318 protein-coding genes, 4 tRNA genes and 3 pseudogenes (1 of these 325 cut by a window edge) are annotated in these 325,179 nt (G+C 57.0%); 140 read left to right on the forward strand and 185 right to left on the reverse strand.

Annotated elements, in window-relative coordinates; translation table 11 throughout:
• From ACR0NE_RS06685 to ACR0NE_RS06695, 3 genes are all read right to left on the reverse strand, one after another.
• Positions 1 to 125 carry the beginning of an ABC-F family ATP-binding cassette domain-containing protein gene (locus ACR0NE_RS06685; RefSeq protein WP_480459308.1) on the reverse strand. The gene continues 1,684 nt to the left of window position 1, outside the view, so 125 of the gene's 1,809 nt are visible here — the first part of the coding sequence; the start codon lies at positions 123 to 125; its stop codon lies beyond the left edge, outside the window.
• Positions 126 to 193: 68 nt separating this feature from the next.
• On the reverse strand, positions 194 to 928 hold the full coding sequence (locus tag ACR0NE_RS06690) for a GNAT family N-acyltransferase (RefSeq protein WP_170596092.1): 735 nt from the start codon (positions 926 to 928) through the stop codon (positions 194 to 196).
• Between the two features lie 98 nt (positions 929 to 1,026).
• Positions 1,027 to 1,503 (reverse strand): outer membrane protein assembly factor BamE, encoded by a 477-nt coding sequence (locus ACR0NE_RS06695; RefSeq protein WP_170396685.1) that lies wholly within the window; start codon positions 1,501 to 1,503, stop codon positions 1,027 to 1,029.
• An 84-nt stretch (positions 1,504 to 1,587) separates the two neighbouring features.
• On the opposite strand from ACR0NE_RS06695, the gene ACR0NE_RS06700 reads away from it, so the two are divergent.
• From ACR0NE_RS06700 to ACR0NE_RS06735, 8 genes are all read left to right on the forward strand, one after another.
• Entirely contained in the window at positions 1,588 to 2,124 is a 537-nt protein-coding gene (locus ACR0NE_RS06700) for a DUF177 domain-containing protein (RefSeq protein WP_170595346.1), read from the forward strand.
• A gap of 205 nt (positions 2,125 to 2,329) precedes the next feature.
• Positions 2,330 to 2,536, forward strand: a complete 207-nt coding sequence (rpmF, locus tag ACR0NE_RS06705; RefSeq protein ID WP_008756996.1) for a 50S ribosomal protein L32 — start codon at positions 2,330 to 2,332, stop codon at positions 2,534 to 2,536.
• Positions 2,537 to 2,560: 24 nt separating this feature from the next.
• Positions 2,561 to 3,646 (forward strand): phosphate acyltransferase PlsX, encoded by a 1,086-nt coding sequence (gene plsX, locus ACR0NE_RS06710; RefSeq protein WP_170595343.1) that lies wholly within the window; start codon positions 2,561 to 2,563, stop codon positions 3,644 to 3,646.
• 24 nt (positions 3,647 to 3,670) lie between these two features.
• Entirely contained in the window at positions 3,671 to 4,642 is a 972-nt protein-coding gene (locus ACR0NE_RS06715) for a beta-ketoacyl-ACP synthase III (RefSeq protein WP_170595340.1), read from the forward strand.
• A 96-nt stretch (positions 4,643 to 4,738) separates the two neighbouring features.
• Entirely contained in the window at positions 4,739 to 5,041 is a 303-nt protein-coding gene (gene ihfA / locus ACR0NE_RS06720) for an integration host factor subunit alpha (protein ID WP_008755922.1), read from the forward strand.
• An 18-nt stretch (positions 5,042 to 5,059) separates the two neighbouring features.
• A complete protein-coding gene (locus tag ACR0NE_RS06725) occupies positions 5,060 to 5,650 on the forward strand; it encodes a MerR family transcriptional regulator (protein ID WP_170509407.1) in 591 nt (196 codons plus the stop codon).
• A gap of 61 nt (positions 5,651 to 5,711) precedes the next feature.
• A tRNA-Pro gene (locus ACR0NE_RS06730) sits at positions 5,712 to 5,788 on the forward strand.
• 61 nt (positions 5,789 to 5,849) lie between these two features.
• Positions 5,850 to 6,929: a 2'-deoxycytidine 5'-triphosphate deaminase gene (locus ACR0NE_RS06735; RefSeq protein ID WP_170396675.1), complete on the forward strand. Its 1,080-nt coding sequence runs from the start codon at positions 5,850 to 5,852 to the stop codon at positions 6,927 to 6,929.
• Between the two features lie 3 nt (positions 6,930 to 6,932).
• On the opposite strand, the gene ACR0NE_RS06740 is transcribed toward ACR0NE_RS06735, so the two are convergent.
• From ACR0NE_RS06740 to argS, 6 genes are all read right to left on the reverse strand, one after another.
• Positions 6,933 to 7,175: a hypothetical protein gene (locus ACR0NE_RS06740; RefSeq protein WP_170595337.1), complete on the reverse strand. Its 243-nt coding sequence runs from the start codon at positions 7,173 to 7,175 to the stop codon at positions 6,933 to 6,935.
• A gap of 65 nt (positions 7,176 to 7,240) precedes the next feature.
• The gene (gene scpB / locus ACR0NE_RS06745) at positions 7,241 to 7,891 is read right to left on the reverse strand and encodes an SMC-Scp complex subunit ScpB (protein WP_170422113.1); all 651 of its coding nucleotides are present in this window, start codon (positions 7,889 to 7,891) and stop codon (positions 7,241 to 7,243) included.
• Entirely contained in the window at positions 7,884 to 8,678 is a 795-nt protein-coding gene (locus tag ACR0NE_RS06750; protein WP_170422116.1) for a segregation and condensation protein A, read from the reverse strand. The genes scpB and ACR0NE_RS06750 overlap by 8 nt, the downstream gene beginning before the upstream one ends.
• Positions 8,668 to 9,675: a beta-N-acetylhexosaminidase gene (gene nagZ, locus ACR0NE_RS06755; RefSeq protein ID WP_170396666.1), complete on the reverse strand. Its 1,008-nt coding sequence runs from the start codon at positions 9,673 to 9,675 to the stop codon at positions 8,668 to 8,670. Before nagZ ends, ACR0NE_RS06750 begins: the two co-directional genes overlap by 11 nt.
• Positions 9,672 to 10,763 carry an SPOR domain-containing protein gene (locus ACR0NE_RS06760; protein WP_480459303.1) on the reverse strand — a complete coding sequence of 364 codons (1,092 nt, stop codon included), beginning with the start codon at positions 10,761 to 10,763 and terminating at the stop codon, positions 9,672 to 9,674. The genes nagZ and ACR0NE_RS06760 overlap by 4 nt, the downstream gene beginning before the upstream one ends.
• Before the next feature lie 39 nt (positions 10,764 to 10,802).
• On the reverse strand, positions 10,803 to 12,548 hold the full coding sequence (gene argS, locus ACR0NE_RS06765) for an arginine--tRNA ligase (protein ID WP_170595334.1): 1,746 nt from the start codon (positions 12,546 to 12,548) through the stop codon (positions 10,803 to 10,805).
• Positions 12,549 to 12,678: 130 nt separating this feature from the next.
• On the opposite strand from argS, the gene ACR0NE_RS06770 reads away from it, so the two are divergent.
• Positions 12,679 to 13,230 (forward strand): molybdopterin-binding protein, encoded by a 552-nt coding sequence (locus ACR0NE_RS06770; RefSeq protein WP_170595331.1) that lies wholly within the window; start codon positions 12,679 to 12,681, stop codon positions 13,228 to 13,230.
• Here ACR0NE_RS06770 and ACR0NE_RS06775 read toward each other — a convergent pair.
• Positions 13,212 to 14,369, reverse strand: a complete 1,158-nt coding sequence (locus ACR0NE_RS06775; protein WP_170595328.1) for a deoxyguanosinetriphosphate triphosphohydrolase — start codon at positions 14,367 to 14,369, stop codon at positions 13,212 to 13,214. The two genes, ACR0NE_RS06770 and ACR0NE_RS06775, sit on opposite strands and share 19 nt — an antisense overlap.
• A gap of 76 nt (positions 14,370 to 14,445) precedes the next feature.
• Between ACR0NE_RS06775 and ACR0NE_RS06780 the strand changes: the two genes are divergently transcribed.
• Together ACR0NE_RS06780 and xth are read left to right on the forward strand one after the other, a co-directional pair.
• Positions 14,446 to 14,769, forward strand: a complete 324-nt coding sequence (locus tag ACR0NE_RS06780) for a HesB/IscA family protein (RefSeq protein WP_170406378.1) — start codon at positions 14,446 to 14,448, stop codon at positions 14,767 to 14,769.
• Positions 14,770 to 15,049: 280 nt separating this feature from the next.
• A complete protein-coding gene (gene xth / locus ACR0NE_RS06785; protein ID WP_170595325.1) occupies positions 15,050 to 15,829 on the forward strand; it encodes an exodeoxyribonuclease III in 780 nt (259 codons plus the stop codon).
• A 4-nt stretch (positions 15,830 to 15,833) separates the two neighbouring features.
• Here xth and ACR0NE_RS06790 read toward each other — a convergent pair whose 3' ends face one another.
• Together ACR0NE_RS06790 and dksA are read right to left on the reverse strand one after the other, a co-directional pair.
• Positions 15,834 to 16,985 carry an FAD-dependent monooxygenase gene (locus ACR0NE_RS06790; protein WP_170595322.1) on the reverse strand — a complete coding sequence of 384 codons (1,152 nt, stop codon included), beginning with the start codon at positions 16,983 to 16,985 and terminating at the stop codon, positions 15,834 to 15,836.
• 72 nt (positions 16,986 to 17,057) lie between these two features.
• Positions 17,058 to 17,480: an RNA polymerase-binding protein DksA gene (gene dksA, locus ACR0NE_RS06795; RefSeq protein WP_074736317.1), complete on the reverse strand. Its 423-nt coding sequence runs from the start codon at positions 17,478 to 17,480 to the stop codon at positions 17,058 to 17,060.
• A gap of 385 nt (positions 17,481 to 17,865) precedes the next feature.
• Between dksA and ACR0NE_RS06800 the strand changes: the two genes are divergently transcribed.
• The 7 genes from ACR0NE_RS06800 to ACR0NE_RS06830 all read left to right on the forward strand — a co-directional run bounded on the left by ACR0NE_RS06800 (position 17,866) and on the right by ACR0NE_RS06830 (position 24,713).
• A complete protein-coding gene (locus tag ACR0NE_RS06800; RefSeq protein ID WP_170396653.1) occupies positions 17,866 to 18,711 on the forward strand; it encodes an AAA family ATPase in 846 nt (281 codons plus the stop codon).
• 90 nt (positions 18,712 to 18,801) lie between these two features.
• Positions 18,802 to 19,251 carry a GNAT family N-acetyltransferase gene (locus tag ACR0NE_RS06805; RefSeq protein WP_170595319.1) on the forward strand — a complete coding sequence of 150 codons (450 nt, stop codon included), beginning with the start codon at positions 18,802 to 18,804 and terminating at the stop codon, positions 19,249 to 19,251.
• Positions 19,248 to 20,612, forward strand: coding sequence for a DUF2927 domain-containing protein (locus tag ACR0NE_RS06810; RefSeq protein WP_170406392.1), 1,365 nt, complete (start codon positions 19,248 to 19,250; stop codon positions 20,610 to 20,612). The genes ACR0NE_RS06805 and ACR0NE_RS06810 overlap by 4 nt, the downstream gene beginning before the upstream one ends.
• A gap of 6 nt (positions 20,613 to 20,618) precedes the next feature.
• Entirely contained in the window at positions 20,619 to 20,786 is a 168-nt protein-coding gene (locus tag ACR0NE_RS06815; RefSeq protein ID WP_170396648.1) for a hypothetical protein, read from the forward strand.
• 4 nt (positions 20,787 to 20,790) lie between these two features.
• Positions 20,791 to 21,975 (forward strand): vWA domain-containing protein, encoded by a 1,185-nt coding sequence (locus ACR0NE_RS06820; RefSeq protein WP_170595317.1) that lies wholly within the window; start codon positions 20,791 to 20,793, stop codon positions 21,973 to 21,975.
• A gap of 161 nt (positions 21,976 to 22,136) precedes the next feature.
• Positions 22,137 to 23,939: a hypothetical protein gene (locus tag ACR0NE_RS06825; protein ID WP_480459300.1), complete on the forward strand. Its 1,803-nt coding sequence runs from the start codon at positions 22,137 to 22,139 to the stop codon at positions 23,937 to 23,939.
• A gap of 84 nt (positions 23,940 to 24,023) precedes the next feature.
• Positions 24,024 to 24,713, forward strand: coding sequence for a M48 family metallopeptidase (locus tag ACR0NE_RS06830; protein ID WP_170396642.1), 690 nt, complete (start codon positions 24,024 to 24,026; stop codon positions 24,711 to 24,713).
• Positions 24,714 to 24,781: 68 nt separating this feature from the next.
• Here the strand turns inward: ACR0NE_RS06830 and ACR0NE_RS06835 are convergent, their stop codons facing one another.
• The 8 genes from ACR0NE_RS06835 to ACR0NE_RS06870 form a co-directional block, all read right to left on the reverse strand.
• The gene (locus tag ACR0NE_RS06835) at positions 24,782 to 25,324 is read right to left on the reverse strand and encodes an RSP_2648 family PIN domain-containing protein (protein WP_170598164.1); all 543 of its coding nucleotides are present in this window, start codon (positions 25,322 to 25,324) and stop codon (positions 24,782 to 24,784) included.
• On the reverse strand, positions 25,321 to 26,523 hold the full coding sequence (locus tag ACR0NE_RS06840; protein WP_170598161.1) for an RSP_2647 family RNA methyltransferase: 1,203 nt from the start codon (positions 26,521 to 26,523) through the stop codon (positions 25,321 to 25,323). Before ACR0NE_RS06840 ends, ACR0NE_RS06835 begins: the two co-directional genes overlap by 4 nt.
• Before the next feature lie 41 nt (positions 26,524 to 26,564).
• Positions 26,565 to 26,837, reverse strand: coding sequence for a hypothetical protein (locus tag ACR0NE_RS06845; protein WP_170396636.1), 273 nt, complete (start codon positions 26,835 to 26,837; stop codon positions 26,565 to 26,567).
• On the reverse strand, positions 26,824 to 29,616 hold the full coding sequence (locus tag ACR0NE_RS06850) for a [protein-PII] uridylyltransferase family protein (RefSeq protein WP_170598158.1): 2,793 nt from the start codon (positions 29,614 to 29,616) through the stop codon (positions 26,824 to 26,826). Before ACR0NE_RS06850 ends, ACR0NE_RS06845 begins: the two co-directional genes overlap by 14 nt.
• Positions 29,613 to 30,002, reverse strand: coding sequence for a nuclear transport factor 2 family protein (locus ACR0NE_RS06855; RefSeq protein WP_170598155.1), 390 nt, complete (start codon positions 30,000 to 30,002; stop codon positions 29,613 to 29,615). Before ACR0NE_RS06855 ends, ACR0NE_RS06850 begins: the two co-directional genes overlap by 4 nt.
• Before the next feature lie 112 nt (positions 30,003 to 30,114).
• Positions 30,115 to 31,038, reverse strand: a complete 924-nt coding sequence (locus ACR0NE_RS06860) for a hypothetical protein (protein ID WP_170598153.1) — start codon at positions 31,036 to 31,038, stop codon at positions 30,115 to 30,117.
• Positions 31,039 to 31,730: 692 nt separating this feature from the next.
• Entirely contained in the window at positions 31,731 to 32,084 is a 354-nt protein-coding gene (locus ACR0NE_RS06865; protein ID WP_170396629.1) for a Rieske (2Fe-2S) protein, read from the reverse strand.
• Positions 32,085 to 32,101: 17 nt separating this feature from the next.
• Entirely contained in the window at positions 32,102 to 33,184 is a 1,083-nt protein-coding gene (locus ACR0NE_RS06870; RefSeq protein ID WP_170598150.1) for an amidohydrolase family protein, read from the reverse strand.
• Positions 33,185 to 33,309: 125 nt separating this feature from the next.
• Between ACR0NE_RS06870 and ACR0NE_RS06875 the strand changes: the two genes are divergently transcribed.
• From ACR0NE_RS06875 to ACR0NE_RS06885, 3 genes are all read left to right on the forward strand, one after another.
• Entirely contained in the window at positions 33,310 to 34,185 is an 876-nt protein-coding gene (locus ACR0NE_RS06875) for a LysR family transcriptional regulator (RefSeq protein WP_170598147.1), read from the forward strand.
• A gap of 78 nt (positions 34,186 to 34,263) precedes the next feature.
• Positions 34,264 to 35,322, forward strand: a complete 1,059-nt coding sequence (locus tag ACR0NE_RS06880) for a hybrid-cluster NAD(P)-dependent oxidoreductase (protein WP_170598144.1) — start codon at positions 34,264 to 34,266, stop codon at positions 35,320 to 35,322.
• Between the two features lie 27 nt (positions 35,323 to 35,349).
• A complete protein-coding gene (locus ACR0NE_RS06885; protein WP_170598141.1) occupies positions 35,350 to 37,029 on the forward strand; it encodes a BCCT family transporter in 1,680 nt (559 codons plus the stop codon).
• A gap of 342 nt (positions 37,030 to 37,371) precedes the next feature.
• On the opposite strand, the gene ACR0NE_RS06890 is transcribed toward ACR0NE_RS06885, so the two are convergent.
• From ACR0NE_RS06890 to ACR0NE_RS06920, 7 genes are all read right to left on the reverse strand, one after another.
• Positions 37,372 to 37,806: a Gfo/Idh/MocA family oxidoreductase gene (locus ACR0NE_RS06890; RefSeq protein WP_480459297.1), complete on the reverse strand. Its 435-nt coding sequence runs from the start codon at positions 37,804 to 37,806 to the stop codon at positions 37,372 to 37,374.
• The gene (locus ACR0NE_RS06895) at positions 37,782 to 38,069 is read right to left on the reverse strand and encodes a Gfo/Idh/MocA family protein (protein ID WP_480459296.1); all 288 of its coding nucleotides are present in this window, start codon (positions 38,067 to 38,069) and stop codon (positions 37,782 to 37,784) included. Before ACR0NE_RS06895 ends, ACR0NE_RS06890 begins: the two co-directional genes overlap by 25 nt.
• A gap of 913 nt (positions 38,070 to 38,982) precedes the next feature.
• Positions 38,983 to 39,960 carry an HpcH/HpaI aldolase/citrate lyase family protein gene (locus ACR0NE_RS06900; protein WP_170598138.1) on the reverse strand — a complete coding sequence of 326 codons (978 nt, stop codon included), beginning with the start codon at positions 39,958 to 39,960 and terminating at the stop codon, positions 38,983 to 38,985.
• 28 nt (positions 39,961 to 39,988) lie between these two features.
• On the reverse strand, positions 39,989 to 40,960 hold the full coding sequence (locus ACR0NE_RS06905; RefSeq protein WP_170598135.1) for a 2-hydroxyacid dehydrogenase: 972 nt from the start codon (positions 40,958 to 40,960) through the stop codon (positions 39,989 to 39,991).
• Positions 40,960 to 41,850 carry a succinate--CoA ligase subunit alpha gene (gene sucD / locus ACR0NE_RS06910; protein ID WP_170598132.1) on the reverse strand — a complete coding sequence of 297 codons (891 nt, stop codon included), beginning with the start codon at positions 41,848 to 41,850 and terminating at the stop codon, positions 40,960 to 40,962. Before sucD ends, ACR0NE_RS06905 begins: the two co-directional genes overlap by 1 nt.
• On the reverse strand, positions 41,850 to 43,046 hold the full coding sequence (locus tag ACR0NE_RS06915; protein ID WP_170396612.1) for a malate--CoA ligase subunit beta: 1,197 nt from the start codon (positions 43,044 to 43,046) through the stop codon (positions 41,850 to 41,852). Before ACR0NE_RS06915 ends, sucD begins: the two co-directional genes overlap by 1 nt.
• 15 nt (positions 43,047 to 43,061) lie before the next feature.
• Positions 43,062 to 44,303 (reverse strand): alanine--glyoxylate aminotransferase family protein, encoded by a 1,242-nt coding sequence (locus tag ACR0NE_RS06920; protein WP_170598129.1) that lies wholly within the window; start codon positions 44,301 to 44,303, stop codon positions 43,062 to 43,064.
• Positions 44,304 to 44,518: 215 nt separating this feature from the next.
• Between ACR0NE_RS06920 and ACR0NE_RS06925 the strand changes: the two genes are divergently transcribed.
• Positions 44,519 to 45,154, forward strand: coding sequence for a response regulator transcription factor (locus tag ACR0NE_RS06925; RefSeq protein ID WP_255612072.1), 636 nt, complete (start codon positions 44,519 to 44,521; stop codon positions 45,152 to 45,154).
• A gap of 785 nt (positions 45,155 to 45,939) precedes the next feature.
• On the opposite strand, the gene ACR0NE_RS06930 is transcribed toward ACR0NE_RS06925, so the two are convergent.
• Positions 45,940 to 46,617 carry an aspartate/glutamate racemase family protein gene (locus tag ACR0NE_RS06930; RefSeq protein WP_170598126.1) on the reverse strand — a complete coding sequence of 226 codons (678 nt, stop codon included), beginning with the start codon at positions 46,615 to 46,617 and terminating at the stop codon, positions 45,940 to 45,942.
• 262 nt (positions 46,618 to 46,879) lie between these two features.
• Between ACR0NE_RS06930 and ACR0NE_RS06935 the strand changes: the two genes are divergently transcribed.
• The 5 genes from ACR0NE_RS06935 to ACR0NE_RS06955 all read left to right on the forward strand — a co-directional run bounded on the left by ACR0NE_RS06935 (position 46,880) and on the right by ACR0NE_RS06955 (position 50,718).
• Entirely contained in the window at positions 46,880 to 47,305 is a 426-nt protein-coding gene (locus tag ACR0NE_RS06935) for a DUF2852 domain-containing protein (protein ID WP_170598123.1), read from the forward strand.
• Positions 47,306 to 47,370: 65 nt separating this feature from the next.
• On the forward strand, positions 47,371 to 47,802 hold the full coding sequence (locus ACR0NE_RS06940; protein WP_170396604.1) for an RDD family protein: 432 nt from the start codon (positions 47,371 to 47,373) through the stop codon (positions 47,800 to 47,802).
• 74 nt (positions 47,803 to 47,876) lie between these two features.
• Entirely contained in the window at positions 47,877 to 48,701 is an 825-nt protein-coding gene (locus ACR0NE_RS06945; protein ID WP_170396602.1) for an arginyltransferase, read from the forward strand.
• Between the two features lie 6 nt (positions 48,702 to 48,707).
• Positions 48,708 to 49,115 carry a VOC family protein gene (locus ACR0NE_RS06950; protein WP_170396600.1) on the forward strand — a complete coding sequence of 136 codons (408 nt, stop codon included), beginning with the start codon at positions 48,708 to 48,710 and terminating at the stop codon, positions 49,113 to 49,115.
• Between the two features lie 244 nt (positions 49,116 to 49,359).
• Positions 49,360 to 50,718, forward strand: a complete 1,359-nt coding sequence (locus ACR0NE_RS06955; RefSeq protein WP_170598121.1) for a dicarboxylate/amino acid:cation symporter — start codon at positions 49,360 to 49,362, stop codon at positions 50,716 to 50,718.
• 52 nt (positions 50,719 to 50,770) lie between these two features.
• Here ACR0NE_RS06955 and ACR0NE_RS06960 read toward each other — a convergent pair whose 3' ends face one another.
• From ACR0NE_RS06960 to ACR0NE_RS06970, 3 genes are all read right to left on the reverse strand, one after another.
• Positions 50,771 to 53,125 (reverse strand): TRAP transporter large permease subunit, encoded by a 2,355-nt coding sequence (locus ACR0NE_RS06960; protein WP_170598119.1) that lies wholly within the window; start codon positions 53,123 to 53,125, stop codon positions 50,771 to 50,773.
• Between the two features lie 17 nt (positions 53,126 to 53,142).
• Entirely contained in the window at positions 53,143 to 54,069 is a 927-nt protein-coding gene (locus tag ACR0NE_RS06965) for a TRAP transporter small permease subunit (RefSeq protein WP_170598117.1), read from the reverse strand.
• A 117-nt stretch (positions 54,070 to 54,186) separates the two neighbouring features.
• Positions 54,187 to 55,269 (reverse strand): TRAP transporter substrate-binding protein, encoded by a 1,083-nt coding sequence (locus tag ACR0NE_RS06970; RefSeq protein WP_170396967.1) that lies wholly within the window; start codon positions 55,267 to 55,269, stop codon positions 54,187 to 54,189.
• A 246-nt stretch (positions 55,270 to 55,515) separates the two neighbouring features.
• On the opposite strand from ACR0NE_RS06970, the gene ACR0NE_RS06975 reads away from it, so the two are divergent.
• Both ACR0NE_RS06975 and ACR0NE_RS06980 read left to right on the forward strand, forming a co-directional pair.
• Positions 55,516 to 56,949, forward strand: a complete 1,434-nt coding sequence (locus ACR0NE_RS06975; RefSeq protein ID WP_170396592.1) for a cache domain-containing protein — start codon at positions 55,516 to 55,518, stop codon at positions 56,947 to 56,949.
• Entirely contained in the window at positions 56,949 to 57,596 is a 648-nt protein-coding gene (locus ACR0NE_RS06980; protein WP_170598115.1) for a response regulator transcription factor, read from the forward strand. Before ACR0NE_RS06975 ends, ACR0NE_RS06980 begins: the two co-directional genes overlap by 1 nt.
• Before the next feature lie 74 nt (positions 57,597 to 57,670).
• Here ACR0NE_RS06980 and ACR0NE_RS06985 read toward each other — a convergent pair whose 3' ends face one another.
• Both ACR0NE_RS06985 and ACR0NE_RS06990 read right to left on the reverse strand, forming a co-directional pair.
• Positions 57,671 to 58,057 (reverse strand): bleomycin resistance protein, encoded by a 387-nt coding sequence (locus tag ACR0NE_RS06985; RefSeq protein ID WP_255612071.1) that lies wholly within the window; start codon positions 58,055 to 58,057, stop codon positions 57,671 to 57,673.
• Positions 58,058 to 58,100: 43 nt separating this feature from the next.
• A complete protein-coding gene (locus ACR0NE_RS06990) occupies positions 58,101 to 58,946 on the reverse strand; it encodes a HalD/BesD family halogenase (protein ID WP_170598103.1) in 846 nt (281 codons plus the stop codon).
• A 425-nt stretch (positions 58,947 to 59,371) separates the two neighbouring features.
• Here ACR0NE_RS06990 and ACR0NE_RS06995 point away from each other — a divergent pair, with 425 nt between their 5' ends.
• The 4 genes from ACR0NE_RS06995 to ACR0NE_RS07010 all read left to right on the forward strand — a co-directional run bounded on the left by ACR0NE_RS06995 (position 59,372) and on the right by ACR0NE_RS07010 (position 64,061).
• The gene (locus ACR0NE_RS06995; RefSeq protein WP_170598101.1) at positions 59,372 to 61,123 is read left to right on the forward strand and encodes an acetolactate synthase 3 large subunit; all 1,752 of its coding nucleotides are present in this window, start codon (positions 59,372 to 59,374) and stop codon (positions 61,121 to 61,123) included.
• A gap of 73 nt (positions 61,124 to 61,196) precedes the next feature.
• The gene (locus ACR0NE_RS07000; RefSeq protein WP_170598098.1) at positions 61,197 to 62,468 is read left to right on the forward strand and encodes a glycosyltransferase family 87 protein; all 1,272 of its coding nucleotides are present in this window, start codon (positions 61,197 to 61,199) and stop codon (positions 62,466 to 62,468) included.
• Positions 62,465 to 63,025: an acetolactate synthase small subunit gene (gene ilvN / locus ACR0NE_RS07005; protein WP_170396580.1), complete on the forward strand. Its 561-nt coding sequence runs from the start codon at positions 62,465 to 62,467 to the stop codon at positions 63,023 to 63,025. Before ACR0NE_RS07000 ends, ilvN begins: the two co-directional genes overlap by 4 nt.
• A 340-nt stretch (positions 63,026 to 63,365) precedes the next feature.
• Positions 63,366 to 64,061, forward strand: coding sequence for a helix-turn-helix domain-containing protein (locus ACR0NE_RS07010; protein WP_170598194.1), 696 nt, complete (start codon positions 63,366 to 63,368; stop codon positions 64,059 to 64,061).
• Here the strand turns inward: ACR0NE_RS07010 and ACR0NE_RS07015 are convergent.
• From ACR0NE_RS07015 to ACR0NE_RS07045, 7 genes are all read right to left on the reverse strand, one after another.
• Positions 64,058 to 64,855, reverse strand: a complete 798-nt coding sequence (locus tag ACR0NE_RS07015; RefSeq protein ID WP_170598095.1) for a DUF2189 domain-containing protein — start codon at positions 64,853 to 64,855, stop codon at positions 64,058 to 64,060. The genes ACR0NE_RS07010 and ACR0NE_RS07015 overlap by 4 nt on opposite strands.
• A gap of 28 nt (positions 64,856 to 64,883) precedes the next feature.
• Complete coding sequence (locus ACR0NE_RS07020) at positions 64,884 to 66,281, reverse strand: amidase (protein WP_170598092.1); 1,398 nt, start codon at positions 66,279 to 66,281, stop codon at positions 64,884 to 64,886.
• 118 nt (positions 66,282 to 66,399) lie between these two features.
• A complete protein-coding gene (locus tag ACR0NE_RS07025; protein ID WP_223117911.1) occupies positions 66,400 to 67,107 on the reverse strand; it encodes a M50 family metallopeptidase in 708 nt (235 codons plus the stop codon).
• The gene (prfB, locus tag ACR0NE_RS07030) at positions 67,108 to 68,235 is read right to left on the reverse strand and encodes a peptide chain release factor 2 (protein ID WP_170512071.1); all 1,128 of its coding nucleotides are present in this window, start codon (positions 68,233 to 68,235) and stop codon (positions 67,108 to 67,110) included.
• Between the two features lie 89 nt (positions 68,236 to 68,324).
• Positions 68,325 to 70,811, reverse strand: a complete 2,487-nt coding sequence (locus tag ACR0NE_RS07035; RefSeq protein ID WP_170598089.1) for a PBP1A family penicillin-binding protein — start codon at positions 70,809 to 70,811, stop codon at positions 68,325 to 68,327.
• A 95-nt stretch (positions 70,812 to 70,906) separates the two neighbouring features.
• Entirely contained in the window at positions 70,907 to 72,127 is a 1,221-nt protein-coding gene (locus ACR0NE_RS07040; protein ID WP_170598086.1) for an N-acetylmuramoyl-L-alanine amidase, read from the reverse strand.
• Between the two features lie 66 nt (positions 72,128 to 72,193).
• The gene (locus tag ACR0NE_RS07045) at positions 72,194 to 73,357 is read right to left on the reverse strand and encodes an aminotransferase class I/II-fold pyridoxal phosphate-dependent enzyme (RefSeq protein ID WP_170598083.1); all 1,164 of its coding nucleotides are present in this window, start codon (positions 73,355 to 73,357) and stop codon (positions 72,194 to 72,196) included.
• Between ACR0NE_RS07045 and ACR0NE_RS07050 the strand changes: the two genes are divergently transcribed.
• From ACR0NE_RS07050 to ACR0NE_RS07060, 3 genes are read left to right on the forward strand one after another with little or no spacing between them, the layout of a single operon-like run.
• Positions 73,356 to 74,741, forward strand: coding sequence for a M48 family metalloprotease (locus ACR0NE_RS07050; protein WP_170422466.1), 1,386 nt, complete (start codon positions 73,356 to 73,358; stop codon positions 74,739 to 74,741). The two genes, ACR0NE_RS07045 and ACR0NE_RS07050, sit on opposite strands and share 2 nt — an antisense overlap.
• Positions 74,738 to 75,496, forward strand: a complete 759-nt coding sequence (locus ACR0NE_RS07055) for a DsbA family protein (protein WP_170396556.1) — start codon at positions 74,738 to 74,740, stop codon at positions 75,494 to 75,496. The genes ACR0NE_RS07050 and ACR0NE_RS07055 overlap by 4 nt, the downstream gene beginning before the upstream one ends.
• Positions 75,497 to 75,518: 22 nt before the next feature.
• The gene (locus ACR0NE_RS07060) at positions 75,519 to 76,589 is read left to right on the forward strand and encodes an agmatine deiminase family protein (protein WP_170598080.1); all 1,071 of its coding nucleotides are present in this window, start codon (positions 75,519 to 75,521) and stop codon (positions 76,587 to 76,589) included.
• Positions 76,590 to 76,595: 6 nt separating this feature from the next.
• Here the strand turns inward: ACR0NE_RS07060 and ispG are convergent, their stop codons facing one another.
• The 3 genes from ispG to hemA all read right to left on the reverse strand — a co-directional run bounded on the left by ispG (position 76,596) and on the right by hemA (position 80,356).
• Positions 76,596 to 77,717: a flavodoxin-dependent (E)-4-hydroxy-3-methylbut-2-enyl-diphosphate synthase gene (gene ispG / locus ACR0NE_RS07065; RefSeq protein WP_170396552.1), complete on the reverse strand. Its 1,122-nt coding sequence runs from the start codon at positions 77,715 to 77,717 to the stop codon at positions 76,596 to 76,598.
• A 70-nt stretch (positions 77,718 to 77,787) separates the two neighbouring features.
• Entirely contained in the window at positions 77,788 to 79,002 is a 1,215-nt protein-coding gene (locus ACR0NE_RS07070; RefSeq protein ID WP_170598077.1) for a helix-turn-helix domain-containing protein, read from the reverse strand.
• Between the two features lie 130 nt (positions 79,003 to 79,132).
• A complete protein-coding gene (gene hemA / locus ACR0NE_RS07075) occupies positions 79,133 to 80,356 on the reverse strand; it encodes a 5-aminolevulinate synthase (RefSeq protein ID WP_170598075.1) in 1,224 nt (407 codons plus the stop codon).
• A 302-nt stretch (positions 80,357 to 80,658) separates the two neighbouring features.
• Between hemA and ACR0NE_RS07080 the strand changes: the two genes are divergently transcribed.
• Entirely contained in the window at positions 80,659 to 82,044 is a 1,386-nt protein-coding gene (locus tag ACR0NE_RS07080; protein ID WP_170598072.1) for a dipeptidase, read from the forward strand.
• A gap of 134 nt (positions 82,045 to 82,178) precedes the next feature.
• Here the strand turns inward: ACR0NE_RS07080 and lpdA are convergent, their stop codons facing one another.
• A complete protein-coding gene (lpdA, locus tag ACR0NE_RS07085; RefSeq protein ID WP_170598070.1) occupies positions 82,179 to 83,573 on the reverse strand; it encodes a dihydrolipoyl dehydrogenase in 1,395 nt (464 codons plus the stop codon).
• A gap of 213 nt (positions 83,574 to 83,786) precedes the next feature.
• Here lpdA and ACR0NE_RS07090 point away from each other — a divergent pair, with 213 nt between their 5' ends.
• Positions 83,787 to 84,221, forward strand: a complete 435-nt coding sequence (locus tag ACR0NE_RS07090; RefSeq protein WP_170598068.1) for a hypothetical protein — start codon at positions 83,787 to 83,789, stop codon at positions 84,219 to 84,221.
• Here the strand turns inward: ACR0NE_RS07090 and ACR0NE_RS07095 are convergent.
• The 4 genes from ACR0NE_RS07095 to ACR0NE_RS07110 form a co-directional block, all read right to left on the reverse strand.
• Positions 84,218 to 84,796 carry a DUF924 family protein gene (locus tag ACR0NE_RS07095; protein WP_170598066.1) on the reverse strand — a complete coding sequence of 193 codons (579 nt, stop codon included), beginning with the start codon at positions 84,794 to 84,796 and terminating at the stop codon, positions 84,218 to 84,220. The genes ACR0NE_RS07090 and ACR0NE_RS07095 overlap by 4 nt on opposite strands.
• Before the next feature lie 107 nt (positions 84,797 to 84,903).
• Positions 84,904 to 86,175: an MFS transporter gene (locus ACR0NE_RS07100; protein WP_170598063.1), complete on the reverse strand. Its 1,272-nt coding sequence runs from the start codon at positions 86,173 to 86,175 to the stop codon at positions 84,904 to 84,906.
• Positions 86,176 to 86,281: 106 nt separating this feature from the next.
• Positions 86,282 to 87,328, reverse strand: a complete 1,047-nt coding sequence (queA, locus tag ACR0NE_RS07105) for a tRNA preQ1(34) S-adenosylmethionine ribosyltransferase-isomerase QueA (RefSeq protein WP_170598190.1) — start codon at positions 87,326 to 87,328, stop codon at positions 86,282 to 86,284.
• A gap of 44 nt (positions 87,329 to 87,372) precedes the next feature.
• Entirely contained in the window at positions 87,373 to 90,756 is a 3,384-nt protein-coding gene (locus tag ACR0NE_RS07110; RefSeq protein WP_480459291.1) for a YhdP family protein, read from the reverse strand.
• 68 nt (positions 90,757 to 90,824) lie between these two features.
• Between ACR0NE_RS07110 and ACR0NE_RS07115 the strand changes: the two genes are divergently transcribed.
• From ACR0NE_RS07115 to ACR0NE_RS07130, 4 genes are all read left to right on the forward strand, one after another.
• Positions 90,825 to 91,286, forward strand: coding sequence for a peroxiredoxin family protein (locus ACR0NE_RS07115; protein ID WP_170396533.1), 462 nt, complete (start codon positions 90,825 to 90,827; stop codon positions 91,284 to 91,286).
• 85 nt (positions 91,287 to 91,371) lie between these two features.
• Positions 91,372 to 92,190 carry a ferritin-like domain-containing protein gene (locus ACR0NE_RS07120; RefSeq protein WP_480459422.1) on the forward strand — a complete coding sequence of 273 codons (819 nt, stop codon included), beginning with the start codon at positions 91,372 to 91,374 and terminating at the stop codon, positions 92,188 to 92,190.
• 178 nt (positions 92,191 to 92,368) lie between these two features.
• Complete coding sequence (locus tag ACR0NE_RS07125) at positions 92,369 to 93,694, forward strand: DUF5930 domain-containing protein (RefSeq protein WP_170512951.1); 1,326 nt, start codon at positions 92,369 to 92,371, stop codon at positions 93,692 to 93,694.
• Positions 93,684 to 94,184 carry a bactofilin family protein gene (locus ACR0NE_RS07130; RefSeq protein ID WP_170396528.1) on the forward strand — a complete coding sequence of 167 codons (501 nt, stop codon included), beginning with the start codon at positions 93,684 to 93,686 and terminating at the stop codon, positions 94,182 to 94,184. Before ACR0NE_RS07125 ends, ACR0NE_RS07130 begins: the two co-directional genes overlap by 11 nt.
• Before the next feature lie 176 nt (positions 94,185 to 94,360).
• On the opposite strand, the gene ACR0NE_RS07135 is transcribed toward ACR0NE_RS07130, so the two are convergent.
• Positions 94,361 to 94,981 (reverse strand): cupin domain-containing protein, encoded by a 621-nt coding sequence (locus tag ACR0NE_RS07135; protein ID WP_480459289.1) that lies wholly within the window; start codon positions 94,979 to 94,981, stop codon positions 94,361 to 94,363.
• Here ACR0NE_RS07135 and aqpZ point away from each other — a divergent pair.
• Positions 94,965 to 95,654 (forward strand): aquaporin Z, encoded by a 690-nt coding sequence (gene aqpZ, locus ACR0NE_RS07140; protein WP_170396526.1) that lies wholly within the window; start codon positions 94,965 to 94,967, stop codon positions 95,652 to 95,654. The genes ACR0NE_RS07135 and aqpZ overlap by 17 nt on opposite strands.
• Before the next feature lie 51 nt (positions 95,655 to 95,705).
• Here aqpZ and ACR0NE_RS07145 read toward each other — a convergent pair whose 3' ends face one another.
• Both ACR0NE_RS07145 and ACR0NE_RS07150 read right to left on the reverse strand, forming a co-directional pair.
• A complete protein-coding gene (locus ACR0NE_RS07145; RefSeq protein WP_170512043.1) occupies positions 95,706 to 96,254 on the reverse strand; it encodes a peptidylprolyl isomerase in 549 nt (182 codons plus the stop codon).
• Positions 96,247 to 96,753: a peptidylprolyl isomerase gene (locus ACR0NE_RS07150; RefSeq protein ID WP_170396522.1), complete on the reverse strand. Its 507-nt coding sequence runs from the start codon at positions 96,751 to 96,753 to the stop codon at positions 96,247 to 96,249. The genes ACR0NE_RS07145 and ACR0NE_RS07150 overlap by 8 nt, the downstream gene beginning before the upstream one ends.
• A gap of 135 nt (positions 96,754 to 96,888) precedes the next feature.
• On the opposite strand from ACR0NE_RS07150, the gene ACR0NE_RS07155 reads away from it, so the two are divergent.
• The 6 genes from ACR0NE_RS07155 (at position 96,889) to ACR0NE_RS07180 (ending at position 102,623) form a co-directional block, all read left to right on the forward strand.
• Positions 96,889 to 98,079 (forward strand): phosphoglycerate kinase, encoded by a 1,191-nt coding sequence (locus ACR0NE_RS07155; RefSeq protein ID WP_170598054.1) that lies wholly within the window; start codon positions 96,889 to 96,891, stop codon positions 98,077 to 98,079.
• 130 nt (positions 98,080 to 98,209) lie between these two features.
• A complete protein-coding gene (locus tag ACR0NE_RS07160; RefSeq protein ID WP_170396518.1) occupies positions 98,210 to 98,509 on the forward strand; it encodes a septum formation initiator family protein in 300 nt (99 codons plus the stop codon).
• Positions 98,510 to 98,681: 172 nt separating this feature from the next.
• Positions 98,682 to 99,671 carry a pyruvate dehydrogenase (acetyl-transferring) E1 component subunit alpha gene (pdhA, locus tag ACR0NE_RS07165; protein ID WP_170598051.1) on the forward strand — a complete coding sequence of 330 codons (990 nt, stop codon included), beginning with the start codon at positions 98,682 to 98,684 and terminating at the stop codon, positions 99,669 to 99,671.
• A 15-nt stretch (positions 99,672 to 99,686) separates the two neighbouring features.
• On the forward strand, positions 99,687 to 101,060 hold the full coding sequence (locus tag ACR0NE_RS07170) for a pyruvate dehydrogenase complex E1 component subunit beta (RefSeq protein ID WP_170396514.1): 1,374 nt from the start codon (positions 99,687 to 99,689) through the stop codon (positions 101,058 to 101,060).
• Positions 101,060 to 101,320 carry a hypothetical protein gene (locus ACR0NE_RS07175; protein WP_170403080.1) on the forward strand — a complete coding sequence of 87 codons (261 nt, stop codon included), beginning with the start codon at positions 101,060 to 101,062 and terminating at the stop codon, positions 101,318 to 101,320. Before ACR0NE_RS07170 ends, ACR0NE_RS07175 begins: the two co-directional genes overlap by 1 nt.
• Before the next feature lies 1 nt (position 101,321).
• Complete coding sequence (locus ACR0NE_RS07180) at positions 101,322 to 102,623, forward strand: pyruvate dehydrogenase complex dihydrolipoamide acetyltransferase (RefSeq protein ID WP_170598048.1); 1,302 nt, start codon at positions 101,322 to 101,324, stop codon at positions 102,621 to 102,623.
• 71 nt (positions 102,624 to 102,694) lie between these two features.
• Here the strand turns inward: ACR0NE_RS07180 and cysE are convergent, their stop codons facing one another.
• Positions 102,695 to 103,504 (reverse strand): serine O-acetyltransferase, encoded by an 810-nt coding sequence (gene cysE, locus ACR0NE_RS07185; RefSeq protein ID WP_170396508.1) that lies wholly within the window; start codon positions 103,502 to 103,504, stop codon positions 102,695 to 102,697.
• Positions 103,505 to 103,590: 86 nt separating this feature from the next.
• On the opposite strand from cysE, the gene ACR0NE_RS07190 reads away from it, so the two are divergent.
• Entirely contained in the window at positions 103,591 to 103,929 is a 339-nt protein-coding gene (locus ACR0NE_RS07190) for a TraR/DksA C4-type zinc finger protein (protein ID WP_170396506.1), read from the forward strand.
• Here the strand turns inward: ACR0NE_RS07190 and ACR0NE_RS07195 are convergent.
• From ACR0NE_RS07195 to ACR0NE_RS07275, 17 genes are all read right to left on the reverse strand, one after another.
• On the reverse strand, positions 103,910 to 104,206 hold the full coding sequence (locus ACR0NE_RS07195) for a DUF7742 family protein (RefSeq protein ID WP_170403088.1): 297 nt from the start codon (positions 104,204 to 104,206) through the stop codon (positions 103,910 to 103,912). The two genes, ACR0NE_RS07190 and ACR0NE_RS07195, sit on opposite strands and share 20 nt — an antisense overlap.
• Before the next feature lie 2 nt (positions 104,207 to 104,208).
• The gene (locus ACR0NE_RS07200; protein ID WP_170598045.1) at positions 104,209 to 108,189 is read right to left on the reverse strand and encodes a baseplate multidomain protein megatron; all 3,981 of its coding nucleotides are present in this window, start codon (positions 108,187 to 108,189) and stop codon (positions 104,209 to 104,211) included.
• Positions 108,189 to 108,629 (reverse strand): NlpC/P60 family protein, encoded by a 441-nt coding sequence (locus ACR0NE_RS07205; protein ID WP_170422474.1) that lies wholly within the window; start codon positions 108,627 to 108,629, stop codon positions 108,189 to 108,191. The genes ACR0NE_RS07200 and ACR0NE_RS07205 overlap by 1 nt, the downstream gene beginning before the upstream one ends.
• Positions 108,629 to 109,513: a baseplate hub domain-containing protein gene (locus ACR0NE_RS07210; protein ID WP_170598042.1), complete on the reverse strand. Its 885-nt coding sequence runs from the start codon at positions 109,511 to 109,513 to the stop codon at positions 108,629 to 108,631. The genes ACR0NE_RS07205 and ACR0NE_RS07210 overlap by 1 nt, the downstream gene beginning before the upstream one ends.
• A complete protein-coding gene (locus ACR0NE_RS07215) occupies positions 109,513 to 110,145 on the reverse strand; it encodes a DUF2460 domain-containing protein (protein WP_170466389.1) in 633 nt (210 codons plus the stop codon). The genes ACR0NE_RS07210 and ACR0NE_RS07215 overlap by 1 nt, the downstream gene beginning before the upstream one ends.
• 12 nt (positions 110,146 to 110,157) lie before the next feature.
• Positions 110,158 to 110,820, reverse strand: coding sequence for a phage tail tape measure family protein (locus ACR0NE_RS07220; protein ID WP_170598038.1), 663 nt, complete (start codon positions 110,818 to 110,820; stop codon positions 110,158 to 110,160).
• Positions 110,807 to 111,016 carry a rcc01693 family protein gene (locus ACR0NE_RS07225; protein ID WP_170374019.1) on the reverse strand — a complete coding sequence of 70 codons (210 nt, stop codon included), beginning with the start codon at positions 111,014 to 111,016 and terminating at the stop codon, positions 110,807 to 110,809. The genes ACR0NE_RS07220 and ACR0NE_RS07225 overlap by 14 nt, the downstream gene beginning before the upstream one ends.
• Positions 111,013 to 111,327, reverse strand: coding sequence for a gene transfer agent family protein (locus tag ACR0NE_RS07230; protein ID WP_170422217.1), 315 nt, complete (start codon positions 111,325 to 111,327; stop codon positions 111,013 to 111,015). Before ACR0NE_RS07230 ends, ACR0NE_RS07225 begins: the two co-directional genes overlap by 4 nt.
• Positions 111,327 to 111,740, reverse strand: a complete 414-nt coding sequence (locus tag ACR0NE_RS07235) for a phage major tail protein, TP901-1 family (RefSeq protein WP_170396490.1) — start codon at positions 111,738 to 111,740, stop codon at positions 111,327 to 111,329. Before ACR0NE_RS07235 ends, ACR0NE_RS07230 begins: the two co-directional genes overlap by 1 nt.
• A 20-nt stretch (positions 111,741 to 111,760) precedes the next feature.
• Complete coding sequence (locus ACR0NE_RS07240; RefSeq protein ID WP_170422219.1) at positions 111,761 to 112,174, reverse strand: DUF3168 domain-containing protein; 414 nt, start codon at positions 112,172 to 112,174, stop codon at positions 111,761 to 111,763.
• Positions 112,171 to 112,509 (reverse strand): phage head closure protein, encoded by a 339-nt coding sequence (locus tag ACR0NE_RS07245; RefSeq protein ID WP_170598035.1) that lies wholly within the window; start codon positions 112,507 to 112,509, stop codon positions 112,171 to 112,173. Before ACR0NE_RS07245 ends, ACR0NE_RS07240 begins: the two co-directional genes overlap by 4 nt.
• A complete protein-coding gene (locus ACR0NE_RS07250; RefSeq protein WP_170403114.1) occupies positions 112,506 to 113,105 on the reverse strand; it encodes a head-tail connector protein in 600 nt (199 codons plus the stop codon). Before ACR0NE_RS07250 ends, ACR0NE_RS07245 begins: the two co-directional genes overlap by 4 nt.
• 171 nt (positions 113,106 to 113,276) lie before the next feature.
• On the reverse strand, positions 113,277 to 114,455 hold the full coding sequence (locus tag ACR0NE_RS07255; protein WP_170598033.1) for a phage major capsid protein: 1,179 nt from the start codon (positions 114,453 to 114,455) through the stop codon (positions 113,277 to 113,279).
• Positions 114,456 to 114,485: 30 nt separating this feature from the next.
• Entirely contained in the window at positions 114,486 to 115,031 is a 546-nt protein-coding gene (locus ACR0NE_RS07260) for an HK97 family phage prohead protease (protein ID WP_480459285.1), read from the reverse strand.
• Between the two features lie 26 nt (positions 115,032 to 115,057).
• Positions 115,058 to 115,276 carry a GTA head formation protein, RCAP_rcc01685 family gene (locus tag ACR0NE_RS07265; RefSeq protein WP_010442100.1) on the reverse strand — a complete coding sequence of 73 codons (219 nt, stop codon included), beginning with the start codon at positions 115,274 to 115,276 and terminating at the stop codon, positions 115,058 to 115,060.
• Positions 115,269 to 116,429: a phage portal protein gene (locus ACR0NE_RS07270; RefSeq protein WP_170598029.1), complete on the reverse strand. Its 1,161-nt coding sequence runs from the start codon at positions 116,427 to 116,429 to the stop codon at positions 115,269 to 115,271. Before ACR0NE_RS07270 ends, ACR0NE_RS07265 begins: the two co-directional genes overlap by 8 nt.
• Positions 116,430 to 116,613: 184 nt before the next feature.
• Positions 116,614 to 117,309, reverse strand: a complete 696-nt coding sequence (locus ACR0NE_RS07275) for a hypothetical protein (protein ID WP_170598026.1) — start codon at positions 117,307 to 117,309, stop codon at positions 116,614 to 116,616.
• Positions 117,310 to 117,745: 436 nt separating this feature from the next.
• Between ACR0NE_RS07275 and ACR0NE_RS07280 the strand changes: the two genes are divergently transcribed.
• On the forward strand, positions 117,746 to 118,000 hold the full coding sequence (locus ACR0NE_RS07280; RefSeq protein WP_170598023.1) for a hypothetical protein: 255 nt from the start codon (positions 117,746 to 117,748) through the stop codon (positions 117,998 to 118,000).
• 73 nt (positions 118,001 to 118,073) lie between these two features.
• Here ACR0NE_RS07280 and ACR0NE_RS07285 read toward each other — a convergent pair whose 3' ends face one another.
• The 3 genes from ACR0NE_RS07285 to ACR0NE_RS07295 form a co-directional block, all read right to left on the reverse strand.
• The gene (locus ACR0NE_RS07285; protein WP_480459284.1) at positions 118,074 to 119,444 is read right to left on the reverse strand and encodes a DNA-packaging protein; all 1,371 of its coding nucleotides are present in this window, start codon (positions 119,442 to 119,444) and stop codon (positions 118,074 to 118,076) included.
• The gene (locus ACR0NE_RS07290) at positions 119,353 to 119,697 is read right to left on the reverse strand and encodes a hypothetical protein (RefSeq protein ID WP_170598020.1); all 345 of its coding nucleotides are present in this window, start codon (positions 119,695 to 119,697) and stop codon (positions 119,353 to 119,355) included. Before ACR0NE_RS07290 ends, ACR0NE_RS07285 begins: the two co-directional genes overlap by 92 nt.
• A gap of 180 nt (positions 119,698 to 119,877) precedes the next feature.
• Positions 119,878 to 120,765, reverse strand: coding sequence for a DMT family transporter (locus tag ACR0NE_RS07295; RefSeq protein ID WP_170512923.1), 888 nt, complete (start codon positions 120,763 to 120,765; stop codon positions 119,878 to 119,880).
• Between the two features lie 325 nt (positions 120,766 to 121,090).
• Between ACR0NE_RS07295 and ACR0NE_RS07300 the strand changes: the two genes are divergently transcribed.
• Positions 121,091 to 122,350, forward strand: a complete 1,260-nt coding sequence (locus ACR0NE_RS07300; protein WP_170512921.1) for a DEAD/DEAH box helicase — start codon at positions 121,091 to 121,093, stop codon at positions 122,348 to 122,350.
• Between the two features lie 113 nt (positions 122,351 to 122,463).
• On the opposite strand, the gene mltG is transcribed toward ACR0NE_RS07300, so the two are convergent.
• From mltG to fabD, 7 genes are all read right to left on the reverse strand, one after another.
• Positions 122,464 to 123,621 carry an endolytic transglycosylase MltG gene (gene mltG, locus ACR0NE_RS07305; protein WP_170512919.1) on the reverse strand — a complete coding sequence of 386 codons (1,158 nt, stop codon included), beginning with the start codon at positions 123,619 to 123,621 and terminating at the stop codon, positions 122,464 to 122,466.
• Entirely contained in the window at positions 123,622 to 124,887 is a 1,266-nt protein-coding gene (fabF, locus tag ACR0NE_RS07310) for a beta-ketoacyl-ACP synthase II (protein ID WP_170396465.1), read from the reverse strand.
• A gap of 203 nt (positions 124,888 to 125,090) precedes the next feature.
• The gene (locus ACR0NE_RS07315) at positions 125,091 to 125,834 is read right to left on the reverse strand and encodes a 1-(5-phosphoribosyl)-5-[(5-phosphoribosylamino)methylideneamino]imidazole-4-carboxamide isomerase (protein ID WP_170396463.1); all 744 of its coding nucleotides are present in this window, start codon (positions 125,832 to 125,834) and stop codon (positions 125,091 to 125,093) included.
• A 123-nt stretch (positions 125,835 to 125,957) separates the two neighbouring features.
• A complete protein-coding gene (locus ACR0NE_RS07320) occupies positions 125,958 to 126,497 on the reverse strand; it encodes a GNAT family N-acetyltransferase (RefSeq protein WP_170403143.1) in 540 nt (179 codons plus the stop codon).
• Between the two features lie 141 nt (positions 126,498 to 126,638).
• Positions 126,639 to 126,872: an acyl carrier protein gene (locus tag ACR0NE_RS07325; RefSeq protein ID WP_008756330.1), complete on the reverse strand. Its 234-nt coding sequence runs from the start codon at positions 126,870 to 126,872 to the stop codon at positions 126,639 to 126,641.
• Between the two features lie 210 nt (positions 126,873 to 127,082).
• Positions 127,083 to 127,820, reverse strand: coding sequence for a 3-oxoacyl-[acyl-carrier-protein] reductase (fabG, locus tag ACR0NE_RS07330; RefSeq protein ID WP_170396459.1), 738 nt, complete (start codon positions 127,818 to 127,820; stop codon positions 127,083 to 127,085).
• A 44-nt stretch (positions 127,821 to 127,864) separates the two neighbouring features.
• Entirely contained in the window at positions 127,865 to 128,803 is a 939-nt protein-coding gene (gene fabD, locus ACR0NE_RS07335) for an ACP S-malonyltransferase (protein ID WP_170598017.1), read from the reverse strand.
• A gap of 172 nt (positions 128,804 to 128,975) precedes the next feature.
• Here fabD and ACR0NE_RS07340 point away from each other — a divergent pair, with 172 nt between their 5' ends.
• Entirely contained in the window at positions 128,976 to 130,205 is a 1,230-nt protein-coding gene (locus tag ACR0NE_RS07340) for a cytochrome b/b6 domain-containing protein (protein WP_170598014.1), read from the forward strand.
• Positions 130,206 to 130,259: 54 nt separating this feature from the next.
• Here the strand turns inward: ACR0NE_RS07340 and ACR0NE_RS07345 are convergent, their stop codons facing one another.
• Positions 130,260 to 130,832, reverse strand: a complete 573-nt coding sequence (locus tag ACR0NE_RS07345; RefSeq protein WP_170422240.1) for a YceI family protein — start codon at positions 130,830 to 130,832, stop codon at positions 130,260 to 130,262.
• Between the two features lie 126 nt (positions 130,833 to 130,958).
• Positions 130,959 to 131,468, reverse strand: coding sequence for a hypothetical protein (locus ACR0NE_RS07350; protein WP_480459283.1), 510 nt, complete (start codon positions 131,466 to 131,468; stop codon positions 130,959 to 130,961).
• 278 nt (positions 131,469 to 131,746) lie between these two features.
• Here ACR0NE_RS07350 and rpsF point away from each other — a divergent pair, with 278 nt between their 5' ends.
• From rpsF to ACR0NE_RS07380, 6 genes are all read left to right on the forward strand, one after another.
• Positions 131,747 to 132,100, forward strand: a complete 354-nt coding sequence (gene rpsF, locus ACR0NE_RS07355; RefSeq protein ID WP_068332653.1) for a 30S ribosomal protein S6 — start codon at positions 131,747 to 131,749, stop codon at positions 132,098 to 132,100.
• 27 nt (positions 132,101 to 132,127) lie between these two features.
• Positions 132,128 to 132,355, forward strand: a complete 228-nt coding sequence (gene rpsR, locus ACR0NE_RS07360) for a 30S ribosomal protein S18 (protein ID WP_005608650.1) — start codon at positions 132,128 to 132,130, stop codon at positions 132,353 to 132,355.
• A gap of 12 nt (positions 132,356 to 132,367) precedes the next feature.
• Positions 132,368 to 132,988, forward strand: a complete 621-nt coding sequence (rplI, locus tag ACR0NE_RS07365) for a 50S ribosomal protein L9 (protein WP_170396450.1) — start codon at positions 132,368 to 132,370, stop codon at positions 132,986 to 132,988.
• A gap of 153 nt (positions 132,989 to 133,141) precedes the next feature.
• Complete coding sequence (locus ACR0NE_RS07370) at positions 133,142 to 133,627, forward strand: lytic transglycosylase domain-containing protein (protein ID WP_170396448.1); 486 nt, start codon at positions 133,142 to 133,144, stop codon at positions 133,625 to 133,627.
• Between the two features lie 278 nt (positions 133,628 to 133,905).
• Positions 133,906 to 134,607, forward strand: coding sequence for an autoinducer binding domain-containing protein (locus ACR0NE_RS07375; RefSeq protein ID WP_170396446.1), 702 nt, complete (start codon positions 133,906 to 133,908; stop codon positions 134,605 to 134,607).
• Positions 134,608 to 134,726: 119 nt separating this feature from the next.
• Positions 134,727 to 135,581 carry an acyl-homoserine-lactone synthase gene (locus tag ACR0NE_RS07380; RefSeq protein ID WP_170598011.1) on the forward strand — a complete coding sequence of 285 codons (855 nt, stop codon included), beginning with the start codon at positions 134,727 to 134,729 and terminating at the stop codon, positions 135,579 to 135,581.
• Positions 135,582 to 135,676: 95 nt separating this feature from the next.
• On the opposite strand, the gene tig is transcribed toward ACR0NE_RS07380, so the two are convergent.
• The 3 genes from tig to ACR0NE_RS07395 form a co-directional block, all read right to left on the reverse strand.
• Positions 135,677 to 137,008, reverse strand: a complete 1,332-nt coding sequence (tig, locus tag ACR0NE_RS07385) for a trigger factor (protein ID WP_170396960.1) — start codon at positions 137,006 to 137,008, stop codon at positions 135,677 to 135,679.
• 184 nt (positions 137,009 to 137,192) lie between these two features.
• A complete protein-coding gene (locus ACR0NE_RS07390; RefSeq protein WP_170422244.1) occupies positions 137,193 to 138,317 on the reverse strand; it encodes a porin in 1,125 nt (374 codons plus the stop codon).
• A 301-nt stretch (positions 138,318 to 138,618) separates the two neighbouring features.
• Complete coding sequence (locus ACR0NE_RS07395; RefSeq protein ID WP_170598008.1) at positions 138,619 to 140,202, reverse strand: NAD(P)H-hydrate dehydratase; 1,584 nt, start codon at positions 140,200 to 140,202, stop codon at positions 138,619 to 138,621.
• Positions 140,203 to 140,371: 169 nt separating this feature from the next.
• Here ACR0NE_RS07395 and ACR0NE_RS07400 point away from each other — a divergent pair, with 169 nt between their 5' ends.
• The 5 genes from ACR0NE_RS07400 to ACR0NE_RS07420 all read left to right on the forward strand — a co-directional run bounded on the left by ACR0NE_RS07400 (position 140,372) and on the right by ACR0NE_RS07420 (position 144,894).
• Positions 140,372 to 140,710, forward strand: coding sequence for a P-II family nitrogen regulator (locus ACR0NE_RS07400; RefSeq protein WP_170396438.1), 339 nt, complete (start codon positions 140,372 to 140,374; stop codon positions 140,708 to 140,710).
• 33 nt (positions 140,711 to 140,743) lie between these two features.
• Positions 140,744 to 142,150 carry a type I glutamate--ammonia ligase gene (gene glnA, locus ACR0NE_RS07405; RefSeq protein ID WP_170396436.1) on the forward strand — a complete coding sequence of 469 codons (1,407 nt, stop codon included), beginning with the start codon at positions 140,744 to 140,746 and terminating at the stop codon, positions 142,148 to 142,150.
• A 128-nt stretch (positions 142,151 to 142,278) separates the two neighbouring features.
• Positions 142,279 to 142,926: an MSMEG_1061 family FMN-dependent PPOX-type flavoprotein gene (locus tag ACR0NE_RS07410; protein ID WP_170565886.1), complete on the forward strand. Its 648-nt coding sequence runs from the start codon at positions 142,279 to 142,281 to the stop codon at positions 142,924 to 142,926.
• A 67-nt stretch (positions 142,927 to 142,993) separates the two neighbouring features.
• On the forward strand, positions 142,994 to 143,788 hold the full coding sequence (locus ACR0NE_RS07415) for a lytic murein transglycosylase (protein ID WP_170598005.1): 795 nt from the start codon (positions 142,994 to 142,996) through the stop codon (positions 143,786 to 143,788).
• A gap of 176 nt (positions 143,789 to 143,964) precedes the next feature.
• Entirely contained in the window at positions 143,965 to 144,894 is a 930-nt protein-coding gene (locus tag ACR0NE_RS07420) for a hypothetical protein (RefSeq protein WP_480444140.1), read from the forward strand.
• Between the two features lie 36 nt (positions 144,895 to 144,930).
• On the opposite strand, the gene ACR0NE_RS07425 is transcribed toward ACR0NE_RS07420, so the two are convergent.
• Positions 144,931 to 145,674 (reverse strand): heme-dependent oxidative N-demethylase family protein, encoded by a 744-nt coding sequence (locus ACR0NE_RS07425; RefSeq protein WP_170598002.1) that lies wholly within the window; start codon positions 145,672 to 145,674, stop codon positions 144,931 to 144,933.
• 124 nt (positions 145,675 to 145,798) lie between these two features.
• Between ACR0NE_RS07425 and dddP the strand changes: the two genes are divergently transcribed.
• Positions 145,799 to 147,142: a dimethylsulfonioproprionate lyase DddP gene (gene dddP / locus ACR0NE_RS07430; protein WP_170597999.1), complete on the forward strand. Its 1,344-nt coding sequence runs from the start codon at positions 145,799 to 145,801 to the stop codon at positions 147,140 to 147,142.
• Between the two features lie 10 nt (positions 147,143 to 147,152).
• Here dddP and ACR0NE_RS07435 read toward each other — a convergent pair whose 3' ends face one another.
• The gene (locus ACR0NE_RS07435; RefSeq protein ID WP_170597997.1) at positions 147,153 to 147,347 is read right to left on the reverse strand and encodes a hypothetical protein; all 195 of its coding nucleotides are present in this window, start codon (positions 147,345 to 147,347) and stop codon (positions 147,153 to 147,155) included.
• Positions 147,348 to 147,602: 255 nt separating this feature from the next.
• Here ACR0NE_RS07435 and ACR0NE_RS07440 point away from each other — a divergent pair, with 255 nt between their 5' ends.
• Positions 147,603 to 148,817, forward strand: a complete 1,215-nt coding sequence (locus ACR0NE_RS07440) for a bifunctional alpha/beta hydrolase/OsmC family protein (RefSeq protein ID WP_170597994.1) — start codon at positions 147,603 to 147,605, stop codon at positions 148,815 to 148,817.
• A gap of 55 nt (positions 148,818 to 148,872) precedes the next feature.
• Here ACR0NE_RS07440 and ACR0NE_RS07445 read toward each other — a convergent pair whose 3' ends face one another.
• The 5 genes from ACR0NE_RS07445 to ACR0NE_RS07465 form a co-directional block, all read right to left on the reverse strand.
• Positions 148,873 to 149,223 (reverse strand): hypothetical protein, encoded by a 351-nt coding sequence (locus tag ACR0NE_RS07445; protein WP_170597991.1) that lies wholly within the window; start codon positions 149,221 to 149,223, stop codon positions 148,873 to 148,875.
• 10 nt (positions 149,224 to 149,233) lie between these two features.
• Positions 149,234 to 149,791: a hypothetical protein gene (locus ACR0NE_RS07450; RefSeq protein ID WP_170597987.1), complete on the reverse strand. Its 558-nt coding sequence runs from the start codon at positions 149,789 to 149,791 to the stop codon at positions 149,234 to 149,236.
• A gap of 139 nt (positions 149,792 to 149,930) precedes the next feature.
• Entirely contained in the window at positions 149,931 to 150,518 is a 588-nt protein-coding gene (locus tag ACR0NE_RS07455; protein WP_170396416.1) for a biotin transporter BioY, read from the reverse strand.
• A gap of 75 nt (positions 150,519 to 150,593) precedes the next feature.
• Complete coding sequence (locus ACR0NE_RS07460) at positions 150,594 to 151,016, reverse strand: DUF6314 family protein (RefSeq protein ID WP_170422260.1); 423 nt, start codon at positions 151,014 to 151,016, stop codon at positions 150,594 to 150,596.
• Positions 151,013 to 151,345: a hypothetical protein gene (locus ACR0NE_RS07465; protein ID WP_170396412.1), complete on the reverse strand. Its 333-nt coding sequence runs from the start codon at positions 151,343 to 151,345 to the stop codon at positions 151,013 to 151,015. The genes ACR0NE_RS07460 and ACR0NE_RS07465 overlap by 4 nt, the downstream gene beginning before the upstream one ends.
• Positions 151,346 to 151,433: 88 nt before the next feature.
• Here ACR0NE_RS07465 and purB point away from each other — a divergent pair, with 88 nt between their 5' ends.
• From purB to ACR0NE_RS07485, 4 genes are all read left to right on the forward strand, one after another.
• Positions 151,434 to 152,738, forward strand: a complete 1,305-nt coding sequence (gene purB, locus ACR0NE_RS07470) for an adenylosuccinate lyase (protein ID WP_170396410.1) — start codon at positions 151,434 to 151,436, stop codon at positions 152,736 to 152,738.
• 380 nt (positions 152,739 to 153,118) lie between these two features.
• Complete coding sequence (locus ACR0NE_RS07475) at positions 153,119 to 153,661, forward strand: tetratricopeptide repeat protein (RefSeq protein ID WP_170597984.1); 543 nt, start codon at positions 153,119 to 153,121, stop codon at positions 153,659 to 153,661.
• 66 nt (positions 153,662 to 153,727) lie between these two features.
• Positions 153,728 to 154,822 (forward strand): flagellar motor switch protein FliG, encoded by a 1,095-nt coding sequence (locus tag ACR0NE_RS07480; protein ID WP_480453764.1) that lies wholly within the window; start codon positions 153,728 to 153,730, stop codon positions 154,820 to 154,822.
• Between the two features lie 85 nt (positions 154,823 to 154,907).
• Positions 154,908 to 155,831, forward strand: coding sequence for a lysophospholipid acyltransferase family protein (locus ACR0NE_RS07485; protein WP_170597981.1), 924 nt, complete (start codon positions 154,908 to 154,910; stop codon positions 155,829 to 155,831).
• Here ACR0NE_RS07485 and ACR0NE_RS07490 read toward each other — a convergent pair whose 3' ends face one another.
• Entirely contained in the window at positions 155,832 to 156,533 is a 702-nt protein-coding gene (locus tag ACR0NE_RS07490; RefSeq protein WP_170597978.1) for a DUF1223 domain-containing protein, read from the reverse strand. It abuts the gene before it with no gap.
• Between the two features lie 226 nt (positions 156,534 to 156,759).
• Between ACR0NE_RS07490 and acnA the strand changes: the two genes are divergently transcribed.
• The 3 genes from acnA to ACR0NE_RS07505 all read left to right on the forward strand — a co-directional run bounded on the left by acnA (position 156,760) and on the right by ACR0NE_RS07505 (position 161,887).
• On the forward strand, positions 156,760 to 159,450 hold the full coding sequence (acnA, locus tag ACR0NE_RS07495; protein ID WP_170512889.1) for an aconitate hydratase AcnA: 2,691 nt from the start codon (positions 156,760 to 156,762) through the stop codon (positions 159,448 to 159,450).
• Between the two features lie 117 nt (positions 159,451 to 159,567).
• Positions 159,568 to 161,070, forward strand: a complete 1,503-nt coding sequence (locus tag ACR0NE_RS07500) for a BCCT family transporter (RefSeq protein WP_170403204.1) — start codon at positions 159,568 to 159,570, stop codon at positions 161,068 to 161,070.
• A 115-nt stretch (positions 161,071 to 161,185) separates the two neighbouring features.
• The gene (locus ACR0NE_RS07505) at positions 161,186 to 161,887 is read left to right on the forward strand and encodes an SDR family oxidoreductase (protein ID WP_170396398.1); all 702 of its coding nucleotides are present in this window, start codon (positions 161,186 to 161,188) and stop codon (positions 161,885 to 161,887) included.
• Here ACR0NE_RS07505 and ACR0NE_RS07510 read toward each other — a convergent pair.
• From ACR0NE_RS07510 to yajC, 10 genes are all read right to left on the reverse strand, one after another.
• Positions 161,882 to 162,424: a DsbE family thiol:disulfide interchange protein gene (locus tag ACR0NE_RS07510; RefSeq protein WP_170396396.1), complete on the reverse strand. Its 543-nt coding sequence runs from the start codon at positions 162,422 to 162,424 to the stop codon at positions 161,882 to 161,884. The genes ACR0NE_RS07505 and ACR0NE_RS07510 overlap by 6 nt on opposite strands.
• On the reverse strand, positions 162,417 to 162,572 hold the full coding sequence (ccmD, locus tag ACR0NE_RS07515) for a heme exporter protein CcmD (RefSeq protein WP_037321536.1): 156 nt from the start codon (positions 162,570 to 162,572) through the stop codon (positions 162,417 to 162,419). Before ccmD ends, ACR0NE_RS07510 begins: the two co-directional genes overlap by 8 nt.
• A complete protein-coding gene (locus tag ACR0NE_RS07520) occupies positions 162,572 to 163,345 on the reverse strand; it encodes a heme ABC transporter permease (RefSeq protein ID WP_170396395.1) in 774 nt (257 codons plus the stop codon). Before ACR0NE_RS07520 ends, ccmD begins: the two co-directional genes overlap by 1 nt.
• Positions 163,346 to 163,406: 61 nt before the next feature.
• Positions 163,407 to 164,063 (reverse strand): heme exporter protein CcmB, encoded by a 657-nt coding sequence (ccmB, locus tag ACR0NE_RS07525; protein WP_170396393.1) that lies wholly within the window; start codon positions 164,061 to 164,063, stop codon positions 163,407 to 163,409.
• The gene (gene ccmA, locus ACR0NE_RS07530; protein ID WP_170396391.1) at positions 164,060 to 164,674 is read right to left on the reverse strand and encodes a heme ABC exporter ATP-binding protein CcmA; all 615 of its coding nucleotides are present in this window, start codon (positions 164,672 to 164,674) and stop codon (positions 164,060 to 164,062) included. The genes ccmB and ccmA overlap by 4 nt, the downstream gene beginning before the upstream one ends.
• Positions 164,675 to 164,804: 130 nt before the next feature.
• Complete coding sequence (locus tag ACR0NE_RS07535; protein ID WP_170597975.1) at positions 164,805 to 165,158, reverse strand: Mth938-like domain-containing protein; 354 nt, start codon at positions 165,156 to 165,158, stop codon at positions 164,805 to 164,807.
• A 10-nt stretch (positions 165,159 to 165,168) separates the two neighbouring features.
• Positions 165,169 to 165,915: a TSUP family transporter gene (locus tag ACR0NE_RS07540; RefSeq protein WP_170597973.1), complete on the reverse strand. Its 747-nt coding sequence runs from the start codon at positions 165,913 to 165,915 to the stop codon at positions 165,169 to 165,171.
• Complete coding sequence (gene secF / locus ACR0NE_RS07545; protein WP_170396385.1) at positions 165,908 to 166,876, reverse strand: protein translocase subunit SecF; 969 nt, start codon at positions 166,874 to 166,876, stop codon at positions 165,908 to 165,910. Before secF ends, ACR0NE_RS07540 begins: the two co-directional genes overlap by 8 nt.
• A 1-nt stretch (position 166,877) precedes the next feature.
• On the reverse strand, positions 166,878 to 168,539 hold the full coding sequence (secD, locus tag ACR0NE_RS07550; protein ID WP_170597971.1) for a protein translocase subunit SecD: 1,662 nt from the start codon (positions 168,537 to 168,539) through the stop codon (positions 166,878 to 166,880).
• 33 nt (positions 168,540 to 168,572) lie between these two features.
• Positions 168,573 to 168,860 carry a preprotein translocase subunit YajC gene (gene yajC, locus ACR0NE_RS07555; protein ID WP_155151194.1) on the reverse strand — a complete coding sequence of 96 codons (288 nt, stop codon included), beginning with the start codon at positions 168,858 to 168,860 and terminating at the stop codon, positions 168,573 to 168,575.
• A gap of 192 nt (positions 168,861 to 169,052) precedes the next feature.
• On the opposite strand from yajC, the gene ACR0NE_RS07560 reads away from it, so the two are divergent.
• Entirely contained in the window at positions 169,053 to 170,717 is a 1,665-nt protein-coding gene (locus tag ACR0NE_RS07560) for a mechanosensitive ion channel domain-containing protein (RefSeq protein WP_170597969.1), read from the forward strand.
• 72 nt (positions 170,718 to 170,789) lie between these two features.
• Positions 170,790 to 172,082, forward strand: coding sequence for a serine--tRNA ligase (gene serS / locus ACR0NE_RS07565; RefSeq protein ID WP_170597967.1), 1,293 nt, complete (start codon positions 170,790 to 170,792; stop codon positions 172,080 to 172,082).
• 52 nt (positions 172,083 to 172,134) lie between these two features.
• On the opposite strand, the gene ACR0NE_RS07570 is transcribed toward serS, so the two are convergent.
• From ACR0NE_RS07570 to ACR0NE_RS07590, 5 genes are all read right to left on the reverse strand, one after another.
• The gene (locus tag ACR0NE_RS07570; RefSeq protein WP_170597965.1) at positions 172,135 to 172,719 is read right to left on the reverse strand and encodes a helix-hairpin-helix domain-containing protein; all 585 of its coding nucleotides are present in this window, start codon (positions 172,717 to 172,719) and stop codon (positions 172,135 to 172,137) included.
• An 88-nt stretch (positions 172,720 to 172,807) separates the two neighbouring features.
• On the reverse strand, positions 172,808 to 173,794 hold the full coding sequence (locus ACR0NE_RS07575; protein ID WP_170396376.1) for a fatty acid desaturase: 987 nt from the start codon (positions 173,792 to 173,794) through the stop codon (positions 172,808 to 172,810).
• A 164-nt stretch (positions 173,795 to 173,958) separates the two neighbouring features.
• Positions 173,959 to 175,422, reverse strand: coding sequence for a ribosome biogenesis GTPase Der (gene der / locus ACR0NE_RS07580; protein WP_170597963.1), 1,464 nt, complete (start codon positions 175,420 to 175,422; stop codon positions 173,959 to 173,961).
• Between the two features lie 49 nt (positions 175,423 to 175,471).
• Complete coding sequence (locus ACR0NE_RS07585) at positions 175,472 to 176,794, reverse strand: outer membrane protein assembly factor BamB family protein (RefSeq protein ID WP_170396372.1); 1,323 nt, start codon at positions 176,792 to 176,794, stop codon at positions 175,472 to 175,474.
• 40 nt (positions 176,795 to 176,834) lie between these two features.
• Positions 176,835 to 177,506, reverse strand: coding sequence for a hypothetical protein (locus ACR0NE_RS07590; RefSeq protein WP_170396370.1), 672 nt, complete (start codon positions 177,504 to 177,506; stop codon positions 176,835 to 176,837).
• 226 nt (positions 177,507 to 177,732) lie between these two features.
• Between ACR0NE_RS07590 and ACR0NE_RS07595 the strand changes: the two genes are divergently transcribed.
• Together ACR0NE_RS07595 and ACR0NE_RS07600 are read left to right on the forward strand one after the other, a co-directional pair.
• Entirely contained in the window at positions 177,733 to 178,956 is a 1,224-nt protein-coding gene (locus tag ACR0NE_RS07595) for an efflux RND transporter periplasmic adaptor subunit (RefSeq protein ID WP_170597961.1), read from the forward strand.
• Positions 178,953 to 182,768 carry an efflux RND transporter permease subunit gene (locus ACR0NE_RS07600; protein ID WP_170597959.1) on the forward strand — a complete coding sequence of 1,272 codons (3,816 nt, stop codon included), beginning with the start codon at positions 178,953 to 178,955 and terminating at the stop codon, positions 182,766 to 182,768. Before ACR0NE_RS07595 ends, ACR0NE_RS07600 begins: the two co-directional genes overlap by 4 nt.
• 46 nt (positions 182,769 to 182,814) lie before the next feature.
• Here ACR0NE_RS07600 and ACR0NE_RS07605 read toward each other — a convergent pair whose 3' ends face one another.
• The 3 genes from ACR0NE_RS07605 to ACR0NE_RS07615 form a co-directional block, all read right to left on the reverse strand.
• Positions 182,815 to 183,138, reverse strand: a complete 324-nt coding sequence (locus ACR0NE_RS07605; protein ID WP_170511927.1) for a hypothetical protein — start codon at positions 183,136 to 183,138, stop codon at positions 182,815 to 182,817.
• Positions 183,139 to 183,273: 135 nt separating this feature from the next.
• A complete protein-coding gene (locus ACR0NE_RS07610) occupies positions 183,274 to 185,085 on the reverse strand; it encodes an ABCB family ABC transporter ATP-binding protein/permease (RefSeq protein WP_170512862.1) in 1,812 nt (603 codons plus the stop codon).
• A gap of 58 nt (positions 185,086 to 185,143) precedes the next feature.
• A complete protein-coding gene (locus tag ACR0NE_RS07615; protein WP_170597957.1) occupies positions 185,144 to 186,484 on the reverse strand; it encodes a LysM peptidoglycan-binding domain-containing protein in 1,341 nt (446 codons plus the stop codon).
• A gap of 126 nt (positions 186,485 to 186,610) precedes the next feature.
• On the opposite strand from ACR0NE_RS07615, the gene ACR0NE_RS07620 reads away from it, so the two are divergent.
• A complete protein-coding gene (locus ACR0NE_RS07620; RefSeq protein WP_170422288.1) occupies positions 186,611 to 187,162 on the forward strand; it encodes an LOG family protein in 552 nt (183 codons plus the stop codon).
• Between the two features lie 48 nt (positions 187,163 to 187,210).
• Here the strand turns inward: ACR0NE_RS07620 and ACR0NE_RS07625 are convergent, their stop codons facing one another.
• Entirely contained in the window at positions 187,211 to 187,663 is a 453-nt protein-coding gene (locus ACR0NE_RS07625) for a baeRF12 domain-containing protein (RefSeq protein WP_170396355.1), read from the reverse strand.
• Positions 187,664 to 187,947: 284 nt separating this feature from the next.
• Positions 187,948 to 188,547, reverse strand: a complete 600-nt coding sequence (locus tag ACR0NE_RS07630; RefSeq protein ID WP_113789565.1) for a superoxide dismutase — start codon at positions 188,545 to 188,547, stop codon at positions 187,948 to 187,950.
• Between the two features lie 101 nt (positions 188,548 to 188,648).
• Between ACR0NE_RS07630 and ACR0NE_RS07635 the strand changes: the two genes are divergently transcribed.
• The gene (locus tag ACR0NE_RS07635) at positions 188,649 to 189,416 is read left to right on the forward strand and encodes an FkbM family methyltransferase (protein WP_170597955.1); all 768 of its coding nucleotides are present in this window, start codon (positions 188,649 to 188,651) and stop codon (positions 189,414 to 189,416) included.
• A gap of 109 nt (positions 189,417 to 189,525) precedes the next feature.
• Here ACR0NE_RS07635 and ACR0NE_RS07640 read toward each other — a convergent pair whose 3' ends face one another.
• The 4 genes from ACR0NE_RS07640 to ACR0NE_RS07655 form a co-directional block, all read right to left on the reverse strand.
• Complete coding sequence (locus ACR0NE_RS07640) at positions 189,526 to 190,092, reverse strand: sarcosine oxidase subunit gamma family protein (protein ID WP_170422292.1); 567 nt, start codon at positions 190,090 to 190,092, stop codon at positions 189,526 to 189,528.
• Positions 190,085 to 193,099 carry a sarcosine oxidase subunit alpha family protein gene (locus ACR0NE_RS07645; protein WP_170597954.1) on the reverse strand — a complete coding sequence of 1,005 codons (3,015 nt, stop codon included), beginning with the start codon at positions 193,097 to 193,099 and terminating at the stop codon, positions 190,085 to 190,087. Before ACR0NE_RS07645 ends, ACR0NE_RS07640 begins: the two co-directional genes overlap by 8 nt.
• Before the next feature lie 43 nt (positions 193,100 to 193,142).
• Positions 193,143 to 193,472, reverse strand: a complete 330-nt coding sequence (locus ACR0NE_RS07650) for a sarcosine oxidase subunit delta (RefSeq protein ID WP_170422295.1) — start codon at positions 193,470 to 193,472, stop codon at positions 193,143 to 193,145.
• A gap of 88 nt (positions 193,473 to 193,560) precedes the next feature.
• A complete protein-coding gene (locus tag ACR0NE_RS07655) occupies positions 193,561 to 194,805 on the reverse strand; it encodes a sarcosine oxidase subunit beta family protein (protein WP_170597953.1) in 1,245 nt (414 codons plus the stop codon).
• Positions 194,806 to 194,983: 178 nt separating this feature from the next.
• Here ACR0NE_RS07655 and ccmI point away from each other — a divergent pair, with 178 nt between their 5' ends.
• From ccmI to ACR0NE_RS07670, 3 genes are read left to right on the forward strand one after another with little or no spacing between them, the layout of a single operon-like run.
• Positions 194,984 to 196,204: a c-type cytochrome biogenesis protein CcmI gene (gene ccmI, locus ACR0NE_RS07660; protein WP_170597952.1), complete on the forward strand. Its 1,221-nt coding sequence runs from the start codon at positions 194,984 to 194,986 to the stop codon at positions 196,202 to 196,204.
• Positions 196,201 to 196,665 carry a Holliday junction resolvase RuvX gene (gene ruvX, locus ACR0NE_RS07665; RefSeq protein ID WP_170403288.1) on the forward strand — a complete coding sequence of 155 codons (465 nt, stop codon included), beginning with the start codon at positions 196,201 to 196,203 and terminating at the stop codon, positions 196,663 to 196,665. The genes ccmI and ruvX overlap by 4 nt, the downstream gene beginning before the upstream one ends.
• Before the next feature lie 17 nt (positions 196,666 to 196,682).
• Positions 196,683 to 196,916 carry a DUF1289 domain-containing protein gene (locus tag ACR0NE_RS07670; RefSeq protein WP_170396339.1) on the forward strand — a complete coding sequence of 78 codons (234 nt, stop codon included), beginning with the start codon at positions 196,683 to 196,685 and terminating at the stop codon, positions 196,914 to 196,916.
• Between the two features lie 9 nt (positions 196,917 to 196,925).
• Here the strand turns inward: ACR0NE_RS07670 and ACR0NE_RS07675 are convergent, their stop codons facing one another.
• The 7 genes from ACR0NE_RS07675 to ACR0NE_RS07705 all read right to left on the reverse strand — a co-directional run bounded on the left by ACR0NE_RS07675 (position 196,926) and on the right by ACR0NE_RS07705 (position 201,522).
• Positions 196,926 to 197,126 (reverse strand): hypothetical protein, encoded by a 201-nt coding sequence (locus ACR0NE_RS07675; protein WP_170597951.1) that lies wholly within the window; start codon positions 197,124 to 197,126, stop codon positions 196,926 to 196,928.
• 280 nt (positions 197,127 to 197,406) lie between these two features.
• Positions 197,407 to 198,135, reverse strand: coding sequence for a SpoIIAA family protein (locus ACR0NE_RS07680; protein WP_170403297.1), 729 nt, complete (start codon positions 198,133 to 198,135; stop codon positions 197,407 to 197,409).
• A 36-nt stretch (positions 198,136 to 198,171) separates the two neighbouring features.
• The gene (locus tag ACR0NE_RS07685; protein ID WP_170597950.1) at positions 198,172 to 198,957 is read right to left on the reverse strand and encodes a hypothetical protein; all 786 of its coding nucleotides are present in this window, start codon (positions 198,955 to 198,957) and stop codon (positions 198,172 to 198,174) included.
• A complete protein-coding gene (locus ACR0NE_RS07690; protein ID WP_170597949.1) occupies positions 198,951 to 199,775 on the reverse strand; it encodes a sulfite exporter TauE/SafE family protein in 825 nt (274 codons plus the stop codon). The genes ACR0NE_RS07685 and ACR0NE_RS07690 overlap by 7 nt, the downstream gene beginning before the upstream one ends.
• A 28-nt stretch (positions 199,776 to 199,803) precedes the next feature.
• Positions 199,804 to 200,823 (reverse strand): tRNA dihydrouridine(20/20a) synthase DusA, encoded by a 1,020-nt coding sequence (gene dusA, locus ACR0NE_RS07695; RefSeq protein ID WP_170597948.1) that lies wholly within the window; start codon positions 200,821 to 200,823, stop codon positions 199,804 to 199,806.
• A 92-nt stretch (positions 200,824 to 200,915) separates the two neighbouring features.
• Positions 200,916 to 200,992, reverse strand: a tRNA-His gene (locus ACR0NE_RS07700).
• Positions 200,993 to 201,039: 47 nt separating this feature from the next.
• The gene (locus ACR0NE_RS07705) at positions 201,040 to 201,522 is read right to left on the reverse strand and encodes a GNAT family N-acetyltransferase (RefSeq protein ID WP_170597945.1); all 483 of its coding nucleotides are present in this window, start codon (positions 201,520 to 201,522) and stop codon (positions 201,040 to 201,042) included.
• A 78-nt stretch (positions 201,523 to 201,600) separates the two neighbouring features.
• On the opposite strand from ACR0NE_RS07705, the gene ACR0NE_RS07710 reads away from it, so the two are divergent.
• Entirely contained in the window at positions 201,601 to 201,789 is a 189-nt protein-coding gene (locus ACR0NE_RS07710) for a DUF6324 family protein (RefSeq protein WP_170396325.1), read from the forward strand.
• On the opposite strand, the gene ACR0NE_RS07715 is transcribed toward ACR0NE_RS07710, so the two are convergent.
• Positions 201,786 to 202,217, reverse strand: coding sequence for an MmcB family DNA repair protein (locus ACR0NE_RS07715; RefSeq protein ID WP_170597943.1), 432 nt, complete (start codon positions 202,215 to 202,217; stop codon positions 201,786 to 201,788). The two genes, ACR0NE_RS07710 and ACR0NE_RS07715, sit on opposite strands and share 4 nt — an antisense overlap.
• Positions 202,218 to 202,322: 105 nt before the next feature.
• On the opposite strand from ACR0NE_RS07715, the gene ACR0NE_RS07720 reads away from it, so the two are divergent.
• Together ACR0NE_RS07720 and ACR0NE_RS07725 are read left to right on the forward strand one after the other, a co-directional pair.
• A complete protein-coding gene (locus ACR0NE_RS07720; RefSeq protein WP_170597940.1) occupies positions 202,323 to 202,643 on the forward strand; it encodes a metalloregulator ArsR/SmtB family transcription factor in 321 nt (106 codons plus the stop codon).
• A complete protein-coding gene (locus ACR0NE_RS07725) occupies positions 202,640 to 203,065 on the forward strand; it encodes an SRPBCC family protein (RefSeq protein WP_170597937.1) in 426 nt (141 codons plus the stop codon). The genes ACR0NE_RS07720 and ACR0NE_RS07725 overlap by 4 nt, the downstream gene beginning before the upstream one ends.
• A 215-nt stretch (positions 203,066 to 203,280) precedes the next feature.
• On the opposite strand, the gene ACR0NE_RS07730 is transcribed toward ACR0NE_RS07725, so the two are convergent.
• The 4 genes from ACR0NE_RS07730 to ribB are packed head-to-tail and all read right to left on the reverse strand — an operon-like array spanning position 203,281 to position 205,800.
• Entirely contained in the window at positions 203,281 to 203,586 is a 306-nt protein-coding gene (locus ACR0NE_RS07730; protein ID WP_170403312.1) for a hypothetical protein, read from the reverse strand.
• 59 nt (positions 203,587 to 203,645) lie between these two features.
• A complete protein-coding gene (nusB, locus tag ACR0NE_RS07735; protein ID WP_170597934.1) occupies positions 203,646 to 204,128 on the reverse strand; it encodes a transcription antitermination factor NusB in 483 nt (160 codons plus the stop codon).
• Entirely contained in the window at positions 204,125 to 204,676 is a 552-nt protein-coding gene (locus ACR0NE_RS07740) for a 6,7-dimethyl-8-ribityllumazine synthase (protein ID WP_170396313.1), read from the reverse strand. Before ACR0NE_RS07740 ends, nusB begins: the two co-directional genes overlap by 4 nt.
• A gap of 2 nt (positions 204,677 to 204,678) precedes the next feature.
• On the reverse strand, positions 204,679 to 205,800 hold the full coding sequence (ribB, locus tag ACR0NE_RS07745) for a 3,4-dihydroxy-2-butanone-4-phosphate synthase (protein WP_170597930.1): 1,122 nt from the start codon (positions 205,798 to 205,800) through the stop codon (positions 204,679 to 204,681).
• 319 nt (positions 205,801 to 206,119) lie between these two features.
• Between ribB and ACR0NE_RS07750 the strand changes: the two genes are divergently transcribed.
• Positions 206,120 to 207,175 carry a phosphatase PAP2 family protein gene (locus tag ACR0NE_RS07750; protein WP_480459279.1) on the forward strand — a complete coding sequence of 352 codons (1,056 nt, stop codon included), beginning with the start codon at positions 206,120 to 206,122 and terminating at the stop codon, positions 207,173 to 207,175.
• A 3-nt stretch (positions 207,176 to 207,178) separates the two neighbouring features.
• On the opposite strand, the gene ACR0NE_RS07755 is transcribed toward ACR0NE_RS07750, so the two are convergent.
• A complete protein-coding gene (locus tag ACR0NE_RS07755; protein ID WP_170512828.1) occupies positions 207,179 to 207,766 on the reverse strand; it encodes a riboflavin synthase in 588 nt (195 codons plus the stop codon).
• A 140-nt stretch (positions 207,767 to 207,906) separates the two neighbouring features.
• Between ACR0NE_RS07755 and ACR0NE_RS07760 the strand changes: the two genes are divergently transcribed.
• From ACR0NE_RS07760 to ACR0NE_RS07770, 3 genes are all read left to right on the forward strand, one after another.
• A complete protein-coding gene (locus ACR0NE_RS07760) occupies positions 207,907 to 209,205 on the forward strand; it encodes a capsular biosynthesis protein (protein ID WP_170597926.1) in 1,299 nt (432 codons plus the stop codon).
• A gap of 80 nt (positions 209,206 to 209,285) precedes the next feature.
• Positions 209,286 to 210,419, forward strand: coding sequence for a polysaccharide biosynthesis/export family protein (locus tag ACR0NE_RS07765; RefSeq protein ID WP_170597923.1), 1,134 nt, complete (start codon positions 209,286 to 209,288; stop codon positions 210,417 to 210,419).
• Between the two features lie 3 nt (positions 210,420 to 210,422).
• Positions 210,423 to 212,420: a capsular polysaccharide biosynthesis protein gene (locus ACR0NE_RS07770; protein ID WP_170597922.1), complete on the forward strand. Its 1,998-nt coding sequence runs from the start codon at positions 210,423 to 210,425 to the stop codon at positions 212,418 to 212,420.
• Between the two features lie 3 nt (positions 212,421 to 212,423).
• Here the strand turns inward: ACR0NE_RS07770 and ribD are convergent, their stop codons facing one another.
• The 6 genes and pseudogenes from ribD to ACR0NE_RS07800 all read right to left on the reverse strand — a co-directional run.
• Complete coding sequence (gene ribD / locus ACR0NE_RS07775) at positions 212,424 to 213,524, reverse strand: bifunctional diaminohydroxyphosphoribosylaminopyrimidine deaminase/5-amino-6-(5-phosphoribosylamino)uracil reductase RibD (protein WP_480459277.1); 1,101 nt, start codon at positions 213,522 to 213,524, stop codon at positions 212,424 to 212,426.
• Positions 213,521 to 213,991: a transcriptional regulator NrdR gene (gene nrdR / locus ACR0NE_RS07780; RefSeq protein WP_039534475.1), complete on the reverse strand. Its 471-nt coding sequence runs from the start codon at positions 213,989 to 213,991 to the stop codon at positions 213,521 to 213,523. The genes ribD and nrdR overlap by 4 nt, the downstream gene beginning before the upstream one ends.
• 119 nt (positions 213,992 to 214,110) lie before the next feature.
• The gene (locus tag ACR0NE_RS07785) at positions 214,111 to 214,521 is read right to left on the reverse strand and encodes a secondary thiamine-phosphate synthase enzyme YjbQ (protein WP_170396302.1); all 411 of its coding nucleotides are present in this window, start codon (positions 214,519 to 214,521) and stop codon (positions 214,111 to 214,113) included.
• Between the two features lie 6 nt (positions 214,522 to 214,527).
• A complete protein-coding gene (locus ACR0NE_RS07790) occupies positions 214,528 to 214,929 on the reverse strand; it encodes a hypothetical protein (protein ID WP_255612048.1) in 402 nt (133 codons plus the stop codon).
• Between the two features lie 77 nt (positions 214,930 to 215,006).
• Positions 215,007 to 215,630 carry a DUF4166 domain-containing protein gene (locus tag ACR0NE_RS07795; protein ID WP_480459276.1) on the reverse strand — a complete coding sequence of 208 codons (624 nt, stop codon included), beginning with the start codon at positions 215,628 to 215,630 and terminating at the stop codon, positions 215,007 to 215,009.
• Positions 215,551 to 215,829, reverse strand: a pseudogene (locus ACR0NE_RS07800) (thiol-disulfide oxidoreductase DCC family protein); the annotation flags it as partial. The pseudogene ACR0NE_RS07800 and the gene ACR0NE_RS07795, both read right to left, overlap by 80 nt.
• Positions 215,830 to 216,315: 486 nt before the next feature.
• On the opposite strand from ACR0NE_RS07800, the gene ACR0NE_RS07805 reads away from it, so the two are divergent.
• Positions 216,316 to 217,329 (forward strand): AraC family transcriptional regulator, encoded by a 1,014-nt coding sequence (locus tag ACR0NE_RS07805; protein WP_170565787.1) that lies wholly within the window; start codon positions 216,316 to 216,318, stop codon positions 217,327 to 217,329.
• Positions 217,330 to 217,512: 183 nt separating this feature from the next.
• Here the strand turns inward: ACR0NE_RS07805 and rpoD are convergent, their stop codons facing one another.
• From rpoD to ACR0NE_RS07850, 9 genes are all read right to left on the reverse strand, one after another.
• Positions 217,513 to 219,501 (reverse strand): RNA polymerase sigma factor RpoD, encoded by a 1,989-nt coding sequence (gene rpoD, locus ACR0NE_RS07810; protein WP_170396291.1) that lies wholly within the window; start codon positions 219,499 to 219,501, stop codon positions 217,513 to 217,515.
• Positions 219,502 to 219,615: 114 nt separating this feature from the next.
• Positions 219,616 to 221,568, reverse strand: coding sequence for a DNA primase (gene dnaG, locus ACR0NE_RS07815; RefSeq protein WP_170597920.1), 1,953 nt, complete (start codon positions 221,566 to 221,568; stop codon positions 219,616 to 219,618).
• A gap of 80 nt (positions 221,569 to 221,648) precedes the next feature.
• On the reverse strand, positions 221,649 to 221,945 hold the full coding sequence (locus ACR0NE_RS07820) for a hypothetical protein (RefSeq protein ID WP_170597918.1): 297 nt from the start codon (positions 221,943 to 221,945) through the stop codon (positions 221,649 to 221,651).
• A 35-nt stretch (positions 221,946 to 221,980) separates the two neighbouring features.
• Positions 221,981 to 222,526, reverse strand: coding sequence for a sarcosine oxidase subunit gamma family protein (locus ACR0NE_RS07825; RefSeq protein WP_170597916.1), 546 nt, complete (start codon positions 222,524 to 222,526; stop codon positions 221,981 to 221,983).
• Positions 222,519 to 225,452: a sarcosine oxidase subunit alpha family protein gene (locus ACR0NE_RS07830; protein ID WP_170597914.1), complete on the reverse strand. Its 2,934-nt coding sequence runs from the start codon at positions 225,450 to 225,452 to the stop codon at positions 222,519 to 222,521. Before ACR0NE_RS07830 ends, ACR0NE_RS07825 begins: the two co-directional genes overlap by 8 nt.
• Positions 225,449 to 225,712 (reverse strand): sarcosine oxidase subunit delta, encoded by a 264-nt coding sequence (locus ACR0NE_RS07835; protein WP_170396281.1) that lies wholly within the window; start codon positions 225,710 to 225,712, stop codon positions 225,449 to 225,451. The genes ACR0NE_RS07830 and ACR0NE_RS07835 overlap by 4 nt, the downstream gene beginning before the upstream one ends.
• A 55-nt stretch (positions 225,713 to 225,767) precedes the next feature.
• Complete coding sequence (locus ACR0NE_RS07840) at positions 225,768 to 227,021, reverse strand: sarcosine oxidase subunit beta family protein (protein WP_170597912.1); 1,254 nt, start codon at positions 227,019 to 227,021, stop codon at positions 225,768 to 225,770.
• Between the two features lie 196 nt (positions 227,022 to 227,217).
• Positions 227,218 to 228,648: a Glu/Leu/Phe/Val family dehydrogenase gene (locus ACR0NE_RS07845; RefSeq protein ID WP_170597910.1), complete on the reverse strand. Its 1,431-nt coding sequence runs from the start codon at positions 228,646 to 228,648 to the stop codon at positions 227,218 to 227,220.
• Positions 228,635 to 228,943 (reverse strand): hypothetical protein, encoded by a 309-nt coding sequence (locus tag ACR0NE_RS07850; protein WP_170396276.1) that lies wholly within the window; start codon positions 228,941 to 228,943, stop codon positions 228,635 to 228,637. The genes ACR0NE_RS07845 and ACR0NE_RS07850 overlap by 14 nt, the downstream gene beginning before the upstream one ends.
• 129 nt (positions 228,944 to 229,072) lie before the next feature.
• Between ACR0NE_RS07850 and ACR0NE_RS07855 the strand changes: the two genes are divergently transcribed.
• The 3 genes from ACR0NE_RS07855 to ACR0NE_RS07865 are packed head-to-tail and all read left to right on the forward strand — an operon-like array spanning position 229,073 to position 231,997.
• On the forward strand, positions 229,073 to 230,800 hold the full coding sequence (locus ACR0NE_RS07855; protein WP_255612046.1) for a pilus assembly protein TadG-related protein: 1,728 nt from the start codon (positions 229,073 to 229,075) through the stop codon (positions 230,798 to 230,800).
• Entirely contained in the window at positions 230,797 to 231,414 is a 618-nt protein-coding gene (locus tag ACR0NE_RS07860; RefSeq protein WP_170396272.1) for a TadE/TadG family type IV pilus assembly protein, read from the forward strand. The genes ACR0NE_RS07855 and ACR0NE_RS07860 overlap by 4 nt, the downstream gene beginning before the upstream one ends.
• On the forward strand, positions 231,401 to 231,997 hold the full coding sequence (locus ACR0NE_RS07865) for a hypothetical protein (protein WP_170396270.1): 597 nt from the start codon (positions 231,401 to 231,403) through the stop codon (positions 231,995 to 231,997). Before ACR0NE_RS07860 ends, ACR0NE_RS07865 begins: the two co-directional genes overlap by 14 nt.
• On the opposite strand, the gene ACR0NE_RS07870 is transcribed toward ACR0NE_RS07865, so the two are convergent.
• On the reverse strand, positions 231,994 to 232,464 hold the full coding sequence (locus ACR0NE_RS07870) for a hypothetical protein (RefSeq protein WP_170422341.1): 471 nt from the start codon (positions 232,462 to 232,464) through the stop codon (positions 231,994 to 231,996). The two genes, ACR0NE_RS07865 and ACR0NE_RS07870, sit on opposite strands and share 4 nt — an antisense overlap.
• 159 nt (positions 232,465 to 232,623) lie before the next feature.
• Between ACR0NE_RS07870 and ACR0NE_RS07875 the strand changes: the two genes are divergently transcribed.
• Positions 232,624 to 233,535 carry a pirin family protein gene (locus ACR0NE_RS07875; protein WP_170597908.1) on the forward strand — a complete coding sequence of 304 codons (912 nt, stop codon included), beginning with the start codon at positions 232,624 to 232,626 and terminating at the stop codon, positions 233,533 to 233,535.
• Between the two features lie 7 nt (positions 233,536 to 233,542).
• Here the strand turns inward: ACR0NE_RS07875 and ACR0NE_RS07880 are convergent, their stop codons facing one another.
• Complete coding sequence (locus ACR0NE_RS07880) at positions 233,543 to 234,130, reverse strand: TetR/AcrR family transcriptional regulator (protein WP_170422345.1); 588 nt, start codon at positions 234,128 to 234,130, stop codon at positions 233,543 to 233,545.
• A gap of 100 nt (positions 234,131 to 234,230) precedes the next feature.
• Here ACR0NE_RS07880 and ACR0NE_RS07885 point away from each other — a divergent pair, with 100 nt between their 5' ends.
• The 7 genes from ACR0NE_RS07885 (at position 234,231) to ACR0NE_RS07915 (ending at position 240,069) form a co-directional block, all read left to right on the forward strand.
• Positions 234,231 to 234,479, forward strand: a complete 249-nt coding sequence (locus tag ACR0NE_RS07885; RefSeq protein WP_170396262.1) for a hypothetical protein — start codon at positions 234,231 to 234,233, stop codon at positions 234,477 to 234,479.
• A 128-nt stretch (positions 234,480 to 234,607) separates the two neighbouring features.
• A complete protein-coding gene (locus tag ACR0NE_RS07890) occupies positions 234,608 to 235,894 on the forward strand; it encodes a homoserine dehydrogenase (protein ID WP_170597906.1) in 1,287 nt (428 codons plus the stop codon).
• 71 nt (positions 235,895 to 235,965) lie between these two features.
• The gene (gene glpX / locus ACR0NE_RS07895) at positions 235,966 to 236,949 is read left to right on the forward strand and encodes a class II fructose-bisphosphatase (protein WP_170597904.1); all 984 of its coding nucleotides are present in this window, start codon (positions 235,966 to 235,968) and stop codon (positions 236,947 to 236,949) included.
• A 90-nt stretch (positions 236,950 to 237,039) separates the two neighbouring features.
• Positions 237,040 to 238,782 (forward strand): single-stranded-DNA-specific exonuclease RecJ, encoded by a 1,743-nt coding sequence (gene recJ, locus ACR0NE_RS07900; protein WP_170597902.1) that lies wholly within the window; start codon positions 237,040 to 237,042, stop codon positions 238,780 to 238,782.
• A 109-nt stretch (positions 238,783 to 238,891) separates the two neighbouring features.
• A tRNA-Glu gene (locus tag ACR0NE_RS07905) sits at positions 238,892 to 238,966 on the forward strand.
• Between the two features lie 22 nt (positions 238,967 to 238,988).
• Positions 238,989 to 239,063 (forward strand) — tRNA-Glu (locus ACR0NE_RS07910).
• A 214-nt stretch (positions 239,064 to 239,277) separates the two neighbouring features.
• On the forward strand, positions 239,278 to 240,069 hold the full coding sequence (locus tag ACR0NE_RS07915) for an inositol monophosphatase family protein (protein WP_170597900.1): 792 nt from the start codon (positions 239,278 to 239,280) through the stop codon (positions 240,067 to 240,069).
• A gap of 4 nt (positions 240,070 to 240,073) precedes the next feature.
• Here the strand turns inward: ACR0NE_RS07915 and ACR0NE_RS07920 are convergent, their stop codons facing one another.
• Genes ACR0NE_RS07920 through ACR0NE_RS07940 form a run of 5 tightly spaced genes read right to left on the reverse strand, consistent with a single transcriptional unit; the run spans position 240,074 to position 245,477 of the window.
• Positions 240,074 to 240,640: a histidine phosphatase family protein gene (locus tag ACR0NE_RS07920; protein WP_170597898.1), complete on the reverse strand. Its 567-nt coding sequence runs from the start codon at positions 240,638 to 240,640 to the stop codon at positions 240,074 to 240,076.
• Positions 240,641 to 241,702, reverse strand: a complete 1,062-nt coding sequence (locus ACR0NE_RS07925; RefSeq protein WP_170597896.1) for an ABC transporter ATP-binding protein — start codon at positions 241,700 to 241,702, stop codon at positions 240,641 to 240,643.
• An 11-nt stretch (positions 241,703 to 241,713) separates the two neighbouring features.
• The gene (locus ACR0NE_RS07930; RefSeq protein WP_170597894.1) at positions 241,714 to 243,927 is read right to left on the reverse strand and encodes an ABC transporter permease; all 2,214 of its coding nucleotides are present in this window, start codon (positions 243,925 to 243,927) and stop codon (positions 241,714 to 241,716) included.
• Positions 243,928 to 244,953 carry an ABC transporter substrate-binding protein gene (locus ACR0NE_RS07935; protein ID WP_170422361.1) on the reverse strand — a complete coding sequence of 342 codons (1,026 nt, stop codon included), beginning with the start codon at positions 244,951 to 244,953 and terminating at the stop codon, positions 243,928 to 243,930.
• A 59-nt stretch (positions 244,954 to 245,012) separates the two neighbouring features.
• On the reverse strand, positions 245,013 to 245,477 hold the full coding sequence (locus ACR0NE_RS07940; RefSeq protein ID WP_170396245.1) for an NUDIX hydrolase: 465 nt from the start codon (positions 245,475 to 245,477) through the stop codon (positions 245,013 to 245,015).
• 224 nt (positions 245,478 to 245,701) lie between these two features.
• Between ACR0NE_RS07940 and ACR0NE_RS07945 the strand changes: the two genes are divergently transcribed.
• The 6 genes from ACR0NE_RS07945 to ACR0NE_RS07970 are packed head-to-tail and all read left to right on the forward strand — an operon-like array spanning position 245,702 to position 250,926.
• Positions 245,702 to 246,556 carry a DeoR/GlpR family DNA-binding transcription regulator gene (locus ACR0NE_RS07945; protein WP_170597892.1) on the forward strand — a complete coding sequence of 285 codons (855 nt, stop codon included), beginning with the start codon at positions 245,702 to 245,704 and terminating at the stop codon, positions 246,554 to 246,556.
• Between the two features lie 13 nt (positions 246,557 to 246,569).
• Positions 246,570 to 247,544, forward strand: a complete 975-nt coding sequence (gene phnD / locus ACR0NE_RS07950; RefSeq protein WP_170396240.1) for a phosphate/phosphite/phosphonate ABC transporter substrate-binding protein — start codon at positions 246,570 to 246,572, stop codon at positions 247,542 to 247,544.
• A gap of 58 nt (positions 247,545 to 247,602) precedes the next feature.
• Positions 247,603 to 248,397, forward strand: coding sequence for a phosphonate ABC transporter ATP-binding protein (gene phnC / locus ACR0NE_RS07955; protein ID WP_170403402.1), 795 nt, complete (start codon positions 247,603 to 247,605; stop codon positions 248,395 to 248,397).
• A complete protein-coding gene (gene phnE / locus ACR0NE_RS07960) occupies positions 248,394 to 249,209 on the forward strand; it encodes a phosphonate ABC transporter, permease protein PhnE (RefSeq protein WP_170403405.1) in 816 nt (271 codons plus the stop codon). Before phnC ends, phnE (ACR0NE_RS07960) begins: the two co-directional genes overlap by 4 nt.
• Positions 249,209 to 250,024, forward strand: a complete 816-nt coding sequence (gene phnE / locus ACR0NE_RS07965; protein ID WP_170396234.1) for a phosphonate ABC transporter, permease protein PhnE — start codon at positions 249,209 to 249,211, stop codon at positions 250,022 to 250,024. Before phnE (ACR0NE_RS07960) ends, phnE (ACR0NE_RS07965) begins: the two co-directional genes overlap by 1 nt.
• Positions 249,988 to 250,926 carry an HAD family hydrolase gene (locus ACR0NE_RS07970; protein ID WP_170597890.1) on the forward strand — a complete coding sequence of 313 codons (939 nt, stop codon included), beginning with the start codon at positions 249,988 to 249,990 and terminating at the stop codon, positions 250,924 to 250,926. Before phnE (ACR0NE_RS07965) ends, ACR0NE_RS07970 begins: the two co-directional genes overlap by 37 nt.
• Before the next feature lie 71 nt (positions 250,927 to 250,997).
• On the opposite strand, the gene ACR0NE_RS07975 is transcribed toward ACR0NE_RS07970, so the two are convergent.
• The 5 genes from ACR0NE_RS07975 to ACR0NE_RS07995 all read right to left on the reverse strand — a co-directional run bounded on the left by ACR0NE_RS07975 (position 250,998) and on the right by ACR0NE_RS07995 (position 259,876).
• Positions 250,998 to 255,416, reverse strand: a complete 4,419-nt coding sequence (locus ACR0NE_RS07975) for an nSTAND1 domain-containing NTPase (protein WP_170597888.1) — start codon at positions 255,414 to 255,416, stop codon at positions 250,998 to 251,000.
• Positions 255,417 to 255,431: 15 nt separating this feature from the next.
• Positions 255,432 to 255,896 carry a hypothetical protein gene (locus tag ACR0NE_RS07980; RefSeq protein WP_170396227.1) on the reverse strand — a complete coding sequence of 155 codons (465 nt, stop codon included), beginning with the start codon at positions 255,894 to 255,896 and terminating at the stop codon, positions 255,432 to 255,434.
• Positions 255,897 to 256,009: 113 nt separating this feature from the next.
• Positions 256,010 to 256,900 (reverse strand): adenylate/guanylate cyclase domain-containing protein, encoded by an 891-nt coding sequence (locus ACR0NE_RS07985; RefSeq protein WP_170597886.1) that lies wholly within the window; start codon positions 256,898 to 256,900, stop codon positions 256,010 to 256,012.
• Positions 256,901 to 256,938: 38 nt separating this feature from the next.
• Positions 256,939 to 257,652 carry a response regulator gene (locus ACR0NE_RS07990; RefSeq protein ID WP_170597884.1) on the reverse strand — a complete coding sequence of 238 codons (714 nt, stop codon included), beginning with the start codon at positions 257,650 to 257,652 and terminating at the stop codon, positions 256,939 to 256,941.
• Positions 257,645 to 259,876 (reverse strand): ATP-binding protein, encoded by a 2,232-nt coding sequence (locus tag ACR0NE_RS07995; protein ID WP_255612044.1) that lies wholly within the window; start codon positions 259,874 to 259,876, stop codon positions 257,645 to 257,647. The genes ACR0NE_RS07990 and ACR0NE_RS07995 overlap by 8 nt, the downstream gene beginning before the upstream one ends.
• A gap of 260 nt (positions 259,877 to 260,136) precedes the next feature.
• Between ACR0NE_RS07995 and ACR0NE_RS08000 the strand changes: the two genes are divergently transcribed.
• From ACR0NE_RS08000 to ACR0NE_RS08015, 4 genes are all read left to right on the forward strand, one after another.
• Positions 260,137 to 260,976 carry an alpha/beta fold hydrolase gene (locus ACR0NE_RS08000; RefSeq protein WP_170597880.1) on the forward strand — a complete coding sequence of 280 codons (840 nt, stop codon included), beginning with the start codon at positions 260,137 to 260,139 and terminating at the stop codon, positions 260,974 to 260,976.
• Positions 260,977 to 261,039: 63 nt separating this feature from the next.
• The gene (locus ACR0NE_RS08005) at positions 261,040 to 261,870 is read left to right on the forward strand and encodes a class I SAM-dependent methyltransferase (RefSeq protein WP_170597879.1); all 831 of its coding nucleotides are present in this window, start codon (positions 261,040 to 261,042) and stop codon (positions 261,868 to 261,870) included.
• Between the two features lie 117 nt (positions 261,871 to 261,987).
• Positions 261,988 to 262,347 (forward strand): group I truncated hemoglobin, encoded by a 360-nt coding sequence (locus tag ACR0NE_RS08010; protein WP_170403431.1) that lies wholly within the window; start codon positions 261,988 to 261,990, stop codon positions 262,345 to 262,347.
• A gap of 3 nt (positions 262,348 to 262,350) precedes the next feature.
• Entirely contained in the window at positions 262,351 to 263,373 is a 1,023-nt protein-coding gene (locus ACR0NE_RS08015) for an adenylate/guanylate cyclase domain-containing protein (RefSeq protein WP_170396212.1), read from the forward strand.
• A 123-nt stretch (positions 263,374 to 263,496) separates the two neighbouring features.
• On the opposite strand, the pseudogene ACR0NE_RS08020 reads toward ACR0NE_RS08015, so the two are convergent.
• The 5 genes and pseudogenes from ACR0NE_RS08020 to xylF all read right to left on the reverse strand — a co-directional run.
• Positions 263,497 to 263,847 (reverse strand): annotated as a pseudogene (locus ACR0NE_RS08020) (DDE-type integrase/transposase/recombinase); the annotation flags it as partial.
• Positions 263,848 to 263,938: 91 nt separating this feature from the next.
• Entirely contained in the window at positions 263,939 to 265,246 is a 1,308-nt protein-coding gene (gene xylA, locus ACR0NE_RS08025; protein ID WP_170597877.1) for a xylose isomerase, read from the reverse strand.
• Between the two features lie 9 nt (positions 265,247 to 265,255).
• Positions 265,256 to 266,059 (reverse strand): ATP-binding cassette domain-containing protein, encoded by an 804-nt coding sequence (locus tag ACR0NE_RS08030; RefSeq protein ID WP_170379765.1) that lies wholly within the window; start codon positions 266,057 to 266,059, stop codon positions 265,256 to 265,258.
• Positions 266,059 to 267,357 carry a sugar ABC transporter permease gene (locus tag ACR0NE_RS08035; RefSeq protein WP_170396208.1) on the reverse strand — a complete coding sequence of 433 codons (1,299 nt, stop codon included), beginning with the start codon at positions 267,355 to 267,357 and terminating at the stop codon, positions 266,059 to 266,061. Before ACR0NE_RS08035 ends, ACR0NE_RS08030 begins: the two co-directional genes overlap by 1 nt.
• Before the next feature lie 60 nt (positions 267,358 to 267,417).
• A complete protein-coding gene (xylF, locus tag ACR0NE_RS08040) occupies positions 267,418 to 268,437 on the reverse strand; it encodes a D-xylose ABC transporter substrate-binding protein (protein WP_170597875.1) in 1,020 nt (339 codons plus the stop codon).
• Between the two features lie 151 nt (positions 268,438 to 268,588).
• Between xylF and ACR0NE_RS08045 the strand changes: the two genes are divergently transcribed.
• Together ACR0NE_RS08045 and ACR0NE_RS08050 are read left to right on the forward strand one after the other, a co-directional pair.
• Entirely contained in the window at positions 268,589 to 269,806 is a 1,218-nt protein-coding gene (locus tag ACR0NE_RS08045) for an ROK family transcriptional regulator (RefSeq protein ID WP_170597873.1), read from the forward strand.
• Positions 269,796 to 271,307: a CRTAC1 family protein gene (locus tag ACR0NE_RS08050; RefSeq protein WP_170597871.1), complete on the forward strand. Its 1,512-nt coding sequence runs from the start codon at positions 269,796 to 269,798 to the stop codon at positions 271,305 to 271,307. Before ACR0NE_RS08045 ends, ACR0NE_RS08050 begins: the two co-directional genes overlap by 11 nt.
• On the opposite strand, the gene ACR0NE_RS08055 is transcribed toward ACR0NE_RS08050, so the two are convergent.
• The 6 genes from ACR0NE_RS08055 to ACR0NE_RS08080 all read right to left on the reverse strand — a co-directional run bounded on the left by ACR0NE_RS08055 (position 271,308) and on the right by ACR0NE_RS08080 (position 278,300).
• A complete protein-coding gene (locus ACR0NE_RS08055; protein ID WP_170597869.1) occupies positions 271,308 to 272,609 on the reverse strand; it encodes a cytochrome c peroxidase in 1,302 nt (433 codons plus the stop codon).
• Positions 272,606 to 273,559, reverse strand: a complete 954-nt coding sequence (locus ACR0NE_RS08060) for an aldose epimerase family protein (RefSeq protein ID WP_170597867.1) — start codon at positions 273,557 to 273,559, stop codon at positions 272,606 to 272,608. The genes ACR0NE_RS08055 and ACR0NE_RS08060 overlap by 4 nt, the downstream gene beginning before the upstream one ends.
• Positions 273,556 to 275,013 (reverse strand): xylulokinase, encoded by a 1,458-nt coding sequence (xylB, locus tag ACR0NE_RS08065; protein WP_170597865.1) that lies wholly within the window; start codon positions 275,011 to 275,013, stop codon positions 273,556 to 273,558. Before xylB ends, ACR0NE_RS08060 begins: the two co-directional genes overlap by 4 nt.
• 669 nt (positions 275,014 to 275,682) lie before the next feature.
• Complete coding sequence (locus ACR0NE_RS08070) at positions 275,683 to 276,291, reverse strand: IS6 family transposase (protein WP_480780086.1); 609 nt, start codon at positions 276,289 to 276,291, stop codon at positions 275,683 to 275,685.
• A gap of 136 nt (positions 276,292 to 276,427) precedes the next feature.
• Positions 276,428 to 277,249 (reverse strand): phytanoyl-CoA dioxygenase family protein, encoded by an 822-nt coding sequence (locus tag ACR0NE_RS08075; RefSeq protein ID WP_480459272.1) that lies wholly within the window; start codon positions 277,247 to 277,249, stop codon positions 276,428 to 276,430.
• A complete protein-coding gene (locus tag ACR0NE_RS08080) occupies positions 277,242 to 278,300 on the reverse strand; it encodes an L-idonate 5-dehydrogenase (RefSeq protein ID WP_170597861.1) in 1,059 nt (352 codons plus the stop codon). The genes ACR0NE_RS08075 and ACR0NE_RS08080 overlap by 8 nt, the downstream gene beginning before the upstream one ends.
• A 69-nt stretch (positions 278,301 to 278,369) precedes the next feature.
• Here ACR0NE_RS08080 and ACR0NE_RS08085 point away from each other — a divergent pair, with 69 nt between their 5' ends.
• Complete coding sequence (locus tag ACR0NE_RS08085; RefSeq protein WP_170565707.1) at positions 278,370 to 279,137, forward strand: SDR family oxidoreductase; 768 nt, start codon at positions 278,370 to 278,372, stop codon at positions 279,135 to 279,137.
• 47 nt (positions 279,138 to 279,184) lie between these two features.
• On the opposite strand, the gene ACR0NE_RS08090 is transcribed toward ACR0NE_RS08085, so the two are convergent.
• Genes ACR0NE_RS08090 through ACR0NE_RS08110 form a run of 5 tightly spaced genes read right to left on the reverse strand, consistent with a single transcriptional unit; the run spans position 279,185 to position 284,119 of the window.
• The gene (locus tag ACR0NE_RS08090) at positions 279,185 to 279,775 is read right to left on the reverse strand and encodes a LysE family transporter (RefSeq protein WP_170403474.1); all 591 of its coding nucleotides are present in this window, start codon (positions 279,773 to 279,775) and stop codon (positions 279,185 to 279,187) included.
• A 16-nt stretch (positions 279,776 to 279,791) separates the two neighbouring features.
• A complete protein-coding gene (locus ACR0NE_RS08095; protein WP_170597859.1) occupies positions 279,792 to 280,715 on the reverse strand; it encodes a 2-hydroxyacid dehydrogenase in 924 nt (307 codons plus the stop codon).
• Positions 280,708 to 281,556: a fumarylacetoacetate hydrolase family protein gene (locus ACR0NE_RS08100; protein WP_170423956.1), complete on the reverse strand. Its 849-nt coding sequence runs from the start codon at positions 281,554 to 281,556 to the stop codon at positions 280,708 to 280,710. The genes ACR0NE_RS08095 and ACR0NE_RS08100 overlap by 8 nt, the downstream gene beginning before the upstream one ends.
• 11 nt (positions 281,557 to 281,567) lie before the next feature.
• Positions 281,568 to 283,364, reverse strand: a complete 1,797-nt coding sequence (locus ACR0NE_RS08105) for an IlvD/Edd family dehydratase (RefSeq protein WP_170597857.1) — start codon at positions 283,362 to 283,364, stop codon at positions 281,568 to 281,570.
• Positions 283,361 to 284,119, reverse strand: a complete 759-nt coding sequence (locus ACR0NE_RS08110) for an SDR family oxidoreductase (RefSeq protein WP_170396183.1) — start codon at positions 284,117 to 284,119, stop codon at positions 283,361 to 283,363. The genes ACR0NE_RS08105 and ACR0NE_RS08110 overlap by 4 nt, the downstream gene beginning before the upstream one ends.
• A gap of 190 nt (positions 284,120 to 284,309) precedes the next feature.
• Here ACR0NE_RS08110 and ACR0NE_RS08115 point away from each other — a divergent pair, with 190 nt between their 5' ends.
• Both ACR0NE_RS08115 and denD read left to right on the forward strand, forming a co-directional pair.
• Positions 284,310 to 285,194 (forward strand): NAD(P)-dependent oxidoreductase, encoded by an 885-nt coding sequence (locus ACR0NE_RS08115; protein WP_170597855.1) that lies wholly within the window; start codon positions 284,310 to 284,312, stop codon positions 285,192 to 285,194.
• Positions 285,191 to 286,159 (forward strand): D-erythronate dehydrogenase, encoded by a 969-nt coding sequence (denD, locus tag ACR0NE_RS08120; RefSeq protein ID WP_170597853.1) that lies wholly within the window; start codon positions 285,191 to 285,193, stop codon positions 286,157 to 286,159. The genes ACR0NE_RS08115 and denD overlap by 4 nt, the downstream gene beginning before the upstream one ends.
• Here denD and ACR0NE_RS08125 read toward each other — a convergent pair.
• Complete coding sequence (locus ACR0NE_RS08125) at positions 286,156 to 286,806, reverse strand: GntR family transcriptional regulator (protein ID WP_170396177.1); 651 nt, start codon at positions 286,804 to 286,806, stop codon at positions 286,156 to 286,158. The genes denD and ACR0NE_RS08125 overlap by 4 nt on opposite strands.
• A gap of 197 nt (positions 286,807 to 287,003) precedes the next feature.
• Here ACR0NE_RS08125 and ACR0NE_RS08130 point away from each other — a divergent pair, with 197 nt between their 5' ends.
• The 10 genes and pseudogenes from ACR0NE_RS08130 to ACR0NE_RS08175 all read left to right on the forward strand — a co-directional run bounded on the left by ACR0NE_RS08130 (position 287,004) and on the right by ACR0NE_RS08175 (position 298,008).
• Positions 287,004 to 288,017: a TRAP transporter substrate-binding protein gene (locus ACR0NE_RS08130; protein ID WP_170396175.1), complete on the forward strand. Its 1,014-nt coding sequence runs from the start codon at positions 287,004 to 287,006 to the stop codon at positions 288,015 to 288,017.
• 79 nt (positions 288,018 to 288,096) lie between these two features.
• Positions 288,097 to 289,266, forward strand: a complete 1,170-nt coding sequence (locus ACR0NE_RS08135; protein ID WP_170396173.1) for a mandelate racemase/muconate lactonizing enzyme family protein — start codon at positions 288,097 to 288,099, stop codon at positions 289,264 to 289,266.
• 16 nt (positions 289,267 to 289,282) lie between these two features.
• Positions 289,283 to 290,125: a TRAP transporter small permease subunit gene (locus ACR0NE_RS08140; RefSeq protein WP_255612041.1), complete on the forward strand. Its 843-nt coding sequence runs from the start codon at positions 289,283 to 289,285 to the stop codon at positions 290,123 to 290,125.
• Positions 290,125 to 291,747, forward strand: a complete 1,623-nt coding sequence (locus tag ACR0NE_RS08145) for a TRAP transporter large permease (RefSeq protein WP_170403499.1) — start codon at positions 290,125 to 290,127, stop codon at positions 291,745 to 291,747. The genes ACR0NE_RS08140 and ACR0NE_RS08145 overlap by 1 nt, the downstream gene beginning before the upstream one ends.
• A gap of 10 nt (positions 291,748 to 291,757) precedes the next feature.
• Positions 291,758 to 292,708, forward strand: coding sequence for a phytanoyl-CoA dioxygenase family protein (locus ACR0NE_RS08150; protein ID WP_170597851.1), 951 nt, complete (start codon positions 291,758 to 291,760; stop codon positions 292,706 to 292,708).
• Between the two features lie 24 nt (positions 292,709 to 292,732).
• Positions 292,733 to 294,235, forward strand: a complete 1,503-nt coding sequence (locus ACR0NE_RS08155; protein ID WP_170597849.1) for an altronate dehydratase family protein — start codon at positions 292,733 to 292,735, stop codon at positions 294,233 to 294,235.
• Complete coding sequence (locus tag ACR0NE_RS08160) at positions 294,232 to 295,236, forward strand: Gfo/Idh/MocA family protein (RefSeq protein ID WP_170511773.1); 1,005 nt, start codon at positions 294,232 to 294,234, stop codon at positions 295,234 to 295,236. Before ACR0NE_RS08155 ends, ACR0NE_RS08160 begins: the two co-directional genes overlap by 4 nt.
• 106 nt (positions 295,237 to 295,342) lie before the next feature.
• Positions 295,343 to 296,263: pseudogene (locus ACR0NE_RS08165) on the forward strand (NAD(P)-dependent oxidoreductase); the annotation flags it as partial.
• A 3-nt stretch (positions 296,264 to 296,266) separates the two neighbouring features.
• The gene (locus ACR0NE_RS08170; protein WP_170597845.1) at positions 296,267 to 297,148 is read left to right on the forward strand and encodes a DMT family transporter; all 882 of its coding nucleotides are present in this window, start codon (positions 296,267 to 296,269) and stop codon (positions 297,146 to 297,148) included.
• Positions 297,145 to 298,008, forward strand: a complete 864-nt coding sequence (locus ACR0NE_RS08175) for a sugar kinase (RefSeq protein ID WP_170597843.1) — start codon at positions 297,145 to 297,147, stop codon at positions 298,006 to 298,008. Before ACR0NE_RS08170 ends, ACR0NE_RS08175 begins: the two co-directional genes overlap by 4 nt.
• Here the strand turns inward: ACR0NE_RS08175 and ACR0NE_RS08180 are convergent.
• Both ACR0NE_RS08180 and uxaC read right to left on the reverse strand, forming a co-directional pair.
• On the reverse strand, positions 297,995 to 299,191 hold the full coding sequence (locus ACR0NE_RS08180) for a mannitol dehydrogenase family protein (protein WP_170597841.1): 1,197 nt from the start codon (positions 299,189 to 299,191) through the stop codon (positions 297,995 to 297,997). The two genes, ACR0NE_RS08175 and ACR0NE_RS08180, sit on opposite strands and share 14 nt — an antisense overlap.
• Complete coding sequence (gene uxaC, locus ACR0NE_RS08185) at positions 299,192 to 300,535, reverse strand: glucuronate isomerase (RefSeq protein WP_170597839.1); 1,344 nt, start codon at positions 300,533 to 300,535, stop codon at positions 299,192 to 299,194.
• A 123-nt stretch (positions 300,536 to 300,658) separates the two neighbouring features.
• Here uxaC and ACR0NE_RS08190 point away from each other — a divergent pair, with 123 nt between their 5' ends.
• From ACR0NE_RS08190 to ACR0NE_RS08220, 7 genes are all read left to right on the forward strand, one after another.
• Entirely contained in the window at positions 300,659 to 301,675 is a 1,017-nt protein-coding gene (locus ACR0NE_RS08190; RefSeq protein WP_170511765.1) for a Gfo/Idh/MocA family protein, read from the forward strand.
• Positions 301,672 to 302,673 (forward strand): Gfo/Idh/MocA family protein, encoded by a 1,002-nt coding sequence (locus ACR0NE_RS08195; RefSeq protein ID WP_170597837.1) that lies wholly within the window; start codon positions 301,672 to 301,674, stop codon positions 302,671 to 302,673. Before ACR0NE_RS08190 ends, ACR0NE_RS08195 begins: the two co-directional genes overlap by 4 nt.
• Positions 302,670 to 303,722, forward strand: a complete 1,053-nt coding sequence (locus ACR0NE_RS08200; protein ID WP_170597835.1) for a Gfo/Idh/MocA family protein — start codon at positions 302,670 to 302,672, stop codon at positions 303,720 to 303,722. Before ACR0NE_RS08195 ends, ACR0NE_RS08200 begins: the two co-directional genes overlap by 4 nt.
• Positions 303,719 to 304,900 carry a mannonate dehydratase gene (uxuA, locus tag ACR0NE_RS08205; protein WP_170597833.1) on the forward strand — a complete coding sequence of 394 codons (1,182 nt, stop codon included), beginning with the start codon at positions 303,719 to 303,721 and terminating at the stop codon, positions 304,898 to 304,900. The genes ACR0NE_RS08200 and uxuA overlap by 4 nt, the downstream gene beginning before the upstream one ends.
• Before the next feature lie 224 nt (positions 304,901 to 305,124).
• Complete coding sequence (locus tag ACR0NE_RS08210; protein WP_170597831.1) at positions 305,125 to 306,015, forward strand: NAD(P)-dependent oxidoreductase; 891 nt, start codon at positions 305,125 to 305,127, stop codon at positions 306,013 to 306,015.
• An 11-nt stretch (positions 306,016 to 306,026) separates the two neighbouring features.
• The gene (locus tag ACR0NE_RS08215) at positions 306,027 to 306,890 is read left to right on the forward strand and encodes a sugar phosphate isomerase/epimerase family protein (RefSeq protein WP_170597830.1); all 864 of its coding nucleotides are present in this window, start codon (positions 306,027 to 306,029) and stop codon (positions 306,888 to 306,890) included.
• A gap of 112 nt (positions 306,891 to 307,002) precedes the next feature.
• Complete coding sequence (locus ACR0NE_RS08220) at positions 307,003 to 307,422, forward strand: secondary thiamine-phosphate synthase enzyme YjbQ (protein ID WP_170597828.1); 420 nt, start codon at positions 307,003 to 307,005, stop codon at positions 307,420 to 307,422.
• A gap of 30 nt (positions 307,423 to 307,452) precedes the next feature.
• Here ACR0NE_RS08220 and ACR0NE_RS08225 read toward each other — a convergent pair whose 3' ends face one another.
• From ACR0NE_RS08225 to ACR0NE_RS08260, 8 genes are all read right to left on the reverse strand, one after another.
• Entirely contained in the window at positions 307,453 to 308,223 is a 771-nt protein-coding gene (locus ACR0NE_RS08225) for an SDR family oxidoreductase (RefSeq protein ID WP_170396139.1), read from the reverse strand.
• Positions 308,220 to 309,260, reverse strand: coding sequence for an alcohol dehydrogenase catalytic domain-containing protein (locus ACR0NE_RS08230; protein ID WP_170597826.1), 1,041 nt, complete (start codon positions 309,258 to 309,260; stop codon positions 308,220 to 308,222). Before ACR0NE_RS08230 ends, ACR0NE_RS08225 begins: the two co-directional genes overlap by 4 nt.
• On the reverse strand, positions 309,257 to 310,357 hold the full coding sequence (locus ACR0NE_RS08235; RefSeq protein WP_170396135.1) for a mandelate racemase/muconate lactonizing enzyme family protein: 1,101 nt from the start codon (positions 310,355 to 310,357) through the stop codon (positions 309,257 to 309,259). Before ACR0NE_RS08235 ends, ACR0NE_RS08230 begins: the two co-directional genes overlap by 4 nt.
• Entirely contained in the window at positions 310,357 to 311,352 is a 996-nt protein-coding gene (locus tag ACR0NE_RS08240) for an ABC transporter permease (RefSeq protein WP_170597824.1), read from the reverse strand. Before ACR0NE_RS08240 ends, ACR0NE_RS08235 begins: the two co-directional genes overlap by 1 nt.
• A 3-nt stretch (positions 311,353 to 311,355) precedes the next feature.
• Positions 311,356 to 312,333, reverse strand: a complete 978-nt coding sequence (locus tag ACR0NE_RS08245) for an ABC transporter permease (RefSeq protein ID WP_170597822.1) — start codon at positions 312,331 to 312,333, stop codon at positions 311,356 to 311,358.
• Positions 312,318 to 313,853: a sugar ABC transporter ATP-binding protein gene (locus ACR0NE_RS08250; RefSeq protein ID WP_480459265.1), complete on the reverse strand. Its 1,536-nt coding sequence runs from the start codon at positions 313,851 to 313,853 to the stop codon at positions 312,318 to 312,320. Before ACR0NE_RS08250 ends, ACR0NE_RS08245 begins: the two co-directional genes overlap by 16 nt.
• Positions 313,854 to 313,920: 67 nt before the next feature.
• Positions 313,921 to 314,895 (reverse strand): ABC transporter substrate-binding protein, encoded by a 975-nt coding sequence (locus ACR0NE_RS08255; protein ID WP_170396129.1) that lies wholly within the window; start codon positions 314,893 to 314,895, stop codon positions 313,921 to 313,923.
• A gap of 55 nt (positions 314,896 to 314,950) precedes the next feature.
• The gene (locus ACR0NE_RS08260) at positions 314,951 to 316,417 is read right to left on the reverse strand and encodes an aldehyde dehydrogenase family protein (RefSeq protein WP_480459264.1); all 1,467 of its coding nucleotides are present in this window, start codon (positions 316,415 to 316,417) and stop codon (positions 314,951 to 314,953) included.
• 238 nt (positions 316,418 to 316,655) lie between these two features.
• Between ACR0NE_RS08260 and ACR0NE_RS08265 the strand changes: the two genes are divergently transcribed.
• Both ACR0NE_RS08265 and ACR0NE_RS08270 read left to right on the forward strand, forming a co-directional pair.
• Positions 316,656 to 317,684, forward strand: coding sequence for a LacI family DNA-binding transcriptional regulator (locus tag ACR0NE_RS08265; protein ID WP_170396944.1), 1,029 nt, complete (start codon positions 316,656 to 316,658; stop codon positions 317,682 to 317,684).
• A 10-nt stretch (positions 317,685 to 317,694) separates the two neighbouring features.
• Positions 317,695 to 319,332, forward strand: coding sequence for a GMC family oxidoreductase N-terminal domain-containing protein (locus ACR0NE_RS08270; RefSeq protein ID WP_170597821.1), 1,638 nt, complete (start codon positions 317,695 to 317,697; stop codon positions 319,330 to 319,332).
• Between the two features lie 137 nt (positions 319,333 to 319,469).
• On the opposite strand, the gene ACR0NE_RS08275 is transcribed toward ACR0NE_RS08270, so the two are convergent.
• Positions 319,470 to 319,781, reverse strand: a complete 312-nt coding sequence (locus ACR0NE_RS08275) for a cupin domain-containing protein (RefSeq protein WP_170396125.1) — start codon at positions 319,779 to 319,781, stop codon at positions 319,470 to 319,472.
• Between the two features lie 35 nt (positions 319,782 to 319,816).
• A complete protein-coding gene (locus ACR0NE_RS08280) occupies positions 319,817 to 320,497 on the reverse strand; it encodes a GntR family transcriptional regulator (protein WP_170597820.1) in 681 nt (226 codons plus the stop codon).
• Positions 320,498 to 320,757: 260 nt separating this feature from the next.
• Here ACR0NE_RS08280 and ACR0NE_RS08285 point away from each other — a divergent pair, with 260 nt between their 5' ends.
• The 5 genes from ACR0NE_RS08285 to ACR0NE_RS08305 all read left to right on the forward strand — a co-directional run bounded on the left by ACR0NE_RS08285 (position 320,758) and on the right by ACR0NE_RS08305 (position 325,070).
• A complete protein-coding gene (locus tag ACR0NE_RS08285; protein WP_480459262.1) occupies positions 320,758 to 321,543 on the forward strand; it encodes an SDR family NAD(P)-dependent oxidoreductase in 786 nt (261 codons plus the stop codon).
• A gap of 51 nt (positions 321,544 to 321,594) precedes the next feature.
• On the forward strand, positions 321,595 to 322,578 hold the full coding sequence (locus ACR0NE_RS08290) for a TRAP transporter substrate-binding protein (protein ID WP_170512686.1): 984 nt from the start codon (positions 321,595 to 321,597) through the stop codon (positions 322,576 to 322,578).
• A gap of 114 nt (positions 322,579 to 322,692) precedes the next feature.
• Positions 322,693 to 323,181: a TRAP transporter small permease gene (locus ACR0NE_RS08295; protein WP_480459260.1), complete on the forward strand. Its 489-nt coding sequence runs from the start codon at positions 322,693 to 322,695 to the stop codon at positions 323,179 to 323,181.
• 9 nt (positions 323,182 to 323,190) lie between these two features.
• Positions 323,191 to 324,471, forward strand: coding sequence for a TRAP transporter large permease (locus ACR0NE_RS08300; protein WP_170396940.1), 1,281 nt, complete (start codon positions 323,191 to 323,193; stop codon positions 324,469 to 324,471).
• An 83-nt stretch (positions 324,472 to 324,554) separates the two neighbouring features.
• On the forward strand, positions 324,555 to 325,070 hold the full coding sequence (locus ACR0NE_RS08305; RefSeq protein WP_170598170.1) for a redoxin domain-containing protein: 516 nt from the start codon (positions 324,555 to 324,557) through the stop codon (positions 325,068 to 325,070).
• Positions 325,071 to 325,179: the final 109 nt, after the last annotated feature.

The following is a 325,179-nucleotide window of genomic DNA, read 5'->3' on the forward strand; positions in this document are numbered from 1 at the left end:
CCGTTCCGCCCGACCAGCGCCACGCGATCACCGGGTTGAACCACAAGGTCCAGATCGGAAAACACCGGATCACCCCCGAACGTCAGAGAGATACCGGACATCTGCAATAAAGGAATTCTCGCCATACCCGCCAGCTAAACCGGCCAAAGCAAGGCGTCAACGCCCCAACTTCACCTTTTCCCAGATACTCAAATCACCCAGCCACCGCGCGCAGCAACCGTTTACGAGCTGGGGGAATTGCTCCGATTTCAAGGCCGGTGAACACATGCAGGGTGTTCATGTGCCTGTCTACTACCGCATGATCGCTGACCCACCCCCCCATCATCAGATAGGTGCGCAACAAGGGCGGCATCCGAAGCATCGCCTGTTTTACATCAGGGCGTCGGCGCAAGCGCGCCGCAAAGCGAAACACATCCGGCGCCTTGACTCGTGGCAACCAACGCCTTGGTGCCAGATGCCGGTGTTTGAGCATCGCAAAAGCGTCAAGATATTCGGCTGTTTCGGTTCCAGCGAATGACGAACAACCAAACAGCATTTCGATCCCCTTCTGATCGACATACGCCGTCATTGCGCCCCACGCGACACGCAAGATATCCGGATCATTGTAGTCCGGGTGGATACAGAACCGGCCCATCTCAACCATCGGTCCGGTAAAATCGCGTAGCGCCGACAGATCATAGAACTGTGCTGAGTAGCTGAGTCCGACTTCGAAGCCGCCCTGCATTGTCAGCATACGGAAACAGCACACCAACGCCCCACCGGCCTGCAGATCTTCGACCAGAACATGGGCGCAGCGTGCATCAAAAGCATCACAATCCTGACCATCAGTAGCAAAGGTCAGCATCCTCAGCGTCTGCGCCGCCGCCACGTCTTGCTCGGTTTGCGCCAAGCGGGCGCGATATCGGCCCTTGTCCAACAAAACCGCCATGGTCGCATCCTCCTGCGGTTGCTGACCGGTCACATTTGTCTGGTCCTTACTACAGAATGTGTGACTGTCCTGTGACCACTGCAAGAGAATTGGTCGCTTTAGTTGTTTGCGCCAGGAATATTTGCCGGGTTGAAGTTGCCGATGTTACCCAGAAGCTGACGCAGGAAGCCTTTGTCTTCCACGTTGGAATCGGTCACGCGACGATCCAGCACGATGACATAGCCGTCTTCCAGGCCGAACCGCTCGATATTGCGAACGACGCCGCGCTGATCAAAGCTGATCGCGACCAGTTCACGTGAAACGACCTCGGGTCGTTTGGGCCCATAATGACGGACGCGCGAGGCGACATAGTAATAGCCCGAATCCCGCACCACGCCCGCCGAGCTGGGCGCGCCGATGGTTTCTTCAACACTATCGCGGGTATCGACGCCGACCTTGATTTTGGCCAGATCCTCTGGCGGAGGCACGTAGCCGTGATTCTTGAAGATTGGTGAACATGCACCCGCGACCGCCAGACAGGCCGCAAAGACAAGCGTTTTCGACGCTGGTTTCAACCTGTTCAAACCCTTCAACATGCACATCCTCTTGCCATGGCCCCTTGCGGACCCTATCCGATTACAGAAACCAAGGCTCCGGTTCAACACAGGAAAACCTCACGAATGAGCAACCAGACATCTTTACGCGTCGCAGACCTGCCGCAAAACGCTCCGACCCCGTTTGAGTTGCGCCCGACCGGCGACGCGCTGGAGGTCATAAAACAAGAGCTCGGACTGCTTGGCCTGCGCAAGCTCAGCTTTGTGGGCGAATTGCGCGCGCAGGGCAAACGGGATTGGACGCTTTCTGGCAAGCTGGGCGCAACGGTGATCCAACCTTGTGTCGTGACGTTGGAACCAGTGACCACACGCATCGACACCCCGGTGAGTCGCGTCTTTGTGGCCGATTGGAGCGATCCGGAAGAGCCCGAGTTCGAAATCCCCGAGGATGACGAGACCGAACCGCTTGGCCCCGAGATCGATCCTGCGCTGATCATGGTTGAAGCGCTGTCGCTGGCCCTGCCCCAATACCCACGGAAGGATGGAGTTGAGCTGGGCCAGATAGACTATACCGAACCGGGCAAACAGGCCCTCACAGATGAGGATGTAAAACCCTTCGCTGGTTTGGCCGGGCTGCGGGATGCGATGAAAAAAGACGAGTGACAGGCGAGGGATTTCCTGTCATAGCAGGCCGTCAGAAAAACCGCTTGAACATGACGAGAATCGCAGTATTTTCGCGCGCTCATTGGAATTTGGGTTGGACATTGCGGGGCAAGCCCCTTAAACGCGCGTCAAACCACGAGAAAACAAAGTACGTAACCCGGCTGACAGCGATTCTGTCAGCCCATATCAGACAAAGGTTGAGACCATGGCCGTCCAACAGAACAAAGTTTCCAAGTCGCGTCGCAACAACCGCCGCGCACACGACGCTCTGGTTGCTGCAAACCCGAACGAATGCCCGAACTGCGGCGAGCTTAAGCGCCCACACCACGTTTGCGCATCTTGCGGCCACTATGACGATCGTGAAGTCGTCGCTCAGGCCGACGAAATCGACCTGGACGAAGACGCGGCCTAAGCCTGATTGGACGCAGGCCAAGGCATGACGGATCAGCCCACGCAGACCGGACGGATCATCATCTCGGTTGACGCTATGGGCGGAGATTCGGGCCCTGCCGTCGTTGTGGCGGGCATTGCAAAATCTGCGGACAAGAACTCGAAGATCGGGTTCATCCTGCACGGTCAGGAACAGGAACTACGCAAGCTGGTTGCCAAACGGCGTGTCCTTGATGGGCGCGTCGTTTTTCGTGATTGCCCGGACGTGGTCACGATGGAAGACAAACCAAGCCAGGTTGTCCGCAGCGGCAAGAGCACGTCGATGTGGTCCGCTCTGGAAGCGGTGCGTGCAGGTGAAGCGCACGGCGCGGTGTCCTGCGGCAATACGGGCGCGCTGATGGCCATGTCCATGTTGCGGCTGCGCAAGCTGCCCGGCGTGAACCGCCCTGCCATCGCGATCCTGTGGCCCTCGCGCAATCCGCATGGGTTCAACGTGATGCTGGACGTCGGCGCAGATGTGCGCGCCGATGCCAAGGACCTTTTGCAATACGCGCTGATGGGGGCTTCATACGCGCGCAACGGTATGGCGCTCAGCCGCCCTCGGATCGGGTTGCTGAATGTCGGCACCGAAGAACACAAGGGCCGCGCCGAACTGAAAGAAGCCCACGCGATGATCTCGGACTTTGCCGATCAGGCGAATTTCGAGTTCGTGGGCTTTGTCGAGGGCAGCGATATCCCCGGCGACAAAGCTGACGTGATCGTGACTGACGGGTTTACCGGCAATGTCGCCATTAAAACTGGTGAAGGCACCGCGAACCTTATCGGTGATTTGCTGCGTGAGGCGTTCAAATACTCGCCCCTATCCCGGCTGGCCTCGATCCTGGCAATCACCTCGTTGAATCGTCTGAAAAAGCGGATAGACCCGCGCCGCGTCAATGGAGGCGTGTTCCTCGGGCTTAATGGAACCGTGGTGAAATCCCATGGCGGAGCGGACGCAACCGGCGTTTCCGCAGCGGTCAAACTGGCTTTCACATTGGCTGAATCCGGTTTCTCCGAAAAATTGGCGGCACGGGTTGCATCAACAGCCGCACTTGCACAAGATGCGGCCCATTCCGTGTCTCAATCGGAATAATAACAAAAAAGGCAGTACCCCAGCATGGCAGGCCGCTCAGTTGTTGTAGGTGTCGGGCATTATTTGCCAGGGCGCGTTGTACCGAACTCTGAGTTCGAGAAAACGCTGGATACGACGGACGAATGGATTCGCACCCGGTCCGGGATCGAGCGGCGACACTTCGCGGCCGAGGACGAAACCACATCCGATCTGGCCACCAAAGCGGCCGAAGCCGCACTGGCTGATGCCGGACTGACAGCGGATGATATCGACGCGATTGTACTGGCAACCTCCACAGCTGATCTGACCTTTCCTTCGGCGGCAACCATGGTACAGGCCCGGTTGGGCATGACCAAAGGTTTTGCCTTCGATGTACAGGCGGTCTGCGCAGGGTTTGTCTTTGCGCTCAGCAACGCCAACGCCCTGATCCTGTCCGGTCAGGCCAAGCGCGTACTGGTGATCGGCGCCGAGACCTTTTCACGAATCATGGACTGGACCGACCGGTCGACCTGCGTGCTGTTTGGCGACGGCGCGGGCGCACTGGTTCTGGAAGAGCAAGAGGGTCAGGGCACTTCGGATGATCGCGGTATTCTTGCGACCGACTTGAATTCGGACGGACGCTACAAAGACCTTCTCTTTGTTGATGGCGGGGTTTCGACCCAATCCACCGGCCACTTGCGGATGCAGGGCAATCAGGTGTTTCGTCATGCGGTCGAAAAACTGGCCCGAACCGCAGAAGTCGCGCTGGAGCGTGCAGGTCTGTCCAGCGATGATGTCGACTGGATCGTGCCGCATCAGGCTAATATCCGCATTATTCAGGGCACCGCCAAGAAGATGGGCCTGCCGATGGATAACGTCGTCGTCACCGTTCAGGACCATGGCAACACATCGGCAGCCTCAATCCCTCTGGCCCTGTCGGTGGGCAAGCAAAACGGCCAGATCAAAACCGGCGATCTGATCGTTACAGAGGCGATTGGTGGCGGTCTGGCCTGGGGTGCGGTCGCACTGCGTTGGTAACCGGCACAATCCGGCTTACAGAGCCTCCTGCAATTCATTGATATTGACAGCGAATTTTGCATAGCCATATGCTCAGACATCAACAGGGGAAAAAGCATGGGCGACAAAACACTGACCCGAATGGATCTGAGCGAGGCCGTCTTTCGTGAGGTTGGCCTGTCACGCAATGAAAGCGCACAGCTGGTCGAAAGCGTTCTGAACCACATGTCTGACGCGCTGGTGCGTGGCGAACAGGTCAAGATTTCGTCCTTCGGCACCTTCAGCGTTCGGGACAAAACTGCCCGTATCGGTCGCAACCCTAAAACCGGTGAAGAGGTTCCGATCCAGCCCCGTCGTGTACTGACATTCCGTCCGTCGCACCTGATGAAGGATCGCGTCGCCGCAGGGAACCGCAAGTAAGTTCAGGACATCCAGGTTATGAGTAAGTCCCCCGATGCCTTTCGCACCATAAGTGAAGTTGCGGACTGGCTCGGAGTTCAGGCTCATGTGCTGCGTTTCTGGGAAAGCCGGTTTACCCAAGTCAAACCCGTCAAACGCGCCGGTGGGCGGCGATATTATCGCCCCAATGATATGCGTCTGCTGGGCGGTATCAAGAAACTGCTGCACGAGGACGGGATTACCATCAAAGGTGTTCAGCGTATCCTTCGGGAACAGGGCGTTGCGCATGTTGCATCGCTTTCGCCCAATTTGGATGAAAACGCGCCCGCACCCAGCATCGACGATACTGTGGTTCCGTTCGCTTCAGCGCCGGAACCATCCGCAAACCAGATCGACATGGATTTGGGCGAACCCGCCCATTCCCCTGCCCCAGAGGCTCCGAGACCCGTCGCAACCCCCGAACCCAAACCGATACCGGCTGAGCTGGATGCAGCGCCGCTGATGGGTGGTATTGCCTCGCTGGCATGGAATCGTGACGAGTATGACGATGAGCTGTTGCACCAGATTGCACCCATCGCCAAGGACCTGCGCAGGTGGCTGGATCGCGTCGAACACCACACGGCGGGATAGCAAAAAAGGCGATGATTTCCTCTTGCCCCCGCCGGGAAAGTCTTTATGAACACCTCAACGTCGGGCTATGGCGCAGCCTGGTAGCGCGTCCGTCTGGGGGACGGAAGGTCGCAGGTTCGAGTCCTGCTAGCCCGACCAAATCACACCGACGTTTATGGCACATAGGCCAGATCCCGCTCTGGCAGCAGAGGGGATCGAGATGACAGGTGTTTGCCCAAATCAACAGCTTGAGGCGATGATTGCACGCGGTGAGATCGCCGCAAGCCCAGACATCATCCCTGCACAGGTGCAGCCGGCGAGCCTTGATCTACGTTTGGGAACAGTGGCTTACCGGGTGCGCGCGTCCTTTCTGGCGGGCGAAGGGCGTTCTGTCGCAGACCGGCTGGCCGAGTTTGAGATGCACCGCATCGACATCACTGAAGGCGCTGTTCTGGAAAAGGGCTGTGTCTATCTGGTGCCGCTGATGGAATCGCTCGCCCTGCCCGATGACATCAGTGCGGTGGCCAATGCCAAAAGCTCGACCGGGCGGCTCGACTTGCTCACGCGCACGATCACTGATGGCGGAACTGAGTTTGATCGGGTTCCCGCAGGCTACACAGGTCCGCTTTATGCCGAGATCTGCCCGCGATCGTTCTCGGTTCTGGTGCGCCCCGGAATGCGTCTGAATCAGATCCGTTTCCGCAAAGGTCAGGCGGTACTCAGCGACGCCGAGCTGACCGCGTTGCATGGTCAAACGCCGTTGGTTGATGGGCCAGCCGTCATTCAGGACGGGTTGGGGTTTTCGGTCGATCTGCAACTGCCCGATACCGATCTGGTCGGCTATCGTGCCAAGCCCCATACCGGGGTGATCGATCTGGATCGGATCGGCGAATACGACCCGCAGGAATACTGGGAAGAGGTGCATACCAAGGATGGTCGCATCATCCTCGACCCCGGCGCGTTCTACATTCTCGTCAGCCGCGAAGCGGTGCATATCCCGCCAATGTATGCTGCTGAAATGGCCCCATATCTCGCTATGGTCGGCGAGTTCCGGGTACATTACGCCGGATTCTTTGACCCGGGCTTTGGACATGCCGAAGCAGGCGGTGCCGGATCACGCGGGGTGCTGGAAGTGCGCTGCCACGAAGCGCCATTTGTGTTGGAACACGGACAAGTCGTCGGGCGCCTGGTTTATGAGAAGATGGCCGAAATGCCGACACAGCTATATGGTGCAGGGATTGCCTCGAACTATCAGGGTCAAGGCCTGAAACTGTCCAAGCATTTCAAAGCTGTGGGCTGAGTTTCAGAACTTCATGAACCGACGCATCTGACGCGACACCTGCCGCATCTGCTTTGCGCTTTGATTCTGGCGCTTGGTCGCATCGCGCATCTGGCGATCCGCCTCGGGGCCATTCTCAACATCAGACTGACCCGGTTTGCGGCCCACCTTGTTGCTGGCCATATCAATACCCTTGTCCACACCGTGGTTCACCAGGCGACGCATCACCCGGCGCACGATCATATCGATGATCCGATTGGCATTCATTGGCTCAACTCCGTTATGTGCACCCTAGGATAGGTGCGATCTGCGGCAATAAAAGGGCCGTCCGATCACTCTTCTTCGAACAGCTCGGTTTGATCTTCGTCCTCGTCATCACCCTTTCCTTCGCCCAGCGGCACAGCACCAGGGGGTGGGCGATTCTCCAACAGTCCGGCTGCGCGCAACTCCTTCAGGCCCGGCAGGTCACGGGCGTTTTCCAGCCCGAAATGATCCAGAAACTCAGGCGTTACGACGAATGTCACCGGACGGCCCGGTGTCATGCGGCGGCGGCCCAGCCGGATCCATTCCATTTCGAGCAACTGGTCGATAGTTCCGCGCGAAACGGACACGCCCCGGATTTCCTCGATCTCCGCACGCGTGCAGGGCTGGTGATAAGCCACGATCGCCAGCGTTTCGATGGCCGCCCGGCTAAGCTTGCGGGTCTCAACCGTTTCCTTCTGCATCAGGAAGCCAAGATCGGGGGCTGTGCGGATCGCCCAAGCCTCACCAACGCGCACCACACGCACCCCGCGCCCTTCGTACCGTTTCTGAAGCGATTCAACAGCTTGCGCGGCATTGCTGCCATGGGGCATCCGCGCTTCAAGATCACCAATCGTCACCGGCTCGGCGCTGGCAAACAGCACGGCCTCGACCATACGTTCCTGTTCCGCCAAGGGCGGCGCTTCGAACAGTGTGCCTGTCTCTTCGTTGGCGTCAGTCACGTGTCTCAGTCCTCTTACGCAGATGGATCGGCGCAAATGTCTCGCTTTGCTTGATCTCCATATGTCCTTCTTTCACCAGCTCAAGCGAGGCTGCGAAGGTTGCAGCCGTGGCAGAGCGTCGCCGAACCGGATCAGCATCCCAGCCTTCGGGCAGGTAGGTCTCCATATCCGTCCACGCACCGGCAAAGCCTATCAGGGGCCGCATCCGCTCAAGCGCTTGTTCCATGGTGAAAACGGCGTCGCGGTCCATGACGAAGGGGCGGAACTCGTCGCGCGTGCGGATACGCGCATAGCCCTGCATCAAGTCCAGCAATGTGGCGGAATAGGTCACGGTGCGGATACGCCTAACATCCTCACCCTGCCCGCGTTTGAAAAAATCGCGGCCCAATTGATCACGCGCCATCAGGCGCGCCGCGGCATCGCGCATGGCCTGCAAGCGTTCCAATTGGAACGCGAGGTGCGCGGCGAGTTCTTCACCCGAAGGACCCTCATCATCCGGGTCCGGAGGCAGCAGCAAGCGGGATTTCAGAAAGGCCAGCCAGGCCGCCATCACCAGATAGTCGGCGGCCAGTTCGATCCTCAACTGACGCGCTTTTTCGACAAAGGTCAGATACTGTTGCGCCAACGCCAGAACCGAGATTTTGCGCAAGTCCACTTTTTGCGTACGCGAAAGTGTCAAAAGCACATCGAGCGGACCCTCAAACCCGTCGACGTCCACAATCAAAGCCTCGGCGGCCAGCCGATCGGCAACCGAGACCGGGTCTTCGCTGAAAAGGTTATCCTGCATATACCTGCCCGCCCATTAGGGCAGATAGTTCCGCCTCGGCGGCTTGGATGTCAAGTTCCTGTGGCGGCTGGCGTCGAGCCAACGCCCGATCTGCGCGGGCTTGTGCCGCATCCGACATCTCACCAGCGGCTTCGAGCACCTTAGCACGCTCTTCAAAGGCCCCGTTGCAGTGCAAAGTAACATCGCATCCAGCGTCCAGTGCCTGTCGGGCCAAGTCGGCGGGCGCGCCGTTCAGGGCTTTCATCGTGATATCGTCGGTCATAATCAGACCGTCGAAACCGATGCGCTCCCTAATCAAAGTCATCATTCCAGCAGAAATCGTTGCGGGCCGTGGATCGATCTGGTCATAAACCAAATGCGCCGTCATCCCCATCGGCAAGTCGTTCAGCGCGCGGAATGGTGCAAAATCTGCTGCTTCCAGTGCACTTAGAGAAAGATCCACATGCGGCAACTCGTGATGACTGTCGAGCGTCGACAGACCGTGGCCGGGCATGTGCTTTACTACCGGCAACACTCCGCCATCAAAGTGTCCGTTGGCAACGGCTCGACCAATCGCGGAAACCTTTTCGGGATCAGACCCATAGCAGCGGTTCTTCAGGAACGCATGAGTACCCTCGCGGGCCAGATCGACCATCGGCGCACAATTGCTGTCGATGCCCAATCCCAGCAGTTCATGCGCGATCAGACGATAGCGCAGATACATCGCGCGCTCGGCCTGATCTCCGGCATGCGCGACATGATCCAAAGGGGGCAACCATTCACGGGCTAAAGGTGCGCGCAGACGTTGTACGCGGCCACCTTCCTGATCGACTGTGATTAGGCAATTTCGGCCAACCGCCTCGCGGAAGTCCTCGCACAAGGCGCGGGTCTGGTCAGCGGATTCGATGTTGCGGGCAAACAGAATGAACCCGAACGGGTTCATCTCTTTGAACAAAGCTTTTTCATCCGGCGTCAGGCGCAGCCCTTCGGCATCGGTGATAACCGCGCCAAATCTCACCGGACGGCGACCGGGATACAGTCTGCACCCTGCGCGACTAGGGCCGCGCAAAACTGGCGCGAGTCGCTCAGATCATCAAACCCCATGACACGCAGGCGATAGAAGGTTCGTCCTCCGCTTGAGGTCTTCTGTATAACACGCTGTTTTCCATCCATATATTCTCCAAATCGGCCATTCAAACGAGCCCATTCGGCCTGCGCCACATCGGCGCTTTCGTATGCCCCAAGCTGAGCAAGTCGCGTGCCTTTGGTCAATGTATCGGGATCAACATCCAGACCAACAGCAGCCTTTACTGCAGCATTGATCGCAGCTTCCGTAGCGCTGTTGGACGAAATAGAACTTGGCGTAGCGCGGGCTGGACGCACATGCGGACGCAGCGACCGGCGCACACCAGGCAGTGCAGCAATCTTAGGGTCGGGCTGTTGCGCTGCGTAATCAGCCGGATCAATCGCGGGCTCGTCTTCGGGCGTGACCAGGGAAGCCAATTGCACGCCCTGCTCAGGCGCCTGTTCGGGCAGAGGTTCGGCGGCGAGCCCTTCGGCCAGAGCGTTCACGATCGCCTGATCAGTGGCAGGTTCCTCAATCACTTGCACTGCATTTGTGGCCTCAAGCGCGGTCATGGGCGTGTCTTCATCAGTCAGAGACACGGGACGCGGTGCGAGGATCAGACGATCTGCCGGCGGTGCAGCAGTCCCGACAGCGGCAACTGCATTCACCGCTAGGCCCTGATGATCAGCAGGCGTCCCGCCGGGATTTTCGGGCTGCACGCGCATGGGTCCTTCGGCGGCACGCACGACCGGTACCCCGCTGACGTCGCGCATGATCAGTTGGTAGCCCCAAACGCCGACTCCGGCGACCAGCGCCAAAGACGCAACCGCCCCAAGCACGTTGACAATACGGCCCAGCCCAGCGCCTGCGCGCGGGGCGTCATCATAGCTATAGCTTTCGTCAGAATAATCATACGCATCTTCAGGATGCGATTGATTCGAGTAATGCATCTGCTCGGGGCTATGCTGCCCCGAGTAATCGTAACGTGCCATTTCCGCCTCACCGCCCGATTGCGCCGTAAAAAGTGGCGCGCGGGTCATTTCTTGTCTGCCTCAGACCGGCGGTTCGGGCGATATTTGTTATCGCATCTCCTGCGCCGGGGTAACGCCAAGAATACCCAAGCCCGCTGAAATCACAACAGAAACAGCCCGGGCCAGTGCGATTTTCGATTGGCTTGTGGCAACATCGCCATCCTGAATGAAGCGCAACTGGGTTTCGTCATTGCCCTTGTTCCACAGCGCGTGGAAATCTCCTGCCAATTCATAGAGATAGAAGGCAACCCGGTGCGGTTCATTTGTGCGAGCGGCGATTTCAACCAGACGTGGCCATTCTGCCAGCTTCTTGGCAACGGTCAGCTCAGAGGCGTGGTCGATCTTGCCCAGATCTGCCCCTGATAGCGTAGTATCATCGGCAGAAATCCCGGCCTCAGCGGCGCGGCGCAGCACACTCATGACGCGGGCATGGGCGTATTGGACGTAGAACACCGGGTTTTCGCGGCTTTGTTCCAGCACCTTGTCGAAATCGAAATCCAGCGGTGCGTCGTTCTTGCGGGTCAGCATCACGAAACGGGTTACATCAGGCCCGACCTGATCGACTACATCGCGCAACGTGACAAAGTTCCCTGCCCGCTTGGACATCTTGAATGGCTCGCCATTCTTCCACAACTTCACCAATTGGGTCAGCTTGATATCCAGCGGCACCTTACCATCGGAAAGGGCCGAAACCGCCGCCTTCATCCGTTTGACATAGCCGCCATGGTCCGCACCGAACACGTCGATTAGCGCGTCAAACCCACGGCTCACCTTGTCATAATGATAAGCGATATCCGGGGCGAAATAGGTCCAGCTGCCGTCCGATTTCTTGACCGGGCGGTCGACGTCATCCCCGTGTTCGGTCGACTTGAACAAGGTCTGCTCGCGCGGTTCCCAATCCTCGGGTTTCTTACCCTTGGGCGGCTCAAGAACGCCTTCGTAGATCAGGCCCTTGTCGGTTAGCGACTGAAGCGCAGCCTCGATCCGCCCTGTGCCGTAGAGCGACTTCTCGGAGAAGAACACATCCATCTCAACGCCCAGCGCCTTCAGGTCGGCGCGGATCAGGTCCATCATCGCGTCGGTTGAGAATTCGCGCAGCTCTTCCAGCCATACGCTTTCAGGCTTGTCGATCAGGCTGTCGCCGTATTTCTCTTTCAGCGCCTGACCGATCGGGATCAGGTAATCGCCGGGATAGAGACCTTCTGCGATCTCGGGGCTCAGCCCGTTAGCCTCGCGATACCGTTCATATGCCGACCGCGCCAACACATCCACCTGCGCGCCGCCATCGTTGATGTAGTATTCGCGGGTCACCTCATGGCCCGAATAGGCCAGCAAGCTTGCCAGCGCATCACCGAACACAGCCCCCCGCGTGTGGCCCACATGCAGCGGGCCGGTCGGGTTGGCCGAGACATATTCCACGTTCACCTTCTGACCATGCCCCATGGTCGAACGGCCATAATCGGTACCCTTTTCCAGCGCCGCAGCCAGCACGCCCTGCCAAACCGAAGACGCTAGCCGCAGGTTTAGAAAGCCCGGGCCCGCCACCTCGGCGCTGGTGATCCGGTCGTCTGCAGATAGCTTGCCTGCCAGCACATCCGCAATGTCCCGCGGCTTCATCTTCGCCGGTTTCGCCAGTACCATCGCCGCATTGGTCGCCATATCGCCATGCGCCGCATCGCGCGGAGGCTCAACCGCCACGTTGTCAAAGCTCAGCCCCTCAGGCAGCGCGCCTTCGGACTGCATCTGCGCCAGCGCGTCCAGTACCAGGCCGCGGATCTCGGAAAACAGGTTCATTTCGGATGTCCTTTTGCTTGCCGCGGGGTTTACCACGCAAAGCGCCAAGGTCAATGGACGCCTAAATTTTGCGCTTGGATTAACCGCTATCAGGGCTAAGGTCGGGGAAAACCGTGACCGGAGCCCCTGAATGCGCCTTACCCTGCCCTTCGCCCTGTTGCTGACCACCGCCTTGCCCACATGGGCCGAGATACCCTCACCGCAAGGCCACGTACTGCTGACGCTCGGTGGCGCCATCACCGAAACCAATCTGCCCGCGCGCGCCGAGAACGACGGTGGGCTGTTGGGTTTTCTCGAAGTCACACATGACGGTGCAGCAGGCTTTGACGCTGCCATGCTGGACGGGTTGGATCAGGTCGAGATCACCATCCCCTACGGCCCGCCAGAGAACCAGCGCGACTATACCTTTTCCGGCCCACTGTTGTCCGACGTGATGACGATGGCAGGTGCGAGGGGCAAATCTGCTCTGCCCATGGCTATGGATGGCTATCAGGCTGAAATCCCATGGGAAAGCATCGAGACACATCAACCCATCGTGGCCACCCACGCGGATGGCGTGCCGATGGGCATTGGTAGTTACGGCCCCACGATGATCGTTTTCCCGCCCACGGATGATGCTGAATTGGCTCAAACACAAGCCAGCCAACAGATCTGGGCCATCGCCTATATTGCGATCGAGTGATCTCCGGTCAGCCGGGCATGGTCTTGCAGCGCAAACCTGTCGGTCATGCCCGCGATATAATCCGAGACGATGCGGGCCAGCGCGGTTTCATCCGTTGCCGCCTCGATATCGCTGTGCCAATGGCGCGGCATCTGTTTGGGATCGGTCAGGTAAATCGGAAACAGTTCCTCAACCACCTTGCTGACACTGGCGCGCACTTCCATCACGCTCGGTGCGCGATACATGCGCGAAAACAGGAAGGCGCGGATCTGTTTGAGCTTCGCCCAAAGATCATCCGAGAATTGAATGACCGGATAACCCAGATGGCGGATATCCTCGACCGACTGCGCCCCCGAGGCCGCTATCAACGCGCGTGAGGTGTCGATCACATCCGAAACCATGACGCCAAATACCCGTCTGAGCGCCTCGTGCCGACGGCGATAAGGGTCAAGACCCGGAAATTTGGCATCCACTTCGGCGAAACAGGCATCAATTATGGGAAGCTGCTGAATGTCTTCATCTCTGAACAATCCCGCCCGCAATCCGTCAAATAGATCGTGGTTGTTGTAGGCAATGTCGTCCGACAACGCCGCGACCTGCGCCTCAGCGCTCGCATGAGTATGGAGTTCGAGGTCAAAGCCCTGGTTGCATTCGGCCAATGCCCAAGGCAATGCACCAGTGACCGGCCCGTTGTGCTTGGCTATCCCTTCCAGACATTCCCAGGTCAGGTTGCACCCATCGAACTCGGCGTAGTGACGCTCAAGTTTGGTTACGATCCGAATGGCCTGAGCGTTGTGGTCAAAGCCACCATATGGCTCCATCAACGCATGCAGAGCATCCTCGCCCGTGTGGCCAAACGGCGTATGCCCGAGGTCGTGCGCCAACGCGACCGCTTCGGTCAATTCGCCGTTCAAGCCTAAGGCCTCGGCAATCGTTCGAGCCACCTGAGCCACTTCTATGGAATGCGTCAGGCGGGTTCGATAACTGTCGCCCTCATGCTCGACAAACACCTGAGTTTTGTGTTTGAGGCGCCTAAACGCGCTGGCATGAATAATCCTGTCACGGTCGCGCTGAAAGCATGACCGAAAACTGCTTTCCTCCTCAGGTACAAGCCGCCCCCTTGCGCGGCCTGGGTCCGAGGCAAAACCCGCTCTGTCCAAAGGTCTTGTCCTTGTCGCCTGTCGTCAGGTTCCATATATTGTACGATGCTAAGGAAATAAACCTTTGGAGACCGGCATGAATCTGCCCCCAACAGTCACAGAACGCGCCTTTGAACGCCTGGCCGAAATCGGTGCCGCAGATCAGGGCCAGGCCCTGCGTGTCGCTGTGGAGGGTGGCGGATGTTCCGGTTTTCAATACGAGATCGCCCTGGATGAGCCGAAAGAGGACGATTTGGTGCTAGAGGGCAAAGGCCAAAAGGTCATCGTCGACTCGATCTCTCTGCCGTTTCTAGAGAACGCGGTAATTGATTTCACACAGGAACTCATCGGCGCGCGCTTCGTGATTGAGAACCCCAACGCCACGTCTTCCTGCGGCTGCGGCACATCGTTCTCGATGTAGCGCCAGTGGGGGCTTTGCCCCCACACCCCCAAGGTATTTTTAGCCAGATGAAGAGGGATCCGCTCTCTGACAGTCAAAGTCAGAGAGCTTCACCTGGCGCGGTCATCGGCGCCTCCGCCTGTACCGCATACTCAGTTTTGACGAATATGGTTAAGAATCCGTTTCTTCATCTGGCCCAAAATACCTCGGAGCGCGAGGCAGAGCCTCGCTAACTTGTACGGCAACTTGCCGTTGCGTGTATTCTGCGCGATAGGTTGCCAATGGCACCGGAGGATCACGCATGAAAATCGCCACATTCAACATCAACGGTATCAAGGCACGGGCCGAGGCGTTACCTCGCTGGTTGGATGAGGCGCAGCCCGATGTTGTGTTGCTGCAGGAAATCAAATCTATTGATGAGAATTTCCCCCGCGAGATTTTCGGGGAGCGTGGATATAACGTTGAAACCCATGGGCAAAAGAGCTTCAACGGCGTTGCAATCCTTTCGAAATTGGCGCTTGAGGATGTCTCCCTTGGGTTGCCCGGTGATGAAAGTGATGAGCAGGCGCGCTGGATCGAAGCCACTGTCATAGGAAAGAGAGCACTGCGCATCTGCGGATTGTATCTGCCAAATGGCAATCCGGTGCCGGGGCCGAAATATGACTACAAGCTTGAGTGGATGGAGCGCCTCTATGATCGTGCCCGCGATTTGATGGCATCAGAGGAACCCGCGTTGATGGCAGGGGATTACAATATTATCCCGCAGGCCGAAGATGCCAAGCGCCCCGACGCCTGGCGCGAGGATGCGCTTTTTCGACCCGAAAGTCGCGCTGCATTCCGCAAGGTATTGAATCTGGGCTTCACTGAAGCCTTTCGCGCGCGAACGCAAGGCCCCGGTCATTATTCATTCTGGGATTATCAAGCCGGCGCGTGGAACAGAAACGACGGGATTCGCATCGATCACTTTCTTCTGACGCCGCAAGCTGCAGATTTGATGCGTGATTGCAGGATCGATGCCGAAGTGAGGGGGCACGAAAAACCTTCGGACCATGTGCCGGTCTGGGTTGATCTCGACCTGTGAATGCTTACGCGGTCGCGTCGTAGCTATAGATCCACTCGTAGCGCCGTGCCAAGCGTGGACCAACCGCCATTAAGGCGGCCTGTGCGGCCAGCCTCATTGGCCCACGAAGGTGGAAATTACGCGCATTTGCGCCTGCGGCGCCAACCACTTGCCTGGCACGCGGTCGTCGAGTGGCTTCATAGGTAGCCAATGCGCGGGCGACGCCTGAGTTGTCCTGGAACGCGCGTGTCAGGACCCAGGCATCTTCCAGTGCCAGGCAAGCTCCTTGGGCCATAAAAGGCAACGTCGGGTGCGCCGCATCCCCAAGTAAGGCCAATCGCCCATTCTGCCAGATTTGCGCCACGGGGCGCAGAAACAGCGCCCAAAGGTGAACCTCGTCAATCTTTGACAATATGTCACCAACCGGTCCGCCAAATTCGGCGAACCGGGTTCGCAGGTCGTCGGGATCACCCTGACGTCGCCAGCCTTCCTCTTTCCAGTCGGAACGCTCTTCTATGGCCACGATGTTCACGAGGCGTTGATCGCGCAGCGGGTAGGTTACCACGTGCCGGCCTGGCCCCATCGTCAAGGACGCGCATGGCAGTTCTTCTCGCTGGGTCCAGGGAATCGTTGCTCGCCAGGCAACCTGATGGGTGAAAACCGGGACCTCGGGGCCATTCAAGATCGGGCGGATAGCGCTGCGCCCACCGTCTGCGGCGATCGCGCATTCCGCTCGCAGCCTTTCGCCGCTTTCCAGAACGATCTCGGCTTCGCTTGGGTGTTTATGAACCGTGGCGACAGGTGCATCCAGCCGAATATCCACCCCAGAGCGCAAGGCGGCTTTGTGTAACAGGTCCAGCAGATCTGCCCGGTGATAATAGTAAGTCGACCCAGCGGCAGGGACCGGGACCCGACTGATCACGCGCCCATTACGGTAATCGCGCAGAACGGTCCCACCCGAGATTTGTCCAGCTTCCGGGACCTTACCAGCAACGCCTAGCGCACGCAGTACCGCCATCCCGTTCGCACTGATTTGCAATCCAGCACCAACTTCGGTCAGTTCTGGGGCCTGCTCCAGAACCGTCACCTGAGCACCCTGACTTCGCAGTGCGAGTGCCGCCGCCATGCCCCCAATGCCGCCGCCAATGACGCAGAAATTCAGACCATTGATATTCATGGACCTGCCATAACGCAAAAACGCCGAGGCGACAGGCCCCGGCGCAGTTGTTTTGTTGCAATTTCCCAGCGATCAATCGTCGCGGTGGACCTTTTCGCGGCGCTCGTGACGCTCTTGCGCCTCAAGCGTCATAGTCGCGATAGGACGCGCATCCAGGCGCTTGAGCGAGATCGGATCACCGGTCTTCTCGCAATATCCATACTCCCCTTCTTCGATCCGGCGCAGGGCCGAGTCGATTTTTGCCACCAGCTTACGCTGACGATCCCGGGTGCGCAGTTCCAGCGCACGGTCGGTCTCTTCGCTTGCGCGGTCAGCGACATCGGGAATGTTTCGGGTGTTGTCCTGCAGACCTTCGATCGTATCACGGCTGCCTGCGAGTAGTTCTGTCTTCCAATCCATCAGCTTGCGGCGAAAATACTCAAGCTGGCGATCATTCATGAAAGGTTCATCTTCAGCCGGACGGTAATCTTCCGGCAGAAAAACTTCCTGCTTCATATTTGCTCCCTCGGTATGGCCTGAAACGTCGGTTGCGATTGTATTACCTGACATTCGGCACCCCCTTCTGCGGAGCGTTTATCCGACGGGGCAGAGATTGTCACTACACAAACGTATGCCTCGCCGCCGCGTCACTCCGACTGCTCTAATATTGAGACTTGTAACAACAAAACCTTGTTTTTCTGTGGTTCTCGCAAGGCGTTTTTCAGGCAGCTTCAACCCCTGCGATACCCCGCCCCGAACGAATCGCCCAAAACAGATTGGACTTACAGCCCATCCCATCCTCTCGCGACGCTGCGGCCCGGCTTGTAAATAACCTTGCCTCTCTGTAACCCGAGCAGAGCAAACCCAGCCCGCATTCCGCGGAAACCACATGAGGGGTCCCATGACCGCACGTTTTCAAGGCACCGCAGAATATGTTGCCACCGACGATCTGAACATTGCCGTGAACGCTGCCGTCACGCTGGAACGCCCGCTGCTTGTCAAGGGCGAACCCGGTACCGGCAAAACCGAGCTGGCGAAACAGGTCGCAGGCGCGCTGGGGCTGACGATGATTGAGTGGAACGTGAAATCCACAACGCGCGCGCAGCAGGGACTGTATGAATACGATGCGGTCAGCCGTTTGCGCGATAGCCAGCTTGGCGAAGAGCGCGTGCATGATGTTTCGAACTACATTCGCAAGGGCAAGCTGTGGCAGGCGTTTGACGCGGATGAAAAGGTCGTGTTGCTGATCGACGAGATCGACAAGGCTGATATCGAGTTTCCGAACGACCTGCTGCAAGAACTCGATAAGATGGAGTTCCACGTCTACGAGACTGGCGAGACGATCCGTGCCAAGAACCGCCCTATCGTCATAATCACGTCGAACAACGAAAAGGAACTACCTGACGCATTCCTGCGCCGCTGCTTCTTTCACTACATCCGCTTTCCAGACGAAGCCACGATGCGCCGTATCGTCGAAGTCCATCACCCCGGCATCAAAGATGCGCTGCTGACCACCGCGCTGACCCAGTTCTACGAAATCCGCGAAACGCAAGGTTTGAAGAAAAAGCCCTCGACCTCGGAAGTGCTGGACTGGCTGAAACTGCTCTTAGCTGAGGACTTGAGCGCTGAGGACCTTAAACGCGACGGTGTGAATGCACTGCCCAAGCTGCATGGTGCGCTTCTAAAAAATGAGCAGGACGTACACCTGTTTGAACGGCTGGCCTTTATGGCGCGTAGCAAGCGGTGATCACAGCTTGTCATCGGTACGGTCGGGTGTCAGCATTACATCAACGAAAGACCCCGCGCCAATCGGGCCTCCAGAGCAGGAAATAATAAAATGACTAACGCCCTCACAATTCGCCCCTTGCGACCAGAAGACCGGGATCAATGGGCCGAAATGTGGCGTGACTACCTGGCATTTTATGAAACCGAAGTGCCGGATTCGACTTTCCAAAACACCTTTGCACGGCTCTTAGGTGATGATCCGAATGACTTTTCCTGTTTTGTCGCGGATTTGGATGGGCAACTGCTTGGACTGACCCACTACCTGTTTCATCGCCACGCCTGGAAGGAAGAAAGTGTCTGCTATCTGCAGGATCTCTATGCCCGCCCAGAAGCGAGAGGCACCGGAGTTGGACGCGCCCTGATTGAGGCCGTCTATGAAGAAGCGGACAGGCAGAAAGCCCCCTCAGTCTATTGGCTGACGCAGCAAAACAACCATACCGCACGCAAACTCTATGACCGCATCGGCAAGTTGTCGCCGTTCCTGAAGTATCAGCGACCATGAGGCTTTTAGGCGCAACCCTACTTCTGGCGGCGCTGTCTGCCTGCACCACGGTCGACCGGATCGAGACGCCGACCCGTACCCAGGTGATTGAAGCTTCGCTGCCGCCGTCTAAATCCTTCGGCGCTGCTCGTCCAAGCCCGCCTGCCCGTTCGAACAAGAATATCGCTGCCGACTTCCTCTCACTGCATTTCGCACTTGAAAGCGGCGCGGAACTGCCGGTCTTCACCCGGTTTGATGGACCGATCACGGTGCGTCTGACTGGGACACCGCCACCAACGATGCAGACCGACCTGAGTCGGCTACTGACCCGGTTGCAACGTGAGGCGAAGATCGACATCCGGCAGATTCCAGAGGGTCAGGCGAACATCACGATCGAGGCTGTAAGCCAGAAACAGATCCGCCGCATCCTGCCGCAGGCCGCCTGTTTCGTCGTGCCCAACTCTTCAAGTCTGGAAGAATACCGCCGTGACAGGCGCAAAAGCAAAAGCAACTGGACCGAACTGCGAAAACGTGAACGGATCGGGATATTCATCCCCTACGATGCCAGCCCACAGGAAATTCGGGACTGCCTGCATGAAGAATTGGCTCAGGCACTTGGACCTCTGAACGACCTCTATCGCCTAACCGATTCAGTATTCAACGACGACAATTTCCACACGGTTCTGACCGGATTCGACATGTTGATCCTGCGCGCAGCCTATGCGCCTGAGCTGCAAAATGGCATGACACGCGAACAGGTGGCAGCGGTTCTGCCCGGCGTACTCAGCCGGCTGAACCCCAGAGGGGATCGGGTTGCGCCACAACAGGTTACTGAGACACCTCGGGCCTGGATTAACGCAGTTCAACGCGCTTTGGGGGCTGGCGCTGGTACGGCCAAACGCGTCAACGCTGCGAACGAGGCAGCGCGAATTGGTCAACAGCAAGGCTGGACCGACCACCGCCGCGCCTATCCGCATTATCTGCTAGGGCGCATGGGGCAATTCGACGACCCCGAGGCGGCGCAGCAGCAATATGAAATTGCCCTGAAATACCTGAACGCCACCCCGGGAACAGAAATTCAGCGCGCTCATATCACGGCACAAACCGCAGCCTTTGCTTTGGCACAGGGTCAGGGCACCGAGGCCCTGCCCGAATTGAACAAAGCAATCAATGTCATGACCAAGGCCGAGAACGCCGCCCTTCTGGCCACCCTGCTGCTGCTCAAATCCGAGGCACTGCGGCAGTCCGGTCAACTAGATCAGGCACGTCGCGTTCGGCTGGACAGTATCGGATGGGCACGTTACGGCTTCGGCTCGGATTTGGTGGTGCGCTCGGTCACACAAGACATCGCGCAGTCAGCCGCCACAAGCACGGGTGGATAACGTCACATGATAGTGGTTCTGGGCATGGCTATTCTGGGCGCGATTCTGGGCGCGTTGACAGCACGCAAACGTAACGGAAGCGGTGCGGATATGGCTCAATACGCTGCAGGTTACGGCATTGCCTTTGCGTTGGTCGGGCTGGTTATTTCACTGGTCATTGTTCGTCTGGTATAGAACGATGTTCCTGCCCTTCTTCGAAAACCTCCGAAACGCGGGCATTCCCGTATCTCTGCGCGAGTACCTGACGTTTCTGGAAGGGATGAAAAAGGGCTTGGCGACATACGATGTCGAGGCGTTTTACTATCTCGCCCGCGTTTCGATGGTGAAAGACGAGCGCAACATCGACAAGTTCGATCGTGCCTTTGCCGCCAGTTTCGAAGGGTTGGGTGAAATCAGTTTCGATCAAGTACTCGAGGCGGTCGATATTCCTGCCGAGTGGCTTGCAAAGATGGCCGAAAAGCACCTGTCGGATGAAGAAAAAGCCGAGATCGAGGCGCTTGGTGGCTTTGAGAAGCTGATGGAGACGCTACGCGAGCGCCTCAAGGACCAACAGGGTCGCCATCAGGGCGGTAACAAGTGGATCGGCACCGCGGGCACCTCACCTTTCGGCGCCTATGGCTACAACCCCGAAGGCGTGCGCATCGGCCAGAAAGAAAGCCGCCATCAGCGTGCCGTAAAGGTCTGGGACAAGCGCGAATTCAAGAATTTAGATGACACTGTTGAACTGGGCACCCGGAACATCAAGGTCGCTCTGAAGCGCCTTCGCCGCTGGGCCCGCGAAGGCGCTGCCGAAGAGCTTGATCTGGACGGAACGATCAAGGCAACAGCTGAACACGGCTATCTGGATGTCAAAACCCGACCCGAACGACACAACGCCGTCAAAGTGCTTTTGTTTCTGGACGTGGGCGGATCGATGGACCCGCATATCAAGGTCGTGGAAGAACTGTTCTCAGCGGCCCGAACCGAATTCAAACATCTGGAATACTACTACTTCCACAATTGCCTCTATGAAGGCGTCTGGCGCGACAATCGCCGCCGCTGGGATCAGCAAACTCCGACGCACGAGGTCTTGCGCACATACGGGCCGGACTACAAATGCATCTTTGTCGGCGATGCCTCAATGAGTCCTTACGAGATCGCTTATCCCGGTGGTGCAAATGAGCATTGGAATCAGGAATCTGGCCAAGTCTGGCTGGGCCGTGCACGCGAACAGTGGACATCGAACCTGTGGATCAATCCAGTGCCAGAGAAGTATTGGGAATACACCCATTCGATCGGCATGATCCGTGAGATATTCGAAGATCGCATGGTACCCATGACGCTGGCGGGTTTAGAACAAGGTATGCGGGAACTGACGCGCTAGTCACCGTCGGAGTCCTGGTTGCTTCAGAAACTGGAAACAATAGGCCTAGTTTTCAGAGATATTCGCGTCAAAAGCGCCACCAAAGAAACAATCTCGGCAAAATTCCCTGCCTCTCTCGAATTCGTGATATACGACAAAGGGATTGAAGCTGGGGGGCTGAGATGACCATTTCAAAACTACCAAATATCCTGACATCTGTTTTGACCATTACAGCGTTCGCAATTGCATCGGGTGCGACCGCGACATTGGTACTTTCCCCTGACGCCGCTTATGCCAAGAATGATAATGGCAATGGAAAGGGCCGCGGCGGCGGCAAAGGTAATTCTGGAAAAAGCAACGACGGCAACAAAGGCAAGGGAAAGTCCGGAAAAGGCAACGACGGCAACAAAGGCGGCGAAAAGGGAAAATCCAGCAAAGCTAAGGGTTCCAAAAGCGCGGGTAAAGATGCCGGCAAGGCCAACTCCAAAACGCACCGCGTGGAAAAGGCTTTCGGGTTTAACAAGAAGCAAAAGGCAAAACACCACCGGTCAGCCAAAACCTCTGCTAAAGCTAAGGGACGGAACGGCAAGGTACAAAAGACCACACTGGCGGGCTTTGGAAGAGAGTTTAAACGCGATGTCGAGCAACTATTTGGCAAGCGTTCGCCGGTAAAAACCAAGTCAAGCGCGAACCGCGTAACGAAAACGTATCGCAAGGCGTCGGTTGCTCCTGTTGAGTATTCCCCGCGACCTGTTGCTCGCACAGATTATAAATCCAAGCACTATGACAATAAGAAGCCCAGCAAGCGTCGCTATCGCGACCCGCTTGTTGCAGCGATCACCGATCCCGATGGCTCGGACAAGCTGCGTAACCTGAATGCGTCTAAGGCAGCAGCCCCGGCGTTCCGCAATGCTTCACCCAACAGCAATGTCGGCAAGATCGCGACCTATCAGGCGGCGGCGGAAACCTATTACGACCTGCGCGGTGACCTCTATGAGACCCGTCGCGAACTGCGTGATCTGAACGAAGACTACGATGGCCGCAGCAGCGAAGACATCGCCGATGATATCGCCGCACTTGATCCTGCGGACCCGGACTATGATGACAAGCTGAGTGCGCTTGAGGATGAGCTGCGCGATGCTGAAACCTATGAGGAGGCGCGCGACGATCTGCGCGCGGATCTGAGGGACCTGAAATACGAAACCCGCGACGCGTTGCAAGATGCGGAGGCTGCCTTTTATGACGCTTCGAAAGGGCGGACATTGACCAAGGCGACGCTGGGCGAATTCCACGGCAATCTCGATCTGCCACAGCCAAACTACTGGTACAAGGACTGGGCAACGATCCAGCCGGTGCCTTACAATCCTGACGGCTACCGCTATTCGGACGATAAGAAGATCTATGATGAAACCGACTATCGACTGCGCTACGACAAGCCATATTCCGATCGCAAGAAGGACCGCTACCGCTATTACCGCGACCCGCTTGTTGCAGCAATCACCGATCCCGATGGCTCGGACAAGCTGCGTAACCTGAATGCGTCTAAGGCAGCAGCCCCGGCGTTCCGCAATGCTTCACCCAACAGTAAAGTCGGCAAGATCGCGACCTATCAGGCGGCGGCGGAAACCTATTACGACCTGCGCGGTGACCTCTATGAGGCGCGCCGTGAATTGCGTGATCTGAACGAAGACTACGATGGCCGCAGCAGCGAAGACATCGCCGATGATATCGCCGCACTTGATCCTGCGGACCCGGACTATGATGACAAGCTGAGTGCGCTTGAGGATGAGCTGCGCGATGCTGAAACCTACGAGGAGGCGCGCGACGCTCTGCGCGCGGATGTGAGGGACCTGAGAGTTGATGCTCTGGTCGCAGAAAAGGAAGCTGAACGCGCATTTTTTGAGGCTTCGAAGGGCGAGATCTTAACCAAGCAGTCCCTTGCCGAGTTTCATTCGAACCTGCACCTGCCCTCGCCAGGCAGGTAAGGCTGGATTGAGCCAAATAACTGATCGGACGTGAAGGGCGAGTTACCGCTTGCCTCCTTGGGGTGGGCCGCCCATATCTAACTCATGCTTCGCTTAACACCCATCCTGCTGGCCATAGCCTATGCCGTTGTGATGTACCGGATATCCGTCTGGCGCACGCATCGTGAGTTGGATGCGAAGTCCACCGAACTGGCCGATCCTGCGCTAAAACGCATGACGGACCGGCTGGCTGCAGCCTTGGAGATTGATCGGGTCCCAGTCTACATCTACGAGATCGATCCGGTGAACGGGCTGGCAGCGCCGGATGGGCGTATTTTCATCACTCGCGGTTTTTATCGCAAATTTGGCAACGGCGAAGTATCAGCGGAAGAAATGGCAAGCGTAATCGCGCATGAATTGGGCCATGTCGCCCTTGGCCACGCCCGGCGGCGGATGATTGATTTCTCGGGTCAAAACGCCCTGCGTGCTGCGCTGATGATGCTATTGAACCGCTTCATCCCGTTCATTGGAGCCTGGATTGCAAATATGCTGACTCATTTGCTGGCCTCCCGCCTGTCGCGGAGTGATGAATATGAGGCGGATGAATATGCGGCTGCGCTTTTGACAAAAGCCGGGATCGGGATTGGTCCACAGAAGTCTTTGTTCCACAAGCTTGAGGATCTGACTCAGCAGCGTGCGGGCGTTGTGCCCGCTTGGTTGATGAGTCATCCAAAGACGGATGAGCGGATCGCAGCTCTGGAAGTACTTGAACAAAAGTGGGGCGTGGGAGTTTAGGATAGGAGCGAGGGGCCAGCCCCTCGCGCTCCCCGAGATATTTTTGGCCAGATGAATGGGATCCCGAATTAAGTACTCAGGGCTTTGCCAAGGCGCGGCAGGCGGGCTTTTTTCATTAAGCTACGCAAGGTCCATTGAGCACCGGATAGCCGGTTGGCTTCAGCAAGGACCGCTTTGGAAACCTGCGTCATGCCTTCGGGGTCGGACAGCCAGAGTTCATGCAGCAGCCCGTCCGGATCGCGCCGCTCAAGCCCTTCGTCGGCCAACATATTCTTGGGAAAGTCCTTGGCATTGACGGTGACAATGACATCTGCCGAGCTTGTGACCGCCGTTGCGAGAACGTGGATGTCGGCGGCATCCGGCAACCATAGGCGCTGTTCAACACCGAGGTTGGCGGGTTGCTCGGCATTTGGCCATTGGGCCTGAACCAGCGCGATTTCGGCGCGCGCCTGTGCCTCTCCCTCGGGGCCGAGTTTGCGGGCGGCACGGGCCCATTCTTCGAGGATACGTGCAGACCAGACGGGCGTGAAATAACCAAGCCTCGCAGCGCCCAACAGCATCTCTCGCATCACCGTGGGATAGATGACGCAGGTATCAAGAACCGCCTTCACAGACGGTAAAACACGGCTTTGAGGTAGCCGCTTTCTGCCAGCTGCGGCAGTTGTGGATGGTCCGGCCCGGCAAAGCCAGTTCGGATCAGTTGGGCCTGTCGTCCTGCCCGTCCGATCCCACGGGATGAGGCATCGCGGAAGCGGCCCAGATCAGCGGCATGAGAACAGGAGCAGAGGCCAAGATACCCGCCCGGTTTGACCAGCGGAGCCGCCAGACGTGCGGTACGCTCATAGGCGCGCAGGCCTGCGTCCAATGCTTGTTTCGAGGGCGCGAAGGCCGGTGGATCACAGATGACGACGTCGAACAACGCGCCCTCTTCGCCGAGTTTGGTCAGTATATCAAAGGCGTCGCCTTGTCGGGTCTGGAAACGGGCAGAAAATCCTGAGACTTCTGCGCCCTTCGCCGCCAGTTCGAGCGCCGCTGCCGAGCCGTCAACGGACAATGCCTGTGCTGCGCCGCCCGCCAGCATGGCCAGACCAAAGCCTCCGACGTGGCTGAATACATCCAGCACCTGCGCCTCGGGGTGAACCAACTTGGCGGCAAAGGCGTGGTTGGGGCGTTGGTCATAGAACAGGCCAGTTTTCTGTCCCCCGGTCAGGTCGGCCATGTAGGTTGCGCCATTCATTGGCACCGGCAGAGGCTTATCGGGCGCGGTGCCGCGCAAGGTCAGATTGGTGTCGTCCAACCCCTCGAGCACACGCGTGCGCCCCGAGGCGTTCTTCAGCACTGTGTCGACCCCGGTTACCTTGACTAGCGCGTCGGTCAGAGATTCAAGATGTGCCTCAGCCCAGGCTGCGTTGGGTTGGATCACGCAGGCGCCTCCGAACCGGTCGATGATCACCCCGGGAAACCCATCCGCCTCGGCATGGATCAGGCGGTAGTACGGCGCATCGAACAGACGCTCGCGCATCTCAAGCGCGCGGCGCAGACGGGTTTCAAACCAGTCCGCATCCAACTGCGCGCCGATATCGCGATCCAATACCCGGCACATGATGTTCGAGACCGGATTCACTGCGACCAGAGCGATTGGCGCGCGCTTCTCGTCTTCCAGCACAGCCAAGGACCCCGGCCCGATCTTGCGAGTCCGGCGGTCGGTGACGATGTCATTGGCGTAGACCCAGGGAAACCCGTGGCGCAGGCCTCGCGCATTGGCCTTGGGTTTCAAACGGATACGGGGGCGGTCAGCTACGGTTGTCATGGCGCCCTCATAATCGTGAATGCACGGGGGTGAAAGCCCCGTTAACGGTTGCGCTTGCGCCAGCCGCCACGACGCTTGGGGGCTTGGGCCGCCTGCAAACCCTCGGTCAGGACCTGCGTCATCGGATGATCAGCAGCCTGTTCCGAATAGACTGCGTGCAGGTTGGTCAAGGCCTGATTTTGATCAAGCTCTCCGGGCAGGCTCAGCGCCCAATCCAGAAAGATGCTGCGGCATTCGGGCAAGGTGATGCCTTCAATGCGATACGCCTCGCGGATCAGGCCTTTGTGGTCATTCGGATCATCACTGCGTGCCATCTTCAACGCCTCCGACAACTGCGCCAATCAACGAGGCCGCAGTGCTGTAATTGTCTTGCAACGCGGATTGCAGCTGTTCGACCTGATCGAACCCGGTCGCCCGACACAGAAAGGCCGTACCGCCTTCACCGATCTTGTCGGCCTCGATCACCTTTCCCGACAGCAGACGCGCCGCACATTGCACCGACCAGCATAAATCGTAACAACCCTTCAGGGTTTGCGCCTGTGCGACATCCAGCAGCCCGACAGCGACCGCCCCGTCCAGACCCGAATGGACATCGCGCTGGGGCAATCCGGCCAGCAATGCGCCCGTCTCTGCCATCAGCTCGATATCCATCATGCGGCCCGGCCCATTCTTTGCGTCCCAAACGCCCGCTGGTGCTTTGGCTGCGGCCAGTCTTTCGCGCATCTCGGCGACTTCTTTCAGCACCTTCTGGCGGTCGCGCGTTTGCGACAGGAAATCGGCGCGGAAGCTTTCGATATCCTCGGCCAGACCGGCGTCGCCTGCGACCACATGGGCGCGGGTCAAAGCAAGGTGTTCCCATACCCAGGCCTCATTCTGCTGATAGTTGGTGAAGCTGACCCAGCTTGTAGCCACCGGCCCCTGATTGCCCGACGGGCGCAGACGCATGTCGACCTCATAAAGCCGTCCCTGCGACATTGGCGCGCTGAGCGCCGTAATCAGTGCCTGGGTGAACCGAGCATAATACGTCCGCGTCGCCAGCGGGCGAGGACCGTCGGACATATCCTGATCCTGAGGATCGTAGATGACAATCATGTCCAGATCGGATTGCGAGTTGATGCGCCCTGCCCCAAGTGACCCCATGCCCAAAACCGCGGCGCCGCGCCCCGGTGCCGGTCCATGCTTTTGGGAAAACTGCTCGACAACGCAGGGTAGAACCGCCGCAATCACGGCCTGCGCCAGTTCGGCATATTGCTGCCCGGCCTGCGCCCCATCGATCAGTCCGCGCAGATGGTGAACGCCGATGCGGAAATGCCATTCCTTGCACCAGCGACGTGCGAAATCGAGCTGTGTTTCATAGTCGCTTTCATCCGACAACGCTTGTGTAAGATCAGCTTGCAAGGCCGACTGTCCGGGCCAGTCGCTGAAAAAGCTGCCACCAATCACCGCATCAAAAACCGAGGCGTTGCGCGACAGATGGGTGGCAAGGGCGTGCGATGTCCCAACGATATCGACCAGCAGATCGATCAGATGCGGATTCGCCTCGAACAGGGAAAACAGCTGCACTCCGGCGGGTAATCCCGCCAGAAACCCATCCAGTGCCAATAGCGCTTCGTCGGGTTTCGCAGTTTTTGCCAATCGCGCCAGAAGTTCCGGCCTGAGCCGTTCGAATATCCGTGCACCCCGCTGCGAGCGAAGCGCCGGATAGGTGGGCCAGCGGGCCAGCACGCCCTTGTCAAACTCGACCTCCTGTACCGGCGCGGGTGCTGCGCCCGGTCCGGGGGCAAAGAACCCTTCGGTCAGTTCATGCACTTCTGTCAGGCGGCGGGTCAGATCAGCGGTCAGTTCGGCGCTGCTGATGCCCATCAGGCACGCGACCCGTTCGAAACCGTCCTCTGAATTTGGCACCTTATGGGTCTGTGCGTCGTGCACCATCTGGATGCGATGCTCGACCTCGCGGTGGGCGCGGTAGTGGTCAGTCAGTTTCTCTGCGACGTCTTCGGGCACCCAGCCCTTCGACGCCAACGCCGCCAGACCGGGAACGGTACCCCGGACGCGAAGGTCGGGATCACGTCCGCCCGCGATCAATTGACGGGTCTGAGTAAAAAACTCGATCTCTCGAATACCGCCCTGCCCCAGCTTCATATCGTGGCCGGGAATCGAGAGACTTCCGCCCGTTCCCTTGTTCTCGCGAATGCGCAAGCGCATGTCATGGGCGTCTTGAATGGCGGCAAAATCCAGATGCCGCCGCCAGACGAACGGGCGCAATGCATCGAGGAATCTCAGACCTGCCGCGATGTCCCCGGCGCAGGGGCGTGCCTTGATATAGGCCGCGCGTTCCCACGTGCGCCCAAGGCTTTCATAGTAGCGCTCAGCCGCTTCCATCGCCAGACACACAGGCGTCACCGCCGGGTCGGGGCGCAATCGCAGATCGGTGCGGAACACATAGCCATCCGCCGTCTTGTCGCTGAGCGTGGCACAGAAATTCCGCGTGGCGCGCACCATGCCCTGTCGCGCTTCGTAGAAATCATCGGGATCAAAGCGGGTTTCGTCGAACAGCACGATCAGATCGATATCTGAGCTATAATTCAGCTCATACGCACCCATTTTGCCCATCGCCAGAATGACCATTCCGGCAGCGGTATCGACATCATCTTCGGTCATACCCGGCAGCTTGCCGCGCCGGATCAGCGCAGCAATTTCGGCCTTCGCTGCCACATCTGCGGCCAAAGCGCCAAAGTCGGTCAGCGCGGCAGTTACCTTTTCCAACGGCCACGCACCCGCCAGATCGGCCAGCGCCGTCAGCAAGGCCATGCGCCTCTTCGCTTGCCGCAAACCGGGTTTCAACTGATCCGACGGCAGCGCGCGCGCCGCGTCCATCACTTCCGACAATGCCTGGTCCGGTTGCTGCAACGCGTGTGGCAACCAGTTCCTTTCTTGGTCAATCAACCCTTTCAGGTAGGGGCTAGAGCCCGCAGTTCCCGCGATCAACTCCCCCTGCTCGGCAGTCAAATCGGGCAGCGCCGCGCGTGTTTCGTCACCCAGATCGGTATGAAAAGCGCGCGGCAAGCGGTTGATAACAAGAGGCTGGCTCATGACCGTTCCAGTGGTGTGTCCTGGCTGAAACTGTTGATCCAGACGTCGTGACGCCGCTCCCACAGGGATGAGATCAGCATCGCCTCCCATTCCTGTGCTTCGGGACGCAGGTAATCTGCCCTGTATGAGAGCAAAACCACATCCGCCGATAAGACGCGCAACCTGGTATCGCTGAGTTCATATTGCGCCATCGTAGGCGCATCGGCGAACTGGCCAACATGATCGTCGCGATTGGCAAAACCCGTTGGATACACGCCCAGAAAATCGGGGCTCAACAGTGCCCGGTCCGCCTGTGCATTGCCTTCAACCAGCGCAGTCCATACCTGTTTTTCCAGCGAGAGGACCTGATCGAGTGACGGTGGGCTGGTGTTTTCAATATCTTCCATTTGCCTATGACTTGTGACGGCCGAAAATCAGATGCGGCCAGCGCACATGATCGGACAGAGTTGGCTTAGCCCTGTCCGATTGAACAGCAGAAAGGGCCGAATGTCCAAATCGTTATAGCCACTGATCCACTGGCGGCAAATCGAAAGTGAACGGATTTTCAATCCCCTGCCCGGCCAAATCCCACTCATCATAGTGCTCGTCTTCACGAAGCTGCAAAAACACCGCCTCAAGCTGATCGTTCAAACTCACCAACTCGTCCCAGGCGTCACCCATATGAGCCTGGAACATCGCCAGTTGTTGGAACAAGCCATCTGGCAAAGGGCCAAATTCCACACTCCCCAGATCGCGAGCTGGGAAATACATATCCTCTTCAAACTCAAAGTAGCGCGACATTCCGTCGTTAAAGTCAATTTGGCCATCGAACGAGACCGCAGCAAATACTTCATAAAGACCGGTCTCATTCATTTCGAGCTCGAACGACACCTCGAAACTAAGTGCAAAATCAGAAATTCCGTTTTGGTGAAGCTTGCCTGCGATCTCGACGACCTCGTAATAGCCGTATGACGCCAATACCAGATCGCCATTTGTATCGAACCCATGCACATCGAACATCTCCCCCTGTTCGCTGGCTATAGACAGATGCTGAAACTGTGCTGCCTGACTAATGTGAACGCCCTCAAATCCAAAGGCTGACCGGGCCTCATAAGAAACAGGTATGTCCGTTCCATTCATGCTTATGGTTTCAAGCGCGACTTGCTGTGTATGGTACAGCTCGGAAATGAGCGTGGCGCTTCCGCGTGTCGCGATCTCGTGGTTCACCATCGAAAGATTGAACTCAACCTCGTGAGACCCAGCAACTTGATACGCGCTGACCGTGCTGTCGATCACCCCGTCCCAAAACCCGCGCAGTTCGATATCCGGCAGATCTTCTTTCCCTTCGAGATCATGGGGATCGAGGTTCAAAAAAGGCAAATCGACTTGATCAATCGAACTAGATACGCCGCCTTGCGAAGCTAGGCCTGGTTCGGTCGACAAGATGAAACTCTCCTCTGACCCGAACGGCCAATGAGTTGTGTTCACAACATTCATTTCAGCGACCTCCCTTGATTTCTCCTCGGAAAACTATGTATGCAGCCATTGTGCAAACCCTATGGAAGGGTTTGATTATTAAGCCTTCTTAATGAAACGTTTAATCGATGGGCTGCGTCGCTCGGCCTGAATTACTGAGACGTAAATCCGCTGTAGTTGAATACTCTATACTGCAGTAGATCAGAGGAAGCGGGATAATTGCGAATGGACCTGAATTGGCGTGTAAAATATGGGCTCAAATGCATTTCCTTAGTTTGAAAATCTCATGAGCCCAATGGTTTTCAAGAAGGCCTTGAACAGCTATTTACGCGGTCTGCTGTTTTCTGGGACATAAAAGTGGCAAATGCCCAATGCCTCATGAAGTCAATCAAACAAATAGTTTTGGGCGCTGGTAGGAATGGCTTAGCCAAGCCATGAGTTGCTTTCATTGAATATCTGGCCAGGGTGAGCGCCCTCCTGTAGGCCAATCAGAACGTGCAGATAGCCATCCTCCAAGCCAATACGAAAAGCACAGCGATAGTTCTCCGGTTTCAAAAATAGAACTGGCATTGCCTATGCCTAGACAATGCCAGCGCAGGCAGCTGGGAGGAAAGATTGAACTGCCTAATATTTCTGACCTTCGTCGTGAAACCCGCTTCTTACAGATGCACGAAGAGATCACTGCCCTCTACTGATACATCGAAGCGTCTCGTTTTAATGGACGAATCCACAAGAAACTCACCGCTGCGAATGTCGAATTCCCAACCGTGCCAGGCGCAACGGACGATTTCACCGGCGCGATCATAGACAAATTCGGTTGAGTCCGTTTGGCGGGTCGTACCGCAGACCGGGCCTTCGCAGAGGGCCGCACCTTTGTGAGGACAGATGTTGAGCAAAGCGTGATAACCGTCGTCGAGTTTGAAAACGCCGATGGGCATGTTCGAAACTGTGACGATCTTTGCCGCGTCGCTGGGGACTTCATCAGTTTTGCAGGCGAAATACTTGTTTGCCATGGTCGATGTCTCCTTCTTTATTCGGCGGCATGCGCCATCGGGCGTCGCAGACGGGTATATACGTCCAACGCATTGAGTCCGAAGATCTTCTCGCGCCATGCGGGCGGGACATGCAGCTTGTTGACGTCGTCGTAGTCCCAATGCGGATAGTCCGACGCGAACATCAGGGTGTTCTCTCCATCCATCGCCTCAAGCGTGGCCCACAGGTGCTGGATATTCGCGGGCTGCTCCAACGGCTGGGTCGACATGCGGATGTTCGACTTGAAGTACTCGGACGGCAGACGCTTGAGCCACGGCGTTTCCTTTCGCAGCGCCTTGTAGTTCGCATCTAGACGCCAAAGAACCGAGGGCACCCAGGCGACGCCACATTCGATTATTACCACTTTCAAGCCCGGCCATTTCTCAAACACGCCGTGGGCGATCAGGCTGGCCATGTGGGTCATGGCCGTCTGCGGTAGGATCGCGTGGGTTTCCCAGAAAAAGGTCGAAGGCCCGGCCCCGATCGGGGTCGAGTTGATGCCGCCCTGTCCGCCGAGATGCATAGCGAATGGCAAGCCCATTTCGGCGCAAGCCTCATAGATCGGGTGATAGAACGGGTCGCCATAAGGGCGCGCGGCACCGTGGCTCACCAAGACTTGAACGACACGGGGGTGGCCGCCAACCCGGCGGATTTCAGCGGCGGCCAGATGCGCGTCCTGCGGTGCCACCACGATCGAGCCCCAGAACCGCTCGTCCTTGGGCAGCCAGTAGTCGATCATGTAGTCGTTATAGGCTTTGCACAGCGCATTGGCGTAATAAGGGTTGGCCAGCGTTGAGGCTTCGATCGGTTCGTCGCCGGTCAGGATCGCAACGTCGATATTGTATTTATCGAGGTGTTTTTCCTTCATTATCAAGTAGTTGTCGTCTTCCTCAACCGGGTTCACGTCATGGCGGGCAAATCCTTCGGGGTGGAACCAGGGACGATGGCCATGTGGGAATGCGCCACGTGGGCCGGTGCGTTCTCCCCGGACGAACATGTCCTTGAAAAGACCTTCCATGTAGGGTTCCAGAACCGTGGCGCTGCACCAATAGTTGTGGCAGTCGCAATCGACGATGAACATGAACTTCTCCTGTTGCTGGCGCCAAAAGGGCGGGCTTACATCTTGTTCAACGATGCTTGATATCTGCGAAACTTTGGCAAATAAATACAATTGAAACGCACCTATCGATCGGGATTACCGATTAAATGAATCGCCAGCTCTTAGTGACCTACATGGATGTTCTGGAAACGCGGAACTTCAACCGCACCGCCGAACGTCTGAATGTGTCCCAATCCACGGTCAGCGCTCGCATCCGTCAGTTGGAGCAGGAGCTGGACACGCGCCTGTTCGAACGGGGGCGCGGCGGGGCTGAACCCACGGCCGCCGGGCGCCGCTTTGAGACCCATTGCCGGTCACTGCTGGCTGCTTGGAGTCTGGCACGACGCGATGTTGAGGCGGGTGGCAGCGGCAACAGGCAACGCTTGCGTATATCAGTTCAGTTCAGTTTGGCCCGATCCGTGCTGATAGACTGGACTAAGGCAGTCAGGGAAAGAAACCCGTATCTGGACCTGTATCTCGAGGCGAATTTCTCACAACAGATACAGCGGGATGTTCTGACCGGCGAGACCGATATCGGTATTGTTTTTGTCCCGCAGCGGGCGCCTGACATGTTTGTCAGCGAATTGGGCAGCGAAAGCTATGTAATGCTGTCCACCGATTGTGACCGTATCGAGGACGTTCCATGGACGCGCTACATTCAGGTAGCCTACACATCATATTTTGACCGCCAGCATGACGAGGCGTTTTTGGATCAGCCGCAAAGCTCGACCCTGGTGGGCAGCAATGATCTGGCTTTGGATTTCCTAAAAGCCAGCGGCGGAACGGCATATTTCCCCGGATTTGCCGCACCGGGTCTGTGTGCCGAGTATCCAACATTGCAACAGGTTACTGACGCACCGGTGATCCCACAGCCCATCTATTCCATCGTGCACGTTCGAAAACGCCATGATCCGCTGGTGGCGCAAGCTGTCACCCTGTTCAAAGAACTAATCCAACACAGATCAATCGCTTTAACCGATTGATACCGCAATTCTGCACCGTTTTTCAGTCCCCTCGCACCATTATCCTCGCGCGAACCCTATTCTGGAGGTTTCCGCAAGATGCTCGTTGCGACGGACAGTCCGTTTTCCCTGAGTTCAGCCAACAACCAACCCTGCTACGCAGGTGGGCCTGCCACTTTGACCTGCAAAGCGGTGATCGATGAAACGCATGACAGCAAGACCTTCGTCTTTGAAGACACGCAAAGCCGCAGCTTCGACTTCAAACCAGGCCAATACGTGACCTTCTGTTTCGAGATCGAGGGCAAGCAGCATGTACGCGCCTATTCGATCTCGTCCACGCCGACCCGGCCCCACAACATTCAGGTCACCGTCAAGCGCGTGCCCGGTGGGGTTGTGTCCAACTATCTGAACGATCAGATGGTCCCCGGAACAGAGATCGAGATTGCAGATATCACCGGTGGCTTCAACTGGGTGGATATCCCCAGCGATAAGCCATTGCTCCTGTCCGGTGGCTCGGGTGTCACCCCGGTCATGTCGATGCTGCAATACGTCACCGACGTGACCTTGCCGAAAGACATCGTTTTCGTGCATTTCGCTCGCTCGCCTAGGGACATCATTTTCCGCGACCAGCTTGAGTTTTTGAACCGACGCTTCGCCAACGTGACCATCCATACCATTGTGGATGAAGCGAATGATGGGTTTGAGGGTGAAATCGGTCAGATATCGGCAGATTTGCTGCAGCGACTTGTGCCTGATCACGCCGAGCGCAGCATTTTCATGTGCGGTCCCGAAGGGTTCATGAAAGCAGCCCGTGATGTGGCTTCTGTCATTCCGTTTGCCGCTGTCCACGAAGAAAGCTTTGGCGAAAAGATCACTATCGAAGAAAGCAGCGGCACGGGGGGTGAGGTCTATTTCTCACTCAGCGGTCTGCACGGTCATGCCGCCGAGGGCGAGACCTTGCTAGAGGCTGCGCTGAACGCAGGCGTCTGGATCGACTCGGCCTGCCAGCAGGGCGTTTGCGGCAACTGCAAAGTGCGCCTCACTCAGGGCGATGTTGAGATGCAGGACATGGGCGGCCTGCAACCCGGTGATACCGAGCAAGGGTATGTGCTGGCCTGTTGCAGTTGGCCGAAAGGCCCGGTCGCGCTCGACGCGTGAAGTGGAGATTCAAAGGGAGGAATACAAATGTCAATGAAACCACCGCTATCGGAACTTCCGATAAAAACCGCTGACAACGGTTTTTACCGGGGGTTCAGCGTCAACGTGACGGTGATCAGCAAGATCGTCATCAGCCTGCTGGTTGTTTGGTGCATAGTCTGGCCAACACAGGCTGGTAGAATTCTTGGCGATTGGAATGCCGCCATTCTTTCGCAGTTTGCTGCCTGGTATATCTGGGTTGTTACCGGGTTTGTCATCGTCTGTATTGGGCTGGCCATCTGGCCAACTGCTGGACGTATGAAACTTGGCGTAGAGGGCGAGAAACCCGAGTTCTCTAACTTTTCCTGGTTCTCGATGATGTTTGGCGCGGGCATCGGTGTCGGAATGTTAACTTGGGCGGTCGCCGAACCTGTAGCGCATTTCGAGAACAATCCGTCCGTTATTCAGGGGGTGACGACTGCACTGGATGCAGACAATGTCCGAACGGCGTATGTTTGGTCATACCTGCATTGGGGTTTCGGGGCGTGGGCATGCTATGCGATAGCCGGCTTGGCGCTTGCTTTCTTCAGCTATCGTCGCGGACTGCCGCTAACGATCCGCTCCTCATTGACCCCACTGTTTGGTAAATCACTGTCGGGCAACCTCGGTCATCTGATCGACATCGTCGCCGTTGTCGCCACTATTCTTGGGGTAGCCCAGACGCTCGGCTTCGGTGTTGAACAGTTCGTTGCAGGTCTCACACGCATCGGCATCGGTGGGCTCGCACAGCCCGATGGTTCTGCGACAAACTTGGGTATCGTCGTCGCTCTGCTTGTCATCATGGGCGCGTCGACCTTGTCGGCCCTGTCCGGTGTTGGCAAGGGCATCAAATGGCTTTCGAACATCAATATGGGCCTGTCGATCTTCCTTCTGGGGTTCTTCATCCTGTTCGGAGCGACCTTCTTTGGCGCCAAAGCGTTTTTTGTAGGCATATGGGACTATGTGGTCGCGCTGCCATGGCTGAGCTTAAACGTATACACATCTGATGGTGTTGAAGGGTCGGAAGCGTTCCTTCTTGCGCAGTGGCAAGGCTGGTGGCCGGTCTTCTATTGGGCGTGGTGGATCGCGTTCGCACCTTTCGTCGGTTTGTTCCTGGCGCGGATTTCCAGAGGCCGGACAATCCGTGAGTTCGTGTTGGGCGCGATGATTGTTCCCGCACTAATGTGCTTTGTCTGGTTCGCCTGGGCCGGAGGCACGGCAATCGACCTGGAACTGAACGGAGACGCAAACGGCGTCATCCTGGATGCGGCGAACGGCGACAAAATCTTCGCGATGACAGAACACATGCTTGCTCCGATTGCAGAAGCATTGGCGTGGGCAATGGCCGCGGTGATCGTTGTCCTGCTGATGACCTTCCTTGTCACGTCTGCAGACTCGGCCGTGCTGATCGTGAATACGATCAACGCAGCTGGCGACGAAGGTCCCAAGGCAAGGCCTCACATCATGTTCTGGGGCGCAGCTCTGGCACTTGTTGTCGGGGGCTTGCTTGTCTCAGGTGGTACCGGAGCAATTCAGACTGCAATGGTGATAGGTGCATTGCCCTTCTCTATTGTAATGGCGTTGATGTGCATCGCACTGATCAAAGCAATCTGGAATGATGGGCGGCGCGAAGCAGCGGGCATCGCGACAACAATCTCAGCTGACGCAACGACTATGCCGGCCGAGTAGAGGTTGAGCTAATATCTTTGATTGGCCTCCGGTATTTCGGAGGCCATTTTCTGTCTGGCCCTCAATGCCAACCCATCAAAGGTGTGAGCAAACTGAAACTGATTCAAATCTGTATTCCAGTTTGAAGTTGTTTGCGACAATGTCAGCCAATGTGGACGCTTTACTACAAGTATCGCCCCGCACTTTTTTGCCGACAATCGAGGTCGCGCGCATGATCCGTAAAGGTCAGCTAACGCTTGGAGTCTGTTCCTTTCAGAAACTCAAAGAACTGACCACTTTATACCGCAGGTCAGATGCATTTCTTAAAACTTCAGGAGGCTTCGCTGCAGAACCCTTATGCACTCATGCGGCACCATCGGCCTTCGTCTTGGCCGATGCCAGTACGCTTGAGATAAACGCCATACCCAACAAACCGTCAAAAAGACCGGGCAGTAAGTGGTCCGCCTTATCCTCACATCGGATCAGTTCGGCGGCCTCGGCGTAGAGGGTTGCAAAGCCTTCCAAATATCCTTCAGGGTGGCCCGGAGGGATGCGAGTTGCTCGTTGGGCGGCTTGCGGCAGCACCGATCCTGATCCACGTGTCAGGAGCTGCATAGGCTGGCCAACGCGGGTGAATTGTAGGTGGTTAGGGTGTTCCTGTGACCACTCCAGACCACCACGTTCGCCATAAACCCGCAAACGCAGGCCGTTTTCGTTTCCCACGGCCACGTGACTGGCCCATAGCATTCCACGCGCGCCACTAGCATAGCGCATCAAGACGTGGGCGTTGTCGTCCACCTGGCGGCCCGGAACCAAGCTTGAAAGGTCAGCGGCAAGGTGCGATGGCACTTCGCAGTTACAAAATGTGCCAGATTGAACGCGTGAGTACCGATATCACCAATTACACCAGCACCGGACCGAATTGGGTCGGTGCGCCGGTCGGACTGCTTGTTGTCCGATGCGGTGGGTACGGCCAGCCAGTCTTGCGCATATTCCACTTGCACCAACCGCAGCTTGCCCAGCTCGCCCGCACGCACCATGCCACGTGCCTGACGAACCATTGGATAACCCGTGTAGTTGTGAGTCAGTATAAAATGAGCTGATGACGCTTGTCGGAAGCGCAGAATGCGCTTACTCGGCATCACGTTCGGTCACAAGATCGCCCTTCATTGCGAACCAGGCTCTTATGTGCCCGAATAGTTCGGTATCCGGATCGTAAACCTGTTCGAGATCTTACGAGTCGATGACGGGTTCATGCAGCTTTCGAACCTGACATGGTGCCCTGTTCAAACCACCATGCTGCAGATTCAGTTTTTGACCGAGGCTTAGGTCATCTGGCTTAATACCTATCATGCGACACTGATTGAACGTCTTGGCCCCCTGCTGTCGTCGTCAAAATTGACATGGTTCAAAACCGCGTTTGCGCCGTTGCCACTTTATAGAAGCCGGTTCTGTCGTAACGGGACCCGTTGCAATCTTTTGACCATTGACCTTGGCGGATCTAGCGTCAGTTTGGCGAAAAGTATTATCCAGTTGACGGTATGCTATTGGTCTCGTTCAAAAGGCGGTTCAGTGCAGCGTGGTCCAAGACTACGCTCCGCTCCGACATGGTTTCTTCTGGTCCCGGCAAGAAACACGCTAACGCAGGTAGTGGAAAACCGCGTGGAAGATCACTTCATCAGGAAAATGTGCTCCCTTGAGTAAGATCAGAACGTACCGCTCCTGTCTGTTTTGCGAACGCCGCCAAAAGAACTACCTTGCAAGCGACAGTTGGGATCGTAGATTGCGACAGAACCTATCTGGTTTGGTCCGAAAAACATCGTTTTCAGGCAAGGCTGTGAGTGTTCAGGGTAGTGTGTTGCAGACCTCAGCCATATCGAATGAATGACCACCGAAGCCTGCAGATGTTGCCTGCCCCGGACCTGCCGAGGCAAGCGCGCGCACCCCTACTTCAGTGCCCAATGCGGGCTAAAATCACGCTGCCGCAATCTGGCGAGCCTTTTCGACCATGACCTCCGCCTGGCGGATCGAGGCATAGTCGATCAGACGACCATCCAGCGACACCGCACCTTTGCCTGCTGTCTCGGCCTCGGCCATAGCAACAAGGATACGCTGCGCCTTGGTGACTTCGGCATCGCTGGGTGACATGACCTCGTTCGCCAGAGCGATCTGGCTAGGGTGGATGGCCCATTTGCCTTCGCAGCCCAACACCGCCGCCCTTTTGGCAGCTGCCTTATAGCCTTCAGGATCCTGGAAATCACCGAACGGACCATCAATCGGACGCAGGCCGTTGGCACGGGCGGCGACAACCATGCGGGCGAGCGCGTAGTGCCACATATCGCCCCAATGGGTCGCGCGCGCAGCATCGCCATCCGGGTCGGTCAGAACCGAATAGTCGGGGTTCACACCACCGATGATCGTGGTCCGTGCGCGGGTCGAGGCTGCATAGTCCGCCACACCGAAGTGCAGGCTCTCATTGCGGCTCGAGGCCGCCGCGATTTCGCTGACATTCTGCATGCCCAGAGCGGTCTCGATGATATGCTCGAACCCGATGCGTTTCTTATAACCCATCGCGTCTTCGATCTGCGTGACCATCATATCGACGGCATAGACATCTGCTGCTGTGCCGACCTTGGGGATCATGATCAGGTCCAGCCGCGCACCGGCTTGTTCGACTACATCCACAACGTCGCGATACATGTAATGCGTATCCAGCCCGTTGATGCGCACCGACATTGTCTTGCTGCCCCAGTCGATATCGTTCAGGGCTTGAATGATGTTCTTGCGGGCCTGCTCTTTTTCATCCGGGGCTACCGCGTCTTCGAGATCTAGGAAGATCACGTCCACATCCGAGTTCGCGGCTTTTTCGAACATGCCGGGCTGGCTGCCCGGCACGGCGAGTTCGCTGCGGTTCAGGCGCGCGGGGGCCTGTTCGATGGCATAAAAGCTCATGGGTTTTGCTCCTTTGAAGAAGGGTTCGTCAGATCACGCGGTCACGGGGTGGGCGACCAGCGAAGAAGTCGCCCAGATTGTCCAGCACGCGAAAGCCCATGGCTTCGCGCGATTCTTTTGTTGCGCTGCCCAGATGCGGCAGCATCACCAAGTTGTCGCATTGCAACAGGTCAGGGTTGATGCGCGGCTCGCCGTCGAAAACATCCAGCGCAGCGCCGCCGATCGTGTCGAACATCAGCGACTGTACCAAAGCGCGCTCGTCCACCACCTCACCGCGCGCGGTGTTGATCAGGAAGGCGTCGGGTTTCATCAAGTCCAGCCTGCGCCCGTTGATCAGGTGCCGGTTCGCGGCCCCGCCGGGGCAATGCAGCGAGACGAAATCGCACTGCGGTAACAGATCGTCCACTGTCTCGACCTGCGTGGCGTTGAATTGCTTCAGTACGTCTGGCGACACGGTGCTGCGGTTCTGTACGAGAATTTTCATGCCGAAACCGTGATGAGCGCGGCGGGCCATTTCCTGACCGATGCGGCCAAAGCCGATGATGCCCAGCGTCTTGCCGCTGACCTTGGTGCCGACCAGATGGGTCGGACGCCAGCCGGTCCAGCCGCCTGCGCGTAGCTCGCGCTCGCCCTCACCGGCGCGACGGGCGACCATCAGAAGCAGGGTCATGGCCAGATCAGCGGTGCATTCAGACAGAACATCGGGCGTGTTAGTCACTGTCATGCCCAGATCACGGGCTGCCGGTTCACAGATATGGCTGTACCCGACGCCGTAATTGGCCAAAATCTTGGTATGAGCTGCGGCCACGTCCAGCGCCTCGGCGCTAAGCGTGTCGGTGACGGTGGGCAGAACCGCGTCGTATGTCTTCAACGCGTCGCGGAATTCAGCAGGAGACATCGGAATGTCCCCGGTATTCAGCACGGCGTTGTAGTTTTCGGCCAGTTGCGCCTCGACGGCGGCAGGCCAGCGACGGGTGACAAGGACCGAAGGTTTGACCATCACGCAGCCTTTCCCATGACACGGGCGATAGTCTCGCCGATCACCGCGGGGTTTTCAGCAACCGTCACACCAGCCGCTGACAGGATTTCCACCTTCTCGCTGGCGCTTTCGCCAAAGGCCGAGATGATTGCACCAGCATGGCCCATGGTCCGGCCCTTGGGCGCGGTCAGACCCGCGACATAGGCCACAACAGGCTTGGTTACGTGGTCACGAATATATTCTGCAGCCTCGGCTTCCTGAGGGCCGCCGATCTCGCCGATCATAGCTATGACCTCGGTGTCTTCGTCCTGTTCGAACCGCTCAAGGATATCGCGGAAGGACGAGCCGTTGATTGGATCGCCGCCAATGCCGACGCTGGTTGAGACACCGATGCCGCGCTCTTTCAACTGCGCCGCAGCCTCATAACCCAGCGTGCCCGAGCGTCCGATGATCCCCACAGTGCCCGGCAGATAGATATGGCCCGGCATGATGCCCAGCAGCGCCTTACCGGGGCTGATGGTACCGGCACAGTTCGGACCGGTCAGCACCATGCGCTTGTCCTTAGGATAGCGGTACATGTAGCGTTTTACGCGGATCATGTCCTGCGCGGGGATGCCGTCTGTGATGCAGACGCAATAGCGAATACCGGCATCTGCGGCCTCCATGATCGAATCCGCCGCAAACGGCGGAGGCACGAAGACAAGGCTAGCCTCGGCGCCAGTGGCCTCAACCGCCTGTTTGACGGTGTCGAATACGGGTACGCCTTCGACGGCCTCTCCGCCTTTGCCGGGAACAACGCCGCCAACGACGTTGGTGCCATATTGCACCATATCCTTGGTATGCAGGCGCGCCATGCGTCCGGTGATGCCCTGAACGATAACGCGGGTGTCGCGGTCCAGAAGAATGCTCATTACACAGCCCTCATCTTGGTGTTTTGGGACAGATCGTTGCGCCATGCACCCACAGCGCGTTCAGCGGCTTCCATAAGGGTTGTCGCGCGGATGATTGGCAGGCCCGATTTGGCCAGGATCTTCTGACCTTCCTCGACATTGGTGCCCGCCAGACGCACGATGACCGGCAGGTCGATTTCCAACTCGCGCAGCGCCTGCACTACGCCCTCGGCCACCCAGTCACAGCGGTTAATGCCTGCGAAGATATTGACCAGCACCGCCTGAACGTTGTCATCGGACAGTACCAGTCGGAACGCCTTGGCCACCCGCTCGGGCGAGGCACCGCCACCGATGTCCAGAAAGTTCGCAGGTTCACCGCCAGCCAGCTTGATGGTGTCCATCGTGGCCATGGCCAAACCGGCACCGTTCACGATACAGCCGATATTGCCGTCCAGTCCGACATAAGACAGTCCGCGATCCGCCGCGCGGCTTTCGCGCGGGTCTTCCTGACTTTTGTCGCGCAATTCAGCAACCTGCGGATGGCGAAACAGGGCATTGTCGTCAAAGCTCATCTTCGCGTCCAACGCCAGCACACGGTCGTCACCAGTGATGACCAGCGGGTTGATCTCGACCATAGTCGCGTCCAGCTCGCTGAACGCAGCATAGCAACCCTGCAGGGTACGGACCATGTGTTGAATTAGGCGAGGTTCCAGCCCCAGATTAAACGCTATTTCGCGGGCCTGAAACTCCTGCAGTCCAACGGCAGGTTCAACGATTGAGCGTACGATACTGTCGGGGCGCTCAGATGAGATTTCTTCGATCTCCATCCCACCTTCCGAAGAGGCCACGATCATCACCCGCTGACTGGACCGATCCAGCACAAAGCCCAGATAAATCTCGCGATCAATCGGTACGGCGGCCTCCACATAGACGCGGTAGATGCCTTTGCCCTCGGGGCCGGTCTGGTGCGTCACCAGCTTGCGGCCAAACATCTCGTCACAAGCCTCGTATATTTCGCTTTCCGAGTTGCACAGCTTTACACCACCGGCCTTTCCACGCCCGCCGGCATGGACTTGCGCCTTAATGACCCACTTGTCACCACCCAACTCACGCGCGCGATATGCCGCTTGCTCGGGGCTGTAGGCCAAAGCCCCCGAAGGGACCTCGACGCCGAAATTCGAAAGAAGTTCTTTCGCCTGATATTCATGGATATCCATCTGCATTCCCTCCCGTTATGCAGCGATAGATGTGCCGTAGCGACTTTCCAAAAGTGCTTCGATGGCTTCGAAATCAACCGAGCCGCCCATCTCGCGGATGGCCTGGGCGAACAGCCTGACGATGCGACTGACCGATTGGTGGGTTAGTTGGTTCAGGATGCCGATACGGACTTGAACCGGGGCGCTGAGCGTGGGCCAGATGCCAAAGCCACGGGCGCGGCAGTTCTGTACCAACTCCATCTCACGACCCGCCAGCTCTGCGGGCAGGTTCAATACCACAAGGCTGGGCATGTCCGATGTGACCTGGCAACCCATCGCGGTGACGGCGTCGCGCAGGACGGCCTCATGCGTGCGATAGGAATGCGCACGTTTGGCCAATCCCTCCTGCAGAGTCAGGCGTAGCGATTCATGGAAGGCGGCGACCGCATAGCCCGAATGGGTACGGTGATAGGTGCCCTTTTCCACGTCTTGCCCGTCAACGATGCCCCAGTGGCGTGCTTCGAAAATCGGGTTGTGGACGTATGTATAGGCGCCGGAGGTCTTCAGCGCGTCGATATAGGCGTCGGTGAAGCTGACCGGCGCATAGGTCAGCGGTAGGCAGCACAGCCCTTTTTGCGGGCACGAGGCCCATCCTGCGACACCCGGATAGTCATCGATGCGGAAATCCGCGATACCCAGCGACGATACGGCATCGATCAAACCCATCACATCGTGGCGTTCACAGGCATCCGAGAAGCCACGCAGGTCGTTGACCCGACCCGACCCGGTTTCCCAATGCGCCATGAAGGCCCACTTCGGTTTGTGCGAGGCCAACACCTCTTCGACCATCTCGCCTGTGACGGGCTGGCCGTGGGGAATTTCAATAACGGCGACACTCGCGGCTTGTGGGTCCAGAGGGTTGGTCGCGTGCTCTTCCGGTGTTGCAGCCTTGATCCGCAGAGTCATCGCATCGATGCCCGAGAAGGTGCCATTGGTGAAGGCCACAACCTTGTCACCCGGCATCACCGCCGAGAACATGGTGTCCAGCCCACTCCATCCGGTGCCAGCAACCGCGAAGGTATGGGTGTTGGCGGTGCCCCAGATCAGACGCAGCATGTGCTTGCATTCGATCATGCCACGCAGCACGTCGCTCTGCATGTGGTCGGCAACGCCGGCGCTGGCAAACGCCTGCAAAACACGTGCGTCGGTGTTTCCCGGTCCTGGGCCAGCGGCCAGCGTCTCGGGGATGTCGAGCGTTGGATAGATCTGAAACGTCATGTGCTCCTCCTGTGCGTCGGGTGTGTTCGATACCGCCGATCGCCTTGACCCAGAGGAAAACTGAAACTTGCGCCGGGGCGCAACGTAACTTACTACAGCTTTAGCATATCTTGTTAGGCGGGTAATAACCTACCCATTTTGGTAAATATGCCAATGTATACTGAAAGCATCCCCACCAAAATAGGTAGGTTTAGTTAAAATCAGACGGGAAAACAATGTCCGACACATCTCAACGCCCCATTGATGTCATGCTGGCCAACAACAACCCTTTGGTGCTGTCGGCCATGTCCGAGATCTTCGAGCGCGACCCGCGATTCTCTCTGGTGGCCACTTCAGCGACCGCCGAGGGATTTCTGGGCACAGTCATGCGGGTGCCGGTTCAGGTGGGGATCGTGTCCTGGGAACTTCCTGCTTTGGGCGCGGCAAAACTGATTGAGGTTCTGCGCGAACAGACCAACGCGCCACGCTTTGTGGTCTATGGGGACGAGGCTGGGGACGTACCGCGTCAGGCTATGCAGGCCGGGGCCGCAGGGTTCGCGCCGCGTTCGGGCGAGGTCGAAGGCTTGCTGGAAACCTGTGTCGATGTCGCTAAGGGCAAAATGGTATTTCCCTATATCGACGTGCGCAAAATGCATCAAAACCCGTTGCAGACTTTGTCGCGCAAAGAACTCGCTATCCTTGAGGCGCTGGCGCAGGGCATGTCTAACAAGGAATTGTCGAAAGAGCTGCAGATTTCGACCAACACGGTAAAGTTCCATCTGTCGAACATTTACGACAAGCTGTCGATCAAGAACCGCGCGCAGGCGATTGCCTTCTATTACGCTTCAAAACTGGACAACGGAAACTCGTGAACTGCGAAACCTCGTGGCGTCCGTTGCTAAGGTTTAGATTGTTAAGCGGCTGGTTCAGCGAATTGATGAAACGGACAGGTTCTGGGTCTGATTTGACCTTTGCGGATCATATGCGTCACTTACCTTTCGTCGAGCGTTACCCCCGCTGATTTGAGCGCGCTGATCCAGCCGATCTGAGATTGAGCGTATGAATGACATCTGGGCCATGGACATCGCGTCGGACCGGCTGGCGTAGATCAAGGGCAAACCAGCGGGCTATGCCTACTATGAGGCGTTGTCGCCGTGCACTGAATTTCTGGACGCAGATATACGCTGATGCTCCAGCCCAGATTTTGTGCCCGTAATTCTAGGATATACACGGGACACCAAATCGCTATTAGGCCGCCCAAGGGCAGCGATTCAGTTGGGGGACCCGAACCTGATCGCAACCCTCGTTGCCTTCGTTCTGTAGTAAGCTCGGTTCGAACACGGCTTCGAACTCAGAGCCTTTCACCCTGACTTAATTGGTCGAAAAAGAGCTTTTCCATAGTCTTTGCGACCCGACCACCGTGAGCGGATACATCAACGGGCAGTAATAATCGCCTTCGGTTGTCTTTCGAGCATTCTTTCCCGAGGTTGCGCTGAATATTTCAATCATGCGCCCTGCGCATTGCCTGCCATCCGCCGCGGCAAATGATCTTTTGCATCAACTAGTTTCAACGATTGAACGCATCAATTAACAATTTTGATAAGCAACATGCCATTGCTACCACTCGACCTCTGACGCAATTAGTTAAAAAAACCGGCTAGGAATAAGAACAAAGCTTTGACGTCGTCAATCTGGATTTGACAAGGGCTTCGGCAAAAGTGACGGCACATGCAACGCCATCTACCACCGGCAGGCCGAACTCTTCGGACAGTTGTGACATCAGATCTGTCATGCCAGCGCAGCCCAGAACAATCGCTTCCGCTCGGTCTTCCTCGATTGCGGCGCGTATCTCTGCCCGTATTATGTCGATGGTCTTGGGATCGTTTTCCTCCAGCTTCAAAACCGGTACATCCGAAGCCCGAACCCTGACACATCTGCGATCTAAGCCGTATCGCAACAAGTTTGCCTCTAGCCCTGCTAGAGATCGGGACAAAGTGGTGATGACGCTAAATTTTGGACTGATCATGGACGCCGCGTGGTAGGCCGCCTCCCCAACGCCGATGACTGGCGCCGAAGTGACGCAGCGCACGGCGTCGACTCCGGTATCATCGAAACAAGCAACAACAATTGCGTCCGCATCAGCATGCGCCTTCACGACCTCCAGAAGACCGGGAACACAGGTAGAGACATCCAGATAGCCCTGAATGCTGGCGGGGCCTTCTTGCGAATTGGCGGCAATGATCGTGGTTTCGAAATGCGCAGCGACCCGTGCAGCTTCTTCGATCTTTCGCGTCATGGAGGCGGTGGTGTTGGGATTTACAACAAGCAGTTTCACAGCGTCCTCACACTTCTCCGCCCAGATAGGCGGCTTTGATCCGGGGACCAGTGAGCGAAGAAACCAGAAAACGACTTGCTGCAATTATCCATGTCGAAATTTGAATAAAACCATGGCGCGCTTCACCCCGCTGATTGATCCGCCCGGTCAGACTCTGGATTCCGAAAAATGTAAATCTTTTTCACATCCCCCTTGCAACCACCTACCCCCCCTCCCATCTTGGTAATGTGAAAAGAATTTACATCCTAACTGGAGAGAGCACATGACCGCATTGTCCGACCACGCCGTTCCCCAAAATCCGGGATGGCTGCACCGAAGCGAAGCCTGGCTTGATAGCAAGGGCAAAGGCGCCTGGATCGCCGCAATGGTCCTTGGCTTTATCTTCTTCTGGCCCATCGGCCTGGCCTTTCTTGCCTATATGATCTGGAGCAAACGCATGTTCAGCAAATCCTGCAGCCGCCGTTCGTCGTGGAACAGCCACATGAGCGCCATGAAACCTTCGGGCAACAGCGCGTTTGACGCCTACAAGGCCGACACTCTGGCCCGGTTGGAGCGCGAACAGAAAGACTTTGAGGCCTTCTTGCACCGCCTGCGCGAAGCCAAGGACAAGGCCGAATTCGACGAGTTCATGGATGAACGCGCCCGCGACAACCGTGACGACAGCGAAAATGGCGAACAAACTGCCTGATCGCAACTTGCCCTGTCCCGGCCATCGGGACAGGGTGTTACCGTACAAGACCCGGACCACAGTATATGTCTCATCTGCCTGACCCTGACAGCCAACCCGAATTCTATCAGTCCGTAGCGACCAAGCGCTTTTTTGCGTGGCTGTTCGATATCGCCTTTATCTCATTGCTCTGCACGGTTGCGATCCTGCTGACCTTTGGCATGGGCTTCTTCATTCTGGCGCTGATCTACGCCGTCATCAGCTTTGTCTATCGCGTCGTCACCATCGCCAACGGCTCGGCCACACTGGGGATGCGGTTCATGGGGATCGAGCTGCGTGACGCGTTTGGCGCCCGGATGGATACGGGCAAAGCCATTGCACATACGGCAGGTTACTTTGTCAGCATGGCGATCCCGGTACTACAGATCATTTCGGTCATCATGATGATGACCAGCGCCCGCTGTCAGGGCCTGACCGATGCCTTCCTCGGCACCGTGATGATCAACCAGCGCGCCTAAAAACACCTGAGTGAAACACTTGGCTGCGCCAAAAACCGTTGCTATCATCGGTTCCGAGGAAATGCGGGACCTTCATGCGACACACGCTGCCAATTGCGCCACAATTCTATGTGACGGCACCCCAGCCCTGCCCTTACCTTGAGGGCAGGATGGAGCGCAAACTGTTCACCGCCCTACAGGGGGAAGGTGCGGATCAATTGAACAATTGCCTTTCGCAACAAGGATTTCGCCGCTCGCAGAACGTTCTATATCGCCCGTCCTGCACCGACTGCGCCGCCTGTCTATCTGCCCGTATCGATGTGTCAGCCTTTCAGCCAAGCAAAAGCCAAAAACGGGCCCACAAGCGCAATTCCTACTTGATCCGACGTGCAACATCGCCCTGGGCAACGGATGAACAGTTCGACCTGTTCCGTCGGTATCTGGACGCGCGCCATGCGGATGGCGGCATGGCCGATATGGATGTCTTCGAATTCGCCGCGATGATCGAGGAAACCCCGATCCGCAGCCGAGTCGTAGAATATGCCGATCCCGAAACCGGCGAGCTGATCGCCGTCAGTTTGACCGATGTACTGGATGACGGGCTGAGCATGGTTTACTCATTCTACGATCCAGAGTTCCAGCAAAGCTCTCTGGGCACTTACATGATTCTCGACCATATCGAGATCGCGCGCGAGGCTGGGTTGCCCTATATTTATCTGGGCTATTGGGTGCCCGGCAGCCCCAAGATGGGGTACAAGGCCAAATTCGCGGGCTTGCAGGTCTATATGCAGGGTGAATGGCAGCGAATTAAAAATCCCGAGCAGTGTGACCATACGGCCCACCACCCCCTTTCGTCGGCCCCGATTGCCGAGCAGGTGGCCAACATCCAGCTGCCTGACCGCCACCCCACCAAAGGTTAATCTATCATGCGTCAGAGCCTTCATGCGGTGACGCTGGTCGTCCCGGATTATGACGCAGCGATCGCGTTCTACACCAAAGTGCTGTGCTTTACTCTGACGCAGGATATTGATCTGGGCGATGGTAAACGCTGGGTGCGGATCACGCCTCCGGGCTCGGATGGTGCTTCGTTGTTGCTGGCCAAGGCGGTGGGCGCGGAACAGATCGCATCGGTCGGCAATCAAACCGGTGGGCGCGTTGGCTTTTTCCTCGAAACAGATGATTTCTACCGCGATCACGCGGCGATGCTGGAAGCAGGCGTAGGATTTGAAGAGCGCCCGCGCCATGAACCCTATGGAATTGTCGCCGTCTGGCGGGATCCTTTCGGAAATCGTTGGGATTTGATCGAATTTTCAGCACCTGTATCGACAAAATAAATACATTTTTTTCATCGCTTTAAACTACCTTCCGCCATGCTGCGCCCAATTGTTAAGCAATCTTAATCGACCTTCCCCCGCCCGTGCGATTGAAAGTTGACGCAAGGTCACCAAATTAGCCGCACTTCTAAACGTCCAGCCCAAACCTGAAACCCGCAGCTCAATCAGACGCTGACCGGGCTGGCTTTATTGTCGCTACGGCAGGCCTCCCACCCTGTCGCAGAGGTTCTGAAGGAGGGGGAAAATGACGTATGCCGCACGCCGACTGGTTTCGGCCACGCTGACGACCCAGATCCTGGTCGCGCTCGCCTTGGGCTCGATCTTTGGTCTGGTCTTGAACTATCTCGATATCGCTGCGCTCAACGCAACACTTGTGCAGGGTGTGCTGTCCATGTTTGGGCAAATGTTCCTTAATGCACTTCAGATGCTTGTTGTGCCGCTGGTTGTATTCTCATTGCTGTGCGGCGTTGTCGGCATTGGCGATGTCAAATTGCTGGGCCGTGTCGGAGGGCTGACCTTCGTTACCTATCTGGCCACCACGGCCTTGGCCGTGACAACTGCCTTGATCTTTGCGGGCCTCATTGGGCCGGGTACCGGATTCACGAGCCTGCATCTGGCCGGTGATAGCGTAAGCGTCGCCAACCCACAGACCACTGGGGAAATACTGGCGAACATCATCCCAAAGAACCCGATCAACGCTCTGGCCAATGGTGAGATGCTGCAGATCATCTTCTACGTGATGGTCGTTGGTATTGCAGTGCTAATGATGGGCAGCCGCGCCAAGGCCTTTGTGGAAGGCTGCGAGTTCATGAATGAACTGGCGATGAAGATCGTCAATATCGTCATGGCCTTCGCCCCCATCGGCGTCTTCAGCCTGATTGCCAAAACCTTTGCGATGGAGGGCTTTGGCCTGTTCGGACCGGTGATCGGCTATCTGACCACGATCAGCCTGACGCTGGTATTCCATCTGTGTGTCACGTTGATGGCGCTGCTGTATTTTACGACCGGGCTGAGCCCTCGGGTATTCCTGCGCAAGATGCGCTCGGCGCAGGTGTTTGCGTTCTCGACCTCAAGCTCGAACGCGACAATTCCGGCCAGCTTACAATGCGTGACTCAGAGAGTCGGCGTTGACCGTTCCGTGGCGTCGTTCGGTATTCCCCTAGGGGCGACGATCAACATGGATGGCACCGCAATCATGCATGGAGTGGCGACCGTTTTTCTGGCTAATGCCTATGGCATTGATCTGGGGCTAAGCGGTTATCTGACCGTGATTTCAATCTCAGTTCTGGCCTCAATCGGCACGGCAGGTGTGCCCGGTGTGGGGATAGTGATGCTGGCGATGGTTCTGAACCAGTTGGGTATGCCGCTGGAAGGCATCGGCATCATTCTGGCCGTCGACCGGATCCTCGATATGATGCGGACGGTTGTGAATGTCACTGGCGATGTGGTGGTGACCACCATTGTCGGGCAAAAGGTCGGCAAGCTGGACAAGGCCACGTTCGACAATCCCAATGCCGGACTTGTCGAGACCACAGACCTTGCAATCGATCATGCCACTGAAGCGGAGTTTGAAAGGCTGACACACCCACAGCCGAATTCCTGAAAACAAACGGAGGCCCTAATGGGCCTCCGTATTCGTCAGTCTAAGCGACAGATCAGTTCGGAATCAGGTCAGGAACGATGGTTACAATCGACGGGAAGAACCACAGGATTGCGATGCCCACAACCTGAATGATCACGAACGGTATGATGCCGCGATAGATGTGGCCAGTGGTGACCTCTTTCGGCGCAACACCCCTGAGATAGAACAGCGCAAATCCGAACGGAGGCGTCAGGAACGAGGTCTGCAGGTTCACCGCCACCATGATGGTCACCCATTTCGGATCAAACGATCCGCCATAGATCACGGGGCCCACGATCGGGATCACAATGTAGATGATCTCAAGGAAATCCAGCACAAAGCCAAGAATGAACAGCACCAGCATCACTATCAGGAAGACCGTGAATTCATTATCAAAGCTGCGCAGGAACTGCTGGATATAGTGCTCTCCACCAAAGGAAATCACCACCAGGTTCAGCAGTTGCGATCCGATCAGGATGGTGAAGACCATCGACGTCACCTTCGCTGTCTCACGCACCACCGGTGTCAGAACCCCGCTTGAGAACAGCACCCAGCAGCCGTAGATCAAGCCGAACAGCGCATAGAGGTAGGCCGAATAGGCGATGATGAACGCGATCCAGCTTTCAACCGAAACATTGCCCTGATTGATGCGCAGATCGAAGTTCACCCCCATCACCAGTGCGATGATCACCGCGAAGGTCGACCAGATGATCACTTTGCCCGACCGGTTCTGATCCTGAAGTTTCCGATAGGCCGCTAGCATGATCGCTCCACCCGCCCCCAGTGCCGCAGCCGGCGTAGGGTTGGTGACACCGCCAAGAATCGAACCCAACACCGCGATGATCAGCACCAGCGGTGGGAAGACCACACGGATCAGATCATTGGTCGCGCAACGGGCGGCAGCTTCTTTGCACCCATGCATTGCGAGCGCAAAAGGTATGGCGAGTATCAGGAACGTAGCCCCGGACGAAGTCGTTGGCGCGATCAGCAACACGTCGACCAACAGCATCAGCAACAGGCCAATCGCTCCGACGATCAGAGGCTGCGGCGCTTGCGACGGTGCGATTCCGCGACCCAGTACCAGTGTCAGACCCAGCAGTACCACAATCACGGCGACACCGTTGCCAATTGGCGCTGCAGCGGCGATCTTGGCCTCTTGCGCAGCAGCCAGTTCCTCTTCGCTCAGACGCTGGGCTTCGGACGAACCACCTGCTTCGTCAATCGCTTCCTGCTCGGCCACGGCCTGGTCCCAGGCTGATTGCCCATGCAGTTCGATCATCGAAGCCTTACACTCTTCGGACACGTTCGTGCGCAGCGAGGCGCCCTGCCCGATATCCGTAAATGCCGAGACCGAGATGTTCTGGCTGCCAATCACTCCCGCGCTTCCCAGAAGCACCGCGCCAAAAATCAGAGCAACCGGAGCGCCCAGCAGCCAGGTCAGCCCTTCCGAGCGCGTGATGGTTTCACCCGAGCCTCCCGACAATTCAACAGCCGGGGCCTTTTCCGGGTTCAACAGCGCATAGCCAAAGGCATAGAGCGCATAGAGCAGCGCCAACATGATCCCAGGCAGCAGCGCCGCCTGGAACAGTGTACCCACCGAAACAACTGCAGGCTCGCCCAGATAGGTCAGTGCGTCGGTGCACCCGGCCTCAACCGCGCGTGTTTCCTGCGCGGTCGAATAGAGGTCACCAGCCAGTGTACCTAGCAGAACGATCACGATGGACGGTGGAATGATCTGCCCCAACGTACCCGAGGCCGCGATCACACCTGTCGCCAATTCCGGCGAATAGTTGTTCCGCAGCATGGTCGGCAGGGCCAACAGTCCCATGGTAACAACGGTCGCGCCGACGATTCCGGTCGAGGCAGCAAGGAACGCGCCCACGACCACAATCGAGACCGCAAGGCCACCGGGCAGCGGGCCAAAGACGCGCGCCATCGTGGTCAGCAGGTCGTTTGCAATTTTTGAACGCTCCAGCGTGATGCCCATCAGAACGAACATAAGCACCGCCAGCAGCGTCTCGATCGACTGCCCGGCCAGAACACGTTCGTTCATGCGGTTCACGATGAAGGAAACATTCCGGTCCAGCGCGGTTTCCCAGCCTTGTACAAAGACCGGCTCGGCGATCCTTGGCAAATCCGGGTATCGGAACACGGATATCACGTCAGGTTTGACGCCAGAATTCACCACGTCGCGGTAGGCTTGCGAGCCGGTGTCGATCGCCTGGTGGATCAACAGTCCGGCACTATCCAAAGCAGCGATAATCCCGAACGAAATCACCCCGGCCCCACCGATGGCAAAGGCCACGGGGAAACCCGAAAGAATGCCTCCGAAGAGGCAGAAAAATACGATAATGAGGCCTATCTCGACGCCATCAAGTCCGAATAGCATTGTCTGGTTCTCCGTCCCTAATGCGCGCCTTCGTAGGCTTCTTCACCCTCGCCAAGGCTGTCCTTGTCGAGGTATTTTCCTTCACTTTCCGGCCCTTCCACGTATTCCAGATACGAGCGATACAGGAACGCAATCGCGTGCAGGAACACCATGGCGGCAAAGACCACCAGCAGGATTTTGAACAGGAAGTAGGCGTTGAACCCGTTAGGACTAAACCCGATGGTTTCCACGTTCCAACGCAGCGCTCGGGACTTGGCCACAAGCCTATCCAGCGTGTCACTGGCCGAGGGTTTCGGCACGATCAGGTGCCGCCACATGAAGTACCATCCATACATCCAGGTCAGAACGGCCATGGGCATCATGAACAGAACCGCCCCGCACATATCAACGACGCGTTTGGCCTTGTGACTGATGCCCGCATAGATCAGGTCAACGCGCACATGGCCGCCCTGCACGAATGTATAAGTGCAGCAGAGGCAGACAACCATGGCGTTGTAGAGTTTAAGTTCTTCGGCGAACCAACTGATATCCATTTGAAAAGGTATACCCAGCCCAAAGGACATATCCGGCCGTGTGAACACCCGCTGCATGAATACGATAACGATCTGCTGAATTACCATCAGCAATCCCGCCCACGCAAAGAAGCGGCCAGTGGTATTGGCGAAGCCCTCGAGCCCGCGCACCATTCCCCACATGAAGTTCCGATAGTAAAGACCAATGGCCGTCAGCACCAGAAACAGCGCGAAGATCACGAAGAAGAACTCGACAGACCCGCCATAATAAACAAAGCGCATGATTGCTTCTTTGTTCGACCAGTCCAGCCAGAGCTGCGGATGCGTGATGGCGTATCCGAAATTATAGAAGGCTTCGGCAATGTTCTGAATGAACCAGACCAGTCCATTCCACAGGGCGCCGAAGAACGAGATACCGTTTTCGTCCTGCATGTTGTCCCCAGGTCGCATCGGTTGCACGTTTGGTTATGACGGCATGTCCGGGCCGCTTATGTGCAACAGGAAAGGCTCCCCCGCTGACGGGGGAACCGATTGCATTGAGCGGATTGCTTAGCCGCGTACGCGGTCACGCTGCGAGGTGTAGACACCCGACGACAGGTTGTTCCATGCCGACGATGCTGCCATCGACTCCATGGCGCTGTCGTGAATGCGCTTGAACAGCTCATCACCCATGTTTTCATCCAGAACTTCTTGGCTGGCTGCGCCAAACGCGTCCCAAACGCTGTCCGGGAATTCCATGACCTTAACACCACCGGCCTGCAGACGCTGCAGCGCTGCACCGTTGTTGGCCAGGAATTGTGCCAGGTTCCACTGGTGGCACTCGGCAGCTGCGATCTCGATGATCTTCTGCTGCGCGGCGGACAGGCTGTCATAAACCTCGCGGTTGGTGGCCAGCGACAGACCCGCACCCGGCTCATGGAAGCCCGCGGTGTAGTAGGTTTTGGTGATTTCCTGGAAGCCCGCTTTTTCATCAGCCCAGGGACCGATCCACTCGGTTCCGTCAATAGCACCGGACGACAGCGCCTGATACACTTCCGAACCCGGAATGTTCTGAACGGATGCGCCCAGTTTGCCCAGCGCCTTGCCACCCAGACCCGGCATGCGGAATTTCAGGCCGTTAAAGTCTTCGGGGCTGTTGATCTCTTTCGAGTACCAGCCACCTGCCTGCGCGCCAGTGTTACCGGCCAGGAAGGATTTCAGGCCGAAGATTTCGCCCAGCTCATCATGCAGCTCCATGCCGCCGGCATGGTAGTACCAGTTCACCAGTTCCTGCGCGGTCATGCCGAACGGAACAGCGGTGAAGAACGCATAGCCCGGGTGCTGACCCACAAAGTAGTAGTCTGCCGCGTGGTACATATCGGCCTGTCCGGACGATACCGCGTCAAACACCTCAAAGGCACCAACCAGTTCACCAGCGGCTTTGATTTCAACGTTCAGGTCGCCATCCGACATTGTGGTAATGCTGTCGGCGCAACGCTGCGCGCTGTCGAACACACCTGCGAGGCCACGGCCCCACGAGGTGACCATAGTCAGCGTGCGCTTGCCTTGCGCATAGGCGGGCGCTGCCAGCGTGGTGGCTGCAGCGGCCGAGCCGCCCAGTGCTGATGTTTTCAGAAACTTACGACGATCCATATGAGTGATCCTCCCCTTCATATTCATTCCCCGGGTGATGCCGGGTCGATCGTTTCTAGTGCGCGTTAGCCTAGTTCCACACACATGAATGTGAATACCTACTACTACGTAGCCAGTCGGGTTTTTCCACATTCAAAAGCACAAATCCGGTTGATTTTACCCGCTCGCGCCCAAATCACTGTGGCCGAGCACTGTGTTCTTCCAAATTTTTTGCAATTTGCCGGCAGCTTGCGTATCGATTCGAACATGGGAGGAATCCGGAACCTAATCTCGCTAACCTATGCGCAAAAACTGTCGCTGGTTGCCGCAATCCCGCTGATCGCAGCGGTTGCGGCCATTGCAATGGTGGTCGCTTATGAATCGCGCGCGACCGCCGAGAGTGAGATACAGGCGCTCGAGCGCCGCCTGATCGAAGCCAAAAAAGAAGAGCTGCGTAATTACGTGACCCAGGCGCGGAACGGGTTTGCCTATATTTACGGTCGCGCCTCCCCGGATGACGAAATCGCAAAAAACCTCGTGACCCAGATTCTGTCGGCGATGATTTACGGCAAGGACGGGTTCTTCTTTGTCTATGACTATGACGGCAACAACCTCGTCAGCCCGCGCCAGACTGAATTCATCAATCGCAACTGGGCCGATCTGACCGACAGCGATGGCACCCCGATTGTGGATGAGTTCATCACGCTCGCCCGACAGGGCGCAGGCTGGCACAGCTTTATGTGGCAAAAACCATCGACCGGTGAAGAGGCTCAGATGATCGCCTATGTTGTTGGCCTGCAGGACTGGCGCTGGGTGGTGGGCACGGGTGTGTTCATCGATGACATCGTTGCCACCGTCGCCAATGCCCGGGCTGAGGTTGAGGCGCGCGTGCAGCGCACCTTCCTTTATATCGGAGGCATTGTTCTGGCCGCTGTTCTAATCGTCTTTGCCTCGGGCATGTTGCTGAACTTCCGCGAACGGCGGCTAGCTGATGCCAAGCTTAAGGAACTGACACAGCGGGTACTGGACGCTCAGGAAGAAGAGCGCGGGCGCGTCGCCCGCGAATTGCATGACGGCATCAGCCAGATTCTGGTTGGCGTACGCTATGCACTGGACAACGCCCGACGACGTCTGATCCGCGGGGATGACGAGTCGGCGCAGGAACCATTGCAAACAGGTATCGACAATCTGGCAACCGCCATCACCGAGGTTCGCCGCATCAGCCGCGACCTGCGTCCGGGTGTTCTGGATGATCTGGGGCTTGGGCCAGCGCTCAAGGCTTTGACCGACGATTTCAGTGAACGCACGGGTATTGAAACCGATTTCTCAACCGTGGTGTTCCGAAACCGATTGGATCAAGACAGCAAGATTGCCCTCTACCGTATTGCGCAGGAAGCCCTGACCAATATCGAGCGCCACTCGGGAGCAACCCGTGTTACCATTGACCTGCGGGGTCATAAGAAAGGCGCCACGATGCGGATTACGGACAATGGTCGCGGGTTGCGGAACGAACCAGGCCATGTCAGCACCGGAATCGGGCTACGCAACATGCAGGAACGGATCGAACAGCTTGACGGCACTTTACGCATCCTCTCATCGCGCGGCGGGCGTAGCGGCACCGTGATTGAGGTCAGCTTGCCGCTCAGTCATATGCTGCCACCGCAGGAAGACCCAACGCCAAAACGAAAGGCCGGTATCTGATGTCCGACTCAATCATCCGGGTCCTTATTGTCGACGATCACCCCATGGTCGCCGAAGGCATTCAGTCTCTGCTGGAAAGCTATGATGAGATCGAAGTTGTCGGCACACTTTCCAACGGACAAGAAGCTATCGATCGAGCAACCCACCTGCAGCCGGACGTGATCCTGATGGATCTCAACATGCCCGGCCTGAGCGGGTTGAACGCCACCGAGATCATTTTAGAGCGCCTGCCCAAAACCCGCGTTCTGATCCTGTCGATGCATGACAGTCCCGAATACATCTCAACCGCGCTCAGCCACGGCGCCAAAGGCTATATCCTCAAGGACGTTCCCACCGAAGAGATCAAGCAAGCCATCGATGCCGTGATGCGGGGCGAGCGGTATCTTTGTACCGGGGCCAGCGGCTCGCTGGAGCCCAAGGACGGCAACACGCGCGAGGCGCTGACCGGCCGGGAACAGACAATCCTGCTGGAATTGGCGCAAGGTAAATCCAACAAAGAGGTGGCACTGGCGCTGGACATTTCGGTGCGCACAGTTGAGACGCATCGCAAGAACATCAAGCGCAAACTTGGCATCTCCTCCACCGCCGGCTTGACCCGCTATGCCCTGGAGCATGGCGTCCTGCAGGGCACCAGCCCCGGGCTATGACCGCAGCGCGAAACGCGCTGCCCGGCCCAACCGAAGGAGATGTGCCAACGGCACATTGAAGTCGGGCGGGAGCACTACCCGCTGCCGCGTTCACTGATATCTTCACCAAAGAACACCAAAGTCCCGTCTTCATCGAGGACATGAAATTCGCGCTGCTGATACGGCTGATCGAATGGCGGGCGCACCCGCCCTTCAGGCAGCTCCTCCAACCCGGGGCGCAGGCTTTCGAACAGGCTGTCGATTCCTTTGACGTCAACATAAAACGACTGCTCATCCCCCAATGCGCGCCCATCCTGACGCGGTGGACATTCCAATAATCGGATCGCCACAGGATCACGGCGCAAGAAGGCATAATTGTCCTGCCTGAATGTGCAGGAAAACCCAAGCCGCTGAGTGTAGAACTCAATCTGCGCGTCCAAAGAAGAACAAAGGACAAATGGTGTAAGTTGTAATATCTGCATCAAAACAGCCCTCTTCCAACCTCGGGCCCGAGACTAGCACATATCAGTCAAGCAGTTGATCACCCCGCAACCCTTCACGCTCATAATGATGCGGCAGCACACGGCCATAGAGTTGACGGGTCCGCTCCACCCCACCACACATGCCTTCGGTTTCGACAAACGAAAAGATACCAACATAGCGTTTCCGTTGTCCTTCAACCGGCGCTACCCGGTGCAATGCATAGCGCCCCTTGAAAATCTGCAGGTCGCCCGGTTGCAGTTCCAGTTGGTGTACGCCCCTCCTGCTGCCATCCAAAATCGCAGCGACGCCTTTGAAATTCTCGTCTTCACTGGTCCGCAGATTGGGTGCGTATTCGAATGCACCGCCCTCCTCGCCATTCTGGATTGCCAGCGTCACGGTGTAATTATTGGTGTCAAAATGCCACGGAAAGCCGCCTCCCTTCTCGACCACATTGATGATCACATCCGCCAACGGGTCATCATATCGGAAGAACCGATCCTCCGGCTCGTTCAAAGCCGTGCGGATGAAAGGCATGAAACCTTCATACTGATAAATACGCCGCAGCGGGCTTGTGACAGGGAAGTTGTCAGCCGGAACAAAGGCGTTGGATCGGTCAAAAAACCGTCGGATTGGATGACCGATCCCGTAACTGGGATCATCCTGCGTAAAATAGGCATTCGTGCGATTGAACGATCGATGGGCTTTGGGAGCGACGTGATCGGCCTCAGCGATCAGTTTCCCAAGGCCATCTACGTGCACAAAGCCGGGGAGGACCGCGCATCCATCAACTTTCAGGTCCCGCCTCAGATCCGCGATCAGCTGCCTGTACCCGTATGAATCAGGCCGATCGATCGGATAGCGCCCCAGATCCACAAGATCGCGCAGCATGTCTGACCTCCCGATTTAGCGCTGTTTTCACCAGCCTGCCTCAGCATCGGGCGCTGCTCTGGTCTGTTTCAGACATGGGCCTGACGCAATCAGACCACTGTTGATCACCCGATCGCCCACCAATTTACGGCGAATTTTCGCGGATATTTCTCGACCTGCGTCATTTTGCGCAACAAAATATCAAATCCCACAAGCCCAGACTTACAATATTTTTGTATTTGCCTGTTGACGCCCCTTCCCCTCAACCATAATGTCCCTGCACGCAAAGAAGGAGCCTCTGGCGATGAAAGCGCTAGTCGTAATCGTAGGAAACACGCGCATGGGCCGGTAACGGTAAACCATAATCGAACCCATGCGCCTCCGAAAATCTCGGGGGCTTTTTTTTGGCAACACGCAAGACACATGTCGCGAACGGAGCAAAGCAGATGACACGTGAGATGACCGGCGCAAAGATGGTGGTTCAGGCCCTCAAGGATCAGGGCGTGGACACGGTATTCGGATACCCCGGTGGCGCCGTCCTACCGATCTATGACGAGATCTTTCTGCAAAATGACATCCGTCACATTCTGGTACGGCATGAGCAAGGTGCGGTACATGCTGCCGAAGGCTATGCCCGCTCGACCGGCAAGCCGGGCGTTGCTTTGGTCACATCCGGTCCTGGCGCGACCAATGCCGTGACCGGCTTGACCGATGCGTTGTTGGATTCAATTCCGATCGTTGTTCTGACCGGTCAGGTTCCGACCTTCATGATTGGCTCTGACGCCTTTCAGGAAGCCGACACTGTGGGCATCACGCGCCCCTGCACCAAGCACAACTGGTTGGTGAAGGATACGGACTCGCTGGCGGCAACTATGCACGAAGCCTTCCATGTGGCCACTTCCGGTCGCCCCGGCCCCGTGCTCGTTGACATTCCGAAAGACGTTCAGTTCGCCTCGGGTGAATACACGACGCCAAAACCGTCGACCTCTCACTATCAGCCAGTATTGAAGGGCGATCTGGAAGAAATCACGGAGCTTGTTGCAGCAATCGAGACCGCAAAGAAGCCAGTCTTCTATACCGGTGGTGGCGTTATCAATTCTGGTCCAGCTGCCAGCCAGCTGCTGCGCGAACTGGTGGATGCAACCGGCTTTCCGATCACTTCGACTCTGATGGGGCTTGGGGCCTATCCGGCCTCTGGCGAAAACTGGATCGGTATGCTTGGGATGCATGGGCTCTACGAGGCCAACATGGCGATGCATGATTGCGATCTGATGATTAACATCGGCGCGCGATTTGATGACCGTATCACCGGCCGGATCGATGCGTTCTCGCCGAACTCAATCAAAGCCCATGTAGATATCGACCCTTCGTCGATCAACAAAGTTATCCGTGTCGACATCCCAATAGTTGGCGATGTTGCCCACGTGCTTGAGGATATTCTGAAAGTCTGGAAAGCACGCGGTCGCAAAACAGACGCTGCCAATATCAAGCAGTGGCAAGACCAGATTAACGAATGGCGCAACGTCAACTGCCTTGCCTTCACAAACAGCGAGAAGACCATCAAGCCGCAATACGCGCTGCAACGGCTTGAAGAGCTGACGAAGAAATACGACCGCTATGTCACGACCGAGGTTGGACAACACCAGATGTGGGCGGCGCAATACCTGGGCTTTGAAGACCCCAACCGCTGGATGACTTCGGGCGGGCTGGGCACCATGGGCTATGGTTTCCCCGCCTCGATCGGTGTGCAAATGGCACATCCCGATGCACTGGTCATCAACGTGGCTGGTGAGGCCTCGTGGCTGATGAACATGCAGGAAATGGGCACGGCCGCGCAATACCGCCTGCCCGTGAAACAGTTCATTCTGAATAACGAGCGGCTTGGAATGGTACGACAATGGCAAGAACTGCTGCACGGCGAACGCTATTCGCATTCGTGGTCCGAGGCCCTGCCTGATTTCGTCAAGCTCGCTGAAGCCTTTGGTGCCAAGGGTATCCTGTGTTCCGACCCGGCCGATCTGGACGACGCGATCATGGAGATGATCAATTACGACGGTCCGGTCATCTTCGACTGCGTGGTCGAAAAGCACGAGAATTGCTTCCCGATGATCCCATCGGGCAAGGCCCACAATGAGATGCTGCTGGGCGAAGCCGAAACGCAAGGTGTTATTCAAGCTGGTGGAGCTGTGCTCGTTTGAGCACCGCTTTGCCACATCTAGGTCAAATGCCGGAGCTAAGGTCGCCGCACGTGACATGAAAAAGGGTTAGATCATGCGTGATCTCAGCAGTCAGTTCTCAGCCAGAGCTTCGAGCCCGGAAGAGAATTTGTCGATATTCACCGGCCGTCGCGGTTGGCAAGTGGGGCTCATGGTTCCGCTCTTCGTTCTAGCGTTGATATTGTTCTGGGTCGGCACAGGCTGGTATGCCGTTGTTGATCAAGGAAAAATGGCGTTATCCGTTGATTTCAAGGTGTTCTGGGCTGCAGGTCACCTCGCGCATTTAGGCGAACCGCTTGCGGCATTTGATATCGACAGATTGTCGGAAATACACGAAGCGTCCAAGGAAGACGATTGGATGCCTTGGTCTTATCCTCCCTCATTCCTTGTCGCACTCCAACCACTCGGGGCATTGTCGTTTTCTCCGGCTTGGGCGATTTTCACAGCGATTTCAATTGTCGCGATGTTTCTTGCTGTGCGGCCATTTTCCTGCGGAATCGTACCGGTTTGGTTTGCTTTTGCACTCTCCCCCGCCATGTTGCCAAACTTGTATATGGGGCAGACCACAACCCTTTGGGCAGCAGGCCTTCTGGCCGCACTAGCGGCGCTAAAGAACGACCGCTTCGTACTAGCAGGGTTCTTTATTGGATTGCTGACGCTTAAACCCCAACTCGGCCTGCTCATACCGCTTGCGCTTTTGGCAAGCGGTGCGTGGAAGACGATCATATCAGCAACGGTCACGACGGTGGTCTTGTCCGTTCTGGCCACTCTGGTCGTTGGCGTCGAATATTGGACCGAAATGCGCAACATGATGGGCGTTCACTTTGAAGAGATACGAAGCTCAATCCACCTGAATACGGTCATGCTTAGCCCTTATTCCTTGCTGGCCAGCATAGGTGTGCCAGAAACGCTCGCGCTTGCGATGCAATGGACTTTGACAGTGTTGTCTGGAATTGCAGTCTTCGTTGCATGGCGCAGCCCAAGGGTAGGTTTTGACTTGCGGGTAGCGGTGCTCTTTCTGGGTATTTCCATGTCTACACCGTACTTCTGGTTCTATGAATCTGGGCTGCTTGCAATCGTTGCATTGTTCCTGCTTCGAGCTGGCGTCCTGACAACTTCTCCATGGCGTCTGGTACTGGCCGCCGCAATGTGGATCGGTATCGGACCAGCAACACATATGGTGCTTTTCAAGATGACCGAGATATTGTCTTTGCGCCTCGTGTTTGCCCCGATCCTAATACTGGCTTGCGTAGTTTGCCTCCAAGCGCTGATCTCTGCGCTACGAAAGCCCGAAGAAACTTATATCCAAGATGAGGTCTATCAATGACTCCGCTAAACATCGTCAAAGGCTCCACCCGCCATTCTGCATATAACCTACGCCCGACATTCTCGGACGTGCAGGAACAACACACGATCGCGGTGCTGGTTGAAAACGAACCGGGGGTTCTGGCCCGCGTAATTGGTCTGTTCTCGGGTCGTGGCTATAATATTGAAAGTCTAACGGTTGCTGAGGTTGACCATACCGGGCATCTCAGCCGAATTACCATCGTCACCACCGGCACCCCGCAAGTGATCGAGCAGATCAAGGCGCAGCTTGGACGCATCGTGTCGGTCCGCGACGTGCATGATCTGACCGTCGAAGGTGCTTCGGTCGAGCGCGAGCTGGCGATCATAAAGGTTGTGGGTGAAGGCGATAAACGGGTCGAAGCCCTGCGACTGGCCGACATTTTCCGGGCCAATGTCGTCGATAGTACGCTGAATTCGTTCATCTTCGAGATCACCGGTGCACCGGACAAGATCGATGCCTTTGCCGATCTGATGCGCCCTCTTGGCTTGATTGAAATCGCCCGTACCGGAGTTGCAGCCCTGTTGCGCGGTGACTAAGCCCCATTTCCGCCCCGGGACTGAATTCATTCTCGGGGCGGCGGCCTGCTTGGCCATTGTGCCCTGCTAACCTCAAAAAGGCTTAATGCGTTCATCAAATATGAGCAACAGCATGAAAAAGATCATGCAAATAGGCTGAAAGCCTATTGATTTTGCTTATCATCAGACTAGCCTGTGACGCGTAGCGAGGCGCTTTGCAGCGCCCGTTGGGGTCAACTTTACGATTTCTGAATACTGCGCGGCCGCTGTGCCGCCGCAAACCTGTTTTTGCTGAAGATACAAACGGAAATCTGGGACAGAAGTGACCGACATCAATCGCAGCCCCGCAGAATTGCGCAGCATGTTCGGAGCCAACCTTAGGCAGCTCGCAAACAGTTATCGGTCGGTTTCAGAGCTTTGCCGCCAATTGGGTATCAATCGAACTCAGTTTAATCGCTATCTGTCAGGTGAAAGTTTTCCCAGGCCGGATGTGCTGGACCGGATGTGTCGATTCTTCGATATCGACGCGCGTATCCTGCTGAAACCTTTGGATGAAATAGAACCGGTCGCCGCTCATCCCGCATCAGAAATCATCGATCGATTTCTCGTCACCGGGTCAGAAAAAACTATGGCGACCGGATTTTATCACGCCGCTGAGGCCTCACCAAACCGACGCGAACCAACACTTCACCGGCTACTGTTTATGCGCCGCATTCGGCATTGCACCTTGCTGCGCAGCTATGAACCCTTGTCGCATATGCCGAAATGCTCCGCGCCCATGCGTGAGGTTCAGGGCATCGTTTCTCACATCGGCGGACAAGTCTGCGCATTGATGTCCCGGCCCGGCGCACAGGATTGCAGAATGATGGTTCTGAACCTTCCGCCTGAATGGGCACCTCAGGAATGGTCGGGTTATGTGTATCGGTTGGCCGGTGGCAGTGGATCCGATGTAAGACGGCTTACGCTGCATCACCTTGGGCATGATTTGTCCGCAGCACTGCAATCGGCCCGAAAGGCGCACAATTCATCAGGGCCTGACTTAGACGGACAGATTTAAGAGGGTGTCGGCTGAGCAGCCCCGGACGGATCGTTGTCCAAGATCAAGCGATAAAGATGCCAGCTGGCATGCCCCAGCAAAGGCAGGACGATAAACAGACCCAGGAACCAAGGGATCATCGCCAAAAAAGTGATGATCGCGATGAAGGCCCCCCACGCCAGCATCACACCCATGTTCGCTTTGACATAGGCAAAGCTGGTGATCATCGCGGTCACAAAATCCAGCTCACGATCCAGCAGCATAGGAATCGACAGCACGGTGATCATGTACAGAATGATTGCAAATACGGCCCCGACCAGTGTGCCCAGTACCAACATGCTCAGCCCATTCGTGGTCAGGAACACCTCAAATGATGTTGAAATATTGGTCATCGTCGACAGCCCCATGAACAGGGCAAAGATCATGTGGCCCAGAAAGAACCAGAACAGAAAGATCACCACGATAATGGCGCAGATCGACGGCAGTTGCCTTCGGCTTTGCTGTATGACCACGCCGAAGATCGCACCGGGATTCAACGGCTCTCCCTGTTCCAGCCGGTGCGAGACCTCATATAATCCCACGGCAGCAAACGGCCCGATCAGGGGAAAGCCGATCGCGGCCAAAACCAGCCAGAACGACGTTCCCGTCTGCAGCGTGACCCACGCCATCAGCCACCCGGCCAGCACATAGAAGCCCGCAAACAGAAGCCCAAAAAGCGGCGCGCGGCGATAATCCTGCCACGCTCGACGCAGTGCCTCTTTCAGCATCGCGGTATCAACGGGTTTCAGCGTCGGCACACCAAAGGGTTTGTCCATTCTTGTTTTCTCCTCCCGGGCGGTTGTTCTACATGGCGGGTCGTTTCTGAGGCCAAAGCGTTGCAGAATGATATGCCGCCCCAATCGACAAGATCCGCGCATCTGCACCACGCGGACCGAACAGCTGCATTCCCATTGGCAGCCCTTGTGGTCCAAAACCGACAGGCGCACCCAGACAGGGCAACCCTAAAAGGCTAACGGGTGTCACGACCTGCATCCAGCGATGGTAGGTATCCATCCCCTGCCCCTTGATTTCGGTTGGGTACGGCGTTTCGAGCTCGAACGGCCAGACCTGCGCTGCGGGCAACACCAAGGCGTCATAGTCTTCGAAAAGCTCCACCGCCCGCTTGTGCCAGTCAGACCGGTTCACACTGGCCCGGTGCACATCCATCGCGCTGAGCGCCAGGCCGCGCTCCAACTCCCATTGCGCGGTGTCTTTGAGTGATGATTTCTTCTTGGCCAAAGGCTCCAACCCTGCGGCCACTGACCAGGAGCGCAGAGTAATCCAACTGTCCCAGATCAGGTCCGCGTCAAACGGGGGGGCAAGCGCCTTAACGCGCGCACCGCGTTCTTCGAAAACGTGCAACGCATCGCGGCATAGCGCGAGGATACCCTCTTCGCACGGAAACGCCCCACCCCAATCGCCCAACCAGCCTATGCGCAGCCCTGTCAGATCAGCCGCTTGAACGGGCAACACGCGCTCGACCTCTGTGCTTAAAGGCATCCTTGAATCAGGGCCGGATATGACGTCAAGCAATAGCCCGATGTCTTCGGGGCTGCGCGCCATAGGCCCCAGTGTTGAAAGCTGATGCAGATAACTGTCCCCCACTGGCTCAGACGGAACGCGCCCCCAACTTGGCCTGAACCCGTATACGTTGTTCCATGCGGCCGGGTTGCGCAGGCTGCCCATCATGTCCGAGCCGTCCGCCAGCGCCAGCATTCCCGTCGCCAACGCCACTGCTGCACCGCCCGACGAACCTCCACAGGTTTTCGTGGGATCATAAGGGTTGCGTGTTGCACCATAGACAGGATTGAATGTGTGCGAACCCAGTCCGAATTCCGGCGTGTTGGTCTTACCGATCAGAATTGCCCCAGCAGCCCTTAGCCGGGCGGCCAGTAGATCGTCAGTTTGCGGCACATGATCCTTGAACAATGGCGAACCCTGCGTCGAAGTGATCCCTGCCACATTTACCAGATCTTTCACCGCTATCGGCAACCCGTGCAGCGCGCCGCGAGGTGACGCGGCATCCGCCGCCCGCGCCTCGGCCATCAAAGCGTCTTCATCCCGCAGCGCGACAATCGCGTTTATCTCACCGTTCACCTGGGCGATCCGATCCAGCGTCGCGCGCATCAGTTCTGCAGCTGAAAGCTGTCGGCGGGACAAGGCGTCAAGAATGTCCGTCGCGGATGCTCTGGTCAAATCCATGCGGGTTGGTCCTTTGGCTGCTCGTCATCAGCCTAGCGACGTGCTCGGACCATTTAAAGCCACTGTTTAAATGTATCTTTTTAGAATTTCGCGAAGAAGAGCGGCGCAAGAGCGCGCATCATCTGATCCTGAGGTCGATCCGCACATTGCTATTGCGGCCCAGCACATTCTTCAGACCAAAGACGATCATCACCAGACTAAGCACCAGCCACAACCCGCCCCACATCATGGTGGTTCCGCCGAATTCTTCAGCCAGCATATATGCATCTGATCGCAATCCCGCGCGTCGGATCGTGTCATCGAAAATGTCAAACGGAACGTAGATCATGCTGGTCAGCCCGATGACCCGTAGAATCAGATCACACAGGTTGCGGTTCAGGAACCACGCGGTGGCCAGCATCACCGCTCCACAGCCCGCGCTGAACGCCATGGCAAACGGTTCCCGGATATACAGGAGCGCAACAATCAGCATGACTCCCCCAAAGAGACCAAGCGCAGCCCGATCGGCATTGGTGCGCAGGGCGATCATCAGCAGGCCCATCCCAAGCATCAAGGACCCAAGATATCCCGCTGACAGACTGACAAACCGATTGCCTCCTCGGCCAATAACCAGGCCACCTTGTTGTGGAGAGACCGAGAAACTTTCAACCGAACCACCGGTCAGGATAATGGCACCGGCATGCGAAAGCTCATGCAGGAACACAACCAGGATTTTCAACGGAAGCACCAGCATCGTGTTCCAGAACACAAACACCAACGCGACAATTGCGATCAATTGCCAGTGGCCCTTGATCAGGTTCACAGCCGAGGTCAGGGACTGCCGCAATTAGCCGTCGCCCTGTGCCTCGGACCGGCTTTTGCCCGAGACATTCAGGGCCAGTGTCGCCGCCATGAAACCATCCAGATCACCATCCAGCACACCCTTGGTGTCCGATGTCTCGTGATTGGTCCGCAAGTCTTTGACCATCTGATAGGGCTGCAGCACGTAAGACCGGATCTGGTTGCCCCAGCCCGCATCACCCTTGGCTTCGTGGGCGGCGTTGATCTCGGCGTTTCTGCGATCCAGTTCTTGCTGGTACAGGCGGGACTTGAGCGCCTTCATGGCAATATCTCGGTTCTGGTGCTGCGATTTCTCGGAACTGGTCACCACGATTCCGGTTGGAATATGCGTAATCCGAACCGCCGAGTCGGTGGTGTTCACGTGCTGACCACCGGCACCGGACGAACGATAGGTATCTACGCGGATATCGGCCGGGTTCACCTCAATCTCGATGTTGTCATCCACCACAGGATAAACCCAGACCGAACTGAACGAGGTATGACGCTTGGCCGCCGAGTCGAACGGAGAGATACGCACCAGACGGTGCACGCCACTTTCCGATTTCAACCAGCCATAGGCGTTGTGGCCAGTGATCTTGTAGGCGGCGGACTTGATCCCCGCCTCTTCCCCCGCTGTCTCGGATTGCAGTTCGACCGTATAGCCCTTTTTCTCGGCCCAGCGGACATACATCCGCGCCAGCATCGAGGCCCAGTCGCAGCTTTCCGTACCGCCCGCGCCCGAGTTGATCTCAAGGAAGGTATCATTGCCGTCCGCCTCGCCATCAAGCAGCGCCTCAAGCTCTTTCTTTGCGGCCTTGGTCTGCAGCTTTTTGATCGCTTCTTCGGCGTCGGTCACGACCTCTTCGTCCTCTTCCATCTCGCCCAGTTCGATCAGCTCAATATTGTCGCTGAGATCAGTCTTGATGGATTCGTAGGTCTCGATGGCGTCGACCAGCAACTGCCGTTCGCGCATCAATTTCTGCGCGTTCTCAGGATTGTCCCACAGGTTCGGATCTTCAACACGCGCGTTGAATTCCTCCAACCGGTGCGGCGCTGTTTCATAGTCCATGCGCTGCGCCAGCAGCTCTAGCGACTTTTCGATTTCCGCCACAATATTCTGGGTTTCGGCGCGCATGGTCAGGTCCCAACTTGCTCAATCAGGTGTGCGTGATAGCAAGAGGTGCGAGGCACCACAAGACGACTGAGCCGGGAAACTTGGGCGGATCAGTAAAGCCCGCCGCCCTGCAGATCGCCCTGGCTGGCATTGGGGCCAACCGTGATCGTATCCCCGGTCGAAGTGGTCACCTGACGGCCCGAACTTGCCTCTTCAAACAACGGCAGGTCAGATCCCATCGCGAAGCCACCGTCATAGACGCGATCGATAAAACCATCCACGCCATCACGGAAATACTCGGCAACCACATATTCTCCACTCGCGTCTTCCGGCAGGCGCGCGCCGCTGAAACGGTCAATCTTGATGAAATGGCCACCCGGAGGCACCTCGAACGGGCCACCGCCGTATTTCTCGACTGCTTTTTCCATAAAGCTTTGGAACACAGGACCGCACAAGGTGCCGCCGTAGGCTCCTCGGCCCATCGGGCGCGGGCGGTCATAACCGATGTAGCAACCGGCCACGATATTTGAGGTGAAACCGATGAACCACGCATCCTTGGATTCGTTCGTGGTGCCGGTCTTGCCCGCTGTGGGCACGGGCAGGTTCACAACACGTGATGCAGTGCCGCGATCAACCACGCCCTTCATCATCGACGTCAACTGGTAGGCGGTGATGGCATCCATGACCTGGCTGCGATCGGTGAGGATCGTCGGCGATTCATCAGGCTCAAGCCAGCTAGAGTTACAATCGACACACTGGCGATCGTCATGGCGATAGATGGTCTTGCCGAACCGGTCCTGAATACGGTCAACCAGTGTGGGTTCAACCCGCTCGCCACCATTGGCGAACATCGCATAGGCAGCGACCATTTTGTACAGCGTAGTCTCTTCAGACCCTAGCGAGTTCGCAAGGAACGCACCCATCCGGTCATAAACGCCAAACCGCTCGGCATAGCCTGCGACCACGGGCATTGTGACTTCTTGCGCCAGACGGATGGTCATCAGGTTCCGCGACTGTTCGATCCCGGTACGCAAGGGCGTTGGACCGTAAAACTTGTTCGTCGAGTTCTTGGGTCGCCACAGTCCCTGAGGTGTATTCACTTCAATCGGCGCATCCACAACGATCGTTGCGGGGCTGTATCCGCTGTCTAGCGCCGCTGCATAAACGAACGGTTTGAAGCTCGACCCGGGTTGGCGCTGTGCCTGAGTGGCGCGGTTAAACACGGTATCCTGATACGAGAACCCGCCCTGCATCGCCAGAACACGGCCCGAATTCACGTCCATCGCGACAAAGCCGCCCTGCACTTCTGGCACCTGACGGGCAGACCACTGCCCCTCTTCGCCAACCATCACCAGAATGACATCGCCGCGTTTGAAATTGTCCTGGAAATTGCCCTGCATCCACTTGATGTCTTCGCGCGGGATTGTGCCATCTGCTGGGCCATCTTCGATCCCGACGGTCAGGGATTGGTCGGCCACGTTCAGAACAACGGCAGGATACCACTGCGTCGGCAGCACCACGTCGCGGGGGATTTCCATGATCGCCAGCGCCTCGCGCCACTGTGCTTCATCCGCCAGCTTCTCCTCGGCGATGACTTCGCCTGTGCCGCGCCACCGCCCGCGAGAGCGGTCGTATTTCTGCAGCGCCGTGCGCAGGGCTTTCGCCGCTTCGACCTGCATTTCCTCATCCACTGAGGCGCGTACGGTGAAACCGCCAGTGAAGAACTCACCCTCGCCAAAATCCTCGCTCAACTGGCGACGGATTTCGTCGGTGAAATAGTCACGCGGCGGCAGTGCAGTGCGGAAGCTTTCAAAATCGCCGTTCTGAACCGAACGCAAAGGCATATCGACTTCGGTCTCATAGGTGGCCTGATCGATATAGCCGTTCTGCTGCATCTCGCGCAGCACATAGTTGCGGCGGTTCAGCAGACGTTCTTTCTGCCGCACAGGATGGTAGTCCGATGGTGCCTTGGGCATCGCCGCCAGCATCGCGGCCTCATGCGGGGCCAGTTCCTGCAGAGTTTTGTTGAAATAGGTCTGCGCAGCAGCGGTCACACCATAAGAGTTCTGGCCCAGAAAGATCTCGTTCATATACAGCTCGAGGATCTGTTCCTTGTCCAAGGTATCCTCAAGCCGGGTGGCGAGGATAATTTCCTTGATCTTGCGCTCGGCCCGGCGATCACCGGACAAAAGGAAGTTCTTCATCACCTGCTGCGTGATGGTTGACGCACCACGAACGGTTTCGCCTTTAGTGCGCACTGCCTCGACCCCGGCAGCAATGATCCCACGCGGGTCATAACCCTGATGAGTATAGAAGTTCTTATCTTCCGCCGAGATAAAGGCCTGTTTTACCAGATCGGGAATTTCCTCGGACGGCGTAAACAGGCGGCGCTCCTGCGCAAATTCGTCGATCAGCTGGCCCTCACCCGAGTAAATCCGGCTGATCGTCGGTGGTTTGTATTGTGCCAAAGATTCATGACTGGGCAGGTCTCGGCCATACATCCAGAACACCGCACCAACGACCAGCGCGGCCATAAAAATACCTAATGTCACGAGACTGAAAATTGCCCCGAAGAACGAAAGAATGAACCGGATCACGTTACTGCCTTTTACTCGCGATGACGCCTATATAGTGTCGCCCCCGCGCAGGGTCAAAACACGAAAGGCTACAATGGCTGTTTTGCGCCGCTGCGTCATTGTCCGATCAGAGATCGCTTCACCAGATCGTCCCGACGCCAGTTCTCAAGCCCCTGCACAAGCCCATGCGCCATGGATGCGCGCCAGTTTGGATCAGAGATGTTCTTGAAATCGCGCGGGCTGGACAAAAAACCCAACTCAACCAGAACCGATGGGATATCGGCTGCCTTCAACACCGAAAACGACGAAGAACGTAGCGGACGACGATTCATCGGGCCTCCCTGCTGCGTCATTCCATCCACCAGCGAGCGCGCCAGTGCGCTACTGCGTGGCACGGTCTCTTGCCGAGCCAGATCCAGCAACACATCAGCGACCTGATCGTCCGCACCGCTGAGATCAATGCCTGCGATCAAATCACTCCGGTCATGCCGTTCGGCCAGCTTTTGACTGGCAACGTCTGAAGCTTCCTCTGAAAGAGTGTAGACGACCGACCCATGCGCCAGCCCTTCGGAAAGCGAATCCGCGTGCAGTGAGATAAACACATCGGCCCCGGCCTGATGTGCCAGCGAGATACGGCGTTCGAGCGAGACGAATTGATCGTCAACACGCGTCATCACCACTTCGAAACCGCCGGTACGCAGCAGCGCCTCTCGCAGCTCTCGCGCGAAGGTCAGCATCAGTGTTTTCTCATTGGTATCAGCGAATTCTGCCCCGGGATCAATGCCGCCATGCCCGGGATCCAGCATGACCCGAACCGCCCGCACACCGTCGCGCCGCGGCAGTGCCGGTGTCACTGCGGGTTCCGGCAAATCCCAGCCGGGCTGACGGGGGGCACCTGCGCTGGCTGCAAAACTGTCAAAATCAGTGCCTTTCAGGTGCAGCGATAGTTGAGCAGTGCCCGTCGCCTGATCAACCCGCAGATCAGCTGTTTCCACCGCCAGCGGAGCGCCCAGCTCCAACACCAGACGCGACCAACCGGGCACGTATGCCCCGAATTGAACACCGCTGATCCGGCTGGTTTGCAGAAAGGTCTCGCGGTTCAGGCCAGACCAGTCGACCTCTTGGAAATCCAGAACCACGCGGTATGGATCGCGCAGTGTGAACACGCGGTATGGCACGCCTTGAGTCAGCCCAAGTTCGACCCTTACGCCGGTATTGCCATCATCGACGATGCCGCTCTGGTCCGGAAGGACGCGTGCGAGCGCGCTGAAGTCCTGCGCGACAACGACACCGTTCAACGCCCAGATCAGGGCGATTGCGTAGAAAATCCTGCTCATGGCCTCAAGTTATCCCGAGATCGTTTGAGGCAGAGCCTATCGCATGACGCCGCCTTTGTGAACGCTTTAGGCCGATTGCGGGATCGCACCCCGCTTGGCCATAAAACGTTGCAGCCGATCCAGCCCCTGCTGAATGTCTTCGGTCGATCGCGCATAGGAAAATCGCAGCGTCGTGTGCCCGCGCACCGGGTCGAAATCCAGCCCCGGCGTCACGGCAACCCCGGCTTTGTCGAGAATCTCGGCTGCAAATGCCCGGCTGTCGTCGGTCAAGTCTGAGACATCCGCGTAAACATAAAACGCCCCATCCGGCGGTGCGATATTGGTAAAACCGGCCTTGGGCAACCCGTCCAGCATCAACAGACGATTGCGGCGGTATACATCCAGATTGGCCTGCAATTCGTCGTTACAATCCATAGCTGCCAATGCGGCCACCTGACTGGCGTGAGGCGCGCAGATGAACATGTTCTGGGCAATCCGCTCGACCACGCGCACCTGATCTTCGGGCACAACCATCCAGCCAACGCGCCAACCGGTCATCGAGAAATATTTGGAGAATGAGTTGATCACATAGCACTCATCCGTCAGCTCCAGCGCAGTGACGGCTTTGGCCTCGTATTCCAGCCCGTGATAAATCTCATCACTGATGAATGATGCGCCCTGCCCCTGTGCGCCTTCGATCAGCGCCTGCATCGCCGCATGATCCAGCATTGTCCCAGTCGGGTTGGCAGGCGATGCAACCATCAATCCCTGCAAATCAAGCCCCGTGAAATCGGCGGGCACCGGCTGTAGCCGGTTTTCCGGTGCTGTCGGCAAGTCTACCGGCACCAAACCCAATGCTTTCAGGATTTGCCTATATGAGGGATATCCCGGGGCACCAATCCCCACCCGATCACCGCTGTCGAACAGAGCGGTAAAGGCGAGCAAAAACCCGCCCGATGATCCCGGTGTGATGACCACCCGTTCTGGATTGAGATCAACGCCATACCATTCGCCATACATCTGCGCGATCCGCTGACGAAGAACGGGCAAACCCAAAGCCACCGTATACCCAAGCGGCCCTTGTTCCATGGCCTTCGCCAATGCTTCGGTTGCCCCTTTGGGTGCGCCGGTCCCCGGTTGACCTACTTCCATGTGAACGACATGCCGCCCGGCTTCTTCCGCCTTGCGCGCGGCCTCCATCACGTCCATCACGATGAAGGGATCGACCCCGGAACGGGTTGAGTTTCTCATGGCCATCTCCCATGTTGCAGCCATGGCTTTTGAACGCTTATCCCGGCTGGCGTCAATCCCGGCCGTGTTGCTGCTGGCAGTGACATGGTCGATCAGCGCCATGCAGGCCAGCGCGCAAAGCCTTATCCGCGATCCCGACATTGAACACGGGCTGCAAGAGCTTGCCTTTCCGATCCTGCGGGCCGCTGGCCTGAACACCAACCGGGTGCGCGTACTGATCGTCAATGATGGTACGTTCAATGCCTTCGTGATCGATTACAACACGATCTATATCAACTATGGCTTGATCCTGAGCGTCGATACGCCCGAGATGCTGCAAGCGGTGATCGCACACGAGGCCGCGCACATCGCCAACGGCCACTTGGCCAGACGCTCAGAGAACCTGCGCGCGGCACAACGTAACGCGCAGCTTGGGACACTTTTAGCGCTTGCAGCCGCAGCCGCAGGTGGCGGAGAAGCTGCTGCAGGAATTGCAGCGGGCACACAAGCCTCGGCGCTGCGCAGCTTTCTGGGCCATACGCGGGCTGAAGAAGCCTCGGCGGATCGAAGTGCTGCCAGCTATTTGCGTTGGGCGGGAGTATCTCCGCGCGGGATGGTCAACCTGCACCGTAAGTTCGCGGGGCAAGAGCTGTTGAACCCCGTCAATCAAGACCCCTACATGCGCTCACACCCTACCAGCCGCGAACGTTTGCGCGCCGCCGAGGCCTTTCTGAACGAATTCGGCGACAAGGCAGAGCAAAACGCAAATGCCGATTACTGGTTCGCGCGGATCAAAGGTAAGTTGTCAGCCTTTCTTCGATCCCCGACCTGGACCATGCGTCGCGCGGGCGAAGAAAAAGATCGTGACATACGCCTGATGCGCGAGGCATCGGCCCATCATCAAAATCGCGATCTCGCCCGTGCCCGCGCCGCAATCGATGGTGCGCTGGAGATTCGCCCTGACGATCCGTTTTTTTATGAATTGAAGGGCCAGATTCTATTGGAGAACCGGCGCGTGCGCGAAGCTGTGGATGCCTACGGTGCAGCCGTTGATATGGCGCCCAACAATGCCCTGATCCTCGCCGGTTACGGACGTGCTTTGCTGGCGGATGGCAAGACGAAGAAAGCCCTGCAAGTGCTTGAAAAGGCGCGCGCACGCGACTATCGCAATGCCCGGCTGATGCAGGATCTGGGTTCTGCCTATTCGCAGGTGGGCAACAACGGAATGGCGTCTGCGGTGACTGCAGAACGCTATGCGCTGCAGGGCCGACTTGATGATGCGGGCATACATGCTAAACGGGCTGTTGCACAGCTCCCCGAAGGCTCTCCGGGTTGGCAAAGGGCACAGGATGTGTTGATTGCCTCGGAGCGCGCAAAGAAGAAGAAAAAGAGGAAACGGAAATGATCCTGAGACATGCTGCACCGGCCCTACTGGGTCTTTCCCTGATCACTGGTCCTGCGCAGGCGCTGGAATTAAACGCGATGAGCGACGCCGAGAAGGCCGAGTTTGGCGCACAGGTGCGCGAATACCTTCTGGAAAACCCCGAAGTGATCCTCGAGGCGATCAACATCCTTGAGGAACGCAATGCCGTTGCCGAGGCTCAGGCTGACAAGGAGCTCGTTGCGGCCAACGCTGACGAGCTTTTTAATGACGGTTACAGCTGGGTCGGTGGCAATCCGGACGGCGATATTACTCTGGTCGAGTTCATGGACTACCGTTGCGGTTACTGCCGGCGCGCCGTGCCCGAAGTGGCCACCCTGCTGGCCGAGGACGGCAATATCCGTCTTGTGATTAAGGAATTGCCGATCCTGGGCGATGCCTCTGTAGCGTCATCCCGCTTTGCCATCGCAACAAAACAGGTAGCCGGAGACGATGCCTATAAGCAGGTCCATGACGCTCTGCTGGAATTCAGCGGCGAGCCCTCCGAGGTGACCCTGCGCCGGATTTCAGATGGGCTGGGTCTGGACAGCGACGCGATCATCGCGGCAATGAACAGCGATGAGGTCACCGAAGAAATCGCAAAAACCCGCGATCTGGCGCAAAAGCTGCGGATTTCAGGCACACCGTCCTTTGTTCTGGGCACCGAAATGATGCGCGGGTACCTGCCCGCAGACCAAATGCTCCAGATCGCAAATGGAGTTCGGGCAGAACAGGGTTAAGTCATCACTGTAGGTTTCCAGCATGGATCGACGGAACCTCTTACTCACTGGAGGCGCGCTGAGTTTTATGGGCCTGTCTAAGCAAACCCTCGCTCAGCGCACCTCAAACTTCTTTGTACCGGCGGAAGAAGCGCCCCACGAACGCACATTTATGCAATGGCCGGTCAGCCGCAAAGTTTACCGTGACCAGATCTTTCTGGATATGGTGCAACAAACCATCGCGGAAATCGCGAACGCCATTTCCGCCTTTGAACCCGTGACAATGCTTGCGGCGGCAAAGCACCATGCGGATGCGCGTCAAAAACTTTCCTCATCAGTCGAGCTCTGGGATGTTCCAACCGAAGATTTGTGGTGCCGCGACGCAGGTCCAATCTTCGTGATCGACAATCGAGGCGGGATTGCGGTCACTCGTATCCAGTTCAACGGCTGGGGTCGGAAACAGGTGCACAAACACGATGCGCGGATCGCTGCCAAGGTTGCCGACCATCTCGGTCTGCCCCTGCTTCCAACCGGCTTGAAAGGCGAGGCCGGCGGTGTAGAACAAGACGGTCATGGGTTGATCATGGCCCATGAAAGCTCGTGGGTGAATGAGAACCGCAATCCAGACCTGTCACGCAACGAAATTGAATCCCGATTACTGGCAGCCTATGGGGCTGACCGCATGGTCTGGTCTGATGGGGTCTGGGGCGAGGATATCACCGATTACCACATCGACAGTCTGGCGCGCTTCACCGGCCCTGGGCGCGTTTTGATCAACCTGCCAGACGAGCCGGATATGGATGATCCATTTCATGTCGCGGCCCTTGATACTCATGACCGTCTCATCGCCGAAGGATTGCAGGTTGAGGTGATCCCTGAACCCAATAGGCGCCGAGTTAACGATCCCGAATTCGTGGCGTCTTATGCGAATTACTATGTTTGTAATGGCGGCATCGTGATGGCCCAGTTCGGAGACCGCGAAACCGATGAGATTGCACAGATGGCCCTAGCTCGTCACTACCCCGGGCGCGAGATCATTGCATTAAATGTCGACGTATTGGGCGAGCTGGGCGGCGGCATTCACTGCGCAACACAGCAAATGCCTGTTGCTTAGGCCTTGTTACTCAGCAGCTTCAGCTGCCGCATCCAGCTCTGCTGCCTTCTTTTCGACCTCTTCAACGATGTGATCAATCATCTGGTCGTTTGACATCTTGTGGCTGGCTTTGCCTGCCAGATAGACCATGCCCGAGCCTGCCCCGCCACCGGTGAAACCGACATCGGTCATCAGCGCCTCACCCGGACCGTTCACGACACAGCCGATGATCGACAGGCTCATGGGTGTCTTGATGTGTTCCAAGCGATGCTCCAACGCCTCAACCGTTTTGATTACGTCAAAACCCTGTCGCGCGCAGGAGGGGCATGAGATGATGTTCACGCCGCGATGGCGCAGGCCCAGAGATTTCAGGATCTCATAGCCGACCTTGACCTCTTCCACCGGATCAGCAGACAGGCTGACGCGGATCGTGTCGCCAATGCCCATCCACAGCAGATTGCCCAGACCGATGGCCGATTTGATGGTGCCGCTGACCAGCCCTCCGGCCTCGGTGATGCCCAGATGGATGGGCGCATCCGTCGCCTCGGCAATGCCCTGATAAGCCGCGGCTGACAGGAATACGTCGCTGGCCTTCACGCTGATCTTGAAATTGTGAAAGTCGTTGTCTTCGAGAATACGGATATGCTCCAACCCGCTCTCGACCATCGCTTCGGGGCACGGCTCGCCGTATTTCTCAAGCAGGTGCTTTTCCAGGCTCCCTGCGTTCACCCCGATCCGGATCGAGCAATTGTGGTCTCGCGCGGCTTTGATGACCTCTTTCACCCGTTTTTCATCGCCGATATTGCCCGGATTGATCCGCAGACAGGCCGCACCGGCCTCGGCGGATTCGATTCCGCGACGGTAGTGGAAATGAATATCAGCCACTATAGGAACAGGGCTTTCGCGCACGATCTCTTTCAGCGCTTTTGACGAGGCCTCATCCGGGACCGAGACCCGCACGATATCCGCCCCCGCCTCGGCCGCCGCCTGCACCTGTGCCACGGTCGCAGCCACATCGGTGGTCAGCGTGTTGGTCATGGTCTGCACGGCAATCGGTGCGTCACCTCCGACGGGCACATTGCCAACCATGATCTGGCGGGATTTACGGCGATAGATATTGCGCCAGGGGCGCACGTGATTGAGCGACATGAGGATCGATCCGGATCAGCCTAAATTGACCCTTAGATAGTTCGCCATCCCTTGGGGAGCAATGCCAAGATCACTCGGCGGGCGCTTCTGCCGCCTCGGTCTGCAACTCGGCCACCAGTTGCTTGAGTGCGCTGTTCTGATCGGCCTCAAGATCGGCAACTGCGAAGGTTTCTGCAACGGCATCCTTTGACAGAACAACACCTTTGGCCACCGTACCCGGCGCGCCCACAGGACCAAAGTGTTCGCCATTCATGGAGAAATAGACCGACCCCGCGGCTCCTGCTCGCAGTTGCGGGGGTTCCTCGGTGAGCGGCACTTCAAACGTGCTGCCCTGCTCAACGGTGCCCAGAGTTCCTTCGAAAATCACGCTGCCATCGGCTGCAGTGACACGCATCCAAGCAGGGTTCACGGCCACGATCTTCAGCGTCGTATCCAGCTTTTCAACCACTTGAGGCAAGGCCGGGCGTTCAACCGTATGAACTTCGGTCACTTTGATTTGCGGAGGTTCAGGCGCGCGGAACGTTCCGACATTGCGCGGATCAAGGGTGGAAATCGGCGCATCGCGCGCCACCAGCACCGGCACATCAAGTGCCTGCGGACGATACAGACGATCCAGCGCTTCAGAGCTTGGCACCTCTGCGCTGGCCAGTTCGGTTCCCTCGGGCCGGGCCTGTGCGGCATCCAGCGGGTCAAGGTCTGTAAGCACGACGGGGGCCTGCTCAACCGGGCTGACCTGCACCTGCTGAATGCGGTTCAAAACCGACCAGCCCCCATAACCGATGCCGCCAATGACGGCCAACAGCACCAGCGTCGATCCAATAGCACGCGGTTCAATCTGGCTGACTACGGATTCGCGGCCCGGTATATAAGGCGTACTGGGCGAGACAAACGGATCACGTCCCATCGGCCCGCGTGAAGGCAGACCACCCTGCGCCTTTTTGACCACCGACGCCTCAGCCGACATGCCATGCGCAACCTCGAAACCGCTTTCCTGACAGAAGGTCGCAAAAGTCTCATCGGGGTTCATGCCCAGATAGCGGGCATATGAACGCACATACCCGGCGATGAAGCCGGGTGTGTCAAAGGCATCGGGATCTGCATTTTCGATGGCGGCGATGTAGTTGGCTTTGATTCGCAGTTCACGCTGCACATCCAGAAGCGACTTGCCCATCGTTGCACGTTCGCCGCGCATGACATCGCCAAGCCGTACCTCATAGTCATCAAAACCCTTGGGTCTGACGTCCATGTCTTCTTCGGAATCGCGCTGTGATCTGCGCCCAATCATTCCTGCTGCCCCATCTTTGCCTGTCGCGTGTTACGCGCAAACGTCGAATCGCCCCTATAACGATTCGTCCGCTTCTTTTGTTAGCGTAAGCTTAACACGCAGCAAACTCGTTGCACACTTTAGCGTGAGGTTATCCAGCAAGTTCGGCGCGATTTAGCGCACAATGTGACCAAAGTTCGTCCATCGCCTGCACCAGACGGTTCATTTCGTCGGGTCCATGCACCGGAGATGGCGTAAACCGCAGTCGTTCGGTGCCGCGCGGAACGGTCGGGAAATTGATTGGCTGCACATAGATACCATAGTCATCCAGCAGCATATCGCTCAACTTCTTGGTGTGGACTGGGTTGCCAACGATCACCGGCACAATGTGGCTGCCGTGATCAATCAGAGGCATGCCAAGCCCTTTCAGCCTCAGCTTAAGAATGCTGGCCTGGGTCTGGTGCTGCTCGCGCAGTTCAGGCGCGCGCTTGAGATAGGCCACCGAGGCTGCCGCCCCTGCCGCAACCGCAGGTGGCAGCGAGGTGGTGAAGATAAAGCCCGGCGCATAGGACCGGATGGCGTCACACATCTTGGCACTCGCCGCGATGTAGCCGCCCATGACACCGTAGGCTTTGGCAAGCGTTCCGTTGATGATGTCAATGCGATGCGCCAACCGATCACGCTCGGTTACGCCCCCGCCGCGGGGGCCGTACATGCCAACCGCGTGAACCTCATCAATATAGGTCAAAGCACCGAATTCATCGGCCAGATCGCAAATATCTTCAATGGGTCCGAAATCGCCATCCATCGAATAGACCGACTCAAACGCGATCAGCTTGGGGGCTGCAGGGTCATCAGCCTCAAGCAACTCACGCAGATGTGCCACGTCATTGTGGCGGAAGATGCGTTTGGCCCCCCCGTTGCGGCGCACGCCTTCGATCATCGACGCATGGTTCAGTGCATCGGAATATATAATCAGGCCGGGGAACAATTTTGGCAGAGTGCTGAGTGTCGCGTCATTGGCGATATAGGCACTGGTGAATAGCAGTGCGGCTTCTTTGCCGTGCAAGTCCGCCAATTCAGCTTCCAGCCGTTTGTGATAGACTGTCGTGCCTGAAATGTTGCGCGTCCCACCCGAGCCTGCGCCTGCGGCCTCCACCGCCTCGTGCATGGCCTCCAAAACAACAGGATTCTGACCCATGCCCAAATAATCATTGCCACACCACACGGTGATGTTCTGCTGCGAACCATCGGGACAAGTCCGTACCGCATGCGGAAAATGACCATTCCGACGTTCAATATCGATAAAGGTCCGATAACGTCCTTCGTCATGCAGCCTGGCAATCGCTGTATCGAGCTGAGCAGTATAGTCCAACGGACCCTCCTTGGATGCCCGGTTATTATAGCCCCGGGCGACTTTTTTCGCCACTTCACAAGCCGGGCTGGAAGTATGGCGTCGCGTTCATCTGTCCAACTGGCCTACAGCCGAACAGCCGAACCCAACTTTGATTTGCATCAAATAACGCCAAACGCCTAAACCGACAAGCAAAGTTACGACCACAAGACGCGAGGAAACGCCGCAGGCCTTTCCCCCAGATCCAGCACAGAAACCTGCTGGACGGTACCGCCCATGCTGTTAGGCTCTGTCCAATTTCAAGACCTTCCCAGGAGACCCCTATGTCGCTTGACGCTGTACTGAGCCGGATCGATACCGATCTGACCACCTCCATCGACCGCCTGATGGAGTTTCTGCGCATTCCCTCCATCTCGACTGACCCGGCCTTCAAGGACCAAGTCGACCAGGCTGCCGATTGGCTGGTGGCGGATCTGAAAAGTATCGGTATTGCAGCCGAAAAGCGCGAAACTCCGGGACATCCCATGGTCGTTGGCCATGTCGGTGAGGACAGCGGTGGGCCGCATGTTCTGTTCTATGGGCACTATGATGTGCAACCTGTCGACCCGCTGGAGCTGTGGACACGCGATCCTTTCGATCCGGCTTTGGAAGACACTCCACACGGACAGGTGATACGCGGGCGCGGCGCTTCTGACGACAAAGGCCAACTGATGACCTTCGTCGAGGCCTGCCGCGCCTGGAAAGCAGTGCATGGCACCCTGCCCTGCCGCATCACGTTTTTCTTCGAAGGTGAGGAAGAATCCGGATCGCCCTCACTCGTGCCATTTCTCAAAGCAAACAAATCCGAGCTTCAGGCGGATCTCGCGCTGGTCTGTGATACTTCGATGGTGTCGCGGGGGGTGCCTTCGATAGCGTCGCAATTGCGCGGCATGCTCAAGGATGAATTCACAATCATCGGTCCCCGCATCGACCTGCATTCGGGCCACTATGGCGGGCCGGGTCTGAACCCGCTGCGGGAACTGTCGCGCATCGTCGCATCCTTCTATGAAGAAGAAACCGGCCGCGTCGCAGTCGAAGGTTTTTACGAAGGCGTACACGAAGTCCCGGCCGAGCAGTTGCGCCAATGGGAGAATTGCGGGTTCGATGAAGCGGAATACCTGAATTCGGTTGGCTATACCGAGCCGCACGGTGAAACAGGCTATTCCACGCTGGAACAACAATGGGCGCGACCCACGCTCGAAGTGAATGGCCTTTGGGGAGGTTACAACGGCGCGGGCTCCAAAACCGTTATCCCGTCCGAGGCACATTGCAAGATCACCTGCCGCCTTGTCGGCGACATGGACCCGGACGCGCTCCGCAAAAGGATCCGCAAACATGTCGAAGAGCGCCTGTCTACGGACGCAAAAGTGGTCTGGGACAGTGATCTCGAAGGCTCTCCTGCTTCGGTGATGAACCTTAGCCGCCCAGAATTCGAAGCGGCCCGCGGAGCACTTTCGGACGAGTGGAATCGCGAGGCCGTTTTCACCGGGATGGGCGGATCAATCCCGGTGGTTGGATATTTCAATACAGTATTGGGGCTGGATTCGATGCTGGTTGGGTATGCCAATGACGATGATGCTATCCACTCGCCGAACGAGAAATACGACGTCAAAAGCTTCCACAAAGGCATCCGCTCGTGGGCCCGTATATTGGAAGCATTAAATAAATGAGAATCCTTTGCGAGGCTCTGCCTCGCGCTCCGAGGTATTTTCGGCCAGATGAAGTACGGATACCCTGCTTCATCTGGCTATAAATATCTCGGGGGAGTCGCGGCTTGCCGCGGCGGGGGCAGAGCCCCCTGTCCTTACATGTGGATCACGCGTCCATAGGCATCCAGCACGCTTTCATGCATCATCTCAGACAGCGTCGGATGCGGGAAGACGGTGTTCATCAGGTCTTCTTCAGTGGTTTCCAACTGGCGACCGACCACATAGCCCTGAATAAGCTCTGTGACTTCGGCACCGATCATGTGTGCACCCAGCAGTTCCCCAGTCTTGGCATCGAAGACGGTCTTGATCAGTCCCTCGGGCTCACCCAACGCGATGGCCTTGCCGTTGCCGATGAACGGGAAGCGTCCGACCTTGATGTCATAGCCCAGCTCTTTGGCCTTGGCTTCGCTATACCCAACCGAAGCGACCTGAGGCTGACAGTATGTGCAACCCGCGATGCTTTCAGGCTTGACCGGATGTGCGTGTTTGCCCGCGATCAGCTCAGCTACCATCACGCCTTCGTGGCTGGCCTTGTGTGCCAGCCAGGGCGCCCCTGCGATATCACCTATTGCGTAAAGCCCGTCTACCCCAGTGCGGCAGTATTCATCGGTGACCACGTGCGTGCGGTCGATCTTCACACCCAAGGCTTCAAGCCCGAGGTTTTCCACATTGCCGACGATGCCCACGGCCGAGATCACCGTGTCAAAATCGTGTTTGTCAACCTTGCCTTTCACCTCGATATGCGCAGTCACCTTGCCCTTGGCGCGGTCCAATTGTTTAACCATCGCCTTTTCCATGATGGTCATGCCCTGCTTGGTGAAAGCTTTCTTGGCAAATGCACTGATCTCGGCATCTTCGACAGGCAGCACTCGATCCATCACCTCGACCACGGTCGTGTCCGCGCCCAAAGTGTTATAGAAGCTGGCGAATTCGATCCCGATCGCACCCGAGCCGATGACCAGCAGTTTCTTGGGCATCCGCGGCGGTTGCAGCGCGTGTTTGTACGTCCAGACCAGATCGCCATCCGCTTCAAGGCCCGGCAGTTCGCGCGCCCGGGCACCGGTGGCCAGAACGATATTCTTCGCGGTTAGGTCTTCCGTGCCTTTGTCTGTTTTGACGCTGACCTTGCCCTTGGCGGGGATCGATGCCTCACCCATGACAACGGCGACTTTGTTCTTTTTCAGCAGATGACCTATACCGCCGGACAACTGCGCGGCAACACCGCGCGAGCGCTTCACAACCGCATCCAGATCGTAGCCGACCTTGTCTGCTTTCAAGCCAAAATCCTTGGCACGCTCCATCAGGTGAAACACTTCCGATGATCGCAGCAGGGCCTTTGTCGGGATACAGCCCCAGTTCAGGCAGATACCACCCAGATGTTCGCGCTCGACGACAGCGGTCTTCAAGCCCAGTTGCGCCGCGCGAATAGCGGCTACATAGCCACCGGGGCCAGCCCCGATTACGATCAGATCATAAGATTGTGCAGCCATGTTTCCCTCTCGGCACAGGTCAGTTCAAAAAACTAGTTTACCGTTAAACTATTTTTTACAACGCATCAACATCAGAGCCCGCGACATATGTGACGCGGGGTCAAATCAGGTATTTGGAGCTGAATTCAGCCTATACCCACGTTACCGCAAAGGCTAGAACTGACGAATATGCACTACCAGTTTTTGACCTTCCCGATTTTCGAAAGGCGTATCATGGCTAAAACGCTCAAAGATTTACTGCTCGCTCTTTTGAACGCGACATTGATATTGTTGGCTTTATGCCTGTTTCTGGGGTGGAAACTTGCGCAGTCTGTCGATCAGATCCGGGTCGGGTTTGCTGAGAACCTGCAGGTCGTGGCGCCGCTACGAGATCAGGCGCAGGGAATTCGTGGGGAACTGGCCGCGTTGCGCAGCGATCTTGCAACCCTTAGCAGTCAGGGCACGCAACTCGATGCGGTCACGCGCCAACAGCTGAATGCGGCATTGCGACGTTTGGGTGATCTGGAGGGGAAGCTGGAAGACACTCAGGCCCGATTGGCGGGCCTGGTCGAAAAACCGGAAGACTTGATCGACTATGCCATCACGACATCTGCCGACACTGTCACCGACCGGCTTCTGATCCTTAAAGGCTGTGAGCCCGCGACCTAGGTCGCGGCCTGCAACTCGCGCACGGTCGACCCGTAGCCGCCATTGCTGACATATGCGGCTTCGTGTTCAGTAGTCGCGCGTTCCAACGCATCGTTGCGATATGGGAAACGACCGAACTTGCGGATCACCTCACGATGAGCGCGCGCATGTAGCAAATTGCTGTCGCCGCCTTCTGGCATCCGCTCGATCATAAGGCGCACGCAACGCTCCTGATCACACAGATTTTCCGAATGCATCATCGGCAGGTAAAAGAACTGCCGCGCCGGTTCGTCGATCTTAAGATCCCAGCCTTTGTCGACTGCGCATTTCGCTGCAGCCAGTGCAGCCCGATCCGATGCAAATGCCTGTTTGCTTCCCCGGAACATGTTGCGAGGCAACTGATCCATAAGGATAATATAGGCCAGTGATCCGCTGGGATAGGTCAACCAAAGCGAGAATTTCCCCTCGCACGCGGCTTCCCATGTTGAAAGAAATTTTTCCCGGATCCGCGCATCCAGCGCTTCATCCTGCAGGTACCACCCCTCGGGGCCAACCTCATCTAACCAAAAACTCAATACTTCTTCAGGACCTACCATTGCCCTAGACTCCGTAATTGCCCTCCCCAGGACGTAACGTCATTAAAATCACTTTTACAGATTTGTGACAGTAACATATTGCAACACAAAAGTCACATTTCCGGCGCTCAGGCGGGTTCTTGCGTATCCTGCTCGTCCTGGGCTGCTTCAATGGCGACCTCTTGCGCAACTTCCAGGGCAACGGGCGAAGATGTCGGGTAGATCGGGGCAATCGATCCGGTTTCATCCACGGGTTTGTAAACGCGCTGGGTCATACGATAGGCCGCATAGGCGGCCATGATGAACATCAGCGCCGCGATGAACAGGAAAAAGCCTTGTGGGCCGAGCACGCCAGCCCCCATTAGCCAACCGGTGATAATTGGACCTGCGATTGCGCCCAAGCCGTTAATAAAAACCAGACCGCCCGAAGCCGCCGACATATCGTCATACTCCAAGTAGTCATTGGTATACGCGATCAACAGAGAATAGAGCGGGCTTGTCATGCCGCCGATGATAAAGGCAGCTACGAGAAGCATGGTGAAAGTGACGCCAAATATCATGCCTATCACGGCGCCTACCCCACCAACAGCGGCCACCAGCATGATCAGCAGACGGCGGTCCATTCTGTCGGACATCCAGCCCAACGGATATTGCAGGACTACGGCGCCGATATAAAACACCGCTACGAAGGTCGAAATCTCGACCAGACTCAATCCAACCTGAGCGCCATAAACGGCGCTCATCCCGAATTGCGCTGAAAATATCCCGCCAAGCAAGAACATGCCGACGCAGCCCAGCGGCGATGTTTCCATCAGCTGGCGCAATGTCATCGGTTTGGTGGTATCGAACGCCGGGGTCGGAGAAATGGACAGCAGAATAGGCGCAAATGAGATCGAAACCAGTATAGAAGCGATGACAAAGGTCTCATATCCTGCCGGGTCGCCGACCAGCAATAAGGCCTGGGCGCTCACCACACCTGTCATCTGCACCATCATATAAAGCGACAGCGCCTGCCCTCGGTTCTCGTTGTTTGCGGCATTGTTCAGCCAGCTTTCCGCGGTCACATACACGCCCGAAAAACAGAACCCGATAATCACGCGGCCAATCGACCATGCAATTGGATCGGTCAGCATCGGATACATGATCATGACCGCCGAGATGAACGAGGCCAGCGCAGCAAACACGCGCACATGCCCGACACGACGGATCATTTCAGGCGCCAGACGCGAGCCGCCAAGGAACCCAAGGAAATAGGCCGACATCACAAAGGACATCTCTAAGGTCGAGAATCCCTCGATTTCTCCACGCACCCCTAGCAACGTGCCCTGCAGGCCATTGCCGACCATCAGCAACCCCATTCCCAGAAGAAGCGCCCAAGCGCTGGAAAGAACCTGAAGCATTCTGCCTATCCAAAATTGCTGGTGTGTTTTGTCCGCTTTGCCGTCAATGACGAAGCACGTCGCGCTTGTCTACGACATTGTAAGGGCGCAGATGGCCAAGATACGACTATGGTATCAGCAGAGACGCGTCGCCGTATGAGAAAAAGCGATATTCTTCTGCGATAGCGTGGTCATAGACCGACTTGACCCGATCCTGCCCAATCAACGCCGAAACCAGCATCAGCAATGTGGATTTCGGCAGGTGGAAATTGGTCATCAGCGCATCAGTGACGTGAAATTCAAAACCTGGGTATATGAAGATATCGGTCTCGCCTTCCCACGGCGCGATCCGGCCGCAGCGTGCCGCGCTTTCGATCAGTCGAAGGGCGGTTGTGCCCACCGGGATAACGCGCCCGCCCGCTTCTTTGGTCGCCGCAATCTCGGCAGCGGCCTGCGCGCTGACCCGTCCCCATTCGGCGTGCATCTTGTGGGAGGTCACGTCTTCCACTTTGACCGGCAGAAATGTGCCTGCCCCCACATGCAGCGTGACATGCGTGAACTCGACACCGCGCTCCGATAGCGCCTGCAAAAGCGCATCATCAAAATGCAAGGACGCGGTTGGGGCCGCTACGGCTCCGGAGTTTCGCGCCCACACAGTTTGGTAGTCGGTCTTGTCCTGTTCATCCGCCGCGCGTTTCGCTGCGATGTAGGGAGGCAACGGCATCGCGCCGGCCTGCTCCAACGCTTGATCGAAATCCTCTCCGGTCAGGTTGAAGCGCAGATAGGCTTGGCCATCGGCAACTCGGTCCAGGGTTGCGCTCAGATCGTCTGAGAATACGATCTCTTCGCCCGGTTTGATCTTCTTAAGCGGCTTGATCAGCGCGGCCCAACAACCATCAGATTGTGGGTCCAGCAACGTTGCCTCAATCGCGGCAGATACCGGCCCTTGCGCGCTGTCACGGTGGCGGCGACCGCTGAGGCGAGCGGGAATGACGCGGGTGTCGTTCAGCACCAGACGGTCCCCGGGCTGCAATATGTCCGGCAGATCGAACACGTGCCGGTCCTGAACAGCATCACCCTGCGCAAGCAGCAGTCGCGCTGACGAGCGCGGGCTGACGGGACGCGTGGCAATCAGGTGTTCGGGCAGGTGGAAGTCAAAGTCGCTGAGTTTCATGGCCGCGCCATACATCGGCCCGACAGATTCGGCCACAGCTCAGATCAGCGATCCTCACCACGTGTCTGGAAGGCGGGATTGGGTTCGCCAGATCGATCCGGTGTGGCATTCGGGCCATCCGAGACCGTTGGCGCAGGCTCGCGCAACAGGTTGCGCAGAAACAGAGGTGCGAGACCAGACAGAGGATTGACCGAAACTTGCGGGTCGGACAGCGGTCCGGACAGAGTGTAGTTGAAGGCAAAGATACCTTCCCCCTTTTTGGTCAGAACGCTGCCAATAGCATTGACCAGATAGATCGGTGAAATCGCGCCGCGCAGGTTCAGCATCCCGGCTACAGTGTCGACCGTACCATCAAAGGACAGCCCCATTGATGGACCTACGGCACTACCGCTCAGCACTTTCACCTCGGTCGGAGTGATACGCATTTTGCTGTCGATGGCTGCGAAGAAAATACCTTGCCCCGCCATTTCATCCAGCAACCCCACCAGACTGATCGCGTTCAATATCGCTGCCATGGCCGGGGCGTCCGTGATCCGCGTATTTTTGATTTTCAGGTCGACGTCATAATTTCCAGGCTCTGCGATCGGATCCAGTTGCAATTGCATTGTTCCACCGCGTGCCTGCGTCAGAACCCCCGCTGATCTCAGAACCGCCCCTGCATCGTCCGAGGTTAGACCAACCGCAGATCGGGACGCGCGCGGGGTGACCTGACCGCGGATCGCTGCACCGCCATTGACTTGCGACGCAAAGCTGCCGGTCAATCCGCCAGTGGTTTGAAACGAGCCAGTCAACCCGGTCAACGCAACGGATTCAGTGACTTGTAGTCGGTCCAGCTTCACATCCAGCTTTGGCCCGGGCCCAGCAGCACCACCGCTGCTACCTCCCTCACCGATGGTGGATTTTCCCAGATCAAGCACGCCGCCCAACACACGGATATCTGGCAGCGCGGCACCACGCCCAATCAATTCCGCCGGAACTGCAAGCCAGTCGCCCAGTTCGAACGTGCTGAACCGGACCCTTTCGAACCCGCCATCCCGGAACGAGATCGCTGCAGTTGTCCGCAAACCAGCAGCGTTGATCCGAAGGGAATCGACACTTAGCTGAGCGCCCAGCGTGGCCTCGGCAGTCAGAGAGCCGCCAGTGCTGGCTGATTTGCGCCATCCAAGCTCAGGGATTGCCAACGCGACGCCAACCAAATCGGACTGTGCCGACAAGCGCGGGGGCTCACCCGCACCAATACTCAGGCTGAAATCGGCGATCCCCTCTCCGGTCAACATGCCGCGCGGCAGTCCGGCATTGATTTGTTCCATCAAACGCGGGGAGAGTTCGATTTGACCTGTCAGTTCGCTTTGCTGCGGGGTTTCGCCTCCGATCGGCTGCCGCCAAAGCGCTTCAACCGGTACGACGCCAAACAGCCCCTCGCCCTGGATGGCCACCTGCGTCTGATCCCCGTTCAGGTCCAATCGGTCTGCGCTGACTTCAAATCCGGGTACCAGCTTGCTGCTGTCCAAATTCGACAACTCGCCAATGAAATGGAACCTGGTATCTTCCAGCTTCAGGCCCTTGATCAGCGGCAAGGAAAGCGTTCCACTCAGACTGACCTGACCGTCGGCCAGATCCACCGGCAGATAGGCCTTGGTCAGCAGTTGCAGCGGCGGCCGGTCCAGCAATGACATGGCTGCGGTTACACTGCCGCTGGCCTTAATCCGCGCAATGGCCGGGGTGGTTTTTTTGATGCCGGTATCGGGGATGATGAACGAGGTGCCCGAGGCATCAACGGTACCTCCTTCATCCGCGATCACAATCCCCTTTTGCGCCGAGACGGTAAAGCGCCGGTTGAGCAGGCTGGCCTGCCCCTGCGCGTCTTGGATAGTTGGCAACGTCTTGGCGAACCGAATCTCGGTCTCGTCGAATTCGAAATCCGCATAGATGTCCGGCTTTTCGCCGGGCCGTAGACGCAGGGCGAAATCCAGATCGGACATTTCTCCGTGATAGAGGTTGTCGGTGACCCAAAGGCGCGGTTTCGGGGCAAGTCGTTCGGGCCAGTAGTTCAACAGCTGATCAGAGCTCATCCGATCAATCTGTGCATCAATGGCTGCGACCCAGCCGTCGGTCAAACCAGCCAGAGACCCGCTGAGCCGTGCGCGATGTGCACCGTCTTCAACCGTCATCTGCCCCAGCTGTATACGGAACGGCGCAAGTTTCATCTGGAAATCAACATCGGCCCGCGTCAGATTCAGTGCTTCGGGGAACAGATTGGCCGGGTTGATCTCAATCCCGCTGAGGCGGAACTGCCCCGACATACTGTCCAACCCGCCAGCTTTGACCCCATGTAGAAAGGCCTTGCCATCTGCCTGCACCGTACCCCAGGCAGACTGGATCGAGACTTCGTTGAAATCCAGCGCCTGTTGTTTCGGGTCGTAGGTAAAATACGTTCGCGCCGCGTCGAATTTGATCGGTGTTGTTTCAGGCGTGGGCTGCACGGCGCCTGCACCCAGATTCAACGTGGCAAAGACCGGCCCCAGCGCGCCCTCAGTATCAATGCCACCCCTCAAAGCACCTGAGATCGGTGTGCGAAGTACCTGCATCCATGCCAGCGCCGGGCTGTGGCCTGCGATATCCTCGGCGGGAAGATCGGTGATCGAGATGCCGAACTGCGCAGCCGGACTGCCCAGCAAACTGGTATAGTTGGCCTCGATCGTGCTGACATAATCGCGACCGGCCAGCACCGAGAAATTGGTGGCCAGACGAACCTCACCCGCGCTGCGGTTGGCCTGAATACGCCCGCCGTCCAGCACCCAGGACCGGCCCAACCGCAGGTCCTGATAGTCCAGCGTAATTGCATCCAGTTCGACCGAGGTCAGGGCTGACAAAATAGGCGCCTGGAACACCTCGTCCGATGATTCAATCAGCTGCGCCAGGTTCCGGGCCTGACCGACCGGCGCACTTCCGGCACCGACCGTCAGCGACAGCGCTCCATCGACACCCCGTGTCAGTGCAATCTGCGCGCCTTGCAATATGATCCGCTTCGGGCGCACATGCCCGCGCAACAGCGGGCGCATCGACAGGCTGGCCCGCAGGTCGGACACTTCGGCAATCTGCCGTCCGTCCGCATCGCTGATACGAACATCGGTCAGTCGCAATCGCGGACGCCAGCCTTCATGAATGATGAAACTGACATCGCCGAACCGAACTTTGACGCCACCCAATGTCTGATCAAGGCGCGCCTCGACCCGGTCGCGCAACCAATCCGGCGCGTGCATGCGCTGGCCGACAACCATAAAGCCGGTGACCAGTGCCAGAAATCCAAGGATGAAGACACCGCGCAATGTCCACAGCCCTGCGGTTCGACGCCGCGACCGACGGCGGGGTTTCTTATCCGCCTTCGTGTCATCCTGCTGTTCTTGCTGGACCAATTTGCGTCTCACGCCTTTCAACCTGTCAACGGAGCCCTATGATAAGCGGCAACCGTTAATTTCTCAGCCGGAGTTTGAATATGCCCGAAGTCTCAGACATCGCACCCGACTTTACACTGCCTCGCGACGGCGGCGGCGAGGTGACCCTGTCGGAACAGCGTGGCCGCGCGGTCGTTCTGTTTTTCTATCCCCGCGATGATACGCCGGGCTGCACCAAGGAATCCATCGGTTTCTCGGAACAACTACAAGCCTTTGCGGATGCGGGTGCTAACGTTTTCGGCATCTCGCGCGATACCGTGGCAAAGCATGACAAATTTGTCGCCAAGCACGGCCTTACGACGCCGCTTTTGTCCGATGAGGGTCAGAGCGTGTGCGAAGATTATGGCGTCTGGGTCGAAAAGAACATGTATGGGCGCAAATCCATGGGGATCGAACGCTCGACCTTTCTGATTGATGCGGATGGAAAAATCGCCCGCGTCTGGCGCAAGGTGAAAGTGCCGGGTCATGTGGACGAAGTGTTGGAGGCCGCACGCGCGCTCTAGCCCTCTCGACCCGCGCGGGCATCAAGGGTATGACCCGCGCGGAGTGCAGCGTAAGGGGGCAAGCGTGTCAAAAACACTGACCGAAATGGCGACCGAGATTCTGACCACATCGGTCGGGCGCGAGAAGACTGCTCTGTCCAAACGCTATGCCGCCGAATGGTTTGCCGCCCGAAAAGGCGAAGCACCCGAGATCGCAGTGGGCACTGCCGAGCCTCCGCTTTACCCTGCGCGTCCCGATAAACCCGAGCTGTTATCGCCCCGCGATGTACCCCGCCGCAGGCCGGGGTCAGAAGCAGGTCGTATCGCGCTGTTGCACGCCGTTGCCCATATCGAATTGAACGCGGTGGACCTGCACTGGGACATCATCGCCCGGTTCGGGGATGTGCCCATGCCCATCGGGTTCTACGATGATTGGGTGAAATGCGCCGAAGAAGAATCGCGCCATTTTGAGATGGTCTGCGACTGCCTCGAACAGATGGGCAGCCACTATGGCGCCCTGCCCGCCCATGCAGGCATGTGGCGCGCCGCCGAGGACACCGCACAGGATCTTATGGGTCGTCTTGCCGTCGTCCCAATGGTGCTTGAGGCACGTGGGTTGGACGTGACCCCCGGAATGATCGACATCTTCCGCAAGGCCAAGGCTGACGACGCAGTCGCTGCACTGGAAGTGATTTATGCCGAGGAAGTTGGTCACGTCGCCTATGGCTCGAAATGGTTCCACTTCTTGTGCGGGCGCGAGAATGCCGACCCCAAGGATGTATTCCACGCCCTCGTCCGCCGCTACTTCCACGGCGCGCTGAAACCACCATTTAACGAAGAGAAACGGGCCGAGGCCGGACTGCCGCCAGATTTCTATTGGCCCCTGACCGAAGACCTGCCACCACCCGGAGTTGTGTCGGACTGACAGCAAATGCTCGCTATCGGCAAGTTCTCGCCGATCACGTGCGGTAATTCTCCGTTCATAGCTCTTGATTGGTTAACAAACTTGCCCGAATGCCTCGACCGCTTTATGCAATCGCGTCAAGGAGCGGCTACTCACTCACGACCGGCTCCGAGATATGGGGACAATTGAGGTAGGACGCGTGCGGACACGTCTGGCAATTAAACTACACTCACTGCTCGAGCGGCACTTTCCAGAGCGCCGTGTTTTTCTGAAATCTGACAACGACACGCGGTTCATCCGACTGAGTTCTGAAACTCAGATCGCTGCAGTCGCCGGTGTGTCGGTGATGGTCGCCTGGACCGCGATTGCCACGTCAGTTCTGTTGATGGACAGCATCGGATCGGGCAATTTCCGGGAACAGGCCAAGCGCGATCAGGCTACGTATCAAGAACGTCTGAACATCCTGTCGGAAGAGCGCGATGCGCGTGCGGCCGAAGCGCTGGCTGCACATGACAGGTTTAACGCAGCTCTGGAACAGATTTCGGTCATGCAGTCCGAATTGCTGGAATCCGAGAACCGCCGGCGCGAGTTGGAAACCGGCATCGAGGTGATCCAAACCACGCTGCGTGCCACTATGAAGCAGCGCGAAGACGCGCGGACCAAACTGGCCGAACTGCAACCCAGCACTGATGCGGACGCGGCTTATGCGATGGCATCGGCAAACCCGGAACAGATGGCATTTATGACCGATGCCCTGGCCCGGACCGCGGCGCAGCGCGACCAGATCGCTGCCGATGCGCAAGGCGCGTTGGACCAGCGTGACGAGCTCGAGCTTGAAATCCGCCTAATGCAGGAGCGCAGCGACGAGATTTTCCGCCAGTTGGAAGAGGCGATGCTGATCTCGGTCGAACCTCTCGACAAGATGTTCCGCAGCGCGGGCATGCCAACAGATCGTATCCTCGACGAAGTTCGGCGCGGATATAGCGGTATGGGCGGTCCGCTGACCCCTTTATCCTTCAGCACCCGCGGCGAGGAACTGAGCCCCGACCAGATCCGCGCCAATATCCTGCTGGAACAGATGGACCAGCTGAACCTCTATCGCATCGCTGCGGAAAAGGCCCCCTTCGCCAGCCCGGTGCGCGCCGCTGTCCGTTATACCAGTGGCTACGGAACCCGCCGCGACCCAAAAACCGGCGGCCGGCGCATGCATAACGGGTCGGATTTCGCCGGTCCTCGCGGGACCGATATCTTTGCGACCGCCGATGGCGTTGTCACCCATGCGGGCTGGCAATCCGGTTTCGGAAAGCTGGTGAAAATTAAACACGCCTTCGGGATTGAGACACTTTACGCTCATAACAGCAATCTTCGCGTTAAGGTTGGCCAAAGGGTCTCGCGCGGGGACCATATTGCTGATATGGGTACCACCGGACGATCGACCGGCACGCATCTGCACTATGAGGTGCGCGTGAACGGAAAACCCATGAACCCAATGACTTACATCAAGGCTGCGAGAAATGTTTTCTAAGAGCAAAATCAACGAACCCGGGTCGAAAGAGACTGAGGCAGCAAAACCGGCCGCTCCGGCCACTCCGGCAACACCTGCACCGGCTGAAACAAAGGCCAGCACCCCTCCCAAGCCCAAGCCACCGGCATCGGTGCTGTCCTCGGATCTGCACATCACCGGTAACATCAAGACCTCGGGCGATATCCAGGTTGAGGGCACTGTCGAAGGCGACATCCGTGCCCACCTGCTGACCATTGGCGAGACGGCCACCATTAAGGGCGAAGTCACCGCAGATGACGTTGTTGTCAACGGCCGTATCGTGGGCCGCGTGCGTGGGCTGAAGGTACGTCTGACCTCGACCGCGCGGGTCGAAGGCGACATCATCCACAAGACCATCGCCATCGAAAGCGGTGCGCATTTCGAAGGGTCTGTCCAGCGTCAGGACGACCCGCTGAACCCGGGCCGCAGCGGCAAATCGGGTGCCAACCCGGCGGCGGAAGTGAAGCAGTAAACACTTATCGGCAAGACCAATCAGCAACGCCGCAGGATACACTGCGGCGTTTTTTTTGTTTTGGGGTGTCCGTCTAAATCTGACAATGACCTCAATGCGGGACGAAGCGGCCTTACACCGCGCAAGTGCCGCAATGCGCTTGGTTGATCAGGAGGGCTTGGTCTGCGCTGCCCCCGCTACTCGTACTGCACGATCATCGAAAGAAAATCATCATCGCTTGTTACAACTGTGTGGTGGCCTTTGCCGTGTTTGTCTTCCATATGCCAGACGTCACCCGGACCAATATCTCTGAATTCGCCGTCGCTCGCGGTCACGCGCACTGAGCCAGAAAGACAAATGAGCTTTTGAGCGACAGGTGTGGGATGAATTGGCTCATCCCAACCCTTCTTGAGTCTCAAGAACATGGTTTGCTTGACAGCTTCTGGCTTTGAAATCTCGATTGCTTTCGCAGGTGGTGCAAAGCTTTGCTCTTCAAGTTCGACTTCGATGTCTTTCCAATGGCTTTCGCCTTGAGCATCCGAATACAGTTTTTTGAACTTCACTTTGATACCCCCGCCACATCGCAAGCCCACAACCGATACCGGACATTGGGGCGCACAGGAGAAAAACGCAAGTTGGGCCGAGTGTGTCGTTCTCAATCGCCAGCACACCGGAATAAGCATATTCCCTAACAGCCCCCTATCTGACGTGTCTTGAAGGAAAATTCCCCGCATTCTCACAGTTTCACAAAAAGCGTTTTTTGAATTAACCTTAAAGTCATTGATTTCTGGAGGGCTTTTCATGTCATCAAAACTCATGGCCGAATTCTTCGGTACATTCTGGCTGGTACTGGGTGGCTGTGGCAGCGCGGTACTGGCTGCAGGTGTGGCCGATGTGGGTATCGGCTGGCTGGGCGTTTCGTTCGCTTTCGGCCTAACGGTGCTGACTATGGCCTACGCGGTCGGTCATATCTCGGGCGGGCATTTCAACCCGGCGGTCAGTCTTGGGCTGATGATCGGAGGGCGGTTCGATGCCAAAGATCTGATCCCCTACTGGATCGCGCAGGTGATCGGAGCGATCGCCGCAGCAGCCGTGCTCTATCTGATCGTCAGCGGAGCACCGGGCTTTGAAGGCGTCGGGGGGTTTGCCTCAAACGGGTATGGCGAGGCATCACCCGAAGGCTATTCGATGATGTCGGCCTTAGTGATCGAAATCGTCATGACGGCGTTTTTCATCGTGATCATTCTCGGTGCGACCTCCAGCGGCGCGCCTGCCGGTTTCGCCCCGATTGCGATTGGATTGGGGCTGACGCTGATCCACCTGATCTCGATCCCGGTGACCAACACCTCGGTGAACCCTGCCCGGTCAACCGGCGTGGCGTTGTTTGCCGATGGTCCGGCACTGGCGCAGCTCTGGCTGTTCTGGGTGGCACCTTTGATCGGCGGTGCGATTGGCGCACTGATCTGGCGGGCGATGTCGGACGACGATTGACCCGGCCGCATCAAGACCCCCCGGCCCGCAGAAGCGCGCCGGGGTTTTCTTTTATTCGGTCACCGTGACCTTTTTCATCGCATCCGGTTGTCCGATCACTGCGCCATTAGGGCCATCGCCCCGCTTGATCGCATCGACCACGTCCATCCCTTCTGTCACCTGACCAACAACCGTGTACTGACCATTCAGGAACGGGCCGGGCTCGAACATAATGAAGAATTGCGAGTTCGCGCTGTCTGGGTCCTGCGCCCGCGCCATACCCACGACGCCCCGGTCATAATTGAAATCCGAGAATTCAGCAGGCAGATCAGGGCGATCCGATCCACCCGTACCCGCACGACGCATGTCGCCACCGACACGGCCAAACTCAACATCGCCGGTCTGCGCCATGAACCCATCGATCACACGGTGGAACACAACCCCATCGTACTGACCCGCAGCGGCCAGAGCGGTGATCTGCTCTACATGCTTGGGTGCAATATCCTCGAATAGATCAACGGTGACGGTGCCATTGGCGCCCTCGCCCTCGATCTCAATCTCAAGCCCGGTTGCCAGCGCAGGGCTGGCCAGCAAGGCAAAAACTGCAGCCAGCTTATGCATCAGCAGCCACCTTAACGCTGATCATGCGGTCGGGGCTCGCTGGCGGCTCACCACGCACAATCGCGTCTACATGCTCCATCCCGTCGATGACGCGGCCATACACGGTGTACTGGCCGTTCAGGAAATGGTTGTCCTTGAAGTTGATGAAGAACTGCGAGTTTGCCGAATCCGGGTTGGCCGAGCGTGCCGCACCCAACGTGCCGCGATCATGGGGCAGTTTCGAAAACTCTGCCGGAACGTTCGGCAGCGACGATCCACCGGTGCCCGCCATACGAATGTTGAACCCGTCTTCCATGTCGCCATGCTGCACATCGCCGGTTTGCGCCATGAACCCGTCGATCACACGGTGGAAGGCGACGTTGTCATATTCACCACCACGCGCCAGCTCTTTCATGCGGGCCGAGTGCTGAGGGGCCACGTCGGGCAGCAATTCGATGACGACATTGCCGTCTTTCAGCTCAATGATGATCGTGTTTTCGGGGTCTTTGATCTCGGCCATCTGGCCCTCCTGTCTTTGAAACTTGCGCAAATACCTATGACGCGGGCGCGCGAATGCCAAGTGACGCATTGACCTGAACGCAAAATGCAGGAAAAGAACCGCTGAAACTGGATGCAATGGGCAAGGATGAGCGCGATGGGCTGGAAATCTCTGGACGATATGGATCTTGGCGGTAAGCGGGTTCTGGTGCGCGTGGATATCAACGTACCGGTCGCGGACGGCGTGGTGACCGACGACACCCGCATTCAACGGATCGTGCCAACCGTGCGCGATATCCTCGCCGCAGGCGGTAAACCTATCCTGCTGGCCCATTTCGGACGCCCCGGTGGTCGGCATGTACCCGAGCTGTCATTGAAGCAGCTTGTGCCAGCACTTGAATCCGCTTTTGGGGCTCCCGTGCGCTTTGCCGATGATTGCGTGGGCTATGAGGCTGAAACCGCCGCCTCCGCCCTGACGGAAGGTGAGGTTCTGCTGCTGGAAAACACCCGCTTCCATGCCGAGGAGACCAAGAACAGCGTCCCACTTGCCCAAGGCATGGCAAAGCTGGGCGACATCTATTGCAACGATGCCTTCTCGGCCGCGCACCGCGCCCACAGCTCGACCGAGGCGCTGGCCCGTCTGCTGCCCGCCTGTGCCGGGCGCTTGATGCAGCAGGAACTGAGCGCGCTTGAAGCCGCCTTGGGCGCACCCAAGCGGCCTGTCACAGCGGTTGTCGGGGGCGCCAAAGTGTCGACCAAGCTGGACCTGCTGGGCAACCTGATCGAGAAGGTTGACTATCTGGTCATCGGTGGCGGGATGGCGAATACATTCCTACTGGCCCAGGGGATCGATGTCGGCAAATCGCTGGCCGAGCACGCCATGACCGATACCGCCGCGGAAATCCTCGGCAAGGCCGAAGCCGCTGGCTGTACGATCGTCCTGCCGCGCGACATCGTCGTGGCCGAAGTGTTCGAGGCCAACGCGCCGCATCAGGTGCTGCCCGCTGATCAGTGCCCTTCTGACTCGATGATCCTAGACGCCGGTCCCGAAAGCGTCGCAGCCGTGTCCGAAGTGCTGGAAAAAAGCCAGACCCTGATTTGGAACGGCCCACTGGGGGCGTTTGAGCTGACCCCGTTCGATGCCGCAACCAATGCGGCGGCGCTGAAGGCGGCTGCACTAACCCGCGATGGCAAGCTGACCTCGGTCGCGGGTGGGGGTGACACGGTCGCCGCGCTGAACGCCTCGGGCGCGGCAACGGATTTCTCATATATCTCTACTGCTGGTGGTGCCTTCCTTGAATGGATGGAAGGCAAGACCTTGCCGGGTGTGGCCGCGCTGGACCCGTAAGCGCTCAAACCTCAGGTCTCAGCTTTTTCTACACAGGGGATTCACAACCCGAATCACCTGTGACATAGTGCGTCGAGACATCCAAAAAGGGTGCGTTTCTGAGGCAGTATTTCACACGGCGGTTAACACAGTGTCCCGTTCCAATCGGCCCGGTTTAGGGGCTTTCATTTTCTTCTCAATCGCCTTCATGCTGGGGGTGTATTTCACCTTTGCCGCCGTTCAAGGGGATTACGGTCTGTTTCGCCGGGTCGAGATTGCCGCCGAGCGCGATGTTTTGTCTCGCGATCTGGCGCAGCTAAACGCCGAGATCGAGCAGATGGAGAACCTGACCCGCCGACTGTCAGACACCTATCTGGATCTCGATCTGCTGGATCAACAGGCCCGCTCAGTGCTCGGCATGATCCGCGCGGATGAGATCGTCATCCGCTGACGAAATTTTTGACTAAGAATCTCTGTACCTTAACGCCCGGAAGATAAGCTGTGGCAGGCCGCAACTCGCGTATCCTGCCCTCACGTAACATTAGTACTCGCCAGAACGTGTGAAATGCTCTATGAGATAGTTTAACGCTAAACTATCTTGCCGAAAGGGGGAGATCGCCACTATGGCTGCGCGAAAAACCACAAAGAAACCAAATGTTTCTGCGGAAGAACTGACCAAATATTACCGCGAGATGCTGCTGATCCGCCGATTCGAGGAAAAGGCAGGTCAACTCTACGGCATGGGTCTGATCGGGGGTTTCTGCCACCTCTACATCGGTCAGGAAGCGGTTGTTGTCGGCCTTGAGGCCGCGGCCAAAGAAGGCGACAAGCGCATCACGTCCTATCGCGATCACGGCCACATGCTGGCCTGTGGAATGGACCCGGGCGGCGTAATGGCCGAATTGACCGGTCGCGAAGGCGGGCTGTCCAAAGGCAAAGGCGGCTCGATGCACATGTTCTCGAAAGAGAAGAATTTCTATGGCGGCCATGGCATCGTCGGCGCACAGGTTCCGCTGGGTGCGGGTTTGGCCTTTGCTGACAAGTATAAAGAGAACGGCGGCGTCACCTTCACCTATTTCGGTGACGGCGCGGCCAACCAGGGTCAGGTCTATGAGACCTTCAATATGGCTGCTCTTTGGGAACTGCCGGTGGTATTCGTGATCGAGAACAACCAGTATGCCATGGGTACCGCGCAAGCACGCTCGACCTCTTCGGCCGACATCTACCACCGCGGTCAAGCCTTCGGAATACCGGGTGAAATGGTGAACGGCATGGATGTGCTGGCCGTCAAAGCCGCAGGTGAAAAAGCGGTCGCCCACTGCCGTGCGGGCAAAGGTCCCTACATCCTCGAGGTGAAAACCTACCGCTATCGCGGCCACTCGATGTCTGACCCGGCCAAGTACCGTACACGCGAAGAGGTTCAGAAGGTCCGCGAACAAAGCGACCCGATCGAGCACGTGCGCGAGCTGCTGCTGACCGGCAAACACGCGACCGAGGATGACCTGAAGGCGATCGACAAAGAGATCAAAGAGGTCGTCAATCAGGCCGCCGAATTCTCGAAAGAAAGCCCCGAGCCGTCGCTGGACGAGCTCTGGACTGATATCTACGCCTGAGAGGACGAATAAGACATGGCAACCGAAATTCTCATGCCCGCCCTTTCGCCCACGATGGAAGAGGGCACATTGGCCAAGTGGCTGGTCAAGGAAGGCGACACCGTATCCTCGGGCGACATCATGGCCGAGATCGAAACTGACAAGGCGACGATGGAGTTCGAAGCCGTCGATGAAGGCATCGTCGGTAAGATTCTGATCAGCGAGGGCACCGAAGGGGTCAAAGTAAACACCCCTATCGCGATCCTGGTCGAAGATGGTGAAGACGCCTCCGCCCTGCCCGTGGCTGCGCCCGCAGCCGCAGCGGAGGCCGAAGCCGCCCCTGCGGCGGTTGAGGCCCCCGCTCCTGCCGCAGCAGCCCCCGCTGCTCCGGTTGTGGACCTGTCGCCCGATTGGCCTGCCGACGCCGAGATGGCGCAGCAAACCGTCCGCGAAGCCTTGCGCGACGCGATGGCCGAAGAAATGCGCGGCGACGAAGATGTCTATCTGATGGGCGAAGAAGTCGCTGAATATCAGGGCGCCTATAAAATCTCTCAAGGCCTGCTCGATGAATTCGGTGCCAAACGTGTCATCGACACCCCGATCACTGAACACGGCTTCACCGGCATCGCCGTCGGCTCGGCCTTTGGCGGGCTGAAACCGATTGTCGAGTTCATGACCTTCAACTTCGCCATGCAGGCGATTGATCAGATCATCAACTCTGCCGCCAAAACGCTTTATATGTCTGGCGGTCAGATGGGCTGTCCGATCGTATTCCGTGGCCCTAACGGTGCCGCTGCCCGCGTGGCCGCGCAACACTCGCAGGACTACGCCGCATGGTACATGCAGGTGCCCGGTCTCAAAGTGGTGATGCCCTATTCCGCAGCCGATGCTAAAGGTCTGCTGAAATCAGCCATCCGCGACCCGAACCCGGTGGTCTTCCTGGAAAACGAAATCCTCTACGGCCGGTCCTTCGACGTGCCACAAGTGGATGACCTGACCATCCCGCTGGGCAAGGCCCGCATCTGGCGCGAAGGCTCGGATGTGACCATCGTCAGCTTCGGCATCGGCATGCAATATGCGCTGGAAGCCGCAGACAAACTGGCCGAAGACGGCATCAGCGCCGAAGTGATCGACCTACGCACCATCCGCCCGATGGACACTGGTGCGATCATCAACTCGGTGATGAAAACCAACCGTCTTGTGACCGTCGAAGAAGGCTGGCCGCAAGGTTCCGTTGGTAGCTACATCAGCTCGGTGGTCATGCAGGAAGCGTTCGATTATCTCGACGCCCCGGTCATCACCCTCACCGGCAAAGATGTTCCGATGCCATATGCGGCGAACCTCGAAAAGCTGGCGCTGATCACCACTGATGAGGTGATCGCTGCGGTGAAACAGGTGACCTACCGGTAATGGAGATCAGGGGCCGCGATCCAGCAACCGAATGCTACCGTGTCGAGATTGACATCGACAACCGCATCGTGCGGGCGCTTGTACCCGAGCGACTGGCGGCGGATATGCGTTTGATCGGCGCGCGCCCCTCACACCAGACCGCCTATGTCTGGATGGCGGAGAACAAAGACAAAATCGAGGCTGCGATTGCGACACTCGCACGCGGCACTGGGCGCCCCAAGGCGCCCTTTGACCAAATTACTCTGATTGAGGAGCGCTGAAATGCCCACCGAAATCCTGATGCCTGCCCTGTCCCCGACGATGGAGGAAGGCACACTTGCAAAATGGCTCGTCAAGGAAGGCGACACCGTCTCCTCGGGCGATCTGCTGGCCGAAATTGAAACCGACAAGGCAACAATGGAGTTCGAGGCCGTTGACGAAGGCATCGTCGGCAAGATCCTTATTCCTGAGGGAACCGAAGGCGTTAAAGTCAACACCGCCATCGCAGTCCTGCTGGAAGATGGGGAAAGCGCTGATGATATCGGTGCAACGCCAACCGCTGCTCCCGCGGCTGCGCCAGCTGCCGCAGCGGGCAACGAGGCTGCCGCACCGGCGGCACCCGAGGCGCCCGCCCCTGCCCCAGCGGCACCGGCCAAAGCGGATGGCGGTCGTATTTTTGCCTCCCCCCTTGCTCGTCGGATTGCCGCGCAAAAGGGTCTAGATCTGGCTCAAATCTCAGGTTCTGGCCCTCATGGCCGTATCGTCAAAGCCGATGTGGAAAGCGCCACAGCCGCACCTGCAGCGGCACCTGCGCCTGCTGCTGCAGCCGCCCCAACCGCCGCCGCTCCCGCAGGTCCATCGGCGGACGCCGTGGCCAAGATGTACGAAGGCCGCGAATACGATGAGATCAAACTCGATGGCATGCGCAAGACCATCGCCGCGCGTCTGTCTGAGGCCAAACAGACCATCCCGCATTTCTACCTGCGTCGCGACATTAAGCTGGATGCGCTACTCAAGTTCCGCAGCCAGTTGAACAAGCAGCTCGTAGGCCGGGGTGTGAAGCTCAGCGTCAACGACTTCATCATCAAGGCCGTCGCCAACGCGCTGCAACAGGTGCCCGAGTGCAATGCCGTCTGGGCGGGTGACCGGGTTCTGCAACTGAAACCTTCGGATGTGGCTGTTGCCGTCGCCATCGAGGGCGGTCTGTTCACTCCGGTCCTGCAAGATGCCGACACCAAATCGCTGTCGGCGCTGTCGACCGAGATGAAAGACCTCGCTGGACGCGCCCGCGAGCGCAAGCTGGCCCCGCACGAGTACCAAGGCGGTACTTTCGCAGTCTCGAACCTCGGCATGTTCGGCATCGACAATTTCGATGCCATCGTGAACCCGCCGCATGCAGGTATCCTCGCAGTTGGTACCGGCCTCAAGAAACCCATCGTGGGCGATGACGGAGAACTGACGGTCGCAACCGTCATGTCCGTCACCATGTCGGTCGATCACCGGGTCATCGACGGCGCGCTTGGCGCTCAGCTGCTGCAAGCCATCGTCGACAACCTGGAAAATCCGATGGTCATGTTGGCCTAAGCCCAGAAGATCATGCACAAAAAAGGCCGCCTCGAACCCCGAGGCGGCCTTTTTCGTCTATTCACTCCGAATTACTGGTCTTTCCCCAGCATATGATCCATCGAGATTGACGGCTGATCGCACCCGGCCTCGCCCACGATCTTGGCGGGAATGCCAGCGACCGTCGTGCACGGTGGCACTTCCTGCAGCACCACTGATCCGGCGGCGATACGGCTGCAATGGCCAACCTCAATATTGCCCAGAACCTTAGCACCCGCGCCGATCAGAACGCCGTCACCAATGGTTGGATGGCGCTGTTCTTCTTCCTTGCCGGTTCCGCCCAGCGTCACCGAATGCAACATCGAAACATTGTCCCCGACCACAGCGGTTTCACCGATCACGATAGAATGGGCATGGTCGATCATGATGCCTTTACCGATGCGGGCAGCTGGATGGATATCAATGCCGAATATCTCGGAAGATCGCATCTGGAAGAAATACGCCAGATCATGGCGCCCCTTGTTCCAAAGCCAGTGGGCTACGCGATAAGCCTGCATCGCCTGATACCCCTTGAAATAAAGGATCGGTTGCAGCAGGCGGTGGCAGGCCGGATCGCGTTCATAAACGGCCATCAGGTCCGCGCGCGCGGCTTCAATCAACGCTTTGTCGTCAGCATAGGCCTCATCCACGATCTCACGCAGTACCATCATCGACATCTCATTCGAGCATAGCTTGGCCGAGATGCGATAGGACAATGCCCTCTCAAGACTGCGGTGATGCAAGATACAGGCGTGCACCAACCCACCCATCAGCGGCTCTTTCTCGACGGCTGCATGGGCTTCCGAGGTGATGCGGTCCCAAACCGGGTCCACAGGTGTCACTTGGCTGCGCGTTTCGAACATGGCTTTTCATCCTTTGCTGCGCTTAGAATAGCCATCTAGTCGTAAAATTACCAAACGCAAACCCTTGATATGCACTACAACAAAAAATGAACTCAGCCGATCTGGACCATTTTCGGAAGCTTATTCACCAGCGCCTTCGCGATCTGGCCGCGCAATCCGCCGCCGGTCAGGATGCGCAATCAGTTGTGGAGCTGGATCAACAGGCAGTGGGTCGGCTCAGCCGGATGGATGCGTTGCAAAATCAAGCAATGGCCAAGGCGCAACAGGCCCGGCGCGACACCGAAACGCATCGGCTTCGGGCCGCGCTGAACCGGATGGACGAAGACGAATTCGGCTATTGCGAAGATTGCGGCGAGGAAATAGCGCACGGAAGGCTAGAGCTGGACCTTGCCGCCTCAAAATGTGTCAGCTGCGCATCTGGCTGATTTGGAACCGGATCAGTTTTCGCAGAACCATCTCGAAACATTGGCAATATTGCAGATCGTCGAAATTTGGCTCGTCTGCCAAGGGCCGGCAGCGCGCGGCTGCCATCAACGAGCCATTTCCATAAACAGGATGCAACCGCCCTGTTCTGGCGACATGTCGATCCGCCAGTTCGGCCTCAGCAATCAGGAGGGTGCTTATCCTATCGCGGTCGGTTCGCGGCGCGGCCAGCAAAGCCCGCGCCGCCGCGCTGAGATCTCCGTGCAGGACTGGCCGCACGGCTAGCCGACCGAAAGGCGCGCAAACGCCCCGGGTCCGTAGGTAGCCGAAACCTGCGCGACTGCGATATCGTAGGGTCCGGCCAGCCCGTCATCGGCTTTCATCGCGGCAGAATACTGCCAAACCGGATCACTGGTGACAGTTTCGCGCAACAAAGCACCCTCAGTGAAGACGCGGATCAGATAGGATTCGCTTTCTTCGCCCAGAGGCACATCCAATGCGCTCCAGTCATCGCCATCAATCCGGGTGCGGCGCACCCACGAGATCTTGTCCCCGGTAGCCGACGCAGAAGCCTGCAAATGCACTGGCGCATAAGGTCTCAGCCCATTGCCATCGAAAGCTTCAACCAGATGCACATATGCCGGGTCCTCGTAGCCGCGCGTTGCAGGGCCGATACGGTAATGCTTGGCCACGCGGCGTTCGGTGCGCAGCAATCCAGTCTGATAAACACGTTCATCCAGTAGGACAAAGGTAGACGCTTCAGGCCATACATCCGGCATCAGGGCATCCGTACCCAACTGACCACGCAAGCGGCCTGACAAATTGTAAACGCCAGTCTCCTGCAAGACCGCATCCGAGAACTGAAACACTTCCCAATTGCCCGGTGTTCCGTCACCGATGGCAGCCAGATTGGCACCACTCAGCAACGCCGAGCGTGGACGCGACTCCAAAACGCCGTCGATCAGGTTGACACGCAACGCGGCCCCTTCGTCCCAGATCCCAGCGCCTGCGCGTCGCAGGGGTGTTTCGGTGAAGCCAATCACCGCCTGCCCCGCGATCACTTGATGCAAGGTATAGTCCTCATCCTGTGCAGCCGAATAGACAGCCACGTTACCGGGCCAGGGCTCGGCCGATATCGCCAGATACGGCGCATGGGGCGCTTCGGATCCAGTGATCAGCGGCAGATCCATGAACACCGGCAGAACTGGCACCGGAGCAATGAATGGCTTGGCTGCCGCTACATCATCCAAAACATCGGACGGGGTATAAACTCCGGGTTCAATCCGCACCGCATCCGCCAATTGCATCTCGGCCTGTTCCAGCCGGTCAATCCGATATAGCGTTCCGTCCCCGGCATCCGGCAAACGCACCACATCGCCGGCCCCGACATGCAGCAGCGAGGGCGGCAGAGCAAAGCGCGCCGTCTCGCGCGAAATGCGGGATTCGCTCAGCCAGCGCTCGACCGTCTGACGCCCTTCGGCGCGGGTCATCGACAGAGGCATTTCGTTGACGGCGACCGAATGGGTTCTGTCATCAGGCAAGACGGCCTCTTCCGCGACAACATTCTGGTCCGCATCCGACTGGACGAACCGCAGACGCACACGCCCGGTCATCTCGGCCTCAGCCTCGCGGCGATGTTCCACTGGCCCGTCGATATCCGCGCTGATGGCGATCTGCTCGGGGTCGATGTCAACGGCCCGACGCCCGTCGCGGGTTCTAAACTTCAGCACCCCGTCCCGCTCGATCGCGTCGAATCCATAGCGCAGCATCAGCGGCTGCAAGGCCTGCCGAGCGTTCATTACGTCCTCAACCGCGTAACCACGTACCACGCCGTAGAGCTCGGACACATCAATCGCCGTCACCCCTGCCTCATGGCAGATTTCTGTCACGACCGAGGCCAGAGTCCGCGACCCGGACCGCCCGTTCAGCCAATGCCCACGTGCATAATTATCGCCGTCCGACCACTGCGTCCGCAGGTTCGGGAAAGTCGGGAACGGACGCGCATCCCAAGCCCAGACAAAGGCGTTCGACAGGTCCACCATCGGGCCGTCATAGATATCTGAAACCGGGTTGATCTCAGCATCACCCCAATAGCCAAGGACGGTCCGAAGGTACTGAACCATGATAAAATCGTCCCGTACCCCGTTGGAATACCGCGGCAAATTTGATTCAGACGACTTTGGGTCCAAGAATTTGTTCGGCTGGTTCGTACCCTTGTCGATGGCCGCGCAGCCCAGTTCGGTGAACCAGATTGGCTTGGACCCCGGAACCCAACCCGTTGGCGTTTCCTGCCGCACACCCCCGATCCGCTCATGATGTCGGTTTGCCCACCAGTTGCGCAGGTCCTTGTACCGCCAGACCCACGGCTCGCCATGATCGTCATCAGTGATCGGGCTTCGGATCTGCGCTTCAGCTTCCTCCGGTGAGGCATAGTACCAATCATACCCCTCGCCACCTTCGATATTGCCGCGCAGATAGTCCAGATCGTAGATCGACCCATTCGACACCTCAGCGTCCAGATGCGAGGCCCTATCCCGCCAGTCGGACAGCGGCATGTAGTTGTCGATGCCGACAAAATCTATGTTCTCATCGGCCCAAAGCGGGTCGAGGTGGAAATACCGGTCTCCGGTGCCGTCTTGCGGCTGATACCCGAAATACTCGGTCCAGTCTGCGGCATAGCCGATCTTAGTTTCCGGCCCCAATATCGCGCGCACTTCCGCGGCCAGAGACCGCAGCCCCGCAACTGCAGCGAAGCCAGACGCGCCGCGGATTTGCGTTAGCCCGCGCATCTCGGACCCTATGCAGAAGGACTCCACGCCGCCCGCCGCCTTGCAAAGGGCCGCATAGTGCAGAATGAACCGCCGTAATCCCCATTCGCTAGGGCCGCGATAGGTCACTTTGCTGCCGCTGGTCGAGAAATGTGACGCGCGCGCCATACCAAAGAACGCCGCCACCTGCGCATCCGCATCGGCAGTTTGATCCGGCGAGCCTGGCCGCGCCGGAGCAACATCCAAAGTGATCCGCCCACGCCAGGGTAAATGAGGTTGATCCGGCGCATCGGACCACGGATCAGGCAGGCCGTTGCCCTCTGATTGCTCCATCAAAATAAACGGATAAAACATAACCCGTTTGCCCGAGTTCTTCAGGTGCCGGATCGCCTGCACTACGGCCGCATCAGCCGGTGTGCCGCCATAAACCGGACGCCCATCCTGCCATTTCACCTGCCCCGCCGCAGTTCGGGACAGACCTGAAACACTCCAGGGCATGTTTGCGCCCTCGATATTCTTGCGTTCAACCTTGGGGCGGATCTGGCATTCTCCGCAGCGCAAATCATCGCCGAACCACGACACGATCAACGAAGCCGCCTCGCAGCCCGGCAATTCCTGGCCGAGCGCCCGCGTCGAGGTCACCAGATCGGACTTGCCCGATGGTGAATTGACATTCGCCGCCCAACTGCGCCCCCGGCCCTTGGTGTAATTAACCTGAGATGAAGCCAGTGCGTATTCACCCGTACCCGGCATCAAGGCCACCCCCTTGATGATCCGAGACAGCGCGTCCTCGGCATCCGGCATCTCGTCTTGTTCCTGCCGCACCACCTCGAACGAGAATTGCGGCACGCGGTTGCCAAAGGGGCCCAGCGCCAGATCTTCGATCACCACATAAGCCGTGCCGCGATAGGCGGGCACCGTGCCTGCCCCTTCGACCGCTTCAATCAGCGGGTCGGGCAATTGCGCGTGATCGCCGCGATATATCCGCATGTTCAGCGTTCGGCGCTCGACCTCTTCACCATCGGCCCAGACACGCGTGATATCCGCAACCTGTCCCGCGCCCACCGCAATCGCCAGAGACACCGAATAGCTGTAGCTATGCGTGGTTGTCGTTGTCGTCACTTCAACGGGCTTGGGTTTCCCCTTGCCTCCACCGCCACCGCCTGATGTTTGCGTCGTCGTCGAGGTCGATCGGGTTTCCAGAAAGTCCGAGGCCCAGATGACCTGTCCTCCAACTCGCATCCGGCCGTAGACCGTCGCGACGGTCGCACCCTCACCGGTTTCGGTGAGACGGAAACGATCCAGACGCCCGGTCTCGACCACCTCGCTGCCGCCGCCCATTACGGATTGGCTGGCCATCAACCGGTTGTCGATCACCCGCCCCAGCGTCGCTCCGACCGCGCGGCCAATCACCGCCGTGGACAGACCCGCAACCGAGCCCCCGATCGAACCACCTATTGCCGCACCTGCAGCAGACAGAACTATTGTGGCCATCAGAAATCCTCCAGCGGGAACTCGAAACAAGCGACCACGCGGCGACGCCAAGGCTCGCTCAGCGTGTTTTCAACAACCCCATGCCCGGTATAGGCGTGGATGAATCGCATCGGGTCTTGGGCGCTGACGATGCCCAGATGCTTTGCCACTGCCGCATCCCGCATCCGAAACAGCAATACATCCCCCGGGGCCAAATCATCGGGCGATTTCTCGACTAGATGGCGACGGGCTGCGGCCCACATGCGTTCCTCACCCTGCGGCTCGGACCAATCCATGCTGTAGACCGGCACCGCCTCAGGCTCATGCCCCATCACCGCGCGCCAAACGCCCCGCAGCAAGCCCAGACAATCAGCGCCTGCACCCCGAACAGAGGCCTGATGAACATAAGGTGTGCCCAGCCATCCGCGCGCTTCGTCCAAGATATCTTGTTTTGTCCGCATCATCGCCTGCTTCCCCCTTTGTGTTGACTACTGCGCTTGGGTACGGCCATGACCCAATCCTCGTGCGGCAGGTCAGGGAAGCCCTGAAAATTCAGCATGTTGTTGAACTTCAGTCGGCAAGTGGTCATACGCTTGTCACACCCGGCGATCAGCTGGACCCGGTCCCCAACCGCCAGTCCGCCGCCAATCGACGACCACAGCGTGACATCGCGGCCATCTCTGACCTGTTCATCCAGCTTAATCGAGGCCCACAGGCCCTGCGCAGCCCCATCCAGCACATCCAGCCTGCCGCGTTCAAACCAACCCGCATCAGAACTCTCCGCGCCCTGCAAACGCAAAGCCGCGCCGTCCAGCGCGACAATTTCAGCCTCAGCGCGATAACCCGGCGTCTCCAGGGCAAAGCGGCACGCCTTATCCCCCAACACCGCCGTACAGGGCTTCTGATAAATCCGCCCTAAAGGCCGGTTCAGCAGATCGGTCAACCCGCGCAATTCCGCATGAAACGCCCCGCCAGCGCGACGCAACTCACCAATCGAACCACGAAACTGCAGCATCCGCTGCTCAGGATCGGCCCAATTGACCAGCCAGGCCTGCACCTCGGCCCCATCAAAGCGCCCCGCCTCGATATCCTCTTCCCGGACCGAGGCATCAGACAGTGCGCCCATCGCCTCGGTATTATCGATCGACAGGCCGGTTGCCTGCTCGATCGCCGCAGCGGTCAGACCGGTGCTGGCTTTGAACACCAGCCCGTCAAAGCGCAACTCCATATCGTGATCCGTGAAACCATAGACCTGCCCGTCGCTGCGCGTGATTGCCCAGCAACGACAGGTGGTGGTCAGCCCGCTTTGCAAATGCGCCTGCAGCGCCTGTTTGTCCCCGCTCATCAGACCCGCACCTCGACCACCGGTACGTTCGGGACGTCACCGGCCTGAAAGCTGGCCACGCTGGTCTGGATCTTGTCGGTGTTGAACCGTACCGGAACGTCGAACTCAAACCCGGCTGTAATCTCGACCTGCTCAGGCGGCGGGGCCGAGAACATCACGCGTCCGGTCGCCAAATCGACCTCAAAGTCCACGCCTTCGCGTTGCGCGTCCTGATCCAGCCCCAGCGTCACGGTCCCCAGTACCGGCTTCAGGATTGGCCGCACATAGCTGAACCCGCCCGAGCTGTAGGTCTTGACCAGTTGAAACGAAACCGTCTCGCCATCTCCGCGCGCAATCACCTGATCGCCCTTGTCGACCTCAGCCGTCGCCGCGCCCGATTTGAAATCCGACCAGTCTTTCCAGCGGAATCCAAACATCTGGCCTTGCCGCGCCTCGAAGAAGGAAATCAATGTCTCGATATCGTCTAGCGACCGCATCCCCAGCCCGGCATCATAGCGCCTGCGCGAATGCGCCCAGGGCGTGTTGCGTTCTTCGAACCCGTTGGCCAGCGTCACGATATCCGTGCGCCGTTCCGGCCCACCGACCGAGCCAAAGCTCAGGCTGGCGGGAAATCTCACCTCGTGGAAATTCATCGCCTGCTCCCCTTATCTGTTGCGATTGCCGCGGCCCAATGCGCGGCTCATCTGCGCCGCGATCTGGCCTTGAGAGCGGCGGAACCCCTGCACATCCGGTGTTGAGATATTCATCACCACGTTGACCGCTCGCCCGCCGCCCTGCGTCCGCACACCCAGCTTGCCATCGGCCCTGCGCGCTAGCGGCATGATCGCCTCGGGACCCGCCTCACCCATCAACCCGGTGCCGCCTCGCATCGGGAACATGGTCGGGCTGCTAACGACCCCACCATTGGCAAACGGCATCACACGGCCCTGAGAAAAACTGCCGCCATCGGCAAAGGGCAGTATCCCCTGCACCAAGCCACCCACCCCATTGGCAAGCATCCCGCCGAAATGATCCGTCACCGGTTTGATCGCCGCCGAATACGCCGTGCGGATCATCGAGTTCTTCAGCACATCCAGCGCCCCCGACAGGTTCATCCCATCCAGCACCACGCCATCAAAAGCCTTGCGCAACCCGCCCGACATGCCACGCTCCAGCGTAGCCACATCCTTTCCGGTCTCTTCAAACGCGGCCTTGATCCGTCGCATCTGGCCATCAAATGCCGAGGCCATGGTCGCCGCATCGCCCAGCGCGTCACCCAGCGCATCTCCCCGCTCCTGCAGGTCGTCAAAACCATCACGATCCGTCATCACGCTCTCCTTGTGTCTTGTCCGGATAGGCCGCGAGCAGCGCATCCAGCCCTGCCCGGTTCATCGCCGGCATCCCCGCGCCCTGCCCCAGCATCAGCCGCAGCTCGGCCGGGGTCAGACGCCAGAACTGATCCGGCGTCAGGCGAAGGCCGAGGAACCCGGCCCGCATCAGTACGGGCCAGTCGAACCCGCTCACTCGGGCACCATGAAGGCCCGCGCCAGCAACTCGGCTGCCGCCTTGGCCCCCGCCATCGGCCCACCCGCAATCTCGGCATGCAGCAGATCATCGCGCGTGACCTGCGCTCCGCCGCCCCGCAACCCGGCAACCAGCAGCGCCAGCACATCACCGCTGGAGTAAGCCCCGCCTTCAAACCGCTGCACCAGTTCGACCAGAGACCCGGCCTGCAGCTCTTGTTCCAATTCCGCCAAAGCACCCAATGTCAGCTTGAGCACCCGCTGCTCCCCATCGATGGTCAACGCCACCTCGCCCGTCCACGGATTGGCCATCAAAGCGCCGTAAAGCTCAGTGCACCGGCGCTTGCCATGCTCATCTCATAGGTCGCCTCACCGTTATGCGAGCCCGCATATTCGATGCTGCTGACCTGAAACGGGCCTTCGACAATGCCGAAATCGGGGATGATCACCTGAAAACCGGGCGTCTCACCGTCAAAAAACAGCTGGCGCGCACGCTCATCTGTGCCCGCATCCTTGAACACGCCCGAGCCCGAAATCGCGGCCGATTTGACCCCGGCCCCCGACAGCAGCTCGCGCCACCCGCCTTGGCTTTCCAGGCTGGTCACATCCACACTTTCCGCGTTGAAACTGATCCGCGTGGCGCGCAGCCCCGCGATGGTCTCGAACAGGCCGGTGCCGTTCATATCCACTTTGACCAACAGGTCTTTTCCGTTCTGGGCAGCCATATGCTCACTCCGTTGATTGCTTAGTCGTCTTCCACGCGGGCGCGGAATCTCAGATCGATCTGGCGGATCGCGCCGCCAGTTCCCGTGCGTCGGGCGCTAGCGCGTTCGAACCACAGCCCCACCAGATGGCCCCGGTCCAATGTCAACGCCGCGCCTTCCAGCGCGTCACACACTGCGCCCGCCAATGTCTTGGCCGCGCCAAAGCCCGCCGCTTCGGACACCACTGAGACCGTGAACCGATGCACCGCGCCTGCGCCCGTCCGGTCCGACGCGTCGCGCACCTCTTCCGGGCCAAGTGTCACGTAAGTTTGCGGCAACACTCCCGACGGCACCGCGTCATAGATCGCACCACCCGAAAGGGTGCTGACCTGCGCATCGCCCGCCAATTGTTGAAACACCGCCGCCTGCAACGCGGCTGCAACGCCATAGCTCATGCCGCCACCTCTTCATCTGCGAAACAGGTCAGGTACTGGCCGCGCCCATCACGCTCGGCCACCGCGCGGATGACAAACCGGCGCGTCCCTTCTGCAAACCGCTGATCCGGCGCAGGCCGCATGGATGATCCCTCAGGTGCGCCCCGGACTACGATCCGATAGCCAACCCGCGACACCGAGGCACCACCGACCGCCCGTTCCGCCCCGCTGCGCGCCGTCACCTCGGCCCAAAGCGAACCCAGCGCGGTCCAGGTCTCGGTATACCCCCCCGCACCATCGGCGCTGCGCACCGGAGCCTCCAGCACCAGCTTGCGGTTCAATCGCGGCGCGCTCATTGCGTCACCCCTGCACCGAAGCGCACCGTGCGATAGCGCTGGATCAGACTTGTCACGCCAAAGGGCATGCACCCCGCGCCCAGCGCCGTCTCATCGCGGTATTCGTAGTAATGCGCCGCCAGCAGCAGCACCGCCTGCCCAAGGTCAGCGGGCAGCCCGCCCCAATCCGTGGCCATCCCGACAGTGAAGGCAATCTTCACCGAGCCGCCGGTCTGCACCCTTGGCAAACAAGCGCCAACCGGACGCAACCGAGGGCGCTGCATGTCGCGCTCCAAACGGTAAGCTTCGGCATCCACAACCGTGTCGGTCCCCGCCGCATCCGTCAGCGTGATCGCAGCAACCGAGACCACCGGGGCCACCGGCAGCACTTCACCTGCTGGATCGCGCCAACCGTTCAGGCTCCACGAGAAATCCCGTTCGATCAGCACCTTACCGGTGCGCGCCTCAATCGCCGCAATGGCCGCACGCAGAAAGCCATTCAACACCTCGTCCTGCACATTGCCCTCGGCAAACCCCGTGCCCAACCGCAGATGCGCCTTGAACTGATCCACCGGCAGCGCCGCATCCGCGATGGCGGTTTCTTCGATCAACATCATCCATTCACTCCGCAATCTCGGACCCCTCCGGGGCCGTATCCTTGGAAAATGACGGGCACGCGCCGCCCCACGTTGCTCGGACGGAGGGGAGCAGCTAGACAACGCGGGGATCTCACCCCGGCCCGCGCCCGCCGCCCGAGGGGCCTTGCAGCCCCCCGGATCCGCCACCGCTTAGGCGATGCCGAATTTCAGCAGTTTGATTGCAGCAAAATCGCTCACATCACCGCCCACGCGCTTGGTCGCGTAGAACAGGACATGCGGCTTGGCGCTGAACGGATCGCGCAGCACGCGCAGATCGGGACGTTCGGCTATGGTGTAGCCCGACTGGAAGTCACCGAAGGCAATCGAATAGCTGTCGGTCGCCGCATCCGGCATGTCCTCGGCAATCAGCACCGGATAGCCCATCAGACGCGCAGGCTCACCAGCGGCTAGGCCATCCGACCAAAGGAAGCGGCCATCGCTGTCCTTCAGCTTGCGGATCAGACCCGCGGTTTTCGAGTTCATCACGAAAGTGCCGTTCACCCGGTACTGCGCGCCCAGCGCATAGACCACGTCCACAATCGCATCCGCATCGACGCCACCATCAATGCCCGACGCGACATAACCCAGACTATCCCAGCCCCAGCTGCCGTTTTCCATCGTGCGGTGGGTCAGGATACCCTTGGGCTTGTCCACACCGTCGCCATTGATAAACGCCGCTGCCTCGGCCCGGGCAAACTTGTCGGCGATACGACCGGCCAGCCAACCTTCGACATCAAACGCACTGTCATCCAACAGACGCTGCGACGCCTTGGGCAGCGCGCTCAGCTCGTGCAGCGGGATCGAAATCCGATCAATCGATGGGGTCGAGGTCTCAGCCGTGGCCGAGTTCTCATCCGCCCAACCCGCGCCGACGTCGGTGTGGTCGATCAGAACGTCGAACGAGTTCGCCTCGACATTCACCACCGACGCAATCGAACGGATCGAGGCGGTCGAATTCAGCACCGACTTGATCATCTCAGCCGTCTGCGGATCAACCAGATAGCCGCCATCGCTGTTCACCGCGCTCGACAGCGATTTCGACTCCATCTCGAGCCCGCGCAGCCCGTCATCCTCGCCCGAACGCACATAGGCGTCGAATGCCTTCTGATGCGGGGCGCCTTCTTCGATCGATGCCGCAAGGTGCGGACGCGCCGCGATGGTTGATTTACGATCCAGCATGGTCAGTCGCTCTTCTGTCTGTTGCAGTTGGGTTTTAACTTCGGCCTTGAGGCCCTTGAATTCATTCACGAAGCCAGCCATCGCCTGCTTCACCTCCTGAACCAGGGGCGCACCCTCTCCGGTCAAGGCCGGGGTCTCGGTCTTGCTCATCAGCACTTCCTTATTGGGGGGTTAGAGGCGCTAGATCCGCGCCAGCTCCTGCCGGGCGTCGTTGAACACCTCAGCAATACTGCGCCAGGTGTTTTCAACGTCAGGCTCCACGCCTTTCGCCGCCACCCGCGCACTGGGCAGCATCGGGAAAGTCACCAGCGACACCTCCCATAGCTCCAGTTCGGTCAGGACCCGCTGGCCCTTGTCATTCTTCACGGCCCGTTTGGTGCGATAACCAATCGACAGGCCATCCATAGCGCCCGCCCGGATCAACTCGGCCGCCTCACGGCCCTTTTGCGTGGCCTCCAGCAGACGCCCTTTGACCCACAGGCCCTTGTCGTCCTCGCGCACCTCATCCCAGACGCCGATAGGCTGCGCCGGATCGTGCTGCCACAGCATCTTGACCCGCTGACCTGCCTTCGCCAGCCCCTCCAGCGAGCCGCGATACGCCCCGCGCTGCACCACATCGCTGCCCTGATCGACCTGCCCAAACAGGCTGGCATACCCTTCGATCACCGCATCGTCGGTTACCGACAAGCTGTCTCCGAACTGTGCGAATTTATGTTCCAAATCCATGAACTTCTCCATGTAACCCACTGACATTATGGCGTTACCACAAGGAATGACTGAAACGCCTGCGCCAAAATCACCGCCGCCACGCCGTACACTGTCAGCCATAGCCGCTTCTCCAGCCGCTCCATCATCTCTTCGATCTGATCCAACCGCCGACACAGGTGGGCGTGCTGGATCTCGGCCACCCGCTCATGCGCGGCCAGACGCAGGCCCGGCGCGCAGTCGAACGGAGGATACCCGTCACCCATCGCCACGCTCCGGCAGCCCCAGCAACGCGCGTTTCTCGGCATCCGTCAGGAAATCCGCCCCGTTGACCCGCGCCCATTGCGCATCCCGTTCCGCCGACAGCGCCGGCACCTGATCCAGATCAGGCTTCAGCATCAGATCCTCACCGATAAAGCCCGCCAGCCATTCTGACACCGCCGCCGCCACCCGCGTCACCAGGGGCAGCACGGTCAGGCGATAAAACGCCCGGTTGGCCTCCTGATAGTTCGAATAGGTCGCATCGCCCTGGATCCCCAGCAGCATCGGCGGGACCCCAAAGGCCAGCGCGATCTCGCGGGCGGCGGCTTCCTTGGTCTTTTGAAACTCCATGTCGGACGGAGAGAACCCCATCGGCTTCCAATCCAAGCCCCCTTCCAGAACCATCGGACGCCCAGCATTGCGCGCCCCGCGATAGTTCTGCTCGATCTCATCCGACAAACGCCGGAACTGATCCTCGGCCATCACCCCATGGCCGTCACCCTTCCACACCAGCGCCCCCGAAGGCCGCGCCGCATTGTCCAGCAGTGATTTCGACCAACGCGACGCGCTGTTATGCACATCAATCGCCATCGCCGCCGCCTGCATCGGTGAAAATCCGTAATGATCATCCTGAGGATGGAACGATTTGATATGACAGATATTTTCCGCCGCAAACCGGTGCTTCTTGCCACCAACCGCGTAATCATAAGCCTTGGGCCACCCATCCGCACCCGGCACCACGCTCATCCGATCCGAGCGCAGCACATGCAGCTCAACCGGCAGGCCTTCCTCGGCCTGCACTGCCTCAACATAGGCATTGCCCGACAGCAACAACTGCCCAAACAAGGCTTCCATCAATTCCGCCCGTCCCTGTGCCGCATTCGGGCGGCGCATCAGCGACAGGATCGGATGGGTATCAAACCGCTGCGCCTGATCCTGCAACACCAAAGGCAACGCAGCCGCCGCCTCGGCAATCAGTTTGACGGATCGGAACCCCACCGGGTTCCCCGAAAACCCCGTCCGCGTCAGCGACACCGCATCCCGAGGGCTCCACGCCACGCGCCCCACCGTCTGCCACGCCACCACAGGCCCCGCCGCGCTCGCCTTCGCCTCAGGCGCTGCCTCAGCCGATCCACGACGCAAGAAATCGAATACCATCTGTGCTCCTTTCTGCCGCCGCTCTGCCCGGCTTGTTGAAAGGAGTTATGACGGAAAGAAGTTTAGGGCTTGGGAATGGGGCGCACGGGGAATGGGCAACGGGTTGAACGATTTCTTGCGCGGAACTCGTAACCAAAACGAAATTGAACGCACTCTGGAGCGCGCGGTAACCCTGCGGGCTTGGTTAGATAAGCGATCTCAGTTGATCAGCCTCATTAAGTATGCAACTCGAAAACCTCTTGGCGGCATCAAGAACAATGAGATCTGCTAGATCGTAAATATCTTGCCGGCGCGATGGGTCTTTCTTGGCTACTAGAATTTCTGAACCTAGCCGCATTTTGATATTCCCAGTTTCATTCACCTCATAACCCACCGTTTCACGCAAGCGCTTCAGCGTGGGGCGAGAGGCAACTTTGTCGGGGTCAAAGTGCGCGCCACCAAGTTGATTCGCATGAAAATTAATGACCTCTTGTCTCGTGAATGTTTTGCCCAAAACATGGCAAACACGTTGTTTTTTGAAGTTCTTGAATGAAGACAATTTTTGCTCTGAACATCCTGACTTAATCAATCGCGCCTCGCCTTCCGTCGCAGGAACTTCTACTTGCAGAACAATGTCGTTGAAACTGAAGTTACCGACCCAAAGGCCGTAGCGTCCATTTCGCAAATTTGCTTCTGCAGTTGAGTTCGAAATATGCTCTATTTTCAGTTCTCGACCTTGGAGACGATCAACCACTCGCTTGATTTCGTTATTCAACAACCATTTGCGCAAAATGACACCACCCAACGCTCTTATGTTAGTGACGTCAGGCTTAGCACCGGCCAACAACTTATTCAGCTTATCGGCATCTTCGAGCAGAGATAGTATCCGTTCTTCTTCCATATGAAAATTCTTTCAACTCAAAACAATGATGCGGAACTCTATTTGCACTTTCATGAATTTCTTTTTTGAATCAATACGTTTATCATTCCGCAATACAGTCGAAGACTGACAATTTAGGTCAATTTCAATCCTTCGAACCGTTGCTGAGCTATCTTAGACAACTCACGCATTCTCCCCTCACGAACTCCGTACCCTCGGGCGCCGATAGCCCCCGCACGCCCCACAACCAACTCATGCGGCGCCCATACCAACGCATCTATTCTGTCTGGCGAGCCCTGGCCCTGACTCCAGCTTGGACTATTGCAATAGCCGCGGCGCGCTCAACGACCGACCCAATTCCTTTGCAATCACCGCCAAGTTCTTGTGATTTCATGCCACGGCAATTGTCTGCGTTTCATATGCCCCCACGTGTGCTTCAAATTGAAGAGGCCACCCGATGAATGAAAACGAACCTGTGCCGTCCGGACACTCCGATACGAACAACAACTGGACCAAGGAACCTACTGCTGCCGACAAACACGTCTACGAGGTGTTTGCCTCCAACGTAGTCGTTCTTGTGCAGCTACTTGATGACTACAAAACCATGATGTCGCCGGATGTCCACGCAAGGCTGTTTTCTTCGCTGCTGACGTTGTCGAGGTTGCTCGGCGAATACGAGGACAGTTGGAATCAAGAGTACCCAACGTCCTGAACCTAGATGCATCCCGTGAAGGACCAATTCTCTAGGCGATGTATGAATGTTTGTAGAGCACCCCTCAAAATGCTCACAAACTCCGCACCCTAGGCCGCCGATACGTCCTCGCAGGTCCCACAACCAGCTCATGCAGCGCCCAGACCAGCGCGTCGACCCGGTCGGGCGAACCCTGCCCCTCGAAACCACGCGCGGTCATCTGGCACATCTGCTCCTCCAGCGCGTCGAGCCCGGCCACATGGCGCACCCGCCCCTGTTCGTACAAGGCCGCCACAGGCTCAGCCCGCGCGACCTTCCCGCGTGACGCCCGCACCGCGCGATAAGGCACCAGAGGGTCCACCTGCCGCACGACCTCTTCCACCAGTTGCCCGCCCTGATTGACCTCGGCCACCAGCCGTTCGGCCCCGAACTCATCCATCGCGTCAATCGCCGCCTGCGCCCAGCCCGCCGGGCCAACGCCCTGCACCGTCCGGTCAGCCAGCACATAGGCGCGCCACTCTTCGGGTGGACCCTGCACCTGAGCGCCCACGACCACGATCCCACAGGCATCCGCATCCGCCCCCGCCGTCACCGCCGGATCCAGCGCCACCACGATGCGATCCAACTCCGGCACTTGCGCACAGCGCGCCGCCTCCAGCATCGATCCCGTCCACAGCGCCCCTTCGGCATCCGACAGCAACACCCCGTCCAGCTCCTGCCGCCCCAGCCGCGTGCCTGCGTAACGCGCGCGCACCTCTTCCAAGAATGAACCAGCCAGATTGGCCCGGTTCGCCTCGGTCGGCGCGTGGGTCTGCACGGTCGAGGGCGACGCCAGCAACTCCTTCAAAACCTTCACATTGCGCGGCGTCGTCGTCACACAGACCCGAGGCCGATCCCCCAAACGCAGTGCAAATTGCAACATATCCCAGGTCTCTCCAGCCTTCTTCCACTTTGCCAGCTCATCCACCCAGGCCGCATCGAATTGCGGCCCGCGCAACCCCTCGGGATCATGTGCCGAAAACGCCTGCGCCTCGGCCCCGTTAGGCCAAACCAGCTTGCGTTCGGACGCCTTCCAAACAGGCCGCCGATCCGGCGGTGAACACTGCAAGATCCCACTATCACCAAAGATCATCACATCGCGCACCTGATCGAAGGTCTCACCGACCAGAGCCACGCGACTGGCCTCACCCTTCTCCAACGGCAAAGACCCCTCGACCACCGACCGCACCCACTCGGCCCCCGCCCGCGTCTTACCGGCCCCGCGCCCACCCATGATCACCCAGGACCGCCAGTCACCCTCGGGCGGCAACTGATGCGGCAGCGCCCAGAACTCGAACAGGAAAGGGAGGGCACACAGCCCCCCCTCCCCGATCTCACTCAGAAATCTGTCCTGCACCGCAGCAGGCGCGGAGGCGAGCCAGCCTGCACCCGATCTCAGATCGTGCCCGATCAAGGTCGAGCGCATAGCCCCCTTGGGCAATTCCGGCTTGTCTGTGATGTTGTTCGACAAAGCTTGTCTCCACTTTCTGGCAACTGCGGATCAGCCCCTCTAGCTGACCCAGTTGCTTGCCTGTTCCGGCAAGGTCTGCATCCTCCCCGGCATCGATCTGTTTTCGCAGTTCTTCCGCCGCTTGGCGCAGATCGCGAATGGATCGCTCAAGCGACTGCAATAAATCAGCCGTCTGAGAAATCCGCTCTTCCGGGGTAATCAAAGTCATGTTTGCCTGTGACCTCATGCGTGAGTTTTTCCGCACGAGAGAAACGAAAAACGACCGCCGGGTCGCCCCGGGGCCGTTGCCCACCTCTTCTAGCATGACATAATTCGTACCAAGAAAAGCGCGGAAAGTCAATGCGTTACACAACGCAGATGCAACACCCGGCGTCCGATCGGTTAACGATCAGCCCCGCATGACCTCAAGAAACGCAGCGCTTACGATCAACGCCGCACCCAATGCTTCTCTCATCCCAAACGGCTCGCCCGAGAAGACCGCCGCCGAGATCAGGCCCACCACAACTTCGCTCATCAGCAGTAGACCAACGCGTGCCGGGGTCAGCTTGGTTGCGGGCCAAATCGTCAGAAAAAACATCGGCAAGGTGTACAGGACCGACAGCAACGCGACCGGGCCGATACGTATAACCATCTCGCCGACTGCCTCTGATGACGCAAAACCGCCGCTGAATGGAACGCTCAGCAGAGACAACACCAAAGCGCCTGAAACAAAGGCAAAAACCTGCCCCGGAACAGAGATACCGGACGTCCGATAAAGCCCCAGCGATCCCATCGCCCAAGTGATCCCCGAGATCAGGGCCAGCCAGTCTCCAGTATTGCGCGGCCAAGGAAACCCCTGTTCTCCGCCAAGCACGATGAACATGCCACCCAGACCGCAGAGTAAGCCCAGCACGCGCGCCGGGCCAAGACGTTCACCCAGAAACACCATTCCAAGGATCGTTCCCCAGACCGGTGTCAGATAGAACAGCAGGATTGACCGGACGACATCTGTGTAAACCAGACTGATGGTAAACAAGCTGAACGCAGCACCGGTGAACATCCCGCTCAAGATCAGCCCGCGCCAGTCTTTCAAAAGCGCTTGCCGTTCGCGCATCAGGAAAGGCGTCAGTACGATCAACGCCGAGGTGTACATCACAATACCGGGCCATGGGCCATCCAGTCCTTGGTCGACAAAGTAGCGAACCGGAATCCAGTACAGCCCCCACATCATCCCGCCGATGACAAGGGCGACGCTGGCGGTCCTCAAATCCGCTCCGTGTAAAGCTCTGAATGTCATGACCCGACTCATAAAACCTTCCGAACCGTATCTGGCAAACGCGCAACCCGCGCAAGCTTATCGCCGACACGGCGCTTGACAATCGCGACCGCAAGGCGCATGTGCCCCTCAAACAGCGCTACCGCGTGAGCACGTGGGCGACACCGCCCCCAACAGCGCCCGATTCACCCATAGTTCCCCATCACGCAGGGTTCTTGACGCGACAACCAGATGCTGCAGGGAACGCCTGCACGTCCTGAGGTTTCGCACAACCCCTGCCGGTCGCGGATGCGGCCCATCACGACTTGCCCGTGGGCCATTGCCTCGGGCTGTAAAGGATAGATATTTGTTCGACTTCGATATGCTGGGCCTTGCGCCCGCTCTAAATGATGCGCTCAAACGCGCCAACTTCACTCAACCGACCCCGATCCAGAACCAGGCGATCCCGCTGGCCCTGAATGGTCACGATATCCTTGGCCTCGCCCAGACCGGTACAGGTAAGACATTGGCCTTTGGCCTGCCGCTGATCGATCATCTGCTGGCCCAGCCCGGCAAGCCCGATCCCAAAACCGCCAAGGCGCTGATCCTTGCGCCCACCCGCGAGTTGGTCAACCAGATCGCCGACAGCCTTCGCAACTTGACCAAGAAAACCAAGATCCGCGTCGCGACCGTGGTTGGCGGTCAGTCGATCAACAAGCAGATCATGTTTCTGGCGCGCGGCACCGACATTCTTGTCGCCACCCCCGGTCGCCTGATCGACCTGATGGATCGCGGTGCGGTTAATCTGGGTTCAGTCAAGCACCTTGTGCTGGACGAGGCTGACCAGATGCTCGATATGGGCTTCATCCATGCCCTGCGTCGGATCGCGCCGGAACTGGGCACGCCGCGCCAAACCATGCTGTTCTCAGCCACCATGCCGAAGCAAATGGAAGAGCTCAGCCGTGCCTATTTGACCAACCCGCAACGGGTGCAGGTCTCGCCCCCCGGCAAAGCAGCCGACAAGATCACGCAGTCGATCCACTTTGTTGAAAAGCCTGCAAAACCCGCCAAACTGCGCGAGATCCTCTCGGCTGACATGGACGCGCTGACGTTGGTCTTCTCCCGCACAAAACACGGGGCCGAAAAGCTGATGAAGGGGCTTGTCGCCGATGGCTACAATGCAGCCTCGATCCACGGCAACAAAAGTCAGGGCCAACGCGACCGCGCCATCAAGGCGTTCCGCGCCGGTGAGGTCAATGTTCTGGTCGCTACCGACGTCGCCGCGCGCGGCATCGATATTCCGGGCGTGGCCTATGTGATCAACTACGACCTGCCCGAGGTACCGGACAACTATGTCCACCGCATCGGCCGCACCGCTCGTGCAGGCCGCGAGGGCGAGGCCATTGCCTTCTGCTCGGCGGAAGAGGTCGACCTGCTGCGTCAGATTCAGAAGCTGATGAAGATCGAAATCCCGGTCGCCAGCGGTGAGATGCCTGAAGCAATCTCACCAAAGAAAACCCCGCGCCGCCCAAGCAACCGCCGTCGCGGCCCGAAACCTCAGCACTCTGGTGCGCCCAAACCGGGCGGTCAGAAACGCCGCCGACCGCGTCGCGCGAAAGCGGCCTGAATAAGAAACGGCCCGGTCGATTGACCGGGCCGTTGCTTTATCGGGGTCAGAGATTCGTGTTGTACAAGTCGGACAAAGTGCCGTTTCAAACCTGTACAACACGGACGATTGAATCAGTTCCCGGAATTCCGCTCAGCCTCGATCTCACGCCACTTTGCGACGTTGCGATTGTGCTCTTGCAGGGTCTCGGCAAAGGCATGACCACCGGTTCCGTCCGCAACAAAGAAGATGAAATCCGTGTTGTCAGGTGCCACCGCAGCCTCAAGGCTCGCAAGACCCGGATTGGCAATCGGGGTGGGTGGCAGCCCTTCGATGACATAGGTGTTCCAAGGCGTCGCACGGCGCAGTTCGCTTTGCCGCAAACCGCGACCCAAAGTACCCTGCCCTTTGGTTACACCATAGATCACCGTCGGGTCTGTCTGCAGCCTCATACCTTGGTTCAGACGGTTAACGAAAACGCTGGCTACCTGGCCACGCTCTTCCGGCTGACCTGTTTCTTTTTCGATGATCGAAGCCAAAATCAGCATCTCTTCGGGGCTGTTCAGAGGTAAACCATCCTGACGCCCCTCCCACGCTGCGTTGATTCTAAGCTGTTGTTTTTCCTGCATTTCAGCAAGAATTGCATTCCGATCTTCACCGGGTCTGACCTCATAACTGTCAGGGGCCAACATCCCTTCAGCGGGCAATTCTGCTACTTCGCCGGTTAGCAAATCCATCGCCTTTAGCGACTCGACAATCTGCCAACTGGTGACGCCTTCAGCTAACGAGATGCGATAACGCGTATCCGCCTCACCGCGTTTTTCTGCATAAACTTCCGGGGCGTCCTCTTCGCCGATCACAAAGGAAGCCACCTCATCAAAATCCAGAGTCGCCGGGTTCAGTTCCCGCACGCGGGTCTGCATACGGGTCACGCCAATGCGGTATTCGATCTCGGTCCCGCAAGTGCTGGCACCGCTATGAGTTATGTCGTCGACGATTTGCTCCATCGACGCGCCTTCGCGAACCAGAAAGCTACCCGCTTTCAGCTGCTGAGATTTGTCTGTGTAATCAGCAGCTAAGCGGAAAATCAACCCGCTGCTGATCGCACCTTGATCCTCGAGGTCACGGCTGACCCGTGTCATGTTGGAGCCTGGCTTTACCTGCAGGCAGATCGCGGTTTCCAGCGGTCCTTCGGACTTGTATTGCGACTGCCCCCACAGGACGACACCGCCCATCAGGAACAGCCCAACGATCAGTATTGTCAACGCATTCGAAGCGAGCGCTCGCCACATTTAGCTGACCTTTCCGAAGATCACACTTGCATTGGTGCCGCCAAACCCGAACGAGTTCGACAAAGCCACGTTGATCTCACGCTCCCGTTTTGCATTCGGTGCCAAGTCGATCGGAGTCTCCACCGCAGGGTTGTCCAGGTTGATGGTCGGCGGTGCAACCTGATCGCGGATCGCAAGGATCGAAAAGATCGCCTCAATCGCGCCAGCGGCGCCCAGCAGGTGACCAGTGGCTGATTTGGTCGAAGTCATCGTCGCGTTGCTGGCGTGATCCCCCAGCAGGCGTTCTACCGCGCCCAGCTCAATCGTATCCGCCATGGTCGAGGTCCCATGCGCGTTAATATAATCCAGATCCTTCGGCTCAAGCCCCGCACTACGCAGCGCTGCTTTCATCGAGCGTTCGGCCCCGTCGCCATCCTCGGACGGCGCGGTTATGTGATAAGCGTCACCCGACATCCCATAGCCCAGAACCTCGGCATAAATCTTGGCACCGCGCGCTTTGGCGTGTTCGTAATCCTCAAGAACTACAATGCCTGCACCTTCGCCCATGACGAAACCGTCGCGGTCGATGTCATAGGGGCGGCTCGCTTTCTTTGGATCATCGGCGTATTTGGTCGACAGCGCCTTGCAGGCGTTGAAGCCGGCGATACCGATTTCGCAAATACAGCCCTCGCCGCCACCTGCGATCATCACGTCTGCATCCCCGGCGCGGATGATGCGGCTGGCATCACCGATCGCATGGGCACCGGTCGAGCAAGCAGTCACGACCGAGTGGTTCGGCCCCTTGAACCCATGACGGATCGAAACCTGCCCCGAGGCCAGATTGATCAGCGCGCCCGGGATAAAGAACGGAGAAACCCTACGCGGACCTTTGTCGCGGATCAGGTTGGCCGTGTTGGCAATTGATCCCAGCCCACCGATACCGGACCCAATCAGAACGCCCGTGCGCAGGCGGTCTTCTTCGTCTTCGGGCAGCCAATTGGCATCCTTGCAAGCCATCTCGGCTGCAGCGATGGAATATAGGATGAAATCTTCAATCTTGCGCTGTTCTTTCGGCGGCATCCAATCGTCAGGATTAAACGTCCCGTTGGTGCCATCTCCGCGCGGCACTTCGCAGGCATAGGTCGTGGTGACCCCGCTTGCCTCGGCATCAAACTGCGTGATTGGTCCTGCGCCGGATTCTCCATCCAGCAGCCGTGACCATGTTTCCTCGACCCCACTGGCCAAAGGAGTGACCAATCCAAGACCGGTTACAACGACTCTGCGCATGAAGTGCCTCTTGCCTGCTTCCTGTTATGAGAACCGCTCATACCCCGGCCCGGGGTGCGGGGGCAAGAGCAACGGCATATTCTGAACCGGCATCCTTGTGCCGTAACCTGTTCAAATCCTCTGTCAATTGAGTTGAACGATGCCTGAAAGGCAAAAACCCGCCCTTCCTTCAACGGGAAAGGCGGGTCGTCTGGTACTGAAGTTTACTGGAACTCGGCGACTGGCTCGTGTGCCGATTGGGCGACCTCCAATGCTTCGGACAGATCGACGGACTTGCGGAACAGTGCCCGGCCAACGATCGCACCCGAAATATTCGAGATATAGGCGAGACGAGAGATATCGTCGCTGGTACGCACGACACCGCTGGCTATGATCGGTGTACGCGATTTTTCGGCCAGTCCTGAAATCAGACCCAGCTGCGCCTCGACGTCTTCCATATCGCTATCGATATCGGTCACCAGAATGGCTGCAAGAGGCGTATCCGCGAAAGCTTCGATGAAGGCTTCCGGGGTAAACGCACTTTGGCTGCGCCAACCTTCGGTCATCACTTGCCCTTGCCAAACATCGACCGCCAACACGATCTGATCGGGATAAAGCTTAGCCAATTCCTTAACCAACTGCGGGTCCCAAGCCGCAAGTGTGCCAATCACGATTCGGCCAGCCCCTTTATTGATCCAATGTTCAACATGCTCGCGGGTCCGCATCCCCCCTGCCAACTGCACTGACATTTCAGAGGAGCGAATGATTTCTTCGATCAGTTCTGAATTGGTATCCCGGCCTTCGATCGCGTCAAAATCCGTAAGCTGCATCCATTCCGCTCCAGCCGCAGACCAGCCGCGCGCGGTCTCGACCGGATCTACATGCCAGATCATCGCTTCATCCAGACGCCCCTTGTCCAGCGTAACGCACCGACCGTTCTGCAACTCCATCGTGGGGTAAATCATCATGATTCATATCCTCCGCTGAATCATTCCGTAATTCCACGATAGCATAGAGTCTCAGTTTGCCGCTTTATTTCACAAGATCGGCAAAGCTCGTCCATTTTGCGGCATCGCACTGCCTAATGCGTTTCACACCCGTGTAGGAGGTCCATCACGGCGAAACAGATGAACGGGGGTGTCGCGGTATTCAGCCTCGCGCAACAGCTTATAGCCCAGCTTTTCAGCCAATCGCTGAGAGGCTGCATGGTCCGCGTCGATCAGCGCAACCAACGGGCCCGGAATGATCCGGTCGAACCAGTCGTGCGCCGCCTGTGCGGCCTCACACCCGTATCCTTGCCCCTGCATGTCCGGGGCCAGAACCCACCCGGCTTCGGGAAAACCATCGAAATCATCGCCCAGAGACCGGTTGCCATAGAAGAACCCGGCTTGCCCGATCAGAGTACGATTCGACTGCAGCATCACACCCCATTGACCGAACCCGGTCATCTGCCAATGTCCAGCGTTGCGCAGGAAAGAATCCCACGCCTCGCCGCGCGTTTTCGGGGTGCCTCCGATATGGCGTACAACTTCGGGGTCGCGCCAGATTTCGGCGAACCGGTTGAAATCCTCGGGGCGCATTGCACACAAGGTCAGACGCGCCGTATTGATCATCGGGGTGGATCTTATCATGCCCTTGCCCGCTCAGAAACTTGCCTCAGGTGTCAGAGTGCGGAGCCTCAACGCCTCAAAGCAAGCGCGAAATGTGGCAGAGCATAAAAAAACGGCGCTTCCGTTGCCCGGAAGCGCCGTTTTTGTCTCAGTCAGGTCAGCTTAGGAAGCTTCGCTGATGAATTTGACCGCGTCGCCAAAGGTCTGGATGGTCTCGGCTGCGTCGTCCGGAATCTCGATGCCGAACTCTTCTTCGAACGCCATTACCAGCTCAACGGTGTCCAGGCTGTCTGCGCCCAGATCGTCGATGAACGAGGCGTTTTCGGCAACCTTGTCCTCTTCAACACCCAGGTGCTCAACAACGATCTTCTTTACGCGATCTGCGACGTCGCTCATGTCTATTCCTCATTTCAATTTCAGGGCTGTCCGCCCGGTTCTGCCCTTGCCCGTTCGGGGTGGACTTGTTTTGCCCTTTCCGGGCGGTTTGGGTCCCGGGTCCCCGGGAAATCAGAGAACCGGCCCTTGGACCGGTTCCTGCGCATATGCGCCGCCTATAGCACAGACAACGCACAAGGCAAACGCTTTCGCGCCCACCCTGAATTGCGATTACAACATGGCCATACCGCCATTCACATGCAAGGTGCTTCCGGTAACATAACCTGCTTCAGGGCTTGCCAGATACAGCACAGCGGCTGCGATTTCCTGCGGATCACCCATACGACCGGCCGGAACCTTGAGCAGCAGACCCTTCTTTTGCTCATCCGTCAGCTTCTCGGTCATCGCGGTGGTGATAAAGCCCGGCGCAACCGCATTAACGGTAATGCCACGGGTCGCAACCTCATGCGCCAGCGCCTTGGAAAAGCCGATCATGCCGGCCTTGGAGGCAGCATAGTTCGCCTGCCCTGGGTTTCCGATCGCAGCCACAACGGACGAGACATTGACGATCCGACCCCAGCGCGCCTTCATCATGCCCCTGATCACGCCTTTGCACAGCTTCATCGTTGCGGTCATGTTCACGTCGATCACGCTCTGCCATTCTTCATCCGACATGCGCATGAACAAGTTGTCGCGTGTGATGCCTGCGTTGTTCACCAGAATATCAACCGAGCCCATCGCCTCAGCCGCTTGTTTCGGCAGGGCCTCGACGGCTTCGGGATCGCTAAGGTTACACGGCAAGACATGCGCACGATCGCCAAGGCTGTCGGCCAGAGCTTGCAGAGGCTCCACGCGCGTTCCGGAAAGGCCAACAGTTGCACCAGCGTCGTAAAGCGCGCGGGCGATATCGCCGCCAATCCCACCCGAAGCACCGGTGATTAACGCATTCTTACCTGTCAAATCAAACATCTATGTTTCCTCTCTGGCCGCCGAAACCGGCGGCTGTCCCTTGTTCATGCGCCGGGGTTAACGGCTTTTTGTACATCTTCAGGCGTCCCGACCGCTGTGCACGCCAATGCTCGATCGATCTTGCGGATCATTCCCGACAGAGCTTTGCCCGCGCCGATCTCCCACGCTTCGGTCACACCCTGCGCGACCATGTACTGTACGCTCTCACGCCACCGAACCGAGCCGGTGACCTGTTCCACCAGCAACTGACGGATCATATCTGGATCAGCCACAGCTTCGGCGCGAACATTCGCAACCAAAGGCACGGTAGGCGCTTTGATTTCAACCGAGGCCAAAGCCTCTGCCATTACATCTGCCGCAGGCTGCATCAGCGCACAGTGAAATGGAGCACTTACCGGCAACATAATTGCACGCTTGGCACCTTTTTCCTTGGCGATCTCGGCTGCGCGCTCAACAGCGGCTTTTGAACCAGAAACGACTACCTGGGTTGGGTCATTGTCATTGGCAGCCTGACAGACCTCATCTTGCGCGGCCTCTTCCGCAACGGCGCGCACCGCTTCAAGATCGAGCCCCAGAATGGCGGCCATTGCGCCCTCGCCCACCGGCACTGCACTTTGCATCGCCTGCCCGCGCGTCCGCAGCAGGCGGGCAGTATCGGCAACCGTCAAAGCTCCGACCGCAGCCAGCGCCGAGTATTCACCCAGCGAGTGACCCGCCACATAAGATGCCATTGAAATCGAAACGCCTTCGGCCTCAAGTGCGCGCATTGCGGCCATCGAGGTTGCCATCAGCGCGGGCTGTGCATTCTGAGTCAGGGTCAGCTCTGCGATATCGCCTTCCCAGATCAGATCGCTCAGTTTTTCGCCCAAGGCCTCATCGACCTCATCGAAAACGGCGCGGGCGGCTGGATATGCCTCAGCCAAGGCCTTGCCCATTCCGATGGTCTGGGCGCCCTGCCCGGGGAAAACAAACGCGCGTGTCATTGGTGCCTCTTGCGTGACGTCAGATTTCGGCGGGGTTTAAACTGACAATCGGCGCGGCACAAGCATTGCCTGCGTTCTGCATCAGGACACCTTTACTGTGCATTTCTCTGTCTTGTGTCCACACGGCATCCATTTAACTTACCCTCAATTCAGAAACTCGGAGAGCCAATCGATGCCCCTTACCAACACCCGGTCCAGCTATGGTGGTGTAACCAAAGCATTTCACTGGCTGACCGCGCTACTGATCCTGACGGCTCTGCCGCTGGGCTGGTTCGCGAACCAATTGGCCCATGCGATTTACGATCCGAGCATTCCCACGACCGAGGATGACATCGCCCGCGCCGCCCAGCTGTTTTCACTGCACAAAACCATTGGTGTTACCGTGTTCTTCGTCGCACTGGCCCGAATCCTTTGGGCTGTTACCCAGACGAAACCGGGCTTGCTGAACGCTGAAAACAAACCCGAGGCCTTCGCCGCCGAAACTGTGCACTGGCTGCTGTACGGCTCGCTTGTTCTGGCTCCGCTCAGCGGCTGGATCCACCACGCCGCCACCGACGGCTTCGCGCCGATCCTATGGCCCCTTGGTCAGAACCTGCCGCTTATTCCGAAGTCAGCTTTCCTTGCAGACATCAGCGCCAGCCTGCATTGGCTTTTCGTCTGGGCCCTGGGTGTGGCACTCGTGCTGCACATAGCGGGCGCGCTGAAACACCATGTCGTGGACAAAGACAGTACCCTGCGCCGTATGCTGCCCGGCCAATCGGACGCGCCGGAACCCCCGGCACAGCACCATTCCATTGTTCCCGCCTTCGCCGCCTTGGCAATCTGGGGCGCGGTGCTGGTCGGAGGTTGGTCCACCGGTGTCTTTGACGACCAGTCCAAAGCAACCGAAGACACGGCCGAACTTGCGCAAGTTCAATCGGAATGGGAGGTCGAAGACGGATCCCTGTCGATTACTATCTCGCAATTGGGCAGTCCCGTAAGCGGCGAGTTTGCTGACTGGACTGCAGCGATAGCGTTTGAGGATCCCGCCGAGCCGGGATTGGCCGGTTCCGTCGATGTAACGATTGCCATTGGCTCACTCAGCCTCGGCACAGTCACCGGCCAAGCGATGGGTGCGGATTTCTTTGACAGTGCGCAGTTTCCTACGGCTCAATTTAAGGCCGACCTGTTCAAAACGGATGCGGGTTATGAGGCGCGAGGACCTCTGACAATCCGGGACAAATCTATCGATGTCGTCCTGCCATTTACGCTGGAACTGGCCGACGATGCAGCGACGATGTCGGGGAATCTGGAACTCAACCGAATGGATTTCGACGTTGGAAAATCGCAACCCACCGAAGATTCGTTGGGGTTCACGGTTATCGTCACAGTTGAATTGACGGCAGAACGCGACGACAAATGAAAAACCGCCGGGGCGCATAACCCCGGCGGTTCCTTTTTTGGGATCATGAAGGGATTAGTCGGCCTTCTGCGCCTCGATCGAAATCTTGACCTCGACCTCGTCACCCACGAACGGAGCGAATTGGCCCAGATCAAAATCGCTGCGCACCAGCGTTGTGGTGGCGTCAAATCCGGCCCATGGCTTGCCCGCCATCGGGTGCTCACCCACTTGGTTCAGCTTGGCATCCAGAACCACGGATTTGGTGACACCATTCATGGTCAGATCACCGGTGATGTTGGCTGTGTTCTCGCCAGTGACCTCAATACCAGTTGAAGTGAAGGTCACCAGATCACCTTCGGCTGCGCCAAAGAAATCTTCGGTCATGAAGTGATCTTCGCGCGGCTTCCAACCGGTGATCATCTCAACGACCGGCATCGAAACAGTCACGCTTGATGCTGCCGGGTCTTCCTGATCAAACATGATTTCGCCCTCAAAGCCCGAAAACATGCCCGTGGTGGTCGAAAAGCCAAGGTGGTTCCAACTGAAGATGACCTGGCTATGGCTGGAGTCCAAAACGTATTTTTCAGCACTGGCGAATGCTGTGGTCGCCGATACGGCCAAAGCAGCAGCAATAAGGGTGGATTTCATAACAATCTCCGCAATGGTGTTGTTGCAAACCGGGTGGGTTGCTCACCTACGAAAATGTGCCGCCCAAGGGCGGCACACAAGTTTTTTTGATTCACAACTTCTGTTCCTTTTTGAACAGAATAAAAATCAGGCGAAAATTGTTACGTTTTGGCTGAGTTGACCTTTGAGCGCTGAGCCAACATCCGCCGATTCCAGTGGCAGCTTCATCAGCAGGCTTCCGTCTACATCGTACAGTTCGACCTGGTCGTCAGCGAAACGCGCGCCACCCAGCGAGTCGTAGCTGCGGCGCAATACCGTTTGCGGCCGACCGTTTTCGTTTTTCTGAAGAATGCGAACCTCGCGGCGGATTGGGTCAAAATAGGCGTCTGGGCGCGCATCCATCACCTCGATGGTCAGAAGGCTGACGCCAACAATCAAGAACATCAGTGAAGCGACCAACTTGATAGGCCAAACCTCGGCTCCCATAACCGAACCCGGCATCAACCACATCGAAAAGGCCGACACGATCAGAAAGACACCAACGGCACGCAGAAGAAACATCCGAGCCCGCCAATTCGGCGCAAACGTAATCAGAACGGGGACGGATTTATCAAATACCGCAGCAGGCGTCGATTGTTCAAAAGTGTTTGTGTTCATGACGGCCATTGTCTTGCCCTGTCTATGTTTTCCAATCTACCGGGTTCTCCCGGCTTCATGAACAACCTCGGGGCGAAAAGCGTCAGGAATTGGGCGCACCAGTGGAAATAGGGCGACTTCACAAAGGCATATGTGGCAGGGCTTGCCCCGCCCGCTCAAACGTGTATACGGGGCCATCCTTCGCAGGAGTTATGAATCGCGCAGCCTCTCGTGGCAGGGTCGCGAAGGACCATATGGCCCCGCCTTTGAAATGCGCCTTGATATAAACAGGAGTGCACATGCCACTGTATGAGCATGTAATGATCGCGCGTCAGGATTTGTCCAACGCGCAGGCAGAAAGCCTTGTCGAACATTTCGGCACCGTTCTGGCTGACAACGGCGGCAACGTCGTCGAAAGCGAGTACTGGGGCGTCAAGACGATGGCTTACAAGATCAACAAGAACCGCAAAGGCCACTATGCCTTCCTGAAAACCGATGCCCCTTCGGGTGCGGTTCAGGAAATGGAACGCCTGATGCGCCTGCATGATGACGTGATGCGCGTTCTGACCATCAAGGTCGACGAGCATGCCGAGGGCCCTTCGGTCCAGATGCAGAAGCGCGATGAGCGCGAAGGCCGCCGCGAGCGCCGCTGATCAACGCCTGACGAAAGGACATAAACCATGGCCGCAAAACCATTTTTCCGCCGCCGCAAGGTCTGCCCGTTCTCGGGTGAGAACGCGCCGAAAATCGACTACAAAGACACTCGTCTGCTGCAGCGCTACATCTCTGAGCGTGGCAAGATCGTACCTTCGCGCATCACCGCCGTTTCGGCGAAAAAGCAGCGTGAACTGGCCCGTGCTATCAAGCGCGCCCGCTTCCTCGCCCTGCTGCCCTACGCCGTGAAGTAAGGAGAGACTGACATGCAAGTTATCCTTCTGGAACGCGTTGCGAAACTGGGTCAGATGGGCGACGTCGTTGACGTCAAGCCCGGCTACGCCCGCAACTTCCTGCTGCCCCAAGGCAAAGCGCTGAGCGCATCGAACGCCAACATCGCGTCGTTCGAAGCCCAGAAAGCGCAGCTTGAGGCACGCAACCTGGAAACCAAGAAAGAAGCTGAAGCGCTGGCTGAAAAGCTGGACGGTCAGCAGTTCATCGTGATTCGTTCGGCATCGGATGCCGGCGCTCTGTACGGTTCGGTCACCCCGCGTGATGCCGCAGACGCCGCAACCGAAGCTGGCTTCACCGTCGACAAGAAACAGATTGCCCTGATCGCTCCGATTAAGGAACTGGGTCTGCACTCAGTCGCAGTCAACCTGCACCCCGAGGTAGAAGTCGAGATCAAGATGAACGTCGCACGTTCGGAAGAAGAAGCCGAACTGCAGGCATCGGGCAAATCGATCCAGGAACTGGCTGCTGAAGAAGAAGCCGCTGCCGAATTCGAAATCGCCGAACTGTTCGACGACATAGGCTCTGCCGCTTCGGAAGACGAAGATCTGGTTGCCGAAGAAGCTCCGGTCGAAGAAGACGAAGCAAAAGCCTGATCTGGCTGCATATCCAATTTCAAAGGGCCGCGCTTTTACGCGGCCCTTTTTCTTTTTGTTACATCGCAAGAAAAATTCAGCCCGATTGTTCGCCTGGCCTTGCAGACCGGCGAGGGTTTCATATCATCGCCATTCGCAATCAGGAGTATTTTGATGACCCCCCTCCTTCGTCGCCGCGTCTTAACCTTGTTGCTTATGGCACCGCTTGCAGCTTGTGGCAGTCCTGGCAGCTCGGGTTCCGGCGATACCTTCGATCCCCCCCTCTACCCCAATGAAACACCCGAGCTTCGCGCCTCGATCAATAAATGGGCTGACCACTACGAGCTCCCGCGGGAGCTGGTGCACAAGCTGGCCATCCGTGAAAGCACACATCGACCGTGGGCGGTGAACCGGCCCTATTATGGGCTTCTGCAAATCCTCCCGGCCACTGCGCGATCAATGGGTTACACTGGAAATGCCAAAGGCCTGCTGGACGCCGATACCAATCTGGAGTTTGCCGGAAAATACCTGCGAGGCGCCTGGCTTTTGTCTGATGGAGATCAACAACGTGCCATCTTTCTTTATGCCAAAGGATATTGGCCCGAAGCAAAGGCCAGGGGCATGCTCGTCGAGACGGGTCTGGTTTCTGCCACAGAATAGGCATGTTTAATTCGCATTTCGATTGTAATGCACATGCATAACCTTCGAAATGCCACGGCGAATCCCATGACCTACTGCACAACTCTGACGTTAAATCTTTTAAAGGTGCGTAATTGTGTGCCCGAAAGGCACATTTACCTATAAAAGGCAGACATTTCCCACATCTTCTTGTCTTGACAAGCGAAATGTGGTGTCCTGTTTGACGTCAGGGAAGACAGTATCATTTTCCTGGCCAAGGGGATCCGCCCGCTCACTCGGGTCTAACTGGTCGTTACCGTATGGATATTGTTGATCTCAGCACTCTTCCCGAACAGGATACTCGGTATGACGAGTTCCTGCGTCAGGTCTGTGACAAATATGAAATGGACCACGCAGCCTATGCGGGTATGAATCCTGCTGCAGGTACGATTCACGGCCATGTGACCTATGGGGACGACTGGAAAACCCACTATCAAGAGCAAGGCCTGCACCTGATCGATCCGACGCTGCACATGAGCCAGCGCAGTATCGCTCCGGTCGACTGGAGCCGTCTGGAACGCGGTAAAGATTTTCAGCGCGTTTTTCGCGATGCACATGATTTTGGCATTCCAGATCAAGGCATTACGATTCCGGTTCGCGGGCCGTACGGAGATATCGGCTTGCTTAGCGCAGTGCGCGAGTGCAGCCGGGATGAGTGGAAGAAACTGGTGCCCAACGTGATAAGTGACCTGCAATCATTGGCCGTACACATCCATGACAATGTCATGACATCGGATACGATCAGCCGGATGCTGTACCACCCGACCCTCTCCAGCCGAGAATTGGAGATTTTGCAATGGGCCGCAGCGGGTAAATCGCAACAAGATATCGGCGATATACTGTCGATTTCGCACCGCACGGTTGAGGTGCACTTGCGCTCTTCTCGCGAAAAGCTTAATGCACTGACGACTCCGCAGGCTGTCGGTCGGGCCATCGGAATCGGCTTAATCTACCCAGGATAAAGCCAAATTTTGCCGAAATTGGGCTAAAAAAAGCCAATATTACGGGAAACCCCCAATAGATTCGCTGTGGAAACCGGGTAACGTCTTATCCACAGACAGATCACTCGAAGGGGGTTAACATGATTTTGGTAGTTGATGGGCTGAACAGACATCTGTTCACCGAAGTTCTTGACGATATGTTCGAACTGCGCGCTCGGGTTTTTGGCGGGCGACTTGGATGGGACGTCCACATCGAAGACGGCAAAGAAATCGATCAGTTCGATCATCTGGATCCTGCATACGTAATTGGTCTCGACGATGAGGGGAACGTCGTAGCCGCAGTACGTGCACTCCAGACAACCGGCCCGCACATGCTTTCAGATGTGTTCTCGGATATCTTATGCGGCGAAGCGCCAATGCGCAGCGCGACCATGTGGGAATCCACCCGCTTCTGCGTCGACACGCAGCGACTGACCCGAGGGAAAGAGAAGAACTCGGTTTCTTACGCGACCTGTGAGCTGATGATCGGATCTCTGGAATACTGCCGCAGCGCGGGTATCCAGGACATCATCACCGTGATTGACCCGGTTATGAACCGCGTTCTCAAACGCTCGAACTGTGCGCCCTACGACTATGTGGGCGAAACCGTTCCGATGGGCAAGGTACCGGCCATGGCGGCGTTGCTGGATTGCACAGAAGAAAGGATTTCGGGTCTTCGCGAATTCGCAGACATTCACCACGATGTCTTTATCGAAGAAGAAAAGGCGTTGGAGTTCTTCGAGGCCAAAAAGGTCGCCAAACTCAGCCCGGCAAATCGTGACCACAAGCCGCTCACCGATCTTGAGAAGTACTTTGTCGAACAGATGAGTGCGGCCAAGACGGAAGAAGAAAGGCAGGCAGTGCTGAAACTGATCGAAGCGCTGTCCGACACATTCACCCCAGAGCAGAAGACCGCTCTGTTACAGACCCCCCGTGCTTTTGCTCATGAGGCCTGACCCCCTCACCTCATAGTACAAAGCCACCCATGCGGAGCCGTCTAATTCGAGACGGCTCCGCTTTTTTTTGACCCCTAAAGGGGGAAGGAAGAGGATTATTCCTCTTCCAGTGCCTCAACGGCTTTTTGCAGATCGTCCTTGCTGACTTCTTTGTCCGCAACCTGAGCCAGTTCGAAGACGTAGTCGACAACCTTGTCTTCAAAGATAGGCGCACGCAGCTGCTGCTGCATTTGGGCGTTCTGCTGCACAAATTCAAAGAACTGGCGCTCCTGGCCCGGGTACTGACGCGCCTGGTTCATGATCGCCTGTGTCATTTCCGAGTCGGTCACTTCAACCTCGGCCTTCTGGCCCAGTTCGGCAAGCAGCAGGCCCAGACGCACGCGGCGCTCGGCAAGCTTGTTATGCTCGTCGGTTGGTTCGATCGGATCGTGATCGTGACCTTCAACGTCAGGATTTTCCTCGTGCCACAGCTGATGCGCGATCTGCTTGGCTTCGGCTTCTACCAGTGACGGCGGCAGGTCGAACGAGACTTTCTCGTCCAGCACGTCCAACAAAGCGCGCTTCATAACTGCACGGGACGCACCAGCATATTCGGCTTCCAGACGCTCGGCGATCTGTGCCTTCAACCCAGCCAGATCTTCGGCACCAAATTTCTTGGCCAACTCGTCGTCGACCTCAGCCGCGACCGGCTCTTTCACCTCTTTGATGGTGCAGGTGAAAACGGCGTCTTTGCCGGCCAGATGCTCAGCACCGTATTCTTCGGGGAAGGTGACGTTGACGTCTTTTTCTTCCTCGGCCTTCACACCGACCAACTGCTCTTCAAAGCCGGGGATGAAGCTGTTCGAGCCCAGAACCAGCGGGTAATCTTCAGCCGAACCGCCTTCGAACTCTTCGCCGTCAACCTTACCAACAAAGTCGAACACGATCTGGTCACCGTCCTTGGCTTTCGAACCCTTACGGCGCGCTTTGAAGTTCTGCGCGGTCTCGGCCAGGTTGTTCAGCGCTTCTTCCACGGCTGCGTCGTCCGCTTTGACAACCAGCTTCTCCAGTTCAACCGATTTCAGGTCGACCTCGGGAATCTCAGGCAGCGCTTCGTAGGACATCGCAACTTCTACGTCGTCGCCTTCTTTCCAGTCCTCGTTGGTCATCTTGACCTCGGGCTGCAACGCAGGACGTTCGCCGCTGTCCTCAAAGTGCTTGTTCATCGCACCGTCGATGGTTTCTTGCATCGCTTCGCCAAGCAAGCGCTGGCCGAACTGCTTTTTCAGCAGAGCCATCGGCACCTTGCCTTTGCGGAAACCCTTCATTTCAACCTCGGGCTGCGCTTCGGTCAGTTTCTCGTTGACCTTGTCGTCCAGCTCGGCTGCGGTCACAACGATGTTGTAGCCGCGCTTCAGACCTTCGTTCAGCGTCTCGGTAACCTGCATTTTGGTAGTCCCCATAGGATTCGGGGCGCGCAAAACGGGCGCGCCGGGCAAATTTGACGCCTTCTATTTGCACAGCCGCCTGCGTGCAAGAGGCAAAGGCCCTTTCAGGCTGGTTTTACCCCTATTACAGACGAAAAAACGCCCCGGCACAGGCCGGAGCGTTCGATCATCGAAAGCTGAGAAATCAGAACCTCCAGCGGGCCCCCAGCACCCACGCCTCGTTGTTGTCGAACGAAGCGCCATCTTCGAAATCGTGATTGCGGTATTTCAGATATGCATCTGTATTGATGCTGTCGATACGCTGAACAACAGCGATGCCCCAAGCATCGGTGCTGGAACCGTCATTTACGAAGTCCGAGCCCGAGTAATAGTCGATCCCGATACCGGTTTTACCCCAGGATACCCACTGATCCTCATAGGCAATCTTGCCGTAGAAGTAGTTCGGGTCAGACGCACCATCCGCGTCATTGTCCCGCGTACCGGCGGCTACGGTGAAGCTCAGGCCGTTTTGCAGCATAACCGAGGCCGACCCGATCGTATCCTTGCGGTCCCCCGATCCATCGTCAGCCGAACGCACCGAGTATGCAACCGCCGCTGCAAATTCAACCCCGCCGCCGAAGGTGTTGTTATAGCGAAGGCCGATATCGTAATAGTCATCGTCATCGCTGCTGGACAGAATGTTCTGACCATAGGCGATGCCGGCCTTAAAACCGCTGAACTCCGGCGTGTCATACCGAACGCGGCCACGGCGCGCACCGTCAAAGTTGCTGCTGGAATCGCCAACGGTGATGTCGCTCAGCAAACCGTCAGTACCGCGATAGAAGAACCCGCCATTTTCATCGTTGGTAAAGGAATACAGCGCAGTTCCAACGTAAGACAGATCCACTTCGGCAGCGCCATCGGCCACCATGCTGCCCTGACCGGCCGAGAATTTACCCCAGTCACCGGCAAGTGCGAAATCCACGTGACGGATATCTTCACGGGTCCAGCCGCTGAAATCTGTGCCCAGCTGGTTCCACTCGCTCGAGCTCGGCAGACCAAGCCCGGTTTCAAAACGGAAGGTGAAATCGTTGTTGCCGAAGGGCTGCAACAGTTCCAAACCGACGCGGCTGTTTGACAGGTCATTGTCCAGAACGCGCGTTTCGGTCTCTTCACCGTCGTCAACCGAGATTAAGGCCGGGTGCAACTGACCATAAAGCAGGACATAACCGCCCGTGTTGTTTTCGTATTTCAGTTCGGCGGCGGCGGGGATTGCCGTTGTTGCGACAAGCGCCGCGGCTATCGAAGTCAGCTTAAAATTCACTGTCATGTCATTCACCATAGATGGGTCAGTTTTTTTAGATATTGCCGATATGCGCACCTGGATTAACGGTTCCAATGATTGCTAAAGCTTATTAGCCCGGCATTGCATTTCTGCCACAGGCGGAAGCGGGGACCTTCAGGGAAAGCGTTTTATAATCAATATTTTGACCTAGTTCGAAAGCAGCACCCAGCTAACCTGCAAGACAATTCTTGCGCTGCGTGTTGCAGCTTGCAAACACCCGTTATGCGCACAGGTAAATCATAAGGCGAAACATTGCCGCTTTGACCCGCGATCGGCCAATATTTGCCTATGACCCATTTATTTCAAGCCGTGCGAATACCGCTGGCAATTGTTCCGGCAGATCTTCAGCAATCAACCCCGGCCCAAATTGCCTGGCGCATTCCACATGTAACCAAGCTGCGGTCTTGGCTGCAGCCATCGGGTTGAAGCTCCGCGCCAGTAGTCCCGTTATGAACCCGCCAAGCACATCGCCCGACCCTGCTGTCGCCAGCCAGGGCGCCGCCCGGTCAAACAGCGCCGCATTGATCACACATTGCCCATCCGGTGCAGCAATCACCGTGTCAGGGCCCTTGTATAGTACCACACAGCCAGCCTGCTTGGTCGCCTCACGCACGGCATCCACTTTGGAATAAGCCGGCCCTTTGCCCGGCTTGACCGAGAGCTTTTCGGAGATCTCCGGGAACAATCGCGCAAACTCGCCCCCGTGCGGTGTCAGAACACATCTGTCATGGAGCATGTCCAACAGCACCTCTGGCGCATCAGCAAACGCCGTCAAAGCATCCGCGTCCAGCACTGCGGGACGCCCCGAGGCCAGCGCCGCAGGAACCAGCTCCTGCGCACGCGCCAGCCCCAAACCAGGACCGAGGCATAGTGCATTCAACCGCGCATCCATCAGGACTTCCATCAGATCATCGCCGCTCTGGACCCGCTGCAGCATCAGCGCAGTGATGTGACTGGCAACCTCCATCTGAGCCGAGGGTGGAACACCCAGCGTCACCAATCCGGCCCCGATGCGTAATGCACCACGTGCCGCCAGCCTTGCTGCGCCGGTTGCCCCCGCACCTCCGCTAATAATCAAGGCATGCCCATGCGCATATTTGTGTAAGGCAGTTGCCTTCGAAAAATCAGCATCCGGGGTGGTCACCAGTTTGACCGCGCCCTGAACTCCCTCCTCCAAACCAATGTCCTTGACGACCAATCGGCCACTTCTGACCGGCCCCAGCCCCAGATAATGCCCCAGCTTTGCAGTATGAAACGATACCGTGAGCCTGGCCTGAACCGTCGCGGTCCCCGGGGCCAGCTCACGCCCACTATCGGAACACAGGCCAGACGGCATATCAACGGATACTGTCTTTTCGGCGATGGCTGGATCCGAGGCAGTCATTTCTGCCCATTTTAGAACATCACCCTCAAGCGGTCGCTGTAAGCCCGTCCCGAATAACGCATCGACATAAAGGTCAGCCCCTTGATGCGCGGCAAACACTTCGGAAAATGGGTGAACCTCCCCCAATTCGCCCCACCTGTCATGATTCACACGCGCATCTGGTGGCAGCTTCGCCGGATCACCAAGAAGAAATGCCGCCACCTCCCAGCCGCGCTCCCGCAGCAAGCGTGCAACAACAAATCCATCCCCCCCGTTATTTCCTGGCCCGCAAAGAATTACCGCACGCAGCGGATCCTCTTCATCTGGCCCCAAATACCTCGAGGGTGCGGGGGCTGGCCCCCGCTGCAGCTCTGGCCATTCTTCAAATACGGCTTGAAGAACACCGCGCCCCGCCCGCTCCATCAGCTCCAGTCCGCTCACGTCACCGGACTCAATCGCGGACTTTTCGATCGCCCTCATCTGTGCCGCTGTCAGCAACTCTGCCATATTGCGCCCTCACGCGATTCAATTCTGATTACATTTTGTGCATATCGATCAAAATTTAACCCGTTGCACGATTTCGCAGCACCACAAGGCGACCAAATTCGCAGTTCCATTGCTGCCCGATCTTAGACGTGATCATTGCCATCAAGACAACCATACAAGGTGAGCCGGAATGAAAAAGATCGAAGCGATCATCAAGCCGTTCAAACTGGACGAAGTGAAAGAGGCGCTGCAAGACGTGGGAGTCCAGGGCCTCAGCGTGGTCGAGGTAAAAGGCTTTGGTCGCCAGAAAGGTCACACCGAACTTTATCGCGGCGCAGAATATGTTGTCGACTTTCTACCCAAGGTAAAGGTCGAGGTCGTGCTGGATGATGATCAGGTTGACGCAGCGATCGAAGCCATCGTTAGCGCCGCTAAGACCGACAAGATCGGGGACGGAAAAATCTTTGTCTCACCTATCGAACAAGCCATTCGTATCCGCACCGGCGAAACCGGTTCGGAAGCCCTGTAACACAGCAATCTTCAAATCAGAGGAACAAATAGTATGAGCAAGGACGCAGTTCTTCAGCTGATCCGTGATGAAGACGCCGAATACGTCGACATCCGCTTTACCGACCCGCGTGGCAAACTTCAGCACGTCACCATCATGTCCGATCAGGTCGATGAGGACTTCCTGGAAGAGGGCTTTATGTTCGACGGTTCGTCCATCGCGGGCTGGAAGTCGATTGAAGCTTCCGACATGAAACTGATGCCCGACACCGACAGCGCCTATGTCGATCCGTTCTATGCGGAAAAGACCATCTGCCTGCACTGCTCGGTTGTGGAGCCTGACACTGGTGAAGCCTATGAACGTGACCCGCGAGGCACCGCTCAGAAAGCCGAAGCGTACCTGAAGGCTTCCGGTATTGGTGATGTGGCCTACATGGGTCCTGAGGCCGAATTTTTCCTCTTTGATGACGTTCGTTTCTCGAACAGTATCAACAAGGTATCCTACGAAGTTGATGCGACTGATGCATCGTGGAACACCGACACCGAATACGAGATGGGCAACATGGGCCATCGTCCGGGCGTCAAAGGTGGTTACTTCCCCGTAAACCCCGTTGACGAAGCGCAGGACCTGCGCTCGGAAATGCTGTCGACCATGAAGCGTCTGGGCATGAAGGTCGACAAGCACCACCATGAGGTTGCATCGTGTCAGCACGAACTGGGCCTGATCTTCGACAGCCTGACCAAGCAGGCCGACGAGCTTCAGAAATACAAGTACGTGATCCACAACGTTGCACATGCCTATGGCAAATCGGCGACCTTTATGCCGAAGCCAATCGCAGGTGACAACGGCACCGGCATGCACGTGAACATGTCGATCTGGAAAGACGGCAAGCCGCTGTTCGCGGGCGACAAATACGCCGACCTGTCTGATGAGGCGCTGTACTTCATCGGCGGCATCCTGAAGCACGCCAAAACGCTGAACGCCTTCACCAACCCGGCGACCAACAGCTACAAGCGTCTGATCCCAGGTTTCGAAGCCCCCGTCTTGCGCGCCTATTCGGCCCGCAACCGTTCAGGCTGCGTGCGTATTCCGTGGACCGAAAGCCCGAAAGCCAAGCGCGTCGAGGCCCGCTTCCCCGATCCGGCCGCAAACCCCTATCTGGCGTTCGCCGCGCTGCTGATGGCCGGTCTGGACGGCATCAAGAACAAGATCGATCCGGGTGAAGCCATGGACAAGAACCTGTACGATCTTCCTGCCGAAGAACTGGCCGACATCCCGACCGTATGCGGCTCGCTGCGCGAAGCTCTGGAAGCGCTGGCATCTGATCACGACTTCCTGCTGCAAGGCGATGTGTTCACCAAAGACCAGATCGACGGCTACATCGCGCTGAAGATGGAAGAGGTAGAAACCTACGAGCACACACCTCACCCGGTTGAGTACGGCATGTACTACAGCTGCTGATTAAGAATTTTCGACGAAAATTCTCAGGGGGCGCCCATCGGGCGCCCCTTTTTCTGTATCTCCGCGAGATTTGACGGATCGATGATGATCTTTCAAAATTTAAGCTCAACATCAGGCGGAGAGAGCACATGCCCGCAAGCGACAAACCCTTTTCTGAGTATTCAGGACTTGTAACCTCGGAAAAAGATCTGGAACGCATTTGCGGGCAACCCTTGCCGCAGATCATTGCAAAGGAATTGCCTGCACTTGATGAGATGTGTCGAGACTTCATTGGCATGTCCTCGTTCTGCCTGATCGCTTCGGCCAATCCCGATGGGCATCTCGATATTTCGCCTCGTGGCGATCCTGCGGGGTTTGTGCAGGTGCTCTCGAACTCGATGATTGCGATCCCGGACCGGCCTGGGAACAAGCGCGTGGATACGTTTCATAATGTGCTGAAAGATCAGCGCGTCAGCGTGATATTCTTTGTCCCCGGAAAATTGGAAACTCTGCGCCTGCGGGGATCCGCGAGAATTAGCGCAGATCCCGAACTTCTTTCAAACATGGCCGTTGGTGGACGCGTGCCCAAGCTGGCCCTGTTGATCCATGTCGAAACCGTCTTTGCGCACTGTCCCAAATGCATCATTCGATCAAACCTGTGGCAACCCGATGAATGGCCGGACTCATCCAGTCTGCCAAATATGAACGCGATGATGGTCAAACATGCCAAGATCGACAAAACCCCGGATGAATGGTTCGAATCCCTGAAAGGCACAGACGAGCTTGATCTCTATTAAACCACTTTGCGGTAGGTCGAACTCGGCTTAGGCTGAGCATGGTTTTTTTTGCACTCGGATTTCCTCTATGCCTCGTCTTCGCCTTTACGCTGCACTCGCGTTCCTTCTGCCCTCAGTGGCACTGTCCGCCCCTTGTGGGAATACCAGCAGCGGGTTTGAGGCCTGGAAAGCCGACTTTGCCAAAACCGCCAAACGGGCGGGTGTGAAAAAGAAGGGTCTGCAAGCGCTCGCGCAGACGCAATATGCTACACGTACGATTGCCGCGGATCGCAATCAGAAGAGCTTTAAATACTCATTAGACAAATTCATGCAGGTGCGCGGGGCAAACACCATCGTTGCGCAAGGGCGCAAGCGCAAAGCTCGCAATCCGCAGTTTTACGCCACGCTCGAGCGTCAATATGGCGTACCGGCGGGTGTGCTGATTGCCATTCACGGCATGGAAACCGGCTTTGGAGGTTTCATGGGAGATAGTCAGGTTGTTTCCGCAATCACGACATTAGCCTATGATTGTCGCCGATCCGAATTCTTCATCCCGCACGCTATCGGCGCCTTAAAACTGGTTGACCAAGGTACCCTCACGATGGCGACAAAAGGGGCAAAACATGGCGAGCTGGGGCATACACAGTTCCTGCCCGGCAATGCCCTGACCTATGGTGTGGACGCCACCGGTGACGGTCGGGTCGATTTTTATAACATGACCGACGCGCTTGCCTCGACCGCGAATTTTCTACGTAAGAAAGGGTGGAAGCCCGGTCGCGGCTATCAACCCGGAGAGCCGAATTTTGCGGTCATACAGCAATGGAATGCGGCCTCGGTCTACCAGCAATCCATTGCAATCATGGCGGCGCGAATCGACAACTAGGGCAGTCATAGGCTTGACGTCAGAGCACCTGAATTCGGCCACATTGTTGCCACATAGATTTAAGGAAACCCCGATTTTCTTGGTTTCCAAAGCGTAATCAATCTTGGAATATTTCGACTTTTTTCCATTTTGGTCAAAATTTGCGCCATTTCGCCTGTTAATTTGTTGTGAAGATTATGACAGCAAAGGAACATGCTGTGACTGCAAAGCATAGTTACCACGGTGGCCTCCAGTTTGACGGGTCGGCAGATGGCGCGCTTGAGCGTCTGTGCGAGGTCGTCTCGACGACGCTGGGTGACTATGGCCATCTGGTCGAGCGCAAGACGCTTCTTAGCGCATCAGAGGCCAGTATCGTCAGCAGCCAATATCTCGTGCGTCTGACATTGGACTCGGAACCAACCCAAGTAGATCACAATCACCATGAGCGGATGGATCGAACCGCTGGTCTCAAAACTATGCCGCGTGCTGCGGTAACCCTGCCGGGAAACCGGCTGACGATCTCGATTTGTCCGGTGTCAAAACTGCTCGATGACAGTGAAATATCCGAGTTGATGCTTGTGGTGATCCTGTACCGAATGGTCGACATCTGCACGACCCGTCGTGTCGAATGGTTGTCGCCCAAAACGGTTCTGACCATCGAACAATTCATGAGTGCCTTTGATTCAATTGCGCCGCGCAACGCCCGGAACCGAAAGCAGATTTTCGAAGCAGTCAGCGGCCCATTTGCGGGGCTCGATCTGCCCGATCCTGATGCGGAAAATACACAGACCAAACACGCCAAGCCGCGTCCGATCAAGCTAAGTGACGACCAACTGCTCAGTATCGCCTTCCGGACCGAGGCTGATGCTCCCCTGCCCGCCGGCAACATTCACCAGTCCGAGGACGAAACGGAACGCCCAAGCGATATTCTGCGACTGACCAGCTGGGGCATGACTGGTGCTGTGGCAAGCATATCGACACCGATTGCCATATCCCTGGCAGCAGTCAATCTGATCCGGGGTGAGGATTTTCGCCTCAACACTCAAGTTCTGGCTTTTACCACAGCGATTTTTGGCCTGAACGCTACGAATGCTTTTGCCGAGGTCGCCAGCGCGATTGGCATGTAATCAAATTACCCAAGACCCTCCTTGGAGGCCCCGCCGTCAGGCGGGGTTTTCCATTTTAAGGACCTGATCAGCGGCCATTACATAAGTGTGGATCGCGAACACCACTGCGTTTGTCTCAGGTAAACGCAAGAGAGTCTGACGTTCACTACGCAGATATCGGGCCGAATTTTCGTCCCGCGGTGTGCGTCGCTGCATGAGACTGCGCGGTTGGAACAATTCGGCATCATTGTACCAAAGCGCATTGAACCGCCAGAGTGGTCGGTCGGGCTGAATGCCGTCAAACAAACGTTGAACTCTGCGGGCAATATTGGCGTCGTAGGCGTCAACCGGTTCATGGATCCCAATCAACGGGCGCATGAACTTTTCTGACAGCATCCAGCTTGCGGGAAAGCACAGGATCGCGCCAGTCAAAACATGCTCGTCATCGTGTTTCTGCAGAATGCAGAAATCCTCTTGCACCAAATGGCATAGCGTTTCCAACGGGCGTTCCCGGTCAACCTCAACCCGTACACCGTCGGGCCGCACAACGTGATCGGAGACATTCGGATAAACTTGCTGAATGACCAGTTCCAGCAACTCCTGCGCGGGTGCCAACGCCTCGGGGCTTTGCGCCAAGACATCCTGTTTTTGCTGCGCCAACAGCGCCGCGCGTCGTTGCATCTGGGCAGAAAATGCATCGTCGCGATGCAACCAGGCCCTGGGGTCCGCAGGCTTAATGCCAGGCAGCGGGTTTTGGGCGAGTGGATCATAGGGAATGGCTTGCTGTAATATCACGGTCATAGTCGAGGCATAGCACCCTGCTCTGGCGCTGTCGGTCAAAAAGCGACCAGAAGACGGTCGCAAACCTAGAAGACGCAGCGCATCTGGATTTGCAGGTTGGGCAGGCAAGCAGAAAGGTCCAACCGTGAACACACCATATCGTGACACCCGTAAGATTGACCCGACCCGGGGCGCCACCCTCGGGGACGGGACACCGAACGACAATGACAGGATCGAGATCGGACCGACACAGCTTGCCTTTGACGAATGGGCCGCTGCCGGGCTTAGCCTGCCCAATCTAGAACAGATGCGTAAATACCGCTGGAAACGCCTCACTCAGGCCATCGTGCAGCGCGATTGGGGCGGGATCCTGCTGTTTGATCCCCTGAATATCCGCTATGCGACTGACAGCACCAACATGCAGCTCTGGAATACCCATAACCCGTTCCGGGCCGTTCTGGTTTGCGCTGACGGATATATGGTGATCTGGGACTACAAGAACTCTCCGTTCTTGTCGAAATTCAACCCGCTGGTGCGCGAGCAGCGCTCGGGCGCGGATCTGTTCTATTTCGACCGGGGCGACAAGATTGACGTTGCCGCAGATGTGTTTTCAAACGAGGTGCGCGCCCTGATCGAAGAACATGGCGGCAGCAACATGCGGCTGGGTGTCGACAAGATCATGCTGCACGGCCTGCGCGCGCTTGAGGCTCAGGGGTTCGAGGTGATGGAGGGCGAAGAGCTTACCGAGAAAACCCGTGCCATCAAAGGCCCAGACGAAATCCTCGCCATGCGCTGCGCCAGCCACGCCTGCGAGACCGCTGTGGCCGAAATGGAGCGCTTCGCACGTATCAATGTCGGAGACGGGAAGACATCCGAGGATGACATTTGGGCAGTGCTACATGCTGAAAACATCCGGCGCGGTGGTGAATGGATCGAGACCCGCCTGCTTGCCTCGGGCCAGCGCACCAATCCCTGGTTTCAGGAATGCGGCCCGCGCATCACGCGGCAAAATGAAATCATCGCGTTTGATACCGACCTGATTGGTTCTTACGGCATTTGCGTCGACATCTCACGAACCTGGTGGATCGGCGATCAAAAGCCACGTGCGGATATGATTTATGCCATGCAGCATGCGCATGAGCACATCATGACCAACATGGAAATGCTGAAACCAGGCGTCATGATCCCGGAACTAACCGCGAATGCCCATCGGCTGGATGACAAGTTTCAGGCACAGAAATACGGCTGCCTGATGCATGGAGTTGGATTGTGCGATGAATGGCCCTTGGTGGCCTATCCCGACAAGGCGGTCGAGGGATCCTATGATTATCCACTTGAACCCGGAATGGTGTTGTGCGTCGAAGCGGCAGTTGGCGAGGTTGGCGGCGATTTCTCGATCAAGCTGGAAGATCAGGTTCTGATCACTGAAGACGGCTATGAAAACCTAACGAAGTATCCGTTCGACGCACAGTTGATGGGGTCTGGCTAAGCGCTATGGCCTAGTTCGACCAGTGGGACCGTCTGACATTACCGTGCCAGTCTTCAGGCGCGGTGAGAGTTGGCGTGTCCTCAGACGTATTGGTCAGCGGCCAGCTGTGTCCCAGTGCAAAACCAATTGCGCCAGTCACGAGAATTGCCAACAGAACTCCGGCGTGGAGTGTCGGGCTTAGCGGTGCAGATGTTGTATGTGCCATTTTGACCTCTGCTTTGGATAAGAAGGATGATTGCAAGTTGGGGTCCAAGAATAAATAAGTAAAATGAATGTTTATATGATCTTACATCACATTTTTTGATTATTCAAAAACCAACCCCAACAAAGCGTTGATGCGACGCGCCAAGGGCTACGTGGTCTCTCCCCCTCACCTTCCCGTTACGCCACTGACACAAGGGTTGAGAGAACCGCACACAGCACACAGTATTGTCGAAACCCGGACCACCAAGGATTCATCATGCCCACCGAACGCATTACTTTCGCCGGTCACGACGGCAGCCAATTGGCCGCGCGCCTTGATCTGCCGGACGGGCCGGTATTGGCAACGGCTTTGTTTGCGCATTGCTTTACCTGCTCTAAGGACATACCTGCCGCACGGCGCATTTCGGCGCGTTTGGCGGCGATGGGCATCGCCGTGCTCAGGTTTGATTTTACAGGCCTTGGCCACTCGGATGGAGAGTTTGCGAATACGACATTCACCTCAAATGTCGAAGATCTGATCTCTGCAGCGCACTACCTGTCCGGCCGCAACATGGCCCCCGCCCTGCTTATCGGCCATTCACTTGGCGGCGCTGCGGTACTGCGCGCACGCGCTGGCATACCGTCGGTCAAGGCGGTCGTCACATTGGGTGCGCCTGCTGACCCGGGCCACGTATCACACCATTTCGAGGCCGCCCTGCCCGAGATTCAGGCGCAAGGCAGCGCAGAGGTTTCGCTTGGCGGTCGCCCGTTCCGCATTGGCAAAGCTTTTGTCGATGACATTTCAGAGGCCGCGCTTAGCCCTGCCGTTTCAGATTTGAAAGCAGCGCTTCTGATCCTGCACGCACCGCGCGATGACACGGTCAGCATTGACAACGCCAGCACCATCTTTCTGGCTGCGAAGCATCCAAAAAGTTTTGTCACGCTGGACGATGCCGACCATCTGATCACGCGCGCCGCTGATGCGGATTACGCGGCGGATGTCATTGCGGCTTGGGTGTCGAGATACGTCAAACTGTGCCCGCCCGCCCCACCACCCGGTGCCCCGGAAGGTGTTGTTCGCGTGACCGAGGCAGACCCGGCAGGGTTCCTGCAAGACATCCAGTCCGGCCCGCGCCACCATGCGGTCGCTGACGAGCCCGCTTCGTACGGAGGAACGGACCGAGGCATGTCCCCTTATGGATTTGTGTCCTCGGGATTGGGCGCCTGTACCTCGATGACCATTCGCATGTATGCGCGGCGCAAGAAATGGCCTCTGACGGGTATCACCGTCGATGTCTGCCACGACAAGGTACACGCGCAGGACGCCGGACTGGCCAGCGATGGCAAGGTCGATCAGTTCCGCCGCAAGATACGGCTACAAGGGCCGCTGGATGCCGCGCAACGTGCTAAGCTATTGGAGATCGCAGATAAATGTCCCGTGCACCGAACCCTTGAAGGCTCGGCCCATATCACGACTGAGCTGCTGGACTGAAAACCACCTTTGTCAGCTTATGATAATGATTGAAGGGGGCTTTTGCCCCCTTTTTCTAACGGCGCCTCGGTGAGGGTCGGTGAATTGGTGGCCGTGCCGTCGGAGGACGCGCCACCGGGGGATGCGGACGCGACGGCGGTTTGGCGATCGGTGGCTTTGGCCGCGGTGGAGGGTTTGGACGAACCGGTCGATCGGGGCGGTCGGGCCGGTCTGGGCGGTTTATGTCAACATCTACATTCACGTTACGGTCGTGGTAGTAATCATTCCACAGCATCGAGTCGTAGAACGGGTCATACCCAACGCCATACCCTACCCCGACGGACACGCCATCGCAGGCGGACAATGTAAAGGTTGCTGCACCAAGTCCCAGCGCCAGAACAGACCGTTTTAACAGTTTGCGAGTCATCCGAGCCTCCTTACTGCAAAGACCGGAACGACGCGAAAACGGCGTTCAAGGCATCAACATAAGACGGGTCGGCCCCGTCCCGCAGGATCGCCACCCCAATTGCAACACGGTCACGCGGCAAATCGATCACGGTGGCAGTAAAATTCACACCCCGCCCATCCCGATTGCCGGTGCCGCGAATGACATAAGCAGGCCGCCCGCCAATCCTTGTATCACTGGTGCTGGTCACCGTCGGGTCCTTGACGAGGAATTTGTCGATATCCTCAAGATAGCGCACCCCGCCCTGAATGCTGGAAACCCGTGATGGTGAGACGAAGCCCATCCAGACATTATCGTCGGTCACCGGTCTGATCCCCATGACGCGCGAAACCGCACGGGCATCGCCCAGATTGGTATCCTCGATTTCACGCGGGCCACCGGTACGCAATGTCCAGAAGTCGGGAACCTCAAAGCGGAACAGGACGCGTCCTTCATCGGTGTAAGTCACCGGTGTGTCGGCTTGCACAGGCGTTACAGCCGACCAAGTCACGGCACTTGCAGCAAGCACCAAGCTTAACAAAATACGCATATCTCAATAACCTGATCAGTTTTCTGATGTCAGGTTGCCCATGCAGATTGACTTTGTCCAGCATCCTGTTCTGTAGACAATAAAAAACCCGCGTCCGGAAAGCTCCGAACGCGGGTGTATCTTGCGCAAGAGCGCGCTATCAGGTGCGTGCGTCGCCCAGCAGCTTCCACAGGCCAGGGATCAGCAGAGCGGCCAGCGCCAGCTTGATCGCGTCACCCAGCAGGAACGGTGTCAGACCCCATTCCAGGATCGGCTTGTCCCAGCCATACAGCTGACCCAGCCACAGCAGGCCCGGCACGTAGATCAGCACGTTGGCCAGTACCAGCGCCAGCGCCAGCTTGCCGACCGAACGATCCCAGCCGCGCGCGGCCAGTGCGCCCAGCAGAATGGTCGCCATCAGGTAACCGACCAGATAGCCGCCGGTGCCACCCATCATGTAGGTCAGGCCGTATTTTTCGGCCGAGGAACCTGCAAACACGTCAAAGCCCAGAGCACCAACCAGCAGGTAACCCAGCATCGTGATCAGGCCAAGGCGCGCGCCATAAGCGGTGCCGATGGTCAAAACGGCGAATGTGCCCATGGTGATCGGAACCGGCCACATCGGCACTTTGATTTTGGCTGCAACAGCCAGAGCAACGATACCCAGGGCAACCAGAGCCACCTGCTTGACGCGCAGCGCCGTCCCCTCACGCGGGCCAAAAGCATTGGCCAGTACGTTTGCGTTCATCTCATTTCTCCACATTCGGACTTATTTGCACATGCAGCAATGCCCGTTCCGGGCCGTTGCTGCAAGATGATTACGCTATCGCAGCGCGTATTTGGTCTCCATTTCATAGGATTTTCGCGGTCCTGATACAGTCCAGCGGACTGTCCAGCGCGGCCATCCTGAGAAATCATAGTCTGCATCATAGCTGTCCGGCGGGCAATCGTGATGATCCTTGACGCGGGTTTGGCCAAGTTTGAGTGCGTGAAAAAACCGATCATCATCAAAATGGATAGCGATCCGATCACCGGCGTCGCGCCAAAGGTATCGACGCGTTCCCGTCATTGCAGGCTGCCCCGGAACACGCAGCGTGACCGTCTCATCATAGACCAACCCTTGGGTATCTTGCCGTAGCTCTGCCTTACCCTCGGCCTGAATGATCTGGCCTGCACGCTCGTCCCGGATGAGGCGGCTCAGGTCCCAAACCCCCTGGAAATCATAAATATTTCTGGGCAGGCTCACTTCAAATAGATTCCGTCAGTTGTATTGCCTGAATCATCCACAAACCGGATGGTTTCACCGCTTTGCTCAACATCATAACAAGCCCAGAAATCCGAAGGCGGCCAGACCGAGCAATAGCGATCATCACGAACGGCCCATCGTCCCGAACTTGGGCGGCCTGAAAAGTACTGCGTTTGCATATTGCTATCGAAGGTCTGGGTGATCCCCTCGCCATAGTCGAGCTTCTTGCCAGCAAGCGCCATCAGAATCTCATCACCCGTCAGTTGCTGAAACTCATCGGCGGCCACAAATCCCGGCCAAAGCAATAAAATCAGGGCAAACCGTCTCATCCCAGCACTCGCGCCTTGTTCCTTGGTCAATGCGCGGCTAAACCCCGCGCCAACGCCTCATCCCAATCATAAAAAGGTGCTGCCGCCAATGATTCCCCGCTATTCACGCCCCGATATGGTCGCCATCTGGTCACCCGAGAGCAAGTTCCGCATTTGGTACGAGATCGAGGCGCACGCCTGCGACGCCATGGCCGATCTAGGCGTGATCCCGCGTGAAAACGCCGAGGCCGTGTGGAAAGCCAAGGATGTGGAGTTTGATGTCGCCCGTATCGACGAGATCGAAGCCGTCACCAAACACGACGTCATCGCCTTCCTGACCCATCTGGCCGAACATGTGGGCAGCGAGGAAGCCCGTTTCGTGCATCAGGGCATGACCTCCTCGGACGTGCTGGACACTTGCTTCAATGTGCAACTGACCCGCGCCGCCGACCTGCTGATTGCAGACCTCGAAGGTCTGTTGGCTGCCCTGAAACGCCGCGCGATAGAGCACAAAGACACCGTTCGCATCGGTCGCAGCCACGGTATCCATGCCGAACCCACCACGATGGGCCTGACCTTTGCCCGCTTCTATGCCGAGATGGACCGCAACTTGTCCCGGATGCGCGATGCCCGCGCGGAAATCGCCACCGGAGCGATCAGCGGCGCGGTCGGGACGTTTGCGAATATCGACCCGCAGGTTGAAGAGCATGTCTGCGACAAGCTGGGTCTGGTGCCTGAACCGATCAGCACGCAGGTCATTCCCCGCGACCGTCACGCCGCGTTCTTCGCCACACTGGGTGTTATCGCCAGCAGCATCGAAAACATCGCTATCGAAATCCGCCATATGCAGCGGACAGAGGTGTTGGAAGGTGCCGAGTTCTTCTCGATGGGACAGAAAGGTTCCTCGGCGATGCCGCACAAGAAGAACCCGGTCCTGACCGAGAACCTGACCGGTCTTGCGCGCATGGTGCGTGCGGCCGTGATCCCGGCGATGGAGAACGTGGCGCTGTGGCACGAGCGCGATATCTCGCATTCCTCGGTCGAACGCATGATCGGGCCGGATGCCACTATCACGCTGGACTTTGCACTCGCGCGATTGACCGGTGTAATCGACAAGATGCTGATCTTCCCCGAGAACATGATCGAGAACATGAACAAGTTCCCCGGTCTTGTCATGAGCCAACGAGTGCTGTTGGCGTTGACCCAAGCAGGTGTAAGCCGCGAGGATGCCTATGCCATGGTTCAGCGCAACGCGCTGAAAGTCTGGGAGCATCGCACCGACTTCAAAGAGGAACTGTTGGCCGACGCCGATGTCACCGCCGCGCTGAGCCCGAAAGAAATCGAAGAGAAATTCGATCTCGGCTACCATACCAAACATGTAGATACGATTTTCGCCCGCGTATTCGGCGAATAATTCAAACTCAAACAGTGCTAAAAACTTGGCCCGGTTTGCTCAATGCAGCCGGGCCTTGTGTCTTTGCCAGATTGGCAAAAATCGGTTAATCTGTTGGCACAGTTTCCGCGAAAGGAAAACTCGATGCTACGAACTGCTCTATGCGCAATTGCTCTTATCTGTGCGGGCACCGCCGGATTTGCCTGTAACGGTAACACCAAGCAAACCCAGTCCTGTGCTGAAGGCACAATTTGGGACAGCGAAAGCCAAAGCTGCATGAAAATCGTCAATAGCTGACATTTTTATTTCCTGCTTGTGAATAAAAGCGATCAGTCAATCGTTAGCTTTTTTGAAGATCAAGCTATGATTGTAACAAGTCTCTTTGACAACGGAGTAGGAAAATGCGTCTTGTACTAGCCTCGGCCATCGCTCTTCAGGCCTTTACCTTCGCGCCCATGGCCATTGCTGCGGGTGGTGGGGACAGCAGCCCGCCCAAGCCCACCAACACCACCAAGAAATGCCTGTTTGGCCGCGTCTATGACGAGGCAGCCGGGCGCTGCGTCAAACCCAACAAGACGAATTTCACCGAAGACCAACTGTATGATGCCGTGCGCGAGTTGGCTTACGACGGGCAGTACGAAAATGCTCAGGGCATTCTGCGTATCATGGATCAAGATGATGATCGGGTGCAGACCTATTGGGGGTTCACCTATCGCAAGATGGGTGAGCTGAAACTGGCTGACGCGTTTTACCAAAAAGCAATTGAATCCAACCCCGACAACATCCTCGCCCGCAGCTACATGGGTCAGGGATTTGTTACCCAGGACAAGACCGAGTTGGCCATCGCACAATGGCGCGAGATCAAGGCGCGTGGTGGCGAAGGCACATGGGCTGAGACATCGCTGCGCGAAGCGATCAGAACAGGGCTGACATATAGCTACTGAGTTTCAGGGTTTCTTTACCCGACTCTCTATATTCTGCCTGCAACGCGAATGAGGCATTGCAGGCAGATGCAGGACACGAAACTAATGGTGCAGATGACGCCGGGCGCGCAACCCCCGGTCGTTGAACAAGACGATGATGCGCCACGTGTTGTGCCGCGCGCCCTCAGCAACCGAGAGAAAGCCGCAGTTGTGGTTCGGCTGCTGCTGAACGAGGGGGCGGATATCCCGCTGGAAGAGCTTCCCGATTCACTGCAGGAACAACTTACCCACCAACTTGGACAGATGGGGTTGGTTGACCGGGTAACGCTGGCCGCCGTCGCGCAGGAATTTGCCGATGCGCTGGATGGCGTAGGGCTTGCATTTCCCCATGGGCTTGCTGGTGCTCTGGACGCGGTGAACGGCAAGATCGCCCCAGCCACCGCCGCCCGGCTGCGCAAGGTAGCTGGCGTGAGGCAGATCGGTGACCCATGGCAGCGTTTGCGCGAAGTACCCTCAGAAGATCTGGCCGAGATGGCCAAAGCTGAAAGCACCGAAGTCGCCGCCGTTATGCTGTCGAAACTCGAAACCGCCAAGGCTGCCCAGTTGTTGGGCCACCTACCCGGCCCCACAGCGCGACGGATAACTTATGCAGTCTCGAAAACGGCCAACGTGACGCCCGAGGCGGTTGAGCGGATCGGATGGTCCTTGGCCGCTCAGCTGGATCAACGCCCCGAGCCCGCCTTTCGGGATGGGCCGGGTGAGCGTGTGGGCGCGATCCTCAACCAGTCGGCCGCGGCGACGCGTGATGGTTTGCTGACCGCGCTGGACGAAGAAGACTCCGATTTTGCCGATACCGTCCGGCAATCGATCTTCATCTTTTCGCATGTGCCCTCGCGCATCGAACCCCGCGATGTTCCAGCGATTCTGCGCGGTGTGGATCAACCCGTTCTCATCACGGCGTTGGCCGGAGCCAATAGCGACGAAGACCTTGCCACGGTCGAGTTCTTCCTAGCCAACATGTCCTCTCGCATGGCGGACAACTTACGGGAAGAAATGGCCGAACGTGGCAAGGTCAAACAATCCGACAGTGAAGAAGCGATGTCGCAGATCGTTGCAGCCATCCGCGCGCTTTTGGACGAGGGCGCGATCGCACTGGTCGAGGCGGAGGAGAATGCAGAATAGTCCGGCAAGGCGCGACCACTTGTGATCGCACGATGGGGCCTGTATGTCTCGTCGCGCAGTTCACAACGCTCAGGTGTCTCTCCCCATGCCCGTCGAAAAGTCGGAACTAAGCCGATTTGAGCTTGGAAAATACTACGTCGCCAACCTGTTTCTGACCGGCGTAATCCGCGGCATGCGCCTGCTGCCATATGAGCGCCGCATCGGAGCGATGGGCGCGATTGTGCGCTGGCTTGCCCCCATTGTCGGCTTTCGAACCCGCGTGCGCCGCAACCTGAAACTCACCTGCCCAGACCTGCCCGAGGCCGAGGTCAAACGCATCTGCCGCGCCGTGCCTGACAATGCCGGGCGCGCGATCATGGAGCATTTTTCAGCCGACGGTTTCATCGAGCGACAAAGCAAGGCCAAAGTATCGGGCTCGGGTGTCGAAGCATTTGATGCCGCCGTGGCGGAAGGGCGTCCAGTGATGATGATCACTGCGCATTTCGGGCACTATCTGGCCGCGCGGGTCGCGCTGCAGGCGCGTAGCGGTAAACCCATCGGCAGCCTCTATCGCCGCATGGCAAATCCATATTTCAACGACATATATGTCGAGGCATTCTATCAGACCGGGTCGCCCATGTTCGAACAGGGCCGCCGAGGTATGGTCGAAATGGTCCGTTCACTGAAAAGCGGAGGCATCATTGCCATTGTATCCGACCTGCATGCGCATGGTGGTGAGGAGCTGACCTTTTTCGGCAAACCCGCCGTCACCTCGGTGCTGAACGCGGAACTTGCGATCAAATACAAGGCTGTGCTGATCCCCTGCTATGCAGTGCGCCAACCCAACGGGATCGATTTTGAGATCGTCCTGCACGACCCGGTCCCGCATACTGATGCCAAAACCATGACCCAGTTCACCAATGACGACCTGGAAGCGATGGTGCGTCAGCACATGGGACAATGGTTCTGGATTCATCGGCGCTGGAAGTCCTGGAGGGGACTGGGGGTCCAGCCAAAGGATATGCCCTGATCACTTAACCCGCGCTGCGGCCACGATCGGACCATGGCCACTGCGCTGGATCAGTACAACGGCAGGCAATTCCGATGACAATGTTGCGGTGAAACTCTGCGGTGTTTGGCCATCCCAGCGACCGGCAATCTGCCAATTCTCGACCACGTTTGCATAATCCAGATCATGTCCGGCCAATTCGCCACGCCGGATCGAGGTGCGATGCATCGGCGAATACTGCACAATCCGAACATCATAGGTTTCGTCGTCTGGTAACTCGATCGGAACGACATTCATGGATACTTCGTTCGCGATACGCGTGGCACTGACCTCGGCCTCCGGCGGCGCAGTCAGGTGTGCATCGATTAGCCGGTTCAGTTCAATTGACTTGGCCCCAACCACATCCTGCTGCCCATTCACAACCATCTGCGGCGTATAGATCATCGTCCGCCCGCCTTCACGTGCATAGGCGCGCTGTCGATCGGTATGGTCGGGATTGGCGTATTCATCTTTCCAGCCAATGTAGTCCCAGTAATCCACATGCAACGCCAGACCGATTACATCATCCCGCTTGGCCAATTCATGCATGATCCGGTCCGCTGGCGGGCAGGACGAGCACCCCTGCGAGGTGAACAGTTCGACCACCACCGGATCATCCTGCGCCTGAGCCGGGGCAGCAAGAAAGAGTGAAACAAACGCGGTCGCAGCGACTGATCTGAGCATGTTTTCTCTCGATAGAGGATGATTGCCTGAAAGGTTTAAGTCGGAACCGAATAAACTGCCAATCAAGGTTTCTTGAGACCTCAGACACAAGCTTTCGACAAAATGTGTGCAATGGTATACAAAAAACCACCCAAACTGCCCGTTTCACCTTGAAACAACTGGTGTGGTAATGCAGATAACCCTTAGCGAAGCCCGTATTCCAAGTCATTTGAGAGGGAGGCCACAGATGCCCATCAAGGTCGGACAGGACACCGCCAAGACACGCCGCAGCCTGAACGTGAATGGCAAATCCATTTCCTATTATTCGATTCCAGCCGCGCAAGAAGCAGGCTTAGGCGATTTTTCGAATCTGCCTGCCGCGTTGAAAGTGGTTCTGGAAAACATGCTGCGGTTCGAAGATGACGGGTTCTCGGTTTCCGTCGATGACATCAAAGCCTTTGCCGAATGGGGTGCCAACGGTGGCAAGAACCCACGTGAGATTGCCTATCGCCCTGCCCGGGTTCTGATGCAAGACTTTACCGGAGTTCCGGCCGTGGTGGATCTGGCAGCGATGCGCGACGGCATCAAGGGCCTTGGTGGGGACGCGCAAAAGATCAACCCGCTGAACCCGGTCGATCTGGTCATCGACCACTCGGTCATGATTGATGAGTTCGGCAACCCACGCGCGTTTCAGATGAACGTGGACCGCGAATATGAGCGCAACATGGAACGCTATCAGTTCCTGAAATGGGGTCAGAACGCGTTCAACAATTTCCGCGTCGTGCCTCCCGGCACCGGTATCTGCCACCAAGTAAACCTGGAATATCTGGCGCAGACCGTCTGGACGGACACGGACCAAAGCGGCGAAGAAGTCGCTTATCCCGATACACTTGTTGGTACTGACAGCCACACCACCATGGTCAACGGCATGGCCGTTCTGGGCTGGGGCGTTGGCGGGATCGAGGCCGAGGCAGCGATGCTGGGTCAACCGATCTCGATGCTGATCCCCGAGGTTGTGGGCTTTGAACTGACCGGTTCGATGGTCGAAGGCACAACGGGAACTGACCTTGTCCTGAAAGTCGTCGAGATGCTGCGCGAGAAAGGCGTGGTTGGTAAATTCGTTGAATTCTACGGCGAAGGTCTGGACCGCTTGCCCTTGGCCGATCGCGCAACCATCGCCAACATGGCCCCCGAATACGGCGCGACCTGTGGTTTCTTCCCGATTGACGGCGAGACCTTGCGCTATATGCGCAATACTGGACGCGACGAAGACCGCATCGCATTGGTCGAGGCCTACGCCAAGGAAAACGGCTTCTGGCGCGATGCCGATTACGCGCCGATCTACACCGACACTCTGTCGCTGGATATGGGCACAATTGTTCCTGCGATCTCGGGCCCGAAACGGCCGCAGGATTATGTCGCACTAACCGACGCCAAGGCCGCATTCACCAAGGAAATGGCCGAGACCTTCAAACGCCCGATGGGCAAACAAATAGAGGTCAAAGGCGAAAACTACGGCATGGAATCGGGCAAAGTCGTGATCGCTTCGATCACCTCCTGCACCAACACGTCGAACCCGTATGTGATGATCGGCGCGGGCCTCGTTGCACGTAAAGCCGCCGCGCTGGGATTGGATCGCAAACCGTGGGTAAAGACCTCATTGGCGCCCGGCTCGCAGGTTGTGTCCGCCTACTTGGAGGCTGCGGGTCTGCAGGAAGATCTGGACAAGATCGGCTTCAACCTAGTTGGCTATGGCTGCACCACCTGTATTGGCAACTCGGGTCCGATCCAAAGGGAAATCAGCGAAGCGATTGCCGAAGGCGATCTTGTTGCCACTTCGGTGCTGTCAGGCAACCGCAACTTTGAAGGCCGCATCTCGCCCGACGTGCGCGCCAACTATCTGGCTTCACCGCCGCTGGTGGTGGTTTATGCTTTGGCTGGTACGTTGGACATCGACCTGACCTCGGAACCGATTGGACAGGATCAGGCCGGCAACGATGTCTACATGAAAGACATCTGGCCGACCCAAAGCGAAATCGCCGAATTGGTTGAGGCAACCGTGACCCGCGAGGCGTTCCAGTCGAAATATGCCGATGTCTTCAAAGGCGACGAGAAATGGCAGGAGGTCGAGGTTCCACAACAGGAAACCTATGATTGGCCACCGACGTCAACCTACATTCAAAACCCTCCCTATTTCCAAGGCATGGGGCCTGAGCCGGGCACAATCTCGAATATCGATGGTGCAAAGGTTCTTCTGATCCTGGGTGACATGATCACCACCGACCATATCTCGCCCGCCGGTTCGTTTGCGACAACGACACCTGCCGGGAAGTATCTGACCGATCGTCAGGTTCAGCCGCGCGAATTCAACTCGTATGGCTCACGCCGTGGCAACCACGAGATCATGATGCGCGGCACCTTCGCCAATATCCGCGTCAAGAACGAGATGCTGGATGGCGTCGAAGGCGGTTATACAAAAGGCCCGGATGGTGAACAAACCTCGGTCTACGAAGCATCGATGGCCTATCAGGAGCAAGGCACCCCGCTGGTCGTCTTTGGCGGCGAACAGTACGGTGCAGGTTCGTCACGCGACTGGGCGGCCAAGGGCACAGCTCTGCTTGGCGTCAAGGCAGTGATCGCCGAGAGTTTTGAGCGCATCCACCGTTCAAACTTGGTGGGCATGGGCGTCATACCGTTCGAATTCACCGATGGTGATACCCGCAAGACACTGGGTCTGAAAGGTGATGAGACCGTATCGATCCACGGGTTGGATTCAGTTGAGCCCTTGCAGGAAGTGCCCTGCACCATCATTTACGGAGATGGTACCGAAAAGACGATCACCCTGAAGTGCCGCATCGATACCGCGCCCGAGATCGAATACATCGAAAACGGCGGTGTGCTGCAATACGTGCTGCGCAATCTCGCAAAAGCGTCATAAATCAGCAGGTTGATATCCAACCTCAGCCCCCGGCCCTGCGCCGGGGGTTTTGTTTTCTGGCCATTTATTCAAAAATCTGAAACTGTTGAGCAAGACAGTCTTCGGAATTTCATCACCATGAAAAAGCCCAACGCCCTATTGGTTTGCTCGCTTAGCGTCATCGCCGTGATCGGGATCTGGGGCGTCGTCGATATCGAAAGCTTGGTGACTTGGGCCAATAGCATCGTGCAACAAACCTTCCACAGTCGCGGTTGGTTCGTGATGCTCGCGGCCTCAGGCATGTTGATCGGGTGTTTAGTTCTGGCCTTTTCGCCATATGGCAAAATCCGTCTGGGCCGGGATGATGAAGAGCCCGAGTTCTCGACCGCCACCTGGATCTCAATGCTGTTCTCCGCAGGAATGGGCGTTGGACTGCTGTTCTGGGCGGTCGCCGAGCCCTTGACCCATTTCAACTTCATCTCGGGCATGGCACCCGACTATGTCGCCGCGCAGCAGGCCATGCTGGCAACAAACTTCCATTGGGGCCTGCACGCATGGGCGATTTACGGTTCGACCGCGCTGACCATTGCTTATTTCAGCTTTCGGCGCGGGACAGGCATGATGGTCAGTGCACCGATCAAAAGCCTATTCCCAGGAGAACGCTGGGCCGAGCGGGTCGGGTGGCTGTCGGATTTCATGGCCATTGTTGCAATCTCTATCGGTGTTGGCGGTTCAATGGCCATGGGCGTGTTCCAGGTTGCGGACGGGATTGCGGTTCTGGGTGGCCGGGAAACGGTTGGTGCCCTTCTGATCGGCGTTGTTTTCCTGGCGATGGTCGCAGCCTACATCCCTGCTCTGTTGATCGACCTTGGCCAAGGCATGGCGCGCTTGTCAAATGCGGCAATGCTGATCGCGATCTGCCTTGTGGCCTATACAGTGGTCCTCGGCCCCACCGAGTATCTATTGAATACCGTGGTTCAAGGGTTCGGCGATTACGTCACCAATGTCATCCCTCGGGGCTTTCAGACCTTCACCTTCTTCGGCGATGACGTCACCAAATGGTTCAGCGACTGGACCCTCACCTATATGGTCTGGTGGATCGCCTGGGGACCTTTTGTTGGTGTGTTTGTCGCGCGTATCTCTCGCGGTCGCACGATCCGGGAATTCGTGATCGGAGTACTCTTTGCGCCCACACTGTTCTCGATCCTTTGGTTCGGTGCCTTCGGCGGCATCGGTCTGTTCGAGGCGCTCAACGGTGCCGGAGAACTGCTGGCCTATACGCAAACAAACATCGAGCGTGTGACCTTCGCCCTGCTCGACCGTTTGCCCTTATCGCAGATCACAATACTTGCAACCGTAGCAGCGGCGTTTCTGTTCATCGTAACCAGCGTTGTAAGCGCGGCCTTTGTGCTGGGTACATTCTCGTCCCAGGGGGATGAAAACCCGCCCCCGCGCGTGCGGCTGATCTGGGGTGCATTGCTGGGCTTGTTGAGTGTCGCGATGATCCTGTCGGGCTCGGTGGAATCGGTCAAAGTCCTTATCTCACTCGGGGCGCTGCCCTTTGTGTTCATCTCGGTTCTGCTGATGGTCTGCCTGTTCCGAGGGCTACGAGAAGAGGGGCTGAGCCATGCTGATCGGTGATCTGACGGATACGCTTATGAATCTGACCACCTTTGCATTCATCGGCGCGATGATCTGGATTTTGGTCCGTAAGTAACGGCTTGAATCCCGGCCATTTTACCGATTTCCTACGATTATGGACAAAGTCGCATTGATAACCGGCGGTGCACGCGGAATTGGGCGTGCAATCGTCGAAGACCTCAGCCGTGATCACCGCGTCGCGTTTACTTGGTTGTCGAGCAAACCCACGCCCGAGCTACTGGGTGGGGATGTTCTGGCCATACGCTCCGATCTATCTGCGCCCGACCAGCCGGCTAGCGTGATTTCGCAGGTGATCGAGAGGTTTGGAAGGCTGGATGTGATCGTCAACAATGCCGGCCTTGTGAAATCTACCCCCAAAGAGGAATTTCGGGCCGAGGACCACCGCGCCATTCTGGATTTGAACCTGCTGGTCCCTGCCGCATTGTTGGCTGCTGCGCTACCACATCTGAAACGCGACGCCTCAATCGTCAGTATCTCATCCATGAACGCGGTCTTGCCGCCTCGGGATGCGGTGACCTATGGGGCCAGCAAGGCCGCCCTGAATCTATGGACCCACGCCATGGCAAAGGAGCTTGGGCCAAAGGGGATACGCGTTAATGCAGTCGCGCCGGGTGCGATCAACATCCCCGAAGCGCCCCGGTCGGAGGAGTTGACCGCGCTGTTTGTCAAAGAAACCGCTTTAGGTCGCGCGGGAAAGCCCGAGGATATCGCCAAAGTCGTCAGGTTTCTGGCGTCCGATGCCGCATCCTTCATCACTGGTGAGGTTCTGGGCGTCACCGGTGGCTATCGCTTATGAGCCACCTGCGGCTTTCTCAAGTGCTGGGCGGATCGTGCTTTCGATCACCCGCTGAGTGACCGGACCAGCCCAGCGCAGGATGATCGTGCCCTCACCGTCGATCACATAGGTTTCGGGCACACCGTAGACGCCCCAGTCCAGCCCCATGCGGCCCTGTTCATCCCGACCGATACCGGCATAGGGATCGCCCAGTTCGGCAAGAAATCCTTCGGCGTTGTCCAGTTGATCTTTGTAGTTGATACCATAGACCGGGATACCCTCGTCAGACAGAGCCTGCAGATTGGGGTGTTCGACGCGGCATGGTGCACACCAACTGGCCCAGTAGTTGACCAGCTTGACCTCGCCATCACGCAGTGTGGCATCATCGAAGCCCGGTTTGCCCGCGAACTCGGTCAGTACAACCGGCGGTGCTGGCTGACCCTCGCGCGCCGAGGGCAAGGCGTTGGGATCGTCACGGAACATGCCGATGCCCGCGAGCACAGCGAAGGCGCCGAAAATCAGCGGAGGCGCGATCATCAGGGGCGAAATCTTAGCCATTGCGTGACATCCTTTGTTCAACCTTCTCCATCTCGGCCCGTACCTTACGGCCCCGGATCACGCTGAAACCCACCAATGCGATCAGAAGTCCGATTGATACGACATAGGACCACAAGACGGTATCGGCATATTTTCCAAGATCAGGCATCACCCGCTCACCCTTTCACGCGCCATAAGCGCCTTGGTCCGGCGGGCGCGAATTTCTGTGCCCGTACGATAGAAGACCAGCGCAATGAACAGCAGTACAAAGCCGATGATGCAAAGCAGCAGTGGATAGAAGTAGATATTGCTTACCTTCTCCTCAGTATCCGTGCCTGTGATCGCCCCGGCGCGCATCACCGAAGCCCCCTGATGCAGCCCCTGATTCCAGAAGTTCACCGCATACCGGCTGAGGAACGCAAAGACAGAACCCACAAGGCAAAGGACCGAGGTCAGGTCAGCCGCGGTGTCCGGGTCTTCGATGGCTTCCCACAGGGCGACATAGCCCAGATAGAACAGGAACAGGATGAGAAACGAGGTCAGGCGCGGGTCCCAGGCCCACCATGTCCCCCACATAGGCTGCCCCCAGATCGCTCCGGTGGCCAATGCGATCAGCGTCATCACGATGCCGATGGGCGCAGCGGCGCGAGCAGCCAGCGCACTGACATGGTGGCGACGCACCAACCAGACCAGCGAAGTTGCCAGCATCATCAGCCAGCAATTGATCGCCATCAACGCGGCAGGTACATGCAGGTAGATGATCTTTACGGTCGAGCCTTGCTTGTAGTCATCCGGGGTGAAGAAAAAGCCCCAGATCAATCCGACGACCAGACAAAGACCTGAGCTGATCCAGAAGAACGGAAGGACCCGTTCGCTGGTCGCGAGGAACTTACGCGGGTTGGCGTATTCCCAAAGGGCATTGGCTTTGGCTGCGATTGTCATGGGCTCTATCTAGTCCGAGTCGGCGTGGTTCTCAATTGACCTCAGTCAAGCTTTGTGGCCATCACCTAAGATTGATGCGCAGTACCGCTGCGCTGGCAAAGGGTAAAAGTGCGACCGTTGCGGCGGTAATCCCTGCCAGCATTAGCAGGGGCGTTTGCGTCTCCATGCCTGTCGCACCGCGTCGGGCGACCTCGGCTCCGAAAATCAAAGTCGGCACGTAGAGCGGCAAAACCAGAAGCGACAGTAGCAGACCGCCCCGTTTTAGACCAACAGTAAGGGCCGCGCCAAAGGTGCCGATAACGCTCATCGCCGGAGTACCGAGGAGCAGTGAGATCACTAGCCACGAAAACCCGGGTACAGGCAGGTTTAGCAACACGCCTAGGAACGGCGCGGCCAGAACCAGCGGCAATCCGGTGGTTAGCCAATGGGCTAGCGCTTTGACGGTAACAACCGATTCCAACGGAAGCGGCGCGGTCGCGAGCAGATCAAGCGAGCCGTCTTCCCAATCCAGCGCCAGAAGGCGATCAAGTGACAGCAGACACGCCAAAAGCGCGCCCAGCCAAAGAACGCCCGGTGCGATGGTCGAAAGCAGCGAAGATTGCGGGCCAACCGAGAATGGCACCAGAACGGTGACGATCAGGAAGAAAGCAAGACCGAGACCAAAGCCACCCCCCGCACGGAAGGCCAATTTCAGATCACGCAGCAATAAGGCGATCACAAGAAACCTCCGTCGAAATCGTCGATGGGCTTGGGCTTGGCCTTGTTGGGGCCAACGTCCAGAACCTCTCCGTCCAAGCCAAGATCAATATGGGTCGCGATCAGGGCCGAACCACCCTGCCCCAGATGCGCGCGCACAGCATCCGCAAACATCTGCACGGCGTGACGATCCAGCGAGACCGTCGGCTCGTCCAGCATCCAGATCGGGCGGCCAGTAACCAACATACGCGCCAATCCCAGACGCCGTTTCTGCCCTGCCGAAAGGTTGCCCGCATGGCGGTCAGCCAACTCGTTCAGCTCAAACGCATCAAGGGCGTGCTGGATATCACGGGTGCCAAAGACCGACGCCCAGAAGTTGAGGTTTTCGACAACGGTCAGGGTCGGTTTTAACCCGTCGGAATGGGACGCGTATGCGATCTGGTCTTCTGCCCCGTCGATTTGCCCTGCCAGCGGCGGTTGCAGGCCCGCAAGCGTACGCAGTAATGTTGTCTTTCCGATCCCATTCGGTCCACGCAGAATCAGCGCCCTTCCTGCCTCGAGCGAGAAGCTCAGCCCTTCGAGCACGGGAACTCCGCCGCGTGCGATGGCCAGATCGGTTACCTTTAAAGTCATGAAGCCCGCTTAGCGGATTGTGCGTGTGGGCAAAAGGTCGGAATTGCCGCAGAGCGGCTGGTCGGATCGCAGTGAGGGGCCAGCCCCTCACACTCCCCGGGATATTTTTAGCCAGTGGAAGAACAGATCCTCAGACCGGGATCAGCGCAAGCGCAATGCGGCGGCCTTCGGAAAGCAGCACGTTGTAGGTGCGGCAGGCCGCCGGAGAGTTCATGATTTCGACACCCAGACCTGCCTCTTCCAATGTGGTGCGCAAGTCGGCTGGGATGTGGGTCAGTTCTTTGCCCGTACCGATGAACAGAACATCGACATGTTCGGACAAGGCCAGCAGGGTCTGGGCGTCGGAGTAACCCGCCCAAGCCGATGTACCGGTGGGGCCGATCAGGACTGCCCCATCATGAACTTCCCCGCCTATCCGAAAGAACCCGGGGCCATAGCCATCAACCGGCTGAGCGTTTGTATATGTGATCTCGTTCAGGCGCATGTGCAGGGTTCTAGCCCCAAAGCGGCAGGCCGGACAAGGCCGCTGTTGCAATCACCAGATAGGCTGCGGCGCGGTAGAGGTTCTCGTACTCGGGTCGGAACATCCAGCCCCCCAGCCAGTTGCCCGCGATGTTGGGAACCGCAAGCGCAAGGCCCAATCCGATGCTCGCGATCGAAAGACGCCCCATCCCGCCAAGATATCCAAGGATCAGCAAATCGAAAGCAAACAGGAACAGTAGGATCGTCGCGCGGATGATCTCAACCGGTAAGGGCCGTGACATATAAAACAGGATGACAGCAGGCCCCGGTATCCCGGCTACCCCGCCCAGTAGCCCTGCAGCCCCGCCGATCGCAGCAACCATGCCACGCGATACCGCTCCCCGGTAGCGCAGACCAAAAACCAGAACGGCCAGCATCGACAATGAAATCAGGCTGACGATATAGCGAAACACTTCGGGATCGGTCCGGGTTAGCAGCCATAAGCCAACCGGTAGAAGTAGCGCGCACCCGACCAGAAGGCGCATCAGATCTGCCTTGTCAACAACCGTCCATGCGCGGCGCAGGTTCGGGATCGGGCCAAATATGTCCATGACCGTCAGCGCGATGATGGCACCGAAGGGGCCAAGATACGGGCTGGCGATGGGCAGGAAGATCAGGGCCGTCCCAAAGCCGGAGAACCCACGCACGATGCCCCCAACAAAGGCGGCGAAAATAATAACGGCCAGACCGGTTGGGGTCTGGCCGAAATACTCAGGCATCAATGTTGGCAAACTGGTTGCCCGCCGTATTCGACGGCTTCGACCAGTCGCGCTTGACCCCCAGCCACAGCAGGATGGTCGAGGCCACGAAGACCGACGAATAGGTCCCGACGATCACGCCCCAGATCATCGCGAAGACAAAGCCTCGGATCACGTCTCCGCCCAGTACATAGAGCGAGATCAGCGCCAGCAGCGTGGTCACAGAGGTCATCACCGTCCGGCTGAGCGTTTCGTTGATCGAGATGTTCAGCACCTCTTTGAGGTCTTTCTTCTTGTACTTCCGCAGGTTTTCGCGAACCCGGTCGAAGACGACCACGGTGTCGTTCAGCGAATAGCCGACGATAGTCAGTAGAGCGGCGATGATCGCCAGGTCAAAACGGATTTGTAGTTCCGAGAAGATGCCGATGGTCAGGATCACGTCATGCACCAACGCGGCGACCGCCCCGAGTGCGAACTGCCATTCGAACCTAAGCCAGATATAGACAAGCACTGCGCCAATCGCCAAGGCGACCGCAATGACCGCGGTCTGGATCAACTCACCCGAAACCTTGGGGCCAACCGATTCTACCGAGACGAACTGGATATCCGGCGCGGCGACGGTCAGCGCTTCTTCGACGGCTGTGACGGTTGCGGCCGCCACAGCTTCGGCCCCGTCCTGTGCCTGAATGCGGATCATCGCGACGTTTTCATCCTCACCAAAGGTGGGATCAAAAATCTCGGTGATAGTCACATCGCCAAGCTCAAGCGGCGCGATGGCGTCGCGATAGGCGCCGACGTCGATCTCTTGCGCGCTTTGGGTCCGGATCGTGGTGCCGCCGCGAAAGTCGATGCCGAAGTTCAGCCCTTGCAGCAGGAATGACGTGAATGCGATCACCATCATCAAACCCGAGATGCCCAGCCAGACCTTCCAACGGCTAAAGAAATCGAACGAGGTGTTTTGGGGTACGAGTTTCAGTCTCATGTCAAACCTCGATCGTTTTCGGACGGCGGCGTTCGAACCACATCACGATCATCAGACGCGTCACAAAGATCGCGGTGAAGACCGAGGTCAGAATACCCAGACCAAGCGTAATGGAGAAGCCGCGCACGGGACCACTGCCCATGGCAAACAGGATGGTTGCGGTAATGAATGTGGTCACGTTTGCGTCCAGAATGGCCGAAAGCGCTTTTTCGTATCCCAGCTCGATGGCACGCGCCGGACCTTTGGCAGATTTCAGCTCTTCGCGGATACGCTCGAAGATCAGCACGTTGGCGTCAACTGCCATGCCGACGGTCAGCACGATACCCGCGATCCCGGGCAAGGTCAGCGTGGCGCCGATCAGTGAGAGCAGGCCAAACAAAAGCCCCACGTTCAGGATCAGCGCAACATTGGCGAAGATGCCGAACAGGCCGTAGCTGAGAGCCATAAATACCAACACGGCGACAAAAGCCACGATTGTCGCGACCTTACCTGCGTCGATACTGTCCTGACCCAGCTCAGGGCCGATGGTGCGCTCTTCCAGGAAATCCAGACCTGCAGGCAAGGCACCTGCGCGAAGAAGGACGGCCAAATTGGTGCTTTCCTCAACCGTGAAATTGCCAGTGATGATGCCCGAACCACCTGGGATATGGCTTTGGATTACAGGGGCCGAGATCACCTCGTCATCCAGGACGATAGCAAAGGGTGCGCCAATGTTTTCCAGCGTGTAATCGCCGAATTTGCGCGCTCCAGAGGTGTTGAACCGAAAGCTGACCGCAGGGCGGCCGTTCTGGTCGAAGGATGGCTGCGCGTCGACCAATTCTTCACCGGTCACGACGGGTGCGGCATCCAGAGTGTAATACACACCATCTTCATCGATCGAAGGCACAAGCTTCTCACCAACGCCCGGAATTGCATCCGGGTCAGTCCCGCGTCCAACGACAGGATTGAATGTCAACTGTGCCGTCGTGCCGATAATCTCTTTGAGCTCCCCGGCGCTGCCGATACCGGGCACCTGAATAAGGATACGATCAGCGCCCTGGCGCTGGATAGTTGGTTCGCGTGTGCCAACCTCGTCGATCCGACGGCGGATGATCTCAAGGGACTGGCGCACAGTACGATCATCCGAAGCAAGCTTTTCGGCCTCGGACAGTTGGACAACGATAGTGTCCCCCTCAGCGCGGGCCTCTATATCTGTTGCCCCTGCCCCGGTCAGCGTCTGCACCTGTCGGGCCAGACCGCGCACAACCTCTAATGCGCGGGACATGCCCTCGGGTTGGCTGATGCGCACGCGAATCTCGTCAGGCGCCGAATCCTGACGACGGATCGTGCCGACCGTCGCGCGTTCATCACGCAGCGCGTCGCGGATTTCGGGCCACATCGCCTCCATCCGGGATTCGTAGACATCATCAACCTTGACCTCGGCAAGCAAATGCGCGCCGCCGCGCAAGTCGAGCCCGAGATTGACCAGAGACGACGGCAGCCAGTTCGGCCATTGCGCGGCCTCGGCCTGCATTTCAGGTGTATCAATGCCCAGCTCAATCGCAGCCTTGGCATCGTTAGATTGTTCTACGCGCGTATAAAACGCATTCGGCAGGGCAAGGAACAGACCGATCACACAGACCGACCAGATCAGAACCCGCTTCCAGGAATCAATTTGCAGCATTACCCTGCCTTTTCAAGGAATTGTCGCGCGAAGTTACTTCGCAGGTTCGGTCTTGTTCAGAACCTGAGCGATGGTCGATTTGACCACGCGAACCTTAACGCCCTCGGCGATCTCGACTTCGATCTCGTTGTCGCCTTCCTTGACCTTCGACACCTTGCCGATCAGCCCGCCTTGGGTGACAACCTGATCGCCCCGGCGCACGGCTTCGACCATGGCCTGATGTTCCTTCATCTTTTTCTGCTGCGGACGGATCAGCAGAAAATACATAATCGCGAAGATCAGGATCAGCGGGAGAAACTGGGCGATTGCGCCACCTTCCATGGGATATTCCTTTGTTCTGATGATGCAGAGAGCTCTCTGCAAAGTTTGCGGGAACCTATGCTTTGAAACATGGGTTTGCAAGCAAACCTGGCCCCATTTCGATCATCGGGTTCAAAGGTTTGCTGCCGGACGTTGCAGATATGTTCTAGGCAGACCCTTCCAGTCAGATATAGTCCTGTGGCAGGAGGCCTAATGATTCAATCAATCCAGACCCTTGGCGCGTTTGTTCGCCTGATGCTCGTGACAACCTGTATAGGTCTTTTGGCGTCGCCCGTATGGGCACAGAACGCCACTAGCGAAGAGCCTGCTATAGAAGACACTGAATCAGAGATTTTTCAGGCTCCGGTTATCGTTGACGGCGACACCTTGTTTCACCTGCGCGGCTCCAGCGCGCTGCCCGCTCCGGAACGGGCCGCGAGTGTACAGAACAAGATCATCGAAATCGCCGAGGCCTCAGACGCCGAGCAGGTCTCAATAACCTTCGAGGACTCAGAGTTCGGCATTCGAATCTTTGCCGATGGTGTTCAAGTTTCGATCGTGACCGATGCCGATTCCGAGCTTGAGCAGATGGACTTGAACGTTCTCAGTTTGTTGCACGGCGACGCTATTAAACAATCCATTGAAAGCTATCGCGCAAACCGCACTGAACAGGCGCGTGTTTCGGGTGCCATCGAAGCCTTAGCATGGACAGCTGGATTCGCGCTTTTTGTCGTCGTTATCCTGTGGCTGCACCGGCGCATTCGCCGCCGTACGCTGAAACTGGTCAAGCGTTACCTCAAGGATGTCGAAACCGCGACCGCAAAAAGCGTTCAGGCCGAGGCCATCGCCGCGTTGATCCGGTATGCTCTGAATTTTGTCCTGCTGGTGATCTTTTTCCTCGGCTTCTACTACTACCTTTCCTTCGTTCTGCTTGCCTTTGCCGAGACGCGCTATTTCGCGCAACTCCTGCTGACCTACTTGACCGAGCCGGTCCTGCTGATCTTCAAAGGCATCCTCAGCTACATCCCAAACCTGATCATGTTGATACTGATCGCATGGATAACGCTGTATATTATCCGGGGCATGCGTGTGTTCTTTGACGCCGTCGAGGCGGGAACCTTTGACATGGGCGATTTTGAAAGCCACTGGGTGAACCCGACCTTCAACATCGCCCGCGTCGTCGTTATCCTGATCGCTCTGGTCTTTGCTGTCCCTTACATCCCCGGATCAGATTCGGCGGCGTTTCAGGGGCTGACGATTCTGGTTGGTGCCATGCTGTCGCTGGGCGCAAACTCGGTCGTGTCGAACATGCTGGCGGGGCTCTTCGTGATTTATCGCCGCTCAACTTCGATCGGGGATCGGATCCAGATCGGGGACCATATTGGCGATGTGGTGCAGATCAAGTTGATGGAGACGCACCTTAAGTCCATCAAGAACGAACTGATCTCGATCCCGAACGCCCAGTTGATGAATTCGGACGTGGTGAATTTCTCAAAAAGAACGGATGGAAGCGGTTTGCTTCTGCACACCACCGTTGGGATTGGGTATGAAGAGCCGCCCGAAAAGATCGAAGCGATGCTGATCGAGGCCGCCCATCGCACCAAGGGAATCAAGGCCAAGCCCGAACCCTTTGTTTTATGGACCGCATTGGCCGATTACGCGATCAACTATCAGATCAACGGATATACCACTCGGGGCAGTATCATCCCGAAAATCCGCTCGGACTTACATCGCAACATCGTGGCCGTGTTCAATGAGAACAACGTGCAAATCATGACACCTTCGTACATGGCTGATCCGCCCGAGCCGAAGATCCCGGCCGAAGATTGGGATGGCCATCTGGCACATGAAACGCATGACGACGCGGATAAGTCGTAACCGGTGCTACACCCTGCCATTCAGATGGTGCATAAGCGGATTCAGTGATTCACGCAGTTAAGGATCTGAACCATGCACGACATCCGCGCCATACGCGAAAACCCAGCCGCCTTCGACGCCGCCCTTGCGCGCCGCGGGGACGCGCCGGTGTCGTCAGACCTGCTGAGGCTGGACGAAAGCCGCCGCGCCAAGATTCTGGCTGCTGAGACAGCTCAGGCCGAGCAGAACAAGGCCTCCAAGGAGGTTGGCGCTGCCAAAGGGCGCGGGGATGAAGCTGAATTCGAACGCCTGCGCGCTCTGGTCGCCGAGAAAAAGGCCGAAGTGGCCCGGATGCAGACCGAAGCCAAGGATCTGGACGCTCTGCTGGCCGACCAGCTGATCCGCATCGCGAACCTGCCCGCCGAGGATGTGCCCGAAGGCGCGGATGAGAACGACAATGTCGAAATCAACCGCTGGGGCACACCACGCGAATTGGATTTCGAGCCGAAAGAGCATTTTGAAATCGATGCCGTTCAGAATGGCATGGATTTTGAGACGGCTGCCAAACTCTCCGGCTCGCGCTTTGTGCTGCTGTCGGGCGGCGTCGCTCGCATCCATCGAGCTTTGGCGCAGTTCATGCTGGACACCCATATCAACGAGAATGATCTGACCGAGGTCAACGGCCCGGTACTGGTTCTCTCGGAAATGATGCAGGGCACCGGCCAGTTGCCGAAGTTTGGAGAAGACAGCTATCAGACCCGCGAAGGCTGGTGGTTGATTCCAACCTCCGAAGTGTCGCTGACCAACATCGTCAACGACACGATGATCGAGGAGAGTTACCTGCCTCGCCGCTATACCGCGCATTCGCTGTGCTTCCGGTCCGAGGCTGGTAGTGCGGGCAAGGACACACGCGGGATGCTGCGGCAGCACCAGTTCGAAAAGGTCGAGATGGTCTCGGTCACCCATCCGGACAAGTCGGATGATGAACAGAAGCGTATGCTGCGCTGCGCCGAAGGCATTCTCGAAAAGCTGGGCATCCCCTATCGCACCGTGATCTTGTGCACCGGCGACATGGGCTTTGGTGCACGACGCACTTACGACATCGAGGCGTGGCTGCCCGGCCAAAATACCTATCGCGAGATCAGCTCGGTCTCGACATGCGGGGATTTTCAGGCGCGCCGCATGAATGCGCGCTTCCGGCCAGAGGCCGGGGGCAAGCCAGAATATGTCCATACCCTGAATGGTTCGGGCCTGGCCGTGGGGCGCTGCCTGATAGCTGTGTTGGAAAATGGTCAGAATGCGGATGGGACGGTCACCCTGCCCGAGGTTCTGGCACCCTATCTGGGCGGCAAGCTAACCCTTCAGACCAACGGCACGCTGACATAAAAAAACCGGCGCATTTAGGCGCCGGTTTCCGATCAGACAAGGCGGAGAAGTATCACTTCTTCGCCTTTTTCTTATCTTTCTTCTTTCCGGGCTTCTTGTCGGACTTCTTCTTATCGTCCTTCTTTTTGGCGTCCTTTTTCTTAACGTCTTTTTTGGGCTTCTTGTTTTTCTTACCCTTCTTGGTCTTTTCCTTGACCTTTTCCTTGGCTTTGGAAAACACCGCCTCCATTTCAGACTTCTTCTTGGCCGCCTTTTCAGCCTTGGCCTTGGCTTTCGCCTTTTTCTTTGCCTTGGCCTCGGCAGCGGCCTGTTCTGCCGCCGCGCGCTCCTTTGCCGCCTTACGCTCGGCCTCGGCCTTGTTCGCAGCCGCATTGCTTTTGGCTGTCGCGCGCTGCACAGCCGATTTCCGCTCGGCAGGCTTACGGGTGGCAGCGCGGGGCGCGGGCTTGGGCTTGGCACCAACGACTTCTTTCGCAGCCGCGATCAGCTTAGCTGCGCGAGTGGAACCGACCCGCGGGGTGCCGGACAGATCTTCCGGTTTGGCCTTGGCAATGGCTTCTGCTGTTTTGTAGCCCTTTGCATTAAAGGCCTTTGCCAGCGCTGGCCCTACGCCACGCACCTCAGTAACTGCGGTCATTTCGTTTCCTTTCGTTAACTCCCCCAGATTGTAAACGCACAGCACATACGTTCCTGAGAGAGCGCCAATTCAAGAATTAGATAGGAGGTTACCCGCTTTCGGCCAGGCGATGGCCTGCAGTTCGGCTGGGAAATGGGACAAGTCTTTTGGCGTCTTCATCCCATAGTTTCAGATTCAGCGCCGCCACTGCCTCGGGAAACTTGATCCGTCGCGGTGTGTATTCTGGCGGCAGGTTATAGTGGCACGCGCGCAGCCGGTAAGATGGGATGCGCGCATTGAAATGGTGGATGTCATGCAATGTGATGCAGGCCACCGCATTATCGAACCACCAGCCGAAATCCAGCGCCGAGGACCCCTCCAACGCAGCCAGCTTCGGATCCAGTTCGGGGCGGCGATCCCAGTAGGTGTCTTCGAAATTGTGCTGCAAATACACCAGGAACACCCCAAGCATCCCGCCCAGCAGCGAAAACACCAGCCAGACCAGAATGCCGGTGGCACCGGCGATCAAATACAGCAGCCCCAAAAACACAACAATCGAGAGGTTGTGCAGCACCACGCCCATCACGCCGAACCGCACAGTGTTCTTGGGCCAGCGATAGCGGATGAAGTATGTGAATAGCGCGCCAACCGGCACCAGAATGAAGGGATTCCGATACAGTCGGTAAAACAAACGCTTTTTCCAATCCGCCTCGTTCCATTCACGCAGCGTCATGGTGTGGATTTCACCGGTCTCGCGATGCTCGAGGTTGCCGATTCCGGCGTGATGCAGATTGTGGTTCTGCTTCATCACCTCGAACGGGGCAAATGTGAAGGGCGATAACCCATGGCCAGCCCATTCGTTCTGCTCGCGCGTTTCAAACAACGAATGGTGCCCGCAATCATGCTGCAGGACATAGAGACGCACGGCAGAGAAGGCAAAAACGATCCCGGCCGGGATCATGATGTACCAGCGGTCGACATAGGTGATCGCCAATGTAAGCGATGCGAAATACACCGCGAATGTTCCGAAATAACTTAGCGCGGCAAGCTTGTTGTCCTGTACCGCGTATTGTCTTGTATATTCTCTCAGATCCATCACGCCCGCTCCCCACGGAGGTCCGACCAATCACAAATTCAAAATTAAGTGCGGAGATCCCGCAAACAAGCAGCACGTGCAAAACAAATGCACGTGCTTGAATGCTAACGCGCAGAAACGGGGCTGTCACGCCCCCTCTCTGAAAATGCTTGAAATTAGCGCAGTTACGCTCGTCCCTTGAGATGCTTGGCCAGTGCGCCTGCGTTTTTCTTGCGCCGCCCTTTGTAGGGGTTTTTGTCCCCTTGCCCGCGCAAAGTCAGGCGGATCGGAGTGCCCGGCATATCAAAATCCTCGCGCAGGCCATTGACCAGATAACGCGAATAGCTGTCAGGCATCTTGTCAGGGTGCGAGCACATGACCACAAACCCCGGCGGACGGGTCTTGGCCTGCGTCATGTAACGCAGCTTGATCCGGCGCCCCTGCGGCGCGGGCGGCGGGTGCTGTTCCAGCATGGCGGTCAGCCAACGGTTCAGCGCTGCGGTCGGCACCCGGCGGTTCCAAACATCATGGGCACGCAGGATCGCGGCGCGCAGACGTTCCAGACCGCGGCCTGTTTTTGCCGACACGGTGATCAAAGGAGCACCACGCAACTGCGGCAGCAGACGTTCGAAGGATTCTTTTAGGTCGCGCAGCTTTTCCTGTTTGTCTTCTTCGATGTCCCATTTGTTGACGGCGACGACCACAGCACGACCCTCACGTTCGGCCAGATCGGCAATGCGCAGGTCCTGTTGCTCGAATGGGATAGCCGCATCCAGCAACACGACGACGACCTCGGCAAACTTGACTGCGCGCAGCCCGTCAGAAACCGAGAGTCTCTCAAGCTTCTCCTGCACCTTGGCCTTCTTCCGCATACCGGCGGTATCAAATATCCGCATTGGGGTGCTGTCCCCATCAGGGTCGGCCCAGTCGATCCGCAAGCTGATCGCGTCGCGCGTGATCCCGGCCTCGGGGCCGGTCAGCAATCGATCCTCGCCGATGATCTTGTTGATCAGTGTGGATTTACCGGCATTCGGACGGCCAACTACAGCGACTTGCAGGGGTTTGTCAGCGGTGATCAGCGGGGCTTCGCCTTCCCCGTCTTCGTCCAGCTCGATATCGGTTTGCGGTGTCTCTTCTACGCGCGCCTCTTCAGCCGCGTCAGCCAGTGGCATCAACTGCGCATAGAGGTCCGTCATCCCCTCGCCATGTTCGCCCGACAGACGCACCGGCTCGCCAAGGCCAAGGTTGTATGCTTCAAGCACGCCCGCATCAGCCGCGTTCCCTTCGGCCTTGTTCGCTGCCAGGATCACGTGTTTGGAGCGCTTACGCAGAATCTCGGCGAACATTTCGTCCGTGGGCGTCAAGCCCACCCGCGCGTCAATCATGAACAGGCAGACATCGGCCATGTCCACTGCACGCTCGGTCAGGCGGCGCATCCGACCTTGCAAGCTGTCATCGGTTGCGTCCTCAAGACCCGCCGTGTCGATCACGGTAAAACGCAAGTCGCCCAGCCGCCCTTCACCTTCGCGCAGGTCACGCGTTACGCCGGGCTGGTCGTCGACCAATGCCAGGCGTTTGCCCACAAGGCGATTGAACAGAGTGGATTTGCCCACATTCGGGCGCCCCACGATGGCGAGGGTCAGCGACATGATATTCAACTTTCAAGACTCAAGATGCGCCCTTTAACGCATCTTGTCGTCAACGGAAAGCGTGCAGTTCGCCCTTGGTCGACACAACATACAGCGTCTGACCCGCCACAACCGGTGCCGTGGTCGCGCCACCCGGCACTTCGACCTGATGCACCAGCGCTCCGTCGACGGGATTGAAGAAGCGCAGATAGCCGTCGTTCGAAGCCACGACAAGGCGTCCACCGGCCATGATCGGGCCGTAATGGGCAAAGATCGGACCCCGGCGGCCCGGCTTGTTCTTGACGAAGCCCGGCAGATCGATGGCCCAGACAGTCGAGCCATCGGCGGCATCCAACCGTACCAATTGACTGCGATCACTGATCAGAAAAACACTGTTCCCCGCCGGCCAGACTGTATCAACGGCCCCCTCCGGTGCAGTCCAGTTCCGCTCACCCGAATTCCCGTCGAAGGAAACCGTGCGCCCCGAGTGGTTGCCGATTATGACCGAACTACCCGACACCATGGGCCCGGCGGTCACATCCACGATCTGAGCTGCCGCTCGGCCCCGACGCCCGCCCGCAACGGACGCGTTCCAGCGTAAAATACCGCCCCGGCGGAATGTTGCCGCGACATCACCCGATCCAAAGGCAAAGACTGACAGGTCCGAGGCAATCACGGGAGCAGGTGCACCCAGAACGTTGCCGACGCTCGGCGTGCCTTCGATTTGCCAGATGATCCGCCCATCCTTGGTATTCACCGCCCAACCGGTTTCGTCCCCGGCCACCAGATAGAGTATGCCGCCGCTAACCAAAGGAGCACCGCTGCCAGTTGCATTCAGACGTTTCTGCCACCTTTGCGCCCCGGATTTCGCATCGAGCGCGGTCAACCTACCGAAACCCGACGAGACATAAAGCACACCGTCGGCATAGGCGAGCCCTCCGCCTGTGGCATCCCCGTCCTTTTCATTCGGCGGGATCAGGTTTGTGCTCCAGGCGACCTGCCCTTGGGGCGTAACAGCCGAGACATTTGCCCCGGAATCGAGCGTATATATCAGGCCACCAGCAACAACAGGGTCTGCGGTGATCCGCTGTTTTCGGCTATCGCCGGACCCAATGTTAGCAGACCAAATACGCTGCGGTGTGGCACTCAGCGCTGCGTTGGTAGTGCGGAAGGCGGGTGTACCCGCGCTTTGCGACCAGTTGGCGTTGCGGCTTTGAGCCGGAATACTGATCGGTTTGGCGCCACGGGTTTCCACGGTTTCGTTGTCGATGGAGGCACGAATATCCTCACGCTCACCCGGCAGAATGACTTCGGGTTCCTGACAGGCGCTGAGAACGGTGAGCGCGGCTGCCGCAACGGGCAATCCGAAGCCTGAGAAATAACGTGATAGCATAATCTACAAACTCGCCTGTGATGTTCCGTTTCGCTGCCGGTTAACCCTGCTGGTTCGCCACGGGCTCGGGTTCACCCCCAAGCGCGACGATCAGTTGAGCCGCGCGCTGTTGCAGATCGACGCTGGCCTCGGCGTCCTGGCGCAACGCTTGCAAACGGTCCAAAGCGGCTTGCGTATTGCCCTCGGCCACATCGATCAGGGCCAATTGTTCTTCGGCGAGCAGACGCAACGGAGCACCAGGTATGGCCAGCGCTTCGAACTGTTGACGACGATCCGCCACTGGCATCGTGTCAGTTTGCAGTAGCAATGCCTTGAAACTTGCAATCGCGCGATAGATTTCGGGCAAATCCCCCTGCGTGGCGATCGCGTTCAGACTGTTCACCGCATCTTGCGCCGATCCGGCCTCGGCCTGAGAGGCGGACAGCAACATGTTCAAAACCGCGTCACCGCCGACAGACGCAGCATCGATCGCCTGCAGGCTTTGTGCCCGTTCGGCCGATCCGTTTTCAGCCAGCGCCGACAGAATCGCATCACCCAGAGCCTCGGCCTGGTTGGTATCACGTGCTTTTCGGTATTCGTTGAACGCAGCACCCCCGACAATGGCCACGACAGCCAGCACACCGACCCAGCCCCAACGGCGCAAAAGAAGGTACATGCGATCGCGGCGCACCTCTTCGGTGACCTCTTCAATAAAACTGTCGGCGTCGCTCATCCCTGCCCCCAGGCTTAAGTGTCCGGTTTTCTAGCGCCATGTCATACCCCGGCGATCAGGCCAAGCCAAGTGCCCGAATTCATACATTTGCCACCATGTGGGTGACCCTTGCGTAAAAAACTAAACCGAACTATTCAGTTCAGTATGGAAAAGACATGGCCACAGCCCCATTTTAAGGGATAGCGGCTAAAGCCGACCGCGCGAACAGATCTGGAGATTCTACCGCATGCGATTGATTTCATTCGTTAACGCCATTTTGGTTATTGTTGCGTTGTATTTTCTTGTTTTCGAGCGCGACGCGCTGTTTGCATTTGCAGGTCGCGGAGACGAACCATCCGAGACCGCGACCGAGGACTCGGAATCGGTGCAATCACCGGACTCGATCGGCGTTGTTGTGCTGCGCTCAACTGCGCGCGAGATCGGCAGCGCCGTTCAATTACGGGGTCAGACCAAGGCAAACCGCCAGGTCGAGGTCCTTGCCGAAACCATTTCGACAGTCCTGTCCGAGCCCAAGCGCAAGGGAGCTTTTGTCGAAGCAGGAGATCTGCTGTGCGAGCTTGATCCCGGAACCCGGCCCGCGAGCCTGGCCGAAGCCATGGCAGCCAAGCTTGAGGCCGAAAGCCGCGTTCCCGAGGCCGAAGCGCGCCTGGAAGAAGCTCACGCCCGTTTGGCTGAAGCCGAAATCAATCTGAAAGCAGCCCGCAAGCTGTCGGAAACCGGGTTTGGATCAGAAACGCGCCGTATCTCGAGCGAAGCCGAAATGAGCACTGCCGAGGCCGGAATCAAATCCGCCGAGGCCGGTTTGGAAGCTACGCAAGCCGGGATTGAAGCCGCCACCGCAGCAGTTGCAGCCGCCCAGCGCGAGATTGATCGCCTGACCATCAACGCCCCGTTTAAGGGTCTGCTTGAGAGTGATACTGCGGAATTGGGCAGCCTGATGCAGCCCGGCTCACTCTGTGCAACCGTCATCCAGCTCGACCCGATCAAGCTGGTGGGCTTTGTGCCTGAATCCGAAGTGAATCGGATCATTGTCGGATCGATGGCAACTGCGCAGTTGGTTACGGGGCTGCAGGTCGAGGGGCGCGTGACCTTCCTCAGCCGTTCGGCTGATGAAACCACGCGGACATTCGAGGTCGAGATCACAGTGCCAAACCCGGAACTGCTGATCCGTGACGGCCAAACCGCCAACATTCAGATCGCGGCCGAAGGGGTCAAGGCGCATCTGCTGCCCCAATCCGCACTGACCTTGAACAATGAAGGTGAGCTTGGTGTTCGCACCGTGGTAGCCGACAATGTCGTTGATTTTGTTCCGATCCGCCTTCTGCGTGACACCGCTGATGGTGTATGGGTTGGTGGCCTGCCGGAAACTGCTGATATCATCGTGATCGGGCAGGAATTCGTCACACGTGGTGTGACGGTCGCGCCGACATACAAGGAAGCATCGCAATGACGGGTATCGTCAGTTGGGCCGCAAGCCGTGCCAGAATGGTGCTGGCTTTCATCGCGATTTCGCTGGTCATCGGCGGGTATGCTTATGTCGGGCTCCCAAAAGAGGGTGAACCCGACATCGATATCCCGATGCTCTTTGTGTCGGTGCAGTTTCCAGGGATTTCAGCCGAGGACAGCGAAAGCCTGCTGATCAGGCCGATGGAAACCGAGATGGCCGATCTCGACGGGTTGGACACGATGACAGCCACCGCCGCCGAGGGCTATGCAGGTATTCTGCTGGAGTTCGAGTTCGGTTGGGACAAATCCGCCACCATCGCGGATGTTCGCGATGCCATGAACACCGCGCAAGCTGATTTCCCTGATGGGGCTGAGCAATACACGATTACCGAGGTCAACTTCTCCGAGTTTCCCATCGTCATTGTTAACCTGACCGGCCCGGTACCAGAGCGTACGATGGCACGCGTTGCCAAAGATCTGCAGGACGAACTTGAGGCGTTGGACGCAGTGCTGGAAGCTGGCATTGCCGGAAACCGCGATGAAATGCTTGAGGTCGTGATCGATCCGCTGCGGCTCGAAGCCTACAACGTCACGGCCGCCGAACTGATCAACGTTGTGCAAAACAACAACCAACTGATCGCTGCAGGTGAGGTCGAGACCGAACAGGGCACGTTCTCGGTCAAGATCCCGTCGTCATTTAAGACTGCTCAGGACGTCTATGGCCTGCCCGTAAAGGTCAACGGAGACCGCGTGGTCACCTTAGGCGAACTGGCCGAAATCAACTATACGTTTGAAGACCGCGCGGGCACGGCCCGGTTCAACGGCGAACCCACCGTCGCGCTGCAGGTCGTCAAGCGCAAGGGCTTCAATCTGATCGACACCGTTGCGCTGATCAAAGCCACTGTCGCCGAAGAACAAATCAAGTGGCCAGCCGAACTGCAGGCCGCTGTTGATGTGGGCACCTCAAACGACCAAAGCCGCATCGTCGATTCAATGGTGCGCCAGCTTGAAGGATCGGTTCTGACCGCCGTCGCGCTCGTGATGATCGTGGTGCTGGCTTCGTTGGGAACACGCGCCGCGTTGTTGGTGGGTTTTGCCATTCCAACCTCGTTTCTGTTGTGCTTCGCCTTCCTCGCGATGATCGGGGTCACCATCTCGAATATGGTGATGTTTGGCCTGATCCTTGCCGTGGGCATGCTGGTCGATGGCGCCATCGTTGTTGTGGAATATGCCGACAAGCGCATTAAAGAAGGCGTTGGTCCGATGCACGCCTATGTCGAGGCGGCGCAACGGATGTTCTGGCCGATTGTTTCGTCGACGGCCACTACACTGTGTGCATTTCTTCCGATGTTGTTCTGGCCCGGTATTCCCGGCGAGTTCATGAAGATGCTGCCCATCACGCTGATCTTCGTTCTGTCGGCCTCGCTGATTGTGGCACTGATCTACCTGCCGGTCGTGGGCGGTGTCTCGGGCCGTATGAGCCGCAGTTTCGAGCGCAGCTCGAACTGGCTGCGAGCCCGCACGCCTTGGTGGCTGCGAGTGCTTCTGGTGCCGCCTTCACTATATATGATCTTCCTCGGCGCAATGCAGGTCTTGAACCCCAACTATCTGCTGCCCGGCGGTTCACTTTCTGGCGTGCTACTGTTTCTGTTCGGCGCCTTTGCTGGGTCGGTCACGCTGAGTGCTGCCAAGATCGAACGCGCCCCGGATGAATATGTTCATACCGCTAAAGAGCACACGCCCTTCGGTTATGTGATCAAGTTCCTGGTCGGCAATCCGGTCATGCCGGTGGTGTCCATCGCAGTCGTCTTTGCGGCGGTGTTTTGGGTCGCATTCATCATATTCCCGCAAAACTCTCGCGGCGTTGAATTCTTCGTGGAAAGCGAACCGGAACAGGCCACGGCCTATGTCCGGGCGCGCGGCAACCTGTCTCTGGCTGAAAAGGACGAAATGGTTCTTGAGGCCGAGCGCGTGATCAGCGAACACCCGGCGGTGATCAACGTATTTGCCTTTGCGGGCGAAGGCGGGCTCAATCAGAACAATGGCGGTGCAGAAGCCCCCGCCGACACAATTGGTCGCGTCCAGTTCGAACTCATTCCTTGGGAAGATCGCCCAATCAGCTCTGAACAGATTACCGGTTGGTTCTGGGGACCGATTGCAGGTCTACTTGGCTTTGCAAAGGAAGAAGTCGCGACGGAATATGACGGCAATTTTGTTCTGGACGAACTAACCGCAGAGCTGGCAACCCTTCCTGGCTTTATCGTTGATCTTCAGGCGCTGGAACAAGGTCCCGCTTCCGCCAAGCCCGTTCATCTGCGCATCAAAGGCGATAGCTGGGAGGATCTGACGGCCGCGACCGTCACAGCACGAGAAGCCTTTGACACCACACCCGGCTTGATCAAGATCGAGGACACCCTGCCCCTGCCCGGCATCGACTGGCAGATCGACGTGGACGTGGCCAAGGCGGGTCGATTCGGCGCGGACGTCGCAACCGTTGGCGCGATGGTACAGCTTGTGACGCGTGGCATCTTGCTGGGTGAAATGCGGCCGGATTCAACCGATGAAGAGGTAGAAATCCGCGTCCGCCTACCTGATCAGGATCGCGTCCTGTCAACGCTGGATACGCTGAAAGTTCGCACACCGGACGGGTTGGTCCCCCTGTCGAACTTCGTCACCCGCAAACCCGTGGCTAAGCTCGCCGAGATCAATCGCGCGGATCAACAGCGCTACTATGACGTTAAAGCGGATGTCGAGCCTGGGCTGAGCAAGATCGTGACCACCGGTCCTGACGGTGCAGAGCTGCGTTTGGCAACCGTGCGCGCGATTGGCGAAGGTGCCACACCAACTGGCACCACGATTACCAGCGCGGACGGAGCAGAGTTCGAACTCGTTCAACTAACGGGTGCCGAGAACGTGGGTGAAGTGCGGTCCGCCATCGAAAGTGGTGACGCTCGGTTTGCCCTGATAAATCCGAACGAACGGATTGCCGTGCTGACCGAGTGGCTGGAAACCGATCCTTTTGGTCGCACCATCACTTGGGAATGGACCGGCGATCAGGAGGATCAGGCTGAAAGCCAGGCGTTCCTGTCCAGCGCATTCCTGGCAGCACTGGGTCTGATGTTCGTGATCCTACTGGCGCAGTTCAACTCGTTCTACAACTCGGTGCTGGTGCTGCTGGCCGTGGTTCTGTCTACGACCGGCGTGTTGCTGGGCATGATGGTAATGCAACAACCGTTCTCGATCATCATGACCGGGACCGGGATCGTGGCGTTGGCCGGTATCGTGGTGAACAACAACATTGTTCTGATCGACACCTATCAGGAATATAGCGGCTACATGTCTCGCATTGATGCAATTGTCCGCACGGCTGAGGCGCGCATCCGTCCGGTTCTGCTGACTACGCTGACAACAATGGCGGGTCTGACCCCGATGATGTTCGGCCTGTCGCTGGATTTCATCGGCGGAGGGTATTCGATCGACAGCCCCACGGCACTGTGGTGGAAACAGCTGGCCACGGCGGTGGTCTTTGGCTTGGGTACCGCCACGGTGTTGACGCTGATCGTCACCCCTTCATTCCTGGCGCTACGGGTGTGGGTCACAACTTACGCGGTATGGCTGGGTAAGGCGCTGGCACGCGCCACGGCGGGCCGATCCAGCCAAATCGCGCAGGACATGGCAATCGGCCAAAGCGCGAGAGATGTGCAAGCAGCCGAAATGATCTGGACCGATGAACAGGACAAAGCTGCCCCTGATCAGAGCGCTCAGGACGACCGCCCTGATCATCCCCCGACAACACCGCTGAAGGCGGCGGAATAAAAAAAGGCGAGCCTTCGGGCTCGCCTTTTCAATTCTGGCAGACGCGTTACTCGACGAACGCGTATTCGCCCAGATCACACAGGTTCAGACCATAGTCTTCAATTGATTCCCCGTCGCTGAAAACACCGCGGATGTCATAGACACAGGTGGTCAGCCCGTCCGCGATGAGGACGCCCACTTCGTAATCCGCGCCCAGATAACCACCCTCAAGCAGGTTGCCTTCCCAGCTGCCGGACGAGGCCGGAGACACGTTGAACTCAACCAGGTCATAGCTGGTTTCGTTGATAATCAAGAATTCCAGATCCTCGGCTGCCGCCGAAGTGGCCATCAACAGTGTTGCAGTCAACGCTGCTGCTGCTCGCATTTTCATGAATTTTTTCCTTGCTGTGTTTCGGTCTGCAAAGTGTCGCGGTGGCGGTTCCGCGTCAAACGGAAACCGTACCACAGCAGCCGATTTTCTTTTCGAACCGATCCGCACAATCATTGGCAGTCAAGGCTGTCGGGCCTAGGCCGCTTCGCTGTCGGCCTGTTGACGGTTCCATAGCTGGGCATATCGCCCTTCGCGGCTGAGCAGCTCATCATGCGTGCCCTGCTCGATGATCTCACCACGTTCCAGCACGACGATCCGGTCGGCCTCGGCAATGGTGCTAAGGCGGTGTGCGATGGTAATCACCGTCCGCCCCTCACCCGCCCGGGCCAAAGCATCTTTGATGTCCTGCTCGGTATCCGTATCCAAGGCTGACGTCGCTTCGTCCAACAACAAGATCGGCGGGTTTTTCAGCAAGGTTCGGGCGATGCCGACGCGTTGCTTTTCACCGCCTGATAGTTTCAGGCCGCGTTCGCCGACCTTGGTATCGTACCCTTCTGGCAGGCTGACGATGAAATCATGAATCTGCGCGGATTTGGCGGCGGTCTCTACATCCTGCTGGGTCGCGCCTTCGCGCCCATAAGCGATATTGTATCGGATCGTGTCATTGAACAGGACCGTATCCTGCGGAACGACACCGATCGAGGCATGCAGGCTTGACTGGCTAACATCGCGCACATCCTGCCCGTCGATTTTCAGCGACCCGCCGGTGACATCGTAGAACCGAAACAGCAGCCGCCCGATTGTGGATTTCCCAGACCCGGTGGCGCCGACAATCGCAACGGTCTGACCGGCTGGTACGGTCAGGGAAACGCCCTTGAGGATTTCGCGATCAGGCTCGTATCCAAAGCGGACATCTTCAAGCGTGACCTCCCCACCATTTACCTTCAGGTTCGGGGCGCAGGGTTTGTCCATCACTTCTGCTGGCTGTTCCAACAGATCAAACATCTGCCCCATATCCACCAGTGATTGACGAATTTCGCGGTACACCGTGCCAAGAAAATTCAGCGGTACGGTTATCTGGATCATGTAAGCATTAACCATCACGAAATCGCCGACGGTCAGCGCCCCCTTCTGCACGCCCATTGCAGCCAGAACCATCACGCCAATCAGGCCACATGTGATCAGGAACGACTGACCAAAATTCAGGAATGCCAGCGAATAGGCCGTCTTCAGCGCGGCCTTCGCGTAACCTTTCATCGAAACATCATACCGTTCGGCTTCGCGGGTTTCGGCATTGAAATACTTGACTGTTTCGAAGTTCAGCAGGCTGTCGATGGCGCGCTGGTTGGCCTCGGTATCCTGATCGTTCATCTCGCGCCGCAGCTTCACGCGCCACTCAGTCACCGCAAAGGTGAACCATATGTAAAGCGCAATCGTCACCGCAACGACGACCAGATACCAGACGTCGAATAACCATAGCAGGATGATCGACACCAGAAGCAATTCCAGGATCAGCGGCCCGATTGAAAACAGCAGAAACCGCAACAGAAACTCTACGCCTTTCACGCCCCGCTCGATTATCCGGCTGAGACCACCCGTGCGCCGGGTCACGTGATAGCGCATCGAGAGCTGGTGAATGTGCTGGAACGTCTCAAGCGCCAGCGCTCGCAGCGCGCGTTGCCCAACCGGTGCAAAGAACGCATCCCGCAATTGCTGGAAGCCAACAGTCATCATGCGGGCCACACCATAGGCAACGGTCAATCCGATCGCACCCAACGCAAGCGGCGGTACACCTTCGCCCGCCAAACCATCCACGGCACCTTTGTACAGGATGGGAGTATACACAGCGATCAGCTTGGCCAGCACCAGCATCGCCATCGCCAAAATGACACGCCGTTTCACCCATGGCTCGTCCTCGGGCCAAAGATAGGGCGAAACCTTGCGGATGGTTCGCCAGCCCGAACGATGCTCGTCCGTGTCGGTTTTGATCGCGGATGGTTGTCTCATCACGTACCTTAACTGCGGTCAGAGAATTGCCCTGGCCCAGTTGGGCCAGTGGTCATGTTTATTCAGGAATGGTGAAAATCTGCCCTGGATAGATCAGGTCAGGATCACGGATCGAATCTTTGTTGGCCTCGAAAAGTTTGACATACAGCACACCGTCACCAAACCGGTCGCGCGAGATCGCCCAAAGCGTATCACCCTTTTGAACCGTGACCGAGCGGATCGCCGGAGCGTCGGTTGAGGCCTCACCCGGATTGGTGGTTTCGGTCGCGCGCAGGACCTCGACGGGTTCGCGTTTGAACGGCGTCTCAAGCCTGCTGACCACAGTGCCATCAGGGGCAACCTCATCCACCCTCAGAGTGTACACTCCGGGGTCAATGCCCTCGACCTCGCCGCGCCATTGCCCGTCAGTCGCTGGCGCAATGTCGGCCACAAGCTGGTTGTCCAGATACAAGCGTACGGCCGATCCATCCTGTGCCCGCCCGGTCAATTCCACATCACCCGCGTCCGAATAGCCAATCGTGTCCAGGGCAATCTGCTCTGGCGGCGTATCCTGAACAGTGGGTGCTTGCAAAAGTTCAACCCCTTCTTCGCCCGAGCGCAGGATCGCAACCTGCTGGTCAGGCGCGTCGCCTGATTCCGGCTGAGTTTCAGTCGCGGGCGCGGTCTCATTCACAGGTGGCGTTGCGGCACCTGCAACTTCTGGTTCATTCTCTTCGGTTTCAGCTTGGTTGGCTGCTTGCTGATCGGTTGTTTCCGTATCCGTCGTCTGTGCCTCGGCAACCTCTTCGACCGGCTCATCGGCAGCGGGCTCTGACACGGTCGGCAGGACCAGTTCGGGCAGCGCCGCGATCAGATAATCATCTGAACGGCTGGTGTCTTCGCCTTTCCGGGTCTCAAGAACAAGCCCGCGAGCGTCGTCTGCAAACGGGATCGATACAAACTCGGCGAACTGGCCGCTGTCATCGACGGTGAAGCTGTGAACAGTCTCACCGTCCAGCAAAACACTGACCTCGGACCCCGGCTCGGCATTGCCGGATAGTACCGCGTTTCCATCGGTTTCAACGAATATCTGATCCAGAACCGGCGCGGCCAAAACCGGAACATCCGCTTCTTCGCTATCCGGAGTTTGATCGGAAATCTCGGGCGGTGTGTCTTCAGCAACAGATTCGCTGGCTTCCGCCGCCTGGCTTTCGGGCTGCGCCTCCGCTGGCTGGGTTTCCGGCTCAGCGACCTCCGCAATCGGCTCGGATGTTTCGGTTGCTTCCTGCTCAGCCTGCTGTTCCGGCTCGCCGAACAGACCGGACAGGTACAACCCGCCCGCAACGAGCACCACAACGATCCCGGCAACCAGCCCCCATATGAAGGTACCAGAACCTCCGCTTCCCGATTTGGCGTTCATTCTTTTCCTTTCACTCCGCCCGGGAAATGCCCAGTTTGGCGCGCATTTCATGGAGCGGTTGAGCCAACCTATCAATCCCGCTATCAGGGGTCAAAACCCCTAACACAAGAGCAGAGAGCCCTACCTATGTCCCAGAAATCCGTCTGTGTGTATTGCGGGTCACGCAATGGTGTGAATCCTGCCTACTCCGCCGCTGCCCACAGCTTTGGAACCTTGTTGGCCAACGAAGGCTGGCGGCTGGTCTACGGGGCCGGAGATGTGGGTCTTATGGGCGAGGTCGCGCGGGCGGCACAATCGTCCGGCGGCGATACATTTGGGGTGATCCCGGTGCACTTACTTCAGCGCGAGGTCGGCAAGACCGACCTTACCCGGTTCATCGTGACCGAGACGATGCACGAGCGTAAAAAAGTGATGATCATGAACGCGGATGCCGTAGTTGTCCTGCCCGGCGGCCCCGGATCATTGGACGAACTTTTCGAAGCACTGACATGGCGGCAACTGGGGCTTCATGACAAACCCATTCTGGTGATGAATGTCGACGGGTACTGGGATACGCTGCACACGCTGCTGGATCAACTGATCGGTCAGGGGTTTGCAGATGGTTCTCTGGCAGAATTCATCACCTGGGTCGACACACCGGATGCGACCATGTCCGCGCTTCGCAAATTACTGAACTAAATAAACTGGCAATCGGGCGACGCAAACCGCCCGATTGTCGGCATTCGTTTAGGCAGGTTTTGCCAATCGGGTCTTCAATATCCGTTCGACCTTGTGCAACGGGTGGTTTGTGAGTGTTTTGTCAACCTCGGCCACCACCTTTGCCAGCACTTCACTGTGCAGCCGACGGCGTAACAGGCCCAGAACATGCGGACTGGCAACCAATACCAATCGTTTATAGGCCCCTTTCAGCCCCTTGCGATTCAGAAGGTTCGCCACATCCTGAACGAACAGAGATTTTGCGTGGGACTTCCATGTCTCCTCTTCAACTGCAGATTTCTGGTTCGGTCCCGTATCGGGTCGCCGCCCTGCCCTGTCACTTGGCTTTGTCGGTGCTGCGTCCTGTTCTTCGACCGACACGACGACCAAGTTGGGGTCCTGTGCGTCCGTGATATTCTCCATCACCAGCGCTTTTTCCCCATCGGCGATGATAACCCATGTTCCCTGTTCAAGTGCAGCCATTCGTGATCTCCTGTATCGCTTAGGTTGGCCTTCGCCTGTCCCATAGACACACCTGTTTAACGATGCGGCGTTGGTGTTTCGCTCGCATTTTGATAGGTTTTTGGTTGATTGGCGGTACTCTCCCTCCGCCTACTTTACGTAGGTGCTGAAAGGCCGTGCACAATAGGTGGAATAATGAAAGTTGACGTACCGGCAGGTTTTTACCGGCCACCCATCAATTCATAACAAAAAGCCCGCCAGCATCACTGCCAGCGGGCCATTCATTAAGTTCTACCAAGTGGAAATCACATCCGCGAGGCGACGTTTTCCCAATTTACAAGATTGTCGAGGAAGTTCGACAGATACGCCGGACGCTTGTTGCGGAAATCGATGTAATAGGAATGCTCCCACACATCACAACCAAGCAGTGCGGTTTGACCGAAGCACAGCGGGTTCACGCCGTTTTCAGTTTTCGTCACTGCCAACGAACCGTCGGCATTCTTGACCAGCCACGCCCAGCCGGAACCAAACTGACCGGCACCGGCAGCGCTGAACTGCGACTTGAATTCGTCAACCGAACCAAAGCTCTCGGTCAGAGCCTTCTCCAGCTCACCGGGCATCGCGTTGCCACCGGGGCCCATCATCTCCCAGAACTGGTTGTGGTTCCACAGCTGGCTGATGTTGTTGAAGATACCGTTCTGCGCGACGGCATTTGCGTCGTATGTGCCAACGATGATCTCTTCCAGTGACTTGCCGTCCCACTCGGTGCCGGCGATCAGCTTGTTGCCGTTGTCGACATAGGCCTTGTGGTGCAGGTCATGGTGATATTCCAGCGTTTCCGCGGACATACCCTTGGCTGCCAGCGCGTCATGTGCATAAGGAAGATCAGGAAGTTCAAAAGCCATCTCGGCCCCCTGTTGAAAATGAATGTTGCGGTTCCAAAGGTTAAATGCTTTGACAGCCGCCGCAGGTCAAGGGCCGCAACACAAAAACCCGGAGGTCCGCGATGCTGACACAGGCGCGCAAAATGTTCTATCGCGCCCGCGGATACTATGCGGGCAACTTGAACGGTGAACCCTTTCGCCTGGACCCTTACCACTCGAAATTCTGGCGCAAGGTATCAGCCGGGGAGTGGGAACCTGAGACATTTTCGGTGCTGGACCACTATCTGTCGCCCGAAAAGGACTATCTTGATATCGGTGCATGGATCGGCCCCACGGTCCTCTATGCCGCGCGCCGCGCTCGCCATGTGTGGTGTTTTGAGCCTGACCCAGTGGCTTACCGCCATTTGGTCTGGAACCTAGAGCTGAACGACATCCGAAACGTATCAGCCTTCAGCATCGCCTTGTCAGATGGGTTTGGAGTGACACGAATGGCTTCAGCGCACGGAGAGGCAGGCGATTCAACGTCATCATTGCTCCACGAAGGAAGCCATGGCACTGACGCACTTACCATCGGTTGGGATCAATTTTCTGAATCCGTCGACCTGACTAATGTCTCTTTGGTCAAAATGGATATCGAAGGCGCCGAATTTTCGGTCCTGCCTTCTATGCTGCCTTGGTTAGAAAAAGATAACCCTGCGCTGTTTCTCTCAACGCACGCACCTTATCTGAGCGCAGACAACCGCAGCGCGGCCATGAAAAAACTATCAGAAGACCTGGCTTTCTATAGCCATTGCCACGACCCACGCACAGGCGAAACCGGCAAGTCAGCCCTCACGGGCAAGCGTGCACTCACTCAATTCCCGACATTCCTGTTCAGCGCGAACCCCTGACACCCGAACCAGAGATCCGGCCTTCATCTCGACAGAAATACCTTGGGAGTGAGGCCGCAGGCCGAGGGGGCAAAGCCCCCTCACCCACATATCATCAGGCGATCAGGACTTAATAAACCCCGACCTCGCTGCCGGGCTGCGCCGCAACCTTCAGCAATTTGAACGCATAGTCCGCCGCAGAGCGGAAGCAGACGATGCGGAAAGTCTCAGCGTCGTCCATCCAGAAGGCACCTGCCACCTGCGCCAAACGCGAACGGCGGATCTGGCCGGGTTGGAATGCCTCGGCCGACAGCTCAACCGGAGCCAGCTTGCCCAATACCTCGCGCGCGTTCGCGCCCGAAACGCGGAATACGGCCCGCGCGTCGGAGACGTTGACCGCCAGTGCGTGCGTACCACTTAGCGCGTTGGTCATCGCGGCCAGTTTGGCCTCGACCTCGGCATAAGGCACAAGCACCAGCAATTCGTCGGTGGACATCCAGCAAACACCGGTGTCGCCATTCACAAACGCTTCACGCTGACCGGGCACTTTCTGCCCGGTGGCGTCTTTGACAGCCTTAGCCAGTACCTTATCCGACAGATCACCGCGCAGTGTGATCATGCCCTGTAGGCCGCATTCCTCGATCTTGGCGATGCCATCATATGAGGCGTGGTTCAGTGCGCTGATGGGTTCAGACATTCTGCTTCTCCCCGTCCTTGTCATAGAAGATCGGGTCCACGATCTTGGCCTTGTAGGTTTTGCCGTCAGTGCCCGGGAACTCGACCACTTCGCCCATCCGGTCGGGGCCGTGTTTGATCAGGCCCATGGCGATGCCTTTGCCCAGATTGGCCGAGTAGTAGGTCGAAGTTACGCGCCCGATCATGTTGCGCTGACCGTTCGCATTCACGCCTTCACCAACCGCATATGCTCCGTCGGGCAGAACCGATCCATCCACAGTCTCAAGACCAACCAGTTTCCAGCGCTCAGGATCGGCCATATGGGTCCGCGAATGGGCGCGTTTTCCGAGGTAATCCTCTTTCTTTTTGGACAGCGCCCAGTGCAGCCCCAGATCCTGCGGGATCACGGTGCCGTCGGTCTCATCGCCGATCATGATAAAGCCCTTCTCGGCTCGCAGAATATGCAGACATTCGGTGCCGTATGGCATCACTCCGAACTCCTGCCCTGCCTCGATCAGAGCGTCCCAGAACGCCTGACCTTGGCTTGCAGGGACCGCGATCTCATAGGACAGCTCACCCGAGAACGAGATACGGTAGGCCCGCGCGTCGAACGCGCCGATCTTGCCATCGCGCCATTCCATGAAGGGCAGCGCCTCTTTCGACAGATCCATGCCGCCCAGCTTCTCAAGTACCTTGCGGGCGTTCGGACCTACCACGGCGACCTGCGCATATTGCTCGGTGACGTTCGCGACGTAGACTTTCCAGTCCCACCACTCGGTCTGCAGCCATTCTTCCATGTGGCCATGGATACGCTCGGCCCCGCCGGTGGTGGTGTGGCACAGCCACGTGTCCTCATCGATGCGGGCAACAACGCCGTCGTCGATCAGGAAGCCATTCTCGGAACACATCAGGCCATAGCGGCATTTGCCGACCTTCAGCGTGGACATCATGTTGGTGTACATCATGTCCAGGAACTTGCCTGCGTCGGGGCCTTTGACGATCAGCTTGCCGAGTGTCGAAGCGTCCAACAGCCCGAGGTTTTCGCGGGTGTTTTTCACCTCTCGGTTCACCGCGTCATGCACGGATTCACCGGGACGGACATAGGCATAGGTTCGACGCCAATGGCCGACCGGCTCCCAATCGGCTCCGTTCTTATCGTGCCAGTTGTGCATCGGCGTTTGACGGATCGGCTGGAACACCTCACCACGCGCTTCACCACCAATCGAAGCCATCGAGATTGGAGTATATGGCGGGCGGAAGGTGGTGGTGCCGACCTTCGGGATCTCTGAATCCAGTGCATCAGCAAGGATTGCCAGGCCGTTGATATTACTCAACTTACCCTGATCCGTTGCCATGCCCAGCGTGGTGTAACGCTTGGTATGCTCGACACTTTCATAGCCCTCGCGCGCAGCCAGTTGCACGTCCGAGACCTTGACGTCGTTCTGGAAGTCCAGCCACGATTTCATGCGCAGATCAATCTCGGCATTAGAAGGCATGAGCCAGACAGCGGCCATTGGGGCCTCGGCCGTAGTCTCACCAACTGGCGCTTTGGTGCGCTTCGCGGAGAACCCGACCGCCTTCGCTGCCGCTTTGCCGGCAGTATCTGCATCCTTCAGGACATCCCCCAGGGCCAGCGGGCCGTTCGAAGCCCCTGCCGCCAGAACAAAACCTTCACCGTCTGCCCCGAGCGGAGGACGTGAAGGATCGGGGCGGAAATGCGCGTTCGCCTCGTCCCAGATCAGCTTACCGCCGCAATGCGACCACATATGCACGACCGGAGACCAGCCACCTGACATGGCAATCGCATCGCATTCGACCTCTTCCCGGGCGCCTCCGATCCCCTCTTGATTGCAGATCGCAACTTTCTTGACCCGCTTGCCGCCTTTGACCTTTGCGATCGCCTTGCCCGGATCGACGCGGATACCCAGCTGACGCGCCTCTTCGGCCAGAGGTCCGGCGGTGTCGCGCGCATCAACCACGCGCAGGACATCGACACCGGCCTGTTTCAAGGTAATTGCAGTCCGGTAGGCGTCATCATTGTTTGTGGCGACAATCACACGCTCGCCCGGCGTCACGCCCCAGTTGACCACATAGTCGCGCATGGCAGAGGCCAGCATGACACCAGGCACATCATTGCCTGCGAATGACAGCGGACGCTCAATCGCACCGGTCGCGGTCACGACCTGTTTCGCACGAATGCGCCACAGGCGGTGACGCGGCCCCTGAACACCCGGCTTGTGGTCTGTCAGTCGCTCATAACCCAGTACATAACCGTGGTCATAGACCCCCGCACCCATGCAGCGATTGCGCATGGTGACGTTGTCCATTGTTTCGAGATCGGAAACCAATTGTTCCACGAACTTATCCACAGGCTCGCCATTGATGGTTCCGCCATCAACCGGAGCGCGACCACCCCAGTGCGCAGTCTGCTCGATCAGCATCACCTTGGCACCGGTTTGGGCTGCCACCTTGGCGGCCTGCAAACCCGCGACACCACCGCCAATCACCAAGACATCGGTGAAGGCGTAAAAGTGCTCGTATGTATCCGCGTCTCGGTTGTCCTTGTCGGGCGCTTTGCCCAAACCCGCCGACTGGCGAATAAACGGCTCGTAAACATGTTTCCAGAACGGTTTCGGATGGATGAACATCTTGTAATAGAAACCGGCGGGCAGAAACCGCGACAGATGCGTGTTGATCGCACCGATGTCGAACTCGAGGTTCGGCCAGTGGTTCTGTGATGCGGATGTCAGACCATTGAACAGCTCTGTCGTGGTGGCGCGCTGGTTCGGCTCAAACCGGTTGCCCTCACCCAGACCGACCAGAGCGTTTGGCTCTTCCGCGCCACTAGCGACCACGCCGCGCGGGCGGTGATACTTGAACGACCGGCCCATCATCATCTGATCATTTGCCAGCAAGGCAGACGCGAGCGTATCGCCCTCGTAGCCCTGCATCGAGGTGCCGTTGAAGGTGAAGTTGACCTTTTTCGACCGATCAATCAAACGGCCATGTTTTGCGAGACGGGTGCTCATGATGCGGACCTTTCGCAGGCGGTATTTTGGATGGCTGTACAGATCATTTGTACTCTCTCCACGTCCAGCCGGGACGCTTGGCGGTGATGGCGTCCTTGATCTCTTGGGGCGGCTCGGTTGTCTGCGCCGAATAGGTGCCAAAGACCTCAAGCGTGTTCGTACAGCGCGCGGCGTGGAACCACTTGCCGCACCCATTGGCATGGCGCCAGCGTTCGAAATGAACGCCTTTGGGGTTTTCGCGCATAAACAGGTAGTCGTGGAACTCATCATCTGACGAGCCCGGGCCATAACGCTTCAAATGCGCCTCGCCACCTGCAGCCAGTTCAGTTTCTTCGGCTTCGACGCCGCAATAAGGGCATTTCAAGATCAGCATGTGATCATCCTCTTGGCAGCAGGCGAGACGTATCTGCCTGCAAATTCTGCGTGACGGGCGTGCGAGATTTTTCGACAAAAAATCTTCATCAGTGCGCCACCCCGGCCGCGACGCTTTCGTCGATGAAGCGGCCCTCTTTGAAACGATCCAGCGAGAAGGCTTCGGTCAGTGGTGAATGCCCCGTGGCCATCAGCTGTGCCATGCCCCAGCCCGATCCCGGAATGGCCTTGAAGCCGCCGGTGCCCCAGCCTGCGTTGATAAAGCAGCCATTAAGCGGTGTTTTCGACAGGATGGGTGAACGGTCGCCGGTCATATCCACAATACCGCCCCACTGGCGCAGCATTTTCAGGCGCGAGATCATCGGGAAAGTTTCGACCAATGCGCGTACCGTTTCCTCGATATGATGGAAGCTGCCGCGCTGGGTATAGTTGTTGAACCCGTCTGTGCCACCACCAATCACCATCTCGCCCTTGTCGGACTGAGACATGTAGCCGTGTACGGTGTTCGCCATCACAACGACATCCATGCAGGGTTTGATCGGCTCGGACACCAACGCTTGCAGTGCAACGGCTTCCAGTGGCAGACGGAAGCCCGCCATCTCAGCCAACTGGCCAGAATGCCCCGCAACCACGATGCCCAGCTTGTCACAATCGATGGCCCCTTTTGTGGTATCGACCCCGACAACACGACCGTTTTCGGACCGGACGCCGGTGACTTCGCATCTCTGGATAATGTCCATACCCATGGCCGAACATGCGCGGGCATAGCCCCATGCCACCGCATCATGGCGCGCGGTCCCACCACGTTCCTGCCAAAGCCCGCCCAGAACCGGATAGCGCGGACCTTCAAGATTAATGATCGGCACCAGCTCTTTCACGCGTTCGGGCCCAATCCATTCGGTCTGAACACCCTGCAGCGCATTCGCATGCGCAGTACGCTGATAGCCGCGAATCTCGTGCTGGGTCTGCGCCAGCATGATTACGCCACGCGGGCTGAACATGATGTTATAGTTCAGTTCCTGGCTCAGATCTTCGTAGAGACCGCGCGCCTTTTCGTAAATCGCCGCTGACGGATCCTGCAGATAGTTTGATCGGATGATGGTCGTGTTCCGACCGGTGTTGCCACCGCCCAACCAGCTTTTTTCTATTACGGCGACGTTCTGGATGCCGTAGTTCTTGCCAAGATAGTAGGCTGTTGCCAAACCGTGACCGCCGGCCCCGACGATAATGACGTCATAGCGCTTCTTAGGCTCCGGCGAACGCCATGCGCGCTCCCATCCGGTGTGATAGCGCAGCGCTTCGCGCGCTACAGCAAAGGCTGAGTAGTGTTTCATGTGCGAATCCGTCCGGTCTTCGATGATTGGGCGCAGGTATGCCGTGCCCATACATTTTAACCCTGCCGCGCAACGCCGCAATAATGCACTATTGCGACATGAGCGCCCTTCGCGGCTATTTGTCCCTTTTTTCCATGCGCCGACAGGTCTAAGTCAGGGCAACCATTTTGGAGGGACCATGCCGTTCTGGGTTCTCATCTTCTTGATCGCGCTGCTGATCGCGGTTTTCCTGGGTTACACGATGCTGCGCGGTCGTCGCGGCACCGGCCCGACAGCTGCTTATGATCTACGAGTCTATCGTGAACAGCTAGCAGGCGTTGACAAAGACTTGGCGCGCGGCGTGATCGCGAAAGCTGATGCCGAGCGTGTACGCACGGAAATCTCGCGCCGTATCCTGGCCGCAGACGCGCAGATGCGCAATGAAGACAAAGGCACCGGGCCATCACGCTTGGTTACCATAATTGCGTTCCTCGCCATGGCCGCCGTTCTGGTTGGTGGCGGGTTGGCGATGTATCGCCAGTTGGGTGCTGCCGGTTTCCCTGACATGCCCCTTTCAGTTCGTCTGGAAATGGCAGAAGACCTGCGCGAAAATCGACCCAGCCAGGCTGAGGCCGAGGGCATTGCCACACCGGTCCAGACGCCTCAACTGGACGAAAGCTATGCAACTTTGCTGAACCGGCTGCGCGAAACAGTGGCCGAACGCCCCGATGATCTGCAAGGCCATACCCTGCTGGCACAGCATGAAACCAATGCGGGGAACTTCAAAGCAGGGTATGAGGCACAAACCCGTGTGATCGAACTGTCAGGTGACAACGCGTCGGCTCAGGCCTATTCGGATCAGGCAGAGATGATGATTTTGGCCGCTGGCGGCTACGTCTCACCGGAAGCGGAAGCCGCCTTGCGACAGGCGCTTGAGCGCAATCAGCGCTTGGGTCCTGCCCGGTATTATTGGGGGCAGATGCTGGCACAGACCGGGCGGCCTGATATGGCCTATCGCGTTTGGGTCGAAACCCTTAACGACGCCCCGGCTGGCGCCCCATGGGCGAATGCCATCCGGTCACAGATCGATGAATTGGCATTCCGCGCAGGCGTGTTTAACACACCCGACTTTTCTGCTGCATCCGGCCCTAGCCAGGACGATGTAAATGCTGCCGCCGAGATGTCGCCAGAGGAACGACAAGAAATGATCCGCGGCATGGTCGATGGCCTTTCGGACCGCCTTGCGACCGAGGGCGGGACACCCGAGGAGTGGGCTCGCCTGATTGCCGCCTTGGGCGTGCTGGGCGAAGGCCAACGCGCCATCAAAATCAGGAACGAAGCCAAGGAAGTATTTGCGGGTAACGCCGAAGCGTTGGAGATGATCGACGCTGCCGCGCTGCAGGCCGGAATCGCTCAATGATCCACGACGCGTTCGAAGACTTCGCAGCATCCCTGCCCCCAATGTCAGCCCTGATGGGGCTGGATCTGGGAGAAAAGACCATCGGCGTTTCCGTCTCGGACCGGATGCGCGGCGTGGCCACCCCGCTTGAGACGGTGCGACGCAAGAAATTCACACTGGATTCCGCGCGTTTGATCGAGATTGTAACCGAACGTGAGATCGGCGGAATCATCCTCGGACTGCCGCGCAACATGGATGGCAGCGAAGGGCCGCGCTGCCAGTCAACCCGCGCCTTCGCACGAAACATGACCCGTTTGACCGATCTGCCCATCGGTTTCTGGGACGAACGACTAAGCACCGTTGCGGCAGAAAAAGCACTGCTTGAGGCGGATACGACACGAAAACGTCGCGGACAGGTTATTGATCACGTCGCAGCAGGTTATATTCTGCAAGGCGCGCTGGACAGACTGCGCTTTCTTTGACGGATCGGAAAACGCCCATGACGAATATGGTTTGGAAACGGGACGAGGTCGAAAGCCCTTGCATCCAAATCTGCGTCGTTCACCCGACCGAACGTATCTGCACCGGCTGCTACCGCACCATTGACGAGATCACGCGCTGGTCAAAGATGGACAGCACCGAACGGGCCGAAATCATGCAGGATCTGCCGGAACGCAAACCCCGTCTGGCAAAGCGCCGTGGTGGCCGTGCCGCCCGGCTGCAAGGGTCCTGATCCGCAAGCCTAGTATTTTGGTCTCCGCGTCGGCTTAAGATCACTCAGAGATTCGTGATCCCGCAATTCAGAACCGAACAGTTTAACCAGCTCGTTCTGGGTTGTCGTCTTTGCAGGTCGCGGGCGCAACTCAGCTTCCAACTCGTGGCTTTCAGCCTGTTCGGGGGTGTCCTTCGAAAGAATGCGCTTTAGTACTGAGCGAAAAATCATTGCTCTTCCAATATGTATTAAACGACGCGCCACTGCGGGACCGTTCCGAACACCGAGGGGGAAGAGTCCGGAAGCTGTGTTTGAGTGAGTGGTGGCCCACAGCGACGCGAAACAGCTTTTTGCCTCTCCCTCTAAATCCGGGACAGGTAAGGACTTTTTAAGTTATTTGACCAACCAGTCAATAATAGCGCTAACTTAAAGTTGCATTCCGTAACGTCAACGCAAAAAAGAACAATGCCTATAATTACAAGGCATTGTTTCTGAACAATTTTAAGAGCATTTAGCCAGTCGCAAGCCAGGTTATTGCGTTCTCGTATTCCTCCGCGGGGAAATACTGGGTCCGCGTTCCCAGAACATGGCTGGCCATGCGTTGCGCCATTTTTTGCCATGTCTTGTCACCGACAATCGCTGCACGATCCAGCATCCCAATATGACCAGCCGCCAGTCTGAAATGGGCTGCCATTGCAGTCAGACCCTGCCAACCATCGAACTCGCGCAGATCGATCAACAGGCGAAACCCGTCACGTTCGCGCAACAGCGCATCAAGATCGGTTTGAGCCTGACCGTATTCCTGTGAATCCAGTTTGCCCATCAGACTGATCTGCACGCAAGGTCCGCCAAGATCCGTCACGTGGATCGCCCCGAGAGATTCGCGCATCCAGCGACGCGCTTCCTCCACCTCATCCATTCCAAAAACGTGCACCGGGCAAGGCAGGATCGGGGCAGCCAGGCGGACGCTTGTTTGCACCCATCCCTGGTCCGCCACAACGCCAATCCGGTCGAATCCGCGCCAATGGCTGAGCCCCAACTTGGTATCGGACCATGCGGCGCCCAGATCGTATCCTTTGAACTCGGACCCAACGATCGCCAGCAGTCGTATGGCGTCGTGCTCCTCCAATGCGGCCTCAATAGCGGGAACAAGCGTGCTCGCGTAATCTGCGCTAGTGACCTCGCCCGAAAGCTCGACCTCAATAAGGGCACCATCTGCATTCGTGTGAACCGTAATCATCGAACCAACTCTCCAAAGCTAAACAATGGCAGGAGGTTACGGGGATTCGAGCCATTGCGCTACACCACCAGGCAACTGAGGGCGGAAATAGGCGATCATCCGTCCATCCGGTCCAGCGCTGGCATTCGGACCCCAGGGTGCAACCCCATGCAGACAGTGGCGGTGCAACAGATAGGCTTCGCCCGGACGCGCCGGTAACTCGAGGCGCGGACATGTCTCGAACACTTCGCGACGCGCCGCCTGATAGACATCTGTGATATCGGCCTCGCTCAATTCATGCCGCGGCACCTTCTTCATCGCGGCCCGAAAAGCATCGCCGAGGATTTTGTGGCTTCCCTCCCACAGCACCATTGGTGCTGCGTCCACACTGGCCTCGGTAAGTGGGATACCCAATATCCAGGCATGAGGTTCATCCACCCGCCGTCGTCGATCAGGGCCAGTTGGCTTCAGCCCGTCCACATGCGCCGCATCCCGACGCGCTCGATACCGCGCCGCCGCCTCGCTTTCGCCACGCCGGGGTTGAGGGTAGCCCGGATATATTACCGACACCTGCCCTTTGTGCAGATCAATCGATCCAAACTGCTGGTGTGCCAGTTCGATGGCCGCGCCCGCCAGTGCAGGCGAACCCGCGACCCTGCCCTGCGCATCATTGTCCAGTGCATCAACGCCAATGAACCACGTGCCATCGCAATCGTGCCAAGCTGAATGAGCCGGATCGCTGACGGACGCACGCGCAGTGGGAAGAGCGTGCGCCACCCAATCCGCCAACACTCCTTCATAAGGAAACTTTATCCAACCTAGCTCGTAAAACGACGCTACCACCCCAACGCCTTTCTCAGCATATTCAGAGCAACCAGGGTAAGGAATACCGCGAAGACCCGCCTGAGCGGCTTCGGATCCATCGCATGCGCCAGCTTAACGCCCCACGGGGCGGTGATCATAGTCATCGCAACGACGATACCGAAAGCCACCAGATTGACCGCGCCAATGGTCAGCGGCGGGCGATGCTCCGGAGCGATGTTGAGAAATAAAAAACCCAGCACCGACGGTACAGCGATGATCACGCCAAAGCCCGCTGCGGTCGCAACCGCCCGGTGGATCGGAGTGTTATAAAGGCTCATGAGCGGAACACCGAAACTGCCCCCGCCAATTCCCATCAGTACCGACAGAAACCCGACCGAAGGCGAAAGCACAGCGCGGCGCAATCCCTTGGGCATTGCATCCCCCAACCGCCACTCGGATTTACCCAATCCAAGATAGATGCCGATAACCATGCCAAGCATGCCGAACAGTGCCTGCAAAAACTCTGTCCTCAGAGCTGAAGCCACCAGAACACCGATCACCGCACCCACCGCTATGCCTGGCCCCCAGCCGCGCAGGATGCCCCAATCCACCGCGCCTTTCTTGTTATGGCTAAGAACCGATCGGATCGACGTTACAATGATCGTCGCCAGCGAAGTTGCGAGGCATAGCTGCATCAGCTGAGGCCCGCCATATCCAAGTGTCTGAAACGCATAGAAAAACGCGGGCACCAGAACGATTCCACCGCCAACGCCCAAAAGTCCAGCCAACACCCCGGCCAAAGCGCCGATCACAAGCAAAAGGCCCAGCATCTGGGCCAGCAACATCGTCTCGGGCATCATTCCCCCATAGCGGCTCGAAGCCGTCTTAGCCTACCTGTTCCACCTGCGATAGCGCAGCAACAGAGTCCAGAGCCTGCAGGATCACTTCTGGGCCGGCATTCTCGCGCACAGCACCTTCGGAGAGCATCCGCCGCCATCCCCGCGCACCGGGACGCCCCGCGAACAGGCCCAGCATATGCCGCGTGATCTGGTGCAATCGACCACCGTCGACAAGATGCGCCTCGACATAGGGCAGCATATTTTGCACCACTTCAATGGGATCCGCGACGCTGCCCGTTCCAAAGATCAACGGGTCCGCAGCCGCCAGAATATCTGTCGGTTGGTGATAGGCGGCACGACCGATCATGACACCATCAAGCCCAGCCTCCAGATGCTGTTGCGCCTGAGCAAGCGACGTAATGCCACCATTGATCGAGATATGCATGTCCGAAAAATCAGCCTTCATCCGATGCACCAGATCATAATCCAGTGGCGGAATATCTCTGTTTTCCTTGGGACTTAACCCCTGCAACCAAGCTTTGCGCGCATGGATCGTCACCCGCCGACAACCGGCCTTGCGAATCTGGTCGAGGAATGCAGGTAGCACTTCTGAAGGTTCCTGTTCGTCAACACCGATACGGCATTTCACCGTGACTTCGACCTTCACCGCCTCGCGCATCGCCGCAACGCACTCCGCGACTTTTTCGGGTGCGCGCATCAATACCGCACCGAATGTCCCTGATTGCACACGGTCAGACGGACACCCACAGTTCAAGTTGATCTCGTCATATCCGGCTTCAGCCCCCAGCTTGGCCGCCTGCGCCAATTCCTGCGGGTCCGAACCCCCTAGCTGCAACGCAACTGGGTACTCCTGAGGATTAAAGTCCAGCAGATGCAGCGCGCCGCCGCGCACCAAAGCAGGCGCTGTGACCATTTCAGTATAAAGCAAGGTCTCAGAACTCAGCAAACGATGCAGAAACCGGCAATTCTTGTCGGTCCAATCCATCATGGGTGCAACAGACAGTCTCGCATTTCTACGGATGTCTACAGGTTTCTTATCCGGCATATCTTGCTCATGTCATCGGAACGCAGCTTTCGCCAAGTACCGGGTATACAGAAAGACCTGCAACCGGCAAACCGTTCTTGGGTTTTGGGAGATGGTACCGCCTCCCTGGCTTGAACAGGGGACCTCTGGATCCACAATCCAGCGCTCTAACCAACTGAGCTAAGGCGGCACTTGTGAGGGGCGATTTAGCGAAGGCGTACGGGGATTGCAAGGGGATTAAAGCTGAATTCGCCAGCTTTGTTCGACCAGATCGACACCGAAGGAATGCACCGGCTTGCTGTCGACAAGCTCCCACCCAAACGCACGATACAGCCCGCAAGCGGCGGCGTGACTCTCATGGGTCCACAGCACCATCTGGCGATATCCTGCGTCGCGGGCGAAACCCATGCAGGCGGTCAGTAGCCGCTTGCCCAGCCCCTGTCCACGAGCCTCGGGCAGCAGCAGAAACAACCGCAGCTTGGCGGTTTGATCATCCAGCCTGACACAGAAAATACTACCCAAACGATCCCCGTCGCACTCGGCGATCCAGCCTTGTTCGCAAGTTGGATCATGATCCGCGATGAATTCCGTCAGAATGCGGGCAACCAGCGGGCCGAAACTGTCATCAAACCCCTCGTCGCGGGAATAGAGCACGTCATGCTGTTCTACCAGCCACGGCGCATCCTCGGCGCGGAAAGGTCTGAGCGTTGCCGTCTCCATGCCCTATCTGAACCCATAGTCGGCTTGATTCTCAACCCATCGCGCGTTAGCACCAAAGCGCATTTCCCGGAGGCGAACATGAGCATCAACACCGAACGCGATATCGAAGCGAACCTGCAGATCGGCCCCACCGATCATGGTATGGTGCGGCTGTTCATTGAAGGTGCCGGTATTGAGATTCCAATGGATTTCGACCCCGAAGAGGCCGAAGAAATCGCCGAGGAAATCCGCGCCGCAGCCCAAGCCGCGCGCGCCATCAAAAGCTAAACCCTGGGGTCGCGCAAGGCCTGCAACCGACGTGCAGAATCCATCGCGAATTTCTGAACCATCTTTTTGCGCCGCGCCGGAGCCAACTTGGTTTCTGGCCCCATTCGGATGATTTCAGCATCATAGGCATCAGCGATGATCAAGCCTGTTTCCGCAGGCAGAAGCTCGGTCGGGAAATCCGTATCAACCGCCCAAAAGAATCGGTCACACCAGTCAAGATAGCCCTGCCATTTGGAATCCGACTGATAATCAGCGCGGCTGGATTTACACTCGACCACCCATATCTCACCCTTAGGGCCCAGCCCCATCACATCGACACGCAACCCTCGGGTGGGGACAAATTCTTCAATCGAAACATAGCCGTGGGTCAACAAGTGACGCGAAACACCACGGGCCAGCTTCTGTCCAGGCTGCATAATTAGTGTCATTCCGAGAATGTGAACAATTCATGAACAAAAATCAAGCAGCTTGACATAGTACCATTTGGTATCGCAATAATATGAAACCAAATGGTATCCAATAAGAGGTGCCCGATGAATACACAGACCCAAAACGCATTTCGCGCCCTGGCGGACCCGACCCGCCGCGACATCGTTCAGATGCTGGCAGCGCAGGATATGACGATCGCTCAACTAACCGAGCGTTTCGACATGACCCGCGCCGCCGTCAAAAAGCATCTGACCGTTTTGTCCGACGGAGGATTGATCACCGTCGAAGCTCGTGGACGCGAACGCATCAATCGCCTTGAACCCAAAGGAATGGCTCCGGTTCTGGACTGGCTCAGCTACTTCGACCGGTACTGGGATGATCGCCTCGCAAATCTGAAGAAAGCTATCGAAGGGAATAAGAAATGACAGACGCAGTTTTGCAGAAAACAATCTTTCTCCGCGCTACACCAGAAATCGTTTGGGACTATTTGACTGATCCCGACCGGCTGGCCGAGTGGTTTCACAAACCCGAACGTCCCCTTGCTGCTGGACAAAAGCTTGAGATGTTCGGGACGACCAGTGGCGACCTTCTGATTTGGGGTGAAGTGCGTGAAGCGAGACGTCCAGAGTATCTTGAATATACATTCACAATTAAACCGATGGGCGGCGCCGAAAGTGTGGTCAAGTGGACGCTGGAACCCGTCGCCGGCGGCACACGCCTTGGACTGCTGCACGAGGGCCTACCTCAAGGGGCTGACGCCTTTGACCTGATCCTTTCGCTGGATGACGGATGGGATGAACATTTCGGCAAGATGCGCACCGCATTGCACGAAACTGTTGATGCTTAACCCCTTGTGCGAACCTGCTTCAGGCCCTACTTAGGCCCGTGGCGGGTTCTGCCCTTCTTGTGACAGGTAGCATTCTGGTGGCCTTAAGCAATTCCGAGGGGGCTGGCTCTGTTCAGGTCCTGGCCTGATTACCTGGCGCCCACCTGTACATACAGGTCCTCGGGAATCAAACCGCACGGTTGACTGGTGGTCCCGCCACATATTTACCTAATAAATCAGCGCCCTGCGCGCACTTCCTGTTTGATCGGCGCAGGCTTCAAACCATGAGCAATCGGTGTTCCACCACGTGGTTTGTTCGGCTTCTCAGCCATGCTCATGATCGCATAGGCGAACTGCACACCCGCAAAGACGATCCCGTTCATGAACCAGATCATGGCCAACGCGATCAGACCAATTTCCGAACTGGTGATCAGATGCCGTAGATTGGCCACGTTGAGCGCCAGCAGCACCCCGACAAAGACGGCCGAGATCACAAAGCCCCAGATGACTTGCGTAATGTAGAGACGGACCAGTTTGGGCATGGCGAACCTCCTTGCGCTGTGATGGTGAGTCTAGCGCATGCAGGGTCGCGGTAAAGGCGTCAGAACGCCTCGGGCTGGGCCTCGCGCGCCATGTGATCCAGCACAGCGTTCACGAATTTGGGCTCTTTGCCTTCGGGGAAGAACGCACGTGCGACATCGACGAATTCGGTGATCACGACCTTTGGCGGCGTGTCGCTCTGGGTCAACTCAGCCCCGGCCGCGCGAAACACAGCGCGTAGGGTCGGATCGATGCGCGCAATGGGCCATTTGGCGACCAATGCACGATCGGTCATCTGGTCGATGGTGGCCTGATAGTTCACGGCGTCATCCACCAACTTACGGAAGACACCGATATCGCCATCCAGCATCTCATCCCCCTCGTAGACCGCGCCAAACCGATGATCCAGAAACTCATTCACAACCTGTTCAGTCGTCTGGCCCGACTGCTCCATCTGGAACAGCGCCTGCACGGCATAAAGCCGGGCGGCGGATTTCATCAGGCGTTTCTGGTTGGCCGGTTTCGGCGCGTCTGTCTGGGTCATGCTGTCGTGGGTCCGTTGCTGTCGCCCGCCACAAGGATGGACTCGGACGGTGGCTTGAAGCCCACGCCCTTTTTGGAAGAGCCCCACTTACGGCTGAGCGCGATCAGATGCAAGGCCGCAGCCGCCGCTCCACCGCCTTTATTCATCTTTTCGGGGTTTGCACGTACCTCGGCCTGTTCGTCGTTTTCGACAGTCAGGATGCCATTGCCGATCAGCAGGCCCTGCAGGCCCATCAACTGGATTGCACGGCTAGAGTCGTTGCAGACGGTTTCATAATGCGTCGTCTCGCCCCGAATGACACAGCCCAACGCGACATAGCCGTCGTAGTTGCACTGACGGTCGGCCATGGCGATTGTGGTCGGGATTTCCAGCGCACCGGGCACTTCGACCACGTCGCAGGTTCCGCCTGCGGCCTCGATCTCAGCCTTGGCACCAGCGACCATGTTGTCGGCGATGGCACGGTAGAACGGAGCCACCACCAGCAGCAGTTTCACCGGCTTGTCGAAGCTGGGAGTCGGCAGAATGCCATGTTTGTCTTTTTCAGCCATTATCAGTCTTCCTTGAGGATCGAGCGGGTGCCGACGATTGACAGTCCAAACGCGTCGAGCCCCAGATACACGGTTTCAGGCGAGTCTGTCAGCAGCACCAGTTCCTGAATACCCATCTTGGACAGGATCTGCGCACCCAGACCGGTTTGCTTGATCGTGCGCGGGCCTTCGTCGTCTGCGGCATACAGCGAATTTCGCGGCTGACGGAAAAGGCAAACGACGCCGCGCCCCTCTTCGGCGATCTTTTCCATCGCGCGGGGCAGCTCTCGTGACGATTTCGGGCCGAGACCCAGAATATCGGGCGCTTCATGCAGGGCGTGGGTCCGCGTCAGGACTGGTTCGGGTGTAGTGATGTCGCCCTTGATCATGACAACGTGTTCGATACCGTGGGTCTGATCGGTGAAAATCCGCATCTCCCACGCGCCACCATATTCTGATGTCACCATCTCGCGCGAAGTTTCCACAACCAGATTGTCGTTGCGTGAGCGATAGGCGATCAGATCACTGATCGTGCCGATCTTCATGTCATGCTCTTTGGCGAAGGCGACCAGATCAGGCAGGCGCGCCATTGTGCCATCGGGCTTCATGATCTCGCAGATCACGCCCGAGGGGTTCAGCCCGGCCAGACGCGAGATATCAACGGCGGCTTCGGTGTGCCCCGCCCGCACCAGTACCCCGCCCCTTTTGGCGCGCAGCGGGAAGATATGGCCAGGTGTCGCGATATGCGCCATTGTGTTCTGCTCATTGATTGCCGTCGCCACAGTCAGCGCGCGATCAGCGGCCGATATTCCCGTCGAAACTCCCTCGCGGGCTTCTATCGACACGGTGAAGGCTGTCTCATGACGCGACGAGTTGTTCACCGCCATCATCGGCAGGCCCAGACTGTCGATCCGTTCCGCCGTCATCGGCAGGCAGACCAACCCGCGCCCATGGGTCGCCATGAAATTGATCGCCTCCGCGTCAGCGAACTCGGCCGCGATCACCAGATCACCCTCGTTCTCGCGGTCCTCGTGATCCACAAGAATGTACATCCGGCCCTTACGGGCCTCTTCGATGATTTCCTCGATCGGACTGATCGCCTCGCGCAATTGGGCCTCTACCGGTCCGGGGGTTTCAAAACTCATAGGGCAGCCTTTCGCACAACGGGTTTGAATGGCGGGATAGACCAGAGTGGACGCAAAGACCAGCCTGTAAGCACTGCGAGACAGATTGAAATGCCCAGCGCTATAGGGCCAGCGATGAAATCTGGTGCCAACTCAGTTTACCAATCCTATGCGCCAGTTTTGACTTAGGCCTTTTCTGCGCATTGTTGCCAATAGCTGAACCTTTAGGCCGGTTGCGTGAACTTTGTCCACAAATTGCCCCAATTGGGCCCTTGGATCGCCTGATATCCTGGGCACCAGTCATTGTATAATGTCCTAGCTAGACGAGAATTTGAGCCCAGTGTCTAAGACCGCTGATCTGCCCGCTGCAAATTTCGTGCGTGTAAGCGCCCTTCGGCGAAACAGGCTGCTGCTATCACTCATTGCACTGCAGATGGTCTATGCCATTGCCGTTAGCATCTATGTAGGACGGTCATATTGGGATTTTTCGACCTCTTCCCTGATTGTCATCTCAGTTCGTCTGCTTGGTTTCATGTTCGCAAATTTCGTTCTTTGGCGACTTGGCGTTGCCATGTTCGTCGTGCGACCCAAAAAGCCAATTCAATGGATGTTGCAAGATCTGCGATCCAAGATGGCAGATGTTGAAAAAGCGACCGATGCGGTTATCTGCTTTCTCAGCATCGTCGCACTTATCCTGACCTATACCTTCCTGAAGAACGAAATACATGCTGTGAACCCGACGCTCTGGGATGAGCAATTTGTGCAATGGGACCGGTTTCTGCACGGCGGCGTCGATCCGTGGACCTTGCTATGGCCCATTTTGGGATCCCCGATCGTAACCACAGCGGTGAATGGCGCCTATCACATCTGGTTTCCCATGATTTACATCGCGGTTTGCGTCGCCTGTCTGGACCGCAGTGACCCGAACCGCAGCACCGTTTTTCTGGTAGCGTTTGCACTGTGCTGGTTTGTAGGCGGCAATGTGATTGCAACCATCTTTGCCTCGGTTGGTCCCGTTTACTACGAACCCTTCAATCTTGGCTCTGACTTCGTTCCGCAGATGGAGCTGTTACGCAAATCACACGAAATCAGCCCGGTCTGGGCGCTGAATGTGCATGAAATGCTGTTGGATGGTTATCGGAATAATGGGCTAGCAGGCGGAATCTCGGCGATGCCCAGCATGCATGTTGCCTCTACTGTGCTGCTGGCGTTCTACGGCTTCAGCTATTCGCGTTGGCTCGGCTGGGCGCTGTCGGTGTTTGCCTTCATCATCTTACTAGGCTCGGTTCACCTCGCCTGGCACTACGCCATCGACGGGTATGTCTCAATCCTGCTGGCTTCATGCTTCTGGTGGCTGTCCAAGAGGCTGACGGCCAAATTTGGACCTTCCACCTGAAAGTCAGGACATCTCGGCCAGTCGCGCGACGTATCGGGCCAGAGTATCGATCTCAAGGTTCACGCGATCACCGACCGAGACGTCACCCCATGTGGTGACCTCTTTGGTGTGAGGGATGAAGTTGATACCAAAGTCACACCCGTCCACATCATTAACCGTCAGCGATGTGCCGTTCAGTGCAACGGACCCTTTCGGAGCGATAAACCGGGCCAGATTGGCAGGCGCCCGCAATGTCACCCGCGTGCTGTCACCCTCGTCTATCACAGAGACCACCTCTGCCACGCCATCCACGTGGCCCGAGACGATGTGCCCTCCCAATTCATCCCCGACTTTCAAGGCACGTTCCAGATTGACGCGCTTGCCCAACTGCCAACTGTCCAGATTGGTTTTCGAAACCGTCTCAGCGCTGATCTGGACATCATACCAGTCATCGCCCAGTGTAATGACGGTCAGACAGACGCCATCGCTTGCGATGGAAGCGCCAATATCAATGCCCGCCGTTTCATAGCTTGTCTTGATCCGTGCCCGCAGGTCTCCCTGCTGGTCCAGTTCGGTAACGGTGCCAATATCGGTGACGATCCCTGTGAACATGTCATTAACCCTCTGAACCTAGCTTCAATAGCCGAGGTAAAGGCACGTAGCTCTACCGGCAAGCCCTGCCTTGCCGTGAAAACGACAAAGAGGCATAATTTTATACAAACGCACCAAAAGTCACCACACGAGCAGACCGCATGATCCCTTTGGCCAACAGCCCTAACCGGCGTGTGTTCCTGTTTCTACAAGGACCGCATGGTCCGTTCTTTAACGCGCTTGGTCGGATGCTGCGGGCTGCGGGTGCTCAGGTCTGGCGGGTCGGCTTCAACGCGGGCGATCAGGCTTTCTGGGGCGACAAATCCAGTTACATTCCATATCGCGGCGCGCCAGATGATTGGCCGGAGACCTTAAGCGAATTGCTCACCCACTATGATGTGACCGATATCGTGCTCTATGGCGACACCCGGCCCGTGCATGCACGCGCAGTTGAGATTGCCAAAGCACGCGGGACCACTGTTCATGTGTTCGAAGAAGGCTACCTGCGCCCTTGGTGGGTGACCTATGAACGAAACGGGTCGAACGGAAACTCACGCCTGATGGAACTGGATGTGGCGCAGATGCAGACGGCGCTGGAACAGTCCGAAGGGCACGCCCCCCCACCGCCTTCCCATTGGGGCGATATGCGCCAGCACATCTTTTACGGTGCCCTCTATCACTGGTTCGTGCTGTTTCTGAATCGCAGATACCGGAATTTCCGACCCCATCGAGAGCTGCCGGTCTCGAAAGAGTTTCGTCTATACTTCAAACGCCTGACACTGATGCCCATTCACAGGCTACAGCGGGGCTGGGCCACAGCACAGGTCAGGTGGAGCGGTTTTCCCTATCACCTTGTGCTGTTGCAATTGGGGCATGACAGCTCGGTCCAATATCACTCGGATTTTTCCGGTATGTCCGATTTTCTCGAACAAGTGATCGCCGGATTCGCCAAAGGCGCCCCTGCGCATCACCACCTTGTCATCAAGGAACACCCGCTTGAGAACCACCGTGAACCGCTGCGGCTGCGGGCGCGCCAGCTTGCAGCACAGCACGGCATCACAAACCGAATTCACTATGTGCCCGGTGGTAAGCTGGCCAGGTTGCTAGACGATGCAAAATCCGCCGTGACGGTGAATTCCACGGCAGGCCAGCAGGTTCTGTGGCGCGGCATTCCTTTGCGGATTTTTGGGCAGTCGGTTTATGACAAGCCCGAATTCGTATCTCGGCAATCGATTGAGGCATTCTTTGCCCAGCCAGATGCCCCGGGCGGCAAGGCCTATCGGGCTTATCGCCAATTTCTTCTGGAAACCTGCCAAGTCCCCGGGGGGTTCTATTCTCGCCAAGGGCGTCGTCAATTGCTGCGGCGAGCGGCTGATATGATGCTATCGGCTCAGGACCCCTATCAAGGGTTGCTCTCCGATAAAGAGGCCACAGCGCCACAGTTGCGCGTTGTTGAATGATCGCGGGCAACCTGCTGCTGGATGTTTCGAAGCGATGCGGGTAACCTTCCCAAAACAAAGACGATTGAGGTAAATCGGCAGTGCAGCGCTTTCCTACCCGATGGATCCGGGGGGTTTCCCTTGTGGCGGCCCTTGGCCTGCTGGCAGCATGCCAGCTTCCCAAATCCGGACCGAACAAAAACGAAATTCTAGCCGGGTCGGTCGAAAACGGGGGTAACGCCTTTGTGGTTGAGGTCGACGACCGTGTTGCGCGGGCCACATCGGTGATTCCGCAATACGGGTTTTCGAAATCCTTCCGCAGCGCGCAAAGCGTCGCATCCGATACCGTACGCCCCGGCGATATTCTGAGCCTCAGCATCTGGGAAAATGTCGAGGATGGGTTGCTAAGTTCCGCAGCCGGTGGCGCAACCGTTCTGGATCAGGTGCAGGTCGACAGCGAAGGTTACATATTTGTCCCTTATGCAGGGCGGCTGCGTGCAGCGGGCAATACGCCTGAGCAGCTCCGCACGTTGATTTCCTCGAAGCTGGAAGAACAGACTCCGGATCCGCAGGTCCAAGTGTCGCGTACTCCGGGCGATGGGGCGACCGTTTCTCTGACCGGAACTATCGGCGCGCCGGGAATCTATCCGATTGAGCGACCGACTGGCTCGTTGTCGACCATGCTCGCGCAAGCAGGCGGGGTGGCAGTTGCATCCGATATCGCATTGGTCACTGTGATCAGGGGCAAGCAAAGAGGAACAATCTGGTACGACGATCTGTTCCGCAACCCGGAAACCGATATCGCCCTGCGCGGCGGCGATCGCATTCTGGTCGAACAGGACAGCCGCTCATACATCGCGCTGGGTTCGACCGGCGGGCAATCCCGCGTGGCCTTTGAAAGTCAGGACCTATCCGCCCTTGAGGCGCTGGCACAGGTCGGAGGCCTACAGCCGCTATCCTCAGACCCGACCGGTATTTTTGTTCTGCGTGAGGAACGGCAGGATGTGGCGCGCAATGTCATGGGACGTCCCGAGCTACAGGGTGATCAGCGCATGATCTATCTGCTGAACTTGACCGCGCCCAATGGCCTGTTCATCGCCCGCGATTTCGTGATCCGAGACGATGACACGATATACGTCACCGAGGCCCCATATGCACAGTGGAGCAAATCTGTCTCGCTGATTGCTGGAGGTCTGACGCCATTTGCGAATGTGGCGACGCTTACGGGTAACTGATGAATGCTCTCTGAATCGGAGAACACGGCCGGGGGCGAACGCTCCCGGCTTTTTGTTTACAACGGTGGGTTCCTGACACAGTCGCGGCTGCGTCGTATATTATCTCTGGCCGGGTATGACATCCGGCTTGGTCTGCCACAGCCAGACGATCTGGTCGGAGTCTGGGGCAACAGCCCGACAGCCCATCGGGGAATGGGTATCGCGCAGAAACGCGATGTGACCGTCCTGAGGGTCGAAGACGCGTTCCTGCGGTCTCTGCACCCTGGACGAAGCGGTGAGGCACCCATGGGTCTGTTGTTGGATCGATCGGGTCTGCATTTCGATCCGAGTGTGCCTTCGGATCTGGAAACTCTGTTAGCCACGCATCCGCTGGACGACACCGCCCTGCTGGATCGCGCGCGAGGCGCAATCGCGCGCATCCGAGAGCTGAATCTGAGCAAATACTCGGCCTTTGACCTTGATCTGACGCCTCCCGATCCTGGCTACGTTCTAGTGATCGACCAGACGCAGGGAGATGCTGCCGTCACCGCAAGCAACGGCGACTATGCACGGTTCCGCGAGATGCTGGTAATCGCGCAAGAGGAAAACCCCGGCGCACGCATCCTCATCAAAAGCCACCCCGAAACCACGGCAGGCCACCGCAAGGGATACTTTTCCGATCAGGTTCTGAGTGACAGAATATCGATCCTCGACAGCCCCATAAGTCCATGGTCGCTGCTTGAAGGGGCCATCGGGGTTTACACGCTGTCCTCGCAGATGGGATTTGAGGCGATATTGGCCGGGCACAAACCTCGCGTGTTCGGGCAACCATTCTACGCTGGGTGGGGGCTGACGCAGGATGATGCCCCCCTGCTCCGTCGCCAACGGAATCTTACGCGGGCGCAGCTTTTTGCCGCCGCGATGATCCTGTACCCGCGCTGGTATGATCCCTACAATGATCGTTTGTGCGAATTGGAATGCGTGCTCGATACGCTTGAGGCGCAAACCCGAGCCTGGCGGCAGGACCACAAAGGCTGGACCGCCTCCGGGATGCGGGTATGGAAACGCCGCCACCTGCAACGCATTTTCGGCCAGCACCATAAGGTGCGTTTCGTGGCCGAGCAGCCAGAGAACACCAAACAACCCCATATGGTCTGGGCCAGCCGAGCAGGTGAGACGCTGAATGCAACCCGGATTGAGGATGGCTTTTTACGATCCCGTGGGTTGGGCGCGGAGCTGGTTCGACCGCTGTCGCTGGTGACCGATGATATCGGCATCTACTACGATCCAACGCATCCCAGCCGCCTGGAGGAATGGATCACCACGCGCGAAACCTTGCGCCCTGATCAGAGGCTCCGCGCCGAGCGGCTGACAGCCCGGCTGCTGACCGAGGGCCTAAGCAAGTACAACATCGGCCACCCCGCCCCGGACCTACCGAAGGGGCATCGTATTCTAGTGCCAGGTCAGGTTGAAGATGACGCCTCGATCCGGCTGGGAACAAGCAATATCCGCACCAATCTGGACCTGCTGCGAGCGGCGCGCGAGGCCAATCCCGACGCTGTGTTGATCTATAAACCTCATCCGGATGTCGAAGCTGGTCTGCGCGACGGCAAGATCGAAACTGATCTGGCCGATGTCATTGTAGAAGGCACCGATCCTGCCACCCTGCTTGGACAGGTGGATGAAGTCTGGACTATGACCTCTCTGCTGGGGTTCGAGGCTTTGCTGCGCGGCGTCCGGGTCACCACACTCGGCGCTCCGTTCTACGCCGGTTGGGGGCTGACAACGGATCTGGGGGCAGTGCCTGCGCGACGTGGCGCGCGGCCTTCGCTGATGGGATTGGTGCACGCAACGCTGATTGACTACCCCCGCTATCTCGATCCGGTGACGGGACAGACCTGCCCCGTCGAAATCGCGGTCGAACGGCTTGCGCAGGGTACGCCATCCCCTACCGGACCCGTAAATCGCATCTTGTCCAAATTTCAGGGCGCGCTGGCAACGCATGCGCATTGGTGGCGCTAAAGGCTAGTGCGTCACGCGCGCCCAGCGATGTAGGATATCGCCGCCTACGACCTGTGTTTTGATCAGATCAAATCGGGGGGCAGTATCCAGAGTATCAAGCCTCAGAGCCCCGATCGCGGACAGACCTTCGGCCCCGATGGTCAGCCCCGCTGTAAAACCGACCAACTCATCGACCAGATCGCCCTTTAGCAAAGATGCAGCCAATGCTGATCCGCCTTCGCAAAAGACACGCGTCAATCCGGCCTGCCCAAGCTGCTGCAACAGATCAGCCGCATCCACGTGATGACCATCCAGCGCACAAGGGATCAGACGGGCACCCAACCCCTCCCACGCACGCGCACGCTCGGGGTCTGGGTGGGGGCCGTGACAGAGCCAGACAGGGATATCGGACGCGGTTCGCGCAAGTTGCCCCATCAAGGGCAAATCCAGATGGCGCGAGACCACCACGCGCACCGGCTGATGCTGCACGCCCAGATCACGAACCGTCAGCGACGGGTCATCGGCGCGCGCTGTCCCTGCCCCAACCATCACCGCATCGTGGCGCGCACGCATCGCATGCACCGCGCGGCGAGCATTTGGACCTGTGATCCACTGACTGTGCCCGGTTTCCGTAGCAATCCGTCCATCAAAGCTGCTGGCCAGTTTCAAAGTCACAAACGGGCGGCCCTGCTCGGTTTTCAGGAAAAACCCTGCGTGGTCGCGTGCTGCCTGTTCCGCCAGAACACCGGTGGTGACCTCAATCCCGGCCTCGCGCAACATGGCAAACCCTTGCCCTGCGACCCGAGGATCGCTGTCTTCGATCGCCGAGACCACACGGGTAACACCGGCCGCAATCAGCGCTTCGGCACAGGGCGGCGTCTTTCCGTAGTGTGAACAGGGTTCAAGCGAGACATAAGCGGTGGCACCTCGCGCGGCCTTACCCGCCTGCGTCAGAGCCATAGGTTCTGCATGCGGACGACCCCCGGGCTGCGTCCAGCCGCGACCAACGATGCGTCCATCGCGCACGACGACACACCCGACGGACGGATTCGGCCAGCAAGTGCCTTGGCCGCGCCGCCCCAATGATAGTGCCAGCGCCATATATCGCTTATCTGTATCGCTCACTCATCCGTCGAAGGTTGCGGCGGGCGCAACTCGTGGACAAACTCCTCGAAATCATCGGCCGCCTGGAAATTCTTGTACACACTCGCAAAGCGAACATATGCGACCGTATCAATCCGGGCCAGCGCTTCCATTACAATTTCACCGATTTTATTCGAAGGGATATCGGTTTCCCCCATGCTTTCAAGACGGCGCACGATACCGGAGATCATCTGATCAATCCGATCGGGATCAATGGGCCGCTTCTGCATCGAAATACGGATCGAGCGTTCCAGCTTGTCGCGGTCGAAGTCTTCGCGCTTACCGTTGGTTTTGATGACGACCAGATCACGCAGTTGCACGCGTTCATAGGTGGTGAACCGTCCGCCGCAGGCCGGGCAGAACCGCCGTCTGCGGATCGCGACGTGATCCTCTGCCGGGCGTGAATCTTTGACCTGAGTATCGATATTTCCGCAAAACGGGCAGCGCATCCGCCGTCTCCTCGTCCCTAGCTGGCCACTTTTTGTAAGCGCTGCGGCTTACTTATCCACAACTATAGGACAGCCTCTAGAGTTTGGGTAGTCGGAATTTTCCACCCCAATATAAAGCGTCACCCAAAATGCGCAGCGACCTTTCTTTCATGCGGCGCGTTGCGGTGTTCAAACAGATATATCCCCTGCCATGTGCCCAGCGCAGGTACCCCATCTGACACCGGTATCGACAGCGAAACAGGCATCATCGCGGCCTTGATATGGGCTGGCATGTCGTCCGGCCCCTCATAGGTGTGGCGCAGATAAGCCATCGACGGATGATCCGATTGCGGCACCAGCCGATCAAAGAATGCGCGCAGATCAGTCTGCACCTCGGGGTCGGCGCTTTCCTGAATAAGCAGCGAACAAGAAGTGTGGCGCACAAAGAGCGTCAGCAAACCGTCCGAAACCGGCCTCAGCCAACTGCGCACTGGGGCGGTAATCTCATAGAGCCCCACGCCCTGTGTCTGGATCGAGAATTCTGTCTGCATCGCAGGTCAATTGATAAACGGACGGACGCCGCACCGTGCATTTGCGCCCTGTACCGACATGCTGTCACCCGGCTGGAACCCGGCTGTGACCGAAAAGCTGCCTTTCTGCGGGACATTGGCGGGTTGTTTCAGTGTGAACTGTACCGCCGTCCGGCGTCCCGTTGTCACGCTGGGGCCATAGCCGCGCAGAACGTAGATTTGTTGCTGCCACCCAGCACCCAATTTCCGGCGGGCAAAATCAGCAGCGGCGCACCAATATCCATCAGTATCCTGACGTGTCCTTGGAATGACCTCGAAGTCTGTGCCGCTCATCGGTTCTGTTCGATAACCGTTCGGCGCTGCATCGACAACGCCCGCAGAGCTGGTCATAAGCAGTGCTGCAAATGCGCAAAGTATTGTCTGTTTCATCGTGACCATCTTCCTGTTTCCATGTGAAATATAGACTAGTGCGTCGCCATCGTCAGCAAAGCGAACTAACGATCATGTCAGCTTGACCCACGTGGTTCGTGAACAGGCTCTAACCATCCCTGATAGCGGATCAGGTGTCCCAATCCCGGTGCTGTCGCCGAAATGTCAAAGCGAAATCGCGATTGTGTATCCTCGGCCTCGGTCGATCCGGAACGTGGCAAAAGAAACCCCGGACACGGAATGCCAAACAAAGCGAGGCGGCGGATCTCAATGGTCAGCCCCTTATCAGTTCTCACCGGCTGCAACCATATTGTCAGCCCGCCGATCTGTTCCCGCACCATGCCACACAGCGGATCAAAAGTGATCCGTGAACGCGTTTTGTGGCCTGCGAAATCCCGTTCCCATTGCCAATATGCGCCGGACTTTCGGATCGTAAGGGTGACCGGCAAATCTTCGCCCGCAAGTGGAAATCGCCCGATGCGAAGTGCCAGAGCGACCAAAACGCCTCGGCCACGCTGAATGCTGCATCGACCAGAGTAGCGACCTTCCCCGCTGTGCAAATCCCTGACCAATCCAGGCACAGATTCATCTATACCCAGCGCCTGCAGGAATGGATCACGATCAGAATCCATCTTGGGCAAACCGCGATCTGAGAGAAGGATCAGGAACCAGGCACCCATCCCGCCGCCCAAATAGCGCATATCGGTTACGGGCAATCATCCGGTACAGCGGGTTCTTCAGAAACCTCGGCAGGTATCGACACAAGGACAATACCCGCCACGGACCATATAATGCACGCATCGCAGCGGCAAATGCGTCGAGATTTTGGTGCACCTTTCCTTTGACGATCACCAAATTGTTTTCAAATTCGTCTGTCGGCAGGTTCAGGAGAGTATAAAGCTGCTGCCCAAGCGGTGACTGCGCGGTTGCAAATAGAAATTTCTGATCTCGATCATGGCGCTACATGAAGTGAAAAAACCCTGAACACAGCACGCATTCACCGTCGAAGACGATCAAATCTGTATCGATGGAAAGATCATCAGCCACGAGAGATCAAGAAATAACAAAAGGTTCCCCGTGATGCTGTCACGTCGAATGCGCCGCAGCAATGCGACATGACTGACCAGAAGAATGAGAGGGGCGTGCCGGGGAACCCGTTGAAACGGCTTGGTGGACCGCTCGCTCAGGCTCTGACCTTTTCCCCAAAAGGCGCTGACCCGACAACACCGGTCATGTAGCTATTGGCCAAGGCTACGGACATGGCCATTTCTGCCATATCTTTGTGAGTTGCGGTCAATTCCTGGGTATCAGCACCGAGGCTGGCGCATTGCCACGGTTTGCCGCTAGGGTAACGGTATTACAGTAACGCGTTTTTTGGGCTGGGTGATGGACGTCGACATTTCACGCATTCAATTGCTGACACGGACCCTTGAGGATCACGCAAGCGCGACCGTGGTGGAACAGGTCCTGAGTGACTGCGCATTGACCCGCAGCGATATTGAACCGCCTGCCAAAAGGTACAGCGCCCACAAAGAAGCGCTGTTTGTCCGACACGCCTGCGATGCACTTGGCGATATCACCTTTGGCGCACGGGCGGGTCTGGAATTCAGTTCTTCTTCCAGCATTACGGCCTATATCAGCAAGTACTCTCGTGATCTGAAGCAGGTGATCGAGAATACGGCGCGGTTTCATGGCATTATCGACCCGGCCCTGGCCTTCAATCTGCGCCTTTCAGGTAACGCTGCCTCGCTTGAGGCCGATTGGAAAGACCCGAGCTTTTCCCGCTATCATCGGCGGACCGAGTTCCTGCTGTTTGGCGCGATCGCCCGGATGCGGGCGTTGACTCAGTTGAATCTGAATCCGATTGAGATACGGTTTCAGCACACAGTTGGGCAACACCAAGCCACCTACCAGAAAATCGGAGGTTTCCCAGTTACCTTCGGGGCCGAACGCTTGGAAATCATCCTGTCGCTGCCCTCGCTGGAAACACCGATCCCAACTTACGACCCTAGCCTGCGCGCGCATTTGGTTGAATTTGGCGAACGCCTGCTGGCCGAAAGACAGTCGCCAAGACAGAAAACCCGAGCACAGATCGAAGGGTTGATCACAGATGCGATGCCGGGGGGAATCGTACAGGTGGACGACGCCGCCACCCAGCTCGGCCTAAGCCCTCGAACATTGGCTCGCCGCCTAGCTGATGAAGGCACCTCATATCGTGAGATCGTTGAAGATTTACGATGTGACCTAGCGCAGACCTTTATCAAGAACGGTATGCATCTGTCCGAAATCTCGTATTCGCTCGGTTATTCCGATCAGGCTGCGTTTTCCACCGCCTTCAAACGTTGGACGGGTCAGGCCCCGACCGCTTTTCGCAAACGTGTCTCTCATCCGCTTTCATGAAGCTAAAAAGTGGCCGGGGGTCATCAGCCCAATCACCTCGCCCCGGCCTGTCCATGAGTGGACAGCGGCGATATAAAGATGGCATCGCCGGACTCCTTGCGAATTCCCGCCAATTTGATTTGAAGTTCAGTCATTGTGAGCGGGCGAAAGAAAAAAGCGCCTCGGGATGAGGCGCCTTTCGATTTACTGATCCAGGAAGGACCGCAATTTGCGTGACCTACTCGGGTGTTTCAGCTTACGCAGCGCCTTCGCCTCTATCTGGCGGATACGTTCGCGCGTCACGCTGAACTGCTGACCGACTTCTTCTAGCGTGTGGTCGGTGTTCATGCCGATGCCAAAGCGCATCCGCAGAACCCGTTCCTCACGCGGGGTGAGAGAGGCCAGAACCCGTGTGGTGGTCTCCTTGAGGTTTTCCTGAATGGCGCTGTCCAGCGGCAGCACGGCATTCTTGTCTTCGATGAAATCGCCCAGCTGGCTGTCTTCCTCGTCGCCGATGGGCGTCTCAAGGCTGATCGGCTCTTTGGCGATTTTCATCACCTTACGAACTTTCTCAAGCGGCATTTGCAGCTTTTCGGCCAGTTCTTCCGGCGTTGGCTCGCGGCCGATTTCGTGCAGCATCTGACGACCTGTCCGGACCAGCTTGTTGATCGTTTCGATCATATGCACCGGGATACGGATCGTGCGCGCCTGATCCGCGATCGAACGCGTGATCGCCTGACGGATCCACCAGGTCGCATAGGTCGAGAACTTATAGCCCCGGCGGTATTCGAACTTGTCCACCGCCTTCATCAGGCCGATGTTACCTTCCTGAATAAGATCAAGGAATTGCAGGCCGCGGTTCGTGTACTTTTTGGCAATCGAGATCACCAGACGCAGGTTGGCCTCGACCATTTCCTTCTTGGCTTGCCGCGCCTCTTTCTCACCCTTCTGAACCTGCTGCACGATGCGGCGGAATTCAGGGATATCGAGACCAACATATTGGCCAACCTGAGCCATGTCGTTGCGCAGTTCCTCAACCTTTTCGGTCGAGCGTTCGATGAACATCTGCCAGCCCCGGCCCGGCTTCTCAGCCATTTCAGCCAACCAGTTCGGATCAAGCTCGCGCCCACGATACGCATCGATGAACTCGCGACGGTTGATGCGAGCCTGGTCAGCCAGTTTCACCATCGAGCTGTCCAGTGACATAATGCGCCGGTTGATGCCATAGAGCTGGTCAATCAGAGCTTCGATCCGGTTGTTGTGCAGGTGAAGACCGTTCACCAGTTCAACAATCTCAGCGCGCAGCTTCTGATAGGTTTCTTCGTCCTTCGCGCTGAAAGTGCCATCCTCGTTCAGCGTCGCAGAAATCCGGCTGTCCTGCATTTCGGACAGCATCGCGAAGTCGGTCGAGATGCGTTCCAGCGTGGTCAGCACCTGATCCTTCAGCGCTGCTTCCATCGCGGCCAGGGACATGTTGGCCTGATCGTCGTCATCATCGTCATCATCATTGGCAATCGGGTTGCCGTCAGCGTCAAGCTCCGGCCCCTCATCCTTGGCAGGCTTGGCCGCCTGCACCGATGAGGTATCGACAACCGGCTCTTCAACCTCGCCGTCTTCATCCATCTGGTTGCCGAAAGTGGTTTCCAGATCGATGACGTCCCGCAGCAGAATGTCTTCGGACAAAAGTTCGTCATGCCAGATGGTGATCGCTTGGAAGGTCAGCGGGCTTTCGCACAGACCAGCGATCATGGTGTTCCGACCGGCTTCGATCCGCTTGGCGATAGCAATCTCGCCCTCGCGGCTCAGCAGTTCGACTGAACCCATCTCGCGCAGATACATGCGTACGGGGTCATCGGTGCGATCCAGCTTTTCGGTTGCGGCACCAGCCAGCGCAACCTCGCGCGGGCCTTCGGTGGTGACCAGTTCGGTCGAACCTTTGTTTTCTTCTTCTTCGGCTTCTTCATCTTCGATGATGTTGATGCCCATCTCGGACAGCATCGACATAACATCTTCGATCTGTTCCGAGCTGACCTGATCAGGCGGCAGAACCTGATTGAGCTGGTCGTAGGTGATGTAACCTTTCTCGCGAGCCTCGGCGATCATCTTCTTGACCTGGGCCTGGCTCATGTCCAGCGAGATTTCCTGTTCCTGCTCGTCGGATTTGCGGTCTTCGTTCGTATCCTTGGCGGCCATTCAATGCTCCTGCAGGGATGGGTGATTCGTTTGAACCGAATCATTAGCGCGTAGAAGTGATTCGGCCACCCGTTTACCCGTTTTTCTTTTCCAGTGCCTTACGAAAACACCACTTCATCGATGTTTCCGTTCGAATTTGATGCCAGACGTGATGGCCTCAAACGCGTCTTTCTCATCGCGGTTGATTCGCGCACCATTGTCGGCGATGTCGAAAACGGCCCTGTCTTCGTTCTGGCTGCGGCTTGTACGGTTGCGCTCTTCGGCGGCTTGCGCCAGCCGATATGTCAGCGCCTCATCGGCCAGATCAGACAATTCCTCTGCCGCTTCGGCAATCTCAGCATCCAACCCCCGGAGCGCTTTGATCTTTGCGAGTTCCTCGGCCAGCGTCATCTCGGCCTTTTCAACGTCGCCCGGTTTGTACACACAGGGGATCACTGCGACATGGCGAAGGGCCAGCAGGTTTTCAAGGGGTTCCGGTCCCAAAGCTGCGACAATATGATCTTTAATGTTGTCCGGATCATCAACTGCATGTCGCAACAAGACATCTCTCATGGCATTTAGTTCGGGATCCAAGCATGTCATTTCGTCGATCTGAATTTCGAACTGCACCACCAAAGCAGGCGTCAATATAGCAACTGCAAGAATGACACTTTCACGGAGCCGAATAGCAGCGCTGTTGTCGTTAGCAGCCAAGAAAGAAGTGCGTGCACCCTGTGTAGGTCCGGCAGTTTTGCGATCCCTATCCCGATTGGATTTCCAATTTTTTGCAGGGAACTTTTTCTGAGAGCGGTAAAAATGAAAAAGTAGATCCCGGATCTCCTGCCGATAGTGATTTCGTATCGACTTATCTCGGATTAACTTGATCTTCTCCCAAAGCGCTTTGTCCAATGCAGATCTGCGTTCTGGGCTATCAAAAACCTTGCCCTCAGTCTCGCGCTGCCACAGCAGCTTCACCATCGGAATGGCACCGTCCAGAACTGACCGAACTGCCCCTGCGCCTTCGGCGCGCAGCAAATCGTCAGGGTCCTTGCCTTCAGGCATTAGCGCAAAGCGCAGTGACTTACCCGCCTCCAGCAACGGCAATGCCAAGTCGACCGCCCGCATCGCCGCGCGCAGCCCTGCCGTATCGCCATCCAAAGCGATGATCGGCTCGTCAGAGATGCGCCAAAGTAGTTGCAACTGATGCTCGGTGATCGCCGTCCCCAATGGCGCAACCGACGCGCCAAACCCGGCCTCTGCCAAAGCGATCACGTCCATATAGCCCTCGGCCACAACCAAAGGCTGCCCCTTGCCTGCCGCCTGTCGTGCGGGGCCATGGTTGTAGAGGCTGCGGCCTTTGTCGAACAGATCGGTCTCGGGCGAGTTCAGGTATTTGGCGTTGTCATTGGGATCCATCGCCCGGCCACCAAACGCAATGCACCGCCCGCGCGGGTCGCGGATCGGGTACATGATGCGGTTGCGGAACGTATCATAGGGTTTCTTACCTTTGTTCGACGGCTTGGCCAGCCCGGCCCCAAGGATCAGGTCCTCGGAGACACTCTTACCGGTTAGATGATCCCACAGAGCCTGCCAGCCCTCGGGTGCGAAACCGATTTCCCAACGGTCCAGCGCCTTCGCGTCAAGACCGCGACGTGTCAAATAATCACGTGCCGCCGCCCCTGCCCCAGTCTTGAGTTGCAAACGAAAGAACTGCACAGCCTGTTCCATCACCTCGGCCAGCTGTGAACGGCGGTCCTGCTTTTCCTGCGCCTTGGGATCACGCGCGGGCATCGGCATCCCGGCCTCGCGCGCCAGAATTTCCACGGCTTCTATGAAAGAGACATTCTCGGTCTCTTTCACAAAACTGATCGCGTCCCCTTTGGCGTGGCAGCCAAAGCAATAATAGAATCCCTTTTGGTCATCGACGTGGAACGAGGCGGTCTTTTCGTGATGAAAGGGGCAAGGCGCCCACATATCCCCCTTGCCCTGATTGGATTTGCGCTGGTCCCACATGACCTTACGCCCAACAACCTGAGACAGGCTGAGGCGCGTGCGCAGTTCATCCAGAAATCCGGGGGGCAAAGACATGGGTCAAACCTGCCAGAAATGAAAACGCGCGCCAAGGGGATGGCACGCGGTTGTCCACAAAGAAATGATCTGGCTGTGGATTATTGCTGCAAACACAGCTCCAGCCATGCGGCGCCGAGGTCTTTCTTACGCACATCGCGCATCTTTTGTTCATAGACCCAAGGTGTGATCAGCGGAACTGCCGCGTTGTAGTTTTCCGGCCAAGTCGGGCCGCTATCTGCCACTGCCTGCGCTACATCGCGCTCTTTCACCCGATCAAGGCGTGCCTGCTGAATCGCGGCAACAACATCGGCCTGATACTTGCAGCTCTGCTCTTTGGTTTCCTGAGCAAATGCTGGGGTGGCAAGCAAGGCCGTGACAATGGCGATACGCAACATAAAGGTCTCCGAGGATTCGTTTCGTTCCAAGAAGTTTAGCCGCGCGCGGCGATGCCTTCCATTGCCCTTTTCAAATCGTGAACCAACGTCTCAGCCATGGACCGGAAGACCATGATCTGAAACGTGTTCTCCCCAACGCGCGTGATCGAAGCAGTCATGTGGAACAGCAGGGTTCGGGCGGAGTGGCCGCGCTTGAAGTTCGCCTTACGCAGATCAATAGGCACTACGCGCGCCAGTACGTCTTCGACATCAGCACCCTCTAACCGGACCACAGCCCAGGCATCTGATTGGTCCACAATGGCAGCATTCTCGGTCAGGGTCGCATCAGGAGACGGCCCGATCAGCATCGCATGCGCCGGGCCGAACCAGATCGCCCGCGCGCCAGCCTTACCCGTTGCGCGATTGGCCGACGGATAAGCCATCCCATGCGCTGCTTTCAAAGCCTCCGATAGCGCCCTTTGCTTACCCTTGAAAGTTGAGATCGAATGGATCGCCCCCGCATCCTCTTCGCTGAGCGTTACAGAGCCGATAGTCAAAGGCAGCAATCCGTCGCAGGGTGTTTTGGCGATCAGTTTATCCACGGACGCGCCCTCCTTCGGGGTCAAAGAAAACCGGGTTCACCACTTCGCACAGGGTTGTCACGCCGCGCAGATGATCGACCATTTTCACGATTTCTCCATACCTCTCAGGCCCGTCCGCCAGGAAGCCCAAACCCAACATCGTTTCCAGCGTCGGGGAATAACACACGGAGGTCAGATAGCCCTGATCATTGGTCCGCACCGGCTCGGCCTCTTCCCGGTAAAGATGCGCGCCCGCAAGCAATTCCCTGCTTTCGCCAATGGGTATAAGCCCGACCAAACGCTCGCGCCCCGGCTCTTCAAGCCCCGGACGTTGCGACATGGTTTTGCCGATGCAATCCTTCTTCTGCGACACCATCCGACCCATGCCGATATCATAGGCAGTCGTCCGTCCGTGGATCTCGGAATGCGTAATAAAGCCCTTTTCGATCCGAAGAACGTTCAGTGCCTCCATCCCATAAAGACCACCGCCCAGCGCTTCAGCCCGCTCGGTCAAAATATCGAACAGGCTCGCGCCATAGCGCTCAGGCACGGCGATTTCATATGCATGCTCGCCCGAGAACGAGATCCGGAACAAACGCCCCTGCACACCCAGCACCGAGATCGATCCGCAAGCCATGAAGGGCCAGCTTTCTTCATCAAGAGGTGCGCCCAGCAGATCGTTCAACAATTCACGCGATTTTGGTCCGGCCACGGCAAACTGTGCCCACTGTTCAGTGACCGAGATGAACGAGACATCCAGATCAGGGCGCAGTCCCTGATGAACGAACTCCAGATGCTTCATTACGTCGCCAGCACCTGCCGTGGTGGTAGTCATCAGGTAATGCGTCTCTCCCAGCCGCGCGGTGGTGCCATCATCCATGACGAATCCATCCTCACGCAACATCAGGCCATATCGCGTTCGGCCAACTTTGAGGGTCGAGAACATGTTCGTATAAACGAAGTCCAGAAACGCCCCCGCATCCGGCCCCTGTATGTCAATCTTGCCAAGCGTCGAGACATCGCACACCCCGACGGCCTGACGCACCATGTTGACCTCACGGTCACAGGATTGCCGCCACGTGGTTTCTTCATCCTTTGGGAAATAGCTGGGGCGATACCACAACCCGGCCTCAACCAACGGAGCTTTCCGCGCTACGGTCGCTTTGTGCGAAGTGATAAAGCGTTGCGGCTTGAAACCCTTGCCTTCAGCCCCAGCACCCAGCGCGGCAATGGCGATAGGAGAATACGGAGGGCGGAACGTCGTGGTTCCGGTTTCGGGTATCGCGCGCCCGGTGACGTCCGCTAGAATGGCCAACGCCGCCACGTTCGAATTCTTGCCCTGATCCGTCGCCATACCTTGTGTCGTATAGCGCTTCATGTGCTCGACTGACCGGAAGTTCTCAGTCGCGGCCTGTTTGACGTCTTTCACTGTAACATCGTTCTGGAAATCCAGCCACGCGCGCCCTTTGCCGGGAACGGCCCAAAGCTGCGTGATCTCGTATGGCGTATCCTCGGCCTGCGGTGGCACAGTCTTCGAGGCCTTGTAGCCAAGATCGCCGAGCACGCCTTTGGCTGCCTCAATCCCTTCACGAAGGCAGGCTGTAGTTGAGAAAGATCCATTGCACGCACCCGCTGTCACCATGCCCGGCACGGCCCCCGGCGTTGGCACAAAGGCCTCGATCTCACGCTTCCAGATCGGGCGGCTATTCATGTGACACGTTAGATGAACCGAAGGATTCCAGCCCCCTGTCATGGCAAGGCAATCCGTGTGTATCCGTTCTTCTCCACTGGCGCGGCGCACTGTAATCGCCTCCAGCCCCTTACGGCCCGAACTGTTACAAACTTGCGCCCCGCGTAGAACCTCGTAATCGTCAGACAAGGGCGCGTCATGGCGGCTATCGATCACAGCCGCCACATGGACACCAGCATCCAACAAATCACGAGCAGTGCGATGGATATCGTCAGTATTTCCGAAGATCGTCACATTGCGGCCCGGGCTGACACCCCATCGGTTTAGATACGCCCGCACCGCGCCAGCGGTCATGATCCCCGGGCGATCATTGTTGCGGAATGCGACCGGGCGCTCCAGCGCGCCTGCCGCCAGAACTGACCGCTTGGCCACGATCCGCCAATAGGTTTCCAACGGCGCCCCGTTGGGGCGGTGATCCGTATGGTGAAAAACGCGTTCCAACGCCGCAAAGGTACCTTGGTCATAGGCACCTGCGATAGTGGTCCGGGTCATGATGCGGACATTGTCCATCGCGGCTAACTCGGCCAGCACTTCGTCAACCCACACGGGACCCGGTTTTCCGTCGACCTCATAGGTCTCGGCCAGCAGACGCCCACCCACGCGACTGTTTTCGTCGGCCAGAATGACGTCCGCGCCGGCACGACCAGCGACCAGTGCGGCCATCAGCCCCGCAGGCCCTGCCCCGATAATCAGCAGATCGCAAAAGGCATAAGCGCTTTCGTACTTGTCGGCATTGTCTTCGCCCGACAGTGCACCCAATCCGGCGGCACGTCGAATGATCGGCTCGTATAGCTTTTCCCAGAAGCTTTTCGGCCACATGAAGGTTTTGTAGTAAAAACCCGCGCCCAAAAACGGGGAAGCCAGATCGTTGATCCCCATCAAATCGACACTCAGGCTGGGCCAGCGATTCTGGCTGCGCGCTTCAAGTCCCGGATAGATCTCTTGCATCGTGGCGCGAATATTTGGTTCTTGACCTGCGCCTGCCCCCACGGTCATCAGCGCATTCGGCTCTTCGCTGCCTGCGCTCAGCACACCCCTAGGCCGGTGGTACTTGAACGAACGCCCCATCAGTCGTACGCCATTCGCCAAAAGCGCTGAGGTCAGGGTGTCGCCCGCATAGCCGCTATAGCTGGCACCATCGAAAACAAACGGAATCGACTGCGTACGATCGATAAGACCCTTTCCATCGATCCTCATGCCCGCTCCTCCGATGCCGGCTGCGCGTCGATCATCTCATGCGTGACCGTGTTTCGTGTGACCACGATCCATGCACCGCACCCGCCTTCGTGATACCAAAGCTCTCGTGTCGGCCCTGCCGGGTTTTCCCGTTGGTAGACAAAATCATCCCAAGCCGCCTCACCGGCATCCGGGGCCGGTCGGTCCAGATCCACTGCCGCCCCGCGATAGTAGAATTCGCGCCGATCCCGTTCGCCGCAATATGGACAGGTGATCCTCATAGCCGCGCGCCCTTCTTGATCTTTTCAATAATACCCAAATCCAACATCGCGCCCCTCAATGCAGATTGTGCTGAGAGCCCTTGCCCTCTTCATCGATAATCCCGCGCCCGGTGCGGAAACGATCCAGTCGGAAGCCGGTGGCATTCTCGTGATACCGATCCGTCGCAATCAGATGCGCAAACACATTCCCCGAACCTGGAACCGCCTTGAAGCCACCATAGTTCCAGCCGCAATTGAGATAGAGCCCATCAATATCCGTTCGGTCTATGATCGGAGAGCCATCGGGCGACATATCCATGATCCCGCCCCAGGATCGCAGCACCCGTGCCTTGCCGATCATCGGCATCAGCGCCATCCCGGCCTCCATCACGCTTTCGACGGTGGGCAAATTACCTCGCGCCGCATAGGAGGTGTAAAAATCCAGATCACCGCCAAAGACCAGACCGCCCTTATCTGACTGGCTGATATAGAAATGCCCCATGCCAAACGTCACCACATGATCGATGCAGGGCTTCAGACCCTCGGTCACGAAGGCCTGCAAGACATGGCTTTCAATCGGCAGCCTCATTCCAGCCATCGCCGCCACCTGACCTGAACGCCCGGCAGCAACCATCGCCACCTTCTTGGCCCGGATCGGCCCGCGCGAGGTCTGAACACCGCGCACCACGCCATTCTCGATATCAATACCGGTCACTTCGCAGTTCTGGATCAGATCCACGCCGCGCTGGTCCGCTCCGCGCGCATAGCCCCAGGCCACTGCATCGTGTCGCGCTGTACCTCCGCGCGGGTGGTAGAGACCGCCATACAGAGGGAACCTAAGGTCATCGAAATTCAGAAAGGGCACCATCCGCCTCAATTCATCGCGATTGAGCAGGATAGCATCGTCACCCTGACTGATCATCATGTTGCCCCGGCGCGCAGCGGCATCACGCTGCCCGTCCGAATGGAACAGGTTGATGATCCCGCGTTGCGAATGCATGACATTGTAGTTCAGATCCTGCTCAAGACCTTCCCACAGCTTCAATGAGTGCGAGTAGAACTCGGAATTGCCCTGCAAAAAGTAATTCGCGCGCACAATGGTGGTGTTGCGCCCGACATTGCCCCCACCGATATAGCCCTTTTCCAGAACAGCGATATTGGTCAGACCATGTTCCTTGGCCAGATAATAGGCCGTGCTCAACCCATGACCTCCGCCGCCGATAATGACGATGTCATATTCGGATTTCGGTTCAGGCTCGCGCCAGTGCGGCGTCCAGCCTATGTTGCCGGTCAGGCCCTCTTTCAGGACACGTAAGCCGGAGAAACGCATTCAGACCTCCCTACAGGTGTGTCGGCATCAAACCAACTTCACCCAGCAGTAACAACGCCGGAATCCGGTTCCACTCCTGTTTTCGACGAAAACTTGTCGCTGGGCGACCAATCCACACACTCTGACGACTTCGGCCGAAATGAAAAGTGGCCAACCCATTGGTTGGCCACTCAAGAAGTTTCTGCTCTTTGCGCGCTCAGAGGCCCTTGGCGCGATAGCTTTTTGAGACGCGGTCGATCGCAACGATATAGGCCGCCGTGCGCAGATCGTCGACATCCGCGCGATCATGCCAGACTTCGCTCATCGACTGATAGGCAATGCGCATCGTGTCATCGAGACCAGAACGCACCAGCTCCAACTCGCCAGCGCCCTTTAGGTACTTGGCCTTGAAATCCGGAGACATCGACCATGCGTCACCCAGATACCGATCTAGCCGCTGCAATTCGCTGACGATCAACTCATGCCGAGCTTCTTCCTGACGCCGCTGCATCCGGCCAAAACGGATGTGGCTGAGGTTCTTGACCCATTCGAAATAGGACACGGTCACACCGCCGGCATTTGCATACATGTCAGGGATGATCACCGTACCTTTCTTGCGCAGGATCTCATCCGCACCCGCCGTGACAGGCCCGTTGGCGGCCTCGATGATCAGCGGTGCTTTGATACGTTCGGCGTTGGACAGGTTTATTACCCCCTCCAGCGCCGCCGGGATCAGGATGTCACACTCTGCCTCAAGCACAGCGCCACCCTCGGCGGAATGCGTGGCGTCAGGATAGTCTTTCACGCCGCCATGCTTGACGATCCACTGCCGCACGGCTTCTACGTCAATGCCGTCGGGATTATACAATGCACCATCCCATTCGATGATGCCGACCACACGCGACCCGTCTTCCTCGCTGAGGAATTTAGCTGCGTGATATCCAACGTTACCCAAGCCCTGTACGACGACGCGCTTCCCATCAAGCGAGCCTGACATGTTCGCCTTCTTGACGTCTTCCGGGTTTCGGAAGAATTCGCGCAAAGCGTATTGGATGCCGCGCCCGGTTGCTTCGACCCTGCCCGCGATGCCGCCGGCGTTCAAAGGTTTCCCCGTCACGCAGGCTCGCGCGTTGATATCGGTCGTATTCATCCGCGCATATTGGTCAGCCATCCACGCCATTTCGCGCTCGCCGGTTCCCATATCGGGCGCAGGGACGTTCTGAGATGGGTTGATCAGATCGCGCTTTGCCAGCTCATAGGCAAAACGACGCGTGATCTGTTCCATCTCATGTTCTTCATACTGGCGAGGATCAATGCAAAGGCCCCCTTTCGAGCCACCAAAGGGCGCTTCGACCAGTGCACACTTGTAAGTCATGAGCGCAGCGAGCGCTTCGACCTCATCCTGGTTCACCGCCAAGGCATAGCGAATGCCACCCTTTACCGGCTCCATATGTTCCGAATGAACCGAACGATATCCGGTAAAGGTGTGGATCTGCCCCCGCAGACGCACCCCGAACCGAACGGTGTAGGTGGCATTACAAACCCGTATCTTCTCTTCTAGCCCGGGCGGCAAATCCATCAGAGACGCCGCTCTGTTGAACATCAAATCAACACTCTCACGAAAGCTGGGTTCTTTAATGCCGGTCATAAAATCCTCCGTGCCGGTAGACGAGATACGTCATGACTTTTTGTCGCACTGCTTGCCAAATACCGCAATCAGTAACTGCACGTATTTTCATCAGTTTGTGAACTTTACTTTTCAGCTCCATTGGTGAGTCGGGCGTTAACGAAAGCCGCGCGATTGTCCAAAGGCGCGAAACAAAACCACCAATAACACCGGGAATAAAGCTGAATCTCGTTAAAAACGAGCAGCATAGTGTCCACTGCGCCCAAATCTCGCCACGATCCGTGGGTAAATTATTAAAGTTGCGAAGTGCTGGCATCAGTGTGTCTGATCGACCGAGGAACCAATTATGCGCAAGTTTGATTTGAAGGCCCAATTCAACCGTCTCTGCCGCGAAAACAGTTGTTCGCGGCACTTGCGGCACTTTGTTTCTTCGACAGAAGGCACGATGACGATCCTTGCCCTTTTCCTGATCGTGATAGTCTTCACCGTGGCCGGGTTCGCGGTCGACGTCATGCGGTATGATCGCGAAAGGGTAAGGCTACAATACGCACTGGACCGCGCGGTCCTTGCCGCAGCTGACCTGGACCAAGAGCTTTGCCCACGGGTCGTGGTGAATGATTACATTCGCAAAGAAGGTTTCGATACGAATATCATCAAAAATATCAAGGTCGAGCCCGAGACATGCACGACAAACGACGACGGAACCGTGACTCAGGTTGCAGAACTTGAAGGAAAGCGGAAAGTCGAAGCCAGCGCCGACATGAGCATTGAGACACACTTCATGAAATGGAGTGGCGTCGATTACATTGATACAACCGCCACCAGCATCGCCGAAGAATCGATTGGTAACGTCGAAATTTCATTGGTTCTGGACGTCTCGGGTTCGATGCGCGGGACAAAGCTGACCAACCTCAAAAGTGCCGCTGAGGACTTTATCGATGAGATGATCCTGAAATCTGAAGATGGTAGATTGTCGATCTCAATCGTGCCCTACTCGGAACAGGTGTCGGTGCCTGACTACCTTATGAATGCTTTGAACACGATCGGGGCTAACGAAAGGGCCAATTGCATCGATTTCCAGGCTTCGGACTACACAACGACCGATTTCAACTATTACGACATCGTGGACGACGAAGGAAACATCATCACAAAAGGGGATTATGTCCCGCAAACTCTTCATTTCAAGGATAATGGCTCCAGCGACAAAAGGTTCAGCGACACGTTGGTAACCAGCAATACGTGCCGTCTTGAAACCACCACAGATCGGCGAGAGATGACGGTAATCCAGAATGATCCTGACATTCTGAAAGGTCAGATCCAGAATCTTGTGGCAAGCGGCTGGACTTCGATCGATGTGGGCCTCAAGTGGGGTCTAACTTTGCTTGACGATAGTATCCAACCGCTGATCGCTCAGATTGCAGACAGTTCAGAAATTCCGGACTCGTTCGCAATTCGGCCAGCCCCTAACAAGACCACGGACACCCTCAAGGTTCTGGTGCTGATGACGGATGGCGAAAACACTTATCAGCACAAAGTGAATCCGCCTTATAATGACGGCCCCTCGGACATCTATTGGAATGAAGATGCCGAAACGTATTCTATCTACGATGAAGAGTATGACCGCTGGGCTTGGCCTAATGTCGCCACAACTGTGCGGGACAGTTCGTACAGGCGCTGGACCCGCGACAAATACCAAGATCATGCCCATGGCAATGGGACTTATATGCGCTACCGCTGTACGGATTACTACAACGGCACCTGCTATTCGATGGATCGATCGCAAACACGCGAAGACTCCGAAGGGCTTTCAACAGATTCCGATCCGGTAGAACTGGAATGGCCTGATGTCTGGGCGCATACTGAAAAATACGCAATTCGGAATATGTTGCGTCACGCTTATGGCTGGGATCGCGGCGAAGAATTTGCAGCTGACTCCACGACCGAAATTGGTCCTTCGACCAAAAATCCAAATGTTGTAGATCTCTGCGAAGAAGCTGAAGAAGATAATGTCATCATCTTCTCGATCGCTTTTGAGGCACCCTACGGTGTTAAGCAGATGCTGAAAGACTGCGCGATCAAACCTGCCCGTTACTATGAAGCGACCGGCAATCAGATTGAACGCGTCTTCGATTCAATCAGCACCTCCATTCAAAACCTGAGGCTGACCCAATGACAAAGACACTGCGGAATCGGCTTCGGAGATTTCGAAAGAATGAGGATGGAAACTCGTCTATCGAGTTTATCTTCTGGTTTCCATTCTTCCTGTATGTCGCTTATTCAGGCATGGATCTGGGATTGCAATCCTTCCACCATGCCGATCTTGAACGATCTCTGGATATGACAATTCGGGAGGTTCGGCTTAATCGCCTTCCTGAAGGGGAAGATGAATGGGATCACGCGCTGCTGAAGAAAATGATCTGTGACGAAGCGCTGATAACCAATTGCTCGGAAAACCTTGCGCTCGAGATGAAGTCCATTGATCCGCGTGTCGGCAATCAGTTGGATCCAACCCCCTATTGCGTCGACACTCCGGAGACAATTCGTAAGCCGGACGAAGTTGTTTTTGAACAAGGGACTTCAAATGAGCTTATGATTATCCGCGCCTGTCTTGAGGTTTCACCTGTTTTTGGGCTTTCGATGCTGAGCGGCATTGCGAAGCAGGACAACGACGGCCAATGGGAACTGCAGGCGACGACCGTATTTGTTCATGAACCATTTGGTGGTTCATCAGCTGATCCTGACGATTCATCTGACACAACAGTGGATGTGGCCGATGCCTCGAATTAACAAAGAGAATCGCAACCTTCCCAAGGCACTGCTGAACCGCTTTCTCAAACGAGAAGACGGCGCCTTATCGGTCGAGGCAATGCTGATATTGCCGCTGCTGTTCTGGTCAATGTTTGCGTCTTACACCTATTATGACAGCTATCGCCAAAGCGCGATCAACATCAAAGGAGCCTACGCAGTTGCGGATGTGCTCTCACGCGAAGCTGAAGATGTTAACGCCGCGTATATCAACACTATGTACGACCTTCTGGAAAACATGGTTGATACCAGAGCACCGGTCTCGATGCGTGTGACCTATCTGACCTATGATGGTGATAACGATCTCCACGATGTTCTATGGTCCTGCGTGCGGGGCACTGGATATCAGAAATGGACCGACGCAGAGATCGTGAAAATCAAACAACGGCTTCCGGTCATGCCTGATAACGGCTCAATGATACTGGTCGAAACCAACAATACATACAAAGCGCCATTCCAGATGGCATTCAAATTTGCTGACTTTGAAATGGATAATCTGGTCTTCACACACCCGCGTGTTTTCGACCAGATCGTCAATACCGACCCTGCTTGCTTGGGTGTCTAACTCTTTTCAGCAAGCATCGCCGACAGCATTTCCGACATGTATTTGGTCTCGGCGGCGGCTGTCATGCCGCCTATGCCAATCCTTCGTCCGACACGCCACCAAAGACCGGGCGCCCACTGGTTTGAGCTTCGTGCATGAGTGATTACCAAGAAGCCATTTGATGGCTTAAATGCGAACACGCCCCGGTCTACGCCTTCGACATCCTCGATATTGCAGATCACCTGCCCCGAGCCTGTGCGCAATTGGGATTGGGTCAGCTCGATCCTGTCTTCGGTCGCGTACCACATGCGACGGGCCAACCAGAACGCGGCTGCCCCGGAAACCAGTAAGAAGACCTGCCAGCCAAACTCAGGCGGCGATGCCAACGCGACGTAAATGACCAACGCCCCGACCGTGACCAGCATCCCTACCCCAGTCCAGCGCCGCGGTGCCGAGGCCGCGACCGTAGCCAGCACTTCTTCTTGCATATTGTTCTCCTGATTGTCCGCCCGCTTTAACCGCTTTGATACGCAAAGGACAGCACCGCGTCACCTGTCTGAGCATCTTCGCACAGCTTCAGTGTTCCTGCGCAAATTGACTGCCTCAGGCCGATGCATAAGTTCCGGTCAAAGGATCAGGAGGCTTTTATGTCACTCAGACCAACTTTGGAATTCCGCAAGGCAGTCCCGACGATGGAAGGCGCGGGCGTCAAACTGCACCGGGCGTTCGGGTTTCAGGACCCGTCGGAACTGGACCCGTTTCTGCTGTTCGATGATTTCCGGAATGACAACCCATTGGACTATATGGCCGGTTTTCCGTGGCATCCGCATCGGGGCATCGAAACGATCACTTATGTCCTGTCCGGCACAGTCGAACACAGCGACTCGCTGGGCAATAGCGGCACGCTGGGTGCCGGAGATGTCCAGTGGATGACCGCCGGGTCGGGTATCCTACATCAGGAAATGCCCAAGGGGTCGGCCAGCGGTCAGATGCATGGGTTCCAGCTGTGGGGCAATCTGCCATCAGATCAGAAGATGGCCGCCCCGCGCTATCAGGACGTTCAAAGCACTGATATTCCAGAAATCATCGATGATGATGGGACAAAGGTCCGTGTGATTGTCGGCACATTCTGGGGACGCACGGGCCCAGTGGACGGTATCGCTGCCGATCCGCAATACCTGGATATCAGCATACCGGCAGGGGTGAAAAAGACCTTTCCGATCGACACATACCGCCGGGCCTTCGCCTATATCTTTGAAGGCAGCGCTGCCTTTGCGGATGCGTCTCGGCCAACTGGAATTCTTCTAGAGAAAGAGGTCGCCGGGCAAGAGGTCAACATCCGCGACATGTCAGGAGACAGGACGTTGATTCGGTTCGGGACCGGAGACGAAATCACGGTTCAGGCCGGGCCCGAGGGTGTACGGTTTCTTTTGATCTCGGGCGCTCCGATCGATGAACCCGTGGCGTGGCATGGCCCGATCGTGATGAATACGCAGGCAGAATTACAGCAAGCGTTTCGGGAGTTGCGGAACGGAACGTTCATCCGCCCGGCCCACTAAGGGCTGGTCAGGCGGTAACCGCTTTGCGGACCATGTCCCAGTATACCTGCTCGACCTCATCCAGCGACAGGCGGCCACCGCTGCGATACCAAGTGATCACACCATTCAGCATGGCAATCACCGCTAATGTGGCGATCTTGGTATCGGTGACCGAAAATTGACCCGATTGCTGCCCGTTACGCAGAATATGCTCTAACGAGTCCTCGTAACGGCGGCGCAGGGCCTCGATTTCGGCAAAATTTTCGGGGTTCAGATTGCGCAGCTCCATGTAAGCGATGAACACCTCGTCGGGACGCTGCAGGTGAAAACGGATGTGGAACCCGACAAACTGACGCAACGCATCTTGTGGATTATCAAACCGGTCGAGATCGTCATAGGCGGCCATCAGATCCTGCATGTGATCGCGCATCAGCCGAAACAGCAGGCTCTGCTTGTCGGGCGTGTAATTATAGAGTGCCCCAGCCTGCACCCCCACCTCGCCTGCGATCTGCCGCATTGAAACCGCAGCATAGCCATGACGGGCAAACAGCCCCAGTGCGGCCTCGCGAATGCGGGGGCCGGTGATATCGGAATGAGAACCTTGTGTACGCGCCATGCTTCGATCGTATCTGAACAGACGTTCAGATAGAACCCCGCTTGAACCATTCCGACAAAACGTGCATCACGGGATACACGCTGCGACCCGAAGGACTGCGATGAAGCTTTTGCTGCCCATTCTCTTTGTGCTGGCCACCGCCGGCTGCGCAAATATCCCTGAGTTGGAAGGCAGCGAAACCGCCGCATTGCGCAAGGCACCCTACCCCAAGCTTATTGCTTTAGATCCCGCCCTCGGCCCTCCGACCGATCCAATCAGCGAAGCGGAAGAGGTAGAAGAAGACCTGACAGCACGCAGCGAAGCGTTGGCGGAAAAGGCCGAAGCGCTGCAGAATGCCGAGATTAACTAGGATTTCGGTCACGTCACTAGCTCCAAAAGATTAGACGGATTGCACCCCTGCCTCGAACCCGCTAAGGCAGCCCGCAAAGGACACTTCGCCATCGCGGGCGGTATAGCGAGCAGAAAGGACCCAAGGGAATGACACAGGCGCTGAGGCTTGGAATTGCCGGATTGGGAACCGTTGGCGTGGGTGTGGTCAAAATTGTGCGTCGTCATGCCGATTTGTTGCACGCCCGCACCGGGCGTCGCATCGAGATCACCGCAGTTTCGGCCCGTGATGCCAGCAAGGACCGTGGCGTAAACCTCTCGGATTATGCATGGGAAACCGATCCCGTTGCATTGGCCAAACGCGAAGACATCGATGTTTTTGTCGAACTGATGGGCGGCGAGAACGGCCCCGCGAAAGCTTCGGTCGAGGCGGCGCTGAACAGTGGCAAGGATGTCGTCACCGCAAACAAGGCACTGCTGGCGATTCATGGGCAGGAACTGGCGGAATTGGCCGAAGCCGCAGGGCGTGTCATTCGCTTCGAAGCGGCTGTCGCGGGTGGTATCCCGGTAATCAAATCTCTGACCGAAGGACTGGCGGGTAACGAGATCACGCGTGTCATGGGCGTCATGAACGGTACCTGCAACTATATTCTGACCCGGATGCAATCGCAGGAGTTGGGCTATAACGCCCTGTTCGAGGAATGCGCGCAGCTTGGCTATCTTGAAGCTGATCCTAATCTGGATGTTGGCGGCATCGACGCGGCGCACAAACTGGCGCTGCTGTCTTCGATTGCCTTTGGCACCAAGCCGAATTTCGACGGGATCGAGATCGAGGGCATTCAGCATATTAGCCTCGATGACATCCATCAGGCCCACGACATGGGGTATCGCATCAAGCTGTTGGGTGTGGCACAGCGAACGGCGCGCGGACTGGAACAGCGGATGCAACCCTGTCTAGTGCCAAGCAATTCTCCGCTAGGTCAGTTGGAAGGCGGAACAAACATGGTTGTGCTGGATGGGGACGCAGTTGAACAAATCGTTCTGCGTGGCCCCGGTGCTGGCGAAGGCCCCACCGCCAGCGCAGTGATGGGCGACGTCTGCGATCTGGCGCGAGGCCTGCATATACCGACATTTGGCCGCCCCGCGACGACCCTGCAAGACGCAGCCTCCGCCGTTACTGGCCTACCTGCACCCTACTATCTGCGGCTCGGCCTTCTGGACAAGCCCGGCGCGCTGGCAAAGGTCGCGGCGATTCTGGGCGATGCTGGCGTCTCGATCGACCGGATGCGGCAGTATGGGCACACAGAAAGCACAGCGCCTGTGCTGATCGTGACCCACAAAACCACGCGGGCGACGCTGGACCATGCACTGGATGGCCTGCGCTCCACCGATGTGGTGGCCGGAGAACCCGTCGCCCTGCGTATCGAACAAGTCTGACCCCTTGCGGCCTATGCTGCGCGCAGGCTATGCCGGATAAAACGCCTTAGCTGACCAAAGGATATGCGAAGATGAACGCTGCCAAGATCGATTTCAACGACCGCCTGCTGTCTCTGGGCCTTGCACGGGTGGCAGAACAGGCCGCGCTGGCGTCCGCCTCTCTGGTTGGCCGGGGTGATGAGAAAGCTGCCGATCAGGCTGCCGTCAACGCTATGCGTGAACAACTGAACCTTCTGGACATTGAGGGTGTCGTTGTCATTGGTGAGGGCGAGCGTGATGAAGCGCCAATGCTCTATATCGGCGAAGAGGTTGGCACTGGTAACGGCCCGGGCGTAGACATTGCGCTGGACCCGCTTGAAGGCACAACCCTGACCGCCAAGGATATGCCCAACGCGCTGACCGTCATTGCCATGGGCCCGCGCGGCTCAATGCTACACGCTCCGGACGTATACATGGACAAACTGGCCATTGGTCCGGGCTTTCCCGAAGGTGTCGTAAGCTTGGACATGAGCCCGCGCGATCGAGTTGAAGCGCTGGCCAAGGCCAAAGGCTGTGAACCTGCGGATATTACCGTATGCATATTGGAGCGTCCCCGCCACGAAGCGATGATTGCTGAAGTCCGCGATACCGGTGCGTCGATCCGCCTGATCACAGATGGCGACGTCGCAGGTGTGATGCATTGCGCCGAAAGCGAAGTGACCGGCATCGACATGTATATGGGTCAAGGTGGTGCGCCCGAGGGTGTGCTTGCCGCAGCCGCGCTGAAATGCATGGGTGGACAAATCTATGGCCGCCTGTTGTTCCGTAATGACGACGAACGTGGCCGGGCGGCCAAGGCGGGCATCACCGATCTGGACCGTGTTTATGCGCGCGACGAGATGGTAACGGCGGATGTCATCTTTGCCGCTACTGGGGTCACCGGAGGCTCACTGCTGCCGCGCATCAAGCGGGAACCGGGTTGGGTTGAAACAACGACGCTGCTCATGCGATCAAAAACGGGCTCGGTGCGGCGGATGTCCTACCGCACGCCGATGTGGCCACACAACGAAGCATAGCGGCTTGCGCCAGCGCCTTCAGCAAGAGTATTCATAAAAGACCAAGAGGCCGGATCCGCAGGGGTCCGGCCTTAGTGCATGAGGTGAGATGTGGCATTTCTGGGCGTAGAGCAATCTCTGACGGGGCGACGCTGGATCGGACCGGGGATTGAGGTCGAGCGGTCAGCAGAAATGATGGCGCAGCAGACAGATCTGCCTCGCGCCGTCTGTCAGGTTTTGGCACGGCGTGGTGTTCCGGTGATGGAGGCCGCCGGTTTCCTGGAGCCTAAGTTGAAGGAACTGCTGCCCGACCCGCGATCGATGAAAGATATGGAAGTCGCTGCGGCCCGGTTTCTACAATCTGTGCGCAAGCGCCAAAAGATCGCAGTTTTTGCTGACTATGATGTGGACGGGGGCAGTTCGGCTGCGTTGTTGTTGGTGTGGCTGCGCCAGATGGGGCTTACCGCGACGCTTTATGTGCCCGACCGGATTGATGAAGGCTATGGGCCAAATGTACCTGCAATGCAGGAACTGGCGGCTAGCCATGACCTGATAATCTGCGTGGATTGCGGAACGCTGAGCCACGAACCTATCGCGGCGGCGAAGGGTGCGGATGTGATCGTTTTGGATCACCATTTGGGTGCAGAAACCCTGCCGGATTGCGTCGCGGTGGTGAACCCGAACCGACAGGACGAAAGCGGCGATCTGGGCTATCTCTGCGCTGCTGCGGTGGTGTTCCTGATGCTGGTCGAGGCGGGTCGTCAGTTGCGTGAGGCCGGGGCCAAGGGGCCGGATCTGATGGCAATGCTCGATCTGGTGGCGCTGGCCACGGTGGCGGACGTTGCGCCGTTGATCGACGCCAACCGGGCGCTGGTTCGACAGGGCCTGAAAGTGATGACCCAAAGGCAAAGGCCTGGTTTGGTCGCGTTGTCAGACGTGGCGCGCATGGATACCGCGCCCAATAGCTATCATCTGGGGTTTCTTCTGGGGCCGCGCGTCAATGCAGGCGGTCGCATTGGTCAGGCTGATCTTGGCGCGCGGCTGCTGAGCACGGACTCGATCACTGAGGCCGAAGCCTTATCCGAGCGGCTGGATGCCCTGAATTCGGAACGGCGCGAGATCGAAAACGCGGTCCGCGCGGCGGCCTTGGCGCAAGCCGAGGACCGTGGGTTGGATGGGCCGCTGGTCTGGGCTGCAGGCGACGGTTGGCATCCCGGCGTGGTAGGTATCGTTGCTTCGCGGCTGAAAGAGTCGGCAAACCGGCCCGCTATCGTGATCGGGTTCGACGGGGATGAGGGCAAAGGTTCAGGCAGGTCGATCTCGGGCGTTGATCTGGGCGCGTCGATCCAGCGACTGGCTGCCGAAGGGCTGCTGGTTAAGGGTGGTGGCCACAAGATGGCGGCCGGTCTCACGGTGATGCGTGATCAGTTGGAGCCTGCAATGTCGCGCCTGTCCGAGCTTCTGGCCAAACAGGGTGCAGGCCAAGGCGGTCCCGCCGACTTGAAACTGGACGGGGCGCTGATGCCCGGGGCCGCGACAGTCGATCTGATCGAACAGGTAGAGAAAGCGGGTCCTTTCGGGGCCGGTGCCCCTGCCCCGCGCTATGCGCTGCCTGATCTGCAAGTGCGCTTTGCTAAACGCGTGGGCGAAACACATTTGAAGCTGTCACTTTCGGATGGAATGTCTGGCGGACTGGATGCCATCGCCTTTGGCGCGTTCGACGGTCCGTTGGGGGATCGCCTGTCTAATCACGGCGGTGCGCGGTTCCATTTCGCGGGTCGGCTTGAGGTGAATACCTGGGGCGGACGACAGAGCGTGCAGCTGCGGCTGGAAGACGCGGCAGAAGCTGTCTGACAACCGTTTCAACGCCGCTCAGGAACGGCCAAAAAAGTTTCACAGCCTTGCGTTTTTCGTCTTGCGGGGGGGGAAGGTAAACCGTAAAAGGCCCTCCACAAGCCAGCGTGGCCCGTTCGTCTATCGGTTAGGACGCCAGGTTTTCAACCTGGAAAGAGGGGTTCGATTCCCCTACGGGCTACCACTTGTGCTTGTTTGGTCTAAATGGCCCGTTCGTCTATCGGTTAGGACGCCAGGTTTTCAACCTGGAAAGAGGGGTTCGATTCCCCTACGGGCTACCATTTTTTTCAATGCTAAAATCGTTCCCGGCGACGTATTCTTACAGCATCGTGTTTAGCACGAAACCTGCGCGCCCCGTTTTGAAGACGCGAAATGCGGTTGAAGGCACGCCTGTCATTGGCTGCCCCGGACCGAGTTCACCAGCATTTGGTATTTGCCATTCCATCACCAAGCCTGCACAGTTTTGGCCAACAACAGATATGATTTGGATTCCCAATGGATTACCTCAAAGAACGCAAAGACTTCGCGATCGCGATCTGCAAGGAAGCTGGCACAATCGCCTCCAGATATTTCTCCGACCGAGGCGGTTTGATCGTCGATCAAAAAGGCGCACAGGATTGGGTCAGCGAGGCAGACCGGAATGTCGAAACCTTCATCCGCCAGAGGATCGCCGAGGCTTGGCCCAACGATGGCATATTTGGCGAAGAGCATGGTGAAACACAAGGTTCAAGCGGATTTGACTGGGTGATCGATCCAATCGATGGCACCACGAATTTCGTCAATGGCATTCCGGCCTGGACCATCGTTCTGGCGAGCGTCGCTGAGGAAAATACCGAGATCGGTGTAATCCATGACCCAAATATCAATGAGACCTTCGTAGCCTCGCGCGGAGGCGGGGCAACACTGAATGATGCGCCAATGAGGGTCGCTTCGGGTGTTGCGCTGCATCAAGGAACGGTGGCAGTGGGTTATTCGAACCGGGTGGATAACCGTAACATTGTTCCAATCGTCGCGAACCTGATCGAGCGTGGGGCCATGTTTCACAGAAACGCCAGTGGCGCGCTGTCACTGGCCTATGTCGCAGCGGGCCGGCTGCTTGGCTATGTCGAAGAACATATGAACGCCTGGGATTGTCTGGCTGGTCAATTGATGATTGCGGAAGCAGGCGGCGTGGTCGAAGATCAGGACGCAGGCGCAATGATCCGCAACGGCGGTCGGGTGATCGCTGGTACTCCGGATGTGTTTGATACTTTGCGTGAAATCTCTGAGAACGCATGGCAGGCCTGACAATCTAGTCGATTGAGCGCCATCCGCTCAGCGGTTTAAGGTCCGTTAGATCGGCTTGCCAATAATGGCCTTGCCCGGGCTGATCATACCTCCGATCAATGGGGCGGCCCGACAAGGAGCACCACAGAAGGGTCCCGACGGCCCCATGGGTAACGATGGCGAGGTCACTGCCATCATGCGTTTCGATAATTGAAGTTACTGCTTGGTTTATCCGCTGCTGGGCGGCAGCGGCAGTTTCCCAGCCGCGAAAACTGGTGTTGGGGTGGGCAAAGAATGCGTCAGCGGCAGCTTCGAACCGGTCACGCGGCAAAAAACCGGTGGCGCTTCGATCATTCTCGCCAAGTGCGGCATCTTGTTTTATCCGCAGGCTTCGGGGCGCAGCCAGGATGTCGGCCGTCTCGCGGGCCTTTTGCTCGGTGCTGGCCCATAGGTGGGTAACTTCTGCAAAAATTCCGCTGGTTGCGAAGGCCGCAGCGCGGCGGCGGCCTACCGCGCTAAGCCCCCAGTCCTGAATGGGGGTGTTCGGGTCAATGATGACCTCGGGGTGCGTGATGATTAGAAGACAGGGCATCTATTCGGGCAAAAGCACCGGACCTTTCTCGGCGAAGGCCATCTGTACTTCTGTACCCGGCTCTAGCGGCGCATCGACATCGTCATGGACTGCAAAGACCTGGCCGAACGCACCAGTCAGAGTGTACTCCATTCGGACACCCACATAGGTGGCTTTGGAGACGGTCGCTGCAACCCCTTGCGCGGCTCCAATCACAAGTCGAGAAGGCCGGATGGCGACGGTCGCAGGCCCTTCGGTCAAGCCACGGGATGCCAAGGTATGGCGGTAGCCTTCGATCTCGATGGTGGCCATGTCGCCGTCGACCGAGATGATCTGGCAGGCAAGCAGATTTGCCTCACCAATAAAATCAGCAACAAAGCGATCATTTGGGGCGTCGTAAAGCTGGCGGGGCGTGCCAATCTGGGCAATCGCGGCATTCCGCATCACGACGATTTCGTCGGACACCGCCAGAGCCTCTTCCTGATCGTGTGTCACGTAGACGACGGTCAGGCCAAGGTCTTGCTGAATGGCCCGGATGTCCTCGCGCACCTGGCGGCGTAATTTCGCGTCGAGGTTAGAAAGCGGTTCATCAAACAACAGCACCTGTGGTTCCAACACCAAAGCCCGCGCTACAGCGACGCGCTGCTGTTGGCCACCAGACAGTTCTGACGGGAGGCGGCCGTCAAAACCTTTCAGTCCAACCAGCTCTAAACCGTCCAAAGCGCGGCGGCGGGCCTCGTCTTTAGCAAGACCCGAGAACGTGAGGCCATACATCACGTTCTCAAGCACGCTCATATGAGGAAACAGCGCGTAGGACTGGAACACCATGGATACGTCGCGGTCCGTCGCGGGCAGTTTGGTCACATCGCGATCCCCGATGGTGATCTTTCCTGAGGTGGCCATTTCGAGCCCTGCGATCATCCTCAGCGTCGTCGTCTTGCCGCAGCCTGACGGGCCCAACAGCGTGACCAGCTTTCCGGCTTCGACATGCAGGTTAATGTTGTCAACGGCAACGACATCCTTGCCAAACATCTTTGTGACGGACTCGAACCGAACCGGCGCGGCTTTGGACTGCAGGCTCATGTCAAACTCTCCTAAACATTGGTCCGCGACTGCGTCATTCGTCGCCCGATCTTGGTCCGGCCCACGATCAACTGCATAAGGGCAACCACTGACAGCATCACAAAGATCAGAGTGGTGGAATAGGCGATGGCGAGACCATAGTCGTTATTCTCGACCCGCCCGATGATATAGCTGGTCGCCATGTCATATTCCGCGCTGACCAGAAAGATCACGGCCGAAATCGCCGTCATGGCCCGCACGAAGCTGTACACAAGCGCCGCAAGAATTGCCGGGCGCAGTAGTGGTAGGATGATCCGCCGGAAAGTCTGCCACGAATTTGCCCCGAGGGTCAGAGATGACTCGTCAAGACTGCGATCCAGTTGCGACATGCTGGCGATGCCGGCTCGGACACCGACCGGCATATTGCGGAAGATGAAGCTGACAACAAGGATGACACCGGTGCCCGTGATCTCGATCGGTGGCACGTTGAAGGCGAGAATGTAGCTGACACCGATCACGGTACCGGGGATGGCAAAGGACAGCATGGTGCCGAACTCAAAAGCGTCTTTGCCTGCGAAACTCTGCCGGGTTAGTAGATAGGCCGTCACGAGCCCAACTGCAGCCGTAAGCGGCGCGGCGATTGCGGCGATTGTTATGGTGGTCCAGAAACTGTCCCATGCGGCCCCTGTCCAGCGAATTCCTTCCGACTCGAACCGAACCGAGAAGGCAGTGACGTAGTGCTTGAACGTCAGGGAATTATTGACTCCCCACAGTTCAACCACGCTGCCGTAGACGATCATGGCGTAGACGACGATGGTAAACACCGCCCAGCCAAGGGCGACGGTTAGCACCGGGATGGAAAGGCCGGTTGGCATCAATGGATGTACGCCAGCGTCACCTTTGCCCGTGACTGTGGTGTAGCTTTTCTTACCCAGCCAGGCTCGCTGCGCGTAGAAGGCTGAAAGCGTGAAGAACAGAAGCACCATGGCCAGAACCGCAGCGCGGCCTTGATCATATTGCGCACCAACAATTGCAAAGAAAATCTCGGTCGACAGCACATCGAAATTGCCACCTAGCACAAGTGGGTTGCCGAAATCGGCCATGCTTTCGATGAAGCCCAGAAGGAAAGCATTAGCAAGGCCAGGGCGCATTAACGGTAGGGACACGGTTTTGAACGTCTGCCATCTATTCGCGCGCAATGTCTGGGCTGCTTCTTCCATCGAGGGAGACACCCCTTCAACGACGCCAATCAGCACAAGGAAGGCGATGGGTGTAAATGCCAACGTCTGCGCAATCAGAACACCCGGCATGCCATACAGCCAGCGAGTGGGTTGGGTGCCGAATAATTCGGCAAAGAACTGCGTTACTGAACCCGACAATCCAAACAGCAGGATCAGCGCTAGGCCGATCACGAACGGTGGCGTGATAATCGGCAGAACCGTCAGTGCGCGCAACGCGCGCTTGTACCGAAAGCCCGAGCGGGTCACGACAAGCGCAAAGCACAAGCCGAGCGCAGTGGTGATGAAGCCGACGAGGATGGACAGAAACAGTGAGTTCCATGCCGCCCCGCATCGTGCGCCCCAGAAACATCCCAGCCCCCAAAGCCGGTCGTCAAAGAACTTCGAGAAGAACACTGCGATGGAGTACGCGCCCTCTTCCGTCACAAAGGCAGCGAACAGCATCTTGGCGATGGGAAAGAACACAAACGCGGTGACGATGGTGATCACACCGCCGATGGCGCTGACCACGAAGACGTCTCCGTTAATCGCCCCACGTGCGGCGACACCCTGGGTCAGAAGGAACAGAAAACTCGACGCGCAGATCATCGCGCCATAGCCCATGCCGAATTGCCGATCACCGAGCTCTCCGAACAAGGCTTCCAGCCAATCGAAATTGTAGCCTCGGATTCCGATGCTGAACCCTTGTGCGATCAGCCAGCCGAAGCCCAGTGCCCCTGACAGGATCAGAATGCGCGCATACAGCGGATCTGATTTGGCGCGCCTTAGTACCGAAAGCGGCAATAGTAGAGCGATAAGAAGCGGCGCAAGCCACAGTTTTTCGCCCTGACCGATCAGAAAGGCAGCAGGCGCATAATCTTCGTCAAACGGGTAGCCGTCCAAAAGCCACTCGAACGACCACAGGCCACCGTCAACCATGTACCACGGCAGCAGGCAGAATCCGACCCACCCGGCGATGACCCAGAAGATCAGAACCGGATGGGTCGTTTTTGTCGTGTCGTCAGTCATTTACTGCGGCAGTACCGAAACCTCTTCGTCCCATTTCTGCAGCAAGCGCTTGCGCTCATCCGACGAGCCGTATTTCTTGAAGTCATAGTCGATCAGCTTGATCTGGCTCATGTCAGGCGCGCTTTCCGAAGTTTCAGCACCTTTGTTTGACGGCACTTGGAAGGCATTTACCTGAAGGGCGAGGTTCTGCGCCTCGGGCGACAATGCCCAGTCATAGAACTTTTTGGCCTCATCTTCGTTGCGCGCGCCTTCGATGATCGACATCGAACCGATCTCGTAACCAGTACCTTCACATGGCGCGACGACTTTGATCGGGAAACCCGATACCGCCTGCTTTACTGCGTCATGCATGAAAACGATACCAATTGTATTCTCGCCTCGACCAGCAGCCTTGATCGGTGCCGAGCCCGACTTGGTGTATTGGTTGATGTTCGAATGTAGCCCCTTCATGAATTCAAATCCTTCGTCCTCGCCGAAGATTTGCACCATCGAGGCCAGCGTCGTGTAGGCCGTACCTGATGAGTTCGGGTTCGCCATCTGAACGTGCCCCTTGTACTCGGGCTTCAGAAGGTCCTTCCAGCAAGCAGGTTCGGGAAGGTTGTTCGCGGCGACTAGATCGGCATTGTAGCCGTAACCAAGCGCACCTGAATAGATGCCGATGGTCTTGTTACCAGCGCTTTCCGCCTGAGAAATCGCCCAATCATGAAGCTGGTCACGCATCGGCGACATGTATTCCATCGTCAGGCCCTCTTCTGCGGCCTGTAGATGTGGATCACCGGTACCGCCCCACCAGACATCACCCTTGGGGTTGGAGCTTTCTGCACGGATCTGAGCAAATGTCTCACCTGAGGATTTACGGGTCATATTGACGTCAATGCCAGTCGCATCTTCGAAACTGCGCGCCATAAGCTGGCACCAATCCTCTTGTGCCGAACAATAAAGTGTCAACTTGTCAGCCTGTGCCGCTGACATCGATGCGGCAAGGGCAATAAGCGATCCCAACGTTGTGGATGTAAATTTCTTCATTGATTTCTCTCCCTTTAAGTTCACTGCGTCCGGATTTCCCGGCTCTTATATGCCCTTCCTCATGCGGCCTTTCGCAATTTCTCGATAACAGCCAACGTCTCTTGATTATCTGACAGGCTCTTTAACAAACGCGCCAGTTCTTTCTCTTCGACAAGCTTTGCGGCCTTGGCAGGTGAGAACCAGTGGCGCTTGCGTTCGTCGCGTTCCTTCCAACGGCGTTTGAGCCGTTCCACAATCAACGGATAAAGCGTTACGCGGCAAGGCACGCTGCTTTTACCCTCGTATCGCTTATCATAGTGAAAGCACCCGATCGATTTCTTGGAGATAAAGCCAACAGCTCCGGCCTCTTCCAAAGCTTCGATTTCAGCGGCATGCCAAGGCTTCTTACCATCCATCATCCAACCTTTGGGGATGACCCACCGCCCCCGGTCACGCGAAGTGACCATGAGAACCCGCAGCTTGTCGGACTTGTCCCATCGCACTGGAAGCGCACCGATCTGATCTGTGAATTCGGTCTTGCTCATGCGCGCGCTCTTAGCTCTGGCACTACGCAAAGGGCAATGGCAACACATACGTGCTGTTGAACAAGGTGGCCACATCCAGAACGCCGGTGCACTTCGATTGCTACGCCTCGAAATAGAAACAGTTCTTTGAAGTCTCACAATGAATCGTGGGCTTTGCAACAGAAATTGTTGCAAAACGACTGAAACGCCACAAAAGTGAGATTGAAACCGAGTCGGATTGCCAGATGCCCAAAGCGGAAACGCGCGATAAGAAAACCAACAAGCGCCAGAGTCGGTTCAAGAAATCCGACCGCCGCCGTGAGATATTGTTGGAGTTGAAGCTTCGCCCGCACGTCCGGATCAGCGAATTGGCGCAGCGTTTCAATGTCTCGGCGGAAACGGTGCGCCGGGATTTTGATGCCCTTGCCGATGATGGGCTGATCTCGCGGGCGCATGGCGGTGCCTCTGCCCCGATACAAGGACGTTATCCAAGTCTGGATGAGCGCACCCACGCCCGCCTTGATGAGCGTGAAAAGATCGGCAAATGCGCAGCTGACCTGATTCAGGAAGGCGAGACGGTGATGATCGATTCCGGCTCAACCACGATCGAGATGGCCCGTATGTTGGCGTATCGGGGCATTCACTGCACGGCAATTACGAATTCGATACCGGTGGCCATGACCCTTGGTCACGCACCCGTTGAAGTCATTCTATGCCCAGGCGAATATCTGACCGCCGAGTCCGCCACGATCGGGACAGATACACTGGATTTCCTGTCTCGTTTCAACGTCGATCGCTGCATGATTGGCGCGTCCGGCCTGTCAGAAGAAGGGCCGTCAGAAACCGTGCGCGGTTTCGCAACCGTCAAACGGATGATGCTGGCACGCGCCGCGACGCGACATCTTCTGATCGGGTCCGAGAAATTCGACCGCAAAGGTTTGACCCGTGTGGGCGACCTTGACGGGCTGAATTCAATCGTAACTGATACCAAACCAACAGGGGATTTGCTTGGCGCGATCAACGACGCCGGGGTGAAGATTCTTGTCGCTGAGCAGTCCTTGCAAAGAACGACAAACCGTGGACAGAAAAGCCACGCATGACTGGGAGGAAGAAATGAAATTTGATATCAAACTACTGATCGGAGCTTCCGCAATCGCGCTCTTGTCACTTTCGGGCACGGCTTCGGCGCAAGACTGCCCGCGCGGTGATCTGGATGCGCGGTTCTGCGATGCCGATGGCGATCTGATCGCGGATATCCCCGCTGATCCTGCCGATCAGATTGATCCTGATACTCTGATCTTTGCCTACACCCCGGTTGAAGACCCTGCCGTATACAAAACTGCTTGGTCGGACTTTCTTGATCATCTGAAAGCGGAAACTGGCAAAGACGTTGTTTTCTTTCCAGTTCAGAACAACGCGGCCCAGATTGAGGCCATGCGTTCGGGGCGTCTGCATATTGCGGGCTTCAATACCGGTTCAAACCCGTTGGCCGTGAACTGTGCTGGTTTCCGACCCTTCACGATCATGGCGTCGAAAGACGGAAACTTCGGATACGAGATGGAGATCATCACCTATCCCGGTTCAGGCATCGAAAAGGTTGAGGATATCAAGGGCAAGCAATTGGCCTTTACTTCTCCTACTTCGAACTCGGGCTTCAAAGCGCCGTCAGCGATCCTGAAAAGCGACTTTGATCTGCTACCCGAACGCGATTTTGAGCCGGTTTATTCGGGCAAGCACGACAACTCGATCTTGGGTGTCGCCAATAAGGACTATCTGGCTGCCTCGATCGCTAATTCGGTCAAATCGCGGATGATCTCGCGCGATGTGATCAACGAAGACGACGTAATCACGATCTACAAGTCGCAGACCTTCCCGACGACAGGCTTTGGAACCGTGTACAACCTGACGCCGGAGCTACAGGAGAAAATCCGCAATGCCTTCTTCAGCTTCGACTGGGAGGGAACGACGCTTGAGGCTGAGTTCTCGAAATCGAATGAAGGTCAGTTCCTTGAGATGACCTATCAGGAGTTCTGGGACGTCATCCGCAAGATCGACGCGGCCAACGGCGTTTCCTACGCCTGCCAGTAGTCGATACTACATCCAACGGGCCCTGCGGGGCCCGTTACCACCCGAACCGGGGGCATAAATGCTGCGGCTTCAAAAGCTTACAAAAACTTATAAAACCGGCGATCAGGCCCTGAAGGCGATCGATCTAGATGTGCCAAAGGGCCAGGTTCTGGCGCTGATCGGGCCTTCTGGTGCTGGCAAATCCACCATGATCCGCTGCATTAACCGTTTGGTTGAACCCACAAGTGGCGAGGTTCTGCTGGACGACGTGGACCTGGTCAAACTCGGCTCGGGCGCGCTGCGGAAAGCACGTCGTGAAATGGGGATGATCTTTCAGGAATACGCACTGGTTGAACGCCTGACCGTCATGGAAAATGTACTGTCGGGACGGCTGGGATATGTTGGGTTTTGGCGGAGCTTCCTGCGACGTTACCCCCAGTCTGACGTGGATGAAGCATTTCGCCTGCTGGATCGCGTGGGTCTGTTGCATATGGCCGACAAACGAGCGGACGAACTGTCAGGTGGTCAGCGTCAGCGGGTTGGAATATGCCGGGCGCTAATCCAAAATCCCAAGCTTCTGCTGGTGGATGAACCGACCGCCTCACTGGACCCAAAAACCAGCCGTCAGATCATGCGCTTGATTACCGAGCTGTGTCAGGAACGCGGATTAGCCGCGATAATCAACATTCATGACGTGGCCCTTGCGCAAATGTTCGTACCGCGCGTCGTTGGCCTACGCTTTGGTGAAATCGTATTTGACGGCCTCCCCTCTGGGCTTACGCCTGACAAGTTGACCGAAATCTATGGCGAAGAAGACTGGGAAGCGACCATAGAGAAAGTTGAAGACGACGAAGAGATCGAGGCCGCGGAATGAGCCATCCCGAACTTGATGACCTGCTGGGCAAAGGCTGGCGGAAACCGGCCTTCGTCAAAAACGCCTTACTGCGCTGGACCTTGATCGTTGGATTCGTCGCCTATCTGATTGCGGCATTTATGACCATCGAGGTGGATTGGGGCCGGGTTTATGAAGGCTTGGATCGCGGTTGGGCTTTTGTCCTTGCTTTCACAAGCCCGGATTTCATATCGCGCTGGAGCGATATCTGGAGCGGTCTTCTTGAGAGCATCGTGATGACGGTTGCAGCGTCGGTGGTGGGCATCCTGATATCGATCCCGATCGGACTGGGCGCTGCACGCAATATTGCGCCTCTCCCGGTCTATGTGATCTGCCGAGGCATTGTTGCGATCAGCCGCGCCCTGCAAGAGATCATCGTCGCCATTCTTCTGGTTGCCATCTTTGGGTTCGGACCTTTAGCCGGCTTCCTGACACTGTCCTTCGCCACTATCGGTTTCCTGTCCAAGCTCTTGGCTGAAGACATCGAGGCCATGGACAAAGTGCAGGCCGAGGCGATCAAAGCCTCGGGCGCGCGATGGATGCAATGGATCAACTACGGCGTGCAGCCACAGGTCATGCCGCGACTGGTCGGGCTGTCGATGTACAGGATCGATATCAACTTTCGCGAAAGTGCAATTCTTGGGCTTGTGGGGGCCGGTGGCATTGGGGCAACGCTGAATACGGCGTTTGACCGTTATGAGTATGACACTGCGGCAGCCATTCTGATCCTGATCATCGGGATCGTCATGGCGCTCGAATACCTCTCGGGTATCATCCGCGCGAGGGTCCAGTAATGCCAGTGCTTGAACATGAAGGTACGCAAATCTGGCGCAGACGCACGACCGGTCAAAGCCTTGTGCGTTGGTTTTGCTGGCTGTTGGGTGTGGCGGTCTTTGTCTACTGCTGGCAGATCATCTCGGCCTCGACGACATGGTTCTTTGTGTGGGACGCACCCCGGATCGCGAACGATATCTGGACCCGCGCGACACCACCAAAGTGGGACTACATCACGCAGTTAGGCCGCCCGATCTGGGACACGCTGAACATCGCCACACTTGGTACGATCATTGCGCTGTTCCTTGCCGTACCGGTCGCCTTTCTGGCCGCCCGCAACACCACGCCGTCGGCCGTGTTCATCCGCCCCATCGCGTTACTGATCATCGTCTCAACCCGCTCGATCAACTCGCTAATCTGGGCGCTTTTGTTAATCGCAATCATTGGACCCGGAGTATTCGCAGGTGTTATCGCCATAGCCATTCGTTCGATCGGCTTCTGCGCCAAGCTTCTCTATGAAGCCATCGAGGAAATTGATCACACCCAAGTCGAAGCCATCACCGCCACCGGCGCATCCCGCTGGCAAGTCATGGCCTATGGAATCGTCCCGCAAATATTGCCCGCCTTTGCCGGGATCGCCGTATTCCGCTGGGACATCAATATTCGCGAGTCTACGGTTCTTGGCCTTGTGGGCGCAGGCGGCATCGGGCTGCAATTGTCGGCGTCGCTGAACGTTCTGGCATGGCCGCAGGTCAGCCTTATCCTGATCGTCATTCTGATTGCCGTCATGATCAGCGAATGGGTGTCTGCCAAAGTACGAGGGGCAATTATTTGAGCCGCTTCACGACCCAAGAGGCTTTCGACGCCTACGAGGCCGTTCGGCATCGGCTTCCGGCTGCTGAACCAGCTATTCAATCCTATCAGCATGCGAACACTTTGATGGATATTGCTGAAGGCTTCGATGTATTCCTTCTGGATGCGTTCGGTGTTCTCAATATCGGCGAGACTGCGATTCCCGGTACAGCCGCGCGGGTTGATCAGCTCAAAGCCATGGGTAAACGCGTTCTGGTCGTCTCGAATGCAGCTGGTCAACCTCATGCGGCGCTCGTCGAGAAATACGCCCGGCTGGGATATGATTTTGCACCAGAAGATATCATCACAAGCCGCGCAACACTGCTGGCTGAGCTGGGCGGTCAACGCGCGCTGCACTGGGGTTTGATGGCAACACCCAGCACCGGCCTTCGCGATCTGGAAGATTTGAACCTGACTTATCTCGATGACGATCCCGAGCCCTATGACTCGGTTGAGGGGTTTCTGATGATCGGCTCAGCCGTCTGGTCCGAGGCACGTCAGGCTCATTTGGAAGCAGCCCTGCTAAAACGCCCGCGTCCGGTATTGGTTGGAAATCCGGACATAGTCGCACCACGCGAGCACGGGTTTTCAGACGAACCCGGTCTGTTCGCGCATCGTCTTGCCGATCGAACCGGCGTTGTACCCGAATTCTTCGGCAAACCATTTGAGAATATTTTTGACTTGGCTTTTAAGCGACTTGGCCGGGTCGATAAAACTCGCGTGCTTATGGTTGGTGACAGCTTGCATACCGACATATTGGGGGCCCATGCTGCCGGAATCGCCTCGGCCCTGATTTCGGGGTACGGTTTTTTCGCAGGGCATGATGTCGATGACGCAATCACACAGGCGCAAATCATGCCGGATTTCGTTGTGAACCGACCATAATCTGATCACGCCTGCTTAGTTCCGCTTCAAATCCAAGCGCCCGCCCGAGCTTTTCAATACTCGCCATGTGATCAATTCGCGAAGGCATCACAGGTCGTTGTTGGCTCATCGCTTCCCAAATACTGAACCCTGCGCCCTTCATCGAAGGTTGGACTGCCCAACGCACATGCGATCTCTAAGCTCAACCTGTCCCAAACCCGAACATCACCGGCTTCGCTGGTTGTCGCAAAAGAATGTCCGTCAGGTGCCAGCGCGATACGCCAGGTCGGGCCTGCATGGATCTTTTCGACAGGCATGAGCCGACGGTGCGTCGCGGTATCCCACCAATGCAGTTCCCCAGATCGGTCGATTGCCACCAAGGTTGCCTCATCCGCCAAAAAGGCAACATCCGTCGCCCCACCCTTATGGCCACCATAAGCGGCAATCTCTTCGCCGGTTTCAACATCCCAGACCTTGACCACCTCATCGCTGGAAGCAGTTGCAGCCTGTGTGCCATCACGACTGAAAGCAACACCCCAAAGCGTGTTGTCATCAGCTTCAATCACTCTGATCAACTGACCGTCGCCAATCGACCAAATATAGACCTTACCGTCCACCGAGGCCGCTGCCAGCATGCTGCCATCTTCAGAGGCGGCGACACGATTTGCCTGAATGTCAGCTGGCGCAAAGCTCTTGACCAAATTAGCCTCTGAGATATCGATTTGCAGCACTCCATCTCCTGTCGCCACAAAGACCTCGGGACCTGACCCCGGCATGATCGACCAGACGGGAGCCTGCCCCAGATCGAGTTGATTTTTCAGCCGCATGGCAGCCATGTCCCAGATTTTCAAGCCGCCTTCGCGATCACCAGTCACCATGGTTTTGCCATCCAGCGAGAAAGAGATCGCCCACACCTGGCTTTCATGCCCCTTCAGCTGCATGGGTTTCATGGAAGCCCCCATCTTCCAGACCCAGATGTTCCCCTCACTGTCACCGATGGCTATAGACTTTGCATCCGGCGTATAAGCGATGCCCAGCGCCTTTGCCCCGTTCTGCAAAACAAGCGTGTCTTTGCCGCCGGGGTCGGTCCCAATCCGCCAGAGACGTACCTGCTGATCCCGGCCCAAAGTCGCCAGCAACGGGGCATTTTGGGCGACTTCAAGGTCCACAACCCTCTGACTGTGCGCTTGCACCACATCGCCAACACGTTCCATGTTTGAATTTTCCAATCGCAGCGTTCCGTCTGCCCCTGCCCCTACCAGCAGATTGTCCGGCGCGGTAAATGCTGCTGCTACGATGTCGGTACTATCTGAAAAACGATCAACAATTGGAGAACCATCCGGAAAACCAATCGTCGTGACCTTCCCGTTCGTATGGGATACCGCGAATGTTCTCCCGTCGCGGCTGAAGGACAGGTGATCGGGGTCAGGCCCCAGCGGACCGCCCGGTATCGGCGGAAATGCAGGCGTAGCCTTTGCGTCGACCCAGCCGAATATGCCACCATCGACATTTCCGGCAACAAGTCCTTCTGAAACGGGCGAAAACGCGACCTTTTTGAAGCCCAGCGGCATTTTCGCCAATGGCTCTCCAATTTGCATTCCATTGGAAACGTTCCAGAGGCGAACGGTCCCGTCACCGGTCGCCGATGCGATACGCTTGCCGGTGGAATCAAAGGCCACGCCAAATGCGACGTCATTGCCAGAGAACAGTGTCGTGATCGGGCCGTATCTGGCCGAACCAACATTCCAAAGGCGGACATCCCCATCCGTTGCCGCTGAAACCAGCAACTCTCCATCGGGAGAGAATGCAACATCCCTTATCCCGCCGGAATGCCCCACCAGTTCAGCAATAACCGCTCCGCCGGATTCAGCCCTATGAACCACGATGCGCCCATCACGTAATCCAACCGCAACACGCGTACCGGATGCATCAATAGCCATCGTCTGCGCGTCACCAACCGTAAACGGGCTGCCCAGTGGGACAAGCCCACCCTCACCCAGATTTTGCCGAGCCATCAGCATCGCCGCCCTCGCTTCTGATGTCGAACCAGCAGTTTCGGCTCGGACAATCGCTTCGGCGCTGAGTGACAGGGCTAGCAAGGGATCTGTATCCGATAACCCGTTCGCCGCAGCGCCTAGCGCCCTTGCGAACCTTTCATTGGCTTCAGCTGTTGCGGCAACGGCCATCTGTCTGTTGCTTTCGGCAAGGTTGGACGCGCGGATAGCCAAGAAAGACGAAACCGTTGCGCCAATGGCCAGCAAGGCAAGGGCAGCAACGGCAACTTGATTGATACGTCGACGCCGACGCCGGCGCATTTTGGATGCAGCCTGCGCTTGGTCACGCGCATCTCGTGCAGCGCCCAGAAATTCCCGCTCTAACGCACCGAGGATATTCTGGTTCTTCACCGACCATTCTTCAGCCGACAACAACCTTGTGCCGCGATAAAGTAAATCGGGCTCGCGATTTTCAACATCCCACTCTGCAGCGTCATGCTGAATACGCTGACGCATGCGCAGATCATCGCGGCTTTCTTCGATCCATGAATTAAGTCGCGGCCATGTACGCAGCAGCGCCTCATGCGCAATCTGAACATTTTTGTCATCCAGCGTCAGCAACCGCGCATCTGTCAAAGCTTCAACGACCCGCCGCGTTGTGTCCGGGTCCGAGTCGCGCTCGATCTCATCGATCGGCAACAACCGCCGTGTGTCCGGAGTCCCCTCGCCGGGCGTAACCAGACGCAAGAATAGCCGCCGGGTTGCCTCTTGCTGAACTTTGTCAAAAACGTCTGTGAAAAGTGTCTCTGCTGTCTGGCTGATTGCCCCTGTGACACCACCGGACTGACGGTAGCCGTCCAGAGACATGACCGCACCTTTACGTCGGCTCCATGTTTCATACAGAGAATGCGCCACCAGCGGGAGCGAACCCGCTTCGCGCCCGGCCTCATCAACGATCGCATCAATAAGGGACCTGTCCATGTGCAAACCAGCTGCATGTGCCGGTTCGCTGATTGCGCGGCGCAGCTCGGGCCGTGTCATCGGCCCGACCAAAAACTGGTTTTCCGAGATTCGATCCGCAAGCCACGGTATCTCTGCACAGGATGCATAAAAGTCCGCACGGATTGTCAGCACGATACGAACACGGCTATCTGCGGGGTCCGTCATAGCTGACAAGGCTTCGATGAACTTGCTTCTGCGTTCATGTTTGACCAGCGTGAACAGTTCTTCGAACTGATCAATGCAGATCAACAACTCTCCTTCATTCGCGGTGGCCAATCGGCGCGCCGCACTCGGATAGGCGATGAAGTCGTTGAGCGAGACCTGAGCCGTAAGGTGAGAATTGTCGCCGATGAGTTGAAAGTACAAATCGGTCATTGGATCGCGCCCGGGAGTAAAAACACAAACGCGCCAGTTTTCGCTACCGGATATCGCGTTGGCAGCGATCGCTGGCAACAGCCCTGCTCGCAGAACGGATGATTTACCACTACCGGATGAGCCACCCAGAACCAATATCCGGCTCTGTTGAAGCCGGGTCACAAGTTCCTCAACAAGATCCTCGCGTCCAAAGAAATAGTCGGAATCCTCTGGCTGGAACGCGGCGAGCCCTTTGTAGGGGCATTCCACCCTACTTTCCGATATCTGCGTCACCGCTTCGGATGCGGCCTCTCGCCGGTCACGATCCAACGCATCATTCATTGCACTGCGCCAGGACACCATATCCAGAAAACGCGCCTGCGGGTCCATTGCCATCCCGTGCTCAATGCAATCGCGCCACATTTCCGGCAGGCTGGAAAGATACTCGGTAACGCGATGGAATGGCGGCGGCGCTTTTCCCGTCAGGACATGCCACATCAGCGCGCTGGCCGAATAGATGTCGGTCATCGGCGTTACGGGTTGCCCGTGCTCAGCTTGTTCTGGCGCTTGATAGAGCGGTGTCCCAGCCATCATGGTCGCGCCGGTCACACCGATCGCTAAATCCTTCGCAATACCGAGATCCGCCAGAAAAACCCTCTCGTCTAGGCCGACCAAAGCATCAGAAACCGTCGTGCTGTTATCGTCTTTGGACCGCTTCACTCGTTGCAGAAGGACATTTGCGGGTTTGACGTCCCGATGCACGACATTCGCGTCGTGAACCGCAGACAAGCCATCTGCCATTGCATCAATCAGTATTTCCACACCTTCGCGTTTGGCCAAAGCAGCGGGGCTTAGACGCTTTAGTCGGTCGGCCAATGTGCCGCGATCCGCGTAGTCCATGACAAAATAGGGCCGCCCGTCCTCCAAACGCCCCACGTCATGCACGGAGACAACGCGCGGAGATCGAATGCGCCGCAACAGACGGGCTTCTTCGAGAAAATGGGTGATGACTTTGTCATTGGTCGCAAGGTTGGCGTGCAGAATCTTGAGGGTTACCGGAACCTCCAACTCGTCGTCCCGCGCAAGGACAACCGCCGCGAACCCACCGCTCGCGATTTCACGGTCAACAGCGTAACGGCCGATGAACGCGGGAAAAGTCATGATATTCTTGGCGCTTCAGAGGTGCTCTTGCACATCCACGCAATGATACTTGGTCGCATCCAATATGTTGTGGTCCCTATCGGCAGCAGTAACGCACAGTGTCGTCCCTCCCTCGCGCGCCGATGTCGAGGCCGCCTCCTTCGTCACATAGCTTGGGTAATCATCGTGCCGATGCCACCTGCCCTGAACGGCATTGAATTCGCTTTGGGCATTTCTGCCGACTTGCTCAACGGAATAGCTTTCGCCCCACCATGTATGGAAATGGTTCTTCGATACGTCCGGAGTGAAATTCGCATCGTAGTTTACAAGCAGTTCGTCGCCCTCTTTGGCGACCGATACAATCTGCACCTCACATCCATCCACAGGGCAGGCATTGGGCATCGCTGACTGGGCAGTTGCATCAGCACCAAACAAGAGTGTAGCTGCACCCAGGATCAGAGCGCCCTGACGAAGCTGGTTTCCTGAAGTATTCAATGACATCATTCCCTCCCAATCTTGGTTGAAATACGCAATTGGTGCCGATTCTAGCACAATCGCGAGTTTCTTTCTGAGACTTTCACCACAGAAGCCAGAATTCAGGCGTGCCACGTCGTTTATCGGCGGACGACCTCAAACTCTAATGGGCGCGCATCAGAGTGCAAAATTGATAGTGCAGGCGATATCAGCCCGCTATCGGCCAGCATTATGTTCTCGCGCTTAAGCTGGATTTCACGCGCATTCTCGAATTGTACGTAAGTTCCCGACGAACTGCGATCCGCCAGCATCAGCTTCCCGCCTTTCATGCTGAGTACCGCATGCAGTCGCGAAACCCACGGCTCAGGCAGGATGACATCGCATTGACTGGATCTGCCGATCGTTAGCTCCCCGCCTTCCCGACACCGCCAGGTATGATCGTCGTGATAAAGAATGAGCGCAAAGCTTTCATTCTGTTGCATGCCCTCAGATCCGCTGGCCGTCTGCGTCGGCAGATGCATCACGGTGCTTAACCCGTCCGTTGAGGCCAGGACTGAATAAGCTTTGACCGGTTCACTCACACCTTTCAGGCGAAGCGATCCGATTGGGGTGAGCATCTGGAGACTTTCGGGGCTTAGATCCTTGGCGACGCTTTCGCTGACACAAGCTTCACCCGGATTGGCCGCGGCCGCCAAACGTGCGGTCAGATTAACTGTTTCGCCAAATATCCCATTATCGCCAATAACAACAGGACCTTGATGAACACCCGCGTGGACCGACAGTAATGTTCCAGGCGGTTTCTGAATCATCTCTACAACCGCGATTACGGCGGCCTCGGGTTCCTTGAAATAGGACAAGACGTCATCGCCTTTCTGCCCCACAGGAACTCCGCCAAACCCAAGTAGAACCTCACGCAATCGATCGATTTCAAACTGAATCAACTGCTGTGCCTGATCGTCCCCCATTTCTTCGTAGAACGGAGTGCTGTCAGAAATGTCAGCAATTATGGTCGTGACGAGCTTGGTTTCCACGGTGCTACTCGCAATTTGCTTGTCCGGAACGGCAAACCCTATTTGGGATCATAAACATAACCTATACCCCGCACGGTTCTGATGATTTCCGGCTTTTCCGGGTTGGTTTCAAGCTTCCGGCGCAGTCTGGATATTCTGATATCAATGCTGCGATCGAACGGATCCCAGGACCGGTCGTGCGCTTGTTCTAGCAACTGATCACGGTTCAAAACACGCCCTTTGTTTTCAGCAAACACCTTGAGCAGACTATACTCCATCGCCGTTAGCGGGACCTCGGATCCATCCGGCGCAAGAAGTTTGGCTGCCTCTTTATCCAGCGTGTAGTCGCCAAAAAGGGCCAAATTGCCTTCGGAGGCATCTGCAGGCAGACTTTCGTTGATGGCCCCTCGGCGCAATAGGGCCTTGATCCGCGCTTCCAGTTCCCGAAGATCAACCGGCTTTCCAAGATAGTCATCTGCCCCCATCTCAAGCCCGATGATCCGGTCCACTACATCGCCTGCTGCAGTCAACATGATCACGGGCGTCGTGTTTTCAGGACGAAGCGATCCGAGGATCGAAAGACCGTCTTCCTTTGGCATATTGATATCCATGATCATGACATCAACAGCACGAGAGGAGATGACAGACCGGAGCTCTTCTCCGCCAGCGGCTGCAGAAACCTCGTACCCGCGTTTGCTCAGATATTCCTGAAGCATCTCGCGCACGTCGATCTCGTCATCGCAAACCAGGATATGGGTTTTCTGGTCATTCATCCGTTTGATCCTTCTGATCGGCGAGCAGCTTTCCGACAAGTATTCTCAGTTCCGAAGGCGAGACGGGTTTTTCCAGATAGGGCAGACCGGATTCCTTCAGCAGTCCCAATGAGCTTTCACCCATGGTGTCCCCGGTGATGTATGCTGTCCGGGTCAGCATTTTCGGAAAACGCGCCACCAGCGCCTCATAAATCTTGCGTCCGTCAACACCGGGCATGTTCATATCACTTAGGAATACATCGTAGTTGGCGGACTGCAGTTGCCTGAGCGCCTCTTCCCCTGAGGTAACGAAATCAACGTGAAAGCCATCCTTCCGCAGTATCTCGGCATTGATCTCACCCACTTCGACCTCATCATCCACGACCAATGCACGGTGCTTGGCAAAATTCGCGGCGGGTTCGGGTTTTTCTTCAGCCACATCATTTTGCATCTTTGCGACGGGCAGAGTTATCCGGAAGCAGGTGCCGGACACTGCGGCCTGATCAAGCCTGATCTGACCGCCATGGGACAGAATGATCCGGTGACAGAAAGCAAGCCCGATCCCGGTGCCGTCACCCACCTCCTTTGTGGTGAAGAACGGCTCGAAGATACGTGCGCGTATGGCTTTAGGGATACCGGGGCCATTGTCCTGAACCGTGATCTCAACCATTCCGGTGTCAGGCTTGACCTCGGCAGACAGCATGATCTGGTCGCCGATGCCGGATGCGGTCATGGCCTGCTCGGCATTGATGATAAGATTCAAGACGACTTGCGTAAGCTGGTCCGCATCCCCGGCAACTGCGGGCAGGTCTTCTGGCACACTTTGCTCAATGCGAATTTCGCCTGATGAGCTACCGTACCCGGCGACATCCGCAGCTGTTTCGATCATGCTGGGAACATCAACCTGCTCGATCTTGCTGGGCTGCTGACGCGCCATCGCCAGAAAGGTCTTTACAATCTTCGCGCAGCGTTCTGCAGCATTGCCGATTTTTTCAATCCTGACACCGAGGTCGGGGTCGGAAATTTCTTCCTTCAGCATCAACGAATGACCCACAACAACCGACAATGGATTGTTAAGCTCATGCGCCACACCCGCGAGTAGTTCGCCAAGCGCAGACATCTTTTCGTTCTGGAACAGCAGCTCTCGTTGCTTTTCAAGCTCAGCCTCAATGGCCAATTCATCGGTCAGATCGCGGGTATTGGAAACGATTACTTCTTCACCATTGAACTCGATCAGCCGTGAAGAATCCGCCCCCCAGAACTTTCGTCCGCTTGCATCGACGAACTCCATACGCCGATCCTTAAGCGCCCCCGCTTGCCGGAGGTCTTTCAGGTACCGTTGGCGCTCATTCGGATCCGCATAGTAGGATTTCGAACTTTCTGCATCACCAAACAGCGCCTTTATCTCGGGCGTAGCAAACAGCACCTCGCCGGTGTCGGCATGCGTCATGTTGATGGCTGCTGGATAAGCCTCCATGACCTGACGGATCAAGGCATCAGCCTCTTTCTGGACGGTTAGATCGATCACGCTGGTCACGATGACTTCTTCGCCTTTGTAATCGATCAATTGAGACGAAATCGACGCAGGGAAGGTTTTGCCAGCCGCATTAATCAAGTCGAGCTTGTAGTCATCGACACGACCATCGGCCAGAAGCTGGGTTACAAAATCCGCGCGCTCTTCCGGCTTTTGATAATGCTGTTTTGCAGATTTGGAAGGTCCGAACATCTGCAGCGCAGCAGGCGTGCGATACAAGATCTGTCCATCACCAATCCGCGCCATAGTTACGATTGCCGAACTGGCATCCAGCACCTTTCGGATCAATAGATCGCCGTCGCGCTCTTCGACCTCGGCTTGTTTGCGTTCGGTGATATCCTCACGCGTGACGACAAATCCGCCGAACTTGGTGGGATGAACAGAAACCAGGTAGGTGCGCCCATCCGTTTCCATCAGCTCAAAGTCTTGGATGAACTCGACCCCATTAGCCAACCGGTCCGAAACCCACTGCTGTTCATTGCCGATGGCCTCGGCGTAAATTCCCCGGCGCGCCGTCTCGCGCATCAGGATTTCCCAGTCCAGTCCGGGTTGCAGCAGGTCGGCAACCCCCTTGTTCATCTCGGCATATCGTTGATTGAACAGGACAAGGCGGCGATCATCATCATAGAGGGCGAACCCTTCTTTGAGAGATTCGATCGCATCACGAAGAAGGTCCCTCGCCTTCTCGATTTCTTCAAATTCGTTCGCCATGCCCATCGTCATCCTGAATTTTTAGGATACCATTGTTTCAATGCCATTTCAAAATCAGCATCGCGTGTTTCAATTGTTTCAATAGGTGCCAACTCAGCCAAGTACCGGCCGATAAACCTGTTTGTTTTTGAGCCGGATAGCAAGTTGTGTGACCTGCTTCACAGAGCAACAACTGAAACACTTGGCACCGCTTCCAGACATCACAATGAAACATAGAAAGGTCAGTTATTGCCCATCTTAAGTGCGATTGGGTAAAAACGATGACTATTTCATTTAGAACTACTGAAATGATTAACGCGCCTATTTTTGCGTTGCATTCTTCGGCGTCCAATAGTGGGCAATGGAACCAACTGGCGGCGGATCTGGAAGGTCGCTTTAGTGTTCACGCTGTTGATCTTCCCGGGTACGGTCGTAGCCCGTTGACTGGAGATAACTCTCAAAACGGTGCGGCGTTTTCTGCCATATCGGTAATCCGCGAAATCGAAGCGCTGGGACGCCCCGTGCATCTGGTTGGGCATTCCAACGGCGGAGGCGTCGCCATCAAGGTCGCGTTGATGCGTCCTGATCTTGTCAAAAGCCTGACGGTATATGAGCCTGCAGCCTTTCATTTTCTGCAGGCTGGCAATGATGTCAGCAAGAAACTGTTCGGGCAAATCCAGCTTCTCGCGGGTGTGGTGAGCGCCGCAGCAGCGGATGGCGATGCCGCTGCTGGTATGCATCACTTTTTGGATTTCTGGAACGAGAAGGGGTTTTGGAACTCGCTGCCCGCGCAGGCCCGAGACCGGTTCATTGGGATGATCCCATCAGTCATGTCTGATTTTGCAAAAGGTTTTGCTGAAACCTGGCAACTGAAGGACCTGTCCAAGCTTGATATACCGACGTTGGTAATGACTGGTTTGGAGTCACCTGAGATTGCGCAGCACGTCTCAGTTGAGATCGCGAAGGCTTTGCCCAATGCGCGGATCGCGTTGCTGCCCGAGCTGGGCCATATGGCGCCGGTCTTCCAGCCCGAATGGATCAACGCAAGGATTTTCGAACACGTGGCCAATGTGGAGCGGCCCGTTGAAACTGTCAGCTGGCCAGAACGTCAAGCTGCCTGACCGGGGCCGCATTTAGCAATGCGGCCTTCATCAAACCACTGCTACATCAAAAGGAGCAATATCATGGGTATTCAAACATCGATCAACGCCACCACAGACTTTGCGGCAATCAAAGCAAAGCAAAACGTCGCCTGGGGCTCCGGCGACTACAGCAAAGTGGGTGTCACCCTTCAAATTACGGGTGAAGAACTGGCTGAAAGCATGGATCTGATGCCCGGTTCCAAGGTACTGGATGTCGCCGCCGGGAATGGTAATGCCACCCTGGCCTTCGCCCGGCGCTTTTGTGATGTTACATCGACCGACTATGTAGAAGCCCTGCTGGACGCCAGCAGCCAGCGCGCCAAAGCGGAAGGTCTGTTCGTGACCTACAAGGTTGCCGACGCCGAAAACCTGCCTTTCGATGATCAATCCTGCGACGCGGTGGTTTCGACGTTCGGCGTGATGTTCACACCGAACCAACAACAATCAGCAGCAGAGCTGCAACGGGTCGTCAAACGCGGCGGCAAGATTGGTCTGGCCAACTGGACGCCGGACAGCTTCATCGGTCTTCTGTTCAAAACGATCGGTAAACATGTGCCTCCGCCTGCTGGCGTAAGCTCTCCGGCTTTGTGGGGCAGCCGGGACTGGATTGAAGAATCCTTCGGATCGCACAGCACCATCGTTTCGTTCCGACGCAAGAACTTCATGTTCCGCTACCGTTCAGCCGAACACTTCCTAGAGTATTTTCGGACTTTCTATGGTCCGATGCAAAAGGCCTTCGATGCACTGGACGCACCGGGACAAGAGGCGCTGCAGCGCGATATCATGGCCCTGATCGAGAAGTTCGATATCTCAGGCAATGACACACTTTGCATCTCATCCGAGTACGCTGAAATTGTCATGCAGCGTGGCTGAGATCGTGAATCACTGGCTCATCGTTCTTTGACCCAACCGTCAAAGAACGATGAAGATTACCCGGTGTAGTCGATCCACCATTTTCTTGGTATTAGTTTGTTTAAGGGGGATTTTGTTATGGCCGAGCGCACACTTTATGAAAAATACGGTGGGTTTTCACAGATCAGCAAGATCGTGTTCTCGTTCTATGACATCCTGCTGGACAATGACGAGGTTGGACCCTTCTTCGACAACGTGGATATGAGCCGCATGGTCGACCATCAGACCAAGTTCATAGCGTCGCTCCTTGGTGGTCCGGCCTCCTACACCGACAATCAACTGCGCCAGTTACACTCTCATCTCGCAATTACGGATGACCATTTCGACGAGTTGGAGGTCGTGCTCCGTGATGCTTTGCAAAGACACGGCGTGGATGCCGAGGATATCGATATCGTTGTCGCGGAATTCAGTAAACGTCGCCCCTTGATTGTTGGATAAATCATGACCATCGAAGCCATCAATGAACAGCTCCTTCGCGCGATTGGTGTGGGCGTTGCCCTACTGGACCGTCAATCGCTGAAGTTTGGGTTCCGCAATGATACGTTTGACGAGTGGTTCAGTGCCGATGGCCCTTCAGACCAATTGCAGCAGCTCTTTCCTGATCTGGATATCGACACAGTGCAAACAAGCCTGTCCGGCACCGGGCGGCATACATCAGAAATCACGTTCAAAAAGAAACGCCGCACACTGGTGATCGCACTCGATTTCACGGTCGCGCACGACGATGTGCTGGTTCTGGTATGTCAGAACATCACCCGTATCAAAGAGCTGGAGTCCATGATCGACTCCTATTCGATGATGGTCGAACGGAACACCCGCGAGTTGAAGCGGGAAAAGGAGCAGGTTGAAAAACTGCTGCTAAATCTGATGCCCCGGTCGGTCTACGAAGAGTACAAGACTTTCGGCGTGGTCACGCCACAACTCTATGACCCCGTCTCCGTCCTGATGCTCGATTTCGTGGGGTTCACGGATATGGTCGCCTCGCAGGACCCAAGCGTCACCGTCACTGAGCTGAACGATATTTACAGCGCGTTTGATCGCATAGGTGAGCAATTCGGTTGCGAACGGATCAAGACAATCGGAGACGCATATATCACCGTCGCTGGTCTGCCCGATCCGACTCCGGATCACGCCAAGGCAATCGCAAACACAGCCATTCGTTTCGTACGCTATTTGACCCGCCGAAACCTGAGCCATCCGCATCAGTGGCGGTGCAGAATCGGACTGGCCACGGGATCGGTAGTCGGGTCGGTCGTTGGCATCCAGAAGTATGTGTACGATATCTTTGGTCCGGCTGTGAATCTGGCCTCCAGACTTCAGGAATTCTCTGACCCGATGCAGATTTCAGTCCAGGACGAAGTCGCGCAGGTCCTCAAAGATCAGTTTGACCTTGAGAATGTCGGTGCGCGAACAATCCGTGGGTTTGGAGAGCAAGACATCTGGCGCTTGTCCGACGATAGCTAAGCGTCAATGCCCGCTGTAATCCTTTGTTCGCACTAAATGGTGACTGATCACTGCAGTGACTACAGTAGGCTGTTTACCCAGCCCCAAAACCACTGATCTTGATCCCGAAATAAGCGGCTACTCGTTTGGGCGTTTGGTGACAACGGTTTCCAGCACCTCGCCTTCGTGATCAACAACCCGCCAGAGGCAATGTCTCTTGCCATTCACCTCCACAAAATCTCGTCGGCGTGCCACTTCCATATCGAGAGTGCGCGCAGTTGTTGCATCCGCATTCTTCGGATCTCAGAGGCAAACATCGGACCGAACCTGTCCCAACAGTAGCAGTCGGTTTCTTGACTCAGGTCGATGCCTCGCTCGTGCAACAGATCTACGGCATTCCAAAGCGAGAGCGGGAATCGGATGTACAGCATCACGGTCAAGCGGATGATCTCAGAACCGGTTGTTATAGTATTTGAAAGATGCAGGTCTGGTCATGGGCAAAAGCTACGCAACACCCCTACCCCGCCCAAGCAAAGCTCTTCTGACAAGATTCTTTTGACAGTTCCCCGATTGCAGTTTTCCTTGGTCACACAAACCTGTTCACATAATTCTCCAGAATCTCCTGACGCCCAGATTGTGGTTTCGGGTTGGTATTTTCCTGCAGAACCCGGGCAGAAATCTCTTCCAGACTGCTACCCAACATAGAAACTGCTTTCGGCGTGTTCCAACCGGAATACCGTTCCGTCAGCGCGTCCTCCAAGCCACCGTCTTCAATCATAGCAGCCGCAGCTTTCAAGCCCCGTGCACAAATGTCCATTCCGCCGACATGGGCTGCAACAAGATCTTTTGCATCAAGCGATTGCCGACGAATTTTGGCGTCAAAATTTGTGCCCCCAGTTGTAAAGCCACCAGCTTTCAGGATGTAGTAATATGCCAAAGCAACCTCTGGCGTGTTGTTCGGGAACTGGTCCGTATCCCATCCGGATTGGTAATCGTTTCGGTTCATGTCGATCGAGCCAAGCATCCCTTCGGCAGCGGCGACCGCAATTTCATGCTCGAAACTGTGTCCGGCCAGGATCGCATGCCCCTGCTCGAGGTTCAACTTGACCTCGTCCTCCAACCCGTACTTCCTGAGAAATCCAATACAAGTCGCGGCGTCGTAGTCGTATTGGTGTTTGGACGGCTCCTGAGGCTTGGGCTCAACGAGAATAGTTCCTTTGAACCCAATCTTGTGTTTGTATTCAACGACCATGTTCAAGAAACGGCCCATGTGGTCCAACTCGGTTTTCAAATCCGTGTTCAACAGGGTTTCATAGCCTTCTCGGCCACCCCATAGAACGTAGTTTTCTCCGCCGAGCTTGTGGGTCGCATCCATGCAGGATTTCACTGTCGCAGCTGCAAACGCAAAAACGTCGGGATCAGGATTGGTACTGGCACCAGACATCCAGCGACGATGGCTGAACATATTGGCCGTGCCCCAAAGCAGCTTGGTGCCAGACACCTGCATCTTTTCACCGATATAATCGGTGATATCTTCTAATGTGCGCAGGTTATCGGCAAAATTTCCCTGTTCGGGCCGGATGTCAGCGTCGTGCCAGCAAAAGAATGGCTGCCCCAAAAGCTCAAACAATTCGAATGCAATATCTGCCTTCTGACGGGCCCGGCCCATATCGTCCTGAGGATACCATGGGCGTTCGAACGTAGGTCCACCAAAGGGGTCTCCGCCCTCCCACGCGAATGAATGCCACCAGGCCACAGCAAACCGCAGATGGTCCTCCATACGCTTGCCCATGATGATTTCATCCGGGTCGTAGTGACGAAAGGCCAACGAGTTCTTGCTATCCACGCCTTCAAACTGGACCTTCTCTATCCCTTCAAAAAATCCACTTGGCATTTCTGCCCCCTACTCTGCTTTTTGTGCTGGCTGCTTGCCGAGAATGATCATCGACAATAGATCGTCATCAGTTACATCTGCGATATCGACCGTCCCAACCAGTTTTCCGTTCTTCATGACCGATGCGCGGTCGCACAGTTCCATGACGGCATGCACGTCGTGATCGATCAGAAATATCCCGATGCCTTGCGCCTTTAGCTGGTGGATCAGATCCGCCACCATCTGAGTTTCATGTGGCCCAAGCGCTGCTGTGGGTTCATCCATGATCAGGATACGGGCGTTGAAATAGACCGCGCGCGCGATGGCCACCGATTGCCTTTGACCGCCGGATAATGCGGAAACGGGATCATTGAACTTTTGAAAGTTCGGATTGAGCTGCGCCATGATCTTTCGGCACTCGGCCTCCATGGCTGCGTCGTTGACCAAGCCAAAAGGCGTCGTCATCTCGCGCCCCAGGAACAGGTTTGATGTCGCGTCCAGATTGTCGGCCAAGGCGAGCGTCTGATATATCGTTTCGATATTGTTCGCCCGGGCGTCACGGGGATTGCCAATCTCGACCGGCTTGCCATCGATCAGAATCTCGCCGTGGTCCATCTGATAGGCGCCGGACAATACCTTGATCAACGTGGACTTTCCGGCCCCGTTGTGGCCAAGCAGGCCAACGACTTCACCCGGATAGAGATCGACCGACACATGGTCGACGGCCTTGATCCCACCGAAGGAAATCGAGATGTCGCGCATCTCGACCAATGGCGGCGCGCCTGAACCGCGCCCAGTGCCAGAAGGTTTTTTCTGCGTATCCTGAGCTTGCATCACTTTGCCCCCAGTCGCTTGCGGTAAACGATGTCGATATAGACGGCCAACACGAGGACGCTGCCGACGACGATGTTCTGAAACGGCGCGTCAACGCCAACCATTGCCATGCCCGATTGCAGCGCCTGCATGATCAATGCACCCAGGATCGCGCCATAGATGGTGCCGATGCCGCCTGACAATGCGGTTCCTCCGATCACTGCAGCTGCTATGACCCGAAGTTCGTCGAGCGTACCAATGTCGTTCGAATGGTTCGCCAAGCGAGCCGAGGCGACCACCGCGGACACCGCGCACAAGAAACCCATCAAAGCAAAGATTTTCACGGTCAGCAGCCGAGTGTTGATACCCGAAAGCTCTGCCGCATCCGGGTTGCCGCCAGTGGCAAAGATGTAACGACCAAACCGGGTTTTTCGCGCCACAATTGTCAGCGTGACAGCCACGATGATTAGGATGAGTACAGAAATCGGTATGCCGTATCCGACGACCAGCCCCTCTGGCATTGTCTCTCCGCGCGCTTCGAACATACGTTGCAGCCGCCGCGTTGGTATGGCGTAACTGTTTACGATGTAAACGTACCCAAGGATGGCGATTGCGATTATCCCGGCCAGAGTGGCCTCGGCCCAGACAGGTTTGACGGGGAATCCATGTGCCGCCTTTGCGCGACGACTGCTCCACAAAGCCCAGATCGCGATTGCGGTAGCAAACAAGCCGAACAGCCAGCTTGTCGTCGTTCCCAATGTCCCGTTGGTCCCGCCAAACATCAGGAATGTACTATCCAAAGGACCAATCGTCTGACCGCTGGTCAAATACCACGCCACATTTCTCCAAACCAGAAATCCACCAAGCGTGACGATGAAGGCTGGTATCGTCAGGTATCCGACCATCCAGCCATGAAACGCACCAATCAGCGTGCCGACAAACAGCCCGACAACAATGGTGATCGCCCAGGTTGCTGGATTGTTCAAACCCATCCCAAGGACTTGTGGCAACAGCTCGGTTTGCGTCATCGCCATCACGGCCGAGGTTGTTGCCAGCAGTGCACCAACCGACAAGTCGATGTGCCGTGTGACGATAATAAATACCATCCCGCATGCCATAATGGCGACCGAAACCGTTTGGATGGACAGGTTGAACAGGTTACGAGGGGTCAGGAAGCGCCCATCTGTGAAGATGTTGAACCCGATGCACAGGATGACAAACGCGCCGATCATTCCCAAAAGCCGCATATCCAGTTCCAGTTGCTGGAACAGGCTGGGTTTCGCTTTTTCAGGTACCGGCTGAGACGAAGTTTCGGTCATTTCCGATCTTTCATATTCAGCAATAGTCCCCGGCCCAGACGGGGCCAGGGACTTTGAAGTTTAGTTGCAGGGAGCAGGTCCGTTTTCAACGCCCTGACACAGATCTTCCAATGGGATCCATCCAGCGTCCACAACAACGGATAGGTTGTCCTTGGTGATCGGAACGGGCGCGAGGAAGACCGAGTTCATCTCGGTGCCACCAGGGGATGTCCAGCTCACTGCGCCTTCGACGTCAGCAGGGCTTGTCCCTCCGCTCAGTGCGACTGCGATTTCGCCAGCGGCCTTTCCGAGTTCACGAGCGTCCTTCCATACCGAAACGGTTTGAGTGCCCAGCGCAACGCGGTTCAACGCTGCGTGGTCGCCATCCTGACCTGACACCGGAATGCCTTCCATACCCTGTGCTGTTAGGGCCGCAACAACACCGCCTGCAGTACCGTCATTCGACGCAACGACTGCATCCACGTTGTTCTCGTTCGCGGTCAGGATTTGTTCCATGTTCCGCTGCGCGTTCGCGGGCAACCAACCATCTGTGTAGGCTTCACCAACGATCACGATGTCACCGTTGTCGACGGCTGCTCCGATGATCTCTTGCTGACCCCCGCGCAGGAAATCTGCGTTCGGATCAGTAGGAGAGCCTTTGATCATCACGTAGTTGCCTTTGGGCATGGCCTCAAAGACAGCCCGAGCCTGCATTCTGCCGACTTCCACGTTGTCGAAGGTCAGATAAAATGCTCGGTCGTCCTCGATCAGACGGTCATAGGCTATCACAGGAATACCTTCGTCCGCCGCGGCCTGAACCGCGGGACCAATGGCCTGCGCGTCCTGCGCTAGGATGATAAGCGCGTCCACACCCTGGGCGATCAGGCTTTCGATGTCCGATAGCTGCTTTGCGGAGGACGATTGCGCGTCTGCCGAAATGTACTCGGCACCGCCTGCTTCAAGTGCCGACTTGATGGCCGCTTCGTCTGTTTTCCAACGCTCCTCCTGAAAGTTTGACCAGCTTACACCGACCACTGGCTCTGCGAATGCGGTCGAAGCCAACAAAGTGGCCACAGCCGAAAAGCTGAGAATTCTCTTCATGATTTCCTCCCATTTGCCGAGCCATCGCACTTCGATTCGCGGCTCTCACAAATTTGAATACCATATTTATTTCAGCCGGTAAAATATTTAGTCTGTTAGGACAGGCGAAATCCAAATAGATTGAGGTAAGAACCAGATTCGTGAGGCCAAGATGCTGAAAAGCAAAGCTTCTCAAAATGCCACGGACCAGCGGAACATTACGCGCCTGCGGGTGTTGGAACACATTCGGACAAGAGGCTCGATCTCCAGGATAGATATCGCCAGCGCTTTGCAGACCAGCCCTGCGACGGTTACTGCAGCCACAGCCGACCTCATATCTGCGGGGCTGATCAAAGAGATCGAATCCGAACCGCAATCCAAATCCGCCAAAAGGGGTCGGCCCAGAGTTTTACTTCAGCTGGATGGCCGCTCTCACCTTGTTGCGGGCCTCAAAGTGGCGCGCCACATGATCTCGGTCATCCTTGTAGATTTCAAAGGCAACGAGGTCACGTCATACAAACATCCGTTGGACGACGTCCGGATGACACCAGGCGCATTAGTGGCAACCATTCGCAAGGCCTTGGATGAGGCCTGCGCTCAGATCAACGAGACCCTCGACACCTTATCCGGAGTGTCAATTGGGGTTGCCGGTCTCGTGGACGCAGAAAGGAACTTTGTACACTGGTCCTCTTCACTTACCGATAGAAACGTCGATTTTAGCCAATTTCTGGAAACAGAGCTGCCCTGCCCCGCTTTTATAGAAAACGACGCCAACCTGGTAGCAAAGGCGGAACAACTCTTTGGGTTAGGCAAGGGTTTTAAGAACTTTCTTGTCGTCACGATCGAACACGGCGTTGGGCTTGGAATTGTCCTGGACGGTAAGCTATATCGCGGGGAAAGAGGCTGCGGAGCGGAATTTGGCCACACAAAAGTCCAACTGGACGGCGCGCTTTGCCAGTGCGGCCAGCGGGGTTGCCTTGAGGCCTATGTCGGGGACTATGCACTGATCCGGGAAGCAACCGTCGCCGATCAACGCATTGGAACGGAAACTATTAAAGAGATCCACGAAAATGCTCGATCCGGAGACGAAAGGGCGAAATCCGTTCTGGCCCGCGCGGGCCAGATGTTTGGTCTGGGAATATCCAATCTGATCAATCTGTTTGATCCCGAACGCATTATTTTGTCCGGAGCTCAGATGGACTTAGAACACCTGAATTCGGACGAGGTGATGACCCGAATTCGCAGTGGCGTCGTGAATGTCGATACCCCCTTGCCGGAAATCACAGCCCATCATTGGGGCGACCTTATGTGGGCTAAGGGAGCTGCGGCGTACGGGATTGAGCAGGTCTCGATCCTCAAGGTAAAGGAGCTGTCGACAAATGCGCCCTGAGCTTTGTATCCTATTCGCTTTTGCATCTGCGGCCAGCGCAGAATCTCAAGCTCCGCAATTCCAAAAGATTGACATCGGCGCTCATATTTATGACGGCGGCTGGGAGCACTTTGTTGGCGGCGGAGTCGCCGTTTTCGATTGTGACGGTGATGGGTTGCCCGAACTCTTTGCAGCGGGTGGCACCAACACATCCAAACTGTTTAGAAACACATCGCACGAAAGCGTTTCATTTCGTGCTGATACCCCCGAGCTGCTTTCCATGGTCGACGTAACTGGGGCTTACCCGCTGGATGTCGACAGTGATGGCGTTATGGATCTGGCTGTTTTGCGCGTCGGCCCCGATCTGCTTATAAAAGGTGAGCCTGATTGCAAGTTCCGCCCTTTCAGCTCCCTTGGCTTCAGATCAGAGGATCATTGGACAACCGGGTTCTCTGCCACCTGGGAAGCTAATCAGACTCTGCCAACATTGGCCTACGGAACTTATGTTGATCGTCACAATCCCGACGGCCCGTTTGAGACTTGCGGACCCACGGTCCTATACCGGCCCAGTGGCGGCAGTTACCAGCCACCGGAACATCTCGAACCAGGCTATTGCGCGCTGTCCATTCTCTTTTCTGACTGGTCCCGCACCGGGCAAGCGGATCTGCGGGTCAGTAACGATCGCCATTACTATGTACGTGGCGGCCACGAGCAATTGTGGGCAATGGAAAAAACTCCACGCCCCTATTCGAAAGAAGACGGATGGTTGGCATATTCGATCTGGGGCATGGGCATCGCTTCACGAGATCTAACAGGCGATGGCTTCCCCGAAGTTTACCTGACTTCTATGGGTGACCAAAAATTTCAAGTTTTTGACCCCGAAGCTGGCGGCCCAACCTGGCGAGACGCCACTTACAGCAAAGGCACAACCGCTCACAGGCCACATATTGGAGACGACGGTCGCCCATCAACTGGATGGCATGCGCAATTTGGCGACGTTAACAACGACGGTCTAGACGATATCTTTGTCGCCAAGGGAAATGTCGAGCAGATGCCAGATGCAGCATTGAATGACCCCAACAACCTACTGTTACAACTGGAGAATGGTCAATTTCAAGAAGCTTCAGTCGAGGCTGGCGTTGCCTCTATGGCCAAGTCGCGCGGCGCGGCTTTGGCTGACTTCAACAATGACGGCTGGCTTGATCTGGTGGTGATTAACCGGGGCTCGGAACTTGAGGTCTATCAAAACCAGCCCCACACCGGGAATTGGGTGATGCTGGACATTTCCCAAGATAAACCAAACCGCTTCGCGGTCGGCGGCTTTATCGAGGCCAGGACCGAGTCAGGTGTGGTAACCCGGGAAATCACAATCGGTGGAGGGCACACCAGCGGTATCGCAGGGCTTCATCATTTTGGACTGGGGGATGCGAAGGCAATCGAAGTTCGGGTTATTTGGCCTGATGGCGAAGAAGGAGGATGGCAGGAAATCCAATCAAATCAGATCATTCAAATTGAGCGATGATCATTGGTCAACCGGCAGTCCACTTGGAACCTGATCTGGAACACCAAGACGTTCCGCGGGATCTTCCAGACTGGCCAGAAAGCTCAGTAGCGCGCTGATCTCCTGATCCGTCAGACTTATCCTCGACAGGTCGCTGCTTCTGGCAATCGCATCCAAATTCTCCGGGTTCGACAATGGCAGCTGATCCTTTGCACCCGGAAAGTCAGGAAGCACAGCCATTTCCAAGGAGTACGAACGCAGGGAATCCTCTGGGCCGAGATGATGGCGCACGATATCTTCAAGCTGCGCATAGGCACCGTTATGCCCGTACGGGGCCGTCAGCGTTACATTACGCAACGAGGGCGTGCGAAACGCAAACGCATCCTCTGCGTCACCAGTCACGCGTAGGCGCCCATCATCCCGGACATGGCTTTCGAACCGCGCCGCTTTTCCGGGTCCTAACTGCGGCATCGCTATGGAGTGAAATTTGTGGTCTGTTTGGAACCAGCCCGAATGACAGATGCTGCACCCTGCCTTCCCGTAGAACAACTGCATGCCGCGCTGTGCATCTTCCGGCAACTCAGATTCCCCCCGCATCGCAAGGTCAAACGGGCTATTGACAGCGCGCCATTCGAAGGCAATGAAATCAGCTATTACATTCGCAATAGCGGAAAAGGTGATCGTATCCCCTGGTGCAACCTGAGAAAAACGCTGTTCGTATTCCGGGATGGCCGCGACGCGAGCCGCTATTAAATCCCACGCCCCGCCTTCCTGAGTAAGCAACCCGAGGCGTACAGCCTGGCTGACGTCATTCTCGGAATAGTGGCCTGCCATCTCATCAGGAGACAGCACCGGAAACATTGCCTGAGCTGCCAGAGCGGATTTGAAACCTGACCTCATATGAGTGCCCAGCGGCGTCCTGATACCGTTCGCGCGTGTCGGATCAGTTTCAAGGCGCCCATCATGAAAGAAGACTGTGAACTCGGTTGCGCCAAGATTCCATAGACCCGGCGAATTGCGCGGGATTCGTTGCTCCGGCGGGTTTTTCGCATCGAATTTCCGCTTTGCCCCCAGACCCGCACCACCTTCACCGATCCCAAGCGAGAGCCCATCGGACGTGCCGAGTTTGGGGTGATGACAAGTCGCACAGCTGATATTCCTGTTCCCGGACAAGATCGGGTCGTAGAAAAGCAGTCGCCCAAGTTGGACCTCTTTCACGCCAGGTTCAACAAATTCTGGGATTGGCCCAAGGTTCTGAGCCGCTGCCACCGTAATGGACGCAATTACCACGCTAAAAGCAACAATCGGTGTAACAAGCCTCATGTCACACCCTCTGAAATCTGCAGAATCAATGTCTGCTCGTAAGGGGCTTCAGGAGCGCATATGATCGACGGGAACTCGGGGATGTTGGGCGCGTTGGGATAACCCGATGGCTCGATGCACACGCCAGCGCTCTTGTAAAAGGGTTCCGTGAGGTGAGCCCCGGAGTAAATTTGCACCCCTGCCTGGTCTGACCATACAGATAGCTTCAAACCCGTGGGTGTAGTAAGGTCGGCGACCGGAAGCCCCTTCTCTCGTGCGCTGTTGAAAACGAAGTAGTTGTCCAAATCCGTCAAAACGGCACTGATCGCTTTCGGCGCGGAAAAATCCATACCACTATCTCTTGCGTCCACAATCTTGCCCGAGGGAATACCCTGATTGTCAACTTCAAGATAACGGTTTGAAGTCAGCCGCAGACAATGTTCTGAAATGCCCGTTACGCAACCCAGGCTATAGTAATTATGTTGCGCTATACTTACGGGTGTCGGCCGATCCGGCTGTGCTGAAATCGAATAAACCAGACGCGGATAGTCCAGCCTTACTCGCACTTCAAATCTGACGGTTCCCGGATAACCGCTGGCACCCTCCGGGGAAGTGAGGCGCAATATGGCCTCGTTTGCTGTCATCTGCTCAAGAGCCCAATTCTGATGCGATAGGCCTGCCCGCCCACCGTGCAAGGAATTTCGACCCTCGTTTGCGTCCAGTTCATACCGAACATTTTCCATGTCAAAACGCGCTGCTCCAATCCGGTTGGCGACACGCCCAACGATTGCGCCCAGATAATTATTATCGGTGGCGTAGTCCCGCGGGTTCTCGTATCCAAGGATCATTGGCATCCCCTTGTACCACCAACCTTGAGTTGTCGCCCCGTAGCTGAGTAGCGATACGCGCATGTCGCCATCATTCAGGACGGCTCGTTCGATTTGAGGAGGTATGTCCCGCCTTTTGTTCATCGTTTCGCAAAAGGTGCTAAGGCCGAATAATATTGCCGGTAACGTTGGTATTCATTTTCGAATGCATCGATCAGATCCCCACGAGGCTCGATCACCGTGTCGATTTTGGGCGACATCATCACAGAGTCCGGGTTTGCGCCATTGACGGCGCACATTGCCAGGCGGGCGGCGCCGATGGCGGCACCAAATTCACTGCCCCGGGGCAAGGCAAGGGGCGTATTGAGCACGGTGGCCAGGTTTTTCAACCAATACCGAGATCGCGCACCGCCGCCAACGGCCAAAAGGCTGGTTGGCTTTGTTCCGGTACTCTTGAGGGCCTCCAAACAGTCCCGCATTGCAAAGGCGACGCCTTCCATGACAGCCCGCGTCAAATCAGTGGTCTCCGAGGAAATATCCACACCCAGGAACGCACCACGGATTGCACTGTCATTGTGAGGCGTCCGCTCACCTGAAAGATAAGGCAGAAACGTGATCTCTGATGGGCTATCCAGATCGGCAGGCAGCGAGGCGATCATGTCCCCAACGGACTGGCCCAGATTGCGGGAAAGCCAGTTCAAACTGTTTGTCGCAGAAAGGATAACACCCATCTGAATCCACCTATCAGGGACAGAATGACAAAAAGAATGTATCGCCGTTTCTGGCGCTGGAGCATAAATGTCTCTGGACACCAGCAACACACCTGAGGTTCCGAGGGACAAGAAGCCAGCTCCATCGCTTGTACTGCCTATCCCACAGGCGGCAGCGGCATTGTCCCCTGCTCCCCCTGCAATCACGACCGGTCCAGACACTCCCCACTCTTGCTCCAACTCGGACCGCAGCTCCCCGCCCGGATCACTGCCTTCGACCAGTCGAGGCATTTGTTCGATGTTCATGTGACTCTGTTCCAGTGCGGTTTCCGACCATCGCCGCGCACCAACGTCCAGCCATGAAGTTCCGGCACTGTCAGACATATCGCTGACGTAGTCTCCGGTCAGCCAGAGCCGCAGGTAGTCTTTCGGTAGCAGGACCTTGGCAGTTTTAGCAAACAGGTCAGGCTCATTTGCGCGGACCCATTCCAACTTGGGGGCCGTGAACCCCGGAAAAACGATATTGCCTGAACTCGAACGCATACCCGGCAGTTGATCAAGAATTTCTGCCTCTTTAGATGCCCGCGTGTCGTTCCACAGAATGCACGGTCGCAACACGTTACCATTGGCATCCAAAAGAGTCGCACCGTGCATGTGCCCGCTCAAACCAATGCCGCGCAGCGCAGAAAACGCGTTTCCGTGTGCAGCCCGAAGCTGACTGACGACTTCTTTACAAGCTTCCACCCAATCCAAAGGGGACTGTTCGGACCATCCGGGTTTTGAGGAAGACGTAAGGATAATGGACTCAGCGCTACCTGCGACGGAACCTGCGTCGTCGACAAGAATCCCTCTAAGACCAGATGTTCCCAAGTCCAATCCAAGATACATCTTTGAACCCACCTATCTTTATTTTAGTTGCTAAAATTAATAGCCGAATAGATATTGTCAACAAAAGTTTCAGGCAAGTTGGTTTCTCTGTGAGATAACCCCGCACCACTGCAGATTTATCGACCAAACGGCGAAATCCGTATCTCTGATCAGTAGCGCAAATCACAACAAGCGCAGCTGTCTTGTTCCTGCGCATCGCAAACATGAAGCCAATCGTCGCCCTGTTCGTTGAGGAAGTGGTTCCCAAATTACTTCGCCAAACACCTCGCAGTTAGCTGCGTGGTATAGTTAGGTTCATCCGCTTTTGCGCGTCCAATTCTGGCTTGTATTGAACAACCAATCTCAGAAAATTGCCCCATTTCCACAACTAGCGGCGCGGATCATGAAGCCCGTCATTCGTCAGATGAGTGGATTCTGGCAATCCAAGCGTGGATAACCGCACGACAAATAATAGCGCGAATATCCGAGTATCATCTTACAACGAAATGCTGGGTGGGTCCTAGGCTTCAAACTCCATTGGTGCTGTCAGACAAATTCGAACCAGTCTCAATTTGACTCAAAATCGTGAACCTATCCGGAACAAAGTTGACGCCACTCGTCAAGAGCGGCGGTTCGCGTCAGCTTGAAGGAGTCTCGGCTGGTGAGGGATATTTCCTGGTTAAAGTGGTTTTATACGTAGGAATGGTCGGAAGCGAAATTCTGTAAACTTCGAATGCGCCTTAAACCCTGCATCGCGCGCTCGCGTTGTTGAAACGGCAGGTGCGAGTTCTCGATGCGGTTGTTGAGCCACCTGCCCGTCGGTTGTTTTTCGAGCGTGACCAGCTCTCTGACCGCGACTCTGTGTCCGGCGAAGCGAGCCGTGACGACGGTTTCCGCTTTATCGCATCGCTTCATCAATTTCTTGAGGAATTTCAATGGTGCAGCTTTGTTTCGACGTTTGGTGACAACTGCTTCCAGCACTTCGCCCTCATGATCTACGGCCCGCCAGAGGTAATGTTTCTTGCCATTGACCTTCACAAAAACCTCATCCACATGCCACTTCCATTTCGAGAATGCGCGCAGTTGTTGCACCCGCTTACTTCGGATCTCAGAGGCAATCATCGGACCGAACCTGTTCCACCCATATCGGACAGTTTCGTGGCTCACGTCGATGCCTCGCTCGTGCAGCAGAACTTCGACATTCCGAAGTGAAGGCGAGAAGCGGATGTATAACATCACCGCAAGGCGGATGATCTCGGGGCTGGTTTTGAAATACTTGTAAGAGGCAGGATCAGTCATGGGCACAAGCTACGCAACACCCCTGCCCGCTCACCCCAAGTTCTTATGACAAGACCCTTTTGATTGTTCATTGGTTTTCGCGATTCAGGTCTGCTTCCGGGTCGATGTAGCAATGGTTCTTGGCATGCCAAGGGCGTCACTTCACTCCGGCGAAGAGTATTTGTTTCTTGCGGTCTGCATCCCTTTGACACAAAACGAAATCGTTCTCATGCAAAAAGCCCTGAGGGGAGGACGCAAGTAAAAAATGCCCAAAATCATCTCGCCCTGCGACTAGCGCAACCAAAGTTTTCACGCCATTCTGCTGTTTCATTGAAGGCTTTATGAAACGCAACGCCGCACCAATGCGTCTATCGTCTGTGTTATTGGGCCCGGATGCGTGAAAGAGATGCCCGTGATGCATGGATGCCTGCCCCGCACGCAATTCGGCAGCAACTGCATCTTTTTCGTTCACATCGACTGCGATTTCCTGCCCACGTGATAACAGATTGTTTTCGCTGAAAGTGTCCACGTGAGGCACGATACGGCTTTTGTGGCTGCCAGGAACAAACTTCATACACCCGCTTTGCTCAGACGCTTCTGAAATCGCAACCCAACAGGTAACCTCTTCAGCATCATCCAATCCCCAATAGGTCAAGTCTTGGTGCCACGAGACTATCTTCGATGATCGCGCTTCTTTTACGAAAAGTGCACCGCTCCAAACCATGAGGTCCGGCCCTAACACCGTTGAAGCAGCCTCAATCAGCTTCGGATGGCGAAGAAGTGCATCGAATGATGGTATCAGCCTGTCCGGATAAGAATATAGAAGCTTGAGTTTATCTGGGTCGCCTCTGAGAATGCGCTCTGCTTCCTCAAAATCATTGCGCAGCGCTTGGACCTCAGAAACTGTCAGGATATCCAGCGGAGCTACGAAACCGTCTCTTTCATAAGTCTTTGCAATATCACGCGTTCGTTTATCCATTGTCATTATCCGGAAAAGTTAACTGCACCTTCATTGATTGGGTTCGATCAGACGCGACCTCGAAAGCAGTGATGGCCTCGCCAACCTCGAAGGAATGCGTCACCAACTGGTCGACGTTTATTAGTCCGCTTCGCATCATCTCGACCGCGACTGAGAACTCGGAATGGAAACGGAAAGACCCGCGAAGCACTATCTCTTTTGCAGTCAACGCCTGCATCGGCACAGTCATATCTCCGCCCAGACCAAGCTGAACCAATGTTCCACCCGGTCGCAAGCATGCGACGCCAGAAGCCAGAGCCGATTGAGCCCCGGAACACTCCAGTTGTACATCAACCTGACCCTTGTCGTTTTCAAACTGCTCCAGTTTTTGTGGATCGGTGTAGGTGTTGATGACATCGTCTGCCCCGCATCCACGCGCCAGAGCGAGGGTCTGGTCCGAGATATCCGTCGCCACTATTCTGGCCGCCCCAGAACGACGCGCCGCCAAGATCGTGAGGCAGCCGATTGGACCGCATCCCGTGATAAGAACCGTTTTACCTAAGAGGCTCCCAGCTTGTTTAATCGCGTGCAAACAGACCGCCAAAGGTTCGGCCATAGCGGCCTGCGCAGGACTTAACCCATCTGCTGGAACGCATTGACTGGCTTTCGCTACGAGTTTGCTTTGAAAAGCGCCTTGGATATGCGGGAACGGCATCGCGCTGCCATAGAACTTCATATCAAGACAGTGGTTTTGCTGCCCGTTCAGACAATAACTGCAGGATTGGCAAGGTCGGGATGGAGAAACTGCAACCAGCTGACCTAGGTGTAGCCCCCGCACACTTGATCCAACTTTCACTATTTCCCCGGCGATTTCGTGTCCAAGCACCATCGGCTGACGCAACTTGATCGCACCAAAACCACCGTGGTTGTAATAATGCAGGTCAGAGCCGCAAATCCCTCCCGCGCGCATGGCAATCAAGACTTCGTCTTGCCCCACGTCGTGCACATCCCGGTTTTCCAACCTCAGATCTTTTGCGGCATGGATAACAACAGCAACACTGGCCGTAGACATTGCACGGACTCCCTATACAGATTGCCAAAAGATAGGGATAGTCGGTGCTGACAACCAAGGGATTTTTGCATGACGCTTGAAATGTTTAGCCTAGAGGGAACACGCGCGCTCGTAACAGGCTCTAGCCAAGGCATCGGATTTGCGTTGGCTCGTGGTTTGGCTGCCGCCGGTGCGCAGGTCGTTTTGAACGGGCGCGATGCCACTAAACTAGCGTCAGCAGCATCCGAGCTGAGCGAAACAGGTGCCTCGGTACGCGAACTTTCGTTCGATGCAACCGATCATGAAGGTGTCCGATCTGCTGTGGACGACTTTGAAGAAAAAGTCGGCCCAATAGACATCCTGATAAACAACGCCGGAATGCAACATAGGACGGAGTTACAGGATTTCCCCGCTGATGCCTTCGAGCGCCTGCTACAGACAAATGTAGCGTCCGTCTTTCACGTCGGTCAGGCTGTGGCACGGCACATGATTGAAAGAAAGTCTGGTAAGATCATTAACATTGCGTCGGTTCAATCCGCATTAGCAAGACCGGGTATTGCGCCTTACACGGCGACAAAAGGCGCCGTGACCAATCTTACAAAAGGAATGGCAACTGATTGGGCTAAGTATGGTCTAAACTGCAATGCCATTGCGCCTGGATATTTCGATACACCTTTGAACGCCGCCTTGGTTGCCGACCCAGAGTTTAGCTCATGGCTTGAGAAACGTACCCCGGCCGGTCGCTGGGGCAATGTAGAAGAACTTGTCGGCGCCGCCATTTTCCTTGCTTCCCCTGCATCCAGTTTCGTCAATGGTCATACTCTCTATGTCGATGGTGGAATAACGGCGTCACTTTGATCTGCAGCTTCCAATCGCCTGCTAAGTAAGACCGACTTAGATATCGTTCATAGCGCCGACCCCAAGGCAATCACCACAACCACCATTAATGAAGCGGCCATCGCAATATTGATCCTTTGATGCGATCTCTCGCTTAAATCAAGGCTACCCAGCTTTGCGCCAGCACCCAGCCAGATCATGTGCACTGGAACCCAAATCATATTGAATACTACGATTTTTATGACGACCTCCCAAACGGGCGCATCGGGCAAAAAGGCAAACCCTGAAAACAATGCTGTGCCGACCACGTAAGCCTTGGGATTGATGAACTGAAGTGTCAGACCGTTCGCAAAACCAAGCGGCGAAACCGCAGGAGAAAATCCGACCTTTGAGCCGGCGCTGGCAATACGCCAGGCGAGAAATACCAGATACCCGACAGAGGCGAATAGCAACAAAGTTCTAAGCACCGGTACAGCCAAAGCAACCGCAGCGACTCCAGAGACAACTAACATCATGTTGATGAACCCGCCCAGCATCAGACCAGCCACAAAGGCGAGTCCAGCTCGAAAACCAAATGCTGATCCAATACCCGCGGTTGTTAGAACACCCGGGCCCGGCGTAATCAGCAGAAAGAAAACCGCGACAGCAAACTCAAACACTTTTCAGATTGGCCTATTACAGATCTCTGCATTCCGGCACAGCTGTGATCACCGATCCGTCCTTATGGTGTTGCAGCAGATTGTCGACAGTCAGGTCACCCATTGCTGCACGCGTCTCAAAAGTCGCGCTACCAGCGTGAGGGAGCAGAACGACATTGGACAACTCGCGCAATGCTTCTGGAACGCGCGGTTCGTCCTCAAAAACATCAAGCCCTGCCCACCCGAGCTCACCATTTTGCAATGCAGTAATTAAGGCAGTTTCGTCGACAACCGAACCTCGACTAACGTTTATCAGAGTGCCGTCTGCCCCCAACGCGCGCAACACCTCAGCGTTGACCAGCCTATTGGTCGACGGGCCGCCGGGCGTGATGCATATGAGGACGTCCACATGCTCTGCCATTTCAACCAAATTGTCGAAATATCGGTACGGGACATCCTTTTGTTTGCGGGTGTGATATGAGATTTCGGGTGCCCACGGCTCCAACTTATCAACAATCGCCTGACCAATGCGACCAAGACCAAGAATGCCTATTTTTTGATTGTCCGCTGATCGCGTCAAAGGGGCATTACCTTCAACTTCCCACCGTCCGGACCGAACGTAATTATCGTCACGTATGAGCTCTCGATAACATGACAGCAACAGCAGAACGGCGGTGGTTGCGACTTCTTTGTTCAACACATTGGGCGTGTGCGTCACAACAATCCCACGCTCAGCCGCAGCATTAGCGTCGACGGCGTCGTAGCCGACTCCATAGACGCTAATCATCTTCAGATTACTGAGTGAAATCATTAGGTCATGCGGAACGCCATCATGCCCGTTCGTTACGATATGCGTAATACTTTCCGCGTTGAAATCGTCCAATTGATGAATATTGAACACTGAAGACAGGCGTTCTCGCATCCGTTCAGTGATCCCTCCGATTTGCAACAAGTCAGTCATCTTGGCCGACCTTTTGCCGCTGAACACCAAGCCCATCGATACGAAGCTCCATGACGTCGCCTTTTTTCAGATAAACTGGTTCCGGTTTGATCCCCATTCCAACACCGGGCGGTGTTCCGGTTGAAATGACGTCACCGGGGTGCAGCGTAAAAAGTTGGCTTAGATGCTCAATGATCTCGGCAACGGAAAAGATCATCGTGGCGGTATTCCCGGTTTGCATGCGCTGACCGTTTACATCCAGTGACATACCAAGATTCTGGGGATCCGGCACCTCATCCCGGGTCACTAACCACGGGCCGGTAGGGCCATATGTGTCGCAGGATTTTCCTTTGGTCCATTGACCGGTCAGTTGCGTTTGAAAATGCCTTTCCGACACGTCGTTTACGATGCAATAGCCCGCAACATATTCGAGTGCGTCGGCCTTGGAAACGTATTTGGCCGTCTTACCAATGACGACCCCCAGTTCGCATTCCCAGTCGGTATGTGTAGACCCCCGCGGCATAACAACATCATCATAGGCACCTATGACAGCCGAGTTCGCCTTGAAAAAAAGTATCGGATGCTCGGGAATATCTGCGCCGGTTTCTGCAGCATGGTCCGAGTAGTTCAAACCGATGCAAAGAAATTTACCGATGTCACCGACACACGGCGCGATACGAGGGTCACCCTCTACAATTGGCAGGTTGTTCGGATCCAATGACCGCAGGTTATCAAGCGTTCCGTCATCCAACATATCCCCCGTGATATCATTGATATGAGCGGACAGATCCCGCAATTGACCCTCAGAGTCGACCAAGGCTGGCTTTTCCGAGCCCTTGGCGCCGTAACGAACAAGTTTCATTTCTGTTCCTTTTAGTGGTTATCGCGTGGCATGAAGCCTCGCGCGATATCGCGGTAGTTTTCTGCACCCTTGAGCGTCATCCCGCGATCCAACCGATCTACTTTTTCACGGAATAATTCCTGCCAGGGGGATTGGTTGGGCGGGGTTGAATAACCACCCTTTGCCTCCAGATCGCGGGCGCGTTCATGCAGTTCTTCAAGCGAAACCAGCATATCTGCTGTGCCTTTTCCAAGATCGATGCGCAGTCGGTCGCCATTTCGCACCAAGGCCAACCCACCACCCTCTGCAGCTTCGGGTGAGGCATTCAGGATAGACGGACTTCCTGATGTACCGGATTGCCGTCCATCACCGATGCAAGGAAGGGCTTCGATGCCCTGTTTCAACAAATATGAGGGCGGCCGCATGTTCACGACCTCTGCAGCACCAGGGTATCCTTTTGGTCCCGCTCCGCGCATAATCAGAATACAGTTTGCGTCGATGTTTTCTGCAGGATCATCAATCCGATGGTGAAAGTCCTCAGGCCCATCAAACACAACCGCCCTGCCCTCAAATGCATCCGGATCATCCGGGTTCGACAGGTAGGTCTCTCGAAATGCCTGTGAGATCACAGACGTCTTCATAATCGCACTCTCGAACAGGTTGCCCGAGAGATTGATGAACCCCGCCTGTTGCTTAACCGGGTTACTGACGGGCTTGATTACGTCGCTATTCTGAGACCGGCGTGCCGAGCAATTGTCGCCCATCGTCTTACCGTTCACCGTTATCGCATCGGGATGCGGCATCAATCCAGCATCAAGAAGCTCTCCGACAACGGCGGGTACACCTCCGGCCTGTTGGTAATCTTCGCCCAGATACTCACCCGCAGGCTGCATGTTAACCAACAGTGGAACGTCGTGGCCAAGTTTCTGCCAGTCATCGTTGGTCAACGGAACACCAAGATGCCGGGCGATTGCATTCAGGTGGATCGGCGCGTTCGTCGATCCGCCAATCGCAGAGTTGATAACAATCGCATTCTCAAAAGCCTGACGTGTCATCACATCGCTGGGGCGTAGATCCTCCCAGACCATGTCCACAATGCGTTTACCCGTTTCATAACTGATTTGACCGCGCTCTCTATACGGGGCTGGAATGGCGGCTGATCCGGGCAATTGCATACCCAAGGCCTCAGCAAGCGAATTCATGGTCGTTGCTGTTCCCATCGTATTGCAATAACCCACCGAAGGTGCTGCGGCGGCTGCGATTTCCATGAACTCATCGGTGTCAATTTCGTCAGCCGCAAGGTCTTCGCGCGCTTTCCAAATAACCGTGCCCGATCCAGCGCGTTCACCTTTCCACCAACCGTTGAGCATGGGGCCGACCGACAGGGCAATCGCTGGGATGTTGACGGTCGCAGCGGCCATAAGAAGCGCGGGCGTGGTCTTGTCGCAACCAATGTTCAGAACAACGCCATCAATCGGATACCCGAATAGACTCTCAACCAAGGACAGATAAGCTAGGTTGCGATCGAGTGACGCCGTTGGCCGTTTACCGGTCTCTTGTATCGGATGGACCGGTATTTCGATGCACGTTCCCCCGGCGGCGATGATTCCATCGCGAACACGTTTGGACAATTCGATATGATGCCGATTACAGGGGCTCAAATCACTGCCGGTCTGAGCAATGCCAATGATCGGTTTGCCTGATTGCAGTTCCTCACGGGTCAATCCGTAATTCAGGTATCTTTCCAGATACAATGCCGTCATCTCAAGGTTCTCAGAATTCATGAACCACTTGCGAGATCGCAAATCGTTTTTTGATACTTTTGTCATTGGCCTGACCAACCCCCGTCAATTATGTGCGTGTGTCCTGTGGTGAATGCACTTTCATCGCTCGCCAGATAGACGACCAATGCAGCAATCTCTTCTGCTTTCGCTACACGCCCCATAGGCTGACGCGCCACAAATTGTGCAAGGGCCTCTTCTCTGCTGCCCAATTGCTCTCCCAACGCATCTACGCGGTCACGCCAACTGGGACTGTCGACTGTTCCCGGACAAATGCAATTGCACCGGATTCCTTTTGTTATGAAGTCCACGGCTACCGATTTCGTCAGCCCAACAACAGCGGCTTTTGTCGTTCCATATACAAAACGATTTGGCGCACCGATTATGGAACCCAGTGCGGAAGACATATTGATTATCGAGCCTCCTCCGCGCTCTAGCATTCCCGGCAATACAGCCTTTGTCGTGCGCACCATTGAGCGCACATTAAGGTCCATGGCAAAATCCCACTCTTCATCGGTTGCATCCAGAATAGTTCCGTGATGCACGAACCCTGCGCAGTTGAACAAAACGTCCGGCTTCGCTCGCGCGACCCCATGATGAATGCTGTCATTATTCGTAACATCCATCTCGAAAATTTCGAGATTTTCGAGATTCTGACCGCGAATCAAATTTAGTTTTTTGGGGCTAATATCCGTCGCATAGACTTTTGCACCCTCTCTTGCCATTGCAATTGCACTTGCAAGTCCGATCCCCTGTGCGGCGGCTGTGACCAGGACGCTTTTTCCCTTAAGTCTTTCTGACATATAAATATTCCGACCTCAAAAGTGGCGACTGGACAAGTGTTACGTCGTCCCACAGATCAACCGAGAAGCAAAGAAACCTTGGCGGATTTGCAACGACTTCTGGCATGTGGGCACAGAGCCGTTAGCGTATGACAGAGATTTTGGTTTGGCCATAACCATGCGTGGCGCACCTTCGGAAGGACAGTAGATGATGAGCAAGCAGTTCAAAGTGGCTCTGTTGGGAACCGGCCTGATGGGAGCTCCTATGGCGCGGAATATTTTGCGCGCCGAGTTTCCGCTCACTGTATGGAACCGCAGCTTGAAAAAGGCAAAACCGTTGACAGCAGAAGGCGCGACATTGGTGGAAACTGCCCCGCTGGCGGTTTCGGGTGCAGACGTAATAATAACCATGCTCTCGGATGGATACGCGACCGGCGCGCTACTTGCTGACGAGGCTTTCCGCGAGCAACTCAAACCGGGGATGATCTGGATTGATATGTCGAGCGCCAAACCCGAACACGCAAGAGAGCAATCCGCGCAGCTTTCCTCGATGGGGGTGCTGCATCTGGACGCCCCGGTTTCCGGTGGCACCAAAGGTGCCGAAGCTGGCACCCTTGCGATCATGGTCGGTGGCGATCAGGACGTTATGGAGCGCGTGCGACCAGTTCTGACAGCAATGGGCCGGCCTGTGCATGTTGGCCCAAGTGGTTCTGGTCAATTGTGCAAATTGGCCAATCAAACAATTGTCGCTGTAACAATATCGGCAGTCGCCGAGGCGACTCTACTGGCTCAGCAAGGCGGTGCGGACCCCACCGCGTTAAGGGCCGCACTAAAGGGGGGCTTTGCGGATAGTATTATCTTGCAACAACATGGCGAACGCATGTCTGATGGAAATTTTACACCCGGGGGTTTGTCTAAGTTTCAACTAAAGGATTTGGACAACACGCTGGAGGAAGCGGGAAGCCTTGGCGTTGAGCTACCTAGCACCCGATCTGTGCGCGACCGTTTCGAATATCTGATAGACGAAATGGATGGGGCCGAACTGGATCATTCAGCTTTGTATCTAGAACTCAAAAAACGGAACGGAATGCTGTGACGCGGATCCTGATTATAGGCGGCGGAGGAATGCTGGGCCAGAAACTGGCCCATCGCGTGTCGACCCAAGAAACTTTTGGAGCGGATGCCCAAGTCTCACTGTTCGATCTCTCGTTCCCGCCCGACAGTGCGGCAGGTAATCAAATTGTGGGGAACTTGACTGCGTCAGGCATAGCTAAGTCTTTTGCTACGCAGCGGCCAGACGTCATTTTTCATCTTGCAGCTATCGTTTCAGGCCAAGCTGAAACAGACTTTGCGTTGGGTTGGGATGTAAACCTTATGGCAACGTGGGCACTGCTGAACGCACTTAAGGATGAACACGAAGCTTCAGAAAGCGAGTACACACCTCGCCTGGTTTTTGCCTCGTCCATAGCAGTTTTCGGGTCACCATTCCCCGAAAAGATAAGCGATGAGTTCCTCTCGGCACCTTTGACAAGTTACGGAGCGCAGAAAGCGGCGGCTGAATTGATGATCACGGATTTCAGCAGGAAAGGATACATCGACGGTATTTCCTTGCGCTTGCCCACTTTGTGTGTGCGCCCGGGCAAAGCCAACGCTGCCGCTTCGTCCTTCTTTTCGGGTATAATCCGAGAGCCATTGAATGGGGATGAGGCTGTCTTGCCAGTTGCCGAAACCGTTCGCCACTGGCACGCCAGCCCCCGCGCCGCTGCGACTTTTTTGACGCACGCAGCAACAATGGACACGCAGCTTTTGAATGACAGACGCGCATTGAACATGCCTGGCGTAAGTTGCACCGTCGCCGAACAAATCGAAGCTCTGCGCAAAGTGGCCGGCCAAGAAGCGGTTGGCCTAATCAGGCAAGAACCCGACGAGACAATCGAACGAATAGTCAAGAATTGGCCGCGAGACTTTCAAACAGATCGCGCTCTGGAGTTGGGGTTCGAGGCGGAATCAAGCTTCGACGAAATCATTCGCGTGTATTTGGAAGACGATTTTCGGCTTTAGTCGCCCATCGTCTTTCCAGTTAGATGGCGTTCCAGATGGTCGTGAATTTTCTCTCGTGTTAACTGCTCATCCCCTGACAATGCTGCTTCAAGTATATCGGCATGGTGTCTTATGTTCTGAGAAATGAATTCAAAGTTCCGGTCTGCCACCATCAACTGCTGTCTGAATTGCGCGTAAACTCGGCTATGCATTTGTTTTAAAGTTTCCGAGCCACAGGCAGAAATAAGTGTTTGGTGAAATTCCTTTTCCGAGGCAAACCATATCTCGATAAGGCCGCTCGGGTCGTCTGTGGCGTGAATGCGTTTTTCGATATGGCTGAGTTTGTGATGTGCGGCCGTCAATCTTGCTTCCCAATCCACCCCGCCATTACGGATCGACATTGCGGTGCCTTCGGCCTCCAACAGAACACGGACGTGCGTCAATTCGATAAGCTTCTGCGGCGATCGCATTGGCACGCGGAAACCTTTTTGTTCCTGAAAGTCCACCAAACCAACAGCGGCCAAACGAAAAAGGACTTCACGAACGGCGCTCGCAGAACAGCCATACACTTTACGAAGTTCTTCAGCCCGCACCTTCGCTCCATGCTCGAATCCATTAGAGATCAGGCGCATCTTAAGATCTTGATAAATATCTATTTCGTCGTTCATTCCAGTATGCACCTTCAAGTTTTGTCCAAGTAGCGTCCTAACCTTATTTTCGAATTATCGCAAGAATCTCGAAATTTTTAGAAATTTCAATTTTTTCTTGTTGCATTCGATTCGTCGGCTTAACGTTTACCTGCGCGACAGCAAAGGAGGCGGCAAGATCTTCCACACCGCGCACGCTCAACGTCTGGGAGGACAATATGAAAATAGTCAAGACAGCGGCCCTGGCGGCCGTAGCCACGACAATGGCAGCCGGTTTCGCGATGGCTGAAACAACGAAGCTTAGAATTCAAACCCATTTTTCGCCCGAAACTCTGTCAGGCCAGATGGCTGCAAAATTCGTTGAAGACATTCAGGAAATGTCGAACGGCGAAATCGAAGTTGAAATGTTCTATTCCTCTTCGGTGGTCAAATCAGTTGAAACCTTCGATGCCGCAGCTACAGGAATTCTGGATTGCGACATGACGGGCGGCGGCTATCAGACCGGTAAAAACCCGGCCTTCCAGTTTGCGGGCGACCTGCTCGGCGGATATCAGAACCCATATCAGCAAATGGCTTGGCTTCTTCATGGCGGCGGAAGAGAAGCTGTAAATGATCTATACAACGGCTACGACATGGAATTCATCGGATGGTGGATTCCCGGGCCAGAGTCGCTGTCTTCGACCAAGCCGATTGCAAAAGTGGAAGACTTCAAAGATTGGAAGTTCCGCTCGCCTCCAGGCCTTGCTACCAAGGTGTTCGCGGAACTTGGTGCTTCTCCGATCGTGATGGACTTCAACGAAATCTTCACGGCTTTGGAAACCGGTATCATTGATGGTGCGGATGCTGCGAACCTGACGAACAATGTGGGCCTCGGTCTGTACGAGATCGCAGGCCACACAAACTATCCCGGTTTCCACTCGATGCCTGCAGATCACCTAGCTTGTCGCAAAGACGTCTGGGAAGCGATGCCCGCGCATCACAAGAAGATCATGGAAGTCGCAATGGATAGCCTGGCATTGCACAATGCCACAATCAATGAAGTGCAGAACGCTCAGACTGCAAAAGACCTGAAGGCAAAAGGCGTTCAGTTGTACGAATGGTCGCCTGAAGACCTGGCAGCGTATCGCGCGGCCGTTCAGGTCGGTTGGACGGAGTTCGCAACGACACCTGAAGCACAGGCGCTTTTGGAAAGCCACATCAACTTCCTGCGTGACCTGGGCGCAATGCAGTAATCAGGCTTCGATCGAACTACGACACACGGAAAGGCCGCACTTGCGGCCTCTCCGGATCGGCGCCGGGATCCAGAACTTCATGAAAATCACCAGAATAATAAGTCATGTACTGCAGTACGACATGCCGGAAGTTCTGGGCTACTCGCAACAGTATTATGACAAGCGTACAACCCATCTGGTCGAGATTCAGACAGATGAAGGGGTAACCGGTTGGGGGGAGTGCTTTGGTCCCGGAAACGTAGCCATTGCGAACAAATCCATCGTGGAAAAGGTAATCCAACCAATGGTCCTTGGCATGGACCCTTTGGACAAAGACGTGATCTGGCACAAGGTGTACAATCTTTTGCGAGACCATGGCCAAAGCGGAATGCCAATACAGGCTTTGTCCGGGGTGGACATCGCACTTTGGGACATCACCGGCAAAATCTCTGGCCTCCCCCTCCATAAGCTTGTCGGCGGGGCTCATCGCGCAAGCGTTCCTTGCTACGGCTACGGCATGATGCTCCGGGATGAACCGATTTCTAGTCTTGCAAGCCGTTTTGAGGATGAAGCCGCTAAGATCAAGTCAATGGGATTTACCGCCACCAAAATGAAAACGGGCTTTGGCCCGAAGCCTGATGTGAAACTGTGCGAAGCAGTTAGACGCGGAGTTGGTGACGACTTTCCTTTTATGGTCGATGCAAACCATGCCTATACGACTTCAGACGCGTTCTTTGTCGGTCGGGCGCTGGAAGAACTGGACGCATATTGGTTCGAAGAACCGGTCGCGCCAGAAGACATTGACGGATACCGCGAACTGCGCACTTCGCTTAAAGTAAACATCTCGGGCGGAGAGGCGGTATTCAATCGCTGGGCATGGCGCAATCTTCTTGAAAACCGTGGCATCGATATCGCGCAGCCAGAGGTTTGTGCTTTGGGCGGTGTTTCAGAGTATCTCAGGGTACTGTCTCTATGCCACGCACATTTCACTCCGGTCGTAAATCACGTCTGGGGTAGCGCCATCGCCGTCGCAACTAATCTGCATTTACTAGCGGCCATGCCCGCAATTCCAGGCGGCTTGCATCCATGGGAGCCGATGCTGGAGTTCGACACAACGGACAACAAGTTTCGGGACGATCTGCTGACCGAACCGCTGGAAATTCAAAATCAGGTCAAGGCCAACAACGGCCGTGTCACGATCCCGACTGGCCCCGGATTGGGTGTCGAGCCGGACCGAGACTTTATCGATCACTACAGGATCGAAGGATAGGGACGAGGGTTACGCGATGCACAAGAACTCAGGCGGACTAATTGAATGGCTCATACCGTTGGCCTTCGTCGCAACAGCCAGCTGGCTTGTTTGGCATCTTCCCGCATTCCTATTGGACTGGCTGCCTTACACCTCTGAATCCCTCAAAAGTCAGGTAACTGAAATATATCTGCGCAGCGACGTTACGCCCGAATTGTCTGGCGTATTCGGGGGGTATGTCGACATCATCGACATGGCCGCGCTCGTCCTTCTACCGTTTCTTGCAGTGATTGGTACCAAGACCGTGCGCCCGGCGACGATGGAGTTCGAAGGCTCGACGGTTATGGACCGTTTCGCCCTGTTCATAGGTCGAGTGACGATGATGATGATCGCAATCATGACTGTCGTCATGCTCTACGAAGTCTTCATGCGTTATATCCTGGAGAAGCCGACCGAGTGGGCGAACGAAATGACACTCTGGTTCGCCAGCTTTGTGTTTTTAATGTCTGGCTACTACGCCATGCAGCAACGCAGTCACATTCGAATATTCCTGATGTACGACGCAGTTCCACGTTGGCTTCAGCGCGTTTTTGATACGGTTTCGACTATACTGATCGTGCTATTTGCCTTCTTTCTTGTCTACGGCAGCTACAAACAGGTGTTCGTCAATAAGCTCTACAAATGGGAGCTTTATGGCTCTGCCTTCAATCCTCCGATCCCGGCGACGTTGCAGCCGATGGTGCTGATAGTGATTACGCTCGTCGCAATGCAAGCAATTTTAAACTTGGTCGCGGATTGGAACAAAGAACCGGAAATCCACACAGATGAACCGGACGAAGACGAAATTGAAATGATCAAACGGGCGGTGGGACAAGACTGATGGACATTGGAACAATCTCACTCATCCTGATGGTCGCCCTGATTGTGCTTCTGGCGATCGGGATGCCCTTGGGTCTGGCCTCGGCTTCGCTTGCGGTTCTGGTTCTTGTGCTCAAGTTCGAACCGACACTGCTTTTAAACCCGTTTTCATTCGGCGACGGGATTCTCACCGGTCGGCCAGGGACTGGGCCGCTCTATATCCTGGCGCAGAAGATATACGGGCTCTTAACGGACTACGTGCTCATATCCGTGCCATTGTTTATCTTCATGGCGTCGCTGCTAGAGCGGTCCGGGATCGCGCGCGACATGTATTCGTCGCTGAATGTCTGGCTGTCCAGAACACGCGGCGGCATCGCGATCGTGACCTCGATCATGGCGGTGATCATGGCTGCCATGTCCGGCATCATCGGCGGTGAGGTTGTCCTGCTGGGCCTTATCGCCCTGCCCCAGATGCTGCGCCTGGGCTACGATCAGAATCTCGCGATCGGCGTCATCTGCGCCTCAGGGTCTCTGGGCACCATGATCCCTCCTTCGATCGTTCTGATCATCTATGGGCTGATCACCGAAACCTCGATCAAGTCGCTGTTCACCGCGTCTTTCATTCCCGGCTTCATGCTGGCCTCGATGATCATCCTGTACATCATCATCCGCACGCGGTTGAATCCTCATCACGCTCCGCTGCCGGAACCGGACCCGAACGACCCCGAACCAGCCGAGAAACGCAAACTGTTTGGGGCCTTCATGAGCATCGTCGTCGCCGGGTTTTCCACCGTTCTGTTTATCCGGGCCGCTTTTTTCGAGCTCTCAGGCTCGAACGCTGCCAGCCAGGGTGAGCCCGCGAGGCTGGGAACGGCTGACTACCTGCCCTGGTTTGCCGGCATCACGATCGTCGCCCTTCTGCTGATTTTCTTCGTCTTTGGCAGACAACGCGCAAAAATCGGTTGGGAAATGGGCAAGGGTCTCGTCGCGCCGCTGGTCGTAATCGGCGTCGTGCTCGGTTCGATCTATGGCGGGATCACAGGGATCACTGAGGCTGCAGGCATGGGCGCCTTCGCCGTTCTGATCATCGCCATCCTGCGGGGCGAAGGATCGTTCGAGCTGGTTTGGGACAGCTTGATGCGGACGTTAAAATCCACAGGCACCATCATCTGGGTTACGATCGGGGCCGCCGCGCTGGCGGGTGCCTACACCATTGCTGGCGGGCCCCAATACGTGGCCGACCTGATCGTCGGCCAGGAGCTGCCGACCATGTTGGTCATTCTGGTAATGATGCTGATCTTGCTGTTCATGGGCGCATTCATGGATTGGGTCGGCATCGTACTGTTGATCATTCCGGTCTTTCTCCCGATCGTCCTGCGCCTTCCTATCGAGGAAATCGGAGTCTTTGGCCAGTTGGAGCCGAGTCATGTCGCCATCTGGTTCGGCGTCGTGTTCTGTATGAACATGCAGGTCAGCTTCCTCTCGCCCCCTTTCGGCCCGGCCGCGTTCTACCTGAAGTCAGTGGCCCCGCCGCATATCAGCCTAACGGATATCTTCCGCGGCTTCCTGCCATTCATCGGGATCCAGTTGCTGGCGCTTTCCGTTCTTCTGATCTGGCCGGGCATCATTGCGCTGCTGTTGTGAGGTTGCACCCATGCTGACACAAGATCAGATTGGCAAGTTCCAGACCGATGGATACCTCGTGGTTGAGGATGTAATTCCCCGCGATGTCCTGGGTCGGGTGCAAGCGGAATACTCGGATGTCCTGAACCGGCTCTATGACTGTTGGTACGAAAAAGGGCTGGTCAAGGACGAGCCGTCCGGAATGACCTTCTGGGACAAACTTCTGTCCGCCTATCAGGCCGGATGCGACTATTTCCAGCCGCTGGACATCTCGCTGCCCGGCGATCGGATCATGGCGGACACACCGTTCCATATTGGGCCCGCAGTGTTCGACTTGCTGACGGCCCGTCCCATGCTTGACATCGTCGAGCAGCTGATCGGGCCAGAGTTGGTGAGCAATCCAATCCAGCACGTTCGGCTGAAGCCCCCTGCCCTGAAGCTGTCCAAGGACGAGGTGCGCGCGCACATCACCGCAACGGACTGGCATCAGGACCGAGCGGTTGCGCTGGAGGATGCTGATCAGACCGAAATGGTCACGGTTTGGATTGCCGTCAACGATGCAACGGTTGAAAACGGCTGCCTGCAAGTGCTGCCAATGGCACAAGACCAATCTATCCTGCCACATTGTGCCCGGACGCAGACAGGCATTGCCGACGGGTTCATTGATGAAGGCCGCGCCGTGCCCCTTCCTGTCAAGGCCGGCGGGATCATCCTGTTTCACCCTTTGACGCCACACGCTTCGCTGATCAATAAAACGGACCGGTTCCGCTGGTCGTTCGACATCCGCTTTAGTGCGGCAGGCCAGCCGACCGGTCGAGATCATTTCCCCAGCTTCATCGCGAGGTCTAGATCGCGCCCCGAAACCGAGCTGCGAGATTGGCGCGTCTGCAAGTCCAATTGGGAGGCGGCACGAGCAAGACTGTCTGGCAAGCCGCATATAGATATTCACCGGTGGTCATCGGACTCACCGTTCTGCGCCTAGCTGCTGCCGCCAGGAAAGCTGATTATGACTTTTGTACGTTTAGATCGAACGGATAGCGTGGTTGTTGCAACTCGGCACCTGGAGGCCGGCAGTATGGTCGAGGATGTCACGACCAATGCGCGCATCCCCCCGGGGCACAAGGTCGCCACGCGGAATCTTGCACTCGGCGATCCGGTCAGAAAGTACGCCCAGATCATCGGTTACGCCACCCAACCGATCGAACCCGGCGACCATGTGCACACCCACAATGTCGAGTTCCGGAACCCCAGCGTAGACTACGAGTTTGCGACGGATCACAGGCCCACCAAACCTGCCACCTCGGTCGATACATTCATGGGCTACCACCGGGACAGCGGTCGGGTCGGCACGCGCAATTACATCGCGGTTCTGACCACAGTGAACTGTTCGGCGACCGCGGCCCGCATGATCGCCAATCACTTCACGCCGGACAAGCTGGCCAAGTTTCCGAACATCGACGGCGTGGTGGCCTTTGTCCATGGAACAGGCTGCGGAATGGCCGATTCCGGCGACGGTTTCGAAGCCCTTCAACGGGTCATGTGGGGGTTTGCAAAACACCCCAACCACGCTGCCGTTCTGATGGTCGGTCTGGGCTGCGAGATGAACCAGATCGACTGGCTGCTGGACGCGTATGGGCTGAAGCAAAGTCCCACCTTCCAGACGATGAACATCCAGAACGTCGCCGGATTGCGCCGGACCGTGGAAATGGGCATCAGCAAGATCAACCAGATGCTGCCCATTGCCAATGAGGCGAGGCGCAGCGAAGCCCCGGCGTCCGAACTGATGGTTGCGCTGCAATGCGGTGGCTCGGACGCTTGGTCCGGCGTGACCGCGAACCCGGCGCTCGGACATGCCTGCGACCTGTTGGTTGCGCAAGGCGGCACAGGTGTCCTTGCGGAAACACCCGAAATTTACGGAGCCGAACACCTTTTGACCCGCCGCGCCCTTAGTCGCACAACTGGGGAAAAACTGATCGGACTGATCGATTGGTGGCAGGACTATACCGCTCGCAATCACGGTTCGATGGACAACAACCCAAGCCCCGGCAACAAGCAAGGGGGTCTGACGACCATCCTAGAGAAGTCGCTGGGGGCAGCGGCGAAGGGCGGCACCACCCCTTTGACCAGTGTATTCAAATACGCCGAACCAATCACCGCCAAAGGCTTCACCTTCATGGACAGCCCCGGATATGACCCGGCCTCGGTGACCGGGCAGATCGCGGCTGGGTGCAACCTTGTGTGCTTCACCACGGGACGCGGCTCTGCATTTGGGTCCAAACCGGCACCCACGCTGAAAATCGCTACCAACTCTGAATTGGCAGCACGCATGCCCGAAGACATGGACGTGGATGCAGGCGACATTCTGACCAAAGGCGCCAGCGTCGAGGAAAAAGGACAGGAAATATACCGACGGCTGCTCCAAGTCGCCTCTGGCGCGCGGACCAAGTCCGAGGCGCAGGGCTTGGGTGACTACGAATTTGTTCCCTGGCAAATCGGAGCGGTGATGTGAAACGGATTCTTGTAGCCGGCGGCGGATTAATCGGTATCCGCCACGTCCGCGCCGTGATTGAGCATCCCGGTTGCATGTTGGTCGGGTTGGCCGATCCAGATGGCTCGATCCAGATCGACGCGCCGCGTTTTGCCAGTATGGACGAGGTGCAGGGCCCAGTGGATGGCGTCATCATCGCCACTCCGACCCGCCTGCATGCCGAACATGGCATTCTGGCCGCATCCCGCGGTTGGCACATGCTGATCGAAAAGCCGGTTGCAGCATCGATCGATGATGCCCTGCGCCTGAAGACGGCCGTTCGCCAGGCCAATGTCCGCAGTCTTGTAGGCCACCATCGGCGGTATCATACAATCTTGCAACACCTGAAGGAGGTGATCGCGCAAGGTACGATCGGACAAGTCATCAATGTCTCGTTGCTGTGGGCCATGCGCAAACCCGACAGCTATTTTGAACAGAACTGGCGGACTTCCGATGGCAGCCCAGTCATGATCAATCTGGTGCATGATATCGATGTCCTGCGCTTTGTGATCGGAGAAATCTCGGATGTCGTCGCCCTGCCCGGAGCGCCCATCCGCGGATCGGATAGGATAGAAAGCGGGGCTGTCGCGATCGCATTCGAAAACGGCGCGACGGGCACTATCAGCTTTGCCGATACCGCACCCAGCCCCTGGGGGTTTGAGGCCGGAACCGGCGAGAACCCGAACATCGGCACGACCCATCAGGACATGATCTGGATCACGGGAACCAGTGGCGCTGTGAGTTTTCCCTCCATGACCCTGTGGCGCGGACAGGATTGGGGCACTGCGGCCCAAAAAGACCAACTTACACGACCGGAACAACAACGCGCACCGCTAGAGGTGCAGCTGGATCACTTCCTTGACGTGATCGATGGCGCTCCTCCACTGATTGACGTCGAGGATGCAGCCCGAACGCTCGAGGTCACATCACGGATTGAACAGGGGCTAAAGGCGCGAACGACCCGAGCGCGGGCGCCGGCCTGATGGACATGCGGCCCGGCCAAATGCCGGACCACCTAAAAACCAATGATTATCCACCGGGCAATATGAGCATTAAAAAAGCAAAGCCGCCCGCAACAAACACAAGAATAAAAACCAGACACATTCACGGAAAGGGAAACCAATGAGCAAACCATCAATCGGGTTTATCGGCTTGGGACTAATGGGCGGAGCCATGGTGAGCCGACTGTTGGACCAAGGATATTCGGTCGCTGTATTGGGAAACCGCGACCGCACGTACCTGGACGCCGCGATTGACCGAGGCGCCCGCGAGATGCAAAACGCCCAAGAACTGGCTCAGGCCAGCGACATCGTGATGCTGTGCATGGGCACCTCCGAACAGGTCGAGAGCCGAATGCACGGTGCAGATGGAGTGATTGCGGGATTGAAATCCGGCGCGATTGTCATCGACTTTGGCACCTCGCTTCCTGGCAGCACACGCGCCTTGGCCGAGGAGGTTGCCGCAGCCGACGGAAGCTATCTTGATGCACCGCTTGGCCGGACACCTTCACACGCGCTAGAAGGCAAGCTCAACATTATGACGTCTGGAGACAAGGCCGCCTTTGACAAGGCCGAGCCGACACTGAAAGATTTGGGCGAAAACGTTTTTTACCTTGGCCCCGTTGGGTCCGGGCACACGATCAAGCTGATCAACAACTTCTTCGGAATGACCGTTGCGAACGCGATGGCCGAAGCCTTTGCCATGGCTGACATCACCGGTGTTGACCGCAAGCAGCTGTATGATGTGATGGCCGCAGGGCCGCTGCATTCCGGAATGATGGATTTCGTCAAAGCCTATGGCGTTGAGAGCGACCCAAATCAGCTGGCCTTTGCCATCAAGAACGCGGCAAAAGACCTCGGGTATTATGACCGAATGGCGCGCGAGGCAGGCGTTACCAGCGTGATGTCGCAGGGCGCGCTTTCGGCGCTGAATGACGCCCGCGACCACGGTCAGGCGGATGACATGGTAAGCCAGATGGTTGACTACTACGTCAAGCGTTTCAACACCTGATCGATGGCCGTCTCCGCCAACCCCACCGCTGACCTGCCGCGCCTTGGCATTGTGCTGATGTTGATGGCGTGGCTGTTCTTTTCGTTGGTTGACCTTGGGGCCAAGTGGTTGGCGTTGGCCGGAGTGCCAGCATTTCAGTTGGCGTTCATGCGCTATGCGGGGCACTTCGTGATCTCAGTGGGCGTGATCGCCAAGGGCGGGATAGAGGCCGGTCGGTTCAAGACTGACCATCCATGGCAGGTGATAAGCCGGGCCTTGCTGCTGATCTCGGCGACCGTTTTCAATTTTTATGCCCTACGGTTTTTGCCACTGACCGTTGTGTCGGCAATCATGTTCTCAAGCCCGGTCATCGTGTGCTTTCTGTCCGTCTTTGTATTGAAAGAAAGCGTGGGCCCATGGCGTTGGGCGGCTATCATCCTGGGCTTTCTGGGGGTGTTGGTTGTCGTACGGCCGTTTGGTTCGGCCTTTCATCCGACCATGCTGCTGATCGTATATAATGCCACCGCTTTGGCCTTGTACTCGATCATGACGCGCAAGCTGTCCGGGGTCGTTGCCGTGGACACTATGCAATTCTACCTCGGGCTTACCGGTACGGTGGTCCTGTTGCCGTTCGCCATCTGGTTTTGGGTCCAGCCAGAAAACACGTGGAGCCTGATTGTACTGATCGGCCTTGGTGTGTTTGGCTGGTGCGGGCATCAGCTGCTGACGAACGCGCATCGGTTTGGAACGGCGAACCAGTTGATGCCATTCACCTATTCGTTCCTAATCTACGTGGCAATCTGGGGTTATCTGTTCTTTGACACAGTACCGGACGCATTCACGTTGGCGGGGGCTGCGCTGATCATGGCTGCCGGTCTCATCATCTGGAAAAGAGAAAAGAAATGACGCGAATTGCCTGCATCGGCGAAGCAATGATCGAATTGTCCATGCTGGAAACCGGCGCGAAGGTGGGCGTCGCGGGGGATACGCTGAACACGGCCATCTACATGCACCGTGCCGCGCCTGACCTGCAGGTGGAGTATGTGACATGCCTAGGCGACGATCCGTTCTCAAGGCATATCGTGGACTTCATCGCCAGTCATGGCATCGGAACATCCGGCATCCGTATCATTCCGGACGCCTCTCCGGGACTATACGCGATCACGACATCTGCGGACGGTGAACGCAGCTTTACCTATTGGCGCAGCGAGGCGGCCGCCCGTCAGCTTTTTGCCGATCACGACTTCAGCCCGCTGAACGGTTACGACGTGCTGTACTTGTCAGGGATTTCCGTGGCCATTCTTCCGCATGCAGTCAGGCTTGCGCTTCTGGACTGGCTCAAAGGCTCTTCCGTCCGGTTGGTATATGACAGCAACTTTCGTCCGCGTCTTTGGGACAGCGTCCAACACGCTCGGCAGATTAACCAACGGCTTTGGCAACGTGCAGATATTGCCCTGCCGTCCATTGACGACGAGATGGCATTGTTCGGGGAAAGCGCGGACCAGGTGGCTGCACGCTTTGCCGATCATCACGGTGTTGGTGCGTTGAAACGCGGAAAGAATGGCCCTTTATCCATCGGGCAGAACACTGACCAAACCTATGAACCTGCCGAAAACGTGCTGGATACGACAGCGGCGGGCGACAGTTTCAACGGTGGGTACCTCGCGGCCTTGCTGATGGGAAAATCACAGGCCGAGGCCCTGATGGCTGGACACAATCTGGCTTCCACCGTTGTTCAGTTCCGCGGCGCGATCATTCCCGGATAAGTGGCGCGAGATCCTCAGCGCCAACGAGACCCAAAAGCGGCACTACCGGGTCCGGCTGCTTGACGGCCTTGGCAATTTCCGACGCGCAAGGATCGTTCAGCGCCCTGCCCTTTGCGATCTCGGACATGCAATAGGAGATCCAGGCCCGCATCCCTGCAATCACCGCCTGAGAGCCGGTCTCACGGAGTGTGGGAACAAACCGATACGGCAGCTTCTGGCTGCCATCCATCGCGATTTGGTCCAGACGGTGCGCCAGCTCGGGGTTTTCAAAGCGGCGCAACAAAGCCTCGGCATAATCCGGAACCTGTGCTTGCAGTGCAGCGGGCAGCGTTGCGCCCGCATCCTTCATCAACTCAGAAACCAGCGGGCGCAAAACCGGGTCTCGAACCGCTTCGTGGACGTAGGTCAGGCCCCGCTCCAACCCGGCATAAGCCAACAGGGAATGGGCACCGTTCAGCATGCGCAGCTTTCGCATCTCGTGCGGGGCTACGTCTTCGACCAGTTGCACACCCGGCCAATCCGGGTGCGGACCGGCGAAACTGTCTTCGATCACCCACTCCGAGAACGCCTCGGTCGGAACAGCCATAGGATCGCCGCTGATTGCGCGAACGGCGTCCGTGGTAGCCGGGGTGATCCGGTCGACCATCGCGTTGGGAAAGCAAACAGAGTCCCAATTCACGTCCAGACCGGCTGCTTCCGCAAAATCGGCAACTGCCGTTTCGAGCGTCTTGCCGTTTTCCATGCGATTGTCACAACTTAGTACCGTTACTGGCTTGCGCCGTTCAGCAAGGCCATAAGTTAAAAACCCGATCAGCGTCGCAGGCCCTTGCCCTGCCAGATCGGCGGCAATCGCCGGGTCCTGAAGGTTCAGCTTGCCCGCGGCGTCCAAGTGATAACCTTTCTCGGTAACGGTTGCCGAAATGATCTCGGCATCCGCCATCACATCGAACATCTCTGCGCGATCCTTGGGCGCGACCAGAACTTCCCGCAGAGCTTTGATGCGCCGGACTCCCTGCCCCTGTACGCACAAATCGTACTCGAAATCCTGTCGGGCCAATCCATCCCGAACCGAGGATGAACGCAGGCTGACGCCGACAACGTCCCATCCGCCCGCTTGATCCGTGTAATCCAGCAAATGCGCCCGGGCAAAGTTTCCAAGGCCGAAATGAAGAATTGTACCCATTTACCTTTGCAACCCGTAAACTTGTTTCGCCAGATCGACCGCCAGCAATCGCGCCAGATGCTCGGCACTGTCCCGATCGAAATAGCCGCGCGCAACCTGCTCGGCCAGATGAATCGCCACACCCCTTCGCCACAGGTCGTGACGTGCAGGAATGGACAGGAAAGCCCGCGTGTCGTCATTGAATCCGGCCAGATTGTAATATCCGGCCGTTTCAACGACCTGATCGAAATACCGCGCAATCCCGGCTGGGCTGTCGTGGAACCACCAAGGCGGCCCGATCCTAAGGCACGGCCAATGTCCCGCCATCGGGGCCAATTCACGGGCATAGGTGCTTTCGTCCAATGTGAAAAGTATGATGCGCAGTTCCGCCGAGTTACCGACCCGGTTCAACAGCGCCTCAAGGCCCGTGACCCAATCCATCGCGATTGGAATGTCGGCCCCCTTGTCCCGTCCGAAGTCCCGCAGTACCGCGTGGTTCGTGTTGCGCTTGCTGCCAGCATGTATCTGCATTGTCAGACCATCATCGACAGACATCTGCGCCATTTCGATCAGCATATGCCCATAGAACCGGCGAGCATCCTGTTCGGTACCTTCCCGCCGTCTCAGCCGCTGGTACAGCGCATCCGGGTCGTCCAGCCACTCGGTCTTTACGCGTTCGATACCGTGGTCGGTGGCAGTACATCCCAGCTGGATGAAATAAGCCCGCCGCATTCGCAGCGCGTTGAGGTAGCCATCATAGCTGTCCAGATCGCAGTCTGTCAGCTCGGCCAACTTATTCAGGTTCTGTACGAACTCTGGGTCCGCCCCATCCAAAACCCCGTCTGGGCGGAACGTCGGAACAACCCGCCCGCCCCAACCGCTTGTTCGAATCTCCCGATGCTCAGCCAGGCCCTCGAGAGCCGAATCTGTGGTGGCCAGAACCTCGATCCCAAACCTGTCGAACAAAGCCCTCGGGCGAAATTCGGGACGCGTCAGCTTTTCTGAGATCTCATCATAAATCAGGTCAGCCGTGCGAGAAGACAACGCCTCAGACACGCCCAGCGTTTCGTGCAGCACGTAGCTCATCCAGATCCGAGATGGCGTTCCCAGAAACAGATGCCAGTGTTCGGCAAAGGTGCGAAAAACGGCGCGGGGATTCTTCTTTCGCCCCTCTTCCCCAACGCCAAGTTCGGACAAAGGAACGCCCTGCGAATAGAGCATACGGAACACGTAATGGTCGGGAACCACAAGCAGCTCTGCCGGGTTGGGAAACGGCTCATCGGTTGCAAACCACCCCGGATCGCAGTGACCATGCGGAGACACGATTGGCAGGTCCTTGATGCCCAAGTACAGGTTTTCTGCCATGCCATTCAAATTGCCAGTCAATTCTGCCTCCGATACTGCTGCCCGCAATTGTTAACACAGTTTTTAATGGTTGCATCTTTCCCGTTCGAACCCGCAGACTGATCGAGTGATCCGGGGGAATGAATGAATATTGCGCTGATTGGTTTGGGGATGGTTTCGGGCACGCATGTCGCTGCCATTCAAGCATCGGATCAAGGCCTCAGTCTTGCCGGCGTCCTCGGGCGCAACTCTGAAAAAGCAGCTGAGTTCGCGCGGCGAAACGGCACCCGCGCATTCGGCTCGATCGAGGAAATCGCAGACGACCCAAACGTCGACTTTGCGATCATCGCAACACCGCCCGATCAGCGCTCAGAGTTGGTTCGGGTTCTTTCGAGCGCTTCGAAACCGATCCTGATGGAAAAGCCCATCGAGAGAACGCTGGGCGCCGCGACAGCCATCGTCGAGCAGTGCGAGGTATCCGGTGTGCCGCTGGGCATAATCTTTCAGCACCGCGCCCGCGCCGCCTCGCAGGCGCTGAAATCAGCCATTGAACAGGGTGAGCTGGGCGCGATCGCCACGGTGGAGATCCGTGTCCCCTGGTGGCGCGATCAGAGCTACTATGACGAGCCGGGTCGCGGCACTTATGCGCGCGACGGAGGCGGTGTCATGATCTCGCAGGCAATCCACACGCTTGATCTTGCGATGTGGCTGCTGGGGCCGATCTCGGACATTCAAGCCATGATGAGAAAAACTCCGTTACACGATCTCGAAGCTGAGGATTGGGCAGGTGCAGTCTTTGAAACGGATAGAGGCGCCGTGGGCACTATGATGGCGACTACTGCCGAATATCCCGGGGCCGCTGAGTCCATTACCATCCAAGGCACACGCGCCAAAGCGCATCTGGAGTCAGGTGTCCTGACCTTAACGACTTTCGATGGTCATAAATCCACGGTTGGCGAAACGTCCGCCACAGGCGGAGGGGCCGATCCCATGGCGTTCACCCATGCTTGGCATCAGGCGGTCATCGAGGATTTCGCCAAGGCTGTTGCCGATGGCACGCTGCCCATGGCCACCGGACGCAGTGCCCTTTTGACCCACGCCGTCATAGACGCGATGCAGATCGCCAATCGAACCGGCCAGAAAACACGAGTCATCTCATGAGACTGACCTGCGTAGCCCTTGGCCTGGACCACCGCCATATCTATGGCATGACGGAAAACATGCGTAAAATCGGCGTGGACTGCGTTGGCTACTGGACACAAGGCGATCCGGAAACGCTTCCGGGCTACGTCAAAAGGTTTCCCGATATTCCGCGGCTGGCCCGACTGGAAGACGCCCTAACCTGTGGGGCGGATCTGGCGCTGATTTCGGCAATACCGGCAGATAGGGTCGCGTTGACGATCCGCGCCATGCAAAACGGCATGGATGTCATGAGCGACAAGCCGGGCTGCACGACGTTCGAGCAACTTGACCAGATCAAGCGAGCTGTCGCCGACACCGGTCGAATCTGGTCGGTGAATTTTTCCGAACGATTTGAAACGCCCGTCAGCACCCGGGCGACCGAGTTGGTCGAGTCCGGTGCCATCGGGCGCGTGATCCAGACGGTTGGGCTTGGCCCGCACCGATTGAACCGGGCAACCCGGCCGGATTGGTTTTTTCAGCGTGACCGCTATGGCGGCATTCTGACCGACATCGCCTCGCATCAAATCGATCAGTTCTTGCATTACACAGGTTCGAAAACCGCAGAAATCACGAACGCTTATGTGGCGAACTACGCGAACCCCAAAGATCCCGGATTGCAGGATTTCGGAGAACTCAATCTACGAAGCGAGAATGGCACCGGGTACATCCGGGTTGACTGGTTCACGCCGGATGCCTTGCCAAACTGGGGGGATGGTCGTCTGACGATCCTCGGAACCGAAGGATATATCGAGTTGCGGAAATACGTCGATGTGGGTGGGGCCTCAGGGACAGACCATCTGATCCTCGTCAATGGTGAAACCTGCCAAAAGATCGACGCAGCCGACGCCGGCCTTCCCTACTTCGCGCGCCTGGCCGATGACATCCGCAACCGGACCGAAACCGCGATGACACAGACCCACTGCTTTACGGTCATGGAGCTGGCACTGCACGCGCAGGAAATGGCGGAACGCAGATGATCAACGTTGCGATCCTTGGCGCTGGTATCGGTGCGCAACATCTGGACGCTCTGGAACGGCTTGACCGCACCTTTCGCGTAGCCGCCGTGGTCGACCAGAATACGGACCGGATCGAACAGATACGGCAGAACTCGGATTTTCGAGCACTAACCAACATTCAGGACGCTCTGGATGATCCGGCGATTGATGTCATCGACATCTGCCTGCCGCCCCATCTGCATGTACCGACCACCCTTGCAGCACTGGCCGCAGGAAAACACGTTGTCTGCGAAAAGCCTCTTGCGACCTCGATGCAAGATGTGGATCGGATCACGGCAGCCACACGCAGCGCAGGCAAGCAGGTGTTTCCGGTGTTTCAATACCGGTGGGGCCCGTCACTTGCCCAATTGCGCCACTTGCAACGCGCAGGCCTGACCGGAGCGGTCCAAACTGCCGCGCTTGAGACCCATTGGTCCCGAGGGGCAGACTATTACGCGGTGCCGTGGCGGGGAACATGGGCTGGTGAACGTGGCGGCGCAGTGCTGGGCCATGCCATCCACAACCATGATCTGCTGACTCATATCGCGGGTGATATCGCCTGGGTGTCTGCGATGGCCACAACGCGGGTAAACCCGATCGAGACCGAAGACTGCGCCGCGATCTGCTTTGGCATGACTTCCGGAGCTTTGTGTACAAGCAATATCACCCTGGGCGCCGCCACGGACGAAACCCGCCTGCGGCTAGTCTTTGAAAAGGTGACCGCCACCTCTGGCACCGAACCCTATGCCCCGGGTCAAACGCCCTGGACATTCGTCGCGCGAGACCCGGTGAATCAAGCCGCTATCGACGAGGCCCTTGCAGCCGCCACTGACGAGCCAACAGGTTTCGAAGGGTTCTTTACCGAAGTCGGCAGGGCGCTGCGGTCCGAGGCAAATTCGGCCGTTACGCTGAATGATGGCGCTGCATCCATCGGCCTTGTGACAGCGATTTATCACGCGGCGCGCACCGGGCAGCGCGTTGCTCTTCCCATCAGGTCCGATCACCCGCTGTATGAAGGATGGCTGCCATGAAACAATGCTGGCGTTGGTTCGGACCCGATGATCCGATCGCCCTTGCCGCTCTCCATCAAGTCGGGGTTCAGGGCATCGTCACCGCGCTGCATCACATCCCGCCGGGACAGCCCTGGGACGAACCAAGCATCGCCGATCGGCAGGCAGTTCTGGCTACTGCCGGGTACAGTTGGGACGTTGTCGAAAGCCTGCCCGTCTCCGAAGCGATCAAGACGCAATCCGCAGACATGGCTGAACATCTGCAGGCGTATAAGTCCAGCCTCAGGGCCCTGTCCGACCGTGGCATCAAAGTCGTTTGCTACAACTTCATGCCAATCCTGGATTGGACGCGCACCGCCCTTCGCGCCCCGCAGCCGCACGGCGGAACGGCCATGCTGTTCGACCTGACCGATTTTGCTGTTTTCGACATACATATTCTTGAACGTCCGGGCGCGTCCGAAGACTATTCCAGCGTCGTCCAGCAAACGGCCAAGGATCGCTTCTTGCGCATGTCGGATGAATCCAAGGCCCAGTTGCAACACAATGTCACTGCGGGGTTGCCCGGCGCCAACGATCAGTGGAGCGTGCAGGACGTGCGCGCTTTGTTGCAGACCTATGCTCATATCGACCGTGACCGGCTTCGCGCAAACCTGATCGACTTCCTGTCAGAAGTCGCACCAGTCGCCCAAGAACTGGAACTACGCTTGTGCTGTCATCCGGATGATCCGCCGTTCTCGTTGCTTGGTCTGCCGCGGATCATGTCCAGCACCGATGACTACGGCGCCGTTCTGGATGCGGTTGATTTGTTGGCGAACGGCGCAACGTTGTGTACCGGATCGCTGGGAGTTTCCCCCGAATTTGATGGGCCGGACTTCGTGCGCAGGCATGGCGACCGAATTCACTTTGTCCATCTGCGGAATACCAAACGCATCGCCGGATTAGACAGCCAGAAACCGGACTTCTTTGAGGCCCCGCATCTGGAGGGCGACACCGACATGGTCGGCACCATTCGCGAACTGATGAACGAACAGCGTCGCCGCAAATCCCAAGGGCGTTGCGACTGGCAAATTCCGATGCGACCCGACCACGGACAAGAACTGCTGAGCGATCTGGGTGGACACAGTACTCCCGGCTATCCATTGATCGGGCGTATGCGCGGGCTTGCGGAACTGCGCGGCATCATGGCGGCGTTCTCCTAACGCGTCGGATCAGGCGGTTTCTTTTCGCCCGCAACACTTCTATGCTTGCCTGAGCGCCGCATTCTTCGTTTAATTGCTATACGTAAACGGGCAGCGGGGTGTCTTCCGGACTCGCCCGACGTCTGTAAAAGACGCGTGAAACTCCCGCGAAAACCGATGCGATTGGGCATCATTTTTCGAAACGTCTGCCATACGGCAATGGCGAAATATCGGGAGGAGTCCAAATGAAAACTGCAGGCGTAATAGGTCTTGGCGACATGGGCAGCGGCCTTGCCAAGAACCTGATCAAGAATGGCTTTGAAACATCAGGTTTCGACCTGAGCGAGACGCGCATGACGGCATTTGCTGACATGGGCGGCCAGCCCAAGGACAGCGTGGGACAGGTCGGTCGACACGCCGCCAGTGTGTTTGTCATGGTAATGAACGGAGATCAGGCCCGCGATGTCATTCTGGGTGAAAACGGGCTGGTTGCGAACATGGCCAAAGGCGGAACGGTCATCCTGTCGGCGACCATTACCCCGGCCGAAGCCCGCGCCATCGGGCAGGATATGGAAGGCTCGGGGATTAACTTAATCGACACGCCGGTCTCAGGTGGGTTTCCCGGCGCGCAGAACGGCACATTGACGATGATGGCTGCCGGTGCTGCGGATGCGCTGGACCGAAACGCCGAAATCATGCAGGCAGTATCGGCAACCATTCATCGGGTCGGAGAAAACGCTGGCGACGGGCAAACCGTGAAAGCCTGCCTGCAATCCCTGATCGGATCGATCTTTTCCGCCACATTCGAGGCTGCAGCCCTGGCGGCCAAAGCCGGTGTCAGCGGTCAGGCATTACTTGATGTGTTCTCCTCATCCAGCGCGGGGTGCGGCGTCGTGAATTCCGCCCTTGAAAACATCATTGATCGCAAGTTCGAGGCCACCGGCAGCCATATCGCAACCATGCACAAGGACCTGACGATCTCGCTGGCACTGGCCGGTGCGTTGGGCGTTCCAATGCACACAGCATCATCCGCTATGCAGATCTTTCACGCAGGAAAAACCAAATACCCGAATGGTGACAACTGGGTGTGTACTCGCGTCATCGAAGAAATCGTTGACGCAGAATTGCATCGCTGAGGGGACCGGACATGAAACTAGGTGTAATTTGCGACGGCATTTCCCGCGATCTGCGGCATGCCGTGGACGTGATGGACGAGTTCGGCCTGGACTATGCAGAGCTTCAGTTCGTTGGCGATGCGGAGGTCGGGGATCATTCCCCGCAGCAAATAGCCGAGATCGACGCGCTCTTGCGCGACCGGGGCAAGCCTGTGTCATGTCTGTCGCGCCATATCTTTGCGGGGATGACAGCTGCCAATAGGCCCCGCGACGACTTCCACACTCGGCATATGGACGCCTTGAAACGCGTAATCGACATGGCGCATGTTGTTGGGTCTCCGCTGGTTCGGATCATGACCCAACGAAAAGAGCAGATACTGTGGGGAAAAAACGGCGCCGAGAAGTGGAACGTAGCGCATGGGGTATGGGACTCGATGCCGCCGCTGATCGCGCCGGCGGTTGAACTGGCAAGAGCTGAGGGCGTGACGCTTGTCGTGGAAACCGGAAACGGTACGCTGGTCAATTCCAACTATACAGCCCGCAAGCTGATTGACGAGTTGGACGCAAAAGACTCTTTGAAAGTGCTGTGGGACCCCGGAAACAACTGCTGGTGCCATGAACTGGCATATCCGGACGGTTATGAAGAACTGCGCGGCGGATATCTGGGTCACATTCATATCAAGGACGTAAAGGTCGACACGCCGCGGGCAACACTGGAAGTGTGCCGCATGGGGGAAGGTCAGCTTGCGCCATTGTTCCAACCCATCGCGGAGGCGCTCAGATCCGACAGCTATGATGGCGTCATTTCTTTCGAAAGCGTTTATCACCCCGGCAACGGGAACTTCGAAGATGGTTTTCGTCTGTGTGTGGACCAGTTTAAAAGCCTGTTTGCATGAAAATGCAGTCAATATGCGTTCAAAATCAAAAGTTTGACCCCCACTGCTGAATGCCAAATGAGGTGTAGAAAGCTGGGCGCGTTCGCGTGAAATCAAGGAAAGGGCCTGCTGGATGAAGCAAGAGTTTTTCGAGCTGTCGATTGAAACGCCGGGCAAATCCCTCATCGACATCAGCAGGATCGTTCAGCGTGCGGTGTCCGAACACGAATTTGTCTCGGGCCTGTTGACCCTTTGGTGCGTCCACACCGGTGCCGCGCTGTTGGTGCAGGCCAATGCCGATCCTGACGTGCTCAAGGATATCGAGACGTTCTTCGAGAAACTCGTACCCAAGTCACCAGGCAAGTATCACCACCGCCCGACCGAGGACGACAACGCTCCATCGCATCTGCGGGCGCTGTTGACGCAAACTCAGGTATCGATCCCGGTCGAACAGGGGCAGCTTCCGCTGGGTCGCGTACAAAGCCTGTACCTGTTCGAACATCGGGAAGCACCCAAGGCACGCCGATTGAAGGTGCACTACATCGGGACGTGATGCCTTGGATCACATGGAGCGTTGGCAGTGCTAACGCCCCATCCAGCCCCCGTCGACTACAAGGATTTCACCGTTGACGAAGTCCGACGCAGCAGAGGCCAGAAAGACCACCGGTCCGGCAAAATCAACAGGCGTACCCCAACGGCCTTGGGGTGTTCGTTCCAGGATCGACTTCGACCGGACCGGATCATCCCGCAGGGCTTGGGTGTTGTCGGTCGCGATGTAGCCAGGCGCGATCGCATTCACGTTTACGCCCTGCCCGGCCCATTCGTTGGCCAAGGCTTTGGTCAGCTGTCCAATCCCGCCTTTCGAGGCCGCATAGCCCGGAACGGTGATGCCACCCTGAAATGTCAGCAGCGATGCAGTGAAGATGATCTTCCCCGAGCCGCGCGCCAGCATGTCCTTGCCGATCTCGCGTGACAGAACGAACTGCGAGGACAGGTTCACCTCCATCACTTCGTCCCACCAGTCGTCCGGGTGTTCGGCGGCGGGTTTGCGTTTGATCGTGCCGGCATTGTTGACAAGTATATCAGGGGTTTGTCCGTCGGCTCTCAACTGATCAATGAACCCATGCAGCGCGGCGCGATCCGAGAAGTCGCATTGGTAGGCCCGGAAATTGCGTCCCATCGCCGTCACGGCTTTTTCGACATCCGAGCCAGACAGCTCGAGCGAGGCGGACACTCCGATGATATTGGCTCCGGCCGATGCCAATGCTTCGGCCATACCGCGCCCGATACCGCGTTTGCACCCGGTCACAAGGGCCGTCTTTCCCGTCAGGTCGAAACTTTGCAAAACACTCATGAACGCGGTCCTACTTCGATCAGGCTTTTCATTGCGGTTGGGCTGCGATCCAGTGCTTCGAACGCGGCCTGGATGTCTGCCAGAGGGCTGACGTCCGTGATCACAACATCCGCGTCCACTCCGCCCGAGGCGACAACTGCAATGGCTTTCTCGTAATCCTCTGGCTCATAGACCCGAGCACCGATCAGTCGCAGCTCTCGCCAGAAGAACTGGAACAGGTCGATCTGGGGCTTTTGAGCATGGATCGCGACCATTACGATCCGGGCCCGAGTCGCGGCAACGGCGGTCATTGCATCGACACCGGGCTGCGTTCCTGACACCTCGAAAACCACATCTGCCCCTTTGTCGCCCGTGCGCGCGTTGATTGTGGACACCAGATCGGTTTCGATTGGGTTGATCGTGTCAAAGCCAAGTTTTTCAGCAATCGCAAGACGGTTCGGATTCACTTCGGAAATCACGACATTTCCACCCGCGTCCCGCGCAACCATGGCAACCAGGATGCCAATCGGGCCGCCGCCGATAACGACAACGTCCTCTCCAGGTTGCAGGTCAGACAGCCGCACATCGTGGCAGGCAACGGCAACCGGCTCGATCAGCGCCGCGTGATCCATGCGCAAGTCATCCGGCAGAACGTGCAACGTGTGGGCCGGAACACTCCAGATCTCTTGCATCGCGCCATCGGTGTCGAGGCCGAGAAACTTGAGATTCTGACAGATATGCTGATGCCCCCGCTTGCAAGCTGGGCATTCTCCGCAATGATCAAGCGGTCGGACAACGACCTTCTGGCCGGGTTCGACCGTATCGACGCCCTCGCCCACCGCTTCGACCACACCTGACATCTCATGCCCAATCACCCGGTTCAGGCCGACGCGGGCATCCATGTTGCCGTGGTAGACGTGCATATCCGTCCCGCAAATCCCACAATAGGCGACACGAATGGCAGCCTCGCCGGGACCCGGATCTGTCGCTTGGGCTTGCTCTACTGCAAAGCTCTTACCGCCCCTGTAGTATGCGGCAGTGATCGTCTGGGTCGTCATCTATGCATCTCCTTGTGTTCCGCATTCAATTTGTCCCAGTCGAATTCCACTCCGGTTCCCGGGGTATCCGGGGCCACGGCCAGACAGTCTTCGACAACTAGTGGACGGGTCGTGTACTGGTCTATCGGGAATGAGTGTACTTCTAGCCAGCCTGCGTTGGGTTGCGCAGAAACAAGGCTGACGTGCAGCTCCTGCATCCCATGACTGCAAACCGGAATGCCGTGCTGTGCGCTTAGCGCGGCCACGCGCAGCCAGCCGGTGATTCCACCGCAGTTTGAGGCATCGGGCTGGATAAAACTCAGTTTCGCGTCATCAAAGGCGTATTCAAATTCGTGTATGGTGTGCAGGTTTTCACCCATGGCAAGGGGAACGCCCGTCGCTTCGACAATTTGGCTATAACCTTTGTAGTCGTCTGGAATTGTCGGTTCCTCGAACCACAGGATATCGCAGTCGGCGAACCCTCTGGCAGCGACGATGGCCTGTTCGACACTCATAGAGTAATTCGCATCGACCATGAAGAACCGGTCCGGCCCCAGCATCTCGCGTACCGCCCGGGCACGTGCAAGATCGTCGGCCAGGTCTGGTTGACCGACCTTGATCTTGACTGCGTTGAACCCACGCGCAAGGTACCCTTCGGTCTGACGCAGCAGTTTCTCCAACGAGAAATTCAGGTCGATCCCGCCGGCATAGGCCTTGCACCGTTTGGACGCTCCACCGGCCATCTGCCACAATGGCGCATTCTGCGTTCTGCCGCGAATATCCCACAGTGCAATATCTACGGCCGAGATGGCAAACGAGGCGATCCCACCCCGTGCGACGTAGTGCACGTGCCACTGCATGGCATCGTACAGGCTTTCGATCTGTTCGGCGTCTTGTCCAACAAGGAACGGTGCCAGGTCATGCTGGATCATCGCTAAGATGGCATGACCACCCTTGCCCCCGGTGTAGGTATACCCGACCCCCTCTACCCCATCAGAGGTTTGAATGGTGACAGTGATCAATTGAAAAAACGTGTGATCCCCATGTTTGGCATCGACTAGGACTTCGGCGAGCGGAACGTTGAACAGCCGCGCTGATACACTTTCTATGCGATTCATTAACCTAAGACCTTCTGCTGCCTAGCAATAACCCGAGACTGTAAAAGGATGACCGCAAATAGAAAGCCTCCACGTATGACCATTTGCCAATAGGCACTGAAACTGATGGTGCCCTGACCGTTTTCAAAGTTTAGAACGTTGAAGACCAGCCCCAGCAACAGCGCGCCGGCGACGGTCGCAGGGATCGATCCCATCCCACCCGTCAACAAAGTGCCGCCTACAACCACAGAAGCGATGGCTGACAATTCCCATCCGATGCCTTCTAGGGGTTGCCCAGCTCCAAAACCCGAGGCAAGAAAGACTCCGGCCAGCCCCGCACAGCCACCCGACAGCAGGTAGACAAAAGCCTTGGCGCGATTGACCTTCAGGCCCATGAGGTTCGAGGCATCCTCGCTGCCACCGATCGCCAAGACGGTCCGCCCGATGGTTGTTCTTTCCAGCACCAGCCAAAGTGCCAGAGTCAGTCCGGCCACGATGACGATCGCCCATGGAAACAGGCCAAACGCCTGCCCCATGCCAAGCTTGGTGAAGTTCGACCCCCAATCGACCGAAATTGTCTGGGCGCCCGAAATCACCAATGCGCCGCCTTTTGCGGCCAGCATGGTGGCCAGCGTGGCGATGAAGGGCGGGATCCGAAGGATGATTATGCAAAAGGCGTTGATCGCCCCGAAACCAACCCCGGCAAGAACGGCCCCCGGCAACGCAACCTGAATCCCATACGGGCTGAGATAGGCCGCAACAACCGAGGTAAAGGCCGCCACGGATCCGACCGACAGATCAATCCCGCCGGTCATGATCACAAAACACATGCCCAGCGCAATCGCGATGAACATCGCGTTGTAATTCAGGAAAGACGAGAAATTGTAGGCGCTGCCAAAGTTGTCATAGCGCATCAGCCCGAACAGAATCAAAGCCAGCAGTGCGATCCACACCGTCACCGAGGCCGAATTACGTCGAAGGCATTTTCGCAGGTCAAAAGCCGTTTCATCCAACATCGATTAAACCCTCCGAAACTGCTGGACCCAAACGGCCAGGATAATGATGACGGCCTTGGCGATCAGTGCAACTTCGTCCTCTACCCCGTTGGCCAACAATGTATATTTGACCAACTGGATGATGACGGCACCCAGTATGGCACCAAAGATCGGCGCTCGCCCGCCTTGCAAAAGAGCCCCGCCAACAACCGCGGCCGCGATGGCATCAAGCTCCATCAGATTGCCGTTGCGCGCGGCGTCCGAGGCCGAGTTGATTGCAACCACGATCAATCCGGCTAGGCCCGCAAGCACCGCGCAGATGACATAGGCCCCGATCTTGACCCGTCGGACGGGGCCACCCGACAGATAGGCCGCGCGTTCATTGCCCCCTATGGCCAGCAGGTAACGGCCCCATGTGGTTCTGGTGATCACCCAAAACAGCACACAGGCAATGGTCAGCGCCAGCCAGCCCTGGAACGGCAATCCAAGCACTTTACCAGTTCCAAGATAACTGAATGAAGGGTTTGAAAACGTCTGCAGGTTCCCGTTCGTCAAGACTTGGGCAATACCGCGACCAGAGATGAAGAGAATGAGCGTCGCAACGATGGGCTGCACGTTCAACACGGCAACCATCACGCCGTTGAATACCCCGCATAGCCCCGCAATGAACAGCGGCAGGACAATGGCCAAAGTGACGCCTAGCATCGGATTGGCAGCGCCCAGATCCGACAGAAAGATCAGCGGAGCAAGCGCCCCCGCCAGCGCCATGACCGCCCCAACCGACAGATCGATCCCACCCGTGGCGATTACCAGCGTCATCCCCATGGCCACGATGGCGATCGTAGCGACCTGGCTGATATTTACGAACAGGGTTTGCAGTTGCAGGAAATTAGGTGTGAAAAACGCGTTGAATACTAATAGGGCGACCAACGCGGCGATGCCGCCGTGAAAGCGGAAGGGCATTGATGCGACCCGTTGCGGCAACTTCATTGCGCGGTCCATGAACCAGTTCCTTCTTCATAATGCGCAAGCGCGCGCACCAGTATGTTCTCGGTGACCCCGGGGTTGGTCAGTTCCTTGACCGAGCGTCCCTCGTGCATGACAACGATCCGGTCTGCGCCTTCCACCAGCTCTTCGAATTCCGAACTGATGAGGACGACACCAAACCCCTTCTCGACATAAGACCGAATGAACGATTGGATCTCTCGCTTAGCGCCAACATCCACGCCTCGGGTCGGCTCGTCGAGTATCAGGATGTCGGGCTGCGTCGCCAGCCAACGGGCAAGCAGCACCTTCTGCTGGTTGCCGCCGGACAATTCGCGAATGGGCTGGTCCATATGCGCTGCCTTGATGCCCAGATCGTCGATAAAGGCCTGAACAATCTCGCGCTCGCGGGCAAAGTCGATTTGACCACGACTGGCCAGTTTCGGCAGCAGGGCCAGCGTCATGTTCTCGCGCACGGACATCTCTGGAATGATCCCTTCGGCCTTGCGATCTTCGGTCAGAAAGCCGACGCCGTTTGCGATCGCGTCACCCGGTCCGGACGGTTGACCGACCGTGCCATGCAACTCGATTGCGCCGCTGCGTTTCCCGTCCACTCCGAACAAAGCGCGCGCCGCCTCGGTCCGGCCAGAGCCCAGCAATCCGCCCAACCCGACGATTTCCCCACGGTGGAGCGTGAGGTCGAAATGCGTCAGCCGCGGGCCTGTTGAAACAGAGTCCGTCCGTAAAACGATATCGCCTTTCTTGGCCTTGGCACCTGCGAAGTCCGTCAAACCGTCTGCCGCGATCTCATCCTTGTTGCGGCCCAGCATGTCCGCGATCATTTCCAGTTTGGTCGTGTCCTGGACGTTACGCGTGCTGACGGTGCGCCCATCTCGCATCGTTGTGACTCGATCGCATATTTGGAACAGCTCATCGAGGAAATGCGAAACATAAAGAACAGACACGCCCTGTTTCTTCAACTCGCGCACAACACCGAACAGCACCTCGACTTCGCTGGCATCCAGCGACGACGTGGGTTCGTCCATGATGACAAGTTTCGCATCCAGCGAAACAGCCCGCGCAATTGCAACCAACTGCTGGATCGCTGTCGAGAAATTTCCTAACGGCTCGGTCACGTCGATATCTATGCCAAAGCGCGTAAGCACCTCGCGTGCGCGCCTGTTGCCCTCGCGCCAGTCGACCAGAAAGCCGAGACGTTTGGGCTCGTACCCCATGATGATGTTTTCAGTCACTGACCGCAGCGGTACCAGGTTGAGCTCTTGATAGATGGTGGCAATTCCGGATTCCTGCGCTTCGCGCGGAGTGGAGATGCGGCTCGGCACACCCGCCAGATGAACGTCGCCGGCATCCCGATCGTAAACTCCGGTCAGAACCTTGATCATCGTCGATTTGCCCGCACCGTTCTGGCCGATCAGCGCATGAACCTCGCCGGGCGCGATTTCCAGGTTGGCCTGGCTAAGTGCCGGCACGCCGGCAAAGGACTTTTCAATTCCCGACATCGAGACGAGCGCATTCATGAGATGTCTTCCTCCGATTGCTTGCAGGCGGCGCCGACCACAGGCCAGCACCACCCACCAGGGAGAATCAATAGGCTTCGTCGATGTGATCGGCCGCATTGTCCTTGGTAAAGATGCGATCTTCGACTTTCACCCATTCCGGGATCGCCTCGCCAGCTGCGTATTTTTTCATGACTTCACAAGCCAGAGGGCCGAAGAAGGGTGAGCTTTCCACCGTCACCCCCATCTTGCCATCGATAATAGCCTGAAGTGCATCGCGTGTCCCGTCGATCGAAACGATGGTCACGTCCTCGCCGGGCTTGCGGCCGGCCAGTTCCAGAGCCTGGATCGCACCGATTGCCATCTCGTCATTGTGGGCGTAGACCACGTTCACATCGGGGTGCGCCTGCAGCAGGGTTTCCATCACCTGACGACCCAGGTCGCGCGCAAAGTCACCGGTCTGAGAAGCCACGATCTCAAAGCGGTCATCCGCTGCAATCGCGTCGTCGAAACCTTTTTTGCGGTCATTTGCAGGTGAAGAACCAGTCGTGCCCTCCAACTGGACGATGACGCCATTGTCGCCGTCGAAATTCTCCATCAGCCACTGTGCGGCCCGGTTGCCCTGATCAATAAAATCCGACCCAAGGAACGCCACAAAATGCTCGCCCGGCTTGGCAACGGCCGGATCAACCGAGCGGTCCACCAAAAAGGTCGGGATTCCCGCTGCACGGGCCTTCATAACGGCTGGGATCAACGGCTTTTCTTCCCGCGGGGGCAGGAACAGAACGTCGATGCCTTGGGCGATCATGCTGTCCACATCCGCAACCTGCTTTGCCGCAGATCCGGCCGCATCCGTCGCGATCAGATCCCAGCCACAGGCCTCGGCTGTGTCATGGAAAGATTTCGTTTCGGCAATGCGCCACGGGTTGTTCGATTCCATCTGCGCAAAGCCGACCTTGTAGCGATCCTTCTGCTCAAGCGGTGGCAGATCCTGCGCGATCACCGTGGTGCCCAACAGCGCACCCGCGACAACCGTCGAGATCAAAAGAGTTCTGCGTTTCATGGTTATTCCTCCTCCATTGGTGCGGTCGCCTCCGTTTTGACCGCGAGTTCTCAGGTCATGCCCAATTCATGTAAGTCGTCTGTTTCCTCAGATAGCCATCGAAGCCATACGCGCCGTCTTCGCCCCCAACCCCGGACAAACCCCAACCGGTGTGAAATCCCTGTACGGCCTCACCATTGGAGCGGTTCAGGTACAATTCGCCGAACTTCAAACGGCTCGGGGCCTCCATCAATCGCCGGTGCGATCCCGTAAAGAGATAGGCAGACAGCCCGAATGATGTGTCATTCGCAAATTCTATCGCCTGATCAAAATCTTCGACTCGCATGGCTGTCGCCACAGGGCCAAAGACCTCCTCTTGCATCGCGGCATTGCCGTTGTCTGAGACCTCAAGAACCGTCGGGGACATCCAGTGTCCTTTGCGGTGCGCGCTGTCCAACAGGGGCCCGCCTTCCAGATGGACCGTGGCACCTTCCGTGATGCTGCGCTTGATGATTTCGTCGACCTTGGACACCTCGGCCTTGCTGACTTTGGGACCCAGATCGCAGTCCTCCATCGGATCCCCGATCGACAAAGCACGGGCCGCAGACACGAATTTTTCAAGAAACTGATCCGCAATGCCGCGATGTAGATACATACGCTCGTTGCAGGTGCAAATCTGGCCGCAATTGGCAAACCGGGCGGCAATCGCGGCCGAAACGGCGGCGTCAATATCCGCATCCTCCATCACGATGAACGGAGCCTTGCCGCCAAGCTCGAGCCGGACAACCTTGATCCGGTCGGCCGCGGCGCGAAAAATCTCTTTACCGGCTCGTGTGCTGCCGGTCATTGTGATCAGTGAGGTATCGGGGTGTTCGACCAACCGCTGCCCTACCACCGGCCCCTTGCCTGTCAGAACATTCAGAACACCGGCCGGAAACCCGACCTTTTCGGCAAGCTCGGCGATCGCGAGACCGGACAGCGGCGTGATTTCGTGCCCCAACAGAACAACAGTATTGCCCGCGACCAGCGCAGGCCCGACTTTCCTGGCGGCCAATGCCAGCGGATAGTTCCAGGCCGTCAACGCAACAACAACGCCATAAGGATGACGCCGGATCTGGATTTCCTCGGACTTGTTGTCCGATGCCACTATGTCACCCGAAATCCTCCGGGCCTCTTCAGCCGCATGGCAAAGAAAGGTAACAGCGGCATCAACTTCACTTCGGGCCTGCGTGATCGGCTTGCCCTGCTCGACCGTGATCAGAGCGGCCAGACGCCCGGCGTCAATCCGGATGGCCTCGGCCAACCGCTGAACCAGTCGCGCCCGCTCGATCGCCGGGCGCGAGGACCACGAGCCAAAAGCACGATGGGCCGCCTCGACGGCCGCATCCGCATGAGCGGCACCGCCATCTGGAACTTGCGCAAAGATCTCTTCATTTGCAGGGTTCTCGACACCAACCGTGTCCGCGTCAGAGTCGGTAAAGCGGCCATCGATGAACATCGAATGCCGAACCACCTGACCCAACTCCCCCACTACAGACCGCAATTTCGCCTCCCGCGCTTACTCGGTCAGACCACATTGGCGACCGCACCGTCGATCAAAACACTAATAATATTATTTCGTCAACACTAATATTAATTACTATTCACTAATATTAGTTGCGCGTCCCCCGTATAGTCGATAAAAAGGAAGCGAACAAAAAGGTTGAGCAATGAATGATCAAGCGAACAAGGCCGGGCAGCACAGGGGCGTGGGACGAGTCGCGGGCCGGCAGCGCATAACGATGCATGATATTGCACGCGTCGCCGGGTGCTCACAGACGACAGTATCGCTGGTTCTAAACAAGAACGATTCCGTCAAAATCTCCGAGGACACAAAGCAAAGAGTCCTGGATGCCGCCAACACGCTTGGATACGCCATGCCCTCTCAACTCAGGAAACCCCAGGACAGCGCGCCTCGGCCCTCGGCGTTAGACGGCACCATCGCTTTTGTCGTGGACGATCTGGCGTCGAGCCCCGAAATGGTAAACGCGTTTAATGGCGTGAAACAGGCCGTTCGGGACACGGGAAATCTTGTATTGCTGGCAGAAACCCAAAACGACCCCGAGGTCGAACCCAGAACGCTTAGGTATTTCCTCGACCAACAGGTTGCGGGCATCATTTACGCAACCGTTTTCACCCGGCGGGTGGTCGTTCCGGAAATACTCAGGCAGACCGCAACCCCGGTTCTGCTGCTGAACTGCTTTTGCGACGACCTCTCTTTTCCTGCGGTGATCCCCGGCGAAGTCGCTGCTGGACATACGGCGACCAACGCCCTGATCAAGGCGGGGCACAAACGAATCGCCACCATCACCGGCGAGCCGTTCATGGAATGCGCCGCAGGGCGAACGACCGGGTACAGAAACGCCCTTGCTTCCGCCGACATCCCATTTGACGAGGATTTGGTCATCGAGGGCAACTGGCTGCCCAGCGCAGGCTATGCTGCCACGCGCGAATTGATGGACCTGCCCTCTCCGCCAACCGCCATTTTCTGTCAGAATGACCGAATGGCAATCGGCTGCTATGAGGCGCTCAAGGAACTTGGCCTATCCATCCCCGAAGACATCTCGGTCATCGGATTTGACGATGACGAAACCGCGCGACACCTGTCGCCCCCCCTGACCTCGATGATCCTTCCAACTAGGGCGATGGGACGCTGGGTCATCGAACAGTTGTTCCACGGTCCGACGGATGGTCAGCGACACCCTCTCGTGAAGCTTGAATGCGAACTGGTGGAGCGCGACTCGATCAGCGAACCCAAACGCCGGGCCTGAAGGCGAACTCATGACGGAAACCTTCGATCATATCGTCATCGGCGGCGGCTCTGCCGGCGCAGCCGCTGCAGCGCGACTGGTCAACCAGGGCAAGTGCAGGGTTCTGGTGCTGGAGGCCGGGCATTCGCACCGCCATCCGTTGCTGGACATGCCGCCAGGTATCTTCAAGATGATCAACGGGTCCAAGTTCATGACCTACCACCAGACCGAACCGCAGGACCACCTGGACGGTCGCGTGCATGACATTCCGCAGGCCAACGTACTGGGTGGCGGGTCGTCTGTGAATGCCCAGGTCTATATGCGCGGCCGCCCTTCTGATTATGACGCGTGGGAAGACCTGCTACGACAGACCAACGACGGGGTCGGCTGGGGATGGGATGATGTGCTGCCCTACTTCCGTAGAATGGAAGACAATAACAGGCTTCACAATGACCTGCATGGCAGCAACGGTCCGGTGCAGGTCTCGGATCCGGGGCATATCGACGACATGTCACGTTGGTTCGTTCAGTCGGTGCAGGCCCTTGGCGAACCATTCAACACGGACTTTAACGGCGCAACGCAGCGCGGTGTCGGGTTCTATCAGTTCACCAATCGCGCCGGTAAGCGCAGTTCGTCAGCCTATGCGTTTCTCGCCCCTCTCGAGACGAACCCGAACTTGACCATCCGGCTTGGCGCAACGGTCAGCAAAGTCATCATCGAAAACGATAAGGCCGTCGGCGTGCAGTATCGAGACAAACGCGGAGCCCACACGGTCCGGTGCGATGGTGAAGTTGTCGTTGCGGCGGGCGCTCTGGTGACGCCAAAAATCCTAATGCTATCAGGCATCGGACCTGATGCACATCTTGCCGATCACGGTATTCCCGTGATCTGCCCATTGCCTGGGGTTGGCCAGAACCTGATCGACCACCCCGAAGTTCCAATTACCGCCTTTGCCAACGGTCCCTACGGATACTTCAAACAAGGTGAGGGCTGGCGGATGCTTCGCAACGGCATCCAGTTCAAACTGTTCGGCAGCGGACCGGTGACTTCCGCCGGAGTCGAAGCCGGCGCGTTTGTCAATCCGTCGATTCCTGATGGAGAACCAACCATTCAAGCTTTTTGCGTGCCAATTGTTTATCTGGATCGCGACGCTCTGGACGAGGTGCAGGATGACTTTGGCCTGACCGTTACGACCGTCGTGGTCAAACCGAAATCACGCGGAGAGGTCCGGCTTCGCTCGGCCGATCCTCACACCATGCCAGTGGTCTCGCCCAACCTTCTGAAGCATGAAGACGACATGCAAGAGATGATCCGGGGGCAGCGGTTCTTTCGCCGGGCATTCACTTCGGGCCCGCTTGCTCAAAGGGTTCGCGAAATCGTCATTCCCACAGCGGACGACGACCAGACGCTACGAGCACATTGCAAGCGATTCGTAAAAACCAACTATCACCCGGCGGGCACTGCCAAAATGGGCCGGGACGGCGACGGAATGGCCGTGCTGGACGCCAGGATGCGCGTGCGCGGAATCGAGAGCTTGCGGGTGTGCGACATGTCAGCCGTGCCCGACATCAACGCCGGCAACACAAACGCACCTGCCATGATGCTGGGCGAACGATGCGCCGACCTGATCCTCGGCATCGGATCAGCCCGCGAGATACGCAGTTCCTAACCTGTGCGGCGTCGCCCGTCATTGATCCGATTTCTAACGCAGAATATGGCGTCGCCCTGCCCGACCCACCGAAAATAGACTACCCTGCCTCAATGCGCAGAACGTGGCCAAAGGTCATGGCGCGGACGGAAAACGCCTTACAGAAAATCGTCCCGCCTGGGCGTGAAGCAGTCGATCAACTCTCCGGCAGCCAGGCAAACACAACCATGGCTTACACCGGACGGAATAATCAGGCTGTCACCGGGTTCCAACGCTCGCTCCTGATCTCCGATGACAAAGTTGAACCGCCCGGACCGCACAAATGTCGACTGCACATGCGGATGGTCGTGCAACACGCCTTCGGCACCTTCTTCAAACCGGAATGAAACCATCATGAGGTCTTCATTATCCGCCAAAACCTGGCGCGTGACACCTGATGCAGGTGATACAATCGGATAGCTCTTGGTCATAATGCGAGGTCCTTAGTCAGTTGGCGGCGTTCAATTTACTCGAAATACTCGGCATGTTTCGAGTGAACCTCCTCGATGGTCTTGTCGATGCGGCCCAGATGGCGGCGTATCATCTCGGTCGCAGTCGCCTCGTCGCGGTCTGCTAGCGCTTTTGCCAGCTCAACATGATCCCGAACCAGAATGTCGGCCTCGCTCTCGCGCCCTAGGCTTAGAACGCACAGGCGATCGATCTTTCTTTTGCATTCCTGAATCGTATTGAAGGCCAGCGGGTTGCCGCTCAACCCACAAATCAGCCGGTGAAAGTCGTAGTCGAGCTGATGGAACTTTTCGGCTTCGTTCCTTGAAACGACGTCTTTCTGCTGCTTGAGATTGTCCTCCAGCAGCTTCGAATATTCGGGCTTCCAGTTCCGACATGCAGCGCGCACCACTTCCAACTCGACCGAGAGGCGAACAAAGCGCGCATGCCCGATCCGTTCCATGGAAAAACTACGTACCCGCGTGGCTTTCTGTGGCCGGATCAGCAGCAAATCCTGCGCCTCAAGCCTGTTGAAAGCATCGCGGACCGGCTGCCTCGACACTTCGAACTTTTTTGCAATATCTGCTTCGGACAGTTTTGTTCCCGGCAGAATTTCCAGTGAAACGATCGCCTCGTACAAACTCTCATATACGATGTCAGTGGTGGTGCGCCGCTCGATTTTATCCGTAATACTTTGCATTTCCTGCCTTTTTCTGCGCGTGACCAACACCGGCGGCATTCTGGGCCACTAGGCCCCTCCCTCCGATATTCCTCAATGTATCTCCAACCAATCCTATTGGCACGCGCCGTGCGATGCTTTTTGAGGATCCCAAACAAAATTGTTGACAATACTAGTATCCTAGTCGACTAAAATAGGCAACTCTGCTGAATGCTCGTTAAGGCTCAAAGACCAAAACGGGCGCACTGACTGGATGACCGGGGACCCAAAGGGACAGGAAAATGACCGAATTGAACGCTGAACAGATTGGCCCGAACTTGGAACTGGCAGGGAAGGTTGCGATCGTAACCGGCGGCGGACGGGACATTGGCCGCGCCTGCGTCATGAAACTGGCCAAGGCTGGAGCGTCGATCGCGATCAACTATCACAGCTCATCTTCGGGTGCGGAATCGGCGGTTCAGGAAATAACGGCTGCCGGAGGTAAGGCGATTGCCATACAGGGCGACATGACCTCCGGTGCAGATGTGGAAAGGCTGATCTCGGAGACTATCGCGACATTCGGACCTCGGATCGACATTCTTGCCCACGTGACCGGCGGATTGCTGGCCCGGAAGACCCTGTCTGAGATGGATATGGAACATTGGTGCCATGTCATGGACCTGAACACCACTTCTTTTGCTCGCACTGTTCAGGCCGTGTTGCCGCATATGAAAAAAGGCGGCGCGATCGTCGGGTTTGCGAGTCAGGCGGGGCGTGACGGGGGTGGCCCAGGCGCCGTCGCCTATGCGGCCTCGAAGGGTGCGGTCATGACGATGACGCGTGGATTGGCCAAAGAACTGGGGCCGGACATCCGGGTAAATTCGGTTTGCCCGGGCATGATCGACACCGATTTTCACAATGTCTTCACAAAAAGCGAAGTGCGGACCAACGTGGCCGGCGCCACGCCGCTTAAACGCGAAGGCACATCTGAGGATGTCGCCAATCTGGTCGCCTATCTGGCCTCAGACGCCGCTGCTTTCATTACGGGCGCGAACATCGACATCAACGGAGGCCTGCTCTTTTCATAACCGGCCTTCGCCGGGCATCGAGTCAACTGTCTGTTTTCTAGGGAGGAAAATATGAATATCAAACTGACTAAAACGCTTATGAGCGCCGCGACCGTGGTCGCAATTACCGGGAGCGCATCCTTCGCAGAGGATTGGCGCGGGTGGAATATCCACGTGGATGGTTACCCAAACACCATCGCGATGGACAAATTTGCAGAACTCGTTACGGAAAAAACTGGCGGTGAAATCAGCCTTCAAATGTTCCATGGGGGCACGCTGGGCAGTCAGCCCGACGCGGTTGAACAGGTCCGCGCAGGCGCATTGGAAGTCGGCAACTTTAACCTGGGCCCAATTGGCCCGATTGTCGCCGAGGCCAATGTTGTATCGTTGCCCTTTATATTCAAAGACGTCCCGCACATGTTCCGCGTCTTGGACAGTGAGGGTGGCGAGGCAATTGCAGCGGGCATGGCAGCCAAAGGCTTGACACCTCTTGCGTGGTATGACGCTGGCGCTCGCTCCTTCTACAACGGAACAAAGGCAATCAACGCACCTGCCGATGTTGAGGGAATGAAAGTTCGGGTCATGAACAACGACCTGTTTACAGGCATGATTTCTGAGCTTGGTGGCAACCCATCGCCAATGGCGTTTGCCGAAGTTTATCAGGCCCTGAAAACCGGTGTCGTCGATGGTGCCGAAAACAACTGGCCATCGTACGAGTCAACTGGCCACTTCGAAGTTGCAGGTTTCTATTCGCTGTCTCAGCACCTGATCATACCCGAATGTATCTGCATTAATACCGACACGTTCAACGCACTGTCACCTGAGATGCAGGCCGCGGTTCGAGAGGCAGCTCAGGAATCTGCAAAACTTCAGCGGCAATTGTGGGCCGAGCGCGAAGCAGCCAGCCGTACAGCCGTCGAAGAAGCTGGTGTGGTCGTGAATGAAGTGGCAGACAAAGCCCCGTTCCAAGCGGCTATGGGCCCGGTTTACGAAGCCTACTTTGCTACGAACCCCGATTTACGCCCGCTTGTCGAGACTATCCAGGCGACGGACTGATTTAGCTACATTGGGTCTGATATTGTCCGGTCCCGCACATGCGGGTCCGGACGCCTGATCAAGAGTTGTGAGCCAATGAGTTATACTTCCCTGCCCCCGATATCTGTGCGCAAGATGATCCAGATCCTGGATTGGATCGCCGACGTGTGCCGGATTTTGACCGGTGTCGCACTGGTTGTCATCACGGTCATATTCGGATGGCTAGTATTTGGTCGCTATGTTCTGAATGCGACGCCGACCTGGGTAGAGCAAGTCGCCTTGCTTCTCGTCATGACAATTGCGTTTCTCGGTGCGGCAGTAGGTGTACACGATAACACGCACTTGTCCGTGTCTCTCGTGCGTTCCGCAGTTCCTCCACGTGTGAGGACCATTTTGGTTATCGGCACAGACGTGCTTATGGCTGGGTTCGGCGCCTTGATGCTGTGGTTCGGAGCTCGACTTACGATCTTTAAGTGGGGATCGCTAATCCCATTGATTCAAGTCCCCGAAGGCTTGCGCTCATTGCCTCTCACAATTGGCGGAGGACTCATATTACTCTTTTCCGTTGGTCATCTAATCCGCCTCTATGTCGGTTTTGACGAGCGCAATGACAGCATCGAATAGAGGCGAATGATGGGAATACTTCTGTTGCTTGGCGTGTTCGCCCTCTGCGTTCTGATCGGAACGCCTGTAGCATTCGCGCTTGGAATAGCGGCCATTTCGGCATTTTGGTTCGAAGGCTTACCCTTGATGATCGGATTTCAGCGGATCGTCTCCGGGATCAATGTATTCTCGTTGATGGCGATCCCGTTCTTCATTTTTGCGGGTGAACTGATGTTCCACGGCGGGATAGCCATGCGTCTCGTCAGGTTTGCTTCAGCCGCTGTCGGGGCCGTGCGCGGCGGCTTGGGAATTGTGAACGTGTTTTCTTCGATGCTTTTTGGGGGGATTTCAGGATCGGCCATCGCAGACATTTCCGCACTAGGGTCTATCTTGGTTCCTGTGATGAAAGAGAAAGGTTACGATGCAGATTACGCCGTAAACGTGACCGTTACGTCCTCGATTGCCGGTATAATTATTCCACCCAGTCACAATATGATCATTTTCGCGATCGCAGCCGGGGGTGGAATATCGATCTCGAAGCTGTTTCTTGCAGGCGTTGTTCCAGGAGTTTTAATGTGCCTTTGCCTTGCTGTGGCGGCGTACCTTGTAGCGGTGCGCAGAGGTTATCAAGCTGAAACCTTCCCGGGTTGGTCAGCGCTCGTAGTGAGCTTCTTCAGTGCAATTCCAGGACTTTTGACGGCTGTGATTATCGTCGGCGGTGTGTTGTCGGGTATTTTCACTGTTACGGAGTCCGGAGCATTTGGGGCCATTTACGCATTCGTGGTCACACTGATCGTCTACAGAAGTATAACGTGGGAGAACTTTTGTATTGCCGTCGCTTCTGCTGTGCGCACGACGGCGATGGTAATGATATTAATCGCATGCGCTGGTGCGTTTGCCTACATGCTGACCTTTTACAGAGTTCCGGACAGAACCGTAGATCTGCTTACTGGGTTGACAGAAAATCCGATACTCATCCTGCTGATGGTAAATGCGGTTTTGTTGTTGCTTGGAATGATTATGGATATGGCAGCGCTAATTCTGATCTGCACACCCATTTTTCTACCCGTTGCCAACAGCCTTGGGATTGATCCGCTGCAATTCGGGATGATCTTGCTCGTGAATTTGGGATTAGGATTGTGCACACCACCGGTCGGATCCTGCCTGTTTGTCGGTTGCGCCGTGGGTAAATTGCCAATGGAGAAAGCCGTGCGAACAATATGGCCCTTCTACTTGGCAATTCTCTTCGCATTAATGCTTATCACTTTTGTACCCGCGATTTCACTAACACTGCCAAGCTTGGTTGGGTGAATAAAGTACATTCAAGTTTAAAGGCAGACACTTGAAGCTAAGCTTGTGTTCGAGTTTCGCTCTTAATGAAAAAGGAAGCTGACATGTCGCAAAAACCCAAAGTGAATGCTCCCGTCGAGCACATCAGTGTTTTTGATGTCTGCGGTGGCGAAATAGAGATTGGTCGGCCCAAAGATCGATGGACGATGCTTTTCGTCTATCGCGGGCGTCACTGTCCCAGATGCAAGCGATTTCTCAACAAATTGAACGCCATGCTGGCTGATTGGAGCAGCGTCATGGATGTAGTGGTCGTTTCTGCTGACTCTAAAGAAAAGGCTTTGGCCGACAAGGAAGAGTTCAGTTGGACATTTAACTTGGGCTTTGGATTGACCGAAACGCAGATGCGATCACTTGGACTCTACGTTTCGGCGCCTCTTTCAGAGGCTGAGACAACCACATTGTTTGCAGAGCCCGGCGCATTCGGAATTCGGCCAGATGGCAGTTTGATGTTGGTCGACATTTCGAATGGCCCTGCTGCGCGCCCGGATCTTGAAGAATTGCTAGACGGAATGAAGTTCAATATCAAAAACAACCGCCCGACCCGGGGAACAGTTTTTTAACTGCAACGGTGCAGTCAGGCGAATTCGAACCAGTCTCAGCTAGGCCAGTATAGCTGTCCTTCATTCGTCACAAAGACCCCGCCACTCGGCGAGAGCGGCGGTGAGTATC

It is taken from the genome of Ruegeria sp. C9 (genome assembly GCF_056537585.1).

Excerpts from the sequence above, each read along its gene's own strand:
- ACR0NE_RS07240 (WP_170422219.1), bottom strand. The coding sequence starts at position 112,174 with ATGAGCTATGGCGTTGCAGCCGCGTTGCAGGCGGCGGTGTTTCAACAA.
- ACR0NE_RS06840 (WP_170598161.1), bottom strand. The coding sequence starts at position 26,523 with ATGACAACCGTAGCTGACCGCCCCCGTATCCGTTTGAAACCCAAGGCC.
- ACR0NE_RS06915 (WP_170396612.1), bottom strand. The coding sequence starts at position 43,046 with ATGGATATCCATGAATATCAGGCGAAAGAACTTCTTTCGAATTTCGGC.
- prfB (WP_170512071.1), bottom strand. The coding sequence starts at position 68,235 with ATGCGCGCCGAAACCCAGAATATTGTGGCGGAAATCGAAAAGTCGCTA.
- ACR0NE_RS07925 (WP_170597896.1), bottom strand. The coding sequence starts at position 241,702 with ATGAGCCTGCAGTCCAAAGCCGCGCCGGTTCGGTTCGAGTCCGTCACA.
- ACR0NE_RS07675 (WP_170597951.1), bottom strand. The coding sequence starts at position 197,126 with ATGATTTTTCGCTCAGTACTAAAGCGCATTCTTTCGAAGGACACCCCC.
- ACR0NE_RS07840 (WP_170597912.1), bottom strand. The coding sequence starts at position 227,021 with ATGCGTTTCTCCGGCTTACGTGTCCTGAAAGAGGGCCTGACCGGCAAC.
- ACR0NE_RS07605 (WP_170511927.1), bottom strand. The coding sequence starts at position 183,138 with ATGAAAATGCGAGCAGCAGCAGCGTTGACTGCAACACTGTTGATGGCC.
- ACR0NE_RS08270 (WP_170597821.1), top strand. The coding sequence starts at position 317,695 with ATGACGGAAACCTTCGATCATATCGTCATCGGCGGCGGCTCTGCCGGC.
- ACR0NE_RS08225 (WP_170396139.1), bottom strand. The coding sequence starts at position 308,223 with ATGAGTGTTTTGCAAAGTTTCGACCTGACGGGAAAGACGGCCCTTGTG.
- glpX (WP_170597904.1), top strand. The coding sequence starts at position 235,966 with ATGAACGCTGCCAAGATCGATTTCAACGACCGCCTGCTGTCTCTGGGC.
- ACR0NE_RS08245 (WP_170597822.1), bottom strand. The coding sequence starts at position 312,333 with ATGGACCGCGCAATGAAGTTGCCGCAACGGGTCGCATCAATGCCCTTC.
- ACR0NE_RS07410 (WP_170565886.1), top strand. The coding sequence starts at position 142,279 with ATGCCCGCAAGCGACAAACCCTTTTCTGAGTATTCAGGACTTGTAACC.
- ACR0NE_RS07255 (WP_170598033.1), bottom strand. The coding sequence starts at position 114,455 with ATGAGCAAGACCGAGACCCCGGCCTTGACCGGAGAGGGTGCGCCCCTG.
- rpsR (WP_005608650.1), top strand. The coding sequence starts at position 132,128 with ATGGCCGCAAAACCATTTTTCCGCCGCCGCAAGGTCTGCCCGTTCTCG.
- ACR0NE_RS08275 (WP_170396125.1), bottom strand. The coding sequence starts at position 319,781 with ATGACCAAGAGCTATCCGATTGTATCACCTGCATCAGGTGTCACGCGC.
- ACR0NE_RS07200 (WP_170598045.1), bottom strand. The coding sequence starts at position 108,189 with ATGGCCACAATAGTTCTGTCTGCTGCAGGTGCGGCAATAGGTGGTTCG.
- ccmD (WP_037321536.1), bottom strand. The coding sequence starts at position 162,572 with ATGCCTGATCTTGGAAAATATGCCGATACCGTCTTGTGGTCCTATGTC.
- yajC (WP_155151194.1), bottom strand. The coding sequence starts at position 168,860 with ATGGAAGGTGGCGCAATCGCCCAGTTTCTCCCGCTGATCCTGATCTTC.
- ACR0NE_RS06805 (WP_170595319.1), top strand. The coding sequence starts at position 18,802 with ATGACTAACGCCCTCACAATTCGCCCCTTGCGACCAGAAGACCGGGAT.
- ACR0NE_RS07640 (WP_170422292.1), bottom strand. The coding sequence starts at position 190,092 with ATGTCTGAACCCATCAGCGCACTGAACCACGCCTCATATGATGGCATC.
- fabG (WP_170396459.1), bottom strand. The coding sequence starts at position 127,820 with ATGTTTGATTTGACAGGTAAGAATGCGTTAATCACCGGTGCTTCGGGT.
- serS (WP_170597967.1), top strand. The coding sequence starts at position 170,790 with ATGCACGACATCCGCGCCATACGCGAAAACCCAGCCGCCTTCGACGCC.
- ACR0NE_RS07920 (WP_170597898.1), bottom strand. The coding sequence starts at position 240,640 with ATGCCCTGTCTTCTAATCATCACGCACCCCGAGGTCATCATTGACCCG.
- ACR0NE_RS08110 (WP_170396183.1), bottom strand. The coding sequence starts at position 284,119 with ATGTCAGAAAGACTTAAGGGAAAAAGCGTCCTGGTCACAGCCGCCGCA.
- ACR0NE_RS07390 (WP_170422244.1), bottom strand. The coding sequence starts at position 138,317 with ATGACAGTGAATTTTAAGCTGACTTCGATAGCCGCGGCGCTTGTCGCA.
- ACR0NE_RS08050 (WP_170597871.1), top strand. The coding sequence starts at position 269,796 with ATGCGCCCTGAGCTTTGTATCCTATTCGCTTTTGCATCTGCGGCCAGC.
- ispG (WP_170396552.1), bottom strand. The coding sequence starts at position 77,717 with ATGTCGCTCAATCACGTGCGCCCCTGGCGCAATATCTATCGCCGTAAA.
- ACR0NE_RS07520 (WP_170396395.1), bottom strand. The coding sequence starts at position 163,345 with ATGACAATCGCAGCCAAAGCCAATGCCCTTTGGGAATACGCCAACCCG.
- ACR0NE_RS08055 (WP_170597869.1), bottom strand. The coding sequence starts at position 272,609 with ATGAGGCTTGTTACACCGATTGTTGCTTTTAGCGTGGTAATTGCGTCC.
- ACR0NE_RS08005 (WP_170597879.1), top strand. The coding sequence starts at position 261,040 with ATGGGTATTCAAACATCGATCAACGCCACCACAGACTTTGCGGCAATC.
- ACR0NE_RS07425 (WP_170598002.1), bottom strand. The coding sequence starts at position 145,674 with ATGACCGTGATATTACAGCAAGCCATTCCCTATGATCCACTCGCCCAA.
- ACR0NE_RS07590 (WP_170396370.1), bottom strand. The coding sequence starts at position 177,506 with ATGAGCGACGCCGACAGTTTTATTGAAGAGGTCACCGAAGAGGTGCGC.
- ACR0NE_RS07175 (WP_170403080.1), top strand. The coding sequence starts at position 101,060 with ATGGAGATCAGGGGCCGCGATCCAGCAACCGAATGCTACCGTGTCGAG.
- ACR0NE_RS06955 (WP_170598121.1), top strand. The coding sequence starts at position 49,360 with ATGACGTATGCCGCACGCCGACTGGTTTCGGCCACGCTGACGACCCAG.
- secD (WP_170597971.1), bottom strand. The coding sequence starts at position 168,539 with ATGCTGCAAATTGATTCCTGGAAGCGGGTTCTGATCTGGTCGGTCTGT.
- ACR0NE_RS07865 (WP_170396270.1), top strand. The coding sequence starts at position 231,401 with ATGCCTCGAATTAACAAAGAGAATCGCAACCTTCCCAAGGCACTGCTG.
- ACR0NE_RS08220 (WP_170597828.1), top strand. The coding sequence starts at position 307,003 with ATGAAGCAAGAGTTTTTCGAGCTGTCGATTGAAACGCCGGGCAAATCC.
- ACR0NE_RS06885 (WP_170598141.1), top strand. The coding sequence starts at position 35,350 with ATGTCAATGAAACCACCGCTATCGGAACTTCCGATAAAAACCGCTGAC.
- ACR0NE_RS07535 (WP_170597975.1), bottom strand. The coding sequence starts at position 165,158 with ATGCGCCTGAACGAGATCACATATACAAACGCTCAGCCGGTTGATGGC.
- xylB (WP_170597865.1), bottom strand. The coding sequence starts at position 275,013 with ATGTATCTTGGATTGGACTTGGGAACATCTGGTCTTAGAGGGATTCTT.
- ACR0NE_RS06740 (WP_170595337.1), bottom strand. The coding sequence starts at position 7,175 with ATGAATGCCAATCGGATCATCGATATGATCGTGCGCCGGGTGATGCGT.
- ACR0NE_RS07170 (WP_170396514.1), top strand. The coding sequence starts at position 99,687 with ATGGCAACCGAAATTCTCATGCCCGCCCTTTCGCCCACGATGGAAGAG.
- ACR0NE_RS07620 (WP_170422288.1), top strand. The coding sequence starts at position 186,611 with ATGTCCCAGAAATCCGTCTGTGTGTATTGCGGGTCACGCAATGGTGTG.
- ACR0NE_RS06800 (WP_170396653.1), top strand. The coding sequence starts at position 17,866 with ATGACCGCACGTTTTCAAGGCACCGCAGAATATGTTGCCACCGACGAT.
- ACR0NE_RS08155 (WP_170597849.1), top strand. The coding sequence starts at position 292,733 with ATGACTTTTGTACGTTTAGATCGAACGGATAGCGTGGTTGTTGCAACT.
- ACR0NE_RS07280 (WP_170598023.1), top strand. The coding sequence starts at position 117,746 with ATGAATGAAAACGAACCTGTGCCGTCCGGACACTCCGATACGAACAAC.
- ACR0NE_RS07635 (WP_170597955.1), top strand. The coding sequence starts at position 188,649 with ATGCTGACACAGGCGCGCAAAATGTTCTATCGCGCCCGCGGATACTAT.
- ACR0NE_RS07975 (WP_170597888.1), bottom strand. The coding sequence starts at position 255,416 with ATGACTTTTCCCGCGTTCATCGGCCGTTACGCTGTTGACCGTGAAATC.
- ACR0NE_RS07295 (WP_170512923.1), bottom strand. The coding sequence starts at position 120,765 with ATGACATTCAGAGCTTTACACGGAGCGGATTTGAGGACCGCCAGCGTC.
- ACR0NE_RS07055 (WP_170396556.1), top strand. The coding sequence starts at position 74,738 with ATGATCCTGAGACATGCTGCACCGGCCCTACTGGGTCTTTCCCTGATC.
- glnA (WP_170396436.1), top strand. The coding sequence starts at position 140,744 with ATGAGCAAGGACGCAGTTCTTCAGCTGATCCGTGATGAAGACGCCGAA.
- ACR0NE_RS06905 (WP_170598135.1), bottom strand. The coding sequence starts at position 40,960 with ATGGTCAAACCTTCGGTCCTTGTCACCCGTCGCTGGCCTGCCGCCGTC.
- ACR0NE_RS07795 (WP_480459276.1), bottom strand. The coding sequence starts at position 215,630 with ATGCGCTATTTGGGCGGCGGGATGGGTGCCTGGTTCCTGATCCTTCTC.
- ACR0NE_RS07220 (WP_170598038.1), bottom strand. The coding sequence starts at position 110,820 with ATGACGGATCGTGATGGTTTTGACGACCTGCAGGAGCGGGGAGATGCG.
- ACR0NE_RS07645 (WP_170597954.1), bottom strand. The coding sequence starts at position 193,099 with ATGAGCACCCGTCTCGCAAAACATGGCCGTTTGATTGATCGGTCGAAA.
- ACR0NE_RS08180 (WP_170597841.1), bottom strand. The coding sequence starts at position 299,191 with ATGGGTACAATTCTTCATTTCGGCCTTGGAAACTTTGCCCGGGCGCAT.
- ACR0NE_RS08045 (WP_170597873.1), top strand. The coding sequence starts at position 268,589 with ATGCTGAAAAGCAAAGCTTCTCAAAATGCCACGGACCAGCGGAACATT.
- ACR0NE_RS07820 (WP_170597918.1), bottom strand. The coding sequence starts at position 221,945 with ATGTTGCGTATCGCCATTGTCACGGCCTTGCTTGCCACCCCAGCATTT.
- ACR0NE_RS08095 (WP_170597859.1), bottom strand. The coding sequence starts at position 280,715 with ATGACTGACTTGTTGCAAATCGGAGGGATCACTGAACGGATGCGAGAA.
- nusB (WP_170597934.1), bottom strand. The coding sequence starts at position 204,128 with ATGACCCAGACAGACGCGCCGAAACCGGCCAACCAGAAACGCCTGATG.
- ilvN (WP_170396580.1), top strand. The coding sequence starts at position 62,465 with ATGACTCCGCTAAACATCGTCAAAGGCTCCACCCGCCATTCTGCATAT.
- sucD (WP_170598132.1), bottom strand. The coding sequence starts at position 41,850 with ATGAGCATTCTTCTGGACCGCGACACCCGCGTTATCGTTCAGGGCATC.
- ACR0NE_RS08255 (WP_170396129.1), bottom strand. The coding sequence starts at position 314,895 with ATGAAACGCAGAACTCTTTTGATCTCGACGGTTGTCGCGGGTGCGCTG.
- ACR0NE_RS07945 (WP_170597892.1), top strand. The coding sequence starts at position 245,702 with ATGCCCAAAGCGGAAACGCGCGATAAGAAAACCAACAAGCGCCAGAGT.
- ACR0NE_RS08150 (WP_170597851.1), top strand. The coding sequence starts at position 291,758 with ATGCTGACACAAGATCAGATTGGCAAGTTCCAGACCGATGGATACCTC.
- ACR0NE_RS07805 (WP_170565787.1), top strand. The coding sequence starts at position 216,316 with ATGGACGTCGACATTTCACGCATTCAATTGCTGACACGGACCCTTGAG.
- xylA (WP_170597877.1), bottom strand. The coding sequence starts at position 265,246 with ATGCCAAGTGGATTTTTTGAAGGGATAGAGAAGGTCCAGTTTGAAGGC.
- ACR0NE_RS07990 (WP_170597884.1), bottom strand. The coding sequence starts at position 257,652 with ATGAATGACCAGAAAACCCATATCCTGGTTTGCGATGACGAGATCGAC.
- ACR0NE_RS07455 (WP_170396416.1), bottom strand. The coding sequence starts at position 150,518 with ATGAACGCAAACGTACTGGCCAATGCTTTTGGCCCGCGTGAGGGGACG.
- ACR0NE_RS06875 (WP_170598147.1), top strand. The coding sequence starts at position 33,310 with ATGAATCGCCAGCTCTTAGTGACCTACATGGATGTTCTGGAAACGCGG.
- ACR0NE_RS07350 (WP_480459283.1), bottom strand. The coding sequence starts at position 131,468 with ATGAACACAAACACTTTTGAACAATCGACGCCTGCTGCGGTATTTGAT.
- ACR0NE_RS07935 (WP_170422361.1), bottom strand. The coding sequence starts at position 244,953 with ATGAAGAAATTTACATCCACAACGTTGGGATCGCTTATTGCCCTTGCC.
- fabF (WP_170396465.1), bottom strand. The coding sequence starts at position 124,887 with ATGCGCAGAGTCGTTGTAACCGGTCTTGGATTGGTCACTCCTTTGGCC.
- ACR0NE_RS06895 (WP_480459296.1), bottom strand. The coding sequence starts at position 38,069 with ATGGTTCGTCAGGCACGTGGCATGGTGCGTGCGGGCGAGCTGGGCAAG.
- ACR0NE_RS07860 (WP_170396272.1), top strand. The coding sequence starts at position 230,797 with ATGACAAAGACACTGCGGAATCGGCTTCGGAGATTTCGAAAGAATGAG.
- ACR0NE_RS07785 (WP_170396302.1), bottom strand. The coding sequence starts at position 214,521 with ATGCAGACAGAATTCTCGATCCAGACACAGGGCGTGGGGCTCTATGAG.
- ACR0NE_RS07315 (WP_170396463.1), bottom strand. The coding sequence starts at position 125,834 with ATGATGATTTACCCCACGATGGAGTTGCAGAACGGTCGGTGCGTTACG.
- ACR0NE_RS07370 (WP_170396448.1), top strand. The coding sequence starts at position 133,142 with ATGACCCCCCTCCTTCGTCGCCGCGTCTTAACCTTGTTGCTTATGGCA.
- ACR0NE_RS06945 (WP_170396602.1), top strand. The coding sequence starts at position 47,877 with ATGCGACACACGCTGCCAATTGCGCCACAATTCTATGTGACGGCACCC.
- secF (WP_170396385.1), bottom strand. The coding sequence starts at position 166,876 with ATGAGACTGAAACTCGTACCCCAAAACACCTCGTTCGATTTCTTTAGC.
- ACR0NE_RS08135 (WP_170396173.1), top strand. The coding sequence starts at position 288,097 with ATGAAAATCACCAGAATAATAAGTCATGTACTGCAGTACGACATGCCG.
- ACR0NE_RS07655 (WP_170597953.1), bottom strand. The coding sequence starts at position 194,805 with ATGAAACACTACTCAGCCTTTGCTGTAGCGCGCGAAGCGCTGCGCTAT.
- ACR0NE_RS07980 (WP_170396227.1), bottom strand. The coding sequence starts at position 255,896 with ATGTCATTGAATACTTCAGGAAACCAGCTTCGTCAGGGCGCTCTGATC.
- ACR0NE_RS06735 (WP_170396675.1), top strand. The coding sequence starts at position 5,850 with ATGACAGGTGTTTGCCCAAATCAACAGCTTGAGGCGATGATTGCACGC.
- ACR0NE_RS07995 (WP_255612044.1), bottom strand. The coding sequence starts at position 259,876 with ATGGCGAACGAATTTGAAGAAATCGAGAAGGCGAGGGACCTTCTTCGT.
- ACR0NE_RS07725 (WP_170597937.1), top strand. The coding sequence starts at position 202,640 with ATGACAGACGCAGTTTTGCAGAAAACAATCTTTCTCCGCGCTACACCA.
- ACR0NE_RS06815 (WP_170396648.1), top strand. The coding sequence starts at position 20,619 with ATGATAGTGGTTCTGGGCATGGCTATTCTGGGCGCGATTCTGGGCGCG.
- ACR0NE_RS07115 (WP_170396533.1), top strand. The coding sequence starts at position 90,825 with ATGCCCGAAGTCTCAGACATCGCACCCGACTTTACACTGCCTCGCGAC.
- ACR0NE_RS07890 (WP_170597906.1), top strand. The coding sequence starts at position 234,608 with ATGACACAGGCGCTGAGGCTTGGAATTGCCGGATTGGGAACCGTTGGC.
- ACR0NE_RS06985 (WP_255612071.1), bottom strand. The coding sequence starts at position 58,057 with ATGCAGATATTACAACTTACACCATTTGTCCTTTGTTCTTCTTTGGAC.
- ACR0NE_RS07135 (WP_480459289.1), bottom strand. The coding sequence starts at position 94,981 with ATGAGTTTTGATGACATGAAAAGCCCTCCAGAAATCAATGACTTTAAG.
- xylF (WP_170597875.1), bottom strand. The coding sequence starts at position 268,437 with ATGAAGAGAATTCTCAGCTTTTCGGCTGTGGCCACTTTGTTGGCTTCG.
- ACR0NE_RS07710 (WP_170396325.1), top strand. The coding sequence starts at position 201,601 with ATGAGCATCAACACCGAACGCGATATCGAAGCGAACCTGCAGATCGGC.
- ACR0NE_RS06965 (WP_170598117.1), bottom strand. The coding sequence starts at position 54,069 with ATGCAGGACGAAAACGGTATCTCGTTCTTCGGCGCCCTGTGGAATGGA.
- ACR0NE_RS07245 (WP_170598035.1), bottom strand. The coding sequence starts at position 112,509 with ATGAGCGCGCCGCGATTGAACCGCAAGCTGGTGCTGGAGGCTCCGGTG.
- der (WP_170597963.1), bottom strand. The coding sequence starts at position 175,422 with ATGTCGCTGACCCTCGCCATCGTGGGGCGCCCGAATGTGGGCAAATCC.
- ACR0NE_RS07290 (WP_170598020.1), bottom strand. The coding sequence starts at position 119,697 with ATGACTTTGATTACCCCGGAAGAGCGGATTTCTCAGACGGCTGATTTA.
- ACR0NE_RS06825 (WP_480459300.1), top strand. The coding sequence starts at position 22,137 with ATGACCATTTCAAAACTACCAAATATCCTGACATCTGTTTTGACCATT.
- ACR0NE_RS07080 (WP_170598072.1), top strand. The coding sequence starts at position 80,659 with ATGTCGCTTGACGCTGTACTGAGCCGGATCGATACCGATCTGACCACC.
- ACR0NE_RS06995 (WP_170598101.1), top strand. The coding sequence starts at position 59,372 with ATGACACGTGAGATGACCGGCGCAAAGATGGTGGTTCAGGCCCTCAAG.
- ACR0NE_RS08250 (WP_480459265.1), bottom strand. The coding sequence starts at position 313,853 with ATGAATGCGCTCGTCTCGATGTCGGGAATTGAAAAGTCCTTTGCCGGC.
- ACR0NE_RS07375 (WP_170396446.1), top strand. The coding sequence starts at position 133,906 with ATGGATATTGTTGATCTCAGCACTCTTCCCGAACAGGATACTCGGTAT.
- mltG (WP_170512919.1), bottom strand. The coding sequence starts at position 123,621 with ATGTGGCGAGCGCTCGCTTCGAATGCGTTGACAATACTGATCGTTGGG.
- ACR0NE_RS07940 (WP_170396245.1), bottom strand. The coding sequence starts at position 245,477 with ATGAGCAAGACCGAATTCACAGATCAGATCGGTGCGCTTCCAGTGCGA.
- ACR0NE_RS07720 (WP_170597940.1), top strand. The coding sequence starts at position 202,323 with ATGAATACACAGACCCAAAACGCATTTCGCGCCCTGGCGGACCCGACC.
- ACR0NE_RS08015 (WP_170396212.1), top strand. The coding sequence starts at position 262,351 with ATGACCATCGAAGCCATCAATGAACAGCTCCTTCGCGCGATTGGTGTG.
- ACR0NE_RS07830 (WP_170597914.1), bottom strand. The coding sequence starts at position 225,452 with ATGAGGATCGATGGAAAGGGTCTTATCGATCGTACGCAGTCGATTCCG.
- ACR0NE_RS06900 (WP_170598138.1), bottom strand. The coding sequence starts at position 39,960 with ATGAGCTTTTATGCCATCGAACAGGCCCCCGCGCGCCTGAACCGCAGC.
- ACR0NE_RS07485 (WP_170597981.1), top strand. The coding sequence starts at position 154,908 with ATGCCCGTCGAAAAGTCGGAACTAAGCCGATTTGAGCTTGGAAAATAC.
- rpoD (WP_170396291.1), bottom strand. The coding sequence starts at position 219,501 with ATGGCCGCCAAGGATACGAACGAAGACCGCAAATCCGACGAGCAGGAA.
- ACR0NE_RS06830 (WP_170396642.1), top strand. The coding sequence starts at position 24,024 with ATGCTTCGCTTAACACCCATCCTGCTGGCCATAGCCTATGCCGTTGTG.
- ACR0NE_RS07480 (WP_480453764.1), top strand. The coding sequence starts at position 153,728 with ATGCAGGACACGAAACTAATGGTGCAGATGACGCCGGGCGCGCAACCC.
- ACR0NE_RS07445 (WP_170597991.1), bottom strand. The coding sequence starts at position 149,223 with ATGACTCGCAAACTGTTAAAACGGTCTGTTCTGGCGCTGGGACTTGGT.
- dksA (WP_074736317.1), bottom strand. The coding sequence starts at position 17,480 with ATGAAGCAGGAAGTTTTTCTGCCGGAAGATTACCGTCCGGCTGAAGAT.
- ACR0NE_RS06940 (WP_170396604.1), top strand. The coding sequence starts at position 47,371 with ATGTCTCATCTGCCTGACCCTGACAGCCAACCCGAATTCTATCAGTCC.
- ACR0NE_RS06725 (WP_170509407.1), top strand. The coding sequence starts at position 5,060 with ATGAGTAAGTCCCCCGATGCCTTTCGCACCATAAGTGAAGTTGCGGAC.
- ACR0NE_RS07045 (WP_170598083.1), bottom strand. The coding sequence starts at position 73,357 with ATGAGAAACTCAACCCGTTCCGGGGTCGATCCCTTCATCGTGATGGAC.
- ACR0NE_RS07540 (WP_170597973.1), bottom strand. The coding sequence starts at position 165,915 with ATGCCTGAGTATTTCGGCCAGACCCCAACCGGTCTGGCCGTTATTATT.
- ACR0NE_RS06790 (WP_170595322.1), bottom strand. The coding sequence starts at position 16,985 with ATGAATATCAATGGTCTGAATTTCTGCGTCATTGGCGGCGGCATTGGG.
- ACR0NE_RS07690 (WP_170597949.1), bottom strand. The coding sequence starts at position 199,775 with ATGCCCGAGACGATGTTGCTGGCCCAGATGCTGGGCCTTTTGCTTGTG.
- xth (WP_170595325.1), top strand. The coding sequence starts at position 15,050 with ATGAAAATCGCCACATTCAACATCAACGGTATCAAGGCACGGGCCGAG.
- ACR0NE_RS08035 (WP_170396208.1), bottom strand. The coding sequence starts at position 267,357 with ATGACCGAAACTTCGTCTCAGCCGGTACCTGAAAAAGCGAAACCCAGC.
- ccmI (WP_170597952.1), top strand. The coding sequence starts at position 194,984 with ATGCCGTTCTGGGTTCTCATCTTCTTGATCGCGCTGCTGATCGCGGTT.
- rplI (WP_170396450.1), top strand. The coding sequence starts at position 132,368 with ATGCAAGTTATCCTTCTGGAACGCGTTGCGAAACTGGGTCAGATGGGC.
- ACR0NE_RS07265 (WP_010442100.1), bottom strand. The coding sequence starts at position 115,276 with ATGGGTGACGGGTATCCTCCGTTCGACTGCGCGCCGGGCCTGCGTCTG.
- ACR0NE_RS08085 (WP_170565707.1), top strand. The coding sequence starts at position 278,370 with ATGACGCTTGAAATGTTTAGCCTAGAGGGAACACGCGCGCTCGTAACA.
- ACR0NE_RS07875 (WP_170597908.1), top strand. The coding sequence starts at position 232,624 with ATGTCACTCAGACCAACTTTGGAATTCCGCAAGGCAGTCCCGACGATG.
- ACR0NE_RS08305 (WP_170598170.1), top strand. The coding sequence starts at position 324,555 with ATGTCGCAAAAACCCAAAGTGAATGCTCCCGTCGAGCACATCAGTGTT.
- ACR0NE_RS08000 (WP_170597880.1), top strand. The coding sequence starts at position 260,137 with ATGACTATTTCATTTAGAACTACTGAAATGATTAACGCGCCTATTTTT.
- ACR0NE_RS07585 (WP_170396372.1), bottom strand. The coding sequence starts at position 176,794 with ATGCTATCACGTTATTTCTCAGGCTTCGGATTGCCCGTTGCGGCAGCC.
- ACR0NE_RS07615 (WP_170597957.1), bottom strand. The coding sequence starts at position 186,484 with ATGAACGCCAAATCGGGAAGCGGAGGTTCTGGTACCTTCATATGGGGG.
- ACR0NE_RS07040 (WP_170598086.1), bottom strand. The coding sequence starts at position 72,127 with ATGAGCAGGATTTTCTACGCAATCGCCCTGATCTGGGCGTTGAACGGT.
- ACR0NE_RS08140 (WP_255612041.1), top strand. The coding sequence starts at position 289,283 with ATGCACAAGAACTCAGGCGGACTAATTGAATGGCTCATACCGTTGGCC.
- ACR0NE_RS07870 (WP_170422341.1), bottom strand. The coding sequence starts at position 232,464 with ATGCAAGAAGAAGTGCTGGCTACGGTCGCGGCCTCGGCACCGCGGCGC.
- pdhA (WP_170598051.1), top strand. The coding sequence starts at position 98,682 with ATGGCTGCGCGAAAAACCACAAAGAAACCAAATGTTTCTGCGGAAGAA.
- queA (WP_170598190.1), bottom strand. The coding sequence starts at position 87,328 with ATGAAACTCAGCGACTTTGACTTCCACCTGCCCGAACACCTGATTGCC.
- ACR0NE_RS08080 (WP_170597861.1), bottom strand. The coding sequence starts at position 278,300 with ATGTCTACGGCCAGTGTTGCTGTTGTTATCCATGCCGCAAAAGATCTG.
- ACR0NE_RS08190 (WP_170511765.1), top strand. The coding sequence starts at position 300,659 with ATGAATATTGCGCTGATTGGTTTGGGGATGGTTTCGGGCACGCATGTC.
- acnA (WP_170512889.1), top strand. The coding sequence starts at position 156,760 with ATGCCCATCAAGGTCGGACAGGACACCGCCAAGACACGCCGCAGCCTG.
- ACR0NE_RS08300 (WP_170396940.1), top strand. The coding sequence starts at position 323,191 with ATGGGAATACTTCTGTTGCTTGGCGTGTTCGCCCTCTGCGTTCTGATC.
- ACR0NE_RS08125 (WP_170396177.1), bottom strand. The coding sequence starts at position 286,806 with ATGAACGACGAAATAGATATTTATCAAGATCTTAAGATGCGCCTGATC.
- ACR0NE_RS07215 (WP_170466389.1), bottom strand. The coding sequence starts at position 110,145 with ATGAATTTCCACGAGGTGAGATTTCCCGCCAGCCTGAGCTTTGGCTCG.
- ACR0NE_RS07600 (WP_170597959.1), top strand. The coding sequence starts at position 178,953 with ATGACGGGTATCGTCAGTTGGGCCGCAAGCCGTGCCAGAATGGTGCTG.
- ACR0NE_RS07560 (WP_170597969.1), top strand. The coding sequence starts at position 169,053 with ATGATTCAATCAATCCAGACCCTTGGCGCGTTTGTTCGCCTGATGCTC.
- ACR0NE_RS07575 (WP_170396376.1), bottom strand. The coding sequence starts at position 173,794 with ATGGATCTGAGAGAATATACAAGACAATACGCGGTACAGGACAACAAG.
- ACR0NE_RS06925 (WP_255612072.1), top strand. The coding sequence starts at position 44,519 with ATGTCCGACACATCTCAACGCCCCATTGATGTCATGCTGGCCAACAAC.
- ACR0NE_RS06770 (WP_170595331.1), top strand. The coding sequence starts at position 12,679 with ATGCGCCTTACCCTGCCCTTCGCCCTGTTGCTGACCACCGCCTTGCCC.
- ACR0NE_RS07190 (WP_170396506.1), top strand. The coding sequence starts at position 103,591 with ATGAACTCAGCCGATCTGGACCATTTTCGGAAGCTTATTCACCAGCGC.
- ACR0NE_RS07205 (WP_170422474.1), bottom strand. The coding sequence starts at position 108,629 with ATGCGGACAAAACAAGATATCTTGGACGAAGCGCGCGGATGGCTGGGC.
- cysE (WP_170396508.1), bottom strand. The coding sequence starts at position 103,504 with ATGTTCGAAACGCGCAGCCAAGTGACACCTGTGGACCCGGTTTGGGAC.
- ACR0NE_RS07680 (WP_170403297.1), bottom strand. The coding sequence starts at position 198,135 with ATGATTACGGTTCACACGAATGCAGATGGTGCCCTTATTGAGGTCGAG.
- ribB (WP_170597930.1), bottom strand. The coding sequence starts at position 205,800 with ATGAGTTTTGAAACCCCCGGACCGGTAGAGGCCCAATTGCGCGAGGCG.
- tig (WP_170396960.1), bottom strand. The coding sequence starts at position 137,008 with ATGCAGGTTACCGAGACGCTGAACGAAGGTCTGAAGCGCGGCTACAAC.
- lpdA (WP_170598070.1), bottom strand. The coding sequence starts at position 83,573 with ATGGCTGCACAATCTTATGATCTGATCGTAATCGGGGCTGGCCCCGGT.
- rpsF (WP_068332653.1), top strand. The coding sequence starts at position 131,747 with ATGCCACTGTATGAGCATGTAATGATCGCGCGTCAGGATTTGTCCAAC.
- ACR0NE_RS06970 (WP_170396967.1), bottom strand. The coding sequence starts at position 55,269 with ATGGATCGTCGTAAGTTTCTGAAAACATCAGCACTGGGCGGCTCGGCC.
- aqpZ (WP_170396526.1), top strand. The coding sequence starts at position 94,965 with ATGTCATCAAAACTCATGGCCGAATTCTTCGGTACATTCTGGCTGGTA.
- ACR0NE_RS07885 (WP_170396262.1), top strand. The coding sequence starts at position 234,231 with ATGAAGCTTTTGCTGCCCATTCTCTTTGTGCTGGCCACCGCCGGCTGC.
- ACR0NE_RS07070 (WP_170598077.1), bottom strand. The coding sequence starts at position 79,002 with ATGATTGGGCGCAGATCACAGCGCGATTCCGAAGAAGACATGGACGTC.
- ACR0NE_RS08240 (WP_170597824.1), bottom strand. The coding sequence starts at position 311,352 with ATGTTGGATGAAACGGCTTTTGACCTGCGAAAATGCCTTCGACGTAAT.
- ACR0NE_RS07395 (WP_170598008.1), bottom strand. The coding sequence starts at position 140,202 with ATGGCAGAGTTGCTGACAGCGGCACAGATGAGGGCGATCGAAAAGTCC.
- plsX (WP_170595343.1), top strand. The coding sequence starts at position 2,561 with ATGACGGATCAGCCCACGCAGACCGGACGGATCATCATCTCGGTTGAC.
- ACR0NE_RS06810 (WP_170406392.1), top strand. The coding sequence starts at position 19,248 with ATGAGGCTTTTAGGCGCAACCCTACTTCTGGCGGCGCTGTCTGCCTGC.
- ACR0NE_RS06880 (WP_170598144.1), top strand. The coding sequence starts at position 34,264 with ATGCTCGTTGCGACGGACAGTCCGTTTTCCCTGAGTTCAGCCAACAAC.
- fabD (WP_170598017.1), bottom strand. The coding sequence starts at position 128,803 with ATGACACGCGCGTTTGTTTTCCCCGGGCAGGGCGCCCAGACCATCGGA.
- ACR0NE_RS07095 (WP_170598066.1), bottom strand. The coding sequence starts at position 84,796 with ATGGTAGGTCCTGAAGAAGTATTGAGTTTTTGGTTAGATGAGGTTGGC.
- ACR0NE_RS08210 (WP_170597831.1), top strand. The coding sequence starts at position 305,125 with ATGAAAACTGCAGGCGTAATAGGTCTTGGCGACATGGGCAGCGGCCTT.
- ACR0NE_RS07435 (WP_170597997.1), bottom strand. The coding sequence starts at position 147,347 with ATGGCACATACAACATCTGCACCGCTAAGCCCGACACTCCACGCCGGA.
- ACR0NE_RS08235 (WP_170396135.1), bottom strand. The coding sequence starts at position 310,357 with ATGAATCGCATAGAAAGTGTATCAGCGCGGCTGTTCAACGTTCCGCTC.
- ACR0NE_RS07835 (WP_170396281.1), bottom strand. The coding sequence starts at position 225,712 with ATGAGGATCACCTGTCCATATTGCGGCGAACGGGATCGGCGCGAATTC.
- ACR0NE_RS07440 (WP_170597994.1), top strand. The coding sequence starts at position 147,603 with ATGCCCACCGAACGCATTACTTTCGCCGGTCACGACGGCAGCCAATTG.
- ACR0NE_RS07930 (WP_170597894.1), bottom strand. The coding sequence starts at position 243,927 with ATGACTGACGACACGACAAAAACGACCCATCCGGTTCTGATCTTCTGG.
- ACR0NE_RS07730 (WP_170403312.1), bottom strand. The coding sequence starts at position 203,586 with ATGCCCAAACTGGTCCGTCTCTACATTACGCAAGTCATCTGGGGCTTT.
- ACR0NE_RS06845 (WP_170396636.1), bottom strand. The coding sequence starts at position 26,837 with ATGGCACGCAGTGATGATCCGAATGACCACAAAGGCCTGATCCGCGAG.
- phnC (WP_170403402.1), top strand. The coding sequence starts at position 247,603 with ATGCTGCGGCTTCAAAAGCTTACAAAAACTTATAAAACCGGCGATCAG.
- ACR0NE_RS07415 (WP_170598005.1), top strand. The coding sequence starts at position 142,994 with ATGCCTCGTCTTCGCCTTTACGCTGCACTCGCGTTCCTTCTGCCCTCA.
- ACR0NE_RS07260 (WP_480459285.1), bottom strand. The coding sequence starts at position 115,031 with ATGGATTTGGAACATAAATTCGCACAGTTCGGAGACAGCTTGTCGGTA.
- ACR0NE_RS07630 (WP_113789565.1), bottom strand. The coding sequence starts at position 188,547 with ATGGCTTTTGAACTTCCTGATCTTCCTTATGCACATGACGCGCTGGCA.
- phnD (WP_170396240.1), top strand. The coding sequence starts at position 246,570 with ATGAAATTTGATATCAAACTACTGATCGGAGCTTCCGCAATCGCGCTC.
- ACR0NE_RS07570 (WP_170597965.1), bottom strand. The coding sequence starts at position 172,719 with ATGACCGCAGTTACTGAGGTGCGTGGCGTAGGGCCAGCGCTGGCAAAG.
- argS (WP_170595334.1), bottom strand. The coding sequence starts at position 12,548 with ATGAACCTGTTTTCCGAGATCCGCGGCCTGGTACTGGACGCGCTGGCG.
- ACR0NE_RS08145 (WP_170403499.1), top strand. The coding sequence starts at position 290,125 with ATGGACATTGGAACAATCTCACTCATCCTGATGGTCGCCCTGATTGTG.
- ACR0NE_RS07380 (WP_170598011.1), top strand. The coding sequence starts at position 134,727 with ATGATTTTGGTAGTTGATGGGCTGAACAGACATCTGTTCACCGAAGTT.
- ACR0NE_RS06935 (WP_170598123.1), top strand. The coding sequence starts at position 46,880 with ATGACCGCATTGTCCGACCACGCCGTTCCCCAAAATCCGGGATGGCTG.
- ACR0NE_RS07855 (WP_255612046.1), top strand. The coding sequence starts at position 229,073 with ATGACGATCCTTGCCCTTTTCCTGATCGTGATAGTCTTCACCGTGGCC.
- ACR0NE_RS07760 (WP_170597926.1), top strand. The coding sequence starts at position 207,907 with ATGATCCCTTTGGCCAACAGCCCTAACCGGCGTGTGTTCCTGTTTCTA.
- ACR0NE_RS08010 (WP_170403431.1), top strand. The coding sequence starts at position 261,988 with ATGGCCGAGCGCACACTTTATGAAAAATACGGTGGGTTTTCACAGATC.
- ACR0NE_RS07120 (WP_480459422.1), top strand. The coding sequence starts at position 91,372 with ATGGCGACCGAGATTCTGACCACATCGGTCGGGCGCGAGAAGACTGCT.
- ACR0NE_RS06695 (WP_170396685.1), bottom strand. The coding sequence starts at position 1,503 with ATGTTGAAGGGTTTGAACAGGTTGAAACCAGCGTCGAAAACGCTTGTC.
- ACR0NE_RS08060 (WP_170597867.1), bottom strand. The coding sequence starts at position 273,559 with ATGAACAAAAGGCGGGACATACCTCCTCAAATCGAACGAGCCGTCCTG.
- ACR0NE_RS07880 (WP_170422345.1), bottom strand. The coding sequence starts at position 234,130 with ATGGCGCGTACACAAGGTTCTCATTCCGATATCACCGGCCCCCGCATT.
- ACR0NE_RS08280 (WP_170597820.1), bottom strand. The coding sequence starts at position 320,497 with ATGCAAAGTATTACGGATAAAATCGAGCGGCGCACCACCACTGACATC.
- ACR0NE_RS07915 (WP_170597900.1), top strand. The coding sequence starts at position 239,278 with ATGGATTACCTCAAAGAACGCAAAGACTTCGCGATCGCGATCTGCAAG.
- dusA (WP_170597948.1), bottom strand. The coding sequence starts at position 200,823 with ATGCCGGATAAGAAACCTGTAGACATCCGTAGAAATGCGAGACTGTCT.
- ACR0NE_RS07705 (WP_170597945.1), bottom strand. The coding sequence starts at position 201,522 with ATGGAGACGGCAACGCTCAGACCTTTCCGCGCCGAGGATGCGCCGTGG.
- ACR0NE_RS06820 (WP_170595317.1), top strand. The coding sequence starts at position 20,791 with ATGTTCCTGCCCTTCTTCGAAAACCTCCGAAACGCGGGCATTCCCGTA.
- ACR0NE_RS07210 (WP_170598042.1), bottom strand. The coding sequence starts at position 109,513 with ATGAGCGGGGACAAACAGGCGCTGCAGGCGCATTTGCAAAGCGGGCTG.
- ACR0NE_RS08170 (WP_170597845.1), top strand. The coding sequence starts at position 296,267 with ATGGCCGTCTCCGCCAACCCCACCGCTGACCTGCCGCGCCTTGGCATT.
- ACR0NE_RS07275 (WP_170598026.1), bottom strand. The coding sequence starts at position 117,309 with ATGGAAGAAGAACGGATACTATCTCTGCTCGAAGATGCCGATAAGCTG.
- ACR0NE_RS06920 (WP_170598129.1), bottom strand. The coding sequence starts at position 44,303 with ATGACGTTTCAGATCTATCCAACGCTCGACATCCCCGAGACGCTGGCC.
- uxuA (WP_170597833.1), top strand. The coding sequence starts at position 303,719 with ATGAAACAATGCTGGCGTTGGTTCGGACCCGATGATCCGATCGCCCTT.
- ACR0NE_RS08200 (WP_170597835.1), top strand. The coding sequence starts at position 302,670 with ATGATCAACGTTGCGATCCTTGGCGCTGGTATCGGTGCGCAACATCTG.
- ACR0NE_RS08230 (WP_170597826.1), bottom strand. The coding sequence starts at position 309,260 with ATGACGACCCAGACGATCACTGCCGCATACTACAGGGGCGGTAAGAGC.
- ACR0NE_RS06700 (WP_170595346.1), top strand. The coding sequence starts at position 1,588 with ATGAGCAACCAGACATCTTTACGCGTCGCAGACCTGCCGCAAAACGCT.
- ACR0NE_RS08195 (WP_170597837.1), top strand. The coding sequence starts at position 301,672 with ATGAGACTGACCTGCGTAGCCCTTGGCCTGGACCACCGCCATATCTAT.
- ccmA (WP_170396391.1), bottom strand. The coding sequence starts at position 164,674 with ATGACTTTAAAGGTAACCGATCTGGCCATCGCACGCGGCGGAGTTCCC.
- ACR0NE_RS07235 (WP_170396490.1), bottom strand. The coding sequence starts at position 111,740 with ATGGCTGCCCAGAACGGAAAAGACCTGTTGGTCAAAGTGGATATGAAC.
- ACR0NE_RS08290 (WP_170512686.1), top strand. The coding sequence starts at position 321,595 with ATGAATATCAAACTGACTAAAACGCTTATGAGCGCCGCGACCGTGGTC.
- ACR0NE_RS08115 (WP_170597855.1), top strand. The coding sequence starts at position 284,310 with ATGAGCAAGCAGTTCAAAGTGGCTCTGTTGGGAACCGGCCTGATGGGA.
- ACR0NE_RS06975 (WP_170396592.1), top strand. The coding sequence starts at position 55,516 with ATGGGAGGAATCCGGAACCTAATCTCGCTAACCTATGCGCAAAAACTG.
- dnaG (WP_170597920.1), bottom strand. The coding sequence starts at position 221,568 with ATGTCTTTGCCCCCCGGATTTCTGGATGAACTGCGCACGCGCCTCAGC.
- ACR0NE_RS06980 (WP_170598115.1), top strand. The coding sequence starts at position 56,949 with ATGTCCGACTCAATCATCCGGGTCCTTATTGTCGACGATCACCCCATG.
- ACR0NE_RS06990 (WP_170598103.1), bottom strand. The coding sequence starts at position 58,946 with ATGCTGCGCGATCTTGTGGATCTGGGGCGCTATCCGATCGATCGGCCT.
- ACR0NE_RS07790 (WP_255612048.1), bottom strand. The coding sequence starts at position 214,929 with ATGAAACAGACAATACTTTGCGCATTTGCAGCACTGCTTATGACCAGC.
- ACR0NE_RS07595 (WP_170597961.1), top strand. The coding sequence starts at position 177,733 with ATGCGATTGATTTCATTCGTTAACGCCATTTTGGTTATTGTTGCGTTG.
- ACR0NE_RS07230 (WP_170422217.1), bottom strand. The coding sequence starts at position 111,327 with ATGGCCAATCCGTGGACGGGCGAGGTGGCGTTGACCATCGATGGGGAG.
- ACR0NE_RS08130 (WP_170396175.1), top strand. The coding sequence starts at position 287,004 with ATGAAAATAGTCAAGACAGCGGCCCTGGCGGCCGTAGCCACGACAATG.
- ACR0NE_RS07505 (WP_170396398.1), top strand. The coding sequence starts at position 161,186 with ATGGACAAAGTCGCATTGATAACCGGCGGTGCACGCGGAATTGGGCGT.
- ACR0NE_RS07020 (WP_170598092.1), bottom strand. The coding sequence starts at position 66,281 with ATGGATTTGACCAGAGCATCCGCGACGGACATTCTTGACGCCTTGTCC.
- ACR0NE_RS06750 (WP_170422116.1), bottom strand. The coding sequence starts at position 8,678 with ATGCAGGATAACCTTTTCAGCGAAGACCCGGTCTCGGTTGCCGATCGG.
- ACR0NE_RS08105 (WP_170597857.1), bottom strand. The coding sequence starts at position 283,364 with ATGACAAAAGTATCAAAAAACGATTTGCGATCTCGCAAGTGGTTCATG.
- ACR0NE_RS07650 (WP_170422295.1), bottom strand. The coding sequence starts at position 193,472 with ATGCTGATCTTGAAATGCCCTTATTGCGGCGTCGAAGCCGAAGAAACT.
- ACR0NE_RS07090 (WP_170598068.1), top strand. The coding sequence starts at position 83,787 with ATGGCTAAAACGCTCAAAGATTTACTGCTCGCTCTTTTGAACGCGACA.
- ruvX (WP_170403288.1), top strand. The coding sequence starts at position 196,201 with ATGATCCACGACGCGTTCGAAGACTTCGCAGCATCCCTGCCCCCAATG.
- phnE (WP_170396234.1), top strand. The coding sequence starts at position 249,209 with ATGCCAGTGCTTGAACATGAAGGTACGCAAATCTGGCGCAGACGCACG.
- ACR0NE_RS07285 (WP_480459284.1), bottom strand. The coding sequence starts at position 119,444 with ATGCGCTCGACCTTGATCGGGCACGATCTGAGATCGGGTGCAGGCTGG.
- ACR0NE_RS07340 (WP_170598014.1), top strand. The coding sequence starts at position 128,976 with ATGCCCCTTACCAACACCCGGTCCAGCTATGGTGGTGTAACCAAAGCA.
- ACR0NE_RS07010 (WP_170598194.1), top strand. The coding sequence starts at position 63,366 with ATGTTCGGAGCCAACCTTAGGCAGCTCGCAAACAGTTATCGGTCGGTT.
- ACR0NE_RS07510 (WP_170396396.1), bottom strand. The coding sequence starts at position 162,424 with ATGGCTAAGATTTCGCCCCTGATGATCGCGCCTCCGCTGATTTTCGGC.
- ACR0NE_RS07770 (WP_170597922.1), top strand. The coding sequence starts at position 210,423 with ATGCTCTCTGAATCGGAGAACACGGCCGGGGGCGAACGCTCCCGGCTT.
- ACR0NE_RS08215 (WP_170597830.1), top strand. The coding sequence starts at position 306,027 with ATGAAACTAGGTGTAATTTGCGACGGCATTTCCCGCGATCTGCGGCAT.
- ACR0NE_RS07050 (WP_170422466.1), top strand. The coding sequence starts at position 73,356 with ATGGCCATCTCCCATGTTGCAGCCATGGCTTTTGAACGCTTATCCCGG.
- ACR0NE_RS06850 (WP_170598158.1), bottom strand. The coding sequence starts at position 29,616 with ATGAGCCAGCCTCTTGTTATCAACCGCTTGCCGCGCGCTTTTCATACC.
- ACR0NE_RS07420 (WP_480444140.1), top strand. The coding sequence starts at position 143,965 with ATGACAGCAAAGGAACATGCTGTGACTGCAAAGCATAGTTACCACGGT.
- ACR0NE_RS07015 (WP_170598095.1), bottom strand. The coding sequence starts at position 64,855 with ATGGACAAACCCTTTGGTGTGCCGACGCTGAAACCCGTTGATACCGCG.
- ACR0NE_RS06715 (WP_170595340.1), top strand. The coding sequence starts at position 3,671 with ATGGCAGGCCGCTCAGTTGTTGTAGGTGTCGGGCATTATTTGCCAGGG.
- purB (WP_170396410.1), top strand. The coding sequence starts at position 151,434 with ATGATTCCCCGCTATTCACGCCCCGATATGGTCGCCATCTGGTCACCC.
- ACR0NE_RS06870 (WP_170598150.1), bottom strand. The coding sequence starts at position 33,184 with ATGTTCATCGTCGATTGCGACTGCCACAACTATTGGTGCAGCGCCACG.
- ACR0NE_RS06950 (WP_170396600.1), top strand. The coding sequence starts at position 48,708 with ATGCGTCAGAGCCTTCATGCGGTGACGCTGGTCGTCCCGGATTATGAC.
- ACR0NE_RS06855 (WP_170598155.1), bottom strand. The coding sequence starts at position 30,002 with ATGGAAGATATTGAAAACACCAGCCCACCGTCACTCGATCAGGTCCTC.
- nrdR (WP_039534475.1), bottom strand. The coding sequence starts at position 213,991 with ATGCGCTGCCCGTTTTGCGGAAATATCGATACTCAGGTCAAAGATTCA.
- ACR0NE_RS07145 (WP_170512043.1), bottom strand. The coding sequence starts at position 96,254 with ATGCATAAGCTGGCTGCAGTTTTTGCCTTGCTGGCCAGCCCTGCGCTG.
- ACR0NE_RS07345 (WP_170422240.1), bottom strand. The coding sequence starts at position 130,832 with ATGAAATCCACCCTTATTGCTGCTGCTTTGGCCGTATCGGCGACCACA.
- ACR0NE_RS07250 (WP_170403114.1), bottom strand. The coding sequence starts at position 113,105 with ATGATGTTGATCGAAGAAACCGCCATCGCGGATGCGGCGCTGCCGGTG.
- ACR0NE_RS07060 (WP_170598080.1), top strand. The coding sequence starts at position 75,519 with ATGGATCGACGGAACCTCTTACTCACTGGAGGCGCGCTGAGTTTTATG.
- ACR0NE_RS07450 (WP_170597987.1), bottom strand. The coding sequence starts at position 149,791 with ATGCGTATTTTGTTAAGCTTGGTGCTTGCTGCAAGTGCCGTGACTTGG.
- ACR0NE_RS07270 (WP_170598029.1), bottom strand. The coding sequence starts at position 116,429 with ATGGTATTCGATTTCTTGCGTCGTGGATCGGCTGAGGCAGCGCCTGAG.
- ACR0NE_RS07490 (WP_170597978.1), bottom strand. The coding sequence starts at position 156,533 with ATGCTCAGATCAGTCGCTGCGACCGCGTTTGTTTCACTCTTTCTTGCT.
- ACR0NE_RS07850 (WP_170396276.1), bottom strand. The coding sequence starts at position 228,943 with ATGCCAGCACTTCGCAACTTTAATAATTTACCCACGGATCGTGGCGAG.
- ACR0NE_RS07755 (WP_170512828.1), bottom strand. The coding sequence starts at position 207,766 with ATGTTCACAGGGATCGTCACCGATATTGGCACCGTTACCGAACTGGAC.
- ACR0NE_RS07000 (WP_170598098.1), top strand. The coding sequence starts at position 61,197 with ATGCGTGATCTCAGCAGTCAGTTCTCAGCCAGAGCTTCGAGCCCGGAA.
- ACR0NE_RS06865 (WP_170396629.1), bottom strand. The coding sequence starts at position 32,084 with ATGGCAAACAAGTATTTCGCCTGCAAAACTGATGAAGTCCCCAGCGAC.
- ACR0NE_RS07100 (WP_170598063.1), bottom strand. The coding sequence starts at position 86,175 with ATGCTTCAGGTTCTTTCCAGCGCTTGGGCGCTTCTTCTGGGAATGGGG.
- ACR0NE_RS07325 (WP_008756330.1), bottom strand. The coding sequence starts at position 126,872 with ATGAGCGACGTCGCAGATCGCGTAAAGAAGATCGTTGTTGAGCACCTG.
- ACR0NE_RS07155 (WP_170598054.1), top strand. The coding sequence starts at position 96,889 with ATGGGCTGGAAATCTCTGGACGATATGGATCTTGGCGGTAAGCGGGTT.
- ACR0NE_RS08030 (WP_170379765.1), bottom strand. The coding sequence starts at position 266,059 with ATGCAAGCTCAGGATACGCAGAAAAAACCTTCTGGCACTGGGCGCGGT.
- ACR0NE_RS07740 (WP_170396313.1), bottom strand. The coding sequence starts at position 204,676 with ATGGCTGAAAAAGACAAACATGGCATTCTGCCGACTCCCAGCTTCGAC.
- ACR0NE_RS07500 (WP_170403204.1), top strand. The coding sequence starts at position 159,568 with ATGAAAAAGCCCAACGCCCTATTGGTTTGCTCGCTTAGCGTCATCGCC.
- ACR0NE_RS07670 (WP_170396339.1), top strand. The coding sequence starts at position 196,683 with ATGACGAATATGGTTTGGAAACGGGACGAGGTCGAAAGCCCTTGCATC.
- ACR0NE_RS07715 (WP_170597943.1), bottom strand. The coding sequence starts at position 202,217 with ATGACACTAATTATGCAGCCTGGACAGAAGCTGGCCCGTGGTGTTTCG.
- ACR0NE_RS07845 (WP_170597910.1), bottom strand. The coding sequence starts at position 228,648 with ATGACCGGCATTAAAGAACCCAGCTTTCGTGAGAGTGTTGATTTGATG.
- ACR0NE_RS07180 (WP_170598048.1), top strand. The coding sequence starts at position 101,322 with ATGCCCACCGAAATCCTGATGCCTGCCCTGTCCCCGACGATGGAGGAA.
- ACR0NE_RS07150 (WP_170396522.1), bottom strand. The coding sequence starts at position 96,753 with ATGGCCGAGATCAAAGACCCCGAAAACACGATCATCATTGAGCTGAAA.
- ACR0NE_RS06760 (WP_480459303.1), bottom strand. The coding sequence starts at position 10,763 with ATGACCCGCGCGCCACTTTTTACGGCGCAATCGGGCGGTGAGGCGGAA.
- ACR0NE_RS07400 (WP_170396438.1), top strand. The coding sequence starts at position 140,372 with ATGAAAAAGATCGAAGCGATCATCAAGCCGTTCAAACTGGACGAAGTG.
- ACR0NE_RS06690 (WP_170596092.1), bottom strand. The coding sequence starts at position 928 with ATGGCGGTTTTGTTGGACAAGGGCCGATATCGCGCCCGCTTGGCGCAA.
- ACR0NE_RS07625 (WP_170396355.1), bottom strand. The coding sequence starts at position 187,663 with ATGGCTGCACTTGAACAGGGAACATGGGTTATCATCGCCGATGGGGAA.
- ACR0NE_RS08100 (WP_170423956.1), bottom strand. The coding sequence starts at position 281,556 with ATGAAACTTGTTCGTTACGGCGCCAAGGGCTCGGAAAAGCCAGCCTTG.
- rpmF (WP_008756996.1), top strand. The coding sequence starts at position 2,330 with ATGGCCGTCCAACAGAACAAAGTTTCCAAGTCGCGTCGCAACAACCGC.
- ACR0NE_RS07465 (WP_170396412.1), bottom strand. The coding sequence starts at position 151,345 with ATGAGACGGTTTGCCCTGATTTTATTGCTTTGGCCGGGATTTGTGGCC.
- ACR0NE_RS07610 (WP_170512862.1), bottom strand. The coding sequence starts at position 185,085 with ATGAGACAACCATCCGCGATCAAAACCGACACGGACGAGCATCGTTCG.
- ACR0NE_RS06780 (WP_170406378.1), top strand. The coding sequence starts at position 14,446 with ATGAATCTGCCCCCAACAGTCACAGAACGCGCCTTTGAACGCCTGGCC.
- ACR0NE_RS08175 (WP_170597843.1), top strand. The coding sequence starts at position 297,145 with ATGACGCGAATTGCCTGCATCGGCGAAGCAATGATCGAATTGTCCATG.
- ihfA (WP_008755922.1), top strand. The coding sequence starts at position 4,739 with ATGGGCGACAAAACACTGACCCGAATGGATCTGAGCGAGGCCGTCTTT.
- ACR0NE_RS07970 (WP_170597890.1), top strand. The coding sequence starts at position 249,988 with ATGGGTGTCTGCCAAAGTACGAGGGGCAATTATTTGAGCCGCTTCACG.
- phnE (WP_170403405.1), top strand. The coding sequence starts at position 248,394 with ATGAGCCATCCCGAACTTGATGACCTGCTGGGCAAAGGCTGGCGGAAA.
- ACR0NE_RS08265 (WP_170396944.1), top strand. The coding sequence starts at position 316,656 with ATGCATGATATTGCACGCGTCGCCGGGTGCTCACAGACGACAGTATCG.
- ACR0NE_RS08075 (WP_480459272.1), bottom strand. The coding sequence starts at position 277,249 with ATGGATAAACGAACGCGTGATATTGCAAAGACTTATGAAAGAGACGGT.
- ACR0NE_RS07320 (WP_170403143.1), bottom strand. The coding sequence starts at position 126,497 with ATGATAAGATCCACCCCGATGATCAATACGGCGCGTCTGACCTTGTGT.
- uxaC (WP_170597839.1), bottom strand. The coding sequence starts at position 300,535 with ATGGCAGAAAACCTGTACTTGGGCATCAAGGACCTGCCAATCGTGTCT.
- ACR0NE_RS06960 (WP_170598119.1), bottom strand. The coding sequence starts at position 53,125 with ATGCTATTCGGACTTGATGGCGTCGAGATAGGCCTCATTATCGTATTT.
- ACR0NE_RS08285 (WP_480459262.1), top strand. The coding sequence starts at position 320,758 with ATGACCGAATTGAACGCTGAACAGATTGGCCCGAACTTGGAACTGGCA.
- ACR0NE_RS08070 (WP_480780086.1), bottom strand. The coding sequence starts at position 276,291 with ATGACTGATCCTGCCTCTTACAAGTATTTCAAAACCAGCCCCGAGATC.
- ACR0NE_RS08295 (WP_480459260.1), top strand. The coding sequence starts at position 322,693 with ATGATCCAGATCCTGGATTGGATCGCCGACGTGTGCCGGATTTTGACC.
- ACR0NE_RS07130 (WP_170396528.1), top strand. The coding sequence starts at position 93,684 with ATGTTTTCTAAGAGCAAAATCAACGAACCCGGGTCGAAAGAGACTGAG.
- ACR0NE_RS07475 (WP_170597984.1), top strand. The coding sequence starts at position 153,119 with ATGCGTCTTGTACTAGCCTCGGCCATCGCTCTTCAGGCCTTTACCTTC.